This is a genomic window from Pseudomonas asiatica (genome assembly GCF_009932335.1).
GTDB classification, from domain to species: Bacteria; Pseudomonadota; Gammaproteobacteria; order Pseudomonadales; family Pseudomonadaceae; genus Aquipseudomonas; species Aquipseudomonas asiatica.
This window is the reverse complement of record NZ_BLJF01000003.1, coordinates 742,845-1,085,000: the sequence shown is the minus strand read 5'-3', so window position 1 is coordinate 1,085,000 and position 342,156 is coordinate 742,845. Positions and strand designations below refer to the sequence as shown.

At 61.4% G+C, this 342,156-nt stretch carries 313 protein-coding genes, 4 tRNA genes, 1 rRNA gene, 1 other RNA gene, 7 pseudogenes and 1 riboswitch (1 of these 327 cut by a window edge); of the genes and pseudogenes, 142 read left to right on the top strand and 184 right to left on the bottom strand.

What is annotated here, in order from left to right; translation table 11 throughout:
* From GYA95_RS27520 to mrcB, 10 genes are all read right to left on the bottom strand, one after another.
* Nucleotides 1–708: ribosomal RNA gene (locus GYA95_RS27520) — 16S ribosomal RNA — on the bottom strand (it extends 829 nt beyond the left edge of the window).
* A gap of 896 nt (nucleotides 709–1,604) precedes the next feature.
* Nucleotides 1,605–2,201, bottom strand: a complete 597-nt coding sequence (gene msrQ / locus GYA95_RS27515) for a protein-methionine-sulfoxide reductase heme-binding subunit MsrQ (RefSeq protein WP_015271832.1) — start codon at nucleotides 2,199–2,201, stop codon at nucleotides 1,605–1,607.
* On the bottom strand, nucleotides 2,201–3,214 hold the full coding sequence (gene msrP / locus GYA95_RS27510) for a protein-methionine-sulfoxide reductase catalytic subunit MsrP (protein WP_015271833.1): 1,014 nt from the start codon (nucleotides 3,212–3,214) through the stop codon (nucleotides 2,201–2,203). The genes msrQ and msrP overlap by 1 nt, the downstream gene beginning before the upstream one ends.
* A 79-nt stretch (nucleotides 3,215–3,293) precedes the next feature.
* Nucleotides 3,294–4,145, bottom strand: a complete 852-nt coding sequence (gene pssA / locus GYA95_RS27505) for a CDP-diacylglycerol--serine O-phosphatidyltransferase (protein ID WP_009685387.1) — start codon at nucleotides 4,143–4,145, stop codon at nucleotides 3,294–3,296.
* Nucleotides 4,146–4,295: 150 nt separating this feature from the next.
* The gene (ilvC, locus tag GYA95_RS27500) at nucleotides 4,296–5,312 is read right to left on the bottom strand and encodes a ketol-acid reductoisomerase (RefSeq protein ID WP_013974255.1); all 1,017 of its coding nucleotides are present in this window, start codon (nucleotides 5,310–5,312) and stop codon (nucleotides 4,296–4,298) included.
* Nucleotides 5,313–5,365: 53 nt separating this feature from the next.
* On the bottom strand, nucleotides 5,366–5,857 hold the full coding sequence (gene ilvN, locus GYA95_RS27495) for an acetolactate synthase small subunit (RefSeq protein ID WP_003250040.1): 492 nt from the start codon (nucleotides 5,855–5,857) through the stop codon (nucleotides 5,366–5,368).
* 1 nt (nucleotide 5,858) lies between these two features.
* A complete protein-coding gene (locus GYA95_RS27490; RefSeq protein ID WP_015271834.1) occupies nucleotides 5,859–7,583 on the bottom strand; it encodes an acetolactate synthase 3 large subunit in 1,725 nt (574 codons plus the stop codon).
* A gap of 408 nt (nucleotides 7,584–7,991) precedes the next feature.
* Nucleotides 7,992–8,324 (bottom strand): YqcC family protein, encoded by a 333-nt coding sequence (locus tag GYA95_RS27485; RefSeq protein WP_015271835.1) that lies wholly within the window; start codon nucleotides 8,322–8,324, stop codon nucleotides 7,992–7,994.
* Nucleotides 8,324–9,142 (bottom strand): tetratricopeptide repeat protein, encoded by an 819-nt coding sequence (locus GYA95_RS27480; RefSeq protein WP_039615235.1) that lies wholly within the window; start codon nucleotides 9,140–9,142, stop codon nucleotides 8,324–8,326. Before GYA95_RS27480 ends, GYA95_RS27485 begins: the two co-directional genes overlap by 1 nt.
* A gap of 15 nt (nucleotides 9,143–9,157) precedes the next feature.
* Nucleotides 9,158–11,479, bottom strand: a complete 2,322-nt coding sequence (mrcB, locus tag GYA95_RS27475) for a penicillin-binding protein 1B (RefSeq protein WP_015271836.1) — start codon at nucleotides 11,477–11,479, stop codon at nucleotides 9,158–9,160.
* Nucleotides 11,480–11,595: 116 nt separating this feature from the next.
* Between mrcB and GYA95_RS27470 the strand changes: the two genes are divergently transcribed.
* Nucleotides 11,596–13,158, top strand: coding sequence for a bifunctional aminoglycoside phosphotransferase/ATP-binding protein (locus GYA95_RS27470; RefSeq protein WP_015271837.1), 1,563 nt, complete (start codon nucleotides 11,596–11,598; stop codon nucleotides 13,156–13,158).
* A 177-nt stretch (nucleotides 13,159–13,335) separates the two neighbouring features.
* Nucleotides 13,336–13,614 carry a TfoX/Sxy family protein gene (locus GYA95_RS27465; RefSeq protein ID WP_013974260.1) on the top strand — a complete coding sequence of 93 codons (279 nt, stop codon included), beginning with the start codon at nucleotides 13,336–13,338 and terminating at the stop codon, nucleotides 13,612–13,614.
* 178 nt (nucleotides 13,615–13,792) lie between these two features.
* Here the strand turns inward: GYA95_RS27465 and GYA95_RS27460 are convergent, their stop codons facing one another.
* The 4 genes from GYA95_RS27460 to GYA95_RS27445 all read right to left on the bottom strand — a co-directional run bounded on the left by GYA95_RS27460 (nucleotide 13,793) and on the right by GYA95_RS27445 (nucleotide 17,527).
* Nucleotides 13,793–14,674, bottom strand: coding sequence for a ChaN family lipoprotein (locus GYA95_RS27460; protein ID WP_015271838.1), 882 nt, complete (start codon nucleotides 14,672–14,674; stop codon nucleotides 13,793–13,795).
* Between the two features lie 167 nt (nucleotides 14,675–14,841).
* Nucleotides 14,842–15,609: a heme ABC transporter ATP-binding protein gene (locus tag GYA95_RS27455; RefSeq protein WP_015271839.1), complete on the bottom strand. Its 768-nt coding sequence runs from the start codon at nucleotides 15,607–15,609 to the stop codon at nucleotides 14,842–14,844.
* Complete coding sequence (locus GYA95_RS27450; protein ID WP_161551540.1) at nucleotides 15,609–16,592, bottom strand: FecCD family ABC transporter permease; 984 nt, start codon at nucleotides 16,590–16,592, stop codon at nucleotides 15,609–15,611. Before GYA95_RS27450 ends, GYA95_RS27455 begins: the two co-directional genes overlap by 1 nt.
* 50 nt (nucleotides 16,593–16,642) lie before the next feature.
* Nucleotides 16,643–17,527 (bottom strand): heme/hemin ABC transporter substrate-binding protein, encoded by an 885-nt coding sequence (locus GYA95_RS27445; RefSeq protein WP_043935916.1) that lies wholly within the window; start codon nucleotides 17,525–17,527, stop codon nucleotides 16,643–16,645.
* A 148-nt stretch (nucleotides 17,528–17,675) separates the two neighbouring features.
* On the opposite strand from GYA95_RS27445, the gene GYA95_RS27440 reads away from it, so the two are divergent.
* Nucleotides 17,676–17,993 carry a Rieske (2Fe-2S) protein gene (locus GYA95_RS27440; RefSeq protein WP_015271842.1) on the top strand — a complete coding sequence of 106 codons (318 nt, stop codon included), beginning with the start codon at nucleotides 17,676–17,678 and terminating at the stop codon, nucleotides 17,991–17,993.
* Here GYA95_RS27440 and sfsA read toward each other — a convergent pair.
* Together sfsA and GYA95_RS27430 are read right to left on the bottom strand one after the other, a co-directional pair.
* Nucleotides 17,983–18,696: a DNA/RNA nuclease SfsA gene (gene sfsA, locus GYA95_RS27435; RefSeq protein WP_013974266.1), complete on the bottom strand. Its 714-nt coding sequence runs from the start codon at nucleotides 18,694–18,696 to the stop codon at nucleotides 17,983–17,985. The genes GYA95_RS27440 and sfsA overlap by 11 nt on opposite strands.
* The gene (locus GYA95_RS27430) at nucleotides 18,696–19,868 is read right to left on the bottom strand and encodes a pyridoxal phosphate-dependent aminotransferase (protein WP_015271843.1); all 1,173 of its coding nucleotides are present in this window, start codon (nucleotides 19,866–19,868) and stop codon (nucleotides 18,696–18,698) included. The genes sfsA and GYA95_RS27430 overlap by 1 nt, the downstream gene beginning before the upstream one ends.
* Before the next feature lie 210 nt (nucleotides 19,869–20,078).
* Between GYA95_RS27430 and dksA the strand changes: the two genes are divergently transcribed.
* The 13 genes from dksA to GYA95_RS27365 all read left to right on the top strand — a co-directional run bounded on the left by dksA (nucleotide 20,079) and on the right by GYA95_RS27365 (nucleotide 38,925).
* On the top strand, nucleotides 20,079–20,522 hold the full coding sequence (dksA, locus tag GYA95_RS27425) for an RNA polymerase-binding protein DksA (RefSeq protein ID WP_003259209.1): 444 nt from the start codon (nucleotides 20,079–20,081) through the stop codon (nucleotides 20,520–20,522).
* Nucleotides 20,523–20,586: 64 nt separating this feature from the next.
* Complete coding sequence (gene gluQRS, locus GYA95_RS27420) at nucleotides 20,587–21,474, top strand: tRNA glutamyl-Q(34) synthetase GluQRS (protein ID WP_015271844.1); 888 nt, start codon at nucleotides 20,587–20,589, stop codon at nucleotides 21,472–21,474.
* A 245-nt stretch (nucleotides 21,475–21,719) separates the two neighbouring features.
* Nucleotides 21,720–21,896: a hypothetical protein gene (locus GYA95_RS27415; protein ID WP_003250005.1), complete on the top strand. Its 177-nt coding sequence runs from the start codon at nucleotides 21,720–21,722 to the stop codon at nucleotides 21,894–21,896.
* On the top strand, nucleotides 21,880–24,855 hold the full coding sequence (locus tag GYA95_RS27410; protein WP_161551537.1) for a sensor histidine kinase: 2,976 nt from the start codon (nucleotides 21,880–21,882) through the stop codon (nucleotides 24,853–24,855). The genes GYA95_RS27415 and GYA95_RS27410 overlap by 17 nt, the downstream gene beginning before the upstream one ends.
* 4 nt (nucleotides 24,856–24,859) lie before the next feature.
* Nucleotides 24,860–26,302, top strand: coding sequence for a sigma-54-dependent transcriptional regulator (locus GYA95_RS27405; protein WP_015271846.1), 1,443 nt, complete (start codon nucleotides 24,860–24,862; stop codon nucleotides 26,300–26,302).
* Nucleotides 26,303–27,141: 839 nt separating this feature from the next.
* Nucleotides 27,142–28,530 carry a polynucleotide adenylyltransferase PcnB gene (locus tag GYA95_RS27400; protein WP_015271847.1) on the top strand — a complete coding sequence of 463 codons (1,389 nt, stop codon included), beginning with the start codon at nucleotides 27,142–27,144 and terminating at the stop codon, nucleotides 28,528–28,530.
* The gene (gene folK / locus GYA95_RS27395) at nucleotides 28,527–29,006 is read left to right on the top strand and encodes a 2-amino-4-hydroxy-6-hydroxymethyldihydropteridine diphosphokinase (protein WP_013974273.1); all 480 of its coding nucleotides are present in this window, start codon (nucleotides 28,527–28,529) and stop codon (nucleotides 29,004–29,006) included. Before GYA95_RS27400 ends, folK begins: the two co-directional genes overlap by 4 nt.
* A 262-nt stretch (nucleotides 29,007–29,268) precedes the next feature.
* On the top strand, nucleotides 29,269–30,069 hold the full coding sequence (panB, locus tag GYA95_RS27390) for a 3-methyl-2-oxobutanoate hydroxymethyltransferase (RefSeq protein WP_015271848.1): 801 nt from the start codon (nucleotides 29,269–29,271) through the stop codon (nucleotides 30,067–30,069).
* Entirely contained in the window at nucleotides 30,066–30,929 is an 864-nt protein-coding gene (gene panC / locus GYA95_RS27385) for a pantoate--beta-alanine ligase (protein ID WP_013974275.1), read from the top strand. Before panB ends, panC begins: the two co-directional genes overlap by 4 nt.
* Nucleotides 30,930–31,156: 227 nt before the next feature.
* Nucleotides 31,157–32,821 (top strand): glucose-6-phosphate isomerase, encoded by a 1,665-nt coding sequence (gene pgi / locus GYA95_RS27380; protein ID WP_015271849.1) that lies wholly within the window; start codon nucleotides 31,157–31,159, stop codon nucleotides 32,819–32,821.
* 242 nt (nucleotides 32,822–33,063) lie between these two features.
* Complete coding sequence (gene acs, locus GYA95_RS27375) at nucleotides 33,064–34,998, top strand: acetate--CoA ligase (protein WP_015271850.1); 1,935 nt, start codon at nucleotides 33,064–33,066, stop codon at nucleotides 34,996–34,998.
* 42 nt (nucleotides 34,999–35,040) lie between these two features.
* Entirely contained in the window at nucleotides 35,041–35,910 is an 870-nt protein-coding gene (locus GYA95_RS27370) for an oxygenase MpaB family protein (protein ID WP_015271851.1), read from the top strand.
* A gap of 78 nt (nucleotides 35,911–35,988) precedes the next feature.
* Nucleotides 35,989–38,925, top strand: a complete 2,937-nt coding sequence (locus GYA95_RS27365; RefSeq protein ID WP_015271852.1) for a DUF748 domain-containing protein — start codon at nucleotides 35,989–35,991, stop codon at nucleotides 38,923–38,925.
* 121 nt (nucleotides 38,926–39,046) lie between these two features.
* On the opposite strand, the gene GYA95_RS27360 is transcribed toward GYA95_RS27365, so the two are convergent.
* Complete coding sequence (locus tag GYA95_RS27360; protein ID WP_010955354.1) at nucleotides 39,047–39,460, bottom strand: VOC family protein; 414 nt, start codon at nucleotides 39,458–39,460, stop codon at nucleotides 39,047–39,049.
* Nucleotides 39,461–39,520: 60 nt separating this feature from the next.
* Here GYA95_RS27360 and GYA95_RS27355 point away from each other — a divergent pair, with 60 nt between their 5' ends.
* Nucleotides 39,521–39,823 (top strand): putative quinol monooxygenase, encoded by a 303-nt coding sequence (locus GYA95_RS27355; protein WP_015271853.1) that lies wholly within the window; start codon nucleotides 39,521–39,523, stop codon nucleotides 39,821–39,823.
* A 78-nt stretch (nucleotides 39,824–39,901) separates the two neighbouring features.
* Here GYA95_RS27355 and GYA95_RS27350 read toward each other — a convergent pair whose 3' ends face one another.
* The 16 genes from GYA95_RS27350 to rlmE form a co-directional block, all read right to left on the bottom strand.
* Entirely contained in the window at nucleotides 39,902–40,252 is a 351-nt protein-coding gene (locus GYA95_RS27350) for a BON domain-containing protein (protein WP_013974282.1), read from the bottom strand.
* Nucleotides 40,253–40,516: 264 nt separating this feature from the next.
* Nucleotides 40,517–42,622 (bottom strand): polyribonucleotide nucleotidyltransferase, encoded by a 2,106-nt coding sequence (pnp, locus tag GYA95_RS27345; RefSeq protein ID WP_015271854.1) that lies wholly within the window; start codon nucleotides 42,620–42,622, stop codon nucleotides 40,517–40,519.
* 250 nt (nucleotides 42,623–42,872) lie between these two features.
* Nucleotides 42,873–43,142: a 30S ribosomal protein S15 gene (rpsO, locus tag GYA95_RS27340; RefSeq protein ID WP_003249971.1), complete on the bottom strand. Its 270-nt coding sequence runs from the start codon at nucleotides 43,140–43,142 to the stop codon at nucleotides 42,873–42,875.
* Nucleotides 43,143–43,289: 147 nt separating this feature from the next.
* Nucleotides 43,290–44,207 carry a tRNA pseudouridine(55) synthase TruB gene (gene truB / locus GYA95_RS27335; RefSeq protein ID WP_013974284.1) on the bottom strand — a complete coding sequence of 306 codons (918 nt, stop codon included), beginning with the start codon at nucleotides 44,205–44,207 and terminating at the stop codon, nucleotides 43,290–43,292.
* 3 nt (nucleotides 44,208–44,210) lie between these two features.
* Nucleotides 44,211–44,609, bottom strand: coding sequence for a 30S ribosome-binding factor RbfA (gene rbfA, locus GYA95_RS27330; RefSeq protein ID WP_015271855.1), 399 nt, complete (start codon nucleotides 44,607–44,609; stop codon nucleotides 44,211–44,213).
* A 116-nt stretch (nucleotides 44,610–44,725) separates the two neighbouring features.
* Nucleotides 44,726–47,266 carry a translation initiation factor IF-2 gene (infB, locus tag GYA95_RS27325; protein WP_015271856.1) on the bottom strand — a complete coding sequence of 847 codons (2,541 nt, stop codon included), beginning with the start codon at nucleotides 47,264–47,266 and terminating at the stop codon, nucleotides 44,726–44,728.
* A 27-nt stretch (nucleotides 47,267–47,293) separates the two neighbouring features.
* Complete coding sequence (nusA, locus tag GYA95_RS27320; RefSeq protein ID WP_003258062.1) at nucleotides 47,294–48,775, bottom strand: transcription termination factor NusA; 1,482 nt, start codon at nucleotides 48,773–48,775, stop codon at nucleotides 47,294–47,296.
* A 59-nt stretch (nucleotides 48,776–48,834) separates the two neighbouring features.
* Nucleotides 48,835–49,293, bottom strand: a complete 459-nt coding sequence (rimP, locus tag GYA95_RS27315) for a ribosome maturation factor RimP (protein WP_003249960.1) — start codon at nucleotides 49,291–49,293, stop codon at nucleotides 48,835–48,837.
* A 130-nt stretch (nucleotides 49,294–49,423) separates the two neighbouring features.
* A tRNA-Met gene (locus GYA95_RS27310) sits at nucleotides 49,424–49,500 on the bottom strand.
* Between the two features lie 100 nt (nucleotides 49,501–49,600).
* A tRNA-Leu gene (locus GYA95_RS27305) sits at nucleotides 49,601–49,686 on the bottom strand.
* Nucleotides 49,687–49,707: 21 nt separating this feature from the next.
* Nucleotides 49,708–50,106, bottom strand: a complete 399-nt coding sequence (gene secG / locus GYA95_RS27300) for a preprotein translocase subunit SecG (RefSeq protein WP_015271857.1) — start codon at nucleotides 50,104–50,106, stop codon at nucleotides 49,708–49,710.
* Nucleotides 50,107–50,110: 4 nt separating this feature from the next.
* The gene (gene tpiA / locus GYA95_RS27295) at nucleotides 50,111–50,866 is read right to left on the bottom strand and encodes a triose-phosphate isomerase (RefSeq protein WP_015271858.1); all 756 of its coding nucleotides are present in this window, start codon (nucleotides 50,864–50,866) and stop codon (nucleotides 50,111–50,113) included.
* 65 nt (nucleotides 50,867–50,931) lie between these two features.
* Entirely contained in the window at nucleotides 50,932–52,272 is a 1,341-nt protein-coding gene (gene glmM, locus GYA95_RS27290; RefSeq protein WP_015271859.1) for a phosphoglucosamine mutase, read from the bottom strand.
* A gap of 16 nt (nucleotides 52,273–52,288) precedes the next feature.
* Nucleotides 52,289–53,140, bottom strand: coding sequence for a dihydropteroate synthase (gene folP, locus GYA95_RS27285; RefSeq protein WP_015271860.1), 852 nt, complete (start codon nucleotides 53,138–53,140; stop codon nucleotides 52,289–52,291).
* 8 nt (nucleotides 53,141–53,148) lie between these two features.
* Nucleotides 53,149–55,053, bottom strand: coding sequence for an ATP-dependent zinc metalloprotease FtsH (gene ftsH / locus GYA95_RS27280; RefSeq protein WP_015271861.1), 1,905 nt, complete (start codon nucleotides 55,051–55,053; stop codon nucleotides 53,149–53,151).
* Between the two features lie 203 nt (nucleotides 55,054–55,256).
* Nucleotides 55,257–55,883 (bottom strand): 23S rRNA (uridine(2552)-2'-O)-methyltransferase RlmE, encoded by a 627-nt coding sequence (rlmE, locus tag GYA95_RS27275; protein ID WP_015271862.1) that lies wholly within the window; start codon nucleotides 55,881–55,883, stop codon nucleotides 55,257–55,259.
* Nucleotides 55,884–55,985: 102 nt separating this feature from the next.
* On the opposite strand from rlmE, the gene yhbY reads away from it, so the two are divergent.
* Entirely contained in the window at nucleotides 55,986–56,294 is a 309-nt protein-coding gene (gene yhbY / locus GYA95_RS27270; protein WP_003249945.1) for a ribosome assembly RNA-binding protein YhbY, read from the top strand.
* Nucleotides 56,295–56,435: 141 nt separating this feature from the next.
* Here yhbY and GYA95_RS27265 read toward each other — a convergent pair whose 3' ends face one another.
* From GYA95_RS27265 to grpE, 8 genes are all read right to left on the bottom strand, one after another.
* On the bottom strand, nucleotides 56,436–56,876 hold the full coding sequence (locus GYA95_RS27265; protein WP_052329222.1) for a hypothetical protein: 441 nt from the start codon (nucleotides 56,874–56,876) through the stop codon (nucleotides 56,436–56,438).
* Nucleotides 56,854–57,336 (bottom strand): transcription elongation factor GreA, encoded by a 483-nt coding sequence (gene greA, locus GYA95_RS27260; RefSeq protein WP_173585835.1) that lies wholly within the window; start codon nucleotides 57,334–57,336, stop codon nucleotides 56,854–56,856. The genes GYA95_RS27265 and greA overlap by 23 nt, the downstream gene beginning before the upstream one ends.
* Nucleotides 57,333–60,554 carry a carbamoyl-phosphate synthase large subunit gene (carB, locus tag GYA95_RS27255; RefSeq protein ID WP_015271865.1) on the bottom strand — a complete coding sequence of 1,074 codons (3,222 nt, stop codon included), beginning with the start codon at nucleotides 60,552–60,554 and terminating at the stop codon, nucleotides 57,333–57,335. Before carB ends, greA begins: the two co-directional genes overlap by 4 nt.
* A 105-nt stretch (nucleotides 60,555–60,659) precedes the next feature.
* Entirely contained in the window at nucleotides 60,660–61,796 is a 1,137-nt protein-coding gene (gene carA, locus GYA95_RS27250; protein ID WP_013974294.1) for a glutamine-hydrolyzing carbamoyl-phosphate synthase small subunit, read from the bottom strand.
* Nucleotides 61,797–62,062: 266 nt separating this feature from the next.
* Nucleotides 62,063–62,869, bottom strand: coding sequence for a 4-hydroxy-tetrahydrodipicolinate reductase (gene dapB, locus GYA95_RS27245; RefSeq protein WP_015271866.1), 807 nt, complete (start codon nucleotides 62,867–62,869; stop codon nucleotides 62,063–62,065).
* 13 nt (nucleotides 62,870–62,882) lie between these two features.
* The gene (dnaJ, locus tag GYA95_RS27240) at nucleotides 62,883–64,007 is read right to left on the bottom strand and encodes a molecular chaperone DnaJ (RefSeq protein WP_013974296.1); all 1,125 of its coding nucleotides are present in this window, start codon (nucleotides 64,005–64,007) and stop codon (nucleotides 62,883–62,885) included.
* Between the two features lie 197 nt (nucleotides 64,008–64,204).
* Nucleotides 64,205–66,130, bottom strand: coding sequence for a molecular chaperone DnaK (dnaK, locus tag GYA95_RS27235; protein WP_015271867.1), 1,926 nt, complete (start codon nucleotides 66,128–66,130; stop codon nucleotides 64,205–64,207).
* Between the two features lie 101 nt (nucleotides 66,131–66,231).
* Nucleotides 66,232–66,789 (bottom strand): nucleotide exchange factor GrpE, encoded by a 558-nt coding sequence (gene grpE / locus GYA95_RS27230; RefSeq protein WP_003258073.1) that lies wholly within the window; start codon nucleotides 66,787–66,789, stop codon nucleotides 66,232–66,234.
* 191 nt (nucleotides 66,790–66,980) lie between these two features.
* Between grpE and recN the strand changes: the two genes are divergently transcribed.
* Nucleotides 66,981–68,654: a DNA repair protein RecN gene (gene recN, locus GYA95_RS27225; RefSeq protein WP_015271869.1), complete on the top strand. Its 1,674-nt coding sequence runs from the start codon at nucleotides 66,981–66,983 to the stop codon at nucleotides 68,652–68,654.
* Nucleotides 68,655–68,860: 206 nt separating this feature from the next.
* On the opposite strand, the gene fur is transcribed toward recN, so the two are convergent.
* On the bottom strand, nucleotides 68,861–69,265 hold the full coding sequence (gene fur / locus GYA95_RS27220; protein ID WP_015271870.1) for a ferric iron uptake transcriptional regulator: 405 nt from the start codon (nucleotides 69,263–69,265) through the stop codon (nucleotides 68,861–68,863).
* A gap of 97 nt (nucleotides 69,266–69,362) precedes the next feature.
* Between fur and GYA95_RS27215 the strand changes: the two genes are divergently transcribed.
* Nucleotides 69,363–69,896 (top strand): outer membrane protein assembly factor BamE, encoded by a 534-nt coding sequence (locus GYA95_RS27215; RefSeq protein WP_015271871.1) that lies wholly within the window; start codon nucleotides 69,363–69,365, stop codon nucleotides 69,894–69,896.
* Between the two features lie 61 nt (nucleotides 69,897–69,957).
* Here the strand turns inward: GYA95_RS27215 and GYA95_RS27210 are convergent, their stop codons facing one another.
* On the bottom strand, nucleotides 69,958–70,392 hold the full coding sequence (locus GYA95_RS27210; RefSeq protein ID WP_003258078.1) for a type II toxin-antitoxin system RatA family toxin: 435 nt from the start codon (nucleotides 70,390–70,392) through the stop codon (nucleotides 69,958–69,960).
* Nucleotides 70,393–70,554: 162 nt separating this feature from the next.
* On the opposite strand from GYA95_RS27210, the gene smpB reads away from it, so the two are divergent.
* A complete protein-coding gene (gene smpB / locus GYA95_RS27205; RefSeq protein WP_013974300.1) occupies nucleotides 70,555–71,037 on the top strand; it encodes an SsrA-binding protein SmpB in 483 nt (160 codons plus the stop codon).
* 126 nt (nucleotides 71,038–71,163) lie between these two features.
* Here the strand turns inward: smpB and GYA95_RS27200 are convergent, their stop codons facing one another.
* Nucleotides 71,164–71,931: an FCD domain-containing protein gene (locus GYA95_RS27200; protein ID WP_013974301.1), complete on the bottom strand. Its 768-nt coding sequence runs from the start codon at nucleotides 71,929–71,931 to the stop codon at nucleotides 71,164–71,166.
* 256 nt (nucleotides 71,932–72,187) lie between these two features.
* On the opposite strand from GYA95_RS27200, the gene GYA95_RS27195 reads away from it, so the two are divergent.
* The 5 genes from GYA95_RS27195 (at nucleotide 72,188) to ssrA (ending at nucleotide 79,030) form a co-directional block, all read left to right on the top strand.
* Complete coding sequence (locus GYA95_RS27195; RefSeq protein ID WP_015271872.1) at nucleotides 72,188–73,858, top strand: lactate permease LctP family transporter; 1,671 nt, start codon at nucleotides 72,188–72,190, stop codon at nucleotides 73,856–73,858.
* A gap of 63 nt (nucleotides 73,859–73,921) precedes the next feature.
* Nucleotides 73,922–75,067 (top strand): FMN-dependent L-lactate dehydrogenase LldD, encoded by a 1,146-nt coding sequence (gene lldD, locus GYA95_RS27190; RefSeq protein ID WP_013974303.1) that lies wholly within the window; start codon nucleotides 73,922–73,924, stop codon nucleotides 75,065–75,067.
* A 75-nt stretch (nucleotides 75,068–75,142) separates the two neighbouring features.
* Nucleotides 75,143–77,953, top strand: a complete 2,811-nt coding sequence (locus GYA95_RS27185; RefSeq protein ID WP_015271873.1) for an FAD-binding and (Fe-S)-binding domain-containing protein — start codon at nucleotides 75,143–75,145, stop codon at nucleotides 77,951–77,953.
* Between the two features lie 286 nt (nucleotides 77,954–78,239).
* Nucleotides 78,240–78,536, top strand: a complete 297-nt coding sequence (locus GYA95_RS27180; protein WP_013974305.1) for a hypothetical protein — start codon at nucleotides 78,240–78,242, stop codon at nucleotides 78,534–78,536.
* A 99-nt stretch (nucleotides 78,537–78,635) separates the two neighbouring features.
* Nucleotides 78,636–79,030: a transfer-messenger RNA gene (gene ssrA, locus GYA95_RS27175) on the top strand.
* Between the two features lie 229 nt (nucleotides 79,031–79,259).
* On the opposite strand, the gene GYA95_RS27170 is transcribed toward ssrA, so the two are convergent.
* Nucleotides 79,260–80,798, bottom strand: a complete 1,539-nt coding sequence (locus tag GYA95_RS27170) for an MFS transporter (protein ID WP_161551536.1) — start codon at nucleotides 80,796–80,798, stop codon at nucleotides 79,260–79,262.
* A 270-nt stretch (nucleotides 80,799–81,068) separates the two neighbouring features.
* On the opposite strand from GYA95_RS27170, the gene GYA95_RS27165 reads away from it, so the two are divergent.
* Complete coding sequence (locus GYA95_RS27165) at nucleotides 81,069–81,932, top strand: LysR family transcriptional regulator (RefSeq protein ID WP_015271907.1); 864 nt, start codon at nucleotides 81,069–81,071, stop codon at nucleotides 81,930–81,932.
* A 57-nt stretch (nucleotides 81,933–81,989) separates the two neighbouring features.
* Here the strand turns inward: GYA95_RS27165 and GYA95_RS27160 are convergent, their stop codons facing one another.
* From GYA95_RS27160 to GYA95_RS27150, 3 genes are all read right to left on the bottom strand, one after another.
* Nucleotides 81,990–83,381 carry an amino acid permease gene (locus tag GYA95_RS27160; protein ID WP_161551535.1) on the bottom strand — a complete coding sequence of 464 codons (1,392 nt, stop codon included), beginning with the start codon at nucleotides 83,379–83,381 and terminating at the stop codon, nucleotides 81,990–81,992.
* Nucleotides 83,382–83,933: 552 nt separating this feature from the next.
* Nucleotides 83,934–85,280 (bottom strand): glucarate dehydratase, encoded by a 1,347-nt coding sequence (gene gudD / locus GYA95_RS27155; RefSeq protein ID WP_015271908.1) that lies wholly within the window; start codon nucleotides 85,278–85,280, stop codon nucleotides 83,934–83,936.
* Nucleotides 85,281–85,299: 19 nt separating this feature from the next.
* Nucleotides 85,300–86,652 carry an MFS transporter gene (locus tag GYA95_RS27150; RefSeq protein ID WP_015271909.1) on the bottom strand — a complete coding sequence of 451 codons (1,353 nt, stop codon included), beginning with the start codon at nucleotides 86,650–86,652 and terminating at the stop codon, nucleotides 85,300–85,302.
* A gap of 261 nt (nucleotides 86,653–86,913) precedes the next feature.
* Here GYA95_RS27150 and GYA95_RS27145 point away from each other — a divergent pair, with 261 nt between their 5' ends.
* Nucleotides 86,914–87,621, top strand: coding sequence for a FadR/GntR family transcriptional regulator (locus tag GYA95_RS27145; RefSeq protein ID WP_015271910.1), 708 nt, complete (start codon nucleotides 86,914–86,916; stop codon nucleotides 87,619–87,621).
* Nucleotides 87,622–87,769: 148 nt separating this feature from the next.
* On the opposite strand, the gene GYA95_RS27140 is transcribed toward GYA95_RS27145, so the two are convergent.
* From GYA95_RS27140 to GYA95_RS27125, 4 genes are all read right to left on the bottom strand, one after another.
* Nucleotides 87,770–88,780, bottom strand: a complete 1,011-nt coding sequence (locus GYA95_RS27140) for a zinc-dependent alcohol dehydrogenase family protein (RefSeq protein WP_015271911.1) — start codon at nucleotides 88,778–88,780, stop codon at nucleotides 87,770–87,772.
* Between the two features lie 163 nt (nucleotides 88,781–88,943).
* On the bottom strand, nucleotides 88,944–89,534 hold the full coding sequence (locus tag GYA95_RS27135; protein WP_013974314.1) for an HAD family hydrolase: 591 nt from the start codon (nucleotides 89,532–89,534) through the stop codon (nucleotides 88,944–88,946).
* On the bottom strand, nucleotides 89,531–90,400 hold the full coding sequence (gene tesB / locus GYA95_RS27130) for an acyl-CoA thioesterase II (RefSeq protein WP_015271912.1): 870 nt from the start codon (nucleotides 90,398–90,400) through the stop codon (nucleotides 89,531–89,533). Before tesB ends, GYA95_RS27135 begins: the two co-directional genes overlap by 4 nt.
* Before the next feature lie 147 nt (nucleotides 90,401–90,547).
* Entirely contained in the window at nucleotides 90,548–91,117 is a 570-nt protein-coding gene (locus GYA95_RS27125) for a GNAT family N-acetyltransferase (RefSeq protein ID WP_013974316.1), read from the bottom strand.
* Nucleotides 91,118–91,296: 179 nt separating this feature from the next.
* Here GYA95_RS27125 and pmrG point away from each other — a divergent pair, with 179 nt between their 5' ends.
* The 3 genes from pmrG to GYA95_RS27110 all read left to right on the top strand — a co-directional run bounded on the left by pmrG (nucleotide 91,297) and on the right by GYA95_RS27110 (nucleotide 94,471).
* Nucleotides 91,297–91,983 (top strand): lipopolysaccharide core heptose(II)-phosphate phosphatase PmrG, encoded by a 687-nt coding sequence (gene pmrG / locus GYA95_RS27120; RefSeq protein ID WP_015271913.1) that lies wholly within the window; start codon nucleotides 91,297–91,299, stop codon nucleotides 91,981–91,983.
* Between the two features lie 183 nt (nucleotides 91,984–92,166).
* Nucleotides 92,167–93,081: a histone deacetylase family protein gene (locus GYA95_RS27115; protein ID WP_015271914.1), complete on the top strand. Its 915-nt coding sequence runs from the start codon at nucleotides 92,167–92,169 to the stop codon at nucleotides 93,079–93,081.
* A gap of 148 nt (nucleotides 93,082–93,229) precedes the next feature.
* Nucleotides 93,230–94,471, top strand: a complete 1,242-nt coding sequence (locus GYA95_RS27110) for a TIGR03862 family flavoprotein (RefSeq protein WP_015271915.1) — start codon at nucleotides 93,230–93,232, stop codon at nucleotides 94,469–94,471.
* A gap of 126 nt (nucleotides 94,472–94,597) precedes the next feature.
* Here GYA95_RS27110 and GYA95_RS27105 read toward each other — a convergent pair whose 3' ends face one another.
* Nucleotides 94,598–95,929, bottom strand: coding sequence for a DEAD/DEAH box helicase (locus GYA95_RS27105; protein WP_015271916.1), 1,332 nt, complete (start codon nucleotides 95,927–95,929; stop codon nucleotides 94,598–94,600).
* A gap of 55 nt (nucleotides 95,930–95,984) precedes the next feature.
* A complete protein-coding gene (gene yedA / locus GYA95_RS27100) occupies nucleotides 95,985–96,905 on the bottom strand; it encodes a drug/metabolite exporter YedA (protein WP_015271917.1) in 921 nt (306 codons plus the stop codon).
* A 154-nt stretch (nucleotides 96,906–97,059) separates the two neighbouring features.
* Here yedA and GYA95_RS27095 point away from each other — a divergent pair, with 154 nt between their 5' ends.
* On the top strand, nucleotides 97,060–97,509 hold the full coding sequence (locus tag GYA95_RS27095) for an Lrp/AsnC family transcriptional regulator (RefSeq protein ID WP_015271918.1): 450 nt from the start codon (nucleotides 97,060–97,062) through the stop codon (nucleotides 97,507–97,509).
* On the opposite strand, the gene GYA95_RS27090 is transcribed toward GYA95_RS27095, so the two are convergent.
* The 3 genes from GYA95_RS27090 to GYA95_RS27080 all read right to left on the bottom strand — a co-directional run bounded on the left by GYA95_RS27090 (nucleotide 97,506) and on the right by GYA95_RS27080 (nucleotide 99,518).
* On the bottom strand, nucleotides 97,506–98,111 hold the full coding sequence (locus tag GYA95_RS27090; protein WP_015271919.1) for a 3'-5' exonuclease: 606 nt from the start codon (nucleotides 98,109–98,111) through the stop codon (nucleotides 97,506–97,508). The two genes, GYA95_RS27095 and GYA95_RS27090, sit on opposite strands and share 4 nt — an antisense overlap.
* Nucleotides 98,112–98,120: 9 nt before the next feature.
* Nucleotides 98,121–98,600, bottom strand: a complete 480-nt coding sequence (locus GYA95_RS27085; protein ID WP_015271920.1) for a LabA-like NYN domain-containing protein — start codon at nucleotides 98,598–98,600, stop codon at nucleotides 98,121–98,123.
* Nucleotides 98,601–98,762: 162 nt separating this feature from the next.
* Complete coding sequence (locus GYA95_RS27080) at nucleotides 98,763–99,518, bottom strand: DUF2076 domain-containing protein (RefSeq protein ID WP_015271921.1); 756 nt, start codon at nucleotides 99,516–99,518, stop codon at nucleotides 98,763–98,765.
* A gap of 166 nt (nucleotides 99,519–99,684) precedes the next feature.
* On the opposite strand from GYA95_RS27080, the gene GYA95_RS27075 reads away from it, so the two are divergent.
* Nucleotides 99,685–100,341: a YciC family protein gene (locus GYA95_RS27075; protein ID WP_015271922.1), complete on the top strand. Its 657-nt coding sequence runs from the start codon at nucleotides 99,685–99,687 to the stop codon at nucleotides 100,339–100,341.
* A gap of 36 nt (nucleotides 100,342–100,377) precedes the next feature.
* Here GYA95_RS27075 and hrpB read toward each other — a convergent pair whose 3' ends face one another.
* Entirely contained in the window at nucleotides 100,378–102,906 is a 2,529-nt protein-coding gene (gene hrpB, locus GYA95_RS27070) for an ATP-dependent helicase HrpB (RefSeq protein WP_161551534.1), read from the bottom strand.
* A gap of 116 nt (nucleotides 102,907–103,022) precedes the next feature.
* Between hrpB and GYA95_RS27065 the strand changes: the two genes are divergently transcribed.
* A complete protein-coding gene (locus GYA95_RS27065; protein ID WP_013974328.1) occupies nucleotides 103,023–103,442 on the top strand; it encodes a hypothetical protein in 420 nt (139 codons plus the stop codon).
* A gap of 22 nt (nucleotides 103,443–103,464) precedes the next feature.
* Nucleotides 103,465–104,337, top strand: coding sequence for a cation diffusion facilitator family transporter (locus GYA95_RS27060; RefSeq protein WP_015271925.1), 873 nt, complete (start codon nucleotides 103,465–103,467; stop codon nucleotides 104,335–104,337).
* Between the two features lie 207 nt (nucleotides 104,338–104,544).
* On the opposite strand, the gene GYA95_RS27055 is transcribed toward GYA95_RS27060, so the two are convergent.
* On the bottom strand, nucleotides 104,545–105,330 hold the full coding sequence (locus GYA95_RS27055; protein ID WP_015271926.1) for a DUF6515 family protein: 786 nt from the start codon (nucleotides 105,328–105,330) through the stop codon (nucleotides 104,545–104,547).
* 394 nt (nucleotides 105,331–105,724) lie between these two features.
* Here GYA95_RS27055 and GYA95_RS27050 point away from each other — a divergent pair, with 394 nt between their 5' ends.
* Both GYA95_RS27050 and GYA95_RS27045 read left to right on the top strand, forming a co-directional pair.
* A complete protein-coding gene (locus GYA95_RS27050) occupies nucleotides 105,725–106,201 on the top strand; it encodes an Lrp/AsnC family transcriptional regulator (RefSeq protein WP_003249795.1) in 477 nt (158 codons plus the stop codon).
* Nucleotides 106,202–106,255: 54 nt separating this feature from the next.
* Nucleotides 106,256–106,459: a DUF2788 domain-containing protein gene (locus GYA95_RS27045; protein ID WP_013974331.1), complete on the top strand. Its 204-nt coding sequence runs from the start codon at nucleotides 106,256–106,258 to the stop codon at nucleotides 106,457–106,459.
* 136 nt (nucleotides 106,460–106,595) lie between these two features.
* Here the strand turns inward: GYA95_RS27045 and GYA95_RS27040 are convergent, their stop codons facing one another.
* From GYA95_RS27040 to GYA95_RS27025, 4 genes are all read right to left on the bottom strand, one after another.
* Nucleotides 106,596–107,234: a pseudouridine synthase gene (locus tag GYA95_RS27040; protein WP_015271927.1), complete on the bottom strand. Its 639-nt coding sequence runs from the start codon at nucleotides 107,232–107,234 to the stop codon at nucleotides 106,596–106,598.
* Nucleotides 107,235–107,240: 6 nt separating this feature from the next.
* Complete coding sequence (gene amn / locus GYA95_RS27035; RefSeq protein WP_015271928.1) at nucleotides 107,241–108,704, bottom strand: AMP nucleosidase; 1,464 nt, start codon at nucleotides 108,702–108,704, stop codon at nucleotides 107,241–107,243.
* Nucleotides 108,705–108,919: 215 nt separating this feature from the next.
* Nucleotides 108,920–110,572 (bottom strand): acyl-CoA dehydrogenase family protein, encoded by a 1,653-nt coding sequence (locus GYA95_RS27030; RefSeq protein ID WP_015271929.1) that lies wholly within the window; start codon nucleotides 110,570–110,572, stop codon nucleotides 108,920–108,922.
* 156 nt (nucleotides 110,573–110,728) lie between these two features.
* The gene (locus GYA95_RS27025; protein WP_015271930.1) at nucleotides 110,729–112,717 is read right to left on the bottom strand and encodes a sensor histidine kinase; all 1,989 of its coding nucleotides are present in this window, start codon (nucleotides 112,715–112,717) and stop codon (nucleotides 110,729–110,731) included.
* Between the two features lie 265 nt (nucleotides 112,718–112,982).
* On the opposite strand from GYA95_RS27025, the gene GYA95_RS27020 reads away from it, so the two are divergent.
* The 4 genes from GYA95_RS27020 (at nucleotide 112,983) to GYA95_RS27005 (ending at nucleotide 116,551) form a co-directional block, all read left to right on the top strand.
* Nucleotides 112,983–113,780, top strand: a complete 798-nt coding sequence (locus GYA95_RS27020) for a hydroxymethylpyrimidine/phosphomethylpyrimidine kinase (protein ID WP_015271931.1) — start codon at nucleotides 112,983–112,985, stop codon at nucleotides 113,778–113,780.
* A 13-nt stretch (nucleotides 113,781–113,793) separates the two neighbouring features.
* A complete protein-coding gene (thiE, locus tag GYA95_RS27015; protein WP_003257589.1) occupies nucleotides 113,794–114,417 on the top strand; it encodes a thiamine phosphate synthase in 624 nt (207 codons plus the stop codon).
* A 15-nt stretch (nucleotides 114,418–114,432) separates the two neighbouring features.
* A complete protein-coding gene (hemL, locus tag GYA95_RS27010; RefSeq protein WP_013974339.1) occupies nucleotides 114,433–115,716 on the top strand; it encodes a glutamate-1-semialdehyde 2,1-aminomutase in 1,284 nt (427 codons plus the stop codon).
* Between the two features lie 289 nt (nucleotides 115,717–116,005).
* The gene (locus tag GYA95_RS27005; RefSeq protein ID WP_003257587.1) at nucleotides 116,006–116,551 is read left to right on the top strand and encodes a tetratricopeptide repeat protein; all 546 of its coding nucleotides are present in this window, start codon (nucleotides 116,006–116,008) and stop codon (nucleotides 116,549–116,551) included.
* Nucleotides 116,552–116,554: 3 nt separating this feature from the next.
* Here the strand turns inward: GYA95_RS27005 and GYA95_RS27000 are convergent, their stop codons facing one another.
* Nucleotides 116,555–116,881, bottom strand: coding sequence for a DUF1820 family protein (locus tag GYA95_RS27000; protein ID WP_013974341.1), 327 nt, complete (start codon nucleotides 116,879–116,881; stop codon nucleotides 116,555–116,557).
* A 276-nt stretch (nucleotides 116,882–117,157) separates the two neighbouring features.
* Here GYA95_RS27000 and GYA95_RS26995 point away from each other — a divergent pair, with 276 nt between their 5' ends.
* The 4 genes from GYA95_RS26995 to lnt are packed head-to-tail and all read left to right on the top strand — an operon-like array spanning nucleotide 117,158 to nucleotide 121,013.
* The gene (locus GYA95_RS26995) at nucleotides 117,158–118,156 is read left to right on the top strand and encodes a PhoH family protein (protein ID WP_013974342.1); all 999 of its coding nucleotides are present in this window, start codon (nucleotides 117,158–117,160) and stop codon (nucleotides 118,154–118,156) included.
* On the top strand, nucleotides 118,149–118,622 hold the full coding sequence (gene ybeY, locus GYA95_RS26990) for an rRNA maturation RNase YbeY (protein WP_161551533.1): 474 nt from the start codon (nucleotides 118,149–118,151) through the stop codon (nucleotides 118,620–118,622). Before GYA95_RS26995 ends, ybeY begins: the two co-directional genes overlap by 8 nt.
* A 25-nt stretch (nucleotides 118,623–118,647) precedes the next feature.
* Entirely contained in the window at nucleotides 118,648–119,487 is an 840-nt protein-coding gene (locus GYA95_RS26985) for an HlyC/CorC family transporter (protein WP_003257584.1), read from the top strand.
* 8 nt (nucleotides 119,488–119,495) lie between these two features.
* Nucleotides 119,496–121,013, top strand: a complete 1,518-nt coding sequence (gene lnt / locus GYA95_RS26980; RefSeq protein WP_013974344.1) for an apolipoprotein N-acyltransferase — start codon at nucleotides 119,496–119,498, stop codon at nucleotides 121,011–121,013.
* A 155-nt stretch (nucleotides 121,014–121,168) separates the two neighbouring features.
* Here the strand turns inward: lnt and GYA95_RS26975 are convergent, their stop codons facing one another.
* Both GYA95_RS26975 and GYA95_RS26970 read right to left on the bottom strand, forming a co-directional pair.
* Entirely contained in the window at nucleotides 121,169–121,930 is a 762-nt protein-coding gene (locus GYA95_RS26975) for a YdcF family protein (protein WP_015271933.1), read from the bottom strand.
* 135 nt (nucleotides 121,931–122,065) lie between these two features.
* Nucleotides 122,066–122,380 carry a hypothetical protein gene (locus GYA95_RS26970; protein WP_003257582.1) on the bottom strand — a complete coding sequence of 105 codons (315 nt, stop codon included), beginning with the start codon at nucleotides 122,378–122,380 and terminating at the stop codon, nucleotides 122,066–122,068.
* A 227-nt stretch (nucleotides 122,381–122,607) separates the two neighbouring features.
* Here GYA95_RS26970 and leuS point away from each other — a divergent pair, with 227 nt between their 5' ends.
* From leuS to GYA95_RS26945, 5 genes are all read left to right on the top strand, one after another.
* Entirely contained in the window at nucleotides 122,608–125,214 is a 2,607-nt protein-coding gene (leuS, locus tag GYA95_RS26965) for a leucine--tRNA ligase (RefSeq protein ID WP_015271934.1), read from the top strand.
* Nucleotides 125,215–125,274: 60 nt separating this feature from the next.
* Nucleotides 125,275–125,880 carry an LPS-assembly lipoprotein LptE gene (locus GYA95_RS26960; protein ID WP_015271935.1) on the top strand — a complete coding sequence of 202 codons (606 nt, stop codon included), beginning with the start codon at nucleotides 125,275–125,277 and terminating at the stop codon, nucleotides 125,878–125,880.
* A gap of 39 nt (nucleotides 125,881–125,919) precedes the next feature.
* Complete coding sequence (gene holA / locus GYA95_RS26955; RefSeq protein ID WP_015271936.1) at nucleotides 125,920–126,957, top strand: DNA polymerase III subunit delta; 1,038 nt, start codon at nucleotides 125,920–125,922, stop codon at nucleotides 126,955–126,957.
* 203 nt (nucleotides 126,958–127,160) lie between these two features.
* Nucleotides 127,161–127,325 carry an alternative ribosome rescue factor ArfA gene (gene arfA / locus GYA95_RS26950; RefSeq protein WP_003257578.1) on the top strand — a complete coding sequence of 55 codons (165 nt, stop codon included), beginning with the start codon at nucleotides 127,161–127,163 and terminating at the stop codon, nucleotides 127,323–127,325.
* 60 nt (nucleotides 127,326–127,385) lie between these two features.
* Nucleotides 127,386–128,702, top strand: a complete 1,317-nt coding sequence (locus GYA95_RS26945) for a lytic murein transglycosylase (RefSeq protein ID WP_015271937.1) — start codon at nucleotides 127,386–127,388, stop codon at nucleotides 128,700–128,702.
* 134 nt (nucleotides 128,703–128,836) lie between these two features.
* Here the strand turns inward: GYA95_RS26945 and GYA95_RS26940 are convergent, their stop codons facing one another.
* From GYA95_RS26940 to GYA95_RS26880, 13 genes are all read right to left on the bottom strand, one after another.
* The gene (locus tag GYA95_RS26940) at nucleotides 128,837–129,775 is read right to left on the bottom strand and encodes a S66 peptidase family protein (RefSeq protein WP_015271938.1); all 939 of its coding nucleotides are present in this window, start codon (nucleotides 129,773–129,775) and stop codon (nucleotides 128,837–128,839) included.
* An 87-nt stretch (nucleotides 129,776–129,862) separates the two neighbouring features.
* Nucleotides 129,863–130,879, bottom strand: a complete 1,017-nt coding sequence (gene lipA, locus GYA95_RS26935) for a lipoyl synthase (protein WP_015271939.1) — start codon at nucleotides 130,877–130,879, stop codon at nucleotides 129,863–129,865.
* Nucleotides 130,880–130,881: 2 nt separating this feature from the next.
* Nucleotides 130,882–131,529, bottom strand: a complete 648-nt coding sequence (lipB, locus tag GYA95_RS26930) for a lipoyl(octanoyl) transferase LipB (RefSeq protein ID WP_013974352.1) — start codon at nucleotides 131,527–131,529, stop codon at nucleotides 130,882–130,884.
* Nucleotides 131,529–131,804: a DUF493 domain-containing protein gene (locus GYA95_RS26925; protein WP_003249736.1), complete on the bottom strand. Its 276-nt coding sequence runs from the start codon at nucleotides 131,802–131,804 to the stop codon at nucleotides 131,529–131,531. The genes lipB and GYA95_RS26925 overlap by 1 nt, the downstream gene beginning before the upstream one ends.
* 73 nt (nucleotides 131,805–131,877) lie before the next feature.
* Nucleotides 131,878–133,038, bottom strand: coding sequence for a D-alanyl-D-alanine carboxypeptidase family protein (locus GYA95_RS26920; protein WP_013974353.1), 1,161 nt, complete (start codon nucleotides 133,036–133,038; stop codon nucleotides 131,878–131,880).
* Nucleotides 133,039–133,307: 269 nt separating this feature from the next.
* Entirely contained in the window at nucleotides 133,308–134,309 is a 1,002-nt protein-coding gene (locus GYA95_RS26915) for a septal ring lytic transglycosylase RlpA family protein (RefSeq protein ID WP_013974354.1), read from the bottom strand.
* Nucleotides 134,309–135,319 (bottom strand): lytic murein transglycosylase B, encoded by a 1,011-nt coding sequence (gene mltB, locus GYA95_RS26910; protein ID WP_015271940.1) that lies wholly within the window; start codon nucleotides 135,317–135,319, stop codon nucleotides 134,309–134,311. The genes GYA95_RS26915 and mltB overlap by 1 nt, the downstream gene beginning before the upstream one ends.
* 17 nt (nucleotides 135,320–135,336) lie before the next feature.
* On the bottom strand, nucleotides 135,337–136,440 hold the full coding sequence (gene rodA, locus GYA95_RS26905; protein WP_015271941.1) for a rod shape-determining protein RodA: 1,104 nt from the start codon (nucleotides 136,438–136,440) through the stop codon (nucleotides 135,337–135,339).
* Between the two features lie 38 nt (nucleotides 136,441–136,478).
* A complete protein-coding gene (mrdA, locus tag GYA95_RS26900; protein ID WP_015271942.1) occupies nucleotides 136,479–138,368 on the bottom strand; it encodes a penicillin-binding protein 2 in 1,890 nt (629 codons plus the stop codon).
* A gap of 16 nt (nucleotides 138,369–138,384) precedes the next feature.
* The gene (gene rlmH, locus GYA95_RS26895; protein ID WP_003249722.1) at nucleotides 138,385–138,852 is read right to left on the bottom strand and encodes a 23S rRNA (pseudouridine(1915)-N(3))-methyltransferase RlmH; all 468 of its coding nucleotides are present in this window, start codon (nucleotides 138,850–138,852) and stop codon (nucleotides 138,385–138,387) included.
* Nucleotides 138,853–138,862: 10 nt separating this feature from the next.
* Complete coding sequence (gene rsfS, locus GYA95_RS26890) at nucleotides 138,863–139,282, bottom strand: ribosome silencing factor (RefSeq protein ID WP_013974359.1); 420 nt, start codon at nucleotides 139,280–139,282, stop codon at nucleotides 138,863–138,865.
* A gap of 43 nt (nucleotides 139,283–139,325) precedes the next feature.
* Nucleotides 139,326–139,985, bottom strand: coding sequence for a nicotinate-nucleotide adenylyltransferase (nadD, locus tag GYA95_RS26885; RefSeq protein ID WP_015271943.1), 660 nt, complete (start codon nucleotides 139,983–139,985; stop codon nucleotides 139,326–139,328).
* Between the two features lies 1 nt (nucleotide 139,986).
* Nucleotides 139,987–141,258, bottom strand: coding sequence for a glutamate-5-semialdehyde dehydrogenase (locus GYA95_RS26880; RefSeq protein ID WP_015271944.1), 1,272 nt, complete (start codon nucleotides 141,256–141,258; stop codon nucleotides 139,987–139,989).
* Nucleotides 141,259–141,585: 327 nt separating this feature from the next.
* Here GYA95_RS26880 and GYA95_RS26875 point away from each other — a divergent pair.
* The 5 genes and pseudogenes from GYA95_RS26875 to GYA95_RS26855 all read left to right on the top strand — a co-directional run.
* Nucleotides 141,586–141,876 (top strand): annotated as a pseudogene (locus GYA95_RS26875) (DNA-3-methyladenine glycosylase); the annotation flags it as partial.
* Nucleotides 141,877–141,919: 43 nt separating this feature from the next.
* On the top strand, nucleotides 141,920–143,563 hold the full coding sequence (locus tag GYA95_RS26870) for a recombinase family protein (protein WP_161551532.1): 1,644 nt from the start codon (nucleotides 141,920–141,922) through the stop codon (nucleotides 143,561–143,563).
* Nucleotides 143,564–143,939: 376 nt separating this feature from the next.
* Nucleotides 143,940–144,302, top strand: coding sequence for a plasmid mobilization protein (locus GYA95_RS26865; protein ID WP_160290982.1), 363 nt, complete (start codon nucleotides 143,940–143,942; stop codon nucleotides 144,300–144,302).
* Nucleotides 144,303–144,333: 31 nt separating this feature from the next.
* Nucleotides 144,334–144,987, top strand: coding sequence for a relaxase/mobilization nuclease domain-containing protein (locus GYA95_RS26860; RefSeq protein WP_161551531.1), 654 nt, complete (start codon nucleotides 144,334–144,336; stop codon nucleotides 144,985–144,987).
* Nucleotides 144,988–145,222: 235 nt separating this feature from the next.
* Entirely contained in the window at nucleotides 145,223–146,212 is a 990-nt protein-coding gene (locus GYA95_RS26855) for a hypothetical protein (protein WP_161551530.1), read from the top strand.
* Here the strand turns inward: GYA95_RS26855 and GYA95_RS26850 are convergent.
* From GYA95_RS26850 to GYA95_RS26830, 5 genes are all read right to left on the bottom strand, one after another.
* Nucleotides 146,166–146,702: a hypothetical protein gene (locus GYA95_RS26850; RefSeq protein WP_161551529.1), complete on the bottom strand. Its 537-nt coding sequence runs from the start codon at nucleotides 146,700–146,702 to the stop codon at nucleotides 146,166–146,168. The genes GYA95_RS26855 and GYA95_RS26850 overlap by 47 nt on opposite strands.
* Nucleotides 146,703–146,709: 7 nt before the next feature.
* Nucleotides 146,710–146,922: a hypothetical protein gene (locus GYA95_RS26845; RefSeq protein ID WP_156342111.1), complete on the bottom strand. Its 213-nt coding sequence runs from the start codon at nucleotides 146,920–146,922 to the stop codon at nucleotides 146,710–146,712.
* Nucleotides 146,923–147,329: 407 nt separating this feature from the next.
* Complete coding sequence (locus GYA95_RS26840) at nucleotides 147,330–147,476, bottom strand: hypothetical protein (RefSeq protein ID WP_161551528.1); 147 nt, start codon at nucleotides 147,474–147,476, stop codon at nucleotides 147,330–147,332.
* 109 nt (nucleotides 147,477–147,585) lie between these two features.
* A complete protein-coding gene (locus GYA95_RS26835) occupies nucleotides 147,586–148,536 on the bottom strand; it encodes a replication endonuclease (RefSeq protein WP_161551527.1) in 951 nt (316 codons plus the stop codon).
* Between the two features lie 581 nt (nucleotides 148,537–149,117).
* A complete protein-coding gene (locus tag GYA95_RS26830) occupies nucleotides 149,118–149,351 on the bottom strand; it encodes a hypothetical protein (protein WP_131727727.1) in 234 nt (77 codons plus the stop codon).
* Nucleotides 149,352–150,079: 728 nt separating this feature from the next.
* Between GYA95_RS26830 and GYA95_RS26825 the strand changes: the two are divergent.
* Together GYA95_RS26825 and GYA95_RS26820 are read left to right on the top strand one after the other, a co-directional pair.
* Nucleotides 150,080–150,469, top strand: a pseudogene (locus GYA95_RS26825) (DNA-3-methyladenine glycosylase); the annotation flags it as partial.
* A gap of 3 nt (nucleotides 150,470–150,472) precedes the next feature.
* The gene (locus GYA95_RS26820; RefSeq protein WP_015271946.1) at nucleotides 150,473–151,789 is read left to right on the top strand and encodes a bifunctional DedA family/phosphatase PAP2 family protein; all 1,317 of its coding nucleotides are present in this window, start codon (nucleotides 150,473–150,475) and stop codon (nucleotides 151,787–151,789) included.
* Nucleotides 151,790–151,900: 111 nt separating this feature from the next.
* Here the strand turns inward: GYA95_RS26820 and GYA95_RS26815 are convergent, their stop codons facing one another.
* Genes GYA95_RS26815 through GYA95_RS26805 form a run of 3 tightly spaced genes read right to left on the bottom strand, consistent with a single transcriptional unit; the run spans nucleotide 151,901 to nucleotide 153,576 of the window.
* Entirely contained in the window at nucleotides 151,901–152,491 is a 591-nt protein-coding gene (locus GYA95_RS26815; protein WP_015271947.1) for an LON peptidase substrate-binding domain-containing protein, read from the bottom strand.
* Between the two features lie 9 nt (nucleotides 152,492–152,500).
* Nucleotides 152,501–153,217 (bottom strand): LrgB family protein, encoded by a 717-nt coding sequence (locus GYA95_RS26810; protein ID WP_013974365.1) that lies wholly within the window; start codon nucleotides 153,215–153,217, stop codon nucleotides 152,501–152,503.
* Nucleotides 153,214–153,576 (bottom strand): CidA/LrgA family protein, encoded by a 363-nt coding sequence (locus GYA95_RS26805; protein ID WP_003257558.1) that lies wholly within the window; start codon nucleotides 153,574–153,576, stop codon nucleotides 153,214–153,216. Before GYA95_RS26805 ends, GYA95_RS26810 begins: the two co-directional genes overlap by 4 nt.
* Nucleotides 153,577–153,719: 143 nt before the next feature.
* Here GYA95_RS26805 and GYA95_RS26800 point away from each other — a divergent pair, with 143 nt between their 5' ends.
* The 9 genes from GYA95_RS26800 to GYA95_RS26760 all read left to right on the top strand — a co-directional run bounded on the left by GYA95_RS26800 (nucleotide 153,720) and on the right by GYA95_RS26760 (nucleotide 165,088).
* Nucleotides 153,720–154,175, top strand: a complete 456-nt coding sequence (locus tag GYA95_RS26800) for a MaoC family dehydratase (protein ID WP_015271948.1) — start codon at nucleotides 153,720–153,722, stop codon at nucleotides 154,173–154,175.
* A 198-nt stretch (nucleotides 154,176–154,373) separates the two neighbouring features.
* On the top strand, nucleotides 154,374–155,252 hold the full coding sequence (gene prmA, locus GYA95_RS26795; protein ID WP_015271949.1) for a 50S ribosomal protein L11 methyltransferase: 879 nt from the start codon (nucleotides 154,374–154,376) through the stop codon (nucleotides 155,250–155,252).
* Between the two features lie 42 nt (nucleotides 155,253–155,294).
* Nucleotides 155,295–156,650 (top strand): DUF3426 domain-containing protein, encoded by a 1,356-nt coding sequence (locus GYA95_RS26790; RefSeq protein WP_015271950.1) that lies wholly within the window; start codon nucleotides 155,295–155,297, stop codon nucleotides 156,648–156,650.
* A 253-nt stretch (nucleotides 156,651–156,903) separates the two neighbouring features.
* Nucleotides 156,904–157,917: a tRNA dihydrouridine synthase DusB gene (gene dusB, locus GYA95_RS26785; RefSeq protein WP_161551526.1), complete on the top strand. Its 1,014-nt coding sequence runs from the start codon at nucleotides 156,904–156,906 to the stop codon at nucleotides 157,915–157,917.
* On the top strand, nucleotides 157,914–158,234 hold the full coding sequence (gene fis, locus GYA95_RS26780; protein WP_012274390.1) for a DNA-binding transcriptional regulator Fis: 321 nt from the start codon (nucleotides 157,914–157,916) through the stop codon (nucleotides 158,232–158,234). Before dusB ends, fis begins: the two co-directional genes overlap by 4 nt.
* Nucleotides 158,235–158,315: 81 nt before the next feature.
* Nucleotides 158,316–159,923, top strand: a complete 1,608-nt coding sequence (gene purH / locus GYA95_RS26775; protein ID WP_015271952.1) for a bifunctional phosphoribosylaminoimidazolecarboxamide formyltransferase/IMP cyclohydrolase — start codon at nucleotides 158,316–158,318, stop codon at nucleotides 159,921–159,923.
* A gap of 182 nt (nucleotides 159,924–160,105) precedes the next feature.
* Entirely contained in the window at nucleotides 160,106–161,401 is a 1,296-nt protein-coding gene (purD, locus tag GYA95_RS26770; protein ID WP_015271953.1) for a phosphoribosylamine--glycine ligase, read from the top strand.
* Nucleotides 161,402–161,545: 144 nt separating this feature from the next.
* A complete protein-coding gene (locus GYA95_RS26765) occupies nucleotides 161,546–164,317 on the top strand; it encodes a hybrid sensor histidine kinase/response regulator (protein ID WP_015271954.1) in 2,772 nt (923 codons plus the stop codon).
* 174 nt (nucleotides 164,318–164,491) lie between these two features.
* Nucleotides 164,492–165,088 carry a MarC family protein gene (locus GYA95_RS26760; RefSeq protein WP_013974374.1) on the top strand — a complete coding sequence of 199 codons (597 nt, stop codon included), beginning with the start codon at nucleotides 164,492–164,494 and terminating at the stop codon, nucleotides 165,086–165,088.
* Between the two features lie 7 nt (nucleotides 165,089–165,095).
* Here the strand turns inward: GYA95_RS26760 and GYA95_RS26755 are convergent, their stop codons facing one another.
* From GYA95_RS26755 to cobG, 6 genes are all read right to left on the bottom strand, one after another.
* Nucleotides 165,096–165,749, bottom strand: a complete 654-nt coding sequence (locus GYA95_RS26755) for a hypothetical protein (RefSeq protein WP_043935938.1) — start codon at nucleotides 165,747–165,749, stop codon at nucleotides 165,096–165,098.
* Between the two features lie 59 nt (nucleotides 165,750–165,808).
* Nucleotides 165,809–166,489, bottom strand: a complete 681-nt coding sequence (locus GYA95_RS26750; RefSeq protein WP_015271956.1) for a hypothetical protein — start codon at nucleotides 166,487–166,489, stop codon at nucleotides 165,809–165,811.
* A 93-nt stretch (nucleotides 166,490–166,582) separates the two neighbouring features.
* Nucleotides 166,583–168,280, bottom strand: coding sequence for a precorrin-3B C(17)-methyltransferase (cobJ, locus tag GYA95_RS26745; RefSeq protein ID WP_080604906.1), 1,698 nt, complete (start codon nucleotides 168,278–168,280; stop codon nucleotides 166,583–166,585).
* On the bottom strand, nucleotides 168,268–169,002 hold the full coding sequence (locus GYA95_RS26740; protein ID WP_016712210.1) for a precorrin-2 C(20)-methyltransferase: 735 nt from the start codon (nucleotides 169,000–169,002) through the stop codon (nucleotides 168,268–168,270). Before GYA95_RS26740 ends, cobJ begins: the two co-directional genes overlap by 13 nt.
* The gene (locus tag GYA95_RS26735; protein WP_003257545.1) at nucleotides 168,999–169,625 is read right to left on the bottom strand and encodes a precorrin-8X methylmutase; all 627 of its coding nucleotides are present in this window, start codon (nucleotides 169,623–169,625) and stop codon (nucleotides 168,999–169,001) included. The genes GYA95_RS26740 and GYA95_RS26735 overlap by 4 nt, the downstream gene beginning before the upstream one ends.
* Nucleotides 169,618–170,949, bottom strand: a complete 1,332-nt coding sequence (cobG, locus tag GYA95_RS26730; RefSeq protein ID WP_170976260.1) for a precorrin-3B synthase — start codon at nucleotides 170,947–170,949, stop codon at nucleotides 169,618–169,620. Before cobG ends, GYA95_RS26735 begins: the two co-directional genes overlap by 8 nt.
* A gap of 227 nt (nucleotides 170,950–171,176) precedes the next feature.
* Between cobG and GYA95_RS26725 the strand changes: the two genes are divergently transcribed.
* The 17 genes from GYA95_RS26725 (at nucleotide 171,177) to GYA95_RS26645 (ending at nucleotide 189,144) form a co-directional block, all read left to right on the top strand.
* Nucleotides 171,177–172,388 (top strand): bifunctional cobalt-precorrin-7 (C(5))-methyltransferase/cobalt-precorrin-6B (C(15))-methyltransferase, encoded by a 1,212-nt coding sequence (locus GYA95_RS26725; RefSeq protein ID WP_015271960.1) that lies wholly within the window; start codon nucleotides 171,177–171,179, stop codon nucleotides 172,386–172,388.
* On the top strand, nucleotides 172,381–173,475 hold the full coding sequence (locus GYA95_RS26720; RefSeq protein WP_015271961.1) for a cobalt-precorrin-5B (C(1))-methyltransferase: 1,095 nt from the start codon (nucleotides 172,381–172,383) through the stop codon (nucleotides 173,473–173,475). The genes GYA95_RS26725 and GYA95_RS26720 overlap by 8 nt, the downstream gene beginning before the upstream one ends.
* On the top strand, nucleotides 173,472–174,194 hold the full coding sequence (locus GYA95_RS26715) for a cobalt-precorrin-6A reductase (RefSeq protein WP_015271962.1): 723 nt from the start codon (nucleotides 173,472–173,474) through the stop codon (nucleotides 174,192–174,194). The genes GYA95_RS26720 and GYA95_RS26715 overlap by 4 nt, the downstream gene beginning before the upstream one ends.
* Before the next feature lie 132 nt (nucleotides 174,195–174,326).
* Nucleotides 174,327–174,764, top strand: coding sequence for an NfeD family protein (locus GYA95_RS26710; RefSeq protein WP_003257542.1), 438 nt, complete (start codon nucleotides 174,327–174,329; stop codon nucleotides 174,762–174,764).
* Nucleotides 174,765–174,790: 26 nt separating this feature from the next.
* Nucleotides 174,791–175,645, top strand: coding sequence for an SPFH domain-containing protein (locus GYA95_RS26705; RefSeq protein WP_013974384.1), 855 nt, complete (start codon nucleotides 174,791–174,793; stop codon nucleotides 175,643–175,645).
* Between the two features lie 214 nt (nucleotides 175,646–175,859).
* Nucleotides 175,860–176,249, top strand: a complete 390-nt coding sequence (locus tag GYA95_RS26700) for a DUF2946 domain-containing protein (RefSeq protein WP_015271963.1) — start codon at nucleotides 175,860–175,862, stop codon at nucleotides 176,247–176,249.
* A gap of 47 nt (nucleotides 176,250–176,296) precedes the next feature.
* Entirely contained in the window at nucleotides 176,297–176,782 is a 486-nt protein-coding gene (locus GYA95_RS26695) for a copper chaperone PCu(A)C (protein WP_054573584.1), read from the top strand.
* A gap of 23 nt (nucleotides 176,783–176,805) precedes the next feature.
* Complete coding sequence (locus tag GYA95_RS26690) at nucleotides 176,806–177,237, top strand: DUF2946 domain-containing protein (RefSeq protein ID WP_015271965.1); 432 nt, start codon at nucleotides 176,806–176,808, stop codon at nucleotides 177,235–177,237.
* Nucleotides 177,238–177,305: 68 nt separating this feature from the next.
* The gene (locus tag GYA95_RS26685; RefSeq protein WP_015271966.1) at nucleotides 177,306–179,357 is read left to right on the top strand and encodes a TonB-dependent copper receptor; all 2,052 of its coding nucleotides are present in this window, start codon (nucleotides 177,306–177,308) and stop codon (nucleotides 179,355–179,357) included.
* A 58-nt stretch (nucleotides 179,358–179,415) separates the two neighbouring features.
* Complete coding sequence (locus GYA95_RS26680) at nucleotides 179,416–180,783, top strand: PepSY-associated TM helix domain-containing protein (protein WP_015271967.1); 1,368 nt, start codon at nucleotides 179,416–179,418, stop codon at nucleotides 180,781–180,783.
* 237 nt (nucleotides 180,784–181,020) lie between these two features.
* Nucleotides 181,021–182,427, top strand: a complete 1,407-nt coding sequence (gene cycA, locus GYA95_RS26675) for a D-serine/D-alanine/glycine transporter (protein ID WP_015271968.1) — start codon at nucleotides 181,021–181,023, stop codon at nucleotides 182,425–182,427.
* 487 nt (nucleotides 182,428–182,914) lie between these two features.
* Nucleotides 182,915–184,180, top strand: a complete 1,266-nt coding sequence (gene urtA / locus GYA95_RS26670; protein ID WP_013974390.1) for an urea ABC transporter substrate-binding protein — start codon at nucleotides 182,915–182,917, stop codon at nucleotides 184,178–184,180.
* Nucleotides 184,181–184,277: 97 nt separating this feature from the next.
* Nucleotides 184,278–185,807, top strand: a complete 1,530-nt coding sequence (gene urtB, locus GYA95_RS26665; protein ID WP_015271969.1) for an urea ABC transporter permease subunit UrtB — start codon at nucleotides 184,278–184,280, stop codon at nucleotides 185,805–185,807.
* Complete coding sequence (gene urtC / locus GYA95_RS26660) at nucleotides 185,807–186,886, top strand: urea ABC transporter permease subunit UrtC (RefSeq protein WP_015271970.1); 1,080 nt, start codon at nucleotides 185,807–185,809, stop codon at nucleotides 186,884–186,886. The genes urtB and urtC overlap by 1 nt, the downstream gene beginning before the upstream one ends.
* A complete protein-coding gene (gene urtD, locus GYA95_RS26655; protein WP_015271971.1) occupies nucleotides 186,883–187,740 on the top strand; it encodes an urea ABC transporter ATP-binding protein UrtD in 858 nt (285 codons plus the stop codon). Before urtC ends, urtD begins: the two co-directional genes overlap by 4 nt.
* A 158-nt stretch (nucleotides 187,741–187,898) precedes the next feature.
* Nucleotides 187,899–188,597 carry an urea ABC transporter ATP-binding subunit UrtE gene (urtE, locus tag GYA95_RS26650; RefSeq protein ID WP_015271972.1) on the top strand — a complete coding sequence of 233 codons (699 nt, stop codon included), beginning with the start codon at nucleotides 187,899–187,901 and terminating at the stop codon, nucleotides 188,595–188,597.
* 31 nt (nucleotides 188,598–188,628) lie between these two features.
* On the top strand, nucleotides 188,629–189,144 hold the full coding sequence (locus tag GYA95_RS26645; RefSeq protein WP_015271973.1) for a GNAT family N-acetyltransferase: 516 nt from the start codon (nucleotides 188,629–188,631) through the stop codon (nucleotides 189,142–189,144).
* Nucleotides 189,145–189,298: 154 nt separating this feature from the next.
* Here GYA95_RS26645 and GYA95_RS26640 read toward each other — a convergent pair whose 3' ends face one another.
* Together GYA95_RS26640 and cbpA are read right to left on the bottom strand one after the other, a co-directional pair.
* Nucleotides 189,299–189,604 carry a chaperone modulator CbpM gene (locus GYA95_RS26640; RefSeq protein ID WP_015271974.1) on the bottom strand — a complete coding sequence of 102 codons (306 nt, stop codon included), beginning with the start codon at nucleotides 189,602–189,604 and terminating at the stop codon, nucleotides 189,299–189,301.
* A gap of 2 nt (nucleotides 189,605–189,606) precedes the next feature.
* A complete protein-coding gene (gene cbpA / locus GYA95_RS26635) occupies nucleotides 189,607–190,560 on the bottom strand; it encodes a curved DNA-binding protein (RefSeq protein ID WP_013974397.1) in 954 nt (317 codons plus the stop codon).
* Nucleotides 190,561–190,724: 164 nt separating this feature from the next.
* On the opposite strand from cbpA, the gene GYA95_RS26630 reads away from it, so the two are divergent.
* Nucleotides 190,725–191,996: an Hsp70 family protein gene (locus GYA95_RS26630; protein ID WP_054572743.1), complete on the top strand. Its 1,272-nt coding sequence runs from the start codon at nucleotides 190,725–190,727 to the stop codon at nucleotides 191,994–191,996.
* A 134-nt stretch (nucleotides 191,997–192,130) separates the two neighbouring features.
* Here the strand turns inward: GYA95_RS26630 and GYA95_RS26625 are convergent, their stop codons facing one another.
* From GYA95_RS26625 to GYA95_RS26615, 3 genes are all read right to left on the bottom strand, one after another.
* Nucleotides 192,131–193,138: an AI-2E family transporter gene (locus GYA95_RS26625; RefSeq protein ID WP_015271976.1), complete on the bottom strand. Its 1,008-nt coding sequence runs from the start codon at nucleotides 193,136–193,138 to the stop codon at nucleotides 192,131–192,133.
* Nucleotides 193,139–193,209: 71 nt separating this feature from the next.
* Nucleotides 193,210–193,497, bottom strand: coding sequence for a PsiF family protein (locus GYA95_RS26620; protein ID WP_003258250.1), 288 nt, complete (start codon nucleotides 193,495–193,497; stop codon nucleotides 193,210–193,212).
* 62 nt (nucleotides 193,498–193,559) lie between these two features.
* A complete protein-coding gene (locus tag GYA95_RS26615) occupies nucleotides 193,560–194,348 on the bottom strand; it encodes an AraC family transcriptional regulator (protein ID WP_015271977.1) in 789 nt (262 codons plus the stop codon).
* Nucleotides 194,349–194,562: 214 nt separating this feature from the next.
* Here GYA95_RS26615 and GYA95_RS26610 point away from each other — a divergent pair, with 214 nt between their 5' ends.
* Nucleotides 194,563–195,435: a DMT family transporter gene (locus GYA95_RS26610; protein ID WP_015271978.1), complete on the top strand. Its 873-nt coding sequence runs from the start codon at nucleotides 194,563–194,565 to the stop codon at nucleotides 195,433–195,435.
* On the opposite strand, the gene GYA95_RS26605 is transcribed toward GYA95_RS26610, so the two are convergent.
* On the bottom strand, nucleotides 195,432–196,322 hold the full coding sequence (locus GYA95_RS26605) for an esterase/lipase family protein (protein WP_015271979.1): 891 nt from the start codon (nucleotides 196,320–196,322) through the stop codon (nucleotides 195,432–195,434). The genes GYA95_RS26610 and GYA95_RS26605 overlap by 4 nt on opposite strands.
* Before the next feature lie 123 nt (nucleotides 196,323–196,445).
* Here GYA95_RS26605 and osmE point away from each other — a divergent pair, with 123 nt between their 5' ends.
* Nucleotides 196,446–196,787, top strand: coding sequence for an osmotically-inducible lipoprotein OsmE (osmE, locus tag GYA95_RS26600; protein WP_015271980.1), 342 nt, complete (start codon nucleotides 196,446–196,448; stop codon nucleotides 196,785–196,787).
* A gap of 48 nt (nucleotides 196,788–196,835) precedes the next feature.
* Nucleotides 196,836–197,366 (top strand): ferritin-like domain-containing protein, encoded by a 531-nt coding sequence (locus GYA95_RS26595; RefSeq protein WP_015271981.1) that lies wholly within the window; start codon nucleotides 196,836–196,838, stop codon nucleotides 197,364–197,366.
* 129 nt (nucleotides 197,367–197,495) lie between these two features.
* Here GYA95_RS26595 and GYA95_RS26590 read toward each other — a convergent pair whose 3' ends face one another.
* Nucleotides 197,496–199,562, bottom strand: coding sequence for an AsmA family protein (locus GYA95_RS26590; protein ID WP_015271982.1), 2,067 nt, complete (start codon nucleotides 199,560–199,562; stop codon nucleotides 197,496–197,498).
* Between the two features lie 341 nt (nucleotides 199,563–199,903).
* Here GYA95_RS26590 and GYA95_RS26585 point away from each other — a divergent pair, with 341 nt between their 5' ends.
* The 3 genes from GYA95_RS26585 to GYA95_RS26575 all read left to right on the top strand — a co-directional run bounded on the left by GYA95_RS26585 (nucleotide 199,904) and on the right by GYA95_RS26575 (nucleotide 202,437).
* Entirely contained in the window at nucleotides 199,904–200,491 is a 588-nt protein-coding gene (locus GYA95_RS26585; RefSeq protein ID WP_102059422.1) for a phage infection protein, read from the top strand.
* Between the two features lie 122 nt (nucleotides 200,492–200,613).
* On the top strand, nucleotides 200,614–201,246 hold the full coding sequence (gene fabR, locus GYA95_RS26580; protein WP_015271984.1) for an HTH-type transcriptional repressor FabR: 633 nt from the start codon (nucleotides 200,614–200,616) through the stop codon (nucleotides 201,244–201,246).
* Between the two features lie 93 nt (nucleotides 201,247–201,339).
* The gene (locus GYA95_RS26575) at nucleotides 201,340–202,437 is read left to right on the top strand and encodes an AGE family epimerase/isomerase (protein ID WP_015271985.1); all 1,098 of its coding nucleotides are present in this window, start codon (nucleotides 201,340–201,342) and stop codon (nucleotides 202,435–202,437) included.
* Nucleotides 202,438–202,553: 116 nt separating this feature from the next.
* Here the strand turns inward: GYA95_RS26575 and GYA95_RS26570 are convergent, their stop codons facing one another.
* The 6 genes from GYA95_RS26570 to GYA95_RS26545 form a co-directional block, all read right to left on the bottom strand.
* Nucleotides 202,554–203,321, bottom strand: coding sequence for an SDR family oxidoreductase (locus GYA95_RS26570; RefSeq protein ID WP_003259040.1), 768 nt, complete (start codon nucleotides 203,319–203,321; stop codon nucleotides 202,554–202,556).
* Between the two features lie 697 nt (nucleotides 203,322–204,018).
* Complete coding sequence (locus GYA95_RS26565; RefSeq protein ID WP_015271986.1) at nucleotides 204,019–204,735, bottom strand: ABC transporter ATP-binding protein; 717 nt, start codon at nucleotides 204,733–204,735, stop codon at nucleotides 204,019–204,021.
* Nucleotides 204,732–205,607 (bottom strand): ATP-binding cassette domain-containing protein, encoded by an 876-nt coding sequence (locus GYA95_RS26560; protein ID WP_010955466.1) that lies wholly within the window; start codon nucleotides 205,605–205,607, stop codon nucleotides 204,732–204,734. Before GYA95_RS26560 ends, GYA95_RS26565 begins: the two co-directional genes overlap by 4 nt.
* Nucleotides 205,604–206,905, bottom strand: a complete 1,302-nt coding sequence (livM, locus tag GYA95_RS26555) for a high-affinity branched-chain amino acid ABC transporter permease LivM (protein WP_015271987.1) — start codon at nucleotides 206,903–206,905, stop codon at nucleotides 205,604–205,606. The genes GYA95_RS26560 and livM overlap by 4 nt, the downstream gene beginning before the upstream one ends.
* A 2-nt stretch (nucleotides 206,906–206,907) precedes the next feature.
* A complete protein-coding gene (locus tag GYA95_RS26550; RefSeq protein ID WP_013974411.1) occupies nucleotides 206,908–207,822 on the bottom strand; it encodes an ABC transporter permease subunit in 915 nt (304 codons plus the stop codon).
* A gap of 156 nt (nucleotides 207,823–207,978) precedes the next feature.
* Nucleotides 207,979–209,115, bottom strand: coding sequence for a branched-chain amino acid ABC transporter substrate-binding protein (locus GYA95_RS26545; protein ID WP_015271988.1), 1,137 nt, complete (start codon nucleotides 209,113–209,115; stop codon nucleotides 207,979–207,981).
* A gap of 524 nt (nucleotides 209,116–209,639) precedes the next feature.
* On the opposite strand from GYA95_RS26545, the gene pncB reads away from it, so the two are divergent.
* The 9 genes and pseudogenes from pncB to GYA95_RS26500 all read left to right on the top strand — a co-directional run bounded on the left by pncB (nucleotide 209,640) and on the right by GYA95_RS26500 (nucleotide 220,087).
* A complete protein-coding gene (gene pncB, locus GYA95_RS26540) occupies nucleotides 209,640–210,845 on the top strand; it encodes a nicotinate phosphoribosyltransferase (protein WP_015271989.1) in 1,206 nt (401 codons plus the stop codon).
* A 3-nt stretch (nucleotides 210,846–210,848) separates the two neighbouring features.
* Nucleotides 210,849–211,373: pseudogene (gene nadE / locus GYA95_RS26535) on the top strand (NAD(+) synthase); the annotation flags it as partial.
* 120 nt (nucleotides 211,374–211,493) lie between these two features.
* Nucleotides 211,494–212,756 carry a tyrosine-type recombinase/integrase gene (locus GYA95_RS26530; protein WP_161551525.1) on the top strand — a complete coding sequence of 421 codons (1,263 nt, stop codon included), beginning with the start codon at nucleotides 211,494–211,496 and terminating at the stop codon, nucleotides 212,754–212,756.
* A 276-nt stretch (nucleotides 212,757–213,032) separates the two neighbouring features.
* Nucleotides 213,033–215,465 (top strand): site-specific integrase, encoded by a 2,433-nt coding sequence (locus GYA95_RS26525; RefSeq protein WP_061202538.1) that lies wholly within the window; start codon nucleotides 213,033–213,035, stop codon nucleotides 215,463–215,465.
* Nucleotides 215,462–217,591, top strand: coding sequence for a site-specific integrase (locus GYA95_RS26520; RefSeq protein ID WP_087535083.1), 2,130 nt, complete (start codon nucleotides 215,462–215,464; stop codon nucleotides 217,589–217,591). Before GYA95_RS26525 ends, GYA95_RS26520 begins: the two co-directional genes overlap by 4 nt.
* A complete protein-coding gene (locus GYA95_RS26515) occupies nucleotides 217,588–218,097 on the top strand; it encodes a hypothetical protein (protein ID WP_054572116.1) in 510 nt (169 codons plus the stop codon). The genes GYA95_RS26520 and GYA95_RS26515 overlap by 4 nt, the downstream gene beginning before the upstream one ends.
* 12 nt (nucleotides 218,098–218,109) lie before the next feature.
* Entirely contained in the window at nucleotides 218,110–218,334 is a 225-nt protein-coding gene (locus GYA95_RS26510; RefSeq protein WP_054572117.1) for a hypothetical protein, read from the top strand.
* A gap of 170 nt (nucleotides 218,335–218,504) precedes the next feature.
* The gene (locus tag GYA95_RS28110) at nucleotides 218,505–218,843 is read left to right on the top strand and encodes a DUF7706 family protein (RefSeq protein ID WP_054572118.1); all 339 of its coding nucleotides are present in this window, start codon (nucleotides 218,505–218,507) and stop codon (nucleotides 218,841–218,843) included.
* Between the two features lie 179 nt (nucleotides 218,844–219,022).
* Nucleotides 219,023–220,087, top strand: a complete 1,065-nt coding sequence (locus GYA95_RS26500; RefSeq protein ID WP_054572119.1) for a hypothetical protein — start codon at nucleotides 219,023–219,025, stop codon at nucleotides 220,085–220,087.
* Nucleotides 220,088–220,273: 186 nt separating this feature from the next.
* On the opposite strand, the gene GYA95_RS26495 is transcribed toward GYA95_RS26500, so the two are convergent.
* Nucleotides 220,274–220,741, bottom strand: coding sequence for a helix-turn-helix domain-containing protein (locus tag GYA95_RS26495; protein ID WP_054572120.1), 468 nt, complete (start codon nucleotides 220,739–220,741; stop codon nucleotides 220,274–220,276).
* Nucleotides 220,742–220,885: 144 nt separating this feature from the next.
* On the opposite strand from GYA95_RS26495, the gene GYA95_RS26490 reads away from it, so the two are divergent.
* From GYA95_RS26490 to GYA95_RS26475, 5 genes are all read left to right on the top strand, one after another.
* A complete protein-coding gene (locus GYA95_RS26490) occupies nucleotides 220,886–221,284 on the top strand; it encodes a DUF6957 family protein (protein ID WP_054572121.1) in 399 nt (132 codons plus the stop codon).
* A gap of 43 nt (nucleotides 221,285–221,327) precedes the next feature.
* The gene (locus tag GYA95_RS26485; protein WP_054572122.1) at nucleotides 221,328–221,804 is read left to right on the top strand and encodes a hypothetical protein; all 477 of its coding nucleotides are present in this window, start codon (nucleotides 221,328–221,330) and stop codon (nucleotides 221,802–221,804) included.
* Nucleotides 221,801–222,190 (top strand): hypothetical protein, encoded by a 390-nt coding sequence (locus GYA95_RS28105; RefSeq protein ID WP_054572123.1) that lies wholly within the window; start codon nucleotides 221,801–221,803, stop codon nucleotides 222,188–222,190. Before GYA95_RS26485 ends, GYA95_RS28105 begins: the two co-directional genes overlap by 4 nt.
* A gap of 267 nt (nucleotides 222,191–222,457) precedes the next feature.
* Nucleotides 222,458–222,748, top strand: coding sequence for a hypothetical protein (locus GYA95_RS26480; protein ID WP_054572124.1), 291 nt, complete (start codon nucleotides 222,458–222,460; stop codon nucleotides 222,746–222,748).
* A 159-nt stretch (nucleotides 222,749–222,907) separates the two neighbouring features.
* Nucleotides 222,908–223,273, top strand: coding sequence for a histone-like nucleoid-structuring protein, MvaT/MvaU family (locus tag GYA95_RS26475; RefSeq protein WP_054572125.1), 366 nt, complete (start codon nucleotides 222,908–222,910; stop codon nucleotides 223,271–223,273).
* A 240-nt stretch (nucleotides 223,274–223,513) separates the two neighbouring features.
* Here GYA95_RS26475 and GYA95_RS26470 read toward each other — a convergent pair whose 3' ends face one another.
* The 4 genes from GYA95_RS26470 to GYA95_RS26455 form a co-directional block, all read right to left on the bottom strand.
* Nucleotides 223,514–223,879 carry a nuclear transport factor 2 family protein gene (locus GYA95_RS26470; RefSeq protein WP_161551524.1) on the bottom strand — a complete coding sequence of 122 codons (366 nt, stop codon included), beginning with the start codon at nucleotides 223,877–223,879 and terminating at the stop codon, nucleotides 223,514–223,516.
* Nucleotides 223,880–223,936: 57 nt separating this feature from the next.
* Complete coding sequence (locus tag GYA95_RS26465) at nucleotides 223,937–225,382, bottom strand: purine-cytosine permease family protein (RefSeq protein WP_081013923.1); 1,446 nt, start codon at nucleotides 225,380–225,382, stop codon at nucleotides 223,937–223,939.
* Nucleotides 225,379–225,531: a hypothetical protein gene (locus tag GYA95_RS26460; RefSeq protein ID WP_155738420.1), complete on the bottom strand. Its 153-nt coding sequence runs from the start codon at nucleotides 225,529–225,531 to the stop codon at nucleotides 225,379–225,381. Before GYA95_RS26460 ends, GYA95_RS26465 begins: the two co-directional genes overlap by 4 nt.
* A gap of 63 nt (nucleotides 225,532–225,594) precedes the next feature.
* Nucleotides 225,595–227,253: an amidohydrolase gene (locus GYA95_RS26455; protein WP_054572128.1), complete on the bottom strand. Its 1,659-nt coding sequence runs from the start codon at nucleotides 227,251–227,253 to the stop codon at nucleotides 225,595–225,597.
* A 235-nt stretch (nucleotides 227,254–227,488) separates the two neighbouring features.
* On the opposite strand from GYA95_RS26455, the gene GYA95_RS26450 reads away from it, so the two are divergent.
* From GYA95_RS26450 to GYA95_RS26425, 6 genes are all read left to right on the top strand, one after another.
* A complete protein-coding gene (locus GYA95_RS26450; RefSeq protein ID WP_054572129.1) occupies nucleotides 227,489–228,442 on the top strand; it encodes a CobW family GTP-binding protein in 954 nt (317 codons plus the stop codon).
* 34 nt (nucleotides 228,443–228,476) lie between these two features.
* Nucleotides 228,477–229,592 carry a bifunctional 3,4-dihydroxy-2-butanone-4-phosphate synthase/GTP cyclohydrolase II gene (ribBA, locus tag GYA95_RS26445; protein ID WP_054572130.1) on the top strand — a complete coding sequence of 372 codons (1,116 nt, stop codon included), beginning with the start codon at nucleotides 228,477–228,479 and terminating at the stop codon, nucleotides 229,590–229,592.
* 61 nt (nucleotides 229,593–229,653) lie between these two features.
* Nucleotides 229,654–230,664, top strand: coding sequence for an Lrp/AsnC family transcriptional regulator (locus GYA95_RS26440; RefSeq protein WP_131812213.1), 1,011 nt, complete (start codon nucleotides 229,654–229,656; stop codon nucleotides 230,662–230,664).
* A gap of 482 nt (nucleotides 230,665–231,146) precedes the next feature.
* Nucleotides 231,147–232,634: a SulP family inorganic anion transporter gene (locus GYA95_RS26435; protein ID WP_009684101.1), complete on the top strand. Its 1,488-nt coding sequence runs from the start codon at nucleotides 231,147–231,149 to the stop codon at nucleotides 232,632–232,634.
* A gap of 11 nt (nucleotides 232,635–232,645) precedes the next feature.
* A complete protein-coding gene (locus GYA95_RS26430) occupies nucleotides 232,646–233,497 on the top strand; it encodes a universal stress protein (RefSeq protein WP_012316922.1) in 852 nt (283 codons plus the stop codon).
* A gap of 92 nt (nucleotides 233,498–233,589) precedes the next feature.
* Entirely contained in the window at nucleotides 233,590–234,123 is a 534-nt protein-coding gene (locus GYA95_RS26425) for an NUDIX hydrolase (RefSeq protein ID WP_009684099.1), read from the top strand.
* A gap of 33 nt (nucleotides 234,124–234,156) precedes the next feature.
* Here GYA95_RS26425 and tnpC read toward each other — a convergent pair whose 3' ends face one another.
* The 7 genes from tnpC to GYA95_RS26390 all read right to left on the bottom strand — a co-directional run bounded on the left by tnpC (nucleotide 234,157) and on the right by GYA95_RS26390 (nucleotide 239,982).
* Nucleotides 234,157–235,692 carry an IS66 family transposase gene (tnpC, locus tag GYA95_RS26420; protein WP_009684098.1) on the bottom strand — a complete coding sequence of 512 codons (1,536 nt, stop codon included), beginning with the start codon at nucleotides 235,690–235,692 and terminating at the stop codon, nucleotides 234,157–234,159.
* A 61-nt stretch (nucleotides 235,693–235,753) separates the two neighbouring features.
* A complete protein-coding gene (tnpB, locus tag GYA95_RS28100) occupies nucleotides 235,754–236,089 on the bottom strand; it encodes an IS66 family insertion sequence element accessory protein TnpB (protein ID WP_009684097.1) in 336 nt (111 codons plus the stop codon).
* On the bottom strand, nucleotides 236,086–236,418 hold the full coding sequence (gene tnpA / locus GYA95_RS26410; protein WP_009684096.1) for an IS66-like element accessory protein TnpA: 333 nt from the start codon (nucleotides 236,416–236,418) through the stop codon (nucleotides 236,086–236,088). The genes tnpB and tnpA overlap by 4 nt, the downstream gene beginning before the upstream one ends.
* Nucleotides 236,419–236,561: 143 nt before the next feature.
* Complete coding sequence (locus GYA95_RS26405) at nucleotides 236,562–238,064, bottom strand: aldehyde dehydrogenase family protein (RefSeq protein ID WP_054572132.1); 1,503 nt, start codon at nucleotides 238,062–238,064, stop codon at nucleotides 236,562–236,564.
* Between the two features lie 24 nt (nucleotides 238,065–238,088).
* Nucleotides 238,089–238,391 carry an EthD family reductase gene (locus tag GYA95_RS26400; RefSeq protein WP_054572133.1) on the bottom strand — a complete coding sequence of 101 codons (303 nt, stop codon included), beginning with the start codon at nucleotides 238,389–238,391 and terminating at the stop codon, nucleotides 238,089–238,091.
* Nucleotides 238,388–238,918 carry a flavin reductase family protein gene (locus tag GYA95_RS26395; protein WP_054572134.1) on the bottom strand — a complete coding sequence of 177 codons (531 nt, stop codon included), beginning with the start codon at nucleotides 238,916–238,918 and terminating at the stop codon, nucleotides 238,388–238,390. Before GYA95_RS26395 ends, GYA95_RS26400 begins: the two co-directional genes overlap by 4 nt.
* On the bottom strand, nucleotides 238,915–239,982 hold the full coding sequence (locus GYA95_RS26390; protein ID WP_054572135.1) for an LLM class flavin-dependent oxidoreductase: 1,068 nt from the start codon (nucleotides 239,980–239,982) through the stop codon (nucleotides 238,915–238,917). The genes GYA95_RS26395 and GYA95_RS26390 overlap by 4 nt, the downstream gene beginning before the upstream one ends.
* 456 nt (nucleotides 239,983–240,438) lie before the next feature.
* Between GYA95_RS26390 and GYA95_RS26385 the strand changes: the two genes are divergently transcribed.
* The 5 genes from GYA95_RS26385 (at nucleotide 240,439) to GYA95_RS26370 (ending at nucleotide 243,214) form a co-directional block, all read left to right on the top strand.
* Nucleotides 240,439–240,648, top strand: a complete 210-nt coding sequence (locus GYA95_RS26385; RefSeq protein ID WP_075047053.1) for a hypothetical protein — start codon at nucleotides 240,439–240,441, stop codon at nucleotides 240,646–240,648.
* Nucleotides 240,649–240,744: 96 nt separating this feature from the next.
* Nucleotides 240,745–240,954 (top strand): hypothetical protein, encoded by a 210-nt coding sequence (locus GYA95_RS27725; RefSeq protein WP_131812214.1) that lies wholly within the window; start codon nucleotides 240,745–240,747, stop codon nucleotides 240,952–240,954.
* Nucleotides 240,944–241,246 carry a nucleotidyltransferase family protein gene (locus GYA95_RS26380; protein WP_054572137.1) on the top strand — a complete coding sequence of 101 codons (303 nt, stop codon included), beginning with the start codon at nucleotides 240,944–240,946 and terminating at the stop codon, nucleotides 241,244–241,246. Before GYA95_RS27725 ends, GYA95_RS26380 begins: the two co-directional genes overlap by 11 nt.
* Before the next feature lie 70 nt (nucleotides 241,247–241,316).
* Nucleotides 241,317–241,712, top strand: a complete 396-nt coding sequence (locus tag GYA95_RS26375) for a hypothetical protein (RefSeq protein ID WP_054572138.1) — start codon at nucleotides 241,317–241,319, stop codon at nucleotides 241,710–241,712.
* Between the two features lie 719 nt (nucleotides 241,713–242,431).
* Complete coding sequence (locus tag GYA95_RS26370) at nucleotides 242,432–243,214, top strand: hypothetical protein (RefSeq protein ID WP_054572140.1); 783 nt, start codon at nucleotides 242,432–242,434, stop codon at nucleotides 243,212–243,214.
* Nucleotides 243,215–243,222: 8 nt separating this feature from the next.
* On the opposite strand, the gene GYA95_RS26365 is transcribed toward GYA95_RS26370, so the two are convergent.
* The gene (locus GYA95_RS26365; protein ID WP_061202557.1) at nucleotides 243,223–244,035 is read right to left on the bottom strand and encodes a DUF5677 domain-containing protein; all 813 of its coding nucleotides are present in this window, start codon (nucleotides 244,033–244,035) and stop codon (nucleotides 243,223–243,225) included.
* Nucleotides 244,036–244,253: 218 nt separating this feature from the next.
* Nucleotides 244,254–244,880 carry a histidine phosphatase family protein gene (locus tag GYA95_RS26360; protein WP_054572142.1) on the bottom strand — a complete coding sequence of 209 codons (627 nt, stop codon included), beginning with the start codon at nucleotides 244,878–244,880 and terminating at the stop codon, nucleotides 244,254–244,256.
* Nucleotides 244,881–245,202: 322 nt separating this feature from the next.
* Between GYA95_RS26360 and GYA95_RS26355 the strand changes: the two genes are divergently transcribed.
* The gene (locus GYA95_RS26355) at nucleotides 245,203–245,412 is read left to right on the top strand and encodes a hypothetical protein (RefSeq protein WP_054572143.1); all 210 of its coding nucleotides are present in this window, start codon (nucleotides 245,203–245,205) and stop codon (nucleotides 245,410–245,412) included.
* Between the two features lie 27 nt (nucleotides 245,413–245,439).
* Here GYA95_RS26355 and GYA95_RS26350 read toward each other — a convergent pair whose 3' ends face one another.
* A complete protein-coding gene (locus GYA95_RS26350) occupies nucleotides 245,440–245,907 on the bottom strand; it encodes a GNAT family N-acetyltransferase (RefSeq protein ID WP_125920375.1) in 468 nt (155 codons plus the stop codon).
* Between the two features lie 560 nt (nucleotides 245,908–246,467).
* Between GYA95_RS26350 and GYA95_RS26345 the strand changes: the two genes are divergently transcribed.
* A complete protein-coding gene (locus GYA95_RS26345; RefSeq protein WP_054572145.1) occupies nucleotides 246,468–247,286 on the top strand; it encodes a hypothetical protein in 819 nt (272 codons plus the stop codon).
* Nucleotide 247,287: 1 nt separating this feature from the next.
* Here the strand turns inward: GYA95_RS26345 and GYA95_RS26340 are convergent, their stop codons facing one another.
* Nucleotides 247,288–247,482 carry a hypothetical protein gene (locus GYA95_RS26340; RefSeq protein WP_054572146.1) on the bottom strand — a complete coding sequence of 65 codons (195 nt, stop codon included), beginning with the start codon at nucleotides 247,480–247,482 and terminating at the stop codon, nucleotides 247,288–247,290.
* Between the two features lie 447 nt (nucleotides 247,483–247,929).
* Between GYA95_RS26340 and GYA95_RS26335 the strand changes: the two genes are divergently transcribed.
* Genes GYA95_RS26335 through GYA95_RS26320 form a run of 4 tightly spaced genes read left to right on the top strand, consistent with a single transcriptional unit; the run spans nucleotide 247,930 to nucleotide 250,731 of the window.
* A complete protein-coding gene (locus GYA95_RS26335) occupies nucleotides 247,930–248,226 on the top strand; it encodes a hypothetical protein (protein ID WP_054572147.1) in 297 nt (98 codons plus the stop codon).
* Complete coding sequence (locus GYA95_RS26330) at nucleotides 248,223–248,813, top strand: hypothetical protein (RefSeq protein ID WP_063977308.1); 591 nt, start codon at nucleotides 248,223–248,225, stop codon at nucleotides 248,811–248,813. Before GYA95_RS26335 ends, GYA95_RS26330 begins: the two co-directional genes overlap by 4 nt.
* Nucleotides 248,810–249,046 (top strand): ABC-three component system middle component 6, encoded by a 237-nt coding sequence (locus tag GYA95_RS26325; protein ID WP_063977307.1) that lies wholly within the window; start codon nucleotides 248,810–248,812, stop codon nucleotides 249,044–249,046. Before GYA95_RS26330 ends, GYA95_RS26325 begins: the two co-directional genes overlap by 4 nt.
* Nucleotides 249,037–250,731: a DUF2326 domain-containing protein gene (locus GYA95_RS26320; protein ID WP_061202558.1), complete on the top strand. Its 1,695-nt coding sequence runs from the start codon at nucleotides 249,037–249,039 to the stop codon at nucleotides 250,729–250,731. Before GYA95_RS26325 ends, GYA95_RS26320 begins: the two co-directional genes overlap by 10 nt.
* 67 nt (nucleotides 250,732–250,798) lie before the next feature.
* Here GYA95_RS26320 and GYA95_RS26315 read toward each other — a convergent pair whose 3' ends face one another.
* Nucleotides 250,799–252,430, bottom strand: a complete 1,632-nt coding sequence (locus tag GYA95_RS26315) for an NAD+ synthase (RefSeq protein ID WP_054572150.1) — start codon at nucleotides 252,428–252,430, stop codon at nucleotides 250,799–250,801.
* Nucleotides 252,431–252,782: 352 nt separating this feature from the next.
* Here GYA95_RS26315 and nadE (GYA95_RS26310) point away from each other — a divergent pair.
* A pseudogene (nadE, locus tag GYA95_RS26310) lies at nucleotides 252,783–253,094 on the top strand (NAD(+) synthase); the annotation flags it as partial.
* Between the two features lie 80 nt (nucleotides 253,095–253,174).
* On the opposite strand, the gene azu reads toward nadE (GYA95_RS26310), so the two are convergent.
* Nucleotides 253,175–253,624, bottom strand: coding sequence for an azurin (azu, locus tag GYA95_RS26305; RefSeq protein ID WP_015271990.1), 450 nt, complete (start codon nucleotides 253,622–253,624; stop codon nucleotides 253,175–253,177).
* A 349-nt stretch (nucleotides 253,625–253,973) separates the two neighbouring features.
* Between azu and GYA95_RS26300 the strand changes: the two genes are divergently transcribed.
* A complete protein-coding gene (locus tag GYA95_RS26300; RefSeq protein ID WP_161551523.1) occupies nucleotides 253,974–254,591 on the top strand; it encodes an LOG family protein in 618 nt (205 codons plus the stop codon).
* A gap of 154 nt (nucleotides 254,592–254,745) precedes the next feature.
* On the opposite strand, the gene GYA95_RS26295 is transcribed toward GYA95_RS26300, so the two are convergent.
* From GYA95_RS26295 to rnr, 8 genes are all read right to left on the bottom strand, one after another.
* Nucleotides 254,746–257,046, bottom strand: coding sequence for a YgiQ family radical SAM protein (locus GYA95_RS26295; RefSeq protein ID WP_013974417.1), 2,301 nt, complete (start codon nucleotides 257,044–257,046; stop codon nucleotides 254,746–254,748).
* Between the two features lie 116 nt (nucleotides 257,047–257,162).
* Complete coding sequence (dnaB, locus tag GYA95_RS26290) at nucleotides 257,163–258,560, bottom strand: replicative DNA helicase (RefSeq protein WP_015271992.1); 1,398 nt, start codon at nucleotides 258,558–258,560, stop codon at nucleotides 257,163–257,165.
* Between the two features lie 113 nt (nucleotides 258,561–258,673).
* Nucleotides 258,674–259,120 carry a 50S ribosomal protein L9 gene (rplI, locus tag GYA95_RS26285; protein WP_003249568.1) on the bottom strand — a complete coding sequence of 149 codons (447 nt, stop codon included), beginning with the start codon at nucleotides 259,118–259,120 and terminating at the stop codon, nucleotides 258,674–258,676.
* 20 nt (nucleotides 259,121–259,140) lie between these two features.
* Nucleotides 259,141–260,004, bottom strand: a complete 864-nt coding sequence (locus tag GYA95_RS26280; protein WP_003259010.1) for a hypothetical protein — start codon at nucleotides 260,002–260,004, stop codon at nucleotides 259,141–259,143.
* 33 nt (nucleotides 260,005–260,037) lie between these two features.
* Nucleotides 260,038–260,268, bottom strand: a complete 231-nt coding sequence (gene rpsR, locus GYA95_RS26275) for a 30S ribosomal protein S18 (RefSeq protein WP_003249563.1) — start codon at nucleotides 260,266–260,268, stop codon at nucleotides 260,038–260,040.
* A 28-nt stretch (nucleotides 260,269–260,296) separates the two neighbouring features.
* The gene (rpsF, locus tag GYA95_RS26270) at nucleotides 260,297–260,722 is read right to left on the bottom strand and encodes a 30S ribosomal protein S6 (RefSeq protein WP_013974420.1); all 426 of its coding nucleotides are present in this window, start codon (nucleotides 260,720–260,722) and stop codon (nucleotides 260,297–260,299) included.
* A 306-nt stretch (nucleotides 260,723–261,028) separates the two neighbouring features.
* Nucleotides 261,029–261,775 carry a 23S rRNA (guanosine(2251)-2'-O)-methyltransferase RlmB gene (rlmB, locus tag GYA95_RS26265; protein WP_003259007.1) on the bottom strand — a complete coding sequence of 249 codons (747 nt, stop codon included), beginning with the start codon at nucleotides 261,773–261,775 and terminating at the stop codon, nucleotides 261,029–261,031.
* Nucleotides 261,772–264,348, bottom strand: a complete 2,577-nt coding sequence (gene rnr, locus GYA95_RS26260; RefSeq protein ID WP_015271993.1) for a ribonuclease R — start codon at nucleotides 264,346–264,348, stop codon at nucleotides 261,772–261,774. The genes rlmB and rnr overlap by 4 nt, the downstream gene beginning before the upstream one ends.
* Before the next feature lie 271 nt (nucleotides 264,349–264,619).
* On the opposite strand from rnr, the gene GYA95_RS26255 reads away from it, so the two are divergent.
* The 4 genes from GYA95_RS26255 to GYA95_RS26240 all read left to right on the top strand — a co-directional run bounded on the left by GYA95_RS26255 (nucleotide 264,620) and on the right by GYA95_RS26240 (nucleotide 267,775).
* Nucleotides 264,620–264,706: transfer RNA gene (locus tag GYA95_RS26255), tRNA-Leu, on the top strand.
* A gap of 88 nt (nucleotides 264,707–264,794) precedes the next feature.
* Nucleotides 264,795–264,881, top strand: a tRNA-Leu gene (locus tag GYA95_RS26250).
* Nucleotides 264,882–265,196: 315 nt separating this feature from the next.
* The gene (locus GYA95_RS26245) at nucleotides 265,197–266,210 is read left to right on the top strand and encodes an extracellular solute-binding protein (RefSeq protein ID WP_013974422.1); all 1,014 of its coding nucleotides are present in this window, start codon (nucleotides 265,197–265,199) and stop codon (nucleotides 266,208–266,210) included.
* Complete coding sequence (locus tag GYA95_RS26240; RefSeq protein WP_013974423.1) at nucleotides 266,210–267,775, top strand: ABC transporter permease; 1,566 nt, start codon at nucleotides 266,210–266,212, stop codon at nucleotides 267,773–267,775. The genes GYA95_RS26245 and GYA95_RS26240 overlap by 1 nt, the downstream gene beginning before the upstream one ends.
* Nucleotides 267,776–267,825: 50 nt before the next feature.
* On the opposite strand, the gene GYA95_RS26235 is transcribed toward GYA95_RS26240, so the two are convergent.
* The 22 genes and pseudogenes from GYA95_RS26235 to GYA95_RS26135 all read right to left on the bottom strand — a co-directional run bounded on the left by GYA95_RS26235 (nucleotide 267,826) and on the right by GYA95_RS26135 (nucleotide 287,953).
* Nucleotides 267,826–268,482 (bottom strand): Bax inhibitor-1 family protein, encoded by a 657-nt coding sequence (locus tag GYA95_RS26235; RefSeq protein WP_015271994.1) that lies wholly within the window; start codon nucleotides 268,480–268,482, stop codon nucleotides 267,826–267,828.
* Between the two features lie 228 nt (nucleotides 268,483–268,710).
* Nucleotides 268,711–269,085 carry a hypothetical protein gene (locus GYA95_RS26230; protein ID WP_161551522.1) on the bottom strand — a complete coding sequence of 125 codons (375 nt, stop codon included), beginning with the start codon at nucleotides 269,083–269,085 and terminating at the stop codon, nucleotides 268,711–268,713.
* 123 nt (nucleotides 269,086–269,208) lie between these two features.
* Nucleotides 269,209–269,604, bottom strand: a pseudogene (locus GYA95_RS26225) (hypothetical protein); the annotation flags it as partial.
* Nucleotides 269,605–269,613: 9 nt separating this feature from the next.
* Nucleotides 269,614–270,102, bottom strand: a complete 489-nt coding sequence (locus GYA95_RS26220; RefSeq protein WP_043936288.1) for an Hcp family type VI secretion system effector — start codon at nucleotides 270,100–270,102, stop codon at nucleotides 269,614–269,616.
* 324 nt (nucleotides 270,103–270,426) lie between these two features.
* Nucleotides 270,427–270,651, bottom strand: a pseudogene (locus GYA95_RS26215) (chemotaxis protein); the annotation flags it as partial.
* A gap of 42 nt (nucleotides 270,652–270,693) precedes the next feature.
* Nucleotides 270,694–271,071 (bottom strand): hypothetical protein, encoded by a 378-nt coding sequence (locus tag GYA95_RS26210; RefSeq protein ID WP_015271999.1) that lies wholly within the window; start codon nucleotides 271,069–271,071, stop codon nucleotides 270,694–270,696.
* Nucleotides 271,068–272,042: a hypothetical protein gene (locus tag GYA95_RS26205; RefSeq protein ID WP_015272000.1), complete on the bottom strand. Its 975-nt coding sequence runs from the start codon at nucleotides 272,040–272,042 to the stop codon at nucleotides 271,068–271,070. Before GYA95_RS26205 ends, GYA95_RS26210 begins: the two co-directional genes overlap by 4 nt.
* Nucleotides 272,043–272,051: 9 nt before the next feature.
* Entirely contained in the window at nucleotides 272,052–272,540 is a 489-nt protein-coding gene (locus GYA95_RS26200) for an Hcp family type VI secretion system effector (RefSeq protein WP_015272001.1), read from the bottom strand.
* 231 nt (nucleotides 272,541–272,771) lie between these two features.
* The gene (locus GYA95_RS26195) at nucleotides 272,772–273,263 is read right to left on the bottom strand and encodes a DUF2867 domain-containing protein (RefSeq protein WP_015272002.1); all 492 of its coding nucleotides are present in this window, start codon (nucleotides 273,261–273,263) and stop codon (nucleotides 272,772–272,774) included.
* A 176-nt stretch (nucleotides 273,264–273,439) separates the two neighbouring features.
* Nucleotides 273,440–274,144, bottom strand: coding sequence for a methyl-accepting chemotaxis protein (locus GYA95_RS28435; protein WP_371053067.1), 705 nt, complete (start codon nucleotides 274,142–274,144; stop codon nucleotides 273,440–273,442).
* Nucleotides 274,145–274,345: 201 nt separating this feature from the next.
* A pseudogene (locus GYA95_RS28430) lies at nucleotides 274,346–274,558 on the bottom strand (methyl-accepting chemotaxis protein); the annotation flags it as partial.
* A gap of 1,111 nt (nucleotides 274,559–275,669) precedes the next feature.
* Nucleotides 275,670–276,962, bottom strand: coding sequence for an adenylosuccinate synthase (locus GYA95_RS26185; RefSeq protein ID WP_013974430.1), 1,293 nt, complete (start codon nucleotides 276,960–276,962; stop codon nucleotides 275,670–275,672).
* Nucleotides 276,963–277,018: 56 nt separating this feature from the next.
* Nucleotides 277,019–278,206 (bottom strand): ATP phosphoribosyltransferase regulatory subunit, encoded by a 1,188-nt coding sequence (locus GYA95_RS26180; RefSeq protein ID WP_161551520.1) that lies wholly within the window; start codon nucleotides 278,204–278,206, stop codon nucleotides 277,019–277,021.
* 302 nt (nucleotides 278,207–278,508) lie between these two features.
* Nucleotides 278,509–279,378: a protease modulator HflC gene (gene hflC, locus GYA95_RS26175; protein WP_013974432.1), complete on the bottom strand. Its 870-nt coding sequence runs from the start codon at nucleotides 279,376–279,378 to the stop codon at nucleotides 278,509–278,511.
* Nucleotides 279,378–280,559, bottom strand: coding sequence for an FtsH protease activity modulator HflK (gene hflK, locus GYA95_RS26170; RefSeq protein WP_015272004.1), 1,182 nt, complete (start codon nucleotides 280,557–280,559; stop codon nucleotides 279,378–279,380). The genes hflC and hflK overlap by 1 nt, the downstream gene beginning before the upstream one ends.
* 96 nt (nucleotides 280,560–280,655) lie before the next feature.
* A complete protein-coding gene (hflX, locus tag GYA95_RS26165) occupies nucleotides 280,656–281,957 on the bottom strand; it encodes a ribosome rescue GTPase HflX (RefSeq protein ID WP_015272005.1) in 1,302 nt (433 codons plus the stop codon).
* A gap of 12 nt (nucleotides 281,958–281,969) precedes the next feature.
* Nucleotides 281,970–282,230, bottom strand: coding sequence for an RNA chaperone Hfq (gene hfq / locus GYA95_RS26160; protein WP_015272006.1), 261 nt, complete (start codon nucleotides 282,228–282,230; stop codon nucleotides 281,970–281,972).
* A 94-nt stretch (nucleotides 282,231–282,324) separates the two neighbouring features.
* Entirely contained in the window at nucleotides 282,325–283,296 is a 972-nt protein-coding gene (gene miaA / locus GYA95_RS26155; protein ID WP_013974436.1) for a tRNA (adenosine(37)-N6)-dimethylallyltransferase MiaA, read from the bottom strand.
* A gap of 1 nt (nucleotide 283,297) precedes the next feature.
* The gene (gene mutL / locus GYA95_RS26150) at nucleotides 283,298–285,193 is read right to left on the bottom strand and encodes a DNA mismatch repair endonuclease MutL (protein WP_015272007.1); all 1,896 of its coding nucleotides are present in this window, start codon (nucleotides 285,191–285,193) and stop codon (nucleotides 283,298–283,300) included.
* Nucleotides 285,190–286,620: an N-acetylmuramoyl-L-alanine amidase gene (locus GYA95_RS26145; RefSeq protein WP_015272008.1), complete on the bottom strand. Its 1,431-nt coding sequence runs from the start codon at nucleotides 286,618–286,620 to the stop codon at nucleotides 285,190–285,192. The genes mutL and GYA95_RS26145 overlap by 4 nt, the downstream gene beginning before the upstream one ends.
* A gap of 11 nt (nucleotides 286,621–286,631) precedes the next feature.
* Nucleotides 286,632–287,105 carry a tRNA (adenosine(37)-N6)-threonylcarbamoyltransferase complex ATPase subunit type 1 TsaE gene (gene tsaE, locus GYA95_RS26140; RefSeq protein WP_015272009.1) on the bottom strand — a complete coding sequence of 158 codons (474 nt, stop codon included), beginning with the start codon at nucleotides 287,103–287,105 and terminating at the stop codon, nucleotides 286,632–286,634.
* Nucleotides 287,093–287,953 carry an NAD(P)H-hydrate dehydratase gene (locus tag GYA95_RS26135; protein WP_015272010.1) on the bottom strand — a complete coding sequence of 287 codons (861 nt, stop codon included), beginning with the start codon at nucleotides 287,951–287,953 and terminating at the stop codon, nucleotides 287,093–287,095. The genes tsaE and GYA95_RS26135 overlap by 13 nt, the downstream gene beginning before the upstream one ends.
* A 65-nt stretch (nucleotides 287,954–288,018) precedes the next feature.
* On the opposite strand from GYA95_RS26135, the gene queG reads away from it, so the two are divergent.
* Nucleotides 288,019–289,083 (top strand): tRNA epoxyqueuosine(34) reductase QueG, encoded by a 1,065-nt coding sequence (queG, locus tag GYA95_RS26130; protein WP_015272011.1) that lies wholly within the window; start codon nucleotides 288,019–288,021, stop codon nucleotides 289,081–289,083.
* Nucleotides 289,084–289,197: 114 nt separating this feature from the next.
* On the opposite strand, the gene GYA95_RS26125 is transcribed toward queG, so the two are convergent.
* Nucleotides 289,198–289,809 (bottom strand): trimeric intracellular cation channel family protein, encoded by a 612-nt coding sequence (locus tag GYA95_RS26125; RefSeq protein ID WP_013974442.1) that lies wholly within the window; start codon nucleotides 289,807–289,809, stop codon nucleotides 289,198–289,200.
* 100 nt (nucleotides 289,810–289,909) lie between these two features.
* Nucleotides 289,910–290,452 carry an oligoribonuclease gene (gene orn / locus GYA95_RS26120; RefSeq protein WP_015272012.1) on the bottom strand — a complete coding sequence of 181 codons (543 nt, stop codon included), beginning with the start codon at nucleotides 290,450–290,452 and terminating at the stop codon, nucleotides 289,910–289,912.
* A 143-nt stretch (nucleotides 290,453–290,595) separates the two neighbouring features.
* Between orn and rsgA the strand changes: the two genes are divergently transcribed.
* Nucleotides 290,596–291,627: a small ribosomal subunit biogenesis GTPase RsgA gene (gene rsgA, locus GYA95_RS26115; RefSeq protein ID WP_013974444.1), complete on the top strand. Its 1,032-nt coding sequence runs from the start codon at nucleotides 290,596–290,598 to the stop codon at nucleotides 291,625–291,627.
* Between the two features lie 180 nt (nucleotides 291,628–291,807).
* On the opposite strand, the gene motB is transcribed toward rsgA, so the two are convergent.
* Nucleotides 291,808–292,821 (bottom strand): flagellar motor protein MotB, encoded by a 1,014-nt coding sequence (gene motB / locus GYA95_RS26110; protein WP_015272013.1) that lies wholly within the window; start codon nucleotides 292,819–292,821, stop codon nucleotides 291,808–291,810.
* A gap of 3 nt (nucleotides 292,822–292,824) precedes the next feature.
* Nucleotides 292,825–293,676, bottom strand: a complete 852-nt coding sequence (motA, locus tag GYA95_RS26105; RefSeq protein WP_015272014.1) for a flagellar motor stator protein MotA — start codon at nucleotides 293,674–293,676, stop codon at nucleotides 292,825–292,827.
* A gap of 130 nt (nucleotides 293,677–293,806) precedes the next feature.
* On the opposite strand from motA, the gene GYA95_RS26100 reads away from it, so the two are divergent.
* Genes GYA95_RS26100 through asd form a run of 3 tightly spaced genes read left to right on the top strand, consistent with a single transcriptional unit; the run spans nucleotide 293,807 to nucleotide 297,069 of the window.
* The gene (locus GYA95_RS26100; protein WP_015272015.1) at nucleotides 293,807–295,342 is read left to right on the top strand and encodes an HDOD domain-containing protein; all 1,536 of its coding nucleotides are present in this window, start codon (nucleotides 293,807–293,809) and stop codon (nucleotides 295,340–295,342) included.
* A 44-nt stretch (nucleotides 295,343–295,386) separates the two neighbouring features.
* Nucleotides 295,387–296,196: a rhodanese-like domain-containing protein gene (locus tag GYA95_RS28090; RefSeq protein WP_013974448.1), complete on the top strand. Its 810-nt coding sequence runs from the start codon at nucleotides 295,387–295,389 to the stop codon at nucleotides 296,194–296,196.
* A 9-nt stretch (nucleotides 296,197–296,205) separates the two neighbouring features.
* Nucleotides 296,206–297,069 carry an archaetidylserine decarboxylase gene (gene asd, locus GYA95_RS28085; protein ID WP_013974449.1) on the top strand — a complete coding sequence of 288 codons (864 nt, stop codon included), beginning with the start codon at nucleotides 296,206–296,208 and terminating at the stop codon, nucleotides 297,067–297,069.
* Nucleotides 297,070–297,201: 132 nt separating this feature from the next.
* Here asd and serB read toward each other — a convergent pair whose 3' ends face one another.
* Nucleotides 297,202–298,416, bottom strand: a complete 1,215-nt coding sequence (serB, locus tag GYA95_RS26085) for a phosphoserine phosphatase SerB (protein WP_015272016.1) — start codon at nucleotides 298,414–298,416, stop codon at nucleotides 297,202–297,204.
* Nucleotides 298,417–298,551: 135 nt separating this feature from the next.
* On the opposite strand from serB, the gene GYA95_RS26080 reads away from it, so the two are divergent.
* Entirely contained in the window at nucleotides 298,552–300,006 is a 1,455-nt protein-coding gene (locus GYA95_RS26080; RefSeq protein WP_015272017.1) for an AhpA/YtjB family protein, read from the top strand.
* A gap of 159 nt (nucleotides 300,007–300,165) precedes the next feature.
* Here the strand turns inward: GYA95_RS26080 and GYA95_RS26075 are convergent, their stop codons facing one another.
* The 9 genes from GYA95_RS26075 to GYA95_RS26035 all read right to left on the bottom strand — a co-directional run bounded on the left by GYA95_RS26075 (nucleotide 300,166) and on the right by GYA95_RS26035 (nucleotide 309,482).
* Nucleotides 300,166–300,876 (bottom strand): PqiC family protein, encoded by a 711-nt coding sequence (locus GYA95_RS26075; RefSeq protein ID WP_031324184.1) that lies wholly within the window; start codon nucleotides 300,874–300,876, stop codon nucleotides 300,166–300,168.
* Nucleotides 300,877–301,048: 172 nt separating this feature from the next.
* Nucleotides 301,049–303,307 (bottom strand): DNA topoisomerase IV subunit A, encoded by a 2,259-nt coding sequence (gene parC / locus GYA95_RS26070; RefSeq protein ID WP_023660490.1) that lies wholly within the window; start codon nucleotides 303,305–303,307, stop codon nucleotides 301,049–301,051.
* 10 nt (nucleotides 303,308–303,317) lie between these two features.
* Nucleotides 303,318–303,836 (bottom strand): retropepsin-like aspartic protease family protein, encoded by a 519-nt coding sequence (locus tag GYA95_RS26065; protein WP_015272019.1) that lies wholly within the window; start codon nucleotides 303,834–303,836, stop codon nucleotides 303,318–303,320.
* Nucleotides 303,833–304,819 (bottom strand): esterase-like activity of phytase family protein, encoded by a 987-nt coding sequence (locus GYA95_RS26060; protein ID WP_013974455.1) that lies wholly within the window; start codon nucleotides 304,817–304,819, stop codon nucleotides 303,833–303,835. Before GYA95_RS26060 ends, GYA95_RS26065 begins: the two co-directional genes overlap by 4 nt.
* Nucleotides 304,816–306,720, bottom strand: a complete 1,905-nt coding sequence (parE, locus tag GYA95_RS26055) for a DNA topoisomerase IV subunit B (protein WP_015272020.1) — start codon at nucleotides 306,718–306,720, stop codon at nucleotides 304,816–304,818. The genes GYA95_RS26060 and parE overlap by 4 nt, the downstream gene beginning before the upstream one ends.
* A gap of 35 nt (nucleotides 306,721–306,755) precedes the next feature.
* Nucleotides 306,756–307,364, bottom strand: coding sequence for a YqiA/YcfP family alpha/beta fold hydrolase (locus GYA95_RS26050; RefSeq protein ID WP_003258136.1), 609 nt, complete (start codon nucleotides 307,362–307,364; stop codon nucleotides 306,756–306,758).
* A 171-nt stretch (nucleotides 307,365–307,535) separates the two neighbouring features.
* Nucleotides 307,536–308,336, bottom strand: coding sequence for a 3',5'-cyclic-AMP phosphodiesterase (gene cpdA, locus GYA95_RS26045; protein ID WP_015272021.1), 801 nt, complete (start codon nucleotides 308,334–308,336; stop codon nucleotides 307,536–307,538).
* 85 nt (nucleotides 308,337–308,421) lie between these two features.
* Nucleotides 308,422–308,874 (bottom strand): DUF1249 domain-containing protein, encoded by a 453-nt coding sequence (locus tag GYA95_RS26040; RefSeq protein WP_016501905.1) that lies wholly within the window; start codon nucleotides 308,872–308,874, stop codon nucleotides 308,422–308,424.
* A complete protein-coding gene (locus GYA95_RS26035; protein WP_015272022.1) occupies nucleotides 308,865–309,482 on the bottom strand; it encodes an NUDIX domain-containing protein in 618 nt (205 codons plus the stop codon). Before GYA95_RS26035 ends, GYA95_RS26040 begins: the two co-directional genes overlap by 10 nt.
* Nucleotides 309,483–309,667: 185 nt before the next feature.
* Between GYA95_RS26035 and GYA95_RS26030 the strand changes: the two genes are divergently transcribed.
* A complete protein-coding gene (locus tag GYA95_RS26030; RefSeq protein WP_015272023.1) occupies nucleotides 309,668–310,414 on the top strand; it encodes an RsiV family protein in 747 nt (248 codons plus the stop codon).
* On the opposite strand, the gene cytX is transcribed toward GYA95_RS26030, so the two are convergent.
* Nucleotides 310,383–311,666: a putative hydroxymethylpyrimidine transporter CytX gene (gene cytX, locus GYA95_RS26025; protein ID WP_015272024.1), complete on the bottom strand. Its 1,284-nt coding sequence runs from the start codon at nucleotides 311,664–311,666 to the stop codon at nucleotides 310,383–310,385. The genes GYA95_RS26030 and cytX overlap by 32 nt on opposite strands.
* A gap of 173 nt (nucleotides 311,667–311,839) precedes the next feature.
* On the bottom strand, nucleotides 311,840–313,720 hold the full coding sequence (gene thiC, locus GYA95_RS26020; RefSeq protein ID WP_015272025.1) for a phosphomethylpyrimidine synthase ThiC: 1,881 nt from the start codon (nucleotides 313,718–313,720) through the stop codon (nucleotides 311,840–311,842).
* A gap of 153 nt (nucleotides 313,721–313,873) precedes the next feature.
* A riboswitch (TPP riboswitch) is annotated at nucleotides 313,874–313,980 on the bottom strand.
* A gap of 160 nt (nucleotides 313,981–314,140) precedes the next feature.
* Here thiC and GYA95_RS26015 point away from each other — a divergent pair.
* Nucleotides 314,141–315,577, top strand: a complete 1,437-nt coding sequence (locus GYA95_RS26015) for a TolC family outer membrane protein (RefSeq protein ID WP_003258125.1) — start codon at nucleotides 314,141–314,143, stop codon at nucleotides 315,575–315,577.
* Nucleotides 315,578–315,730: 153 nt separating this feature from the next.
* On the opposite strand, the gene waaA is transcribed toward GYA95_RS26015, so the two are convergent.
* Together waaA and GYA95_RS26005 are read right to left on the bottom strand one after the other, a co-directional pair.
* Nucleotides 315,731–317,002 (bottom strand): lipid IV(A) 3-deoxy-D-manno-octulosonic acid transferase, encoded by a 1,272-nt coding sequence (gene waaA / locus GYA95_RS26010; RefSeq protein WP_015272026.1) that lies wholly within the window; start codon nucleotides 317,000–317,002, stop codon nucleotides 315,731–315,733.
* A gap of 11 nt (nucleotides 317,003–317,013) precedes the next feature.
* Entirely contained in the window at nucleotides 317,014–317,904 is an 891-nt protein-coding gene (locus tag GYA95_RS26005; protein WP_013974467.1) for a LysR family transcriptional regulator, read from the bottom strand.
* Nucleotides 317,905–317,991: 87 nt separating this feature from the next.
* Between GYA95_RS26005 and GYA95_RS26000 the strand changes: the two genes are divergently transcribed.
* From GYA95_RS26000 to GYA95_RS25985, 4 genes are all read left to right on the top strand, one after another.
* Nucleotides 317,992–318,324, top strand: coding sequence for a DMT family transporter (locus tag GYA95_RS26000; RefSeq protein WP_008095055.1), 333 nt, complete (start codon nucleotides 317,992–317,994; stop codon nucleotides 318,322–318,324).
* 199 nt (nucleotides 318,325–318,523) lie between these two features.
* Nucleotides 318,524–319,699 carry an NAD(P)/FAD-dependent oxidoreductase gene (locus GYA95_RS25995; RefSeq protein WP_015272027.1) on the top strand — a complete coding sequence of 392 codons (1,176 nt, stop codon included), beginning with the start codon at nucleotides 318,524–318,526 and terminating at the stop codon, nucleotides 319,697–319,699.
* The gene (locus GYA95_RS25990; RefSeq protein WP_015272028.1) at nucleotides 319,696–320,508 is read left to right on the top strand and encodes an aldo/keto reductase; all 813 of its coding nucleotides are present in this window, start codon (nucleotides 319,696–319,698) and stop codon (nucleotides 320,506–320,508) included. Before GYA95_RS25995 ends, GYA95_RS25990 begins: the two co-directional genes overlap by 4 nt.
* A 50-nt stretch (nucleotides 320,509–320,558) precedes the next feature.
* The gene (locus tag GYA95_RS25985) at nucleotides 320,559–321,527 is read left to right on the top strand and encodes a hypothetical protein (RefSeq protein ID WP_015272029.1); all 969 of its coding nucleotides are present in this window, start codon (nucleotides 320,559–320,561) and stop codon (nucleotides 321,525–321,527) included.
* 142 nt (nucleotides 321,528–321,669) lie between these two features.
* Here GYA95_RS25985 and hldE read toward each other — a convergent pair whose 3' ends face one another.
* The 3 genes from hldE to GYA95_RS25970 form a co-directional block, all read right to left on the bottom strand.
* A complete protein-coding gene (gene hldE, locus GYA95_RS25980; protein ID WP_015272030.1) occupies nucleotides 321,670–323,091 on the bottom strand; it encodes a bifunctional D-glycero-beta-D-manno-heptose-7-phosphate kinase/D-glycero-beta-D-manno-heptose 1-phosphate adenylyltransferase HldE in 1,422 nt (473 codons plus the stop codon).
* A 130-nt stretch (nucleotides 323,092–323,221) separates the two neighbouring features.
* Entirely contained in the window at nucleotides 323,222–325,030 is a 1,809-nt protein-coding gene (msbA, locus tag GYA95_RS25975; protein WP_013974473.1) for a lipid A export permease/ATP-binding protein MsbA, read from the bottom strand.
* 15 nt (nucleotides 325,031–325,045) lie between these two features.
* Nucleotides 325,046–326,221 (bottom strand): O-antigen ligase family protein, encoded by a 1,176-nt coding sequence (locus GYA95_RS25970; RefSeq protein ID WP_054572166.1) that lies wholly within the window; start codon nucleotides 326,219–326,221, stop codon nucleotides 325,046–325,048.
* A 101-nt stretch (nucleotides 326,222–326,322) separates the two neighbouring features.
* Between GYA95_RS25970 and GYA95_RS25965 the strand changes: the two genes are divergently transcribed.
* Entirely contained in the window at nucleotides 326,323–326,928 is a 606-nt protein-coding gene (locus GYA95_RS25965; RefSeq protein WP_015272032.1) for a serine/threonine-protein kinase, read from the top strand.
* 3 nt (nucleotides 326,929–326,931) lie between these two features.
* On the opposite strand, the gene GYA95_RS25960 is transcribed toward GYA95_RS25965, so the two are convergent.
* From GYA95_RS25960 to putP, 9 genes are all read right to left on the bottom strand, one after another.
* Nucleotides 326,932–328,023 carry a glycosyltransferase gene (locus GYA95_RS25960; protein WP_015272033.1) on the bottom strand — a complete coding sequence of 364 codons (1,092 nt, stop codon included), beginning with the start codon at nucleotides 328,021–328,023 and terminating at the stop codon, nucleotides 326,932–326,934.
* Nucleotides 328,024–328,060: 37 nt separating this feature from the next.
* On the bottom strand, nucleotides 328,061–328,834 hold the full coding sequence (locus tag GYA95_RS25955) for a glycosyltransferase family 2 protein (protein WP_039612457.1): 774 nt from the start codon (nucleotides 328,832–328,834) through the stop codon (nucleotides 328,061–328,063).
* Nucleotides 328,835–328,899: 65 nt separating this feature from the next.
* The gene (locus tag GYA95_RS25950; RefSeq protein ID WP_015272035.1) at nucleotides 328,900–329,856 is read right to left on the bottom strand and encodes a glycosyltransferase family protein; all 957 of its coding nucleotides are present in this window, start codon (nucleotides 329,854–329,856) and stop codon (nucleotides 328,900–328,902) included.
* 48 nt (nucleotides 329,857–329,904) lie between these two features.
* Complete coding sequence (locus tag GYA95_RS25945) at nucleotides 329,905–331,308, bottom strand: PIG-L deacetylase family protein (protein WP_015272036.1); 1,404 nt, start codon at nucleotides 331,306–331,308, stop codon at nucleotides 329,905–329,907.
* Complete coding sequence (locus GYA95_RS25940; RefSeq protein WP_015272037.1) at nucleotides 331,305–332,201, bottom strand: antimicrobial resistance protein Mig-14; 897 nt, start codon at nucleotides 332,199–332,201, stop codon at nucleotides 331,305–331,307. Before GYA95_RS25940 ends, GYA95_RS25945 begins: the two co-directional genes overlap by 4 nt.
* Nucleotides 332,201–333,331, bottom strand: coding sequence for a glycosyltransferase (locus GYA95_RS25935; RefSeq protein WP_015272038.1), 1,131 nt, complete (start codon nucleotides 333,329–333,331; stop codon nucleotides 332,201–332,203). Before GYA95_RS25935 ends, GYA95_RS25940 begins: the two co-directional genes overlap by 1 nt.
* Complete coding sequence (locus tag GYA95_RS25930) at nucleotides 333,315–335,072, bottom strand: carbamoyltransferase family protein (RefSeq protein WP_015272039.1); 1,758 nt, start codon at nucleotides 335,070–335,072, stop codon at nucleotides 333,315–333,317. The genes GYA95_RS25935 and GYA95_RS25930 overlap by 17 nt, the downstream gene beginning before the upstream one ends.
* Before the next feature lie 220 nt (nucleotides 335,073–335,292).
* Nucleotides 335,293–336,129 (bottom strand): 23S rRNA (adenine(2030)-N(6))-methyltransferase RlmJ, encoded by an 837-nt coding sequence (locus GYA95_RS25925; RefSeq protein ID WP_013974483.1) that lies wholly within the window; start codon nucleotides 336,127–336,129, stop codon nucleotides 335,293–335,295.
* A gap of 186 nt (nucleotides 336,130–336,315) precedes the next feature.
* On the bottom strand, nucleotides 336,316–337,794 hold the full coding sequence (gene putP / locus GYA95_RS25920; protein WP_015272040.1) for a sodium/proline symporter PutP: 1,479 nt from the start codon (nucleotides 337,792–337,794) through the stop codon (nucleotides 336,316–336,318).
* Nucleotides 337,795–337,868: 74 nt separating this feature from the next.
* On the opposite strand from putP, the gene GYA95_RS25915 reads away from it, so the two are divergent.
* Together GYA95_RS25915 and putA are read left to right on the top strand one after the other, a co-directional pair.
* Nucleotides 337,869–338,057 (top strand): hypothetical protein, encoded by a 189-nt coding sequence (locus tag GYA95_RS25915; RefSeq protein ID WP_137108938.1) that lies wholly within the window; start codon nucleotides 337,869–337,871, stop codon nucleotides 338,055–338,057.
* Nucleotides 338,058–338,151: 94 nt separating this feature from the next.
* A complete protein-coding gene (putA, locus tag GYA95_RS25910; RefSeq protein ID WP_015272041.1) occupies nucleotides 338,152–342,105 on the top strand; it encodes a trifunctional transcriptional regulator/proline dehydrogenase/L-glutamate gamma-semialdehyde dehydrogenase in 3,954 nt (1,317 codons plus the stop codon).
* The last annotated feature ends 51 nt before the right edge of the window (nucleotides 342,106–342,156 follow it).

Below are 342,156 nucleotides of genomic sequence, written 5' to 3'. Positions count from 1 at the left end.
CCTTCCTATATCTACGCATTTCACCGCTACACAGGAAATTCCACCACCCTCTACCGTACTCTAGCTCGCCAGTTTTGGATGCAGTTCCCAGGTTGAGCCCGGGGCTTTCACATCCAACTTAACGAACCACCTACGCGCGCTTTACGCCCAGTAATTCCGATTAACGCTTGCACCCTCTGTATTACCGCGGCTGCTGGCACAGAGTTAGCCGGTGCTTATTCTGTCGGTAACGTCAAAACAGCAAGGTATTAACTTACTGCCCTTCCTCCCAACTTAAAGTGCTTTACAATCCGAAGACCTTCTTCACACACGCGGCATGGCTGGATCAGGCTTTCGCCCATTGTCCAATATTCCCCACTGCTGCCTCCCGTAGGAGTCTGGACCGTGTCTCAGTTCCAGTGTGACTGATCATCCTCTCAGACCAGTTACGGATCGTCGCCTTGGTGAGCCATTACCTCACCAACTAGCTAATCCGACCTAGGCTCATCTGATAGCGCAAGGCCCGAAGGTCCCCTGCTTTCTCCCGTAGGACGTATGCGGTATTAGCGTTCCTTTCGAAACGTTGTCCCCCACTACCAGGCAGATTCCTAGGCATTACTCACCCGTCCGCCGCTGAATCAAGGAGCAAGCTCCCGTCATCCGCTCGACTTGCATGTGTTAGGCCTGCCGCCAGCGTTCAATCTGAGCCATGATCAAACTCTTCAGTTCAATACTGCTTGGGTTTTTAAGAAACCCTAAACTTGGCTCAGCAATCTCAAATGACTATGTGATTTCTCGCATGGCCACTTGTGATGCTGATAATCTTTGTGACTATCAGTCCGTACTCACAAGCACCCACACGAATTGCTTGATTCGATTTGTTAAAGAGCGTTTGGTTAAGAGCCTTTCGTCTCAACCGAGGCGCGCATTCTACGCTTTCCTCATTTGCTGTCAAGCGTTTATTTTGAAGTTTTTTGCGAGAAACTCGTTTAGCTTCAAACACTTGACTCACCGCAATCTCTCGTAGCGGGAGGCGAATCATACAGCGTTTAGAAGCGCTGTCAACCATCATCTCAACCGCTGCCGATCATTCGATCGTAGCCCTTTCAACTCTTTCTGAGCAACCTAACTTGTTGAATTTCAAGAAGTTTGTCGTTCCGATGTCGCTGGAAGTGGGGCGCATTATAAGGGGATTCGAGAGGGCGTCAACCTTTAATTTCATTTATTTGAAATGTTCCAGGCGAAGACCTTATCAAGGCTACCAGGTGCTCGCCACAACACCTTCTGCGCCTATGAGATCTAGCGCCGCCCGCGCGGCGCTTCGCAGCACAAGGCTGCTCCTACATCTGTTTCGGGCCAGTCTCTCCTGTGCCTGGCGCGCGCGACCGCCTTGTCTGTTCCATTCAACATCGAAGGTTGCGCCTGCTGCTCTTCATCAATCTCCTGCCATGCACCCAGGGTGCGCGCGCCAATGGCGCAGGAATAATTGGCCCGAAACAGATGTAGGAGCAGCCTTGTGCTGCGAAGCGCCGCGCGGGCGGCGCTCGATCTCACAGGCGCCAGAAAACTCAAGGCAGGCACATTTCAAAGGCAATGCCATCTCAAGACAGGCCCTTGCCCCTCCCCTATCTCCGGCCAATCCTGGGCAGCACCCGCGCAACAGCAGGAACCCGCAACACCATCAACACAGCCCCAATAACCGCATAAATCGCCCACTCCCGCAGATCCGAGCGCACGATCCACAGAAAATGCAGCAAACCCAACCCAAGTATCACATACACCAACCGGTGCAGCTTCTTCCACCTCGCTCCCAACCGCCGCTGGCTATACCGATTCGAGGTAACCGCCAGGGCCAGCAATCCAAGAAACCCAAGCGCACCCACAATTATGTATGGCCGCTTGCGCAACTCCACCGCCAACTGCCCCCAGTCCAACCCAAGGATGAAGAACAGGTAAGCCAGGACGTGCAGCACGATATAGGCAAACACCCACAACCCCAACTGCCGGCGCACCACGATCCAGCCCGACCATCCCGTCAGCTTCTGCAGCGGCGTCATGCCCAAGGTAACCAGCAGGAAGGTCAGCGCCCCGAGCCCAAGCCGGTCCATCATGATCTTTCCGGGATCAGGCCCTAGCACATTCATCGCCGCCTCATACAACCACCAGACTGGGAACAGGCATCCCACGATGAAAATGGCCAGACGAAACCAGGGGTAACGCATCAATAGTTCTTCCGCAGATCAAGCCCGGTATACAGCGACGCCACTTCATCGGCATAGCCATTGAACATCTGGGTTTCCCGCACATTGGGACTGAACAGCCCGCTGGGCAGCCGCCGTTCACGCGCCTGGCTCCAACGGGGGTGGTCGACCGTCGGGTTCACATTGGCATAGAACCCATATTCATCCGGCGCCAGCCCTTCCCAGGTGGTGCCCGGCTGCTCCGCCACCAGGCTGATACGCACGATCGACTTGATGCTCTTGAAGCCATACTTCCACGGCACCACCAGCCGCAACGGCGCGCCATTCTGGTTGGGCAGCTCCCGGCCATACATCCCGACCGCCAGGATCGCTAAAGGATGCATTGCCTCATCCAGGCGCAAGCCTTCTCTATAAGGCCAGTCGATCAAGGCGAAACCCGAACGCTGCCCCGGCATGTGCTCCGGGTCTTTCAGGGTTTCGAAGCGCACATAACGTGCCTTGGATGTCGGCTCGACCTGCTTGAGCACCTGCGCCAACGGGAAGCCCAGCCACGGAATGACCATCGACCACGCCTCCACGCACCGCAGCCGGTAGATGCGCTCCTCGAGCTGGTACGGTTTGACGAAGTCCTCCAGCGCATAGCGGCCGGGCTTACCCACTTCGCCATCGACCACAACGCTCCACGGTTCGGTCTTCAGGCTGTCGCCATTGGCCGCCGGGTCGCCCTTGTCAGGCCCGAACTCGTAGAAGTTGTTGTAGTGGGTGGCATCCTTGAACGGCGTGATTGCCTCACCCTTGACCGTTACTGCCTGCCATCGGGTAGCTGCGAGCTTTTCATTGAACCAGCCAGGCGCCCTGCCCGCCTCGACATCGGCGTATCGGCTGGCTTCAGCTGCGCGCGCCATGCTCGGCAAAGCGCCCAGGGCCAGGCCAGCCAACGAGCCACCCAGCAGGGTACGACGGGAGAGATAGATGCCTTCGGGGGTGATCTCCGACGCCTTGCACTCGGAAGACCTGGGAAGCTTGATGAGCATGAGCGGCTCCACAGCACTGGATAACGGATGTACCAGTAAGACTATGGAGCCGGCGGGTTATTCCAGCATTAAATGATTGTCACGCTTTGCGACGGCGTGACTTCAGCAGGAACTGAATCGGGCCCGAAGCCGCATAGGCGAGGAAGATCAGCAGCAGGATACGCGGCGGGTCGCTGAACACCACGGCAAACACCAGCACCACGGCCAGGATAGCCACGAACGGCACACGCCCCTTCAGGTCCAGCTCCTTGAAGCTGTTGTACTTGATGTTGCTGACCATCAGCATGCCGGCAGCAGCCACCAGCAGCGCCACCAGGAACGACAGCTTGGAGCCCTGGATGCCGTAGTCGCTGAACGCCCACACGGTACCCGCGACCACACCCGCAGCAGCAGGACTGGCAAGGCCGATGAAGTAGCGCTTGTCGGCGGTGCCGACCTGGGTATTGAAGCGTGCCAGGCGCAGTGCTGCACCGGCCACATAGATGAAGGCAACCATCCAGCCAACCTTGCCCATGTCGCCCAGCGCCCAGCCAAAGGCCAGCAAGGCCGGAGCGACACCAAAGGCAACCATGTCCGACAGTGAGTCGTACTCGGCACCAAAGGCGCTCTGTGTGTTGGTCATGCGCGCGACACGACCATCCAGGCCGTCGAGCACCATGGCCACGAAGATGGCGATCGCAGCGAAGGCAAAGTACTTGCTCGCCTCGCGAGGGTCACCGGCGCTCAGGGCGCTCTGCGCGCTCATCGAGCTGATGATGGAATAGAAACCGGCAAACAGGTTGGCGGTGGTAAACAGGTTGGGCAGCAGGTAGATGCCACGATGGCGTACCTTGCGCCCTTCGGCGTCATGCCCTTCTTCAACGTGCTCATCGACAGGTAGCAGGCTTTCGGCGTCGGAGGGCTTGTTCGGCTCTTCGGGACGTTCGCTCATGGAGGGTACCTTGCAACAGGATGGAAAATGTTCGACACGGACCTGCAAAACAGGTTCTGACGGCAGGCCACTGGTCTGCTTTATACCAGAAGCTGACTGTCAGAACGAAAAAACGCGGCCGAAGCCGCGTTTTTCATCTTTCGATAAGACTTAGTTCTTGGTCTTGTCGACGATTTTGTTAGCCGAGATCCACGGCATCATCGAGCGCAGTTGCTCGCCGATGATTTCGATGCCGTGAGCGGCGTTGTTGCGGCGCTTGGCGGTCATCGATGGGTAGTTGGTAGCACCTTCGGAGATGAACATCTTCGCGTACTCGCCGTCCTGGATGCGCTTCAGGGCGTTGCGCATGGCCTTGCGGGATTCTTCGTTGATGACTTCCGGACCGGTTACGTACTCACCGTACTCGGCGTTGTTGGAGATCGAGTAGTTCATGTTGGCGATGCCGCCTTCGTACATGAGGTCAACGATCAGCTTCAGTTCGTGCAGGCACTCGAAGTAGGCCATTTCCGGCGCGTAGCCAGCTTCGACCAGGGTTTCGAAACCGGCCTTGACCAGCTCTACGGTACCGCCGCACAGAACAGCCTGCTCACCGAACAGGTCGGTTTCGGTCTCGTCCTTGAAGGTGGTTTCGATGATGCCGGTACGGCCGCCGCCTACGCCCGAAGCGTACGACAGGGCAACATTCTTGGCGTTGCCGGAGGCGTCCTGGTAGATGGCGATCAGGTCAGGGATACCGCCGCCCTTGACGAACTCGGAGCGAACGGTGTGGCCCGGGGCCTTCGGCGCGATCATGATCACGTCGAGGTCGGCACGAGGAACAACCTGGTTGTAGTGGATCGAGAAGCCATGGGAGAAGGCCAGGGTAGCGCCCTTCTTGATGTTCGGCTCGATTTCCTGCTTGTACAGTTGGCCCTGGAACTCGTCCGGGGTCAGGATCATGACCAGGTCGGCAGCAGCGACGGCAGAGGCAACGTCGGTCACTTTCAGGCCATGGGCTTCTGCCTTGGCAACGGTGGCCGAACCTTTACGCAGACCGATGGTGACATCTACACCGGAGTCCTTCAGGTTGCACGCCTGAGCGTGGCCCTGGGAACCGTAACCGATGATGGCGACTTTCTTACCCTGGATGATGGAAAGGTCGCAGTCTTTATCGTAGAAAACTTTCATGAAAATACCCCTGGTTATATCTCGGCCCCTGCGGAGCCATCGCTAATTTGAATTCAGATGCTGAGCACTTTGTCGCCACGGGCAATGCCGGTAACGCCGCTGCGCACGGTTTCGAGAATCGATGCAGTGCCGATCGCCTGGATGAAGCTGTCCAGTTTGTCGCTGGTGCCGCTCAGCTGCACGGTGTACACGCTGGCAGTCACATCGACGATCTGGCCACGGAAGATATCCGTGGTGCGTTTGATCTCGGCGCGCTGGGCACCGGTGGCCTTGACCTTGACCAGCATCAGTTCACGCTCGATGTGAGCGCTTTCCGACAGGTCGACGAGCTTGACCACTTCGACCAGCTTGTTCAGGTTCTTGGTGATCTGTTCGATCACTTCGTCATGGCCAACGGTGGTCAGCGTCAGACGCGACAGGGTCGGGTCTTCGGTCGGCGCCACGGTCAGGCTTTCAATGTTGTAGTTACGCTGGGAGAACAGGCCGACCACGCGGGACAACGCACCTGGTTCGTTTTCCAGCAGCAGGGAGATGATGTGCCGCATATCAGGTACGCTCCGTCTTGCTCAGCCACATGTCACGCATCGAGCCATCCTTGATCTGCATCGGATAGACGTGCTCACTGCGGTCAACCGCGATGTCGATGAACACCAGGCGGTCCTTCATCGCAAACGCTTCTTCCAGCTTCGGCTTGAGGTCCTTCAGGCTGGTGATGCGGATACCCACATGGCCATAGGCCTCGGCCAGCTTGATGAAGTCAGGCAGCGACTCGACGTACGAGTGCGAGTGACGACCGTTGTAGGCCATGTCCTGCCACTGACGGACCATGCCCAACACACCGTTGTTCAGGTTGACGATCTTCACCGGCAGGCCGTACTGCATGCAGGTGGACAGCTCCTGGATGTTCATCTGGATGCTGCCTTCGCCGGTCACGCAGGCCACGTCCTGGTCCGGGAAGTTGAGCTTGACGCCCATCGCCGCCGGGAAGCCGAAGCCCATGGTGCCCAGGCCACCGGAGTTGATCCAGCGGTTCGGCTTGTTGAAGCGGTAGTACTGCGCCGCGAACATCTGGTGCTGACCCACGTCGGAGGTGACGAAGGCATCGCCATTGGTCACTTCGCACAGGGTCTCGATTACTTTCTGCGGCTTGATGACATTGCCGTCACCCTTGTCGTAAGGGAACAGCTCGCCATTGCCACGCCATTCGTCGATCTGCTTCCACCAGGCATCCAGCGCCGCCTTGTCAGGCTGCTCGCCGATTTCCTTGAGGATGCCGAGCATTTCGCTGAGCACGCTGTCGACCGGGCCGACGATCGGCACGTCGGCCTTGATCATCTTGGAGATCGAGGCCGGGTCGATGTCGATATGGATGATCTTGGCATTCGGGCAGAACTTGGCCGGGCCGTTGACCACGCGGTCGTCGAAACGGGCACCGACGGCGAAGATGACGTCGGCATGATGCATGGCCATGTTGGCAGTGAAGCTGCCGTGCATGCCGAGCATGCCGAGGAACTGGCGGTCGGTACCCGGGAAGCCACCCAGCCCCATCAGGGTATTGGTGACCGGCAGGTTCAGCGACTTGGCGATTTCGGTCAGGGCTTCGGAGCCACCACCGAGGATCACGCCGCCACCGGAGTAGACGATCGGGCGCTTGGCCGCCAGCAGCATCTCTGCAGCCTTGCGGATCTGGCCGGAGTGGCCGCGTACCGCTGGGCTATAGGAGCGCAGCTTGACCTTTTTCGGATAGACGTATTCGAACTTCTCGGCCGGGTTGGTCATATCTTTTGGAATGTCGACCACGACCGGACCTGGGCGACCGGATTGCGCCAGGTAGAAAGCTTTTTTCAGAACTTCGGGGATTTCGCTGGCATGTTTGATCATGAAGCTGTGCTTCACGATCGGCCGCGAAATACCGATCATGTCGGTTTCCTGGAAGGCATCGGTACCCACCATGGTGCTAGGCACCTGGCCGGACAGGATGACCATCGGAATCGAATCCATGTAGGCGGTGGCAATACCGGTAATGGCATTGGTCGCGCCCGGGCCGGAGGTTACCAGCACCACGCCGGCCTTGCCGGTGGCGCGGGCGTAGCCGTCCGCCATATGGGTAGCTGCCTGCTCATGACGAACCAGGATGTGCTCGACTTCCGGTTCCTTGAACAGCGCGTCGTAAACATGCAGGAGAGCACCACCAGGGTACCCGTAGATGTGCTTAACGCCTTCGTCACGCAAGAAGCGGACGACCATCTCAGCGCCAGATAAAAGCTCCACGTTGTTCACCTCTAAAACGCCAGAATACCGCCCTCACTGGACGGGTCTTAATAGGTTTACTGCCAAGCAGAGCATGAGCGAACGTCAGCACTGACTGAGCAAGTATTGGGAGCGCCCCAGAGTGTTGCGGGGTTTTCCCACCCAGCGCGAGGTAACGCGTTGCGGGGTGTAACAGGTCGGCGCGGGTGTGCGCCTCATGATCTGCTTAGCGGGTCTGCTTCTGGCAGTCCCTCTACAGCGGAGATTGGATTCTTCTGATTCGGCGCCAACAAGTCAAGAAAAATTATTGCCAATTTTTCCCCAAGATGAATCCCTGCCACCACTAAAAATCGCTTCAGCAGCAGAATAAATAAGATTTCCACAAAAAAGGGCCACAATCTGCGGCCCTTGAAGGAAAAACTGAAGAAATCAGGCGGAAGGAGCAATCAATTGGTCAAATGCTGCCAACAGGCGGCGTAGCTCACGACTTTGCTCTGGCCGGTCGGTAAATACCGTTTCAGCCATTACCAGGATGCCGGACGCACTAGGCAGCGGGTGGCCCAGCTCGATAATGATCTTCATCCGCGGCAGGAAGATCCATTGGAGCCACTGCTCGAAACTGAGGGTATCGACTGCGAAAGGCACCGTGCTGGCCAGTGCCTCATCGCTTGGCGGCTCGTCATCCCACCAGCCTTGCACCTGCAGCTCTCGTTCGATCAGCAGCAGGTGGTCGGCAACATCCAGAATGCGCTGCTCGATCATCACGAATTGACCCGTGCCTTTTGCCGGGCCAGTGCGGCACCAGCGCTGTCACCCTGCTTCTCGCGGGCCTGGGCGATGGTGTTCCACAGCTCGGCCTGCAGGCTCGGGCGGCCGTTGGCGTAAGTCAAAGCACGACGCGCCAACTGCTCGGCCTGCGGTGCATCACCTTGCGACAGGCGTACCTGGGCCAGACGGTACAGTACCTGTGGCTCGCGCGGGGCAATGCGCTGAGCACGCTCCAGGCTCGATGCGGCACCGTTGAAGTCACCGCTGCCCTGCTGGGTCTTCGCGGTGGTCAGCAGCGCCAGCACCGGGCCGTCCAGCTGCTCGTCGGCCGACAGGCCACCGGTAGCAGCACCGCTACGCGGAATACCGGTTGGCGCGCTGGTGCTTTGCGGGGCGCTGTTCATAGCCGCGATGTCGAAGGGTTCGTCGGCGATCGGGTTTGGATTGGTGGTCATTGGTGCCGAAGTGACCGGACCAGTGGTAATTGGGCCTGGGGTGATCGGCCCCGGGGTAATCGGCGAGGTGCTGATTGGCGCCGCGCCATTGGCCGCCGGGAACGTCTGGATGCCCGAAGCGCCAGCGCCCTGTGGGATCATCACGGTCACGCCGGAGTCTTCAGGCAGCGTTTGAGCCTGCGCGGTACCTGCGTTATAGCCACCCGCAGAGCGATTGGCCGTCACGCGTTCGCTGTTGGACACCCGGGTGCTCGAGTCGACCACCGGAATATTGCCGCGCGGGACGCTGGCGCACCCCTGGAGCACAGCCAGCGCCGTCACGGCAGGAAACAGCCACTTGTTCACGTCACACCTCATCAATGCAGCCTGTGCTTAATTCATCCAGCCCTTGACCCAGTCCATGACCGATTCAACTGGATCCTGCTCGCCGCCACAGGTCGCGCCGGCGGGCGGTTCACTCCCGCGAATATACGGCATCTGCACCGCTCCCGGACAGCTGCCATCAGACCCATGGCCGCTGTACGGGTCAATCCAGGCCTGCACCACGTTGTCCGGTTGCGGCATGTCCAGCGGCAGCGGGTCGGCCTTCTTCATGAAGCTGGTCCACACCTGCAGGGCGCCGGTGGCACCAGTAAATGGCGTCTTGCCGTTGTCGTCACGACCCATCCATACCACGGCCAGCAGGTCCTGACTGAACCCGGAGAACCAGCTGTCGCGCGAATCGTTACTGGTACCGGTCTTGCCCGCCAGGGTGAGATTGCGCGGCAAAGTGTTGTACACCGAGCGGCCGGTGCCTTCGCGCATCACCCGCTGCATGGCGTTCTGCACCAGGTAGATAGCCCCCGGGTCGAAGGTTTGCTGGATCTGGAACGGGTAGCGTTTTAGCGGCTCGCCCTCGGCGGTGAGCACGCTGCGGATACCGCGCATCGGGGTATTGAAGCCGCCGTTGGCGATGGTCTGGTACATCGTCGCGACCTGCATTGGCGACATGCCGCCGGCACCCAGCAGCATGGCCGGGAAGGCTGGCCAGTCAACGTTCACTCCCAGCCGGCCAATGGTCTTGATCACGTTGGGCACACCCACTTCCAGGCCGATCTTGGCAGTCGACAGGTTGTAGGAGTTGGCCAGCCCCTGGTACAGGTAGATGGTGCCATGCGGGCGACGATCGTAGTTCTGCGGGCGCCAGACCTGGCCGTCGGCACCTTTGACCGAGAACGGCTCGTCCTGCACCCAACTGGTCAAGGTGTACTTGGTCGGTTGTTCCAGCGCGGTCAGGTACACCGCCGGCTTGACCAGCGAACCGATCGGCCGCACGGCATCAATGGCGCGGTTGAAGCCGGCAAAGCCGGCCTGGCGGCTGCCGATCAGCGCCTGCACCTCACCGGTTTCCGGATTGGTCACGACCATCGCCGACTCAACCTCGTCCGCCCCCTTGCGCCCCGCGAGGCGCTTGAAGGTCTCGCTCATCGAGGTTTCGGCCTTCATCTGCAGGATCGGGTCGAAGCTGGTGAAGATGCGCAGCCCTTCTTCGGTCAAGTCTTCATCGCGGTAGTCCTGGCGCAGCTGACGCTTGACCAGGTCGAGGAAGGCCGGGAACGAGCTGTCTGCCAGGCTGCCGCGCTTGGTCACGCCCAGCGGCATCTTCTTCGCTGCATCGACTTCTGCCTGGCTGGCCACGCCCTGCTCGGCCACCAGGTCGAGCACCAGGTTGCGGCGGGCCAGGGCGCGGTCCGGATAGCGACGCGGGTTGTAGTAGGACGGCCCCTTGACCATACCCACCAGCAGAGCGATCTGGTGCAATTTCAGCTCCGACAGCGGTTGGCTGAAGAAGAACTGGCTGGCGAGGCCGAAGCCGTGCACTGCACGCTGACCATCCTGGCCGACGAACACCTCGTTGAGGTAGGCCTCGAGGATCTCGCGCTTGTCGTAGTGCAGCTCCAGCAACACAGCCATCATCGCCTCGGTCAGCTTGCGGCTGAGGCTGCGCTCGCTGGTGAGGTAGAAGTTCTTCACCAACTGCTGGGTCAGGGTGCTGCCACCCTGGCGCATGGAACCTGCCGAGGTATTGACCCACATGGCTCGGGCGATGGACTTGGGCGACACCCCGAAGTGGCTGTAGAAATCGCGGTCTTCCGTCGCCACCAGAGTTTCGAGCAGGTAGGGCGGTACCTGGTCGATCTTGATCAGGATGCGGTCTTCGAGGTTTTTCGGGTAGATGCCGCCGATCATCAGCGGCTCCAGGCGCACTACGTCAAGCGTCTTGCCGTTGGCGCCGGAAAGGCCCGCCACGTAATCGCCGGAGAAGCGCACACGCACGAACTGCGCCGGCTCCATGCCCTCGTAGAACTGGAAGCCACGGGTATTGAGCTCGACGGTGTTGCCGTTGACTGACGCCGCTCCCGGGCCGTTGGCCGCGCTTTCACGCCGGTAGCCGAGCGCGTCCAGCTCGGTGAGGAAGTCGTTCTTGCTCAGTTTCTGGCCGGTGAACAGCTCCAGCGGCCGGGCATACACCTTGGCCGGGATGGTCCAGCGCTTGCCGGAAAACTTTTCCTGGACAACGGCATCGAGGTAAACCGCGAAGCCGGCGACTATCACCAGGCCGACCAGGCTGAGCTTCAAAGCCCAGCCCAGCCAGGCGCGGGAGCGGCCGGTCGGGCGTTTCTGAGGGGTACGGGGATTTCGAGTTCGGGTCATGGCGGCGGATTATACGCACTTTATAAAGGCTGGGCAGACGCCCCCGGCGGTAGGCAGGGACGGCACCATTGACCATAATGGCGCATTCGAATTCCCTGCCCCCGGAAGGATTTCCCGTGAGCCAAGCCCTTATCACTGCGTTGCAGAACCCAGCCCTGTACCCTCACCCCGTGGATGGGTTCCAGCTCATCGAGACGCATATCTCCTGGGTCCTGCTCACCGGCGAGTATGCCTACAAGATCAAGAAGCCGATGAACTTCGGCTTCCTCGACTTCACTGGCCTGGACCAGCGCCGGCATTTCTGTAACGAAGAATTGCGCCTGAACCAGCGCCTGACCGACGGCCTGTACCTTGAAGTGTTGCCGATAACCGGTAGCGTCGATGCGCCGCAGATCGGCGGTGAAGGCGAAGCCATCGAGTACGTGCTGAAGATGCGTCAGTTCCCCCAGGGGCAGATGCTCAACACCCTGCAGGCCAATGGTGAACTGAACGCCGCGCACATCGACCAGATGGCCCGGCAGATCGCCGAGTTCCACCTGCAGGCCCCACGCGTGCCGGTGGAGCACCCACTGGGCACGCCGGACAGCGTGATGGCACCTGTGGAGCAGAACTTCGAGCAGATTCGCCCGTTCCTCAGCGACAAGGCCGACCTGCAGCAACTCGACGCCCTGCAGGCCTGGGCACGCAGCAGCTTCGAGCGCCTGCATGGCCTGCTGGAAAAGCGCAAGGCCAATGGTTTCATCCGTGAGTGCCACGGTGACATCCACCTGGGCAACGCCACCCTGATCGACGGCAAGGTGGTGATCTTCGACTGCATCGAGTTCAACGAACCGTTCCGCCTGACCGATGTGTACGCCGATACGGGCTTCCTGGCCATGGACCTGGAAGACCGCGGCCTGAAATGCCTGGCCCGCCGCTTCATCAGCCAGTACCTGGAACTGACCGGCGACTACGAAGGCCTGGAACTGCTCAACTTCTACAAAGCCTACCGCGCGCTGGTGCGGGCCAAGGTTGCACTGTTCAGCATGCCAGCCGATGCCGATGGCGTGCAGCGCGCCACCACTCTTCGCACCTACCGCAACTATGCAAACCTGGCAGAAAGCTACAGCGCCATCCCGTCGCGCCTGCTGGCCATTACCCACGGTGTTTCGGCTGTGGGCAAAAGCCACGTGGCCATGCGTATGGTCGAAGCCCTTGGCGCCGTCCGCGTGCGTTCGGATGTGGAGCGCAAGCGCCTGTTCGGTGAACAGCAGCAGGCTGAGGCTGGCCAGCTGAGTACCGGCATCTATGACCAGGACGCCAGTGTCGCGACCTACCAGCGCCTGCACGAGGTGGCGGCGACCGTGCTGCGAGCCGGCTTCCCGGTGGTGCTGGATGCCACCTACCTCAAGCGTGATCAGCGCCAGGCCGCGGCGGACATCGCCAGCCAGACGGGCGTGCCATTTCTGATCCTCGACTGCCATGCACCGGATGCGGTCATCGCCAGCTGGCTGGAGCAGCGCCAGGCAGAAAATACCGACCCGTCGGATGCCACCCTGGAAGTGGTCAAAGCCCAGCAGGCCAGTCGTGAGCCAATGGATGCACAGGAACTGGTGCAGAGCACCCGCGTCGATACTCAGAGCGCCGGGAGCATGGACCAGGTGATCGAGCAGATTCGCCAGCGCTTGCCTGGGCTGTAAGTTCAGCGTTTTCCTGGACCGGCCACTTCGCGGGTGAGCCCGCGAATAGGCCGGCACAGGACATCTCGTCGCCCCCTATGGCAAAAGGCCGCGCATTTCCTATCCCCCGCTACACTCCTCTCTGACCTGCTCGCGATTTATCCCCCAATCCCCGTTCAGCCATCGCAAGGAGGCTCGATGAACGATGAATTGCAGCATCTGAAGAACCTTGGCAAGACCTCTGCGCAGTGGCTGCATGCAGCCGGCATCCACAGTGCATCGGATCTGCGTCGCCTGGGCGCGGTGGGTGCGTACCAGGCCGTGAAGACACGAGGGTTCCGCGCATCGAAGGTGCTGTTGTATGCCATTGAAGGCGCCCTGCTGGACATGCACTGGAACGATTTGCCGCTGGAGCGCAAAGAAGCGCTCAACCAACAACTGGATGCGAAAAGCCCTGCGCAAAAAAATCAGAAATAATCTCGGGAAAGGGATTGACGTCGAAATGAGAATAGTTATGATTATCACAACTGGTCGCGAGACTGGTTGGATAAGCTAAGAGCCCCTGGTTCGGACTCTCAGATTATCTCCTCATCAGGCTAATCACGGTTATTGACCCGGCAATTTGCCGGGTCTTTTTTTGCCTTTTACAGCCCCGTCAGCGCAGTTGCGCGCAATAGTCCTGCTCCGGCATCGCTGCCGTGTACCACACAAAATCAGCCTCGCCTGCCTCGACCTGCTCACCAACCTCAGCTAGCAGTAGCACCTTGCTCTCCCCCTGCGCTTGCAGGTCAGCCAAGTGCAACGGTACACCCAGGTCCTTGCGCACGTGATAGGCCCCGGCCAGCAGCAGTGCTGGCTGCGGCGCCGCCAGCAAGCGCTCGGCCATGCGCCGGTCGCGCTGCTGCTGCACGGCCAGCATCGCCGGCAACTGGCTTTCTGGCAGCATCCCGCAATGCCCGGCACGCACATGCTCCAGCAAAGCGGCCTTGACCGTCGGCGCATTGGAGCGTTCGCCCGGTAACAAAGCCGGCTGACGATAGGCCTGGCGCATCTCGCCGGGCGAGAGGTTGGCGGCCAGCACAGGCACCCGCTGCTGCAAAGCCTCGGTCACGATTGGCCCGTACAGCTGCCAATCCCAGCCGTCCTGCCAAGCCATGGCCCTGGGCAGGTCTGCCGGTAATGGTTGCCCCGCGAGCTTGTCCAGCAGCGGTTGTTGCTCAGGCTGCAGCATTTCCAGCAGCAGGCTGCCCTGCACACGTTGGTCTTGCAGGGCGCGCAGCAGCCACAGCTGCAGTGCGTGATGGTCAGGGTTGTCGTGTTTCTCGCCGACAAGCACCCGGGGGGCGGCAGACAGGCGCTGCACCAGTTGCTCAGGGCTGATCAGTTGGCCTTTGGCAAGATCGACGATATGCCCCAGCTCGGCATGGCTGCGCCCCTCACTGCTCTGCCAGGCGGGCGGCGGTGGCAGGCTGGCCTGGCAGCCACCCAGTACCAGCACCAGGCACAGCGAGAAAGCGGACAGCAGCGGATGTCGCATGGGCAGTATCTCCATTCATGGTCTGCACGAGCCCTTGTAGGAGCGGCCTTGTGTCGCGATAGGGCCGCAAAGCGGCCCCAGATTTTCAGCAGTGATGCACAAATTGCCGGGGCTGCTCTGCAGCCCTTTCGCGACACAAGGCCGCTCCTACAAAGATCGCGCCAGCGTTAGCGAGTGATGATCAGCGGATGCCCACGCTCCGGGTGCGCCTGTACCAGTACGTCGATCCCGTATACCGCCTTCAACGCCGCCGGCGTCAGCACTGCTGACGGTGCGGCAAAGGCATGGCAGCGCCCCTGCTCCAGCAGCAGGATACGATCACAGTAGCGCGCCGCCAGGTTCAGGTCATGCAGGATCACCAGCACCGCGGCGCCACGGTCGGCAAAGCGGCGCACGGCTTCGAGGGTGGTGTGCTGGTGCAACGGGTCGAGCATCGAGGTTGGCTCGTCCAGCAGCAGGGTTGTACCCGCCTCGCCCGGCCACAGCTGCGCCAGCACCCGAGCCAGGTGCACTCTTTGCCGCTCGCCGCCAGACAACGCCAGGTAACTGCGCTCCACCAGGTGCCAGGCATCCGCTGCCCGCAAGGCCGCTTCGACGATTTCAGCATCGCGCCGCTGCCCGGTACCATGGGGCATGCGCCCCATGCCCACCACTTCCTCGACCCGGAACGAGAACCCCAGGCTGGACACCTGCGGCAACACCGCCAGACGCCTGGCCCGCTCCTGCCCTGCCCAGTCCGCCAGTGGCCTGCCCTGTAGCGTCACCCGCCCGTGATCGGGCGCCAGCTCACCACACAGTACTCCTAGCAGGCTGCTCTTGCCGGCACCGTTGGGGCCGAGCACGCCCACCACCTGCCCCTGGCTCAGCTGCAGATGAATGTCATGCAGCACTTCGTTGCTGCCCCGCCGCAAGTACAGCCCCTCGGCTTGCAACATCAACTGCGCCCTCGTATCAGCAGGAACAGGAAGAACGGTGCGCCGATAAAGGCCGTGACGATGCCGATCGGCAGCTCGGCAGGCGCCAGCAGCAGCCGCGCCGCCAAATCGGCGAACAGCATCAGCACACCGCCAGCCAACAAGGAAGCTGGCAGCACCACACGGTGATCAGGCCCGGCCAGCAGGCGCACCAGGTGCGGCACCACCAGGCCGATGAAACCGATCAGCCCTGCTGCCGCCACCGCCGCACCCACGCCGAGCGCCGTGCAGAACACCAGCTCGCGCTTGAGCCGCTCCACGTCAATGCCCAGGTGACGCGCCTCCGATTCACCAAGCAGCATGGCATTCAACGCCTTGGCCCGACGTGGCAGCCACACTGCCACGCCCGCAGCCACCAGCAGCAAAGGCCACAGCCGCTGGTAACTAGCACCATTGAGGCTGCCCAGGTTCCAGAAGGTCAGCGTGCGCAGCGTGGCGTCGTCGGCCAGGTAGGAGAACAGCCCCACGGCAGCACCGCCCAGCGCGGTCATGGCCACACCGGCCAGCAGCATCGTGGCGACGTTGGTCTGGCCGTCGCGTCGCCCCAGACGATAAACCAGCGCAGTCACGCCCAGCCCGCCGATGAAAGCGCACACCGACAACAGGTAAGGGGCAAGCACATCCGGCATGCCGCCCAGCCAACTGCCGCCAACGATGGCCACCGCCGCGCCCACCGCTGCTCCGGCGGCAACCCCTACCAGCCCGGGGTCGGCCAGCGGGTTACGGAACAGCCCCTGCATGGCCACACCAGACAGCGCCAGCACCGCGCCCACCGCCAACCCCAGCAAGGTGCGCGGCAGGCGGATCTGGCCGAGGATCATCTCGGCCTGCTGCAGGCCGTCAGCGGCAATGGGCAACCCCAGCAGGCGCAAGCCGGCACGCAGGGTATCGAACAGCGGCAGGCTGACCGGCCCCAGGGCCAAAGACAACCACACCGCCAACAGGCACAACAGGCTCAGGCAAACGAACAGTGTGCGTGGCTGGACGCGTTGTTTCATTGGGAGAGGCTGATCTTGGCGGCCGGATAGAAGGTAGCCGCAAGCAACTGAAGTGTTGCCGGCAGGCGTGGCCCGAGCCCGCCGACCAACAGTGTCGGGTCAAGCGATACCAGGCGTTTCTCTCGCACGGCGCGCGAGGTCGCCAGCGCGGGGTTTTCTTTCAGCAACGCCTTCAAGGCTTCGTCATCGGCCAGCGCCCGGTCGGAAAACACGATCACATCCGGGTCCAGCGCAGCCAGTGCTTCGCTGGAGAAATTCTTGTAGCCCTGATGTTCTGCCAAGTTGCGCCCGCCCGCCTGGCTCAGCAGCCAGTCGCCGGCGGTACCCTGCCCGGCGATCAGCGGCTTGGCACCCGCATGCCCGACCAGCAGCAACACTCCTGGCGCCTTCTGCCCGGCCTGGGCCTGCCTGACCCTGGCCTGCAAGGCATCGAGCTGCTGGTGGTAACCCGACGCCAAGACCGCGGCCTGCTCTTCTGCGCCCAGCAATTGCCCCAGATGCTTGAGGTTTTCATCCACCGCCGCCACCTCGGCTTTGCTGGAGAACAGTTCGACCCGCACGCCAGCCTTGCGGATTTGCGCCAGTACCGGTGGCGGCCCCATTTCTTCGGTGCCCACCAGCACATCTGGGCGCAGGCTGAGAATGCCTTCCGCAGACAACTGCCGCTGGTAGCCGACGCTAGGCAGTGACTTCAGCGATTGCGGGTGCTGGCTGGTGGTGTCCACACCCACCAAGCGCGCTTCACCGCCAAGAGCGCTGATCCATTCGCTCAGTGCGCCACCAGCGCTGACCCAACGCTGCGGCAGCTCGGCCGCCAGGGCCTGGGTGGACAGCACAACGCTCGCGCACAGAGCGAGCAAGGCGACAGGACGGCGCATCATCGGGTTCCTTCTGCAGGCGAGCCGCGCGCCTTGTGGCGAGCGACGGAACTGCGCACCATAGGCAGCCGGGCGCAGCGAATATGGACAATTTGATAATTATTCGCATTGAAGCGTCAAGCCATCACTTGTTCCACGAGTCGTCCTTGCCATGCACTTCCTTTGTACCTCCCACGGCCTGGCCGAAGGCCATAGCCGAGCCTTCAGCGTAGACGGCATCGAACTGTTCGGCGTGCGCCGCCAGGGCCAGGTGTACCTCTACCGCAACCGTTGCCCGCACCGCGGTATCCCGCTGAACTGGGTGGAAGATGCGTTTCTCGATGACAGCGCCAGCCTGATTCACTGCGCCCATCATGGCGCGCTGTTTCTGATCGAAAGTGGAGAATGCGTGGCCGGGCCGTGCGAGGGCGAGCAACTGCAGGCCCTGGGCTGCCACGAGGACAGCCAGGGCATCTGGCTCAAGGGGTAAGCAGCACCGGCAGGCGGCGGTCGATGACAATGCCTTCGGAGTCCAGGCGTGCGCCGTAGGCCAGCACCTCCACTCCATCTGAAACTGCCGCGCGCAGGGCCTGGGCATAAGCCGCATCGATTTCCTCGGCCGGGCGCACCGCGTCGATACCGGTCAGGTTCACACAATACAGCTGCACAGCCCGCACGCCTTGCCTGGCCAACTTCGCCAGCTCTCGCAGGTGCTTGGCGCCGCGCTGGGTCACCGCATCAGGAAAGGCCGCGACCGTGCTGGCTGGGTAGCCCAGGGTCACGCTCTTGACCTCGACATAGGCCGGGGCACCGTCGAACTCCAGGCGAAAGTCGATGCGGCTGCCTTCCTCGCCGTAGGCTACCTCACGCCTTAGCGCACTGAAACCGGCCAGTTCGGCGATGATGCCGGCACGCAGGGCCTCTTCGACCAGCGCATTGGCCCGCCCGGTATTCACACAGGCCAGCCGCCCCTGCGGGGTTTCGCTGATTTCCCAAGTACCCGGGAGCTTGCGCTTGGGGTCGTTGGAGCGGCTGAACCACACCTGCCCGCCTTCACGCATGCAGTTGAGCATGGAGCCGGTGTTGGGGCAGTGGATGGTGAGTTGTTCGCCGCCGGGCAGTTCGATATCCGCCAGAAAGCGTTTGTAGCGGCGCAGCAGGCGGCCCTGTTCGAGTGGGGGATGGAACTGCATCAGCCTTGCCAGCTCCGCAGGCCGCGAGCAATCCGCTGCACCGCCTCTTCCAGGCGCGGCAGGCTCTGGGTGTAGGCAAAGCGCACATGGTGGCCGGCCAGGTGACGGCCGAAGTCCAGGCCCGGGGTGAAGGCCAGGTGCTCGGTCTCCAGGAAGTGCCGGCAGAAGGCGAACGCGTCACCGCCAAAGGCACTGATATCGGCATACAGGTAAAACGCCCCCTGCGGCTCGACGGCAATGCGGAAGCCCAGTTCGCGCAAGGCAGGCAACAGGTAATCGCGGCGGCGGGCGAACTCGGCGCGGCGCTCCTCGAAAATGGCCAGGGTTTCGGGCTGGAAACACGCCAGCGCGGCATGTTGGGCCATGCTTGGCGCACTGATGTACAGGTTTTGTGCCAGCTTCTCCAGGTCGGCCACCGCGCCAGGAGGCGCCACCAGCCAGCCGAGGCGCCAACCGGTCATGCCGAAATACTTGGAAAAACTATTCAGGACGAATGCCGAGTCGTCCACTTCCAGCACGCTGGGCGCGTCCATGCCATAGGTCAGCCCGTGATAGATCTCGTCCACCACCAGATGGCCGTGCCGTTCACGGGTGGCGCGGGACAGGCTGGCCAGGTCGTCACGCCCCAGCACGGTACCGGTCGGGTTGGCCGGCGAGGCGACCAGGGCTCCGACCGTGTCCTTGTCCCAGTAGCGGTCGACAAGGTCGGCAGTCAGCTGGTAATTCACGTCCGGGCCCACCGGCACCAGCTGCGCCCCGCCCTCGACCAGGCGCAGGAAGTGGCGGTTGCACGGGTAGCCTGGGTCGGCCAGCAGCCAGTGCTTGCCTGGGTCTACCAGCAAGCTGCTGGCCAGCAGCAGCGCACCGGAGCCACCCGGGGTGATGAGGATGCGTTCAGGGTCGACACTCAGGCCGTAACGCTGGCCATAGAACCCGGCAATGGCTTCGCGCAGTGCCGGCAGGCCGCGTGCGGCGGTGTAGCGGGTGTGCCCGGCGGCCAATGCTGCCTGGCCGGCGGCAACGATGGGCGTGGCCGTGGTGAAGTCCGGCTCGCCGATTTCCAGGTGGATCACGTCGTGCCCGGCCGCCTGCAGCTCGTTGGCCCGGGCCAGCAGCGCCATGACGTGGAAGGGTTCGATGGCGCGGCTGCGCGCACTGTAGGGGTGGGCCATGACCTTCTCTCAATTGGGTCTAAACTGGAGATTCTACCTCTGCACGCCACCGAACGTGCGGCTCAGGCCGCTGTCAATTACCAGGATCGGGCGGGGTAGCGCACCCCCGATCTATCTGGTAAGTTCGGCGGCTCGCAGTCGCAGGGCCGGCGGGTGCCGGAGATGGAGCAGCCTGCGCATTGGATCAGATGAGTGAGAGGCGGTCTATTCATGTCCACCGTAGAAAAGCAAAAAGCCCAGACCATGTACGGTGTCGAGCCCTACGTAGAATCCAAAGGTGAAGAGTACATGGGCGAGCCCATGAAGAAGCACTTCACCAAGCTTCTCGGCGCCTGGAAGCAAGAGCTGATGACCAGTGTGGACCGCACTGTGGACCACATGAAGGACGAGGCAGCCAACTTCCCCGACCCGGCCGACCGTGCCAGCCAGGAAGAAGAATTCGCCCTGGAGCTGCGCAACCGCGATCGCGAGCGCAAGCTGATCAAGAAAATCGACAAGACCCTCGACAAGATCAAGGCCGACGAGTACGGCTGGTGCGAATCGTGCGGCATCGAGATCGGCCTGCGTCGCCTGGAGGCCCGCCCTACCGCCGACCTGTGCTTCGACTGCAAGGAAATCGCCGAGAAAAAGGAAAAGACGGTCGGCAAAGGCTGATCTTTCTTTCCACCTGAACGGGGCGCATCATGCGCCCCGTTTCATTTATATGCCCAGCCTGACCATGACCCACTCAAGCTACATCGGGCGTTTCGCCCCCACGCCCAGCGGCTTCCTGCACTTCGGCTCGCTGGTCGCCGCCCTCGCCTCCTGGCTCGATGCCCGCGCCGTGAACGGCCGCTGGCTGCTGCGCATGGAAGACACCGACCCGCCTCGGGAAATGCCCGGTGCTCGCGATGCGATCCTGCAGACCCTGGAGCGCTACGGCCTGGAGTGGGACGGCGAAGTGGTGTTCCAGAGCCAGCGGCACGATGCCTATGCCGCGGTAGTCGACCGCCTGTTCAACATGGGCCTGGCCTACGCCTGCACCTGCTCGCGCAAGCAGCTTGAGGGCTACAACGGTATCTACCCGGGCCTTTGCCGCAATGCCGGGCATGCTAGGGATGGCGCGGCGATCCGCCTGCGCGTGCCAGAGCTGATCTACCGCTTTACCGACCGCGTACAGGGCGAGTTCCAGCAGCACCTGGGGCGTGAAGTGGGCGATTTCGTCATCCAGCGCCGCGACGGGCTGTATGCCTACCAACTGGCGGTGGTACTGGACGATGCCTGGCAAGGTGTTACCGACATCGTGCGTGGCGCCGACCTGCTCGACAACACCCCGCGCCAGCTGTACCTGCAAGAGTTGCTGGGCTTCTCGCAGCCACGTTACCTGCATATTCCGCTGATCGTGCAGCCGGACGGGCACAAGCTGGGCAAGTCGTACCGCTCGCCGCCGCTGCAGGCGGACCAGGCGACACCGCTGTTGCTGCGGGCGCTGCGGGCGCTGGGGCAGAAAGCCGACCCCGAGTTGTTGCAGGCAACGCCGGCGGAGGTATTGGCGGTAGCTCGCAAGCAGTGGCGGCCCGAGGCGATTGCGCAGCGGACCACGGTGCCAGAGGCTGATTTGCGCTGAGGCAGGCCCGGCCCTATCGCCGGCAAGCCAGCTCCCACAGGTACAGCGCAGCACTCAGATCCTGTGGTGACCCTGTGGGATCTGGCTTGCCGGCGATAGGGCCAGAACAGGCAACCCACCCCTCAAAAACAAAAGCCCAATAAATTCAACCTCTTGGCGAACACCATGGATTCCCGCTAGCATCCCCCCAGCCATTTGCGCCAATAATAAGTCCAAGCCCGCAGCGCCCAACCATCGAGGCCAGCATGTACATCTATCGTTTGGTCCTGCTTCTGGTCGTGGGGATCTACCTGTTCTCCCCGGCCATCATGGACTGGTGGATCGAACCGACCGGAGCCTGGTATCGCCCTTACCTGCTCTGGCTGATCCTGATCGTCGTCACCTTCATCCTGCAGAGCCAACGAGATGCCGATGAGCTTTAGCCTGACCCAGATGATCCTGATCAGCGCCGCGTACCTCATGGTGCTGTTCGGTGTGGCCTGGATCAGCGAGCGGGGGTTGATCCCGCGCTCGATCATTCGCCACCCGCTGACCTACACCCTGTCGCTGGGCGTATACGCCAGTGCCTGGGCCTTCTATGGCTCGGTGGGCCTGGCCTACCAGTACGGCTACGGCTTCCTTGCCTGTTACCTGGGGGTGTCCGGCGCGTTCCTGCTGGCGCCAGTGCTGCTCTATCCGATCCTGAAGATCACCCGTACCTACCAGCTGTCCTCGTTGGCCGACCTGCTGGCGTTCCGCTTTCGCAGCACCTGGGCCGGGGCGCTGACCACCATCATCATGCTCATCGGCGTTCTGCCCTTGCTGGCCCTGCAGATCCAGGCGGTAGCAGACTCGATCAGTATCCTTACCGGTGAGCCGGTCAAGGCACGTGTGGCCTTCGCCTTCTGTACGCTCATCATCCTGTTCACCATCTTCTTCGGCTCGCGGCACATCGCCACACGCGAAAAGCACGAAGGGCTGGTGTTCGCCATCGCCTTCGAGTCGGTGATCAAGCTGCTGGCCCTGGGCGGTATCGGCCTGTATGCCCTGTATGGCGTGTTCGGCGGCCCGCACGAACTGGAAGTGTGGCTGCTGCAGAACCAGACCGCCCTGGCCGCTCTGCATACGCCGCTGCAGGAAGGTCCATGGCGCACCTTGCTACTGGTGTTCTTCGCCTCGGCCATCGTCATGCCGCACATGTACCACATGGCCTTCACCGAAAACCTCAACCCGCGCTCGCTGGTCAGCGCCAGCTGGGGCCTGCCGCTGTTCCTGCTGCTGATGAGCCTGGCCGTGCCGCTGGTGCTGTGGGCCGGCCTGCGCCTGGGCGCCACCACCAACCCCGAATACTTCACCCTGGGCCTGGGGCTTGCCGCCAACAACCAGGCACTGGCGCTGCTGGCCTACATCGGCGGCTTGTCGGCCGCCAGCGGGCTTATCATCGTCACAACCCTGGCGCTGTCGGGCATGGCCCTCAACCACCTGGTGCTGCCGCTGTACCAGCCGCCGGCCGAAGGCAACATCTACCGCTGGCTGAAGTGGACCCGCCGCGCGCTGATCGTCGCCATCATCACTGCGGGCTTCATGTTCTACCTAACCCAGAACAACCACCAGAGCCTGGCCAACCTGGGCATCGTCGCCTTCGTGGCCACGTTGCAGTTCCTGCCGGGCGTGCTGTCGGTGCTGTACTGGCCGACTGCCAACCGCCGTGGCTTCATCGCCGGCCTGCTGGCCGGCACCCTGGTGTGGATGGTGACCATGCTGCTGCCATTGCTGGGCAACCTGCAGGGCTTCTACATCCCGCTGCTGGACATGATCTACGTGCTGGACGACACCAGCTGGCACATGGCGGCCATCGCCTCGCTGGCGGCCAACGTGCTGTTGTTCACCCTGATCTCGCTGTTCACCAACGCCAGCAACGAAGAGGTAAGCGCCGCCGAAGCCTGCGCAGTGGACAATGTGCGCCGCCCGCAACGCCGCGAGCTGCACGCCGCCTCGCCACAGGAGTTCGCCACTCAACTGGCCAAGCCGCTGGGCGCCAAGGCCGCACAGAAGGAAGTGGAACAGGCCCTGCGCGATCTCTACCTGCCGTTCGACGAGCGCCGCCCCTATGCCTTGCGCCGCCTGCGCGACCGCATCGAGGCCAACCTGTCCGGCCTGATGGGGCCGAGCGTGGCCCAGGACATGGTCGAGACCTTCCTGCCGTACAAGTCCGGTAACGAAAACTACGTGACCGAGGACATCCACTTCATCGAAAGCCGCCTGGAAGACTACCACTCCCGCCTGACCGGCCTGGCCGCCGAGCTCGACGCCCTGCGCCGCTACCACCGCCAGACCCTGCAGGAACTGCCCATGGGCGTCTGCTCGCTGGCCAAGGACCAGGAAATCCTGATGTGGAACAAGGCCATGGAAGAGCTCACCGGCATCGCCGCCAAGCACGTGGTCGGCTCGCGCCTGGTCACCATCAGCGAACCCTGGCGCGGCCTGCTACAAGGCTTCATCAACGTGCCAGACGAGCACCTGCACAAGCAGCGCCTGGCGCTGGACGGCCAGCCGCGCTGGCTGAACCTGCACAAGGCGGCCATCGACGAGCCGCTGGCCCCGGGCAACAGCGGCCTGGTACTGCTGGTGGAGGATCTTACCGAAACCCAGGCCCTGGAAGACAAATTGGTGCACTCCGAACGCCTGGCCAGCATCGGCCGTCTGGCCGCCGGCGTGGCCCACGAAATCGGCAACCCGATCACCGGCATCGCCTGCCTGGCGCAGAACCTGCGCGAAGAGCGTGAGGGCGATGGCGAAATCATCGAGCTGTCCAGCCAGATTCTCGAACAGACCAAGCGGGTATCGCGCATCGTCCAGTCGCTGATGAGTTTCGCCCATGCCGGCGGCAGCCACCAGAACAGCGAAGAACCGGTATGCCTGGCCGAAGTGGCGCAGGACGCCATCGGTCTGCTGGCGTTGAACCGGCGCAATTTCGAAGTACAGTTCTTCAACCTCTGCGACCCGGAGCACTGGGCCGAAGGGGACCCGCAGCGCCTGGCCCAGGTGCTGATCAACCTGCTTTCCAATGCCCGCGACGCCTCGCCGCCCGGCAGCGCCGTGCGCGTGCGCAGCGAAGTCAACGAGCACACCGTCGACCTGATCGTCGAAGATGAGGGCAGCGGGATCCCGAAGAACATCATGGACCGCTTGTTCGAACCCTTCTTCACCACCAAGGACCCGGGCGAAGGAACCGGACTGGGGCTTGCTCTGGTCTATTCCATCGTGGAAGAGCATTATGGGCAAATCACCATCGACAGCCCGGCCGATATCGAACGGCAACGTGGCACCCGGATCCGCGTGACCCTGCCCCGGCATGTCGTAGCGACGTCCCCTGAAATTCGAGACCGTCGAGAGAATTGAATCAATGCCGCACATTCTGATCGTCGAAGACGAAACCATCATCCGCTCGGCCTTGCGTCGCCTGCTCGAACGGAACCAGTACCAGGTCAGCGAAGCCGGCTCGGTGCAGGAAGCCCAGGAACGCTTCAGCATTGCCACCTTCGACCTGATCGTCAGCGACCTGCGCCTGCCAGGCGCACCCGGCACCGAACTGATCAAGCTCGGCCAAGGCACCCCGGTGCTGATCATGACCAGCTACGCCAGCCTGCGCTCGGCGGTAGACTCGATGAAAATGGGCGCGGTGGACTACATCGCCAAGCCCTTCGACCACGACGAGATGCTGCAAGCGGTGGCGCGTATCCTGCGCGACCGGCAGAACGCCCCGGCTGCCGCACCGGCGGCCGAGCCACGCGCCACCAATGGCAAGGCCGCCCCCGCCGACAAAGGCAGCGCGGTGGCCGCCAATGGCGAAATCGGCATCATCGGCTCGTGCCCGCCGATGCAGGACATGTACAGCAAGATCCGCAAGGTCGCGCCCACCGACTCCAATGTGTTGATCCAGGGCGAATCGGGCACCGGCAAAGAGCTGGTCGCACGCGCCCTGCACAACCTGTCGCGCCGGGCCAAGGCACCGATGATCTCGGTGAACTGCGCAGCCATCCCCGAGACACTGATCGAGTCCGAGCTGTTCGGCCACGAGAAAGGCGCGTTCACCGGCGCCAGCGCCGGGCGCGCCGGCCTGGTGGAAGCTGCCGATGGCGGTACCCTGTTCCTCGACGAAATCGGCGAACTGCCGCTGGAAGCCCAGGCCCGCCTGCTGCGCGTACTGCAGGAAGGCGAGATTCGCCGGGTGGGTTCGGTACAGTCGCAAAAGGTCGATGTACGCCTGATCGCCGCGACCCACCGCGACCTGAAGAACCTGGCCAAGGCCGGCCAGTTCCGTGAAGACCTGTATTACCGCCTGCACGTGATCGCCCTGAAACTGCCTGCCCTGCGCGAGCGCGGCAGCGACGTCAACGAGATCGCCAGCGCTTTCCTCGCCCGCCAGAGCGCGCGCATTGGCCGCGACGACCTGCACTTCTCGGCCGAAGCCGAGCAGGCCATTCGTCACTACAGCTGGCCGGGTAACGTGCGAGAGCTGGAAAACGCCGTGGAGCGTGCGGTGATCCTCAGCGAGAGCGCAGAAATTTCCGCCGACCTGCTGGGCATCGATATCGAGCTGGGTGACCTGGAGGAGGACGAAATCCTCGATAACGCCCTGGTCGGGGCCAGTACGGCCAATGCCAGCCATGAGCCGACCGAGGACCTGTCGCTGGAAGATTACTTCCAGCACTTCGTGCTCGAGCACCAGGACCACATGACCGAGACCGAGCTGGCCCGCAAGCTCGGGGTCAGCCGCAAGTGCTTGTGGGAACGCCGCCAGCGCCTGGGCATCCCGCGACGCAAGAGCAACGCTACCAGCGAATAACCGCGCTGCCTGGGCGGGAGGTTCCTCCTGCCCCTATCTACAACCTCTCCAGCCTCTTCGCGGGCATGCCCGCTCCCACAGGAATTTCACTGCCCTAAAGGGTGGTGCCCCCCTGTGGGAGCGGGCGTGCCCGCGAAAGGGCCAGCAAAGCCAGCGCACACACCCCCGGTAACACATCAGCCCCTGCAAAAATCTGTTACCCAAGCTTTCCGCCGTAACAGTTCCCGAGGCGTACGGTAACGAAATTTCGACATTTCCGACCGCTGAAAAACTGCTCACCACCTCCAACCCATTGATTTTACTGGGTTTGCAAAAGTTGGCACGGCACCTGCTATATGTCTGGTACAAGAACAATAACAAGCACTGCAACTCAGAATAAGAACAAGACGAAACGGCTCACGCACAATAAAAACAAGACGGCGGAGGCGCAGCTAACTGATTCTTTTGGAGAGGATGCGTGTTTGGGGCTTGCCCCACAACCAGGCAGAGAACAACAAAAACTGCACTAAAAAGCAGCGCCTGAACTGGTTGGATCGACAGATCAACGTGACATCAGCGACCAAAGCAATCCGTTTGCTCTTAACCCCTGGATTGGGGGTCGTCCACAAGCTTCGAGATTTGTGGACAGGGCACTCAACAAAAACAAGAAGCCCAGCAAAAAAACAATAAGAGCACGCAACGACTTCTTGGGGAGCTTAGGCTCCCCTTGTCGTTTCTACCCTTCTGGCAGGCATCCTGCTACCCGCCTACACCATTCCTTGAGTAAATGCTAGAATCCCCGCCCATCATGCGGCCATTCTCCTATTCTTGGCCGAACATTCCTTCAAACAGTGCATCCCATGCTGAAGAAGCTGTTCCAGTCGTTCCGCCCGCCCGTACCGGGCCCGCACCACAGGCGCACCACGCCTGAGGTGATCAACAAGAGCCAGCACTCGCTGCAACGCCACCAATTCAGCCGCCATGCGGTGAACATCGTGGAACGCCTGCAGAGCGCCGGTTACCAGGCTTACCTGGTCGGTGGCTGTGTCCGCGACCTGATGCTGGGCATCACGCCGAAAGACTTCGACGTCGCCACCAGTGCCACCCCTGAACAGGTCCGTGCCGAGTTCCGCAACGCACGCATCATTGGCCGCCGCTTCAAGCTGGTCCACGTGCATTTCGGACGTGAAATCATCGAAGTCGCAACTTTCCGCGCCCACCATTCGGAAGACGACCAGGGCGACAGCCACCGTTCGTCGCACAATGCCAGTGGCCGCATTCTGCGTGACAACGTGTACGGCACCCTGGAAGAGGACGCGCAACGTCGCGACTTCACCATCAACGCCCTGTACTACGACCCGGTCAGCGAGCGCATCCTCGACTACGCCAACGGCGTGCACGATATCCGCAACCGCTTGCTGCGCCTGATCGGCGACCCTACCCACCGCTATCAGGAAGACCCGGTGCGCATGCTGCGCGCGGTGCGCTTCGCCGCCAAGCTCGACTTCGGCATCGAAAAACACACGGTCCAGCCGATTCGAGAGCTGGCCCCACTGCTGCGGGAAATTCCGCCAGCGCGCCTGTTCGAAGAGAGCCTCAAGCTGTTCCTCTCCGGCCAGGGCGCCATCGTCTTCGAAATGCTGGTCGACCTTCAGTTGTTCGAGCCGCTGTTCCCGGCCAGTTCGCATGCCCTGGACGAGCGCCCGACCTACACCCACACGCTGATCAGCCAAGCGCTGAACAACACCGACCTGCGCGTGAAGCAAGGCAAACCGGTAACCCCGGCCTTCCTCTTCGCCGCGCTGCTGTGGCCAGCCCTCCCGGCTCGCGTGCTGCACCTGCAGAACCAAGGCGTGCCGCCTATCCCGGCCATGAACGGTGCGGCCCACGACCTGATCGCCGAACAATGCGCACGTATCGCCATCCCCAAGCGCTTCACCCTGCCGATCCGCGAGATCTGGGACATGCAGGAGCGCCTGCCACGCCGCAGCGGCAAGCGCGCCGACATGCTGCTGGACAACCCGCGCTTCCGCGCCGGCTACGACTTCCTGCTGCTGCGCGAAAGCGCCGGGGAAGAAACCGACGACCTCGGCCAGTGGTGGACCGACTACCAGGATGCCAACGACAGCGAGCGTCGCGAGATGATCCGCGAACTGGGCAGCCGTGACGAAGGCACCGGCGCCGGCCCGCGCAAACGCAAGCGCAGCGGTGGCAAGCGCAAGCGCAGTGGCGACGAGGCGTTCGAGTGAGTACCCGCGCCTATATCGGCCTGGGCAGCAACCTGGACGCACCTGCCGAGCAGCTGCGCAGCGCCTTGCAGGCCCTCGACCAGGTCGAAGCCACACGCCTGGTGGCGGCCTCGGCCCTGTATACCAGCGATTCGCTGCTGCCCGGCCAGCCGCGCTACACCAACGCCGTCGCCGCCCTGGACACCGCCCTGCCACCGCTGGCCCTGCTCGATGCACTGCAGGCCATCGAGAACGATCAGGGCCGCGTGCGCAAGGAACGCTGGGGCCCGCGCACACTGGACCTGGACATCCTGTTGTTCGGCGACCAGGTGCTCGACGAGCCGCGCCTGAAAGTACCGCACTACCACATGCATGCCCGGCCTTTCGTGCTGTACCCGCTGGCGGAACTGGTACCGGGCGATTTCCGCCTGGCCGACGGCCGCGCCCTTGCGCAACTGCTTGACGACTGCCCGTTCGTCGGCCTGGAACGCCTGTAAACCGGGCGTTCCAGCCTTGCACACTGGCGCGGTAACGCCAGTAACACCCTGATCGTAACAATGCGGTAACAGGGTGATTGACTTCCCCCACCTCGCTCACGACTATAGGCGTCCCGTGTGGCACCAAAGTGCCGCATACCCGTATTTAGGCCCGGACGGACCTGTGCCCGAACATCACGCGCGATGATGTGCCGCTCCGGAAAATGACTACACGCGTTGAATGCAGTCGTTTCTTACAGCGCCTGAACGAGGAATTTCCTACATGCCTGAAGTAACCCTGACCACCCTCAATGGCCTCAAGGCCAAGGGTGAAAAAATCACCATGCTGACCTGTTACGACGCCACCTTTGCCAAGGCCGCCAGCCAGGCCGGTGTCGAAGTGTTGCTGGTGGGCGACTCGCTGGGCATGGTCCTGCAAGGCCACGACAGCACACTGCCGGTAACCACCGCGGACATGGCCTACCATACCGCCAGCGTCAAACGTGGCAACGACGGCGCGCTGATCCTCGCCGACCTGCCGTTCATGGCGCATGCCACCCCGGAGCAGGCCTTTGCCAACAGCGCCACGCTGATGCAGGCCGGCGCCCACATGGTCAAGATCGAAGGCGCTGCCTGGCTTGCCGAGACCATCCGCCTGCTGGCCGAGCGTGGTGTGCCAGTATGCGCGCACATGGGCCTGACCCCGCAGACTGTCAACGTGATGGGCGGCTACAAGGTCCAGGGCCGCCAGGAAGCCCAGGCCCGGCAGATGCGCGCCGACGCGATCGCCCTGGAACAGGCCGGTGCGGCCATGCTGCTGCTCGAATGCGTGCCCAGCGAACTGGCGGCGGAAATCACCAGTGCCGTATCCATCCCGGTGATCGGCATTGGCGCCGGCAGCGGCACCGATGGCCAGGTACTGGTCCTGCACGACATGCTCGGCCTGTCGCTGAGCGGCCGCGTACCGAAGTTCGTGAAGAACTTCATGCAAGGCCAGCCGGATATCCACAGCGCCCTCGTCGCATACGTCGAGGCGGTCAAGCAAGTCAGCTTCCCAGGCAGCGAACACGGGTTCAGTGCATGAATACAGTCAAGACCGTCCGCGAACTGCGCGCCGCTGTCGCCCGCGCCCGCGGTGAAGGCAAGCGCATCGGCTTCGTGCCGACCATGGGCAACCTGCACAGCGGCCATGCCGCCCTGGTAACCAAGGCTGCGCAGCGCGCCGATTTCGTGGTCGCCAGCATCTTCGTCAACCCGCTGCAGTTCGGCGCCAACGAAGACCTCGACAAGTATCCGCGCACCCTCGCCGCCGACCAGGAGCGCCTGCTTCAGGCTGGCTGCAATCTGCTGTTCGCGCCCAGCGTCGAAGAGATGTACCCCGACGGCATGAGCGTGCAAACCCGCGTCAGCGTACCCCACCTTTCCGAAGGCTTGTGCGGCGCCAGCCGGCCCGGTCATTTCGAAGGCGTGGCCACCGTGGTCAGCAAGCTGTTCAACATGGTCCAGCCCGACCTTGCCGTGTTCGGTGAAAAGGACTTCCAGCAGCTGGCGGTTATCCGCGCCATGGTGCGCGACCTGAACATGCCGATCCAGATCATCGGCGAGCCCACCGTGCGGGCCGAGGACGGCCTGGCGCTGTCGTCGCGTAACGGCTACCTCACGCCGGAGCAGCGTGCTACGGCACCTGCGCTGTACCGCACGCTGCAGCATATCGCTGGGGCCATCCGCCATGGCCAGCGGGACTTTGCCGCACTGGTTGCCGAAGGCAAGGCGCAGTTGACCGCCGCGGGTTTCCGCCCGGATTACCTTGAGGTGCGTCATGCGGTAAGCCTGCGACCCGCGATGATCGATGATCGTGATCTGGTGGTGATTGCGGCGGCTTACCTGGGTAACACACGGTTGATCGACAACCTGTACCTTCATCTGGAAGAGAAGACCGCGTAACGGCCTGGGGCTGCCTTGCAGCCCATTCGCAGCACAAGGCTGCTCCTACAGAAACCACCTTCTTCTGTAGGAGCAGCCTTGTGCTGCGAGTGGGGCGCAAAGCGCCCCCAAATTCCCCCGCCTTACCCATTCCCTGCAAGTGGCCTTTGCCTATAATGGTGCCAGCCTGAACCCGGCAATGAGTGCCGTGTCCAAGGTCTCACCACGCACCAAGGGAACCCCGCGCAATGGCGTATTACCGCACACCCCACGATGTCACGGCCCTGCCCGCCTGGCAGGCGCTTCAGCAACACCGCGACGCCATGCAAGGTTTCAGCATGCGCGAAGCTTTCGCCGCCGATACCAAGCGCTTCGACCAGTTCTCCCTGAGCTCCTGCGGCCTGTTCCTCGACTATTCGAAAAACCTGATCACCGAACAAAGCCGCGACCTGCTGGTGAACCTGGCCAACGAAGTGGGCCTGCAGGACGCCATCAAGTCGATGTTCAGCGGCGAAATCATCAACGCCTCCGAAGGTCGCCCGGTGCTGCACACCGCCCTGCGCCGTCCGGTAGGCGACAAGCTCAGCGTCAACGGCGTGAACGTCATGCCGGAAGTGCACAAGGTGCTCAACCAGATCACCGAACTGGTCGGCCGCATTCACGACGGCCTGTGGCGTGGCTACAGCGAAAAGCCGATCACTGACGTGGTCAACATCGGCATCGGCGGCTCGTTCCTCGGCCCCGAACTGGTGTCCGAGGCGCTGCTGCCCTACGCCCAGCGCGGCGTGCGCTGCCACTACCTGGCGAACATCGACGGCAGTGAGTTCCACGAGCTGTCGGCCAACCTGCGCGCCGAAACCACCCTGTTCATCGTCTCGTCGAAGTCGTTCAACACGCTCGAGACCCTGAAGAACGCCATAGCCGCCCGTACCTGGTACCTGGCCCAGGGCGGTTCGGAAGCCGAGCTGTATCGCCACTTCATCGCCGTTTCCAGCAACAAGGCCGCCGCCGTGGCCTTCGGCATCCGCGAAGAAAACATCTTCCCGATGTGGGACTGGGTGGGCGGGCGCTACTCGCTGTGGTCGGCCATCGGCCTGCCGATCGCCCTGGCCATCGGTACCGCCAACTTCAAGGAACTGCTGTCCGGTGCCTACACCATGGACCAGCACTTCCAGACCGCGCCGTTCGACAAGAACATGCCGGTGCTGCTGGCCCTGCTGGGCGTGTGGTACGGCAACTTCTGGGGCGCCCAGAGTCACGCGATCCTGCCGTACGACCACTACCTGCGCAACATTACCAAGCACCTGCAACAGCTGGACATGGAGTCCAACGGCAAGAGCGTGCTGCAGGACGGCACCCCGGTGAAGACCGACACCGGTCCGGTTATCTGGGGTGGCGTCGGTTGCAACGGCCAGCATGCCTACCACCAGCTGCTGCACCAGGGCACCCAGCTGATTCCGGCCGACTTCATCGTGCCGGTGGTGAGCTTCAACCCGGTGGCCGACCATCATCAGTGGCTGTACGCCAACTGCCTGTCGCAGAGCCAGGCGCTGATGTTGGGCAAAACCCGCGAGGAAGCCGAGGCAGAGCTGCGTGGCAAAGGCCTGAACGAAGCGGACATCGAAAAGCTGGCCCCGCACAAGGTGATCCCAGGCAATCGTCCGAGCAACACCCTGGTGGTGGAACGCATCAGCCCGCGCCGCCTGGGCGCGCTGGTGGCGATGTACGAGCACAAGGTGTTCGTGCAGAGCGTGATCTGGGGCATCAACGCCTTCGACCAGTGGGGCGTGGAGCTAGGCAAGGAGCTGGGCAAGGGCGTTTACCAACGCCTGGTCGGCAGCCTGGAAGAAAGCGCCGAAGATGGTTCCACCCAAGGCCTGATCAACTACTTCCGCGGCCGTCACCGCGGTTGATCCCAAAGCCGTCACACGGTCGCTCCGTGTAGGAGCGGCCTTGTGTCGCGATGGGCCGCAGAGCGGCCCCAACAATTGATGCGCCAGCGCTGAAATCCCGGGGCCGCTCTGCGGCCCATCGCGACACAAGGCCGCTCCTACAGGGACCGAGTCTACCCTCAAGGAACATCACCTCTGGCTACACTGTCCTATCGAATAGCCGTTGCAGTCCATCGCCCCTTACAAGAGCAGGACCACCCGCCATGTTCGATATCCGCAACTACCCTCAGGCCCTGGCCGTCAGCCAGTCCGCCGCCCTAACCCCCGACGAGTACCGCCGCCTCTACCGCCAGTCGGTGGATGACCCCGACACCTTCTGGGCCGAACAGGCCAAGCGCCTGGACTGGATCAAGCCCTGGTCGAGCGTGCAGCAATGCGACCTGAAGACCGGCAGCGCCCGCTGGTTCGACGGCGCCCAGCTCAACGTCAGCTACAACTGCATCGACCGCCACCTGGCCCGACGCGGCGAACAGACTGCCCTGCTGTGGGAAGGCGACGATCCCAAGGATTCCAAGGCCATTACCTACTGCGAACTGCACCGCCAGGTCTGCCGCCTGGCCAATGCGCTGAAAGCACGCGGGGTAAAGAAAGGCGACCGGGTGTGCATCTACATGCCGATGATCCCCGAGGCCGCCTTCGCCATGCTTGCCTGCACCCGCATCGGTGCCATCCACTCGGTGGTGTTCGGCGGCTTCTCGCCAGATGCCCTGCGCGACCGTATCCTCGATGCCGACTGCCGTACGGTGATCACTGCCGATGAAGGCGTGCGCGGCGGCAAACGCATCCCGCTGAAACAGAACGTCGACAAGGCCCTGACCAGCTGCCCTGCGGTCAGCAGCGTATTTGTGGTGCGCCGCACCGGCGGCGATGTCGTCTGGGCCGAAGGCCGTGACTTCTGGTACCACGAGGCAACGGAAAAGGCCGGCGACGACTGCAGTCCCGAGCCGATGGGTGCCGAAGACCCGCTGTTCATCCTCTACACCTCCGGCAGCACCGGCAAACCCAAAGGCGTGCTGCACACTACCGGCGGCTACCTGCTGCAGGCCACCCTCACCTTCAAGGTGGTGTTCGACTACCGTGACGGCGAGGTGTTCTGGTGCACCGCCGATGTCGGCTGGGTCACCGGCCACAGCTACATCGTCTATGGTCCGCTGGCCAATGGCGCGATCTCGCTGATGTTCGAAGGCGTGCCCAACTACCCGGACACCTCGCGCTTCTGGCAAGTGGTGGACAAACACAAGGTGAACATCTTCTACACCGCCCCGACCGCCCTGCGCGCGCTGATGCGCGAAGGCTCCGCGCCGCTGCAGAGTACTTCACGCCAGAGCCTGCGCCTGCTGGGCAGCGTCGGCGAGCCGATCAACCCCGAAGCCTGGGAGTGGTATTTCGAAGAAGTCGGGCAAAAGCGCTGCCCCATCGTCGATACCTGGTGGCAGACCGAAACCGGCGGCATCATGCTTACCCCGTTGCCCGGCTCGCAGTCGCTCAAGCCCGGCTGTGCCACCCAGCCCATGTTCGGCGTGCAACCAGTGCTGCTGGACGAAAAGGGCAAGCTCATCGAAGGCCCCGGTGCCGGCTTGCTGGTGATCAAGGCCAGCTGGCCCGGGCAGATCCGTAGCGTCTATGGCGACCATCAGCGCATGGTCGACACCTACTTCAAGCCGATGCCCGGCTATTACTTCACCGGCGACGGTGCCCGCCGCGATGCCGATGGAGACTACTGGATCACCGGGCGTATCGATGACGTGATCAACGTTTCCGGTCACCGTATCGGTACCGCCGAAGTGGAAAGCGCGCTGGTGCTGCATGACAGCGTTGCCGAAGCGGCGGTGGTCGGTTACCCCCACGACCTCAAAGGCCAAGGCGTTTACGCCTTCGTCACACCGATGAATGGCGTAACGCCGGACGACGCGCTCAAGGCCGAGCTACTGGCCTTGGTCAGCAAGGAAATCGGCAGTTTCGCCAAACCCGAGCTGATCCAGTGGGCTCCGGCGCTGCCCAAGACACGCTCAGGCAAGATCATGCGGCGTATACTGCGCAAGATCGCTTGCAACGAACTCGACAACCTGGGCGATACCTCGACCCTGGCCGACCCCAGCGTGGTGCAGGGCCTGATCGACAAACGCCTCAACCAGTAACCGGCGGCCGTTGCCCATGGCCGCCCTGAACCACAGGTCGCCATGGAAGCCCTTCGCCGCCGCATCGAAACCCAGGTCATGAGCCTTACCGGGCTGGCCCTCGGCCAGCTCGACCTGGAATCGCCCAAGGGCGACCCCGGGCTGTTCGGCCCGCACAGCATCAGCTGGCGGGTACATGGCGACTTCCCGAGCATGCTGGTCGGTGGCATCAGTGCCCTCATGCTGCAGTTGCTGCACCCGCTGGCCCTGGCCGGGGTGTGGGACCATTCCAACTTCCGTGAAGACCTGCTCGGCCGCCTGCGCCGTACCAGCCAATTCATCTCCGGCACCACCTTCGGCGCCACCCGCGATGCCGAGTGGCTGATCGACAAGGTGCGCACCATCCACCTGCAGGTAACCGGCACCGCGCCGGATGGCCGCCCGTATGCGGCCAGCGACCCGGACCTGCTGACCTGGGTGCACGTGGCGGAAGTCAGCAGCTTTCTCGCCGCCCACCTGCGTTACCGCAACCCGCAACTAGCGCGCGCCGAGCAGGATGCCTACTACGCAGAGATCGCATTGATTGCCGAGCGCCTTGGCGCCCGCGACGTGCCGCGCTCGTGCCAGCAGGTCGAGGACTATCTGCAGCGCATGCGCCCCCAGTTGCACTGCGACGCACGCAGCCATGAGGTGGTCGGCATCCTGCTCGATGCCCCCGCCCCCAGCCGCCTGGCACAGCCGGTGGGCAAGCTGATGCTGCACGCCGGCATCGACCTGCTGCCGGGCTGGGCCCAGACCATGCTCGGGCTACAGCACGGTCCGTTGCAGCGGCGCATGATCCGCCTGGGCCTGCAACGCACCGCGCCAGTACTGCGCTGGGCGATGCGCGACGGCTCAGCGCACCGGGCCAAACGGCGCATGGGCATCGAATGAGGTCAACTGGTCGCCTCAGCGGAACTGATTTAACGTGCCATACTCCAAGCTCTCCTGCTTAGACAGACGAAGCGACACATGTACAAAGGATTGACTCGCGCCGCTGGCGCACTGCTGGCCCTGGTAGCCCTCTACAGCCTTCTTGGCTTTTTCGTTCTCCCCGGTGTCGCGCTGCGCATCGCCAACCAACAGTTGGCCCAATACGCAACCGTGCCTGCCCACCTCGAACGGATCGAACTCAACCCCTTCAGCCTCGAACTGACACTGTGGGGCCTGCAGATCGGCGAGCCTGGCAAGGAGCAGGTCGGCTTCGACCGGCTGTACGCCAACCTTTCGCTCGACAGCCTGTGGAGCGGTGCCCTGCACATGGATGCAGTGGAACTGGTCAAACCGCGCAACGAAGTGCTGTTCGCCAAGGACGGTACTCTCAACCTGACCCGCCTGTTCAAACTGCCAGCCAGCGAAGCCAAGCCTGACGAGCCACCCAGCGACCCGTTCCCGCTACGCATCGGCAGCATCAAGCTCAGCGATGGCTACCTGCACTTCGAGGACCTGCGCCCGAGCGAGCCGATCGAGTTCCTCTACGACAACATGAACCTGGAGCTGAAAAACCTCAGCACCCTGCCCAACGACAATGCCGACATGACCCTGGTGGCCATCGGCCCCAACGGCGGGCGCATCGACTGGAAAGGCACCCTTAGCCTGGCGCCAATCGCCTCTGAAGGCACACTGAAGATCACCGAAGGCAAGATGAAGGCATTCTGGCCCTATGTGCGCGATGCCGTGCCACTGGTGCTGGAAGACGGCGTGGTCAGCCTCGACACCCACTACAAGCTCAACCTCGCCAAGCAGACCGAACTGTTGCTGGACAACGCGTCGGTGCGCATCGCCCCCTTTGCCATCAAGGCCCCGGATGGCCGCCCGCTGGCACGCCTGGCCAGCCTGGAAGTAAGCGAAACCTCGGTCGACCTGGTCAAGCAGCTGGTCACCGTGGGCAAGATCCGCAGCGAAAAACTGGAAACCTGGGCCGCGCTGGAAAAGGACGGCCAGCTCGACTGGCAGAAACTGTTCGCCAGCCAGCCGGCCAAGGCTACGCCGAAGGAAAAGGCCGAACCGGCCGCCGCCGAGCCCACGCCCGAACAGCAAGCCGCCAAGGAGCCGAGCAAACCCTGGCAGGTGCTGCTCAAGGACGTGCAACTGCGTAACTACCTGGTGCACCTGGCGGACCGTACTCAGAAGGAGCCGGTGGCCCTCGACGTCGGCCCGCTCAACGCCGACCTGCAAGGTTTCGACAGTCTCAACAAGTCGCCCTTCAACCTCAAGCTCGATACCGGCGTGGGCAAGCAAGGCAAGCTTCAGGCGGCCGGCCAGGTCAACCTGGCGCCCATCTGGGCCAAGCTGGACGTGAGCACCCGCGATATCGACCTGCGAGTGGCCCAGGCCTATATCAGCCCGTTCATCCTGCTGGAGCTGCGCAGCGGCATGCTCGCCAGCGACCTCAAGGTCGACCTGAAGAACACCTCACCACTGGCCTTCAGTGTTGCCGGCAAGGCACAGGTCAGCCAGCTGCACACCCTCGACACCATCAAGAGCCGTGACTTCGTCAAATGGCAACAGGTGAACGTCGACGGCCTGTCCTACGTGCACGGCGATGCGCTGTCGATCGACAAAGTGACCCTGCTGCAACCCTATGCGCGTTTCATCATCAACGAAGACCGCACGACCAACATCAACGACCTGCTGATCCCGCAGCCGGCCGGCGCCCCGGCGACCAGCCAGGCCAAGCCGGCCTCCGCCGGCAACGACAAGCCGCTGGGCATCCACATCGGCCAGATCGACCTCAACGACGGCTCGGCCAACTTCGCCGACCTGTCCCTCACCCCCAACTTCGCCACGGCCATCCAGCAGCTGAACGGTCGAATCGGCACCATCGACAACCGCAAGCCTGTGCCGGCCAAGGTCGACGTCAAGGGCAAGGTCGACCGCTACGCGCCGGTCACCATCAAAGGCGCCCTCAACCCGTTCAACCCGCTGGCCAGCCTGGACATCGCCACCAGCTTCAAGCGGGTCGAGCTGACCACACTCACCCCCTACTCCGGCAAGTTCGCCGGCTTCCGTATCCGCAAAGGCCGGCTCAACCTCGACCTGCATTACCTGATCACCAATGGCCAGCTGAAGGCCGAGAACAAGGTGGTGGTTGAGCAGTTGCAGTTGGGCGAGAAGGTCGACAGCCCGGACGCAGTGGACCTCCCTATCCGCCTGGCGGTGGCACTGCTGAAGGATACAGAAGGCAAGATCTCGATCGAGCTGCCGGTATCCGGAGACCTCAACAACCCGCAGTTCAGCGTGATGCCGATCGTCTGGCAAACCCTGCGCAACCTGGTGTTGCGTGCGGCGCAGGCGCCGTTCAAGTTCATTGGCGGGCTGGTTGCCGGCGGTGGCTCGGAAGATCTGGGCAATGTGTCCTTCGCCCCGGGCTCCAGCGAGCTTAGTGGCGACGCCCAGGCATCGCTGGACAAATTGGCGTCGGCCCTGAAGGAACGCCCGGAGCTGCGCCTGGAAATCGAAGGCACCAGCGCCCAGGCCAGCGACGGCCCGCTGATCGCCCAGCAGCGCCTGGAGCGTGAGTACCAGGCCACCTGGTACAAGATCCTGCAGCGCCGCGGTGACAAGGTGCCGGCCAATGCCTCGATGCTGGTGGTCGACGACAGCGAAAAACCGGCGATGCTCGAAGGCATCTACCGTAACCGCCTGAAGCAACAGCCGCCTGCGGAATGGGAGCAACTGGGCCGCGACGAGCGCACCGCCAAGCTGCGCGAGGCGGTGATCAAGTCCTGGGCCGAAAGTACTGCGCTGCTGCGCACACTTGGCCAGGAGCGGGCCAGCAGCATCAAGGATTACCTGGTGGACAAAGGCCAGCTGGAAGATGACCGGGTGTACTTCATCGATACCAGTCTGGGCCAGGCCGAGAGCGATGGTCGGGTGGTGACGCCGATGCATCTGGATGCCGAATAACTTCTACTAGCAGGTCTGGCCTCTTCGCGGGCTTGCCCGCTCCCACTGGTACTGCACAGGCCTTGAACTGTGTACGGTCCCTGTGGGAGCGGGCAAGCCCGCGAAGAGGCCGGTACAGGCTTCACACCAACCGCTGCCCCGACACCGCCGGGTGGTACAACGGCTGCACCTTGTTCCCTGCCGGGTCCAGCAGGTGGAAGCTGCGCGCCCCGTCACCATGGTTGAACGGCCGGTCCAGCAGGGTCACGCCATGGGCCTTGAAATACTGGTACCAGGCCTCCAGCTCCTCCACGCTATCGACGATGAACCCATAGTGGTCCAGGGTCTGCAAACCATTGGCCGCCCCCGCCCCGCGCCCCAGCGACAGGTTGTCGTTACCACAAGTGAGATACACCAGGTCTTCGTTGGCGCGGTTCAGCACCTCCATGCCCAGCACATCGACGTAGAAGCGTTCGCACTCCTCCAGGTTGGGCACCAACAAGGCAATATGGCGCAGGCCGTTCAAGCGACCAGGGCGTGCAGGCAATTCGGACATTGGCGAAGCTCCATTTTTGTATACAATTTACAGTAGAATTTAAAACAAAAGGAGAGCCTTGTGTATAGCCTGTTCATCAAGACCCGAGTGAAGCCCGGTTGCGCAGAGGATTTTCTCAATGCGATCAAGGTCAATGCCGCAGCCTCAGTCGCCACTGAACCTGGTTGCCTGGCATTCGATGTGTCGCAAGACCGGGTCGACCCGGAGTTGATCTACCTCTACGAGATCTACCGCGACGATGCAGCCTATGAAGCGCATACCCAAACCGCGCACTTTCGCGATAGCCGGCCATTGGTCGAGCCGCTGATCGTCGAGCAAGAATGCTTCGAGAGCGATGTGATCGCGCGTAACCCGGTGTACTAGCCGCCAATGAAAAGCCCCGGCAAATAGCCGGGGCTCGGAGCGAAGGTGGCCAAATCCGTTTGGCCGACGGGACATTCCTTATTCGGCTTTCAGGCCGTCAGACATAACGCTTTTCACGCCTTTGATGTTCTTGGTGATGCGTACTGCTTCTTCTTTCTGGGATTGAGTGATCGCCACGTCAGACGACAGCGAGACGACGCCTTGGCTGGTCTCGACTTTGATGTCGCTGCCTGGAATACCTTTTTCAGTCAGCAGGTCCGCTTTCACCTTGGTAGTGATCCAGGTGTCGGAACCTTCCTGCTTGGCGTTATCCACGGTGTTGGCAGCCAACATGACTGGAGCCTGGGTTGGCTCCGCAGCGAATGCGCCGTTAGCCATGGTCAGGGTCAGGGCGGTAGCAGTAGCGGCAGCAATGGCGAACTTCTTCATGTGAGTCACTCCTGTTTTTTCGAAAGGTCTGCGCCGTATGTCCTGGCGTCAGATATGGAGGTAGCTGCATGCGCTGTGCCAGCTTTTCCGTCTCGCTTGTTTCCTTTTAAATCAACAAGTTAGCCAAATTTAGATTTGGCCGATGTCGTGCATTCTGCAATCCGCACGATAAAACTGCTTGCAAGATGCAAGTCCGCAAAAGGTTCCGTACAGCCATAAAAAAAGGCCCCTTGCGGGGCCTTTCTTTCTACTACGAGGCAATCATCAGACGCCCGAGGCCTTGGCCGCGGCAACGTCTTTGATCGACAGCTTGATACGGCCGCGGTTGTCCACGTCCAGTACCAGTACTTCGACTTCCTGGCCTTCTTTCAGGATGTCGGTGACTTTCTCGACGCGAGCATCGCTCAGCATGGAGATGTGCACCAGGCCGTCCTTGCCAGGCAGGATGTTTACGAACGCACCGAAGTCGACGATGCGCTCGACCTTGCCGACGTAGATCTTGCCAATCTCGGCTTCGGCGGTAATGCCCAGGATGCGTTGCTTGGCAGCATCTGCCGCTTCCTTGGTTTCGCCGAAGATCTTGATCGAGCCATCGTCTTCGATGTCGATCGAAGCCTTGGTCTCTTCGCAGATGGCGCGAATGGTGGCGCCGCCTTTACCGATGACGTCACGGATCTTGTCGGTGTCGATCTTCATCGCGATCATGGTCGGGGCGTTGGCCGACAGCTCGCTACGCGACTGGGCGATGATCTGGTTCATCTGGCCGAGGATATTCAGGCGCGCTTCCAGGGCCTGGCCCAGGGCGATCTCCATGATCTCTTCGGTGATACCGTTGATCTTGATGTCCATCTGCAGCGCGGTAACACCCTTGGCGGTACCGGCTACCTTGAAGTCCATGTCGCCCAGGTGGTCTTCGTCACCCAGGATGTCGGTCAGGACGGCGAACTTGTCACCTTCCTTGACCAGGCCCATGGCGATACCGGCAACCGGTGCCTTCATCGGTACACCAGCGTCCATCAGGGCCAGGGAAGCACCACAGACCGAAGCCATGGAGCTGGAACCGTTGGATTCGGTGATTTCCGATACCACGCGGATGGTGTACGGGAACTCGCTGTCGCTCGGCAGCATGGCCTGCACGCCACGACGGGCCAGACGGCCGTGGCCGATTTCACGACGGCCAGCGCCGCCCATGCGGCCGCACTCACCCACCGAGAATGGCGGGAAGTTGTAGTGCAGCATGAACGGGTCTTTTTTCTCGCCTTCCAGGGTGTCCAGCAGCTGGGCGTCACGGGCAGTACCCAGGGTCGCAACGACCAGGGCCTGGGTTTCGCCACGGGTGAACAGCGCCGAACCGTGAGTCTTCGGCAATACGCCGACTTCGATGTTCAGCGGGCGCACGGTGCGGGTGTCACGACCGTCGATACGCGGTTTGCCGTTGACGATGTTCTCACGGACGGTGCGGTATTCCAGCTCGCCGAAGATTTCCTTGATGGCGCTGGCGGACGGGCCGGTCTCTTCGTTGCTCAGACGGGCAACAGCCTCGTCGCGCAGCTGGCCCAGGCGGTTGTAGCGGTCAGCCTTCTGAATGATGGTGTAGGCCTGCGAAACGGCTTCGCCGAACTCGGCGCGTACCAGGTTCATCAGCTCGACGTTGGCCGGGGCTGGCTGCCAGTCCCAGGTCGGCTTGCCGGCTTCGGCAGCCAGTTCCTTGACGGCCTGGATCACGGCCTGGAATTCGTCGTGGGCGAACAGCACGGCGCCCAGCATCTGGTCTTCGGTCAGCTCTTTGGCTTCCGACTCAACCATCAGTACAGCCGATTCGGTACCGGCAACGACCATGTCCAGGCTCGAGGCAGCCAGTTGCTCGTAGGTCGGGTTCAGCAGGTAGCCGGTGCTTTCGTGGAAGGCAACGCGAGCGGCGCCGATCGGGCCTTCGAACGGAATGCCGGAGATGGCCAGGGCGGCCGAGGTACCGATCATCGCAGCGATGTCCGGGTCGGTCTTCTTGCTGGTGGAAACCACGGTGCAGACAACCTGCACTTCGTTCATGAAGCCTTCCGGGAACAGCGGACGGATCGGACGGTCGATCAGGCGCGAGGTCAGGGTCTCTTTCTCGGAAGGACGGCCTTCACGCTTGAAGAAGCCACCCGGGATCTTGCCGGCGGCGTAGGTCTTTTCCTGGTAGTGGACCGACAGCGGGAAGAAGCCCTTGCCTGGATCGGCCTGTTTGGCACCGACCACGGTCACCAGCACGGTGACGTCGTTGTCGACGGTAACCAGCACGGCGCCGGTTGCCTGACGGGCAATACGGCCCGTTTCGAGAGTAACGGTCGACTGACCGAACTGGAATGTCTTGATTACCGGGTTCACGGTTTCCTACCTTTTTTCAGTGGCTCTGGGGGAACTGGTTTCTTGCGAATTCTTGGGCAGAACGGGGAATCGGCCCCATTGACCGTCCAGATACAACACGAGGCTGGGAGCCTGGCACCAAGCGGAAAATCCGCTCAGCATTGCCAGGCTGCCAACCTCGGAGATACGCGTGGCGTGTCCAACGGCAGCACTGCAAAACAGCCCTGCCGAAGCCTGCGACACGCCATGCACACCACTGGCCAAGCCGCTATTAGCGACGCAGACCCAGGCGACCGATCAGGGCGCTGTAACGAGTGGTGTCTTTGCCCTTCAGGTAGTCCAGCAGCTTACGACGCTGGTTGACCATACGGATCAGACCACGACGGGAGTGGTGGTCTTTGTCGTTGGCCTTGAAGTGGCCTTGCAGCTTGTTGATGTTGGCGGTCAGCAGAGCAACCTGCACTTCCGGGCTACCGGTATCGCCGGCGGCTTGCTGGTATTCGGCAACGATCTGAGCTTTTTCTTCAACGCTGAGGGCCATTTGGCTTCTCCTGATAACGGATCCCGCATGCGGGGTCCAATAGGCCAGGGACAAATCCCTGTATTAATAAAAAAGGTGTGACCGTGCCTACTGACAGCCACCCTTGGTGCCGTGGGGCCTGGCAATTGCCCGACCCCGCGGTTTCGGTCATTCCGACCGAATCAGTCGACGCGGCGCAATGCGCCCGTCTTCGCTCACTTCACCGATACCGATGAAGCGCGCGTTGTGATCCTGTACCCGGACCATGCCAAATTGCGGCGCGTCCGGCGCGCGTACCGCCTGCCCATGCAGCCAGTAAAACGCACTGTGCTCGGACAGGCACACCAGTGGCCAGTCCTGCAGGCCGCTGTCCGAAGGCATCAGGAAGCGGTCGAGCGCTTCGTTGCCACCTTCGGCGTGGGCCTGTTCGAGTTCCTCGAGGGTGACCGTCTGTGCCAGCGCGAAAGGCCCGGCCTGGGTCCTGCGCAGCTCGGCGACATAGGCGCCGCAGCCAAGGGCCTCACCGATATCCTCCACCAGGGTGCGGATATAGGTGCCTTTGCTGCATCCTACGCTCAGCCGTGCACGGGTGCCTTCGCACTCGAGCAACTCCAAGCGGCCAATTGTAACAGAACGCGCCTCGCGCTCCACTACCTCTCCTGCACGTGCCAGCTTGTAAAGCGGCTGGCCATCACGCTTGAGCGCCGAGTACATCGGCGGTATCTGGCTGATCTGGCCACGAAAACGCGGCAGCAGGGCCTCGATGTCGGCGCGACCAACGGTCACCTCACGGGTCTGCAGCACTTCACCTTCGGCATCGCCGGTGTTGGTAGTCTGCCCCATCTGCATGACCGTTTCGTAGCCCTTGTCGGAATCGAGCAGGTACTGCGAAAACTTGGTCGCTTCGCCAAAGCACAGCGGCAGCACGCCGGTTGCCAGCGGATCGAGGCTGCCGGTGTGCCCGGCCTTTTCCGCATTGAGCAGCCAGCGCACCTTTTGCAGGGCGGCGTTGGAGGTGAAGCCCAGCGGCTTGTCGAGCAGGATGATGCCGCTGACGTTGCGGCGGATACGTTTGACCTGGGCCACCGCTTACTCCTCGGCGTCCAGCTTGTCGCCATCCTTGTGCAGACGGTCTTCGGCGACCGCGCGCTCGATCAGTGCCGACAGGTGGGCACCACGGCTGACGCTTTCGTCGAAGTGGAAATGCAGTTGCGGCACGCTGCGCAGTTGCATCACACGGCCCAGGTGCAGGCGCAGGAAGCTCGCGGCGCTGGTCAGGGCCTTGAGGGTCTGCGGTACGGCGTCGGCGCCGTCCTGGCCCATCACGGTGATGAACACCTTGGCGTGGCCAAGATCACGGCTGACATCGACGGCCGTGATGGTCACCAGGCCGACGCGCGGGTCTTTGACTTCACGGCGGATCAGCTCCGACAGCTCGCGCTGCATCTGGTCGCCGATGCGTTGGGTACGGCTATATTCTTTTGCCATTCTTGCTACCTGTAACTTAAAGCGGCAAACGCCCGGTCAGGCTGAAGCCTGACCGGGCGCTACCTACTGAGGCACTGCCCACCGCCCTGCGGCGGGGGCTGGCGCCCTGCTCACCCTTAAAGGGTACGAGCAACCTGGACTTTCTCGAAGACTTCGATCTTGTCGCCGACCTTGACGTCGTTGTAGCTCTTCACGCCAATACCGCACTCCATGCCGTTACGCACTTCGGAGGCGTCGTCCTTGAAGCGACGCAGCGACTCCAGTTCGCCTTCGAAGATCACAACGTCTTCGCGCAGTACGCGGATCGGACGGTTGCGGTACACGGTACCCTCGATGACCATACAGCCAGCGATGGCGCCGAACTTCGGCGAACGGAACACGTCACGTACTTCGGCGACACCCAGGATGTTCTCGCGAACATCGCTGCCGAGCATGCCGGTCAGGGCCTTCTTGACGTCTTCGATGATGTCGTAGATCACGTTGTAGTAACGCATATCCAGACCTTCCTGCTCGACGATCTTGCGCGCGCCGGCGTCGGCACGCACGTTGAAGCCGAACAGTACTGCATTCGAAGCCAGCGCCAGGTTGGCGTCGCTTTCGGTGATACCACCGACGCCGCCACCGATCACGCGCACCTGAACTTCGTCGTTGCCCAGGCCCGACAGCGAACCCTGCAGTGCTTCCAGGGAACCACGCACGTCGGTCTTGAGGACGATGTTGAGGGTCTTCTTCTCTTCCTGACCCATGGTCTCGAAGATGTTTTCCAGCTTGCCAGCGTGAGCACGGGCCAGCTTGACCTCGCGGTACTTGCCTTGACGGAACAGGGCAACTTCACGAGCCTTCTTCTCGTCGGCAACCACGGACAGCTCGTCACCGGCTTCCGGGGTACCGTCAAGGCCGAGGATTTCGACCGGGATCGACGGGCCGGCTTCCTTCACAGGCTTGCCGTTCTCGTCGAGCATGGCGCGCACGCGGCCATAGTTGGAACCGCACAGGACCATGTCGCCCTGACGCAGGGTACCGTCCTGAACCAGGATGGTCGCCACCGGGCCACGGCCCTTGTCCAGGCGAGATTCGACAACCACACCACGACCTGGAGCGGTCGGGGTAGCGGTCAGTTCCAAGATCTCGGCCTGCAGCAGGACAGCCTCGAGCAGTTCGTCGACGCCGGTACCCATCTTGGCCGAAACCTTGACGAACGGAGTATCACCACCCCAGTCCTCGGAGGTCACGCCTTCGACAGCAAGCTCGTTGCGGATGCGATCGATATCGGCACCCGGCTTGTCGATCTTGTTCACTGCAACCACCAGCGGAACGCCAGCTGCCTTGGCATGCTGAACGGCTTCGCGGGTTTGCGGCATCACGCCGTCGTCCGCTGCCACCACCAGGATGACGATGTCGGTAGCCTTGGCACCACGGGCACGCATTGCGGTGAACGCAGCGTGGCCTGGGGTATCGAGGAAGGTGACCATGCCGCGGTCGGTTTCCACGTGGTAGGCACCGATGTGCTGGGTAATACCACCGGCTTCGCCAGCGGCAACCTTGGCACGACGGATGTAGTCGAGCAGCGAGGTCTTACCGTGGTCAACGTGACCCATGACGGTAACGACCGGCGCACGCGATTCGACTTCACCTTCGAACTTCAGCGATTCGGCCAGGGAGTCTTCCAGGGCGGTATCGCTGACGAGGGTCACTTTGTGGCCCAGTTCTTCGGCGACCAGCTGAGCGGTTTCCTGGTCGAGCACCTGGTTGATGGTGACCGGGGTACCCAGCTTGAACATGAACTTGACCACTTCAGCGGCCTTGACCGACATCTGTTGGGCCAGTTCCGAGACGGTGATGGTCTCGCCGATGGTCACGTCACGGATGACTGGACCGGTCGGGTTCTGGAAGCCGTGCTGGTTGCGCTTCTTCAGCTTGCTCTTGCCACCGCGGCCACGGCGTACGCCATCGCTCTCTTCATCGGTGGTGCGCGGTGCGGCGCGAGGAGTCGGAGCCTTTTCCTTCTCCTTGACCTTGACCTTGATCGACACGCGCGGGGCCTCGCCACGACGCTCGCCACCACGACGGTCTTCGTCACGGGTGCGGCCTTCGTTGCGACGGGCTTCGTCCTTCTTGCGCTCGGCAGCACGGGCTGCGGCGTCTTCGGACGCCGGGGCGTCGGCAACTACCGGGGCCGGGGCAGCGGCAGGTGCCGCCTCTGGCTTGGCGGCAGGCGCAGGGGCTGCAGCAGCGGTTTCGGCGGCCTGACGGCGAGCCTGCTCTTCGTTGCGCTGGCGAACTTCGGCCTCGACCTTGTCGCGAGCGGCGTTTTCAGCCGCGCGGCGCTCTTCCAGCTCACGCTTCTGCTCAGCCTGGATTTCTTCCGGGCTGCGCTGCACGAATACTTTCTTCTTGCGTACTTCTACGCTGATGCTCTTGCTACCGGCGACACGCAGGGTGCTGGTGGTTTTGCGCTGCAAGGTAATCTTGCGCGGCTCTTCCGCCTTGCTCTTGTGGCTGCTCTTCAAATGAGTCAGCAAGGTCTGCTTCTCATTGTCGGTCACTACCTGACCGGCGTCGGTGTGCGGCAGACCTGCCTCACGCATCTGCTGCAGCAGGCGCTCTACCGGTGCCTCGACCTCTTGGGCCAGTTCTTTCACCGTGACTTGCGTCATGCACTTCTCTCCTCAGGCCGCGCCTAATTACTCGAACCAGTGGGCTCGGGCGGCCATGATCAACTTGCCGGCACGCTCTTCGTCGATGCCGTCGATGTCGAGCAGATCGTCGATCGACTGCTCGGCCAGGTCTTCGCGGTTAACCACGCCGCGCACCGCCAGTTCCGCCGCCAGGTCCTTGTCCATACCCTCGAGGGAGAGCAGGTCGTCAGCCGGATGGGCGTCTGCCAGTTTTTCTTCGGTAGCGATGGCCTTGGTCAACAAACGGTCCTTGGCTCGAGCGCGGAGCTCGTTGACGATATCTTCGTCAAAGCCATCGATGTTGAGCATTTCTTCCAACGGTACGTAGGCAATTTCTTCGAGGCTGGTGAAGCCTTCGTCGACCAGCACTTGGGCCAGCTCCTCGTCGACTTCCAGTTCATCGATGAAATTGCGCAGGATGTCACCGGTTTCGGCCTGCTGCTTGGCCTGGATGTCCTTCTCGGTCATCACGTTCAGGGTCCAGCCGGTCAGCTGACTGGCCAGGCGAACGTTCTGACCGCCACGACCAATGGCCTGGGCCAGGTTGTCCTCGGCAACGGCGATGTCCATGGCATGGGCATCTTCATCAACGATGATCGCCGCGACTTCAGCCGGCGACATGGCGTTGATGACGAACTGCGCCGGGTTATCGTCCCACAGGACGATATCCACACGCTCACCACCCAACTCCCCGGATACGGCCTGGACGCGCGAACCACGCATGCCGATACAGGCGCCTTGCGGGTCGATGCGCTTGTCCTTGGAGCGGACGGCGATCTTGGCTCGCGAACCCGGATCACGGGATGCAGCCATGACTTCGATGAGGCCCTCGGCAATTTCCGGCACTTCGATGCGGAAAAGCTCGATCAGCATCTGTGGCGCGGTGCGCGACAGGATCAGCTGTGGGCCACGGTTCTCGGTGCGAATTTCCTTGAGCAGCGCACGCAGGCGCACGCCAACACGGAAGGTCTCGCGCGGAATGATGTCTTCGCGGGCCAGCAGGGCCTCGGCGTTGTTGCCCAGGTCAACGATGACGTTGTCGCGGGTAACCTTTTTGACGGTACCGGAGATGATCTCGCCAACGCGCTCGCGGTAGGCATCGACCACCTGGGCACGCTCGGCCTCACGGACCTTCTGCACGATGACCTGCTTGGCGGTCTGGGCGGCAATACGACCGAATTCGATGGACTCGATCTTCTCTTCGATCACGTCACCAACCTTGGCTTCAGGGTGGGTTTCGTGAATCTTGCTCAACCAGGTCTCGATCGCCGGATCATCAAGATCGGCTTCGTCGACCACGGTCCAGCGACGGAAGGTCTCGTAGCTACCGGTGTGGCGGTTGATTTCCACACGCAGGTCGACTTCGTCTTCAAAACGTTTTTTGGTTGCAGTGGCCAGTGCCACTTCCAGCGCTTCGAAAATGACGCCGGGCGGTACACCTTTTTCGTTGGATACCGATTCAACAACCAGCAGTACTTCTTTGCTCATCGTACGCCTCGCCTTGCGCAAGCCATTGGGCCCGGATAGTCCGCCGGGCCCGGCACGTCTCAGTCAAAACTGGGAATAATATTGGCCTTGTCGATCGAGTCGATCGGCAACAGGAATTCTTGATTGTCCACCTGGACCACCACATCCTGCTCCTCCACACCGCGGAGAAGGCCCTGGAAGTTACGACGACCCTCGAAGGGTGAGCGCAGCTTGATCTTCACTTGTTCGCCGGCATGCGAGGCAAACTGTTCCAGAGTGAACAGTGGGCGATCCATGCCTGGAGAAGACACCTCGAGGGTGTATTCACTGCTGATCGGATCTTCCACATCGAGAATTGCGCTGGCCTGACGGCTGACCGCTTCGCAGTCGTCCACCAGGATGCCGCCTTCCTTGTCGATGTAGATGCGCAGTACCGAATGCTTACCCTGGGAAACGTATTCGATCCCCCAGCATTGATAGCCCAGACCCTCGACAACCGGGGCCAACAAGGCCTGCAACTGTTCTAGCTTGCTCGACACCTGAACCCCCTCGTGCATGCTGTGCAAATAAAAAATGGGCGAAGCGCCCATCCCTGAAAGCGCCGTTGGACAACGACGCCGAAAACTGTTCGGTTAGCAAAAAGCCCCTGAAAAGGGGCTCCGCTGAAGCTGGTTGCGGGGGCTGGATTTGAACCAACGACCTTCGGGTTATGAGCCCGACGAGCTACCAAGCTGCTCCACCCCGCGACAAAGCTGGGGCAAAAGTATAAGACCGAACCCTCTTGAGGGTCAAATCCGAACCTTCACCTGCAAGAAAGCCCGCTAAAGCGGGCTCTCAAGCTTTAATTGGTACCGAGAAGGGGACTCGAACCCCTACACCCTATGGGCACAACCACCTCAAGGTTGCGTGTCTACCAATTCCACCACCTCGGCAATACTACTACTTGAAACCCGTTACTTCTGCTCTTGTGCCGGAGGAGGTACATCACCCGTGTTAGGAGTGGTTTCGCTCTTCTGCTGCTGGAGCACCGGTACATCATCATTAACTGCCGGTTTCTGCGGCTCTTTCACTTCTAGCACTGCTGGATCTGGAAGACCTGCTTGGCTAAGCTGGTGAGCTTGTTGCTTCGCGAAGTATCCTAACCCAAGTGCTGTCAAAAAGAAAGTGGCAGCGAGTATAGCAGTTAATTTACTCAGAAACGTTGCAGAACCCTGGCTCCCGAACACGGTATTTGAAGCACCCGCGCCGAAAGATGCACCTGCTTCCGCACCTTTACCCTGTTGCAACAGAACCAGCACTACAAGCGACAGCGCTGCCAACAGATGAAAAACAACGATGACTGTTTCCAGCATTTGTTCAGTTTCCTGCGGCGCGACAAATTGCACCGAATTCGTCTGCGTTCAGGGAAGCTCCACCAATGAGCCCCCCATCGATATCCGGCATGCCGAACAGTTCGGCCGCATTGGCCGCCTTCACGCTGCCGCCGTAGAGCAACTGCACCTTCGCAGCCACTTCAGCATCTTTTGCCGCCAACTGGCTACGGATGGCTGCGTGCACATCCTGGGCCTGCTGTGGCGTGGCCGTAAGGCCGGTACCGATGGCCCATACAGGCTCATAGGCAATTACTGCATTGGCAAAAGCCTTAACACCGAATGCCTCGATGATACTGCTTAGTTGACGCCCGACAACTTCGAGCGTTTTGCCAGCCTCGCGCTCTTCAAGGGTTTCCCCGATGCAAAGCACTGGCTTCAAACCTTTGGCCTGGGCCGCTGCAAACTTGCGATTGAGCACTTCGTCGGTTTCACCAATGACCTGGCGACGCTCCGAATGACCAATCAACACCAACTTGCAGCCTGCTTCAACCAGCTGTTCCGGAGCAACTTCTCCGGTCAGCGCACCCTGTTCGGGTTGTACTGCAGAATTCTGTGCGCCGACAGTAATTTCCTTACCTGCCAGACCATCGATCACTTGATTGATGAACAAGGCCGGTGGAAATACAACGACTTCCACTCCGCTCGGCAAGGCCAGATTTCTCAAGCCTTCGGTCAGCTCAGCGACGCTAGCGCGGGTACCGTGCATCTTCCAGTTACCAGCTACCATAGGGCGACGCATGCTTTACCTCGTCGGTCAAAGTGGGCGCAGATAGTACCCAACCCTATCTGCGCTGGCAAGCGCCTTCAGACACAAACTTCGCCGACCAGTTTGGCCAACGCTTCTGCGTGCGCACGCACCTGGCTTTCGTCCTCGCCCTCGACCATCACCCGCACCAACGGCTCGGTACCGGATTTTCGCAGCAGCACGCGGCCGCGGCCTGCCAAGGCCTCGGTCACCTTGGCACTGGCTTCGTTGACCGCCGGGTGCTCCAGCGGGTCGACCTTGCTGGCGCCATAGCGCACGTTGATAAGCACCTGCGGGCACTTGCGCAGGGCCTGACGAGCCTGGGCCAGGGTTTCGCCACGGCGCTTGAGTGCCATCAGCACCTGCAGCGCAGCGATGATCGCGTCACCAGTGGTGGTGTGATTGCAGCACACGACGTGACCGGAGTTTTCACCACCGACCAGCCACTCACGCTCCAGCAACTCAGCCATGACGTAACGGTCACCGACCTTGGCCCGCACGAACGGGATATCCAGTTCCTTCAGCGCAAGCTCCAGGCCCAGGTTGCTCATCAGCGTGCCCACCACCCCGCCCTGCAGCTTGCCACGCTCCTGCAGGTCGCGAGCAATGATGAACAGCAGTTCGTCACCATCAACGATGGCGCCGGTGTGGTCGACCATCAGCACGCGGTCGCCATCACCGTCAAAGGCAATGCCCAGGTCGGCATGGCCTACCAGCACTGCTGCCTGAAGCGATTCGATGTGAGTCGAGCCGCAGCCTTCGTTGATGTTAAGGCCGTCTGGCTGGGCATGCAGCACGGTCACTTCGGCACCCAGCTCGCGGAAAACGCTTGGCGCGACCTTGTAGGTGGCACCGTGGGCGCAATCGACAACCAGCTTGAGGCCGTCGAAGCTGGTGCTGGTCGGCACACTGCTCTTGCAGAACTCGATGTAGCGGCCGGCTGCATCGTTGATGCGCGAAACCTTGCCCAGCTTGCCCGACTCGACAACGGTCATCGGCTGATCGAGCAATTCCTCGATCATCAACTCGACTTCGTCCGGTAGCTTGGTCCCTTGGCCCGAGAAGAACTTGATGCCATTGTCATCGTGCGGGTTGTGCGAGGCGCTGATGACGATGCCGGCTTCGGCGTGGAAGGTACGCGTCAGGTAGGCGATGGCCGGCGTAGGCATCGGCCCGAGCAGCATCACATCGGCACCTGCCGCGGACAGGCCGGCTTCGAGTGCGGACTCGAACATGTAGCCGGAGATACGCGTGTCCTTGCCAACCAGAACTCGGCAGTGGCCTTGCTTGCGGAAGGCCATGCCGGCCGCCCAGCCAAGCTTCAGCATGAAGTCAGGCGTGATCGGGTATTCGCCGACGCGGCCACGAATGCCGTCGGTACCAAAGTATTTTCTGCTCATAGGGACTCCAATGTTCTTATTCGGCGTTTTGCACCGCAGCGATCATGCGCACCACATCAACGGTTTCGGCCACGTCATGGACACGAAGGATGCTCGCCCCCTTGGTCATGGCCAACGCCGCCAGCGCAAGGCTGCCATACAACCGCTCGCCAACCGGACGTTCCAGCGTCAGGCCGATCATGCTCTTGCGTGAAACACCCACCAGCAGCGGGCGCCCAAGGCGATAGAGCGCTTCCATGTGCTTGAACAGGCTCAGATTGTGCGACAGTGTCTTGGCGAAACCGAAGCCCGGATCAAGGATGATTCTGTTTGCGTCGATGCCCGCCGCGGCGCAGGCGACCATTCGCTGTTCAAGGTAGCGCGTAACGTCGGCGGTCACATCTTCGTAATGCGGGTCGTCCTGCATGTTACCCGGCTCGCCACGCATGTGCATGAGGCACACCGGCAGGCCGGTATCCGCGGCTGCGTCCAGGGCGCCATCGCGCTCCAGGGCACGCACGTCGTTGATCAACCCTGCACCGAGGCGTGCCGATTCACGCATGACGGCTGGCGTGGAGGTATCGACCGAGATGACCACATCGAGGCGGCTGTTGATCGCCTCGACCATGGGAGCTACCCGCTCCAGCTCCTCGGTCACCGATACCGCGCGCGCACCCGGCCGCGTGGACTCTCCGCCGATGTCGATCAGCGTGGCACCTGCGGCAACCATAGCTTCGGCATGACGCAACGCCTCATCACGCTGGTTGAAGCGCCCGCCATCGGAGAAGGAATCAGGGGTGATATTGAGAATACCCATGACATGGGTACGCGACAAATCAAGAACCCGGTTGCCGCAAGGCAACCGGGTCGGGTACTGCACTGAGCTCATAGATGCCCTTAGTGTTGAGCCGCTGGACCGCCGATCGGCGATTCCGGGCGATCACCCTGGGCAGCTGGTTTGCCCGAAGCCGAGTCATCATCCCAGTCGCGCGGTTCGCGGGGGGTACGGCCAGCCATGATATCGTCAATCTGCTCGGCGTCGATGGTCTCGTACTTCATCAGCGCTTCGGCCATGGCATCGAGCTTGTCACGGTTGTCGGTGAGCAGCTGCTTGGCCGTGGCGTAGCACTGGTCGATGATGCTGCGCACTTCCGAGTCGATCAGCTTGGCGGTTTCGCCGGAAACGCTGGCGTGCTGGCTCGCAGCACTGCGACCCAGGAACACCTCACCTTCTTCCTCGGCGTACATCAGCGGCCCGAGTTTTTCGGAAAGGCCCCACTTGGTCACCATGTTGCGGGCGATCTGGCTGGCACGCATGATGTCGTTGGACGCACCGGTAGTGACGCCGTCGAAGCCCAAGGTCATTTCCTCGGCGATACGGCCGCCGTACAGCGAGCAGATCTGGCTGATCAGTGCGCGCTTGGACAGGCTGTAGCGGTCTTCTTCCGGCAGGAACATGGTCACGCCCAAGGCACGGCCACGCGGAATGATCGAAACCTTGTAGACCGGATCGTGCTCAGGCACCAGGCGACCGACAATGGCGTGGCCAGCCTCGTGGTAGGCAGTGTTCTGCTTTTCTTTCTCGGACATGACCATGGTCTTGCGCTCGGCGCCCATCATGATCTTGTCCTTGGCCAGTTCGAACTCTTTCATTTCGACCAGGCGCTTGTTGGCGCGCGCGGCAAACAGCGAGGCCTCGTTGACCAGGTTGGCCAGGTCCGCACCGGAGAAGCCAGGGGTACCACGGGCAATGACCGCCGGGTTGACGTTCTCGCCGACCGGCACCTTGCGCATGTGTACCTTGAGGATCTGTTCACGACCACGAATGTCCGGCAGGCCCACCACTACCTGACGGTCGAAGCGGCCGGGGCGCAGCAGCGCCGGGTCGAGCACGTCCGGACGGTTGGTAGCGGCGATGACGATGATGCCATCGTTCATCTCGAAGCCGTCCATCTCCACCAGCAACTGGTTGAGGGTTTGCTCACGTTCGTCGTGACCGCCACCCATGCCTGCGCCACGGTGCCGACCAACGGCGTCGATCTCGTCGATGAAGATGATGCACGGGGCGTGTTTCTTGGCCTGTTCGAACATGTCGCGCACACGGCTGGCACCGACACCGACGAACATTTCCACGAAGTCCGAACCGGAAATGGTGAAGAATGGCACCTTCGCTTCGCCGGCGATGGCCTTGGCAAGCAAGGTCTTACCGGTACCGGGCGGGCCGACCATCAGCACGCCGCGCGGGATACGACCGCCCAGGCGCTGGAACTTGCCCGGGTCGCGCAGGAACTCGACCAGCTCGCCGACTTCTTCCTTGGCTTCGTCGCAACCTGCAACGTCGGCCAGGGTGGTCTTGACCTGGTCTTCAGACAACAGGCGCGCCTTGCTCTTGCCGAAGCTCATCGGCCCGCCCTTGCCCCCCGCTCCGCCCTGCATCTGGCGCATGAAGAACATGAACACGGCGATGATCACCAGGATCGGGAAGCTCGCTACCAGCAGCTGTGTCCAGATGCTCTGCTGCTCAGGCTGCTTGCCTTCGATGATGACGTGATTGTCGACCAGGTCGCCAATCAGGCCGTTGTCGGTAATGGCCGGACGCACGGTCTTGAAATTGTCGCCATCGGCGCGCTTGCCGGTGATGATGTAGCCGTCGACGGTCACACGCTCGACCTTGCCATCCTTGACCTGCTGGATGAAGTCGGAATAGTTGAGGGTCTGCGGCTCGTTAGGGCTGGAGAAGTTGTTCATCACTGTCACCAGGACAGCTGCGATGATCAACCACAGGATCAGATTCTTTGCCATGTCGTTCAATTCGCTACCCTCTGAGGTCGGCGCACGACGCAGCCGTTCCTCGCATGATATTCATCGCCCTAACTTACTACATTACCTACGCAGCCGCAGGCACCGTCTGTAACCCTTTGTGAAAGCAAGACTACACGAAGTTCGGACGATCCTGACGCGGCGGCCGATTGGAAATAACTATCGGCGACCACGCTTCACGCCTTTCATGCCCCTTTGAAACCCCTGCCCAGCAGGTACTGCTCGCGGGAACGGTCACGCGACGACGACGGCTTGCGCATCTGTACCTTGTCGAACTTGCTGCGCACGTCCTTGAGGTACACGTCAAAACCTTCGCCCTGGAAAATCTTGATCAGGAAATCGCCGCCGGGCTTTAGCACGCGGGTTGCCAGATCGAGGGCCAGCTCGCAGAGGAACATGGCACGCGGCATGTCCACCGCAGGCGTACCACTCATATTGGGGGCCATGTCGGAAATCACAAGGTCTACGTGCGAATCGCCGACGGCCTCGAGAATGCGCTGCAGCACTTCATCCTGGGTGAAATCGCCCTGGATGAAGGTCACATCGGGGATCGAGTCCATCTCCAGGATGTCGGACGCGATCAGGCGGCCCTGGCCACCAATCAGACGACTGGTCACCTGCGACCAGCCACCAGGAGCAGCGCCGAGATCGATCACGCTCATACCTGGGCGGATCAGCCGGTCCTTTTCCTGGATCTCCAGCAGTTTGTAGCTCGCACGCGAGCGGTAGCCGTCCTTTTGTGCCTGTTTCACAAAAGGATCGTTGAAATGCTCTCGCAGCCAGTTTGCGCTGCTTTTGGAACGTTGTACCACGGGGCACCTCGATGATATGCGTCGTGATTGACTGGGCGGAGCCGGTGGCCCTCGGGTAAAATGCCGGTCAATTTTACAGAATCAGACGGAAAGGGTCAGATTATGCCGCTCAATAACGAGCAGAAGAAGCAATACAAGTCCATTGGTCATGACCTGAAGCCGGTCCTGATCGTCGCTGGCAACGGTTTGAATGAAGGCGTCATCGCCGAACTGGAGCGCGCCTTGGTCGACCATGAGCTGATCAAGGTCGAAATTCGCTCGGAAGACCGCGAAGAGCGCGCCGAGACCATTGCCGAACTGTGCAAGGCCGGCCGTGCCGAACTGGTGCAGACCATCGGCAAGAAAGCGCTGATCTACCGCAAGAACCCACAGCCGAACAAGCAACTGTCCAATATCCACCGTTACAAGTAACGGCAAAGGGGCTGCTGCGCAGCCCATCGCCGGCAAGCCAGCTCCCACAGGTACGGCGCATGGCCTGAATTCGATGCGGTCGGTGTGGGAGCCGGCTTGCCGGCGATGGGCCGCGAAGCGGCCCCAGCGATCTCGAGCCGCTTAGCGGCGCACCTTGACCGGAACCGGCTGGGCAACCAGCACGATGCCGGAAAAGCCCAGCACCAGGAAACAGAGCAGCTGCCAACGCTCGCCAACGGACATACCGTAGCGCAAGGTGTAATACCCCACGCAGGCACCGAAGCCGAGCAGCAGCATCTGGCCGCGGAACTGCCGCCACCAGGCCGACAGGCCGTCCACCCTTGCCAGCACTGCCAGCTGGGTCAACAAGCCAAGCAGCGCCACGCCGATCAACCAGCGGTCGATCTGCCCGGCGACATCCTGCACCAGCAGCGGCGCCAGGCCACTGACCTTGAGCGCGGGCACCAACCCCACGTGAAACACCCACAAGCCGCCGACCCAGAAAACCTGGGCCAGCTGCCAGAGGATCCCCTCGAGGGATGGCGCCCGCAGGCGCCGGTCAGATGTGCTTGACTTCGACAATCTCGTACTCGACCGCGCCGCTAGGCGTCTTGACGACGACAGTATCACCTTCTTCCTTGCCGATGATGGCACGGGCAATCGGCGCTCCGCTCGAGAGCTTGCCCTGTTTCACGTCGGCTTCATCCTCGCCGACGATCTGATAGGACACCTCTTCATCGGTTTCGGTGTTGGCCAGTACCACGGTGGTACCGAAAATCACCTTGCCGGTGTGAGGGATGGTGGTCACGTCGATCACCACCGAGTTCTGCAGACGACCTTCGATATCGCGGATACGGGCCTCGACCATGCCCTGCTCTTCACGAGCAGCGTGGTATTCGGCATTTTCCTTCAGGTCACCCAGTTCGCGCGCTTCACCAATGGCCTGGCTCAGGCGCGGGCGCTCGGTCTTGCTCAGGAAGAGCAGCTCCTCTTCCAGGGCGCGAGCGCCCTGGACGGTCATCGGGTACTTGGTAATGCTCATGCTTTCAGTCCTGCATGCAGATCCTGCAGGCGACGAACGGTCTTTTCCGGACCAAATTTCAGCGCCTCGCAGATGGCTTCACCGGCCGCAATGGTGGTGGTGCAGTAAATTTTGTGCTGCAGCGCATTGCGACGAATCGAGTAGGAATCGGCGATCGACTGGCGGCCTTCGGTGGTGTTGATGATCAGCGACACCTCGTCGTTCTTGATCATGTCGACCACGTGCGGGCGACCCTCGGTCACCTTGTTCACGCGGCGCACTTTAAGGCCGGCCGCCTCGATAACCTTGGCGGTGCCGGCAGTGGCGACCACTTCGAAGCCCAGGGCAATCAGGTCGCGGGCAACGCCAGCCACTTGCGGCTTGTCGTCGTCACGCACGCTGATGAATGCGGTACCGCCGGTCGGCAGTACTTCGCTGGCACCCATCTGGGCTTTGGCGAAGGCTTCACCGAAGCTGTCACCGACACCCATGACTTCACCGGTCGATTTCATCTCAGGGCCGAGGATCGGGTCAACCCCCGGGAACTTGGCGAACGGGAAGACGGCTTCCTTGACGCTGTAGAAGTTAGGGATGATTTCCTGGGTGAAGCCCAGCTCTTTCAGGGTTTTGCCGGCCATGACGCGGGCCGCGATCATCGCCAGGGAGGTGCCGATGCACTTGGAGACGAACGGCACGGTACGCGAAGCGCGCGGGTTGACTTCGATGACGTAGATCTTGTCGCCCTGCAGGGCCAGCTGCACGTTCATCAGGCCGACCACGCCCAGTTCCAGGGCCATTTTCTTGACCTGTACGCGGACTTCGTCCTGCACTTCCTTGCTCAGCGAGTAAGGTGGCAGCGAGCACGCCGAGTCACCGGAGTGAACGCCGGCTTGCTCGATGTGCTGCATGATGGCGCCGATCACCACATCGGTGCCGTCGCACACCGCATCCACGTCCATCTCGATGGCGCAGTTGAGGAAGTGGTCGAGCAGTACAGGGCTGTCGTTGGACACCTGCACGGCTTCGCGCAGGTAGCGCTTGAGCTCGTCCAGCTCGTAGACGATTTCCATGGCACGGCCGCCCAGTACGTAGGACGGGCGCACTACCAGCGGATAGCCGATGCCGCCAGCAGCGCTGATGGCTTCTTCTTCGCTGCGCACGGTGGCATTTGGCGGCTGCAGCAGGTTCAGGCGCTGAACCATCTGCTGGAAGCGCTCGCGGTCTTCAGCGCGGTCGATGGCATCCGGGCTGGTACCGATGATCGGTACGCCGGCTTCTTCCAGGGCGCGGGCCAGTTTCAGCGGGGTCTGGCCACCGTAGTGGACGATCACGCCTTTCGGCTTCTCGACACGGCACACTTCCAGCACGTCTTCCAGGGTCAGCGGCTCGAAGTACAGGCGGTCGGATGTGTCGTAGTCGGTGGAGACGGTTTCCGGGTTGCAGTTGACCATGATGGTCTCGTAACCGTCTTCACGCAGCGCCAGTGCGGCGTGTACGCAGCAGTAGTCGAACTCGATACCCTGGCCGATACGGTTAGGGCCGCCACCCAGGATCATGATCTTGTCGCGGGTCGACGGGTTGGCCTCGCACTCTTCCTCGTAGGTGGAGTACAGGTAGGCGGTGTCGGTAGCGAATTCAGCAGCGCAGGTGTCGACGCGCTTGTACACCGGGAACACTTCCAGCTTGTGGCGGTGACGGCGCAGGTTCTTGTCGGTGATACCCAACAGCTTGGCCAGGCGCTGGTCAGAGAAGCCCTTGCGCTTGAGGCGCAGCATGTAGTCCTTGTCGATCGACGACAGGGCCAGGGTCTTGACCTTCTCTTCTTCCTTGATCAGGTCTTCCATCTGCACCAGGAACCACATGTCGATGCCGGTCAGGTCGAAGATCTGCTCGCAGGTCATGCCGGCACGCATGGCGTCAGCCACGTACCAGATACGCTCGGCGCCCGGTACGGTCAGCTCGCGCTTGAGGATGCTGCTGGCTTCGGGGTTGGCCAGGTCGACTTTCGGGTCGAGGCCGCAGGCGCCGACTTCCAGGCCGCGCAGAGCTTTCTGCAGAGACTCCTGGAAGGTACGGCCGATGGCCATGACTTCACCCACGGACTTCATCTGGGTGGTCAGGCGGGCGTCGGCTTTCGGGAATTTCTCGAAGGCGAAGCGCGGCAGCTTGGTGACGACGTAGTCGATCGACGGCTCGAAGGACGCCGGGGTGCGGCCGCCGGTGATGTCGTTCTGCAGTTCGTCGAGGGTGTAGCCGACAGCCAGCTTGGCAGCGATCTTGGCGATCGGGAAGCCAGTGGCCTTGGAGGCCAGCGCCGAGGAACGCGAAACGCGCGGGTTCATCTCGATCACGACCATGCGGCCTGTGTTCGGGCAGATACCGAACTGCACGTTGGAACCGCCGGTTTCAACACCGATTTCACGCAGCACCGCCAGGGAGGCGTTGCGCATGATCTGGTATTCCTTGTCAGTCAGGGTCTGTGCCGGGGCGACAGTGATCGAGTCACCGGTGTGCACGCCCATCGGATCGAAGTTCTCGATCGAGCAGACGATGATGCAGTTGTCCTTCTTGTCGCGGACAACCTCCATCTCGTATTCCTTCCAGCCGATCAGCGATTCGTCGATCAGCAGTTCCTTGGTCGGCGACAGGTCCAGGCCACGGGCGCAGATTTCTTCGAATTCTTCACGGTTGTAGGCGATACCACCACCGGTGCCGCCCATGGTGAACGATGGACGGATGATGCACGGGAAGCCCAGGCGCTCGAGGACGGCGTTGGCTTCTTCCATGCTGTGGGCGATACCGGAGCGCGGGCACTCCAGGCCGATGTCTTTCATGGCCTTGTCGAAGCGCGAGCGGTCTTCGGCCTTGTCGATGGTGTCGGCATTGGCACCGATCATTTCCACGCCGAACTTTTCCAGAACGCCGTGGCGCTCCAGGTCCAGGGCGCAGTTCAGTGCAGTCTGGCCACCCATGGTCGGCAGCAGTGCGTCCGGGCGCTCTTTCTCGATGATCTTGGCCACCGACTGCCACTTGATCGGCTCGATGTAGGTGGCGTCGGCCATGGCCGGGTCGGTCATGATGGTGGCTGGGTTGGAGTTCACCAGGATGACGCGGAAACCTTCCTCGCGCAGGGCTTTACAGGCCTGGGCGCCGGAGTAGTCGAATTCGCAGGCCTGGCCGATCACGATCGGGCCAGCGCCGAGAATCAGGATGCTTTTGATATCTGTACGTTTTGGCATGGTTGTCACTCAAATCCGGGGTCAGTCGGCAAGCCGCTTTGAACAATCTGGGTCAGGCGCTTCCGGGCGCGGCGCAAGCCGGCCCGGGGCCTTGAAGCAGGATGCTCAGCGGCGCTTGGCCATGGCATCGATGAAACGATCGAACAGTGGCGCGACGTCGGTCGGGCCTGGGCTCGCTTCAGGGTGGCCCTGGAAGCTGAACGCGCTCTTGTCGGTACGCTCGATACCCTGCAGGGTGCCGTCGAACAGCGACTTGTGGATGGCGCGGACGTTGCCCGGCAGGGTGGCCTCGTCAACGGCAAAGCCGTGGTTCTGGCTGGTGATCATGACCACACCGGTGTCCAGATCCTGGACCGGGTGGTTGGCACCGTGGTGGCCATGACCCATTTTCACGGTCTTGGCGCCAGAAGCCAGGGCCAGCAGCTGGTGGCCCAGGCAGATACCGAATACCGGGATCTCGGTCTCGAGGATTTCCTTGATCGCCTGGATGGCGTAGTCGCAAGGCTCGGGGTCACCAGGGCCGTTGGACAGGAACACGCCGTCCGGGTTGAGTGCCAGCACTTCGCTGGCCGGAGTCTGGGCCGGCACCACGGTCACGCGGCAGCCACGGGCAACCAGCATGCGCAGGATGTTCAGCTTGACGCCGTAGTCGAAGGCGACCACGTGGTAAGGCAGGTCAGCGGCTTCGATGGTCGGGTGGCTGTCGGTCTTCAGTTCCCACACGCTGGAGCGCCACTCGTAGCGTTCCTTGGTGGAAACGACCTTGGCCAGGTCCATGCCCTTCAGACCCGGGAAAGCGCGGGCAGCGGCGATGGCGGCTTCTTCGCTGATGTTGTCACCGGCGAGGATGCAACCGTTCTGAGCGCCCTTTTCACGCAGGATTCGGGTCAGGCGACGGGTGTCGATGCCGGCGATGGCGACGACGTTGTTGGCCTTGAGGTACTCAGGCAGCGACTGGGTGTTACGCCAGTTGCTGGCCAGCAGCGGCAGGTCACGAATGACCAGGCCAGCGGACCAGACGCGGTTCGACTCGGCGTCTTCCGGGGTAGTACCGGTATTGCCGATGTGCGGGTAGGTCAGGGTAACGATTTGCTGCGCATAGGAAGGGTCTGTAAGGATTTCCTGGTAGCCGGTCATAGCGGTGTTGAATACCACCTCACCAACGGTCTGACCGTCGGCACCGATAGCTTCACCGCGGAAAATACTGCCGTCGGCAAGGGCGAGTATGGCTGGCTTTGTCAAGAAGACCTCCCGTAAATCAAGCATGAAAGGGCGATCGCAGGTTGCAAAAAAGCGGAGTGACGTATGGACACGTCACCCCGCTTTCATGTGCTGAATTCAATTCGCTGCGCGCTTTTAGTGGACACACTAAAGCTGTAGCTTACAGAAAAGTGCGTTTTCGGTCTACCGCGGATGTGCCTCTAAAACACATCAATGCGACAGGCTGACATCTGTGCTGGCTTCATTCGCGGGCAACCCCGCGAAGAAGCCAGCACGGCTCCAACTGCTTAACGCAGCTCGAGCACATCCTGCATGTCATACAGGCCAGGCTCACGCCCGTCCAGCCACAGCGCCGCACGTACGGCACCCTTGGCGAAGGTCATGCGGCTGGAAGCCTTGTGGGTGATCTCCACGCGCTCGCCTTCGGCTGCGAACAGCACGGTATGGTCACCCACCACATCTCCAGCACGCACGGTGGCGAAGCCGATGGTCTGACGCTCACGTGCACCGGTCTGCCCTTCACGGCCATACACGGCCACTTCCTGCAGGTTGCGACCCAGCGCCTGGGCAACCACTTCACCCATGCGCAGCGCGGTGCCCGACGGCGCATCGACCTTGTGCCGGTGGTGCGCTTCGAGGATTTCGATATCCACATCGTCACCCAGCACGCGCGCTGCGGTATCCAGCAGCTTAAGGCACAGGTTGACGCCGACGCTGAAGTTGGCGGCAAAAACGATCGGGATTTCCTTGCCAGCCTCGGCCAGCAGCTGCTTCTCTTCCGGCGTGAAGCCAGTAGTACCAATGACCATGGCCTTGCCCGCCTTGCGGCAGAACGCCAGGTTCTTCAGGGTCACCGAAGGGTGAGTGAAATCGATCAGCACGTCGAACTCGTCGACCACCTTGGACAAGTCGTCGGAAATCGGCACACCAATACGACCCAAGGCCGCCAACTCACCAGCATCAGCCCCAACCAGCGAGCTGTCCGGGCGGTCTATCGCCGCCGTCAGGCCCGCCTGGGGGGCCTGTTGCTGCACGGCCTCGACGAGGGTCTTGCCCATCCGCCCTGCCGCACCCATCACTGCAATACGTCGCATAGCCATTTCCTTGTCAGAGATCGCCGAAGAAGCGCTTCACGCCATCGAACCAGCCACTGGCCTTGGGCGAGTGAGAGCTATCGCCTTCCAGCGAATCACGCAGCTCTTCGAGCAACTCGCGCTGACGACGACTGAGATTGACCGGGGTTTCCACCGCCACACGACACAGCAGGTCGCCCGCACCACCACCGCGCACCGGGGCAACACCCTTGCCGCGCAGGCGGAACTGCTTGCCGGTCTGGGTACCCTCCGGGATCTTCAGCTTCACCCGACCATCGAGGGTCGGCACCTCCAGTTCGCCACCCAAGGCAGCATCGGTGTAGCTGATTGGCACTTCGCAGTACAGGTGCTTGCCATCACGCTGGAAGATCTCGTGCTCACGCACGTTGATCACTACATACAGATCGCCGGTCGGGCCACCATGGGTACCAGCCTCGCCCTCGCCCGAGAGGCGGATGCGGTCGCCAGTATCGACACCTGCCGGCACCTTGACCGACAGCGTCTTGTATTCCTCGACACGGCCTTCGCCGTGGCACGAGGTGCAGGGGTCGGTAATGATCTTGCCCTGGCCATGGCAGCGCGGGCAGGTCTGCTGTACCGAGAAGAAGCCCTGTTGCATGCGCACCTGGCCGATACCGCCACAAGTCGGGCAGGTGGACGGGGTCGAGCCCTTCTTGGCACCGGAGCCGTCGCACGGCTGGCAGTTGACCAGCGTGGGCACACGGATGCTGACCGTGGTGCCACGTACCGCTTCTTCCAGGTTCAGTTCCAGTGTGTAGCGCAGGTCACTGCCGCGCTGGGCACCACCACGCGAGCCGCCGCGGCCACCCCCGAAGAAGTCGCTGAACACATCGCCGAAGATGTCGGAGAAGTTGGCACCACCGAAACCTGCGCCACCACCACCCATGCTCGGGTCCACACCCGCATGACCGTACTGGTCGAACGCAGCACGCTTGCTGGCGTCAGACAGCACTTCGTAGGCCTCGTTGGCCTCCTTGAACTTGTCTTCCGACTCTTTGTCGCCTGGGTTGCGGTCCGGATGGTACTTCATCGCCAGGCGACGGTAAGCCTTCTTGAGGTCTGATTCGCTGGCGCCGCGCTCGACACCCAATACCTCATAATAATCACGCTTGGACATAGGTCATTTGCACCTTGTTGGGCGTCTGGCATCTACGCCGCGCCATCAGCACCCGCCCTTTGCCCACCAGGGCCACCGACAGATGCTGTAAAAATTCTCGAATTCCAGATACGCCAACGCGGGAGCAAGCCCCCGCGCGGCGACATCCTACCAGCTCACCACCAAACGGCAGTGAACTGGCCGACAACATGCAGGGATTACTGTTTGTTGTTGTCTTTCACTTCTTCGAACTCAGCGTCAACCACGTCATCGTGCTTGGCTTCCGGCTCGGCCTGCTGTGCGCCGCCCTGAGGCTGTTCGGCCGACTGCTCGGCGTACATCTTCTGGGCAACCGGCGCCGAAACCTTGGACAGCTCCTCGACCTTGGCGTCGATGGCAGCCTTGTCGTCGCCTTTGACAGCGGCTTCCAGGGCAACAACGGCAGCCTCGATGGCGGCTTTCTCTTCAGCGGTAACCTTGTCACCAGCGTCAGCGACCATCTTGCGGGTCGAGTGAACCAGCGCATCACCCTGGTTACGGGCAGCGGCCAGCTCTTCGAACTTGCGGTCTTCCTCAGCGTTGGCCTCGGCGTCACGCACCATGCGCTCGATCTCTTCGTCCGACAGGCCGGAGTTGGCCTTGATCACGATCGACTGCGACTTGCCGGTAGCCTTGTCCTTGGCACTGACGTGCAGGATGCCGTTGGCGTCGATGTCGAAGGTTACTTCGATCTGCGGAACGCCACGTGGAGCCGGCGGAATGTCAGCCAGGTCGAACTTGCCCAGCGACTTGTTCTGTGCAGCCTGCTTGCGCTCACCCTGCAGCACGTGAATGGTCACGGCACCCTGGTTGTCGTCGGCAGTCGAGAACACCTGCGACTTCTTGGTCGGGATGGTGGTGTTCTTCTCGATCAGCGAAGTCATCACGCCACCCATGGTTTCGATACCAAGGGTCAGCGGGCTGACGTCCAGCAGCAGTACGTCTTTGACGTCACCAGCCAGCACCGCGCCCTGGATGGCAGCACCCATGGCCACGGCTTCGTCCGGGTTGACGTCCTTGCGCGCTTCTTTACCGAAGAAGTCGGCAACGGCTTTCTGCACCAGCGGCATACGGGTCTGGCCACCGACCAGGATCACGTCGTCGATCTTGCTTGCATCGATACCGGCGTCCTTCAGGGCGATACGGCAAGGCTCGATGGTACGGGCAACCAGGTCTTCGACCAGCGATTCCAGCTTGGCGCGGGAAATCTTCACGTTCAGGTGCTTCGGACCGGTAGCGTCTGCAGTGATGTAAGGCAGGTTTACGTCGGTCGACTGAGCGGAGGACAGTTCGATCTTGGCCTTTTCAGCGGCTTCTTTCAGACGCTGCAGTGCCAGCGGATCGTTCTTCAGGTCCATGCCGGACTCTTTCTTGAACTCGTCGACGAGGTAGTCGATCAGGCGCATGTCGAAGTCTTCGCCACCCAGGAAGGTGTCGCCGTTGGTAGCCAGTACTTCGAACTGGTGCTCACCGTCGACTTCGGCAATCTCGATGACCGAAACGTCGAAGGTACCACCACCCAGGTCATAAACGATGACGGTGTGGTCGCCCTTGGCCTTGTCCATGCCGTAAGCCAGTGCAGCGGCAGTCGGCTCGTTGATGATGCGTTTTACATCCAGACCAGCGATGCGACCGGCATCCTTGGTGGCCTGACGCTGACTGTCATTGAAGTAGGCCGGAACGGTGATGACCGCTTCGGTAACTGGCTCGCCGAGGTAGTCTTCGGCGGTTTTCTTCATTTTCTTCAGGACTTCGGCGCTGATCTGCGGCGGAGCCATGTCCTTGCCACTGGCCTGTACCCAGGCGTCGCCATTGCTGGCCTTGACGATCTTGTAAGGCACCAGCTTGATGTCTTTCTGTACAACATCTTCTTCGAAGCGGCGGCCGATCAGGCGCTTCACTGCGAACAGAGTGTTGTGCGGGTTGGTGACCGCCTGACGCTTGGCCGACTGACCAACCAGGATTTCGCCGTCATTGGCGTAGGCCACGATCGAAGGGGTGGTACGCGCACCTTCGGCGTTTTCGATGACCTTGACGTTACCGTTTTCCAGAACAGAGACGCACGAGTTGGTGGTCCCCAGGTCGATACCGATGATTTTACCCATGTTAACTCTCCCGAAACTTGAATTTGGTAGCAGCGACTACTTTGGCCAACTGCGGTAATACTTGAAGGCTTGACACCTAGATGGGGATGCCCGGATGGATTTCAAGCCTTTTCATTGATCGAGGGTTGCGCCGCGCTTGGCGCCTTGCTGACCACCACCATGGCGGGGCGCAGCAGACGACCGTTGAGCAGATAGCCCTTCTGGAACACGTTCAGCACGCTGTTCGGCTCCACTTCGGCGTTTTCCTGCATGGCCATGGCCTGGTGGTGCTCTGGGTTGAACGGCTGGCCGTGCGGGTCGACTGCTTCGAGGTTGTAGCGCTTGAGAGTGTCCTGGAACATCTTCAGGGTCAGCTCGACACCCTCGCGGATCTGCTTGACATGCTCATCGTCGGCACTGGAGTGCGCCAGGGCCAGTTCCAGGCTGTCGATCACCGGCAGCAGGTCGCCCGAGAACTTCTCGAGGGCAAACTTGTGGGCTTTCTCGACATCCTGCTCGGCACGACGACGAGCGTTCTGCACGTCGGCAACGGCGCGCAGCGCCTGGTCCTTGGCGGCGGCCAGCTGCTCCTCGAGTTCCAGGACGCGGGCATCGGCAGCATTACCTGCACCGGTCTCTTCGACGTTAAGGTCTTTCTCGTTCAGCTGTTCGTCAGCCATGGGGTCTCTCCTGCGCAATTTTGTGGACTGCGAGCCAGGCTCGCCTTTGATGTCGGCTATATGGGGCCGGAAAAACCAGCTTCAAGGGGCAAGGTCGTTTTCCCGGCTGCAACAGAATCTGCCAAGGGGCATTGGCAGGCCTGAAAAAAGTACTGTATAAATAACCAGACCTGACTTTCGGGAGCCGCCCCATGCTGGTGCACCTGTCCATTCACAACTACGCGATTGTCGAGCACCTCGACCTCGAGATCGCCCGAGGCATGTCCGTCATCACCGGTGAGACCGGTGCAGGCAAATCGATCATGCTTGATGCCCTCGGTCTGGCCCTGGGCGACCGGGCCGACAGTGGCGTGGTGCGCCCCGGCACGGACAAGGCAGACATCCTCGCCACCTTCGACCTGGTGGACATCCCCGAGGCGCATGCCTGGCTGGCCGAGCGTGACCTGGACAACGACGGCCTGTGCATCCTGCGCCGGGTGATCACCGCCGAAGGCCGCAGCCGCGGCTACATCAATGGCACCCCCTGCCCGCTCGGCGACCTCAAGGCACTGGGCGAGCTGCTGATCGATATCCACAGCCAGCACGAGCACCAGTCACTACTCAAGACCGACACCCATCGCCGCCTGCTCGACGAGTACGCCGGCGCCGTCGACCTGGCCCGTCAGGTACAGCTGGCGGCCAAGCGCTGGAACCAGACCCGCCTGGAGCTGGAGCGCCTGTCCAACTCCGGCGATGAGCAGCGCGCCCGCCATCAGCTGCTGAGCTACCAGTTGGAGGAACTGGACAACCTCGGCCTGGGTGAATACGAACTGGAGCAGTTGGAGCAGGAACACAAGAACCTGACCAGCGCCGAAGCCTTGTTCGGCATCTGCCGCCAGGTCATCGACCAGTGCAGCGAAAGCGATTCGGGCAACGTGCTCAGCGCCCTCACCTCCAGCCTCAACCGCCTGGGTGCCGCCCCCAACTCGCCAAAGGCACTGGGCGAAGCGGCCAACCTGATCGCCAGCGCGCAGATTCAGGTCGAGGAAGCCGTGGGCGAGCTCAACCGTTTCCTCGACAACTTCGACGCCGACCCCATGCGCTTGCAGGCACTGGAAGAACGCCTCGACACTATCTATACGCTGGCGCGCAAACACCGTGTGCACCCCACCGAACTGCCCCACCTGCAACAGCAGCTGATGGAAGAGCTGGAGGGCCTGAACGCCAGTGACGAGTCGATCGAGCGGTTGGGTGAAGAGCTGGCCGCCTTCGCCCAACACTATAAAGAGAAGGCTCGCGAGCTCAGCGCACTACGCCAACAGGCTGCCCAGCAGCTGGCAGTGGCCGTCGAGCAGGAGATCCAGCGCCTGGGCATGCCCGGCGGGCGCTTCTGCATCGCACTTACCCCCAATGAGGGAGCAGACCTTTCGCCTCATGGCCTGGAGCAGATCGAGCTACTGGTCAGCGCCAACCCTGGCCAACCGCTCAAGGGCCTGGCCAAGGTGGCTTCAGGTGGCGAACTGTCCCGCATCAGCCTGGCGATCCAGGTGATTACCGCGCAGACCTCACGCATTCCAACCCTGGTGTTCGACGAAGTCGACGTCGGTATCGGCGGGCCTACTGCCGAAATCGTCGGCCAATTGCTGCGCCGCCTGGGCGAGCGAGGCCAGGTGCTGACCGTAACCCACCTGCCGCAAGTAGCAGCACAAGGTCATCACCACCTGTTCGTACACAAGGTGCGCAATAGCGACACTACCCACACCGCCGTGGCCAATCTGGGCAAGCGCGAGCGGGTCGAGGAAGTGGCGAGGATGCTGGGCGGCATAGACCTGACCAAGGAATCCCTGGCGCATGCGCGCAAGATGGTGGTAAGCGGCAAGGCCTGACACTCCCTGTAGGAGCGGCCTTGTGTCGCGAAAGGGCCGCAAAGCGGCCCCGGCAATCTATGCTGCGAAGCTGAAAACCTGGGGCCGCTGCGCAGCCCTTTCGCGACACAAGGCCGCTCCTACAAGGCCCATCGCCGCGCTCAAGATCCCCGAAAGCACAAAGGCGACCCGAAGGTCGCCTTTGTCATTCATAACGATAAAAATCGTTACTTCTTTTTACGTACGTACAGGACCAGATTGTGATCCACCAGCTCGTAGCCATGCTCGGCCACGATTTCGCGCTGGCGTTTCTCGATCTCGGCATCCATGAACTCGATGACTTCACTGGTCTCCACGTTGACCATATGGTCGTGGTGACCGCCATCGGCCAGTTCGAACACCGCATGACCGCCGTCGAAGTTGTGGCGAACCACCAGACCAGCCGCTTCGAACTGGGTCAGTACGCGGTAGACGGTGGCCAGGCCCACGTCCTCGCCAGCCTCCATCAGCGCCTTGTAGACATCCTCGGCGCTCATGTGACGCTGCTCGGTAGAGTCGAGCATCTGAAGGATCTTGACTCGAGGCAGGGTCACCTTGAGACCGGCTTTGCGCAATTCGCTATTTTCAACCATGGTCAGCTTTCTCGCCGATGCTGCTTCGCAGCTTCTCTTAATACGGGTATGATCGGGGTTTACGTTGTCCAGCCAAGATAGTGGAAGTCGCCCACCGATGCAAAACACCAAGCTCTTGCTAACCAGCCTCACCCTAGTGGGACTGCTCGCACTCGCCGGTTGCTCGTTTCCCGGGGTTTACAAAATCGACATCCAGCAGGGCAATGTCGTTACGCAAGACATGATAGACCAATTGCGCCCCGGAATGACCCGCCGGCAAGTAAGGTTTATCATGGGTAACCCGCTAATCCAGGACACCTTCAACACCAACCGTTGGGATTACCTGTACAGCCTGCAGCCAGGCGGCGGCAAACGCCAGCAAGAACGCATGAGCGTGTTCTTCAACGAAAGCGACCAGTTGGTGAGCCTGTCCGGCGACTTCATGCCAGGAGTCAGCCGCGACCAGGAAATCCTCGGCGGCAGCAGCGACACCACGGTCAGCCCGGCCAACCAGCCAGAGCAGCCAACCGCGCAGCCTGAAGAAAAACCGGCCAAGCCAGGTTCGGTGGAAGAATCCATCCAGCGCGAAATCGACACCATCGAGACCACCCCGGTCCCGACTCCGGCTCCGCTGGAAACCTCGCCTCAATAAGCGGCGAGCAGATACAAAAAAGCCCGGACCTGGTCCGGGCTTTTTGTTGCCGCAGTTTCAGTCAGGCATTCAGTTGCTTGGCACGCTGGCAAAACGCATCCACCAGCGTATTTGCCGCCTGGTTGAACAGCGGCCCCAAAGTCGCGCGCACCAGCGGGCCAGCATAGTCGAACGAAAGGTCCAGGCTGATCTTGCAGGCCTTTTCACCCAGCGGCTTGAACACCCAAAGGCCATGCAACTGGGTGAACGGCCCCTCCTCCAGGTTCATCTCGATAGACTGCCCAGGCACCAGTACATTGCGCGTGACGAAGTGCTGGCTCATGCCGCCCTTGGCCACTTCGAGCTTGGCACGCATGTGCGTGTCGCTGGCTTCGATCACCGTCGAGGCCGAGCACCAAGGCAGAAACTGCGGATAGCTGGCCACATCGTTGACCAGATCGTAGAGCGCCTGGGCGGGATACGGCAGCAGGGCGGAACGTTGAATATGGGTAGTCATCCAGGCATCACTTCCAAGGCTGGGTGGCGGCGCTTCGCAGCGTGCCGAAAACAGGTTCTGTCGCAAAGACAGGGGCTGTATTGTCCGGCATTCATTGCAGTGGCTCAAGCACACCGAAATCCCATAGCCGACGACGCGGCGACTGCCTATAATGCCGCCCCTATGGCTAAACAAAAGAAACATCCGACCGGGACCATCGCGCAGAACAAGAAGGCGCGACACGATTACTTCATCGAACACAAGTTCGAGGCCGGGCTGGTCCTGTCCGGCTGGGAAGTAAAAAGCCTGCGAGCCGGCAAGGCGCACCTGACTGACAGCTACGTGCTGCTGAAGGACGGTGAGGCCTGGCTGTTCGGCAGCCACATCACCCCGCTGACCACGGCCAGCACCCACGTCATAGCCGACCCCATCCGCACTCGCAAGCTGCTGCTGAACAAGCGCGAGCTCGAGCGCCTGGAAGCGGCCGTGGCGCAAAAAGGCTACACCTGCGTGGCCCTGGCGCTGTACTGGAGCAAGCACCTGATCAAGTGCGAAATCGCACTCGGCAAGGGCAAGAAGGAATTCGACAAGCGCGATACCATGCGCGAGCGCGATTCCAACCGCGAGCTGCAGCGGGCTGTGCGGAACAAGGGCAAGGAAGAGTAATACCTCTTCTTCAGCCTGCTCCGGCCTCTTCGCGGGCTCGCCCGCTCCCACAGGTATCGCGCCGCCTTCGGGTCCGGCGCATATCCTGTGGAAGCGGGCAAGCCCGCGAAGAATCCAACACCGATCTCAACGCCCGCTACGCCGCTCCGCCCGCGCCACTCGCTGCGCTTCTTCATGCGCCTCTTCCAGCACCTCCTGCACATACAGAATGTGCCGGCTGGACACTTCCCGCGCATCCTCCGCCCTGCCCTCGACTATCGCCAGGTACAGCTCCCGGTGCTGGCTGATCAGCATGTCCCGGGTCTCGGTCCGTTGCTGGTACATGCCGCCGATGTTGGTCACCACGTTGCGCTTGAGCAGGTCGAACAAGCCCCGAATGGTGTGCAGCAACACGGCATTATGGCTAGCCTCGGCAATCGCCAGGTGGAAGCGCGCATCGGCCGCGCCTTCCTCCGCCCGGGTCACTTCGTCGGCCCTGGCATAGCAGTCCTGCAGCGCATCGAAGGCCGCCTTGAGGCGCGCCCGGTCCGGCTGGGTGGCGCGCTGGGCCGCGTAGTAGGCGCAGGACGCCTCCAGGGTATGGCGGAATTCGAGCAGGTCACGCTGCGCCTCGGCACTGTGCTCAAGCAGTTGCAGCAATGGGTCGCTGAAAGTGGACCCCAGAGACTCGGCGACAAAATTGCCCCCACCCTGGCGGCTGACCAGCAGCCCCTTGGCCACCAGCTTCTGGATCGCCTCACGCAGTGATGGGCGGGACACGCCGAACTGCTCGGCAAGGACGCGCTCGGCCGGCAGCCGCTGACCCGAGGTCAGCGTACCTTCCAGAATCATCCCTTCCAACCGATCGACGATGTCGTCGGACAGGCGCCGTTGGCGGACCTGATCAAAAACCATCACATGCTCTCCACAAACCCCCGGCAGATTTCAGGGGGCGCCTATTCTCGCCGATCCGGGCCTTGCAAACACCCACCAGCCGACGATTTTCCCCGCCCATCAGATGCCCACTCATCGGCACACGACCAAAGTTTTGCACGGGACAAATTGACACACCCACGAAGACGCTTTTAACCTAGCGCCCAGCCATTGTAAATTGGTCTTACCAATTATCCAATGCCAGTGCCTGACCAACAACAATTAGGGGCCACCCCATATGCAAACCTGGCAACAAATCTATAGTCCGCTTGGTAGTCTTGGCCTGTCCGCACTGGCGGCGGTCATCCCCATCGTCTTCTTCTTCCTTGCCCTCGCGGTGTTCCGCCTCAAAGGCCACGTGGCCGGCAGCATCACCCTCGCATTGTCGATCCTGGTGGCGATCTTCGCCTTCCAGATGCCTGTCGACATGGCATTCGCCGCTGCAGGTTATGGCTTCCTCTACGGCCTCTGGCCGATTGCCTGGATCATCGTTGCCGCGGTGTTCCTGTACAAACTCACGGTCAAGAGCGGCCAGTTCGAAGTGATCCGCAGTTCGGTGCTGTCGATTACCGACGACCAGCGCCTGCAAGTGCTGCTGATCGGTTTCTGCTTCGGTGCGTTCCTGGAAGGTGCGGCGGGCTTTGGTGCACCGGTGGCGATCACTGCCGCGCTGCTGGTGGGCCTGGGCTTCAACCCGCTGTACGCCGCCGGCCTGTGCCTGATCGCCAACACCGCGCCAGTGGCCTTTGGCGCCTTGGGCATCCCGATCATCGTGGCCGGCCAGGTCACCGGTATCGACGCCTTCCACATTGGCGCCATGACCGGTCGCCAGCTGCCGCTGCTGTCGCTGTTCGTACCGTTCTGGCTGGTATTCATGATGGACGGCCTGCGTGGCGTGAAGGAAACCTGGCCTGCCGCCCTGGTCGCCGGCCTGAGCTTCGCCGTCACCCAGTACTTCACCTCGAACTTCATCGGCCCGGAGCTTCCGGACATCACCTCGGCCCTGGCCAGCCTGATCGCCCTGACCCTGTTCCTGAAAGTCTGGCAGCCAAAGCGTTCGTTCGCCGAAGCCAAGGGCAGCGTCGGTGCCGCCGTGGTCCAGCCAAGCGGCAGCCAACCAAGCCCCTACAGCTTTGGCGAGATCTTCAAGGCCTGGTCGCCGTTCCTGATCCTCACCGTGCTGGTCACCATCTGGACCCTGAAACCGTTCAAGGCGGCCTTCGCCCCGGGCGGCGCGATGTACAATTTCGTGTTCAACTTCGCCATCCCGCACCTCGACCAACTGGTGATCAAGACCGCACCGATCGTCGCCGCGCCAACCGCCATGCCAGCGGTGTTCAAGCTCGACCCGATCTCTGCCACCGGCACCGCGATCTTCCTCTCGGCGCTGATCTCCATGGCCGTGCTGAAGATCAACTTCAAAACTGGTCTGACCACTTTCAAGGAAACCTTCTGGGAGCTGCGCTGGCCAATCCTGTCGATCGGCATGGTGCTGGCCTTCGCCTTCGTCACCAACTACTCGGGCATGTCCTCGACCATGGCCCTGGTGCTGGCCGGTACCGGTGCCGCGTTCCCGTTCTTCTCGCCGTTCCTCGGCTGGCTGGGTGTGTTCCTGACCGGTTCCGACACCTCGTCCAACGCCCTGTTCAGCTCGCTGCAGGCCACCACCGCGCACCAGATCGGGGTCAACGACACTTTGCTGGTAGCGGCCAACACCAGCGGCGGCGTGACCGGCAAGATGATCTCGCCGCAGTCGATCGCCGTGGCTTGCGCCGCCACCGGCCTGGTTGGCAAGGAATCCGACCTGTTCCGCTTCACCGTCAAGCACAGCCTGTTCTTCGCCACCATCGTCGGCCTGATCACTCTGATCCAGGCCTACTGGCTGACCGGCATGCTGGTTCATCACTAAAGTGAAAGGGGCCGGGCGCCGTCGCGCGCCCGGCAATCCCCACACGCAACGCTGCGAGAATCCATGATCATTTCTGCCTCTACCGACTATCGCGCCGCGGCCCAACGCAAGCTGCCTCCCTTCCTGTTCCACTATGCCGACGGCGGCGCCTACGCCGAGCACACCCTGCGCCACAACGTCTCGGACCTGGCCAGCATTGCCCTGCGTCAGCGCGTGCTGAAGAACATGTCCGAGCTCAGCCTGCAGACCAAGCTGTTCGACGAAACCCTGAGCATGCCGGTGGCCCTGGCCCCGGTCGGCCTCACCGGCATGTACGCCCGCCGTGGTGAAGTGCAGGCGGCACGTGCGGCGGCGGCCCACGGCATTCCGTTCACCATGTCCACGGTGTCGGTGTGCCCGATCGAAGAAGTGGCCCCGGCCATCGACCGGCCGATGTGGTTCCAGCTGTACGTGCTGAAGGACCGCGGCTTCATGCGCAACGCCCTGGAGCGGGCCAAGGCCGCCGGGGTCAAGACCCTGGTGTTCACTGTCGACATGCCGACACCCGGCGCCCGCTACCGCGACGCCCACTCTGGCATGAGCGGCAAGAACGGCCCGCTGCGCCGCGTGCTGCAAGCCATGACCCACCCCGAGTGGGCATGGGATGTCGGTGTGATGGGGCGCCCACACGACCTGGGCAACATTTCCACCTACCGTGGCAACCCCACCGGCCTTGCCGACTACATCGGCTGGCTGGCCAACAACTTCGACCCGTCGATCTCCTGGAAAGACCTGGAGTGGATCCGCGAGTTCTGGGACGGCCCGATGATCATCAAAGGCATTCTCGATGCCGATGACGCCCGCGATGCGGTCAGGTTCGGTGCTGACGGCATCGTCGTGTCCAACCACGGCGGCCGCCAGCTCGACGGCGTGCTGTCCAGCGCCCGCGCCCTGCCGGCAATTGCCGATGCGGTCAAAGGTGACCTGAAGATCCTCGCCGATTCCGGCATCCGCAGCGGCCTCGACGTGGTGCGCATGATCGCCCTCGGCGCCGATACCGTACTGATCGGCCGCGCCTTCCTCTACGCCCTTGCCGTGCACGGCCAGGCCGGGGTGAAGAACCTGCTGGAGCTGTTCGAGAAGGAAATGCGCGTAGCGATGGTGCTGACCGGCGCCAAGTCGATCAGCGAGATCACCCGCGACTCGCTGGTACGCGAACTGGGCGCCTGACCGCCCGCAAGAACGACCGCCTGATTGACCCGGGGCGTGTGGCGCACAGACGCCACGGCCCCGCGAGGAGACTGCATGAGCCTGCCCGCCGCGTTCCTGCGTGATGCCGAGCGCCTGATCCCCGCCGAACGCCGCTTCGACGACCCCACCTCCACTTTGGCTTTCGGCACCGATGCCAGCTTCTACCGGCTGATCCCCAAGCTGGTGGTGCGCGTCGAGTCAGAAGACGAAGTGGTCGGCCTGATCAAACTGGCCCAGCGCGAGCGGGTGCCGGTCACCTTCCGCGCCGCCGGCACCAGCCTGTCCGGCCAGGCCATCAGTGACTCGGTGCTGATCGTGCTGGGCGATAACTGGAACGGCCGCGAAATCCGCTGCCAAGGCGAGCAGATCCGCTTGCAGCCCGGCGTCATCGGTGCCCAGGCCAATGCCTGGCTGGCTCCCTTCGGGCGCAAGATCGGCCCCGACCCGGCGTCGATCAACGCCTGCAAGATCGGCGGCATCGTCGCCAACAACGCCAGCGGCATGTGCTGCGGCACCGCGCAGAATACCTACCACACCCTGGCCGGCCTGCGCCTGGTGCTGGCCGACGGCACGCGCCTGGACAGCGAAGACCCGGCCAGCGTCGCCGCGTTCGAGGCCAGCCACGCCGGCCTGCTGGAAGCACTGGCCCGCCTGGGCCGCGAGACCCGCGCCAACACTGCACTCGCCGAGCGCATCCGGCACAAATACCGGCTGAAGAACACCACTGGCCTATCGCTGAACGCACTGGTGGACTACGACCAGCCACTGGATATCCTGCAGCACCTGTTGGTCGGCTCCGAAGGTACCCTGGGCTTCATCAGTGCCGTCACCTACGACACCGTGCCCGACCACCCGCACAAGGCCAGCGCACTGCTGGTTTTCCCCAGCGTGGAAAGCTGCTGCCGCGCGGTGACCGTGCTCAAGCGCCAGCCGGTCTCGGCCGTTGAACTGCTCGACCGCCGCAGCCTTCGCTCGGTGCAGAACATGCCCGGCATGCCACTGTGGGTAAAAGGCCTGTCGGACAACGCCTGCGCCCTGCTGATCGAATCCCGCGCCGCCAGCCAGAGCCTGCTGCATGAACAGCTGCAACAGGTGATGGCCTCGATCGCCGACTTCCCACTGGAACAGCAGGTGGACTTCAGCGAAGACCCCGCCGTGTACAACCAGCTGTGGAAAATCCGCAAGGACACCTTCCCCGCCGTCGGCGCCGTACGCCAGACCGGCACCACCGTCATCATCGAAGACGTCACCTTCCCCATCGAGCAACTGGCCGAAGGCGTCAACCGCCTGATCCAGCTGTTCGACAAGCATCGCTACGATGAAGCGATCATTTTCGGCCACGCCCTGGAAGGCAACCTGCACTTCGTCTTCACCCAGGGTTTCAACAGCGCCGAGGAAGTCGCACGCTACCAGGCCTTCATGGACGATGTGGCGCAACTGGTGGCGGTGGAGTTCGGCGGCTCGCTCAAGGCCGAGCACGGCACCGGGCGCAACATGGCACCGTTTGTGGAGCTGGAATGGGGCCATGACGCCTACCAATTGATGTGGAAGCTGAAGCGCCTGCTCGACCCAAACGGCATCCTCAACCCCGACGTGGTGCTGAGCGAAGATCCGGACATTCACCTGAAGAACCTCAAGCCGCTGCCCGCTGCCGACGAGATCGTCGACAAGTGCATCGAGTGCGGCTTCTGCGAACCGGTGTGCCCTTCCAAAGGCCTGACCCTCAGCCCACGCCAGCGCATCGTCATGTGGCGTGACATCCAGGCCAAACAGCGCGCCGGCATCGACACCCGGGAATTGCGCCAGACCTACCAGTACCAGGGCATCGACACCTGCGCCGCCACCGGCCTGTGCGCACAGCGCTGCCCGGTTGGCATCAACACCGGCGAACTGGTGAAGAAACTGCGCAGCCAGGCCGCCGAACACGAAAAAACCGCCGACTGGCTGGCCGAACACTTCCACACCGCCCTGGGCGGCGCGCGCCTGACCCTGACCGCCGCCAATACCGCACGCAAGCTGCTCGGCGCCCCACGCCTGGGCCGCCTGAGCGCCTCGCTGCACAAAGCCAGCAAAGGCCGCCTGCCAAAGTGGACCCCGGCGATGCCACAACCACTGCGCCCACTGGACTTCGGCCCGGCCAGCAACGACGCCCGCCCTCGCGTGGTGTACCTGGCTGCCTGCGTCTCGCGGGTGATGGGCCCGGCCTATGCCGACCGTGAGCAGAGTTCGCTGCTGGACAAGACCCGCGCCCTGCTGGAAAAGGCCGGCTACCAGGTGGTGTTCCCTGACAACGCCGACAGCCTGTGCTGCGGCCAACCGTTCGCCTCGAAGGGCTACCCCGAGCAGGCCGAACACAAACGCCAGGAACTGCTTGCCGCCCTGCTGCACGCCAGCCGCGGCGGCCTCGACCCTATCTACTGCGATACAAGCCCCTGCACTCTGCGCCTGGTGCAGGACCTGGACGACACCCGGCTGGACCTGTACGACCCAGTGCGCTTCATCCGCACCCACCTGCTCGAGCGCCTGGAGTTCACCCCCCAGGACGAACCAGTGGCCGTGCATGTGACCTGCAGCACCCAGCACCTGGGCGAAAGCCAGGCGCTGATCGACCTGGCGCGGCGGTGCAGCAAACAGGTGGTGATCCCGGAGGGCATACATTGCTGCGGCTTTGCCGGTGACAAAGGCTTCACCACCCCCGAGCTCAACGCCCACTCGCTGCGCAGCCTGAAGGATGCGGTGCAATATTGCAGCGAAGGCATCTCCACCAGCCGCACCTGCGAGATCGGCCTGTCCAGCCATAGTGGCATCGATTACCACGGGCTGGTCTACCTTGTAGACCGCGTCACCCGGCCGCGTAGCATATGACCGTTTAACGCAAAACCTGATAGCTGCCGCAATCCCTGTGGGAGCGGGCAAGCCCGCGAACACCGGCGCAGCCGGTGCCATACACCGCGCAGCCTGCTTCGCGGGCATGCCCCCCACACAGGGACCGCGCCGGCTTTGAGCGCACGCCGTACCTGTAGGAGCGGCTTCAGCCGCGAACACCGGCAAAGCCGGTGCCATCCCCCGCCAGCATCCGATTGAACCCCCGCCAATCCTCTACAGTCCATCCTTACAGGCCCACCTTCCAGAGGCCCAGAAGGAGACTCCCATGAAAGGTACCGCGCTTTCGGCCCTGTTCGCGGCCGCCACCCTGCTGGCTTCGCCGGTATTCGCCGCCGAAGACCTCTGCACCGCCAACCTGCAAAAGATCGACGACAGCATGGCCACCGCCGGCGCTACCTCCGAAGGCCTGGACAAGGCCATCACCGAGCACGTCGACAAAGCCAAGGCTGCCCAGGCATCGGGGGACACCAAGGAATGCATCGCCATCACCAGCAAAGTCCTGGAGCGGTTGGAAAAAACGGAGAAAGGCAGCGGCACCAGCGGCGGCGGTAGCGGCGCGTGAGCCCAAAAGCGGGCGACCGGACCGGCTGTCGACGTCGCCCGCGCAATGGCGTATACTCAGCCTCACGTACCGTAAGGTGCGTTAGCTTAGAGCTAGTGTGGGGCCGATCAGGATTCGACGCCGGTAGCGAAACTCTAGGTGCATGCCGAGTTGGTAACAGAACTCGTAAATCCACTGTTGCAACTTTCTATAGTTGCCAATGACGAAAACTTCGAGGCGGAGTACGCTCTCGCTGCGTAAGCAGCCGAGCCCGACCTTCTGGTAGCTTCGGCTCCAGCAATCATCAGGGGATGCCTGTAAACCCGAAATGATTGTCATACAGAACAGGATCGTCGTGTAGCACGTTGGGGGCAAAGCGACTAAAACTTACCCAACTCGTCCAAAGCACCCTGCCCGTCGGGCGGCTGCGGATTAACTCAGTAGACACGGCTAAGCATGTAGTACCGACAGCGGAGTACTGGCGGACGGGGGTTCAAATCCCCCCGGCTCCACCAAATTCCAAAGAAGAAGACGCCCTCGGTCGTCTTTTTTTGTGCCTGGATTTTGGGTTGTGCGAGCCCACAAAGTCAGAATCAGGCTTTTCCGCATAGGGCGTTTCTCAAAGATTCTCACTGCGCCGGTTTGCTCTTCACCGGTCTCTCAACCCAAACACGGCTTCCACCACTTGAGTGACAGCAAGCGCTGGTCGCCCCAGTCGCCAGGTCGTGATGCCCGCCGCCAGCTTCATGATTGCCTCTCAGCCAGCAACACTTCCGGCACGGCCGGCAGCGGCCGGCTCAGCAACACGCCAACCAGCATCGCGAACAGCAGCGCCGCCACACCGGCGACCTGCAACACAGCTTCGAAGCCCCCGACGAACGCCTGGCGAGCCAAAGGTGCCAGCGTTTCCCGCAACCTGGGCTCAAGCAACGCCAACGCCGCCTGCAAATCACCCGCAGCAACCCGCGTAGTCATCGCGGCAACCTGGCCCGATTGCCCAGGCGCCACCGCAGCCATTGACTCATACAGCAACTGCCCACTACGCGAAGCCAGCACACTACCCAGCCCTCCGATTGCCAGCACAATCGCCCCGAACCGCGTGGTTGTACTCAACCCCGAAGCAATGCCGGTACGCTCACGCGGCACGCAAGCCATGATGTTCTTCTGCGTATCGCCATTCAGCAGCCCGGCGCCAGCACCCAGCACCAGGCTGGCCAGGGCGAATGCACCGTAACCGCCCTGCTGCGTGGCCCAGGCACACAGCAGGTTACCCGCCCCGACCAATACCAGGCCTAGCGCGAACACCTGCGCCGGGCTCAAGTGTGCAGCCAGACGCATGCCCAGGCGTGGCGTCAGCAGCATGGCCACGGCAAACGGCAGCATGCCCGCCCCTGCGGCCAGGGCCGACAGCTGCAGGCCGTTCTGCAAGTAAAGCGGTAGCAGGGTCATCATCACCTGGGCGCAGGCAGCATAGGCAAACATCCCCAGCAAGGCGCCAACGAAGCGCCCGCTGCGCATCAGCCGCAGGTCGATCATCGGCCGTTCCTGGCTGCGCTCGACCATGACGAACAGGCCGAACAGGAAGGCGCTGATCACCAGCCGTCCCAGGGTTTGCGCACTGCCCCAGCCCACCTGGTTGGCATCGATCATTGCCCAGATCAGGTAACCCAGGCTGCCGGCGAAAGTCAGGCTGCCCCATGGGTCGAGCCGGGCCGCAGCGCTGTCACGGGACTCTTCGACACTGCGCAGCACCATCACTGCGAGCACTGCCACCAACGGCAAGTTGATGTAGAAGATCCAGCGCCAGCCAAGGGTGCTGGCGATCAACCCGCCCAGCAGCGGCGCAAAGGTGATGGTGGCGCCCATGCAGGCGCCCCAGAAGGCCCAGGCGCGCATGCGTTCCTGGGGTTGGTGGAAGCGATTGCCGATCGCGGCCAGGGCCGAGGTCAGCAGCAATGCCGCGCCAACGCCCTTGGCTGCCCTGGCCAGGTCGAGGAACAGCAGGTTGGGCGCCGCGCCACAGGCCAGCGAGGCGAGGCCGAACAGGGCCAGGCCGAGCAGCAGCATGCGGCGGCGGCCAAAGCGGTCGGCCAGGCTGCCAGCGGGCAGCAGGCAGGCGGCGAAGGCCAGCAGGTAGGCGCTGACCACCCATTCGATATCGGCAAACGAGCCGGACAGGTCGCGGGCGATGCTGGGCAGGCTGACCGCGACGATGTTGGTGTCGAGGATGATCAGGGCGCAGACCAGGGAGGCGGTGAGCAGGGTGAAACGCGCAGAGGGCATGGTGAGGCTCCGGATGCAGGGCTGGTTGGTCAAATCGCCGGGGCTGCCCTGCAGCCCATCGCAGGCAAGCCAGCTCCTACAGCGACCGCACCGCCTTCGAGGATTGCGCAATACCTGTAGCTGCGATGGACTGCAAAGCGGTCCCCTGCAATTCCAGGCAGCCTTTGCCGCCAAGCCACCAGCCTTGTAGTGTTGGCCTCACCATAACGCCACCAGCCCCCAGGCTTGTTAGCCACGGCGGCTTGCGTCATTACCCTGCAGGTAACACCCATGGAAATCCGCCATTTCCGCTACTTCCTCTGCGTCGCCCGCCACGGCCATTTCACCCGTGCCGCTGAACAGCTGGGCATCGCCCCGCCCACGCTCAGCCGGCAGATTCAGGACATGGAGCGCGAACTGGGCGTGCGCCTGTTCGAGCGCAACCAGCGCGAGGTCAACCTCACCGCAGCGGGCCAGGCGCTTTTGATCGAGGCCGAACATGCCGTGCGCCAGTTCGATGCTGCACAACTGGGCGCGCAACGGGCCGCTCGAGGCGAAAGCGGGCGCATCGAACTGGGCTATGTGGCTTCGGCCGCGTACTCGGGCATGCTCCAGCAGCAAGTCAGCCGCTACAGCGAAACCTGCCCCGGCGTACGCCTGAACATTCGCGAACTGCCCATGGCCGAACTGCCCGGTATGGTCCGCGACGGCCTGCTTGACCTTGCCTATGTGCGCTCGCCGATGGAGCTGCCCGAGGAACTCGAAGCCATCGCCTTGCACCAGGAAGGTTTCGTCCTCGCCTTGCCCGCCAGCTCACGGATAAATGAAGTGCCGCAGATCCCCGCCTCGCGCCTGGCCAATGAAACCTTCATCCTGCCCGAACAGATCTCCGGCACGCTGGAGGTGGCCGCACAAGGTGGTTTCGTCCCGAGGCTCGGCCCTCAGCCGGGCAGCCTGGTGGCAGTGATCACCCTGGTGTCACTCGGCCAAGGCATCGCAGTGGTGCCGGAATCGGTGGTGCAGCGCATCAGCCTGCCGCAGGTGCACTACCGGCGTATTGTCGACTGCCAGGCCAGCTCGTGGCTTAGCCTGATCTACCGGCGCTTCGAGAAAGCGCCAGCGGCAATCAGATACATCAAGATGATGAAAGGCTGAAAAAACAAAGGGCACCCATCCACTGGTGCCCTTTGCCCTACCGCCAGGTGAACTCAATCACCCCATCGAACGCACCCCCACAGGTTGCGCATTGCCCCGCGTGGTCACGATCCCCAGGAAGGAAATCACGATCGCCAGGCCCAATGTCGAGCTCACCTCTGCCCGGTGTTCAGGCGTGAACATCATGACCGCCAGTGCCCCGCCAATGAACAGGATCACCGCCCAGGTCAGGTACGGGAACAGCCACATGCGGAACTTCAGCTCGGTGTTTTCCCGCTCCAGGCGACGGCGCATGCGCAGCTGCGAAATGGCGATGACCATGTACACCAGCAAGGCAATGGCGCCGGAGCTGGCCAGCAGGAACTCGAACACGCCCTTCGGCGCGACGTAGTTGAGGATGGCAATGGCCGCGCCGATCAACGTGCTGCCGAATACAGCAGCGCGTGGCACACCGACCTTGGAGGTCTTGTTGAGCATGGCCGGTGCGTCACCGCGCTTGGCCAGCGAGTACATCATCCGCGAGGCAATGTAGATCGAAGAGTTCATGCAGCTGGTCACTGCCACCAGCACCACCAGGTCGACCATGAAGGCCGCGTTGGGGATGTTCATGATCTCCAGCGCACGCTGGTAAGAGCCCACCACCGCCAGCTGCGGGTCGTTCCACGGCACCACCGAAATGATCACGAAGATCGACAGGATGTAGAAGGTACTGATGCGCCAGATCACCGAGCGAGTGGCCTTGGCGATGTTGCGCGACGGGTCGCTCGATTCGGACGCGGCGATGGTCACCGCTTCGGTGCCGATGAAGCTGAACATCACGGTGATGAACGCACCAACCACGGCCGACCAGCCCTTCGGCGCGAAGCCGCCGTGCTCGGCCATCAAGCTGCTCAGGCCACTGACCTCGCGGTTGGGCAGCCAGCCCATAAGTGCGGCGAAACCCAGGCCGATGAAACCGAGAATGGCCGTGACCTTGAGAATGGCGAACCAGAACTCGAACTCACCGTACTTGGCCACGCTGAACAGGTTGGTACCAGCCAGCAGCAGCACCGAAGCCAGGGCGAATATCCAGCTGTCCACCTGCGGGAACCAGGCGTTCAGCACATGCCCGGCGGCCAGCGCTTCGATCGGGATTACCAGTACCCAGAACCACCAGTACAGCCAACCGATGGTGTAGCCGGCCCAGCGGCCGATGGCCTGCTCGGCGTAGGTGGAAAACGATCCGGTGTCCGGGTGTGCCACGGCCATTTCGCCGAGCATGCGCATGACCAGTACCACCAAGGTCCCGGCCACGAAATAGGAAATTATGGTAGCTGGCCCGGCTGCCGCGATGGCGTGGCCAGAGCCGACGAAAAGTCCGGCGCCGATGATGCCGGCGATGGACAGCATCGTTACGTGACGTGGCTTGAAACCTTGTGCAAGGTTGCCATCAGATCCCACGGTGTTCATTGATGTTGTTCTCTTTTTACTGACACAAGGATGGACGGGCAGGTGTAGGCGAAAATATCTCCTTTGAAATCAATAAGTCGACACGTTACTCGCGCTCTGTTGTTGATATTTGGCACGCGTCACAGAGCAACGTGTCAGTGCAGGTCGGGCTTCATTTAAGCCCCGCAGGGCTGTGGGAAATTACACGAGAACGCCCCGGAACTGTTCGATCACGACAGGGCATCCCCATTAACGTCAGAAGTCGCGAATGGCATACCCGATCCCGTCACCAGGCCGTCTGGAGCTTTTGTTTTTCATTTGGGTGTGTTGTGGCTGTACGGGCCCTTTCGCGGGCTCGCCCGCTCCCACAGTTACTCCACGCCCCTCAAACCTGTGGTGTACCTGTGGGAGCGGGCAAGCCCGCGAAAGGGCCGGTGCAGCCATCACCACTTTCTGCCAGCCACAAAAAAGCCCCGGTCTCCCGGGGCCTTTGTTGCCAGGCGTCTGCCTACGCCTGCCCGGTACGCTCGAAGCACCGGACTAGCAACAGGAATCGCGAAAGGGCCCTATGCCTCAACGCACCAGGCAAGGCCGCTTGTTATCGAAGCTCCACCCCGGAATCAGGAACTGCATTGCCACGCTGTCATCCCGCGCGCCCAACCCCATGTTGCGGTAGCACTCATGCGCCTTGGCCAACTGGTCTTCATCCAGCTCCACCCCAAGCCCCGGCCGCGCCGGCACGTGCACATGCCCGTCGACGATGCGCAGTGGCTCGCGGGTCAGGCGCTGACCGTCCTGCCAGATCCAGTGGGTGTCGATCGCAGTGATTTCCCCCGGCGCCGCAGCCGCCACCTGGGTGAACATTGCCAGCGAGATATCGAAGTGGTTGTTGGAATGCGAACCCCAGGTCAGCCCCCAGTCGTTGCACATCTGCGCCACCCGTACCGAACCCTGCAAGGTCCAGAAGTGCGGGTCGGCCAGCGGAATGTCCACCGACTGCAACTGGATCGCATGGCCCATCTGCCGCCAGTCGGTAGCGATCATGTTGGTGGCGGTGGGCAGGCCGGTGGCGCGGCGGAACTCGGCCATCACCTCACGGCCCGAGTAGCCGTTCTCGGCACCGCACGGGTCTTCGGCGTAGGCCAGCACATCGTGCTTGTCGCGGCACAGGGCAATGGCCTCCTTCAATGACCAGGCACCATTCGGGTCGAGGGTGATGCGGGCTTCGGGGAAGCGCTCGGCCAGCGCCGTTACCGCTTCCATCTCCTCCTCGCCGCGCAACACCCCGCCCTTGAGCTTGAAGTCGCTGAAGCCATAGCGCGCCTTGGCGGCCTCGGCCAGGCGCACCACCGCGTCCGGGGTCAGGGCCTTTTCGTGGCGCAGGCGGAACCAGTCATCCTCGGCATCGGCTTCGTTGCGGTAAGCAAGGTCGGTCTGCTGGCGGTCGCCGATGTAGAACAGGTAACCGAGCATCTTCACCGCCTCGCGCTGCTGCCCCTCGCCCAGCAGTGCCGCCATCGGCACGTTCAGGTGCTGGCCGAGCAGGTCGAGCAGCGCCGACTCGATGGCCGTCACCGCATGCACGGTGATGCGCAGGTCGAAGGTCTGCAGGCCGCGACCAGCCGAGTCACGGTTGGCGAAGGTCTGGCGCATGGCATTGAGCACGCGCTGGTAATGGCCGATCGGCTGGCCGACCACCAGACTGCGGGCGTCCTCCAGTGTCTGGCGGATCTTCTCGCCGCCGGGCACCTCGCCCAACCCGGTATTGCCGGCGCTGTCACGCAGCACCACTACGTTGCGGGTGAAGAACGGGCCATGGGCACCACTGAGGTTGAGCAGCATGCTGTCGTGCCCGGCGACGGGGATCACGCGCAGATCAGTGACCACGGGGGTGCTGGTGTGAAGGGTCTGCATGTTCATGGTTGTTGTCTCGCAGTCATCAATGGCTCTGACCCAGGGCCGAAGGGGCCTTGAGGTCATCGGAAGGGACGCCCTTTGGGCGAGTGCGTACGAAGAAGATGGCAATGGCCGCCAGCACCGAGGTCACCGCCAGGCCGTACAGGCCGCCCTGGATCGAACCGGTCTGCTGCTCCAGCAGGCCGAAGGTGGTGGGGGCGACGAAGCCGCCGAGGTTGCCGACCGAGTTGATCAACGCGATCACCGCTGCGGCGATGCGGGCATCCAGGTAGCCCTGCGGGATCGGCCAGAACAGTGACGACGCCGACTTGAAACCGATGGCCGCGAAGCACACCGCGACAAAGGCGAACACCGGCCCACCCGTGGTGGACATGAACATGCCGATGGCAGCGATCACCAGCGCACCTGCGACCCAGGCCTGCTGGAACTTCCAGCGCGCCGAGCCGGCGGCGAAGGCATACATGGCCAGGATCGAGATCAGCCACGGGATCGAGTTGAAGAAGCCGACCTGCAGGTCGCTGAGGTCACCCATGCGCTTGATGATGCTCGGCAGCCAGAAGGTCGCGGCGTAGATGGTCAGCTGGATGCAGAAGTAGATCAGGCAGAACAGCAGGATCTGGCGGTCCTTGAGCAGGCTCCAGGCCGATGGCCTGACCGCGCCGACCGCTTCGCGCTCAAGTTGCTCGCGATCGATGGCGGCCACCAGTGCTTCCTGCTCGGCCTGGCTCAGCCACTTGGCGTCCTGCGGCCTGGAGTCGAGCCAGAAGAACACGAAGAAGCACAGCGTCACCGAGGCCATGCCTTCGATGAACAGCATCCACTGCCAGCCATGCATGCCCAGGCCCTGGATCTGCATCAGCGCGCCGGCCAGCGGCCCGGAAATCAGCGACGCCAATGCCGAGCCGCTGAGGAAGATGGCAATCGCCTTGCCACGCTCGGCGGCCGGCAGCCAGCGGGTGAAGTAGTAGATCACCCCGGGGAAGAAGCCCGCTTCGGCAACCCCCAGCAGAAAGCGCAGCACGTAGAACTGGGTTTCGTTCTGCACGAAGGCCATGGCCGTGGCCACCACCCCCCAGGTGAACATGATGCGGGTCAGCCACAGCCTTGCGCCGACCTTCTGCAGCAGCATGTTCGAGGGCACTTCGAACAACGCGTAGCCAATGAAGAACAGGCCGGCGCCAAAGCCATAGGCCGCGGCGCTGATGCCCAGGTCGCTTTCCAGATGGGGGCGGACGAAGCCGATGTTGACGCGGTCCAGGTAGTTGACGATGAACATGATGACGAACAGCGGCAGGACGTGGCGCTTGACCTTGGCCACGGCGCTGGCCAGGGCGTCGCCTTCATTCCGGGCAGACGGAGCGAGGGTATCGTTCACTTGCGGATCTCCCACTAATTGTTTTTGTGCGGGTCGAGGTTGTCTGACATGGCAGTGGGGAGGAGCATATGCGCAGCGAAGTTGTACGACAAGATCAACAACATCGGCAAAATCACAAAATACAAGCTGAAGAAAAGCCTATATGCGCCGATCTTGCAAAAATATACAAACTACTCGCTTGCTTGACCGCAGGAAAAATCGGCAAAAAATATTTTTATCGATTAACTTGTCGTACAAGTACAACAACAATCGGATCACACCATGGCCACCGAACAAGCCCACAAACGCGGCCACAGCCGTGCCCATGACCTGGTCTCCAGCCTGACCCAACAGATCTTGCTGGGTACCTTCAAGCCAGGCGACAAGTTGCCCTCGGAAAACAGCTTGGTGCGCGAGCATGGGGTCAGCCGCACCGTGGTCCGCGAGGCCCTGTCGAAATTGCAGGCCTCGGGGCTGGTGGAGCCACGCCACGGTATCGGTACGTTCGTGATGGAGCGCCAGGCCCAGGCCGGCCTGCGCATCGCTGCGGAAAGCGCGGCGAATGTGCGCGACCTGCTGGAGCTGCGCATCGGCCTGGAAGGCCAGGCCGCCGCCTTGGCCGCGCTACGTCGTGATGAGGGGCACCTGAGGCGCATGCGCCAGGCGCTGGATGACTACCAGGACCTGGCCGCCGCTGGCGACAGCTGCATCGAGGCCGACCGGCGCTTTCACCTGTTGATTGCCGAGGCCACTGGCAACCTGTACTTCACTGAAATGCTGTTGCAGCTGGGCAACGGCCTGATCCCGCGCAACCGCATGGCCCTGGCCGAACGCAGCGGGGCGAAGCTGGCGCGGCAGGCGTACCTGGCCAACCTCGAGCATGAGGCGATCCTCAATGCCATCCGCCGGCAGGATCCGGACGCGGCGCGGGCAGCGGTGTGCCTGCACCTGTCCAATAGCCGCGACCGACTACTGCCCGAACAGGCCTGACACGATCCCCTGTAGGAGCGGCCTTGTGTCGCGAAAGGGCTGCACAGCAGCCCCTCGATTTCAGCTACAGAATTGCAGGCCGGGGGCCGCTTTGCGGCCCTTTCGCGACACAAGGCCGCTCCTACAAAGAGAACCGCATCAGGCCCTGTTACCAGGTCAGGCAGATCTTACCGAAATGCCGGTTGCTCTCCTGATAACGGAACGCCTCGACGATCTGCTCCAGCTCGAAATGCTTGTCCACCACCGGCCGCAGGCCGTTGGCATCGATCGCCCGCACCATCGCCTGCTGCTGGGCGCGGCTGCCCACCAGCACGCCTTGCAGGCGTATCTGCCGCACCAGCGCCTGCACCAGCGGCAATTGCCCGGCCACGCCGGTGAGGATGCCGATCAACGACACATGCCCACCAATGCGCGCGGCGATCATCGATTGCTCCAGCGTCGCCGGGCCACCCACTTCGATCACATGATCGACGCCGCGGTTGCCGGTCAGCTCGCGCACTTTCTCACCCCACGCCGGAGTGCTCTTGTAGTTGATCAGATGGTCGGCACCCAGGGCCTTCAGGCGCTCCAGCTTGGCATCGCTGGACGAGGTGGCGATCACCGTCGCGCCGGCCAGCTTGGCAAACTGCAGGGCGAAGATCGACACACCGCCGGTGCCCTGCACCAGCACCGTATCGCCGGGCTTGAGGTGGTCGTCGCACATCAGCGCGCGCCAAGCCGTGAGACCGGCCGTGGTCAGCGTGGCAGCTTCTGCATGGCTGAAGCCCTTGGGCGCCAGGGTGAAGGCGGTGGCGCGAGCGGTGACCTGTTCACGGGCGTAACCATCGATACCGTCGCCGGGCACCTTGGCGAAGCCTTCCACATTTGCCTGGCCGTCGAGCCAGTCGGGGAAAAAGGTACTGACCACATTGTCGCCGACCTGAAACTCGGTGACGCCGCTCCCCACCGCGACCACTTCGCCAGCGCCATCGGCCATGGGGATGCGCCGCTCGCTCGGGCCCCACATGCCGCTGACAACGGCGAAATCGTGGTAGTTGAGAGAGCTGGCGTGCAGGCGCACGGTGATCTCGCCGGCCTCGGGTGAAGAGGCCTCGCAGGTGCCGACCTCGACCTTGTCGTAGCCGCCGCCGGGTTTTACGTAGATGGCCTTGCTGGTCATGGATAGGTCTCCGTTCAGGGAAAAGATTGGGGTTCAGCATAGACAGGTCCGGCCCTATCGCCGGCAAGCAAGCTCCCACAGGTATTACACAAGTCTCAGCTCTAGTGGTGTCCCTGTGGGAGCTGGCTTGCCGGCGATAGGGCCCACATTCCCAACACAAGATTCAGCCCAGCATCACCTTCAGCGCCCGGCAATCGGCCGCATGCCAATCCACCAGCTCCGGCCACGGATTGTCCGGCAGGTTCACCAGCACCGTGCGCGCCCCTGCGGCACGCCCACAGTCCAAATCAAACCGGTAATCCCCCACCATCACCAACTCACCCGGTGTCACACCCCAGGCATTGGCAATCTTCAGCAGCCCATCCGGGCTTGGCTTGGGCGCCGCTTCGTCACGCCCCAGAATGTGCTCCACCGGGAAGCAGTCCGCCAGGCCGATGGCCTCCAGCGTCACATGCGCCAACTCACGGGCATTGCGGGTCAGAATGCCCAGCCGGCAACCACGCTGGGCCAGTTCGCGCACCAGTTCCACCGCCCCGGTGGCCGCCGTGGAAGCAATCGCCAGGTCACGCTCGTGCTCCAGCAGCCAGGCATGCTTGGCCGCCGCCTCGTCCGCCGGCAAGGCTGCCAGGTGGGTGAGGATGTCGTGCTCGGCCGGGATATCCAGCGCTACGCGGATGGCGGCAAAATCGTGCACGGCCACGGTCAGGGTGCCGTCCATGTCGAACACCCAGTTGCGCACCTCGCCCAGGCTCATGCCCAGTCCTTGCGATGGCGAATCAGGCCTTCCTGGCACGACGACGCCACCAGTTGCCCGGCCTGGTTGAAAATGCTGCCGCGGCAGAAGCCACGGGCATTGCCCGCCCAGGGGCTGTCGGTGGCATACAGCAGCCACTCGTCGGCACGCAGGTTGCCATGGAACCACAGCGAATGGTCGAGGCTGGCGATCTGCATGTCACGCTGCCACACCGATTTGCCATGGGGCAGCAACGAAGTGGTCAGCAGGCCGAAGTCCGAGGCGTAGGCCAGCAGGTATTTGTGCAGGGCGGGGATATCGGGCAGGTTGCCGTCGGCGCGGAACCAGGCGTACTTCACCGGGTCGCCAGCCTGTGGGTTGAATGGGTCGCGCTCGGTGACCGGGCGAATCTCGATCGGCTTGGCGCACAGCACCTTGTCGCGAATGCGCTCGGGCAACTGGTCAGCCATGGCCCGGGCCAGCTCGACTTCAGTGGGCAGGTTCTCCGGGCCGACCACATCGGGCATCTGCGCCTGGTGCTCGAAGCCTTCCTCGTCGTACTGGAACGAGGCGCTGCAGGTGAAGATTGGCTGGCCCTTCTGAATAGCCGTCACCCGCCGGGTGCTGAAGCTGCCACCATCGCGCACGCGGTCCACCGAATACACCACCGGCAGGCTGGCATCGCCAGGGCGCAGGAAGTAGCCGTGCAACGAATGCACATGGCGTGCATCCTCGACCGTCTGGCTGGCCGCCGACAACGATTGGCCCAGTACCTGCCCGCCGTACAGCTGGCGAAAGCCCAGGTCCTGGCTGCGGCCACGGAACAGGTTCTCCTCGATGGACTCGAGGCTCAACAGGTCGACAAGGTCGTCCAACACATGACTCATCGGGGGTTCTCCGTAGGAGCGAGTCTTGCTCGCGATGCACCGCCCAGGCGGCGCTCGATCTCATAGGCGCTGAACATCTTGCGGCAAGCGCCCTCCATTAGGGGAATGATACAGGGTTTGTCATTCGCGCCGGGCATGGCCATGCATTCAGGCGCGCAGGGTACGCTCCCAGTGAGCACGATCGATGCGGTACAGCACATGCGGGCGCAGCGGATGGCCCACGGGCAGGCGCGGGTGTTCGAAACTGCCATTCAGGTCCTGCTGCATACCGATGGCCTGCATGACCTTCTGCGAGGGCAGGTTGCTCTCGCTAGTGAACGACACCACTTCCTCCAGGCGCAATTGGGCGAAAGCACAGCGCAGGCATGTCCACGCCGCCTCGCTGGCGAAACCCAGGCCCCAGTGGCGGCGTGCCAGGCGCCAGCCGATCTCCACCGCCGGCGCAAAATCGGCATCGAAGCCCACGTGCAGCAACCCGGTCATGCCGATGAAGGCACCACTGTCCTTGCGCTCTAGAGCCCACAGACCAAAGCCGTACTCATTGAAATGCCCGCGCACGCGGCCGATCAGCGCGGCTGCCTCCAGGCGTGTCAGCGGCGCCGGGAAGTAGCGCATCACCTGCGGGTCGGCACACAGGGCGGCGAACTCGCGCAGGTCGTCGTCGTGCCATTGGCGCAGTACCAGCCGCGCGCTTTCCAGTTGCAGGATAGGGGTCATCGGGCGTGCTCCGGTTTTACCGTCTTGCAGTTTACAGCGTAGGCGCGGGTGCAGGTTTCACCCAACCGGCGCGCCCGAATGCAATTTTCACACGCCCTTCACCGCCCCCCGACAGGCCAGTTGGCAGGATGCCAGCCAACACCGCCGCGCCAGCCGCGACCATGCCAACGGAGCAACGCATGCTATCGAGCAACACCCTTGGACACCCTGCCATCCACGCCCGGCGCAAGCGACGCCTGACCCGCAAAGCCCTCGGTGCCGCCCTTGGCCTGTGCATGGTCGTGGCGGCGTTGAGCACCTGGCTGGCGACGAGGACGCACATCGTGGACCTTGGCAACGAACGACAATTGAGTGACAGCGGCCTGCTGCAGGACTGGGCCGACGGTGCGGTGATCGTGATGATCCGCCACGCCGAGCGCTGCGACAGCGCCCCCGGCCCGTGCCTGGACGACCCCACCGGCATAACCGTGGCCGGCAGCCAGGCTGCCGGGCGTGTTGGCCAAGGGATGCACCAGCTGGGCCTTAACAACGCCGATATGCTCAGCAGCCCGAAACTGCGCACACGGCAAACCGCGCATTTCATCCTTGGCCAGGCGGTGGCCAGTGAGGGCTGGCTGGAAAGCTGTGACAGCCAGTTCGCCAGCGAAGCGCTGGCACACAAACGACCGGGGCATAACCTGGTGCTGGTGACCCACAACGGCTGCATCGACCATTTTGCCCGCCAGCAGAAAGTTGCGGGGGGCGAGCGTGAGAGCGGCTATGCCAGTGCGCTGTTCGTTTCGGTGGATGGCAATGGCAAGACACGCATCCTCGGCCGCCTGAACGAGCCGGACTGGCAGCGGGTGCTGGCTAGTACCACGAAATAACACGCCAATCGTCCAGGTTGTCGCTACTCCGTGCAGGAGCAGCCTTGTGCTGCGAAGAGGCCATAGCCGCAACAGAACATTGTCCTGCATGCCGGCCCTTTCGCAGCACAAGGCTGCTCCTACACGTGATCGGCCAGCAAGCTCATGGCAAGATCAGCACTGGCCCCGATTGCGACCCCACCCATGCCGTTGCCGCTGATCTACCACGAAGACTACAGCCCGGAGTTCCCTGCCGAACACCGCTTCCCCATGGACAAGTTCCGCCTGCTGCACGACCACTTGATCGACAGCGGGCTGACCACAGACCAAGCCCTGCTGCGCCCGGACATCTGTCCCAACGACATCCTCGCCCTGGCCCACGACCGCAGCTACATCGAGCGCTACATGAACGGCGACCTGTCACGCGAGGACCAGCGCCGCCTCGGCCTGCCCTGGAGCGAGGCCCTGGCCCGGCGTACCGTGCGCGCCGTAGGCGGCTCCCTGCTGAGCGCCGAGATGGCGCTGCAGCACGGCATCGCCTGCCACCTTGCCGGCGGCACCCACCACGCCCATTACGACCACCCTGCCGGCTTCTGCATCTTCAACGACCTCGCCGTGATCAGCCGCTACCTGCTGGAGGCTGGCCGGGTACACCGGGTGCTGATCTTCGACTGCGATGTGCATCAGGGTGACGGCACCGCGCGCATCCTGCACGACACACCAGACGCCATCACCGTCTCGCTGCACTGCGAACAGAACTTCCCGGCGCGCAAGGCGCAAAGCGATTGGGACATCCCCCTGCCCCGCGGCATGGGCGACATGGCCTACCTGAAGGTGGTGGACGACGCCCTCAACTACCTGCTGCCACTCTATCGACCCGACCTGGTGCTGTACGACGCCGGGGTCGATGTGCACAAGGACGACGCCCTGGGCTATCTGCAACTGACCGATGCAGGCGTTGCCGCCCGTGACGAAGCGGTGCTGCGCCACTGCCTGGGCCGCGACATCCCGGTGGTGGGCGTGATCGGCGGTGGCTACAGCAAGGACCGCGCAGCCCTGGCCAGGCGCCATGGCATCCTTCATCACAGCGCGGCACGCGTCATCGGTTGTTCACAATGACTGTGGAACCGCTTGTGGATAACCTGCGGGAAAGGCGCTGCAGCCCTTTACAGGCAAGGCCTGCAAAGCTCTGATCATTTTTTGAGCAGTGCTTCCACAGGCCGCGCTGCGCTAGAATGCGCCTCTTTTCCACAGCCTGCTGCCCACCATGCCTGATCTGAGCCCCGCCTCCCCTCCCCTCGCAGTCGTCATCGGCGGCGGCCCAGCCGGCCTGATGGCCGCCGAAGCACTGGCCCAGGCGGGCCTGGCGGTCGAGGTGTTCGATGCCATGCCTTCGGTGGGTCGCAAGTTCCTGCTGGCGGGTGTCGGTGGCATGAACATCACCCATTCCGAGCCCTACCCGGCGTTCGTCAGCCGGTATGCCGAGCGCCAGGGCGAAATCGCCGCGCTGCTGCACGACTTCGATGCCGACGCCTTGCGCCAGTGGATTCACGGCCTGGGCATCGAAACCTTCGTCGGCACCTCGGGCCGGGTGTTCCCCACCGACATGAAAGCCGCGCCACTACTGCGCGCCTGGCTCAAGCGCCTGCGCGACAGCGGAGTAGTTATCCACACCCGTCACCGCTGGTTGGGCTGGAATGCCGAGGGTGCATTGCGGATTGCTTATCCACAAGGCGAGCGGCTGGTGAAGGCCGCCGTGGTGGTGCTGGCGCTGGGTGGCGGCAGCTGGGCGCGACTGGGCTCGGACGGTAGTTGGCAGCCGCTGCTGGCCGAACGGGCTGTGGATATCTCGCCCTTGCAGCCCAGCAACTGCGGTTTTGAAGTGGCAGGCTGGAGCGCGCTGCTCAAGGACAAGTTCGCCGGTGCGCCGTTGAAGAACATTGCCCTTAGCGTTCCCGGCAGCGTGCCGCGCAAGGGCGAGTTCATCCTCACCGCGCAGGGTGTGGAAGGCAGCCTGGTGTATGCATGGTCAGCGCCGGTGCGCGAGGCCATCAACCGTGAGGGCCACGGGGTGTTGCTGCTCGACCTGGTGCCGGACAAGCCTGTGGACAAGATTGCCCAGGCGCTGGCCAAACCACGGGGTTCGCGCTCCATGGCCAAGCACCTGCACAGCCAGCTGGGTATCGATGGGGTCAAGGCTGCGCTGCTGCGCGAGCTGACCGATCAAGCGACCTTTGCCAACCCTGATGCCTTGGCGAAAGCGATCAAGGCCTTGCCGATAACACTGATACGCACGCGGCCGCTGGATGAAGCGATCAGCAGCGCGGGTGGGGTGCGTTTCGAGGGGCTGGATGAAGGCTTGATGGTCAAGGGCATGCCGGGGGTGTTCTGTGCCGGCGAGATGCTGGACTGGGAGGCGCCGACTGGGGGGTATCTGCTGACAGCGTGCTTTGCCAGCGGCTTGCGCGCCGGACGGGCGGCGGCGAATTGGGTTATGCGGGTTTCCTGACAGATTGTCGGGGCTGCTTTGCAACCCATCGCCGGCAAACCAGCTCCCACAGGTACAGCAGTGGCCTTGAGAGCAGCGCAGTAACTGTGGGAGCCGGCTTGCCGGCGATGAGGCCAGGTCAGGCAATCAAGGCTTACGCTTGCGCGCCCCACCATTGAAGCTCGGCACCTTGCGCACTGCCTTCACCGCCGGCTCCGCACTGCCTGATTCAGCACTGTCCATCCAGCGCCCCAAGCCGCGCTTGGCGCTGTTTTCCTTCGGCTTCTTGGGCTTCTTCGGCTTCTTGATCACCTGGCCACTGGCGTCGGTCATCGGCACCCGGTGGTCAGGGATGAAGTCCGGCTCTTCATGACGCGGCAGGGTCTGCCGGGTCAGCACTTCGATCGCCGCCAGCAGCTGCACTTCATCGGCACACACCAGCGAGATCGCCTCGCCCTTGTTGCCCGCCCGCCCGGTACGCCCGATGCGGTGCACGTAATCCTCGGCAACGATCGGCAGGTCAAGGTTGACCACCAGCGGCAAGTCATCGATATCCAGGCCGCGGGCCGCCACATCGGTCGCCACAAGCACCTGGATTTCGCGGGCCTTGAAGCTGTCCAGCGCGCGCTGGCGAGTGGCCTGCGGGCGGTCACCGTGGATACCGTCGGCATTCACACCCTCGGCCAGCAAGCGCTCCACCAGTTGATCGACGCCATTACGGGTCTTGGCGAACACCAGCACCTGCTTCCAGCGCTGCTTGCGCAGCAGGTGGCAGAACAGGTCGACCTTGCGTTTTTTATCCACAGGCACCAGCCACTGCTTGACGCTGGTGGCCGTGGCATTGCGCGGGCTGACTTCGATGCTCAGCGGGTCGTTCAGGGCCAGCCCCGCCAGCATGCGGATCTGCTCGGAAAAAGTGGCGGAGAACAGCAACGTCTGGCGCTTGCGTGGCAGCGCGGCGTACACCGACTGCAGCTCTTCGGCAAAGCCCAGGTCGAGCATGCGGTCGGCTTCGTCCAGCACCAGGGTCTGCACCTGGTTGAACTTCACGGCGTTCTGCCGGAACAGGTCGAGCAAGCGCCCCGGGGTGGCCACCAGCAGGTCGACGCCACGGCGCAGGCGCATCATCTGCGGGTTGATGCTGACCCCGCCATACACCGCGTAGGTGCTCAGCGGCAGGTTCTCGGCGTACTCGCGCACGTTGTTGTGCACCTGCTCGGCCAGCTCACGAGTGGGCACCAGCACCAGCGCGCGGATCGAGTTGCTGGCCACCTTTTCGCCTTCCAGCGCCAGGCGCTGCAGCACAGGCAGGGCAAAGCCCGCGGTCTTGCCGGTGCCGGTCTGGGCCGCGGCCATCAGGTCGCGGCCGGCCAGCACGGCGGGGATGGCCTTGGCCTGCACCGGGGTCGGGGTGGTGTAGTCCAGTTGCTGCAGGGTGCGCAGCAACGGTTCGATCAGGCCGAGTTTGGCGAAATTCATGGCAATACCGTCAGGGGGTTCAGCGAAGGCGGCAAGTTTACCGCATCACCCCTGCCTACTTGCAGATTTCGCCTTTCAACGGCTGCGCCGGCTCAGGTGCCTTGCGCCACTGCGGCAGGCCGATCAGCACCACCGCGCCAATGATCACCGCCATCGCCACACATTCTTCGGCACCAATCTGCTCACCGGCAAAGACGATGCCCAGCAGCACGGCCACCGCTGGGTTGACGTAGGCATAGCTGGTGGCAGCTGCGGGGCGCACGTGCTTGAGCAAGTACATGTAGGCACTGAACGCCAGGATCGAACCGAAGAACACCAGGTAGGCCAGTGCCCCCCAGCCGGCAGCGGTCGGCATCTGCGTCATGCGCTCGCCAGACAGCGCGCTGCCGAGCAGCAACACAGCGCCACCAACGAGCATTTCCGCGGCGCTGGCCATGGGCCCCTGGGGCAGCGGCAAGGTCTTGCTCCACACCGAGCCGAACGCCCACGACGCCGCCGCAAAGATGATCAGCGCTGCGCCAATCGGGCTTGCCTGAAGGTTGGAGCCCAGGTTCAGCAGGCCGATACCCACCAACCCGAGGGCGATCCCCGCCCACTCCAGCTTCGAATTGCGGTGCCCGAACAGCAGGCCGAACAGCAACGTGAACAGCGGCACCGTCGCCACCGCCAGCGCAGCGACGCCAGAGGCCACACCGGCATGCTCGGCCACGGTCACGCCACCGTTACCACAGCTGAGCAGCAGGAAACCAATCGCCCCCGCAGCCCGCCACTGCGGCCAGGTCGGTGCCGGCACACCGCGCCAGCGCAAGAAGCCATACAGCAGGCCCCCGGCAATCAGGAAGCGCACCCCGGCCATGAGCATCGGTGGCCAGCTCTCGACGCCTATGCGAATGAACAGGTAGGTGGAGCCCCAGACCAGGTACAAAGCCAGGAAAGCGCCAATGAGCAACAACGGGAAGCGACGGGAGGCAGGCATGGGAAACACTCGAAATCCGTTTACGGGTGGCTTAGTTTAGAAAGGCCACCGTGTAAACTTAAGTTACAAAACAGCTTTAAATTACCCGAACACTTTGCATTGCATGGTTATTCGGATGCTTTTCAATCGAATCGAAACCAGGCAGGAATAACCCATGGACAAGTACGACCGCATGCTGCTCGCCGCCCTGCTCGACAATGGCCGCGCCACCTTCGCGCAACTGGCGCGCCAGGTGAACCTGTCGGCGCCGGCGGTGGCCGAGCGGGTGGCCAAGCTCGAGGCCAGCGGGGTTATCACCGGCTACCAGGCCAAGGTCGACATGAGCAAGATCGGCCTGCCGATCCAGTGCGTGATCGAACTGCGCCTGGCCAGCCACGGCAACCAGCAGGCCTACGAAGCGTTGACCCAGATCCCCCAATTGACCGAATGCCACCGGGTAACCGGCGACCCCTGCGTCATCATGCAGGCAGCGGTGGGTTCGATGCCGGAGCTTGAAGAGCTGATCAACCGGGTCGCGCAGTTCGGCTTCAGCAAGACCTCGATCATTCTCTCCAGCGCTGTGGAGCGGCGGGTGCCGCTGGCGCAACTGGAGAAGAAGCCCTAACAGAACCTGGCCAGGGTTTCACGAACCTTGGCGGCCGGGGTTTTCTGCAGGCGGCAGAGCAGGTCGTGCGAGAGTTGCTGTACACCATGGCCCTGGCGCAGCACACCAGCCAGGTGTTGCAGCAGGTTGGCGGCCATTTCGGCATCGGCCATGGCCCGGTGCGCGGTACCGGTATCCGGCAGCCCGGCCCAGCGGGTCAGGGTGCCCAGTTTGTGGTTCGGTGCCGCCGGCAACAGGCGCCGTGACAGCAGCAAGGAGCAGGCGAAGGCCTGGCTGCGGCTACGGCCGATGCGGCCCAGTTCGTAGTCCCAGAACTTCTGGTCGAAGGCGGCATTGTGTGCCAGCAACGGGGTGCCATCAACGAACTCGGCCACTTCGTTCATCACCTTGTCCACCGGCGGCGCACTGCGCAGCATGGCGGTGGTGATACCAGTGAGCCCGGCGACGAATGCCGGTACCGGCACACCCGCGTTCATCAGGCTCTGGTAGCGCTCGACGATGCGCCCGCCCTCCAGCATCACCACCGCCACCTCGGTGGCGCGGCAGCCGGCGCCGGGGCTGATGCCGGTGGTTTCAAAGTCGATGACAGCGATACGTTCCATGCAGGGGCCTCAGTGTTTGAGCAACAGCGCACCCTCGATGGGCACATAACGGGTGGCGGCACGGATCAGCGACAGTGCGGTAAGCCCGGGCACACCATACACCACTGCCTCGGTGCCATGGCGCTGTATCACCCGCTCCAGCAGCAGGTCGAAATCGCCATCGCCGGAGGCCAGTACCACTTGGTCGACGCGGCTGGCGGCGTCGATCACATCCAGGGTAATACCCACATCCCAGTCACCTTTGGCCGAGCCATCGCTGCGCTGGATGAAGGGTTTGAGGCGCACATCGAAACCGAGGTTGCGCAGGATCTGCTGGAACTGTTGCTGTTTGCTGTCGCCACGGTCGATGGCATAGGCCACGGCCTCGACGATCTGACCTTCGCTGCTGACATCGGCCCACAGGGCGGTGTAGTTGAAATGGCAGCCGTGGGCCTGGCGCACGGTGTAGTAGAGGTTCTGCACATCGGCGAACAGCGCGATCTTTTTCACCTTGGAACCCCTTGGTCGGCCTGGAATGCTGGGGGCTGCATTGCAGCCCTTTCGCGACACAAGGCCGCTCCTACAGGGGTTCGCGTACCCTTGTAGGAGCGGCCTTGTGTCGCGAAAGGGGCGCAAAGCGCCCCCAAAATTGCCAGCAGTATGCCAGACCTGTCAGACGTACGAATCGTCGTCCGAGAAGAACCCGCCATCATCGCTGCCATAATCGCTGTCGGCATAACCACCCTGGTCGCTGCCCCAACCACTGTTGTCAGCCACCTGCTGCTGCGCCCCCGAGTCGTTCCAGCCACCGCTGTCGCTGGCCGGCGCCGGCTCTTCCTTGATCACCTCTACCACCTCCTCCGGCTGCGAGTTGTGGTTGAACAGGCTGCTGATGCCCTGCGCCAGCAACACACCACCCGCCACACCGGCCGCAGTCTGCATCGCGCCGCCGAGGAAGCTGCTGGCACCACTGCGGGCCGGCGCAGCGCCAAAGCCAGGCTGCTGCGCTTGTGGCTGGGAGAAGCCCGACGCCGACGGCTCACGCCAGCCACCGCCAGATGCCACGGGGGCTGCAGCGGGACGCTGCGGTTGCACGGCCGGGGCCGCATTGCGCCCAGACGAACCAAAGATGCTGGACAAGAAACCACCACCGCCATTGCTCGGCGCGCTGCCGGCACGGGCGGCCTCGGCCTGGGCACGGGCCTGCTTCAGTTCGGCTTCCAGTTGCTTGTTCTGCTCGTCGAGGCGCTTGATCGCTGCCTCCTGCACCAGGATCGCCTGGGCCATGTAATAAGGCGCCGCCGGCTGCTGACGCACATGCGCCTCGATGCATGCCTGGGCCTGCGCATCGCGTGGCTGGCTCGGGTCCTCGGCTTGCTTGAGGCGGCCGAACAGGCCGTCGATCAGGGTTTGTTCTTCAGTATTCATGGGGCGACCTCGTGGGGTAGCGGACAACGGACAGCGTCAAAGATGGGGCGTACAGGCGTGGGATTCAATCACCGGCGGCGTGAAACTTTTTTCAGCAAGTGACAGCCCCAGGCCTGCTTTGGGCTAAAGTTATGCCCCTGTTTTTACTGCCATGCGATGTAGACTGATGAATCCGCTGAGCGTCCTGCGCGACTCCCTGTACTTCTTCCGCCGCCACCTGCCGAGCATCCTCCAGCTGTGCCTGCCGCTGGTGGTGCTGGAAGCCTTGCTCACCCAGCTGCTGTACCGGCAGATGGGCGACCAGGCATCGCCGGCCTACGGCATGCTGATCAGCCTGCTGTTCTACCCGCTGTACAGCGCCGCGCTGATCCTGTACCTCGACACCCGCAGCAACGGCCAGGAAATCGCCAAGCGCGACCTGTTCGCCCGCGCCGTGCAACTGTGGCCGCAGCTGGCCCTGCTGATCCTGATCAGCTCGCTGCTGATCATGGCCGGCCTGGCGCTGTTCATCTTTCCGGGCGTGTGGATCATGATCAACCTTGTGTTCGCCGAGTACCTGCTGGTGCTGCGCGGCCTGCCGGTGGTGCAGTCGATGCGCGAGAGCGCACGCATGACCACCGGCCACTTCATGCGCATCATGATCTGTGTCGTAGGTGTGCTGGCGCCGATCTGGCTGATCGACGGCCTGCTGCTGATGGCCTTCCCCGAGCCATCGCCTGGCATGGAGCTGGCCATGGACAGCCTCAGCGGCTTCCTGCAGTTGTTCAGCACCGTGGTGCTGTACCGCCTGTTCATGTTGCTGGAAGGCGAAGCCGGGGCGTGATGCCCAGGCTCATCGCTTGACCGGAAAACGCTGTTGTCACGTCCCTCGAGGCTTGGCCCGAGCGGTGGCTTCGGCCACAAGCGGATCATCCGGCCAGTAATGACCACCATAACGCCCCTTCAGATCCTTCTTCACCTCGGCATAGGTCGTACGCCAGAAATTGGCCAGGTCCTGGGTCACCTGCACCGGGCGGCGTGCCGGTGACAGCAGGTGCAACTTGACCTGCTGGCGGCCATTGGCGATGCGTGGAGTTTCGGCCAGGCCGAACAGCTCTTGCAGGCGCACCGCGAGGATCGGCGGGTTTTCGCTGTAGTCCAGGCGGATGTTCGAGCCGGACGGTACCGCCAGGTGCGCGGGGGCCTGCTCCTCCAGGCGCTGCGGCAGCGGCCAGGGCAACAGGTTGCGCAGCATCGACGGTAAGTCCAGTGCGGCGAAATGGCTGAGGCGCGACACCTTGCCCAGGTAGGGCTGCAACCAGTCTTCCAGGCTGGCGAGCAAGGCCTCGTCAGCCAAGTCGGGCCATTCGCTGTGGCCGTCTTTGGCCAGGTCCAGTTGACGCAGCAAGGCCACGCGCGCCTGCCATTGCCGCAGCTCGGGGGTCCAGGTCAGCAGGTTCAGGCCTTTGCGCCGGACCAGCCCAAGCAGTGCGCGAGCCCGCGCTTCGTCATCCAGGCCGGGCAGCGGTTCGCGGCTGAGCACCAGCTCGCCGACTTTGACCTGACGTTCTGCGCGCAACACCTGCTCGCGTTCGTCCCAATCGAGGATATCGACCCGCTCGACCTGCTCGGCCAGCACGCCCTCGAACAGCGCCGGATCGAACTCGGCGGCCAGATAGATGCGTTCTTCGCGCTGGCCCTGGCGGCTACCCAGGTCGGCGATCACCAGCCACGGGCACTTCATCAGTGCATCGACTTCGGCAAACAGCGCCGCCCGGCCGTTGGCCAGCCGGTATTCCGCACCGCCCTCGCGGCGCTGCTGGGCGACGCGGTCGGGGTAGGCCAGCGCCAGCAGCGCGCCCAGCCAGCGCGGGTGATCGGGGTCCGCAACCGGCACGCCTGGTTTGCCACGCAGCATGCCACGGTACTGGCGGGACAATTGGCGCGCACGCTGCACACCACCGTGGCTGCCACGGGCGGTCCTGCTCTCGCCACTGACCAGCGCCAGCCGGCTGTGCAAGTCGGCGCCACCGCCGCGCTGGATATCCCGCTCGCCCAGCAGCGCAGCCACATCACAGGCCATCTGTGCCAGGCCCAGGTCCTGGCCGCGCAACAGCAAATGCGCAATACGTGGATGCGCGGGCAGCTCGGCCATGGCCAGGCCGTGTTCGCTGAGGTTGTCACGGCTGCCGGGCTTGAAGGCATTGAGCCGTGCCAGCAGGTCCTGGGCCTGGGTGAAGGCTGCAGTGGGGGGCTGGTCGAGCCAGCGCAACTGCTCGGGCGTAACGCCCCAGCGTGCCAGTTGCAGGGCCAGGCCGGCCAGGTCGGCCTGCATGATCTCGGCGCTGCCGTGGGCGGCCAGCTGGTCATGTTGGGCCTCGGACCAAAGGCGATAACATACGCCGGGTTCCAGGCGGCCGGCGCGACCGGCGCGCTGGGTAGCACTGGCGCGGGAGATGCGCTGGGTGTCCAGGCGGGTCATGCCGCTGCCGGGGTCGAAACGCGGTACCCGGGCCAGGCCTGCGTCGATCACCACGCGCACGCCGTCGATGGTCAGGCTGGTCTCGGCAATGTTGGTGGCCAGCACCACCTTGCGCAGGCCCTTGGGCGCCGGGTCGATGGCCGCACGTTGGGCGTCGAGATCGAGCTCGCCATGCAGCGGGCAGAGCAGGACCTCGGGACGCTCGCCCAACGCTTCCTGCAGGCTCTGGTGCACCCGGCGGATCTCGGCCTGACCCGGCAGGAATACCAGCAAACTGCCGGTCTGGTCAGCCAGTGCCTGCAACACGCTGTCCACTACCCGAGGCTCGATGAACTCACCCGGCTGGAAAGGCCGCCCCCAACGGATGTCGACGGGGTACATGCGGCCTTCGCTGCTCACCACCGGGGCATCATTCAGCAGCCGCGAAAGGCGCTCGCCCTCCAAGGTCGCGGACATCAGCAAAACCTTCAGCGGCGGGTCGTCCCGCAGCAACTCCCGGCCATTCAGGCTCAATGCCAGGGCCAGGTCGGCATCAAGGCTGCGCTCGTGAAATTCGTCGAAAATCACCAGCCCCACACCCTCCAGCGCCGGGTCGGCCTGCAGGCGGCGGGTGAGGATGCCTTCGGTCACTACCTCGATGCGGGTTTTCGGCCCGACCTTGCTGTCCAGGCGGATGCGATAGCCCACGGTCTCGCCGACCTTTTCGCCCAGCTCGCTGGCCAGGCGCTCGGCCGCAGCCCGCGCTGCCAGGCGGCGGGGCTCGAGCATGAGAATGCTCTGCCCGGCCAGCCACGGCTCGTTGAGCAGCGCCAGCGGCACGCGGGTGGTCTTGCCCGCGCCAGGTGGCGCCTCGAGCACCGCTTCGTCACGGTTTTCCAGGGCCTGGCGCAGGGCGGGCAAGACAGCATCGATCGGTAATGAAATCATGGTGGTCCTCGAACAGTCCCGCGAGTATAACGGCGAACCCAGCCTGCTCTATCATGGTCTTAGCTTCAGGTGCAGGCGCTTCGCTTGCCCTGCTGGATACCTTTTCGGAGATTTACATGCGCATCCCAACCCGCGTCATCGGTGGCGCCCTCATCGTCACCTTGCTGACCCAACTGACCGCCTGCGGCACCATTCTCTACCCGGAACGGCGCGGCCAGATCGGCGGCAAGATCGACCCAGTGGTTGCCGCAATGGATGCGATCGGCATCCTGTTCTACGTGATCCCGGGGCTGATCGCCTTCGGTATCGACTTTGCCACGGGCGCCATCTATTACTCGGGCGGGCGATCCGCCCAGGTTGACCCGGTCAAACTGCGCGAGGCCGTGAGCCCCGATGGCAAGGTCGACAACCTGAAGTTGCAGGCCATTCTGGAAAGCGAACTGGGCCAGCGCCTGCCGCTGAACGACCCACGGCTGATCCAGCATCGCGGCAGCATCGAGCAGTTGGCCAGCCTGGGCCTGGTGCCGGCAGCCTGAAGCACAAGGACACTGCCCACGGATGATGACCACCTCGGCTGAACACCAGCGCCTGCTACGCCTGGCCACGCGCGCATCGCTGGCGGTGGCCAGTATCCTGGTCCTGAGCAAGGCGCTGGCCTGGTGGCTGAGCGGCTCGGTCAGCCTGCTGGCCGGGCTGACCGACTCGGCACTGGATGCCGTTGCGTCATTCCTCAACCTGCTCGCCGTGCACTATGCCCTGCGCCCGGCCGACGACGACCACCGATTCGGCCATGGCAAGGCCGAAGCCCTGGCCGGTATGGCGCAGGCGCTGTTCATCGGGGTCAGTGCGGTGCTGATCGGGGTGCAGGCGGTTGAACGCCTGCACACCCCGCAACCCTTGGGCGATACCGCCGTCGGTATCGGGGTAATGCTGCTGTCGCTGGTGCTGACCCTTGCCCTGCTGGCACTGCAACACAAGGTCATCCGCCTGACCGGCTCCACGGCGGTGCGGGCCGACTCCCTGCACTACCGCTCGGACCTGCTGCTCAACGGAAGCATCCTGCTGGCCCTGCTGCTGGCACGCTTTGGCTGGCCGCAACTGGATGCGCTGTTCGGCCTGGGCATCGCTGTCTATATCCTTTGGAGCGCGCTGCAGATCGCACGGGAAAGCACGGCCATCCTGATGGATCAGGAACTGCCCGGCGATGTCGGCGAGGCCATGGCTGCGCTGGTGCTGGCCATTCCTGGGGTCAAAGGCGTGCACGACCTGCGTACACGGGTGTCGGGCAACCAGTGGTTCGTGCAGTTGCATCTGGAGATGCCGGGGCAGTTGCCGCTGCATGAGGCGCATGCCTTGTGCGTGGAGGCCTCGAAGGTGATCCGCCAGCGTTATCCACAGGCGGATGTGATGGTGCACGCGGATCCGGTGTGAACCTGCAAGGGCCCTATCGCCGGCAAGCCAGCTCCCACAAGAACCGCACCGGCCTGAAGGCATGCGCAATACCAGTGGGAGCTGGCTTGCCAGCGATAGGGCCGGGACAGGCAGTTCCAACAGGCACTACACATGGCTTCAGGCCGGTGCAGTTCCTGTGGGAGCTGGCTTGCCGGCGATAGGGCCGGGACAGGCAGCACATCTGGCTCAGTTGATGCTGTAGCCTCGGCCGCTGAAACAAGCGCCCAGCGCCCGCCGGTAGTTGTCCGCCACATTGGCCGGCGGCGCATAAGCCGCCGTCGCCGGGTCGAAGCCTGACTGGCTCACCGCCCAGCGGTGGCACTGGTAACGGTCCTGGTCCTGCTGCTCCTGCCCTTGCCCATACATCGGGTAGGCCACCACGTCATACCCACCGCCTACAGGTGCCGGCGCCGCAACCGGCGGGTTGACCACCACGTACTCGCGGCTGTCGGCCAGGTACTGGTAATAGGTATCGGCCACCAGGAAGAACAGCGCCCCGCCCAACCAGACTTCCCGCGCATAAGGCGGCAGGTAGTCGACCCGCACGCCGTAGGGCGGGCTCACCACGACATAACGGCCACCATGGGGGCGATACCAGTAACCACCGGAGTAGAAGTAGTCATCGCCACGGTAGGGCACTTTCCAGTAGCGGTCCGGGAAATGATCGATGGTGTGCCCCGGGCGATACTGCGGCCCCGGCCCCCAGCCATTGCCATGACCATCCGGGCGCCCTTGCCAGTCACCGCCGGGCCGTTGCCCCGGGCCACCGGCTTCCCCATGGCGGTTATCGCCATGACGGCGGGGAATATCCTGGTAATAGCCCTGTCGTGGCGGCTGGGTCTGCTGCACTTCGTCACGCGAATTGAGCGAGCGGCCCGGCGCCCCCTCGCCCGGCCCTTCGGCCATGGCCCCAAGGCTGATGCTCAACCCCAACACACCAACACCTGCCAACTGCCAGATGCGCGACTTCATGCTGTTCCTCTCGGTAGAAAATACGGCAACCACAGCCAGTCTACCGCGCCTGTCACGCACGCCAATTAAATTCCGGACATGAAAAAAGGGAGGCCACAGGGCCTCCCTTCAGGAATTGTCGTCCGTGCTCGGCACTTGTGGCGCCGGCTCACCTCACACCGTCTTCTGGAAGGTATGTAGCCCGGGGGCCTGCAGATCCTGTTGGATGGCTGGCCGCGACCGCCCGCCTAGGGCGCGTCGCCGTGGACTGATGTCCGGGCAGTGATTCTGTGGATAAAGATACCGGACAGGTTGCGACAGATGATTGCGAAGATTGCTCAGATAAATAGCACTTGCGCAATTTTTCACCCTGGATTGATAATTCATCGCAATCTGAACAGAAAAGGCATAACCCATGAGCAAACTTGACCGCTACGACCTGAGTATCCTCGCCGAATTGCAGCGCGATGCGCGCATTTCCAACCAGGAACTGGCCGAACGCATCGGCCTGTCGCCTTCGCCATGCTCTCGTCGGGTCAAGCAACTGGAGGACGATGGCTACATCTCGCGCCAGGTAGCCCTGCTCGACCGCAAGAAGCTGGGCCTGAGCCTGACTGCCTACGTGCTGATCGGCATGGACCGCCACACCCCGGAACGTTTCGAAACCTTCGAGGCGGCCATCCGCAACCTGCCACAGGTGCTCGAATGCAGCCTGGTCACCGGCATGGATGCCGACTACCAGCTGAAGGTGGTGGTGCCCGACATGGACCACTACCAGAAACTGCTGCTAGGCAGCCTGACCCGCATTGAAGGCGTCACCAGCGTGCGTTCGAGCTTCGTGCTGAACCAGGTGCTGGCCAGCACCGAGCTGCCCTTGACCCACCTGCGTTAATTGCCTGCGCCAGCAGGCGTATAATCGGACGCTCAACCCGCCTGGAGAACACCGATGGATCCCGCCGTATTCGAAGAGTGGATGATGATCATCCTGGTCACCGTGTTGATCGGTTTCATGGGTTTCATCGTCTGGGACCTGGCGAAAAAGTCCAAGGCCGGGCGGTTCGGGACGCTGATCCTGTTCTTCGTACTGGGGCTGGGGGTGTTGGCCTTTATCATCAAGAGCGTGGTGGTGGGGTTTCTCGAAGGGGTGTAAGGCTCAAGAAAGCCGGGAGCGCTTTGCGCTCCTTTCGCGACACAAGGCCGCTCCTACAGGGATCGCACAATGCCTGAGTTCGCGCTGCACCTGTAGGAGCGGCCTTGTGTCGCGATGGGCTGCAAAGCGGCCCCCGCTAGCGCTGCAACTTCGCCGGGACTTCGCGCCAGCAGCCCTGTTCCAACCCATCCAGCGCCCAGTCGCCAATCCGCACCCGCACCAGGCGCAAGGTCGGCAACCCCACCGCCGCCGTCATCCGCCGCACCTGGCGGTTACGCCCTTCGCGAATAACCAGCTCCAGCCAGCTGGTCGGCACGCTCTTGCGAAAACGCACCGGCGGGTTGCGCGGCCACAGCTCGGGCTCGTCCAGGTGCCGCGCCTCGGCCGGCAAGGTCGGCCCATCGTTCAGTTCCACGCCATCGCGCAAGCGCTGCAACTGCTCCTCGCTCGGCTCCCCCTCCACCTGAACCCAGTAAGTCTTGGCCAGCTTGTGCTTCGGGTCGGCAATGCGCGCCTGCAGGCCGCCATCGTTGGTCAGCAGCAACAGGCCTTCACTGTCGCGGTCCAGCCGCCCGGCCGGGTACACGCCGGGGATGTCGATGTAGTCCTTGAGCGTCGCGCGCCCGTCGCCGTCGCTGAACTGGGTCAGCACGTCGAACGGTTTGTTGAACAGGATCAGGCGCGGCTCGGCCGGTGGCGCCTTGGGCTGGCGACGCGGGCCGGCGGCAGGCCGCGCCTGGGGGCGGCGCGGCTTGGAACGGGGTGGCAGTGACATGGATCCTCAGCGGAACGGCGGCTCATCGAAACTGCGCAGTTTACGCGAGTGCAGCGAGTTGAGCTCGGTGCGCAGCAAGTCGAGGGCGGCAATGCCGATCTTCAGATGCTGGCTGACCGCCCGGTTATAGAAGGCGTTGGCCGAACCCGGCAGCTTGATCTCGCTGTGCAGCGGTTTGTCGGACACACACAGCAAGGTGCCGTACGGCACGCGCAAGCGGTAACCCTGGGCGGCAATGGTACCGCTTTCCATGTCCACCGCCACGGCACGCGAGAGGTTGATCAGCGGCCGCTCCTGGGCCCAGCGCAGCTCCCAGTTGCGGTCGTCGTAGGTCAGCACGGTGCCGGTGCGCAGGCGCTTCTTCAGCTGTTCGCCACGCTCGCCGGTGACCTGCGCGGCGGCTTCCTGCAAGGCCAGCTGCACTTCGGCCAGGGCCGGAATCGGGATGTTCGGCGGCACCACCCGGTCAAGAATGCCGTCACGGCGCATGTAGGCGTGTGCCAGCACATAATCGCCGATGGTCTGCGACTGCCGCAGGCCGCCGCAGTGGCCGATCATCAGCCAGCAGTGCGGGCGCAGCACGGCCAGGTGGTCGGTGATGTTCTTGGCATTGGACGGGCCGACGCCGATGTTGACCAGCGTGACGCCGTCGCCATCAGCGGCGATCAGGTGGTACGCCGGCATCTGGTAGCGGTGCCAGACCACGCTTGCCACCAGGGCCTGGGTTTCACCGTGGTCCATGCCCTTTTCGATCACCACGTTGCCCGGCAGCACCATGCGCACGAAGCGTGGGTCGTCACGCAACTGGTCGAGGCCGTGGCTGATGAACTGGTCGACATAGCGGTGATAGTTGGTCAACAGGATCCATGGCTGCACATGGCGCCAGTCGCTGCCGGTGTAGTGCACCAGACGGCGCAGCGAGAAGTCGACCCGCGCGGCATCGAACAGCGCCAGCGGCAGAGTCTCGGCACTGCCCCAGTCATACAGGCCGTCGGCGATGTTGTCGGTCGCAGCCGACAGGTCGGTGCTGGGGAACACCCGCGCCAGCTGCGCGGCGGTGATGCCGCTGCCGGCCAGTTCGTCGCCCTGGTCGACCACGTAGGGGTAAGGGATGTTCTGTTCACTGACGCCGACCTCTACCGTGACGGTGTAGTCGTGCATCAGCGGGCGCAGTTGCTCCAGCAGGTAGCCACGGAAAGCAGCCGGCTGGGTGATGGTGACGCTGTAGGTACCGGCCACCTGGACCTTGGCGTAGGCCCGCGTGGTAGCGGCGACTTCACCATGGCTGTAATAGGTCAGGCGCAGCGCCGGGTAGCGGAACAGGTCGCGCTCTTCGGCGCCCGGCTCGGTACGGTCCTTCAGGTAACGCTTGAGGGCCTGGCTAAGGGCCCCGGTGGCCTGGTCATGCAGGGCCGCCAGACGGTCGACGGCCTGTTCGGGGGTATCAACGACTACAAAAGCTTGGCTCACACTGTGCTTCCTGTCTGGACATGCATGTGAACCATCTTGCCTGCCTTCTTGGCTAAATACACCCCCATTGATCGGTGTTAATCAGCAGGCCTGCGCTGGTCCCTGTAGGAGCGGCCTTGTGTCGCGATAGGGCTGCAAAGCAGCCCCGGCAATTTGTGCATCTGCGCTGATCCCCTGGGGCTGCTTCGCAGCCCTATCGCGACACAAGGCCGCTCCTACAGGTCCTGTGTTGGCGTAGCCCTGGCCACCAATGCCTCCACATCCACACCCCGCGGCAACGCCCCGTACACGCGCCCGCCCCCCGTCAAGCGGCTGTCGATAAACGCATCACTGACCACCGCATTGCCCGCCTCCAGCAATAGTTTGGCCTGCAGCGCCAGGGCAATATCCTCGGTCAGCTGCCGCGCGCGGTACTGCATGTCGCCAGTGTCGGCAAACGCCCCCTTGAGGTTGCCGATGTGCGCCGCCAGGCGCGGGTCCCCGTGCCCATCGCCCAGCTCGGCAAACAGCGCATCGAGCACCCCCGGCTCCTTGGACAAGGCCCGCAGCACGTCCAGGCACTGCACATTGCCCGAGCCTTCCCAGGTGGAGTTGACCGGCGCTTCGCGGTACAGCCGTGGCAGGATGCTGTCTTCCACATAACCCGCCCCGCCCAGGCACTCGGCGGCCTCGTTGATCATGGCCGGGGCGCGCTTGCAGATCCAGTACTTGCCCACCGCCGTGACCAGCCGGGCGAAATGCGCCTGCTGCGGGTCTTCCAGCTGCTCCAGCGCCTGCCCCATGCGCAGGCTCAGGGCCAGCGCGGCCTCGCTTTCCAACGCCAGGTCGGCCAGCACGTTCTGCATCAACGGCTGCTCGCTCAGCAGCCGCCCGCCGACCTTGCGGTGCGCGCAATGGTGGGTCGCCTGGGTCAGCGCCTGGCGCATCAGGGCGCTGGAGCCGACCATGCAGTCGAAGCGCGTCATGGCCACCATTTCGATGATGGTCGGCACGCCCCGCCCTTCTTCCCCGACCATCCAAGCCAGGGCACCGCGGAATTCCACCTCGCTGGAGGCGTTGGAACTGTTGCCCAGCTTGTTCTTCAGGCGCTGGATATAGAACTGGTTACGGCTGTCATCCGGGCGGTGACGCGGCAGCAGGAAGCAGCTCAGGCCTTTTTCGGTCTGGGCCAGGGTCAGGAAGGCATCGCACATCGGCGCCGAGCAGAACCACTTGTGCCCAACCAGTTCGTAGGCCTGGCCCGGGCCTGCGGCGCCGACTGGATAAGCCCGGGTGGTGTTGGCGCGTACATCGGTGCCGCCCTGCTTCTCGGTCATGGCCATGCCCAGGGTGACTCCGGCCTTGTGACGGTCGCCGACGTTACGCGGGTCGTACTCGCAGGCGAGGATTTTCGGCAGCCAGTATTCGGCCAGTTCGGGTTGCAGCCGCAGCGCTGGCACGGCGGCGAAGGTCATGGTCAGCGGGCAGCCGGTACCGGCCTCGGCCTGGCTGTGCAGATAGGTCATCGAAGCCCGTGCCACATGGGCGCCTGGGCGGGGTTCGGCCCATGGCAGCGACGGCAGGCCGTGCTCGACGGCGGTGCGCATCAGTTCGTGGTAGGCGGGGTGGAACTCGACCAGGTCGATGCGATGGCCGTAGCGGTCGTGGCTACTGAACTCCGGCTTGTGCGCATTGGCCAGAAAGCCCGCCTGCATCAGCGGGCCGCCGGCCAGTGCCCCGTAGGCATCGATCCGCGATTCGGCCCAACCCGCACCGAAACGCCGCGACCATTCCTGTAGCGGAATGTCGAGGCGGTAAAGGTTGGCACCGTCGAGGGGCGGTGGCTGGTTGGTGACTTCGTGGGTTTCAGCGTACTGGTGCAGGTTCATCGGGGGCTCCTGGATCCGGGTAGCTTGAGAGCCCCAGTGAAGCACTCCCCGTGGGTCAGTCAAAGTGACATTAATGACTAAACATGTGGTGGGGGGCGCATATGTTGAGGATGCAGCGGGGATGAGAGGTGTTTGCCACAACCAAATGCCATGCCTTCACAGCGACTGCCGCGCCTGCAGTATGTGCGGGCTCATCTGCACCTGCGCAATAGCCATGTTCAAACTCAACTCGAAGCGGCTGCCCAACCCCCGCGTCGATTCATGCGACAACTTCGCCCCCAGCAACTCCCCCATCTGCCGACAAATCGACAAACCAATCCCCAGCCCGCCATAACGCCGGGTCATCGAGCCATCGACCTGGAAGAAGCGCTGGTACAGGGTCGCCTGATCGAGATCATCGAAGCCGATACCGCTGTCGCTGACCATGAAGGTCAGCGCCAGGTCGTCCGGCCCCACCCGGCGCCCGCGCACCTGGATCATCACCCCGCCCTGGTGGGTGAACTTCAAACCGTTGTCCACCAGGCATTCCAGGCAGCGGGCCAGCTTCTGAGCATCGCCCTGCAACCCGTCCGGCACATCGGCCGGGATGTCCAGGCTCAGGTACAAGCCTTTGCCCAAAGCCTGCCCGGCATAACCGGCACGTACGCCCTGCAGCAGGTCACGCAGGCTGAATGGCGCCGGCTGCGCGCGCAGGCGGCCGGCCTGTAGTTCGGAGAGGGTAAGTATGGCATCGACCATATCCATCATGCCCTGGGCCGAGCCCACCGCCGTGCGGTGATACTGGGCCATCTCGGCCTCCATCGGCAGGGTGTGCATCAGCTCCAGCGAGCCGATAACGCCATTCATCGGCGTGCGCAGCTCATGGGTCACGCTGGCCAGGAATTCGTCTTTCAGCCGGTTGCTCCTGGCCAGTTGCAGGTTCAGTTGCTCCAGCGTGCGCCCGGTTTCACGCAAGGCCTGCGCCTGCTGCTCGCGCAGGCTGTTGATGCGGTCAGCCAGCGCCAGCGACAGCAAGGCAACCTCGAGCGCCGACCCCAGCTGGCTGGCATACATGGTGATGAACACGTTCGGCAGGTAGCCCAACACCATCAGGGTGTTGACCAGCCCACCGAGCAGGAACGCAGTCCAGGCGATGATGAACCAGCGTGCCACGCGCAAGCCACGCCACCAGGCATACAGCCCGGCAGCGAAGATGCTCACGGTAAACAGCAACGCCAGCACCGTGGCCATGCGCAAAGCGACACCGTAGCGCATGGTCACCGCCAGCACCATGACCAGCGCGCCACCCAGCATCAGCAACTGCAGCAGCCGATCGAAAGCACGGCTGATGCTGCCAAGTTGAAGGAAATGCCGGGCGAACTGGCAACCGAACAGGCCTGCGGAACCGATGAACAATGGCGTCGAGGCATTTGCCCACCAAGGGCTGTCCGGCCAGAAGTAGGCCACACCGGCGCCATTAACCGACACCTGGTAAAAGCCGAACGAGGCGATATAGAGGATGTAGTAGAGGTAGCTGACGTCGCGCACGCTGAGGTAGATGAACAGGTTGTACACCAGCATCACCAGCAACACGCCGTAGATCATCCCCAGCACATACAGGCGCGTGGGCTGCTCCTCCATGTAGGCCTGGGCAGACCAAAGCGCCAGCGGCGCCTGCACCGAGCCCTGGCTGTGCAGGCGCAGGTAGGCGGTGGTCACCTGGCCAGGCTGCAGCTGCAGTTCGAACAGATAGTTGTTCTGCAGTATTTGACGGCTGTGGTAGGGCAAGGCGTCGCCGGTGCGCCGGGCCAGGCGGTAACTGCCGCTGCCGTCGGGCAGGTAGAGCTCGAGGTGATCCAGCGGCGGGTAGGCCAACTCCAGCAGCCATTGCCGTGGGGCGGCGTCAGGCGCGGCGACAGGGCGCAGTTCGACCTTGAGCCAGAACACCGAGGTGGAATAACCGGCGTTCAACACGTCTTTGTGGTGGGGGCGAAAATGCTTGGCGAAATCAGGGGCACTGACCTGGGTGATGCTGGCACTGCCATCAGGGTCTTCATAAACCTGCATGGCCTTGCCCAGCGGAAGATGCCGGGTAGCTGCGTCGAAATCGACTGCCCCGGCCAGCACGGGCAGCAAGCCCAGAAGCACAATCAGCAAATAGCGCATACAGCCCCAGCATGGCCTGTCCAGTCGAGTCGCGGTTGCCTCCCATCCGTTTGAGACGACACGATCCGGCAGAACCCGTTTGTAGAGTTATCCGAGCACTCTAGCATAGCTTCGCAAGCTGGCAATCGACCATATCCAATCACAAAGAAAAGGCTCTAAATCAATACTTTCAGAAATTCAACCGGCAAAAATCTGACCTTATGATCAACAAAACTCATTTGTAGGACGATCCGCCCAAACAGGATTGGTGGTAAGCTCGCCGACCATGAATATCTACAGCTCCCGCCCCGTTGTCCTCTGTCTCTCCGGCCACGACCCCAGTGGCGGCGCCGGCCTGCAGGCAGATATCGAAGCCCTGATCGCCCAAGGCTGTCACGCCGCACCCGCAGTGACCGCCCTGACCGTGCAGGATACCGTCAACGTTTCCGACTTCCGCGTGCTCGACCGCGAGTGGGTGCTGGCCCAGGCCAACGCCGTGCTGGCCGACTCTACGGTGGCCGCCGTCAAGCTCGGCATGCTCGGTTCGATCGAAATGGTCGACACCGTCGCCGAACTGCTGGCCGCCCACCCGCACCTGCCACTGGTCTGCGACCCAGTGCTGCGTGCCGGTGGTGGTGGCCGCCTGGGCAAGGACGAAGTGGGCTACGCCCTGCGCGAACGCCTGCTGCCGCTGGCGACCATCGCCACGCCGAACCTGCCCGAAGCCCGCATCCTTGCCGAACTGCCCGAAGGCACTGCCGACGAGTGTGCCGAGAAACTGTTGCCGTTCTGTAGACACCTGCTGATTACCGGCGGTCACGGCGACGAAGACGAAATTCACAACCGCCTGTACAGCCGCGACGGCCAGCACCACACCTGGACCTGCCAGCGCCTGCCGGGCAGCTACCACGGCTCGGGCTGCACCCTGGCCAGCGCCCTGGCCGGCCGCCTGGCCCTTGGCGAGCAGCTGGAAAGCGCCGTCCGCAGCGCCCTGGACTACACCTGGCGCACCCTGCGTGACGCCGAACAGCTGGGCAAGGGCCAGTTCGTGCCGCGCCGCCTGCCGCTGGATTTCTGCTCCTGACACGAGGCCTCCAATGAAGCTACGCGGTCTGTACGCCATCACCGACAGCCAGCTGCTCGCTGGCCGTTTCCTGTCCCATGTCGAGGCGGCACTCGAAGGCGGCGTATGCCTGCTGCAGTACCGCGACAAAAGTGACGACGCGGCACGCCGCCTGCGCGAAGCTGAAGGGCTTATGCAGCTCTGCGAGCGCTACGGCACTCAGCTGATCATCAACGACGACGCCGAACTGGCCGCGCGCCTGGGCGTCGGCGTGCACCTGGGCCAGACCGACGGCCCGCTGACCCCGGCCCGCGCATTGCTCGGCCGCCAGGCAATCATCGGCTCCACCTGCCACGCCAGCCTCGAGCTGGCCGCGCAGGCTGCCAGCGAAGGCGCCAGCTACGTGGCCTTTGGCCGCTTCTTCAATTCCGTCACCAAGCCGGGTGCACCCGCTGCCAACATCGAACTGCTGGAGCAGGCCCGCGCCCAGGTGAAACTGCCGATCGCGGTGATCGGCGGCATTACCCTCGACAACGCCGCCCCGCTGGTCGCCCATGGCGCCGACCTGCTGGCGGTGATCCACGGCCTGTTCGGTGCCGACAGCGCTCAGGAAGTCACCCGCCGCGCCCGCGCCTTCAACGCCTTGTTCGCATCCTGATTCGAGAGAACCCCCATGTCCCGTTCCGAAGCCCTGTTCGCCCAAGCCCAGAAGCACATCCCCGGTGGCGTCAACTCACCGGTCCGCGCTTTCAAGAGCGTTGGCGGCACGCCGCTGTTCTTCAAGCATGCCGAAGGCGCCTACGTCGTTGACGAGGATGACAAGCGCTACGTCGACTACGTCGGCTCCTGGGGCCCGATGATCCTCGGCCACGGCCACCCGGAGGTACTGGACTCGGTACGCAGGCAGCTGGAGCACGGCCTGTCCTATGGCGCCCCGACCGCCATGGAAACCGAGATGGCCGACCTGGTCTGCTCGCTGGTGCCATCCATGGAGATGGTGCGCATGGTCAGCTCGGGCACCGAAGCCACCATGAGCGCCATCCGCCTGGCCCGTGGCTACACCGGCCGTGACGCCATCATCAAGTTCGAAGGCTGCTACCACGGCCACTCCGACAGCCTGCTGGTAAAAGCCGGCTCCGGCCTGCTGACCCAGGGCGTGCCAAGCTCGGCGGGCGTGCCGGCGGACTTCGCCAAGCACACCCTGACCCTGCCGTTCAACGACATAGCCGCCGTCGAGAAAACCCTGGCCGAAGTCGGCCAGACCGTAGCCTGCATCATCGTCGAGCCGGTAGCCGGCAACATGAACTGCGTACCGCCGGCGCCAGGCTTCCTCGAAGGCCTGCGCGAGCAGTGCGACAAGCACGGCGTGGTGTTGATCTTCGACGAAGTGATGACCGGTTTCCGCGTTTCGCTCGGCGGCGCCCAGGGCCACTACGGCATCAAGCCGGACCTGTCGACCTTCGGCAAGATCGTCGGCGGCGGCATGCCGGTCGGCTGCTTCGGCGGCAAGCGTGAAATCATGGGCTGCATCGCCCCGCTCGGCCCGGTCTACCAGGCCGGTACCCTATCGGGTAACCCGCTGGCCATGGCCGCCGGCCTGACCACCCTGAAGCTGATCAGCCGCCCGGGCTTCCACGCCGAGCTGACCGACTACACCAGCCGCATGCTCGACGGCCTGCAACAGCGCGCCGATGCCGCTGGCGTGCCGTTCGTCACCACCCAGGCCGGTGCCATGTTCGGCCTGTACTTCAGCGGTGCCGACGACATCGTCACCTTCGAAGACGTGATGGCCAGCGATGCCGAGCGCTTCAAGCGCTTCTTCCACCTGATGCTCGATGGTGGCGTGTACCTGGCGCCGAGCGCGTTCGAGGCCGGCTTCACCTCCATCGCCCATGGCGACAAGGAGCTGCAGATCACCCTGGATGCGGCTGAAAAGGCCTTTGCAGCCCTGAAATAGCGCGCAGCACCGCGCTTTTGTGGGAGCGGCCTTGTGTCGCGAAAGGGCCGCAAAGCGCCCCCAGCACTTCAGCAGTAATGCACAGATTGCTGGGGCTGCTTCGCAGCCCTTTCGCGACACAAGGCCGCTCCCACAGAGGCCGGCACAGGCAACAAATACCCATGCACAATCAGCTGACTTCCCCAACCAAGCAGAAATTCGAGTAAAACTTTGTAAGGTTGGCGCTGCTTATCCCATAATGTGCCACCAGAGACATTGGCCGCAGCTTTGCAGAGGTAAGTCGATCCCCATGAACCGCACCGGCCGCGCCCTGACCCTGGGCTGCCTGTTGCTTCTTCAGCCCCTGCTGGCCCTGGCGGAGGGCGGTAACTCGTTGCTGATTCCGGCGACGGGCCGCTGCACCTTGAATGTCCAGCCTGAAGACCTGGCAAACGCCCTCAAGGCTTGTGAGCAGACGGCAACGGCGGGGGATGCCCAGGCGCAATTCGAGCTGGGCGAGTACTACTACACGCAAACGCCGAAAAACCTGGGCAAAGCCCTGAACTGGTTCGAAAAGGCCTCGCTGCAAGGCCATGCCGAGGCCCAGTATCGCCTGGGCGCCATGTTCTTCCGTGGCGAAGGGGTCAAGGCCAACAATGTGCAGGCCTACATCCTGCTGAAGATGGCCGCGGTCAACGGCGCCGAGGATGCGCTGGACATGGCCGACGAAGTGACCGAGCAAATGCCCCGCGACGAGCTGGAGCATGCCACCCAGGTGCTTGGCCAGATCTTCCGCAAGTACCTGCTGGAACTGCAGAACGCCGAAGGGCGCACGCCGTTCTCGCCACTCCCCTGAGGGTTACTTTTCCGGCATCGGCATGGGGAACGGCATCACGTTGCCGCCGCCCTTGGCTTCGCTGATCTTCGCCGTACCCAGGCGCTCCACCTCGTCTATGCGCACGATCGAGTGCATCGGCACGAAACTGCGGATCACCCCATCGAACTGGCTCTTGAGCTTCTCCTCGCTCGGGTCCACCACCAGCTGCGAACGCTCGCCGAACACGAACTCCTCGATTTCCAGGAACCCCCACAGGTCGCTCTGGTAGATCTGCTTGGCATACATCTCGAAGACCTGCCCCTGGTTGAGGAAGATCACTTTATAGATGGCAGGTTCGCGTTTGCTCATGTTCGTCGGGATAACACATGCGTAAGAAAAGGCGGGCATCATAGCAGACAGGTTTGCTGATCTGTGTTGCCTGTCCCGGCCTGATCGCCGGCAAGCCAGCTCCCACAGGTACTGCGCAAGCTTCAGGCCTGTGCAGTATCTGTGGGAGCCCGGCTTGCCGGCGATAGGGCCGGAACAGGCCATACATACCGTTGAACGTTTCAGTGCTTTCGCCACTGCCATTCAAGGGTTATTCTTGAGTTCACATCCATTGCCGTCGAGCGGCTAAAAACGACCTTGAACGCACCCATACAACCCCATCGCTTCATCCTCGAACCCTTCGAGGCCCACCGTTTCGCCAACTTGTGCGGCCAGTTCGACGAGCACCTGCGCCTGATCGAACAGCGCCTGGCCATCGAGATCCGCAACCGCGGCAATCAGTTCGAACTGATCGGCGAACCCAAGACCACCTCCGCTGCCGAACAACTGCTGCGCCGTCTCTACCGCGAGACAAAGGCCAGCGACCTGTCGCCGGAAACCGTGCATCTGTACCTGCAGGAATCGACCGTCGAGAACATCGACAACCCGGCCGTCAACGAGGTCAGCGTGTCGCTGCGCACGCGAAAGGGCAACATCCGCCCGCGCGGGGTCAACCAGCAACGCTACGTCAAGGAAATCCTGGCCAACGACATCAACTTCGGCATCGGCCCGGCCGGTACCGGCAAGACCTACCTGGCCGTGGCCTGCGCCGTGGACGCGCTGGAACGCGAACAGGTGCGCCGGATCCTGCTGGTGCGACCTGCGGTAGAGGCGGGCGAAAAGCTCGGCTTCCTGCCCGGCGACCTGGCCCAGAAGATCGACCCGTACCTGCGCCCGCTGTACGACGCCCTGTACGAAATGCTCGGCTTCGAACATGTGGCCAAGCTGATCGAGCGCCAGGTGATCGAGATCGCGCCGCTGGCCTACATGCGTGGCCGCACCCTGAACAACAGCTTCATCATCCTCGACGAGAGCCAGAACACCACGCTGGAACAGATGAAGATGTTCCTTACCCGTATCGGCTTTGGCTCCACCGCGGTCATCACCGGTGACATCACCCAGGTTGACCTGCCCCGCGGCACCAAGTCAGGCCTGGCACACGTCATCGAGGTGCTGAAGGACGTTCCGGGGATCAGCTTCACCCACTTCCAACCCAAAGATGTGGTTCGTCACCCACTGGTGCAGCGCATTGTCGAGGCCTACGACCGCTTCGATGCCCGCCAGGCCAAGCCCGAGGCGCCCGGCAAAGATGCTTGAACTCGATATTCAACGGGCCACGGATGCTGCCGCCCCGGATGACACCGCCTTTCGCCGCTGGTGCGAACTGGCCCTGCGCCAGCGCAGCGCCGATTCGGAAATGACCATTCGCCTGGTCGACGAAGCCGAAGGCCGCGAGCTGAACCACACCTACCGGCACAAGGACTACGCGACCAATGTGCTGTCGTTCCCGGCCGACGTCCCCGACGACCTGCTCGATATCCCGTTGCTGGGCGACCTGGTGATCTGCGTGCCAGTGGTCGAGCGCGAAGCCGCCGAACAGGGCAAGTCGCTGGAAACGCACTGGGCGCACCTGGTCATACACGGTTGCCTGCACCTGCTCGGCTACGACCACATCGAAGATGAGGAAGCCGAGGAAATGGAAGGCCTGGAACGGGAATTGCTGGCAGAACTGGGTCATCCAGACCCGTACGCCGACGATGAAACCGACACCATCACACACTGATACACGAAGGATCACGAGAACCGCCATGAGCGAAGATCGATCGAGCAACGGGCAGAAGTCCTGGCTGGGTAAACTGACCCAGGCTTTTGCCCATGAGCCGAAAAACCGCCAGCAACTCCTTGAACTGCTGCGCGAAGCCCATCAGAACAAACTGCTGGACAGCGAAGCGCTGACCATCGTCGAAGGCGCCATCCAGGTGGCCGACCTGCAGGTTCGCGACATCATGGTGCCGCGTTCGCAGATGATCAGCATCAAGGCCAGCCAGTCGCCCCGCGAGTTCCTGCCGGCGGTGATCGACGCCGCGCACTCGCGCTACCCGGTGATCGGCGAAAGCCATGACGATGTGCTCGGGATCCTGCTCGCCAAGGACCTGCTGCCGCTGATCCTCAAGGAGAATGGCGACAGCTTCAACATCAAGGACCTGCTGCGCCCGGCCACTTTCGTGCCCGAGTCCAAGCGACTGAACGTGCTGCTGCGCGAGTTCCGCGCCAACCATAACCACATGGCCATCGTCATCGACGAGTACGGCGGCGTGGCCGGCCTGGTCACCATCGAGGACGTGCTGGAGCAGATCGTCGGCGACATCGAGGACGAGCACGACGTCGAGGAAGACAGCTACATCAAACCGCTGCCCAGCGGTGACTTCCTGGTCAAGGCGCTTACCCCGATCGAAAACTTCAACGAGTTCTTCGACAGCGAATTCTCCGATGACGAGTTCGACACTGTCGGCGGCCTGGTAATGAGCGCCTTCGGTCACCTGCCCAAGCGCAACGAGACCACCGAGATCGGCCCTTACAAGTTCCGTATTCTCAATGCCGACAGCCGGCGGATACACTTGCTGCGCCTGACACCGATCACCCGTTAAGGACAAACATGCGTTGGATCACCCGCCCCGGCTGGCCCGGTAACCTGCTGGCCCTGGCGGCCGGTGCCTCCACCCTCCTGGCCCTGGCGCCTTTCGACATCTGGCCCCTGGCCGTGTTGTCCATCGCCCTGCTCTACCTCGGCCTGCGCGAGCTCAGCCCGCGCCAGGCCATGTGGCGCGGCTGGTGGTTCGGCTTCGGCCTGTACGGTGCCGGTACCTGGTGGATCTACGTCAGCATGAACACCTACGGCGGTGCCTCGCCGCTGCTGGCGATCCTGCTGCTGCTGGCCTTCTTCGCCGCCCTGGCCTGGTTCTTCGCCCTGCCCACCTGGCTGTGGGCACGCTGGCTGCGCCGCACCGAAGCACCACTGGCCGACGCCTTGTGCTTTGCCGCCCTGTGGCTGCTGCAAGAGGCCTTCCGCGGCTGGTTCCTGACCGGCTTCCCCTGGCTCTACGCCGGCTACAGCCAGCTGGACGGCCCGCTCGCCGGCCTGGCACCGCTGGGTGGCGTGTGGCTGATTTCCTTCGCACTGGCCCTGACCGCTGCCCTGTTGTGCAACGTGCACCGCCTGCGCGCCCGCCCCTCGTTCCTCGCGGTGGGCTGCCTGCTGTTGCTGGCCCCGTGGGTGCTGGGCCTGGCGCTCAAGGGCCATGCCTGGACCAAGCCGGCGGGCGACCCACTGAAAGTGGCGGCCATCCAGGGCAACGTCGAGCAGGACCTGAAATGGGACCCGGCGCACATCGATGCGCAACTGGCGCTGTACCGTGACCTGAGCTTCAGCTCCAGGCCGGTAGACCTGCTGGTGTGGCCGGAAACCGCGGTGCCGGTGCTCAAGGACCAGGCCCAAGGCTATATCGACGTGATGGGCCGGTTTGCCGCCGAGCGGCATTCGGCGCTGATTACCGGCGTGCCGGTGCGTGAAGTGGTGCATCACCAGCGCCGCTACTACAACGGCATCACTGTCACTGGTGAAGGCGATGGCACCTACCTCAAGCAGAAGCTGGTGCCTTTTGGCGAGTATGTGCCGCTGCAGGACATGCTGCGTGGCCTGATCGAGTTCTTCAACCTGCCCATGTCGGACTTCGCCCGCGGGCCGGAAGACCAGCCGCTGCTGCAGGCCAAGGGCTACCAGATTGCGCCTTACATCTGCTACGAAGTGGTCTACCCCGAATTCGCCGCAGGCCTGGCGGCCCGCAGCGACCTGCTGCTGACCATCAGCAACGACACCTGGTTCGGTACCTCGATCGGCCCGCTGCAGCACCTGCAGATGGCACAGATGCGCGCGCTGGAAGCCGGGCGCTGGATGATCCGCGCCACCAACAATGGCGTGACCGCGCTGATCGACCCGTTTGGCCGCATTACCACGCAGGTACCGCAGTTCCAGCAGGCGGTGCTGTATGGCGAGGTGGTGCCGATGCAGAAGCTGACGCCGTACCTGCAATGGCGGTCGTGGCCGCTGGCGATAGTCTGTGCATTGCTGCTGGGTTGGGCGTTGCTGGCTGGGCGAATAGCCAAGACTGTTTAACCAGGCGACGCAGATCACTGTAGGAGCGGCCTTGTGTCGCGATAGGGCCGCAAAGCGGCCCCGGCATTCCCGGCATAGAAGCTGAAATCTGGGGCTGCCATGCAGCCCATCGCGACACAAGGCCGCTCCTACAAGGGATCGCGTAAGCCGGTAAATCAGTAGAACAGCCGATACCCCACCAACCCAGCCACTTCATTGAGCAACTGCCCGCTCTGCCACATCGCCCGGCTCTCCGGTAGCAACCCGCCGAACGGCCGCGCATGATCGCGCCCGAGGAACCCGACTGGCGCCGGCACCACCTCGAACCCCGCCTGCTCGAAGCTCCAGCGCGAGCGCTGCATGTGCCAGGCCTGGGTCACCACGACCACCCGGCGAATCCCCAACGGCTGCAGCACCTTGGCCGTCAGCCGGGCATTTTCCCAGGTCGTGCGGCTGCCCTCCTCTCGCCATTTCACCTCGACACCGAAATCTTCACGCAGGCGATCAGCCATCAACTGCGCCTCGCTCGGCGGCGAGCCATAGTGCAACCCGCCACTGGTCAACACCGGCAAGCCCGAAGCCTTGGCCAGCCGTGCGGCAAAGCGCATGCGCTCCAGCGCCGTGGCTGTGGGCTGGTCGCCACCACCCCAGGCCGGGTCACCCCGCTCACGCCCCGCGCCCAGCAGCACGATGGCATCTGCCCGGCTTGCCAGGCCGGCCCAATCGCTTACCGCCAACGGCGCTTCCGTCTCCAGCACACGAGCGGTTTCCTGTACCACCAGCGGCAGGCTCATCAGCCACAGGCCACCAAGGCCCAGGGCAAAGCACAGCGCTGCCAGCCGGGGCCGACGGCGGCGCAGCCACCACGCCACAAGCAGCAGCAGGAACAGGACGCCTGGCGGCATCAGCCATTGTTTGACGAAGAATCGGATCGACATTGGCCACACCTCCTTGGCAGGTGTGCAGCCTAGAAGGATCGACGCCGGTCAACAAGGGTGTGGCCGGCGCCGATCGTGAGCTGTGCAAAATTTAAGAACCGGCGCGCGATAGCCTGCGCCTGGCGTCCTGAACGGCTAGCGATGCGGCAGCGTCCTGGATCTCGCCGTGCTGGCGGGGCGTTTCTTGTCCTTGAGCCAGATGATCTTGGCCGATGTCGGCTCCGCTTGTGGGTAACTGCCGACACAGGCATTGTGGCGCTCCGGGAGAGAATCCAGGTAGGCCTTGATCAGTTCGAACTCTGCGTGGCTCAGGCCACGCAACTCCAGCTCGGCTGGCATTTCGTCGCGCAATCGCACCGAGGTCCTGGCCACTTCCAGCGCCAAGCCAAGCCGGTCGATCAGGCGTTCGTATAGCTCCGGTCTGATTGCGGGTAGCTGCGTCTCTCCCATCCGTTCACCTCATTGAAGATAAGAATATCTCCCCCCACACCTGAGCTTAGCGTCGTTGAAAAAAGCAGCCGTGTGCCGCGACCAGCGGGCATTCGCAACGAAGGTTTCCCACGATGCGCGGCGCTGCTGTATGCTACGGCGTTCACTCTAAACGACACCGGAGTGCCGGACGCAGCGAGGTTCCGCTGCCTGGAACAAGGTCTCTTCCCTCTCAGCAAAAAGTAGCCATGCACGAACAATACACGCCCCGTGATATCGAAGCCGCCGCCCAGAAGTTCTGGGACGAGCAACAATCGTTCGCTGTTACCGAACAGCCAGGCAAGGACACCTACTACTGCCTGTCGATGTTCCCGTACCCGAGCGGCAAGCTACACATGGGCCACGTGCGCAACTACACCATCGGTGACGTGATTGCCCGCTACCAGCGCATGCTGGGCAAGAACGTCCTGCAGCCGATGGGCTGGGACGCATTCGGTATGCCCGCGGAAAACGCGGCGATGAAGAACAACGTCGCCCCGGCCAAGTGGACGTACGAAAACATCGACTACATGAAGACCCAGCTCAAGAGCCTGGGCCTGGCCATCGACTGGGCACGTGAAGTCACCACCTGCAAGCCCGACTACTACCGCTGGGAGCAGTGGCTGTTCACCCGCCTGTTCGAGAAAGGCATCATCTACCGCAAGAACGGTACCGTGAACTGGGACCCGGCGGACCAGACCGTACTGGCCAACGAGCAGGTCATCGACGGCCGTGGCTGGCGTTCGGGCGCGCTGATCGAGAAGCGCGAAATCCCGATGTACTACTTCCGCATCACCGACTACGCCGACGAGCTGCTGGAAAGCCTCGACGAGCTGCCGGGCTGGCCTGAGCAGGTCAAGACCATGCAGCGCAACTGGATCGGCAAGTCGCGCGGCATGGAAGTGCAGTTCCCGTACGACATGGCCAGCATCGGCCACGAAGGCACCCTCAAGGTGTTCACCACCCGTCCCGATACGCTGATGGGCGCCACCTACGTCGCCGTCGCCGCCGAACACCCGCTGGCCACCCAGGCCGCCCAGGGCAACCCGGCGCTGCAGGCGTTCATCGAAGAGTGCAAGAGCGGCAGCGTTGCCGAAGCCGACATGGCCACCCAGGAGAAGAAGGGCATGGCCACTTCCCTGCTGGTCGAGCACCCGCTGACCGGCGAGAAGCTGCCGGTATGGGTCGCCAACTATGTGCTGATGCACTACGGCGATGGCGCCGTAATGGCCGTGCCGGCCCACGACGAGCGCGACTTCGAGTTCGCCCACAAGTACAACCTGCCGGTCAAGGCCGTGGTGCGCACCAGCGCTGGCGACGAAGTCGGCAGCGAGTGGCTGGCCGCCTATGGCGAGCACGGCCAGCTGATCAACTCCGGCGAATTCGACGGCCTGGACTTTGCCGGTGCCTTCGACGCCATCGAAGCCGCCCTGATCCGCAAGGAGCTGGGCAAATCGCGTACCCAGTTCCGCCTGCGTGACTGGGGTATCAGCCGCCAGCGCTACTGGGGCTGCCCGATCCCGATCATCCACTGCCCGTCCTGCGGCGACGTACCGGTGCCGGAAGACCAGCTGCCGGTCACCCTGCCGGAAAACGTGGTGCCGGACGGTGCCGGTTCGCCACTGGCGCGCATGCCTGAATTCTACGAGTGCAGCTGCCCGAAATGCGGCACCGCGGCCAAGCGCGAAACCGACACCATGGACACCTTCGTCGAGTCGTCCTGGTACTTCGCCCGCTACGCCTCGCCGAACTACGAAGGTGGCATGGTCGACCCGAAAGCGGCCAACCACTGGCTGCCGGTCGACCAGTACATCGGCGGTATCGAGCACGCCATCCTGCACCTGCTGTACGCGCGCTTCTTCCACAAGCTGATGCGTGATGAAGGCCTGGTCACCTCGAACGAGCCGTTCAAGAACCTGCTGACCCAGGGCATGGTGGTCGCCGAAACCTACTACCGTGTGGCCAGCAACGGCGGCAAGGACTGGTTCAACCCGGCCGATGTCGAGGTCGAGCGCGATGCCAAGGCCAAGATCATCGGCGCCCGCCTGAAGACCGACGGCCTGCCGGTGGAAATCGGTGGCACCGAGAAGATGTCGAAGTCGAAGAACAACGGCGTCGACCCGCAATCGATGATCGACCAGTACGGCGCCGACACCTGCCGCCTGTTCATGATGTTCGCCTCGCCGCCCGACATGAGCCTGGAATGGTCCGACTCCGGCGTCGAAGGCGCCAGTCGCTTCCTGCGCCGCGTCTGGCGCCTGGCCCAGGCCCACGTGGCCCAAGGCCTGCCGGGCAAGCTGGATGTCGCCGCCCTGGACGACGCGCAGAAGGTCATCCGCCGCGCCATCCACACCGCCATCAAGCAGGCCAGCACCGACGTAGGCCAGTTCCACAAGTTCAACACCGCCATCGCCCAGGTGATGACCGTGATGAACGTGCTGGAAAAGGCCCCGCAGGCCACTGAGCAGGACCGTGCCCTGCTGCAGGAAGGCCTCGAGGCCGTTACCCTGCTGCTGGCTCCGATCACCCCGCACATCTCCCACGAGCTGTGGCAACAGCTGGGCCACCAGCAGGCAGTCATCGACGCCAGCTGGCCAGCCGTCGACGAGGCAGCCCTGGTACAGGACACCGTCACCCTGGTGGTGCAGGTCAACGGCAAGCTGCGTGGCCAGGTCGAAATGCCGGCCGCCGCCAGCCGCGAAGAAATCGAAGCCGCCGCGCGCAGCAACGAGAACGTCCTGCGCTTCATCGATGGCCTGACCATCCGCAAGGTCATCGTGGTTCCGGGCAAGCTGGTCAACATCGTCGCCAACTGATGGCAACGCCCGCCCGCAGGCACTGCGGGCGGGCGAACAGGCCCACAAGGGAGCAACAACATGATCAAACGCAATTTGCTGGTAATTGGCCTGGCGGTCATGCTCAGCGCCTGCGGTTTCCAGCTGCGTGGCACCGGCTCCACCGAGCTGAGCGTGAAGGAAATGGACGTAAGCGCACGCAACGCCTACGGCCCGACCGTGGTCCAGCTGCGTGAAGTACTGCAGCGTAGCGGCGTCAACGTGCACGCTGGTGCACCGTACCGCCTGGTGCTGACCAACGAGCAGGAGCGCGAGCGCTCGGCGACCTACAACAGTGGCAACCGTACCGCCGAGTACGAGCTGACCACCGTGCTGAACTACAGCATCCAGGGCCTGAACAACCTGGAGCTGATGAGCGACAAGGTGGAAGTGCGCAAGATCTACTTGCGGGACGGCTCGAACATCACCGGCTCCGAACAGGAAGCCAACCGTGCCCGTGAAGAAATGCGTCGCGACCTGGTCAACGCCATGGTCGTTCGCCTGCAGATGCTGACCCCGTCCCAGCTGGACGAGCTGCAGCGTCAAGCCGACGAGCGTGCCAAAGCCGAAGCCGCTGCGCTGGAGGCCGCTCGCCGCCAGCAGGCCGAAACGCCTCAGCAGTCGCCACTGGAAGTACCGGGCAACTAAGCCCGAGCGGGGTACCCTCGGGTGCCCCGCCTGTTCCCCATGAAGCTCGCCCCCGCCCAACTCAACAAGCACCTGCAAGGTGCCCTGGCACCGGTCTACGTGGTCAGCGGCGACGACCCGCTGCTGTGCCAGGAAGCCGCCGACGCCATCCGTAACGCCGCACGCCAGCAGGGCTACGACGAACGCCAGGTATTCAGTGCCGACGCCAATTTCGACTGGGGCACCCTGCTCCAGGCTGGCGCCAGCCTGTCCCTGTTCGCCCAGCGCCGCCTGCTGGAATTGCGCCTGCCCTCAGGCAAGCCCGGTGACAAAGGCGCTGCTGCGCTGATGGAATACTGCGCCAACCCGGCCGAAGACACCCTGCTGCTGGTCAGCCTGCCCAAGCTGGACGGCAGCGCGCAGAAGACCAAGTGGGGCAAGGCCCTGATCGAAGGTCCCCATTGCCAGTTCATCCAGATCTGGCCGGTGGATGTGCACCAGTTGCCGCAGTGGATCAACCAGCGCTTGCAGCAGGCCGGCCTTTCTGCACAGCGTGACGCCGTCGACCTGATCGCCGCACGCGTGGAAGGCAACCTGCTGGCTGCCGCGCAGGAAGTCGAAAAGCTCAAGCTGCTCGCCGAAGGTAACCAGATCACAGTGGAGACCGTGCAGGCCGCCGTCGCCGACAGCGCCCGCTTCGATGTCTTCGGCCTGGTCGATGCCATTCTCAACGGCGAAGCCGCGCATGCCTTGCGCATGCTCGAAGGCTTGCGCGGTGAAGGCGTTGAGCCACCAGTGATTCTCTGGGCCCTGGCCCGTGAGCTGCGCCAGCTGGCCGGGCTGGCCCAGCAGTTCAGCCAGGGTGTACCGCTGGACAAGGCCTTCAGCCAGGCCCGCCCGCCGATCTGGGACAAACGCCGGCCACTGGTCAGCAAGGCCCTGCAGCGCCTGTCGGCGCAGCGCTGGGCGCAGTTGCTGCAAGATGCCCAGCGTATTGATGCACAGATCAAGGGCCAGGCAGAGGGCTCGCCGTGGACCGGCCTGGCGCGCTTGTCGCTGCTGATGGCCGGCCAGCGCCTGGCACTGCCTCCCGAGTAACTGGGGCCGCTGTGGGAGCGGGCATGCCCGCGAATCAGGCGACACGGTGGATGGCACCGGCTTCGCCGGTGTTCGCGGGCACGCCCGCTCCCACAGGGCTGCAATGTCCCCAACATCTCGAACCATAAACACAATCAATTGGCCCCACCCTGCCCCAAGCCCTACAGTGCGCCGCGAAACCCACCCAACCCGGGAATCCCGCCATGAGCAAAAAGCCGAAAAAGCACGGCCCCAACAAGGCCAAGTCGATCATCGCCCAACCGCTGTTCCGCTGCCGCCAGGAACAGCCGAACAAGGGCAAAGGCAGCTACCGCCGCGAAGCCTTCCAATCGAGAGATTGGGAGGCTTCCTACTTTTTGGCTGCATGAAAGCATCGAAAGCGCAGGCATGGTATGGTCATCACCTGACCTGCAATTCTGGATCTGTGAATGCTCCTCAGTCTTCTCCCCCGCTGGAAAACCCGTCAGCTGATCGCGGCCTCCAGTTTCATCCTGCTCGTGGCCTGCGCAGAAAAGCCCACCGCCGCCGATGCCCTGCCGCTGGCCCCCGCCCAGCCTGCCCCGGTGGTGACCCTGCCCGGCACGACGCCCGACACCAACACTGAAATCCAGCCTCTGCAAACCTTCGCGCAATGGCAAGCGGGCTTTCGCCAGCAAGCCCTGCAAGCCGGCATTTCGCAGGACACCTTCGACCGCGCCTTCCTCGGCGTCACCCCCGACATGGACGTGATCAAGGCTGATCGCAGCCAGCCGGAGTTCACCCGCCCGGTATGGGAATACCTCGAAGGCGCCCTGTCGCCCCTGCGTGTACGCAACGGCAAGAAGCTGCTGGAGCAGAACGCCGAACTGCTGACCCGCATCGAGCAACGCTATGGCGTCGATCGCCAGGTGCTGGTCGCGGTATGGGGCATGGAGAGCAACTTCGGCCAGTTCCAGGGCAGCAAATCGGTGATCCGCTCGCTGGCCACCCTGGCCTATGAGGGCCGCCGCCCGCAGTTCGCCCAGGACCAGCTGATCGCTGCGCTGCAGATCATCCAGCATGGCGACATCCAGCCTGAGGCCATGCGTGGCTCGTGGGCCGGCGCCATGGGCCAGACCCAGTTCATCCCGACCACCTACAACACCCATGCCGTGGACTTCGACGGCGATGGCCGCCGTGACATCTGGAACAGCACGGCAGACGCCCTGGCATCGACCGCGCACTACCTGCAGAGCTCGGGCTGGAAACGTGGCCAGCCGTGGGGCTTCGAGGTCCAGGTGCCGCCTGGCTTCGATTACTGGCAGGCCGATGGCGCCCTGCGCAAGCCGGTGAGCGAGTGGCTGGCGATGGGCGTGAAACTGCCTGCCGGTACCCAGTTGCCAGTGGGCAGCAACCAGCTGTCTGCCGCCCTGCTGCTGCCAGCGGGCGCGCGTGGCCCGGCGTTCCTGGTGCTGGACAACTTCCGCGCCATCCTCAAGTACAACAATTCGTCATCCTACGCGCTGGCGGTAAGCCTGCTGGGTGATCGCTTCACGGGCTGGGGCTTCATTGCCGGCAGCTGGCCGAAAGAAGACCTGCCGCTCAGCCGCAGCGAGCGCATGGAGCTGCAGAACCTGCTGAACAGCAATGGGCACGAAGCCGGCAATGCCGATGGCATCATTGGCGCCAATACCCGCAAGGCGATCCGCAATGCCCAGCAGGGGCTGGGGTGGCCGGCAGATGGGTATCCGACGCACAAGCTGCTCGAGAGCCTGCGTCAGCAGTGAGAATCTTGGGGCCGCTGCGCGGCCCATCGCGACACAAGGCCGCTCCTACAAGCGATCGCGAACCATCGGGGTAACGCGGTCTCCTGTAGGAGCGGCCTTGTGTCGCGATGGGCTGCAAAGCAGCCCCGACAATCTCAAGCCTGGAAAAGATCCTGCTCCAGCAGCAAGCTCTGCCGATCACTGTCCAGCCTTACACGAGCCCCCAACGGCAAGCACACATTCGGGTCACAATGCCCACTGCGCCACCCGGCCAGCACCGGCACACCCAGCGGCGCGAAGATATCCTCCAGCAGGGGCGTCAACGCCGCAGTGGTAATCCCGGCAAAGTCCCCCACCAGCACACCCTTCACCCCCTCCAGCTTGCCTGCCAGGCGCAGCTGGGTCAGCAAGCGATCCACCCGGTAAAGCGGCTCGTTGACGTCCTCGATGAACAGGATGCAGCCCTGCGTATCCAGCTCGGCAATCGTCCCCAGGGTCGCGCCCAGCATCGACAGGTTGCCGCCCAGCAGCGGCCCGCTGGCCACCCCATGCAGCACGCTGCTCAATGCGAAGTCAGCAGGGTGCACGATCTGCTCACCTGCCCGCACATGCCCACCCAGCTGCGCCAGCAACGAAGTCTCGGTTGGCGGCAACTTGGCCCCCAGCAGGTCGGCATTGAGCATCCCGCCATGGAAGGTGAGCAGCCCGGTATGCCGGTAGATCGCCGTGTGCAGCGCGGTTATGTCGCTGTAACCGATCAGTGGCTTGGGGTTGCGCCGGATCAGTTCGAAATCGAGCTGGTCGAGCAGGCGCATGCTGCCGTACCCCCCACGCATGCACAGAATGGCGTCGATGGCCGGGTCGGCAAAGGCATCATGCAGGTCCTGTAACCGCTGCCGGTCCGGCCCCGCCAGATAGCCTTGGGCCTGAAGGGCTCCCGGATAGATGCGGCAGCTGTAGCCTCTATCAACGAACCACTGGTTGACCTTGTGCGTATCCAGCCGCGCCGCGCCCGCCGGGGCGACAATGGCAAAACAGGCATCACGCGGCAGCGCGGCTGGCAGGCTGGGTTGGAAGGTTTCGGCGCAATTCATCGCGGCTCCTTGCAGCGCGTGTGGCACAAACAAAAATGCCGATGCGGCCCTTCGGCGCGCATCGGCATGCGTGGCTCTGTGCTTGGCTCAGAGCTTGATCTTGGCTTCGTGAGCCTGCTGGTCAGCGTGGTACGAAGAACGCACCAACGGGCCGGAAGCGACGTTCTTGAAGCCCATCTTGTAACCTTCCTCGGCGAACCAGGCGAAGGTGTCCGGGTGAACAAAACGCTGCACCGGCAGGTGGCTGCGCGACGGCTGCAGGTACTGGCCGAGGGTGAGCATGTCGATGTCATGCTCGCGCATACGGTGCATCACTTCGATCACTTCCTCGTCGGTCTCGCCCAGGCCGAGCATCAGGCCCGACTTGGTCGGTACGTGCGGCACCAACTGCTTGAACTTCTGCAGCAGGTCCAGCGACCAGTCGTAGTCCGAACCCGGGCGCGCGGCCTTGTACAGGCGCGGTACGGTCTCGAGGTTATGGTTGAACACATCCGGCGGCTCTTGCGCGGTGATCTCCAGGGCAATATCCATGCGCCCACGGTAGTCCGGCACCAGGGTTTCCAGCTGTACGCCCGGCGACAGCGCACGGATTTCGCGGATGCAGTCGGCAAAGTGCTGGGCACCACCGTCACGCAGGTCGTCGCGGTCCACCGAGGTGATCACCACGTACTTCAGGCGCAGGTCGGCGATGGCGATGGCCAGGTTCTTCGGCTCGTCCAGGTCCAGCGGTTTCGGCCGGCCGTGGCCAACGTCGCAGAACGGGCAACGACGGGTGCAGATGTCACCCATGATCATGAAGGTGGCGGTACCACCGGAGAAGCACTCGCCCAGGTTCGGGCAGGATGCCTCTTCGCATACGCTGTGCAGCTTGTGCTTGCGCAGCAGTTGCTTGATGCGGTCTACCTCGGGCGACACCGGGATACGCACGCGGATCCAGTCGGGCTTCTTCGGCAGCTCTTCGGTGGGGATGATCTTCACCGGAATGCGCGCCACCTTTTCGGCACCACGCAGCTTGACCCCGGCTTCCACCTTCTTCGGCGCTTGGCGCGGGGTGGCATCCTGGGTAGGTATCAGGTTCGGCACGGCTTCTTGCACAGTTGTCATATTCAGTCGATTCCGCCCGTGAGGGTCGTCTGCTCAGCGTAGTCGAGGTGCTTGACCAGCTGTCCGCGCAGCCTTGTCCTGACCTCGTCGAGTTCGATCGGGCCTGCCAGGTCGCGCAGCTGGGTCATCGCCAGCCCCGCATAGCCGCAGGGGTTGATTCGGCGGAATGGCGCGAGGTCCATGTCCACGTTCAGGGCAAGGCCGTGGAACGAACGGCCGTTGCGGATTCGCAGGCCGAGGGAGGCGATTTTCGCTCCGTCGACATAGACGCCCGGGGCATCGGGCTTGGCCGCGGCCTGGACATCGTAACTGGCGAGCAGGTCGATGAGGGTCTGCTCGATACGGCTGACCAGCTCACGCACGCCAAAGCCCAGCCGGCGCACATCCAGCAGCAGGTAGGCCACCAGCTGCCCGGGGCCATGGTAGGTCACCTGGCCACCGCGATCGGTCTGCACTACCGGGATGTCGCCCGGCACCAGCAGGTGCTCGGCCTTGCCGGCCTGGCCCTGGGTGAAGACCGCGGGGTGCTCGACCAGCCAGACTTCATCCTGGCTGTCCGGGCTGCGCTGCTCGGTGAAGCGACGCATGGCCTCCAGCACCGGTTCGTAGGGCTGCAGGCCAAGCTCGCGAAAACCGAGGCAGGCGGACATCAGAGCACCATTTTCACGATGCCGGTAGCGCGCAGGGCGCTGTTGATATCGTGCAGCTGGTTCTCGCTTTCGGCAACGATGTGCAATTGCACGGTGGTGTACTTGCCTTCCTTGCTCTGGCGCTCGGCCAGGGTGGAAAGGTCGACCTTCGCGTGCTTGCTCAGGATCTCGATCACCGTGTCCTTGAAGCCGACAACGGTGTCACCGATGACCTTGATCGGGTAATCGTCGCAGGGGAATTCGATCTTGTGCGACTTGACGTCTGGTTCGCTCATGGCGGAAACGGCCTCGTAAGCCGTGGCAACAACAACGCCCCCGCAGGATACGCGGGGGCATGCAGGTCACGTATCAGTTGAACAACCCGTAGAAGAATAGACGGATGCTATCCCACATACGGCGGAAGAAACCACCTTCCTCGACGCCATCGAGGGCGATCAGGTCGGCGCTGTGAACCACTTTCTCGTCCAGTTTGACTTCCACTTTGCCGATCACGTCACCTTTGGCGATTGGCGCGGTGAGCTGCGGGTTCATGGTCATCGAAGCCTGCAGGCGCTTCAATTGGCCTTTAGGCATAGTCAGGGTCAGGTCGTTGGCCAGGCCAGCTTTCACTTCGCCAGTCGCGCCCTTCCAGACCGGCGACTTGGTCAGCTCGGTACCCTTCTGGTAGAAGGTCTGGGTTTCGAAGAAGCGGAAGCCATAGGTCAGCAGCTTCTGGGTCTCGGCAGCACGCGACTGCTCGCTGTTGGTGCCGAAGACCACGGCGATCAGGCGCTGGCCATCGCGAACGGCCGAAGCCACCATGCAGTAGCCGGCTTCGTCTGTGTGGCCGGTCTTCAGGCCGTCGACAGTCTTGTCACGCCACAGCAGCAGGTTGCGGTTTGGCTGCTTGATGTTGTTCCAGAAGAACTCTTTCTGCGAGTAGATGGCGTAGTGGGCCGGGTCGACATTGATGATCGCACGGGCCAGGGTAGCCATGTCGTGGGCCGACGAGTAATGGTCCGGGTGCGGCAGGCCGGTCGGGTTCATGAAGTGGCTGTTGGCCATGCCCAGGTCGGCAGCGGTCTTGTTCATCATGTCGGCGAAGGCGTCTTCGCTGCCGGCGATGTGCTCGGCCAGGGCGACCGAGGCGTCGTTGCCGGACTGGATGATGATGCCGTGCAGCAGGTCGCTGACGGTCACCTGGCTGCCCACCTTGATGAACATGCGCGAACCGCCGGTCCGCCAGGCGTTTTCGCTGACGGTAACCGGGTCGTTTTCACCGATCTGGCCGCGACGGATGTCCAGGGTGGCGATGTAGGCCGTCATCAGCTTGGTCAGGCTGGCAGGCGGCAGGCGCTCGTCACCGTTGTTCTCGACCAGCACGTTGCCGCTGGACGCATCCATGAGTACGTAGGACTTGGCTGCCAGTTGCGGTGGCGCCGGCGTCATCTGCTCAGCCGCGAAGGCGGCAGGCGTGATCATCAGCAGTACGGGCAGGCAAAGTCGTTTGGCAAGGTTGGTGATGTTCATCCGTCTCTCGAAAATCGCTAATGGTCTGATGTTCCCTGGGCAAGATCATGTGCCCAGCGCCAGTCAGTCTAGTTTTTGCGGCCGTAGGCCTGGCTCGCAATGTGCGGCTTTATGTCGCTGCGGGCAAAAGCCGACATTGTACATGCCCGCGCCCGTCAATTCATGACAAAACCGACAGTTTGGTGTTGCCTTCTTCGCGGGCGCGCCCGCTCCCACAGGGTTTCGCATGCCCTGTGGGAGCGGGCGTGCCCGCGAAGAAGGCAACGCGGTCAGTCAGCTGTGACCAGCTTGGCCTGCCCAAGGTTCGCCAGGCGGATGCTGTCCTGCGCTTGCTGGATCTCGCCCTGGCTGTTGATCGGCCCGAGGCGCACGCGGTGCAGGGTCTGCTGGTTACGCACGATCGAGCTGATGAACACTGGCGCGCTGACCATGCTGCTGAGCTTGGAGCGCAGCAGTTCGGCGGCGTCCGGGTTGGCGAAGGCACCCACCTGCAGGAAGCTGCCGCCACTGCCGGCCGGCACGTTGTTGCCGGCCACCTGCACCGGCACCACCGGCGCTGCATGCTGCTGGGGCGGCGGGGTCCATTGCTCGACGCGCCCGGTACTGGCCGGGATCGCCTGGGTCTGGGCCACCTGGGGCTCCTTCAGCACCATCGGTGGCGTCTGGCCACGCTGGGCCCACCACTGCTGCGGGTCGATACCTTCGACGCGCACGTGCGCGGTGCCAATCTCGGCATAACCGAGCTTTTTCGCCGCGGCATAGGACAAGTCGATGATGCGGTCCGAATAGAACGGCCCACGGTCGTTTACCCGCAAGATCACGCTACGGCCGTTGGCCAGGTTGGTCACCCGCACGTAGGCCGGCAGCGGCAGGGTCTTGTGCGCCGCGCTCATGCCGTACAGGTCGTACAGCTCGCCGTTGGCGGTGTTCTGGCCGTGGAACTTGGTGCCATACCACGACGCGGTACCTTCCGCGCGATAATTGCGCGAGTCCTGCATCGGGTAGTAGGTCTTGCCCAATACCGTGTACGGGTTGGCCTTGTAGTTGCCGGTGTGCACGGTTGGCGTGGCGTCGGGGATCTTGTTCACATCCACGTCCCACCACGGCGCGCCGTCCTTGTGCGCGCGGTTGATGTCCAGGCCCGGCTGGGTGCGCACCACGTTGCCACTGCTTTGCTGGGGCGGGCGGTTGGACGAACAGCTGGCCAGCACCACGCCCACGGCGAGGCAGGTGAGCAGCTTGAAAGATTTGCCAGAGATGATTGCGCGCATTACTTGACGCCCCGTGCTTGAACCAGCTGTTCCGATAGCTGATGCACCGCCATGGCATACATCACGCTGCGGTTGTAGCGAGTGATCGCGTAGAAGTTCTTCAGGCCCATCCAGTACTCGGGGCCATTGTCGCCCTCGAGACGGAAGGCGGTAACCGGCAGATCATCGCGCAACGAATCATGGACCGACCAGCCAAGCGTGCGCAACTCCCCAACGGTTTTTACCGGCTCGATGCCGGTGGTCAGGCCTTCGTCGGCGCGCCCACCGTCCACCCAGGCGCGGCTGACCACACCTTCGCCGGGCACCCAGCCGTGGCGCTTGAAGTAGCTGGCCACGCTGCCAATGGCATCGTCCGGGTTGTTCCAGATATTGATGTGGCCGTCGCCGTCGAAGTCCACCGCGAAGTTGCGGAAGCTGCTCGGCATGAACTGCGGCAGGCCCATTGCACCAGCGTAGGAGCCTTTGAGCGTCAGCGGGTCGAGCTGTTCCTCACGGGCCAGCAGCAGGAACTCGCGCAGCTCCTTGCGGAAGAATTCCGCCCGTGGCGGGTAGTCGAAGCCCAGGGTCGACAAGGCATCGATCACCCGGTAGTTACCGGTGTTGCGGCCAAAGAAGGTTTCCACGCCGATGATGGCAACGATGTACTGCGCCGGCACGCCATATTCCTGCTCGGCACGGGCCAGCACCGCTTCGTGCTGGCGCCAGAAGTCCACACCGCGGGCAATACGCGCGTCAGTGATGAACATCGGCCGGTAGTCCTTCCACGGCTTTACCCGTTCGGCCGGGCGCGAAATGGCGTCGAGGATCGACTGCTTGCGCTGCACCTCCGCGAACACACCCATCAGCTGCTCAGGGGCAAAGCCATAGTCGCGGCTCATTTCGCCAACGAACTGGGCCACCTGCGGCGAGCCCTGATAATCGCCGGCATGGGCCAGCTGTACAGCGCCGAACAGGCCCACCGCGCCGATCCACGGCGCACAACGGGCAGCCCAGTTACGCACTGCTTGCATGAAATTCTTCACCTTATTCAAACCTGAGCGATCCATTTGCGGTGCGTGTGGATCGACATCAGAACGCCAAACGCTGACAGCAGCGTCACCAACGAAGTTCCGCCATAGCTGATGAAGGGCAGCGGCACGCCCACCACGGGCAGAAGGCCGCTGACCATACCGATATTGACGAACACGTACACAAAGAAGGTCATGGTCAGGCTGCCCGCCAGCAGCTTGCCGAACAGGGTCTGCGCCTGGGCGGTGATCATCAGGCCACGGCCGATCAGCAGCAGGTAGACGATCAGCAGCAGGCAGATGCCGACCAGGCCGAATTCCTCGCCGAGCACGGCGATGATGAAGTCTGTGTGGCTTTCCGGCAGGAAATCCAGGTGCGACTGGGTGCCGAGCAGCCAGCCCTTGCCGAACACACCGCCCGAGCCGATCGCCGCCTTCGACTGGATGATGTTCCAGCCAGTGCCCAACGGGTCGCTTTCCGGGTCGAGGAAGGTCAGTACCCGTTGCTTCTGGTAGTCATGCATGACGAAGAACCACATCGCCACCGCCACTGGCACCGCAGCCGCCAGTACGCTGAGGATCCAGCGCCAGCGCAGCCCGCCCATGAACAGCACGAAAGCCCCGGAGGCGAGGATCAGCAGCGCCGTACCCAGGTCGGGCTGGCGCACGATCAGGATGAACGGCACGCCGATCAGCACCAGGCTGATCGCCACATGCTTCAGATGCGGCGGCAACGTGCGCTTGGACAGATACCAGGCGATGGTCGCCGGCATGATGATCTTCATGAACTCCGAGGGCTGGAAGCGGATCACCCCGGGGATGTTGATCCAGCGCGTGGCGCCCATGGCGTTGTGGCCCATCACGTCCACCACCACCAGCAACAGCACCCCGGCCAGGTAGGCCAGCGGCACCCAGCGAGCCATGAAGCGCGGCTCCAGCTGGGCGATGATGAACATCGACACCAGGCCGATGCCGAACGAGGTGGCCTGCTTGAGCAGCAGGTCCCAGTTCTTGCCACTGGCCGAATACAGGACGAACAGGCTGCCGGCCGCGAGGGTCAGCAGAATGATCAGCAAAGGGCCGTCGACGTGGATGCGCTGCAGAAAGCTGGCGCGCCGACGCATCACATCCTCGCTGGAGAGCATGCGATCGAAATTGTTCATCACAGGGCTGATTCCTGGGTAACCGTGGCAGGCGCGAACTCGGGCTTGAGCCGGCCGTTTTCGTCGAGCAACCAGGCGTCCATCACCTGGCGCACCACCGGGGCGGCGACGCCCGAGCCGGACTCCCCGTTCTCGACCATCACCGAAACCACGATCTTCGGGTCCTCGGCCGGGGCGAAGGCGACGAACAGGGCGTGGTCGCGGTGGCGCTCCTGAAGCTTGTTGCGGTCGTACTTCTCGCCCTGCTTGATCGCCACCACCTGGGCGGTACCACTCTTGCCGGCAATGCGATATTGCGAGCCGATGGCCGCCTTGCGTGCGGTACCGCGGGCATTGTGCATCACCTGCTCCATGCCATGGGTAACCTTGGCCCAGTCGGACTTGTCACGCAGTACGATGTTTTCCATGGGGTTGTCATCCACCGGCGGCTGGCCTTCGATGGTCTTGGCCAGGTGCGGGCGGTTCCACACGCCCTTGTTGGCGATCAGCGCAGTGGCCTGGGCCAGTTGCAGCGGCGTGGCCTGCATGTAGCCCTGGCCGATGCCGAGGATCAGGGTTTCGCCGGGGAACCAGGCCTGGCGGCGGGTGGCGCGTTTCCATTCACGCGATGGCATCAGCCCGGCGGATTCCTCGAACATGTCGAGGGAAACCCGCTGGCCGATGCCGAACTTGTTCATGTAGCTGGACAGCCGATCGATGCCCATCTTGTGGGCGAGGTCGTAGAAGTAGGTGTCGTTGGAGCGCATGATCGCGGTGTCCAGGTCGACCCAGCCATCGCCCGAACGGTTCCAGTTACGGTATTTGTGGTCGTAGTTGGGCAGCTGGTAGTAGCCCGGGTCGAACACCCGGCTGCCGGCATTGACCACGCCGCTGTCCAGGCCGGCGATGGCCACCGCCGGCTTGATGGTCGAACCTGGCGGGTACAGGCCGCGCAGCACGCGGTTGAACAGCGGTCGGTCGATCGAGTCGCGCAGTTCGGCATAGGCCTTGAAGCCGATGCCGGTGACGAACAGGTTGGGGTCGAAGCTGGGCTGGCTGACCATCGCCAGCACCTCGCCGGTACGCGGGTCGAGCGCCACCACCGCACCACGCCGGCCCCCCAGGGCAGCCTCGGCGGCCTCCTGCAGCTTGATGTCCAGGCTCAGCACGATGTCCTTGCCCGGTTTCGGGTCGGTGCGCTTGAGCACCCGCAGCACACGGCCTCGGGCGTTGGTCTCGACTTCCTCGTAGCCCACCTGGCCATGCAGGTCGGCTTCGTAGAAGCGCTCGATGCCGGTCTTGCCGATGTGGTGGGTGCCGCTGTAGTTCACCGGGTCGAGGGTTTTCAGCTCTTTCTCGTTGATCCGCCCCACATACCCCACCGAATGGGCGAAATGCGCGCCCTGCGGGTAATGGCGCACCAGCTGGGCCACCACTTCCACGCCCGGCAGGCGGAACTGGTTCACCGCCACACGGGCGATCTGCTCTTCGTTGAGTTCGAACAGGATCGGCACCGGCTCGAACGGCCTGCGGCCCTGGCGCATGCGCTTCTCGAACAGGGCGCGGTCGTCAGGCGTCAACTCCAGCACTTCGACGATGGTATCCAGCACTTCCTGCCAGTTACCCGCACGTTCGCGGGTCATCGACAGGCTGAAGCTGGGCCGGTTGTCGGCGACGATCACCCCGTTGCGGTCGAAGATCAGCCCGCGGGTCGGCGGGATCGGCTGCACATGCACCCGGTTGTTCTCCGACAGCGTCGAGTGATAGTCGTGCTGGATGACCTGCAGGTAGTACAGACGCGCAATCAGCACGCAGATAAGCAGCATGATCGCGACTGCGCCGACCACGACGCGGTTGCGCACCAGGCGGGCGTCTTTCTCGTGGTCCTTGAGACGGATCGGCTGCGACATCGGACTGCTTACAGGCTCATTTATGGTAAGGATGCCCGGACAGCACGGTCCAGGCGCGGTAGATCTGCTCGCCGATGAGTATCCTTACCAATGGGTGCGGCAAGGTCAGCGGCGACAGCGACCAGCGTTGCTCGGCGCGCGCACAGACCTCGGGCGCCAGGCCTTCCGGGCCGCCCACCATCAAATTCACCGTGCGCGCATCCAGGCGCCAGCGGTCCAGCTCGGTCGCCAACTGCTCGGTACTCCAGGGCTTGCCATGGACCTCGAGGGTGACGATGCGTTCCCCTGGCTGAACCTTGCTCAGCATGGCTTCGCCCTCCTGACGGATCAGGCGGGCGACGTCGGCATTCTTGCCACGGGTGTTCAGCGGGATTTCCACCAGCTCCAGCGACAGCTCGGCGGGCAGGCGCTTGGCATATTCATGCCAGCCTTCCTCGACCCACTTCGGCATGCGCGAGCCGACCGCGATCAGGCGCAGACGCACAGCGCTTTCCTTATTCCCGGTCCTTGAGCTTATCGGAGTACTCGTGGGCATGGTCCGGGCTGTGGTGCTTGCCATCGGCGGCACGGCTTTGCTCGGCACCCTGCCACAGGCGCTCCAGGTCGTAGAACTGGCGGGCAGCGGCGGTCATCATGTGCACGATGACATCGTTCAGGTCCAGCAGCACCCAGTCGCTGTCGCCCTTGCCTTCTTCACCCAGCGGCTGGGCACCCTTGGCCTTGACCGCTTCGCGGACCTTTTCCAGCATCGCATTGATCTGGCGGTTGGAAGTACCGGTGGCGATGATCATGTAGTCGGTCAGGCTGTGCTTTTCGCGCACGTCGATGACCTGGATGTCCTGGGCCTTGACGTCTTCCAGCGCTGCCTTGGTCAGGGCAACCAGTTCTTCGCCGTGGATTTTCTGCTTGGTCATATAAAACTCGTTCAACTCGTTGGATGAGGCGCCAGAGGCACCGTCAGTTAGGTGCACGATACAGTTCGTGCGCCTCGATGTAGGCCAGTACGGCGTCCGGCACCAGGAACCTCACCGATTTGCCGCTGGCCAGCAGCTGTCGGATCTGTGTAGCCGACACCGCAAGCGGCGTCTGCCAGACGAACGAAATGTTTCCCGCCGGGCCGGACAAGGCGGTGGGATCGCTCTCCGAGCGCGCAGCCAGCAGGTTGCGCAGCTCGTCAGGGGGTTCTACGTCGGCATCCGGGCGTTGCAGCACCAGGATGTGACAGTGTTGCAGCAATTCTTCCCAGCGGTGCCAGCCGGGCAGGCCACAGAAGGCATCCCAGCCCAGCACCAGGAACAACTGGTCGTTAGCGGCCAGTTCGGCGCGGATCGATTCCAGCGTGTCGATGGTGTACGACGGTTTGTCGCGCGCCAGTTCGCGGGCATCCACGCTCAGGCAGGGCACGCCCTGTACAGCGCCTTGCACCATGGCCAGGCGGTCCTGCGCGGCCACCTGCGGGGTGTCGCGGTGCGGCGGCCGGGCGTTGGGCAGCAGGCGCAGTTCGTCCAGCCCCATGAACTCGGCCACTTCCAGCGCGCTGCGCAGGTGGCCGATGTGCACGGGATCGAAGGTGCCGCCAAGAATGCCGATGCGCCGGACTGCCTGGGCCTTGCTCAACTCAGCAGGACTCCTGGCCGCGCAGCTGGCCGTCACCGATCACCACGTACTTCTCGCAGGTCAGGCCTTCCAGGCCGACTGGGCCGCGGGCATGCAGCTTGTCGGTGGAAATGCCGATTTCCGCACCCAGGCCATACTCGAAGCCGTCGGCGAAGCAGGTCGGGGTATTGAGCATGACCGACGCCGAGTCGACCTCGGCCATGAACTGGCGGGCTTCAGCCTGGTGTTCGCTGATGATCGAATCGGTGTGGTGCGAGCCATAGTGGTTGATGTGCTCGATGGCCTGGTCCAGGCCGTCGACCACACGGATCGACAGGATCGCGTCCAGGTACTCGGTGTGCCAGTCGGCCTCGGTGGCCGGTTTGGCCTCGATGATCGCCCGGGTGCGCTCGCAGCCACGCAGCTCGACGCCCTTCTCCTGGAAGCGGCGGGCCATTTCCGGCAGGAAGCGCTCGGCCACCTGCTGGTCGACCAGCAGCGTTTCCATGGCGCCACAGATGCCGTAGCGGTAGGTCTTGGCGTTGAACGCCACACGCCAGGCCTTGTCCAGGTCGGCATGCTGGCTGACGTAGACGTGGCAGATACCGTCCAGGTGCTTGATCACCGGCACGCGAGCATCGCGGCTGATGCGTTCGATCAGGCCACGGCCACCGCGCGGCACGATGACGTCGACGAATTCCGGCATGCTGATCAGCGCGCCCACGGCTTCGCGGTCGGTAGTCTCGACCACCTGCACCACGGCTGCCGGCAGGCCGGCGGCGGCCAGGCCACGCTGGATGCAGGTGGCGATGGCGCGGTTGGAGTGGATGGCTTCGGAGCCGCCACGCAGGATGGTCGCGTTACCCGACTTCAGGCACAGGCTGGCGGCATCGATGGTCACGTTCGGGCGCGATTCGTAGATGATCCCGATCACCCCCAGCGGCGTGCGCATCTTGCCGACCTGGATACCGGATGGGCGGTAGCTCATGTCGCGGATGGCACCGACCGGGTCCGGCAGGCTGGCCACCTGGCGCAGGCCGGTGATCATGCCGTCGATACGCGCCGGGGTCAGCGCCAGGCGGTCGAGCAGCGCGGGCTCCAAGCCATTGGCACGGCCGGCGGCCAGGTCCAGCTCGTTGGCAGCGGTCAGCTCTGCACGAGCGGCGTCCAGCGCATCGGCGGCAGCTTGCAGGGCGCGGTTCTTCTGCGCGGTGCTGGCACGGCCGATCACCCGGGAAGCCTCACGGGCAGCGCGACCCAGGCGGGTCATATAGTCAAGAACGGACTCAGTCATGGGTTCGGTGTCTTGGCGAAGGGGAAATCGGCTGATTATAACTGGCGCGCAGGTGTACGCCCAGCGGCGGGTGGCGGATGGTAGAAAATGGCTGGGGCATTGTGTAGGAAAGATGTAACCGGGGTTATCGAAATTTCTATCTCCTGTCAGTGCCCTTTCACGGGTAAACCTGCTCCCACAGGGATTGCACAAGGCCTGGGACCTCCGAGGTACCTGTGAGCGGGCGAGCCCGCGAAAGGGCCGGCACTGCCAACATCCCACTCGATTCAGCCTCGATTAAGCTATTCATTGCTATCATCCCCGCCGTCCCAGCCACGAACCGCCCGCATGCCAGCCTTGCCCGACAGCTTTTTCGACCGCGACGCCCAGACCCTGGCCAAGGCCCTGCTGGGCAAAGTCATCCGCCATCGCCACGGCGACCTGTGGCTGGCCGCGCGCATCATCGAGACCGAGGCCTACTACCTCACCGACAAAGGCAGCCACGCCTCGCTCGGCTACACCGAAAAGCGCAAGGCGCTGTTCCTCGATGGCGGGCACATCTATATGTACTACGCGCGCGGCGGCGACTCGCTGAACTTCAGCGCCCACGGGCCAGGCAACGCGGTGCTCATCAAGTCTGTCGTATAATACCTGTAACGCCAAGGCTCACAGGTATCAAGCAATGCCGCGTCTAATCTCATACGTTCGTATGTCCACAAGCGAGCAGTTAAAGGGGTTTTCGCTGGAACGTCAGCGAAACCTGATTGCAGATTTTGCCCGAAAAAATGGGCTGTCGCTTGAAGATAGTCATATTCTTGAAGACATTGGACGTTCATCGTTTTCAGATGATACAGAGCAAAAAGAACTTACAAAATTCTTTGAAGACCTTGGAAATGATAAATTTCAAAAAGGTGATGTTTTTGCATTAGAAAATATTGATCGTCTTACACGTCGTGGTCCAATTGACGCTTTAATGAAGGTTAATCAAATAATTTCAAAGGGTTTGAAATTAGCGATTATCAGTGATAAAGAACAACGTATCCTTGAAGAAATTGACGTTTTTTCAATTATCACATTGTCTATTGACGCATCCCGTGCAAATAAAGAAAGTCAAGTTAAGTCAGATAAGGGATTACAGAATTGGGCTTTTAAGCGTGAGCTTGCTGCTACTCATAAAATTGCTATGACAGCCCAAGCACCAGCTTGGATTGATACAGAAACCTATTACATAATGGACGAAACAAAGAACAAGCAAGTAAAGCGTCGTCGTTATGTTTTGAATGAAGATCGAGCCAAAACGGTAAAACTGATTTTTGAACTATTCCAAAATGGTAATGGTTCATTGAAGATCAAGAATATTCTCAATGAACAAAATATCCCAACATTTAAAGGCATTGAATATTGGGAACCTTCTACCATCTCAAAGATAATTCGAAATCCAGCAACATATGGAATGTATCAACCAAAGAAACAAAACACCGGAAAACGTGACTTGGTGGCCATTGGTGAACCAATTGAAAACTATTTCCCAGCAGTGATAGGCAAAGAAGTTTTTGACCAGTGCCAACAGATTACAGCCACCAACACCACCAGAAAAGGACGTAGAGGTAAACTATTCACAAACCTTTTCACAGGTTTATTGAAGTGTGCCGATTGTGATGGTCCTATTCATTTGCTCAATCCCGGCATTGATAAACGTGCAAAAAACCCAAAACCAGTAAACTACTTAATTTGTAAAAAAGGTAAGTTCACTAAAGAGTGCATCACAAAAAGACTTCGTTATGAAGACTTTGAGAATGTAATGCTTAAAGCTATCCAAGAAATCAATCTTGCAGATGTTCTACATGAAAATAATCCACTTGAAAACCTAATCAAGCAACAAAGGAACTTACAAGCAGATATTGAGAAAAAGAAAAAGCTGCTTGAAAACTTTGAGCGAAACTTTGTTGAGAACGATGGTGATTTGCCTTCGTTTATGATTGCACAAGCCAAACAAGCAGAAATAGACATTAAATCTCTTGATAGTGAAATCAAATCTATTCGGCTTGAAATATCTCAATTGAATGTTTATAACTCAAACATAGACAATGCAATTGATGAATTAAAAGTCAATGGCACCTATGAGGCACGGTCAAAAATCAATCTCATCTTGCATGAAATAATTAAGCATATTGTCATTGATTTTGAACTTGATGATTATGGTGTGATGTTCAAAAATGGTGCCAAGCGATTCATTAACAATGGCATTATTCAAAATGTGTTCAGGACAGAAAACACCAAGCAACGTGATGATGAAATCAACGAGATTTTGAATCACAAGAACTAATTTACTATCTGCTTTTATTTCCAGAATACGGCCACCTTCTTAGGTGGCTTTTTTATTCCTATACCTTTCCTATACCAGTCCTAGGCAGTCTCCTAGGTAGCTTCCTAGACACGCCATCAATAACTATTGTTCCTATACACTATTGAAATCTTTTAAACTTGAGTTAGCATAATAATATGAAGTCAAGAGAAAAGAAGGCGAGCAATGGGAATGTATAGGAAAAAACTTCGTTTTTATCCTACCGTTCAAAAGTCTTCGACATTTTTCACTTACTTCCCTGCTCGATTTTCTGCACTTCGTTTGAAAATAAAATCAAAAGCAGGTAGCTGAAATGTCTTCGGACATTCCAGAAAATAAACATATTACGAGGACAACTATGAGTAAGAAAAAAAGAAATGGTGAGCAATTTAATGTCAGAGTTTCAAAAGAAGCAAAAGACAAAATTGTTGCTAATGCAGCTTTGCTGGGCATTAGTCAGGCGAAGTACATTGAACATCTAGCAGTTAATGGGTGCAATGTTATCGAGATAAGAAATGAAAGATTTATCGAGTATGTTGGGAAGGCAGAGGCTGACTTGAATAAAATGGGAAATAATTTAAATCAAATGGCAAGGGCAATTAATTTGGGGAAAGTGGATTTGGTAGAGAAAAATATTGAGTTGTTCAATAATGCAAAAAAAACCTTTGACCAACTTTATTCAAAGCTTGTTGAGCACGAAGAAAAAATCACTTTAAAATAAACAGCCGCAGGATAGTATGATAAGAGAGAAATTGAGCACGCAGAAGTCAAAAGGAGAAACACAAAACACCCTTGGATATGCTTTGAAGAAATCAGCCCTTATAGAGAGCAACAGACTTCAAACAGGAACAACGCAAGAATTTATAGAGTTTCTAGCCAAGAAATTCGATAAGGCTTGCAAAGGCAAGCAGCAAAATACCAGTTTTCACGAAATGGTATCTTTTGACCCATCCGACAAAATCACACCCGAACAAGCTCTTGCCATAGCAAAAGAACTTTATTCAGATACTCACGGATTAAACCGTGAGCACGCTTTTGCTGTCCATACAGACACTAAACAAATCCATGTCCACTTTGTATGGGCACCCAGAGACTTCAACAATAAAATATATAATCAAGTTGATGATTACAGAATTATTGAAGCTAAATTGACTGAGCTTGAACATAAGCACAATCTATTTAAAGTCGAAAATAGGAAATCTTTAAACCCTGACTTAGAAACAAAACCACCAGAGAGCAACCACGAAAAAGCTCTTGAAGTAAGAGGTATCAAATCACATAAAAAACAATTCAAGTCTCAAATTGAAAAGCTTTCATTGGTGCAACCACAACAACGGCTTTCCTTGCTAACCTTCACAAGCAAGGGTTTGACATTATCCCGAATGGACAGAACTCCTATTCATTAGAAAAAGAAGGCCAAACATTCAAGGCCAGTGAGTTAGGTATTCAACACTCGAAACTAAAAAACAAGCTTCAAGAGCAGCACCAATTCAGTCAATTGATGGAGCACTATTCAAAAAAAGCTCGTAGATACAATGATGAATTAAACCTTTCTACAAATGAAGATGTTGAATTTCTTAAAAGAATAAATACAAAACTGTCCTTGAAAAGAAATTTACACATCAAGAATCCGGCAACAATGTGGAGCACTTCTTTAAAAACTCTACCAGCCAGAAGGCTTTTGAATACCACAAAGACCCTTCAAAAGTTACATTTCAAGACTTATCAAGAGACAGTATAAAAGCTGGACTTCAACGCCTAACAACTGACATGAAGAAGCCGGGGCCGCTCTATGTGAATGGCCCAGAATACGCAAAAAAGAAAATGTGGATGGAGTTCAAGATGATGAACCTTGAAGATAAAGGTTTCACATTGTCAGGATATAAACCCACTCAACAAGACTTGAAAGAGCTTGAACAAAGAAAAGCTGACTATGAATTACAAGCTCAAAAATGGAAGACCAAGAAAGCCGTAGAGCCACCTAAACCAGTTGAGCCTGTCGTGCCTACACCCGTTGAGAACGCACTAGAGAAGGCCACAGAACCAACAAGTCAGGTTGAACAAGAACAGGTTGCACCTACTAATGATGATTTGATTGATGACTTGATGAAAGAGTTTGAGCTATCCAACCCTATACCTGTCGCAGAGGCTCCTACGAAAGTCATAGAGACACCTAAACCAGATGAGCCTATTGCGAGTGACCTTTACACACCGATTGCCCCAGAGCCGCTTGCAGAGCCTGAAAGTCGCAAGATTGATGGCGACTATTCAACATACTCTGATGATGAACTTGTTGAAGCGTTTGAAGGCATACAGAAAAAACTTGATAAGAAACTCTTCACTGGAACCAGCAAAAGTGATATTGCCGGACATAGATACGTGGACAGACAAAATCTAATCTATGAAAGAAAGGGCGAGGTGAAACGCCAATATGATTTGAGGCAGGACTTTTATGAAGTGTTTGATGAAATTAAGGAAAGAGACCCAGCAGCAGCAAAACAGCTTGAACAAGCATTTAAAGCACATATGGCAAACAAAAGAGCAGTAACGTTTGACTTAAAGCCACAGTTAAAAAATAGCCCTATCAGGGCTTTTTATTTGTTAATTCTTTCAAGTTCTCTTGTTTACTGACATGCTCCATACGATTCAAGATATACGCCATCAAACCCTTTTGTCTTAGGTCACTGACTAATCTTTCCGCATAATCATTATTTTTTACGCAAGAATAAGTTTTTGATTTAGGGATACTGACAAAAACCTTGCAACCGTCCCTGTGAACAGGGTCAATTATCGCAACATATAAATCACTAAATTCATGTGATTTGTAAGAGCTTTCGGAATAATTCATCGCTAAAAAATTTATCGTTGGTTGCACTCTGTCATCACACAATTCAGCACCAGTTTTTTCAACTGGAGTTTCATTTGAGCTGTCAGGATTTTCAGGCGTTACTGGATCGACAGGATTTGAACCCACATCGCTCGGTCTTGTGAATGTGATACTGTCATCAGTTAAAAAACCACCAGATGCTTGCTCGATTGGGATTTTAACAATATATTCAGCATTTGCATTAAATGTTGTTGCTATTGCGATTGCTATTACTAAGTATTTAACTCCATTCATATATCCCTCATTGCTTATTAGTTCTCTTGTATTTCTTTATCTCAACATCAAGATGTATGTTGGTTTCAAAACCATTAATCCTGTAACTTTTCACATATTGCTCTATGCAAGCATTTAGAAAACTTGCTAATGAAAAATCGTTTTTCTTTGTGATTTCTAATGCCTCATTCATTAGCCCTTGCTCAGATTTCAATAAATAAACCTTAACCTTCCTTTTCATATAACACCTTTGTTCTAGTATTACATCCATTAAATCATGCAATTGCAACTTGTCAATAGATGTATATACTTTTATTTAAGTTGGCGTAATAAAACCAGCGTTAGCTGGCTGACAGAGTTCAGATTGATTAGACCTTTAAGCAGTTGTCCCAATACTCATAAGGAACCTTACTTTGGTCTACCAAGGCTTTAAATTCGCCGTCAACGGTATCATAAAATAAGTCGCACTCGCTATCATTGTGTATGCTCTTAATATTCTCATACATACCATCTATGCCAAATTTTTTAATAGACTTTAAGACTTCTTTCTTTCCGCTAGCCACTAGTATTAATTTCATATTGTTGTTCTCCAGTTTGTTAGTTACAATGTAACATGCGATTATAAATAATCAATAGATAAATATATATTTATTTTCCGGCTGCAGTATCAAACAATGAAACATCTACTATCTTGCAAGTTGATTTGATATCAATTACTTCATCAGTCACCAAATCAATTATGTATTTACCTGCTAGACTTTTTCCAAATACATCGCCCAGCAAATCATCTTTCATGATTTGTATTTCATTGAAGACCCTCATTATTTTTAGCTTTCCATTAACAAACATCGAGAAGCCAATAAAGTCGTTTTTCTCAATAAACATGAATGCTTTATCAAGGTTTTCATTTTACCTTTAAAAAATGGTTTCTTTTTAATTCTCTCCATAATGAAAGCGTGTTTTTAACGCCGAACATTGCATATCTACGCACACCCCACAAAGCTTGAACAGCTCTAACTTTTTTGTGATTTGAAATTTCCAACTTATCTATATTTAGAACGCCGCCCTTCAACTCGAAATCCATATTGAATGACTTAGTTAGATATTTCATCACGTATGATGTTGCCTTGCTTTTCTTTGTGTCAATTTCTTCAATTCTAACGGCATTTTCAGAATGCCTAAAATGTTTGTTAATCAATATGACTAATTCGTCAAAATGCTTTTTGTTTACATACATTAAAGCGTGCTTGTGAAAACATTGGTCTTTGTGTGGCTCGACAGCCCAGAAACCATTCATCTCAATCTTATGTCTATGGATGTCTTTTCTAAAAGCATTCCACAAACCTTTTAAATAGTCATTGCTTTCTTTTGGCGTTGAACCATCCCAAGAACTAACGCCTTTTGACGGCATTGGGTGAAACCTTGCCGGAGCGGTAAAAGTTATGAAAAGAGGCTTGTAGTCAAGTCTCTTTGCGTATGCGTCTAATGACATAACTTGAATATATATCTCAGCAAATCTTTGTTTTTCAGTGCTTGCTACTTTTGATAGCGGGATTTTCTTGTTGTTTGCATAGACAACGTATTTGCTCAATATGTATTCATATTGTTTTTGTTCGTCAGTTTCTCTATTGCGAACAACTTCATCACTACAAATCTCATATGCTTGACCCGAACCAATTAAACCTGAGTGCATCTTTGAAAGTTCGCTTCGTTGCTTTTGTATCCTTTTTATTTGTGATTTGAGCTTTTTCTCATCAGTAATATTGATTAGCTTGTCTTTTATAGTTGACCCTTTGATATCTTTAATTTTGATGTTGTAGCCAATATTCCAGTTATGATTTATATGTGAGAGCACGTTTTCGCCGCACTCGTCATTTTTGAGATTTCTTTTCTTAATAATGAGATTTTCTTGAATTCTCTTGAAAACAAACGTGATATTTTGACGATTTCGTTCAAATCGCCATCGAGAGCATATTTATGCTGTATCTTCCAACATTTATATTCTTCGCAATTTGCAACCCAAGTCTTTTTTTGCTCAAGATTTCGTATTTCTTTGACTAATGCTTTATGGTTTCTTTCTGATGAATTGTTTAACTTGTTTTGATAATATTCCTTCGAAGTCAGTTTCTTTTCGATAGCTCGCTCATAAACATACTGTGCCTCGCATTCTGCAAAGAATAATTTAGCAGTGAGATTTTCAAGTGTTATGCGATGCGGAATAAATATCATAGTTTAAAATGTGGTTTCATATATATACATTTACCACAGGACAAAATCTTGTCAATAGAAGTATATATTTAATGCAGCTTATATTTTCAAGAAGCAAAATAGTTAAATTATCCCATAAAATCAGCTTGCGACACTTATTTAAGAGTTATCCAAGGAGAGCAAAATCAAAATCAAAAGCAAAAAAAAACCAGCATTTTGCTGGTTTGTTTAAATTATTTCTGTTTGGGTTATGTGATATGCAGCAACGAAATGCGTTAAAAATTTCGTTCCGTTTCGTGTTCCACCCCTTCCACTAACAACATAAGCAATAGGCTTGGCATTAGCCTTTACTTTTCTATTATTTAATCTCCAATATCCCGCAGTATCAATATCTTGCGGCTTCACATTAAAAAGCAAACCTTTTTGTCTTTCGTAAAATTTCAGTTGTGGATTATCCTGCATCAATCTCTCTTTTTCATTTATCAATCTGTCAATTACTGCTTTTCTTCTCATATTGTTATATATATATTGCCTTGCTATCAATATAGCATTTTTTTATAAAAAATCAAATCGCATGTAACTATAAGTAATATTCAAAAGCATCAAAGTCAAAAGCATCTGGGTATTGCGAACTTTGTTCGCTAATTAAAACCATGGCGTCGATGTTTAGTAACATTCCTGAAAGTCAATTTTATAACTGTTCTTTGGTTCGGGGATATGTCCCCGAGCCTCAAAAGAATTTGGTGCTTCAAAAGTCATCAAGGCTAGTAATTTTTCTAAAAATTAAAATTCATAAAATAGCCCTTTTTAGAGCTTGAAATTTCTTTCGTGTATAACAATACCGATAATAAAAACGTAGCGTATTTTGTCCGATTCCGTTAGTTCATTGAAAATTAAGTTCGACGTTATTTTCTTTTTTTATGAACTTTTTTTGAGTTTTAAGTTTTGAGGGCAGTCAATAAATGGCTTAAAATCAACTAAATATCGTGTCAATAGCAAATTGAAAATATATTTAAGGTTGGATAGTAATTGTCAAAATTTAAAAATTAGCGTTCGACCTTAATCGGTGCTTTTATATAAAATTTTATATGTGCTCAATTTTCATGCTTGAACAAGTTCAACCACAAAAATCGACCTTGAGTAAAATGGCGGCGAATGCAGACGATTCCTACAGGTAAAATATGGACGACTTGATCAAGTCGGCCTATCCTTGGCAGGACGCCCGCTCGGGGCCGAACAGCCTGGCACAGATGCAACTGAACAACCCCGATGCCAGCGGCAACCTCCGCCCGCCCGAGCGCCTGTGTGCGGGGCAGACCTTGCTGTGCCGGGCCCTGGGCCTGAAGGTGCCGCACTGGGACGCCCAGCGTTTTGACGCCGAGCGCCTGTACGTGGAGGATTGCGGCAACATCGTGCCACGGGTGATCCAGGCCGCCCGCCTGGGCATCCCGCATGGCCGCGACGAGCACCTGCCCTACCGTTTCGTCGATGCTGAGTACGCCCGTTTCTGCACGCGGAACCCGTTACGTCGCGGCCAAGTCGAAGGCCGCGACTTCTTCATTCTGGAACAAGGAAGCTGAACCATGGGCCAATGGCTCGACAGCCTGACTGGCTGGCTCAGCGCCAACCCGCAGTGGCTTGGCCTGGCGATATTCCTGGTGGCCTGCATCGAGTGCCTGGCCATTGCCGGCATCATCGTGCCAGGCACCGTGCTGCTGTTCGCGGTCGCGGTACTGGCCGGCAGCGGCGCCTTCAGCCTGGGCGAAACGCTGCTGCTGGGCTTTCTCGGTGGCCTGGTGGGCGATGCGTTGTCGTACACGGTGGGCAAGTACTTCCACCAGAACATTCGCAGGCTGCCCCTGCTGCGCCACCATCCGGAATGGATCGGCAGCGCCGAGGCCTACTTCCAGCGCTACGGCATCGCCAGCCTGCTGGTAGGGCGCTTCATCGGGCCGCTGCGGCCTATGCTGCCAATGGTCGCCGGCATGTTCGACATGCCGCTGCCGCGCTTCATCGCCGTCAGCCTGGTGGCCGGTGCCGGCTGGGCAGTGGCCTACCTGCTGCCCGGCTGGGCTACCGGCGCAGCCATGCGCCTGCCCTTGCCGGAAGGCTTCTGGCTGGATGCCGGGATCATCGCCGGCACCCTGGCAGTCATCATCGGGCTGAGCCTGAACACCAGCATTCGTGATCAACGCCACGGCACCCGGCTGATCGCAGGCATGAGTTTCCTGGCCTTGACCGGGGTCTTCCTCGGCTGGCCCTACCTGCACGAGTTCGACCAGGGCGTGATGACACTGGTGCAGGAGCACCGCAGCCAGGCCATCGATGGCGCCGTGGTGCTGGTGACCCGGCTGGGCGATTTCCGCACCCAGTTATTCCTCGGCGGGCTGCTGACGGGCCTGCTGCTGCTTGCCCGGCAGTGGCGGCATGCCATGTTCGCTGCGGGCGCACTGATGGGTACGGCGTTTGCCAACGGCACGCTGAAGTGGCTGTTCGCCCGGGCCCGCCCGGAAGTGCTGAGCGACCCGCTGACCAGCTACAGCATGCCCAGTGGGCACAGTTCGGCGTCGTTTGCGTTCTTCCTGGTAATGGCAGTGCTGGCCGGTCGCGGTCAGCCGCCGCGGATGCGCCTCACCTGGGTGATGCTGGGCTGCATTCCGGCGCTGGCGATTGCCCTGTCACGGGTGTACCTCGGGGCGCACTGGCCGACCGACATCCTCGCCGGGGCATTGCTGGCGTGCTGCGTGTGCGCGCTCAGCCTGGCACTGGCGCAGCGTCACCAGACGCTCCCGGCCTTGCCGCTGCGGGTTTGGTGGCTGGTGTTGCCGGCGTGTGTCGCGTTGCTGGCGTTCTTTGCCATGCATGCGCTGCCGCAGGCTTTGCTGCGGTATCAATATTGATGTCGCGTTTACCGGCCTCTTCGCAGCACAAGGCTGCTCCTACGGGGCTCTCGTCAGCCTGTAGGAGCAGCCTTGTGCTGCGAAGAGGCCGGCACTGGCAACACAGCAGTATCAGGCAAACAATTCACCCTGAATCCGCTCCAGCAGCTTCTGGATCTCCCCCAACCGCTCCTGCGGCGAGTCGAGGCTCAGCAAATCCAGCTTGTCCTCTTCCATGAACGGCAGCAGGTACGCCAACTGGTTGGCCAACGTCTGGCGCCCGTCCACAGGCCGCGGCATGTCCAGGGCTTCGACCATCGGGTGTTCACCCAGGGCCACCAGCAACGCCAGCAGGTCTTCGTCCGCCTCCAGCAACGGGCTGTCCGCCTGCTCCGGCAGCCATTGCACCTGCCCCACCAGCAACTGGTCCTTCTGCACCTCGGTGCTTTCCAGGTTGAAGCGCCGCACGCCTTCGACGCGGATACCCAGCAAGCCGTTATCCTGCTGCACGAAGTCACGGATCACCGCCTCGCAGCCGATCGAGGCGACCACCGGCGGCGCCTTGCCGACCTGCTCGCCTTCGAGGATGCACACCACACCAAAACCTTCGCCCCGCTTCATGCAGCGCCCGATCATGTCCAGATAGCGTGCCTCGAATATCTGCAAATCGAGGAAACAACCAGGAAACAGCACGGTATTGAGAGGAAACAGCGGTAGCGTCATCACAAGTCCTCAAGCCACCAGGCTGACCGCCAGCGGCAGGAACACCGCCGTGGCCACCCCCATCAGGCTCATCGCCAGCGCGGCAAAGGCGCCGCATTCGTCACTTTCCTGCAGGGCCACCGAAGTGCCCACTGCATGCGCGGTCACGCCCAAAGACATGCCACGGGCCTCGGGGCTATGCACGCCAAAACGGCTCAGCAGCGCCGGACCGAAGATTGCCCCGATAACCCCGGTAATCAGCACGAACACCGCCGCCAGGGCAGCCACGCCGCCAATCTGCTCAGCCACCAGCATGGCGATCGGCGAAGTGACCGACTTCGGCGCCATGGTCATCAGGATCATGTGCTCGGCACCGAACCACCAGCCCAGCAACAGGCAGCACAGCGTGGCGAACAGGCCTCCGACTACCAGCGTAGTAAATGTGGGCCAGAACAGCTGTCGGATACGCCGCAGGTTGAGGTAGAGCGGCACAGCCAGGGCTACGGTGGCAGGCCCCAGCAGGATGTTCATGATTTCGGTGCTCTTGCGATATTCGCTGTAGTCGATGCCACACACCAGCAACACGCCGATCACCAGCAGCATCGAGACCAGTACCGGCTGCAGGAAGATCCAGCGGGTCTTCTCGTAGGCCGCCAGCACCACCTGGTAGGCCCCAAGCGTGATGCCGATACCGAACAAGGGATGATGAACGACCGCATCCAGTGCGCCTTGCCAGTCGAGCATCATGGCTGCTCCTCGCTCCGGCCCTGACGGTGGATGAGCTTTTGCATCAACACGCCGACGAAAACCAGGGTCACCAGGCAGGAGATCAGCAAGGCACCGGCAATGGCCCAGAAGTCGGCGGCGATATCCCTGGCATACACCATCACCCCCACCGCTGGCGGCACCAGCAACAGCGGCAGGTAACGCAGAAGGCTGCTGGCGGCCTCGTTCAGCGGCTTGCCCACCTCACCACGGGCCATGAGGAAGAACAAAAGCAGCAACAGGCCGATGATCGGCCCCGGCAGAAACGGCACCAACAGATGGTTGATTGCCGTCCCCAGCAGCTGGAACAGCACCAGCCAGGTCAAACCACGCAACAGCATAAGCATCTCCCTCGGGCATGGCCGCCATTATAAGCATGTGCCGTCATATACCGATATTCGTCGAAAAACGTGCAACTTGACTGAAACGGTTCGCCGTGCTGATCTTGCACTTTCGTACCAACTGACAACCCGGAGAGTTCGCGATGCCCCATGTACCGGTTACAGAGCTTTCGCAGTACGTTGGTAAGGAACTGGGCCGCTCGGCCTGGCTGAAGATCGACCAGCAACGCATCAACCTGTTCGCCGAAGCCACGGGCGATTTCCAGTTCATCCATGTTGACCCGGAAAAGGCGGCAAAAACCCCGTTCGGCAGCACCATCGCCCACGGTTTCCTGACATTGTCGCTGATTCCCAAGCTGATCGAGGACATCCTGATTCTGCCGGAAGGGCTGAAGATGGTGGTGAACTATGGGCTGGACAGCGTGCGGTTCATCCAGCCGGTCAAGGTCGACAGCCAGGTACGGCTGAAGGTGGACCTGGCCGAAGTGACGGAAAAGAGACCAGGGCAATGGCTGCTAAAGGCGATTGCCACGCTGGAGATCGAGGGAGAAGAGAAGCCTGCTTATATAGCTGAGTCGCTTTCCCTCTGTTTTGTCTGACGCATTCCGGGGGCGCTTCGCGCCCTATTCGCAGCACAAGGCTGCTCCTACAGGGGTATGTGATCTCTTGTAGGAGCAGCCTTGTGCTGCGAACGGGCTGCACAGCAGCCCAGATCCACAAATCCCCCGCACTCGCGTAAACTGCCAGCCTTCGCGCAGCCTAGGGCTGCCCCTGTCGATTTACCAAAGGTGCCCGCCATGCCCTGGCTGCAAGTACGCCTGGCCATCAGCCCGGAACAAGCCGAAACCTACGAAGATGCCCTGCTCGAAGTGGGTGCCGTCTCGGTCACGTTCATGGATGCCGAGGATCAACCGATCTTCGAGCCAGACCTCAACACCACTCCGCTGTGGTCGCACACCCACCTGCTGGCCCTGTTCGAGGCCGATGCCGATCCTGAGCAGGTATTCGCCCACCTGCGCCTGCTGACCGCTGCCGAACTGCCCGAGCACCAGGCCGAGGTGATCGAGGACCAGGACTGGGAACGCAGCTGGATGGACAACTTCCAGCCGATGCGCTTCGGCCGCCGCCTGTGGATCGTGCCAAGCTGGCACGAGGCCCCGGAACAGGACGCGGTGAACCTGCTGCTCGACCCCGGCCTGGCGTTCGGCACCGGTACCCACCCCACCACCGCACTGTGCCTGGAATGGCTCGACGGCCAGCAGCTCGAAGGCACCCAGGTGCTGGACTTCGGCTGCGGCTCCGGCATTCTGGCCATCGCCGCGTTGCTGCTGGGCGCCCGTGAGGCGGTCGGTACCGACATCGACGTACAGGCCATCGAGGCTTCGCGCGACAACGCCCAGCGCAACGGCATCGCCGACGAGAAGCTGGCGCTGTACCTGCCAGAGAACATGCCGGCCATGCAGGCCGATGTGCTGGTCGCCAACATCCTCGCCGGCCCGCTGGTGTCGCTGGCACCGCAACTGTCCGGCCTGGTCCGCCCAGGTGGCCTGCTGGCGCTGTCGGGCATCCTCGCCGAGCAAGGTGAGGAAGTGGCCGCAGCCTATGCCGCCGACTTCGAACTGGACCCGATCGTCGTTCGCGATGGCTGGGTGCGCATCAGTGGTCGCCGCCGTTAAGCGGGCCTAGAATACTTTTCTGCACAGCTCCCGGATTGCCGCATGACCGACAGTTTCGTCACCCAGTGCCCGCATTGCCAGACCAGCTTTCGCGTCACCCACCACCAGTTGAGCGTGGCCCGCGGTGTAGTGCGCTGCGGCCACTGCCTGCAGGTGTTCAACGCCGCCAGGCAGCTGCTGGAGCAGAACCGCGCCAGCGGAGCCAGCGCACCTGCGGTGCCGATGCCAGCTGCACCTGCCGAACCGCTGGTCGAACCGGCGATCGCACCCCAGCCAGTCGCCAGCGAGCCCAGCGCCCCCTCGGACGAGGACTGGGCGCTCACCACCCAGGCGCTGGAAGCGCTCGACCTCGACATGGAACTGGAGCGCCTGGAGCGCCGCGGCCAACCGGCCTCGGCTCGCCCGGCAAGCCAGGACGACGGCCTGCAGGCGAGGCGTGACGAACTGCACCCGGACGAACATGCCGACGACCTGTTCGGTACGGCAACCGATGAGCCGTTCGAGCCGCAACAGGCAGTAGAACCCACGCCCGTGCTGCGGGAGCCGGAGCCCCTGGAGCTGGACTTGGAACCCGCCCCAGGCGCGCGTACCGAGCCGACGTTAGGTGGCAATCTTGACCTGGACATCGACGACGAACCACCGGTACACCGTACCGCCGCAATCGATGACCACCCCGAATTCAACGAACCGCTGCGGGCCGCCGATGATGAGGCCCCTGTACGGGGCCTGAGCGCCCGCGACGACGAGCCACTGGAGCTGCACCTGTCAGCGCGCGACGACGAACCTGTCGAGCCGCTGCCCGGCGAACGTCTTGAACCAGGCCTAGCCGGCAAAGCCGAGCGCCCGGCGCGCAAGGAGCCGCTGGTAGATGTGGTCGACGCCCCCCTGCAACTAGGCTGGGAACAGCCCGCACCCAACTGGGGCAAGCGCTTGTTGTGGGGCTTCCTGACACTGCTGGCCGCTGGCTTGCTTGCGTTCCAGTACGTCTGGTTCCATTTCGACGAAATGGCCCGCCAGGACCAATACCGGCCGATCTTCCAGCAAATCTGCCCGTTGGTCGGCTGCGAGGTGCCGACCCGCGTCGATATCGCCCGAATCAAGAGCAGCAACCTGGTGGTTCGTAGCCACCCGGACTTCAAGGGCGCTCTGATCGTCGATGCGATCATCTACAACCGCGCGCCGTTCGCCCAGCCGTTCCCGCTGCTGGAGCTGCGCTTCGCCGACCTCAATGGCCAGCTGATCGCCAGCCGTCGCTTCAAGCCCAGCGAATACCTGTCCGGCGAACTGGCCGGGCGCGGCGAAATGCCAAGCCAGACCCCGATCCATATCGCCCTGGACATCCTCGACCCAGGGCCGAAGGCCGTTAATTACAGCCTGAGCTTCCGTTCGCCGGAATAACCAGCAGCCCTGTGGGAGCGGGCGTGCCCGCGAACACGGGCGAAGCCCGTGCCATCCATTGCGCCGCCTGCTTCGCGGGCAGGCCCGCTCCCACAGGGGCCGCGCAAGGTCCTGGACCTCACCCATACCAAAAGTCATAAGCCGACAACTGTTCAGATTTTATCCAAATCCATCTTTATCCGGTCACCGAGAGCGGGTATCATGCCAACCCTTTTTCGAACTCCAAGATTCGGCCCCACAACAGGGATCACCTATGTCGGCGGTACGCATCGGCCCATACACACTACGCAACAACCTGATCCTCGCGCCCATGGCCGGGGTCACGGACCAGCCTTTCCGTACACTTTGCCAGCGCCTGGGCGCCGGCATGGTGGTGTCGGAAATGGTCTCCAGTGACATGAGCCTTTGGAACAGCCGCAAGTCGAGCCTGCGCCGCATCCATGAGGGTGATCCCGAGCCACGCTCGGTACAGATCGCCGGTGGTGATGCGCAGATGATGGCAGCGGCGGCAAAGGCCAACGTCGAAGCAGGCGCCCAGATCATTGATATCAACATGGGCTGCCCGGCAAAAAAAGTCTGCAACAAAGCCGCAGGCTCTGCTTTATTGAGAGATGAAGCCTTGGTCAGCGAGATTCTCCACGCCGTGGTCGGCGCCGTGGACGTCCCGGTGACCCTGAAGATCCGCACCGGCTGGGACCGGGCGAACAAGAACGGCCTGAACGTGGCGAAGATTGCCGAGCAGGCCGGCATCCAGGCGCTGGCGGTGCATGGCCGCACACGCGCCGACCTGTACACCGGCGAAGCCGAATACGACACCATCGCTGCCATCAAGCAGGCGGTGTCGATCCCGGTTTTTGCCAACGGCGATATCACCTCGCCAGAAAAGGCCCGGGCGGTGCTGGACGCCACCGGGGTCGATGGCCTGTTGATCGGCCGGGCCGCCCAAGGGCGGCCATGGATCTTTCGCGAGATCGAGCATTACCTGCGCACTGGCGAACACCTGCCAGCGCCGCAGCTGGAGGAAGTGGAACGCATCCTGCTGGAGCACCTGGCCGCGCTGCATGCCTTCTATGGCGATGTGATGGGCGTACGTATCGCCCGCAAGCACGTTGGCTGGTACCTGGCAACACGACCCGGCGGCAAGGAGTTTCGCTCCCGGTTCAACGCTTTGGAAGACACACAAGCGCAGTGCGCCAACGTTCGCGCGTTTTTCAGCGAACGTCGACAGAGCCTTGAGGCAGAGGACGGACAAGGGGTGGCCGCATGACGATGATGACCGAGACATTTGTGAGTGGAACAACGCCCGTGAGCGACAACGCCAACCTGAAACAGCACCTCAACACGCCGAGCGAGGAGGGCCAGACCCTTCGCGACAGCGTCGAGAAGGCGCTGCACAACTACTTCGCCCACCTGGAAGGCGCGACCGTGACGGACGTGTACAACCTGGTGCTCTCCGAAGTCGAGGCGCCCCTGCTCGAAAGCGTGATGAACTACGTGAAGGGCAACCAGACCAAGGCCAGCGAGATGCTCGGGCTGAACCGAGGCACCCTGCGCAAGAAGCTCAAGCAGTACGACTTGTTGTAAGCCAGAATCCCAACCAGAAAAGGCGGCTCCCTGAACAGAGGCGCCTTTTTTGCTGACTCCACCGCGTTATTGGAACCCGAAATGACCGACCAGACTACCCGCCTGCCAGTCCGCCGCGCCCTGATCAGCGTCTCCGACAAGACCGGTATCCTCGAATTTGCCCGTGAGCTGCAGCAGCTCGGTGTCGAGATCCTGTCCACCGGCGGCACCTACAAGCTGCTCAAGGACAACGGCGTCAACGCGGTGGAAGTGGCCGACTACACCGGCTTCGCCGAAATGATGGATGGCCGGGTCAAGACCCTGCACCCGAAAATCCACGGTGGCATCCTCGGCCGTCGCGGCACCGACGACGCCATCATGAATGAGCACGGCATCAAGCCGATCGACCTGGTAGCAGTCAACCTGTACCCGTTCGAAGCCACCATCTCCAAGCCTGGCTGTGACCTGCCGACCGCCATCGAGAACATCGATATCGGCGGCCCGACCATGGTCCGCTCGGCTGCCAAGAACCACAAGGACGTGGCCATCGTGGTCAACGCCAGCGACTACGCCGGCATCATCGAAGGCCTCAAGGCCGGTGGCCTGACCTACGCCCAGCGCTTCGACCTGATGCTCAAGGCGTTCGAGCACACTGCTGCCTACGACGGCATGATCGCCAACTACATGGGCACCATCGACCAGGCCAAAGAAACCCTGAGCACTGAAGGCCGCAGCGAGTTCCCGCGCACCTTCAACAGCCAGTTCGTCAAGGCCCAGGAAATGCGTTACGGCGAAAACCCGCACCAGAGCGCGGCGTTCTACGTAGAAGCGAAGAAAGGCGAAGCCAGCGTTTCCACCGCCATCCAGCTGCAGGGCAAGGAACTGTCGTTCAACAACGTGGCCGACACCGATGCTGCGCTGGAGTGCGTGAAGAGCTTCGTCAAGCCGGCCTGCGTCATCGTCAAGCACGCCAACCCGTGCGGCGTGGCCGTGGTACCTGAAGACGAAGGCGGCATCCGCAAGGCCTACGACCTGGCCTACGCAACCGACACCGAGTCGGCGTTCGGCGGCATCATCGCCTTCAACCGCGAACTGGACGGCGAAACCGCCAAGGCCATCGTCGACCGCCAGTTCGTCGAAGTGATCATCGCCCCGAAAATTTCCCAGGCTGCCCGCGAAGTGGTTGCCGCCAAGCAGAACGTACGCCTGCTGGAGTGCGGCGAGTGGCCTGCCGAGCGCGCTGCCGGTTGGGACTTCAAGCGCGTCAACGGTGGCCTGCTGGTGCAGAGCCGCGATATCGGCATGATCACTGCCGATGACCTGAAGATCGTCACCAAGCGTGCGCCAACCGAGCAAGAGATCAACGACCTGGTGTTCGCCTGGAAAGTGGCCAAGTTCGTCAAGTCCAACGCCATTGTCTACGCCAAGCAGCGCCAGACCATCGGCGTCGGCGCCGGCCAGATGAGCCGCGTCAACTCCGCGCGCATTGCTGCAATCAAGGCCGAGCATGCCGGCCTGCAGGTGCAGGGTGCAGTCATGGCGTCGGATGCGTTCTTCCCGTTCCGTGATGGCATCGACAATGCGGCTAAAGTGGGTATCAGCGCCGTGATCCAGCCGGGTGGTTCGATGCGTGATGCCGAGGTGATTGCTGCCGCTGACGAAGCCGGCATCGCCATGGTCTTCACCGGTATGCGCCACTTCCGCCACTAAACAGATGCAGGGCCGATCGCCGGCCCTTGTAGGAGCGGCCTTGTGTCGCGATAGGGCCGCAAAGCGGCCCCAGCAATTTCTGCTGTGAAGCTGAAAACCTGGGGCCGCTACGCGCCCCTTTCGCGACACAAGGCCGCTCCTACAGGAAGCGGGATCGGCCAGACAAAATTCGAGGTTTTGACATGAAAGTTTTGATCATCGGCAGCGGCGGCCGTGAGCACGCCCTGGCCTGGAAAGTCGCCCAGGACCCACGCGTCGAGAAAGTCTTCGTTGCCCCGGGCAACGCCGGCACCGCCATTGAAGCCAAGTGCGAGAACGTCGCCATCGACGTGTGCGCCCTGGAGCAACTGGCTGACTTCGCCGAGAAGAACGTCGACCTGACCATCGTCGGTCCGGAAGCACCGCTGGTCATCGGCGTGGTCGACCTGTTCCGCAGCCGCGGCCTGGACTGCTTCGGTCCGACCAAGGGCGCGGCCCAGCTGGAAGGCTCCAAGGCTTTCACCAAGGACTTCCTGGCGCGACACAAGATCCCGACCGCCGACTACCAGAACTTCACCGAAATCGAGCCGGCGCTGGCCTACCTGCAGGAAAAAGGCGCGCCGATCGTGATCAAGGCCGATGGCCTGGCCGCGGGCAAGGGCGTGATCGTCGCCATGACCCTGGAAGAAGCCGAAGCCGCCGTGCGTGACATGCTGGCCGGCAACGCCTTCGGCGATGCGGGCTCCCGCGTGGTGATCGAGGAGTTCCTCGACGGCGAGGAAGCCAGCTTCATCGTCATGGTCGACGGCCAGAACGTGCTGCCCATGGCCACCAGCCAGGACCACAAGCGCGTCGGCAACCAGGACACCGGCCCGAACACCGGCGGCATGGGTGCCTACTCCCCTGCCCCGGTGGTCACCGCCGAAGTGCACCAGCGCGTGATGGACCAGGTGATCTGGCCGACCGTGCGCGGCATGGCCGAGGAAGGCAACGTCTACACCGGTTTCCTCTACGCCGGCCTGATGATCGACAAGGCGGGCAACCCCAAGGTCATCGAGTTCAACTGCCGCTTCGGCGACCCTGAGACCCAACCAGTCATGCTGCGCCTGGAGTCTAGCCTGGTACTACTGGTAGAGGCCGCCTTCGCCAAGGCGCTGGACAAGGTCGAAGCACAGTGGGACCCGCGCCCGAGCCTGGGCGTGGTACTGGCTGCCGGCGGCTACCCGGGCGACTACGCCAAGGGTGACGTGATCAATGGTCTGGACGCTGCTGCGAAGATCGAAGGCAAGGTGTTCCATGCCGGTACCGCACTCAAGGATGGCAAGGTGACTACCAACGGCGGGCGCGTGCTGTGTGCCACCGCCATGGGCAGCACCGTTGCCGACGCGCAGCAGCAGGCTTACCGCCTGGCCAAGGAAATCAGCTGGAACGGCAGTTTCTACCGCACCGATATCGGCTACCGGGCCATCGCCCGCGAACGCGGTGAGCACCAGCAGTAAGTTGTACCGGGCTGCCGCAGTGCGCTCCAGCACCTTGCGCCTGCGGCATCCGGCTCGTCGACAGGGCCCAAAGGGGCCTTGCCTTCGACTTGGCGCGCCGCGCATAGTTAATACCCGGCACCTAGGCTAAGAAGGGATTTCGTAGTGCGTCGGCTTCGGATTGCCTCAGCTCTGATCGTCAGCTTGCTGACCTTGCTCTGCATGTTCCCGGCGGCGGCCGAACATGACGGAGGCTGGGCCGTTATGCTCGACGAACAGGCCAACCTGCAACTGAGCGACGTGCGCTCCGAACGTTACCGCAACCAGTTCAGCCCGCTGGTACTGGCCGACCTGGATGCCGCTCCTGCGGAACAGGCCCTGTGGCTGCACTACCGCCTGGAGCCCGGCGAGCAGGAAAAACTGCTGCGGGTTTTCGCCCCAGACCTTTCTGGCCTGGACCTCTACGCCCTCGAGGGCGACAAGCTTCTGCGTCAGCTGCACCACGGGCGCCAGGCCGGCAATGCCAGCCCGACCCTGCGTGGCAGCGACCATGTACTACCCCTGCCCAACAGCAAGCAACCCCTGGATATCTACCTGCGCCTGGTTTCCGAGCACCAGCTGCGCCCGGCCATCAGCCTGGAGCCTGCGGCCGTGGCAGCCTCCGACCAACGCCAGCCACTGCTGTTCGGCATGCTGTTCGGCGGCCTGGTGATGCTGATCATGCACAACCTGATCCGCTTCCTCTACAGCCGCTCCAGCACCACCCTGATTCTGGCGCTGTACCACGGCCTGATGCTGCTCAGCGGCCTGATCCTGCTGAACCTCAGTGGCCCCTGGTGGCACGTTTGGCATAGCGCGCAAACACCCGCCGCATACCTGACGCTGGTCCTGGCCGGCCTGGCGGGGCTGGGTTTCACCCAGCATTTCTTCTCGCCATGCAACTCGCCACGGCTAAACCGTCTGCTGCAGGGCGAGATGCTGCTGGTCGGGGTGAGCGGGTTGGTGCTGCTGTTCGTCGACACCCTGCCCCTCAACCTGATGACCTACGCCCTGATGGCCCTGGGCAGCGTGAGCATGCTGCTGGTCAGCAGTTACCACTGGTACAGGGGCTATGCGCCCGCACGTCTGTTCAGTCTGGCCATGGTGGTGTTCAACCTCGGTGGCCTGGTGCTGCTGCCAGCGCTGCTGGGCCTGACCCGTACCTCGACGCCCTGGCTGCTGTGCATCCTGCTGGGCCTGACCGTGGCCAGCGGCCTGCTGCTCAACCTGGCCGTCAGTGAACGCCTGCGGCGCATTAGCGAGGAGCGCTTCAGCGCCAGCCGCGCACTGGCCGCCAGCGATGCCGAAATCAACGCCAAGGCCGAGTTCCTGGCCAAGATCAGCCACGAAATCCGTACCCCCATGAACGGTGTGCTGGGAATGACCGAGCTACTTCTGGGCACGCCGCTGTCGGTCAAGCAACGCGACTACGTGCAGACCATTCACAGCGCCGGCAACGAACTGCTGACGCTGATCAACGAGATTCTCGACATTTCCAAGCTCGAATCCCGGCAGATCGAACTCGATGACGTGCAGTTCGACCTCAACGCGCTGATCGAAGATTGCCTGAACATCTTCCGCGCCAAGGCCGAACAGCAGAACATCGAACTGATCAGCTTCACCCAACCGCAGGTACCACGGGTGATCAGCGGCGACCCGACGCGCCTGCGCCAGGCCTTGTCGAGCCTGCTGGAGAATGCCCTGAAAAACACCGACCAGGGCGAGATCCTGCTGGTAGTGGCGCTGGACCAGCGCGGCGAGGTACCGCGCCTGCGCATCGCCGTGCAGGACAGCGGCGAACCGTTGCCGGCCGCTGACCGCGAAGCCTTGCTGCAGGCCGAGTTGCACAGCCACCACTTCCTGTCCAGCAACAAGCTGGGCGGCCACCTGGGGCTGGTCATCGCCAAGCAGCTGATCGGGCTGATGCAGGGCGAGTTCGGCATCAAGAGCAGCAGCGGCATGGGCAATACCCTGTGGCTGACCCTGCCGCTGGACCCTTCGCGCCTGGAACAGCCACCGGCCGACCTCGACAGCCCGCTGCGTGATGCTCGCGTACTGGTGGTGGACGACAACGACACCTGCCGCAAGGTGCTGGTACAGCAGTGCAGCGCCTGGGGCATGAACGTCAGCGCGGTCCCGTCGGGCAAGGAAGCACTGGCCCTGCTGCGCACCAAGGCCCACCTGCGCGACTACTTCGATGCCGTGCTGCTGGACCAGAACATGCCGGGCATGACCGGCATGCAGCTGGCCGCCAAGATCAAGGAAGACCCGAGCCTGAACCACGACATCCTGGTGGTGATGCTCACCGGTATCAGCAACGCGCCGAGCAAGGTCATTGCGCGCAACGCAGGGGTCAAGCGGATCCTCGCCAAGCCGGTGGCCGGGTACACACTGAAAACCACCCTGGCCGAAGAGCTGGCCCAGCGCGGCCGCGAGCAAGCCGTACCGGCCAGTTTGCCTGGCATCCCCCAGGCACTGGACCTGCCCGACGACTTCCGCGTGCTGGTCGCCGAGGACAACAGCATCTCGACCAAGGTGATCCGCGGCATGCTTGGCAAGCTCAACCTCGAGCCCGACACCGCCAGCAATGGTGAAGAGGCCTTGCAGGCGATGAAGGCGCAGCGCTATGACCTGGTGCTAATGGACTGCGAAATGCCGATACTCGACGGTTTCTCGGCCACCCAGCAGCTGCGCGCCTGGGAAGCCGCCAACCAGCGCCAGCGCACCCCGGTGGTGGCGCTGACCGCGCACATACTTGCCGAACACAAGGAACGCGCCCGCCTGGCGGGCATGGACGGGCACATGGCCAAACCGGTGGAACTGTCGCAGTTGCGAGAGCTGATCCAGTACTGGGCCAACCACCGGGAAGCCAAGGTGGATCCGGTGCATAGTTCCTGACCTGTACTGCCTGTACTGGCCTCATCGCCGGCAAGCCAGCTCCCACACCGACCGCACCGATCTCAAGATATGCACAGTACCTGTGGGAGCTGGCTTGCCGGCGATTAGGCCAGTGAAGACAACCACGATCCTACTGATACACTTCCCCTCACCTTTCCTGCCAGGGGCTTCCCCATGCTCCATGAGTTGTTCAGCGTCTACCTGAAAATGCTCGTGCTCTACAGCCCGTTCTTCGTGCTGTCGTGCTTCATCAGCCTGACCCGCGGCCATTCCAGCAAGGAGCGCAAGCAGCTGGCATGGAAGGTGGCCATCGCCGCACTCATCGCCAGTGTCCTGCTGTACCTGTTCGGTCGGGCGATCTTCGGCATCTTCGGCATCACCGCCGACGCCTTCCGCATCGGCGCTGGCAGTGTGCTGTTCATTTCGGCACTGGGCATGGCCCAAGGCAAGTCTGCGGTACAGGCCGACAACGTCCAGCAGGATGTCACCATCGTGCCGCTGACCATCCCGCTCACCGTCGGCCCGGGCACCATCGGTGCACTGCTGGTAATGGGCGTCGGCCACCCGCACTGGGACGACAAGCTGTTGGCCATCATCAGCATCGCCCTGGCCAGCTTCACCGTCGGCCTGGTGCTGTACTTGTCGCACCGTATCGAGCGCATACTAGGCGACCAGGGACTGCAGATCGTCAGCCGGCTGATGGGGCTGTTCGTCTGCGCCCTGGCTGCGCAAATCATCTTTACCGGTATCAAAGGCTACCTGGCGCCATAGCCATTGCCTAATGCAGGTCGAACCGATACTCCCCTTGTGCATCCTTGGTTTTCATCAATGCCTCCAGCTCATCTCGCTGGTGTTGGAAACGCCCGTTATCCAGCTGCAAGGAAACGCCATTGAACCCGGCTTCACCCTCCAGCGCCTTTTCGACCAGCAGCATGTCCTGGGGTATGCCGGCGATCGGTGCGTCGAATTGGAAGGTAATACTGCAAAGATCGAGGACCGGGCCCGGCTTGAGCAAGCCAAGCTCGATCACCAGTTGCGAACCCTGCGTGCTGAACTTCAGCTGGTGACGAAAACCTTCGATCGATCGGCCCAGGCCACTTCTTACTGCAGCCAGCACAGCCTCATGACGGATCGAGCGCATCTTCAGCCACGCCTCGAGTGGCTGTATCTGCGCGCTGCGCGCGGGCTGCCCCAGCTGTTTCAAGTCATGCGTACTGGCCAGCTTGATCCAGCCCAGTTGCCGGTATGCCTCGCGATAGGCGTCATACCAGGCTTCATAGTTGTCAAAGCGTGACCCCGCATTCCTGTTGGCCACCAACTGGGCGTAAAGGATGGAGTCGAAGGCAGCCTGGCGTTGAATCTGGCCAGCGTCCGCGCGATACAGTAATGCCGTCCCGCCAATCAACATCAGTTGTTCAGCTGTTCTGTCCATTGCATTGCCTCGTCACAAAGAGCCGAACAAGGCGGCGTTGCAACAACGCCGCCCTGCAATCAGATGTCGTACTGGAGAACGTTCTCGACGCTGCGCACGCCGAGTTTGTTTTCCACGGTTTCGCGGACCTTGTCGTAGACGAAAGTGTTGAGGGTGAGCACAGCCATGCCGGCGTAGTACTCGGTCTTTTCCAGCTTCCACTGGATACCCAGGATGTCATCCTCCAGTTTGGGGGCAGAAGCCTGGATGCAGCTCACCACCATGACCACATCGTTGTTGTCGGTTTCGACGCAGGCGGCCATCCCGACCATGCCCCTGACCTTGTTCTTGCGCTTGTGATCGACCACCTTGACGTCATTTTCGACGGTGGTGAGTTTGTCGAAAGCCGCCTTGGCCAGCACACCCAACTTGGTACCACCCAGCACTGCATTGCCGACCGCACCGATCGCCCGTATAGCGACAGCGCCTATGGTGACAGACAACTCGGCAGAGGTTTCCAGCTCGAAGGTGCGACGAGGGATGGTAAAGCCAAGATCACGCATGACATCGATGAACCGGTCGTACCACTCCCTGCTCTGTTTTTCGGCATCGAAGGACTTGTCAGCCACCAAGGTGGCAAAGTGGAAGGCGTTCTTTACGTCATGACGGCTTTGCGAAGACATGCCTGCGCCGCAGGCCAGCAGGTTGCCTTCGACCAGGATGGCTGTGTCGGTCGCAGTGACTTGTGTTTCTGTGGACATGTGGAAACTCCTAGATGGTTGCCCCCCGAGTCAGGGGCGACCACCTTAGCCAGCGCGCCCAGGATGCAGCGCGCTGAAGGGTTTCCGGTGCAACTAGTCAGCCGACGGGTACCAACGCGGGGTGTAGGCCCACGCCCCGCCCGACAAGCGAGGAAACACGCAGGTTGTAGATGAGCCGACAAGCACCATGGTGCGCATGTCGACCATTTCCGGCAGCAGTTCGGCCAATGTGACGACCTTCAGCGTCTGCCCCGGCCTACCGATGTCACGGCCAAGGACTACAGGCGTGTTACCCTCGCGGTGCCGGCGCACGACCTCCAGCGCTACCCCGAGCTGGTGCGGCCTTGCCTTGGAAATCGGGTTGTAGAACGCCAGCACCAGGTCAGCCTGGGCCGCCAGGTCCAGGCGCTTTTCAATGATCGACCACGGCTTGAGGTTGTCCGACAGCGACATCACGCAGAAGTCATGCCCCAGCGGCGCACCCGCCTGGGCGGCGGTCGCGAGCGAGGCCGACACCCCCGGCAGGATCTCGAGATCCACCCGGTGCCAGGCCGGGTCCGTGGACGCGTGCAACGCTTCAAGTACCGCAGCTGCCATGGCGAACACACCCGGGTCGCCCGACGACACCACCACCACCGAACGGCCCTGGGCCGCGAGTTCGAAGGCATGCCGGGCACGCTGCATCTCTTCACGGTTGTCGGTGCAGTGCAGCACCTGGTCGTCACGGAACGGCCCGGCCATGCGCACGTAGGTTTCGTAACCGAGCACATCCTCGGCTTGCGCCAGCTCGGCCTTGACCGCCGGCACCATCAGCTCGGCTGCACCCGGCCCCAGGCCGATGACCGCCAGACGACCCCGACGACGACCGATCTGCGCCACCTCGACCGGGGCAGGCGCCACCGCGATGACCACGTCTGCCACCTCGATCAGCTGCGCAGCAGGCAATGCCGCAGCAACCATCCCGGCCAGATCATGCGTCCTGGCAGCAAAGCGCAAGACAACACCCAGGGTCTGTGCGGCCTCATGCAGGGCGCTGTCGGCCATGGCTTGCTCATCGGCCAGCAGGCAGGCCACTGCAGGCTCGGCGATGCCGGCCTGCTGCAATGCCGCCCGGATACTGGCCAGGCTACCGCCAGCAACACCCACTACCACCGAACGCGGGTGGATCAGCAGCTCGTCGCGGCTGGCCGGGCGGGCCTGGTGCCCCACATGGATGGTACGCCGAGCCGCCTCGCTGGCAGGCAACTGCGCCTGTTGCAGCCACGGCGCGTCACCTTCGATGCGCACCGCCTCGCCAGCCAGCAGGTCGGAGACAAAGCGCTTGCCTTGCTCGATATCCGCCAGCGCATAGCCCTGTGGCGGGTTCAGCAGACAGGTGCCGAAACGCAGCTCGCCACTGGTGGTGATGGCCGCAGCAACGCCCAGTGCTTCAGCGATTTCGCGCGCCATCACGTTCACACCGCCAAGGCCACCAAGCAACGGCACTACGGCACTGCCGTCTTCGGCCACGGCCAGTACCGGTGGCTCGACACCTTTCTCGCTGAGCAGGCTGGCCAGGCTGCGGATGACGATACCCGCCGCGCACAGGGCGATGATCGGCGTGTTCTGCTGGTACAGCCCACGCAGGGTATCGCCGAACGCGGTGTAGCAAAGGTCGGCACCCTCGACCCGGCCTTCCAGGCCATGGATCGATGCTTGTGGATAACACTGCTGGATACGCTGCGCCGTGGCCAGGCTGCCCTGGCCAAGGATGACGATCGCCGGTGCCTGGTGCATGTTCAGCCTTGCCATTTTTCACCCGGCACGATGATCAGCGAGAAGTACGGCGACGACTGTGGGTCGACCTGGTCCAGCGGCACGATCTTCTGGTTGGCCATGGTCGCCCGCTCCACATACAGCGCACGCCCGTCCAGGCCCAGTTCGGCCAGCACTTCGCGCACCTTGGGGAAGTTGCGGCCAAGCTTCATGATCACCGCCGCGTCGGCGTCGGCCAGGCGACGCTTGAGCTCTTCGGCCGGCAACACGCCAGACAGCACCGACAGGCTCTGATTGCGGTAAACCAGCGGCGCGCCCAGTACCGAGGCGCCACCGAGCATCGAGCAGACGCCGGGGATCACTTCGGCCTCGTAGCGCTGCGCCAGGCGGTCGTGCAGGTACATGTAGGAACCATAGAAGAACGGGTCGCCTTCACAGATAACCGCCACGTCGCGGCCGGCATCCAGGTGCTCGGCTACCTGCACGCTGGCCTCGTCGTAGAAGTCGCTGATCACCTGTTCATAGGACAGCGGCGCTGGCAGCGCTTCGGTGGTTACCGGGTAGACCAGCGGCAGCAGGGTCTGCTCGGGCTGCAGGTGCGCCTCGATGATGCCGAAGGCGTTGCCGCGCTTGCCCTTGGCCACGAAGTAGCCAACCACTGGCGCTTCACGCAGCAGGCGCAGGGCCTTGAGGGTAATCAGTTCTGGGTCGCCAGGGCCCACGCCCAGGCCCAGCAGACGTCCACGCGGCGCCATCATTCCACCTCCGTGGCCAAGGCGTTGACCGCAGCTGCGGCCATCGCGCTGCCGCCCAGGCGGCCCTGCATGATCACGAACGGCACGCCACGGCTGTCGGCGGCGAGCATCGCCTTGGACTCGGCGGCACCGACAAAGCCGACCGGGAAGCCGAGGATCAGTGCTGGTTTCGGGGCGCCGGCGTCGAGCATTTCCAGCAGATAGAACAGTGCGGTAGGCGCATTGCCGATCACCACCACACTGCCTTCCAGGTGCGGCCGCCACAGTTCCAGGGCCACGGCGGAACGGGTGTTGCCGGCGTCTTTCGCCAGGCCCGGTACGCTCGGGTCGCGCAGGGTGCAGATGACCTTGTTGTCGGCGGGCAGCCGGGCGCGGGTGATGCCTTCGGCGACCATGTGCGCATCGCACAGGATCGGCGCGCCGTTCAGCAACGCCTCGCGTCCGGCCCGGCCGGCGCCTTCGGAGAACTGCAGGCCATCGATGGCGTCGACCATGCCACAGGCGTGGATCACGCGCACGGCGAGCTTTTCGAGGTCTGCGGGGATCCGCTCGAGTCGGGCTTCCTCGCGGATGATCCGGAAGGAATTGCGATAGATCTCCTGACCATCGCGGATGTAGTCAATCATCAAGGTGCTCCGTCGGCAGGTCGAGCATGGCGCCTGCTTCATTCAAGGTAAGGTCGGTGGCGCGCAGGGCGCCGAAGCCCGGCTGGCGCGCATCACGCAGGTACAGGTCGTAACGGCCCGGCGCGCGGGCCAGCAGGGTGGCCGGGGCAACATGGGCCACGGCGCAGGATCGGGGGCAACCGGACAAGTGCACGCTGCCGGGCACACCAGGGCCGAGCAGTGCGGCCAGGGTGACGGCGTCGGCCTTGGTCTCGCCCAGGGCCTTGGCACAGCCACTGGCGCCGGTACAGGCGCTTATGCGTGCCAGTGGCTCATGGTCATGGCATAGCAGGCCCAGTGCGGACAACCCGGCCTGGGCGTGGTCGATGTGTTGCGCTTGCAGGTTGGTCAGCACCAGGCTTTGCCAGGGGCTCAGGCGCAGGCTGCCATCGCCATGTTCACGGGCAACGCGCGCAGCGCCACGCAGCATGGCCGGGGTCAGGCGCCCCTGCGGCGGGGCAACGCCCAAGGCGATGCCCTGCGCCTGGGGCAGGACGCCCAGCCACGAGACGCTGCGCGGTTCACGCCGCCATGCGAGCACGGCGGCATCGCGGCGGATGGCCAGGCCGAGCCCGTCGATGAAATCGGTTGCCGAACACACCTCGAGCAACTGGCGCATGCGCGACTGTGCCGGGGTGGCCAGGTCGAGGAAGCGCTCCAGCACCGCACGCACCAGTGCCAGGCCTTGTTCCGCCGGCACCGCGCCGAGCACCTGGCCGTCTGCCGGGCAGCCCGCCAGGCCGAACGCCAGCCAGGTCTGCTGATCCAGGCGCAGGGTCGACAGCCACAGGTCATGGGGGTGTTCGAGCATGGCCAGGTTTTCGCCGGCATCCAGCTGCACGGCGAACTTGGCCGACAACTGGTGAAAACGCGGGGTGCCTTCCAGCAGGTCGAGGATCTGCCTGGCCAGCGGCCGAGCGTCCAGCAGCATCGCCGGGTCATGCCCGGCCAGCGGGCTGAGCATCAGGTTGCGCACATCGTCACCGGCGGCATCACGTGGGCCCAGGCCGGCTGCGAGCAGTGTCTCGACCAGGCCGCGATGGTCGCTGCCGATGCCGCGAATCTGCAGGTTGCCGCGGTTGGTGGCCTCGATCACGCCACCGGCGAAACGCTCGGCAGCCGCCGCCACTGCGTCGGCCTGGTCGGCCAGCAGCAGGCCGCCCGGCAGCTTGATGCGGCAGATGCCGCCATCACGGGCACTGACGATGCGCCACAACCCCGGGCAGGCCGAGGGACGGGGCGATACATGGGAGGCATGGGCCTGGGTCAAAGGGGCGTCCGGCAATCTGTGAAAATGCGCTTGAGTGTAGAAGGCGCGGTATTATGCCTGCTTTGTCCGGCGGCATGAAAAGCCGGTGGTCGAGCATCATTCGAGTTTGAGCAGAAATTTTGGGGGCGCTGCGCACCCCATCGCGACACAAGGCCGCTCCCACAGGGATCACCATTCCCTGTGGGAGCGGCCTTGTGTCGCGATGGGCTGCACAGCAGCCCCAGGGTCTTGAAGAGGTATCCATGGCACCCTGGCTGACAGTAGTAGGTATCGGCGAAGACGGCTTCAGCGGCCTGGGCAAGCAAGCCCGGCGCGCGCTGCTGGGCGCTGCGCGGATCTTCGGCAGCCCGCGCCAGCTGGCCTTGCTGCCACGCTGCGTGGCCGGCGAACGGCTGGGCTGGCCAAGCCCGTTCTCGCTGGCCCCGGTCCTGGCTCTGCGCGGTGAGCCAGTATGCGTGCTGGCCAGCGGCGACCCGATGTTCTACGGCGTCGGCGCCAGCTTGGCGCGCCAACTGCCCGCCGCTGAAATACGCGTGCTGTCGATGCCCTCCTCCTGCGCCCTGGCCGCCGCCCGCCTGGGCTGGCCACTGCAGGACGTGCAGGTGGTATCGCTGGTCGCTCGGCCCCTGGCTGCGCTCAATGCCCACCTGCACAGCGGCGTGCGCCTGCTGGTGCTGAGCAACGACGGCGACAGCCCGGCAGCAATTGCCACGCAGCTGCGCGAGCGGGGCTTCGGGCCAAGCCGCCTGCGAGTCTTCGAACACTTGGGTGGCGTGGACGAACGTGAGTTGGCCGGCACCGCCCAGGACTGGCCGCACAGCGATGTCGCCGCGCTCAACCTGGTAGCCATCGAGTGCCTGGCCACGCCCGAGGCCCCGCGCCTGCACCGACTGGCCGGGTTGCCGGACAGCGCCTTCCGGCATGACGGCCAACTGACCAAGCGCGATGTCCGCGCCATCACCCTGGCCCGCCTGGCACCACAGCCCGGCGAGTTGCTGTGGGACGTGGGCGCCGGCTGCGGCTCGATCGGCATCGAATGGATGCGCGCCCACCCGGCCTGCCGCGCCTTGGCCATCGAGGCCGACGAAGGCCGCCAGGGCTTCATCGAACACAACCGCGATGCGTTGGGTGTACCCGGCCTGCAACTGGTCCGCGGCAAGGCACCAGCGGCGCTGGAAGGCCTGGAGCAACCGGATGCGATCTTCATCGGTGGCGGCGTCACCCGCGAAGGTGTGCTCGACCTGTGCTGGGCAAGCCTGCGCCCCGGCGGCCGGCTGGTAGCCAATGCGGTGACCCTGCAAAGCGAACTGGCCCTGGCGCATTTCCGTGAACGCCATGGTGGCGAGCTGACCCGCATCCATGTCGCCCATGCCCAGCCATTGGGCTCGTTCGACACTTGGCGCCAGGCGCTGCCGATCACCTTGCTGGACGTGGTGAAACCCGCCGATGCGTGAAGAAACCCGCGAACAGCCCGCCCCCCTGCGCAGCGGCCTGACCACCGGCAGCTGCGCCACTGCCACCAGCCTGGCGGCAGCGCGCTTGCTGCTGGGAGGCGAGAGCAGCGACGCCGTCAGCATCACCCTGCCCAAGGGCAAGGTGGTGCAGATGCGCCTGGAGTTCTGCCGCCTCACCAGCCAAGGTGCCGAAGCGGGCACGCTCAAGGACGCCGGCGACGACCCGGACGTGACCCACGGCGCCCTGCTCTATAGCCAGGTGCGCCTGCTGGCCGAACCTGGCATCCGTTTTGTCGCCGGCACCGGCGTCGGCACCGTGACCCGCCCGGGGCTGGTGCTGGCGGTGGGTGAGCCGGCCATCAACCCGGTGCCACGGCGCATGATCAGCGACCACCTGCAACGCTTGGCAGACGAATGCAGCTACCCCGGCGGTTTCGAAGTCACGGTCAATGTGCAGGGCGGCGAGCAACTGGCCCTGAAGACCATGAACCCGCGGCTGGGCATCCTCGGCGGTCTGTCGATCCTCGGCACCAGCGGCATCGTGCGGCCGTTTTCCTGCGCGGCCTACATTGCCTCGATCCACCAAGGCATCGATGTCGCCCACACCAACGGCTACACGCATATCGCCGCATGCACCGGGAACGCCAGCGAAGACACCATGCGCCGCGTCTATGGCCTGCCGGAAATAGCCCTGATCGAAATGGGCGACTTCGTCGGTGCGGTGCTCAAGTACCTGCGCAAGGTACCGGTGCCACGCCTGACCCTGTGCGGCGGTTTCGGCAAGATCAGCAAACTGGCTGCCGGGCACATGGACCTGCACAGCCGTCATTCCAGCATCGACCTGCCGCAACTGGCCGGCTGGGCGGCGGACATCGGCGCCGACGCAGCGCTGCAGGCATCGATCATTACTGCCAACACCAGCCAACAGGCCCTGGCACTGGCCCATGCAGCCGGCATTCCCTTGGGTGACGCGGTGTGCGCCTACGCCCTGGCCTTCGCCCGCAGCGTGGTGCCGGCGCAGGTGCAGGTGGAGGTGTTCGCCATCGATCGCCAGGGTGGCATCGTCGGCCGGGCGGGTGTGCAATGAACGGGCGCATCCTGCTGCTGGGCGGCGTCACCGAAGCCCTGGCCATCGCTCGCCGCCTGGGCCCGCAGCATGTCTACAGCCTGGCGGGCATCGGCCGGGTGCCGCAGGACCTGCAATGCCAGGTTCGGGTCGGCGGCTTTGGCGGTGCCGAAGGGCTGGCGAACTACCTGCACGATGCAGGCATCACGTTGCTGATCGATGCTACCCATCCCTATGCCGCGCAGATCAGCCGCAACGCGGCCAACGCCGCACGCTTGGCCGGTATTCCGTGCTGGGCCTTGCGCCGCCCGGCCTGGCAGACACAAGCGGGGGACGACTGGCGCGAAGTCGAGAATTGGGCGGGGTTGATCGAGGCACTCAAGCCGTTTCGCAGGCCATTGTTCACGCTCGGGCGTGAGCCGCTGCAACATCTGGACGAGATACCGCTGGAGCAGTTCTGGACCTTGCGTGCGTTGGAAACGTGCCCTGGCAACGATCGCTGCGAAGTGATTGGCGCGCGCGGGCCGTTCCATATCGAGGATGAGCGGGCGTTGTTCCAGCGCCGCAAGATCGATGTGCTGATCAGCAAGAACAGCGGCAGCGTAGCGACCGAACCGAAGCTGGAGGTGGCGCGGGAGCTGGGGATACCTGTGCTGATCCTGAAGCGACCGGCTTTGCCGGATGTGGACCGGGCATTCGATTCGCCAGCCGACCTGGCTGCGGCACTCGACCTGCAGTAACAAATGTCGCAAGCACACTGCAGCCCCCCTGTGGCCTACAGTATGTTCGGACTTTTCTTGCAAACCATGAAGTGGCCATGTGCCGCACTGCTGCCTTAAACTCGGCACTCTCCCCCGGAAGGCGCTACCCATATGGAAATGCAATGGTGGATCTGGCTGGTCTTCGGCATCGCGCTGATCCTGCTCGAACTGGTCCTGCCGACGTTCTTCATCCTCTGGTTCGGCATCGGCGCCGTGCTGGTATCGCTCATTTCGCTGGCCGCCCCAAGCCTGCAACTGGACATGCAGGTGCTGCTGTGGGTTTTGATGTCGTCAGTCACCACGGCACTGTGGTTCAAGCTGTTCCGGCGCAAGCAACCAGACGTGCGCTGGACCGCCGAAAGCGTGATCGGTGAAGTGGGGCTGCTGACTGCTGGTGTCTCGGAGTTCCAGAAAGGCCGTGTGCGCTTCCAGAAGCCTATCCTCGGCAACGAGGAATGGACCTGCATCGCCGACAGCGAGATCGCGGCCGGCGAGCGGGTACGCCTGACCGCCATCGAAGGGAACACCGCCCGGGTCATTCGGGCCTGAATCCGCACTAAAAGGAATTTCGCATCATGACCAGCCTCATCGTCGTCGTCGCCATCGCCCTGTTCGTCCTGATCACCGTGTTCAAAGGGGTGCGCATCGTGCCCCAGGGCGAAGAATGGGTCGTCGAGCGCCTGGGCCGCTACCAGAGCACGCTCAAGCCCGGCCTGAACATCGTCATCCCGTACATGGACGTGGTCGCCTATCGCCTGCCTACCAAGGACATCATCCTCGATGTGCAGCAGCAGGAAATCATCACCCGGGACAACGCCGTGATCGTCGCCAACGCCCTGTGCTTCGCCAAGGTGGTCGACCCACAGAAGGCCTCCTATGGCGTGCAGGACTTCTCGTTCGCCGTCACCAGCCTGACCATGACCTCGCTGCGCGCCATCGTCGGGGCCATGGACCTGGACGAAGCGCTGTCCAGCCGCGAGCAGATCAAGGCGCGCCTGCGCGAGGCGATGTCCGAGCAGACCGAAGACTGGGGCGTGACCGTACGCTCGGTGGAAATCCAGGACATCAAACCCTCGGAGAACATGCAACTGGCCATGGAGCGCCAGGCGGCAGCCGAGCGTGAGCGCAAGGCCGACGTGACCCGTGCCGAAGGGGCCAAGCAGGCGGCGATTCTGGAAGCAGAAGCACGCTTGCAGGCTGCCAGGCTGGATGCCGAAGCGCAGATCAGCCTGGCCGAGGCCTCGGCGCGGGCGATTTCGCTGGTCAAGGACGCGGTCGGCAACGAGACCGTGCCGGCGATGTACCTGTTGGGCGAGCGCTATGTGGGGGCCATGGAGAACCTGGCGGGCAGCAGCAATGCCAAGGTGGTGGTGCTGCCGGCAGACCTGCAGGAGACCGTGCGTGGGTTGATGGGCCGCAACAAGGCTTGAGGGTACCTTGATCTTCATCGCCGGCAAGCCAGCTCCCACAGGTTTAACACAGGCCCTGAAATCTGTGCGGGTCCCTGTGGGAGCTGGCTTGCCGGCGATTGGGCTGCAAAGCTGCCCCTCGAAGGGCCCGGCCTGCGTCACTTCACCGCACCCCGCCATTTTTACCTATACTCCGCCTTACAATACCCACCACGATTCCTGACCGGATCTCTCCATGCCCCCACGTCGGCACATCGCCTGGATAGCCTGCCTTGCAGTGCTGTTCAACCTGCTGGCCATGCCGCTGTCTTCCGCCGCGCCCAAGGGCCCGGCCGAGCAGCTGCTGTGGGGGGCCTTCTGTTCCAGCATGGCCAACAAGGCCAAGGTCGACGTCCAGGCCCTGGCCAAGATCGACCTCGGCCCGCAAAGCGACGACAGCGCCAGCATGATGAATTGCTGGTGCTGCTCCGGCGCCGCGCCACTGCTGGCCTTGCCCGGCTACCCGCCGCAGCTGCACAACCCGCCGATACTGCTGGCCGGCCTGCCGCCACCACCCGCCGACTACCACGCCACGCCGCGCCAACTCTGGCCGGCGCTCAACCCCCGTGCCTCTCCGCTGGCCTGAGTTCTTCACGCTGTCTGCCTGAACCTGAACAGAAACGGAGATTCACCATGCTCAAGCACGCCCTCGTCATGGCCGCCCTGTTGCTGCCCGGCGCCTTTGCCAATGCCCACGAATACAGCGTGGGTGACCTGCACATCGCCCACCCCTGGTCACTGCAACTGCCCCCCAACGCCCCCAACGTCGCGGCGTATTTCGTGGTGCACAACAATGGCCAGGCCGACGACCGCCTGCTCGGTGTCGACAGCCCCATCAGCGATGACGCACAACTGCACGAGCATGCCATGAGCGCCAGCGGTGCCATGAAGATGCAGCAGATACCCAGCGTGGTGGTGCCCGCCGGCAAGGACTTGACCTTCGCCCCCAGCGCCTACCATGTGATGCTGATGCAGCCCAAGGACCGCAGCCTGCTCAGCGACGGCAAGCGCTTCCCGTTGACCCTGCACTTCGAAAAGGCCGGCGATATCACCGTCGATGTGGCCGTGCAGAAGCAGGCGCCGACGGACCAGCCGCAAGCCCACGAACACGCGCACTGATCAGCCGCTGAAAGGCACTCGCCATGAGCCTGCCGCGCAACAGCATCAGCCGTACCACTCGCCCTGACCGCAGGCGCGCCGGTGGCGGATGGCTGAGCCTGTTCGCCATGTGGATGATCTTCATCGGCCCGCTGATTTCCCAGTCGATGCCGATGGACCACCACGCCGGCATGAGCATGCCGATGGACATGCCGATGGCCACCGCCCATCAGCATGGCGGCGACACCCATCACGGCCAGACTGGCGATGGCCAGCTGCATGTGATGTGGGAAAAGTGCGGTTACTGCAGCCTGTTGTTCAACTGCCCGGCCCTGCCCCAGGCCCTCAGCCCGCTCAGTGCCAGCAGCGTCGTACCCACCACCCACCTGTTCGCACCCACGCGCCAGGGCCATGCCCGGCAGGCTGTATTCCCCGGCGCGCGCAGCCGCGCCCCACCTTCCTCGATCAACGTCTGAACCCACACTTTTTGCGCACGAAGCCAGGAGGCTTCGCGCTGACTCATGACTGATCGACTGGAATCATTATGTCCGGCTGCACCCCTGTTTTTGCCTTGTCCCTGCGTGGGACCATCGCCGCCGTGTGCGGCTCGCTGCTCGCGCCCGTGGCCCTGGCCGCCGACCCAGGCCATGAAGGCCATGCACACGACGCCCCCGAGCTGAGCCCGACGGTGATCACCGCCGTGGCCCCGAGCTCGCCGCTGACCGTGGTCACCAACCCGAAAGACCCGCGCCAGCCGGTGCCGGCCAGCGACGGCGCCGACTACCTGAAGACCATCCCCGGCTTCTCGGCCATCCGCGCCGGCGGCACCAACGGCGACCCGGTACTGCGCGGCATGTTCGGTTCGCGCCTGAACATCCTCACCAATGGCGGCCTGATGCTGGGCGCCTGCCCCAACCGCATGGATGCCCCCACGTCGTACATTTCGCCGGAAACCTACGACCGCCTGACCGTGATCAAAGGCCCGCAAAGCGTGATCTGGGGCCCGGGCGGCTCGGCGGGCACCATCCTCTTCGAGCGCGAGCCGGAGAAGTTCGGCACCCTCGGCAGCCGGGTCAACGCCAGCCTGCTGGCCGGCTCCAACGGCCGCTTCGACAAGGTGCTGGACACCGCCGCCGGCAACGACCAGGCCTACGCCCGCTTCGTCGGCAACCAGTCGCGCTCGGACGACTACCATGACGGCGATGACAACACCGTGCCGTCACGCTGGGACAAGTGGAATGGCGATGTCGCCCTCGGCTGGACCCCCGACCAGGACACCCTGCTGGAACTCACCGCCGGCAAGGGCGATGGTGAGGCCCGCTATGCCGGGCGTGGCATGGACGGCTCGCAGTTCAAACGCGAAAGCCTGGGCCTGCGTTTCGAAAAATCCAACCTCGGCGAGGTGCTCGACAAGGTCGAGGCGCAGGTCTACTACAACTACGCCGACCACGTGATGGACAACTACAGCCTGCGCACGCCTTCGGGCAGCGGCATGATGGGCATGCCGATGGTCAGCAACGTCGACCGCCGCACCATGGGCGCACGCATAAAGGCCACCTGGCGCTGGGCCGATGTGCAACTGATCGGCGGCATCGACGCGCAGACCAACGAACATCGCAAACGCGGCGGCATGGGTGTGGACGCGCACAAGGGCCAGGCCTGGACCAAGGACGCCGACTTCCACAACTACGGTGCCTTCGGCGAGCTGACCTGGTACATCAGCGGTGAGGACCGCATGATTACCGGTGCCCGCCTGGACCGCGCCTCGGCCCGCGACTTCCGCGCAACCAGCGCCACCAACGGCGACACCCGCGCCGATACCCTGCCCAGCGGTTTCGTCCGCTACGAGCACGACCTGGCAGCCATCCCGGCCACCACGTACATCGGCCTTGGTCATGCCCAGCGTTTCCCCGATTACTGGGAGCTGTTCTCGCCCAAGCTGGCACCACCCGGTGCGGCCAATGCTTTCGACGGTATCAAACCAGAGAAGACCACCCAGCTCGACTTCGGTGTCCAGTACCGTGACGAGCGCATGGAAGCCTGGGCATCTGGCTACATCGGGCAGATCCGCGACTACATCCTGTTCGACTACCAGGGAATGAGCTCCCAGGCTCGCAACATCGACGCCCGCATCATGGGCGGCGAACTGGGCGCGGCCTACCAGCTGACGGAAAACTGGAAGGCCGACGCCACGCTGGCCTACGCCTGGGGCAAGAACAGCAGTGACGGCACAGCACTGCCGCAAATGCCGCCTCTGGAAAGCCGCCTGGGCCTGACCTACAGCCGCGATGTCTGGAGCGTCGGCGCATTGTGGCGGCTGGTGGCGGCGCAGAACCGCATCGCCGAGAACCAGGGCAACGTGGTCGGCAAGGACTACGACAACAGCGCCGGCTTCGGCGTGTTCTCGATCAATGGCGCCTACAAGGTAAGCAACCACCTCAAGCTCAGCGCGGGGGTCGACAACCTGTTCGACAAGACCTACGCCGAGCACTTGAACCTGGCCGGGAACGCCGGGTTCGGCTACCCGGCTAGCGATCCACAGCCGGTCAACGAGCCAGGCAGGACCTTCTGGACCAAGGTCGACTTCAGCTTCTGACAACAACAACGGGCGCGGCGCAGGTCGCGCCCATCTGCTGGTCAAACAGGAGGTTCCCATGAGAGGAACACGCATCAACTTCTACAACCTGGCCTGGCGTTGGCACTTCTATGCGGGGCTGTTCGTGGCCCCGTTCATGATCCTGCTGGCAATCACCGGGATCATCTACCTGTTCAAGCCGCAGCTCGACCCGCTGCTGTACCGCGAGCTGATGGTGGTCGAAGCCGGCCACCACCGACAGGGCGCGGACACGATGCTGGCCGAGGTCCGCAAGGCCTACCCCAAGGGCCACGTTGGCCAGTACCTGCCGCCGCTGGACGCCGAACGCAGCGCACAATTCGTGGTGCATGACGCCGGGCGCGAACTGAACGTGTTCGTCGACCCCTACAGCGGCAAAGTCCTCGGCGAACAGGATGGCAAGCAGAACCTGCAGGCCATCGCCCGCGCCCTGCATGGCGAACTGATGGTCGGCACGGTCGGTGACCGCCTGGTAGAACTGGCCGCGGGCTGGGGCATCGTGCTGGTGGTGTCGGGCCTGTACTTGTGGTGGCCACGCGGGCGCAATGGCGCTGGCGTGCTGTGGCCACGGCTCTCGGCACGCGGCCGACTGTTCTGGCGCGACCTGCATGCGGTGACCGGTTTCTGGGGCTCAGCCTTGTTGCTGCTGATGCTGGTCAGCGGCATGACCTGGACCGGCCTGTGGGGCAAGCAGTACGCCGACTTGTGGAACCGCTTTCCGGCGGCCATGTGGAACGACGTGCCCAAGTCGGACCAACAGGCGGGTGAACTCAACAGCGCGCACCGCCAGACCGTGCCGTGGGCGATGGAAAACACGCCGATGCCGCAGTCCGGTGCACACGCCGAACATGCCGGGCATCACATGATGTCGAGCGCGCCGGCAGCGCCACAGATAAGCCTGCAGCAGGTCGAAGATATCGCTACCGCGCGCCAGGTCGAACCGGGTTACAGCATCACCGCGCCGACCACGGCCGATGGCGTGTTCACCATCGCCGTATTCGCCGACGACCCGCGCAACGACGCCACCCTGCATGTCGACCAGTACACCGGCAAGGTGCTGGCCGATGTGCGCTGGCAGGACTACAGCCCGGTCGCCCGTGCCACCGAGCTGGGTGTGATGCTGCATGAAGGCAAGATGTTCGGGGCGTTCAACCAGATCATCATCCTGCTGGTGTGCCTGATGATCTTGCTGGGCTCGGTGAGCGGGCTGGTGATGTGGTGGAAGCGCAGGCCGGCCGGCGGGCTGGGTGTGCCGCCGCTGCGCCATGACTTGCCGCGCTGGAAAGTAGCGGTGGGGGTGATGCTGGTGCTGGGGTTGATGTTCCCGCTGGTGGGGGTGTCGATGGTGGTGATGTGGATGGTGGATAGCTTGGTGGTGAGGCGCGGCCGGGTGCTGGCCAGCGCTTGAGCCTTGCTTCGTTTGTGCCGGCCCTTTCGCGGGTAAACCCGCTCCTACAGTTTCTGCGCCAAGCCTGAGGGCAGCGCGGTCCCTGTGGGAGCGGGCAAGCCCGCGAAGAGGCCGGCACAGGCACAACACTGCTACCCAAAAGTCGAGTCGATCTGTCGCGCCCCGAACTGGAACGCGCGTGTTAGCCTAGCCGGCTACCTCTGACAAGACGACCGACCGTCCAACGGAATGCAGCCTATGACGCAAACCTCACCCACAGCGCCAGATGAACAGCATCTGCAGCGCAACCTGACCAACCGCCACATCCAGCTGATCGCCATTGGCGGCGCAATCGGTACCGGCCTGTTCATGGGCTCGGGCAAGACTATCAGCCTGGCCGGGCCGTCGATCATCTTCGTCTACATGATCATCGGCTTCATGCTGTTCTTCGTCATGCGCGCCATGGGCGAACTGCTGCTGTCGAACCTCAACTACAAGTCGTTCATCGATTTTTCCGCCGACCTGCTCGGCCCCTGGGCAGGCTACTTCACCGGCTGGACCTACTGGTTCTGCTGGGTGGTCACCGGCATCGCCGACGTGGTCGCGATCGCGGCATATACACAGTTCTGGTTCCCCGAACTGCCGCAGTGGATACCGGCGCTGACCTGCGTAGGGCTGCTGCTGTCGCTGAACCTGGTGACGGTGAAGATGTTCGGTGAAATGGAGTTCTGGTTCGCCCTGATCAAGATCGTCGCCATCATCGGCCTGGTCGCCACCGGCCTGTACATGGTCATCACCGGCTTCACCTCGCCCAGCGGGCGCACCGCACAACTGGCCAACCTGTGGAATGACGGCGGCATGTTCCCCAATGGCCTGATGGGCTTCTTCGCCGGCTTCCAGATCGCCGTGTTCGCTTTCGTCGGCATCGAGTTGGTGGGTACAACCGCCGCCGAAGCGAAGAACCCGGAGCGCACCCTGCCACGGGCGATCAACTCGATCCCGGTACGCATCATCGTGTTCTATGTGCTGGCGCTGATCGCGATCATGGCCGTGACCCCATGGCGCGACGTGGTGCCGGGCAAGAGCCCGTTCGTGGAGCTGTTCGTGCTGGCCGGCCTGCCGGCGGCGGCGAGCATCATCAATTTCGTGGTGCTGACCTCGGCGGCTTCGTCGGCCAACAGCGGCGTGTTCTCCACCAGCCGCATGCTCTACGGCCTGTCCCAGGAAGGTGACGCGCCCAAGGCCTTCGAAAAACTGTCGAGCCGCTCGGTACCTGCCAACGGCCTGTATTTCTCCTGCACCTGCCTGCTGCTGGGTGCAGTGCTGATCTATTTGGTGCCGAACGTGATCGAGGCATTCACCTTGGTCACCACCGTTTCGGCGGTGCTGTTCATGTTCGTCTGGACGCTGATCCTGCTGTCGTACCTGCAGTACCGCAAGCACCGCGCGGCACTGCACCATGCGTCGAAGTACAAGATGCCCGGCGGGCGTTTCATGTGCTACGTGTGCCTGGTGTTCTTTGCCTTCATCCTGGTGTTGCTGAGCCTGGAAGACGATACCCGCGCGGCATTGCTGGTGACGCCGATCTGGTTTGTGCTGCTGGCGGTGACCTATCAGGGGGTGCGCAGCAAGCGTCATCCGCGCACGGCTGTGCGTAACGGCTGATGCCCCTGGGGGCTGCTCTGCAGCCCTTTCGCCGGCAAGCCAGCTCTCATAGAACAACACATGACTCATTGGTTCGGCGAAGTCCTGTAGGAGCAGCCTTGTGCTGCGAAGAGGCCGGGGCTGACAAAGCCTGTCTATTGGCTTTACCGGCCTCTTCGCAGCACAAGGCTGCTCCTACAAAGGACGCGTCAGACGAGCGATATTGGTTCTCTGCGCGACAGCGCAGCCCAAAGGGCTGGGCAATCTCCCACAGGGACAGCGCATGGCTCGAGGCCGATGCGGTCTAGGTGGGAGCTGGCTTGCCGGCGATGGGCCGCGCAACGGCCCCAATCCTGTGCACATAAATCCATCAGGCACCAACCTGGATCCAGCCAACGCCCCAACACCTCGCACAACCCCTCTATTGCGCACCTTCCGCCGTTAGGCACACCCCTTGCAACACCCCTCCCCGCTTGCCCAACACATAAAAACTCAGCGGAGAGAGCACATGAAGCGACGCAGTCTGATCAAGGCCTTCACCCTTAGCGCATCGATCGCCGCAATGGGCCTGAGCTGGAGCATCCAGGCCGCCGAAACCATCAAGGTCGGTATCCTGCATTCGCTTTCGGGGACCATGGCCATTTCCGAGACTTCGCTCAAGGACATGGCGCTGATGACCATCGAGCAGATCAACGCAAAGGGCGGCGTGAACGGCAAGCTGCTCGAGCCGGTGGTGGTCGATCCGGCCTCCAACTGGCCGCTGTTCGCCGAAAAGAGCCGCCAGCTGCTAACCCAGGACAAGGTGGCAGTGGTGTTCGGTTGCTGGACCTCGGTGTCGCGCAAATCGGTGCTGCCAGTGTTCGAAGAGCTCAACGGCCTGCTGTTCTACCCGGTGCAGTACGAGGGTGAAGAGATGTCGCCGAACGTGTTCTACACCGGCGCCGCGCCCAACCAGCAGGCCATCCCGGCCGTTGAGTACCTGATGAGCGAGGACGGCGGCAGCGCCAAGCGCTTCTTCCTGCTGGGCACCGACTACGTCTACCCGCGCACCACCAACAAGATCCTGCGTGCCTTCCTGCACAGCAAGGGCGTGGCCGACAAGGACATCGAAGAGGTGTACACCCCGTTCGGCCACAGCGATTACCAGACCATCGTCGCCAACATCAAGAAGTTCTCTGCTGGCGGCAAGACAGCCGTCATTTCCACCGTCAACGGCGATTCCAATGTGCCGTTCTACAAGGAGCTGGCCAACCAGGGCCTGAAGGCCACCGATGTGCCAGTGGTGGCCTTCTCGGTGGGCGAGGAAGAACTGCGCGGCATCGACACCAAGCCTCTGGTGGGCCATCTGGCGGCGTGGAACTACTTCGAGTCTGTGGATAACCCGGTCAACCAGAAGTTCGTCGCCGACTGGAAAGCCTACGCCAAGGCCAAGGGCCTGCCAGGCGCCGACAAGGCGGTGACCAACGACCCGATGGAGGCCACCTACGTGGGCATCCACATGTGGGCGCAGGCGGTGGAAAAAGCCAAGTCCACCGATGTCGACAAGGTGCGCGAGGCACTGGCCGGGCAAAGCTTCGAGGCGCCGTCCGGTTTCACCCTGACCATGGACAAGACCAACCACCACCTGCACAAGCCGGTGATGATCGGCGAGATCCAGGATGACGGGCAGTTCAGCGTGGTGTGGGAGACCGAGCAACCGCTGCGGGCGCAGCCATGGAGCCCGTTCATTCCCGGCAACGACAAGCGCCCTGATTACGCCGTGAAAGGTAACTGAGTGCACTGGGGCTGCTTTGCAGCCCATTCGCGGGCACGCCCGCTCCCACAGGGACCGCACAATTTTCAAACTGTGCACCGTACCTGTGGGAGCGGGCATGCCCGCGAAGAATCCACCGCCGATTTCCAGGATTACCCGCATGCTCAGACTGCTGCTCACCCTGCTCCTGCTGATGCCCTTGGCAACCCAGGCCAGCGAGGGCGAATTCTTTCTCGCTGCCAAGCCCGCCGAGCAAGCCAGCCTGCTCGAAGGCTGGGCCGCACAACCCGATACCGCACGCCTGGCCCTGTTGGACAACCTGCGCCAAGGCCGCATCGCCGCCGACGACACGCGCAAGGTGCGCCTGAACAACCGCCTGCGTGGCCTGATCGACAATGCCTTGGCCAGCCACCAGTTGCTCAGCGACAACAGCGACATCCGCCTGGCCGCTGCCCAACAACTACAGAAAAGCGCGCAACCGGCGCAAATGGCCTTCCTCGACCGGCGCTTCGCCAGCGAACCGGATGCCGCCGTGCATGCCGCCCTCGGCCTGGCCCTGGCCAACCTGCAGCTGGGCGCCAGCGAACCGGCAGTACGCCTGGCCGCCGTTCGCCTGCTCGGCGAAACCGGTGACCCGCTGGCCCGCACCCGCCTCGAAGCCTTGCTGCAACCCAACGCGGAAACCGACCCGGGCGTGCGCACCGCCGCCGAAACCAGCCTGGCCCAGGTGCAGCGCAAGCTGCTGGCCGGCGAACTGCTCGGCCAGGCCTTCAGCGGCCTGTCGCTGGGCTCGATCCTGCTGCTGGCAGCCCTTGGCCTGGCCATCACCTTCGGCCTGCTCGGGGTGATCAACATGGCCCACGGCGAAATGCTGATGCTCGGCGCCTACAGCACCTACATGGTCCAGGTACTGCTGCAACGCTACGCCCCTGGCGCCATCGAGTTCTACCCACTGATCGCCCTGCCGGTGGCCTTCACCGTCAGTGCCGGCGTCGGCATGGCGCTGGAGCGCACGGTAATCCGCCACCTGTATGGCCGCCCTCTGGAAACCCTGCTGGCGACCTGGGGAATCAGCCTGATCCTGATCCAGGCCATCCGCCTGCTGTTCGGCGCGCAGAACGTCGAAGTCAGCAACCCGGCCTGGCTGTCGGGTGGCATCCAGCTGCTGCCCAATCTGGTACTGCCATACAACCGCCTGGTGATCATCGGCTTCGCCCTGGCCGTGGTACTGCTCACCTGGCTGCTGCTCAACCGCACGCGGCTGGGCCTGAACGTGCGCGCGGTCACCCAGAACCGCAACATGGCCGCCTGCTGCGGCGTGTCCACCGGGCGCGTCGACATGCTCGCCTTCGGCCTCGGCTCGGGCATCGCCGGGCTTGGTGGCGTGGCCCTGAGCCAGGTCGGCAACGTCGGCCCGGACCTGGGCCAGAGCTACATCATCGACTCGTTCCTGGTGGTGGTGCTCGGCGGCGTCGGCCAGTTGGCCGGCAGCCTGTGGGCAGCCTTCGGCCTTGGCATCGCCAACAAGCTGCTGGAGCCGCAGATCGGCGCCGTGCTCGGCAAGATCCTCATCCTTGCGTTGATCATTCTGTTCATCCAGAAGCGCCCGCAAGGCCTGTTCGCCCTCAAGGGACGGGTAATCGACTGATGAACCAGCCACTGCTTGTCACCGCTACGCAAAAGGCCGGGCCACGCCTGACCCTGGCCATCGCCGCCGTCGTCGTCCTGTTGCTTGTGGCCCTGCCGCTGCTGTCGCTGCTGCCGGCGGACCATGCCCTGCAAGTGTCGGCCTACACCCTGACCCTGGTCGGCAAGATCCTCTGCTACGCCATCGTCGCGCTGGCCCTGGACCTGGTCTGGGGCTACGCCGGGCTGCTGTCACTGGGCCACGGGCTGTTCTTCGCCCTCGGTGGCTACGCCATGGGCATGTACCTGATGCGCCAGGCCGCCGGTGACGGCCTGCCAGGGTTCATGACCTTCCTGTCGTGGAGCGAGCTGCCGTGGTACTGGGCTGGCACCCAGCATTTCGCCTGGGCCCTGTGCCTGGTGGTGCTGGCGCCCGGGCTGCTGGCGCTGGTGTTCGGCTGGTTCGCCTTCCGCTCGCGAATCAAGGGCGTGTACTTCTCGATCATGACTCAGGCGCTGACCTTCGCCGGCATGTTGCTGTTCTTCCGCAACGAAACCGGCTTTGGCGGCAACAACGGTTTTACCAGCTTCCGCACCATCCTTGGCTTCGACATTGCCGCCCAAGGCACCCGTGCAGTGCTGTTCCTGCTCACCGTCGGCCTGCTGCTGGCCAGCCTGTACCTGTGCTGGGGCCTGACCCGCAGCAAGTTCGGCCGCCTGCTCACCGCCGTGCGCGACGCCGAAAACCGCCTGATGTTCTGCGGCTACGACCCACGTGGTTTCAAGTTGCTGGTGTGGGTGCTCAGCGCCGTACTGTGCGGCCTGGCCGGTGCGCTGTACGTACCGCAGGTGGGCATCATCAACCCCAGCGAGATGTCGCCGACCAACTCCATCGAAGCCGCCGTGTGGGTGGCCCTGGGCGGGCGCGGCACCTTGATCGGCCCGCTGCTCGGCGCCGGTCTGGTCAATGGCATGAAAAGCTGGTTCACCGTGGCCTTCCCGGAGTTCTGGCTGTTCTTCCTCGGCGCGTTGTTCATCCTCGTCACCCTGTACCTGCCCAAGGGCGTGGTCGGCCTGTTGAAGAAAAGGAGCCAGCCATGAGAGGCGTGCCCCCGGTACACCCGGAATTCATGCTCGAACCGGTGTTCGACAACCTCGGCGCCAGCCGCGACGCCATCGGCCTGGGCCAAAGCCGCAAGACCGGCCTCGACACCCGCCACGGCACGGTGCTGAGCCTGGAAGACATCAGCGTCAGCTTCGATGGCTTCAAGGCGCTGAACGCGCTGAACCTGTACATCGGCGTGGGCGAGCTGCGTTGCATCATCGGCCCCAACGGTGCCGGCAAGACCACGATGATGGATGTGATCACTGGCAAGACCAGGCCTGACAGCGGTACGGCCTATTTTGGCGACACCCTCGACCTGACCCGCATGAGCGAATACCAGATCGCCCAGGCCGGCATAGGCCGCAAGTTCCAGAAGCCCACGGTGTTCGAGGCGCTGACGGTGTTCGAAAACCTGGAGCTGGCGCTGAAGACCGACAAGTCGGTATGGGCCAGCCTGGCAGCGCGCTTGGGTGGGGAGCAGCGCCAACGCATTGAGGAGGTGCTGGGCACCTTGCGCCTGCTGGCGCTGGCCCAGCGCCAGGCGGGCTTGCTGTCGCATGGGCAGAAGCAGTTCCTGGAGATCGGCATGCTGCTGGTGCAGGAGCCGCAACTGCTGTTGCTGGACGAACCGGTAGCGGGCATGACCGATGCCGAGACCGAGTTCACCGCCGAGCTGTTCAAGGGGCTGGCTGGCAAGCATTCGCTGATGGTGGTGGAGCACGACATGGGGTTTGTCGGCAGCATTGCTGACCATGTGACCGTGCTGCACCAAGGCAGCGTGCTGGCGGAAGGGTCGCTGGAGCAGGTGCAGGCGGATGAGCGGGTGGTCGAGGTCTACTTGGGCCGGTGACCGGCATTTGAATTTTTGAAGCCTGTACCGGCCTCTTCGCGGGCTTGCCCGCTCCCACAGGAAACCCACAGTTTTCGAGCCCTGTGTAGTACCTGTGGGAGCGGGCAAGCCCGCGAAAGGGCCGGCACAGGCACAGCAACAATTTCAGGAATACACACATGCTCAAGATCGACACCCTGCACCAGTATTACGGCGGCAGCCACATCCTCCGGGGCCTGTCCTTCGAAGCCAAGGTTGGCGAAGTCACCTGCCTGCTGGGCCGCAACGGCGTGGGCAAGACCACCCTGCTGCGCTGCCTGATGGGGCTGGTCCCGGCCCGCGACGGCAGCATCGAATGGGAAGGCAAGCCGATCACCAGCCTCAAGCCCCAGCAACGGGTCCACGCCGGCATCGCCTACGTGCCCCAAGGCCGCGAGATCTTCCCGCGCCTCACCGTCGAGGAAAACCTGCTGATGGGCCTTTCGCGCTTCCCCGCCCGTGAAGCTCGGGAGGTACCGCCCTTCATCTACGAACTGTTTCCCGTGCTGGAACAGATGAAGCAACGCCGTGGCGGTGACCTGTCCGGCGGCCAACAGCAACAGCTGGCAATCGGCCGTGCCCTGGCCAGCCGCCCGCGGCTGCTGATCCTCGATGAGCCCACCGAGGGTATCCAGCCTTCGGTCATCAAGGAAATTGGGGCTGTCATCCGTCGCTTGGCAGAGCGCGGTGACATGGCCATCCTGCTGGTGGAACAGTTCTACGACTTCGCTGAGGAGCTGGCCGACCAGTACCTGGTGATGGCCCGTGGCGAGATCATCCAGCGGGGCCGTGGCGAAAACATGCAAACCGAGGGTGTGCGTGGGCTGGTAACCATTTAATCTGCAAGCAACGACCCTGCGAGACGCTGTCATGAGTCATGAAATCCGCGACGCCCTGCCTACCGACGTGCCAGGCATCCTCGACATCTACAACGACGCGGTGCGCAACACCACGGCGATCTGGAACGAAACCCCGGTGGATTTGGCCAACCGCCTGGCCTGGTTCGCCGCACGGGCGCAGCAGGGCTACCCGATCCTGGTGGCGGTGGACGGGAGCGGTGTGCTGGGCTATGCGTCGTTTGGCGACTGGCGGCCGTTCGAGGGCTTTCGCAACACCGTGGAACACTCGGTGTATATCCGTGGCGATCAGCGCGGCAAGGGATTGGGGCCAGTGCTGATGGCAGCGCTGGTCGAGCGTGCGCGCGAGTGTGGCAAGCATGTGATGGTGGCGGCCATCGAGAGCGGCAATGCAGCGTCGGTGCGCCTGCACGAGCGGCTGGGCTTCGTGGTGACCGGGCAGATGCCGCAGGTGGGGGTGAAGTTTGGCCGGTGGCTGGACTTGACCTTCATGCAGCTGGTGCTGAACCCGGGGGCAGAACCCAGTTGAGAAACCAGGCCTCACACGATCCCTGTAGGAGCGGCCTTGTGTCGCGATGGGCTGCGAAGCGGCCCCAGATCTTTGCTTCATCTCAAGATTGCCGGGGCTGCTGCGCAGCCCATCGCGACACAAGGCCGCTCCTACAGGGGTTAGCCGCAACGGCCTACATCTGGGTAAACCTGCCCAACCGCTGCCTCAGCATGCTGTTCTCGCTGCGCAGCTGCCGCACTTCCTGCAGCAGTTCCAGCGCAAGCGCCACCCCTTCCCACTCCAGTTCCAGCTCCTGATGCAGCTTCGCCGCGCGTTTGGCCAGCAACGGCGCCTGATCGTCGAACAACCAGTCCTCCGGCGTTCGCCCGGAAGGTTCGACAATGCCGTGCTCGACGATTTCGATCACGCAGTCAGCCGTGAGATCGGCCTCCTGACACAAGGTACGCATGTCCAGTTGAACGATCAGGGTGCTGCTCATGATCACTTACTCCATTGTGTCCTCGGGTTGAACGCAGCCTTCTCGGAAAGCTTGGTCCACAGTTCGCGGGCAGACTCGTCGGATGCTGGTGGCATGACCACTTTCAGTTGCGCGTAAAGGTTGCCACGCTCGCCACTCTTGTTGGCCAAGCCCTTGCCCGGTACGCGCAGGCGCTGGCCGCTCTGGCTGTCGGGGCGGATGGTGAGGTTGATCTTGCCGTCCAGGGTCGGCACGGCCACCTTGGCGCCCAGTGCTGCCTCCCACGGTGCCAGCGGCACGGTGATGATCAGGTCATGACCTTCGACATCGAACAGCGGGTGCGGTGCCATGCGAATGGTCAGGAACAGGTCGCCATTGGCCCCGCCACCACTACCCGGCGCGCCCTGGCCCTTCAGGCGGATACGCTCGCCGTCGGTCACACCGGCCGGGATCTTCACGTTCAGGGTCTTGGTAGTGAAGCCGGTGCGCTGGCCCATGGCATTGGTCTGCGGCACCTGGAAGCTGATCTGCTTGGACTCCTTGCTCAGGGTCTCTTCAAGGAATACCGCCAGTTCTAGCTCCACGTCCTGCCCCCGCCTGCCGGCGCTGCGTTGCTGCTGCCGGGCACCACCGAACGGGTTGCCCCCCCGGCCACCAAAGATCGAGCTGAAAAAGTCGGAGAAATCGCCGCCTTCGAAACCGCCACCACCGCCACGATTCTCCCAGCCCGGTGGCGCCTGGAACGGCCGGCCATGCTGGCCACCGTACTTGCGGATTTCATCGTACTCGGCACGTTTCTGCGCGTCGCCCAGCACTTCGTAGGCCTCGTTGGCCTCCTTGAATTTTTCCTCGGCGTCGCGCTCCTTGCTGACATCGGGGTGATACTTGCGCGCCAGCTTGCGGTACGCGGCCTTGATCGCCTTTTCGTCCGCCGCGGGCTCTACGCCGAGTATCTTGTAATAGTCTTTGAAGTCCATCTATGGATCACCAATGTGAATGTGCGTGTTGCAAGAGAAGATAGGGGTCAAGCATAGCCTTTCAAGACCACCTTGGGGTTGCTCCATGGCAGACGATCGGTCTTGATTCTGTAGCCAACTGGCATACACTGCGCGGCCGTTTTGCCTCCGGAAGCTCATTCCCCATGTCTGACGTATCCCCGGCCCGCGCCCTGGGCATCGACTTTGGCACCTCCAACTCCACGGTCGGCTGGCACCGCCCAGGCGCCGAGTCGCTGATTGCCCTGGAAGACGGCAAGATCACGTTGCCCTCGGTGGTGTTCTTCAACATCGAGGAGCGTCGCCCGGTATATGGCCGCCTGGCACTGCACGAATACCTGGAAGGCTACGAAGGCCGCCTGATGCGTTCGCTGAAAAGCCTGCTGGGCTCCAAGCTGATCAAGCACGATACCAGCGTGCTGGGCAGCGCCCTGCCGTTCAAGGACCTGCTGGGCATGTTCATCGGCGAGCTGAAAAAACGCGCAGAGGCCGCTGCTGGGCGGGAGTTCGAGCAGGTGGTGCTGGGCCGTCCGGTGTTCTTCGTCGACGAAGACCCTGCCGCCGACCAGGAGGCCGAGGACACCCTGGCCGAAGTGGCGCGCAAGATCGGCTTCAAGGATGTGTCCTTCCAGTACGAGCCGATTGCCGCGGCCTTCGACTACGAGTCGAGCATCAGCCGCGAAGAGCTGGTGCTGATCGTCGACATCGGCGGTGGTACCTCGGACTTCACCCTGATCCGCCTGTCGCCCGAGCGCCACCTGATCGCCGAGCGCCAGAGCGACATCCTCGCCACCGGCGGTGTGCACATTGGCGGTACCGACTTCGACAAGCAGCTGAGCCTGCAGGGCGTGATGCCGCTGTTCGGCTACGGCAGCCGCATGAAGAGCGGCGCGCTGATGCCGACCAGCTATCACCTCAATCTCGCCACCTGGCACACCATCAACGCCCTGTACTCGCAGAAGTCGCAGCTGGCGCTGGGCAGCATGCGCTATGACATCGAGGACACGTTGGGCATCGACCGCCTGTTCAAACTGATCGAAGAGCGTGCCGGCCACTGGTTGGCGATGGAAGTGGAGGCCAGCAAGATCGAGCTGACCGAACAGCAGAGCCGCCACGTCGACCTCGGCCGCATCGAGCGCGATCTGGGCGTGGACCTGTCCCGAGCGCTGTTCGAGGGGGCTATCGAAGGGTTGCTGGAGCGGGTGCGTGGTAGCGTGAGCGAACTGCTGGCCAAGGCTGGAGTGAGCGAGACCCAGGTCGATACGGTGTTCTTCACCGGCGGTTCCAGCGGGATTCCGGCGCTGCGCAACAGCGTGTCGGCGATGCTGCCGAATGCGCGGCATGTGGAAGGCAACATCTTTGGCAGCATTGGTAGCGGGTTGGCCATCGAGGCGCGCAAGCGCTACGGCGTAGCCTGAGCCAGGCTCTTCAGCCTGTGCCGGCCTCTTCGCGGGCTTGCCCGCTCCCACAGGGACCGCACAGTACCCAAGGCCTGTGCAGTACCTGTGGGAGCGGGCAAGCCCGCGAAGAGGCCGGTACAGGCTGGTGAAGATCAGACCAGTTCGGCCCGCTTCAGCTCACTCTTCAGGTAGGCATAGTAGATCGGCCCCGCCACCACCCCCGGCAGCCCGAATGCCGCCTCGAACACCAGCATCGCCAGCAGCAGTTCCCAAGACTTGGCACTGATCTGCCCGCCCACGATCCGCGCGTTGAGGAAGTACTCGACCTTGTGGATGACGATCAGGTAACCCAGCGCCGCCGCCGCCACCCAGATCGACAGCGACAGGCCGACGATAGTGATCAGGGTATTCGACATCAGGTTGCCGATCACCGGCAGCAGGCCCAGCAGGAAGGTCAGCACGATCAGCGTCTTGGTCAGCGGCAGGTGCACGTCGAACATCGGCAGCACCACGGCCAGGAAGATGCCCGTGAACGTAGTGTTGAGCAGCGAAATCTTGATCTGCGCGAAGACGATGTTGCGAAACGCCTTCACCAGCAGGCTCAGGCGCTCGAACAGCGCCGCTGCCAGCGGCTTGCGCCGGGATATGTCGGGGATGCGCTGCAAGGCGACTATGGCACCGAGGATCATGCCGATCAACAAGGTGACGAACATGTGCGCCATACCCTTGCCCACCAGCTGCAGGTCGCTCAGGTGGCTCTTGATCCAGTCACCGATGGCCACCTTGAACTCCGCCGCACTGGCCGGCAGGTAGCCTTCGATGAACGGCGGCAGCTGGCTACGGGCGCGCTCCACCAGGGCCATGAACTTGTCCAGCGAGGCCCCGGGGTTTTCCGCCTCGTGCAGCAAAAAGCTGAAGGCACCGGCAAACAGCAGGGTCAGGGTGCTGACCACCAGCGTGCCAAGTAGCGCCACAGCCAGCCAGCGGGCGCGCTGCCCGGCGAGCAGCGGCTGCAGCCGCGGCGTGAGCATGTTGACCAGCTCGAACACCAGCAGGCCGGCCAGCAGGCTTGGCAGCAATTTCAGGGGCAACGCCAGCAACAGGCCGGCAAATACGATGATCCAGCTGGCCAGGGTGACCTGGCGGGGGGTGAAGGTCATACAGCCTCAACGGCAGACAACGGGAAAGACCCGCAGTCTGCCAGCCTTACGTCTGCAGGCATAGGCGCAGGTCATTTCTTCTTCAGGCAGTCGCTCATGAACGCTTTGCGTTCGTCACCTTTGAGGGCCTTGGTGGTGGCGTCGGCGTTGCAGGTTTTCATCTTCTCTTGCTGGGTTTGTGGCACATCCTTCTTCAGGCAGGTGCTCATGAAGGCTTTGCGCTCATCGCCTTTGAGGGCCTTGGCGGTGGCGTCGGCGTTGCAGGTTTTCATCTTTTCCTGCTGCGCGGTATTGGCGGCGAAGCCTTGTGCGCTGAACAACACCGCCAATACCAGTAAGGGGATTTGCAGCACTTTCATGGAGTATCTCCTTGGCTCCGCGCCCGATGCACGGGGGTCGAGCTGAGTGTAGCCAAGAATTCTCAACGCCCTGCCCGTGCCTGGCGACGGTATTGCTCGGGCGTGCACTGGGCCTGGCGCTGGAACATGGCGATGAACGCCGAGGCGCTGCTGTAGCCGAGGTCGAAGGCGATGGCCTGGATCGGCTGGCCGGCTTCAAGCGCCTCGATGGCGCGCAAAAAGCGCAGGCGCAGCCGCCATTCACCAAAACTGATGCCCAGCTCGCGCAGGAACTGCCGGGCCAAAGTACGTTCGATGACATGAATCTGGGCGGCCCATTCGCCCAGCGGGCGGTTGTCGCCCGGCTCGGCACCAAGGGCATCGAGCACCTGGCGCAAGCCCTCGCTGTGGGCAAACGGCAGGTAGCAGGCCTGGGTGGGCGCCAGCATCAGTTGGTCGAGCAGCACCTGCGCCAGGCGCTGGTCGCGCTCGCCCTCGGCCACCCGCAGGTCGCGCCGGGCGAAGTCGGCGAGGATGGCCTTGAGGATGTCGCTGATCATCAGGCTGCACGGTTGCTGCGGCAGTGCGGCGCACAGGCTGCGGTCCAGGTAGACCGAACGGTAGACGATAGCCTGCGGGTTGTAGCAACCATGTTCGGTGTCGGGCGGTACCCACACGGCGTATTGCGGCGGCGACAGGAAGTTCTGGCCAGCTACCTCCAGGTGCATCACGCCGTGGGCGGTGTAGTTGAGCTGGCCCCAGGCGTGGCGATGCAGGGCGCTGCGGGTGTCGGCACCGAACTCGTCGTGGCGGAAGTACACCGGGGCCGGGAGCCGGGTGAACTGGGGAATATCGAGGTATTTGCGCGGCATGCTGTCTGCTTTGCGGGGTGGGTTGTCTGGATAGGAGTATAGGCTTGTGGACAGACAGTTGATAATGGCTGCCATCGGGGCCTGCTGCGCAGGCCATCGCGACACAAGGCCGCTCCTACAGGGACCCGCGTTGCCTTCCGGGCCTGTGCGATACCTGTATGTCGCGATGGGCTGCAAAGCAGCCCCAATCAGTCCAAAACGAGTAACCTGCTACATGAACTACCTGTTCCCCCTGACCGCCATCCTGATATGGGCCGGCAACACCGTGGTCACCAAGATGTCCGCCGGCGCCATCTACCCCGCCGAGATCGGCTTCTACCGCTGGCTGCTGGCCGCGCTGTTGTTCACCCCGTTCCTGCTGCCCGCCGTGTGGCGCAATCGCGCGGCCATTCGCCCGCACCTGGGCAAGGTTTTCGTGCTGGGCGTGCTGGGCATGGCGCTGTACCAGAGCCTGGCCTACTTTGCCGCCGGCATCACCAGCGCCACCAACATGGGCATCATCCTTTCGCTGATGCCACTGATGTCACTGGCATTGTCCATCGCCTGGCTGGGCCAGCGCCTGAGCTACGGTGCCCTGCTGGGCGCGCTGGTGTCATTTTTCGGCGTGCTTGAAGTGGTCAGCGCCGGCCACCCCGCCAGCCTGCTGCAACAAGGCCTGAACAGCGGCGACCTGCTGATGCTCGTGGCTACACTGGCCTATGCGCTATACAGCTTCCTGCTGAAGAAATGGCAGCTGCGCCTGCCGCCGATGCAGCTGCTGTACCTGCAGGTGCTGGTAGCCATCGTCGTGTTGCTGCCGCTGTTCCTGCTGTCGGACAAGACTGGCCTGAACAGCCGCAACGTCGGCCTGGTGCTGTACGCCTGCGTGCTGGCCTCGATGATCGCGCCCCTGGTGTGGATGCAAGCCGTGCACCGCCTGGGGCCCAGCCGCACCACGCTGTTCTTCAACCTGCTGCCGCTGGTCACGGCACTGATCGCCGCCGTGGTGCTCGACGAGCAGCTGGCCCGCTATCACCTGGTCGGCGGCCTGCTGACCCTGGCGGGCGTGGTGCTGGCCGAGCGCTGGACCACACCGATCCGTCGCTAGAGCCCTGCCGCCTTGAGCCGGGCGGCATGTTCGGTGAACAGCCGCACCGGTTCGGCACCCTTGCCCACCGCACCAAGCGACTGGTTGACGATATCCAGGTGGTCGAGCGGGTAATCGTCGCCGATCACCTGCCCCAGGTGCGAACTGAAGCGCCCGACCATTCCGTCGCAATAGCCCTTTTCCTTGACAAAGCTGCGCGCGAACAGGCGGCAGAAGTGGCTGCTGCCGTCGAAACGGTTGCGCCGCTGGTCGGTCAGGCCGGGCTGCAAGGTGCCGGACCAGGAGTAATAACGCACGCCATCGACCTCATAGGCCCCCTCCCCGCCCCAGGTGTCTGGCAACCCCTGTGGATAAGCCTGGTTGAACAGCGCCACCCCGGCGCTGGTCAACGACTGGTGCGAGGCGTGTACATCCACCGGCAGCGGGTCGCGGCGCCAGCCGGTTTCCAGCCACACCAGCAGCACGGCCAAGCCATGCAGCACAGCCTTCAGGATGCGCCCCTGCGGGGAATCGCCCGGTGCCGTACGCTCCAGGTAGTCGGCCAGTTCCGAGCCATGGTTGGGCCCCGCCACCGAAGTGACCGAAGCCACCCGCCCGGGCCGCCTGGCAGCCGCGTAGCGCGCGCTCAGGGCACCCTGGCTGTGGCCGATGAGGTTGACCTTTTCCGCTCCGGTGCGCAGGCAGATGTCTTCGATGATGGCCAGCAACTGCTCGCCGCGCACCTCGCTGGAATGCAGTGGCGAAACCTGCACCGGGAACACCTGCGCCCCGCCCTGGCGCAGGGCCGGCACGATGCCGAACCAGTAGGGGTAGAGCACTACCCGGACAAAACCGAGCATGCCCGGCACCAGCACCAACGGGTATCGCGTGGCCAATTCCTGCTGCATTGCCCCAGCCCCTTTCCGTGGACGACCGGCCAACACTACAGCGGCCTTGATGACCATCGCAATCGAACTCCCGGCGCGCGCTGCGGTTCCAAACCACACATACCCTTTGCAAGGAGCGGGACCATGTACAAGCAGACCCTGGCAATCCTTCTGGCAAGCGCCACCCTCGCTGCCTGCGGCAGCCGCCCGGAAAACCCGGTGGACTACGTCACCTACCGCGACGAGCCGCTGGTCAAGCAGGTGGAAAAAGGCATGACCATGCAGAAAGTCATCGCCATCGGCGGCAGTCCGTCCAACGTCATCGACCTCCCCCATGGCGGCACCTGCAACGACTACATCCTCAACCACGATGGCCACCAGCAGCCCTACTACGTGCGCTTCGACGCCACCGGCCATGTCGACGCCAAGGGCTTCAAGACTTGCAAACAACGCGAAGAAGACAGCGACGCCGTCCACGGCGCCTAAGCCTTCCAGGCCATATCCATGACCACCCTGATGTTCCAGGAGATGAACATGAATGCGAATGAACTGACCGATGTACAAACCCTGCGCGAACGTGCCCGTCAGCATGTCGAGCAAGGCGCGGTGACCGAGGGTTACGATGCTGATCGCCAACAGATCCTGCGCCTGCTCAATGATTCACTGGCCACCGAACTGGTCTGCGTGCTGCGCTACAAGCGTCACTACTTCATGGCCAGCGGCATCAAGGCCAGCGTGGCTGCCGATGAATTCCTCGAGCATGCCAATCAGGAAGCCGAGCACGCCGACAAGCTTGCCGAACGGATCGTGCAGTTAGGTGGAGAGCCGGATTTCAACCCGGACAACCTGAGCAAGCGGTCTCATGCCCAATATGTGGCGGGCACTTCATTGAAGGAGATGGTGCTGGAAGACCTGGTGGCGGAGCGGATCGCCATCGATAGCTATCGCGAGATCATTCGGTACATTGGGGATAAAGATCCGACCACGCGGCGGATTTTTGAAGACATCCTCGCGCAGGAAGAAGAGCACGCGGACGATATGTCCGACCTGTTGCAAGGCTTGTAATTGCTGGGGGCGCTTTGCGCCCCATCGCGACACAAGGCCGCTCCTACAGAGGGATCACGTCTCGGCAGATTTGCGCGATTCCCTGTAGGAGCGGCCTTGTGTCGCGATGGGCCGCGAAGCGGCCCCCTGCTATTTCCGCTCTTTCACCACCGCCGGCGCCTTGCCCGCCTTCATCTGCTGCAACAGCGGCGTGCACTGGTTGGGATCATCCCCGCTGCTAGGCGCAATCAGCGCCAGCAACCCCGCCGCCGGCCCGGCAACCACGCCCAACGCCACCATTCCCGCTCCGCGCAATGCCAGCGGCACCGCCTGCACCCCGGCACTGGGCTTGGCGAACGGCCCGCGCACATACAGCGGCGAACGCAGCGAGAACAGCCGCAACCCTTTCGATTCGGGGGTAATTTTCAGGTCCAGCTGCTCCGTGGCGAAATTGGCCGTGCCGTTGATGTAGATGATCGCGTTCTCGGTATCGAAGATGAACAGGCGCGTGGTCGCCAGGCCATCCTTGATACCCACGTCAGCCGCCGCGCAGTTGATCTTCACATCCTCATCGCCAAACAGCTTGCCGACCACATAGTTGCCCACGTTCAACCCGGCAATCTCCATCAGGCTGCGGCTGATGGCACCATCGTTGATCAGCATGCGCAGGTCGCCATTGGCCGTGCCCAGCAAGGCGGCCACCGAGTTGCCCCGGCCAGTGATATCGGCATCGCCATTCAACTCACCGAAGCTGGTCTGCATCGGCGCAAAGGAGGGGAACAACTGCTTGAGCTTGAAGCCACGCGCCGTCAGCCGGGCACGCCCCTGCAACGGTACGTTGCGCCCATCCAGGCGGATTCTGGAAGCCAGGTTGCCGCCAGCCACGCCAAAACGCAGGGGCTCCAGGCGCAGCAGGCCGTCCTCCAGGATCACGTGGGCCGACAGGTCGTTGAACGGCAGTTGCGCGCTGTGCACGATGCGCTTGCCGGCGAAGGTGACGTCGGCGTCCATCGTGCGCCAGCGCTCGGTGCGGAACTCTTCCACCGGCAGCACCTTGCCCGCCGGCTGTTTGCTGGCACCCCCACGGGCCTTCTGCTCGGCGTTGGAGTCGGCGCCGATCAGCGGCGCCAGGTCCTTGAACAGCAACTGGTTGGACACCAGGTTGCCGGACAGCTTGGGCCGTGGCTGGCTGGCAACGAAGGCCAGGTCGCCGTGGATATCGCTGTCACCGATCTTGCCGTTGAAGCCCTGGTAGTTGAAGGTCGCCCCTTGCGCCGCGTGCAGGTTGGCGCTGAGGTGGCCGTCGGTGGAGTAGGCCGGGGTGTCGGGCAAGGTTACGCCGGTCAGCGGGTAGAGGTTGCCCAGGCTGGCCCCGGACAGGCGCAGGCGCAGGTCGAGGGCGCCGAGGTTGCGCGGGTCGGTCAGGGTGCCGGCAAGCACCACATGGGTGTCGGCGATGCGCACGTCAGCCTGCAGCGGGAACGGCTGGCTGGCGTCCTGCAGGGCCAGCAGGCCGCCGATCTTGCCGGTACCGGAGACCGGCTGGCCTTTGTAACGGCCCTGGGCCTTGAGCCCGAAGGCGTAGTCCTGCGCGGCACCGGCCTTCTCGGCGCTGGCCTTGCCGACGATGTCGCTGAACGGGACAGGCTTGCCCAGCGGGTCGATCTGCACCTTCATGCTGGTTTTCAGGGTTTGGTCATCGAAGCTGACATTGCCCTGGTCGAAGCCGATGGCGCCAATGTCCAGCTGCCATTTGGAAGGCTCTGCGTTTTCATCCTTGGGGCCGAAGTCGAAGGCCCAGTTGGCGCGGCCATCGGCCAGGCGGGTGAGGCTGGCTGTGGGCTTGGTCAGGTCGATGCGCGGGATGCTGATCTGCTGGAACAGCAGCGGCAGCGGCGCCAGGCGGAACGCCACGCGCTCCAGGCCGACCATCTTCGGTTCCTTGAGCCACTCGGGGTTGCCCAGGGTCAGGTCTTCGGCAATGAAGTGCGGCCAGGGCACCCAGGCACGCCAGCCCCCCTCTTCTGGTTCGGTGCGCCAGTCCACGGCAAGGTTGCCATTGATCGCGAAGGGCCGCTGCAGGGCCTCGGAGACTTTCTCGTTGAGCAGGGGCTTGACGCGGTTCCAGTCGAAGGTGGCAATCACCACCACCAGGATCGCCAGCAGGGTCAGCAGGCTGGTGAAGGTCCAGACGAGGATTCTGGCGCGACGCGTCATTGCGTGATTCTCCTTGCGGTATGGCACAGAACAGGTGCAGCGGTGGCACTCAATATCTCGGACTGATGAAAACCCGTGGGGTTTTATCGATGGCGCCATGATAGCGAAGTTTTTCCTGGCCTTTTGCTCAGCAAATCGTCGCGCCAGACCGTGCGTGTTACCTGCAAAAAGCACCATCAAATTGCCATCTAACGGCCTGTAAAGTGCTTTCTAGAGCAGTTTCAAATCTCTATCAATACGGTCGATTGTTACCATTACCCGTATGAACTTCTCTCTGGCGTTACGCGGCGTAGCATTGGCTCCGTACCCACTTTCCAGCCCCCGAGAGGAGCACCGAAATCATGAAACGCCATCTGCTGACCCTGACCCTGTCCATCCTGGCTGCCAACGCTTTTGCCCTGCCAGCCGACGAGCAACACCTGACCGCCGAATCACGCTCCAGCGCTGCTGAAATCGCCCAGCCGCTGAAGACCGTTGCTGAAGGTGGTGCTGATCGCCTGATCGAACGTAGTGCCCGCGTTGCCGAAGGTGGCTCCGATCGCCTGATCGAACGTAGTGGCCGCGTTGCCGAGGGTGGCTCCGATCGCCTGATTGAACGTACTGGCCGCGTTGCCGAGGGTGGCTCCGATCGCCTGATCGAACGTACTGGCCGCGTTGCCGAAGGTGGCTCCGATCGCCTGATCGAACGTACTGGCCGCGTTGCAGAGGGTGGCTCCGATCGCCTGATCGAACGTACTGGCCGCGTTGCCGAGGGTGGCTCCGATCGCCTGATCGAACGTACTGGCCGCGTTGCCGAGGGTGGTTCCGATCGCCTGATCGAACGTACTGGCCGCGTTGCCGAGGGTGGTTCCGATCGCCTGATCGAACGTACTGGCCGTGTTGCCGAGGGTGGTTCCGATCGCCTGGTTGAAATCAGCCGTGTGAGCTGATCGCCATGACCGAAAAGAACAATCTATGTCACAACGCCAGCTCCCCTCCAGGCCCGGTCCATTGACCGGGCTTTGTTTTTTTCACTAGAGTGCCCTGCCTTACCGCCATAGAAACCCGCACCATGCTGCCGCGCGCCGAACAGAAGCTACAGACCCGCCAGGCCCTACTCGATGCTGCCTGCCAGCTCATGGAGAGTGGCCGTGGTTTCGGCAGTATCAGCCTGCGCGAAGTGGCAAAGACGGCCGGCATCGTACCCACCGGCTTCTACCGGCATTTTTCCGACATGGACGCCCTGGGCCTGGCCCTGGTTGCCGAGGTCGACACTACCTTCCGCCAGACCATCCGCCTGGTGCGCCAGAACGAATTCGAACTGGGCGGCATCACCGACGCCTCGGTGCGCATCTTTCTCGATGTGGTCGCCGCCCACCGTGCGCAGTTCCTGTTCCTCGCCCGTGAGCAGTACGGCGGTTCACAGGCCGTACGCCAGGCCATTGCCCGCTTGCGCCAGGACATCAGCGACGACCTGGCCACCGACCTGGCGCGGATGAAGCGCTGGCAGCACCTGGACAGCGCCGCGCTGGCGGTGATGGCCGACCTGGTGGTGAAAACCGTGTTCGCCACCCTGCCAGAGCTTATCGACAGCCCCGAAGCGGGTTATCCACAGGCGTTGACGCCCCAGGAAAAGATCACCCAGCAGTTGCGCTTCATCTTCGTAGGGGCGCGGCATTGGCAGGGGCTTGGCAACCCGGGCTGATCGGTAGCCTGTGCCCGCGAAGAGGCTGGCACAGGCTACCCACAACCCAGTTCTGCTACCATGGCGCCCTGCCCGACAGCGACGAGCGCCGAAATGTCCGACCCCCGCCCCACCCTGCCCGAACTGGCCCGCTTCAACCAGCACTTCGCCGAACGCATCGTGCCGTTGTGGCAAGGCCCGGGCTGGAACGCCGACATGGCCCTGCCTTACGAGGCACTGGATGCCCAGCACCAGCCATTGCCGGTGCAGCGCTACCGGGCCATGGCCTGCGCAAGGCAGCTTTACCTGTTCAGCAGCCGCATCGGGCAACCGGGTGCAGCCGAGCGTGCGGCCGCCTTGTTCCGCTCGCTGCAGAAGCACTTCCACGACGCCGAACACGGCGGCTGGTTCTATAGCATCGACGCCCAGGGCAAACCGCTGGACCGACGCAAGGACCTCTACACCCACGCGTTCATCGTCTTCGCCTGTGCGCACTACTGGGGCAAGGTGCGTGAAAACCTGGTGGAGTCCACGCTGAACGCCGCGCTGGACATCATCGACCAGCAGTTCGCCCGCGACGACGGCCTGTACGAAGCCAGCCTCGCTGAAGACTGGGCAGACCTTGGCAGCGGCCCGCTGCAAAACCCGCAGATGCACCTGGCCGAAGCCTTCCTGCAGGTGCTGGCGGTGCGTGACGACAAGCATGCCCAGCAGTCGTTGCTGCACCTGTGCGACGCGCTGCAGGAACACTTCATCGACCCCGCCCACGGCCTGATGCTGGAAAAGCCACGCGGCACTGTGGATAACTGGTTCGAGCCGGGGCACCAGTTCGAGTGGTTCTACCTCCTGCATACCTCGCCACTGCTGCGAGATACGCCGCTGCATGCGTCCATCGACCGGGCTTTCGGCTACGCCGAGCAATACGGGGTGAAGGATGCCGCTGTGCTGGCGATGCTGGATGTGGATGGCCGGGTGCTCGACGCCACCCAGCGGATCTGGGCACAGGCGGAATACCTGCGGGCGCTGGTGTTGCGGACAGGGGGCGAGAGCAAGCTTGCCGGGCAGTTGCAGGCTCTGGAAACGCGGTTCCTGCGTGAGGCGGGCTGGTATGAGTGCCGGGATGGGCAAGGCAGTGTCAGCCGGCATGATATGCCTTCGACTACTCCCTACCACTTGGCGACTTGCCTGGAAGGGTTGCAGCGCCTGGGCTGACGCTTTCGCAGCACAAGGCTGCTCCTACAGGGAAAGCGGCGCACCTGAAACCAGTGCCAATCCTGTAGGAGCAGCCTTGTGCTGCGAATGGGCCGCAAAGCGGCCCCGCCTTTTGATCAGGCCTTGGCCGACCGGTCGATCGAGAACCCTGCCCAGTCCTGGCTCACCGGCATCAGCTCGAGGCTGTTGATATTGATATGCGCCGGCTGGTTGAGGATCCAGAAGATGGTCTCGGCAATGTCCTGCGGCTGGATCGGCTCGGCACCGGCGTAGGTGGCGTCGTATTTGGCCTGGTCACCGCCAAAGCGCACCAGCGAGAACTCGCTCTCGCACAGGCCCGGCTCGATATTGCTCACGCGCACGCCCGTACCCCGCAGGTCGCAGCGCAGGCTCAACGAGAACTGGCCGACGAAGGCCTTGGTGCCGCCATACACGTTGCTGCCTGGGTACGGGTAGTTGCCCGCCACTGAACCTACGTTGAGGATCGACGCCCCACGGCCATGGGCGATCAGCCGTGGCAGCAACAAGCGGGTGGTGTACATCAGGCCCTTGATGTTGGTGTCGACCATGGTTTCCCAGTCGTCCAGGCTGCAGTTCTGCGCCGCGTCCACACCCAGCGCCAGGCCTGCGTTGTTGACCAGGCCGCGCAACTTGTCGAAGCCAGCCGGCAAGTTGGCGATGGCCTGCTCCATGGCTTTGCGGTCACGCACGTCGAGTACCAGGCCGTGTACTTCGGTCTTGGCCGACAATTCGGCGCACAGGGCGTCCAGGCGCTCCTTGCGGCGGCCAGTGAGCACCAGCTTCCAACCAGCTTCGGCAAAACGGCGGGCAGTGGCCTCACCAAAACCGGAAGTCGCGCCAGTGATGAATACGGTGGACGTCATGCTCTGTTCCTCACGGTGGATTGTCATCGGCAGTCTTGCAGCATGCCCGCGCCGCGTGCTTGCAGCAACCCGCCCGGGATACTGTTCATTTTTTGATCATATGTGGCAAACCCTTACAGCAGACGGCTCGGCACCAGCTATGCGCACGTTATCCACAAGGCTTTCCCCACGGATTGGGGGCAACTTGTCCACGGTACGGAACCCTTTCAGCGACTTATGGTCGGTGGATATCTTTTCGGTGATGGCGCAAGGCTTTCAAGCATGCCGTCTGCAGCGGTCTGTCCAAGGCTTTTTCACAGGGTTATCCACAGGCTTTTCGCAACGCCTGGAATGAATGCAGGGCTTTGAAAAACCTTGGAAAATAATCCACAAGGTGCAATTGATCAAAAAACGATCATGACTCTGCAGGGCTTGGTATCAAAGGGTTTGAGCGAGATGCCACCATGTTTTCCACAGGCGGTTCCACATTAACCGTGGAAAAGATCGGGCCTGTGGAAACAAGGGCTTGCGAAGGGATGCTGGAGTGTATGGAGGCAGGCCCGCTACAAGTTGTCCACATTTGGAATCGGGCTGCTTTGCAGCCCATCGCGACACAAGGCCGCTCCTACAAGGGGCCGCGATACCACATGAAATCGCAGATTGCCTGTAGGAGCGGCCTTGTGTCGCGATGGGCCGCAAAGCGGCCCCCGAATGCAACTCAATGCCCGCCGAGATAGGCGTTGCGCACTTCTTCGTTGACCAACAGCTCCTGACCCGTCCCGCTCATGCGAATCTGCCCGTTGACCATCACATAAGCCCGGTCCGACAGTTTCAGCGCATGGTTGGCGTTCTGCTCCACCAGGAAGATGGTCATCCCAGTCTTGGCCAATTCACGTAAGGTCGAGAAGATCTGTTTGACCACGATCGGCGCCAGCCCCAGCGATGGCTCATCCAGCAGCAACAACTTCGGCCGACTCATCAGCGCGCGGGCAATTGCCAGCATCTGCTGCTCGCCACCAGACATGGTCATGGCCCTCTGGTTACGCCGCTCTTTCAAGCGCGGGAACAGCTCGTACATGCGCTGCATGTCTTCGTCGGCATGCTTGTCACCGATGGGGATGGTACCCATCATCAGGTTCTCCTCGACCGTCATGTCGGGGAACACCCGGCGCCCTTCCGGCGACTGGGCGATGCCGTTGGAGGCAATGTAATGCGACGACTTGCGAGTGATGTCGGTGCCGCGGTACACGATATGCCCCGACGCCGCCCGCGGCTGGCCGAAGATCGACATCAGCAGGGTCGACTTGCCAGCGCCGTTGGCGCCGATCAGGCTGACCGTCTCACCTTCATTGATGTGCATCGAGACTTTCTTCAGCGCCTGGATAGGGCCGTAGAACACGTCCAGGTCCTTCAATTCCAGAATGGGTGCACTCATACCAGTTCCTCTTCATCTGCACCCAGGTAGGCGGCGATCACCGTCGGGTTGTGGCGGATATCCTGCGGCGCGCCTTCGGCAATCACGTTGCCGTGGTCGAGCACCACGATATGATCGGAAATGCTCATGACCATGCCCATGTCGTGTTCGATCAGCACCACGGTAATGTCGTGCTCGTCGCGCAGCACGCGGATCATGCGGCTGAGGGCCTCGGTTTCCTGTGGGTTCAGGCCAGCCGCCGGTTCGTCCAGGCAGATGATCTTCGGCCGCGTGCACATGGCCCGGGCGATTTCCAGGCGGCGCTGCTGGCCGTACGACAACTCGCCAGCCAGGCGGTTGGCGCAATCGACCAGGTCGACCACTTCCAGCCAGTAGAACGCGTGGTCCAGCGCGTCGCTCTCGGCCTTGCGGTAGGCCTTGGTGTTGAGTACCCCGGCCAGCAGGTTGCGGTTGACCCACATGTGCTGCGCCACCAGCAGGTTCTCCACCACCGACATTTCCTTGAACAGGCGAATGTTCTGGAAGGTGCGTGCCAGGCCGGCGCGGTTGACCAAGTGGGTACCGCCGAACATCTTGTAGTACATGCGGTTGGCGAAGCGCGCCGGGGAGACGAAGTCTGCCGCCTGGAAGCGCTCGCCGAGCAGCTGGATGACGTTGGTGTGGCTACCGCGCACGTTCAGCTCGATGCGCCCGCCACTGGCCTTGTAAAACCCGGTCAGGCAGTTGAACACGGTGGTCTTGCCCGCACCGTTGGGGCCGATCAGGGCGAAGATCTGGTTGCGCCGGACCTTCAGGCTGACATCGCTGAGCGCCTTGATGCCGCCAAACTGCATCATCAGGTTGTCGACCGAGAGAATGATATCGTCGCTCATGGCGCCACTCCTTTACGCGGGGTCACACCGGTACGGCTGATGCGGATCAGCCCACGCGGTCGCCAGATCATCATCAGCACCATCAACACACCGAACAGCAGCACGCGGTATTCGGAGAAGCTGCGCAGCAGCTCGGGTGCCACGGTCAGCACGAAGGCGGCGATCACCACGCCTACGGTCGAGCCCATACCACCGAGCACGACGATGGCCAGGATCAGCGCCGACTCGAAGAAGGTGAACGACGAAGGGTTGACGAAGCCCTGGTAGGTGGCAAAGAACACCCCGGCCAAACCTGCGGTGGAAGCCCCCAGGGTAAACGCCGAGAGCTTGACCAGTACGTGGTTCAGGCCCATCGAGCGGCAGGCGATCTCGTCTTCGCGTAGCGCTTCCCAGGCACGGCCGACCGGCATGCGGGTCAGGCGATGCTTGATGTAGAGCACTGCAAGCACGACGATAAACAGCACCGCGTAGATGAACACGAACTTGAGGTTGGCGTTGTAATCGAAGCCGAAGAACTCGTGGATCGGTACCCCACCGTCCTTGGCCCTACGGCCGAACTCCAGGCCGAAGAAGGTCGGTGCCGGTGCCGGCATGCCGTTGGGGCCGCCGGTGAACGACAACCAGTTGTTCAGCACCAGGCGGATGATCTCGCCGAAGCCCAGAGTCACGATCGCCAGGTAGTCGCCGTGCATCCGCAACACCGGGAAACCGAGTATGCACCCCGCCAGCGCCGCAGCTATGGCCGCCAGTGGCAGCACGCTCCAGAAGCCCAGGCCAAGGTACTGATAACCCAGCGCCAGGCCATATGCGCCGATGGCATAAAACGCCACATAGCCCAGGTCGAGCAGGCCGGCCAGGCCGACCACGATGTTCAGCCCCAGGCCCAGCAGCACGTAGATCAGGCCGAGGATGACGACGGTCAGCAGGTACTTGTTGGCGAAGATCGGGAAGACAATGGCGATCACCACCAGCGCCGGGATGATATAGCGCAGCCGCGATACGTAGTTCGGCGCGCGCACATGCACTCCCGAGCCACCGCTTTCGAAGCCCTGGAGCATGCGCGAGCCGGCGGCCGTCTGCAGGTACAGGCTGAGCAGGAAGCGCCCCAGCATCACCCCGCCAACCAGCCAGGCCACACGCCGCGGCTCGGCGTTGAAGGTGTAGCCGTCGAGCACCACGCCAACGACAGGACCGAACACGATGAGTGCCAGCAGGCCGGCGACGATGGTCTCCAGCAGGCTGCGTTTGATATCGAAACTTTTGGTTTCAGGAACAGAGGCAGTTTTGGCAATGGACATGTTCACACCTTAGCCACGAGCGGGCGACCCAGCAGGCCTTGTGGGCGGAAGATAAGGATCATCACTAGCAGCGAGAAGCTGAACACGTCCTTGTAGTCGGAGTTGATCAGGCCGGAGAACAGCGACTCGGAAATGCCCAGGATGATCCCGCCGAGCATGGCGCCTGGCAGCGAGCCGATACCGCCGAGCACCGCGGCGGTAAACGCCTTGATGCCGATGATGAAGCCGGCGTAGAAGTCGAAGGTGCCGTAGTTCATGGTGATCAGCACGCCGGCCAGGGCAGCCATAACCGCACCGATGACGAACACGTAGGAAATCACCCGGTCGGTGTTGATGCCCAGGATCGAGGCCATCTTGCGGTCTTGCTGGGTGGCACGGCACATGCGGCCGAGCTTGGTGTACTTGATCACATAGGTGAGCAGGCCCATGCCAACGAAGGCTGCCACCAGGATGAAGATCTTGGTGTAGGTAAGTTGCACGAAGCCGGTGCCCACTTCGACACGCCAGGCGCCTTCCAGCAGGGTTGGCACGCCTTGCTGGCGGGCGCCCTGGCTGATCTGCGCGTAGTTCTGCAGGATCAGCGAGATGCCGATGGCACTGATCAGAGGTGCCAGGCGGGTGGAGTTGCGCAGGGGTTTGTAGGCGATGCGTTCGATGGTGAAGCCGTACACGCCGGTGACGACGATGGTGAACAACAGGGTGCCCAGCATCAACAGGGGGAACGACTCGATACCGAAATAAGCCAGCAATGCCAGGCTGATCGCCGCGAGGTACGCGGAAATCATGTACACCTCGCCGTGCGCGAAGTTGATCATGCCGATGATGCCATAGACCATTGTGTAGCCGATGGCGATCAGGCCATAGACCGACCCGAGGGTCAGGCCGTTGACCAGTTGCTGCAGGAAAATACCATCCATAACGCAATCTCACCTGATTGAGATTGCACGAGCGCCGACCACGGCGGGCCTGGAACAGGCGGCCCTCGCAGCGCAGTACTGTGCAGATCTACGGATAAAGACAGGTACCGCGGGGCTTTGGCCCGGGGGCTGACGCGCCCGGGCCGTGGGCCGTTGTTATTTTTGTTTTTCCAGCTGGTGGTACTTGCCTTGGGCATCCCACTGGTAGACCACGTAGTCGGACACGGTCAGGTCACCCTTCGAGTCCCACTTTTTCTCGCCCATGACGGTCTGCACCGGGTTGGCCTTGAGCCACTTGGCAGCGTCCTCGCCCTTGTTCGACTTGGCGCCGTTGAACGCGGCAGCCAGGGCCTGCAGCGAGGCATAGGCGTACAGGGTGTAGCCTTCAGGTTCGGTACCGGCCTTGCGGAACTCCTCCACTACCGCCTTGCTGTCCGGGAGCAGGCGCGGGTCGGCGCCGAAGGTCATGTACACGCCATCGACGTATTGCGCGCCGCCAGCGGTGGACACCAGTTCGTCGGTGACGATGCCGTCATCGGACATGAACTTGACGTCCTTCAGGCCCTGCTCGCGCAACTGGCGTACCAGCGGGCCGGCTTCCGGGTGCAGGCCGCCGAAGTAGACAACGTCGGCACCGGTGGAACGGATCTTGGTGACCACGGCACTGAAGTCCTTCTCGCCGCGGGTCAGGCCTTCGTACAGCACCGGCTTGACGCCGCGTTTTTCCAGCTGTGCCTTGGTCGCGTCGGCCAGGCCTTGGCCGTAGGTGTCCTTGTCGTGCAGCACCGCGACTTTCTTGCCCTTGAGCACGTCGACGATGTAATCGCCGGCGACGATGCCCTGTTGGTCGTCACGGCCGCACATGCGGAACATGGCGCCCAGACCGCGCTCGGTAACCTGTGGGTTGGTGGAGCCCGGGGTGATGGCGATGACGCCAGCCTCGTCATACACCTCGGAGGCCGGGATGGTGTTGGAAGAACAGAAGTGGCCTACCACGCCGATCACCTTGTCCTGGTCGACCAGGCGGTTGGCCACGGCCACGGCCTGTTTCGGCTCGCAGGCGTCATCGCCCTTGACCAGCACGATTTTCTCGCCATTCACGCCACCGGCGGCGTTGATCTTGTCGGCCGCTGCCTGCGCACCTTTCATGTACTGCTCGCCAAACGCTGCGTTAGCCCCGGTCATCGGGCCCGCTACACCGATCTTGACGTCGGCCTGAACATACGAAGAAACACCCAGTGCCGTAGCTACGGCCAGAGCCAGGAAACCTTTCTTGTAAAACGTCTGCGACATGAGGTGGTGCTCCTAGAGTTTTTTTGGTTGGCACTACAACTTCTCAGCCCTGTGCTCAGAGCAAGGGCCGTGCCATAGGTTTTGTCTTCCGGCAAAACACACTGCGCAGGTTGCCTGCAGGCGACCGACGGCCTTTTCTTTATTGAGCGTGCAACCGTCTGCCACGCGGCAGGCGCCACCAGACGTACAGACAAGGAGCAACCGTCGAGTGCCATCATTGCAACCCTGGCAAGTGTTTACGTGCAACCACCCTGTAACAGCGGACGTCACCGAACTGCACACAGCTGGTGCGCGACTGCTACAGGCGGCACCGTTTCAAGGCTAGCTGGTGCACGAAAAAACACCTCTGTTTTGGCAGTTCCGGCCCTATCGCCGGCAAGCCAGCTCCTACAGGAACACTGCAAATTCCGGCCCTGTGGGTTACTTGTGGGCGCTGGCTTGCCGTCAATAAGGCCGTAACAGGCACAACAAGGCCAAAAAGGCTGGCACAATGTCCGCCATTCGCCGCTTCCGGAGCCCCATTGATGAGCGAGAGCGCATTCGCCGAGCGCATCGTGCACAACCTGCTCGACACCGACTTCTACAAACTCACCATGATGCAGGGCGTGCTGCACAACTACCCGGATGCCGACGTCGAATGGGAATTCCGCTGTCGCAACGGCGAGGACCTGCGCCCATACCTCGGCGAGATCCGCAACCAGCTAGAACTGCTCAGCGACCTCACCCTGGATGATGGCCAGCTGGCCTTTCTCGAACGCATCAGCTTTCTCAAGCCAGATTTCCTGCGCTTTCTGCGCCTGTTCCGCTTCAACCTGCGCTACGTACGCCTGGGGATAGAAAACGACCAGCTGTTCCTGCGCCTGAAAGGTCCATGGCTGCATGTGATCCTGTTCGAAGTGCCGCTGCTGGCGATCATCAGCGAAGTGCGCAACCGCCACCTGCACCCGCGCATGCGCCTGGCCGAGGCCCGCGACCAGCTATACCGCAAGTTCGACTGGCTGCGCGCGCATGCCAACGAAGATGAACTGGCCGAACTGCAGGTGGCCGACTTCGGCACCCGCCGGCGCTTTTCCAGCCGCGTGCAGGAAGAAGTGGTGCGCGTGCTGCGCGACGATTTCCCGGGCCGCTTCGTCGGTACCAGCAACGTCGACCTGGCATGGAAACTGGATATCAAGCCGCTGGGTACCATGGCTCATGAATGGATCATGGCCCACCAGCAACTCGGCCCGCGACTGATCGACAGCCAGATCGCCGCGCTGGACTGCTGGGTGCGCGAGTACCGCGGCCTGCTCGGTATCGCCCTGACCGACTGCATCACCATGGATGCCTTCCTTGGCGATTTCGACCTGTACTTCGCCAAGCTGTTCGACGGCCTGCGCCACGACTCGGGCGAACCGGTGGCCTGGGCGGAAAAAGCCATTGCCCATTACCAGAAACTGGGTATCGACCCGATGACCAAGACCCTGGTGTTTTCCGACGGCCTCAACCTGACCCGCTCGCTGGAAATCTTCCGAGCCCTGCGCGGTCGCATCAACGTCAGCTTTGGCATCGGCACCAACCTGACTTGTGACATCCCGGGTGTGGCCCCGATGAGCATCGTGCTTAAAATGACCGACTGCAACGGCGCACCGGTAGCCAAGATCTCGGACGAAGCCGCCAAGACCCAATGCCGCGACGAGAACTTCGTCGCCTACATGCGCCATGTATTCAAAGTCCCCAGCAAGGAGTAACCCATGCAAGCGGTTCAGCAAGAGATTGCCCAGGCGCTGAAGGTACAGCCGCCGTTCGCCGACGCCGCCGCGCTCGAGGCCGAAGTCGCCCGGCGCGTGGCGTTCATCAAGGATTGCCTGGCCAACGCCCGGCTCAAGACCCTGGTGCTGGGCATCAGCGGCGGCGTCGACTCACTGACCGCCGCCCTGCTCGCTCAGCGCGCCATCAACGAGCTGCGCGCCGAAACCGGTGACAAGGCCTACACCTTCATCGCCGTACGCCTGCCGTACCAGGTCCAGCATGACGAGCATGACGCCCAGGCGTGCCTGGAAGTGATCAAGGCCGACGAAGTGCACACCGTGGATATCGCCCCGGCAGTACGGGCGCTTGCGGCTGAAGTGGTGGAGTTGAAGAACGGCTCGCCGACGCTGGTGGACTTCGTGGTCGGCAACGTCAAGGCACGCACCCGCATGGTCGCCCAGTACACCATCGCCGGTGCCCGCGCAGGCCTGGTGATCGGCACCGACCACGCCGCCGAGGCAGTGATTTCTACCCCCCTACACTGAACTGCACAATCCGATAGCCCTTAGCTTCACCCCCTCCAGAATCTGAGCCATGAGCCATACTTCCCACCGACCTTCCTGAGTCGATGTGCAGGGCCTCAGAATATGAAAGTGATTGCGGTGCGAGACAGAGATCTTGACCTAAGCAATTCCATCCTTGCCAATGGCAAATACCGAGAACAGTTCCTAGCTCAGCCAGAAGGCAGTGAACCATCCGTGAAGGTAACTGGGTGCGGGCTGATTGATGACGATGAACAGCTCCTCCCTCTGGTGTCCTCCTATCTGTGCCGGAACTACCGGAACGTCTCAAAGGCAGACAAAACCGTTCTGTCCTATGCCAGGCGTATTTCGTACCTACTTCAAGACCAGAAGACCAAACCCGAGTACGAGAACTCCCGCCGAGACGATCTCCTGCTGAGTATCGGGTTAGGTAGCCTAGAGGTGTACTTGGGTCGCCTGGATGGTGCGGGCCTTGCTCCCAAAACGGTGCAAGGCCGAGATGCCGCCTACAACCATTTCTTCAGCCACCATCTGTGCATCAGCCTGAATGGTAAGCCTCCGCTCCGGACTGACAATCCTTATGAGCACGGGCCGATTCGAACAGGTAAGGCGAATATCAAAGCAATCGTTCAGCCATGCAGCATGCTTGAGCTTGAACAGATGATCCTGCATACAAAATCAGAACGTGAGAGGTGCATGCTGCAGCTGATTTACGACTCGGGCATTCGAGAGTCTGAGGTTCCCCGCATAACGCTTCAGCACATTCGCGATGCGCTTGAGTACCAGAAGCTCCAGTACGTTTCCGCTGAGTGCAACATACCGGTGAATGCGGACTACAGCCCCTTGCATGTCCAAGGCAGCAAGGGCAAAAAAAATCAAATAGTCCCAAGGATAACGCTCGTCAGCAGGACGACACTGGAACGCATCGAGAACTACCAGAAGACGCCGCTGTACCACCGCTATAGCCAGCGCATCAGAGACCCGAAAGAGACGCCTGCTTTCTTCAACTCACATGGGAAGCCTTACACCACTAAGAGCGTTGAAAAGCTGTTTGAGCGCCTCTCCAAGCGGGCGCGAAAGTCACGCAAGATCACGCGAAAGATCTCAGCACACAAGTTCCGACATGGTTCTGCGTACCTTCTGCTCACAAGCCCTGATCTTGGAGAGGATTATTTCCAGCGCCTGGGAATGCTTTCGATAGGGCATGGCCACTCGTATACCACCACGACTGAGGGGTATGCGCAGATCCCTCATGACATCTACCAAAAGCTCTGCACGCCAGATTCCCTCATCAAAACCAAGTGCGGAGAGATGCACGTTCTACGCGAGAGGACGACCATTCGCATCAAGACCGGAGATAAAAAATGATCCGCCTCGTAAACCCCTCCGGCCCTGCCTCAGATAAAAAAAATTTCGCGAATTGCTTTTGACACATTCCGCCATCTCAGCCACGAAAAATGCCTGATAGGACAAGCGCTTAGCGTTAAGGGTATGCCAGCAGCATACTCTTAACTCATTGATTCATAAGGTTTTTATACATTTCTACGGCTTGACCAACGCACCGTCATGGTATTCATTCTGGTTACCACTCGGGAGGAATCACCACGTCCTTCTGCGTTCACCTGGATCGGGAGCAAGCCTAGAATGAGCACCACTCATCAGCCGCCTGAGGATCAGGCAGACGGTCAATCTCGCAGCGAATCTGAGGCTTCCGACCAAGCCAGGCGTCCCAAGCGGAAAGAGTCCGAAGTCACCGAGGCAATTGAGGCGTGGGCCACGCAGATCAAGAGCAGTCGCCAATCCCTCCTGAACGTGCAGCTCTCGCAGAGAGGAAAGCTGAGCCCAGCCTACACGTATCTCAAGGATGAACTGGAGACAAGCGGCAACACCTTCAACGCGAGGGAAGACATCCTCGACTCGATCATCCAGCGGATGATCGAGGAGCAGATCGTGATCCCCGACCAGCCCTCAATCGCGAATGAGTGGCGCCGGAAGCTTCTCTGCTGGTACGAAGGCCTGACAGAGGCAGAGAAGCAAAACGTCCCAGTATTCGGCAATACCATCTCGTCGAAGGCCAGCTTGTTCCAGGTCGACGGGATGAAAAACCTGAAGTGGGCCCGCTCCAAATTCGTCATCGTTGAGCAGACCTTCCAAGACATCCTCACTGACCTCACGCGGCTTGGCGTCATCAAGGCAGACTACAAAAACTGTAAGGAACGAGAGGTCGAAGCCGAGCTTAAAAAACAGCAGGCCGCGCCAAAGGACTCCCTGACTAAGGCGCTCGCTGAGCTCAGGCTCATCGGACTCTCAAAGTACGAAGACCTGGTGGAGGATCCCAATAGGCCCTTCAGCAAGCTCCTGCACATGTTTGCTGCGGCGTCGCTGAAGTCGAAATCCGCATCCGGCCAGCAGAATTATAGTGATGGTTTCCGACTGGTGACCCTGCATCTGAGTGAGGTTGGCTTCACGGGAAATGAGGATCCTCGGGAGTACGTTACAGCACACTACCTGACGCGTTTCAGGAAGTACCTCACCGATCAAATGGAGGCCAACATACTTACGTCACTCTACTCACAGGGTGTCTTGTCGGCAGTCCGTTCGATGCTCAAGCGAGCAGTGAAGATTCGCGGAATGGGCCTCACATCATTTATTGATGTGGAAGGATTCAACACCGCTCGAGAGACGGATGAATATCGCCCATACCCGAAGTACGCACGAACGGCGATCCAGCAAGCTTGTGACATGGAGCGGCTACAGACTAACGAGCTAGCAAAGGACTATGTACCCTTCCATGGTGGCAGTGATCCGTTGGGTGAGGACGGATACCTTGTGAGAGGTATGGCCACCTTAGAGAACGCTCGCTGGATATTTGAGAACAAGCTCAACGGCAGGATGATTAGCCGGTGGTCGGCTGATCCTGATGACAAATATGAGCAAGCCTTTGTGCGGTTGCTGAAGATCGGCGGGCTAGGAATCGCTGAGACGTATGCCAGCTGGGGTGTTATTTACCATGTTACCTCGAGGATGCTGGCGCCATACATCACACGCCTTGCGCAGGTGACGGGGTTGAACGCGGACTCTCTCAAAAGCTTGGACATCGATGATTTCGTCGAGCGCCACGAGGTGACCCATCGCCCATACCTGCGTTACTGGAAAGTGCGCTCAGGTGGGGGGAAGGTTCTTCATCTCGACATGATGCACGCGGATTGGACATGGTACTCACGGGCACAAAGCATTGAGATCAAGAAGATCTTCGACGAGGTCATCTACCTGACCCACCACATTCGCGAGCGCGCTGAAGGGCCAATCAAAGAGAGGCTGTTCATCTACGAGTCGCAGAAGCAATCCGAATTCCGGAAGGTGAAGTCGTTCGAGGACTCAACTGTCATCAACAATGTGATGAACCAGTTAGCCATGGATCACGACCTCAAAACTGAGGACGGGCAGCCGCTGAATATCTCGGCTTCTCGACTGCGCCCGAGCCTCGTGGCCGACCTCGTAGCGCTAGGCCTATCGGTCAGGGAAATCCAGGTAATACTTGGGCACAAGTCGATACAAGCCACCCAGAGCTATCTCGACAAGCTCGAATTCAACAAAACAGCTCGTGAGGTCAACACCAAAGCGCTCACCCAAATTCACAAAGGCACGATTATTCGCGATAGCCAGCAGGTCAAGCCAACTCCCCCTGCGGCAACCTCATCGCCGATCATCATTCGGACGGGCCTCGTCAGTTGCAAGGATGCGCTTAACCCTCCTGATGAAATTAAAAGGCTGCCGAGCTACAAAAAAGGCAGTAAGTGCTCGCTGCTCAACAAGTGCCTGTCCTGTAGCAACTCCATCATCACTGTGTCGAATCTGCCCGACCTTTTTGCCATGCAGTGGGACTACACCTCGATTATGTCCACAAGCAACGTGGCAGAAACACCCTATGGCGCTGTCATCCGCGAGAACCTTGAGGTACTGGAAAGTATCCTCACGCCGTCTGACCACGGCTTCACAGCGGAGCAACTGGATGAGGCTCGTCGTCTGGCAGAGCACATCATCCCTAGCCCTCTGATTGAGACGGTCTCCCTGTGATCCTCGGGTTCGATAGCCTCATTTACAAAATCAAAGCCGTGCGCGAGCGGTTCTTGGGCTACTTGGGCAACGAGCTCATCGCAGTCACCTCCCACTCCAACGATGGGGTGAACGCACTTGAGCTGCTCGCAGCACTGATGAACCTCCCAGCCAGCAAATTGAGCCTCGTAAAGGATATGCTCTGGGATTTCAACGGTGAGCCTCACGCACTTGCGAGGGACATCCAGGGCGCCAAATCGCGCATCGATTTCGGGGTCTATGAGAGCCTTAACAGCACTATCCTGTTCGAGCTGAAGATGGCCATGCTGTGCGTGCTGGAGATTCCAGGGGCTCTTCACTTCAGTCGAAAATCTAAGAGCCGCAAACCTCACTCAGTCTTGGACATGTTCAAATCCGTGATTCCGTTTATCGATCAAATGTGTGCTCGTAAGCGAGCGGAACATGGGGATCACTTCTTCGAAAGATCGCACTTCAGCTTGGCCGACTTCACCGAACAAGACTATCGGGCGGGGGCTGAACACTTTGACCGAGCCTTCAGGGGGCCAACCCTTCAAGGTTTCCAGGTATTACGATCTCACTTCCTGGTCGAAAACCTATTTTCTAAGCCTTTGGCCTATGTGGATCTGGAGGCCTTGAAGTGGAAGTACAACAGCTTTACCAACAAAAAAAACCGCACCAGAAAAAAATGGTTCAGTAATCATATTTTCGAAAAGTGCTCCCGTGAGGGCTCGTTCGCCGTTGTCGATTTCCTCAGAGCGCTGAAGGAAGACATCTGCGATCAGTACACGCTGAGCCGGCTCGATTTGGCTGAATATCAGAAGGCCAGGAGCGCCAATATCACGCGGAGAAATTACGACATCTACGTTGCATACCGGATGACCTCAAGGGGCTACACGGGCCTCCAGATCAAGCCCTTCCTCTACAAGCTGGAGCCTGAATACTGGTCACCCCAAAACCCTGGGATGCTGAAGGACAAGGAAGCGCTGTGTAAATTGACACGAGCTCCAATGGACAACGAGCTGTATGAGTACCTCACCCACATCAACAACAGCGCCTGCTACATCATTGGTCAGTACACTGGAATGAGGCCATCAGAGCTAGCCGGTTGTCTGGTTGATAGCTGCCTGACAGTTGATGAATTCGGGCACGACCTCATCATCAGCGGTGTCATCAAACATCAGGAAGTCCTCAGGAAGCTTTTCGATGACAAGTGGGTTGCGATCCCAATCGTCAAGGATGCAGTCCAAGTGCTGCGGATCCTGAACCGGTTCAAGCAGAACCCCTACCTGTTCGCCAACATGAACACCGTGAAGCCAGGCATGCAACATGAGGCCAACTCGTTGAGCGGGTCTGGGTTAACCCATCAACTCTGTACTTTCTTGGCCAACACCGTGACCTTCGACGAACTCGAAGAGCTGGATGTATCGCCCTACACACTGAGGCACTCACTCTCCAACCAGATGTTCAGGGCTGCTGTAGGACTGCCGTTCATTTCCTACCAGCTTAAGCACTTTGGTCACCATGCCAGTACCATCGGCCAAGATAGGCGTCACAACCGGGTCGGCACCGTTACGATTGACTACGGCGGCATCGGTGAAGCCCTAAGTTCAGGTGGTGGCTCAGATGCCCCCGGTCGAAGGGATGCCGAGAAGGAGTTCATCATGAATTCCTTAGACCCCGACGGGGGTTATGCCGGCGACAATGCACCCGCGCACCGTGCTCGGCTCAAGAAATACTTCAGGGGCTATCTCGAGGCAGGCTATTCGAACGACGAAATTTTTGAGCGGATGGTTGAGCTTAATTTCGCGGTCATCAACGTCGGTCAAGGATATTGCTACGGCAATGCGACGGATCTGGATGATCCGTCCATTCCCTGCATCGGCTCACTGCGGTGCAACCCCAACCGGTGCCAGAACGCGGTGGTGACAGAGGCCAATGCACCCAAGTGGCAAGAGATCTATGTTCAAAACACCCTGGCGCTCAGGCGCTACGAAACGGATCCGGCTGCGGCCTTTGCAGAACTGAGAGATCTGGATGACGTTGCCTTGTCCATCGAGCAAATGAAGCTCGTGATAGCCGAGGCCAAAGGCGTGCTCACGCAACTCGGCATTGAGGTATCTGTGTGAGTACAGCCGCCTATGACGCCAAGAATGAGGAGAACTTCGAGGCTGTTACGTTGGCGCTTGATGCTGCACTGAAGAAAATGGAAAAAGACTCTTCAATCTCGGCCAACGCAACCCAGTTGGCCAAGCTGGCTGGAGTACATCGGAACACCATCTACCATCGCGTCTGGCCGCTTGAGCGTCTGCAAGAAATCAAGGCCGAGCGTGCTCAGCAAAAAAACGACGAGGCAGCCGCGAAAGCTCAGACGCGCACACCTGAGGAGTTGCTGGAGCTCAGCAGGGTTGAGATCGTCTATTGGTTCACCCAGGTTCAAGACGCTCGAGCTGCCAACACCGAATTGCTCAACAACCTCAGGGAGACGGAGAAGGCTCGCGATATGTACATGGACGATCATCAGGAAGCCCTGAGGGTCATCAATCAAATGCGAGTCAACATCCGCAAGCTGGAGCACACAATCGTGGTTCTCCAGGATGAGATTCAGCAGCTGCAAGGCCGAATGGGTGGATAGGAGATGTGCCAGATGAATTCAGAATTTGAGAAAGCTCGTGCTGACGAACTGGAGGCGGTCGAGGAAGCGATTGACGCGATGAGTGATGCTCCCGACCTGGATTCACTCTGGGAACAGCAGCGTGTAATCCGAGATCGTCTTCTTAACGCTTTGTCGACGCTTATTGATGATGAGGAGCATGACGACTGGATGGATAGGTCGAATGCAGCCACTCGCCGGCGCGAGCGCGAATTGTGATAGCAAAATCTATGTACCGTTGCTCGAGGCGGGCTGCCGTAAGCTTCGTCAGACGCCTGTGGAACCACGCCATTGGAGATAATCGCTCTGAGCTTGAGAAAGCCAGAGAGCGGGCGTTCATCGACGCGGTGAACTCATTGAAGACGCTGAGAACGACACCTGGAGGTGGCATGGCCATCGATCCCGAAGAGATTCGTGATCAGGTGATAGCGTCACGAGAACAAATGAAGCAATTCGTCCACAATCCGCCAAAATGCCCCAAGAGGAGCACCCCCATGAGCAAGCTGACCCAGTACAGCAATGTCAGAGTGATTTTCGAGATCGATGGCTGCCAGGCGGACGCCGAGTTGAGCCACGGAGAGACTATGGCACTTGCCCAATTCTTTAAGCGGGCCCACTGGAGCGAGTTTCGTGGGTGCGCAATAGATGATCACGAAGCCTATTCAATCCGAGCTGCTGTCGGAAAGCTGCAGGATGCCCTGGCCCGTAGTGGTTATAACCCACGCTGATCGAGCGCTTGTTCGGCCAACTGACTTTTTTTTGCCGGGCAGGTGGGGAAATTTACGACGGGCGTGAAGCGCAATGGTTGGGGCCTCTGCATCACGCTGACATGCTCTAGGTCTAGCCCTTCCTAGATACGATGACAGGCACTACCTTATGTCATCATTCTGCAGCGACGGTGGCTCCAGTGGACTTGCTTACGCCTCTCTACCATACCGACAAGCTCCATCCTCATTTCAAAACGATCACCGACGGGCGTAAAGGCCGGCACTATCAGAGAGAGGAGCTTCTGCGTTGGCTTGAGGGGTTCCCCGACAGGGATAATAAGTTTGTGAAGGAGTTTCAGACGACCTTCAACTCAAGCTTCTGGGAGATCTACCTTCACGCGACTTTTCGCGACTATGGCTTCTCATTTGACTGGACTCACCCTGCACCCGACTTTCTGCTCACAGCGGGTGAAGTGACGTTCACCGTCGAGGCTACCACGGCCAACCATGCCGCTGACGCAACGCCCGAATGGGGGTTGGGAATGACGCCCGAGTTTTACAAGGACGTCGATTTCAACGAACTCAATCGGGTTGCCATCATTCGCTTGGCTAATGCCTTTATGAGCAAGTCGCGAAAATTCGATGACAAATATGCCCACCATGACCATGTCAAAGACCGACCCTTTGTCCTCGCCCTTGCCCCGTTTGAGCAACCCGGTTTTCAACTGCAAGCTTTTCGACCAATCGAAGCCTTGCTGTTCGACTACTACGTGGATGAGTCCGAATACATAGCCAATCCTGGGCGCTTCCCCAATGGTCTTGAAGGGAAAACCTTGGGGAGCGTGCAAAAAGACAATGGCGCAGAGATCGAGCTGGGTTTCTTCGACTGTCCGCGCTTCAGCCACATCAGCGCAGTGGTGTTCAGCCACCTGGGCACTTGGGGGAAAGTAGATGCGATGTCCGGTTGCCCGACTGCGATCATTCGTTCGATCTGGTCATCACCGAGCGGCTTGGAGCACGTTGTTTCTAAGGGCGATGAATGCTCGGAAAAGATCACCGATGGGCTGAGGATCTATCACAATCCGTATGCGTCGATTCCTCTCCCGTTGGAGGTATTCCGCAAAGAGGGGGTGGCTCAAATTTGGGCTGATCCTGTTGAACGATCACTGTTCAGTGAGGAAGCGGAAAACTGCTTGCAGTCCCGAACGGCCATGATGTTCTTTACGGGCAAAGACAAGGATTTCGTGGAGACGCCCTCTCCGTAGCCGCATCAGCCGCCGCGTCGTGATTTCTCCCTAAGATGCCGTGTAATGAATAGTGCTCCAACAAGAGCGCTCGGTTATTACTAACCTGCGTGCCACGCCCAACCGTGCTACTCGGCAACCCGCTTCTTGAAGACCTCGGCCAGAGAGAGGCCGGCCTCCTTCAGCTCTCGTATCGCCCTGAGCCTCTCAGCCGCAGCTGCCTGGCTCCCGCTCCCAAAGCCGCCACACAGTGCCCTTCGAGTACCCCAGAGCACGGGACACCTCAGCCTGGGTGAGGCCGTCTTTTTTCAGCGCTTGAACTGCCTTCCACTTCTCTCTGGCAGCCGTGACTCGTGGATGCTCAATCTCGCGAGGCCGTCGTTCCATGATCTCGTTGGCTCTGCCCAAGGCCTCCGCTTCCACAATTGCGTCGATCAGCACCTGGTGTGTTGTCTGCTGATTCTCAGCAGCAATCACCATGGCGAACAGGGTGGCTGGGCTGATGTTCAACGAAATGGCCAGATCCCTCACGGTATCAATGGTGGCCGTGAAGCGAGCAGCTTCCAGCTCGCTGATCGTTTGTTGACGAACCAGGCCGGAGATCTCCTGCTGAGACAGGCCTTGCTGCGTTCGCAGCGACTGAAGCACGGCGGCGAGAGAATGGCGTAGCGGCATTTCTGCCTCCGCAAAATGAGACGGTATGCCTCGTTTGCCTCGACTCGCTCAAACAGATATATTGGTTCGAGTGAGTCGAATGGCGATCTGCCGCTACGATCCCGTTCGCACATCACCTCGTCGTTTTGGATACCGAGGTACTTGGTGACTGATAGCTCTGTTGAGCACGAGTTGCTCCAGGAAGGAAAAATCTCTTCCGCTGGCACATCCCTGTCTCGACCTGAGATTGAGGCACTGCTCGCCGAACGCTTCCCCCGTAGACCGTACTGCCTTGTTGAGGACTGGCTTCTTTTCCACGTCGATGAGCCGCCTGAGTCGCTCGCGAGGGTTCGATCTGCAGGCCTGCAGCCGATGTTCCTGTACTCCCATTGCGTCACCTACGACAGCCAGGGGCGGTTCCCGCCTGGCGGATGGGTGCGGTCGACGCTGTGCAAGACCTATGACGGCGTATGCATGTTTGAGACACGGAACACGGTGTATGTGTTGATCGGCCAAGGTCGCGAGCAAACTGCCTCGCTCAAGACAATATTCGGATTATTTTGACCCGCAAGCTCCGCCTGGCGGACTTGCCCAGATGAGATTCACGATGTTCCGCATTAGCACGCAAGACCAGGCTGGCCCCGTGGGTATGTTTGGGGATGGCCTCGCTCACTTTCATGCAGTCACCCGATCCCTGGCGACGCACTGGTATCACGTCAGCCTCAAGCGCCAGCACGAGGATCGGTTCGTCGACTATGAAGAGATGCTCAACGATGAGCCGCGACTCATGGAGTTGCTGTTGGCTCAGAACGAGTGCCTGGTGGTACAGGATGTTCAAGTCATGACTCCCGGCTGGATGAACAAGGGCACTGGTTGGAAGATGGAGAAGCTCAAGTCGTTGTCGATGGGCTACGACCGTGCAGAAGTGCCCATCTGTGTGCTTGAGGTCGAGAGCGGCGCCGTATACGTCGATACGCACGAGCCTAGGCTTGATGTCGAGTCCCTGACCGGCGTGAAGGAGCTGTACCGACGTCGTGCCACAAAGCCGAATGCCGGGGCTGAACCTCGGAGTTCTCACTCGTGACAGATATCAACACTGTCGCGGTCGACTTCCATGTGAAGCGCTTTAGCGACTTCGATCTGCTACGGATTGCTCGAGCGGTGAACCAGGACTATGAGTCCCTGGTAACTGCCTATCTTGTAAACGTCCAGATTCACGCGTGCAGCGCCGTGGGCATTGTATTTGGCCACCTACTTGAGCACCCGACTGGTAGGTTCGCAGACGGCCACCTGATCCGCACATCTGACATTCAGTCTGTGGCCAAAGAAGGGAGGTTCTGGGTTATCACGACCCTTAACTCCAGGTACGTGGTGGCTACGTTTAGGAAAGATGGGGGGCGGCGAAGCCTTCAAGAGTTTCGGCGTTTGGCAGGTGATCGCTATATGCCAACACCCAACCGTCTCCAGTGATTTATAAAATCGAGCTTGGTCACGCTGAGCTGTACCCACCCGCTAGACTGGTCGAGCGGCTCAGCAAAATGCACCGCTAAGTCCTGGGCGTGCCCCTCTGGGGCCGGCTGTCGTAAACCGAGCCCGGCTTTGCCGGTCTCGGCCCCGTTGGGGGCGTCCATCCTCACGCCTCTCGGCCATCCCTGGCCGGCGCGCTCTGCTTGCCATTTTGATCGCAAATCACACCATGGCCGGGGCCTCTACTCCTTCTGGAAAGCCTTGAGCACTATGAGTCAGTCCCCGGAAGCCCTTCCCGAGATCGATATTGGGGAGTTTCGTCAGCGCTACCCTCAGATGTTCTCTGATCTTGGCGTCGATGAGATTTGCTGTGGCCCAGGTGGGAAGAACATCCTCCTCGCGCTTTGCGACACATTGCAGGTTCACTTGGTTCGGCACCCAGAGGTGATGCCCGTTACCGTCTCGCAGATCAAATCCAAATTAGGCGAGCTGCACTTTTCTACGATGGCGGGGACGCGTACTGCCGAGGCGCCGTTGATGTGGCCATCGAGCTATCGCTGAAGACCTGCTCGTTCTGTAGCTCCCCAGGAAAACGGGTGGGCACAGCGTGGGTCAGCACGCTTTGCTCGGCACATAGCATTATTGCTTCGCTCGTTTCTGAGTAGCGGTCGGTGTGGTCAGAATGTACTCTTGCACGACCGACCATTTAGGAAGCTAACAATGTCTCGTCTCGCAGAATTCCGTCGCCTTGAGCAGCAGCTTGCCCAGCAACTCGCTGAGTTGGAAGCCATGAAAAGTGACGGCGCTATCCAGGCTGAAATGGAGTTTGAAGACAAACTCCGTGCATTGCTTGGTGAGTACGGCTACAGCCTCCGCGAGGTAGTCAACATTCTTGACCCACAAGCAGGCACTCGCCGTCAGGCCCCCCAGGCCCAAGAGAAGTCGACTCGCAAGCCGCGTGAAGTGAAGGTCTACAAAAACCCGCACAACGGTGAAGTCGTGCAGACTAAAGGCGGCAACCACGCCGTTCTGAAGGCATGGAAAGCTGAGCATGGCGCTGAGACCGTGGAATCGTGGCTGCAGTAAGCACAGCGCCTTGACGTGATGACGGCCCTCTAGTTAGCCTCATCTGGTACGTATCCGGCACCGATACCTCTCTGAGGAAAAGACCTCTTCACGACACTCTAAACCCCGTCATGGACAGCCGGCAACCCCGAGCAAGACTTTGAAAAACCGCCAACCCTGGCGTTTTTTTCTACTCGTGATCCGGGTTGCCAGAGGGCGTAACTGGTCTGCTCATTAGTAGGTAGAGCTTGGCCACCAGATCTACTGTTTGTAGTAGGTGTTTTTGCGGAGAATTTTATCTCCGGAAAACTCCCAGACGTCGCACCCCAGAACGTCCAGTTTCCCACCATCTGGCAAGGTCGCGACCACTCGAAATTCAGTCACCGCTTGATTTGCAGCGATCCAGCTCATGCCTTCCATCCACTGGATATCAGGGCTGGCGGTGAACCTTGCCTTGAGGGCCTCCCTAATGGCGTCTCTGCCCTTCGTGAGAGTGCCTCGGCCATTGCCACCGCTCGCGCTTATCAGCTCACCTTCTGTGTGAAAAAAGCTAATGACTTTCTCGGCGTCATGCTCGTTGAAGGCGGCAACGATGTCGTCTAAAAGTTCTGTTGTCAGTGTGGTCATTCCGATACCTGGATTCATTAAAGGTGATGCCCGCCAGATTTAGCTGGCGGGCTTGTTTCAGATAGGTGGGGTACTGTGCTCTTCAGGCTGATAGACCTTTTCAGTCTTTGGGTAGCCACCTTTACCAGACGGAATCACTACGAGTCGAGTAACGAGCAGGAATACTACGCTCGCTACCACCGCCGCCAAAATGGAAGCAGGTATCAACGGGTATGGAGCGTTGGAAGCAAAGGTCAGTGGGTTTAGAACGTAAATATAAGATGCAACACCAGCAACCATAGCCAAGACTGCTGCCGGGTTCACGCCTTTCCAATAACGATAGATTGGCTCGCTTTCGTCAAACAGACCCCGCACATTGATTTTCCCTCTCCTCAAGAGATAGTAATCAGTAATCTGAATGCCACAAAGCGGAGCGAAGCCAACTCCAATAAAGCCGAGGAACGCAGAGAAGTTATTGAAGAACAGGTTCGGTATTGCCAGACCAATAATCGCGATAGGCGTGATGATTATAACCAGGAGTACCTTCCACGAAATCTCTTCGAATACTTTGTAGTGGCGCAAGCCCAGAGCGGAGCAGTAGATACCGGCTACTGCTGTGCCCAGGTTTGCTGCAGTGACGAAGGCCAACGAGATAATGGCGTAGGTCGGCCCGCCTACCGTTCGAAGCCATTCTGATGGGTCTGAAACTTTCAGAACCAGAACACCTGCCACCCCAATCAAACTCAACGCTGCGACTGAACCACCCAGCCCTAGCATCGCCGGCACAGCGGCTTTTTTGCCGTTAGGAACCATTCGGGACATCGCCCCTATGTATGGCCACCAAGACAGCGATGCTGCGATGCCTAGTTCCAGGCCCGTCACGAAATTCCATACAGGGTCAGCCGAGGCCTGCGCTGGCTTTGCCATCGCCAAATCGTCCCAGCGCTCGTTCACGATGATGTACAGCATCCAGAGGCCAACGAAAACATGGGCTACCAAAATTTTCGCAACTCGATCTACACCGCCAGAACCTCTGAGTAGCAGTAGCATTACCAAGACGCAAGCGAAGAGCGTAGCGCACGGCTCAACGATACCACTGTGTGCGGGGGTAGTGAGGCCAACGGCGACTAAGAATTGGGCTGTGGATTTTCCGAAGAAAATTAGCAGCAGACAGTTCCAGCCAAGGATGGATAGGAATTGTAAGCTTGCGGGGATAACCCACCCCTTGGTGCCAAAAGCAGGCTTGCTCGAGGCAATGGAGTCAACACCGAAACGGCAGCAAATGGGCAATGCTGCCAATACGGTGATCAGCATCCCGAACATACATCCTGCAGTAAGGGCCGCAAATCCTTGACGGAAATTAAGGTAATAACCTACGTACTCACCAATGATGTAACACCAGGTAGCAGCTCCTGCCGTTGTAAGGGCGATGAGGAGTTGCCAGCTTCCCCAAACACGTTCTGCTGGAAGCAGAGGCCAGGCCGAGGTGTCGGCAACGGCTTCGGCCACATTGTGCTTAGTCATGCCCACCCCCATACAGCCACGGCGACTGGGATAATAACCCCCAGAATAATGAGCCAGAACCATGTTGCGGTGTCAAAATCAGCTCCTTGATTTTGTTCTTCTTCGAGCAGAGCTATTCTTTGTTCAAGTTCGAGCGGTAAAGCACGCATTTTATTATCTCCTGCAACCTTTTCTTGTGAGGGCCGGTCTTTGACAACCGGCTGAATTGGCAGTTAACAGGTAAGGTTAAGAGCCGCACGTCCTTGTGTGAGTACGTATTCCACTTTTATATTTCTAAGTTCATCAACTGGTACAGCAAATGGGTCTCTGTCCAGTGCAATGATATCGGCGAGCTTCCCAGGAGTGATGCTGCCTCGAATGTCTTCTTCTCCCATTGTGGCTGCTGCATCCAGGGTATGCATGCGCAGTGCCTGCTCCAAGGTGATCGCCTGCTCGGGATCGATGAAGCTGCCAGAGTAGGTTTGACGCTTTACGCAGCACCAGACACTGAAGAGGGGGTTCGTCGCTTCACGTTCAGAACCGATCCAGACGTCCGAACTGCCGGAAAGCTTCCAACCTTGGGCAAGGAGGTCTTTGAATGGGAAACGACCGATGCGTCCTGTGTCTCCGAGGTAATCGGGGAAGTATTCACCGAAGGTATAGATGAACACCGGCTGAGGGACAGGGATGATGCCCGCTGCAGCCCACGCTTCCATGGTCTTTTGGCGGGGCATGAAATTGCCAGCGTGCTCGATACGCATGCGGGTACGGCCACTACTGGCCCCGCCCATCGACTCAACGAGTTCACAGAGCCACTCCTGGGCACGGTCACCGTTAGCGTGGACTGCAAGTTGAAGCCCGCTTTTCTGAGACTGTTCGTAAGCTCGGCGGAAAAAGTATTTGGGGAATGCGATCTCTCCGCACTGGCCATTCAGGCCCAGATAAGGGCAACTCACCGCAGCGCTTTTCGCGGAGAACCCCCCATCGGCAAACAGCTTTATCCCCTGCATGCGGATCATATGCTCAGAGGCATTGAGCTGGATTTTTTCCTGCCAGTTGCATGCCTCATCCAGCTCCATAGTGCCTGGCGCCCAAATGTAGACCCTCATAGCGACCGGCAGAGTACCTTCACATGCCATCTCGTCCATGCACTGGATGCCTTCGACGGTCTCCGAGATTTCGCCAATCGTGGTCACACCGAATCGCGTAAAATACTCGAAAAGGCCCGCTTTCAAGGCGCTTTTCAGGGTTGAACGGTCGCAACCTGGGAGAGGAAGCAACGTGTCCATCTCCTTGACCACTCCGGTTGGGTCGCCGTTTTCATCGCGTTCAACGATAGGAAGCCCCGTGACACTGAACTCTGGTGGTACGTAATCGCGATCTATACCCGCGACTTCAAGGGCTTTGCTGTTCAGCACGGTGATGTGTCCGCCGGCGCGGATGGCTATCGGATGTTCAAGGCTTACCGAATCGAGCTCTTCTCTGGTGGGGAGTCGTCCCTCCCGCAGCTTGCGGTCAAAGAACAGGTTTCCTTGGCCGACAATCCATTCCCCAGGGGCTTTCTCGTCTCGGGCTTTGGCGAGCAAGGCGGACACATCTTCAATTGAAGAGCACTCCGGTGCTCGACAATCGATGGTGTTGAACGTTGTGCGGCATACCACTTCAGCATGGGCGTGGACGTCCACGAATCCTGGCATCAGGGTTCGATCACCAAGGTCGGTGATGACGGTGGAGGGGGTGCGGAACTGCTCAACCTGATCGCGTCGGATCAGCCTCACAATTCGGTCGCCTCGAATGACGATACCTTGAGCATGCTGGTCAGCATCCTGGCTCATGGTAATCACCTTGCCGCCGAGGAGAATTCTCTCGGATGGCGCATCTCTTTCGATCATCGTTGCTTCTCCAGCGCGGAGCCTCAGGATGCTGGAGGACGGATTGGCCGTCGCACCAGACTCGCTAGCTACGGAAAACGTGATTTCCGACCTGCGGGATTCCGCTTTTGTTTTTTTTCTTAGCGAATTGATACATAATCAGCAAAGAAATTGGTTGTCAACGCCTTTTTCCACGGGTCGCTCAACGGCTGTTTGAGCGGAGTAGATGTCAGGATCTGCCGTCGGAGTCATCGCTATGAAAATCCCAGTCACTGTGCTAACCGGGTACTTGGGGGCCGGAAAGACAACGCTTCTCAGGCGGATGCTTACCGCACCTGGCGGTAGGCGCTATGCAGTCATCGTCAACGAATTTGCAGAGCTTGGGATCGACTCAGAGCTGATTGAGAACAGAGATGAGCAGGTCATTCAGCTCAGCAATGGATGCCTGTGCTGTTCTGTTCGCGGCGATCTTTTGCACAGTCTAGAAATCCTGCTCGAGAAGGGTGGGTTCGATGCCCTCGTCATCGAGACAACAGGATTGGCCAACCCAGCACCAATAGCTCAAACCTTCATGCTCGATGATGATTTGAACGACGACCTGGTATTGGATTCAGTGGTGTGTGTTGTCGATGGAGCACACATCGAAAGCTACTGGAAGCGGCACCCCGAGATCGTCCAGCAACTGGCGTTTGCGGATACGGTCTTGCTGAACAAAGTCGAGACGCTTACCGGAAGCCAGGCTGACGCCGTCGAAGGTCTCTTGCGCAGATTGAGCCCCCAAGCCGAACACTTCCGAACACGCCATTGTGATCTGGACGTCTCCATACTCACCGGGCGTGGGTCTTTTACCCTGGAGACTCTTCGATTGGAAAATGGGGGGCAGTCAAAGCCCATTCTTCTCCACCGTCATGATGACGAAGTTGTGAGCGTTTCTCTGACGACTGAGAAGGAAGTTGTACCAGACCGATTCATGGGGTTCATCCAGACCCTGCAGCGCGAGTACGGTGAAGACCTTCTTCGATACAAAGGGATTTTGGCTTTTACCAATGAGCCGCGCCGCTTCGTATTTCAAGGTGTTCAGGCGATGGCTGACGGTGATGTCCAGCGGCTTTGGGCTGACGGCGAGCCACGTGTTAGCAAGCTCGTCTTCATTGGCCGCAATCTTGAATCTGAAGCGCTACGCAGCTCATTTGAAGCCTGCCTTCGTTAACTCCGTACTCCACTCTTAGGCGACCAATAACAATATGCCTTTCAACACAATCGAAGAAATCATCGATGACTTTCGTCAGGGCAAGCTTGTCCTTCTGGTGGATGACGAAGACCGGGAAAACGAAGGTGATCTGCTGATCGCTGCTGAAAAATGTACTCCGGACATCATCAATTTCATGGCACGAGAAGCGCGAGGTCTCATCTGCCTTACTCTGACTGATGATCATTGTGTCCGCTTGGGCCTGGAGCAGATGGTGCCCAGTAATCGGGGCGCCTTCACGACCGCTTTTACAGTCTCGATTGAGGCCGCCCACGGTGTCACGACGGGTATCTCGGCAGCAGATCGAGCTCACACCGTTTTGACTGCTGTGCATCCTGACTCTACCGCTGATGATCTAGTCCAGCCTGGCCATATTTTTCCTTTACGAGCCCGTGAGGGAGGTGTGCTTACAAGGGCTGGCCATACCGAGGCGGGGTGTGACCTTGCGCGCTTGGCCGGACTGACGCCTGCCTCCGTAATTGTGGAAGTGATGAACGATGATGGGAGCATGGCGCGCCGAGGTGATCTTGAAGCATTCGCCGAGAGGCATGGCATCAAAATCGGAACTATCGCTGACCTGATCCATCACCGCCTGACGACAGAGCGCACGGTTGTGCGTATCGGCGAGCGGGAATTACCAACGGTACATGGCATCTTTCGCTTGGTGACCTATGAGGACGTCATAGAGGGTGGTGTTCACATGGCCATGGTCATGGGGCGATTACATGGCGATGAACCCACTTTGGTAAGAGTGCATGCCATAGATCCTCTATGCGACCTGGTTGGAGCCGAATGCACCATCCCCAGTAGCTGGACGCTATGGGGGGCTTTGGAGAAAGTCGCTTCGGTAGGGCATGGTGTAGTGGTGATACTCGCCACACATGAAACGTCTCAAGCTTTGCTTGAGCGTGTGCCTCAATTAACCACGCCTAGTCGTAAATGCCAGCGGGCTCATTCCCGCACTTATGCTGAGCTAGGCACGGGGGCTCAGATTTTGCAGGATCTGGGGGTAAAGAAAATTCGGAACATGGGCTCTCCCGCTAAGTTCATCGGTTTGGCAGGGTATGACCTGGAAGTTGTCGAGATCTTACCGGCTGAAGGTGTAGTTTAACGCTTGCCCAAACTGGGAGGGGGTGGATAATACGACGATTCGCCTCCTTGACCGCATCGACATGAATACAGCTGATCTGAAAGAAGCGCCCGCTGTAACTCGCCTCCATCCGAATGGCCATGGCCCGCTTTCAGAGCAGCCCTTGTCAGCTACCGACCGGGAGATTATTGCCCACCTCCAAGAGGATGGTCGTCGACCTTTTGTGGCCATAGCACGCGAGCTAGATATTTCTGAGCGCACCGTGCGTAACAGAGTGCACCAGCTCCTTGAGCAGAATGTTATCCAGATCGTTGCTCTGACAGACCCTGCTTCCCTGGGCTATCAAGCAGGGGCTTTGGTGGGCATTACCCTTGATCTCAGCTCCCCAGTTTCCGACGTTGCGGAATCTCTGATAGGCCTCGCTGATGTCGATTATGTCGTCACCACGACTGGTCGTTTCTCGCTCTTCGTGGAGATCATTTGCTCTGACATGGCCCGCATGCAGTACGTCCTCAATCATGAGGTCGCTGTACTGAAGGGGGTCAAAGGGATCGAGGTTTTTCCTTACTACAGCGTGTTCTACCAGAGAGCGCAGTTCTTCGGTCGCGCTCCTGCGGCTCAGTCGCAGGGAGTTTTGAGCAAGGAAATGGACGATGTGGACAGGAAGATCGTCCATGAACTGAGCTTTGATGGTCGGGCGCCATTGAAAAACATCGCAAACGCTTTAGATATTTCCGAGTCCCAGGTGCGGGGGCGTTTGAATGCTTTGCTCGAATCTGGGCTGCTCAACATTATGGCCATCACTAGCCCAATGAACTTGGAAAATCGAGCTCTTGCTTGGGTAGCGGTGACTGTACGTCCAGGTGTTCGGGTAAAGGACGTAGCTGACCGTCTGCGCGGCTTTGAGAAGGTGTCTTACATCACCATATGCGCCGGTCGATTCGACCTGTTTGTCGAGGTGGTATGCGAATCTAGGATCGCGCTTTTCGACCTGATCGATGACAAGCTTCGGATGGTTGAAGGGATCGAGCGCATTGAGAGTTTCCCATACATCGATCTGCTCTATAAGCGCTTGGGCCCTGGCCGCTCCTGAAAAAAAGCCGACCTGGTAGTCGGCTAAAGAGGATGAAGCGGTGCCCAACGAAGCTGAGCTGTAACCGTCTGGCCAACTCACCCCTCAGCACACAGACCAGCTCGGACAAGAACGGGTGGAAAACAAAGCCTTGCCCGCAGGTATACCCATTGAATAAGCCTGTATCTGACGTAGGTCATGCAGAGCCTGCCAGCGGGTCGCAATCGACGATGGCTTCATTGTATACTTCGGCTCCGCATACCCCTTGAGCTACAGGAACATCAGCATGACTGTACTCCAAACGATCTACTGGCAGCCTACGCCGCCTTAGCGCTACGCCCCCTCGCAACAACCTGCTTCCGCTAGCCTCGCTCGCGGGTGCTCACTGCTGTACGCCTGGTTTTACACCTTAAGCACACAGCAAAAAATCCTCAAAATTTGAATTTGTATCGATTCGCTCGCCACTCCCTTGGCGTGCGCGATGCTTTGCCTTGGATATTTATATGCTGCAAAAACTTAGACAAACGTGGTTTTCCAACGTCCGTGCCGACGTGCTCGCGGGGCTGGTGGTCGCACTCGCGCTGATCCCGGAAGCCATCGCCTTTTCCATCATCGCCGGGGTAGATCCCAAAGTCGGTCTCTACGCCTCCTTCTGTATCTGTGCTGTCATCGCCTTTGTCGGCGGGCGCCCCGGAATGATCTCGGCGGCGACAGGCGCCATGGCACTGCTGATGGTTACGCTGGTAAAAGAGCATGGACTCCAGTACCTGCTGGCCGCGACGCTACTATGTGGCGTACTTCAAATCCTTGCCGGCTACCTGAAGCTCGGCTCGTTGATGCGCTTTGTTTCACGCTCGGTAGTCACCGGCTTCGTAAACGCATTAGCGATTCTGATTTTTATGGCGCAATTGCCTGAGCTGACCAATGTCACCTGGCATGTCTATGCCATGACCGCTGCGGGCCTGGGAATCATCTACCTGTTCCCGTATGTACCGAAAATCGGCAAGGTGATTCCCTCTCCATTGGTGTGCATTCTGACGCTGACTGCCATCGCCATTTACCTCGGTTTGGATATCCGCACCGTCGGTGACATGGGCCAACTGCCTGATACGCTCCCGATCTTCCTCTGGCCTGAAGTTCCGCTGAATTTTGAAACCCTGCGCATCATTTTCCCGTACTCGGCTGCGTTGGCAGTAGTGGGTCTACTCGAATCAATGATGACCGCGACCATCGTCGACGACCTTACCGACACCACCAGCAACAAAAACCGCGAGTGCAAAGGCCAGGGTGTGGCCAACATCGCTGCCGGCATGCTTGGCGGCATGGCAGGTTGCGCCATGATCGGCCAGTCGATCATCAACGTGAAATCTGGTGGCCGCACCCGTCTCTCGACATTGTGTGCCGGCGTTTTCCTGCTGCTGATGGTGGTATTTCTTGGCGAGTGGCTCTCCAAAATCCCTATGGCGGCACTCGTGGCTGTGATGATCATGGTGTCCATCGGCACCTTTAGCTGGGATTCCTTGCGTAATCTGAAAGAGCATCCGCTGTCGACCAACCTCGTCATGGTGGCGACCGTCGTGGTCGTCGTGGCCACTCACAATCTGGCTTACGGCGTACTGGTAGGTGTGCTGCTGGCCTCCCTGTTCTTCGCAAACAAGGTCGGGCACTACCTGGATATCAAGAGCACTCTTGAAGAGACGAAATCGCATCGGACTTACCGCGTCGTGGGCCAGGTGTTCTTTAGCTCTGCGGACAAGTTCACTGAGGTTTTTGACTTCAAGGAGGCGCTCAACAAGGTCACCATCGATCTCACACAGGCGCATTTCTGGGATATCACCGCCGTCGCAGCGCTGGATAAGGTCGTGATCAAGTTCCGACGCGAAGGCGCTGAGGTTGAAGTGCTCGGTCTCAATGAAGCCAGCGCGACAATCGTTGACCGCTTCGGCGTGCATGACAAACCCGGTGCCATCGACAAGCTCATGAGCCACTAAGGAGAACGACAATGACCCGCGTAATGGCATGCATTGATAACTCACAATCCTCATTGGCGGTCTGCGATTACGCAGCATGGGCCTCGCAACGACTCAGCGCTCCCCTGACCTTGCTTCATGTGCTGGATAAGGAGAAATATCCTGCATCCGCTGACCTCAGCGGCAATATCGGTCTCGGTAGCAGAGAACATCTGCTGGAAGAGTTGGCCATGCTGGATGCGCAGCGGGCAAAACTGGCGTTGGAGCATGGGCAGCACATGCTTGAAAAAGCTCGCGAGCGAACAGTTCACTCTGGCGCCATGTCACCTGATATGAAGCAGCGCCATGGCCATCTCGTCGAGAGCCTGAGCGATCTCCAAGACGATATTCGGTTACTGGTGATTGGAAGAGTCGGTGAGGACAGCACGCGCAGTGCCCAAAGTCTTGGCAGCCAGATTGAAGCGATAGTCCGAACTATCCACCGCCCCACCCTGATTACAACCAGCCATTTCAGGAAACCTGAAACGGTCATGGTGGCATTTGACGGCAGCGCAACAGGCCACAAGACCTTACAGATGCTTGCTTCAAGCCCGCTGTGCGAAGGCCTGCCAATTCATATCGTCATGGTTGGAACGGATTCTGAAGACAACCAGAACGCGCTGGAGAAGGCACGAACCACGCTTGCGTCTTCCGGCTCGCTGGTGCATTCCGAGATCCGCCCAGGCGAAGTAGAGTCCACACTGCATGCGTATCAGGCAGAGCACGGCATTGACCTCTTGGTCATGGGGGCGTACGGGCACTCACGCATCAGGCAGTTTCTGATAGGCAGCACGACCACGACGATGCTGCGTACATCCACTGTACCCTTATTGCTGCTTCGCTGAGCCAGTTCCACTGGCCACAGTATTTCCAGAACTGAGGAAATACCGTGGCCACCCTGGACGATGACTAACTGATCTTGCCGCTACGAGACCACATGCAACTCATAACTGAAATTGTTCACCCCGAGCTGAAATCCAAGCAGGGCAGAGTATTCCGTCGACATGCAGCTCGCGGCATCGTGATGCGGGGTGAACAGATCCTGTTGCTGTTCACCGAGCGCTATAACGATTTCAGCTTTCCTGGAGGCGGCCTTGATGGTGACGAGGACATTGTCGCAGGCCTGAAGCGTGAGCTTGAGGAAGAGACTGGTGCTCGTGAAATACAGGTGCTCCAGCACTACGGTTACATCGAGGAGTACCGGCCCTACCAAAAGCCACAGTACGATCTGATGCACATGACCTCGCATTTTTATCAATGCGAAGTAGCGCCCCAGCTAGAGCCGGTGAGAATGGAAAGCCACGAAATCGCTAATGGTATGCGGCCTGTCTGGATCAACCTGCATGAAGCCATCGCACACAATGAAGCCGTCATGCAGCGTCACGAGTCTTCGATGGGGCAGTCAATTCTGCGCGAAACCTACATGCTGAGAAAAGTCGCTTCCGAATTGTTGATGCCAATCAGCCTTTGAGCTGACTATTTGGCGAAGTCCACTTAGCCTGCCTCAGGCAAGCATCCAATGCTGCGGGAGTAATTGCGTGATTTCGCTCGCCCGCTGTGTCGGAAGCCGCATCAGTACATCCTTGAGATAGGCATACGGATCGTGCCCATTCATACGCGCCGACTGGATCAGGCTCATGATTGCCGCCGCCCTTTTTCCACTGCGCAGCGACCCGGCAAATAACCAGTTCGAGCGCCCAAGCGCCCACGGCCGGATCAAATTCTCGATCTGGTTATTGTCGATGGGCACAGCACCATCTTCCAGGTAGCGCGTCAGCGCTACCCAGCGTTTAAGGCTGTAATCCAGGGCCTTGGCCGTGGCCGAACCCTCGGGCACAAGTTCGCGTTGGGCCAACATCCACTCATGCAGTTTTTCAGCGATGGGCACCGCTGTTTCCTGACGTAATCGCCAGCGGGCTTCGTCGCTCATTTCCTTGGCGTGTCGCTCGACTTCATACAACCCGCCAATCGAGTGAAGCGCCTGCTCCGCCAACTGGCTTTTATTGGCTGCATGCAGGTCGAAGAATTTGCGGCGTGCATGGGCCATGCAGCCGATTTCGGTGATGCCCAGCTCGAAGCTGGCCTTGTAGCCGGCGAAGTCATCGCAGACCAGCTTACCGTTCCACGTGCCCAGGAAGTTACGCGCATGTTCGCCGGCACGGCTGGGGCTGAAGTCGTAGACCACGGCCTTTAGGGCCGAGAAAGGCGTGGTGCTATAGGCCCACACGTAAGCGCGGTGGGTTTTCTTTTCGCCTGGTGCGAGCATCTGAACCGGGGTCTCATCGGCGTGGATCACGCCCTGGGCCAACACATGCTCACGCAGCGCATCGACCAGAGGCTGGAGCTGCACACCGGTCTGTCCGATCCATTGCGCCAGTGTCGAACGGGCGATGGGCAGTCCGGCCCGACCAAAAATCTTCTCCTGCCGGTACAGCGGTAAATGGTCGGCGAACTTCGCCACCATCACGTGGGCCAAAAGGCCTGCGGTCGGGATGCCCTTGTCGATCACTTGGGCCGGTACAGGCGCCTGGATCAGTGTTTCACACTGACGGCACGTCCATTTTCCACGCACATGCCGCTCAACTGTGAACACGCCCGGAGTGTAATCGAGCTTCTCGCTGACGTCTTCGCCGATTCGCTGAAGCTGGCAGCCGCACACGCACTGAGTATTCTCTGGTTCGTGACGGATCACGGTTCGCGGAAACTGCGGCGGCAGTGGTGCACGCTTGGGCTTATGACGTGGCTCGGCCGGTGCGGCCGGCGGATTGGCTGCCTTCAGCTCGGCTTCGATAGCTGCGATATCGGTATCGAGCAGATCATCAAGCAGACTGCCTTGGTCGGGGCTCAGTTGCTCGCTGCGCTTGGCGAACTTGTGTCGCTTGAGGATGGCGATTTCATGAGCCAGTTGCTCGTTGACCGTTTCGAGGCGTTGGATTTTCTGGCTCATGGAGTCGACCTGGGACAGCAACTGCATAGCCTGTTCGGCCAAGCCGCGCAGCTGTTCCGGTGTCATCTGGTCGAGATTGGGCGAGGAAGTCATGCCGCTGATTGTGTCAGAGCAGGTCGTCAACAGCGATAAACCGACGGGCTAATGGCAGGGGCTAAAGCACTGTGATCGCGCTGCCTGCGCCGACCCGCTGCCACGGCAAACCCAGTACCAAGGCTTGAAGTTGCTCGTTATCGAGTTCGACTTCCGATCCGTGACGGATGCCGGGCCAATGAAACTTGCCTTGGTTCAATCGTCGCGCTGCCAGCCAAATGCCCACACCGTCATGCACCAAGACTTTCATTCGGTTGGCACGGCGATTAGCGAAGAGGTATGCGCAGTGCGGCTTCGCCACACCGAACACCGCGATCACCCTGGCCAGCGCGGTCTCGGTACCGGCGCGCATGTCCATAGGCTCGGTGGCAAGCCAGATGGCATCGATCCGAATCATTCCAACAGGTCTCGCAGAAAGGTGGCACAGGCGACAGCGCTTTCGGTCGGCCAGTTCACTTTGACGGTGCCACGCGGGTGCTGGATTTCAATGCAGATACTTGATGAAGCTGCCTGCGAATGTCCTCCGGCTAGCGGCAAGGGCACTGGAATGAAAGCAGGTTGCAGCGCCATAGTTTTGTTCGTGAGTACCCTAATCCATTTATGTACGAGGTTCGCGTTAAGGCTGTGCTTCTGCGCGACGCTGGCAATCGATGCGCCGGGCTGGGCGCACTCTTGGACAACTTGGGCCTTGAAGGATTTTGAATAGGAACGGCGTTGTGACTGCATGGAAAGACCCGCTTAAAAGGCTAGAAATGGTGTCCACTTAAATTAGGTGGACACCATCGCCTTTGGCGTCGGGGTCAGGAAGGTGAGTTGGCCGGACGGTTACGCTGAGCTGACGCCATCATGTAGACGGCGTCACTCGAGGATCAGTTGCAGTTCGTCCAGACTGTCTTGGTCTGAAGGAATTTTTCGATGCCTTCAGCGCCATTGTCACGACCATACCCGGACTGCTTGTAGCCACCCCATGGTGCAGCGCAATCGAAGTTTCCGTAAGTATTGATCCACACTGTACCAGCCTGGAGTGCTGCGGCTACCTTATGTGCCTTGCCTACGTCGCGTGTCCACACGCCAGCTGACAGACCAAAGCCGGTGTTGTTCGCTCGGGTGGTGAGCTCGTCAATCGATTCGAATGTTTGAACTACCAGGACGGGGCCGAAAATTTCATCGGCTACCACTTCCTGATTGTCAGACGCATTCAACAGGATCGTTGGCTCAAGGAAGTGGCCATCAGAGAGAGCCCCACCCGCTTTTTTGCCACCCATGACGCATTCGATCCCATCAGCTTTGGCGCGCTCGACAAATCCGCTGACCCTGGCGAACTGATCTGCAGAGATCAGTGGGCCCAGAGAGGTGTCTGGCGAGAGACCGTGGCCAACTTTCAGCCTTGCGGTTTCCCCCATTACCGTTTCCAGGACGCGTTCGTAAACCTTGCGCTCCACCATCAAGCGGGAACCCGCAGCGCAGACTTGGCCTGAGTAGAAGAAGATGGCCATTGCTGCGGTTGCGGCAGCTTGATCGAGATCGGCGTCGGCGAAGATTACGTTCGGGTTCTTGCCCCCAAGCTCCATGGAGACGTGTTTGAGGTCGCTGGCCGCAGTTCGGACAATGTGTTTGCCAACTGCCTCGGAGCCAGTGAAAGCGATTTTCGCGATGCCTGGGTGTTCGACTAGAGCCTGGCCGGCAACCTTGCCAAAGCCTGGGAGGACATTCAGAACTCCAGAAGGCAGACCCGCCTCAATTGCCAGCTTGGCGAGATACAGCGCCGAGAGAGGCGTTTGCTCTGCAGGCTTCAGCACGACAGTGCAACCAGCAGCCAGTGCGGGTGCAAGTTTGAAGCAAGCCTGGCAGAGCGGGAAGTTCCACGGCACGATTGCAGCGATGACCCCGAGAGGCTCTCGGCGAGTGTAGACGTGCATATCTGGCGCGCTCACCGGGATCGTCTGGCCATGGAGCTTCGTCGGCCAGCCGGCGTTGTAGCGAAGCGCCCCGATGGACAGCTCGATGTCCACAGCTCGAATCTGCGCAGCAGGCTTGCCGCTATCCAGGCTCTCAATTTGGGCCAAATCATCGCCGTGCTTTTCTATGAGGTCGGCGAGCCTGCGAATCACAGCCTCACGTTCAGATGGCAGCATTTTCGCCCACGGCCCGACCAGCGCACGGTTGGCAGAAGCGACCGCCACCTCCACATCGGCGATTCCAGCTTCGGACACATTCGCGATCAGCTGACTGGTAGCCGGGTCATACGTTGGGAACACCTTACCTTCGCAAGCTTCTACGAACTGATTGTCGATCATCAGTTTCATTGGTTGCTTCAGAAAGGCCTGAACATTCGCGCTCAGGTGCTTCAAAGGATCCAGTGGTAGATTCATAGCAAGGCCTCGCTCTAGTTATTCTTAAAAGCTTTCGAATTCGCAGGTGTAGATCTGGCAGCCACCGCTGGCGAAGTTCGATACGTCCTCCACGGCTGCAACACCAGCATGGGAGCTCAGCGATGCGTCCATTTCTTCCTGATTACGGAAACTCAGTACCGCAATCGCATGCCAGTCTTTTTGGGCGGTTGCAGTGCTGGTAATGCTGGCTTCGAACTTCGCGAGGTTCGGCATTTGCTTCACGAGCGGCACATGCACTTCCCGGTAGTGACGTTCGAACGCTTGGGTATCCGCAGGAGTTCCGTAAACCACCACCACCTGCTTCATACAGGCGCTCCAGCAGCGGGTACGGCGAACATTTTCCTGCGATGGTAGAGAAGCGGTGTCTGCTGGTTGTTGTGGTCGATGTGGCGGATATGCCCGGTTACGATGAGGTGGTCGCCACCCGGCAGAACCTCTGCTACCTCACAGGCCAGAGCGCATGCTGCATTACAAATCGTGGGAAGGCCGAGCTTTCCGCGCTTCCACTCGATGCCCTCAAACTTGTCGGCGCACTTTCCTGCGAACAGCATCGCCAAATGTTCTTGGCCTTCACCAAGCACATGGATCAGGAAAGGCTTGCCCTGAGTGAGGCATTCGAGGGTTTTGGATTTGCGATCAAAGCAGGCCAGCATCATGGGAGGAGACGCCGACAGGGATGAGACCGCCGAGAGAGTCGCCCCAACAGGGCGGCCCTCATTGTCCCAGGTAGTGATGATCGTGACTGCTGCTGGGAAGTCGGCCATAGCCTCTTTGAAGATCTGCACGTCGATCTCTGGCGCCTCGAGAGGCGCTTTCATCTGCACCTGGCTCATTTGGCACCCCCATTGATGACAGGCATAACTTCACGACCGATCAGCTCGATGGAGCGCATGATGTCTTCGTGAGGGATACCATCGATTCGGAGCAGGATCTCGTCGATGCCCATCTGCTGTAGCTTGCGAATGCGCTTAATGAAGTCGTCTGGATCGCCGACCATCACGGACGGTGTTTCCGAAACGAGGAAGTCCATGTCGCCCTCGTGATCGAGCAGGCGAAGCATTCGACCATCCAGATACTCATACGACCCTTTTTTGCCGAGCGGGGCGTAGAGGTCGATGATGAATTTGAAGTAGCTGGTGGTGACGTCGCGAGCGATATCAATTGCTCGAGCTCGAGTGGTATCGCAGAACGCAGTGGCGACGTAGAGGCCTGCTTGCTCGGTACGGCGCGGTACGGAGCTCTTGTGCGTGGCTAGGCCCGCACGATAGGCGTCGATGCACTCTTGGAGGTAATCGAAGCCGAAGTAGTTTTCGAAACTGAGCACGCCAATCCCACGCTCGCCGGCATTGCTATGCGTCTGCACGCTGGAGGCCGATACGTAGATTGGTGGATGCGGGGTCTGAACCGGGCGTGGAACAATGGTGCGGGGTGGAATACTCCAGATTGGGCCTTCATGCTGCAGCGTTTCGTCTGCGAAGGCTTTGATGAGCACTTCCATACCATCTTCCCACTGCGCACGAGTAGTGCTCGGGTCGACGCCGAAGGCTTCGAGAGTCACCAGGTTGTTCGAACGCGCAGTGGCGATTTCTGCTCGGCCATTGGAGACAATGTCCAAGGTCGAGGTTCGTTCAGCGACGAGGATTGGGTGGTTCCACTGCAGCATCACTGCACACATGGTGCGCAATTTGATGTCCTTGGTCTGTGCGGCGATAGCTGCGTACAGCACCTCAGGCGCGGAGACAGTAAATTTCGGTGGGTTGAAGTGCTGCTCAGAGGTGCCCCAGGCGTAGAAACCGAGCTTATCAGCGAGACAGGCTTCGGCGATCATTTCCTGATAACGCTGCGGAACGCTGACGCCTTGGATGGTTTCGCCTTCTTGCAACAGACTGATCTTCATTTTTTGACTCCCGTTGGGCTATTGTTTTCCGGTTTCCGCAGACTAACCCCGCAAGATTGTCGTTTTCAAGCGTTTTTTGGCGCTCGACTTGCTGTCTTTGGTTTTTTCGGCTGAGCGGTAAGCTCATTGAGTCAATGGCTATCAGGGAGAAGCTGGCCAAGTTTCAGGTGGGAAGATGCGCGGCGTTAGCGCTTGAAGGATTCGCCGGCCTGCGTTCTGCGCCGAGGGCTGATAAGGGACTTGTGTTGCTCGACGAAACTGAAACATCGATACGAGACCGGCCTGCACATGGCATCACATAGAGGATTCGTGATGCAGCCGAAGTCGAAGAACTAGCAGGTCAAGGCCCGAGCGAGCTGCCTTTGATCAACGAGCCGGAGAGCTAACATCACCGACCTTGAACGATGTAGCCATGGAGGCGACTATGGCGGCTAGCTATGGCGAAAGGGAGTGATCGTGAAAAGAGATCTGAGCAAGGTGCTCATGCCTGACCACCCCCTGTACAGCGAGGCTGTGGAAGCGCTGAAGCTGTACCACCAAGCCCAGGCTGAAGGGGTAGTTGGAGCGGAGCTGGAGCGCCTCAAGCTGATGGCCGAACATCGCTTTCAAGCCGTCACTGATTACCAGCTCCAAGCCCTTGGCGGGCCGGCAGCGAAAGGCCATTAGCAACCGGCCTTGGAGATCGGTCGCCAACATGCAAGGTGCAAAACTTGCACTTTGCCTCCTACAATCCACTTGTGACAACAGCTGACAAACCGATAGGTGGACAAGGTGACTCGTTGTGCTCGAACCGATCCGGAAAAAGCTTCTCCTGACGCTTATGATCAAAAGATGGCTCGCCGTCGCCCTGTATTCTTGAATCAGGAAACGCTTGATAGCGTTGCTCGCGAGCATCAGCTTCATCTGCAAAAGCTGAGTGAAGAACTTCAGCTTGAGGCGCGCTCGAAGGCCAGTAAACCCCATGAAGCCTAGCGATGCGATCCGTGGCAAAGAAGGAGCCATAAAGCGCCTGGTCGAATCCTACGGCTTCGTATCCCCACAGCTGTTTGGCTCGACTGTGCGAGGTGATGATCAAGAAGGTAGCGACCTCGACATCCTCGCCACCATTCCCTCCAGCAAGACCGGCACAATCTCGCTTTTCGACATCGCCGACCTTGAAGATGAGCTCCAGGTACTGATCGGCGTACCAGTGGATTTCAACATCGGCAACAACATGCCCGAACACTTCTGGCAGGAGATCGAGAGCAAGATGATCGAGCTCTAGCTACCACGCCTATTCGGAAAGGTCAGATGGCCGCGTGAGATGTTTTTGATAACAGAAGGAGGGGCGAGACGTGGTGACTCATCACCAGCTGCGCAGCCTGGAAATCGCGAAGCGCAGAGCCTTGTGGGCGCTTGCTGATCTGCAGCCTGGAGACTCTCGCGCTGAACTCCCGCTGTTGGAGATCGATGAGGTTGACCAGGCCCTGAAGGCATTAATGAGCGGTAATGAGCTCTCGAGCCAGGAGCTCGTCGATTCCATCACAACGCAGTCCCATAACGGCGTTCGCCTGGTTATTGAAGACAGCATTCCCGAGCCTTGGCGGCAGCGATTTGCGGCTGCGAGCATTGGCTCTACCCGCGTGGCTGCAGGGCCGTACTTCCACGATTTCGAGAAATTCGTTCTGACCTGGGGCGCTGAAATGGCGCACTTGGAAGCACACCGTGCGAGCCGGCAGGGCTCGAAGTGAAGAGGACGATCTTGGGAATGGCTGAGGCAGGAGAGCTGCTATTGCAGCAAACTCTCCAAGCGATACGTGCCCATCACCAAGCCGTGGACGAGGGGAAACCAGCCGACGAGGTAGAAAGGCTCCGCCTGGAGGCTGATCACCTGTACCAGACCGTCATCGACTACCAATTGCACAAGGCCGGCACGCTTGGGCAGTCAGTCCACTGATAGATGGATTCACCTCTAGGCGCGCGGCTCTTTTCAGTCGGCTTGATCCTGTCCCCATCCTTGACTATGTAGTCCAACGCGGTGGTACGTGAACGATGTCCTGTCATCTCGGAATGCCAATCTTGAACACGGTGTGTCGAATCTGGGTAGCCGTTACACGCTCAAGCTTGACGTCTGCTTTGTGGGCCAAGGCGGTCAGCATTCAGCTCAGAGCTGTCGGTGGCATAGGGCGCTTTCGATCTTTGTGAGAGTGGAAGAGTAGGTCTCCTTCGGAGAGCTTACTGGCCCGCGCATACTTGGCGATCACGCCTTGGCAGCTTTCAGGTAGAGGAATGGACTCATCGTGACGTGTCTTTTGCTCCTGGAAAACAGCCTGGTTGCCAACCCATCGCATAAAAACTAGCTCCTATAGCTTCGGCTCAATCAATGCACTCTCCTTCGACGGTTGGTAATTATGTTGGTCGCCCCTGAAACGTAGTGTAATCTGACCCTTTTATAAAATGGAGCACAAAAATGCTTGAACCGCTTTTTAAAGCCCTGCATCACTACAACGACGAGTATCGTGAGCTAATCAATGAAAAGGCAATGCGGCATACGCCAGCACGTGGCGACTTTGTAGATTTTATCCAGTCGTCACTAAAGCTTACAAAACCGGAAGACTGGGGATTTATATGCTCATCCATGGATATAATAAATGACAGCCTGCTAGGGATTGAGCACTTCTGTAAGTATGGCGTTGATGGGCCGACAAAATATGATGATTTCGGCGAAAAATACATCAGGCTTTATGGTGTATTGAATGCAACATATATACAGCAGCAAGCTTTGCTTAATCTCCACAGAATCGCGAATGTGCCTAACATCCGAGAGTTGGAAGGAAGGGTTGCAGCCTTGAAGGTGCGAGAGGCTAGAAACAAACTTGGAGCGCACAGCGTCGACTATTCAAATAGAGAGTCTGGTCAAACTGAAAGCTTCGTTCCGGTTCGTATTACTTTATCAGGAATGCGATGCGACTACTATAACAACACAACCTTGGAGCATACAGAGGTTGATTTAATAGACGCATTGCGCGAGCACTTAACGTTGATGTGTGATATATATGATGGCACATATAGGAAATCGGTGCGGACAATTTATAAATCAAATCAAAACAAGCAGGAAGAACTGCTGGAAAAAATTGACGATGCCCTGATCTTTAGAGATGGAGGCACCGTCTTGAGGAATGAATCAGGCATCAAGGTATTCGTAACATCCTACGAACCAGAACCAGAACCAGAACCAGAACCAGAAAAATAGAAAATCGATCACTCTGGCTTTAAGGAGCTGAGTGATCCGAATCTATCCAGAAGCTCATTCGCCTCTTTGTCGCGGGAAGAATCTTTGGTCGCCTGAAGAAATCCAATCAGGATACCTAAAGCTGCTGATGCAGCCAGGTTAGCCGACAGAGCGACTTCCGCTTTCTTGCCTGGCCCAAATTTGTAGCCGCTCCAGCTATTAGTTTCCTTATTTGACACAATGTAGCGCTTAAGCGAAGAAGCTGAATAATGCATCGCATCATCAGAAAGATGCTTATAAAATAAGTATTGATGCCCAAGCGAAGACATCTCTGCAACTTCTTGCCAGTTCAAGTGGCGGCCTTTATCGCCAGCCAAGATCTCGTCCATGGCCGCAGCAACGTCTTGATCTAGAGAGTAGTTACCTTGCTTCAAGGCTTTGGCTTGGCCGCGCTTGGCAGCAACGTTATCTTTATGGAGCAAGGGGATAAATTTCTCAGGACTTTCTGCTAACGCACCCACGCAAAATGCATTTTCAAAAAGGCATCGTATCAAAATCCTGGCTTCAACAATCATACCTCGCTCGAGGTTTATGAAAACCGATTGAAAATTACTTAAAGACCGCAAAGCCGAAAACATGGCTAGAACTTCTAAGTCCATGGTTCTACCGTGATGCTTTTCAAAGCCAGACACTACAGCTGCCTGCAGAAGTTTATTTATATCCCTCAGCAGTGTAAACCACTCTTCGTTTTCTGAAGTTATGCGTGCGATTGTTTCATCAATGTTTCTGGATATAAAGCCTTGCTCGAAGAAACTTTCGTTCAAAATCGATTGGTCTGTCATTCAAAACATCCTGTAATTGTGATGTGCTCAGAGGTAAACTCTGTCATCGAAGAACTGCTATTGCAGCAGGCCTCCGAGAACGGATGGGGAAGCATCACCGACGGTAAGTGCGAGGACGAGGTCGTTGATGTGAAGCAATTCAACACGAAGGTTGGTGCATCCTGCAACTGATAGGCATCGTTCTACGTGTTTGGTGGACGCTCGACACGCAGAACGCTTTAGGAGGAGCCCTTTCGTTGGCCAGTTCCCCATTTGCCCGACTCCCAGGCAATGAAAAAGCCCTGACCATTTTCAATGTGATTGGCGATCTCATACTCTCGCCAGTCCTGCATCGCCAGGCCATCAATTTCCTGTGGCTCATGCTCGAGTAGCCAAGCCACCGTGTTGATGAGCTGACCATGCGAAAACACGGCTATGTCAGTAGCTGGATGTTTACCAAGTCGGTGAAGGAATGACCGCGCTCTACCTACCAGTTCCTGGAACGACTCTGCGCCCTCACCATCACGGTAGGCGGGGTCTGCTCTTTGCCAGTACGCCTCAACCCAACCACGCCGTTGCGCCAGGGTTGTATCAACACAACGTGCCGGCGCTAGGTACGTGTATTCCTGAATCGGCCAGGTTTCGAAAGCGACAGCAGGGTATCGGGCTGCCGTCACCTGCGCGGTTGCCTGGGCGCGAAGGAACGGCGAAGCAACGATTAGGCCTGGGGCGTTCGTGAAAGACCGGGCGACCATATGGGCTTGCTCCAGCCCTTTTGCTGTGAGGGGGATACTCGCGTGATCCTTGGTGGGCCGGCCTGCGTTCGCAGCACTCTCGCCGTGGCGTACCATCCTCACATTCTTCATCGACTATCTTTCCCTGGTTACGGATTCTGGATCGCACAATGCTGGCACTGAACAGTGCGGGATAGCCATGGTGAAGGGATGTCGATGTATCCTAGCCTCAACCAATCTGCCTGAGATCCTTCGGAATGACTCGACAAAGCTGCCCAGAGCCAACGAAGACTGCTTCGAACTCCTACGAACGCAAGATGGTTCGTCAACGCCCACGGTTTCTAAACCAGGAGACGTTGGACAAGGTTGTCCGGGAGCATCACGCCCACCTGATTGAGCTCGCGAACCGCACACCCGAGAAAGCGGGATCGTCCCGGCAAAATTGGAGAGGGTAATGAAGAAAGATCTCAGCAAAGTGTTGCTGCCTGATGACCCTCTGTACAGCCAGGCCATCGAGGCACTGAAGCGGTATCACCAGGCCCAGGCTGACGGAGTCGTGGGGGCTGAGCTGGAGCTTCTCAGGATGCTGGCAGAGCATGGTTTTCAAGTAGTGACGGATTACCAGCTGCGGGCCTTTGGGCAGTTGACTGAAAAAGACCATTGAGCCGCTGGCCCGACCACGTCCCACCTATCAGCGATTCAAGGCTTCCTGCACGGCGTCGACCATACCTATCCAGTGACGGCCATTGTCGCGAGGGCTGAAGCCCAGCCTCTCGGCGAAAGCTGATGCGTTGGCATTGGCTGACTCGATAGCGAGGTAGCGATAGCCGAATGTTGGAGCCAGCTCCACCAGGCGCTGCACTAGCGCTCGACCATGTCCAGCACGTTCCTTCGTGAAGCCGATCCGAGCCAGGACAAGGCACTCCCTTGGCCAGTAGTCATTTGGCTTCACAAACATGCGGATGTAGATGTCGAACTGCGTGCTCAGGGCTGACACGGTCGCGAAGGTTCGCCAGACCCGCTGTTGGACATACCTGGGCTTATACGTGAACCGCTCCAGGATGAACTCCGCTACATGAGGCTTGAGCTCCTCACAGCGTTCTTCGGCAAAGGCGCGCCATTCTTCTTCACTGGCCCCGAGCGGAGGAAGGGTGGGCATCGTTCTGATCTCGGTCACCGGCTGGAAAATCGAGTGTAGATGCCTTTCAGGAGCTAGCTGTAGCAAACACGGCTAATGCCGGCTCCTGCGAATCTCACATCTTCAAAGAAGCCGCTCCTCAACACGATTTTTTGTGCCCACGATTCAGCCCTTCCTAGAAGGGTAGGTCTTCGCCCTCCGCGAGCTCGAAGACTACTGGTGGCTTCGGTGCTAAGGCTTTGTGAATGCCTAAGAGCCGCTCGACCATTCAGGTTGATGGCTCATATCAGAATCGCAAGCCGAGCACGCAGAGCCAGACGCTGAGGATGGAAGCGCTCGGGCCGCAACCTGGCTCTGATAAGAGGTCGGTTCACGACAGCCCCACCCGAAGGTGAAAAGCAAAAAAGGAATGCTCGATATAATGCCCCCATTTGGGAACATCAAAGCCCTTTTATCCTCATAATGTTCCCAAAAGCGGACATTACGAGAGACGTTGATTTTTAACATTCAAGATCCGGCATTCGCACTACACCGACTGCCGACCTACACTGAGGTTTTTACCTAAACCACAGGTAGCAACCATGTTGACTCTGGGCGGAATTCAACTACGGGGTTTTTTCAGCATTCAAACCGAGGTAGCGGAAAATCTTCCCATTCTTCGCCATTCCGATGATATCGATATTAAACGAAGCATGCTTCAAGTCTTGCAAATGTTCGATGCATATATGACCCTTACCGGCTTCCACCCACATACTATGTGCCTTGACGACTATGCAGGATTTAGAGGCTTTCTATATAAAGTACTACAACTCACTGAAGATGATACAAAGCCCTTAACTTGGCAGCTACTTCAAGACTTTGTTATTGTGGGTTTTCTGGACGAAAAGCAAGCCAACTTAGTTTTAAACATGTCTCAAGCTGAATGCAATGAAAAATATCAAGAGCGAGAGCCTGCCAAATGCCGCTTCCTGCATTACCAATCGCTTTTCCCAACCTCGGATTCGAACGGTTTTGTGTATGTAGATTTCGACTCTATAACGCACCTACTCAGTAAGTCGTCTTTCGATTGTCTAGGTAGGTTGCTTACTGAATACCTTGCGCCGCTTCCTACAGTGCAGGCGGAGATAGATGCCCCACTCATCATTGCCATAGCACAAGGCCTACTTTATCAAAACCCAGGCGTAGACTTGGGTGATATCCACCTTGGCGTTACTAATTCTGCCGACTTCATTGGAGCCGTCCGCACCCATGCTGAATGGCGAATGCACAACGCAGGTTTCTTTCGGGGAGACGTCGCCGAGAACTGGAAGTACCTGTCCGCAGTGCTTACGAATTTTTTCGTAGCCAATAATATCCTACGCCTCAACAAGGATGGCCGCAAAATGCTAAGGCCCTACTGATTCAACGCTGCAATGCAATTTTGCGTTTAGCATCGACTGCTCTGAACAAATATTCGATGGCGTTGCTTTGGAGGCGCAGAGCTTCACGGCACCGCTCTTCGTCGCGATCTGAGCTAGCCGACAATGCCTCAGCCTGCAAGTAATTGATCTCAAACTTGAGGTGGGCAATCATTTTATTAACGAGACACTCGCGCATACTACACCCCTTAATGGTAATTGGTTTACGTCACCCAGTTGCAATGTAATGTGAATCTAACAATGCAGTGTAGCTGCTGTAGACGATTGCGCTCGGCTTTTAGTGATCTCGCCGAAAAAGCTATAGGCCAGGTGCTCCAGCATGTCAGCAGCGCGATGTGCTGAGCCCCACCTCTCCTGCCGGTAGCTGCCCTCTGTAGCTTCCCTGGTAAAGCGAACGGCTGCCCTTGACTCAAGCCGCCCCGTGCTCTGCTGAACCTCGAACGCAGCCCTCAGGAGGGTTCCAAGGCCGGATATCCGCGCACGCAGACCCTGGTCTCAAAGGCTGCAGGATCCTGCCTATGCCGAGGGTTCGGGGCGGGAGCGCCCTTGTGGAGCGGTAAGCGAAATCTGTAATATCACGTTGCTGGCACTCACTGCCGAGTGACCGACCACCATGGAGAAAGGAATGTTCGGCTTCTTGAAGGTAATCGCCACCGCTGGAGGCGGCTTTGCTGCAGTGGGAGCTGCGATGTTCTACTCGATGCACGCCGGTTGGTTTAAGTCTGACTTGCTCAAGGGCCTCCCAAGCGAATCCATCTACAAGCTGTTCCTGTACTCCCTTGCAGCTACTGTATTTTGCTTTTTCTTGCTGATCATTTTGCAGGCATTCAGCAGAAAACCGACGATTTCCGCTACCTCAGATCATAGCTCAACTACGGTTGTCTCCACGGGTCGCGGCAATGTTACTGTACATAAAAAATGAGCCTATTAACGCCAGATATTGAAGCTACGGCATCGAACGGCGGGTTAACAGTAGTCAGCACCGGCAGTGGGCCTGTCACGATAGCCGCAACTTCTGCGGCCATCTCATCTCTGCTCAATCCGTTACTAATGAAAATTGTGTCGACTCATACCCCGTATGATGAGATCCCAGACGTCGAGATAGATTACCCTGAGGTCGATGAAAAAATTGAGTACAACAGGGTCTCGGTGTATTCGGAGTTAATCATTGACAATGTCGGCTACATGGATCTCATTGAAAGCCTTATCTCAACTATCGATGACGAAGATCCTGGCGCACAGAAAAGATTTCTTTACGCTATAAATCAGAAGTATAAAACCGCCAGGCGAGAATTGTTCATGAGGCAGGCTGAGCGACCAGCTTCCCCTGAGCAAAAGCTGAATGTAATACGGCTGGGATCGGATGAGCTTGTAAAGAAGGTCTCCGAGCTTATAGTTGGAACTAACACTGTCTTTCAAGGCGTTGAATCTGAGCTTATAGAATGGGCCGGACAGTTAATAGTTTGCTATGGCTTCATTCACTGTAAGATATTGGAGCCTCCTGCATGATCATTCAGAATACAAGCTCACCGCTTAAAAGCCTTTACATAGTCGGTGGACGCTTACTGATGGTCTTAAAGTCTAGCGAATTTGGCTCCATGAGCCCACTAGCACTTTTCGAAAAATATCAAGATAGATTTGAGCGTGTTTCTTTTGCTTACATTCTGTACGCGCTCGACTGGCTCTACATCACTGGATGTGTAGAGCTAACGAAGCAAGGTGATATTTCTTTATGCAACTGATTAAATTATCTGTATTTGATGGAAGCGAAGAAATACGTACCATCCAATTCAAGGACGGAATTAACATTATTACCAACCTGGGCGAAACTGGGAACCAGATTGGTAAAAGCACATCACTTCGTGCACTAGCATTCTGCTTGGGCGGAAAGTCTGAGCCTCTTTGGAAAGATCCTGACAACAACAAGGTCAACGAAAAGGTTAAAGACTATCTTACCAAAGGCGACGTTAAGTTTGAGTTAACTCTAAGAGTCGCCTCCATTAATCACCAAATCACGCGTGTGCTCTCAAGAAAAATGGGATCCCTACGTGAGAGCATCAAAATCATTAGCACCATTGATGGCGTCGTCTACAAGAGCAATGCTGGCTTCACTCGCGAACTCCCTCGTATATTTGGATATACACGAGAGCAGCCTAGCTTCAACTCAATACGAAGCAAGTTCTTCCGAACGAACAGAACCACAAGCAACAACACGCTTGCGTACCTACACACGTACACTAGCGACAATGATTACGACCTGATTTATGCATATCTGTTTGACTTTGAATTCATTGATTCCGTTCGCCAGATCAACCTAATTGAGCAGCAAATACAACTAGAAGATAATCGTATCCGAACACTTCTCGGCGGCCTCCCTTTGGCGAATCGCCAGGAAGAAATCCAACTAATCGACCTGAAGATTTCTGAACTTCAAATCAAAGAAGATGAGTACGACATATTTGAATCTCAAAGTTATGCCATCGCAGAACTCCGGGAATCCCGAAGAAGCGTGGCAGCATTGACTTCTCGTATCGTCAAGCTTGAAACAAAACTTTATTATAATAACAAAACAATCGAACGATACAAAAATAACTTGGTGGAGCTAAACGTAGGGGAAATTACCTCTCTCTACAATGAGGCCAAGTCGCTAGTTCCAAACCTCAGCAAGACACTTGAAGAAACTATTGAATTCCATAATTCGATAATGAGCCGCAAGGCCGCATACGTCGAAGAAATGTCGGCTGAGACAGCGGATGAACTTGACACTCTGAGAATGAGTTTGGCACGACTCATATCAGATGAACAGAGTAAGGTGAAAGATCTTTCCAGAGACAGCCATGTCAGCGGACTGATCCTGGTCGAAAAGCAAATGCAGGATTTACGGGAGGCTCGAGGCAGGCTTGCTTACGTCATAAGCGAGGTAGAGGTGTCCAACAAGCGAATCAAAGATCTACTCACTACAGTTGACGGCGTAAAGCGGAGTATTGCAGTGCACTACTCTGACTTAAACTCCAAGCTTAAAGTCTTCAATGAAGCATATGTCGACATCACTAAAAGATTATTCGTAACTCATCACAACGAACTGACAGTTTCTGCAGGCCGAGATGGCAAGGCAGATTTCAAGATTACAAACGAAGAACTGAACACTGGCGACGGAGTTCCGAGGGCCGCAGCAATGGCTTTCGACATGTCCTATGTGTACTTCGTGAATAAATTCAAATCCAGGCTTCCTGCTTTTACCGCCCAAGACTATCTTGAAGTTGTAGACGAAGACAAGCTAATAAAATTATTTGATTTTGCTAACGAAAAGAAAATACAAACTATCGCAGCAATTTTAAACGACAAACTTGGTGGCTTTGATAAAAAGTTCCTTGAAGCCAATACCATTCTCGAACTGACCAAAGAAGAAAAATTTTTCAAACTTTAGCGAGACCATCCTTTATAGAAAAGGGACGCAATAGCGCCCCTTGTACATAGATCAGCTGCCTCAGCTATTAATCACCGATACTCCAGCCAGAAGTGATAGGGTAACGCCGGTCACGACCGAAGCCGCGCTCGGTGACACGAGGGCCCACAGCGGCCTGGCGCCGCTTGTATTCGTTCAGGTCGACCAAGCGAATTACCTTCCTCACAACCTCCTGATCGAAGCCCTTCTCGGTAATGGCATCGGCAGACAAGTCCTGCTCGATGTACAAGCGAAGGATCTCATCAAGGACAGGGTATGGAGGCAAGGAATCTTCGTCCTTCTGGTCAGGAGCAAGCTCTGCAGATGGTGGACGATCAATGACGCGCTGCGGAATTACGTAGCCCAGGGTGTTGCGGTATTCGCAGAGGCGGAATACCAAGGTCTTCGGTACGTCCTTCAAGACGTCGTAGCCACCCGCCATATCACCATACAAGGTCGCATAGCCGACCGCCATCTCACTCTTGTTGCCGGTCGTGAGAACGAGATACCGCTTCTTGTTGGAAATGGCCATGAGCATGGTGCCGCGACACCGGGCCTGGAGGTTTTCCTCGGTGGTGTCTTTGCCCAAACCTTCGAACATTGGCGCAAGCGTGGTCAGGAAGGCTTCTACCATGGATGCGATGGGCAGGACGCTGTACTTCACACCCAAGATGTCGGCTTCCTCTTTCGCGTCGTCCTGGCTCATCTGGGCCGTGTAGTGATACGGCATCATCACAGCTTCAACGTTTTCTGCACCCAAGGCATCCACAGCAACAGCGAGCACCAACGCCGAGTCGATGCCACCCGAAAGGCCTAGCACAACACCTTTGAACCCGTTGCGCTGCACATAGTCCTTAACGCCAGCTACCAGTGCCTGGTAGACGCTGGCCTCAATGCTGAGAAGCTCGGTGGTCTGAGCCGGAACGGGCACCAAAACGCCTTCCTTGATCTCAAACTCCGAGACGAAGAGCCCCTCCTCGAAAGCAGGGGCGCGCTGAGTAACCTTTCCGTCGCCATCCACTACGAAGCTGTTGCCGTCGAACACCAGTTCGTCTTGGCCACCAACCTGGTTCACGTAGACCATGGGGATTGAGCATTCGCTGGCACGCGTCGCCAATAGCTCTTCACGTTCAGCCTGCTTTCCACGATGGAACGGCGAGGCATTCAGGGTCAGCATGATCTGGGCACCGGCATCACAAGCCTGCTTGAGCGGCTCGGAGAACCAGATGTCCTCACAGATAGTGATACCGACCGGTACGCCGAAGAGGTTAACTACGCATGGGCCGCTGCCCGGCTCAAAGTACCGCTTCTCATCGAAAACACGATAGTTAGGCAGGCGCTGCTTGTTATAGCGGGCGAGCTCCTTGCCGTCCGAAATCACGGCGCAGCTGTTGTAGCGCGCTCCATCCTCGACCCAAGGGAAGCCGATTACAGTGACGATGCCTTGGACAGCGTCCTTGATATGCTGCAGGGCTTTTTCGATCCGGCTCTGCATGCTGGAGCGAAGGAGCAGATCCTCTGGTGGGTAACCGCAAAGGGTCAGCTCTGGGAAAACGATGACCTGGGCTTTGAGGTCGTCGCGGGCCTTATGAGCGGCTTCGATGACCTTCTCAACGTTGCCGTATACATCCCCGACGCGGATGTTCAGCTGGGCCATTACCACTCTCAAACGTTGCTCCATGGTTCCTCCAGAAATGCCTAGATCGAGATCGGCAAGATGCAACACTGTCCTGACATCTGCGATCAAGGAAGCACCATCTGAAGCTCCATGCTGAGCGCGGGGCTATCGGATTACTGCTAGCCATTACGGCTCATTGAACCTGGGTCAGGACTACCCGGAGGGTCGCGGGCATCTTGCGAACTAGGACATTATGCCCTAACCAAGCTCAGCCCCATCTAGCGAAATCGGAAGAAGGTCTGGGAGAGGGCGCAGTCCAGAATCCCCAGACTGTGCAGATACAGATTCTGCACAAGAGCAAAAATAGTCACTCACTCAGTCACTGCGCTGGATTGGGCACTATTTCGGGGGGAGGAAGGTGATGGGCTTCTTTACCAAGTTCGGTGATGGTGCCTGCGACCTGGCGCCGCTGAGCGGGCTGGTGAAGAACCAGGTGCGGGCGATTGCGCGCAGCTTCGGTGCGCCGGAGTCACTGGTGGAGAAGGTGCCGACTGCGGACCTGGAAGACCTGGCACCGGGCAAGCCGGACGAAGCCTCCCATGGCGTGACCTACCAGCAGATCGATGCCTTCCTGCATGGGCAGCCGGTTGACCAGGAAGCGTTCGATATCATCGTCGCTACCTACCGCAAGACCCAGCACAAGCGCGAACTGCCGTTCGCCCCTTGATCAGGCTGTAGAAAGACCTGTGGGAGCGGGTTCATCGGGGCGCCGAACCCGCTCCCACAGGGTTCACCGTCAGCCTTTGATTACTTGACGACGACCTTGCCCTTCATCATCGAGATGTGGCCCGGGAAGGTGCAGAAGAAGCTGTAGTCGCCACCGGCTTCCAGCTTGGTAGCATCGAACTTCACCTCGGTCTCCTTCTCAGGAGCACCAATCATCTTGGTGTGGGCGATGATCGCGGCGTTGTCAGCCTTGATGTAGTCCTTTTCCAGACCCTGGCTCATGCCTTCGGTGGCAATGCCCTGCATGTCGGCAGTCTTGCTGATCACCAGGTTGTGGCCCATGACGTTCTTCGGCAGGTTACCGGAGTGGGTCAGTTTGACGGTGAATTCCTTGCAGCTCTTGTCGACGGTGATTTCCTTGGTGTTGTAGGACATCTGGTCGGTGGAGTCGACAGTCACCGAGCACTCGGCTGCGAAGACAGAAGCGCTGGCGAGGGTCAGCAGGGATACCGCTACAGCTTTCGCAAACATCATGAATCTCCTTGGCAGGGTTTTATCAATTGCGAGACTGCCTGAAACCGTTCAGCCCCTTGCTGATATGGGTCAAGGGGCTGTCAAGAGGCCAGCCAGTAGAATTGTTCAATGGATTGTATACAACCAATTCAAGGGCACATCATGCCCTTTTATTGGACGATGGGACAACCTCTCATTTAGGAGCAATACGAAATGACCCTTGGTAGCCTGATGAACAGCCTGCTGGCGGCCTACGCCCATGGAGCGACCGGCGCCATCTGCGAATTCTCCCGACCGGAGTGAAACCAGCCTTGGAACTGTAGGACATGGGCCTTACCCTGTCAGCCTGAGTGACTGGAGATGAGCAATGCCCGTACGTTCCGTTTGTGTGTTCTGCGGCGCCAGCATTGGTGCCAACCCCGCTTACCGTGAAGCGGCCATGGCGCTGGGCCAGGCGATAGCCCGTCGCGGCCTGACCCTGGTCTATGGCGGCGGCGCAGTTGGCCTGATGGGCACCGTCGCTGACGCGGCCATGGCGGCCGGTGGCGAAGTGATCGGAATCATCCCCGAGAGCCTGATGAATGCCGAAATCGGCCACAAGGGCCTCAGCCGCCTGGAAGTGGTCGACGGCATGCACGCGCGCAAGGCACGCATGGCCGAACTGAGCGACGCCTTTATCGCCCTGCCCGGTGGGCTGGGTACGCTGGAGGAGTTGTTCGAGGTATGGACCTGGGGGCAATTGGGCTATCACGCCAAGCCGCTGGGGCTACTGGATGTGAACGGTTTCTACGAGAAGCTGGGCGGGTTCCTCGACCATATCGTCGAAGAAGGCTTCGTGCGGCAGCAGCATCGGGCGATGTTGCTGCTGGGGCAGCAGCATCGGGCGATGTTGCTGCTGGGGCAGCAGCCCGATGAGCTGCTGGACGGGATGGACAGCTTTGTTGCGCCGGTGGCGCCGAAGTGGGTCGACAAGAAGCCTGACTGAAGCTGAGATTTTTAGGACCGCTTTGCGGTCCATCGCGACACAAGGCCGCTCCTACACCGACCGCGAGCCCCCCGGAATTGTCGGGTTTGCACGGTCATTGTAGGAGCGGCCTTGTGTCGCGATGGGCTGCAAAGCAGCCCCAAGAATCGCCCAGTTAACGCGGGATCACTGGCTGACGCGGCTTCTTGTTGCCTTTGCCACCCTTGGCCGCTTCCTTGCGCTCCTTGGCCGCCTGCTGGTTACGCGCAAACGCTTCGGCCTTGGCTTTTTCACGCTTGTCCCACGGTTTGCTGCCATCACTGCCACGCGGCGGCAGGCCGGTGTGCTGGGTAAGGACCTTCTGCTCCTTGCCCACCTTGTGGCTACCCGCCGGGGTCGAGTTCTTGCGGCGCGCACTCTGGTAGGTATCGGTCTGCGGCTGGTGCAGCGGGATCAGCTGGTGCTTGCCCGGCCCGATCAGGTCGGCACGGCCCATGCGCTGCAGCGCCTCACGCAGCATCGGCCAGCCCTTCGGATCGTGGTAACGCAAGAACGCCTTGTGCAGACGACGCTGCTCCTCGCTCTTGACGATCTCCACACCTTCGCTCTTGTAGGTCACCTTGCGCAGCGGGTTCTTGCCCGAGTGGTACATGGCCGTGGCCGAAGCCATCGGCGACGGGTAAAACGCCTGCACCTGGTCGGCACGGAAGCCGTTGCCCTTCAGCCACAGGGCCAGGTTCATCATGTCTTCGTCGGTGGTGCCTGGGTGGGCGGCGATGAAGTACGGGATCAGATACTGCTCCTTGCCCGCCTCTTTCGAGAACTTCTCGAACATGCGCTTGAAGCGGTCATAGGTGCCAATACCCGGCTTCATCATCTTGTCCAGCGGGCCACGCTCGGTGTGCTCAGGGGCAATCTTCAGGTAACCACCGACATGGTGGGTGACCAGCTCCTTGACGTACTCCGGCGACTCCACCGCCAGGTCATAACGCAGGCCAGAGGCAATCAGGATCTTCTTCACACCCGGCAGGGCACGAGCCTTGCGGTACAGCTCGATCAGCGAGCTGTGGTCGGTGTTGAGGTTTTCGCAGATGCCCGGGAATACGCACGACGGCTTGCGGCAGTGCTTCTCGATGTCATGGCTCTTGCAGGCGATGCGGTACATGTTGGCAGTCGGGCCGCCAAGGTCGGAGACCACGCCGGTGAAGCCCGGCACCTTGTCACGCATCTCTTCGATTTCGTGCAGGATCGACTCGTGCGAGCGGTTCTGGATGATGCGGCCTTCGTGCTCGGTGATCGAGCAGAAGGTGCAGCCACCGAAGCAGCCACGCATGATGTTCACCGAGAAGCGGATCATCTCGTAGGCCGGAATGCGCTCCTTGCCGTAGGCCGGGTGCGGCACACGGGCATAGGGCATGCCGAACACGTAGTCCATTTCCTCGGTGCTCATGGGGATGGGTGGCGGGTTGAACCACACATCCACTTCGCCATGCTTCTGTACCAGGGCGCGGGCGTTGCCCGGGTTGGTCTCCAAGTGCAGCACCCGGTTGGCATGGGCATAGAGTACCGGGTCGTTACGCACCTTTTCGAACGACGGCAGGCGGATCACCGACTTTTCCCGGGTCATGCTCGGGCTGTCGAGAATCTGTACGACCTTGGCTTCGTTCGGGTCCTCCTGGTCGCCCTTGGCCTGCTCGATGGCACAGGCCTGGGTGTCCTGGGTATTCACGTACGGGTTGATGATCTTGTCGACGCGGCCCGGGCGGTCGATGCGGGTCGAATCGATCTCGTACCAGCCCTGAGGCGTGTCGCGACGCACGAAAGCAGTGCCGCGCACATCGGTGATGGTCTCGATCTTCTCGCCGTTGGACAGGCGCTGGGCCACCTCGACCACCGCGCGCTCGGCGTTGCCGAACAGCAGGATGTCGGCGCTGGCGTCGATAAGGATCGAGTGGCGGACCTTGTCCTGCCAGTAGTCGTAGTGGGCGATGCGGCGCAGCGAAGCCTCGATACCGCCCAGTACGATCGGCACGTGCTTGTAGGCTTCCTTGCAGCGCTGGCTGTACACCAGGCTGGCACGGTCCGGACGCTTGCCGGCCAGGCCACCAGGGGTGTAGGCGTCGTCGGAACGGATCTTCTTGTCCGCGGTGTAGCGGTTGATCATCGAGTCCATGTTGCCCGCAGCCACACCGAAGAACAGGTTCGGTTCGCCGAGCTTCATGAAGTCGTCTTTCGACTGCCAGTTCGGCTGGGCGATGATGCCCACGCGGAAGCCCTGGGCCTCCAGCAGGCGGCCGATGATGGCCATGCCGAACGACGGGTGGTCGACGTAGGCATCACCGGTCACAATGATGATGTCGCAGGAATCCCAGCCGAGCAGATCCATCTCCTCCCTGCTCATCGGCAGGAAAGGTGCTGGCCCGAAGCATTCGGCCCAGTACTTGGGATAGTCGTAGAGTGGTTTGGCTGCTTGCATGTCAGTGACCGGTTCTGGTGTGCAGGGAAATCGCGGGCGCGGAATATAGCACAAATTTTGACCAAATCCGACGATGGTTGTCGGATTCATGGCTTGCCGGCGATGAGGCCGGTGGCTTATTCGTCGTCGTCGAAGTTGTACATGCCCGGCGCAAGGTTCTCGAAGCGGGTGTACTTGCCGATGAACGCCAGGCGCACGAAGCCGATGGGGCCGTTACGCTGCTTACCGATGATGATTTCCGCCACGCCCTTGTGCTCGGTCTCAGGGTGGTACACCTCATCGCGGTAGACGAACATGATCACGTCGGCGTCCTGCTCGATCGCACCGGATTCACGCAAGTCAGAGTTCACCGGGCGTTTGTTCGGGCGCTGTTCCAGGGAGCGGTTCAGCTGCGACAGGGCGATGACCGGGCAGTTGAATTCCTTGGCCAAAGCCTTGAGCGAGCGGGAGATCTCGGAAATCTCGTTGGTCCGGTTGTCACCGGCCGAACCCGGGATCTGCATCAGCTGCAGGTAGTCGACCATGATCATGGCGATTTCGCCGTGCTCGCGGGCCAGGCGACGGGTACGCGCGCGCATTTCAGAGGGGCTGATACCGGCAGTATCGTCGATGAAAAGCTTGCGGTCGTTGAGCAGGTTCACAGCCGAGGTCAGGCGCGGCCAGTCATCGTCGTCCAGCTGGCCGGAACGCACCTTGGTCTGGTCGATACGGCCAAGGGACGAGAGCATACGCATGATCAGCGATTCACCTGGCATCTCGAGGGAGAACACCAGTACCGCCTTGTCGGTACGCAGTACGGCGTTTTCCACCAGGTTCATGGCGAAAGTGGTCTTACCCATCGACGGTCGGCCGGCGACGATGATCAGGTCGGCTGGCTGCAGGCCGCTGGTCTTCTCGTCGAGGTCGGTGAAACCGGTCGATACGCCGGTGATGTCACTGTCGGAGTTGAACAGCGTGTCGATGCGGTCGATGGCCATGGTCAACAGTTCGTTGACCCCCACCGGGCCGCCGGTTTTCGGGCGAGCCTCGGCAATCTGGAAGATCTGCCGCTCGGCGTCGTCGAGAATTTCTTCGGCGTTGCGCCCTTGCGGGTTGAACGCGTTGTCGGCGATATCGGTACTGATGCTGATCAGCTGGCGCAGGGTGGCGCGCTCGCGAATGATCGCGGCGTAGGCCTTGATGTTGGCCACCGACGGGGTGTTCTTGGCCAGCTCGGCCAGGTACGCCAACCCACCGACTTGCGAAGAAAGGCCTTCCTTGTCCAACTGCTCGTGCAGGGTCACCACGTCGAATGGCTGGTTGGCGTCGGCCAACTTGTGCACGGCACGGAAGATCAGGCGGTGGTCATGCCGGTAGAAGTCGCCATCCGATACCTGGTCCAGCACCCGCTCCCAGGCGTTGTTGTCCAGCATCAGGCCACCGAGCACGGCCTGCTCGGCCTCGATGGAATGCGGCGGCACCTTCAGGGCTGCGGTTTGCAGGTCAAGCTGTTCGGAAGTGGTGATCTCGTTCATGGCCACGAAAGAATTCTGGAGGATGAAAAAGACAAAGGGCACGGCCTGTCGAAAACAGGACCGTGCCCGATGTTAACCGCCTGCCCCACAAGGAGCCAGACAGTCAGCGCAGCTTAGGCAGCTACGACGACCACGCGTACGGTGGCTTCAACGTCGCTGTGCAGGTGCACGGCTACGTCGTATTCGCCAACCTGACGGATGGTGCCGTTCGGCAGACGAACTTCAGCCTTGGCCACTTCAACGCCGGAGGCGGTCAGGGCGTCAGCGATGTCGTGGGTGCCGATCGAACCGAACAGCTTGCCTTCGTCGCCAGCGGTGGCAGTGATGGTCACTTCCAGCTCGGCCAGTTGGGCAGCGCGGCTTTCAGCCGAAGCTTTCTTGTCAGCAGCTGCTTTTTCCAGCTCGGCGCGACGCTCTTCGAACGCAGCCAGGTTGGCGGCGTTGGCAACGGTGGCCTTGCCGAATGGCAGCAGGAAGTTACGGCCGTAACCAGCCTTAACCTTTACTTTGTCGCCCAGGTTGCCCAGGTTAGCGACTTTTTCCAGCAGGATCAGTTCCATTTGGTAAAACCTCTTAACTTTTAACCTTCACCGTTCGCGGAGTCATTCCCCTTGGGGGACTTGCGACCGCGAAAATCAATCAGGCTGTCGACAATGGCCAGAACCACCAGCAACGGATAAATCAGCTGCATGATCAGCGGCAGCGTCACGTACATGCCCACCAGCCAGAAACCGGCCAGTCGACCCTGTGCCACCAGCCCATGCATCAAGGCGATGCCGGCCAGCACCAGTACCAGGCTCGAGGCCGATGCCAGGACGATGAACTGCGGCCCGATGAACGGGGCCACCACCATCACTGCCACCAAGACCGCCATGGTCTGTTTCGGCAACTTCAGGGCGCGAAACTCGCGACCGAAGCCTCCAGGGTTGTACAACGCTGCCTGCCAGTAGCGCGCCAGCACCAAGGCCAGCACACTGAACAATTGCACCGTCACTGCTGTGGAAGCGACCAGCACAGGGCGGATCAGCTCACCGGAGAGCACCGGCTGCCCCTCGATTTTCGGCATGGCTTCGGCAAAGGCCTTGGCCAGTACATCGAAGGTTTGCGCCAGCGCCAGATCGAGCACGAGGCTGAAAGCCACGGCGAACACGGCACTGACCAGCAACACCCGGCTCCAGGGATGCTCGGCGCGCAACAGCGCAGCCAGGCCCAGGGCACCCGCGATCACCAGAAAGGTGATGGGATCGCCCATGACCCACACGGCCAGCCCGGCCAGCAGGCCGCCGGCGATGACCGTTGTAGCATCCTTGAACCCACGCCGCAGCAGCACAAGGCTGCCGGCAGCGGCACTCAACCAGAACAGCAGCGGCAGTACCGCGCTGATGACCACCACCAGGGTGGCCTGCACACGACCGCGCATGATGAAACTTGCTAACGCTCGCATGCTAATCCCTTACTGCTTGTCGACGACCCGGTCTCAGCGGCCGTGGCTGTCGGTGTAGGGCAGCAGGGCCAGGAAGCGGGCGCGCTTGATAGCGGTAGCCAGCTGACGCTGATAACGAGCTTTGGTACCGGTGATACGGCTTGGAACGATCTTGCCGGTTTCGGATACGTAAGCTTTCAGGGTGTTGAGATCTTTGAAGTCGATCTCTTTCACGTCTTCAGCAGTGAAGCGGCAGAATTTACGACGACGGAAGAAACGTGCCATTTAATAGGCTCCTCTAAAGGTCCGTGGATTACTCGTCAGCGTTATCGCTGGAGTCGCTGTCATTGCTGTCGTCGCCGTCGGCGGATTCAGCATGCTCAGGACGCTCACGACGCTCACGGCGCTCGCTGCGGTTTTCTTCAGCCTTCAGCATCTCGGACTGGCCGGTAACGGCTTCGTCACGACGGATGACCAGGTTACGGATAACGGCATCGTTGTAGCGGAAGTTGTCTTCCAGCTCGGCCAGGGCCTTGCCGGTGCACTCAACGTTCAGCATCACGTAGTGAGCCTTGTGAACATTGTTGATTGCGTAGGCCAGTTGACGACGGCCCCAGTCTTCCAGGCGGTGGATCTTGCCACCATCTTCTTCGATCAGCTTGGTGTAACGCTCAACCATGCCGCCGACTTGCTCGCTCTGGTCCGGGTGAACCAGGAAGATGATTTCGTAATGACGCATGAATGCTCCTTACGGGTTAGTAGTCTGCCAGCGAATCTGGTCAGACAAGGAGTGAATGACACTGTATGTCTTGCACGAAGGGGAGGCACATGCGCGCCTGCCAGCTCGGCAAGGGGCGCAATTGTAGAGAAGGCGAGGCGTACAAGCAAGGTGATTGGTGAATATTTGAACAGCCTGAAACACATTATTCCTGCACTGGCCCTATCGCCGGCAAGCCAGCTCCCACAGGATCGCCACAGGTGCTGAACCTTGTGGTGCACCTGTGGGAGCCGGCTTGCCGGCGATAGGGCCGGTACAGGCCGAAGATCAGCGCTTGGCCTGACGCTGACGCACAGCCTCGAACAGGCACACGCCAGTCGCCACCGACACGTTCAGGCTGCTGACACTACCGCCCATCGGCAACTTCACCAGGAAATCGCAATGCTCGCGGGTCAGCCGGCGCATGCCCTTGCCTTCCGCGCCCATGATCATCACCAGCGGCCCGGTCAGGTCCTGCTGATAGATCTCCTGCTCGGCCTCGCCGGCGGTACCTACCACCCACAGGCCACGCTGCTGCAGTTTCTCCAGGGTACGCGCCAGGTTGGTCACGGCCACCAGCGGAATCACCTCCGCAGCGCCACAGGCCACCTTGCGCACGACCGGTGTCAGGGTTGCAGACTTGTCCTTGGGCACCACCACTGCCGTGGCGCCGGCGGCATCGGCGGTACGCAGGCAGGCGCCAAGGTTGTGCGGGTCGGTCACACCGTCCAGCACCAGGATCAGCGGTGGTGTTTCGGTGCGTTCGAGCAATTCCTCGAGCATCAATTCGCCCCAGACCTGGCTCGGGCTCACCTCGGCGACCACACCCTGGTGCACGCCTTCTACCCAGGCATCCATCTCACGACGCTCGGCCTGGCCGACCGCCACGCGATTTTCCGCAGCCAACGCCAGCAACGCCTGCAGGCGCGGCTCGCTGCGCCCTTCCGACAGCCAGATCTGCTTGACCCGCTTCGGATGGTGCTGCAGCAATGCCTGCACGGCGTGCACGCCGTAGATCTTTTCCAGCTGACTCATGACTTGCTCTTGCTCTTGCGTGGCGCGCCGGACTTCGACGGGCCTTTACGGTGCTTGGTCGGCTTGCCGGAGGCCTTGCCGCCCTTGTCCGACTTGCTGCTGGCATGGCCGCCACTGCGCGCCTCGCTCATCAGCGCCTTCTTCATTTCGCGGCTCTTGCGCACTTCGGCGTTACGCTGCACAGCGTCTTTCGGGAAGTACGCCTCGGCGGTTTCGCTCTTGCGGCTGCGCGGCTTAGGCGTGGCCTTGGCCTCGACCGGGGCCTGCTCGGCCTGGCCGGCAGCCGGTGCGGCACCACGCTGCTTGCGGCCGATCGGGGCGGCGAGGGTCTTTTCCGACACTTCGAAGTCGATCTTGCGTTCGTCCAGGTCGACGCGCATGACCTTGACCTCGATCGTGTCGCCCAGTCGGAAGCTGCGACCGGTACGCTCGCCAGACAGACGGTGGTGCACCGGGTCGAAGTGGTAGTAGTCACCCGGCAGCGCACTGACGTGCACCAGGCCTTCCACATAGATATCGGTCAGCTCGACGAACAGGCCGAAACCGGTTACCGCAGTGATCACACCCGGGAAGGTTTCGCCGACGCGGTCCTTCATGAACTCGCACTTGAGCCAGTTGACCACGTCACGGGTGGCTTCATCGGCCCGGCGCTCGGTCATCGAGCACTGCTCGCCGAGCTGCTCGAGGGTGTTCTCGTCGTACGGGTAGATACGCGCCTTGGGAATGCTCATGGCGCCAGCACGCTTGACGTGCGGGGTGTCGACCCTGGAACGGATGATGCTGCGGATGGCGCGGTGCACCAGCAGGTCCGGGTAGCGACGGATCGGCGAGGTGAAGTGGGTGTACGCCTCGTAGTTCAGGCCGAAGTGGCCGTTGTTGTCGGTGCTGTACACCGCCTGGCTCAACGAACGCAGCATCACGGTCTGGATCAGGTGGAAGTCCGGGCGCCCGGCGATGCTCGCCAGCAGTGCCTGGTAATCCTTCGGCGACGGGTCCTTGCCCTTGTGCAGGGTCAGGCCCAGTTCGCCCAAGAAGGCGCGCAGCTTTTCCAGACGCTCCGGCGGCGGGCCGTCGTGCACGCGGTACAGGGCCGGCACGCCGTGCTTCTGCAGGAATTCGGCGGTGGCCACGTTGGCCGCCAGCATGCATTCTTCGATCAGCTTGTGGGCGTCGTTGCGCACGGTCGGGCGGATTTCCGCGATCTTGCGCTCGTCACCGAAGATGATGCGGGTTTCCTGGGTCTCGAAGTCGATCGCGCCACGGGTGTGACGGGCCTCCACCAGCACCTTGTACAGGTTGTACAGGTTCTTCAGGTCCGGGACGACTGCCTTGTACTCCTCGCGCAGCGCCTTGCCCTCACGGGTGCGGGAGTGCTCGAGCATGCTGCTGACCTTGTTGTAGGTCAGGCGGGCGTGGGAGTGGATGACGCCTTCGTAGAACTGGTAGTCGACCATCTGGCCGGCTTTGTTCATGGTCATTTCGCAGACCATCGCCAGGCGATCGACATGCGGGTTCAGCGAGCACAGGCCGTTGGACAGCTCTTCGGGGAGCATCGGTACCACGCGCTCGGGGAAGTACACCGAGTTGCCGCGCTGCTGGGCCTCGACGTCCAGGGCCGAGCCCAGCCGAACGTAGCTGGACACATCGGCAATGGCCACATACAGGCGCCAGCCACCGGAGAACAGGCGCAGCTTGCCCAGCGGTTCGCAATAGACCGCGTCGTCGAAGTCGCGGGCGTCCTCGCCGTCGATGGTGACGAACGGCAGGTGGCGCAGATCGACGCGCTTCTCCTTGTCCTTCTCTTCGACTTCGGAGCGGAACTTGCGCGCCTCCTTGATCACCTCTTTGGGCCAGACGTGCGGGATATCGTAGCTGCGCAGCGCAACGTCGATTTCCATGCCCGGCGCCATGTAGTTGCCGATGACCTCGACCACATCGCCCTGCGGCTGGAAGCGCGGCGTCGGCCAGTGGGTGATCTTGATCTCGACGAACTGGCCGATCTTGGCCCCGCCGTTACGCCCGGCGGTGACCAGCACTTCCTGCTGGATCTTCGGGTTGTCCGGGGTAACGTAGCCGATACCGCCTTCTTCGAAGTAACGGCCGACCACGCTTTCGTGGGCGCGGGAGATGATTTCGACCAGCACGCCTTCACGGCGGCCACGGCGGTCGACGCCAGAGACGCGGGCCAGGCCGCGGTCACCGTCGAACACCAGGCGCATTTGCGACGGGCTGAGGAACAGATCTTCGCTGCCGTCGTCCGGAATAAGGAAGCCGAAGCCGTCGCGGTGACCGGAGACGCGGCCGCAGATCAGGTCCAGCTTGTCTACCGGGGCATAAGTGCCGCGCCGGGTATAGATAAGCTGGCCATCGCGCTCCATGGCACGCAGGCGGCGGCGCAGGGCTTCGATCTGGTCTTCGTCGTAAAGACCGAACTCGGCCGCCAGCTCCTCGCGTGCGGCCGGTTCGCCACGGTCGGCGAGGCGCTGCAGGATCAGCTCACGGCTGGGAATAGGGTTGTCGTATTTTTCCGCTTCGCGAGCGGCCTCGGGATCGAGGGATTGCCAATCGGCCATCAGAAGGGGTTCACCTTGGGGTATATAGATAGGAATTCTGGCATAGGCGTATTGAAACCGGAAATGTCAGCCTTGGACAGCCCCACCGGCGTGTCTGGCGAGGACGAATAGGCCTGCGGAATCAACAAGTTGAATTTTTTGAAATTTTTTTTGCTTGGGGGGTTTACAGCCCCCCGGACCGTCCGTATAGTGCGCACCACAACGACGGACAACCCCGAAGTTGTAGTAGAGATGAGCGGCGCTGTAAAGCATCAAGTAATCTCGAATGTGTGCCCAGGTGGCGGAATTGGTAGACGCGCTGGTTTCAGGTATCAGTGGCTTAACGGCCGTGGAAGTTCGAGTCTTCTCCTGGGCACCAAATATTTTCAAGTAACAGATGACCAAGGATCTGTTACTACTGTGTGAAAGCGAACGATAGTCGCCTTCTCCAGATGATGTAAAGCTTTGCCCAGGTGGCGGAATTGGTAGACGCGCTGGTTTCAGGTATCAGTGACTTAACGGTCGTGGAAGTTCGAGTCTTCTCCTGGGCACCATACAAAAATCCACTAGCTTGCTAGTGGGTTTTTTCTTGCCTGCGATTTTTGTATCCCTCCTCTTTTCGGTCATAGGTGCAAACCTGTGCTGGCCTCTTCGCGGCTAAAGCCGCTCCCACAGGTATTTCACTCCCCTCAAGACCTGTGATGCACCTGTGGGAGCGGGTTTACCCGCGAAGAGGCCAGCACAGCCAACACACCTTCAGACTCTTGCACCATGGTCTGACCATGAATTTCTCGTCACCCAGCCACTTGAGAAACGATTTCGTTTACCATTGTTTCCAAATATGTAGCCGTAAGCGAGGAAGTACCCGCATGACGATCCGCCCGCAACCGCTGATGCGTACCTTGGCCGCCGCCGTGCTGAGCCTGGCCATCGGTGCTCCGGCCGCCATGGCAGACGCACCGGTCACCCTGACCATGTACAACGGTCAGCACAAGGAAATCGGCGAGGCCATCGCCAAGGCCTACGAGGCCAAGACCGGCATCCACATCGATATCCGCAAGGGCAGCAGCAACCAGCTGGCCAGCCAGATCATCGAGGAAGGCGAACGCTCGCCGGCCGACATCATCTACACCGAAGAGTCCCCTCCCCTGAACAACCTGGGCGAACTGGGCCTGCTGGCAAAGATCGATGACGCCACCGCGAACATGATGCCCAAGGAGTATGTAGGCGCCAACGGCACCTGGATGGGCATCACCGCCCGTACGCGCATCGTCGTCTTCAACCCGAAGAAGGTCGACGAGAAAGACTTGCCGACCACAGTGATGGACTTTGCCAACCCCGAGTGGGAAGGCCGCGTCGGCTATGTGCCCACCAGCGGCGCCTTCCAGGAACAGGCCGTGGCCATCCTGAAGATGCACGGGCGAGAAGCCACCGAAGAATGGCTGACCGGCCTGAAGGCATTCGGCAAGACCTACACCAACAACATGGTCGCCCTCAAAGCCGTGGAAAAAGGCGAAGTGGCTGCGGTACTGGTGAACAACTACTACTGGTATGCGCTCGAGCGCGAGCGCGGCAAGCTGGATACCAAGCTCTACTACCTGGCCGATGGCGATGCCGGCAACCTGGTCACCATTTCCGGCGCAGCCGTGGTCAAGGCCAGCAAGCACCCGAAAGAAGCCCAGGCCCTGCTCAACTGGATGGCCAGCGAAGAAGGCCAGCGCGTGATCACCCAGACCACCGCCGAGTACCCGCTGCACAAAGGCATGGTCTCCGACCGTGGCCTGAAACCGTTCGAAGACCTGCGCCCGCCGAAGATCTCACCAGCCGACCTGGGCAATGCCGAGGAAGCGATCGAGCTTGAGCGCGAGGTCGGCCTGCTCTGATGACTGCCGCCCTGTCCGAGCCGGTGCCGGTACGCTTCGTACCGCGCCGCAAGCGCCCCTCCGTCTGGGTGGTGCTGCCTGTGCTGTTCCTGGTAGCGATGAGCTTGCTGCCTTTGCTGTACGTTGCCATGAAAGCCTGGGAGGCCGGCTGGCGCGAAGCCTTGCACCTGCTGTGGCGGCCGTTTGTCTGGGGGCTGATGCGCAACACCCTGATGCTGATGGTCGGGGTGACGCTGACCTGCATGGTGGTCGGCCTGGCCCTGGCCTGGCTGCTGGAGCGCAGCAACCTGGCCGGCCGCCGGTTGTGGGGCGTGGTGCTGTGCCTGCCGTTCGCCGTGCCGTCGTTCGTCAGCAGCTTCACCTGGGTGTCGCTGAGCTCGGACTTCGAAGGACTGGGCGGGGCGATCATGGTCATGGCCCTGTCCAAGTACCCACTGGTGTTCCTGCCGGTGGCCGCGACCCTGCGCAACCTCGATACCTCGCTGGAGGAATCGGCACGTACGCTGGGCTGCAGCCGCTGGGGCGTATTCATCAAGGTCACCCTGCCGCTGCTGTGGCCGTCGATGCTTGGCGGCGCGCTGCTGATCGCCCTGCACATGCTGGTGGAGTTCGGCGCCTTGTCGATCCTAGGCTTGCAAACCTTCACCACGGCGATTTACCAGCAGTTCGAACTGGAGTTCAGCAATGCCAACGCGGCCATGCTGTCCGCCGTGCTGTTGGCGATGTGCCTGGTGATGCTGTGGCTTGAACTGCGGGTACGTGGCAAGGCCCGTCACGTGCGCATCGGCCAGGGTGTGGCGCGACGAGCACAACCGGTGCGGTTGCGTGGCTGGGCAGTGCTGGCGCAACTGTTCTGCGTGGGCCTGGCGGTGTTGGGCAGCGGTATTCCGCTGGCCATGCTCGGCTACTGGTTGAGCGTGGGTTCATCGGCGGCATTCCCTGTTGCGGCCATTTCCAAGGCGCTGTTCACCTCGTTGTCGGTGTCGCTGGGGGGTGCCGGTTTCTGCGTGTTGCTAGCCCTGCCAATCAGCTTCCTGGTGGTGCGCTACAAGGGCCGCCTGGCAATCTGGGCCGAGCGCCTGCCATACCTGTTGCACGCCCTGCCCGGCCTGGTGATTGCCCTGACCCTGGTGTTCTTCGCCCTGCATTACGTGCCGGCTCTGTACCAGACCACGGCACTGTTGCTGCTGGCCTATGCGCTGCTGTTCCTGCCGCTGGCGCAGTCGCCGGTGCGCACCGCACTGAACAAGGCTTCACCTACCCTGGAGGAAGCGGCACGGACCTTGGGCGCGAGCAGCTTTGCCGCGTTCTGCCGGGTGACCCTGCCGATCATCTTCCCGGCCATGGCGGCAGCCTTTGCCCTGGTGTTCCTGGATGCCATGAAGGAACTGACAGCTACCTTGCTGCTCAGCCCGACCGGCATGACCACCCTGGCCACCGAGGTGTGGGCGCACACGGCCAACGTCGAGTTCGCGGCGGCAGCGCCTTATGCGGCGTTGTTGATTGTGGTTTCGGGGTTGCCGGTTTATCTGCTTACAACGCGGATGTATTTGAACAAGGCTTGAAAGCTTGCCCAGGCCGCCATGCGGCCTGGGCATTAAGCCACTTGGGCAACTCACTTCTTGGACATGATCCGCAAGACCCGCAGAAACAGATTGATAATGTCTAGATACAGCGATGCAGCGCTGTCTATTGCATTATCCACGGTACGCTCAATCTGGTTCGCACGCCCCCAATCAACCCCGATATAGCCACAGAAGATCAGTGCTGTGATCCAATCAATTACCGCGAGATGGATACCGAATAACCAAACCTGCGCCAATTCAACGAAGATCACAGCTATCAAAGCTATGCATAATGACGCCTTGATGCGCTTGAAGAAGCGGGGGAATACAGACCCCAGCAACATCATGGTAACGGTTAGCAAGACGGTCGCCTGCAAGGCATTCACGATGTTTTCATGTGAGTACTTTGGGAGGACGATGACAAGCAGCAACCCGACCGGAATCACGATCAGGTTGTAGCCGAGGAAACTATACAACGGCTTTTCAGATTTGAAGATGATCGCGACACCCGGTAACGCGGTGATCAAGTAGCCAACCAGGAACAGCATCATGGGGATGGACCGAACAATATCGGGCGGCACCGTGATTACCAGATACCAGTTGACGAAGAAGCCCCACAGCAGTACTGCGCCGAGGATCAGATTGTAGATGCTCGCCGATATTTTATGATTGGTTCCGAGTCGATTGAAGGTTTCGTTCTCCAGCATGCCTGTTACGCCCCCTGGCGTCTATGCTTGTAAATACTGCCCGCGATAACGTGCGCTCAACGCCACCCGGCTAACCAACTGCTGTTTCGCTGCGGCGGCGCCTTATGCGGCGTTGTTGATCGTGGCATCGGGTTACCGGTGTATTTACTGACTATACGGATGTATTTGAGTAAGGCGGAGAGCGGGTCCAGACTGGTGACCAACCCGGATTTCATTAATATAAACCCGTCATCTCAGAAACCTTATCCAAACACAGAACATAGCCAGCAAGATAAAAAGCAGCACGTGAGCATGCCATAACCAAACCAGTAGTTTTTTAAGGCCTTGAGGGGCATTGCGGACATCTTCACTGTCCAACATACCTTTGCGAATGCAAAAAGCCTTCATTGATAGCATCGCGGAAACTGACCCCAAACGCATAATCTGCCCAAGCATACCAGCACGGGCATACATTGCTTTGCTTCCCACAACCATGGGACTATTTGAGAAGCTTGCCTCGACCTTATCAAGGAAGCGGTATGCAATTACAATCCACGTTCCAAACATTAAAAATGGTGATGCAAACAAACACACTCCGAGCACCGCGACCTGCACATTGGTCATTGCAGCACCTCATATAAAACTTCTCCATGAAACTCGCCACCCATTTCTCCTAACGCCCCACCTACACTACCTCCAGCCACTCCGCCGAGCAACACGCAAGCGACAGTCCCTGCACCTGCTGTGATGCAGTTGATCAATCTCCTCTAGCGTTTTCTTGATAGCCTCAAGATGCTTGTTCCAGGCATCACTGGCTGCACCTGCACCTATAGACGCACGGGTCAACAAGCTCTGCAACAGGTCATAGTTCTCTAGGAAGAATCCATCGATTCCCCCTCCGTTCAACTCGATATCAAGGTGTATCCCAGCCGCCTTACCCATGAGAAAAGCTTCATGACTAGTGCAGGAGGGGGTGCTTGGATCACCCACGATCACGAGTTCGCCAGGGAAAACGACGCTATTGGCAATATGCGCATTCAACACATCAAACTTGACCCGCTGATTGGCCGACATCGGCGTGCCGGCCTTCAGCGACTCATACGATTGCGCCTGGAGATTGATAAAGCTACGTGCTTCGGACATGGTCGCACCTCACGCATATTTCTTGTTGCTGATACGATCCCAGCCGCCGGTCACATTGCCGCCGGCACTGCCGTCGAGGCGCTTCTGCCGTGTGTAGGTGGTCTTGATACGGCCATAGTTCAGTTGCACCACCTCCATCGGCACGCCGGCACTGGCGCTCTGGGTGTAGTCGGCGATGATCACTTCTTCGAGGACGACCTCGTAGTACTTGAGCTTGTCGCCACCCGCACGACACAGCACCAACTTCACTTCTTTCAGGTGCTGGCCGGCACAGCTGGCTTCCAGCAGCTTGCAGCTGGCGCTGTCCAGGTGCTTGGTGAAAGAGAAGTTGGTGAGGGTGGTGCGACCTGATGATGCGCCGCCCGCAGAACTGGCGGTGGCAGAGGTGCTCTGGTTGGCACCGAACTTGTAGCCGATGATTTCGATCCAGTTGGCGTACTGCTCGTCCAGTGCTTCGCCAGTGATTTCCGCGATTTGAATATAAGCATCGAAAGCAATGCTTACCTCTCCTTGGTAAAAATTGGGCTGATAACGACGGTGTTCGAACATCGCCGCCTTGAGGTTGTTCCCGAAGGCGAATGGCGGATTGCGCTGCGGGTCTTCAGGTGCGATTGACGCTAGCGCTCAGTGCCTGGCGCCGCAACCGCACGCGGCCGACCAAGGTAAATTTGGGAAATTTCTTACAAATTTGGCGATGATGTTAGCTTGATCGCGAAAAAGAACGTGTCATGCGAACTCAGGGCTCGTTGCTGAGCGGCCATGAACAACTCCCTTTGTCATGTGTCGCCGACAGCTTAGCAACACGCCCTTTGTAGGAGCGCGCTAAGCCCTGAACTGCCCCAAGCTGGCCCGCAGCTGCGCCGCCAGGTCATCCAGCACCTTGCTACTGGCGGTCGTCTGCATCACGACTTCAGCCGAGCGCTCAGCCTGGGCGTGAATGCTCTCCACGCGTCCACGCACCGCTTGCGCACCATGCGCCCGTTGCTCGGCAGCCCGGGTCGCCAGGCCGATGGCGGCATGCACTTGCTCCACCGCCGCCGGCACCGTGCTGCCGGCGATCGGCGCAAACTCGCCTACCCACACACCAAATTAATAGCCTTCCAATTTCAACCAACTCCAAAGACCTATGAGCGACAAAAAAATAGCGACATGAACAAACCACAAGCCCACAAGCATACGGCGCAAACCACCAGGAAATTTCTTTACATCCTGAAGATCCAAAAGGCCTTTACGAATGCAAATCGCCCTCATCGACAACATTACGGATGCGGAGCCGGTACGCATCACTTTACCCAGCAAACCCGCCTGACCAAAAATCTTTTTATTACCAGAAACCATTGAACTATTAGAAAGCAACGACTCTATGTAACTCACATAGCGAACTGAAATATAAACCCATATAAATATGACCATGAACATAGCCATCATTAAAGGAAGACCTAACCACCTGGCGTCGAAGCCAATCATTGCGTCACCTCATATAACAACTCACCAAACATCTCACCGATATCACCTACGACCGAACCGCCTGCAGCACCACCCACGGCGCCTCCAATGACAGTACACGCGAGGGCCCCCGGACCGCCTGTCGTCACTCCGAGGAAAAGTACGCATCCAGTTCCCCCTAGAAATCCACCAATCGACCCGCCCGCGATCGAGCCCCCCGTACTGCCGACCAGAGAGACTCCTTCCACATACTTGGCCTTTCTGCAATCTTCAGAGCGTCCAAAGGTACATGCATGATGGATACTCAGCCCTGTTGAAGCCACGTCGAGCCCCAAGCCGATATAAGTGCCCTTCTTTATCAGACTTGCCGCTTTCGAGACGCCAGCAATCTTTTCGGCATATCCAGCAATTTCACCTGTATGTAGGTAGCTCTTGGTAGATATCTCGAGCGCTCTTTTCACCGACCCCTTATTTTGCAGGCCCGAACCATACGCAGCCATGTTGTTCAACTGCCCTTCCAACTTCATAAACAATGCCATTCTCTTGGCATAAAATTCGTCACGCGCTTTTAGCGTGCCGTTTTTCAAATACTCCCGATGTAATATCTCGATTTCTTCCAACGTCCTCTTGATCGCATCGAGGTATCTGCTCCAACCATCGCTCACAACGCCTGCCCCCATGGAGGTATGAGAGAGCAAGCCTTTCAACATCTCATAGTTATCCAGAAAGAAGTCATCCACCCCAGCGCCATTGATCTCAAGCTGATGGTGTATCCCCGCCGCCTCTGCCATCAAATATGCTTCATGGCTCGTACACGATGGGGTACTGGGATCTCCAACAATCACCAGCTCCCCTCCGACAACCACGCTATTGACGATATGCGCATTCAACACATCAAACTTGGCCCGCTGATTGGCCGACATCGGCGTGCTGGCCTTCAACGACTCATAGGATTGTGCCTGGGGATTGATGAAGCTACGTGCCTCGGACATAGTCGCACCTCACGCATATTTCTTGTTGCTGATGCGATCCCAGCCGCCGGTCACATTGCCGCCGGCACTGCCGTCGAGGCGCTTCTGCCGTGTGTAAGTGGTCTTAATACGGCCATAGTTCAGTTGCACCACCTCCATCGGCACGCCGGCACTGGCGCTCTGGGTGTAGTCAGCGATGATCACTTCTTCGAGGACGACCTCGTAGTACTTGAGCTTGTCGCCACCCGCACGACACAGCACCAACTTCACTTCTTTCAGGTGCTGGCCGGCACAGCTGGCTTCCAGCAGCTTACAGCTGGCGCTGTCCAGGTGCTTGGTGAAAGAGAAGTTGGTGAGGGTGGTGCGACCTGATGATGCGCCGCCCGCAGAACTGGCGGTGGCAGAGGTGCTCTGGTTGGCACCAAACTTATAGCCAGCGATCTCGATCCAGTTAGTGAACTGCTCGTCCAGCGCCTCACCAGCGATTTCGTTGATTTGAATATAAGCATCGAAAGCCATGCTTACCTCTCCCTGGTAATGTTTGGGCTGATAACGACAACGCTCTGATATTGTCGTCTTGCGGTTGTGCCTGAAAAGCTCACGGCGGATTAGCGCTGTCGCCTCAAGGCCCGGTTGACACTAGTTCCCTGTGCCAAGCCACGCAATAGCACGCGCTCACCAAGGCAAACTTTGGGAAGTTACCTACAACATCAGGTAAAAATTCTGATTTATCAGGTAAGAATCTGCTGCTTATCGACGCTCGAAACGATGGCCCTGCAAGTTGCTCAGCATCCGCCGCACGATCACGCCATGAACCCATCCAACCGGTACCATGTACAAACGCCCAAAGGTGTTGAAGCACTTCACCGAGGTGGTCACGTTCAACTGCGGGAAGCCGCACTCCCCTGTCGACACATCCATGCAGACCATGACGGCCAAGTGCGTATCGCGCGAGGTCAGCACCAGTTGCTGGTCGCTGATGGCCTCGACAGTGAAGAAGTCCAGACCCTCGCCGACGGCTGGTACATGCTCTGGATCGCGGCGAGTGAAGCCGTGGATATCGGCGACATTGAAACGACGTGAGATGTAGTCGCGAATTTGAAAAGCCAAGGCCAGCCAGCCGGGGACGTCCGAGGTCATGGCGCAGTAGGCTTGCAGGGCGGTCAGCGGTACCGTCAGCTGCACGCTGTCAGTGTGGAGAAAATCAAGGCATGCCTTGGCGGCGACCAGTTGGGCGGACATGAGCAACTCCCTTTGTCATGTGTCGCCGACAGCTTAGCAACATGACTCGCTGTAGGAGCGGCCTTGTGTCGCGAAAGGGCTGCGCAGCGGCCCCGGCAATTTCAGCGTTCAAGCAGATATCCCGGGGCTGCTGCGCAGCCCTTTCGCGACACAAGGCCGCTCCTACAGGGACCGCATCAAGCTCTGAATTGGCCCAGGCTGGCACGCAGCTGTGCCGCCAGGTCATCCAGCACCTTGCTACTGGCCGTTGTCTGCATCACCACCTCGGCCGAGCGTTCGGCCTGGGCGTGTATGGTTTCCACCCGTCCACGCACTGCCTGCGCCCCGCTCGCCTGCTGCTCGGCCGCGCGGGTGGCCAGGCCGATGGCTGCATGCACCTGCTCCACCGCCGCCTGCACCGACTGCTGACGGCGCTCGTTGTCACGCAGCACCAGCAGCCCTTCGCTGGCCTTGAGCCCGGCCTGGCTGATGGTGGCCACGGCCTCCTTGGCCCCCTTCTGCAGCGCGGCGATATGCGCCTGGATATCTCCTGTGGAACTTTGCGTCTTGCTCGCCAGCGCCCGCACCTCATCGGCCACGACGGCAAACCCGCGCCCGGTTTCGCCGGCACGGGCGGCTTCGATGGCCGCGTTCAAGGCCAGCAGGTTGGTCTGTTCGGCGATGCCGTGGATAACCGTCAGCACCACTTCGATCTGCTCGCTCTGCTTGGCCAGGCGCTCGATCACCTGGGAGCCGGCCTCCACCTGCCCGGCCAGGTTCTCGATCAAACCGGCTAGCTGGGTTGATGTGCGGCTGTTCTCGTCAGTTGCCTGGCGGATATCCACCACCTGCTGCAGGGCTGCCTGCATCGCGTGGCTTTCAGCCTGGGCCTCGTCGGCCATGCTTGACAGGTCGCGCAGGCTGGCCGCCACTTCATCGCGTTGCAGCGCAGCGGCAGCATCGGCGCCGGCATTGCGCTGGGCCATTGCGCCAATCTCAACGCCGGTACGCTGCGCCACCTCGCCGGCCTCGCGCACGATGGGCTGCAGCTTGTCGACAAAGCGGTTCACCGCCGAGGCCATGTCGCCGATTTCATCGCGGCTGTCGAGCAGCACGCGCTTGGTCAGGTCGCCTTCACCGGCAGCGAGGTCGTCGAGTGCAGCGATCAGCAGGCGCAGCTTGCTCAACACCCGCCGGCCAAGCACCACGGCTACCACCAGCAGCACCCCTAGGCCGACCAGCACCAGCCCCAGGCCGATGCGCCAACGCAGCTCTGCAGCAGCATCGCGAACCGTCTGTGCTGTATTGGCCTGCATCGCGGCGGCGCTGCCCTGGGCCTTTTCCAAACGCTCGCGCAGGGTGTTGCCACTCTCAGCCGCAGCACCGACCAGGCTGTCACCGACCAGTTGCTCACCACTGGTGATAAGGGCGGCGAAGCGCTGGTCGAGCGCCTTGAGCTCCTGGTCGATGCCAGCCGTGGAAACACCCATCACCACCTTGCCGATTTCCGCACCATTGGGGCTGATTGAGGCCTCGACGAAGTACACCGCCGGGTCCCGCCGTGCCGCGTCGATCACCTTGTCCAGCGCACGCTCGCCCTGACCTTTTTCCATCAACGCCTGGTTGATCGGGTTCTGCCGGTTCAGGTAGCGGGTAAGGTGCTGGCCCTGAGCGTCGTCGTAAACCACAAACAGCACGTTGGGGTTGCGCTGGGCGCGGCGCGCGAAGTCGGAGAGCACCGGCACATCGTTGTCCCAGATCGCCCGCGGTGCGACCGACGCCAGCAGCTCGGCCATATCGTTGGCGGAGTCCTTGAGGTTCTTCTCCAGCGTGCTGCGCAGCTGCTGCTGCTCGCTTTGCAGACGTGCCGACAAACCTGCACTCAGGCGCTGGCGGGTGCTGCTGGAGAGGCCATCGAGGCCCGAGCGCACATCTTGCCCAGCTTGCTCCAGTTCGCTGGCGAGCTGGCGGCTGTCATTGCCCAGGCGTTCGCCAAGGTCGGCTTCCAGGGCGGTAACCGTGCTTCGGGTGAGCGCAACGGCTACCAGCACCTGCACCAAAAGAGCGATACCAAGGGCAACAAACACAGGCCGCAAAAGGCGGCTTCGTAACAGTGAGAGGATGGCAGACACGGTGAACCCTCGTGTTTTCTGGCGCCACTATTCTGATGGCATCTACAGAAACTTCTTACAGCAAGGGTTGTGCCGGAGGCAGCAGGGATAAATGCCAAGGTTCAGCAGTGTGCTTGCCTGCACCGGCCCTATCGCCGGCAAGCCAGCTCCCACAGATTCACCACAAGTCTGGGGGGTTGCGAGGTCCCTGTGGGAGCCGGCTTGCCGGCGATAGGGCCAGTACAGGCATACCCCACAAATGAAAACGCCGCAGCCCCTTTCAGGGCCACGGCGTCAGATCAGCCTGGAAGGCAGATCAGGCGAACGGATGACGCAGCACGATGGTCTCGTTGCGGTCCGGGCCGGTGGAGATGATGTCGATCGGCGCGCCGATCAGCTCTTCGATGCGCTTGATATAGGCGCGAGCGTTAGCCGGCAGTTCTTCCAGGGTTTTCACGCCCAGGGTCGATTCGCTCCAGCCTGGCATCTCTTCGTACACCGGCTCCAGGCCGATGTAGCTGTCGGCATCGGAAGGCGCGTCGATGACGGCACCGTTCTCGTTCTTGTAGCCAACGCAGATGTTGATGGTTTCCAGGCCATCCAGTACGTCCAGCTTGGTCAGACAGATGCCCGAGATGCTGTTGACGTCGATGGCGCGACGCAGGATCACGGCATCGAACCAGCCGCAACGGCGCGCACGGCCGGTGGTGGAGCCGAACTCATGGCCACGCTTGGCCAGGGTAGCGCCAGTCTCGTCGAACAGTTCGGTCGGGAACGGACCGGAACCTACGCGAGTGGTGTAGGCCTTGGTGATACCCAGGATGTAGTCCAGGTACATCGGGCCAACGCCAGAACCGGTGGAGATACCGCCAGCGGTGGTGTTGGAGCTGGTGACGTACGGGTAGGTACCGTGGTCGATGTCCAGCAGCGAGCCCTGGGCACCTTCGAACATGATGTCCTTGCCAGCGCGACGCAGGTTGTGCAGCTCGGCGGTGACGTCGAGCATCATCGGCTTGAGCTGTTCGGCGTAGGCCATGCATTCGTCCAGGGTCTGCTGGAAGTCGATGGCCGGCTCTTTGTAGTAGTTCACCAGCTGGAAGTTGTGGTAGTCCAGCAGCTCACCCAGCTTGGCGGCGAAACGCTCGCGGTGGAACAGGTCGCCCACGCGCAGGCCGCGGCGTGCGACCTTGTCTTCGTAGGCTGGGCCGATACCACGGCCGGTGGTACCGATCTTGGCTTCGCCGCGGGCTTTTTCGCGGGCCTGGTCCAGGGCAACGTGGTACGACAGGATCAGCGGCGCAGCCGGGCTGATGCGCAGGCGCTCGCGCACCGGCACGCCCTTCTCTTCCAGCTTGGTGATTTCACGCATCAGGGCATCCGGGGCAACGACCACGCCGTTGCCGATCAGGCACTGTACGCCTTCACGCAGGATGCCGGACGGAATCAGGTGCAGAACGGTCTTTTCACCGTTGATCACCAGGGTGTGACCCGCGTTGTGGCCACCCTGGTAGCGCACTACGGCGGCAGCATGTTCGGTCAGCAGATCGACGATCTTGCCTTTGCCCTCATCACCCCACTGGGTGCCCAGGACGACGACATTCTTACCCATTACATTGGTCCTCATTCACGCAAACTTGGTTGCCGGCCTACTGCCGGCGCAGAAACTCACTGGGCCAGCGGCAGAACCTGCCAGCGCCCGTCTTGCTGAATCAATTGCCGATCACAATCCGCCTCGAGAGCAGCACTCAACGGCTGGCCAGGCAGGGCCTGGACCACACGCTGGCCCTCGTTGCGCAACTGGCAGACTTGCTGCCAGAGGGCCGCGTCGCCACTGTCCGGCATCCAGATGCCGCCAGTTGGCAATACGACCTCCGCTCGCCCCAGTGTGACCAGGGTCTTCAAATCCGTGGAGAAACCGGTGGCCGGGCGGGCCCGGCCGAAATCGGCGCCGATGTCGTCATAGCGCCCGCCCTGGGCGATCGATTGGCCTTCGCCCGGCACGAACACGGCGAACACCACGCCTGTGTGATAGTGGTAACCGCGCAGCTCGCCGAGGTCGAAGTACAGCGGCAGGTCCGGGAAGCGCGACGCCAGGCGATCGGCGATCGCCAGCAGGTCGTCCAGCGCCGCCAGCACGCTGGCCGGGGCTCGGCCCAGGCGCACGCGGGCTTCGGCCAGCACTTCGCGGCCACCGCACAGTTCCACCAGCGCGCGCAGCATGTTGCCCAGGTCCTTCGGCAGGTCGGCGGTCAGCACCTGAATCTCATCCACGGCCTTGCGCTGCAGGGCGTCGAACAGCTGCTGCTCGACCGCGCCGGACAGGCCGGCAGCACGGGCCAGGCCGCGGTAGATACCGACGTGGCCCAGGTCCATGTGCACATCTGGCACATCGGTCAGCTGCAGCGTGGCGAGCATCAGGCTGATGACTTCGACATCGCTGGTGGGGCTGGCGTCGCCGTACAGCTCGGCACCCAGCTGGATCGGGCTACGCGAGGTGGACAGGGCGCGCGGCTGGGCGTGCAGCACGCTGCCGGCATAGCACAGGCGGCTCGGGCCTTCACGGCGCAGGGTGTGGGCGTCAATGCGCGCCACCTGCGGGGTGAAGTCGGCGCGGAAGCCCATCAGGCGACCGGACTGCGGGTCTACTACCTTGAAGGTGCGCTGATCCAGGTCCTGGCCGGCGCCGGTGAGCAGCGACTCCAGGTACTCGATATGCGGGGTGACGACCAGCTCGTAGCCCCAACTCTGGAACAGGTCCAACACCTGGCGGCGCGCGATCTCGATGCGCGCGGCCTCAGGTGGCAGTACTTCCTCGATGCCATCTGGCAGCAGCCAGCGGTCTACCGTTGCCATTACGCCATTTCCCCTCTGGTCCGGGCGGCTTGCCAAGCAGGCGAGCCGTCAGTAAAGCCGGTATCGCGCACAGCAGCGGGCAGCACTGATCCCAGCGCAGTCACCGTACCCGACACCCTCGAATTGCCTTGCGACCTGACCAATCCGCCAACTGGCGGTTTGCCAATCAACCTTGCAGACGCAAAAAAGCCGGGAAATTTCCCGGCTGCCTCATCATACACCCCTTTTCATTCAGGATGCACCCCGCCTGGCGTTTTAGCTGCCAGGCGGGGCGCCGCCGCATGAAAATCAGGGCCTGAGCATCACGGCCTGCTCTTGTCCAGGAAGCGGAAGAACTCGTTCTTCGGATCCAGGACCAGCACGTCGCTCTTGCTCGAGAAGCTCTCGCGGTACGCCTGCAGACTACGGTAGAACGCATAGAAATCAGCGTCCTGGGTGTAGGCCTTGGCGTAGATGGCGGCCGCCTGGGCGTCGCCGTCACCGCGGGTTTCCTCTGCTTCGCGATAGGCCTCAGCCAGCAGTACGCGGCGCTGACGATCGGCATCGGCACGGATACCTTCAGCCAACTCGTTACCCTTGGCGCGGTGCTCGCGGGCTTCACGTTCACGCTCGGTGCTCATGCGGTCGAACACGCTGCGGTTGACTTCCTTCGGCAGGTCGATGGCCTTGACGCGCACGTCGACCACCTCGATACCCAACTCCTTGGCGGCCATGCGGTTCAGCGAAGCAGTGATGTCAGCCATCAGCGCGTCACGTTCACCGGAAACCACTTCATGCAGGGTACGTTTACCGAACTGGTCACGCAGGCCGCTTTCCAGACGACGCGACAGACGCTCGTCGGCGATCTGTTTCATGCCGGATGTGGCGGTGTAGAAACGTTCGGCGTCCTTGACGCGCCACTTGGCGTAGGCGTCGACCATCACCGCTTTCTTCTCCAGAGTCAGGAACCGCTGGGTCGGGGCGTCGAGGGTCATCAGGCGGGCGTCGAACTTGCGCACCTGGTTCACGTACGGAATCTTCACGTGCATGCCCGGCTGTACATCCGCCTGGACTACCTTACCGAAGCGCAGCAATACCGCACGCTCGGTCTGGGACACGATGTAGAAGCTGTTCCAGGCCACGATGGCCAGGACCACGGCGGCGATCAGGGCGATCAGCGATCTGTTGCTCATCAGCGGCTCTCCCTAGTACGCAGCGGCTGCTGTTGCTGTTGCAGGTCCTGCGCCGCACGGGCGGCCGCATCGTTGACCGATGGCGACACGCTGGTGGTCGGCGCGGACGAGTTGCGGCTGCCTTCGACCATCTTGTCCAGCGGCAGGTAGAGCAGGTTGTTCTGCCCGTCCTTGGTTGCCACCATGACCTTGCTCGAATTGCTGTAGACCTCTTGCATGGTCTCCAGATACAGGCGCTGACGGGTCACGTCAGGTGCTTTGCGGTACTCGGCGACCAGCTTGGTGAAGCGATCGGCCTCACCCTTGGCGCGGGCAATGACTTCGTCGCGGTAACCGTTGGCGTCCTCGATGATGCGCTGGGCCTGACCACGGGCTTCCGGTACCACGCCATTGGCGTAGGACTCGGCCTGGTTGCGGGCACGCTGCTCGTCTTCACGGGCTCGGATCACGTCGTCGAAGGCTTCCTGCACTTCACGCGGTGCAGCCGCGCTCTGTACGTTGACCTGGGTGACAGTGATACCGGTACGGTAGGTGTCGAGGAAACGCTGCAGGCGCTCGCGGATATCCACGGCCATCTGCTCACGACCTTCGGTCAGCACCTGGTCCATCGAGGTGGAGCCCACCACATGGCGCAGGGCACTCTCGGTCGCGTGCTGCAGGCTGACCTCAGGCTGGTCGACGTTGAGCACGAAGTCCTGCAGGTTGCTGATCTTGTACTGGACGGTCAGCGGTACCTCGACGATGTTCTCGTCTTCGGTCAGCATCTGGCCCTGCTTGGTATAGGCACGCTCGCGCGTGACGTTCTCCATGTACTTGCGATCGATCGGCGGGAAGTAGATGTTCAGGCCGGGGCCGACCGTCTCATAGTACTTGCCGAAGCGCAGCACCACGGCCTGCTCCTGCTCGTCGACCACGTACACGGCGCTGTACAGCCAGATAGCAGCCAGCACCGCCAGGCCGATGCCCAGCAGGCCCAGGCCACCGCCCTTGCCGACATTGCGGCCACCGCCGCCACGTTTCTTGCCACTGCCGAACATGCCGTTCAGGCTGTCCTGCAATTTGCGGAAGGCCTCGTCCAGGTCCGGTGGACCTTTCTTGTCACCACCGCCGCCACCGCCATTCCGGCGACCGCCCCAGGGATCCTGATTGTTCGAGTTGCCACCCGGCTCGTTCCAAGCCATAGCGCTCTCCATCTGATAAAGCAAAGACGCGCCCACGGCGCGCCGTCCAATGCTACAGAATGCCTGTCACTGCTGCCCGGCGACCTCGACGAGCATTTATTGCAAAGTGTGTTGCTCGACAAACACTTGCGGCTCCATGCCTTCGCGGCTGACCAGGCGATTCAGTTCGACCATGGGCAGTCGCACGCTCAGCAGGCTGCGCCCTTCTTCATCATGCTCTTCACTCTGCACGGCACCCAAGGCAAAGAATTGCGCGCGCAAGCGGGCAAAACGCTGCTCCAGACACAGGGTACCGACAAACAGATCATCCCCCAGCAACTCGGCAATCGCCTGGCCGACCAGCTCCAGGCCACGCCCATCGCGTGCCGATACCCAGACCCGTTCCGGCTTGCCATCGGCATTGCGCTGGATCTGCGGCTCGACATCTTCGAGCAAGTCGAGTTTGTTATACACCTCGAGGATCGGCAACCCTTCGGCGCCAATCTCGCCCAACACCGCCAGCACCTGCTCGATCTGCTCCATGCGCTCCGGCTCATGGGCATCGATCACATGCAGCAACAAGTCGGAATTGCTCGACTCTTCGAGCGTAGCCCGAAATGCCTCGACCAGCTTGTGCGGCAGGTGGCGAATGAAGCCCACGGTGTCGGCCAGCACGATCGGCCCCAGGTCGTTCAGCTCGAGCCGGCGCAGGGTCGGGTCGAGGGTGGCGAACAGCTGGTCCGCGGCATACACCTCGGATTCTGTCAGGGCGTTGAACAGCGTGGACTTGCCGGCGTTGGTATAACCCACCAGCGATACCGACGGAATGTCCGCACGCTTGCGCCCGCGGCGTGCCTGCTCGCGCTGGCTGCGCACCTTCTCCAGGCGTGACTTGATCTGGCGAATGCGCACCCGCAACAGGCGGCGGTCGGTTTCCAGCTGGGTTTCACCCGGGCCGCGCAGGCCGATACCACCCTTCTGTCGCTCAAGGTGGGTCCAGCCGCGCACCAGCCGCGTGCTCATGTGCTCGAGCTGGGCCAGTTCGACCTGCAGCTTGCCTTCATGGGTACGCGCCCGTTGGGCGAAGATATCGAGGATCAACCCGGTGCGGTCGAGCACACGACACTCGAACACACGCTCGAGGTTGCGCTCCTGACTGGGCGTGAGGGTGTGATTGAAAATCACCAGGTCTACCTGCTCGGCATGGACCAGGTCGTGCAACTCTTCGACCTTGCCACTGCCAATCAGGTATTTGGCGGAAGGCTGATGCCTTGCCACCGTGACCAGCGAGACGATGTCGGCACCGGCCGACAATGCCAGTTCCTGAAACTCCTGCGGGTCTTCGCGCGCCTCAGGGTTCTGACCTTCCAAGTGAACGAGCAACGCCCGCTCACCACCACCGTGGCGCTCAAAGAACAATGCAGGCTCCTATCAGGCGTTGCCTGGCTCGCTGTCGCCGTGATCGGAATCGGACGGGCTTGGCAGGCGAACCGGACGGGCAGGAACCACGGTCGAGATGGCGTGCTTGTAGACCATCTGGCTGACGGTGTTCTTCAGCAGTACCACGAACTGGTCGAAGGACTCGATCGAACCCTGCAGTTTGATGCCGTTGACCAGATAGATGGATACCGGGACCTTTTCTTTTCTCAAGGTGTTCAAGTAAGGGTCTTGTAGCGAATGCCCTTTTGACATATGCCGCACTCCTGTAAGGATCAATAATAGAAAATCAAGAAAATCGATAAATTAGGCCGCCCCTTCGCAAGAATAGACGGCAATCAGCAGGGACTCAGCTCAATATGGAGATGGCCCCAAGGTATTTCAAGGTGCGGGACAGATTGTCGCAGGCCAGGCTGTCAAGCCAGTGTACTTCAGGCCAGCCACGCAACCAGGTGAACTGCCGCTTGGCCAGCTGCCTGGTGGCAATGATACCGCGTTCACGCATCTCATTCTCAGTCAGCTTGCCGTCCAGGTAATCCCAGACCTGCCGATACCCCACTGCCCGTATAGACGGCAGCCCGGCGTGCAAGTCACTTCTGGCTCGCAGCGATCGGACCTCGTCGACGAAGCCCTGTTCCAGCATCTGTGAAAATCGTAACGCAATTCGCTGATGCAAAATGTGACGATCTGTAGGAGCAATCGCCAAACTCGCGACAGTATAGGGCAAATGTCCGCCAGCGCCTGCGTCTGCGCCGCGACTTTCCGCGAATTGACGCTGTCGATGTGCCGTCATGCTCTCGCCACTCACCCGGTAAACCTCCAACGCCCTGATCAATCGCTGCGGGTCGTTGGGGTGGATACGCGCCGCCGACTCAGGGTCAACCTCGGCCAACTGGCGGTGCAACTCGGCCAGCCCCAGCGCTTCGGCCTGGGCTTCCAGCTCGGCACGCACCGCGGCATCGGCCGCCGGCATATCGGCCAGGCCATCGATCAACGCCTTGTAATAGAGCATGGTGCCGCCCACCAGCAACGGGATCTTGCCGCGTGCGGTGATCTCGGCCATGGCTTCCAGGGCATCGGCACGGAACTGCGCAGCCGAATAGCTTTCGGCCGGGTCGCGAATGTCGATCAGCCGGTGCGGGTGGGCGGCGAGGATTTCTTTGGAGGGCTTGGCCGAACCGATGTCCATGCCGCGGTAGACCAGCGCCGAATCGACGCTGATCAGCTCGCACGGCAGTACTTTGGTCAGCTCGATGGCCAGGTCGGTTTTGCCGGCCGCCGTCGGGCCCATCAGGAATATTGCAGGGGGCTTGCCGCTCATTTCATCGACCGCGCAGGAAGAGTTTGTCCAGGTCGTCCAGGCCCATCTGGGTCCAGGTGGGGCGACCATGGTTGCACTGGCCGCTGCGCTCGGTGTTTTCCATGTCACGCAGCAGGGCGTTCATCTCGGGGATCGCCAGGCGCCGGTTGGCGCGCACGGCACCGTGACAGGCCATGGTACCGAGCAGCTCGTTGAGGTGCGCCTGGATACGGTCGCTGGTGCCGTATTCCATCAGGTCGGCGAGTACATCCTGCACCAGGCGGTTGGCCTCGGCCTGCTTGAGCAAAGCCGGGATCTGGCGGATAGCCAAGGTCTCGGGGCCCAGACGCTGCAGTTCGAAACCCAGCCGTTGGAACCACTGCGCGTGCTCTTCGGCGCAGTCTGCTTCACGCTGGCTCAGGGCCAGGGTCTCGGGCACCAGCAGCGGCTGGCCGCTGAGGCCTTCGCTGGCCATGGCCACCTTGAGGCGCTCGTACATGATGCGCTCGTGAGCGGCGTGCATGTCTACCAGCACCAGGCCAATGGCATTCTCGGCCAGGATGTAGATACCCTTGAGCTGCGCCAACGCGTAGCCCAGCGGTGGAACATCGCCCTGGCTTTCAGGCAGCGTCGTCGGCACCGCGCCGTCATCCAGCGGTTTGTAAAATTCGCGATACACCGCCTGTGCCTCGGCGGCCGGCAGCGGCTGCGAGGGGCGCGGCGTGTACTGGTACTGGTAACCCGCACCACTACCACCGCTGGAGAATGACTGCTGCGGGCCACGCGGCTGCTCGAGCACCGGCGAGGCCAGGCGCATTTCGCCCTGGGGGCCGAACTCACCGGCCTGCGGGCCCGTGGGGCGGACCACTTCGGGTACGGCAACTGGCGCCGCCAACTGGTCTTCCGGGCGCACATCGGCCAGGGCGCGATGCAGGGTGCCATACAAGAAGTCGTGCACCGAGCGCCCCTCGCGGAAACGCACTTCGTGCTTGGTCGGGTGCACGTTGACGTCGACGCCGTTGGGCTCCAGCTCCAGGAACAGCACAAAGGTCGGGTGCCGACCATTGAACAGCACGTCGCGGTAAGCCTGGCGCACGGCGTGGGCGACCAGCTTGTCGCGCACCGCACGGCCGTTGACGAAGAAATACTGCAGGTCTGCCTGGCTGCGCGAGAACGTCGGCAGGCCGACCCAGCCCCAAAGGCGAAGGCCGTTGCGTTCCACGTCGATCGGCAGCGCCTGCTCCATGAAGCCCGGGCCGCAGATGGCGCCCACCCGCCGCGCACGGGCGGTTTCATCGCGGGCCTCGTGCAGGCTGAGGATGCTCTTGCCGTTGTGGCGCAGGTGGAAGCCGACATCGAAGCGCGCCAGCGCCAGGCGCCGTATCACTTCCTGCAGGTGATCGAATTCGGTTTTCTCGGCCTTGAGGAACTTGCGCCGGGCCGGGGTATTGAAGAACAGGTCGCGCACTTCCACCGAAGTACCCACCGGGTGCGCCGCCGGCTGCACCCGCGGGGTCATGTCGCGGCCTTCGGTTTCCACCTGCCAGGCCTCGGTAGCGCTGGCGGTACGCGAGGTAAGGGTCAGGCGCGCCACCGAGCTGATCGAGGCCAGGGCCTCACCACGGAAGCCCAGGCTCAATACCCCTTCCAGGTCTTCCAGCTCGCGGATCTTGCTGGTGGCGTGACGGGCCAGGGCCAGCGGCAGGTCGTCGGCGGAAATGCCGCTGCCATCGTCACGCACCCGCAGCAGCTTGACGCCGCCCTGCTCAACTTCCACGTCGATACGCCGGGCGCCGGAGTCCAGGCTGTTCTCCAGCAACTCTTTGGCGACAGAGGCCGGCCGCTCGACAACCTCGCCGGCGGCAATCTGGTTGGCCAGCCGCGGGCTGAGCAGCTGGATGCGCGAACCGCCAGTCATTGCGAGGCCAACGTGGTAGCGGGGATATCGAGGCGCTGGCCGACCTTCAGTTCATCGGTCTTGAGGCTGTTGGTGCTGCGCAGGCTGGTCACGCTGACCTGGTAGCGCACGGCAAGCATCGCCAGGGTCTCGCCAGGGCGTACCGTGTGCTCACGCGGGCCAGCGGCGATCTTGCCGGTGTCGCGCAGCCAGGCGATGTAGGTGCCCGGCGGTGGGTTCTGCTGGAAATACTGGCGCACACCAGTGTGGATCGAACGGGCCAAGGCCTGCTGATGGCTGGCGGTGGCCAGCTTGGCGGCTTCGTTGTTGTTCGAGATGAACCCGGTTTCAACGAGGATCGACGGAATATCCGGCGACTTCAGCACCATGAAACCGGCCTGTTCCACCCGCTGCTTGTGCAGGGAGGTAATGCGGCCCATGTTGCCCAGCACCTTCTGCCCGACATTGAGGCTGGAGCTGAGCGTGGCGGTCATCGACAGGTCGAGCAGCACGCCGGCCAGCATGCGGTCCTTGTCGTCGAGGCTGACGTTACCGGCACCACCGATCAGGTCGGAACGGTTTTCCGTGTCGGCCAGCCAGCGCGCAGTCTCCGAGGTGGCGCCGCGGTCCGACAGGGCGAATACCGAGGCACCAAAGGCGGCGCGGGACGGCGCGGCGTCGGCGTGGATCGAGATGAACAGGTCGGCGCCCTTCTTGCGGGCGATTTCCGTGCGCTTGCGCAGCGGGATGAAGTAGTCGCCCGTACGGGTCAGCTCGGCCCGGAAGCCTTTCTCGCTGTTGATCTGGCGCTGCAACTCCTTGGCGATCTGCAGCACGATGTCTTTTTCATGCTGGCCACGCGAGCCGGACGCACCCGGGTCCTCACCGCCGTGGCCTGCATCGATGGCAACCACGATGTCACGCTTTCCGCTGGGTACCGGCGGTAGCTTGATGGCAGGCTGGGCCGGGCTCACCGGCACCGCCGGCGTGGTTGCAGGCGTTGGTACCGGGGCGGGTGCCGGAGTCGGCGCGCTGGCCGCAATTGCGTCAGCCTCCTGATCGTACAGGTCGACCACCAGCCGGTTGCCGTATTGGGCATTGGGCGCCAGGGTGAAGCTTTTCGGGGTCACCGACTTTTTCAGGTCGACCACCACGCGCAGGTCGGTCGGGGTGCGCTGAGCCGAACGCACGCTGCTGATCGGCGTATTGGAGGTAGCCACGTTCAGTGGCGCGGCCAAGGTCGCGCCATTGATGTCGATAACCAGGCGATCAGGTGCACTCAGGGTGAAGACGCTGTGTTGCACGGGGCCAGACAGGTCAAAGACCAGCCGCGTGTTGTCCGGCGCGCGCCACAGGCGCATGCTCTTGACTTGAGTGACGGCCAGAGCGTCAACGGTCACCGTTGTCAGCAGCAGCCCAACGATGGCGACCAGTGCGCGTATGCGCATACCTACCCCACTTACTGTTTATAGTGTTCGGCCAGTGCCACGCACCAGGCCTCGCCGCGAGCCCCCTGCGGCGAAAGGTTCAGCGAGCGTCCGCCCGCTTGGGGGCTTATGGTAATGGTCAGGTCGGGCTTTGGCAAAACGCCCGCACCCTTTTGTGGCCACTCGAACAGGCACAGCGGGTCGCCCTCGAAATAGTCACGAATACCCATGAACTCCAGCTCTTCCGGATCGACCAGGCGATACAGGTCGAAATGGAACGCCCGCACATCACCAATTTCGTATGGCTCGACCACAGTGAAGGTCGGGCTTTTCACTGCACCAGTATGGCCCAGGCCACGAATCAGACCACGCGACAGGGTGGTTTTGCCCGCACCCAGGTCACCTTCCAGAAAAATAACGCCGTGACCGCCGGTCACCTCGGCCAGTTGTGCGCCAAATTTGACCGTGGCCGCTTCATCGGCCAGAAACAGGTTTAAGCCAGACACGCAGAATGCTCCTCCAACAACTCACGAATGACCGGCGCCAGATCGCTGGCAGCCAGGCCTCTACCTTTTACGCCCAGACGCTCGCCGGCACAGGCGTGCAGCCATACCCCCAGCCCCGCGGCGTGCCAGGCATCCAGGCCTTGGGCCAACAGCGCCGCCAGCACGCCGGTCAGCACATCGCCAAGGCCGGCACCGGCCATGGCCGGGTGACCACGTTCGCACAACAGCAGTTGCCCGGCCGGGTCGGCTACCAGAGTGCCGGCCCCCTTGAGCACGCAGACGCTGTTGTAACGGCGCGCCAGCTTGCGTGCAGCGCCCGGGCGATCCGCCTGTACAGCCTCGGTGGAAATGCCCAGCAGCCGCGCCGCCTCCCCGGGGTGCGGGGTAAGGATGCTGCCACTGGGCAGGGCCAGCGGGGTGCGCGCCAGCAAGTTCAGGGCATCGGCGTCCCACACCTGCGGGCGTTCGGCATTGGCCACCGCCGACAGCAGGCTGCGACCCCAGGCTGCCTGGCCCAGACCAGGGCCGACCACCAGCACCGAAGCGCGCTCCAGCACGCCCATCAGCTGGTTGGCCGAACTGGCGCCCAGGCACATGACCTCCGGCAGGCGCGCCAGGCTGGCAGTCACGTGTTCGGGCCGGGTCGCCACACTGACCAGCCCCGCGCCACAGCGCAGGGCGGCTTCGGCACTGAGCAGCACAGCGCCTCCGGTACCAAGGTCGCCACCGACCACCAGTACATGGCCGAAGTCGCCTTTGTGGGCATGCGCATGACGTGCCGGCAGGTGCGCGACAGTCACGCTGCTGAGCAATTGAGGGGTATGGCTGGGGTGTTTGGTCTGCGGCATGGGGTCAAAGGCTCCAATGTCTGGCAGAATTATACGCACCTGAGCCCGTATTGCCTTGCCCATCCATGTCCGTCTGTACGCCTGACCTCGCCCAACTGGCCCAATCGATCAAGATTTGGGGCCAAGAACTCGGTTTTGCCCATGTTGGCATCGCCGGGGTAGACCTTGGCGAACACGAACACCACCTGCAGCGCTGGCTCGACGCCGGCTACCAGGGCGAGATGGATTACCTGGGTGCCCACGGCAGCAAGCGTGCACACCCAGAGCAATTGATCCCTGGCACGGTACGCGTGGTATCGCTGCGCATGGACTACCTGCCCGGCGACACACAGATGGCGCAGCGCCTGGCACAGCCCGAAAAAGCCTACGTATCGCGCTACGCCCTGGGCCGGGATTACCACAAGCTGGTGCGCAAGCGCGTGCAGTTCCTGGCCGATCGCATTCAGGAAGCCATCGGCCCGTTCGGCTACCGCGCCTTCGTCGACAGCGCTCCGGTGCTGGAAAAGGCCCTGGCCGAGCAGGCCGGGCTGGGCTGGATCGGCAAGAACACCCTGCTGCTCAACCGCAAGGCGGGCAGTTATTTCTTCCTCGCCGAGCTGTTCGTCGACCTGCCACTGCCGGTGGACGAAGCCACCACCAGCGAACATTGCGGGCGCTGCCAGGCCTGCCTGGACATCTGCCCGACCCAGGCCTTCGTCGGGCCGTATGTGCTGGATGCTCGGCGCTGCATCTCCTACCTGACCATCGAACTACGGGGGCCGATCCCCGTCGAGTTACGTTCGAAGATGGGCAACCGGGTGTTCGGTTGCGATGACTGCCAGATCGTCTGCCCGTGGAACCGCTTTGCCAGGCACAGCCAGGAGCAGGATTTCCAGCCACGACACGGGCTGGAGAATGCCGAGTTGGCGGAGATGTTCCTGTGGGATGAAAGGACCTTCCTGCGCAAGACCGAAGGCGGGCCATTGCGCCGGGCCGGGTATGAGCGCTGGTTGCGCAACCTGGCGGTGGGGCTTGGCAATGCGCCATCGACAATCCCGGTGATCGAAGCGCTGAAGGCGCGGCGCGAGGATGCCTCGGAGCTCGTGAGGGAGCATGTGGAGTGGGCGCTGGCGCAGCACGGCGTTTCGTAGCCAGACACACCTTGTGGGAGCGGGTTTACCCGCGAAGAAGCCACCGCGGTGGATGGCACGGGCTGCGCCCGTGTTCGCGGGTGAACCCGCTCCCACAGGGATCGCATGTCAAGGTCACTGCTGGTCGTTGTAGTGGAACTTGGGCATTTCCCAATGGAACCGAATCGCCAGCAGCCGCACCAGGAACCCGCCAAACAAGGTCAGCAGCATCGCCTGCTCCGCCGGCACCTTGAAATACACGCACCCCAGGTAGAACCACGCCGCGGCAAATGACACGCTGGCGTACAGCTCGCGGCGGAACACCAAGGGAATGTCGTTGCAGAAGATATCCCGCAGGATCCCGCCGAATACCCCGGTGATCACCCCGCTGATCGACGCCACCAGCATGCCCTGCCCCATCTCCAGCGCAGTCATGCAGCCAATCAAGGTAAAAGCCACCAGCCCCAGGGCGTCGAGCACCAGGAACAGCGAGCGCAGGCGGCGCATCATCGGCGCGATGAAAATGGTCAGCAGCGCCGCACAGCTGGTCAGCACCAGGTATTCAGGATGCTTCACCCAGGTCAGCGGGTAATGCCCGAGAAGCACGTCACGCACCGAGCCGCCACCCAGGGCGGTAACGCAGGCAATCAGCACCACGCCGAACCAGTCCATGCCGCGGCGGCCTGCAGACAACGCGCCGGTCATGGCTTCGGCGGTGATGGCGATTAGGTAGAGCATCAACAACATGGTGCGGGGTCCGTGCGGGCGTGCGAGAAAGGCGCGCAGTCTAACCAGTTGCCCATGGCACCAAAAGAGGGCGCAGATACAATATCTGCGCCTTTTCGGCTCATACCTTGATGAAGTGCTCGCGATAGTGGCGCAGTTCGGCGATCGATTCGCGGATGTCGTCCAGCGCCAGGTGGGTATTGCCCTTCTTGAAGCTGTCGCGCACATCAGGTGCCCAGCGTGCAGCCAGTTCCTTCAGGGTCGAAACATCGAGATTGCGGTAATGGAAGTAGTTTTCCAGGTTGCGCATGTGTCGGTACAGGAAACGGCGGTCCTGGCAGATGCTGTTGCCACAGATCGGGGACTTGCCTTTCGGTACCCACTGCTCAAGGAAGGCAATGGTCTGCGCCTCGGCTTCGGCCATGCCGACCTTGCTCTCGCGAACGCGCTGGGTCAGGCCCGAAGCGCCATGGGTGCGGGTATTCCACTCGTCCATGCGCGCCAGCACTTCGTCATTGTGGTGGATGGCAATCACCGGCCCTTCGGCCAGGGTGTTCAGTTCGCTGTCGGTGACAATGGTGGCCATCTCGATGATGACGTCGCTGTCCGGATCCAGGCCGGTCATTTCCAGGTCGATCCAGATCAGGTTCTGTGGGTTTTGCATGCGGGGGCTCCTCGTATAGGCCGTCATAGTAGCGTAGTGGCCAAGGCACGCCCATTCACGGTGCGAAGGTAAGCCAAATGGTCCGGCGCCTGGCGTGCTAAACTGCCTGCCGTTTTCAACCTGCCCCCACGCACGGAACCTTCATGGCCAAACGCCAGCTCAATCGCCGCCAGAACTGGCGCATCGAAAAAATCCAGAACGAGCGCGCCGCGCGTGCGGCCAAACGCGAACAGCACGTGCTGCAGGAACTGGAGGGTGGCGACCTTGGGCCAGAGCAGTTGGGCCTGGTGATTGCGCACTTCGGTGTGCAGGTAGAAGTGGAAGCCCAGGACGGCGAAGCCGCGGGCCAGGTGTTCCGTTGCCACTTGCGCGCCAACCTGCCGGCGCTGGTTACCGGCGACCGCGTGGTATGGCGGGCGGGCAACCAGGGCATTGGCGTGATCGTCGCGCAGATGCCGCGCAGCACCGAGCTGTGCCGGCCTAACAACCACGGCCAGCTGAAGCCGGTGGCGGCCAACGTCGACCTGATCGTGATCGTCTTTGCCCCCGCGCCCGAACCGCACCCCAACCTGATCGACCGTTACCTGGTGGCGGCGGAGCACGCCGGCATTCGTCCGCTGCTGCTGCTGAACAAGGCCGACCTGATCAACGAAGAGAACGGCCCGGGCCTGCATGCGCTGCTGGAGGTTTACCGCGAGCTCGGCTACCCGCTGCTCGAGGTCTCGGCACATCACGGTGACGGCATGCAACGCCTGCAGCAGATGCTCGACGGCCACATCAGCGTGTTCGTCGGCCAATCGGGGGTGGGCAAGTCGTCGCTGGTCAACAGCCTGCTGCCGGAGGCCGGCACCCGTGTCGGCGACCTGTCGGAATGGTCTGGCCAGGGTACCCACACCACCACCACCGCGCGGCTGTACCACTTCCCCAATGGTGGCGACCTGATCGACTCACCGGGCATCCGCGAGTTCGGCCTGGGTCACGTCAGCCGCAGTGATGTGGAGGATGGTTTCATCGAGTTCCGCGACCTGTTCGGCACCTGCCGCTTCCGCGACTGCAAGCATGATCGCGAACCGGGCTGTGCGCTGCTCAAGGCGCTGGACGAGGGGCGTATCAAGCAGCAACGGATGAACAGCTACCGCTCGATCATCGCCAGTTTGCCGGAAGACGCTTACTGACCCCCTGTGGGCGCGAGGCTCAGCTGCAGCACGCGCCTGTAGGAGCGGCCTTGTGTCGCGATAGGGCCGCAGAGCGGCCCCAGCAATCTTTGCAAAAATGCAGAAGTCCGGGGGCCGCCTTGCGGCCCGATCGCGACGCAAGACCGCTCCTACAAGGACCGTGCAGGGCACCCCAAGAACCTACTGGTCCTTGGCCTCATCCATCTTCAGCGTCCCCTCTTCGAAGATGTTCAGCTTCTGGCGCAATTCACGCGGCTGCATGGGGGCCTGCCCGGCCTCCCCTGGCACCGCCGGTGCCGCAGCGGCCGGCGGCGCGGGCTCGGCAGCCGGTGCTTCCGGCGCGCCCTGCTCGCCTTCGATATTGCGCTGGGCTTTTTTGGTCAGCACGATGATGTCGATGCGGCGGTTGACCGGGTTGAACGGGTCCTTGCGGTCGAACAGCGACGACGAGGCATAACCCACCACCCGCGCCACCTGGCCATCCGGGTAGCCGCCAGCCACCAGTGCACGGCGCGCGGCGTTGGCGCGGTTGGCCGACAATTCCCAGTTGCCGAACTCGCCACTGCCGGCATAGGGCTTGGCGTCGGTGTGGCCACTGATGCTGATCTTGTTCGGCACCGCCTTGATGGTGTCGGCCATCGCCAGCAGGATGTCCTCGAAGTACGGCTGCAGGCGCGCGCTGCCAATGTCGAACATTGGCCGGTTCTCGGCGTCCATGATCTGGATGCGCAGGCCGTCCTGGGTGATCTCGAACAGGATCTGGTCCTTGAACTTCTGCAGTTGCGGGTTCTCTTCCACCTTGTTCTGCAGTTCCTGCAGCAGCAACTCCAGGCGCTCACGCTCGACCTGCTCGGCCATGGTCTCCACCTGGTCCTTGTCCAGCTGAATGCTGGTATCAGGCGTCGGCTCCGACTTGGCTTCGGGGTTGATGGTCTTTTCCGGCGCCAGCTGAGGCGAGCCGCCCAGGTCGATGACGTAGGGCGTTCCGCTTTCCGAGAAGCCGATCGGGTCCTTGAAGTAGCCGGCAATGGCGATCTTCTGTTCCGGGGTGGCCGTGGACAACAGCCACAGCACCAGGAAGAACGCCATCATCGCCGTGGCGAAGTCGGCGAAGGCGATTTTCCAGGCGCCGCCGTGGTGGCCGCCGCCAAAGCGCTTGACGCGCTTGACGATGATGGGCTGATTGTTCTCCATGACTCAGCGACCGCGAACCGCTTGTTCCAGTTCGGCGAAGCTTGGGCGGTGCTTGGGGTACAGCACTTTGCGCCCGAACTCGACCGCCAGCGAAGGCGGCATGCCCGAGGCCGAGGCCACCAGCGAGGCCTTGATCGATTCGTAGAGGTTCAGCTCTTCCTTGGCATCGTGCTCCAGGCACTTGGCCAACGGGCCGAAGAAGCCGTAGGCCGCCAGAATACCGAAGAAGGTACCCACCAGCGCCGCACCCACATGGAGGCCGATGGAGGCCTGATCACCATCGCCGAGCGAGGCCATGGTCACCACGATACCCAGTACCGCCGCAACGATACCGAAGCCGGGCATGCCGTCGGCGATGCCGGTCACCGCATGGGACGGGTGCTCCAGTTCTTCCTTCATGCTCAGCAGTTCCATGTCGAACAGGCCCTCGAGTTCGTGCGGGGCCATGTTGCCGGTGGACATGATGCGCAGGTAGTCGCAGACGAATGCGGTCATGCGTTCATCTGCCAGCACCGTCGGGTACTTGGCGAAGATCGGGCTGGCGGCGGCATCCTCGATATCGGCCTCGATGGCCATCATGCCTTCGCGCCGGCTCTTGTTGAGAATCTCGTACACCAGGCCCAGCACTTCCAGGTAGAAGGCATGAGTGAAGCGTGAGCCGAACATCTTCATCGACTTCTTGATGACGTGCATGGTCATGTGGCCAGGGTTGGCCTGCAGGAATGCACCAAAGGCCGCACCGCCGATGATCAGTACTTCGAACGGCTGGATCAGTGCCGCGATCTTGCCGTGGGAAAGCACGTATCCGCCGAGCACGCTCGCGAATACGACGATGATGCCGATAATTTTAGCCATAGGTTCAAAGCACTTGCTGTCGTGGTCAGGGGAAGAGACGGGAGCTTTAAAACTCTTCTTCTACTTATCGGCAGAACTGCGCCAGACTATAGCCACTCAATGCGAAAAGCCAGTTCGGACTGATGTCAAAATGCCAATTGAAACCAAGGTGCCCGCTCAGGCTCCACGTACGCTAGAGGCCTGGGTAAAGCTGCTCGAGAGTGTTCGCATCCCCGTGCCGAAGCACAGCTACGACCGGGTCATGGCCGCCATCCACGATAGCCGCCGCTCACTGCGCGATATCGCCGAACTGATGCAGGATAGCCCGGCGCTGGTGCTGTCGGTGATGCGCGAAGCCAATCACCCCACCAATGCCAGCCTGGCAGAGCCCGCCGAAAGCCTGGAAGTCGCCCTCAACCGCCTGGGCCTGGAGCGCAGCGAACAGCTGCTCAAGCGCCTGCCAGCAGTGCCCGTCGAAGAGATCCCGCCGGTACTGTGCCAGTTCCAGCTGATCAGCCAGCACGCCTCGCAGCAGGCCAGCGGCCTGTTCGCAAGCCGCCTGGCACGGCTGTGGCAGGAAATCCACTGGGGCAGCCTGTTGTTCCTGTCGCCACTCTGGCCGCTGGCGCTGGCCTACCCCAAGCTGCTCGATACCTGGGAGCTGCGGGTTATCCACAAGGGCGAAGACGCCGCCCATGTCGAGGAAGAACTCTTTGGCGTGCGCATCATGGAGCTGTGCCAGACCATGGCGGAGTACTGGCGACTGCCACAATGGGTGACCCAGGGTTACCGCCTGCTGCTGGAAGAGCGCGAACAACTGGCCCAGGTGCTCAGTATCGCCCGCGATCCGGACCTGCTCAGCCAGCAACACCGCCTGGACGCCGAGCCTGGCCTGCGCCGCTGGTTCAACCAGCCGGCCAACACCGTGCTGCTGGCCAACAACCTGGCCCTGGCGGCACAAGTGGGCTGGGACAACCCGCACCTGTTGCGCTGGCAGCTGCTGACCGCACTGTACCTGCAGACCTCGCTGGACGACGTGCAGCAGCAGGTGCACCAGCAGGCTGCGGCCAGCGCCCGCCGCCATGCCCAGCATGCCTTGTTCCACCCGGCCGAAGCGCTGATCTGGCCCTGGCACCAGCGCCGTCCGCACCCAGACATGCTGGCTCCGCCACCGCCCACCAGCGACGAACTGACGCGCTGGCGCAAGCTGTGCCAGGACCTTCTGGCCCAGCCCAGCCCGTTCACCAACAACGTACACCTGGCCACGCAGGTTATCGAGGCCCTTCTGGCCTCTGGCATGCAGCGGATCCTGCTGCTGAGCCCGGACAAGGCCAACGACCAGCTGCGCGTGCAGCAGATGGCCGGCCTGCCAAAGGAAGCCGGGGCGCTGGTACTGCCGGTGGCGCAGAACAAACTGCTGCAAAAGCTGCTGGCCAAGGCCGGGCAATTGCGTATCACCCCGGAAAACCACAGCCAGCTCTCGGCCCTGCTGCCGGCTCCGCTGCGTGCCTTGTTCCGCAGCGAGCACGTGCTGCTACGCTCGCTGGCGGTGGCGGACCAGGTGCTGATGCTGATGGTGGCTGACCAAGGCTGCCGGCCGCTGGCCGATATCAGCGTGCAAGCCTTCGGCAAGACCGCACAGTGCACCGAACGGGCGCTATCGGTGTTTGCCAACCGCAAGGCCTGAGCCTTGCGCTACAATCGCCCCTCTTTCCACACTGGAGACCGTGGATGACTGACTTTTCAGGCCTGCCCCTGGTGATCGAAGCCGCGGACCTGCTGCCGCGCCTAGATTCGCCACAGCTGATCCTGATCGACCTGAGCAGCGCCAACCGCTATGTCAGCGGGCATATCCCCGGCGCCCGCTTTGTCGAAGGCAAGCGTACCCAGCTCGGCCAGCCCCCCGCGCCCGGCCTGCTGCCGGCCCTGGGCGAGCTGGAAAAACTGTTCAGCGAACTCGGCCACCGCGACGATGCCGTGTATGTGGTGTATGACGATGAGGGCGGCGGCTGGGCCGGGCGTTTCATCTGGTTGCTCGACGTGATCGGCCACAAGCGTTACCACTATCTCAATGGCGGCATCCAGGCCTGGCCCGCCGACAAGCTCTCCACAGAAGTGCCCGCCAGCGGCAATGCGCCGGTGCACCTGCGCATCGACACTTCGCCAACCGCCACCCGCGAGTACCTTCAAAGCCGCCTGGGCGCCGACGACCTGGTCATCTGGGACGCCCGTGGCCCGCAGGAATTCAGCGGCGAGAAAGTACTGGCAGCCAAGGGCGGCCACATCCCCGGCGCGATCAACTTCGAGTGGACCGCCGGCATGGACCTCAACGACCACCTGCGCATTCGCCAGGACATCGCCGAAGTCCTGAAGAACCTGGGCATCACCCCCGACAAGGAAGTGATCACCCACTGCCAGACCCACCGCCGCTCCGGTTTCACCTACCTGGTGGCCAAGGCCCTTGGCTACCCGCGCGTCAAGGCCTACGCCGGCTCGTGGAGCGAATGGGGCAACCACCCGGACACGCCTGTAGAAGTCTAAGGAACCTGCATGAAATCCCGTTTGTTCATCATCAGCCAGTACCTGCTGCCGCACCACTTGCTGTCGCGGCTGGCCGGCTGCATAGCCGAGTGCCGCGTGCGCTGGTTCAAGAACGCCTTCACCGCCTGGTTCGCCAAGCGTTACCAGGTCAACATGAGCGAAGCGCTGGTCGAGGACCTGAGCGCCTACGAGCACTTCAATGCATTCTTCACCCGCGCCCTTAAGCCGGGTGCCCGCCCGCTGGACGAGACCCCGGGCGCCATCCTTTGCCCGGCCGACGGTGCCGTCAGCCAGCTTGGCCCGATCGAGCACGGCCGCATCTTCCAGGCCAAGGGCCACGGTTTCAGCGCGCAGGAGCTGCTTGGCGGTGACCCGGCCATGGCCGCGCCGTTCATGGGCGGCGAGTTCGCCACCATCTACCTGTCGCCCAAGGACTACCACCGCGTGCACATGCCGCTGGCCGGCACCCTGCGTGAAATGGTCTACGTGCCGGGCCGCCTGTTCTCGGTCAACCAGACCACCGCAGAGAACGTCCCCGAGCTGTTCGCCCGCAACGAGCGCGTGGTCTGCCTGTTCGATACCGAGCGCGGGCCGATGGCCGTGGTGCTGGTGGGCGCGATGATCGTCGCTTCGATCGAAACCGTGTGGGCCGGGCTGGTGACGCCACCCAAGCGTGAACTGAAGACCTTCCGCTACGACGAAGCCAGCCGCGCGCCGATCCACCTGGAGAAAGGTGCCGAACTGGGCCGCTTCAAGCTGGGGTCGACTGCTATCGTGCTGTTCGGGCCGGAGCAGGTGAAGTGGGCGGAGAACCTGGGTGCGGGTTCAGCGGTGCGCATGGGGCAGCAGTTGGCGGCGCCTGTGCAGGCTTGATTGCCTGATGGAACCTGGGGCCGCTTTGCGGCCCTTTCGCGACACAAGGCCGCTCCTACAGGAGATAAGCGATTCCCTGTAGGAGCGGCCTTGTGTCGCGAAAGGGCTGCGAAGCAGCCCCGGATTCTCAAATCAGCCGCGCGCGTCGCGGTCGCGCAGGCCCAGCAGATACAACACTCCATCCAATCCCAGGGTAGAAATCGCCTGCTTGGCCGACTGGCGTACCAGCGGCTTGGCACGAAACGCCACACCCAGGCCGGCCAGCGACAGCATCGGCAGGTCGTTGGCACCGTCACCCACGGCAATGGTCTGCTCCAGCTGCAAGCCTTCTTCGCTGGCCAGCTTCTGCAGCAGCTCGGCCTTGCGCTGGGCATCGACGATCGGCTCCACAGCCACGCCGGTCACCTTGCCATCGACCACTTCCAGCTCGTTGGCGAATACATAGTCGATACCCAGGCGCGCCTGCACCTGGCGGGCAAAGTAGGTAAAGCCGCCAGACAGGATCGCGGTCTTGTAACCCAGGCGCTTGAGCTCGGCAAACAGGTTCTCGGCACCTTCAGTCAGACGCAGCGACGCCCCGATCTCATCCAACACGCCCACATCCAGGCCCTTGAGCAGCGCCATGCGCTCCTTGAAGCTGGCGCGGAAGTCCAGCTCGCCGCGCATGGCGCGCTCGGTGATGGCAGCAACCTGCTCACCCACGCCAGCGGCCTTTGCCAGTTCGTCGATGACCTCGGCTTCGATCAGCGTCGAGTCCATGTCGAAGACCGCCAGGCGACGGTTGCGGCGGAACAGGTCGTCCTTCTGGAAGGCAATGTCGATGCTCAGCTCTTCGGCCAGGGCGAAGAAGTCGGCACGCAGAGCCTCGGCATCGCTCGGCACGCCGCGCACAGAGATCTCGATGGCCGCCTTGCCCTTGTCGGTCTCCGCATCCAGCGCCACACGGGCCGACAGGCGCTCGATGCGCTCGATGGTCAGGCCGTACCGGCTGATCACCGCACTCACCCGCTGCAGTTGCTCTGGAGTGATCTTGCGGCTGAGCAAGGTGACGATGTGGCGCGCCTCGCCCTGGCCATCGGCCCAGTGCTGGTAGTCCGCCTCGGAAATCGGCGTGTAGCGGGCCTGCAGGTTCAGTTCGTGGGCCTTGGCCTGCACGCTCTGCAGCAGGGAGGTGGCCACTTCGTTGTCCGGGATATCGACCAGGATGCCGAACGACAAGGTACCGTGCATGACTGCCAGGCCAATGTCGAGGATGCTCACACCGCCCTGCAGCAGGACGCCGGTGATAGCCGCAGTGAGACCGGGACGGTCCTCACCGGTGATGTTGATCAGGACGATTTCACGCACAACCTGGCTCCGACTTCGATGAAAAATGCGCATTCTACCGATTTTCCGTGACCGTCGGGCGCCAACGATACTTTGCCGACAAAACCCGGCTCGCTATACTGCCCCACACTTTCATGCCATTAAGAGCCGAGCTCAGTGAACCGGCCCACGCCCGTCAAAGCAGACAACTTCTTCCTGATGATCTATCGCGCCCTGAGTCAACGTCGCGTGCCGCTGGCACTACGCATCGCCTGCACCAACATTTTCCTGGTGGCGCTGGCGTTGGTGATCTACGCCTGCGTGATGGGCCTGCAGTTCAAGCAGGCCATGCACGAGCAGGCCGATGCCCTGGGCCAGAGCCTGACCACCCAGACCGCCACCTCGGCGACCGAGTTGCTAGTGGCCAACGACATCCTCAGCCTCAACGTTCTGCTCGGCAACCTGGTGAAAAACCCACTGGTGGCCCATGCGGCGATCTACAGCGTGGACAACCGCATCCTCGCGGAAGCCGGCCAGCGCCCGCGCAACAGCCTGCTGGGCGAGGCCGAAGGCCTGTACCAGACCAAGATCACCTTCCAGGACGTGACCGCCGGGCAACTGCGCATCAGCCTGGACATGAGCCAGTTCCAGCAGCCGATGCTGATCAGTCTGCAGAGCATGGGCATCCTTGCCGCCATCCTGCTGGTGCTGGCGCTGACCCTGAGCCTGCGCCAGGGCCGCTTCATCACCCTGCCGTTGCTGCAGCTGCGGGTGTGGCTGCGCGACCCGCAACCCTATACCCCGGCCACCGACCGCCAGGACGAGATCGGCGACATCGCCCGCCAGCTGCACGCGCGCCTGGCCCCGCCGCCGCCACCTGAGCCGGAGCCCGAAGAAGAAGACGAGCAGTTCGACGACCTGCACGATGCTGCCCCGGCAGCCAAGGTCGCACCGCGCGCCAAGCTTGCCGCCCAGGCGGACGAGGATGACGATGAAGCCTTCGCCGGCCTGCTGGACGACGAAAGCGCCCCCAAGGCCGCCGTGGTCGAATCCGACGAGCCGCAGTACAGCGCCGTGCTTGCCGTGCAACTGGGCTCGCAGGAGCAGCTGCGTCGCCTGCCGCGCACGCGCCTGACCGAACTGACCGAGCGCTACCGCGATTGCCTGGAGCATGCCGCCTCACTCTACGACGGTGAAACTCACACGCTCAACGACGGCAGCACCCTGGTGCTGTTCCACAGCCGCGACTGCGGCGAGGACTACCTCACCAACGCCATCTGCTGCGGCGAGCTGTTGCGCGCCTTGGGCCATGCCCTGCAGATCGAGGTAGCGGACAGCGGCATTACCCTGCAGCTGCAGCTGGGCCTTGCCCTGGGTAACGACCTGCAAGGGCTGGAGCTGGTAGACCTGCTGATGGCCGAAAAGGCCCAGGACGCTCTGGCACTGTCGCAGCACAGTCGCAACTTGTTGCTGGTAGAACGGCAGATCAGCGATGACACGCTGATTCGCCAGCGCGCCCGCATTCGCCCGATTGCCAGCCCCGAGGGCGCCTGCTGCGTGGAGCGCCTGATGGAGCCCTACCCGTCGATGCTGGAGCGGCAGCTGGCGCGGATGCACGAACGCCGGGCCTGATACCGGGCTGGCCTCTTCGCGGGTAAACCCGCTCCCACAGGGCCTGCGCCAACCTGTAGGAGCGGGTTTACCCGCGAAGAGGCCAGCACAGACAGTACAAAAACAGCAGATACGAAAAAGCCCGCAATGATGCGGGCTTTTTCGTATCTGGCAGCTAGATCAGAACCGGTAGACTTCCATATCGGTTCGAATCGGCGCAGCCATCGGGATCTTGGATTTCTCAGGCGTCTTCTTCACCTGCACCGGAGCAGCCGATTTTTTAGGCGACTCTTCGGCAATCGCCGGCTGGTTAGCCAGAGGCTTGACCGCTGTGCTCAGCTGTTCGGCCAGTTTCTGAAGCAACTGGCCCTGGGCCTGCACCTGCGACGCCTCGCTGCCCGCGTGTGGCTGCTCGAGGTGAACGATGCGGTTGTCACGCACATGGCCACGGCGGTCCAACAGGCGCCACTGGGCATCCAGGACGGCCGGCTGGTCCTTGCCCGAGTCCAGGCGAGTGATCGACAGCAACACTTGTACATCCGGGTTGAACCCGGCAGCCGCCGGGGCCAGCACCACGCGCTGGCTGTCCAGGCGCCAGGCGAGCTGGCGCACCAGCAGCTGGTCGATATCCGACGAAAGGCTGCCGGCCCAACGACCGTCGGTCGCCGAACTCAGGCTGCCATCGGCCTGACGCTGCAGGAACGTCTCACGTTGCAGGTAATCGGCAACCGATACCGGACCGAGCACCACGGCCATGCCCGCACTCTGCGAAGGCTGGCCAGGATCACCACTGTCGAGCTGGTACAGGGCAACCGGCTGATGCATGGTGCACCCGCCAAGGCCCAGCAGGCCAGTCATCAACAGCGCAAATGGAAGGCGCAGAAATTTCATCATCCCATCCAGGCGGTCGCCAAAAGGCCAACCGCAGTGATACATATAAATTCAAACGGGCACACGGCCACGCCGGCACGGCAAGGGCCATATCATCCGCGAAATAACCGTCCGACTCCAGCATTTCTGCCCGGAACGACGCTGAAATTGCCGCTCCAGACATTTCAACCGCTTACGCCGGCACTTCCACCTGCAACCCATCGACCCGCTGGAACCCGCGTGGCAGCTTGCTGCCGCGCCGTCCGCGCTCGCCCTTGTAATGCTCCAGGTCGTCCGCTTTCAGAGATAGGGTACGCTTGCCGGCTTGCAATACAAGCGTCGCGCCATCTGCTATCACGGCCAGATCGGTAACAAATTCTTCACGGCTCGCCACCCGGTCGCCCGGCACCCCGATAATCTTGTTGCCCTTGCCTTTGCCCAACTGAGGCAGGTCGCTGACCTTGAATACCAGCAGACGGCCTTCGGTGGTAACCGCCGCCAGCCAGTCCTGCTCGCGGTTGGCCACCGGGCGCGGGGTCATGACCTTGGCACCGTTGGGCAGGCTGAGCAAGCCCTTGCCGGCCTTGTTCTTGGCCTGCAGGTCTTCACCCTTGACCACGAAGCCATAGCCGGCGTCCGAAGCCACCACGTACAGTGCATCGTCGTCCGGCAACAGCACACACTCGAAGGTGGCCCCCGGTGGGGGCGTCAGGCGGCCGGTCAGCGGTTCGCCCTGACCACGCGCCGACGGCAGGCTGTGAGCGGCCAGCGAGTAGCTGCGGCCAGTGGAGTCGATAAGCACGGCAAATTGGTTGGAGCGCCCGGCGGCTGCGGCCTTGAAGCCATCGCCGGCCTTGTACGACAGGCCGGTGGCATCAATGTCGTGGCCCTTGGCGCAGCGCACCCAGCCCTTCTCCGACAGCACAACGGTAACCGGCTCGGTCGGCATCAGCTCGTTTTCCGACAGCGCCTTGGCCTCGGCACGCTCGACGATCGGCGAGCGGCGGTCGTCGCCATAGGTTTCAGCATCCTTGATCAGCTCGCTGCGTACCAGCTTGCGCAGCTTGGCATCGCTGCCCAGCAGGGCGAGCAGCTTGGCCTGCTCCTTCAGCAATTCATCCTGCTCGCCGCGGATCTTCATCTCTTCCAGGCGTGCCAGCTGCCGCAGGCGGGTCTCGAGAATGTAGTCGGCCTGGATTTCGGTCAGGTCGAAACGGGCGATCAGGGCCTGCTTGGGCTGGTCTTCGGTACGGATGATGTGGATAACTTCATCCAGGTTGAGGAACGCGGTCAGCAAACCTTCCAACAGGTGCAGGCGCTTCTCCACCTTGTCCAGGCGGTGCTGCAGGCGGCGACGGACGGTAGCGGTACGGAACTCCAGCCATTCCAGCAGCAGCGCTCGCAGGTTCTTCAGCTGTGGCCGGCCGTCCAGGCCGATGATGTTGACGTTGACCCGGTAGCTGCTCTCCAGGTCGGTCGTGGCAAACAGGTGCTGCATCAGCTCATCGGCATCCACACGGTTGGAGCGCGGGATGATGACGATGCGGCACGGGTTCTCGTGGTCCGACTCGTCACGCAGGTCGGCGACCATAGGCAGCTTCTTGGCCTGCATCTGCGCAGCGATCTGCTCCAGCACCTTGGCCCCGGAGACCTGGTGCGGCAGCGCGGTGACGACGATGTCGCCATCCTCGACGCGGTAGACGGCGCGCATACGGATGGAGCCGCGACCGCTTTCGTACATCTTGAGGATTTCTGCCCGCGGCGTAACGATCTCGGCCTCGGTCGGGTAGTCCGGCCCCTGGATGTGCTCGCACAGCTGCTCGATGGTGGCCTTGGGCTCGTCGAGCAGGCGCACACAGGCCGTGGCCACTTCACGCAGGTTGTGCGGCGGTACGTCAGTGGCCATGCCAACGGCGATACCAGTGGTGCCGTTGAGCAGGATGTTGGGCAGGCGCGCAGGCAGCACGGCCGGCTCCTGCAGGGTGCCGTCGAAGTTGGGCACCCAGTCCACGGTGCCCTGGCCAACTTCGCTGAGCAGCACTTCGGCGTAGCGCGAAAGACGCGCTTCGGTATAACGCATGGCGGCGAACGACTTCGGATCGTCCGGCGCACCCCAGTTGCCCTGGCCGTCGACCAGCGTATAGCGGTAGCTGAACGGCTGGGCCATCAGCACCATGGCCTCGTAGCAGGCCGAGTCACCGTGGGGGTGGAACTTGCCGAGCACGTCACCGACGGTACGCGCCGACTTCTTGTGCTTGGCATCGGCATCGAGCCCCAACTCGCTCATGGCGTAGACGATGCGTCGCTGCACCGGCTTCAGGCCATCGCCGATGTGCGGCAAGGCGCGGTCCATGATCACGTACATGGAGTAGTTGAGGTAGGCCTGTTCGGTGAAGTCAGCCAGCGAGCGGCGTTCTACGCCATCCAGGCTGAGTTCCAGTGAGTCGCTCATGCGGGCCTCGTCATTTCAGGTTCTGGCGCAGCAGCATGGTGCCGCCGCGCTGGGTAAATTCAAGTTGTTTCAGGGCACTCATGCCCAGCAATACGGTCTGCCCGTCCAGGCCCGGCACCACGATGGCGCGCACGTCCTGCAGGCGGATATCCCCCAGCTGCAGGCTGGTCAGGCGCGTGCGGTAGCCTTCGGTACGGCCGTTGGCGGTACTGAGCTGCACCGGGCTGCCACGCTCCAGGCCCAGCTCGCGGCCCAGCGCCTCGGGGATGGCCACGTCGGTGGCACCTGTGTCGAGCATGAAATGCACCACCTGGCCGTTGATTGCGCCATCCATCACGAAGTGGCCCTGGCCGTTGCCCAGCAGGCGCACCTCGATAAAGCCTTCGCCATGCGTCGACTGCACCTGGGCATTGGGGTTGCGCTGGCTGTCTTCCCATTGGCCGAAAAAACGCGTGGCAAGGAACAGCGCCGCCGCCCAGGCGACGATCATCAATACCTTGCCAGCCCGCTTGCCCGGTGCCTGGCTCATGGCTTGGCGCTCCATCCGCCTTCCGGCGCATCGAAGCGCCAGACGATCGGGCGTGCTTCGCCATCGGCGCGGGCGCCGTTGTTGTTGTCCACGCCTATCCAGGCGCCCTTGGCATCGATCACCAGGGCCTCGGCCAGACCGAACGGCTGCTGGTAGCGACGCGACTCGACCAGGGCATCGGCAGCGAACGACCAGCAGCGCTCGACCATGCCGCTGTCGGTATCCCGACGACAGACGCGGTAGGCATTGCGTTCGAGAGTGAACAGCTTGCCTTCGAACCAGGCCAAGTCGGCGAAGTCGCGCGACAGTGCCTGGGCATTGGGCATCTGTGCCGGCTGCATTTCGACCCCGGCCTCGCTCAGCAACACGCAGCTGCGGCCGCAGGTCCACACCGACTGCTGGCGCTCGATAGCCACCAGGCCACGGCGCTCGCGCTCGGCGGCCAGCCACAGGCGGTCACCCGCCGGGTTGATCGCCAGACCTTCGAACAAGGCGTTGAAGTTCAGCAGCATGCCGCTGGCCCGGGCCTGACGAACCATGGCCGGGTCGATCTTCAACCAGTCCGCCTCGCCTTCCAGCGGCAGTTGCAGCACAGCGGCATGAGCTTCGCTGACCAGGTACAGGTTGCCCGCCTGGTCACAGCTGATGCCTTCGAAATCAAGTTCGCCACCACGAATATACGACGCCGCCCAGTTACGCGACTTCAGGCCCCACGGCAGGCCACTTTCCGGCACCGCTGGCGGGGTGAAGGTGAGCGGCTGCGCGCGCCAGGTCGGGTTTTGCTGGTCGAAGCGGTAGATGCGGTCGTCGTCGCGGTCGGATACGCCCCACAGCCCGCCCCGGCATTCCACCAGGCCAGACAGGTTGCCACCGCGCATGCCTTCGATCGGGTGCTCGGCGCTCAGCTTCAACTCTGGCCAGTTGCCCGCCAGGCTCGGCAGGGCAACCAGCGCCAGGCAGGCAGCCAGAAGCCGCCGAATCAAACCATGACCTCGGCCAGGTTGCCCTTGGTTTCCAGCCAGCTCTTGCGGTCGCCCGCGCGCTTCTTGGCCAACAGCTTGTCCATCAGCTCGCAGGTGGCCTGCACGTCGTCCAGGGTCAGTTGCACCAGGCGCCGGGTATTCGGGTCCATGGTGGTCTCGCGCAGCTGTGGCGGGTTCATCTCGCCCAGGCCCTTGAAGCGTGTGACCTGTGGCTTGCCGCGCTTCTTCTCGGCCACCAGGCGATCGAGGATACCGTCACGCTCGGCCTCGTCGAGGGCGTAGTAGATTTCCTTGCCCAGGTCGATGCGGTACAGCGGCGGCATGGCCACGTACACATGCCCGGCCTCGACCAGGGCGCGGAAGTGCTGGACAAACAGTGCGCACAGCAGCGTGGCGATGTGCAGGCCGTCGGAGTCAGCGTCGGCGAGGATGCAGATCTTGCCGTAGCGCAGCTGCGCAAGGTCGGTGGCACCCGGGTCGACGCCAATGGCCACGGCGATGTTGTGCACTTCCTGGCTGGCCAGGACTTCGCCACCGTCCACTTCCCAAGTGTTGAGGATCTTGCCACGCAGCGGCAGGATCGCCTGGAATTCCTTGTCGCGAGCCTGCTTGGCCGAGCCACCTGCCGAGTCACCCTCGACCAGGAACAGTTCGGCGCGCATCGGGTCCTGGCCGGCGCAATCGGCCAGTTTGCCGGGAAGTGCCGGGCCTTGGGTTATGCGCTTGCGCTCGACCTTCTTGCTGGCCTTCAGGCGGCGCCCGGCGTTGCTGATGGCCAGCTCCGCCAGCTGCATGCCCAGCTCGGGGTGGGCGTTGAGCCACAGGCTGAACGCGTCCTTGACCACGCCGGAAACGAAGGCAGCCGCCTCGCGCGACGACAGGCGCTCCTTGGTCTGCCCGGAGAACTGCGGGTCCTGCATCTTCATCGACAGCACGAAGGTGATGCGCTCCCAGACGTCTTCCGGCGCCAGCTTCACGCCGCGCGGCAGCAGGTTGCGGAACTCGCAGAATTCACGCATGGCATCCAGCAGGCCCTGGCGCAGGCCGTTGACATGGGTGCCGCCTTGGGCGGTAGGGATCAGGTTGACGTAGCTTTCCTGGATGCTGTCGCCGCCTTCGGGCAGCCACAGCAAGGCCCAGTCCACCGCCTCCTTGTTACCGGCCAGGCTGCCGCAGAACGGCTCGTCGGGCAGGCGCTGGAACTCATTGACGGAATCGACCAGGTAGGAACGCAGGCCATCCTCATAGTGCCATTCGACCTTCTCGCCGCTGGCCTTGTCCTCGAAGCTGACCAGCAGGCCCGGGCACAGCACGGCCTTGGCCTTGAGCACATGCTTGAGGCGGCTGATGGAGAATTTCGGCGAATCGAAGTACTTGGGGTCGGGGCTGAAGTACACGCTGGTGCCGGTGTTGCGCTTGCCGACCGAGCCGACCACTTCCAACTCGCTGGCCTTGAAGCCATCGGCGAAAGTCATCTGGTATTCGTTGCCGTCACGTTTCACGCGCACGCGCACCTGGGTCGACAGGGCGTTGACCACAGAGATGCCCACGCCGTGAAGGCCACCGGAGAACTGATAGTTCTTGTTGGAGAACTTGCCGCCGGCGTGCAGCTTGGTGAGGATCAGCTCGACCCCGGACACGCCCTCTTCCGGGTGGATGTCCACCGGCATGCCGCGGCCATCGTCGCTGACTTCAAGTGAGTGGTCGGCATGGAGGATGACCTGTACCGAACGGGCATGACCGGCCAGGGCTTCGTCGACACTGTTGTCGATGACTTCCTGGGCCAGGTGGTTGGGGCGGCTGGTATCGGTGTACATGCCCGGCCGCTTGCGGACCGGGTCAAGGCCCGAGAGGACTTCGATGGCGTCTGCGTTATAGGCGCTAGCGCTGGGAGTGGCCATAGGGTCTCGTCGTCAGTCTGGTGAATGCAAAAAAGTCAAAATACAGAAAAATCGAGCGCTGCGTACTGCCCACGGGCAATGCCGGCGAAAGCCAGCAGTGCCGGCAGGCGCTCGGCGAAGCCCTGGAAGCTGTGGTCGCCACCGGCCTGGATGCGCAGGGCACAAGCACGGTAATAGCGCTCGGCATGGCGATAGTCCAGGGTTTCATCGGCGGTCTGCAGCCACACTTGATAGCGGCTGGCGTCCACCGGGGCTGGTACTTCCAGCTCGGCCAGGGCCTGCACGTGATCGTGGGTCAGCTCCCAGGCTTCACCGGTGTAGTGATTGTGCTGGGTGCCCAGGTAGCCGTCGAAATGCTTGTGCGGTGTTACCGCCGGGTTCACCAGCAAGGCCTTGAGGCCGTGGCGCTCGGCCAGATAGGTGGCATAGTAGCCGCCGAGCGAACTACCTACCAACAATGGTGCGCCCAGTTCGGCGATGGCCGCTTCGAGCTGGGCGATGGCCTGCCGTGGGTGGTGGTGCAAGGCGGGCACCCGCAGTTGGGCCGACAGGCCCAGTTGCTGCATCACGGCCTCGAGTTGGCGCGCCTTGGTCGAAAGTGGCGAGCTGTTGAAGCCATGGATATAGAGGATGGAACCCGACATGCTGCCCCCGGAATCTGTGGCTTCGCGCCCGGTGATATGGGCGCAGGGACGCGCAGTGTAGCGCGTTCGCCGGGTTTTGACGCAGTGTCACGGGTTTCGCAACAATTTCTTCACCGAAGGCGCAACCACAGTTCCCTGTAGGAGCGGCCTTGTGTCGCGATGGGCCGCAGCTCAATAGCCAGGGCTATCGAAGTCGAGCTTCACCTGGAAATCCACTGCCCGCTCCACCCCGGTCTCCAACCGCCCGTCGGCGTGGAGGCGCAGCCAGCGGTATCCAGGCTGCTCCTCGCTCACCTTGAAATCCTCGCTGCGCGCCGCGAACTGGATACAGGTCGACGGAGTGGCCAGCAGGCGACGGCCGTCGCGCACTTCATCCCATTCCTGGTGCACATGCCCCCACAGCAGCGCCCGCACCTGTGGGTACCCCTCAACGATATCGAACAGCGCCTGGGCATTGCGCAAGCCGATCGGCGCAATCCAGGCACAGCCGATATCCACCGGCTGATGGTGGAAGCACACCAGGCAATGCCGTTCACCCGCCTCTCGCAAGGCCGCTTCCAGCACTGCCAGCTGATCGCCCTCCAGCAGCCCATGCGTCGCCCCGGGTACGGCTGTGTTGAGCATGACGATGCGCCACGCACCGATATCGGTCACCGCCTGTACCAGCTCCGGCGCCACTTGCGCCATGACTCGGGCCTCGTCATGGTTGCCAGGCAACCAGCGGGTGGGCACGGCAAACGGTGCGGTCAGCTCACGGAACGCTTCATAGGACGCCACGCTGGCGTCCTGGGACAGGTCGCCAGTGCACAGCAGCAGGTCGACAAGCGGTTGCTCCCGCCGCACCTGGGCCACTACATGGCGCAGGCTGTCACGGGTATTGAGGCCCAGCATGCTGCCGGCCGAGTCGGCGAACAGGTGGGCATCGGTCAGTTGCACCACATGCACGGGGCGCGATTGGTCTGGCTGCGGCAACGGCCGTCTCCTCGAACGGATTCAGCGCGAATTATGGCTGTACAACGGGTGCGAGCAAACACCCGTACCCAAACCACGTCACAATTCAGCGAACGCTTGCCAGCTCGTGGCCACAGGCCAGGCAATGGCTCAGCCATTCACCGAGGAACAGGTTGAGCTGGGCCTTTTCGTCCGGCTGGTGCATGGCTTCGTTGGGATAGGGGTATATGCTGCGCAGGCGACGGGTGTGTTCGGCACTGACCACTTCGGCCATGCGCGCATCGTGGTACACCTGCACTTCCAGGTGCGGCACCGGCAACCATGGCAGGCTGTGCTCCTGGCGCACGTGCAGGGTGGTGGTGTACGGGCAGGCCAGCACCACGTCGAGCACCAGCACGCCAAGCATCTGGTCGCCTTGGGTCATACCGATGCGGCGCGAGCTCTGGGTGGTGCGCATGTCGGGCAACAGGCGCATCAGCCGGGCGTAGTTGGCCTCGCAAGCTGCCTGCAGCCCGACCAGGTCGACCCGATAACGCTCGCGCAGCAGGTTCACTTCCACATACCTCGTACTTCATCACGGTTCAGCGCCAGCCATTGCAGGCCGATGATGGTCGCCGCATTGCAGATGCGCCCGTCGCGCACCGCCTGCATGGCATCCTCGAACGACCACACGCGCACGCGAATGTCCTCGCCCTCTTCTTCCAGGCCATGCAGGCCGCCCGCCCCTTCACTGCTGCAACGGCCGAGGAACAGGTGAACATATTCGTCACTGCCGCCGGGCGACGGGAAGTAACGGGTCATCGGCCACAGGGCGCTGAAGGCCAGGCCGGCTTCTTCTTCGGCTTCGCGGTGGGCGACTTCCTCGGGTTGCTCGTCCTTGTCGATCAGCCCGGCCACCATCTCGATCAGCCAGGGGTTGTCGACCTTGTCCAGTGCACCGACGCGGAACTGCTCGATCAGCACCACTTCATCGCGCAACGGGTCGTACGGCAGCACGCACACCGCATCATGGCGCACGAACAATTCGCGGCTGATCTCGCGGCCCATGCCCCCGGCAAACAACTCGTGGCGCAGACGTAGCTTGTCGAGCTTGTAAAAGCCCTGGAAGCAGTTGGCCCGCTCAATGATTTCGAAGCCCTTGGGCACTGAGTTCAACGCGTCTGACATGGAAATCCTCATTACCTCGAATACCGCATCGCGCCATCCTACTCTGCACGCCTGCCGGTTTCACCCCTTTCCGGCAACCGTTCGCGCACTCGGGACAGCGCGCCTTCTCTCTGTTAGCTTAGTGGCGAACTGAAGGCCGCGCAGACGGTCAAAGGCCGACTTTTCCCTGTTCTGCAAGGATCCTCATGACACTTGTCAAACTGACTTCCGTGGCTGTGCTGGCCCTGGCCCTGGGTGCCTGCCAAAGCCTGTTCACGCCCAACTACCGGGCGCCGCTCGAGGTCAAGCGCGATGCCTGGGAGCATGTCAAACCCGGCTGCAGCGAAAGCGACTGCCCGCTGGTGAACATCGACATGATCCACTTCCCGGCCTTGCCCAAGCTCGATGGCATCGTCGAGAAACGCCTGCTGCAACTGACCGAAGACAACCAGCGCGGCAACGCACCGACCACCCTGCAAGCCTACGAGCAGCAGTACCTGGCCAGTGCCGACAGGCGCAACAGCAGCTACCTGCAGGCCAAGGTACGCGAGCAGCATGACGGACTGGTGATCATCGAATTGTCCAGCTACCTGGACAGCGGCGGCGCCCACGGCATGCCCGGGCGTGGCTTCATCAACTATTCGCGCAAGCTGGACAAGGTGCTGACCCTGCAGGACATGCTGGTGCCCGGCCAGGAAGACACCTTCTGGAAAACCGTCGAGGAATCGCACCGCGCCTGGCTGATCAGCGTAGGCATGGACAAGGATGCCGAGTTCATCAAGACCTGGCCGTTCAAGCAGTCGCCGCACGTCGCCCTGACGTACGGCGCGGTGGTGGTCAAGTACGAGGTCTATACCATCGCGCCCTACTCCATGGGCCACGTGGAGTTGAAGATCCCCTACCCGCGCCTGAATGGCGTGCTCAAGCCCGAGCTGTTTCCCGGCCGCGGCTGAAGCTCAGCAGCCCGTGCAGTAGCCCTGCCAGCAGCAATGCCGGCAGGGTCGCACCCAGGTCCGGCGCTTGCGCGGCGATCAGATGGTACGCGGCAACGCCCACCGCCCAGGCCAGCAGTGCCTGCCAGTGCAAGCCATGCACCTGTGCTGGCAAGCGGCGGCGACGGATCACGTAATGGTCCATCAATACCACACCGAACAGCGGTGCAAACACCGAGCCGATCAGCAGCAGGAAGTTCTCGTACTGTGCCAGTGGTGCCAGCAAGGCGATCAGCGTGCACAGCACGCCAATGGCCAGCGCCAGGTGCTCGACCTTCAGGCGCACCAGCACGCCGGTGGAAACGGCCGCCGAGTGAATGTCGGCAAAAGCCTTTTCCGACTCGTCCAGCAGAATCAGCAGCAGTGGAATGCCCATGCCGGCGCCCGCCAGGGCCAGCAGCAGGGCGTTGGCTTCGCCACTGTCGGCGAAGGCCAGGGTGTAACCCACGCCCAGGCTCATCAGCCAAGTGTTGCCGATGAAGTAACCCAGCACCGTACCACCGAATACATGTTTGCCGTTACGGGCAAAACGCGAGTAGTCGGCGATCAGCGGCAACCAGGACAGCGGCATGGCGATGGCGATGTCGAAACCCACAGCCAGCGACATCGATCCGTCGCCGGCGCGGTTCCACAGTGCCGCAAGGTCGGCCTTGGCGAACAGGTTCCAGGTCAGCCAAAGGCAAGCGCCCAGCAGCAGCCAGATACCCCAAGTGCGTAGCACCTTGCGCACGAACGCCAGCGGCCCACCGACTGCGAGCAAGGTGGCCAGGGCGCCGAAGCATAGGGTCCAGAGCACAGGGCTGTTCCAGGCGCTGGCTTCGCCGAACGCCCGCGCGCCCAGCAGGCTGGCGGCATCGCGCATCACGATGATCTCGAACGCACCCCAGCCCACCAGTTGCAGCAGGTTGAGCAGCGCCGGCAAGCGAGCGCCATGGCCACCCAGGCTCAGTTTCAGCGTGCCCATGGCCGACAGGCCGGTATCGCTGCCGATGACACCGGCAGCCCCCAGCAGCAGCACACCCACACCGGTGCCCAGGGCGATAGCCAGCACCGCGCCGGCAAGGCCCAGGCCAGGGGCCAGCATGGCGCCGACCTGCAGCACCATCAGGCCGATGCCGAGGGAGAACCATAGCGAGAACAGGTCGCGGGCGCCGAAGATGCGCTGGGCGGTGGGGACCGGGTGGTCGGGGGAGAATTGGCTGGGGGTGGTCATGCTTTGACACTCGGCAAGGTATTGGATTGGACGCGGTCGCTGTAGGAGCGGCCTTGTGTCGCGAAAGGGCCGCAAAGCGGCCCCAGGTTTTCAGCTTCGCGACTGAAATTGCCGGGGCCGCTTCGCGGCCCATCGCGACACAAGGTCGCTCCTACAGGGGTCAGCGCTGCGACTTAGACTTTGTGATACAGCTGGCTGCCTTCCTGCCGGAACCGCTCGGCCTGCTCACGCATGCCTTGCTCTACCGTCACATCCACGGTTTCGATCTTGGCGGCGTATTCACGCACTTCCTGGGTGATCTTCATCGAGCAGAACTTCGGCCCGCACATCGAGCAGAAGTGCGCGACCTTGGCCGATTCCTTAGGCAGGGTCTCGTCGTGGTAGGCACGGGCAGTGTCCGGGTCCAGGCCGAGGTTGAACTGGTCTTCCCAACGGAACTCGAAGCGTGCCTTGGACAAGGCGTTGTCACGGATCTGCGCACCCGGGTGGCCCTTGGCAAGGTCGGCGGCATGAGCGGCGATCTTGTAGGTGATGATGCCGGTCTTCACGTCATCCTTGTTTGGCAGGCCCAGGTGTTCCTTGGGCGTGACGTAGCAGAGCATCGCGCAACCGAACCAGCCGATCATAGCCGCACCAATGCCCGAGGTGATGTGATCGTAGCCAGGAGCGATATCGGTGGTCAGCGGGCCGAGGGTGTAGAACGGCGCCTCGTCGCAGCATTCCAGCTGCTTGTCCATGTTCTCCTTGATCAGTTGCATCGGCACGTGGCCGGGGCCTTCGATCATGCACTGCACGTCGTGCTTCCAGGCGATCTTGGTCAGCTCGCCGAGGGTCTCCAGTTCACCGAACTGCGCGGCATCGTTGGCGTCGGCAATCGAGCCGGGACGCAGGCCGTCGCCCAGCGAGAAGCTGACGTCGTAGGCCTTCATGATTTCGCAGATTTCTTCGAAGTGGGTGTACAGGAAGTTTTCCTTGTGGTGTGCCAGGCACCACTTGGCCATGATCGAGCCACCACGGCTGACAATACCGGTGACACGCTTGGCAGTCAGCGGCACATAACGCAGCAGTACGCCGGCATGGATGGTGAAGTAGTCCACGCCCTGCTCGGCCTGCTCGATCAGGGTGTCGCGGAACAGCTCCCAGGTCAGGTCCTCGGCCACGCCGTTGACCTTTTCCAGGGCCTGGTAGATGGGCACGGTACCAATCGGCACCGGCGAGTTGCGGATGATCCACTCACGGGTTTCGTGAATGTGCTTGCCGGTGGACAGGTCCATGACCGTGTCCGAACCCCAGCGGATGCCCCAGGTCAGCTTGGCCACTTCTTCCTCGATCGAGGAACCCAGCGCGCTATTGCCGATGTTGCCGTTGATCTTCACCAGGAAGTTGCGGCCGATGATCATCGGTTCCACTTCCGGGTGGTTGATGTTGGCAGGGATGATCGCGCGGCCACGGGCAATTTCCTGGCGGACGAACTCAGGGGTGATTTCTTTCGGGATGTTGGCCCCGAAGCTGTGGCCGGCGTGCTGCTCGTCGAGCAGACCAGCGGCACGTGCCTCTTGCAGCTTCATGTTTTCGCGGATGGCCACGTACTCCATCTCGGCAGTGATGATGCCTTGGCGGGCATAGTGCATCTGCGAGACGTTGGCACCAGCCTTGGCACGGCGCGGGTTGCGCACGTGGGCGAAACGCAGCTTGGCCAGTTCGGCATCGTTCAGGCGCTGCTGGCCGAAGTCGGAGCTCAGGCCGGCCAGGCGCTCGGTGTCACCGCGTGCCTCGATCCACGCCGAACGCACATCGGCCAAGCCCTTGCGCACGTCGATGACAACGTTGGGGTCGGTGTACGGGCCGGAAGTATCGTAGACCAGCACCGGGGCATTGGACTCGCCACCGAAGTCGGTCGGGGTGTCGTCCAGGCTGATTTCACGCATGGGCACGCGGATGTCCGGGCGCGAGCCTTCGACATACACCTTGCGCGAACGCGGAAACGGTTGCACGGACTGCTGATCGACTTGTGCCGATTCGCTGAGGTTGATCGCTTTTTCTTGTTTGGTCATCACAGGCTCTCCAGACGGCTTCCAAGCAGTGGAATGTCGGGGTGAACCTGAAAGGCGCGGACGCACCCTTCATGGGTGCAGTGCCGGATTTGGGGTGCCTGAAGCTGCATGCAGCTGTGACATTCCCGGACCTGGCACAAGAGGCTCCCCGGGAAGGCGAGCAATCTTGTTCCCTACGCAGGCGCTAACCTGATCAGGTTCAACGGGATCCGCAACTTTGCGATCTCAGCCTTTGCTTCAAGGCACCCCGACAAGAACATGCGCAGTCTAGACTGGAGTGGTCGGCAAAGCCAAGCAGGTAAATGCGCGGATGATGAAAGGCACCCCGAGCGATTGTTGCCGGGTGCGCATGGCACTACACTGGCCCGTCGCTCGATACTCAACAGTTCAGTAATTAAATTTCGTACAAGGATTGCCTCTATGCTGCGCAAACTCTCACTGGCAATAGCCGTGTCTTGTGCGTCCAACGGAGTGGTCTGGGCAGCGGACGTGCCCACTACAGTGAAAACCGACCTGGTCAGCGTCTATCAGGAAGCGGTCGACAACAACGCTGACCTGGCTGCGGCCCGCGCCGATTACGGCGCCCGCCGCGAAGTGGTACCGCAGGCTCGCGCCGGGTTGCTGCCTAACCTGTCGGCCGGTGCCGAAATGCTGAACACCCGCACCAAGCTGGACGAACCATCGGCCACCAGCAACCGCAGCGGCAACACCTGGAGCGCAACCCTGGCGCAACCTATATTCCGCGCTGATCGCTGGTTCCAGTTGCAGGCAGCCGAAGCGGTCAACGAACAGGCGGCGCTGGAGCTGTCGGCGACCGAGCAGAACCTGATCCTGCAAACCGCGCAGAATTACTTCGCCGTGCTCCGTGCCCAGGACAACCTGGCCGCGACCAAGGCCGAGGAAGCGGCCTTCAAGCGCCAGCTGGACCAGTCCAACGAACGATTCGACGTCGGCCTCTCCGACAAGACCGACGTGCTGCAATCCCAGGCCAGCTACGATACAGCGCGGGCCAACCGAATCATTGCCGAGCGCCAGGTACAGGATGCCTTCGAGGCCCTGGTGACCCTGACCAACCGGGAATACACATCGATTCAAGGCGTGGTCCATACCTTGCCAGTGCAGGTGCCTACGCCCAACGACGCCAAGGCCTGGGTCGAAACCGCCGGGCGCCAGAACCTCAACCTGCTGGCCACCAACCACGCGGTCGTCGCTGCCGAGGAAACCCTGCGCCAGCGCAAGGCCGGCCACGCGCCGACCCTGGACGCAGTTGCCAAGTACCAGAAGGGTGACAACGACAACTTCGGTTTCACCAACCCCGCGCCGGCCCCCGTTACGCGCTATAGCGGCGACGTCGAGCAGACCAGCATCGGCCTGCAGTTGAACATCCCGATCTACAGCGGCGGCCTGACCAGTTCGCAGGTGCGCGAGGCCTACCAGCGCCTGAGCCAGACCGAGCAGCAGCGTGAAAGCCTGCGCCGCCAGGTGGTGGAAAACACCCGCAACCTGCACCGCGCAGTGAATACCGACGTGGAACAGGTGCAGGCGCGCAAGCAGTCGATCATCTCCAACCAGAGCGCGCTGGAAGCCACCGAGATCGGCTACCAGGTGGGCACCCGCAATATCGTCGACGTGCTTGACGCCCAGCGTCAGCTGTACACCTCGGTGCGCGACTACAACAACAGCCGCTATGACTACATCCTCGACAACCTGAGCCTGAAGCAGGCAGCCGGCACCTTGAGCCCGCAGGACCTGCAGGACCTCAAGCGGTACCTGAAGCCAGACTACAACCCGGACAAGGACTTCCTGCCGCCGGACCTGGCGGCTGCAGCGGCGAAGAACTTCGAGCGTCGCCCCTGAGATAGGGGATGTATTTTCCGCAGGGTGGGTTGCTTTTGATGGCCTCATCGCCGTCAAGCCAGCTCCCACAGGTTCTCCAACGGCCTTAAGCCTTGTGCAGTACCTGTGGGAGCTGGCTTGCCGGCGATGAGGCCAGAAAACCCAACACCAAACTCAGCGGATAAGTGCACCCAGGCCATCGAGCAAGCGCTGCAATGCACCCTGATTGGCCCGCATTACAGCCCTGCCCGCCTCGCCCATGCGCTGTGCATCCTGCGGCAACTCGACCAGCCGCCGCACTGCTTCGGCCAGCCCGTCGGCATCATCCACCTGCTGCAACGCCCCCGCCTCGCGCAGCATCGCGCTGATTTCAAGGAAGTTGAACACATGCGGCCCCATCAGTACCGGCAAGGCCAGCGCCGCGGGCTCCAGCGGGTTGTGCCCGCCGGTCGCCACCAGGCTACCACCGACGAAGGCAATGTCGGCAAGGGCATAGAGAAACAGCAACTCGCCCATGGTGTCGCCGAGCAATACCCGCGTCTGCGCATCGACCGGTGTGCCGGCAGAGCGGCGCACGGTGGTGAACTGTTCGCTGCACAGCGCATGCACCGCAGTGAATCGCTCGGGGTGGCGCGGCACCAGGATCAGCAGGGCATCACCATGCACCTGCAACAATTGCCGATGTGCCTGCAGGATCAACGCATCTTCACCTTCGTGGGTGCTGGCGGCGATCCACACCGGGCGCTGTGCAGCCCCCCACTGTTCACGCAATGCCTTGGCACGCGGCAACAGTTGCTCATCGATCTTCAGGTCGAACTTGATCGAACCGGTGACCTGCACGCACTCCGGGCGCGCGCCCAGGTCACGAAAACGCCGGGCCTCGGTTTCGGTCTGCACGGCAATCAGGCTCATCTCGGCCAGCATCGGCCGGGTCAGCCTGGCAAAGCGCCCATAGCCACGGGCCGAACGCTCAGACAAGCGTGCGTTGGCCAGCGCTACCGGAATGCCGCGCTTCGCACACTGGTGGATGTGGTTGGGCCACAGCTCGGTTTCCATGATGATGCCCAGCTTCGGCTGCACATGGTCGAGAAAGCGCCCTGCCGCCCAAGGCAGGTCGTAGGGCAGGTAGCAATGCTGCACGCGTGGTTCGTCGGCGAACATGGCGCGAATACGCTCTGAGCCGGTGGGGGTCATGCAGGTAAGCGTGATCGGCAATTCCGGGTAGGCCTTGAGCAAGGCGCGCACCATCGGTGCCGCCGCAATGCTCTCGCCCACCGATACCGCGTGCACCCAGATGCCGCCCCGGCGCATGGGCGGCAGCCTGAAAGCAAAGCGCTCGCCAATGCGTTGACCATAGGCCGGCGCCTTGCGCGCGCGCAAATAAAGGCGCAGCGCAACCAGCGGCAGGCCCAGGTGAAACAACAAAGTAAAGAGAGTTCTGTTCATGGCCGCGGAGTTTACCCGATCGCGCGCAGGTGCACCGCAAAGCGCTCGGCCAGCCACTGCGCAGCAGGCCCCAGCGGCTCGTCGCGACGCCAGGCCAGCTCCACCACCAAGGCCGGTGGCCGCCACTCGCTGTCCAGTTCGACCATGTGCGCCTGGTAGGTCGGGTACTGCACCACGTGCCGCGGCAGCCAGGCCCACCCCAGGCCACGCATCAGCAGTTCGGCCATGGCGTAGAAGCTGTCGGCGCGCCACACCTGCGGGCTGATCGCTTCGCCGCCGGGGTAGCCGCTTTGCTGCGGGGCAATCAACAATTGTCGGTGGCGCGCCAGTTGCTGCCGGGTAACCCGGCCTTCGCCGGCGAGCGGGTGACCGACCGCGCATACCGTGACCATTTCGACGCTACCCAAGGCGCGCCGCTCCAGCGAGGCCGGGATGCTCTCGTGGTGGAAGAACAGTCCAAGATCGGCGCGCCGCTCCACCAGCTTGCGCGCCACATCGCCCTGGGCACCGCTGGCCAGCTGCACCTCCAGGAACGGGTAGCGGCTGGCCAGTTCGTCGAGGCTGTCAATGACCGGCTGATAGGGCATGGCTTCGTCCTGGGCGACCCGCAACAAGGCCTCCTGCCCGCGCATCAGCGCCAACGCACGGCCATCCAGACGCTCGCACTGGCGCAACAGTTCGCGGGCATCTTCCAACAGGGCGCTGCCGTTCTCGGTCAGCTTGGGTTGCCGGCCACTGCTGCGCTCGAACAAGGTTACCCCCAGGTCGGTTTCGAGCAGGGCGATCGCGCTGCTGATTGCCGACTGGGCCTTGCGCTGCTCGCGGGCCACGGCAGAGAACGAGCGCAGTTCTGCAACGCGCAGGAAAGTACGCAACTGTTCAAGGTTCCAGTGCTCGGCCATCAACCTATCTCGTATAGTGATAGGTAATGACTTTACCCCATTCGGGGTGGGACTAGAATCTGCGGTCAGCTAACGGAGGATCTCGCCATGAATGCCTACACCTACCTCGCCATCGCCATCTGCGCCGAAGTCATCGCCACCGCTTCCATGAAAGCGGTGAAAGGCTTGAGTACGCCCTTGCCGTTGCTGCTGATGGTGGTTGGTTACGGCATTGCTTTCTGGATGCTGACCCTGGTGGTGCGCAGCATTCCGGTGGGGATCGCCTATGCCATCTGGTCGGGGCTGGGGATTGTGCTGATCAGTGTGGCAGCGCTGGTGATCTATGGGCAGAAGCTGGATGTGCCAGCGATGCTGGGGATGGCGATGATTGTGGGTGGGGTGGTGGTGATTCAGCTGTTTTCGAAGACTGCTGGGCATTGATGTTTGCCTGATGGATTTTGGGGCCGCTTCGCGGCCCTATCGCGACACAAGGCCGCTCCTACAGGGACCGAGGCATGCGCGGGGCCTGTAGGAGCGGCCTTGTGTCGCGATAGGGCTGCGCAGCAGCCCCAGGAACGCAAAGCCCACATCGGCCCGACCCTGTATACTTGCCAGCTGTCCCAGTCTTCGAGGTACCGCCATGCCATCTGCCATTTCCACTGACGTGCTGATCGTCGGCGCCGGGGTCGCAGGCCTCTGGCTCAATGCCCGCCTGCGCCGGCTGGGCTACTCGACAGTACTGGTGGAACGCGCCAGCCTTGGCGGCGCGCAGACCATCAAGTCTCAGGGCATCATCCATGGCGGCACCAAGTACGCCCTGCATGGCGCCCTCACCGGCGCTTCGGAAGCCATCGCCGACATGCCGCGACGCTGGCGCGAAGCGCTGAGCGGCAGCGGCGAGCTGGACCTGACCCGCACTCGCCTGCTGTCCGACGCCCATTACCTGTGGTCGCCTGGCACCCTGGCCGGCAATCTCACCAGTTTCTTCGCCAGCAAGGCCGTGCGCGGCCGGGTCGACCAGGTGAAGGGCGAGCAACTACCGCCCGCGCTGCAGGACCGCGCCTTCAAGGGCAAGGTCTATCGCTTGGCCGAGCTGGTCATCGACGTGCCCAGCCTGCTGGCCAACCTGGCTGAGCTGGCAGGCGACAGCCTGCTGGCCGGTGAGCACATCGAGCCGCTGCGCGAGGGCGAAGACCTGGTTGGCCTGCGCGTCGACGAGCGCGACATCCGCGCACAGCGTATCGTGCTCAGCGCCGGCGCCGGCACCGAGCAACTGCTGCATGCCCTGGGCCTGAACCAGCCAGCCATGCAGACACGCCCGCTGCATATGGTGATGGCCAAGGGTGCCAACCTTAAACCGCTTTACGCCCATTGCCTGGGCGGCGGGCCGAAGCCACGGGTGACGGTGACCACCCACCCGGCCGCCGATGGCCAGTGGGTCTGGTACCTGGGTGGCGACCTGGCCGAAGCCGACGGCGTTGCCCGCGAGCCGGCTGCGCAAATCGCCGCGGCACAGAAAGAAATCGCCAGCCTGCTGCCATGGGTCGACCAGAGCCAAGTGCGCTGGGCCACCCTGCGGGTCGACCGAGCGGAACCGGCGCAATCGGGCCTGGTACGCCCGGACAACGCCTTCCTCGCCGACCAGCAACGCCTGCTGGTGGGCTGGCCGACCAAGCTGGCCCTGGCACCGGACTTCAGCGACCGGGTCATCAGCCACCTAGAGCGCGACGGTATCCGCCCACAGGCGCAGGCCGACCTGGCTGACCTGCCACGCCCACCGCTGGGCGTACCGGCCTGGGAGCAACTGCTGCCATGAGCCTGCCGACCCTGCACGACTTCCATCGCCCCTTGGGCAGCACTGGTTTAAAGGTTTCGCCGCTGGGCCTGGGCACGGTCAAGCTGGGCCGCGACCAGGGCGTCAAGTACCCTACCGGTTTCACCATCCCCGGCGACGACGAAGCCCGTCTGCTGCTGGCCCAGGCCCGCGAGCTGGGTATCAACCTGATCGACACCGCCCCAGCCTACGGCCGCAGCGAAGAACGCCTGGGCCCGCTGCTGCGCGGCCAGCGCGATGAATGGGTGATCGTCAGCAAGGTTGGCGAAGAATTCGACAACGGCCAATCCCACTTCGATTTCAGCGCCGCCCATACCCGCCGCTCGGTGGAGCGAAGCCTGCGGCGCCTGGAAACCGACCGCATCGAATTGGTGCTGGTGCATTCGGACGGCAACGACCTGGCGATCCTCGAACAGCAGGAGGTCTACCAGACCCTTGCCGAGCTCAAGCAGGAGGGCAAGATCCTCGGCTTCGGCCTGTCTGGCAAGACCGTCGCCGGCGGCCTGAAGGCACTGGAGCAAGGCGACTGCGCCATGGTCACCTACAACCTCAACGAACAGGCAGAACGCCCGGTGCTGGACTACGCTGCCGAACACGGCAAGGCCATCCTGGTGAAGAAGGCACTGGCCAGTGGGCATATCTGCCTTGCCCCGGGCGTTGACCCGGTACAAGCCAGTTTCGAGCTGCTGTTCGCCCACCCGGGCGTGAGCAGTGCTATCGTCGGCACCATCAATCCGTTGCACCTGGCCCACAACGTGGCCACCGTCGCCCGTATTCTGGGCCAGCATTGAGTTGCCCCAGGCCCATGGGCCTGGACTGACCCGACGCAAGGAGGAGCCTCGTGGCGCGAACGCTGATCCGCAAGAACCCGAGCAACTTCAAGACACTACCGCTACATGTCGAGGCCACGCCCGAAGGTCTGATCTACCAGAGCATCGGGATGCCGCTGAATTTTGCCCAGATCCAACAGCGGCGCAAGGCTATCCAGCTGCCCGACATGCAGCGCTTCGTGGTCGAACTGGCCAACCTTGGCGTGTCGGTAAGGCTGACCCTGCATTGGCAGAACCGCGATTACTGGGTGCTGGTACGTCAGCGCCGTCAAGACCGCGGCGATGTAGTGCTGAAACTGATTTCCGGCTATGTACCGGCGCAGGAACTGAACCTGCCATTGCACACGGCTGTGCAGGAAGTGGCCGAGGAATGCCTGCTGGAAACCCCGGAAGGCTGGCTGGGCGGGCGCTTCAATGACACCTGGCTGCCGATTCCCTACGCTGCCGCCCTGCATTACCGCGAAACGCCGCACTTCGTGCTGGCCCCGGAGTCCGGTGCCGCGCGCCCGGTGCACTGCGGCAAGCTGATGCTGCTGGAACGGCCACGCGCGTATGTGCACTTACCCACCGCCTCGCTGCAACTGATCTACGATATGCGCCTGCAGGTACCACGGGACGCCAAGAAGCTCAGCCTGTTCCACGTTGATGAGCGGCTGGAGGGCGACCAACTGGTGGCGCGGCTAAATCGCAAACGACCAGACCTGTACCTGATGCCATTGAAGGACGGCCAGCCACTGGCTGAGCTGTATACCGTGAAGAAGGACGAACTGGTGCCGGCAAGCACGCGCGGGCTGTACCTGGCCGAAAGTTTTGCCCGGCAGGATGGCTGGGTAGTCACGGACGAGCGGGTGCGCTGGAAGGATTGGGTTAAGCAGCAGGGATTGGTGGAGAACAAGCCGGTGCGGGCTTCACACCTGCAACGGTTTGGCGACAAGGCTCGAGAACTGCTGGAGCGGGCGCGTACTTCGCTGCACAAATAAGATTCCGAGGCCTGTGCCGCCCCTGTAGGAGCAGCCTTGTTCTGCGAAGAGGCCGGTAGAGCTAAAGAAATGCTTTGCCCTACCGGCCTCTTCGCAGCACAAGGCTGCTCCAACAGGTAATGAGGCAGCCTCAGCGGCTCGATCAGTTCTTGCGAATCTTCTCGACGATTGCTGTAGTCGAGCTGTTTTCGACCAGCCCCAGCACCTTCACGGTACCGCCATAGGCCTTGACGATATCGGCCCCTACCACCTGGTCGATACCATAGTCGCCACCCTTGACCAGCACGTCCGGCTTGACCTGGCTCAGCAGGTTCTCCGGTGTACCCTCGGGGAAGCTGATGACCCAGTCCACCGCCCCCAGCCCGGCCAGCACGGCCATGCGCCGGTCGACGCTGTTGATCGGCCGGCCCGGCCCTTTCAGGCGGCTGACCGAGGCATCGTCGTTGACCGCGACGATCAGGCGATCACCCTGGGCCCGCGCCTGCTCCAGGTAGGTGACATGCCCGGCATGCAGGATGTCGAAGCAGCCGTTGGTGAAGACGATCTTCTCTTTGTGCGCCCGCGCGTCATCAATGGCCAGCAGCAGTTGCTCCAGGCCGAGCACGCCGCGCTCGGAGCCTTCCTCACGCTGGATCGCCCGGCGCAGCTCGGGGGCGCTGATCGCAGCCGTACCCAGCTTGCCGACCACGATGCCCGCTGCCAGATTGGCCAGGGCCACCGCGTGGGGCAGGTCCTCGCCGGCAGCGATGGCCGCGGCGAGGGTGGAGATGACGGTATCACCGGCACCGGTCACATCGAACACTTCACGCGCCCGCGCCGGCAGGTGCAGCGCCGGCTGCCCGGTGCGCAGCAGGGTCATGCCGTGCTCGCCACGGGTCACCAACAAGGCGCCCAGGTCCAGGTCCTGCAGCAGCTGCAAGCCCTTGGCTACCAGCTCGGCCTCATCGGCGCAACGGCCGACGATGGTCTCGAACTCGCTGAGGTTGGGTGTGATCAGGCTGGCGCCACGGTAGATGGAAAAATCCTTGCCCTTGGGGTCGGCCAGCACCGGAATACCTTTGGCCCGCGCCACCTGGATCAGGCTCTGGTGGTTTTTCAGTGCGCCCTTGCCGTAGTCGGACAGGACCAGCACCTTGACGCCCTCGAGCAGGCTCTCGACCTCCGCACCCAGCGACAGCGGGTCGGTGGCGAATGGCTCTTCGAAATCGATGCGCAGCAACTGCTGGTGACGGCTCATTACCCGCAGCTTGACGATGGTCGGCTGGTGCGCGATGCGCTGGAACACCGAGCGCACGCCTGCAGCTTGCAGGCTGTTGGCCAGGCTGTCGGCGGCCTCATCCTGGCCGGTGACGCCAATCAGCGAAGCCGGTGCACCCAGGGCGGCGATGTTCAAGGCAACGTTGGCCGCGCCGCCGGGGCGATCCTCGATCTGATCGACCTTGACCACCGGGACTGGCGCTTCAGGCGAGATACGTGAAGTACCGCCATGCCAGTAGCGGTCGAGCATGACATCGCCGACCACCAGTACCGGGGCTTGATCGAAACGCGGCATGGACAACTTCATGGGCAACCCATATGGAAATAATGAACAGGGGCAGGATATTAGCACAGGGTAGACGACGGCTTTATGGCCAGATCACCCCAGGAAAATTCCCGTGACAATCGGGGCCGCGATGGCCCCGATCAACGAGGGTTCAGGTGATATCGGCCTTGGCCGGCTCATCCAGGCCCATGGCATGCAGGCGGGCATAATGGCCATTGGCCGCAAGCAGCTCGGCATGGGTGCCGCGCTCGACCAGGCGCCCCTGGTCCATGACCAGGATCTGGTCAGCTTTCTCGATGGTCGACAGACGGTGGGCGATCACCAGCGTGGTACGGCCCTGCATCACATGGTCCAGGGCAGCCTGGATATGCCGCTCGGACTCGGTATCCAGCGCCGAGGTGGCTTCGTCGAGGATCAGCAGCGGCGCATTCTTCAACAGTGCCCGGGCAATCGCGAGGCGCTGGCGCTGGCCGCCGGAGAGCAGTACGCCGTTCTCACCCACTTCGGTATCGAAGCCTTTCGGCAGCCGGTCGACGAACTCCTTGGCATAGGCATCGGCCGCAGCGGCTTCGATGTCGGCGCGCGGGGCGCCGGCCAGGTCGCCATAGGCAATGTTGTTGGCCACGGTATCGTTGAACAGGGTGACATGCTGGGTCACCTGCGAAACGTGGCGACGCAGGTTGCGCAGGCGATAGTTCTCGATCTCCACGCCATCGAGCAGGATCTGCCCCTGGTCGTGGTGATAGAAGCGCGGTATCAGCGCTGCCAGGGTAGACTTGCCACTGCCGGAGCGGCCGACCAGTGCAATCATCTGCCCTGGCTCGGCTACGAAGCTGATATCGCTCAGCACCTCACGCTCGGTACCCGGGTAGGTGAAGCTGAGGTTGCGCACCTCCAGGCGCCCTTCCACCCGCTCCTTCTCGACGGTACCGGTATCCACTTCAGGCTCTTCGTCCAGTTGCTCGAAGATGCTTTCGGCGCCGGCCAGGCCCTTCTGGATGGTCGAGCTGACTTCCGAAAGCTGACGTATCGGCTTGGGCAACAGGCCGGCGGCGGTGATGTAAGCCACCAGATCACCAGCAGTGGAATCACCGCGCAGGAACAGCACCAGGAACATCAACGCGGCCATGGCGGTGTAGATCACCAGCTGCAGCATCGGCGTGTACAGCGAGCCGGTCTTGGTCATGTGCAACTGCTTGTCGGTGTTGCTCTGGCTGGCCTTGCCGAAACGCTGCTCCTCGTAGGCCTCGCCGCCGAAGCTGCGCACCACGCGGTAGCCCTGGATGGTTTCCGAGGCAACGTGGGTGACGTCGCCCATGGCCACCTGGATTTTCTTGCTCTGCTTGCGGAATTTCTTGCTGGCGACGCTCACCATCACCGCGATTACCGGCAGGATGGCAACCATCACCAGGGTCAGGTGCCAGTTCATCCACAGCAGGTAGCCGAACAGGAACACCACGGTCAGGCCTTCGCGGATCACCACCTTGATCGCATCGGTCGCAGCACCAGTGACCATGGTCACGTTGAAGGTGATGCGCGAGATCAGGTGCCCGGAGTTGTGGTTGTCGAAGTAGCGGTTAGGCAGCACCAGCAGCTTGTTGAACAGTTCCACACGCAGGTCGTGCACCAGGCACAGGGAAACCTTGGCCAGGAAGTAGTTGCCGAGGAACGAGCCCAGACCCTGCCACGCGGCGATCAGGATAATCAGCAGCGGCACCGCCTGCAGCAGTTGCAGGTCGCGCAGGTAGGGGACGTTTGGGAACAACACCGCTTCGGGGTTGCTCAGCCCATCTACGAAATACTTCAGGATCCCGGCCAGCATCGGCTGGGTCGAGGCAAAGATCACGAAACCGATGATGCTCAGCAGGAAAATGCCGACATAGGGTTTCACATAGCTCAGCAGCCGGAAGTAGATCTTCAGGCTGGAGGTGTGTTCCGCCGGTCGCGGTGTTTCGGCCATTATCAAGCTCGCTGTTCAGGTTGAACCGGAAATTTTACCACAGGCATCATTTTCGGCACTCCCCCATGGCAACAACATGGCCAGGCCAACGGGCAGCCAGCTGATGAACCATTCGGCACGTGGCGTACCAGTGAGGCTGGCGGCATCGAACTGCATGGCCAGGGTGGAGTAGACCCAGAAACCGAGCAGGATCTTGCCGAACAACGTGCCACGTGCGCGGACGATTTCGCCCAAGGTGTACAGCCACACCATGACCCACAGCAGCATGCCAGGCAGGCCCAACTCCACTGCGATGTGGGTGAACATGTTGTGGGTGTGGTCGAAGTGCTTGCCCACTGCACTCACGTCGTAGGCAGCGCCCAGGCCAAGGCCGGTCCAGGGATGTGCGGCGATCATGTCGACCACGGCGTGGAAGATTTCCGGCCGGTAGGACGAACCGCGCTGGGCGATCAGGTCGTACACGAGATAGAAGGCCAGGCCGGTGGCGATGGCCGCCAGCACGGCAAACATCCGGCTGTGGCGGTCACGGAACCACAACGGGGCCAGGATCACGGTGAGCACCAGGGCCAGGATTGCCCCACGGCTCTGGCTGAGCATGGCAAACAACCCCAGGCACACCAGCGCCACCAGCCACAACAACTGCAGGCCACGTTGCCGCGGCGGCTCGTAAAGCAGGAAGAGCACGGCCGAACCGATGACATAGGCACCCAGAATGGGGTGCGATATCTCGCCGATGCCCTCCAGCCGGGCCAGCAGAGGCATGCCCAGCACGCCGTAGAAATGGATTACCGAGATCAATGCGGCAACGGCCAGCAAGGCGCTGCCGGCCAGCAACAGCTGACGAATGCGGGCCTGGCCAAGCTGGCCCAGCAGCGGGAACGCCAGCAGGAATACCAGGATGTAGAGCAGGCGCTTGGCCTCGCGCCCCGGGTTTTCCGCGGCCGACCAGACCAGGCTGAGCCCACTCCACACCAGCAGCAGCAACACACTCCCCCACAAGGCCGGCTGACGCCGCCAGGCCTGCACTATTACGTGCCTTGCGGACCACGCCATTACCAGCGTCGGCAACCACAGGAACAACACCAGCCCTTGCTGATAAACCTTGTTGCTCGGTGCCAGGGCAATCGCTGCCAGGAACCAGACCAGACCAAACCCCAACCAGGCTTGCGCCCAGTTTTTTTGATACAACATCCTTTCCCCCGATGAATCAAAGACACCATCCAATGGTGCTACAACATTATTTTCGGCATTATTGCCGGTCATTCTGTTCGCCCGACGACAAGGCTCTATTCATGCAATGCTCCCGGCTCCCCCAGGTCGACTTCGATCAGCTGACACAAGGCGCACAGGTGCTTGAGGCAGATAGCCATGGCGCCAAAGTCTACCTGCTCGCGGATGGTAATTTCCTCAAGGTTTTTCGTAGGAAGCGGCTGATTTCATCTGCACTGCTGCGCCCGTACTCGCAGCGCTTCGTCGACAACGCCGCACGCCTTGCACAACTGGGCATCCCCACCCTGGAGGTGATCAGCCAGCACAAGCTCGACCTGCCAGGGCGTACCGCCGTGCTGTACCGCCCGCTGCCAGGGCGCACCTTGCTGCAGATGTCGCGCGATGAGGGTTTCAGCTGGGACACCTACCTGCCGCGCCTGATCGAACTGATCCGCCAGCTGCATCGCAGCGGCGTGTACTTCCGCTCGTTGCACCTGGGTAATGTGGTGGTCACCCCCGACCAGCAACTGGGCCTGATCGACGTTGCCGACATGCGCTTCCTGCGTCCGCCGCTGTCGGCGCGCATGATTCGGCGCAATGTGCAGCATATGGTGCGTTATATCGAGCGGGAGAACCTGGGTGACCGGTTCCCCCTTGCCGCCTTCGAGGCAGCCCTGCTGGCACGCTGAGCGTCAACTGCGCAGCAGGCTTTGCGAGCCATTGCAGAATGCTTGCCAGGCCTGCTCCGGGGCCAGCGCCTGGCGCTGCCGGGCAGCTACCGCCGGGGCACCGAGCACCGAGCAACGCTCGATCGCCTCGGCCCAGGCATTTTCATTGGCAACGGGCAGGTAGCCACCGGTGTCCTGCAACTGCTCGCGGAACACCTGCAGGTCGCTGCATACCACCGGCACGTCGGCCATGACCGCCTCCTGTACCACCAGCCCCAGGCCTTCGGAGCGCGAAGGCACCAATAGCCAGTCGAAGGCCCGGTACAGCTGCTGCAGGTCGTCGCGGTGACCGCTCAGGTGAACGCGCCCGGCCAGGCCCAGCGCGTCGATACGGGCTTGCAGCACCTCACGCAGAGGGCCTTCGCCGATGATTGCCAACTGCAGGTCCGACTGCCGCATACAGGCCTTGGCGAACGCCTCGATCAGCATCTCGAAACCTTTGCTTTCCACCAGTCGCCCGACCGCGCCCAGCATCACCCCGGTTACCTGGGGCAGCTGCAGGGCTTGCCTGGCCGCCTCCCGGCTCAACAACGGTTCGGCGAAAGCCAGCGGGTCAAGGGCCATGCGCAAGGTCTGCACCGGCCTGCCCAGGTCGTGTTCGAGTGACGTGGCAAGTGTCTGTGAAACGGCGGCGATGCTCAGACGCTCGGCCGGAAACATGCGCAGCAGGCGCACATCACTAGGACTCAGGCGCGTCTTGCCGTGGAACAGCACCTTGGCACGTACCTGCGGAACCTGCTGCAACAATGGCAACACCAACCGCGCCACACCGACACCGTCGAGCAGCACGACTTCAGCCTGGGCCTCGTTCAGCGCCTTGCGCAAGCGCATGCGCAACCATGGGCGCAACAGGCGCCAGAAGTGCCGCCCTTTCAGCGCCCGTGACGGCATATGCCACTCCCGGGTCGAGCCAAGCCCACAGCAAAGCCCGCTACCCAGCAGCAGCCAGTTACTGATCCGGGCATCGGCACCCGCGTGCGACAGCACCTGCCGATGCACCTTGTGGATGGACATGTACGGCGTTCCACCCGCCCACATCACATTGACGATGTTCATGGGCCCTCTCCCGCTCATGTCAGGTGGGACAGCGACTTCACTGAACAAAAATGGTGATTCCCATGCCAATCACGGCACCCGCCACCAGCGTCAATGCCAACTTTATCCGATCACGTTTACGACGTTTGGCCTTGCGTTCCACTTCGATGGGCAAGGTCACGTGATTACCAAATCCAGTGTGCAATACTGCATCACCCTCCAAGGTGACCGCTGTCAGGTTTAACTCAGAATAACGCCGGGAAAGTGCCTTCTCTCCAGCATAGGCGGCAAATGGCGCGCAACGCTGGTAATCGCTCAAACGGCGCAACCCGGGGTTGAGCGAAAACGCCTGCCACTCGGCCTTATCGGACAGCAGTGGGTAGCAAGGCACCCCGGCGATCACCCGGCGATCACCCAGGTGAATGTAAGGGCTGTGGATGGCCAGGTCATGGGCATGGCTGCGCAGCCACACCTGCAGCAGATCAGGGCTGACCTCCAGAATGGCCCGGGAGTCTTCGACGAAGCCCTGGCGATAGAAGTGCCAGTCGTCCTCGCAGTGAAAGATGTAGGGCGTCTTGACGTGGCTGTAGGCCAGGTCGATAGACGGCAACTGGCCCAACTTGGGCCGGTTTACGAACACCTTGCAGTGCGGTTTCCAGTGCTCAGGCACAGCGGCATGCACGGCATCGTCACCGGAATCTTCGGTGATGAACACTTCGCGAATGGGCGCGGTATTGTAGCGATCGAAACTCTCAAGGGTATCTTTGAGCAGATCGAACCGCCCACAACTGGTCACGACGAGCGTGACATCACTCTCATTTGAAAAGCGCACCGGACTCCCTCCGCATTGCGACTTCGACTTCCAACGCCCGTTCCACAGGCGCGAAAGTTCTTATGTTAGATGCCCAGCTTCAGGCGCAGCCGCTGCCATGCAGACAACGGCGGATGGGGCCTGAGCGCCGGGCGCATGTGGTCGACGATGCTACGTCCAACAGCCCCGAAACTGAAACGGGAAACCGCCAGGTGGCGACCATTTTCTGCAATCTGCCGGGCCAGTTCAGGGTCCGCGCGCAAACGGCGGAGCTTTTCCTGAAGGGTCGGGATGCTGTCATAGAACACCACGTTGTGCATGTCCTGCAGGCCCAGTGCGCGGTTCTCTTCCTCGCCCTGGTCATACGCCAGCAACACACAGCCACAGGCCATGGCTTCGAAGTTCTTGATCATGTATTCGCCCATGCCGACGTCGGCACTGACGAAGAAGCGGATCCGGTTGAGTGTGTTGCAGTAGTCTTCACCCGATTTGGTACGGGTCACCACCAGGTTCTCGACCCGGCCCAGCTCGTCCAGCAGTGCCTTGCGGCCGCTGTAGGCCACGCTGTTGGTGCTGCCGACGAAGGCCAGTTCGATGTCGCGCTCACGCCCCTGGTCGGCCAGCAGTTGCTCGTCGTAGCCCTTGGGCACGAACACGGCGTCGAAACCTTCCTGACGCAGGCGCTCGCTGACCATGTAGCCTGAGCTGATCACCCGCGCCCAGGGCAATTTGCGGTAATGGGCGCTGAACTTGCCCGTGTACTTGCACGGGATGTAGTTCTGGTAGGCATCGTGCTCGAGGATGACCAGGTTCGGCACCGTACGGATGAATGCCGCCTGACGGATTTCCTGTTTGAAACGCAGGAAGAAAACAATGCGGTCATAACGCTCGACCTGCACTTCACGCTTGAAATAGCGGCGCAGGTTGCGCTGGTCTTCGCTGGTCAACCAGCGCAGGTCGCACTCGCAGTTGGCCGCGACGCCATCGTACAGGCGGTCGAGAATCGCCCGCTGTTCCTTCTGCACCAGAAATAGGACTTTCATTGGGTTCCTTGGGCGCTCTGCGCCATCGCGGTCAACCATGGGGCGCGCCTACAGCTCACGCCGCCAGAACAGTTCATGTCGGCGCACGGCCTTGCGGAAGAATTCGTTCTCGCCGTAAGGCGACGACCGCCGCCCGGCCAACCAGCGCTGCAACAAGCGGCGCAGGCGGCGTTTGAACGGTGCTGGCGGCTGTAGGTCGTGCATCATGCCCAGGGCCATGGCCTTGTCGCGCTGGGTCGCAAGGTCCAGTACCAGGCTGCAAGGAGCCCAGGCCTGGACAGCTTCCAGCTGTGGCGGCAGGGCCACGCCATCACCACTGTCGCCCATCGGCCAGCGGTCGTTGTCATGCAGGTGGTTGGCGTAGCACAGCAGGGTTTGCGGCTGCCAGGCCAGGCCTTGCAAGGCTTCCAGCACCGCTGCCTGGGCACAGATGTGGTCGGGGTGCGGGTCGAGCTGCGGGTGCGGCATCACCAGCACCTCTGGCCTGGCCATTTCCAGCAAGGCCCGCAGGTCGGCGAGCAGGTTGCGCCAGGTCGGCGCGCCATCGACATCGGCCGGCAGCGGGAACGGGTTGAATCGGCGGAATACGCGAATGTCGGCGAGGTCGGCCTCGCGAGAAGCGGCCGGCTGGTCTGGCGCAGCCTGCATGGCAGGCAGTTGCAGACAGAAGTAGCCCAGCTGCACGCAACGCGATTCCGCCACACCGGCCCAGCGTGGCACGGCGACACTATCCCAGGCCCTCAGGCGGCCCTTCAGGCGCGCGGCCTCGGCCTTTGCCAAGCCCATCTGCTGATAGTGCTCGGCCTCGATTTCACCAGCGGTCAGGGTCACTACCCAGGTTTCGTCGGCCTGGCTGTAAAGGCCGTAAGCGGCCAGCTCGGCATCATCGGCATGCGGCGCGATCACCATCACCCGGCGCCGTTGCAGCTCGACCGCCGGGGTTATCCACAAGCGCGGCTGGCCCGCCAGCCGGCAATGCCGGCCACGCAGGCGCAACGCGCCAGCCTGCAGAGGTGCGGCGAGGCCGGTGAGGTTGAGGAAGCGCACGCCATCGACGCCACGCTCGAAGGTTTGCCGGTCGGCCTGCTCGCCAGCCACCAGCTCGACCTGCGGGTCCAGGAAGCGCCCCATCCAGCTGCTTTTTACCCGCAGCTCGAGGACCAGGGTTTCGTTGCCCTGCAGCACGCACTCAGCCTTGAGCAAGCCGCCGCTCAGGCTGGCAGGAGCCTCCCGGGTCAACTCGCCGAAGTCGTAGGCGTAGTCCTCACCTGGCGCGTAGAACAGGTGGTCGGCAAACCAGGCCTCGTGGGCCGCCCACAACAGCGGCAACAGCAGCAGTGGCAACCACCACCAGCTGAACGCACCTATGGCCACCAGCGCGACCAGGCCCGCCAACAGGCCCAGGCGCTTGTTGCGCCGGTGGCGCTTGAGCAACTGCTGCTTGCGACTCACGCCTGATACACCTGCACGGGGTTGCACCAGCGGTCCTTGTACTCGCGGTCGGCACGGCCGAACGAGAACCGCAGCGGCTTGTTGCGCGCACGGGCGTCTTCCCAGGCGGCCTGGGTATTGAGGAAGCTCAGCACGCTGCCGGGGCTGAAGGCCTTGGTTTCAGGGTCGACACCACCATTGATGTACTCGACGCTGATCCATTCCGGCGCTTCGACACGGTAAACCAGCTGGATGGCAATCGGCTTGCCGTCCAACAGCAGCACCGAGCCGATCAGCAGCTCGCGCAGGCGTTCCAGCACCTCGGCCATGCGCTCGGCACCGGTGGCAGGGAAGCCCCAGCGGCGCTGGAACAGGTCGCAGTACATGCTGGCGATTTCCTGCGCGCTGAAGTCGCCGATCGGGCGCACCACACCGCCCGCCTCTTCCAGCAGGCGCAGTTCGCGGCGCTGGTTGTAGCGGAACTTCTTCGACAGGTCTTCGTGGGCGCGGGCCATGGCCAGCTGTTCCTTCTGCGCCTTGAGGCCGCTGAAGCGGCCCTGGTTCAGTTCGGACAGGTAGCGCGCGGCATGGCGCAACGGTGCAGCGGCATCGGCCGCCGCCGGCAGGATGATCTCGGCGTTGCCCAGGTCGAACAGGGCCTTTTTGCCGGCACGCTTGAGCACGTCCTTGGACAGCGCAAGGTGGCGCCCCCAGGTAGGAATGGCGGCTTTCAGCTCGCCGGCCTGGTGCCAGCCCAGATAACGCACAGGGATCTGCGCCAGGTCCGCCAGCTGCTCGACCACCTGGGGATGGGTGGCGACACTGCCACCAAACCGGGCCCATGCCTCGGCATAGGCCTTGGCGTCGATAACTTGCCAACCGCGTTCGCGGAAGGCCTGGATACGGTTGAGCATCAGGCCTGCCCCACCAACGCGCGGACTTGCGGCAGTTGCCAGAATGCTTCGCGCACCGCCTGGTCGGAAAAGCGTTCACGCAGGCGCTGCAGCATGTGCTCGGCACAGGCCTGGCGTTGCTGCCCATCGAGCACAGCCATGTGTTTCAGGCCCTGGGCCAATTGCCCCGCATCGCCCAGAGGGAACAGCACGCCAACACCCTCCACCACTTCGCGGGCACCACCACAGGCCGTGGCCAGTACCGGCACACCGGCGACCATGGCTTCGAGCAGGACCATGCCGAACGGCTCATGGTCGGAGCTCAGGGCGAATACGTCGAATGCCTGGAAGTAACGGCGCGCATCCGGCACCTGGCCAAGGAAGTCCACTTGCCCGGCAATGCCCAGCTCGGCGGCCAGGGCCTTGAGCCTGGCTTCCAGGCGCCCCTTGCCAAGGATTGCCAGGCGGGCGCCAGCCGGCAGCCCCGGTAGCGCTTCGGCAAAGCCACGCAGCAGGGTGGCCTGGTCCTTGTCCGGGTGCAGGCGCCCGACGTTACCGACAATCCACGCCTGTGCGTCCAGCCCCAAGGCCTGACGGGCCTCGGCGCGTGGCACCAGGGCCGCTTGCAGGGCGTCGATGTCGATGCGGTTGTACAAGGTCTGGATACGCTCTGCCGGCCACTGCGGCAGACAGCGGCGCATGTCGTCACGCACTGCGTCCGACACGCCCAGCAAGCTCAGGCGTTTGCTGAACAGGTTGGCGAAGATGCGTCGCCCCTTGCGCTCGTAGTCACCGAAAGCATGGTGCACGCCGATCACCGGCAAGCCGGTGCCCAGCAACGCCACGTAGATCGGCTTGAAGCGATGGGCGATGCAGAAGGCGAAATTGCGCTCGGCGGCGATCCGCCGCAATGCACGGATGGCGCCGAGTTTCAGGCCGCGCACAGCCTTGGAGCTGAACTCCAGGAACAGCACCTCGTCCGACGCACAGCCAGCCGCTACCTGCGGGTCGGCGGCGCCGGTGAGGAACACCGTGGTGACCTGGTAGCCACGCCCCTGGAACAGGCTGGCGTACTGACGGGCGCAGTCCAGGAACGGCCCGTCATAGCCATGGCAGAACTGCAGGATGCGCGGTTCAGAGCGGCTGGTCATACGGGGCCGCGCCGTCCTTCACAACCAGGATGTCTTCCATGATCAGGTACTGCAGGTCCGAGCCGAAGAACATGTTCAGGGCGTCGGTCGGCGAGCAGATCATCGGTTCACCACGGCGGTTCAGCGAGGTGTTTAGCGACACTCCGTTGCCCGTCAGGTCTTCCAGTGCCTTCATCATGTCGTAGTAGCGCGGGTTGTACTCGCGCTTGAGCACCTGGGCACGCGAAGTGCCGTCCTCGTGGACCACTTCCGGCACGCGGGTCTTCCACTCTTCAGCCACTTCGAAGGTGAAGGTCATGAACGGCGCCGGGTGGTCGACCTTGATCATCTGCGGGGCGACGGTGTCGAGCATCGACGGGCAGAAAGGTCTCCAGCGTTCGCGGAACTTGATCTGCTCGTTGATGCGGTCGGCTACGCCCGGCACGCTCGGGCAACCAATGATCGAACGGCCGCCCAGGGCACGGGGGCCGAATTCCATGCGGCCCTGGAACCAGGCCACCGGGTTGCCATCGACCATGATTTTGGCGATGCGCTGCGGCATGTCGTCGAGCTTGCGCCACTTCGGTGCGTTCGGGTGACGGGCACAGGCAGCGATCACGTCTTCGTTGGAGTACGAAGGGCCGAGGTAGACGTGTTCCATCTTCTCGACCGGTACGCCACGAGCGTGGGAAACGTAGGCGGCAGCACCCACGGCGGTACCGGCGTCACCGGAAGCCGGCTGAACGAACAGCTCTTTCAGGTCTGGGCGGGCAATGATCTTCTGGTTGAGCTTGACGTTCAGCGCGCAACCGCCGGCAAAGGCCAGCTTGCCGGTTTCACGCAGGATGTCGCCCAGGTAGTGGTCGATCATCTGCAGGGCGATCTTTTCGAACAGTGCCTGCATGCTGGCCGCGTAATGGATGTACGGCTCGTCGGCGATGTCCCCTTCGCGCTTGGGGCCCAGCCACTCGATCAGTTTCGGCGAAAAGTAGAAGCCCTTGCCCTTCTCTTTATAGCGGCGCAGGCCAATGACGTTGGCGTATTCGGTGTTGATCACCAGTTCGCCGTTTTCGAAGCTGGCCAGACGCGAGAAGTCGTACTTGCTGGCGTCACCATACGGCGCCATGCCCATGACCTTGAACTCGCCATCGAGCATCTCGAAGCCGAGGAACTCGGTGATTGCGCCGTACAGGCCGCCAAGCGAGTCCGGGTCGAAGAATTCCTTGATCTTGTGGATCTTGCCGTTTTCGCCGTAGCCAAAGAAGGTGGTGGCGTATTCGCCCTTACCGTCGATGCCGAGGATTGCGGTTTTTTCCTTGAACCCCGAGCAGTGGTAGGCACTGGAGGCATGGGCCAGGTGGTGCTCGACGGGCTCGATCTTCACCTTTTTCGGGTCGAAGCCCAGTTGCTCCAGGCACCAGACGATCTTCTTGCGGTAGCGCTTGTAGCGACGGTTGCCCATCAGAATAGCGTCGAGGGCGCGATCCGGGGCGTACCAGTAGCGCTTGGCATAATGCCAGCGCGCCTTGCCGAACAGGCTGATCGGGGCGAACGGGATGGCTACCACGTCGACGTCGGATGGCTTGATGCCAGCCTGTTCCAGGCAGAACTTCGCCGACTCGTAGGGCATGCGGTTCTTCGCATGCTTGTCACGCACGAAGCGCTCTTCTTCGGCGGCGGCAATCAGTTTGCCGTCAATGTACAAGGCCGCGGAAGGGTCATGGCTAAGGGCGCCGGACAGGCCAAGAATCGTCAATGCCAAGGGATTAGCCTCTTCATTCGGTAGAAATGCGCCAGCGGCCTCTTGGGCGGGTGGCGGCTAAAGAGCGGGATTATAACGCAAACATGTGCGCAACGCGGCAACCTGTACTGGCCTCATCGCCGGCAAGCCAGCTCCCACAGGTACACCACCGACCTTGAGGCCCGCGCTGTACCTGTGGGAGCTGGCTTGCCGGCGATGGGGCCGGTACAGGCAAGCAATATTATTCAGCGATCAGCCAGTCCATGCGGAAGCTGCCGGCGGTTTGCGCCAGCTCTTTGGCCAGCCATGGCAGCAGCTCCTTGAGCTCTTCTTCCAACCCCCACGGTGGGTTGGCGATGGCCAGACCTGAGCCATTGAGCCCCTGCGGGCTGTCCTGGTGGTGCACATACAACTCGACCCGCAGCAGTTTCGGTGCGCCGGTGCTGGTCAGGTCCTGGTAGAAGCGGGTCAGCGAGCGCTGGTCCTTGATCGGGTACCAGATGGCCGCGACAGTCTGGCGCATGCGGCCGATCGCCTCTTTCATGGCGGTAGTGCAGCGCTTTAGCTCGTCAGCCTGTTCGAACGGCGGGTCGATCAACATGATCGCGCGCTTTTCCTGCACCGGCAGCAAGGCCCGCGGCACATGCCAACCTTCGCCCAGGTGCACGAACACGCGCGGGTCTTTCTTCATGTTCTCTTTGAGCAGCGGCCCGTCTTCGGGATGCTTCTCGTTGAGCAGGGCGCGGTCCTGCTGGCGCATCAGGCGGCGAGCCAGCTCGGGCGAACCGGGGTAGTAGCGCAGCTCGCCATCGGCATTCAGGCGCTTGATGATACGCAGATAGTCGTCGGCCATGGCCGGCAGGTCATCGCGATTCCATAGGCGGGCGACACCTTCCAGGTACTCGCCGGTGCGGGTTGCCTGGTCGCCCTGCAGATCGTACAGACCGAGCCCTGCGTGGGTATCGATGTAGGCGAATGGCTGCTCCTTGCGCGACATCAGGGCGATGAGGCGAGTCAGCACGATGTGTTTGAGGACGTCGGCGTGGTTGCCGGCGTGGAAGGCGTGACGATAGTTCATGGCAACTCCTGCGGGGGTGGCAAGTTTACCTTGCCTTGCAGGCGGAGTCAGGGCCTGGCTGCTGATCGGCGGCGCCTGTTTCGCGGGTAAACCCGCTTCCACAGGCACCTCACAGAATTTGAGTTCTGTGCAATCCCTGTGGGAGCGGGCTCACCCGCGAAACAGGCGCCGCCGACTCAACGGGTATTACTTGTCAGCGTGATACGCCGCATCAGCAGTCTCGAAACGCTTGACCATTGCCTGCGACGGGCTGCCCAGCTTGCTCACCACGAAGATGGCGATGCTGGCGAACAGGAAGCCCGGGATGATTTCGTACAGCCCGAGGGTGTCGAAGTTCTTCCACAGGATCACGGTCAGTGCACCCACCACGATACCGGCCAGTGCGCCGTTACGGGTCATGCCTTTCCACAGCACCGAAATCAGCACCACCGGACCAAAGGCAGCACCGAAGCCGGCCCAGGCGTAAGCCACCAGGCCCAGCACGCGGTTTTCCGGGTTGGAGGCCATGGCGATGGCGATCAGGGCGACGGCCAGCACCATCAGGCGGCCGACCCACACCAGTTCGACCTGCGAAGCGTTCTTGCGCAGGAAGGACTTGTAGAAGTCTTCGGTCAGGGCGCTGGAGCACACCAGCAGCTGGCAGCTCAGGGTACTCATCACCGCCGCCAGGATGGCCGACAGCAGTACACCGGCGATCCATGGGTTGAACAGGATCTTGGCCAGCTCGATGAACACACGCTCGTGGTTCTCGGTGACCGGGCCCGCCAGATCAGGGTGCGCCGAGAAGTAGGCGATGCCGAAGAAGCCCACGGCGCAGGTACCGGCCAGGCACAGGATCATCCAGGTCATGGAGATACGGCGGGCGTTGGCGATCGACTTCACCGAGTCGGCGGCCATGAAACGCGCCAGGATATGCGGCTGGCCGAAGTAGCCCAGCCCCCAGCCCATCAGCGAGATGATGCCGATGAAGGTGGCGCCCTTGAGCATGTCGAAGTTGGCCGGGTTGACCGCATCTATGGCAGCGAAGGTGGTATCGAAGCCGCCAGTGGAGATCAGCACGATCACCGGGGTGAGGATCAGCGCAAAGATCATCAGCGAAGCCTGCACGGTATCGGTCCAGCTCACCGCCAGGAAACCACCGACGAAGGTGTAGGCGATGGTTGCAGCGGCACCGGCCCACAGGGCGGTTTCGTACGGCATGCCGAAGGTGCTCTCGAACAGACGGGCACCGGCAACGATGCCGGAGGCGCAGTAGATGGTGAAGAACACCAGGATCACGATGGCCGAGATGATCCGCAGCACGCCGCTGTTGTCTTCGAAGCGGCTGGAGAAGTAGTCCGGCAGCGTCAGTGCATCGCCGTTGTGCTCGGTCTGCACGCGCAGACGACCAGCGACGAACAACCAGTTCAGGTAGGCGCCGACGGTCAGGCCGATGGCAATCCAGGCTTCGGACAAGCCTGAGAAGTAGATGGCGCCCGGCAGGCCCATCAGCAGCCAGCCGCTCATGTCGGAAGCGCCGGCGGAAAGCGCGGTGACCACGCTACCCAGGCTGCGGCCGCCGAGGATGTAGTCGGAAAGGTTATTGGTGGAGCGATAGGCGGCGAAGCCGATCAGCACCATTGCCGCGATATAGACCACGAAAGTGATCGTTAGTGGATTGCCCATGCGTGTGCCCTGGCGTTTGTTTTTATGTCATGCACAACCGCAGCCATGGCGGTTGCACCCAGGCGGCGAATCCTATGCAACAACGCAAAGCGGGTGCAACCATTTTTCATTTGCAAGTTGCACCTTCTCGTGCATTTTCAGACAAATCTGATTTTTTGCTCCTTTTGGGAGCAACAACCTCGCTTTTCAGAATAAAACGCACCGAAAACGACCCTTTTCCGGGCATGGAAATGACGGTCGGACGAGTTGCACCTTTTCCATGAAAAATTCGGGTTGCACCTGGTTGCACCCGAATTGTCCTACAGCTACTCTTGGCGCCAGCTTAGGCCACAACCGTGGCAATAACGAGGATAAGAAATGGCGACGACCACCCTTGGGGTCAAACTCGATGACCCGACCCGTGAGCGACTCAAGGCAGCTGCGCAGTCGATTGACCGCACCCCGCACTGGTTGATCAAGCAAGCGATCTTCAACTACCTGGAGAAGCTCGAGGGTGGTGCCACCCTGACCGAACTCAACGGCCATGCCAGCAACCTGGCCGACGATGCCGGAGAGGTCCAGCCCGACCACAGCCACCAGTGCTTCCTCGAGTTCGCCGAGAGCATCCTGCCGCAGTCGGTGCTGCGCTCGGCGATCACCGCCGCCTACCGCCGCCCCGAACAGGAAGTGGTACCGATGCTGCTGGAGCAGGCGCGCCTGAGCGCCCCGCTGGCCGAAGCGACCAACAAGATGGCCGCCGGCATCGCCGAAAAACTGCGTAACCAGAAGAGCGCTGGCGGTCGTGCCGGCATCGTTCAGGGCCTGCTGCAGGAATTCTCGCTGTCGTCCCAGGAAGGCGTGGCACTGATGTGCCTGGCCGAAGCCCTGCTGCGCATCCCCGACAAGGGCACCCGTGACGCGCTGATCCGCGACAAGATCAGCACCGGCAACTGGCAGCCGCACCTGGGCAACAGCCCGTCGCTGTTCGTCAACGCCGCCACCTGGGGCCTGCTGCTGACCGGCAAGCTGGTGTCTACCCACAACGAATCCGGCCTCACCTCCTCGCTCACCCGCATCATCGGCAAGAGCGGCGAGCCGATGATCCGCAAGGGCGTCGACATGGCCATGCGCCTGATGGGCGAGCAGTTCGTCACCGGCGAAACCATCGCCGAAGCCCTGGCCAATGCCAGCCGCTTCGAGTCCAAGGGCTTCCGCTATTCCTACGACATGCTCGGCGAAGCCGCACTGACCGAGCACGACGCACAGAAGTACCTGGCGTCCTACGAGCAGGCCATCCACTCGATCGGCAAGGCCTCCCATGGCCGTGGCATCTATGAAGGCCCGGGCATCTCGATCAAGCTGTCGGCGCTGCACCCGCGCTACAGCCGCGCCCAGTACGAGCGCGTGATGGAAGAGCTGTACCCGCGCCTGCTGTCGCTGACCCTGCTGGCCAAGCAATACGACATCGGCCTGAACATCGACGCCGAAGAAGCCGACCGCCTGGAGCTGTCGCTCGACCTGCTCGAGCGCCTGTGCTTCGAGCCTTCTCTGGCCGGCTGGAATGGTATCGGCTTCGTCATCCAGGCCTACCAGAAGCGCTGCCCGTATGTGATCGACTATGTCATCGACCTGGCCAAGCGCAGCCGCCACCGCCTGATGATCCGCCTGGTGAAAGGCGCCTACTGGGACAGCGAAATCAAGCGCGCCCAGGTCGAAGGCCTGGAAGGCTACCCGGTCTACACCCGCAAGGTGTACACCGACGTGTCCTACGTTGCCTGCGCCCGCAAGCTGCTGGCCGTGCCAGAAGCCATCTACCCGCAGTTCGCCACCCACAACGCCCACACCCTGTCGGCCATCTACCACATTGCCGGTCAGAACTACTACCCGGGCCAGTACGAGTTCCAGTGCCTGCACGGCATGGGCGAGCCACTGTACGAGCAGGTGGTCGGCAAGATTTCCGAAGGCAAGCTGAACCGTCCGTGCCGCGTCTATGCACCGGTCGGCACCCACGAAACGCTGCTGGCCTACCTGGTGCGTCGCCTGCTGGAAAACGGCGCCAACACCTCGTTCGTCAACCGCATCGCCGACCACTCGATCTCCATCCAGGAACTGGTCGCCGACCCGGTCGCCAGCATCGAGCGCATGGGCACCCAGGAAGGCAGCATCGGCCTGCCGCACCCACGCATCCCGCTGCCGCGTGAGCTGTATGGCAGCGAGCGGGCCAACTCGGCCGGCATCGACATGGCCAACGAACACCGCCTGGCATCGCTGTCCTGCGCCATGCTGGCCACCGCCCACAACGACTGGAAAGCCACGCCACTGCTGGCCTGCGCTGCCAGCGAAGGCACCGCCGCACCGGTCCTGAACCCGGCGGACCACCGCGACGTGGTCGGCCATGTTCAGGAAGCCACGGTCGCCGACGTCGACAACGCCATCCAGTGCGCACTGAATGCCGCTCCGATCTGGCAGGCCACCCCGCCTGCCGAGCGCGCCGCCATTCTGGAACGCACCGCCGACCTGATGGAGGCCGAAATCCAGCCGCTGATGGGCCTGCTCATCCGCGAAGCCGGCAAGACCTTCGCCAACGCCATCGCCGAAGTGCGTGAAGCCGTGGACTTCCTGCGCTACTACGCGGTGCAGGCACGCAACGACTTCAGCAACGACGCCCACCGCCCGCTGGGCCCAGTGGTGTGCATCAGCCCGTGGAACTTCCCGCTGGCGATCTTCACCGGCCAGGTAGCCGCAGCGCTCGCCGCCGGCAACCCCGTACTGGCCAAGCCGGCCGAGCAAACCCCGCTGATCGCTGCCCAGGCCGTGCGCCTCCTGCTGGAAGCCGGCATTCCTGAAGGCGTGCTGCAGCTGCTGCCTGGCCGCGGTGAAACCGTCGGTGCCGGCCTGGTGGGTGACGAGCGCGTCAAGGGCGTGATGTTCACCGGTTCCACTGAAGTGGCCCGCCTGCTGCAGCGCAACGTCGCCGGCCGCCTGGACAACCAGGGCCGCCCGATCCCGCTGATCGCCGAAACCGGCGGCCAGAACGCGATGATCGTCGACTCCTCGGCACTGACCGAACAGGTGGTGATCGATGTGGTGTCCTCGGCCTTCGACAGCGCCGGCCAGCGTTGCTCGGCACTGCGCGTGCTGTGCCTGCAGGAAGACTCCGCCGACCGCGTGATCGAAATGCTCAAGGGTGCCATGGCCGAAAGTCGCCTGGGCTGCCCGGACCGCCTGGCCGTGGACATTGGCCCGGTGATCGACGCCGAAGCCAAAGCCGGCATCGAGAAGCACATCCAGGGCATGCGCGAGAAAGGTCGCTCGGTCTACCAGGTGGCCATTGCCGATGCTGCCGAGCTCAAGCGCGGCACCTTCGTCATGCCTACCCTGATCGAGCTGGAGAGCTTCGACGAGCTCAAGCGTGAAATCTTCGGCCCGGTGCTGCACGTGGTGCGCTACAACCGTCGCAACCTGGACCAGTTGATCGAGCAGATCAACAACTCCGGCTACGGCCTGACCCTCGGCGTGCACACCCGCATCGACGAGACCATCGCCAAGGTGGTGGAAACCGCCAACGCCGGCAACATGTACGTCAACCGCAACATCGTCGGTGCAGTGGTGGGCGTGCAGCCGTTCGGTGGTGAAGGCCTGTCCGGCACCGGCCCGAAAGCCGGCGGCCCGCTGTACCTGTACCGCCTGCTGTCGACCCGCCCGGCCGACGCGATTGGCCGCCACTTCCAGCAACAGGACGGCGAAGGCAAGCCTGACCGCGCCCTGCACGAACAGCTGATCAAGCCGCTGCACGGCCTGAAGGCATGGGCCGAGAGCAACCAGCTGACCGACCTCGCCACGCTGTGCAGCCAGTTCGCCAGCCAGTCGCAGAGCGGCATCGCCCGCCTGTTGCCAGGCCCGACCGGCGAGCGCAACAGCTACACCATCCTGCCGCGTGAGCACGTGCTGTGCCTGGCCGACAACGAAGCCGACCTGCTGGCGCAGTTCGCCGCAGTGCTGGCCGTTGGCAGCTCGGCGGTATGGGCGGACGGCGAGCCGGGCAAAGCCCTGCGTGCCCGCCTGCCGCGAGAGCTGCAGGCCAAGGTCAAGCTGGTGGCGGACTGGAACAAGGATGAAGTGGCGTTCGACGCCGTGATCCACCATGGCGACTCGGACCAGCTGCGCGGCGTGTGCCAGCAGGTGGCCAAGCGTGCCGGGGCGATCGTGGGTGTGCACGGGCTGTCCAGCGGCGACCACCAGATTGCGCTGGAGCGCCTGGTGATCGAGCGGGCAGTGAGTGTGAACACTGCTGCTGCCGGTGGTAATGCCAGCCTGATGACCATTGGCTGAGGTTGAGGGTTGTTAACGAAAAAAGGAGAGCTTCGGCTCTCCTTTTTTTTA

Excerpts from the sequence above, each read along its gene's own strand:
- msbA (WP_013974473.1), bottom strand. The coding sequence starts at position 325,030 with ATGGCCGAAACACCGCGACCGGCGGAACACACCTCCAGCCTGAAGATC.
- pssA (WP_009685387.1), bottom strand. The coding sequence starts at position 4,145 with ATGAGCGAACGTCCCGAAGAGCCGAACAAGCCCTCCGACGCCGAAAGC.
- GYA95_RS27180 (WP_013974305.1), top strand. The coding sequence starts at position 78,240 with ATGAAAGGTACCGCGCTTTCGGCCCTGTTCGCGGCCGCCACCCTGCTG.
- GYA95_RS26350 (WP_125920375.1), bottom strand. The coding sequence starts at position 245,907 with ATGCCCACCCTTCCTCCGCTCGGGGCCAGTGAAGAAGAATGGCGCGCC.
- GYA95_RS27460 (WP_015271838.1), bottom strand. The coding sequence starts at position 14,674 with ATGCGACATCCGCTGCTGTCCGCTTTCTCGCTGTGCCTGGTGCTGGTA.
- GYA95_RS26760 (WP_013974374.1), top strand. The coding sequence starts at position 164,492 with ATGCTCCATGAGTTGTTCAGCGTCTACCTGAAAATGCTCGTGCTCTAC.
- GYA95_RS26805 (WP_003257558.1), bottom strand. The coding sequence starts at position 153,576 with ATGCTGTTGCGTGGTTTGACCTGGCTGGTGCTGTTCCAGCTGCTGGGG.
- nusA (WP_003258062.1), bottom strand. The coding sequence starts at position 48,775 with ATGAGCAAAGAAGTACTGCTGGTTGTTGAATCGGTATCCAACGAAAAA.
- GYA95_RS26050 (WP_003258136.1), bottom strand. The coding sequence starts at position 307,364 with ATGTCGGGTTCCATCCTCTATATCCATGGCTTCAACAGCTCGCCACTT.
- GYA95_RS26640 (WP_015271974.1), bottom strand. The coding sequence starts at position 189,604 with ATGAGCAGCACCCTGATCGTTCAACTGGACATGCGTACCTTGTGTCAG.
- acs (WP_015271850.1), top strand. The coding sequence starts at position 33,064 with ATGTTCGATATCCGCAACTACCCTCAGGCCCTGGCCGTCAGCCAGTCC.
- GYA95_RS27110 (WP_015271915.1), top strand. The coding sequence starts at position 93,230 with ATGCCTGATCTGAGCCCCGCCTCCCCTCCCCTCGCAGTCGTCATCGGC.
- GYA95_RS26810 (WP_013974365.1), bottom strand. The coding sequence starts at position 153,217 with ATGATGCTCGACTGGCAAGGCGCACTGGATGCGGTCGTTCATCATCCC.
- GYA95_RS26550 (WP_013974411.1), bottom strand. The coding sequence starts at position 207,822 with ATGGATGGTATTTTCCTGCAGCAACTGGTCAACGGCCTGACCCTCGGG.
- urtD (WP_015271971.1), top strand. The coding sequence starts at position 186,883 with ATGAGAGGCGTGCCCCCGGTACACCCGGAATTCATGCTCGAACCGGTG.
- urtA (WP_013974390.1), top strand. The coding sequence starts at position 182,915 with ATGAAGCGACGCAGTCTGATCAAGGCCTTCACCCTTAGCGCATCGATC.
- GYA95_RS26335 (WP_054572147.1), top strand. The coding sequence starts at position 247,930 with ATGTTCGGCTTCTTGAAGGTAATCGCCACCGCTGGAGGCGGCTTTGCT.
- purD (WP_015271953.1), top strand. The coding sequence starts at position 160,106 with ATGAAAGTTTTGATCATCGGCAGCGGCGGCCGTGAGCACGCCCTGGCC.
- leuS (WP_015271934.1), top strand. The coding sequence starts at position 122,608 with ATGCACGAACAATACACGCCCCGTGATATCGAAGCCGCCGCCCAGAAG.
- purH (WP_015271952.1), top strand. The coding sequence starts at position 158,316 with ATGACCGACCAGACTACCCGCCTGCCAGTCCGCCGCGCCCTGATCAGC.
- GYA95_RS26510 (WP_054572117.1), top strand. The coding sequence starts at position 218,110 with ATGAATTCAGAATTTGAGAAAGCTCGTGCTGACGAACTGGAGGCGGTC.
- GYA95_RS26945 (WP_015271937.1), top strand. The coding sequence starts at position 127,386 with ATGCTCCTCAGTCTTCTCCCCCGCTGGAAAACCCGTCAGCTGATCGCG.
- GYA95_RS26830 (WP_131727727.1), bottom strand. The coding sequence starts at position 149,351 with ATGCAGGATAATCCACAACTGAAATTTTACGAAAGACAAAAAGGTTTG.
- GYA95_RS26345 (WP_054572145.1), top strand. The coding sequence starts at position 246,468 with ATGTTGACTCTGGGCGGAATTCAACTACGGGGTTTTTTCAGCATTCAA.
- GYA95_RS26180 (WP_161551520.1), bottom strand. The coding sequence starts at position 278,206 with ATGGCAACGGTAGACCGCTGGCTGCTGCCAGATGGCATCGAGGAAGTA.
- GYA95_RS26195 (WP_015272002.1), bottom strand. The coding sequence starts at position 273,263 with ATGTCCGCCCAACTGGTCGCCGCCAAGGCATGCCTTGATTTTCTCCAC.
- GYA95_RS26695 (WP_054573584.1), top strand. The coding sequence starts at position 176,297 with ATGCTCAAGCACGCCCTCGTCATGGCCGCCCTGTTGCTGCCCGGCGCC.
- yedA (WP_015271917.1), bottom strand. The coding sequence starts at position 96,905 with ATGCCTGCCTCCCGTCGCTTCCCGTTGTTGCTCATTGGCGCTTTCCTG.
- GYA95_RS26820 (WP_015271946.1), top strand. The coding sequence starts at position 150,473 with ATGGGCCAATGGCTCGACAGCCTGACTGGCTGGCTCAGCGCCAACCCG.
- recN (WP_015271869.1), top strand. The coding sequence starts at position 66,981 with ATGCTGGTGCACCTGTCCATTCACAACTACGCGATTGTCGAGCACCTC.
- GYA95_RS25915 (WP_137108938.1), top strand. The coding sequence starts at position 337,869 with ATGCAACAACGCAAAGCGGGTGCAACCATTTTTCATTTGCAAGTTGCA.
- GYA95_RS27455 (WP_015271839.1), bottom strand. The coding sequence starts at position 15,609 with ATGTTGCAAGCCGAGGGGCTGTACTTGCGGCGGGGCAGCAACGAAGTG.
- GYA95_RS26430 (WP_012316922.1), top strand. The coding sequence starts at position 232,646 with ATGACCCGCGTAATGGCATGCATTGATAACTCACAATCCTCATTGGCG.
- rlmB (WP_003259007.1), bottom strand. The coding sequence starts at position 261,775 with ATGAGTCAGCTGGAAAAGATCTACGGCGTGCACGCCGTGCAGGCATTG.
- GYA95_RS27485 (WP_015271835.1), bottom strand. The coding sequence starts at position 8,324 with ATGATCGAGCAGCGCATTCTGGATGTTGCCGACCACCTGCTGCTGATC.
- GYA95_RS26740 (WP_016712210.1), bottom strand. The coding sequence starts at position 169,002 with ATGATGGCGCCGCGTGGACGTCTGCTGGGCCTGGGCGTGGGCCCTGGC.
- GYA95_RS27065 (WP_013974328.1), top strand. The coding sequence starts at position 103,023 with ATGCGCATCCCAACCCGCGTCATCGGTGGCGCCCTCATCGTCACCTTG.
- GYA95_RS26845 (WP_156342111.1), bottom strand. The coding sequence starts at position 146,922 with ATGAAAAGGAAGGTTAAGGTTTATTTATTGAAATCTGAGCAAGGGCTA.
- urtB (WP_015271969.1), top strand. The coding sequence starts at position 184,278 with ATGCCCGCGAAGAATCCACCGCCGATTTCCAGGATTACCCGCATGCTC.
- GYA95_RS27105 (WP_015271916.1), bottom strand. The coding sequence starts at position 95,929 with ATGAATTTCGCCAAACTCGGCCTGATCGAACCGTTGCTGCGCACCCTG.
- GYA95_RS26210 (WP_015271999.1), bottom strand. The coding sequence starts at position 271,071 with ATGATTGGCTTCGACGCCAGGTGGTTAGGTCTTCCTTTAATGATGGCT.
- GYA95_RS26340 (WP_054572146.1), bottom strand. The coding sequence starts at position 247,482 with ATGCGCGAGTGTCTCGTTAATAAAATGATTGCCCACCTCAAGTTTGAG.
- GYA95_RS26295 (WP_013974417.1), bottom strand. The coding sequence starts at position 257,046 with ATGCAAGCAGCCAAACCACTCTACGACTATCCCAAGTACTGGGCCGAA.
- GYA95_RS27200 (WP_013974301.1), bottom strand. The coding sequence starts at position 71,931 with ATGGTTTTTGATCAGGTCCGCCAACGGCGCCTGTCCGACGACATCGTC.
- GYA95_RS26355 (WP_054572143.1), top strand. The coding sequence starts at position 245,203 with ATGAAGAAAGATCTCAGCAAAGTGTTGCTGCCTGATGACCCTCTGTAC.
- folP (WP_015271860.1), bottom strand. The coding sequence starts at position 53,140 with ATGAGCTCAGTGCAGTACCCGACCCGGTTGCCTTGCGGCAACCGGGTT.
- GYA95_RS26545 (WP_015271988.1), bottom strand. The coding sequence starts at position 209,115 with ATGTCGCAGACGTTTTACAAGAAAGGTTTCCTGGCTCTGGCCGTAGCT.
- dnaJ (WP_013974296.1), bottom strand. The coding sequence starts at position 64,007 with ATGTCCAAGCGTGATTATTATGAGGTATTGGGTGTCGAGCGCGGCGCC.
- GYA95_RS26470 (WP_161551524.1), bottom strand. The coding sequence starts at position 223,879 with ATGACCACACTGACAACAGAACTTTTAGACGACATCGTTGCCGCCTTC.
- GYA95_RS27185 (WP_015271873.1), top strand. The coding sequence starts at position 75,143 with ATGAGCCTGCCCGCCGCGTTCCTGCGTGATGCCGAGCGCCTGATCCCC.
- livM (WP_015271987.1), bottom strand. The coding sequence starts at position 206,905 with ATGTCCATTGCCAAAACTGCCTCTGTTCCTGAAACCAAAAGTTTCGAT.
- lipA (WP_015271939.1), bottom strand. The coding sequence starts at position 130,879 with ATGACAACTGTGCAAGAAGCCGTGCCGAACCTGATACCTACCCAGGAT.
- GYA95_RS26125 (WP_013974442.1), bottom strand. The coding sequence starts at position 289,809 with ATGTTGTTGATGCTCTACCTAATCGCCATCACCGCCGAAGCCATGACC.
- dnaB (WP_015271992.1), bottom strand. The coding sequence starts at position 258,560 with ATGAACGAGATCACCACTTCCGAACAGCTTGACCTGCAAACCGCAGCC.
- GYA95_RS26395 (WP_054572134.1), bottom strand. The coding sequence starts at position 238,918 with ATGAGCCAGGTGCAGATGAAAGCGCCTCTCGAGGCGCCAGAGATCGAC.
- GYA95_RS27025 (WP_015271930.1), bottom strand. The coding sequence starts at position 112,717 with ATGCGCTATTTGCTGATTGTGCTTCTGGGCTTGCTGCCCGTGCTGGCC.
- tnpA (WP_009684096.1), bottom strand. The coding sequence starts at position 236,418 with ATGCAGTCACAACGCCGTTCCTATTCAAAATCCTTCAAGGCCCAAGTT.
- GYA95_RS26320 (WP_061202558.1), top strand. The coding sequence starts at position 249,037 with ATGCAACTGATTAAATTATCTGTATTTGATGGAAGCGAAGAAATACGT.
- motB (WP_015272013.1), bottom strand. The coding sequence starts at position 292,821 with ATGGAGAACAATCAGCCCATCATCGTCAAGCGCGTCAAGCGCTTTGGC.
- osmE (WP_015271980.1), top strand. The coding sequence starts at position 196,446 with ATGTACAAGCAGACCCTGGCAATCCTTCTGGCAAGCGCCACCCTCGCT.
- tnpB (WP_009684097.1), bottom strand. The coding sequence starts at position 236,089 with ATGATTCGGATCGATGCCATCTGGCTTGCCACCGAGCCTATGGACATG.
- hfq (WP_015272006.1), bottom strand. The coding sequence starts at position 282,230 with ATGTCAAAAGGGCATTCGCTACAAGACCCTTACTTGAACACCTTGAGA.
- GYA95_RS27415 (WP_003250005.1), top strand. The coding sequence starts at position 21,720 with ATGTACATCTATCGTTTGGTCCTGCTTCTGGTCGTGGGGATCTACCTG.
- GYA95_RS27195 (WP_015271872.1), top strand. The coding sequence starts at position 72,188 with ATGCAAACCTGGCAACAAATCTATAGTCCGCTTGGTAGTCTTGGCCTG.
- GYA95_RS26815 (WP_015271947.1), bottom strand. The coding sequence starts at position 152,491 with ATGACGCTACCGCTGTTTCCTCTCAATACCGTGCTGTTTCCTGGTTGT.
- GYA95_RS26525 (WP_061202538.1), top strand. The coding sequence starts at position 213,033 with ATGAGCACCACTCATCAGCCGCCTGAGGATCAGGCAGACGGTCAATCT.
- GYA95_RS27360 (WP_010955354.1), bottom strand. The coding sequence starts at position 39,460 with ATGTCCGAATTGCCTGCACGCCCTGGTCGCTTGAACGGCCTGCGCCAT.
- GYA95_RS25990 (WP_015272028.1), top strand. The coding sequence starts at position 319,696 with ATGAGCCTGCCGACCCTGCACGACTTCCATCGCCCCTTGGGCAGCACT.
- GYA95_RS26750 (WP_015271956.1), bottom strand. The coding sequence starts at position 166,489 with ATGTCCACAGAAACACAAGTCACTGCGACCGACACAGCCATCCTGGTC.
- GYA95_RS26205 (WP_015272000.1), bottom strand. The coding sequence starts at position 272,042 with ATGTCCGAGGCACGTAGCTTCATCAATCCCCAGGCACAATCCTATGAG.
- miaA (WP_013974436.1), bottom strand. The coding sequence starts at position 283,296 with ATGAGCGGCAAGCCCCCTGCAATATTCCTGATGGGCCCGACGGCGGCC.
- GYA95_RS26790 (WP_015271950.1), top strand. The coding sequence starts at position 155,295 with ATGACCGACAGTTTCGTCACCCAGTGCCCGCATTGCCAGACCAGCTTT.
- GYA95_RS27090 (WP_015271919.1), bottom strand. The coding sequence starts at position 98,111 with ATGGAACGTATCGCTGTCATCGACTTTGAAACCACCGGCATCAGCCCC.
- GYA95_RS26455 (WP_054572128.1), bottom strand. The coding sequence starts at position 227,253 with ATGATCGAAAGAGATGCGCCATCCGAGAGAATTCTCCTCGGCGGCAAG.
- ftsH (WP_015271861.1), bottom strand. The coding sequence starts at position 55,053 with ATGGCAAAGAATCTGATCCTGTGGTTGATCATCGCAGCTGTCCTGGTG.
- GYA95_RS26700 (WP_015271963.1), top strand. The coding sequence starts at position 175,860 with ATGCCCCCACGTCGGCACATCGCCTGGATAGCCTGCCTTGCAGTGCTG.
- gudD (WP_015271908.1), bottom strand. The coding sequence starts at position 85,280 with ATGAACATGCAGACCCTTCACACCAGCACCCCCGTGGTCACTGATCTG.
- GYA95_RS27400 (WP_015271847.1), top strand. The coding sequence starts at position 27,142 with ATGCTGAAGAAGCTGTTCCAGTCGTTCCGCCCGCCCGTACCGGGCCCG.
- GYA95_RS27365 (WP_015271852.1), top strand. The coding sequence starts at position 35,989 with ATGTACAAAGGATTGACTCGCGCCGCTGGCGCACTGCTGGCCCTGGTA.
- GYA95_RS25925 (WP_013974483.1), bottom strand. The coding sequence starts at position 336,129 with ATGAACTATCGTCACGCCTTCCACGCCGGCAACCACGCCGACGTCCTC.
- GYA95_RS27135 (WP_013974314.1), bottom strand. The coding sequence starts at position 89,534 with ATGAGCCTGGGCGAGGTGCGCAACTGGGTGTTCGACATGGACGGCACC.
- GYA95_RS26465 (WP_081013923.1), bottom strand. The coding sequence starts at position 225,382 with ATGACTAAGCACAATGTGGCCGAAGCCGTTGCCGACACCTCGGCCTGG.
- GYA95_RS26330 (WP_063977308.1), top strand. The coding sequence starts at position 248,223 with ATGAGCCTATTAACGCCAGATATTGAAGCTACGGCATCGAACGGCGGG.
- fis (WP_012274390.1), top strand. The coding sequence starts at position 157,914 with ATGACGATGATGACCGAGACATTTGTGAGTGGAACAACGCCCGTGAGC.
- GYA95_RS26245 (WP_013974422.1), top strand. The coding sequence starts at position 265,197 with ATGACGATCCGCCCGCAACCGCTGATGCGTACCTTGGCCGCCGCCGTG.
- holA (WP_015271936.1), top strand. The coding sequence starts at position 125,920 with ATGAAGCTCGCCCCCGCCCAACTCAACAAGCACCTGCAAGGTGCCCTG.
- GYA95_RS26645 (WP_015271973.1), top strand. The coding sequence starts at position 188,629 with ATGAGTCATGAAATCCGCGACGCCCTGCCTACCGACGTGCCAGGCATC.
- GYA95_RS27125 (WP_013974316.1), bottom strand. The coding sequence starts at position 91,117 with ATGACCCCTATCCTGCAACTGGAAAGCGCGCGGCTGGTACTGCGCCAA.
- rpsR (WP_003249563.1), bottom strand. The coding sequence starts at position 260,268 with ATGGCACGTTTCTTCCGTCGTCGTAAATTCTGCCGCTTCACTGCTGAA.
- dusB (WP_161551526.1), top strand. The coding sequence starts at position 156,904 with ATGTCGGCGGTACGCATCGGCCCATACACACTACGCAACAACCTGATC.
- mltB (WP_015271940.1), bottom strand. The coding sequence starts at position 135,319 with ATGCAAGCAGTGCGTAACTGGGCTGCCCGTTGTGCGCCGTGGATCGGC.
- rpsO (WP_003249971.1), bottom strand. The coding sequence starts at position 43,142 with ATGGCCCTCAGCGTTGAAGAAAAAGCTCAGATCGTTGCCGAATACCAG.
- GYA95_RS26735 (WP_003257545.1), bottom strand. The coding sequence starts at position 169,625 with ATGATTGACTACATCCGCGATGGTCAGGAGATCTATCGCAATTCCTTC.
- GYA95_RS26615 (WP_015271977.1), bottom strand. The coding sequence starts at position 194,348 with ATGCCGCGCAAATACCTCGATATTCCCCAGTTCACCCGGCTCCCGGCC.
- GYA95_RS26135 (WP_015272010.1), bottom strand. The coding sequence starts at position 287,953 with ATGCCGCAGACCAAACACCCCAGCCATACCCCTCAATTGCTCAGCAGC.
- GYA95_RS26235 (WP_015271994.1), bottom strand. The coding sequence starts at position 268,482 with ATGCTGGAGAACGAAACCTTCAATCGACTCGGAACCAATCATAAAATA.
- grpE (WP_003258073.1), bottom strand. The coding sequence starts at position 66,789 with ATGGCTGACGAACAGCTGAACGAGAAAGACCTTAACGTCGAAGAGACC.
- GYA95_RS26075 (WP_031324184.1), bottom strand. The coding sequence starts at position 300,876 with ATGAAATTTCTGCGCCTTCCATTTGCGCTGTTGATGACTGGCCTGCTG.
- cytX (WP_015272024.1), bottom strand. The coding sequence starts at position 311,666 with ATGACCACCCCCAGCCAATTCTCCCCCGACCACCCGGTCCCCACCGCC.
- mutL (WP_015272007.1), bottom strand. The coding sequence starts at position 285,193 with ATGACTGGCGGTTCGCGCATCCAGCTGCTCAGCCCGCGGCTGGCCAAC.
- GYA95_RS26485 (WP_054572122.1), top strand. The coding sequence starts at position 221,328 with ATGTTCCGCATTAGCACGCAAGACCAGGCTGGCCCCGTGGGTATGTTT.
- GYA95_RS26425 (WP_009684099.1), top strand. The coding sequence starts at position 233,590 with ATGCAACTCATAACTGAAATTGTTCACCCCGAGCTGAAATCCAAGCAG.
- GYA95_RS26755 (WP_043935938.1), bottom strand. The coding sequence starts at position 165,749 with ATGGACAGAACAGCTGAACAACTGATGTTGATTGGCGGGACGGCATTA.
- GYA95_RS27210 (WP_003258078.1), bottom strand. The coding sequence starts at position 70,392 with ATGACTACCCATATTCAACGTTCCGCCCTGCTGCCGTATCCCGCCCAG.
- arfA (WP_003257578.1), top strand. The coding sequence starts at position 127,161 with ATGAGCAAAAAGCCGAAAAAGCACGGCCCCAACAAGGCCAAGTCGATC.
- putA (WP_015272041.1), top strand. The coding sequence starts at position 338,152 with ATGGCGACGACCACCCTTGGGGTCAAACTCGATGACCCGACCCGTGAG.
- GYA95_RS27145 (WP_015271910.1), top strand. The coding sequence starts at position 86,914 with ATGGCCACCGAACAAGCCCACAAACGCGGCCACAGCCGTGCCCATGAC.
- GYA95_RS27060 (WP_015271925.1), top strand. The coding sequence starts at position 103,465 with ATGATGACCACCTCGGCTGAACACCAGCGCCTGCTACGCCTGGCCACG.
- putP (WP_015272040.1), bottom strand. The coding sequence starts at position 337,794 with ATGGGCAATCCACTAACGATCACTTTCGTGGTCTATATCGCGGCAATG.
- GYA95_RS27080 (WP_015271921.1), bottom strand. The coding sequence starts at position 99,518 with ATGAATACTGAAGAACAAACCCTGATCGACGGCCTGTTCGGCCGCCTC.
- sfsA (WP_013974266.1), bottom strand. The coding sequence starts at position 18,696 with ATGCAGTTCCATCCCCCACTCGAACAGGGCCGCCTGCTGCGCCGCTAC.
- GYA95_RS27165 (WP_015271907.1), top strand. The coding sequence starts at position 81,069 with ATGGAAATCCGCCATTTCCGCTACTTCCTCTGCGTCGCCCGCCACGGC.
- thiC (WP_015272025.1), bottom strand. The coding sequence starts at position 313,720 with ATGACCAAACAAGAAAAAGCGATCAACCTCAGCGAATCGGCACAAGTC.
- GYA95_RS26360 (WP_054572142.1), bottom strand. The coding sequence starts at position 244,880 with ATGAAGAATGTGAGGATGGTACGCCACGGCGAGAGTGCTGCGAACGCA.
- dksA (WP_003259209.1), top strand. The coding sequence starts at position 20,079 with ATGTCCACCGTAGAAAAGCAAAAAGCCCAGACCATGTACGGTGTCGAG.
- GYA95_RS26870 (WP_161551532.1), top strand. The coding sequence starts at position 141,920 with ATGCCGCGTCTAATCTCATACGTTCGTATGTCCACAAGCGAGCAGTTA.
- GYA95_RS26000 (WP_008095055.1), top strand. The coding sequence starts at position 317,992 with ATGAATGCCTACACCTACCTCGCCATCGCCATCTGCGCCGAAGTCATC.
- GYA95_RS27445 (WP_043935916.1), bottom strand. The coding sequence starts at position 17,527 with ATGATGCGCCGTCCTGTCGCCTTGCTCGCTCTGTGCGCGAGCGTTGTG.
- orn (WP_015272012.1), bottom strand. The coding sequence starts at position 290,452 with ATGCAAAACCCACAGAACCTGATCTGGATCGACCTGGAAATGACCGGC.
- GYA95_RS28435 (WP_371053067.1), bottom strand. The coding sequence starts at position 274,144 with ATGGCCGACGAGGCCCAGGCTGAAAGCCACGCGATGCAGGCAGCCCTG.
- GYA95_RS26300 (WP_161551523.1), top strand. The coding sequence starts at position 253,974 with ATGCCCGTACGTTCCGTTTGTGTGTTCTGCGGCGCCAGCATTGGTGCC.
- GYA95_RS27045 (WP_013974331.1), top strand. The coding sequence starts at position 106,256 with ATGGATCCCGCCGTATTCGAAGAGTGGATGATGATCATCCTGGTCACC.
- GYA95_RS26460 (WP_155738420.1), bottom strand. The coding sequence starts at position 225,531 with ATGCGTGCTTTACCGCTCGAACTTGAACAAAGAATAGCTCTGCTCGAA.
- queG (WP_015272011.1), top strand. The coding sequence starts at position 288,019 with ATGTCCGTCTGTACGCCTGACCTCGCCCAACTGGCCCAATCGATCAAG.
- GYA95_RS27465 (WP_013974260.1), top strand. The coding sequence starts at position 13,336 with ATGAACGATGAATTGCAGCATCTGAAGAACCTTGGCAAGACCTCTGCG.
- GYA95_RS26685 (WP_015271966.1), top strand. The coding sequence starts at position 177,306 with ATGTCCGGCTGCACCCCTGTTTTTGCCTTGTCCCTGCGTGGGACCATC.
- GYA95_RS26065 (WP_015272019.1), bottom strand. The coding sequence starts at position 303,836 with ATGAGCCAGGCACCGGGCAAGCGGGCTGGCAAGGTATTGATGATCGTC.
- GYA95_RS28090 (WP_013974448.1), top strand. The coding sequence starts at position 295,387 with ATGACTGACTTTTCAGGCCTGCCCCTGGTGATCGAAGCCGCGGACCTG.
- GYA95_RS27480 (WP_039615235.1), bottom strand. The coding sequence starts at position 9,142 with ATGAGGTGTGACGTGAACAAGTGGCTGTTTCCTGCCGTGACGGCGCTG.
- GYA95_RS26610 (WP_015271978.1), top strand. The coding sequence starts at position 194,563 with ATGAACTACCTGTTCCCCCTGACCGCCATCCTGATATGGGCCGGCAAC.
- pmrG (WP_015271913.1), top strand. The coding sequence starts at position 91,297 with ATGCTATCGAGCAACACCCTTGGACACCCTGCCATCCACGCCCGGCGC.
- GYA95_RS27040 (WP_015271927.1), bottom strand. The coding sequence starts at position 107,234 with ATGTCACTGCCACCCCGTTCCAAGCCGCGCCGCCCCCAGGCGCGGCCT.
- GYA95_RS26280 (WP_003259010.1), bottom strand. The coding sequence starts at position 260,004 with ATGCGAGCGTTAGCAAGTTTCATCATGCGCGGTCGTGTGCAGGCCACC.
- rbfA (WP_015271855.1), bottom strand. The coding sequence starts at position 44,609 with ATGGCAAAAGAATATAGCCGTACCCAACGCATCGGCGACCAGATGCAG.
- GYA95_RS26725 (WP_015271960.1), top strand. The coding sequence starts at position 171,177 with ATGGCACCCTGGCTGACAGTAGTAGGTATCGGCGAAGACGGCTTCAGC.
- GYA95_RS26620 (WP_003258250.1), bottom strand. The coding sequence starts at position 193,497 with ATGAAAGTGCTGCAAATCCCCTTACTGGTATTGGCGGTGTTGTTCAGC.
- GYA95_RS26595 (WP_015271981.1), top strand. The coding sequence starts at position 196,836 with ATGAATGCGAATGAACTGACCGATGTACAAACCCTGCGCGAACGTGCC.
- GYA95_RS26720 (WP_015271961.1), top strand. The coding sequence starts at position 172,381 with ATGCGTGAAGAAACCCGCGAACAGCCCGCCCCCCTGCGCAGCGGCCTG.
- GYA95_RS26975 (WP_015271933.1), bottom strand. The coding sequence starts at position 121,930 with ATGTCGATCCGATTCTTCGTCAAACAATGGCTGATGCCGCCAGGCGTC.
- GYA95_RS26480 (WP_054572124.1), top strand. The coding sequence starts at position 222,458 with ATGAGTCAGTCCCCGGAAGCCCTTCCCGAGATCGATATTGGGGAGTTT.
- GYA95_RS27075 (WP_015271922.1), top strand. The coding sequence starts at position 99,685 with ATGAATCCGCTGAGCGTCCTGCGCGACTCCCTGTACTTCTTCCGCCGC.
- GYA95_RS27030 (WP_015271929.1), bottom strand. The coding sequence starts at position 110,572 with ATGAACCTGCACCAGTACGCTGAAACCCACGAAGTCACCAACCAGCCA.
- fabR (WP_015271984.1), top strand. The coding sequence starts at position 200,614 with ATGCTGCCGCGCGCCGAACAGAAGCTACAGACCCGCCAGGCCCTACTC.
- lldD (WP_013974303.1), top strand. The coding sequence starts at position 73,922 with ATGATCATTTCTGCCTCTACCGACTATCGCGCCGCGGCCCAACGCAAG.
- GYA95_RS26850 (WP_161551529.1), bottom strand. The coding sequence starts at position 146,702 with ATGAATGGAGTTAAATACTTAGTAATAGCAATCGCAATAGCAACAACA.
- GYA95_RS26680 (WP_015271967.1), top strand. The coding sequence starts at position 179,416 with ATGAGAGGAACACGCATCAACTTCTACAACCTGGCCTGGCGTTGGCAC.
- GYA95_RS27115 (WP_015271914.1), top strand. The coding sequence starts at position 92,167 with ATGCCGTTGCCGCTGATCTACCACGAAGACTACAGCCCGGAGTTCCCT.
- panB (WP_015271848.1), top strand. The coding sequence starts at position 29,269 with ATGCCTGAAGTAACCCTGACCACCCTCAATGGCCTCAAGGCCAAGGGT.
- GYA95_RS27215 (WP_015271871.1), top strand. The coding sequence starts at position 69,363 with ATGCAAAACACCAAGCTCTTGCTAACCAGCCTCACCCTAGTGGGACTG.
- motA (WP_015272014.1), bottom strand. The coding sequence starts at position 293,676 with ATGGCTAAAATTATCGGCATCATCGTCGTATTCGCGAGCGTGCTCGGC.
- fur (WP_015271870.1), bottom strand. The coding sequence starts at position 69,265 with ATGGTTGAAAATAGCGAATTGCGCAAAGCCGGTCTCAAGGTGACCCTG.
- dnaK (WP_015271867.1), bottom strand. The coding sequence starts at position 66,130 with ATGGGTAAAATCATCGGTATCGACCTGGGGACCACCAACTCGTGCGTC.
- thiE (WP_003257589.1), top strand. The coding sequence starts at position 113,794 with ATGAAGCTACGCGGTCTGTACGCCATCACCGACAGCCAGCTGCTCGCT.
- GYA95_RS26315 (WP_054572150.1), bottom strand. The coding sequence starts at position 252,430 with ATGGAGCAACGTTTGAGAGTGGTAATGGCCCAGCTGAACATCCGCGTC.
- rpsF (WP_013974420.1), bottom strand. The coding sequence starts at position 260,722 with ATGCGTCATTACGAAATCATCTTCCTGGTTCACCCGGACCAGAGCGAG.
- GYA95_RS26925 (WP_003249736.1), bottom strand. The coding sequence starts at position 131,804 with ATGAGCGAACCAGACGTCAAGTCGCACAAGATCGAATTCCCCTGCGAC.
- GYA95_RS26015 (WP_003258125.1), top strand. The coding sequence starts at position 314,141 with ATGCTGCGCAAACTCTCACTGGCAATAGCCGTGTCTTGTGCGTCCAAC.
- GYA95_RS26940 (WP_015271938.1), bottom strand. The coding sequence starts at position 129,775 with ATGAATTGCGCCGAAACCTTCCAACCCAGCCTGCCAGCCGCGCTGCCG.
- GYA95_RS26475 (WP_054572125.1), top strand. The coding sequence starts at position 222,908 with ATGTCTCGTCTCGCAGAATTCCGTCGCCTTGAGCAGCAGCTTGCCCAG.
- GYA95_RS26690 (WP_015271965.1), top strand. The coding sequence starts at position 176,806 with ATGAGCCTGCCGCGCAACAGCATCAGCCGTACCACTCGCCCTGACCGC.
- GYA95_RS26495 (WP_054572120.1), bottom strand. The coding sequence starts at position 220,741 with ATGCCGCTACGCCATTCTCTCGCCGCCGTGCTTCAGTCGCTGCGAACG.
- GYA95_RS25950 (WP_015272035.1), bottom strand. The coding sequence starts at position 329,856 with ATGAAAGTCCTATTTCTGGTGCAGAAGGAACAGCGGGCGATTCTCGAC.
- hldE (WP_015272030.1), bottom strand. The coding sequence starts at position 323,091 with ATGAAGTTGTCCATGCCGCGTTTCGATCAAGCCCCGGTACTGGTGGTC.
- GYA95_RS26390 (WP_054572135.1), bottom strand. The coding sequence starts at position 239,982 with ATGAAGATCAGTCTGTTGCAAGAAGGCGAAACCATCCAAGGCGTCAGC.
- GYA95_RS27350 (WP_013974282.1), bottom strand. The coding sequence starts at position 40,252 with ATGAAGAAGTTCGCCATTGCTGCCGCTACTGCTACCGCCCTGACCCTG.
- GYA95_RS26865 (WP_160290982.1), top strand. The coding sequence starts at position 143,940 with ATGAGTAAGAAAAAAAGAAATGGTGAGCAATTTAATGTCAGAGTTTCA.
- GYA95_RS26565 (WP_015271986.1), bottom strand. The coding sequence starts at position 204,735 with ATGAGTGCACCCATTCTGGAATTGAAGGACCTGGACGTGTTCTACGGC.
- carB (WP_015271865.1), bottom strand. The coding sequence starts at position 60,554 with ATGCCAAAACGTACAGATATCAAAAGCATCCTGATTCTCGGCGCTGGC.
- rplI (WP_003249568.1), bottom strand. The coding sequence starts at position 259,120 with ATGGAACTGATCCTGCTGGAAAAAGTCGCTAACCTGGGCAACCTGGGC.
- msrQ (WP_015271832.1), bottom strand. The coding sequence starts at position 2,201 with ATGCGTTACCCCTGGTTTCGTCTGGCCATTTTCATCGTGGGATGCCTG.
- tpiA (WP_015271858.1), bottom strand. The coding sequence starts at position 50,866 with ATGCGTCGCCCTATGGTAGCTGGTAACTGGAAGATGCACGGTACCCGC.
- pncB (WP_015271989.1), top strand. The coding sequence starts at position 209,640 with ATGAGCGAGAGCGCATTCGCCGAGCGCATCGTGCACAACCTGCTCGAC.
- GYA95_RS26800 (WP_015271948.1), top strand. The coding sequence starts at position 153,720 with ATGCCCCATGTACCGGTTACAGAGCTTTCGCAGTACGTTGGTAAGGAA.
- GYA95_RS26365 (WP_061202557.1), bottom strand. The coding sequence starts at position 244,035 with ATGACAGACCAATCGATTTTGAACGAAAGTTTCTTCGAGCAAGGCTTT.
- ybeY (WP_161551533.1), top strand. The coding sequence starts at position 118,149 with ATGCTTGAACTCGATATTCAACGGGCCACGGATGCTGCCGCCCCGGAT.
- GYA95_RS26710 (WP_003257542.1), top strand. The coding sequence starts at position 174,327 with ATGGAAATGCAATGGTGGATCTGGCTGGTCTTCGGCATCGCGCTGATC.
- GYA95_RS26560 (WP_010955466.1), bottom strand. The coding sequence starts at position 205,607 with ATGAGCGACGATATCATTCTCTCGGTCGACAACCTGATGATGCAGTTT.
- GYA95_RS25935 (WP_015272038.1), bottom strand. The coding sequence starts at position 333,331 with ATGACCAGCCGCTCTGAACCGCGCATCCTGCAGTTCTGCCATGGCTAT.
- GYA95_RS25970 (WP_054572166.1), bottom strand. The coding sequence starts at position 326,221 with ATGTTGTATCAAAAAAACTGGGCGCAAGCCTGGTTGGGGTTTGGTCTG.
- GYA95_RS26440 (WP_131812213.1), top strand. The coding sequence starts at position 229,654 with ATGAATACAGCTGATCTGAAAGAAGCGCCCGCTGTAACTCGCCTCCAT.
- panC (WP_013974275.1), top strand. The coding sequence starts at position 30,066 with ATGAATACAGTCAAGACCGTCCGCGAACTGCGCGCCGCTGTCGCCCGC.
- GYA95_RS27005 (WP_003257587.1), top strand. The coding sequence starts at position 116,006 with ATGAACCGCACCGGCCGCGCCCTGACCCTGGGCTGCCTGTTGCTTCTT.
- GYA95_RS26400 (WP_054572133.1), bottom strand. The coding sequence starts at position 238,391 with ATGAAGCAGGTGGTGGTGGTTTACGGAACTCCTGCGGATACCCAAGCG.
- GYA95_RS26435 (WP_009684101.1), top strand. The coding sequence starts at position 231,147 with ATGCTGCAAAAACTTAGACAAACGTGGTTTTCCAACGTCCGTGCCGAC.
- waaA (WP_015272026.1), bottom strand. The coding sequence starts at position 317,002 with ATGAACAGAACTCTCTTTACTTTGTTGTTTCACCTGGGCCTGCCGCTG.
- GYA95_RS26590 (WP_015271982.1), bottom strand. The coding sequence starts at position 199,562 with ATGACGCGTCGCGCCAGAATCCTCGTCTGGACCTTCACCAGCCTGCTG.
- GYA95_RS27170 (WP_161551536.1), bottom strand. The coding sequence starts at position 80,798 with ATGCCCTCTGCGCGTTTCACCCTGCTCACCGCCTCCCTGGTCTGCGCC.
- GYA95_RS26405 (WP_054572132.1), bottom strand. The coding sequence starts at position 238,064 with ATGAATCTACCACTGGATCCTTTGAAGCACCTGAGCGCGAATGTTCAG.
- GYA95_RS27000 (WP_013974341.1), bottom strand. The coding sequence starts at position 116,881 with ATGAGCAAACGCGAACCTGCCATCTATAAAGTGATCTTCCTCAACCAG.
- urtC (WP_015271970.1), top strand. The coding sequence starts at position 185,807 with ATGAACCAGCCACTGCTTGTCACCGCTACGCAAAAGGCCGGGCCACGC.
- GYA95_RS26715 (WP_015271962.1), top strand. The coding sequence starts at position 173,472 with ATGAACGGGCGCATCCTGCTGCTGGGCGGCGTCACCGAAGCCCTGGCC.
- GYA95_RS27405 (WP_015271846.1), top strand. The coding sequence starts at position 24,860 with ATGCCGCACATTCTGATCGTCGAAGACGAAACCATCATCCGCTCGGCC.
- GYA95_RS26530 (WP_161551525.1), top strand. The coding sequence starts at position 211,494 with ATGAAAGTGATTGCGGTGCGAGACAGAGATCTTGACCTAAGCAATTCC.
- GYA95_RS26630 (WP_054572743.1), top strand. The coding sequence starts at position 190,725 with ATGTCTGACGTATCCCCGGCCCGCGCCCTGGGCATCGACTTTGGCACC.
- lipB (WP_013974352.1), bottom strand. The coding sequence starts at position 131,529 with ATGTCCGCCTGCCTCGGTTTTCGCGAGCTTGGCCTGCAGCCCTACGAA.
- GYA95_RS25965 (WP_015272032.1), top strand. The coding sequence starts at position 326,323 with ATGCAATGCTCCCGGCTCCCCCAGGTCGACTTCGATCAGCTGACACAA.
- GYA95_RS27055 (WP_015271926.1), bottom strand. The coding sequence starts at position 105,330 with ATGAAGTCGCGCATCTGGCAGTTGGCAGGTGTTGGTGTGTTGGGGTTG.
- secG (WP_015271857.1), bottom strand. The coding sequence starts at position 50,106 with ATGCTGGAAACAGTCATCGTTGTTTTTCATCTGTTGGCAGCGCTGTCG.
- msrP (WP_015271833.1), bottom strand. The coding sequence starts at position 3,214 with ATGCTCATCAAGCTTCCCAGGTCTTCCGAGTGCAAGGCGTCGGAGATC.
- cycA (WP_015271968.1), top strand. The coding sequence starts at position 181,021 with ATGACGCAAACCTCACCCACAGCGCCAGATGAACAGCATCTGCAGCGC.
- greA (WP_173585835.1), bottom strand. The coding sequence starts at position 57,336 with ATGAGCATTACCAAGTACCCGATGACCGTCCAGGGCGCTCGCGCCCTG.
- prmA (WP_015271949.1), top strand. The coding sequence starts at position 154,374 with ATGCCCTGGCTGCAAGTACGCCTGGCCATCAGCCCGGAACAAGCCGAA.
- GYA95_RS26970 (WP_003257582.1), bottom strand. The coding sequence starts at position 122,380 with ATGGGAGAGACGCAGCTACCCGCAATCAGACCGGAGCTATACGAACGC.
- GYA95_RS26920 (WP_013974353.1), bottom strand. The coding sequence starts at position 133,038 with ATGAACATCACCAACCTTGCCAAACGACTTTGCCTGCCCGTACTGCTG.
- urtE (WP_015271972.1), top strand. The coding sequence starts at position 187,899 with ATGCTCAAGATCGACACCCTGCACCAGTATTACGGCGGCAGCCACATC.
- GYA95_RS26005 (WP_013974467.1), bottom strand. The coding sequence starts at position 317,904 with ATGGCCGAGCACTGGAACCTTGAACAGTTGCGTACTTTCCTGCGCGTT.
- rodA (WP_015271941.1), bottom strand. The coding sequence starts at position 136,440 with ATGCGTCGGCGCGCCAGCTTTCTGCAGCGCATCCACGTCGACGGCCCT.
- dapB (WP_015271866.1), bottom strand. The coding sequence starts at position 62,869 with ATGCGACGTATTGCAGTGATGGGTGCGGCAGGGCGGATGGGCAAGACC.
- asd (WP_013974449.1), top strand. The coding sequence starts at position 296,206 with ATGAAATCCCGTTTGTTCATCATCAGCCAGTACCTGCTGCCGCACCAC.
- hrpB (WP_161551534.1), bottom strand. The coding sequence starts at position 102,906 with ATGATTTCATTACCGATCGATGCTGTCTTGCCCGCCCTGCGCCAGGCC.
- pgi (WP_015271849.1), top strand. The coding sequence starts at position 31,157 with ATGGCGTATTACCGCACACCCCACGATGTCACGGCCCTGCCCGCCTGG.
- GYA95_RS26030 (WP_015272023.1), top strand. The coding sequence starts at position 309,668 with ATGACACTTGTCAAACTGACTTCCGTGGCTGTGCTGGCCCTGGCCCTG.
- mrcB (WP_015271836.1), bottom strand. The coding sequence starts at position 11,479 with ATGACCCGAACTCGAAATCCCCGTACCCCTCAGAAACGCCCGACCGGC.
- hemL (WP_013974339.1), top strand. The coding sequence starts at position 114,433 with ATGTCCCGTTCCGAAGCCCTGTTCGCCCAAGCCCAGAAGCACATCCCC.
- GYA95_RS26985 (WP_003257584.1), top strand. The coding sequence starts at position 118,648 with ATGAGCGAAGATCGATCGAGCAACGGGCAGAAGTCCTGGCTGGGTAAA.
- GYA95_RS27160 (WP_161551535.1), bottom strand. The coding sequence starts at position 83,381 with ATGAACACCGTGGGATCTGATGGCAACCTTGCACAAGGTTTCAAGCCA.
- GYA95_RS26915 (WP_013974354.1), bottom strand. The coding sequence starts at position 134,309 with ATGCGCGCAATCATCTCTGGCAAATCTTTCAAGCTGCTCACCTGCCTC.
- ilvN (WP_003250040.1), bottom strand. The coding sequence starts at position 5,857 with ATGCGGCACATCATCTCCCTGCTGCTGGAAAACGAACCAGGTGCGTTG.
- GYA95_RS26100 (WP_015272015.1), top strand. The coding sequence starts at position 293,807 with ATGCCAATTGAAACCAAGGTGCCCGCTCAGGCTCCACGTACGCTAGAG.
- tnpC (WP_009684098.1), bottom strand. The coding sequence starts at position 235,692 with ATGACTTCCTCGCCCAATCTCGACCAGATGACACCGGAACAGCTGCGC.
- GYA95_RS26575 (WP_015271985.1), top strand. The coding sequence starts at position 201,340 with ATGTCCGACCCCCGCCCCACCCTGCCCGAACTGGCCCGCTTCAACCAG.
- rnr (WP_015271993.1), bottom strand. The coding sequence starts at position 264,348 with ATGGCCGATTGGCAATCCCTCGATCCCGAGGCCGCTCGCGAAGCGGAA.
- GYA95_RS26605 (WP_015271979.1), bottom strand. The coding sequence starts at position 196,322 with ATGCAGCAGGAATTGGCCACGCGATACCCGTTGGTGCTGGTGCCGGGC.
- cbpA (WP_013974397.1), bottom strand. The coding sequence starts at position 190,560 with ATGGACTTCAAAGACTATTACAAGATACTCGGCGTAGAGCCCGCGGCG.
- GYA95_RS25995 (WP_015272027.1), top strand. The coding sequence starts at position 318,524 with ATGCCATCTGCCATTTCCACTGACGTGCTGATCGTCGGCGCCGGGGTC.
- GYA95_RS25960 (WP_015272033.1), bottom strand. The coding sequence starts at position 328,023 with ATGAACATCGTCAATGTGATGTGGGCGGGTGGAACGCCGTACATGTCC.
- gluQRS (WP_015271844.1), top strand. The coding sequence starts at position 20,587 with ATGACCCACTCAAGCTACATCGGGCGTTTCGCCCCCACGCCCAGCGGC.
- hflC (WP_013974432.1), bottom strand. The coding sequence starts at position 279,378 with ATGAGCAACAGATCGCTGATCGCCCTGATCGCCGCCGTGGTCCTGGCC.
- GYA95_RS26200 (WP_015272001.1), bottom strand. The coding sequence starts at position 272,540 with ATGGCTTTCGATGCTTATATTCAAATCAACGAAATCGCTGGTGAGGCG.
- smpB (WP_013974300.1), top strand. The coding sequence starts at position 70,555 with ATGGCTAAACAAAAGAAACATCCGACCGGGACCATCGCGCAGAACAAG.
- GYA95_RS26570 (WP_003259040.1), bottom strand. The coding sequence starts at position 203,321 with ATGACGTCCACCGTATTCATCACTGGCGCGACTTCCGGTTTTGGTGAG.
- GYA95_RS27020 (WP_015271931.1), top strand. The coding sequence starts at position 112,983 with ATGAATATCTACAGCTCCCGCCCCGTTGTCCTCTGTCTCTCCGGCCAC.
- lnt (WP_013974344.1), top strand. The coding sequence starts at position 119,496 with ATGCGTTGGATCACCCGCCCCGGCTGGCCCGGTAACCTGCTGGCCCTG.
- GYA95_RS27095 (WP_015271918.1), top strand. The coding sequence starts at position 97,060 with ATGGACAAGTACGACCGCATGCTGCTCGCCGCCCTGCTCGACAATGGC.
- GYA95_RS26325 (WP_063977307.1), top strand. The coding sequence starts at position 248,810 with ATGATCATTCAGAATACAAGCTCACCGCTTAAAAGCCTTTACATAGTC.
- glmM (WP_015271859.1), bottom strand. The coding sequence starts at position 52,272 with ATGAGCAGAAAATACTTTGGTACCGACGGCATTCGTGGCCGCGTCGGC.
- mrdA (WP_015271942.1), bottom strand. The coding sequence starts at position 138,368 with ATGTCGCAGCCGATCCGTCTCAAGGACCACGAGAAAGACGCCCGCCTG.
- GYA95_RS26370 (WP_054572140.1), top strand. The coding sequence starts at position 242,432 with ATGCTTGAACCGCTTTTTAAAGCCCTGCATCACTACAACGACGAGTAT.
- GYA95_RS26450 (WP_054572129.1), top strand. The coding sequence starts at position 227,489 with ATGAAAATCCCAGTCACTGTGCTAACCGGGTACTTGGGGGCCGGAAAG.
- GYA95_RS26960 (WP_015271935.1), top strand. The coding sequence starts at position 125,275 with ATGATCAAACGCAATTTGCTGGTAATTGGCCTGGCGGTCATGCTCAGC.
- parE (WP_015272020.1), bottom strand. The coding sequence starts at position 306,720 with ATGGCCACTCCCAGCGCTAGCGCCTATAACGCAGACGCCATCGAAGTC.
- ilvC (WP_013974255.1), bottom strand. The coding sequence starts at position 5,312 with ATGAAAGTTTTCTACGATAAAGACTGCGACCTTTCCATCATCCAGGGT.
- GYA95_RS26185 (WP_013974430.1), bottom strand. The coding sequence starts at position 276,962 with ATGGGTAAGAATGTCGTCGTCCTGGGCACCCAGTGGGGTGATGAGGGC.
- tesB (WP_015271912.1), bottom strand. The coding sequence starts at position 90,400 with ATGAGTCATGTGTTGGACGACCTTGTCGACCTGTTGAGCCTCGAGTCC.
- hflK (WP_015272004.1), bottom strand. The coding sequence starts at position 280,559 with ATGGCTTGGAACGAGCCGGGTGGCAACTCGAACAATCAGGATCCCTGG.
- GYA95_RS27440 (WP_015271842.1), top strand. The coding sequence starts at position 17,676 with ATGCACTTCCTTTGTACCTCCCACGGCCTGGCCGAAGGCCATAGCCGA.
- GYA95_RS27410 (WP_161551537.1), top strand. The coding sequence starts at position 21,880 with ATGCCGATGAGCTTTAGCCTGACCCAGATGATCCTGATCAGCGCCGCG.
- GYA95_RS27050 (WP_003249795.1), top strand. The coding sequence starts at position 105,725 with ATGAGCAAACTTGACCGCTACGACCTGAGTATCCTCGCCGAATTGCAG.
- GYA95_RS28110 (WP_054572118.1), top strand. The coding sequence starts at position 218,505 with ATGGCCATCGATCCCGAAGAGATTCGTGATCAGGTGATAGCGTCACGA.
- rsgA (WP_013974444.1), top strand. The coding sequence starts at position 290,596 with ATGGCCAAACGCCAGCTCAATCGCCGCCAGAACTGGCGCATCGAAAAA.
- GYA95_RS26705 (WP_013974384.1), top strand. The coding sequence starts at position 174,791 with ATGACCAGCCTCATCGTCGTCGTCGCCATCGCCCTGTTCGTCCTGATC.
- GYA95_RS26240 (WP_013974423.1), top strand. The coding sequence starts at position 266,210 with ATGACTGCCGCCCTGTCCGAGCCGGTGCCGGTACGCTTCGTACCGCGC.
- GYA95_RS27140 (WP_015271911.1), bottom strand. The coding sequence starts at position 88,780 with ATGACCAGCAAGGCCATCTACGTAAAACCCGGCGGCGGCTACGACAAG.
- cobJ (WP_080604906.1), bottom strand. The coding sequence starts at position 168,280 with ATGGCAAGGCTGAACATGCACCAGGCACCGGCGATCGTCATCCTTGGC.
- parC (WP_023660490.1), bottom strand. The coding sequence starts at position 303,307 with ATGAGCGACTCACTGGAACTCAGCCTGGATGGCGTAGAACGCCGCTCG.
- GYA95_RS26625 (WP_015271976.1), bottom strand. The coding sequence starts at position 193,138 with ATGACCTTCACCCCCCGCCAGGTCACCCTGGCCAGCTGGATCATCGTA.
- GYA95_RS25940 (WP_015272037.1), bottom strand. The coding sequence starts at position 332,201 with ATGCTCAACCGTATCCAGGCCTTCCGCGAACGCGGTTGGCAAGTTATC.
- GYA95_RS26880 (WP_015271944.1), bottom strand. The coding sequence starts at position 141,258 with ATGACTGAGTCCGTTCTTGACTATATGACCCGCCTGGGTCGCGCTGCC.
- ribBA (WP_054572130.1), top strand. The coding sequence starts at position 228,477 with ATGCCTTTCAACACAATCGAAGAAATCATCGATGACTTTCGTCAGGGC.
- infB (WP_015271856.1), bottom strand. The coding sequence starts at position 47,266 with ATGACGCAAGTCACGGTGAAAGAACTGGCCCAAGAGGTCGAGGCACCG.
- GYA95_RS27430 (WP_015271843.1), bottom strand. The coding sequence starts at position 19,868 with ATGGCCCACCCCTACAGTGCGCGCAGCCGCGCCATCGAACCCTTCCAC.
- GYA95_RS26840 (WP_161551528.1), bottom strand. The coding sequence starts at position 147,476 with ATGAAAGATGATTTGCTGGGCGATGTATTTGGAAAAAGTCTAGCAGGT.
- rsfS (WP_013974359.1), bottom strand. The coding sequence starts at position 139,282 with ATGACCAAGCAGAAAATCCACGGCGAAGAACTGGTTGCCCTGACCAAG.
- yhbY (WP_003249945.1), top strand. The coding sequence starts at position 55,986 with ATGCCGCTCAATAACGAGCAGAAGAAGCAATACAAGTCCATTGGTCAT.
- GYA95_RS26380 (WP_054572137.1), top strand. The coding sequence starts at position 240,944 with ATGAAGCCTAGCGATGCGATCCGTGGCAAAGAAGGAGCCATAAAGCGC.
- GYA95_RS27370 (WP_015271851.1), top strand. The coding sequence starts at position 35,041 with ATGGAAGCCCTTCGCCGCCGCATCGAAACCCAGGTCATGAGCCTTACC.
- GYA95_RS26145 (WP_015272008.1), bottom strand. The coding sequence starts at position 286,620 with ATGCGCATACGCGCACTGGTCGCCATCGTTGGGCTGCTGCTGACAACG.
- GYA95_RS26585 (WP_102059422.1), top strand. The coding sequence starts at position 199,904 with ATGAAACGCCATCTGCTGACCCTGACCCTGTCCATCCTGGCTGCCAAC.
- GYA95_RS26230 (WP_161551522.1), bottom strand. The coding sequence starts at position 269,085 with ATGACCAATGTGCAGGTCGCGGTGCTCGGAGTGTGTTTGTTTGCATCA.
- GYA95_RS26035 (WP_015272022.1), bottom strand. The coding sequence starts at position 309,482 with ATGTCAGACGCGTTGAACTCAGTGCCCAAGGGCTTCGAAATCATTGAG.
- azu (WP_015271990.1), bottom strand. The coding sequence starts at position 253,624 with ATGTTTGCGAAAGCTGTAGCGGTATCCCTGCTGACCCTCGCCAGCGCT.